This window comes from Sinorhizobium sp. BG8, from assembly GCF_016864555.1.
GTDB lineage: Bacteria > Pseudomonadota > Alphaproteobacteria > Rhizobiales > Rhizobiaceae > BG8.
The window spans coordinates 1,119,568-1,502,500 of sequence record NZ_CP044011.1; the positions used below are offsets into that span (position 1 = coordinate 1,119,568).

Annotated in this window: 340 protein-coding genes, 7 tRNA genes, 24 pseudogenes and 1 riboswitch (2 of these 372 running past the window's edge); of the genes and pseudogenes, 256 read left to right on the forward strand and 115 right to left on the reverse strand. The window is 62.0% G+C overall.

Translation table 11 applies throughout. The features are described from left to right. The 3 genes and pseudogenes from lptB to lptC all read right to left on the reverse strand — a co-directional run. Positions 1 to 625: pseudogene (gene lptB, locus F3Y30_RS05160) on the reverse strand (LPS export ABC transporter ATP-binding protein); its annotated part reaches 107 nt to the left of the window's first position; the annotation flags it as partial. Positions 626 to 718: 93 nt separating this feature from the next. After that, the gene (locus F3Y30_RS05165) at positions 719 to 1,279 is read right to left on the reverse strand and encodes an LptA/OstA family protein (RefSeq protein ID WP_203425445.1); all 561 of its coding nucleotides are present in this window, start codon (positions 1,277 to 1,279) and stop codon (positions 719 to 721) included. An 8-nt stretch (positions 1,280 to 1,287) separates the two neighbouring features. Continuing rightward, positions 1,288 to 1,956 (reverse strand): LPS export ABC transporter periplasmic protein LptC, encoded by a 669-nt coding sequence (lptC, locus tag F3Y30_RS05170; RefSeq protein ID WP_203425446.1) that lies wholly within the window; start codon positions 1,954 to 1,956, stop codon positions 1,288 to 1,290. 218 nt (positions 1,957 to 2,174) lie between these two features. Between lptC and sppA the strand changes: the two genes are divergently transcribed. The 3 genes from sppA to F3Y30_RS05185 all read left to right on the forward strand — a co-directional run bounded on the left by sppA (position 2,175) and on the right by F3Y30_RS05185 (position 3,896). Then, positions 2,175 to 3,125 carry a signal peptide peptidase SppA gene (sppA, locus tag F3Y30_RS05175; RefSeq protein ID WP_203425447.1) on the forward strand — a complete coding sequence of 317 codons (951 nt, stop codon included), beginning with the start codon at positions 2,175 to 2,177 and terminating at the stop codon, positions 3,123 to 3,125. 27 nt (positions 3,126 to 3,152) lie between these two features. Next, positions 3,153 to 3,455: an integration host factor subunit beta gene (locus F3Y30_RS05180; protein WP_203425448.1), complete on the forward strand. Its 303-nt coding sequence runs from the start codon at positions 3,153 to 3,155 to the stop codon at positions 3,453 to 3,455. A gap of 96 nt (positions 3,456 to 3,551) precedes the next feature. After that, entirely contained in the window at positions 3,552 to 3,896 is a 345-nt protein-coding gene (locus F3Y30_RS05185; protein WP_203425449.1) for a lipopolysaccharide assembly protein LapA domain-containing protein, read from the forward strand. A 43-nt stretch (positions 3,897 to 3,939) separates the two neighbouring features. Here the strand turns inward: F3Y30_RS05185 and F3Y30_RS05190 are convergent, their stop codons facing one another. Further along, complete coding sequence (locus tag F3Y30_RS05190; RefSeq protein WP_203425450.1) at positions 3,940 to 4,392, reverse strand: carbon monoxide dehydrogenase subunit G; 453 nt, start codon at positions 4,390 to 4,392, stop codon at positions 3,940 to 3,942. Positions 4,393 to 4,524: 132 nt separating this feature from the next. On the opposite strand from F3Y30_RS05190, the gene F3Y30_RS05195 reads away from it, so the two are divergent. From F3Y30_RS05195 to F3Y30_RS05215, 5 genes are all read left to right on the forward strand, one after another. Then, complete coding sequence (locus tag F3Y30_RS05195; RefSeq protein WP_246752950.1) at positions 4,525 to 5,661, forward strand: class I SAM-dependent rRNA methyltransferase; 1,137 nt, start codon at positions 4,525 to 4,527, stop codon at positions 5,659 to 5,661. Then, positions 5,658 to 6,518, forward strand: coding sequence for an RNA methyltransferase (locus tag F3Y30_RS05200; protein WP_203425452.1), 861 nt, complete (start codon positions 5,658 to 5,660; stop codon positions 6,516 to 6,518). Before F3Y30_RS05195 ends, F3Y30_RS05200 begins: the two co-directional genes overlap by 4 nt. Further along, positions 6,515 to 7,006, forward strand: coding sequence for a signal peptidase II (gene lspA, locus F3Y30_RS05205; RefSeq protein WP_203425453.1), 492 nt, complete (start codon positions 6,515 to 6,517; stop codon positions 7,004 to 7,006). Before F3Y30_RS05200 ends, lspA begins: the two co-directional genes overlap by 4 nt. A 55-nt stretch (positions 7,007 to 7,061) precedes the next feature. Next, entirely contained in the window at positions 7,062 to 9,371 is a 2,310-nt protein-coding gene (locus tag F3Y30_RS05210; protein WP_203425454.1) for an ATP-binding protein, read from the forward strand. Positions 9,372 to 9,507: 136 nt separating this feature from the next. Beyond that, positions 9,508 to 10,380: a GNAT family N-acetyltransferase gene (locus F3Y30_RS05215; RefSeq protein WP_203425455.1), complete on the forward strand. Its 873-nt coding sequence runs from the start codon at positions 9,508 to 9,510 to the stop codon at positions 10,378 to 10,380. A 93-nt stretch (positions 10,381 to 10,473) separates the two neighbouring features. Here F3Y30_RS05215 and F3Y30_RS05220 read toward each other — a convergent pair whose 3' ends face one another. Beyond that, positions 10,474 to 12,759 (reverse strand): NADP-dependent malic enzyme, encoded by a 2,286-nt coding sequence (locus tag F3Y30_RS05220; RefSeq protein ID WP_203425456.1) that lies wholly within the window; start codon positions 12,757 to 12,759, stop codon positions 10,474 to 10,476. A 113-nt stretch (positions 12,760 to 12,872) separates the two neighbouring features. Between F3Y30_RS05220 and mutS the strand changes: the two genes are divergently transcribed. The 19 genes and pseudogenes from mutS to trmB all read left to right on the forward strand — a co-directional run bounded on the left by mutS (position 12,873) and on the right by trmB (position 34,312). Beyond that, a complete protein-coding gene (gene mutS, locus F3Y30_RS05225) occupies positions 12,873 to 15,611 on the forward strand; it encodes a DNA mismatch repair protein MutS (RefSeq protein WP_246752876.1) in 2,739 nt (912 codons plus the stop codon). 96 nt (positions 15,612 to 15,707) lie between these two features. Then, positions 15,708 to 18,551, forward strand: a complete 2,844-nt coding sequence (locus F3Y30_RS05230; RefSeq protein ID WP_246752951.1) for a [protein-PII] uridylyltransferase — start codon at positions 15,708 to 15,710, stop codon at positions 18,549 to 18,551. Beyond that, on the forward strand, positions 18,548 to 20,131 hold the full coding sequence (gene murJ / locus F3Y30_RS05235; protein ID WP_203425458.1) for a murein biosynthesis integral membrane protein MurJ: 1,584 nt from the start codon (positions 18,548 to 18,550) through the stop codon (positions 20,129 to 20,131). The genes F3Y30_RS05230 and murJ overlap by 4 nt, the downstream gene beginning before the upstream one ends. 32 nt (positions 20,132 to 20,163) lie before the next feature. Beyond that, a complete protein-coding gene (locus F3Y30_RS05240) occupies positions 20,164 to 20,556 on the forward strand; it encodes a VOC family protein (protein WP_203425459.1) in 393 nt (130 codons plus the stop codon). A 110-nt stretch (positions 20,557 to 20,666) separates the two neighbouring features. Beyond that, on the forward strand, positions 20,667 to 21,734 hold the full coding sequence (gene trpS, locus F3Y30_RS05245) for a tryptophan--tRNA ligase (protein WP_203425460.1): 1,068 nt from the start codon (positions 20,667 to 20,669) through the stop codon (positions 21,732 to 21,734). Positions 21,735 to 21,893: 159 nt separating this feature from the next. After that, entirely contained in the window at positions 21,894 to 22,385 is a 492-nt protein-coding gene (locus F3Y30_RS05250; RefSeq protein WP_203425461.1) for a universal stress protein, read from the forward strand. A gap of 134 nt (positions 22,386 to 22,519) precedes the next feature. Further along, positions 22,520 to 23,086 carry a NifU family protein gene (locus F3Y30_RS05255; RefSeq protein ID WP_203425462.1) on the forward strand — a complete coding sequence of 189 codons (567 nt, stop codon included), beginning with the start codon at positions 22,520 to 22,522 and terminating at the stop codon, positions 23,084 to 23,086. A 42-nt stretch (positions 23,087 to 23,128) separates the two neighbouring features. Beyond that, positions 23,129 to 23,782: a tRNA (adenosine(37)-N6)-threonylcarbamoyltransferase complex dimerization subunit type 1 TsaB gene (gene tsaB, locus F3Y30_RS05260; RefSeq protein ID WP_203425463.1), complete on the forward strand. Its 654-nt coding sequence runs from the start codon at positions 23,129 to 23,131 to the stop codon at positions 23,780 to 23,782. 5 nt (positions 23,783 to 23,787) lie between these two features. Further along, positions 23,788 to 24,282, forward strand: a complete 495-nt coding sequence (locus tag F3Y30_RS05265; RefSeq protein WP_203425464.1) for an N-acetyltransferase — start codon at positions 23,788 to 23,790, stop codon at positions 24,280 to 24,282. Positions 24,283 to 24,322: 40 nt separating this feature from the next. Continuing rightward, entirely contained in the window at positions 24,323 to 24,751 is a 429-nt protein-coding gene (locus F3Y30_RS05270) for a Fur family transcriptional regulator (RefSeq protein ID WP_203425465.1), read from the forward strand. Positions 24,752 to 24,792: 41 nt separating this feature from the next. Then, positions 24,793 to 25,581: a lysophospholipid acyltransferase family protein gene (locus F3Y30_RS05275; protein ID WP_203425466.1), complete on the forward strand. Its 789-nt coding sequence runs from the start codon at positions 24,793 to 24,795 to the stop codon at positions 25,579 to 25,581. Positions 25,582 to 25,623: 42 nt separating this feature from the next. Continuing rightward, a complete protein-coding gene (gene miaB / locus F3Y30_RS05280; protein WP_203425467.1) occupies positions 25,624 to 27,054 on the forward strand; it encodes a tRNA (N6-isopentenyl adenosine(37)-C2)-methylthiotransferase MiaB in 1,431 nt (476 codons plus the stop codon). Between the two features lie 4 nt (positions 27,055 to 27,058). After that, on the forward strand, positions 27,059 to 28,114 hold the full coding sequence (locus F3Y30_RS05285) for a PhoH family protein (RefSeq protein ID WP_203425468.1): 1,056 nt from the start codon (positions 27,059 to 27,061) through the stop codon (positions 28,112 to 28,114). A gap of 31 nt (positions 28,115 to 28,145) precedes the next feature. Continuing rightward, positions 28,146 to 28,649: an rRNA maturation RNase YbeY gene (gene ybeY, locus F3Y30_RS05290; RefSeq protein WP_203425469.1), complete on the forward strand. Its 504-nt coding sequence runs from the start codon at positions 28,146 to 28,148 to the stop codon at positions 28,647 to 28,649. A 12-nt stretch (positions 28,650 to 28,661) separates the two neighbouring features. Next, a complete protein-coding gene (locus F3Y30_RS05295; RefSeq protein ID WP_203425470.1) occupies positions 28,662 to 29,831 on the forward strand; it encodes a hemolysin family protein in 1,170 nt (389 codons plus the stop codon). Between the two features lie 201 nt (positions 29,832 to 30,032). Next, a pseudogene (gene lnt, locus F3Y30_RS26580) lies at positions 30,033 to 31,616 on the forward strand (apolipoprotein N-acyltransferase). A gap of 142 nt (positions 31,617 to 31,758) precedes the next feature. Then, a complete protein-coding gene (locus F3Y30_RS05305) occupies positions 31,759 to 32,178 on the forward strand; it encodes a helix-turn-helix domain-containing protein (RefSeq protein WP_203425471.1) in 420 nt (139 codons plus the stop codon). Positions 32,179 to 32,364: 186 nt separating this feature from the next. Further along, on the forward strand, positions 32,365 to 33,603 hold the full coding sequence (gene metK, locus F3Y30_RS05310) for a methionine adenosyltransferase (RefSeq protein ID WP_203425472.1): 1,239 nt from the start codon (positions 32,365 to 32,367) through the stop codon (positions 33,601 to 33,603). Between the two features lie 10 nt (positions 33,604 to 33,613). After that, positions 33,614 to 34,312 (forward strand): tRNA (guanosine(46)-N7)-methyltransferase TrmB, encoded by a 699-nt coding sequence (trmB, locus tag F3Y30_RS05315; RefSeq protein ID WP_203425473.1) that lies wholly within the window; start codon positions 33,614 to 33,616, stop codon positions 34,310 to 34,312. Between the two features lie 176 nt (positions 34,313 to 34,488). Here the strand turns inward: trmB and F3Y30_RS05320 are convergent, their stop codons facing one another. Next, complete coding sequence (locus tag F3Y30_RS05320; protein ID WP_203425474.1) at positions 34,489 to 34,746, reverse strand: DUF1150 family protein; 258 nt, start codon at positions 34,744 to 34,746, stop codon at positions 34,489 to 34,491. Between the two features lie 135 nt (positions 34,747 to 34,881). Continuing rightward, on the reverse strand, positions 34,882 to 35,310 hold the full coding sequence (locus tag F3Y30_RS05325) for an Hsp20 family protein (protein WP_203425475.1): 429 nt from the start codon (positions 35,308 to 35,310) through the stop codon (positions 34,882 to 34,884). A gap of 191 nt (positions 35,311 to 35,501) precedes the next feature. Between F3Y30_RS05325 and F3Y30_RS05330 the strand changes: the two are divergent. Beyond that, positions 35,502 to 36,445 (forward strand): annotated as a pseudogene (locus F3Y30_RS05330) (nucleoside hydrolase). A gap of 80 nt (positions 36,446 to 36,525) precedes the next feature. On the opposite strand, the pseudogene F3Y30_RS05335 reads toward F3Y30_RS05330, so the two are convergent. The 3 genes and pseudogenes from F3Y30_RS05335 to rmuC all read right to left on the reverse strand — a co-directional run bounded on the left by F3Y30_RS05335 (position 36,526) and on the right by rmuC (position 41,277). Continuing rightward, a pseudogene (locus F3Y30_RS05335) lies at positions 36,526 to 38,864 on the reverse strand (methyl-accepting chemotaxis protein). 257 nt (positions 38,865 to 39,121) lie between these two features. After that, positions 39,122 to 40,021, reverse strand: coding sequence for a ribokinase (locus tag F3Y30_RS05340; RefSeq protein WP_203425476.1), 900 nt, complete (start codon positions 40,019 to 40,021; stop codon positions 39,122 to 39,124). A gap of 47 nt (positions 40,022 to 40,068) precedes the next feature. Continuing rightward, on the reverse strand, positions 40,069 to 41,277 hold the full coding sequence (rmuC, locus tag F3Y30_RS05345; RefSeq protein ID WP_203425477.1) for a DNA recombination protein RmuC: 1,209 nt from the start codon (positions 41,275 to 41,277) through the stop codon (positions 40,069 to 40,071). 117 nt (positions 41,278 to 41,394) lie between these two features. On the opposite strand from rmuC, the gene def reads away from it, so the two are divergent. From def to truA, 3 genes are all read left to right on the forward strand, one after another. Next, on the forward strand, positions 41,395 to 41,919 hold the full coding sequence (gene def / locus F3Y30_RS05350; protein WP_203425478.1) for a peptide deformylase: 525 nt from the start codon (positions 41,395 to 41,397) through the stop codon (positions 41,917 to 41,919). 150 nt (positions 41,920 to 42,069) lie between these two features. Beyond that, complete coding sequence (gene fmt, locus F3Y30_RS05355) at positions 42,070 to 43,005, forward strand: methionyl-tRNA formyltransferase (protein ID WP_203425479.1); 936 nt, start codon at positions 42,070 to 42,072, stop codon at positions 43,003 to 43,005. After that, positions 43,005 to 43,751 (forward strand): tRNA pseudouridine(38-40) synthase TruA, encoded by a 747-nt coding sequence (gene truA, locus F3Y30_RS05360; RefSeq protein WP_203425480.1) that lies wholly within the window; start codon positions 43,005 to 43,007, stop codon positions 43,749 to 43,751. Before fmt ends, truA begins: the two co-directional genes overlap by 1 nt. Positions 43,752 to 43,769: 18 nt before the next feature. On the opposite strand, the gene F3Y30_RS05365 is transcribed toward truA, so the two are convergent. The 4 genes and pseudogenes from F3Y30_RS05365 to dapD form a co-directional block, all read right to left on the reverse strand. Then, positions 43,770 to 44,366: a hypothetical protein gene (locus tag F3Y30_RS05365; RefSeq protein WP_203425481.1), complete on the reverse strand. Its 597-nt coding sequence runs from the start codon at positions 44,364 to 44,366 to the stop codon at positions 43,770 to 43,772. Continuing rightward, positions 44,353 to 45,545, reverse strand: a pseudogene (gene dapE / locus F3Y30_RS05370) (succinyl-diaminopimelate desuccinylase). The gene F3Y30_RS05365 and the pseudogene dapE overlap by 14 nt, the downstream one beginning before the upstream one ends. A gap of 103 nt (positions 45,546 to 45,648) precedes the next feature. Further along, positions 45,649 to 46,035 carry a DUF805 domain-containing protein gene (locus F3Y30_RS05375; protein WP_203425482.1) on the reverse strand — a complete coding sequence of 129 codons (387 nt, stop codon included), beginning with the start codon at positions 46,033 to 46,035 and terminating at the stop codon, positions 45,649 to 45,651. Between the two features lie 6 nt (positions 46,036 to 46,041). Next, a complete protein-coding gene (gene dapD / locus F3Y30_RS05380; protein ID WP_203425483.1) occupies positions 46,042 to 46,899 on the reverse strand; it encodes a 2,3,4,5-tetrahydropyridine-2,6-dicarboxylate N-succinyltransferase in 858 nt (285 codons plus the stop codon). Between the two features lie 203 nt (positions 46,900 to 47,102). Between dapD and F3Y30_RS05385 the strand changes: the two genes are divergently transcribed. Then, on the forward strand, positions 47,103 to 48,002 hold the full coding sequence (locus F3Y30_RS05385) for an LOG family protein (protein ID WP_203425484.1): 900 nt from the start codon (positions 47,103 to 47,105) through the stop codon (positions 48,000 to 48,002). A gap of 65 nt (positions 48,003 to 48,067) precedes the next feature. On the opposite strand, the gene F3Y30_RS05390 is transcribed toward F3Y30_RS05385, so the two are convergent. Further along, complete coding sequence (locus tag F3Y30_RS05390; protein ID WP_203425485.1) at positions 48,068 to 48,763, reverse strand: pyrimidine 5'-nucleotidase; 696 nt, start codon at positions 48,761 to 48,763, stop codon at positions 48,068 to 48,070. 95 nt (positions 48,764 to 48,858) lie between these two features. Between F3Y30_RS05390 and F3Y30_RS05395 the strand changes: the two genes are divergently transcribed. The 3 genes from F3Y30_RS05395 (at position 48,859) to F3Y30_RS05405 (ending at position 51,696) form a co-directional block, all read left to right on the forward strand. Beyond that, on the forward strand, positions 48,859 to 49,764 hold the full coding sequence (locus tag F3Y30_RS05395) for an EamA family transporter (protein WP_203425486.1): 906 nt from the start codon (positions 48,859 to 48,861) through the stop codon (positions 49,762 to 49,764). An 84-nt stretch (positions 49,765 to 49,848) separates the two neighbouring features. Further along, complete coding sequence (locus tag F3Y30_RS05400; protein WP_203425487.1) at positions 49,849 to 50,922, forward strand: trifunctional transcriptional activator/DNA repair protein Ada/methylated-DNA--[protein]-cysteine S-methyltransferase; 1,074 nt, start codon at positions 49,849 to 49,851, stop codon at positions 50,920 to 50,922. Between the two features lie 3 nt (positions 50,923 to 50,925). After that, positions 50,926 to 51,696, forward strand: a complete 771-nt coding sequence (locus tag F3Y30_RS05405; protein ID WP_203425488.1) for an isocitrate lyase/phosphoenolpyruvate mutase family protein — start codon at positions 50,926 to 50,928, stop codon at positions 51,694 to 51,696. Between the two features lie 19 nt (positions 51,697 to 51,715). On the opposite strand, the gene argB is transcribed toward F3Y30_RS05405, so the two are convergent. Continuing rightward, complete coding sequence (argB, locus tag F3Y30_RS05410; protein ID WP_203425489.1) at positions 51,716 to 52,603, reverse strand: acetylglutamate kinase; 888 nt, start codon at positions 52,601 to 52,603, stop codon at positions 51,716 to 51,718. A gap of 193 nt (positions 52,604 to 52,796) precedes the next feature. On the opposite strand from argB, the gene F3Y30_RS05415 reads away from it, so the two are divergent. Both F3Y30_RS05415 and F3Y30_RS05420 read left to right on the forward strand, forming a co-directional pair. Then, positions 52,797 to 53,036: a sigma factor-like helix-turn-helix DNA-binding protein gene (locus F3Y30_RS05415; RefSeq protein ID WP_203425490.1), complete on the forward strand. Its 240-nt coding sequence runs from the start codon at positions 52,797 to 52,799 to the stop codon at positions 53,034 to 53,036. Between the two features lie 20 nt (positions 53,037 to 53,056). After that, positions 53,057 to 53,788: an anti-sigma factor gene (locus F3Y30_RS05420; RefSeq protein ID WP_203425491.1), complete on the forward strand. Its 732-nt coding sequence runs from the start codon at positions 53,057 to 53,059 to the stop codon at positions 53,786 to 53,788. Between the two features lie 102 nt (positions 53,789 to 53,890). Here F3Y30_RS05420 and F3Y30_RS05425 read toward each other — a convergent pair whose 3' ends face one another. From F3Y30_RS05425 to rpmH, 6 genes are all read right to left on the reverse strand, one after another. Beyond that, complete coding sequence (locus F3Y30_RS05425) at positions 53,891 to 54,430, reverse strand: DUF1269 domain-containing protein (RefSeq protein ID WP_203425492.1); 540 nt, start codon at positions 54,428 to 54,430, stop codon at positions 53,891 to 53,893. 146 nt (positions 54,431 to 54,576) lie between these two features. Then, positions 54,577 to 55,230, reverse strand: a complete 654-nt coding sequence (gene yihA / locus F3Y30_RS05430; protein ID WP_203425493.1) for a ribosome biogenesis GTP-binding protein YihA/YsxC — start codon at positions 55,228 to 55,230, stop codon at positions 54,577 to 54,579. A 55-nt stretch (positions 55,231 to 55,285) separates the two neighbouring features. Beyond that, positions 55,286 to 56,230: a DMT family transporter gene (locus tag F3Y30_RS05435; RefSeq protein ID WP_203425494.1), complete on the reverse strand. Its 945-nt coding sequence runs from the start codon at positions 56,228 to 56,230 to the stop codon at positions 55,286 to 55,288. Between the two features lie 275 nt (positions 56,231 to 56,505). Further along, positions 56,506 to 58,302, reverse strand: coding sequence for a membrane protein insertase YidC (yidC, locus tag F3Y30_RS05440; RefSeq protein WP_203425495.1), 1,797 nt, complete (start codon positions 58,300 to 58,302; stop codon positions 56,506 to 56,508). Then, on the reverse strand, positions 58,302 to 58,691 hold the full coding sequence (rnpA, locus tag F3Y30_RS05445; RefSeq protein WP_203425496.1) for a ribonuclease P protein component: 390 nt from the start codon (positions 58,689 to 58,691) through the stop codon (positions 58,302 to 58,304). The genes yidC and rnpA overlap by 1 nt, the downstream gene beginning before the upstream one ends. A 32-nt stretch (positions 58,692 to 58,723) precedes the next feature. Then, entirely contained in the window at positions 58,724 to 58,861 is a 138-nt protein-coding gene (gene rpmH / locus F3Y30_RS05450; RefSeq protein WP_203425497.1) for a 50S ribosomal protein L34, read from the reverse strand. A 414-nt stretch (positions 58,862 to 59,275) separates the two neighbouring features. Between rpmH and F3Y30_RS05455 the strand changes: the two are divergent. The 7 genes and pseudogenes from F3Y30_RS05455 to F3Y30_RS05485 all read left to right on the forward strand — a co-directional run bounded on the left by F3Y30_RS05455 (position 59,276) and on the right by F3Y30_RS05485 (position 67,998). After that, a pseudogene (locus tag F3Y30_RS05455) lies at positions 59,276 to 61,278 on the forward strand (methyl-accepting chemotaxis protein). 340 nt (positions 61,279 to 61,618) lie between these two features. Further along, complete coding sequence (locus F3Y30_RS05460; RefSeq protein WP_246752952.1) at positions 61,619 to 63,025, forward strand: HAMP domain-containing sensor histidine kinase; 1,407 nt, start codon at positions 61,619 to 61,621, stop codon at positions 63,023 to 63,025. A 141-nt stretch (positions 63,026 to 63,166) separates the two neighbouring features. Continuing rightward, a tRNA-Arg gene (locus F3Y30_RS05465) sits at positions 63,167 to 63,243 on the forward strand. A 747-nt stretch (positions 63,244 to 63,990) separates the two neighbouring features. Continuing rightward, complete coding sequence (locus tag F3Y30_RS05470; protein WP_203425499.1) at positions 63,991 to 65,286, forward strand: hypothetical protein; 1,296 nt, start codon at positions 63,991 to 63,993, stop codon at positions 65,284 to 65,286. 559 nt (positions 65,287 to 65,845) lie between these two features. Next, positions 65,846 to 66,304 (forward strand): hypothetical protein, encoded by a 459-nt coding sequence (locus F3Y30_RS05475; protein WP_203425500.1) that lies wholly within the window; start codon positions 65,846 to 65,848, stop codon positions 66,302 to 66,304. Positions 66,305 to 66,436: 132 nt separating this feature from the next. After that, the gene (locus F3Y30_RS05480) at positions 66,437 to 67,075 is read left to right on the forward strand and encodes a glutathione S-transferase family protein (protein ID WP_203425501.1); all 639 of its coding nucleotides are present in this window, start codon (positions 66,437 to 66,439) and stop codon (positions 67,073 to 67,075) included. 35 nt (positions 67,076 to 67,110) lie between these two features. Next, positions 67,111 to 67,998: an alpha/beta hydrolase gene (locus F3Y30_RS05485; protein ID WP_203425502.1), complete on the forward strand. Its 888-nt coding sequence runs from the start codon at positions 67,111 to 67,113 to the stop codon at positions 67,996 to 67,998. Between the two features lie 90 nt (positions 67,999 to 68,088). Here F3Y30_RS05485 and F3Y30_RS05490 read toward each other — a convergent pair whose 3' ends face one another. The 4 genes from F3Y30_RS05490 to F3Y30_RS05505 form a co-directional block, all read right to left on the reverse strand. Further along, entirely contained in the window at positions 68,089 to 68,559 is a 471-nt protein-coding gene (locus F3Y30_RS05490; protein WP_203425503.1) for an aminoacyl-tRNA deacylase, read from the reverse strand. Between the two features lie 178 nt (positions 68,560 to 68,737). Further along, positions 68,738 to 69,901 carry a M23 family metallopeptidase gene (locus tag F3Y30_RS26585; protein ID WP_281435456.1) on the reverse strand — a complete coding sequence of 388 codons (1,164 nt, stop codon included), beginning with the start codon at positions 69,899 to 69,901 and terminating at the stop codon, positions 68,738 to 68,740. A gap of 140 nt (positions 69,902 to 70,041) precedes the next feature. After that, entirely contained in the window at positions 70,042 to 70,503 is a 462-nt protein-coding gene (locus F3Y30_RS05500; protein ID WP_203425505.1) for a DUF6790 family protein, read from the reverse strand. A gap of 174 nt (positions 70,504 to 70,677) precedes the next feature. Further along, positions 70,678 to 71,328, reverse strand: a complete 651-nt coding sequence (locus F3Y30_RS05505) for a formyltransferase family protein (protein ID WP_203425506.1) — start codon at positions 71,326 to 71,328, stop codon at positions 70,678 to 70,680. Between the two features lie 196 nt (positions 71,329 to 71,524). Between F3Y30_RS05505 and F3Y30_RS05510 the strand changes: the two genes are divergently transcribed. Continuing rightward, entirely contained in the window at positions 71,525 to 72,796 is a 1,272-nt protein-coding gene (locus F3Y30_RS05510) for an alpha/beta hydrolase (protein ID WP_203425507.1), read from the forward strand. A 96-nt stretch (positions 72,797 to 72,892) separates the two neighbouring features. Here F3Y30_RS05510 and F3Y30_RS05515 read toward each other — a convergent pair whose 3' ends face one another. Next, the gene (locus F3Y30_RS05515; protein ID WP_203425508.1) at positions 72,893 to 73,699 is read right to left on the reverse strand and encodes a phosphodiesterase; all 807 of its coding nucleotides are present in this window, start codon (positions 73,697 to 73,699) and stop codon (positions 72,893 to 72,895) included. Between the two features lie 332 nt (positions 73,700 to 74,031). On the opposite strand from F3Y30_RS05515, the gene F3Y30_RS05520 reads away from it, so the two are divergent. Both F3Y30_RS05520 and F3Y30_RS05525 read left to right on the forward strand, forming a co-directional pair. Beyond that, the gene (locus tag F3Y30_RS05520) at positions 74,032 to 75,066 is read left to right on the forward strand and encodes a proline racemase family protein (protein ID WP_203425509.1); all 1,035 of its coding nucleotides are present in this window, start codon (positions 74,032 to 74,034) and stop codon (positions 75,064 to 75,066) included. Positions 75,067 to 75,172: 106 nt separating this feature from the next. Then, positions 75,173 to 75,901, forward strand: coding sequence for a Crp/Fnr family transcriptional regulator (locus F3Y30_RS05525; RefSeq protein WP_246752878.1), 729 nt, complete (start codon positions 75,173 to 75,175; stop codon positions 75,899 to 75,901). 123 nt (positions 75,902 to 76,024) lie between these two features. Here F3Y30_RS05525 and F3Y30_RS05530 read toward each other — a convergent pair whose 3' ends face one another. Beyond that, on the reverse strand, positions 76,025 to 76,669 hold the full coding sequence (locus tag F3Y30_RS05530) for an SEL1-like repeat protein (RefSeq protein ID WP_203425510.1): 645 nt from the start codon (positions 76,667 to 76,669) through the stop codon (positions 76,025 to 76,027). A gap of 269 nt (positions 76,670 to 76,938) precedes the next feature. Between F3Y30_RS05530 and F3Y30_RS26205 the strand changes: the two are divergent. Then, positions 76,939 to 77,331 (forward strand): annotated as a pseudogene (locus tag F3Y30_RS26205) (FecR domain-containing protein); the annotation flags it as partial. 215 nt (positions 77,332 to 77,546) lie between these two features. Here F3Y30_RS26205 and F3Y30_RS05540 read toward each other — a convergent pair. Together F3Y30_RS05540 and F3Y30_RS05545 are read right to left on the reverse strand one after the other, a co-directional pair. Beyond that, entirely contained in the window at positions 77,547 to 79,400 is a 1,854-nt protein-coding gene (locus F3Y30_RS05540) for a CHASE2 domain-containing protein (RefSeq protein WP_203425511.1), read from the reverse strand. 4 nt (positions 79,401 to 79,404) lie between these two features. After that, the gene (locus tag F3Y30_RS05545; protein ID WP_203425512.1) at positions 79,405 to 80,109 is read right to left on the reverse strand and encodes a Crp/Fnr family transcriptional regulator; all 705 of its coding nucleotides are present in this window, start codon (positions 80,107 to 80,109) and stop codon (positions 79,405 to 79,407) included. 514 nt (positions 80,110 to 80,623) lie between these two features. Between F3Y30_RS05545 and F3Y30_RS05550 the strand changes: the two genes are divergently transcribed. The 3 genes from F3Y30_RS05550 to F3Y30_RS05560 all read left to right on the forward strand — a co-directional run bounded on the left by F3Y30_RS05550 (position 80,624) and on the right by F3Y30_RS05560 (position 82,925). Continuing rightward, positions 80,624 to 81,067 (forward strand): DoxX family protein, encoded by a 444-nt coding sequence (locus F3Y30_RS05550; RefSeq protein ID WP_203425513.1) that lies wholly within the window; start codon positions 80,624 to 80,626, stop codon positions 81,065 to 81,067. A 169-nt stretch (positions 81,068 to 81,236) separates the two neighbouring features. Then, positions 81,237 to 81,935: an orotate phosphoribosyltransferase gene (locus F3Y30_RS05555; RefSeq protein ID WP_203425514.1), complete on the forward strand. Its 699-nt coding sequence runs from the start codon at positions 81,237 to 81,239 to the stop codon at positions 81,933 to 81,935. 63 nt (positions 81,936 to 81,998) lie between these two features. Then, positions 81,999 to 82,925 carry a carbohydrate kinase gene (locus F3Y30_RS05560; protein WP_203425515.1) on the forward strand — a complete coding sequence of 309 codons (927 nt, stop codon included), beginning with the start codon at positions 81,999 to 82,001 and terminating at the stop codon, positions 82,923 to 82,925. A gap of 149 nt (positions 82,926 to 83,074) precedes the next feature. Here the strand turns inward: F3Y30_RS05560 and pgi are convergent. Together pgi and F3Y30_RS05570 are read right to left on the reverse strand one after the other, a co-directional pair. Next, positions 83,075 to 84,699 (reverse strand): annotated as a pseudogene (pgi, locus tag F3Y30_RS05565) (glucose-6-phosphate isomerase). A gap of 112 nt (positions 84,700 to 84,811) precedes the next feature. Further along, positions 84,812 to 86,512 (reverse strand): long-chain fatty acid--CoA ligase, encoded by a 1,701-nt coding sequence (locus tag F3Y30_RS05570; RefSeq protein ID WP_203425516.1) that lies wholly within the window; start codon positions 86,510 to 86,512, stop codon positions 84,812 to 84,814. A gap of 397 nt (positions 86,513 to 86,909) precedes the next feature. Between F3Y30_RS05570 and F3Y30_RS05575 the strand changes: the two genes are divergently transcribed. Together F3Y30_RS05575 and F3Y30_RS05580 are read left to right on the forward strand one after the other, a co-directional pair. After that, positions 86,910 to 88,031, forward strand: a complete 1,122-nt coding sequence (locus F3Y30_RS05575; RefSeq protein WP_203426495.1) for an AI-2E family transporter — start codon at positions 86,910 to 86,912, stop codon at positions 88,029 to 88,031. A 129-nt stretch (positions 88,032 to 88,160) separates the two neighbouring features. Continuing rightward, the gene (locus F3Y30_RS05580; RefSeq protein ID WP_203425517.1) at positions 88,161 to 88,436 is read left to right on the forward strand and encodes a hypothetical protein; all 276 of its coding nucleotides are present in this window, start codon (positions 88,161 to 88,163) and stop codon (positions 88,434 to 88,436) included. A 972-nt stretch (positions 88,437 to 89,408) separates the two neighbouring features. On the opposite strand, the gene F3Y30_RS05590 is transcribed toward F3Y30_RS05580, so the two are convergent. Beyond that, a complete protein-coding gene (locus F3Y30_RS05590; protein WP_203425519.1) occupies positions 89,409 to 89,606 on the reverse strand; it encodes a hypothetical protein in 198 nt (65 codons plus the stop codon). A gap of 141 nt (positions 89,607 to 89,747) precedes the next feature. Further along, a complete protein-coding gene (locus F3Y30_RS05595) occupies positions 89,748 to 90,734 on the reverse strand; it encodes a hypothetical protein (protein ID WP_203425520.1) in 987 nt (328 codons plus the stop codon). Between the two features lie 2,102 nt (positions 90,735 to 92,836). On the opposite strand from F3Y30_RS05595, the gene F3Y30_RS05600 reads away from it, so the two are divergent. Further along, positions 92,837 to 93,145 (forward strand): hypothetical protein, encoded by a 309-nt coding sequence (locus F3Y30_RS05600; protein WP_203425521.1) that lies wholly within the window; start codon positions 92,837 to 92,839, stop codon positions 93,143 to 93,145. An 80-nt stretch (positions 93,146 to 93,225) separates the two neighbouring features. After that, entirely contained in the window at positions 93,226 to 93,483 is a 258-nt protein-coding gene (locus F3Y30_RS05605; protein WP_203425522.1) for a hypothetical protein, read from the forward strand. Between the two features lie 14 nt (positions 93,484 to 93,497). Here F3Y30_RS05605 and F3Y30_RS05610 read toward each other — a convergent pair. Both F3Y30_RS05610 and F3Y30_RS05615 read right to left on the reverse strand, forming a co-directional pair. Further along, positions 93,498 to 93,573: transfer RNA gene (locus F3Y30_RS05610), tRNA-Thr, on the reverse strand. Positions 93,574 to 93,707: 134 nt separating this feature from the next. Beyond that, entirely contained in the window at positions 93,708 to 94,673 is a 966-nt protein-coding gene (locus F3Y30_RS05615; protein WP_203425523.1) for a nitronate monooxygenase family protein, read from the reverse strand. A gap of 360 nt (positions 94,674 to 95,033) precedes the next feature. Between F3Y30_RS05615 and F3Y30_RS05620 the strand changes: the two genes are divergently transcribed. Continuing rightward, positions 95,034 to 96,197, forward strand: coding sequence for a biotin transporter BioY (locus F3Y30_RS05620; protein ID WP_203425524.1), 1,164 nt, complete (start codon positions 95,034 to 95,036; stop codon positions 96,195 to 96,197). 43 nt (positions 96,198 to 96,240) lie between these two features. Here F3Y30_RS05620 and ppk2 read toward each other — a convergent pair whose 3' ends face one another. Next, positions 96,241 to 97,122 carry a polyphosphate kinase 2 gene (gene ppk2, locus F3Y30_RS05625; protein ID WP_203425525.1) on the reverse strand — a complete coding sequence of 294 codons (882 nt, stop codon included), beginning with the start codon at positions 97,120 to 97,122 and terminating at the stop codon, positions 96,241 to 96,243. 146 nt (positions 97,123 to 97,268) lie between these two features. Here ppk2 and phoR point away from each other — a divergent pair, with 146 nt between their 5' ends. The 7 genes from phoR (at position 97,269) to phoB (ending at position 105,089) form a co-directional block, all read left to right on the forward strand. Continuing rightward, positions 97,269 to 98,564 (forward strand): phosphate regulon sensor histidine kinase PhoR, encoded by a 1,296-nt coding sequence (gene phoR / locus F3Y30_RS05630; RefSeq protein WP_203425526.1) that lies wholly within the window; start codon positions 97,269 to 97,271, stop codon positions 98,562 to 98,564. A 188-nt stretch (positions 98,565 to 98,752) separates the two neighbouring features. Then, positions 98,753 to 99,787, forward strand: coding sequence for a substrate-binding domain-containing protein (locus tag F3Y30_RS05635; RefSeq protein WP_203425527.1), 1,035 nt, complete (start codon positions 98,753 to 98,755; stop codon positions 99,785 to 99,787). Positions 99,788 to 99,967: 180 nt separating this feature from the next. Continuing rightward, positions 99,968 to 101,449, forward strand: a complete 1,482-nt coding sequence (gene pstC / locus F3Y30_RS05640) for a phosphate ABC transporter permease subunit PstC (protein ID WP_203425528.1) — start codon at positions 99,968 to 99,970, stop codon at positions 101,447 to 101,449. Continuing rightward, positions 101,446 to 102,768: a phosphate ABC transporter permease PstA gene (gene pstA, locus F3Y30_RS05645; protein WP_203425529.1), complete on the forward strand. Its 1,323-nt coding sequence runs from the start codon at positions 101,446 to 101,448 to the stop codon at positions 102,766 to 102,768. The genes pstC and pstA overlap by 4 nt, the downstream gene beginning before the upstream one ends. Positions 102,769 to 102,781: 13 nt before the next feature. Continuing rightward, complete coding sequence (gene pstB / locus F3Y30_RS05650; protein WP_203425530.1) at positions 102,782 to 103,597, forward strand: phosphate ABC transporter ATP-binding protein PstB; 816 nt, start codon at positions 102,782 to 102,784, stop codon at positions 103,595 to 103,597. A gap of 45 nt (positions 103,598 to 103,642) precedes the next feature. Then, positions 103,643 to 104,356, forward strand: a complete 714-nt coding sequence (phoU, locus tag F3Y30_RS05655) for a phosphate signaling complex protein PhoU (RefSeq protein ID WP_203425531.1) — start codon at positions 103,643 to 103,645, stop codon at positions 104,354 to 104,356. Positions 104,357 to 104,405: 49 nt separating this feature from the next. Next, complete coding sequence (phoB, locus tag F3Y30_RS05660) at positions 104,406 to 105,089, forward strand: phosphate regulon transcriptional regulator PhoB (RefSeq protein WP_203425532.1); 684 nt, start codon at positions 104,406 to 104,408, stop codon at positions 105,087 to 105,089. A gap of 105 nt (positions 105,090 to 105,194) precedes the next feature. Here the strand turns inward: phoB and F3Y30_RS05665 are convergent, their stop codons facing one another. Further along, on the reverse strand, positions 105,195 to 105,713 hold the full coding sequence (locus tag F3Y30_RS05665; protein ID WP_203425533.1) for a GcrA family cell cycle regulator: 519 nt from the start codon (positions 105,711 to 105,713) through the stop codon (positions 105,195 to 105,197). 442 nt (positions 105,714 to 106,155) lie between these two features. On the opposite strand from F3Y30_RS05665, the gene F3Y30_RS05670 reads away from it, so the two are divergent. From F3Y30_RS05670 to F3Y30_RS05680, 3 genes are all read left to right on the forward strand, one after another. Next, positions 106,156 to 107,337 (forward strand): aspartate aminotransferase family protein, encoded by a 1,182-nt coding sequence (locus F3Y30_RS05670; RefSeq protein WP_203425534.1) that lies wholly within the window; start codon positions 106,156 to 106,158, stop codon positions 107,335 to 107,337. Between the two features lie 43 nt (positions 107,338 to 107,380). Beyond that, positions 107,381 to 108,298, forward strand: a complete 918-nt coding sequence (gene argF / locus F3Y30_RS05675) for an ornithine carbamoyltransferase (RefSeq protein ID WP_203425535.1) — start codon at positions 107,381 to 107,383, stop codon at positions 108,296 to 108,298. Between the two features lie 210 nt (positions 108,299 to 108,508). Continuing rightward, positions 108,509 to 109,498, forward strand: coding sequence for an Hsp33 family molecular chaperone (locus F3Y30_RS05680; protein WP_203425536.1), 990 nt, complete (start codon positions 108,509 to 108,511; stop codon positions 109,496 to 109,498). Between the two features lie 136 nt (positions 109,499 to 109,634). Here F3Y30_RS05680 and apaG read toward each other — a convergent pair whose 3' ends face one another. Then, positions 109,635 to 110,027 (reverse strand): Co2+/Mg2+ efflux protein ApaG, encoded by a 393-nt coding sequence (gene apaG, locus F3Y30_RS05685; protein WP_203425537.1) that lies wholly within the window; start codon positions 110,025 to 110,027, stop codon positions 109,635 to 109,637. Between the two features lie 209 nt (positions 110,028 to 110,236). Beyond that, a pseudogene (locus F3Y30_RS05690) lies at positions 110,237 to 111,420 on the reverse strand (O-succinylhomoserine sulfhydrylase). Between the two features lie 45 nt (positions 111,421 to 111,465). Then, positions 111,466 to 111,544, reverse strand: a riboswitch (SAM riboswitch). Between the two features lie 75 nt (positions 111,545 to 111,619). On the opposite strand from F3Y30_RS05690, the pseudogene F3Y30_RS05695 reads away from it, so the two are divergent. The 3 genes and pseudogenes from F3Y30_RS05695 to F3Y30_RS05705 all read left to right on the forward strand — a co-directional run bounded on the left by F3Y30_RS05695 (position 111,620) and on the right by F3Y30_RS05705 (position 115,743). Then, positions 111,620 to 112,716: pseudogene (locus F3Y30_RS05695) on the forward strand (2'-deoxycytidine 5'-triphosphate deaminase). A gap of 590 nt (positions 112,717 to 113,306) precedes the next feature. Continuing rightward, positions 113,307 to 115,352: a calcium-binding protein gene (locus F3Y30_RS05700; RefSeq protein WP_203425538.1), complete on the forward strand. Its 2,046-nt coding sequence runs from the start codon at positions 113,307 to 113,309 to the stop codon at positions 115,350 to 115,352. Positions 115,353 to 115,669: 317 nt separating this feature from the next. Beyond that, positions 115,670 to 115,743: transfer RNA gene (locus F3Y30_RS05705), tRNA-Gly, on the forward strand. Positions 115,744 to 115,756: 13 nt separating this feature from the next. On the opposite strand, the gene F3Y30_RS05710 is transcribed toward F3Y30_RS05705, so the two are convergent. Next, positions 115,757 to 117,169: an XRE family transcriptional regulator gene (locus tag F3Y30_RS05710; RefSeq protein ID WP_203425539.1), complete on the reverse strand. Its 1,413-nt coding sequence runs from the start codon at positions 117,167 to 117,169 to the stop codon at positions 115,757 to 115,759. 134 nt (positions 117,170 to 117,303) lie between these two features. Here F3Y30_RS05710 and F3Y30_RS05715 point away from each other — a divergent pair. From F3Y30_RS05715 to fhuB, 8 genes and pseudogenes are all read left to right on the forward strand, one after another. Continuing rightward, positions 117,304 to 118,835: pseudogene (locus F3Y30_RS05715) on the forward strand (acyl-CoA carboxylase subunit beta). 12 nt (positions 118,836 to 118,847) lie between these two features. After that, positions 118,848 to 119,225, forward strand: a complete 378-nt coding sequence (locus tag F3Y30_RS05720) for a hypothetical protein (protein WP_203425540.1) — start codon at positions 118,848 to 118,850, stop codon at positions 119,223 to 119,225. 2 nt (positions 119,226 to 119,227) lie between these two features. Continuing rightward, complete coding sequence (locus F3Y30_RS05725; RefSeq protein ID WP_246752879.1) at positions 119,228 to 121,234, forward strand: acetyl/propionyl/methylcrotonyl-CoA carboxylase subunit alpha; 2,007 nt, start codon at positions 119,228 to 119,230, stop codon at positions 121,232 to 121,234. Beyond that, a complete protein-coding gene (gene scpA, locus F3Y30_RS05730) occupies positions 121,234 to 123,378 on the forward strand; it encodes a methylmalonyl-CoA mutase (RefSeq protein ID WP_203425542.1) in 2,145 nt (714 codons plus the stop codon). Before F3Y30_RS05725 ends, scpA begins: the two co-directional genes overlap by 1 nt. Before the next feature lie 220 nt (positions 123,379 to 123,598). Next, positions 123,599 to 123,739 (forward strand): hypothetical protein, encoded by a 141-nt coding sequence (locus tag F3Y30_RS05735; protein ID WP_203425543.1) that lies wholly within the window; start codon positions 123,599 to 123,601, stop codon positions 123,737 to 123,739. A 3-nt stretch (positions 123,740 to 123,742) separates the two neighbouring features. Next, on the forward strand, positions 123,743 to 124,561 hold the full coding sequence (locus F3Y30_RS05740) for an ATP-binding cassette domain-containing protein (RefSeq protein WP_203425544.1): 819 nt from the start codon (positions 123,743 to 123,745) through the stop codon (positions 124,559 to 124,561). Next, positions 124,551 to 125,453, forward strand: a complete 903-nt coding sequence (locus tag F3Y30_RS05745) for an ABC transporter substrate-binding protein (protein ID WP_203426496.1) — start codon at positions 124,551 to 124,553, stop codon at positions 125,451 to 125,453. The genes F3Y30_RS05740 and F3Y30_RS05745 overlap by 11 nt, the downstream gene beginning before the upstream one ends. Next, complete coding sequence (fhuB, locus tag F3Y30_RS05750) at positions 125,450 to 127,429, forward strand: Fe(3+)-hydroxamate ABC transporter permease FhuB (protein ID WP_203425545.1); 1,980 nt, start codon at positions 125,450 to 125,452, stop codon at positions 127,427 to 127,429. Before F3Y30_RS05745 ends, fhuB begins: the two co-directional genes overlap by 4 nt. Positions 127,430 to 127,804: 375 nt before the next feature. On the opposite strand, the pseudogene F3Y30_RS26210 reads toward fhuB, so the two are convergent. Both F3Y30_RS26210 and F3Y30_RS26215 read right to left on the reverse strand, forming a co-directional pair. Beyond that, a pseudogene (locus F3Y30_RS26210) lies at positions 127,805 to 128,689 on the reverse strand (glycosyltransferase); the annotation flags it as partial. Beyond that, a complete protein-coding gene (locus F3Y30_RS26215) occupies positions 128,686 to 129,378 on the reverse strand; it encodes a hypothetical protein (protein WP_246752880.1) in 693 nt (230 codons plus the stop codon). The gene F3Y30_RS26215 and the pseudogene F3Y30_RS26210, both read right to left, overlap by 4 nt. 57 nt (positions 129,379 to 129,435) lie before the next feature. On the opposite strand from F3Y30_RS26215, the gene F3Y30_RS05760 reads away from it, so the two are divergent. Next, positions 129,436 to 130,314, forward strand: coding sequence for a transporter substrate-binding domain-containing protein (locus F3Y30_RS05760; RefSeq protein ID WP_203425546.1), 879 nt, complete (start codon positions 129,436 to 129,438; stop codon positions 130,312 to 130,314). Positions 130,315 to 130,320: 6 nt separating this feature from the next. Here the strand turns inward: F3Y30_RS05760 and F3Y30_RS05765 are convergent, their stop codons facing one another. From F3Y30_RS05765 to F3Y30_RS05790, 6 genes are all read right to left on the reverse strand, one after another. Further along, positions 130,321 to 130,734, reverse strand: coding sequence for a tellurite resistance TerB family protein (locus F3Y30_RS05765; protein ID WP_203425547.1), 414 nt, complete (start codon positions 130,732 to 130,734; stop codon positions 130,321 to 130,323). 42 nt (positions 130,735 to 130,776) lie between these two features. Then, the gene (locus F3Y30_RS05770) at positions 130,777 to 131,496 is read right to left on the reverse strand and encodes a thermonuclease family protein (protein ID WP_203425548.1); all 720 of its coding nucleotides are present in this window, start codon (positions 131,494 to 131,496) and stop codon (positions 130,777 to 130,779) included. A gap of 11 nt (positions 131,497 to 131,507) precedes the next feature. Then, positions 131,508 to 132,173: a helix-turn-helix transcriptional regulator gene (locus tag F3Y30_RS05775; protein WP_203425549.1), complete on the reverse strand. Its 666-nt coding sequence runs from the start codon at positions 132,171 to 132,173 to the stop codon at positions 131,508 to 131,510. A gap of 117 nt (positions 132,174 to 132,290) precedes the next feature. Beyond that, a complete protein-coding gene (locus F3Y30_RS05780; RefSeq protein ID WP_203425550.1) occupies positions 132,291 to 133,172 on the reverse strand; it encodes a DMT family transporter in 882 nt (293 codons plus the stop codon). A gap of 130 nt (positions 133,173 to 133,302) precedes the next feature. Beyond that, entirely contained in the window at positions 133,303 to 133,728 is a 426-nt protein-coding gene (locus F3Y30_RS05785) for a hypothetical protein (RefSeq protein WP_203425551.1), read from the reverse strand. Positions 133,729 to 133,977: 249 nt separating this feature from the next. Continuing rightward, complete coding sequence (locus F3Y30_RS05790) at positions 133,978 to 134,223, reverse strand: hypothetical protein (protein ID WP_246752881.1); 246 nt, start codon at positions 134,221 to 134,223, stop codon at positions 133,978 to 133,980. 197 nt (positions 134,224 to 134,420) lie between these two features. Between F3Y30_RS05790 and F3Y30_RS05795 the strand changes: the two genes are divergently transcribed. The 4 genes from F3Y30_RS05795 (at position 134,421) to F3Y30_RS05810 (ending at position 138,550) form a co-directional block, all read left to right on the forward strand. Beyond that, complete coding sequence (locus tag F3Y30_RS05795; protein ID WP_203425552.1) at positions 134,421 to 135,356, forward strand: DMT family transporter; 936 nt, start codon at positions 134,421 to 134,423, stop codon at positions 135,354 to 135,356. A gap of 210 nt (positions 135,357 to 135,566) precedes the next feature. Beyond that, a complete protein-coding gene (locus F3Y30_RS05800; RefSeq protein ID WP_203425553.1) occupies positions 135,567 to 137,063 on the forward strand; it encodes a CHASE3 domain-containing protein in 1,497 nt (498 codons plus the stop codon). Further along, positions 137,060 to 137,506, forward strand: a complete 447-nt coding sequence (locus tag F3Y30_RS05805; RefSeq protein ID WP_203425554.1) for a response regulator — start codon at positions 137,060 to 137,062, stop codon at positions 137,504 to 137,506. Before F3Y30_RS05800 ends, F3Y30_RS05805 begins: the two co-directional genes overlap by 4 nt. After that, on the forward strand, positions 137,507 to 138,550 hold the full coding sequence (locus F3Y30_RS05810) for a histidine kinase dimerization/phosphoacceptor domain -containing protein (RefSeq protein ID WP_203425555.1): 1,044 nt from the start codon (positions 137,507 to 137,509) through the stop codon (positions 138,548 to 138,550). It abuts the gene before it with no gap. 6 nt (positions 138,551 to 138,556) lie between these two features. On the opposite strand, the gene F3Y30_RS05815 is transcribed toward F3Y30_RS05810, so the two are convergent. After that, positions 138,557 to 140,266, reverse strand: a complete 1,710-nt coding sequence (locus tag F3Y30_RS05815; RefSeq protein ID WP_203425556.1) for a glycoside hydrolase family 32 protein — start codon at positions 140,264 to 140,266, stop codon at positions 138,557 to 138,559. Between the two features lie 335 nt (positions 140,267 to 140,601). Between F3Y30_RS05815 and F3Y30_RS05820 the strand changes: the two genes are divergently transcribed. Beyond that, positions 140,602 to 141,174 carry an HdeD family acid-resistance protein gene (locus tag F3Y30_RS05820; RefSeq protein ID WP_203425557.1) on the forward strand — a complete coding sequence of 191 codons (573 nt, stop codon included), beginning with the start codon at positions 140,602 to 140,604 and terminating at the stop codon, positions 141,172 to 141,174. Between the two features lie 81 nt (positions 141,175 to 141,255). On the opposite strand, the gene F3Y30_RS05825 is transcribed toward F3Y30_RS05820, so the two are convergent. Beyond that, the gene (locus tag F3Y30_RS05825; protein ID WP_203425558.1) at positions 141,256 to 141,606 is read right to left on the reverse strand and encodes an EF-hand domain-containing protein; all 351 of its coding nucleotides are present in this window, start codon (positions 141,604 to 141,606) and stop codon (positions 141,256 to 141,258) included. 21 nt (positions 141,607 to 141,627) lie between these two features. Continuing rightward, positions 141,628 to 141,876, reverse strand: coding sequence for a hypothetical protein (locus F3Y30_RS05830; RefSeq protein WP_203425559.1), 249 nt, complete (start codon positions 141,874 to 141,876; stop codon positions 141,628 to 141,630). 432 nt (positions 141,877 to 142,308) lie between these two features. Here F3Y30_RS05830 and F3Y30_RS05835 point away from each other — a divergent pair, with 432 nt between their 5' ends. Next, on the forward strand, positions 142,309 to 143,328 hold the full coding sequence (locus F3Y30_RS05835) for a Tim44 domain-containing protein (protein WP_203425560.1): 1,020 nt from the start codon (positions 142,309 to 142,311) through the stop codon (positions 143,326 to 143,328). Between the two features lie 197 nt (positions 143,329 to 143,525). Here the strand turns inward: F3Y30_RS05835 and F3Y30_RS05840 are convergent, their stop codons facing one another. From F3Y30_RS05840 to F3Y30_RS05855, 4 genes are all read right to left on the reverse strand, one after another. Continuing rightward, positions 143,526 to 144,758: a multidrug effflux MFS transporter gene (locus F3Y30_RS05840; protein ID WP_246752882.1), complete on the reverse strand. Its 1,233-nt coding sequence runs from the start codon at positions 144,756 to 144,758 to the stop codon at positions 143,526 to 143,528. Positions 144,759 to 145,044: 286 nt separating this feature from the next. Beyond that, positions 145,045 to 147,255: an FAD-dependent oxidoreductase gene (locus F3Y30_RS05845; RefSeq protein ID WP_203425562.1), complete on the reverse strand. Its 2,211-nt coding sequence runs from the start codon at positions 147,253 to 147,255 to the stop codon at positions 145,045 to 145,047. Positions 147,256 to 147,275: 20 nt separating this feature from the next. Beyond that, complete coding sequence (locus tag F3Y30_RS05850) at positions 147,276 to 148,484, reverse strand: acetyl-CoA C-acetyltransferase (RefSeq protein WP_203425563.1); 1,209 nt, start codon at positions 148,482 to 148,484, stop codon at positions 147,276 to 147,278. Between the two features lie 209 nt (positions 148,485 to 148,693). Then, positions 148,694 to 150,490 carry an acyl-CoA dehydrogenase C-terminal domain-containing protein gene (locus F3Y30_RS05855; RefSeq protein WP_203425564.1) on the reverse strand — a complete coding sequence of 599 codons (1,797 nt, stop codon included), beginning with the start codon at positions 150,488 to 150,490 and terminating at the stop codon, positions 148,694 to 148,696. Positions 150,491 to 151,007: 517 nt separating this feature from the next. On the opposite strand from F3Y30_RS05855, the gene F3Y30_RS05860 reads away from it, so the two are divergent. From F3Y30_RS05860 to F3Y30_RS05870, 3 genes are all read left to right on the forward strand, one after another. Then, positions 151,008 to 154,856, forward strand: coding sequence for a peptidoglycan-binding protein (locus F3Y30_RS05860; RefSeq protein ID WP_203425565.1), 3,849 nt, complete (start codon positions 151,008 to 151,010; stop codon positions 154,854 to 154,856). 490 nt (positions 154,857 to 155,346) lie between these two features. Then, entirely contained in the window at positions 155,347 to 156,273 is a 927-nt protein-coding gene (locus F3Y30_RS05865) for a sulfite exporter TauE/SafE family protein (protein WP_203425566.1), read from the forward strand. Further along, positions 156,270 to 157,064 carry a TIGR02186 family protein gene (locus tag F3Y30_RS05870; RefSeq protein WP_203425567.1) on the forward strand — a complete coding sequence of 265 codons (795 nt, stop codon included), beginning with the start codon at positions 156,270 to 156,272 and terminating at the stop codon, positions 157,062 to 157,064. Before F3Y30_RS05865 ends, F3Y30_RS05870 begins: the two co-directional genes overlap by 4 nt. Positions 157,065 to 157,079: 15 nt before the next feature. Here F3Y30_RS05870 and F3Y30_RS05875 read toward each other — a convergent pair whose 3' ends face one another. Further along, positions 157,080 to 157,583 (reverse strand): helix-turn-helix domain-containing protein, encoded by a 504-nt coding sequence (locus F3Y30_RS05875; protein ID WP_203425568.1) that lies wholly within the window; start codon positions 157,581 to 157,583, stop codon positions 157,080 to 157,082. 95 nt (positions 157,584 to 157,678) lie between these two features. Between F3Y30_RS05875 and F3Y30_RS05880 the strand changes: the two genes are divergently transcribed. Beyond that, the gene (locus tag F3Y30_RS05880) at positions 157,679 to 158,236 is read left to right on the forward strand and encodes a dihydrofolate reductase family protein (protein WP_203425569.1); all 558 of its coding nucleotides are present in this window, start codon (positions 157,679 to 157,681) and stop codon (positions 158,234 to 158,236) included. 13 nt (positions 158,237 to 158,249) lie between these two features. On the opposite strand, the gene pdeM is transcribed toward F3Y30_RS05880, so the two are convergent. The 4 genes from pdeM to F3Y30_RS05900 form a co-directional block, all read right to left on the reverse strand. Then, positions 158,250 to 158,975, reverse strand: coding sequence for a ligase-associated DNA damage response endonuclease PdeM (pdeM, locus tag F3Y30_RS05885; RefSeq protein WP_203426498.1), 726 nt, complete (start codon positions 158,973 to 158,975; stop codon positions 158,250 to 158,252). Between the two features lie 19 nt (positions 158,976 to 158,994). Beyond that, positions 158,995 to 161,523 carry a ligase-associated DNA damage response DEXH box helicase gene (locus F3Y30_RS05890; RefSeq protein WP_203425570.1) on the reverse strand — a complete coding sequence of 843 codons (2,529 nt, stop codon included), beginning with the start codon at positions 161,521 to 161,523 and terminating at the stop codon, positions 158,995 to 158,997. A 110-nt stretch (positions 161,524 to 161,633) separates the two neighbouring features. After that, entirely contained in the window at positions 161,634 to 162,269 is a 636-nt protein-coding gene (locus tag F3Y30_RS05895) for a YitT family protein (RefSeq protein ID WP_203425571.1), read from the reverse strand. Between the two features lie 62 nt (positions 162,270 to 162,331). Next, positions 162,332 to 163,282 carry a methyltransferase gene (locus F3Y30_RS05900; RefSeq protein ID WP_203425572.1) on the reverse strand — a complete coding sequence of 317 codons (951 nt, stop codon included), beginning with the start codon at positions 163,280 to 163,282 and terminating at the stop codon, positions 162,332 to 162,334. A gap of 144 nt (positions 163,283 to 163,426) precedes the next feature. Between F3Y30_RS05900 and F3Y30_RS05905 the strand changes: the two genes are divergently transcribed. From F3Y30_RS05905 to F3Y30_RS05915, 3 genes are read left to right on the forward strand one after another with little or no spacing between them, the layout of a single operon-like run. Beyond that, complete coding sequence (locus F3Y30_RS05905) at positions 163,427 to 163,693, forward strand: DUF6460 domain-containing protein (protein WP_203425573.1); 267 nt, start codon at positions 163,427 to 163,429, stop codon at positions 163,691 to 163,693. A gap of 26 nt (positions 163,694 to 163,719) precedes the next feature. Beyond that, the gene (locus tag F3Y30_RS05910; protein ID WP_203426499.1) at positions 163,720 to 164,205 is read left to right on the forward strand and encodes a CAP domain-containing protein; all 486 of its coding nucleotides are present in this window, start codon (positions 163,720 to 163,722) and stop codon (positions 164,203 to 164,205) included. 47 nt (positions 164,206 to 164,252) lie between these two features. Then, positions 164,253 to 165,599 (forward strand): MATE family efflux transporter, encoded by a 1,347-nt coding sequence (locus F3Y30_RS05915; protein ID WP_203425574.1) that lies wholly within the window; start codon positions 164,253 to 164,255, stop codon positions 165,597 to 165,599. A gap of 36 nt (positions 165,600 to 165,635) precedes the next feature. Here the strand turns inward: F3Y30_RS05915 and F3Y30_RS05920 are convergent, their stop codons facing one another. Next, positions 165,636 to 166,724, reverse strand: a complete 1,089-nt coding sequence (locus F3Y30_RS05920) for a quinone-dependent dihydroorotate dehydrogenase (protein WP_203425575.1) — start codon at positions 166,722 to 166,724, stop codon at positions 165,636 to 165,638. Continuing rightward, positions 166,721 to 167,068, reverse strand: coding sequence for a DUF952 domain-containing protein (locus tag F3Y30_RS05925; RefSeq protein ID WP_203425576.1), 348 nt, complete (start codon positions 167,066 to 167,068; stop codon positions 166,721 to 166,723). Before F3Y30_RS05925 ends, F3Y30_RS05920 begins: the two co-directional genes overlap by 4 nt. A gap of 119 nt (positions 167,069 to 167,187) precedes the next feature. On the opposite strand from F3Y30_RS05925, the gene F3Y30_RS05930 reads away from it, so the two are divergent. Together F3Y30_RS05930 and F3Y30_RS05935 are read left to right on the forward strand one after the other, a co-directional pair. Continuing rightward, on the forward strand, positions 167,188 to 167,613 hold the full coding sequence (locus tag F3Y30_RS05930) for a hypothetical protein (protein WP_203425577.1): 426 nt from the start codon (positions 167,188 to 167,190) through the stop codon (positions 167,611 to 167,613). 85 nt (positions 167,614 to 167,698) lie between these two features. After that, positions 167,699 to 168,352: a response regulator transcription factor gene (locus F3Y30_RS05935; RefSeq protein WP_203425578.1), complete on the forward strand. Its 654-nt coding sequence runs from the start codon at positions 167,699 to 167,701 to the stop codon at positions 168,350 to 168,352. Between the two features lie 3 nt (positions 168,353 to 168,355). On the opposite strand, the gene F3Y30_RS05940 is transcribed toward F3Y30_RS05935, so the two are convergent. Continuing rightward, positions 168,356 to 171,859 carry a PAS domain-containing hybrid sensor histidine kinase/response regulator gene (locus F3Y30_RS05940; protein ID WP_203425579.1) on the reverse strand — a complete coding sequence of 1,168 codons (3,504 nt, stop codon included), beginning with the start codon at positions 171,857 to 171,859 and terminating at the stop codon, positions 168,356 to 168,358. Positions 171,860 to 172,081: 222 nt separating this feature from the next. Here F3Y30_RS05940 and mscL point away from each other — a divergent pair, with 222 nt between their 5' ends. The 3 genes from mscL (at position 172,082) to galE (ending at position 174,906) form a co-directional block, all read left to right on the forward strand. Next, complete coding sequence (gene mscL, locus F3Y30_RS05945; RefSeq protein ID WP_203425580.1) at positions 172,082 to 172,513, forward strand: large conductance mechanosensitive channel protein MscL; 432 nt, start codon at positions 172,082 to 172,084, stop codon at positions 172,511 to 172,513. A gap of 160 nt (positions 172,514 to 172,673) precedes the next feature. Further along, on the forward strand, positions 172,674 to 173,840 hold the full coding sequence (locus F3Y30_RS05950; RefSeq protein WP_203425581.1) for a pyridoxal phosphate-dependent aminotransferase: 1,167 nt from the start codon (positions 172,674 to 172,676) through the stop codon (positions 173,838 to 173,840). 73 nt (positions 173,841 to 173,913) lie between these two features. Further along, a complete protein-coding gene (galE, locus tag F3Y30_RS05955) occupies positions 173,914 to 174,906 on the forward strand; it encodes a UDP-glucose 4-epimerase GalE (protein WP_203425582.1) in 993 nt (330 codons plus the stop codon). A gap of 13 nt (positions 174,907 to 174,919) precedes the next feature. On the opposite strand, the gene F3Y30_RS05960 is transcribed toward galE, so the two are convergent. From F3Y30_RS05960 to F3Y30_RS05990, 7 genes are all read right to left on the reverse strand, one after another. Next, complete coding sequence (locus tag F3Y30_RS05960) at positions 174,920 to 175,219, reverse strand: chorismate mutase family protein (RefSeq protein WP_203425583.1); 300 nt, start codon at positions 175,217 to 175,219, stop codon at positions 174,920 to 174,922. A 601-nt stretch (positions 175,220 to 175,820) separates the two neighbouring features. Continuing rightward, positions 175,821 to 176,051 (reverse strand): hypothetical protein, encoded by a 231-nt coding sequence (locus F3Y30_RS05965; RefSeq protein ID WP_203425584.1) that lies wholly within the window; start codon positions 176,049 to 176,051, stop codon positions 175,821 to 175,823. Between the two features lie 382 nt (positions 176,052 to 176,433). Continuing rightward, complete coding sequence (locus tag F3Y30_RS05970; protein WP_203425585.1) at positions 176,434 to 177,603, reverse strand: M20 aminoacylase family protein; 1,170 nt, start codon at positions 177,601 to 177,603, stop codon at positions 176,434 to 176,436. Between the two features lies 1 nt (position 177,604). Beyond that, a complete protein-coding gene (locus tag F3Y30_RS05975; protein ID WP_203425586.1) occupies positions 177,605 to 178,423 on the reverse strand; it encodes an ABC transporter permease subunit in 819 nt (272 codons plus the stop codon). Then, entirely contained in the window at positions 178,423 to 179,154 is a 732-nt protein-coding gene (locus F3Y30_RS05980; RefSeq protein ID WP_203425587.1) for an ABC transporter permease, read from the reverse strand. Before F3Y30_RS05980 ends, F3Y30_RS05975 begins: the two co-directional genes overlap by 1 nt. A 61-nt stretch (positions 179,155 to 179,215) precedes the next feature. Beyond that, complete coding sequence (locus tag F3Y30_RS05985) at positions 179,216 to 179,998, reverse strand: transporter substrate-binding domain-containing protein (RefSeq protein WP_203425588.1); 783 nt, start codon at positions 179,996 to 179,998, stop codon at positions 179,216 to 179,218. A 31-nt stretch (positions 179,999 to 180,029) separates the two neighbouring features. Further along, positions 180,030 to 180,803, reverse strand: coding sequence for an ATP-binding cassette domain-containing protein (locus F3Y30_RS05990; RefSeq protein ID WP_203425589.1), 774 nt, complete (start codon positions 180,801 to 180,803; stop codon positions 180,030 to 180,032). Between the two features lie 254 nt (positions 180,804 to 181,057). On the opposite strand from F3Y30_RS05990, the gene F3Y30_RS05995 reads away from it, so the two are divergent. The 11 genes from F3Y30_RS05995 to F3Y30_RS06045 all read left to right on the forward strand — a co-directional run bounded on the left by F3Y30_RS05995 (position 181,058) and on the right by F3Y30_RS06045 (position 193,730). Then, entirely contained in the window at positions 181,058 to 181,897 is an 840-nt protein-coding gene (locus F3Y30_RS05995; protein WP_246752883.1) for an arginine deiminase family protein, read from the forward strand. Beyond that, positions 181,894 to 182,535: a TetR family transcriptional regulator C-terminal domain-containing protein gene (locus F3Y30_RS06000; protein ID WP_203425590.1), complete on the forward strand. Its 642-nt coding sequence runs from the start codon at positions 181,894 to 181,896 to the stop codon at positions 182,533 to 182,535. The genes F3Y30_RS05995 and F3Y30_RS06000 overlap by 4 nt, the downstream gene beginning before the upstream one ends. A 31-nt stretch (positions 182,536 to 182,566) precedes the next feature. After that, positions 182,567 to 183,757, forward strand: a complete 1,191-nt coding sequence (locus F3Y30_RS06005) for a pyridoxal phosphate-dependent aminotransferase (RefSeq protein ID WP_203425591.1) — start codon at positions 182,567 to 182,569, stop codon at positions 183,755 to 183,757. Next, a complete protein-coding gene (locus F3Y30_RS06010; protein ID WP_203425592.1) occupies positions 183,754 to 185,364 on the forward strand; it encodes a 5-guanidino-2-oxopentanoate decarboxylase in 1,611 nt (536 codons plus the stop codon). Before F3Y30_RS06005 ends, F3Y30_RS06010 begins: the two co-directional genes overlap by 4 nt. Positions 185,365 to 185,597: 233 nt before the next feature. Continuing rightward, positions 185,598 to 186,425, forward strand: coding sequence for a phosphogluconate dehydrogenase C-terminal domain-containing protein (locus F3Y30_RS06015; protein WP_203425593.1), 828 nt, complete (start codon positions 185,598 to 185,600; stop codon positions 186,423 to 186,425). A gap of 69 nt (positions 186,426 to 186,494) precedes the next feature. After that, positions 186,495 to 187,436, forward strand: coding sequence for a D-ribose ABC transporter substrate-binding protein (locus F3Y30_RS06020; protein WP_203425594.1), 942 nt, complete (start codon positions 186,495 to 186,497; stop codon positions 187,434 to 187,436). A gap of 73 nt (positions 187,437 to 187,509) precedes the next feature. After that, complete coding sequence (locus tag F3Y30_RS06025) at positions 187,510 to 188,154, forward strand: DUF2291 family protein (protein ID WP_203425595.1); 645 nt, start codon at positions 187,510 to 187,512, stop codon at positions 188,152 to 188,154. Position 188,155: 1 nt separating this feature from the next. Continuing rightward, on the forward strand, positions 188,156 to 189,712 hold the full coding sequence (locus F3Y30_RS06030; protein WP_203425596.1) for a sugar ABC transporter ATP-binding protein: 1,557 nt from the start codon (positions 188,156 to 188,158) through the stop codon (positions 189,710 to 189,712). Further along, positions 189,712 to 190,776: an ABC transporter permease gene (locus F3Y30_RS06035; RefSeq protein WP_203425597.1), complete on the forward strand. Its 1,065-nt coding sequence runs from the start codon at positions 189,712 to 189,714 to the stop codon at positions 190,774 to 190,776. Before F3Y30_RS06030 ends, F3Y30_RS06035 begins: the two co-directional genes overlap by 1 nt. A 6-nt stretch (positions 190,777 to 190,782) precedes the next feature. Beyond that, on the forward strand, positions 190,783 to 191,817 hold the full coding sequence (locus tag F3Y30_RS06040) for a Gfo/Idh/MocA family oxidoreductase (RefSeq protein ID WP_203425598.1): 1,035 nt from the start codon (positions 190,783 to 190,785) through the stop codon (positions 191,815 to 191,817). After that, entirely contained in the window at positions 191,814 to 193,730 is a 1,917-nt protein-coding gene (locus tag F3Y30_RS06045) for a hypothetical protein (protein ID WP_203425599.1), read from the forward strand. The genes F3Y30_RS06040 and F3Y30_RS06045 overlap by 4 nt, the downstream gene beginning before the upstream one ends. A 17-nt stretch (positions 193,731 to 193,747) precedes the next feature. Here the strand turns inward: F3Y30_RS06045 and F3Y30_RS06050 are convergent. The 3 genes from F3Y30_RS06050 to F3Y30_RS06060 form a co-directional block, all read right to left on the reverse strand. Beyond that, positions 193,748 to 193,820: transfer RNA gene (locus F3Y30_RS06050), tRNA-Lys, on the reverse strand. Next, on the reverse strand, positions 193,811 to 194,065 hold the full coding sequence (locus F3Y30_RS06055; protein WP_203425600.1) for a hypothetical protein: 255 nt from the start codon (positions 194,063 to 194,065) through the stop codon (positions 193,811 to 193,813). The genes F3Y30_RS06050 and F3Y30_RS06055 overlap by 10 nt, the downstream gene beginning before the upstream one ends. Positions 194,066 to 194,233: 168 nt before the next feature. Beyond that, complete coding sequence (locus F3Y30_RS06060) at positions 194,234 to 194,956, reverse strand: transcriptional regulator NanR (protein ID WP_203425601.1); 723 nt, start codon at positions 194,954 to 194,956, stop codon at positions 194,234 to 194,236. Between the two features lie 178 nt (positions 194,957 to 195,134). Between F3Y30_RS06060 and oiaX the strand changes: the two genes are divergently transcribed. The 3 genes from oiaX to F3Y30_RS06075 all read left to right on the forward strand — a co-directional run bounded on the left by oiaX (position 195,135) and on the right by F3Y30_RS06075 (position 198,569). Further along, positions 195,135 to 196,391 (forward strand): 3-oxo-isoapionate-4-phosphate decarboxylase OiaX, encoded by a 1,257-nt coding sequence (gene oiaX / locus F3Y30_RS06065; protein WP_203425602.1) that lies wholly within the window; start codon positions 195,135 to 195,137, stop codon positions 196,389 to 196,391. 34 nt (positions 196,392 to 196,425) lie between these two features. After that, on the forward strand, positions 196,426 to 197,766 hold the full coding sequence (locus tag F3Y30_RS06070; protein WP_203425603.1) for a four-carbon acid sugar kinase family protein: 1,341 nt from the start codon (positions 196,426 to 196,428) through the stop codon (positions 197,764 to 197,766). An 86-nt stretch (positions 197,767 to 197,852) separates the two neighbouring features. After that, complete coding sequence (locus F3Y30_RS06075; RefSeq protein WP_203425604.1) at positions 197,853 to 198,569, forward strand: DUF1003 domain-containing protein; 717 nt, start codon at positions 197,853 to 197,855, stop codon at positions 198,567 to 198,569. A 55-nt stretch (positions 198,570 to 198,624) separates the two neighbouring features. On the opposite strand, the gene F3Y30_RS06080 is transcribed toward F3Y30_RS06075, so the two are convergent. The 5 genes from F3Y30_RS06080 to F3Y30_RS06100 form a co-directional block, all read right to left on the reverse strand. Next, the gene (locus F3Y30_RS06080) at positions 198,625 to 198,918 is read right to left on the reverse strand and encodes a hypothetical protein (RefSeq protein WP_203425605.1); all 294 of its coding nucleotides are present in this window, start codon (positions 198,916 to 198,918) and stop codon (positions 198,625 to 198,627) included. Positions 198,919 to 198,976: 58 nt separating this feature from the next. Further along, entirely contained in the window at positions 198,977 to 199,594 is a 618-nt protein-coding gene (locus tag F3Y30_RS06085) for a L,D-transpeptidase (protein ID WP_246752955.1), read from the reverse strand. Positions 199,595 to 199,677: 83 nt separating this feature from the next. Next, positions 199,678 to 200,613, reverse strand: coding sequence for a glycine betaine ABC transporter substrate-binding protein (locus F3Y30_RS06090; RefSeq protein WP_203426502.1), 936 nt, complete (start codon positions 200,611 to 200,613; stop codon positions 199,678 to 199,680). Positions 200,614 to 200,843: 230 nt separating this feature from the next. Continuing rightward, positions 200,844 to 201,263, reverse strand: a complete 420-nt coding sequence (locus F3Y30_RS06095; RefSeq protein ID WP_203425606.1) for a hypothetical protein — start codon at positions 201,261 to 201,263, stop codon at positions 200,844 to 200,846. 222 nt (positions 201,264 to 201,485) lie between these two features. Then, positions 201,486 to 202,529 (reverse strand): calcium-binding protein, encoded by a 1,044-nt coding sequence (locus tag F3Y30_RS06100; RefSeq protein ID WP_203425607.1) that lies wholly within the window; start codon positions 202,527 to 202,529, stop codon positions 201,486 to 201,488. Positions 202,530 to 202,684: 155 nt separating this feature from the next. Between F3Y30_RS06100 and F3Y30_RS06105 the strand changes: the two genes are divergently transcribed. The 15 genes and pseudogenes from F3Y30_RS06105 (at position 202,685) to F3Y30_RS06175 (ending at position 219,459) form a co-directional block, all read left to right on the forward strand. Further along, positions 202,685 to 203,035 (forward strand): PepSY domain-containing protein, encoded by a 351-nt coding sequence (locus F3Y30_RS06105; RefSeq protein ID WP_203425608.1) that lies wholly within the window; start codon positions 202,685 to 202,687, stop codon positions 203,033 to 203,035. Beyond that, positions 203,035 to 203,697, forward strand: a complete 663-nt coding sequence (locus tag F3Y30_RS06110; RefSeq protein ID WP_203425609.1) for a response regulator transcription factor — start codon at positions 203,035 to 203,037, stop codon at positions 203,695 to 203,697. Before F3Y30_RS06105 ends, F3Y30_RS06110 begins: the two co-directional genes overlap by 1 nt. After that, positions 203,694 to 205,037, forward strand: a complete 1,344-nt coding sequence (locus F3Y30_RS06115; protein ID WP_203425610.1) for a HAMP domain-containing sensor histidine kinase — start codon at positions 203,694 to 203,696, stop codon at positions 205,035 to 205,037. Before F3Y30_RS06110 ends, F3Y30_RS06115 begins: the two co-directional genes overlap by 4 nt. A gap of 182 nt (positions 205,038 to 205,219) precedes the next feature. Further along, positions 205,220 to 206,191 (forward strand): AAA family ATPase, encoded by a 972-nt coding sequence (locus tag F3Y30_RS06120; protein ID WP_203425611.1) that lies wholly within the window; start codon positions 205,220 to 205,222, stop codon positions 206,189 to 206,191. A 16-nt stretch (positions 206,192 to 206,207) separates the two neighbouring features. After that, positions 206,208 to 207,203, forward strand: coding sequence for a DUF58 domain-containing protein (locus F3Y30_RS06125; RefSeq protein WP_203425612.1), 996 nt, complete (start codon positions 206,208 to 206,210; stop codon positions 207,201 to 207,203). Then, entirely contained in the window at positions 207,204 to 207,728 is a 525-nt protein-coding gene (locus F3Y30_RS06130) for a DUF4381 domain-containing protein (RefSeq protein WP_203425613.1), read from the forward strand. Next, entirely contained in the window at positions 207,715 to 208,716 is a 1,002-nt protein-coding gene (locus tag F3Y30_RS06135) for a VWA domain-containing protein (RefSeq protein WP_203425614.1), read from the forward strand. The genes F3Y30_RS06130 and F3Y30_RS06135 overlap by 14 nt, the downstream gene beginning before the upstream one ends. Then, entirely contained in the window at positions 208,713 to 210,284 is a 1,572-nt protein-coding gene (locus F3Y30_RS06140) for a VWA domain-containing protein (RefSeq protein ID WP_203425615.1), read from the forward strand. Before F3Y30_RS06135 ends, F3Y30_RS06140 begins: the two co-directional genes overlap by 4 nt. Further along, positions 210,281 to 211,663, forward strand: a complete 1,383-nt coding sequence (locus F3Y30_RS06145) for a BatD family protein (protein WP_203425616.1) — start codon at positions 210,281 to 210,283, stop codon at positions 211,661 to 211,663. Before F3Y30_RS06140 ends, F3Y30_RS06145 begins: the two co-directional genes overlap by 4 nt. A 174-nt stretch (positions 211,664 to 211,837) precedes the next feature. Next, a pseudogene (locus F3Y30_RS06150) lies at positions 211,838 to 213,417 on the forward strand (arylsulfatase). Positions 213,418 to 213,781: 364 nt separating this feature from the next. Continuing rightward, entirely contained in the window at positions 213,782 to 214,459 is a 678-nt protein-coding gene (locus tag F3Y30_RS06155; protein ID WP_246752884.1) for a CerR family C-terminal domain-containing protein, read from the forward strand. Then, the gene (gene hlyD, locus F3Y30_RS06160; protein ID WP_203425618.1) at positions 214,456 to 215,466 is read left to right on the forward strand and encodes a secretion protein HlyD; all 1,011 of its coding nucleotides are present in this window, start codon (positions 214,456 to 214,458) and stop codon (positions 215,464 to 215,466) included. Before F3Y30_RS06155 ends, hlyD begins: the two co-directional genes overlap by 4 nt. Then, complete coding sequence (locus tag F3Y30_RS06165) at positions 215,463 to 217,214, forward strand: ATP-binding cassette domain-containing protein (protein ID WP_203425619.1); 1,752 nt, start codon at positions 215,463 to 215,465, stop codon at positions 217,212 to 217,214. The genes hlyD and F3Y30_RS06165 overlap by 4 nt, the downstream gene beginning before the upstream one ends. Then, entirely contained in the window at positions 217,211 to 218,347 is a 1,137-nt protein-coding gene (locus F3Y30_RS06170) for an ABC transporter permease (protein ID WP_246752885.1), read from the forward strand. Before F3Y30_RS06165 ends, F3Y30_RS06170 begins: the two co-directional genes overlap by 4 nt. Beyond that, a complete protein-coding gene (locus tag F3Y30_RS06175; RefSeq protein ID WP_203425620.1) occupies positions 218,347 to 219,459 on the forward strand; it encodes an ABC transporter permease in 1,113 nt (370 codons plus the stop codon). Before F3Y30_RS06170 ends, F3Y30_RS06175 begins: the two co-directional genes overlap by 1 nt. A gap of 165 nt (positions 219,460 to 219,624) precedes the next feature. On the opposite strand, the gene F3Y30_RS06180 is transcribed toward F3Y30_RS06175, so the two are convergent. Beyond that, positions 219,625 to 219,699 (reverse strand) — tRNA-Thr (locus F3Y30_RS06180). A gap of 159 nt (positions 219,700 to 219,858) precedes the next feature. Here F3Y30_RS06180 and F3Y30_RS06185 point away from each other — a divergent pair. From F3Y30_RS06185 to F3Y30_RS06235, 11 genes and pseudogenes are all read left to right on the forward strand, one after another. Beyond that, positions 219,859 to 220,056: a hypothetical protein gene (locus F3Y30_RS06185; protein WP_203425621.1), complete on the forward strand. Its 198-nt coding sequence runs from the start codon at positions 219,859 to 219,861 to the stop codon at positions 220,054 to 220,056. A gap of 164 nt (positions 220,057 to 220,220) precedes the next feature. Beyond that, a pseudogene (murA, locus tag F3Y30_RS06190) lies at positions 220,221 to 221,511 on the forward strand (UDP-N-acetylglucosamine 1-carboxyvinyltransferase). A 118-nt stretch (positions 221,512 to 221,629) separates the two neighbouring features. After that, positions 221,630 to 222,066: pseudogene (locus F3Y30_RS06195) on the forward strand (DUF2948 family protein). 45 nt (positions 222,067 to 222,111) lie between these two features. Continuing rightward, positions 222,112 to 223,410 carry a histidinol dehydrogenase gene (hisD, locus tag F3Y30_RS06200; RefSeq protein WP_203425622.1) on the forward strand — a complete coding sequence of 433 codons (1,299 nt, stop codon included), beginning with the start codon at positions 222,112 to 222,114 and terminating at the stop codon, positions 223,408 to 223,410. A 7-nt stretch (positions 223,411 to 223,417) separates the two neighbouring features. Then, positions 223,418 to 223,894, forward strand: coding sequence for a UPF0262 family protein (locus F3Y30_RS06205; RefSeq protein ID WP_203425623.1), 477 nt, complete (start codon positions 223,418 to 223,420; stop codon positions 223,892 to 223,894). A 4-nt stretch (positions 223,895 to 223,898) separates the two neighbouring features. Further along, positions 223,899 to 224,402, forward strand: a complete 504-nt coding sequence (locus F3Y30_RS06210) for a low molecular weight phosphatase family protein (RefSeq protein ID WP_246752886.1) — start codon at positions 223,899 to 223,901, stop codon at positions 224,400 to 224,402. 153 nt (positions 224,403 to 224,555) lie between these two features. Continuing rightward, positions 224,556 to 224,774, forward strand: a complete 219-nt coding sequence (infA, locus tag F3Y30_RS06215) for a translation initiation factor IF-1 (RefSeq protein WP_004435948.1) — start codon at positions 224,556 to 224,558, stop codon at positions 224,772 to 224,774. Between the two features lie 54 nt (positions 224,775 to 224,828). Continuing rightward, a complete protein-coding gene (locus F3Y30_RS06220) occupies positions 224,829 to 225,449 on the forward strand; it encodes a Maf-like protein (protein WP_203425624.1) in 621 nt (206 codons plus the stop codon). Between the two features lie 3 nt (positions 225,450 to 225,452). After that, positions 225,453 to 225,659: a DNA gyrase inhibitor YacG gene (gene yacG / locus F3Y30_RS06225; RefSeq protein ID WP_203425625.1), complete on the forward strand. Its 207-nt coding sequence runs from the start codon at positions 225,453 to 225,455 to the stop codon at positions 225,657 to 225,659. A gap of 323 nt (positions 225,660 to 225,982) precedes the next feature. Further along, positions 225,983 to 226,058 (forward strand) — tRNA-Phe (locus F3Y30_RS06230). 247 nt (positions 226,059 to 226,305) lie between these two features. Next, positions 226,306 to 226,686 (forward strand): BA14K family protein, encoded by a 381-nt coding sequence (locus F3Y30_RS06235; protein ID WP_246752887.1) that lies wholly within the window; start codon positions 226,306 to 226,308, stop codon positions 226,684 to 226,686. A gap of 791 nt (positions 226,687 to 227,477) precedes the next feature. On the opposite strand, the gene F3Y30_RS26220 is transcribed toward F3Y30_RS06235, so the two are convergent. After that, positions 227,478 to 227,774 (reverse strand): hypothetical protein, encoded by a 297-nt coding sequence (locus tag F3Y30_RS26220; protein ID WP_246753011.1) that lies wholly within the window; start codon positions 227,772 to 227,774, stop codon positions 227,478 to 227,480. Between the two features lie 14 nt (positions 227,775 to 227,788). On the opposite strand from F3Y30_RS26220, the pseudogene fhuF reads away from it, so the two are divergent. Then, positions 227,789 to 228,058, forward strand: a pseudogene (fhuF, locus tag F3Y30_RS26225) (siderophore-iron reductase FhuF); the annotation flags it as partial. Positions 228,059 to 228,112: 54 nt separating this feature from the next. On the opposite strand, the gene F3Y30_RS06245 reads toward fhuF, so the two are convergent. Continuing rightward, entirely contained in the window at positions 228,113 to 228,367 is a 255-nt protein-coding gene (locus F3Y30_RS06245) for a GlsB/YeaQ/YmgE family stress response membrane protein (protein WP_203425628.1), read from the reverse strand. 233 nt (positions 228,368 to 228,600) lie between these two features. Between F3Y30_RS06245 and pncB the strand changes: the two genes are divergently transcribed. Further along, positions 228,601 to 229,905, forward strand: a complete 1,305-nt coding sequence (gene pncB, locus F3Y30_RS06250) for a nicotinate phosphoribosyltransferase (RefSeq protein WP_203425629.1) — start codon at positions 228,601 to 228,603, stop codon at positions 229,903 to 229,905. Between the two features lie 89 nt (positions 229,906 to 229,994). On the opposite strand, the gene rhaI is transcribed toward pncB, so the two are convergent. Next, positions 229,995 to 231,287, reverse strand: coding sequence for an L-rhamnose catabolism isomerase (rhaI, locus tag F3Y30_RS06255; protein ID WP_203425630.1), 1,293 nt, complete (start codon positions 231,285 to 231,287; stop codon positions 229,995 to 229,997). An 11-nt stretch (positions 231,288 to 231,298) separates the two neighbouring features. Further along, positions 231,299 to 233,392 (reverse strand): bifunctional rhamnulose-1-phosphate aldolase/short-chain dehydrogenase, encoded by a 2,094-nt coding sequence (locus F3Y30_RS06260; RefSeq protein WP_203425631.1) that lies wholly within the window; start codon positions 233,390 to 233,392, stop codon positions 231,299 to 231,301. Between the two features lie 199 nt (positions 233,393 to 233,591). Between F3Y30_RS06260 and F3Y30_RS06265 the strand changes: the two genes are divergently transcribed. The 19 genes and pseudogenes from F3Y30_RS06265 (at position 233,592) to F3Y30_RS06355 (ending at position 253,190) form a co-directional block, all read left to right on the forward strand. Further along, entirely contained in the window at positions 233,592 to 234,404 is an 813-nt protein-coding gene (locus F3Y30_RS06265) for a DeoR/GlpR family DNA-binding transcription regulator (RefSeq protein ID WP_203425632.1), read from the forward strand. A gap of 48 nt (positions 234,405 to 234,452) precedes the next feature. Beyond that, positions 234,453 to 235,442 (forward strand): rhamnose ABC transporter substrate-binding protein, encoded by a 990-nt coding sequence (rhaS, locus tag F3Y30_RS06270; RefSeq protein WP_203425633.1) that lies wholly within the window; start codon positions 234,453 to 234,455, stop codon positions 235,440 to 235,442. Between the two features lie 299 nt (positions 235,443 to 235,741). Then, complete coding sequence (locus F3Y30_RS06275) at positions 235,742 to 237,238, forward strand: sugar ABC transporter ATP-binding protein (RefSeq protein WP_203425634.1); 1,497 nt, start codon at positions 235,742 to 235,744, stop codon at positions 237,236 to 237,238. Then, positions 237,235 to 238,215, forward strand: coding sequence for an ABC transporter permease (locus F3Y30_RS06280; protein WP_203425635.1), 981 nt, complete (start codon positions 237,235 to 237,237; stop codon positions 238,213 to 238,215). The genes F3Y30_RS06275 and F3Y30_RS06280 overlap by 4 nt, the downstream gene beginning before the upstream one ends. Continuing rightward, positions 238,215 to 239,219, forward strand: a complete 1,005-nt coding sequence (locus tag F3Y30_RS06285) for an ABC transporter permease (protein ID WP_203425636.1) — start codon at positions 238,215 to 238,217, stop codon at positions 239,217 to 239,219. The genes F3Y30_RS06280 and F3Y30_RS06285 overlap by 1 nt, the downstream gene beginning before the upstream one ends. A 13-nt stretch (positions 239,220 to 239,232) precedes the next feature. Continuing rightward, positions 239,233 to 239,547 carry an L-rhamnose mutarotase gene (gene rhaM, locus F3Y30_RS06290; protein WP_203425637.1) on the forward strand — a complete coding sequence of 105 codons (315 nt, stop codon included), beginning with the start codon at positions 239,233 to 239,235 and terminating at the stop codon, positions 239,545 to 239,547. A 4-nt stretch (positions 239,548 to 239,551) separates the two neighbouring features. Next, positions 239,552 to 240,919: an FGGY-family carbohydrate kinase gene (locus F3Y30_RS06295; RefSeq protein WP_203425638.1), complete on the forward strand. Its 1,368-nt coding sequence runs from the start codon at positions 239,552 to 239,554 to the stop codon at positions 240,917 to 240,919. 681 nt (positions 240,920 to 241,600) lie between these two features. Then, on the forward strand, positions 241,601 to 243,205 hold the full coding sequence (locus F3Y30_RS06300) for a globin-coupled sensor protein (RefSeq protein ID WP_246752888.1): 1,605 nt from the start codon (positions 241,601 to 241,603) through the stop codon (positions 243,203 to 243,205). Between the two features lie 130 nt (positions 243,206 to 243,335). Further along, on the forward strand, positions 243,336 to 243,635 hold the full coding sequence (locus F3Y30_RS06305) for an STAS domain-containing protein (protein WP_203425639.1): 300 nt from the start codon (positions 243,336 to 243,338) through the stop codon (positions 243,633 to 243,635). Beyond that, complete coding sequence (gene cheY1, locus F3Y30_RS06310) at positions 243,632 to 243,997, forward strand: chemotaxis response regulator CheY1 (RefSeq protein WP_069059983.1); 366 nt, start codon at positions 243,632 to 243,634, stop codon at positions 243,995 to 243,997. Before F3Y30_RS06305 ends, cheY1 begins: the two co-directional genes overlap by 4 nt. 17 nt (positions 243,998 to 244,014) lie before the next feature. Further along, a pseudogene (locus F3Y30_RS06315) lies at positions 244,015 to 246,329 on the forward strand (chemotaxis protein CheA). A gap of 4 nt (positions 246,330 to 246,333) precedes the next feature. After that, positions 246,334 to 246,798 carry a chemotaxis protein CheW gene (locus F3Y30_RS06320; RefSeq protein WP_203425640.1) on the forward strand — a complete coding sequence of 155 codons (465 nt, stop codon included), beginning with the start codon at positions 246,334 to 246,336 and terminating at the stop codon, positions 246,796 to 246,798. After that, positions 246,795 to 247,703: a protein-glutamate O-methyltransferase CheR gene (gene cheR / locus F3Y30_RS06325; protein WP_203425641.1), complete on the forward strand. Its 909-nt coding sequence runs from the start codon at positions 246,795 to 246,797 to the stop codon at positions 247,701 to 247,703. The genes F3Y30_RS06320 and cheR overlap by 4 nt, the downstream gene beginning before the upstream one ends. Then, positions 247,700 to 248,743, forward strand: a complete 1,044-nt coding sequence (gene cheB, locus F3Y30_RS06330) for a chemotaxis response regulator protein-glutamate methylesterase (protein WP_203425642.1) — start codon at positions 247,700 to 247,702, stop codon at positions 248,741 to 248,743. Before cheR ends, cheB begins: the two co-directional genes overlap by 4 nt. After that, complete coding sequence (locus F3Y30_RS06335; protein ID WP_203425643.1) at positions 248,743 to 249,132, forward strand: response regulator; 390 nt, start codon at positions 248,743 to 248,745, stop codon at positions 249,130 to 249,132. Before cheB ends, F3Y30_RS06335 begins: the two co-directional genes overlap by 1 nt. After that, positions 249,129 to 249,683, forward strand: a complete 555-nt coding sequence (gene cheD / locus F3Y30_RS06340) for a chemoreceptor glutamine deamidase CheD (protein ID WP_203425644.1) — start codon at positions 249,129 to 249,131, stop codon at positions 249,681 to 249,683. Before F3Y30_RS06335 ends, cheD begins: the two co-directional genes overlap by 4 nt. A 42-nt stretch (positions 249,684 to 249,725) precedes the next feature. Further along, positions 249,726 to 250,118: a hypothetical protein gene (locus F3Y30_RS06345; RefSeq protein WP_203425645.1), complete on the forward strand. Its 393-nt coding sequence runs from the start codon at positions 249,726 to 249,728 to the stop codon at positions 250,116 to 250,118. Between the two features lie 280 nt (positions 250,119 to 250,398). Beyond that, positions 250,399 to 252,081, forward strand: coding sequence for a flagellar basal-body MS-ring/collar protein FliF (gene fliF, locus F3Y30_RS06350; protein ID WP_203425646.1), 1,683 nt, complete (start codon positions 250,399 to 250,401; stop codon positions 252,079 to 252,081). 311 nt (positions 252,082 to 252,392) lie between these two features. Next, positions 252,393 to 253,190, forward strand: coding sequence for an autoinducer binding domain-containing protein (locus tag F3Y30_RS06355; protein ID WP_203425647.1), 798 nt, complete (start codon positions 252,393 to 252,395; stop codon positions 253,188 to 253,190). On the opposite strand, the gene F3Y30_RS06360 is transcribed toward F3Y30_RS06355, so the two are convergent. Continuing rightward, positions 253,132 to 253,734, reverse strand: a complete 603-nt coding sequence (locus F3Y30_RS06360; RefSeq protein WP_203425648.1) for an acyl-homoserine-lactone synthase — start codon at positions 253,732 to 253,734, stop codon at positions 253,132 to 253,134. The two genes, F3Y30_RS06355 and F3Y30_RS06360, sit on opposite strands and share 59 nt — an antisense overlap. A gap of 824 nt (positions 253,735 to 254,558) precedes the next feature. Here F3Y30_RS06360 and F3Y30_RS06365 point away from each other — a divergent pair. Both F3Y30_RS06365 and F3Y30_RS06370 read left to right on the forward strand, forming a co-directional pair. Beyond that, complete coding sequence (locus tag F3Y30_RS06365) at positions 254,559 to 255,299, forward strand: helix-turn-helix transcriptional regulator (RefSeq protein ID WP_203425649.1); 741 nt, start codon at positions 254,559 to 254,561, stop codon at positions 255,297 to 255,299. A 40-nt stretch (positions 255,300 to 255,339) separates the two neighbouring features. Continuing rightward, positions 255,340 to 256,083 carry a helix-turn-helix transcriptional regulator gene (locus tag F3Y30_RS06370; protein WP_203425650.1) on the forward strand — a complete coding sequence of 248 codons (744 nt, stop codon included), beginning with the start codon at positions 255,340 to 255,342 and terminating at the stop codon, positions 256,081 to 256,083. Between the two features lie 111 nt (positions 256,084 to 256,194). Here the strand turns inward: F3Y30_RS06370 and F3Y30_RS06375 are convergent, their stop codons facing one another. The 6 genes from F3Y30_RS06375 to motA all read right to left on the reverse strand — a co-directional run bounded on the left by F3Y30_RS06375 (position 256,195) and on the right by motA (position 261,435). Continuing rightward, positions 256,195 to 256,644: a hypothetical protein gene (locus tag F3Y30_RS06375; protein WP_203425651.1), complete on the reverse strand. Its 450-nt coding sequence runs from the start codon at positions 256,642 to 256,644 to the stop codon at positions 256,195 to 256,197. Beyond that, positions 256,641 to 257,732 (reverse strand): flagellar biosynthesis protein FlhB, encoded by a 1,092-nt coding sequence (gene flhB / locus F3Y30_RS06380; protein ID WP_203425652.1) that lies wholly within the window; start codon positions 257,730 to 257,732, stop codon positions 256,641 to 256,643. The genes F3Y30_RS06375 and flhB overlap by 4 nt, the downstream gene beginning before the upstream one ends. A 159-nt stretch (positions 257,733 to 257,891) precedes the next feature. Next, the gene (fliG, locus tag F3Y30_RS06385) at positions 257,892 to 258,929 is read right to left on the reverse strand and encodes a flagellar motor switch protein FliG (RefSeq protein ID WP_203425653.1); all 1,038 of its coding nucleotides are present in this window, start codon (positions 258,927 to 258,929) and stop codon (positions 257,892 to 257,894) included. Positions 258,930 to 258,957: 28 nt separating this feature from the next. Next, positions 258,958 to 259,545 (reverse strand): flagellar motor switch protein FliN, encoded by a 588-nt coding sequence (fliN, locus tag F3Y30_RS06390; protein WP_203425654.1) that lies wholly within the window; start codon positions 259,543 to 259,545, stop codon positions 258,958 to 258,960. A gap of 63 nt (positions 259,546 to 259,608) precedes the next feature. Then, positions 259,609 to 260,553, reverse strand: a complete 945-nt coding sequence (locus tag F3Y30_RS06395; RefSeq protein WP_203425655.1) for a FliM/FliN family flagellar motor switch protein — start codon at positions 260,551 to 260,553, stop codon at positions 259,609 to 259,611. Positions 260,554 to 260,556: 3 nt separating this feature from the next. Continuing rightward, a complete protein-coding gene (gene motA / locus F3Y30_RS06400; RefSeq protein ID WP_203425656.1) occupies positions 260,557 to 261,435 on the reverse strand; it encodes a flagellar motor stator protein MotA in 879 nt (292 codons plus the stop codon). 185 nt (positions 261,436 to 261,620) lie between these two features. On the opposite strand from motA, the gene F3Y30_RS06405 reads away from it, so the two are divergent. From F3Y30_RS06405 to F3Y30_RS06570, 34 genes and pseudogenes are all read left to right on the forward strand, one after another. Beyond that, positions 261,621 to 262,400 carry a DUF1217 domain-containing protein gene (locus F3Y30_RS06405; protein WP_203425657.1) on the forward strand — a complete coding sequence of 260 codons (780 nt, stop codon included), beginning with the start codon at positions 261,621 to 261,623 and terminating at the stop codon, positions 262,398 to 262,400. 1 nt (position 262,401) lies between these two features. Next, positions 262,402 to 263,127 carry a flagellar basal-body rod protein FlgF gene (flgF, locus tag F3Y30_RS06410; RefSeq protein WP_203425658.1) on the forward strand — a complete coding sequence of 242 codons (726 nt, stop codon included), beginning with the start codon at positions 262,402 to 262,404 and terminating at the stop codon, positions 263,125 to 263,127. 30 nt (positions 263,128 to 263,157) lie between these two features. After that, entirely contained in the window at positions 263,158 to 264,558 is a 1,401-nt protein-coding gene (gene fliI, locus F3Y30_RS06415) for a flagellar protein export ATPase FliI (protein ID WP_203425659.1), read from the forward strand. Continuing rightward, positions 264,555 to 265,115, forward strand: coding sequence for a flagellar protein (locus F3Y30_RS06420; protein ID WP_203426506.1), 561 nt, complete (start codon positions 264,555 to 264,557; stop codon positions 265,113 to 265,115). Before fliI ends, F3Y30_RS06420 begins: the two co-directional genes overlap by 4 nt. Positions 265,116 to 265,349: 234 nt before the next feature. Then, the gene (gene flgB / locus F3Y30_RS06425; RefSeq protein WP_203425660.1) at positions 265,350 to 265,730 is read left to right on the forward strand and encodes a flagellar basal body rod protein FlgB; all 381 of its coding nucleotides are present in this window, start codon (positions 265,350 to 265,352) and stop codon (positions 265,728 to 265,730) included. Between the two features lies 1 nt (position 265,731). Then, entirely contained in the window at positions 265,732 to 266,151 is a 420-nt protein-coding gene (gene flgC / locus F3Y30_RS06430) for a flagellar basal body rod protein FlgC (protein ID WP_203425661.1), read from the forward strand. Continuing rightward, positions 266,148 to 266,474, forward strand: coding sequence for a flagellar hook-basal body complex protein FliE (locus tag F3Y30_RS06435; protein ID WP_203425662.1), 327 nt, complete (start codon positions 266,148 to 266,150; stop codon positions 266,472 to 266,474). The genes flgC and F3Y30_RS06435 overlap by 4 nt, the downstream gene beginning before the upstream one ends. A gap of 11 nt (positions 266,475 to 266,485) precedes the next feature. After that, on the forward strand, positions 266,486 to 267,268 hold the full coding sequence (gene flgG / locus F3Y30_RS06440) for a flagellar basal-body rod protein FlgG (RefSeq protein WP_203425663.1): 783 nt from the start codon (positions 266,486 to 266,488) through the stop codon (positions 267,266 to 267,268). Between the two features lie 17 nt (positions 267,269 to 267,285). Next, positions 267,286 to 267,807 carry a flagellar basal body P-ring formation chaperone FlgA gene (flgA, locus tag F3Y30_RS06445; RefSeq protein WP_203425664.1) on the forward strand — a complete coding sequence of 174 codons (522 nt, stop codon included), beginning with the start codon at positions 267,286 to 267,288 and terminating at the stop codon, positions 267,805 to 267,807. A 68-nt stretch (positions 267,808 to 267,875) separates the two neighbouring features. After that, positions 267,876 to 268,919: pseudogene (locus F3Y30_RS06450) on the forward strand (flagellar basal body P-ring protein FlgI); the annotation flags it as partial. Then, on the forward strand, positions 268,916 to 269,461 hold the full coding sequence (locus F3Y30_RS06455) for a MotE family protein (protein ID WP_203425666.1): 546 nt from the start codon (positions 268,916 to 268,918) through the stop codon (positions 269,459 to 269,461). The pseudogene F3Y30_RS06450 and the gene F3Y30_RS06455, both read left to right, overlap by 4 nt. Beyond that, positions 269,458 to 270,168 carry a flagellar basal body L-ring protein FlgH gene (gene flgH, locus F3Y30_RS06460; RefSeq protein WP_203425667.1) on the forward strand — a complete coding sequence of 237 codons (711 nt, stop codon included), beginning with the start codon at positions 269,458 to 269,460 and terminating at the stop codon, positions 270,166 to 270,168. The genes F3Y30_RS06455 and flgH overlap by 4 nt, the downstream gene beginning before the upstream one ends. Before the next feature lie 149 nt (positions 270,169 to 270,317). Next, positions 270,318 to 270,836 carry a flagellar basal body-associated FliL family protein gene (locus F3Y30_RS06465; protein ID WP_203425668.1) on the forward strand — a complete coding sequence of 173 codons (519 nt, stop codon included), beginning with the start codon at positions 270,318 to 270,320 and terminating at the stop codon, positions 270,834 to 270,836. After that, on the forward strand, positions 270,833 to 271,573 hold the full coding sequence (gene fliP / locus F3Y30_RS06470) for a flagellar type III secretion system pore protein FliP (protein WP_203425669.1): 741 nt from the start codon (positions 270,833 to 270,835) through the stop codon (positions 271,571 to 271,573). The genes F3Y30_RS06465 and fliP overlap by 4 nt, the downstream gene beginning before the upstream one ends. A 362-nt stretch (positions 271,574 to 271,935) precedes the next feature. Beyond that, positions 271,936 to 273,183, forward strand: a complete 1,248-nt coding sequence (locus tag F3Y30_RS06475; protein WP_203425670.1) for a flagellin — start codon at positions 271,936 to 271,938, stop codon at positions 273,181 to 273,183. Positions 273,184 to 273,598: 415 nt separating this feature from the next. Beyond that, positions 273,599 to 274,849: a flagellin gene (locus F3Y30_RS06480; protein ID WP_203425671.1), complete on the forward strand. Its 1,251-nt coding sequence runs from the start codon at positions 273,599 to 273,601 to the stop codon at positions 274,847 to 274,849. 242 nt (positions 274,850 to 275,091) lie between these two features. After that, positions 275,092 to 276,342, forward strand: coding sequence for a flagellin (locus F3Y30_RS06485; RefSeq protein WP_203425672.1), 1,251 nt, complete (start codon positions 275,092 to 275,094; stop codon positions 276,340 to 276,342). A gap of 343 nt (positions 276,343 to 276,685) precedes the next feature. Then, positions 276,686 to 277,969, forward strand: a complete 1,284-nt coding sequence (locus F3Y30_RS06490; RefSeq protein WP_203425673.1) for a flagellin — start codon at positions 276,686 to 276,688, stop codon at positions 277,967 to 277,969. A 307-nt stretch (positions 277,970 to 278,276) separates the two neighbouring features. Next, positions 278,277 to 278,945, forward strand: coding sequence for a hypothetical protein (locus F3Y30_RS06495; protein WP_203425674.1), 669 nt, complete (start codon positions 278,277 to 278,279; stop codon positions 278,943 to 278,945). Then, positions 278,942 to 280,180, forward strand: a complete 1,239-nt coding sequence (locus F3Y30_RS06500) for a MotB family protein (protein ID WP_203425675.1) — start codon at positions 278,942 to 278,944, stop codon at positions 280,178 to 280,180. Before F3Y30_RS06495 ends, F3Y30_RS06500 begins: the two co-directional genes overlap by 4 nt. Positions 280,181 to 280,183: 3 nt before the next feature. Beyond that, positions 280,184 to 281,535 (forward strand): annotated as a pseudogene (gene motC, locus F3Y30_RS06505) (chemotaxis protein MotC). After that, on the forward strand, positions 281,532 to 282,956 hold the full coding sequence (locus F3Y30_RS06510; protein WP_203425676.1) for a flagellar hook-length control protein FliK: 1,425 nt from the start codon (positions 281,532 to 281,534) through the stop codon (positions 282,954 to 282,956). Before motC ends, F3Y30_RS06510 begins: the two are co-directional and overlap by 4 nt. Next, complete coding sequence (locus F3Y30_RS06515) at positions 282,889 to 283,458, forward strand: lytic transglycosylase domain-containing protein (protein WP_203425677.1); 570 nt, start codon at positions 282,889 to 282,891, stop codon at positions 283,456 to 283,458. Before F3Y30_RS06510 ends, F3Y30_RS06515 begins: the two co-directional genes overlap by 68 nt. Positions 283,459 to 283,738: 280 nt before the next feature. Beyond that, the gene (locus F3Y30_RS06520) at positions 283,739 to 284,410 is read left to right on the forward strand and encodes a response regulator transcription factor (RefSeq protein WP_203425678.1); all 672 of its coding nucleotides are present in this window, start codon (positions 283,739 to 283,741) and stop codon (positions 284,408 to 284,410) included. A 114-nt stretch (positions 284,411 to 284,524) separates the two neighbouring features. After that, positions 284,525 to 285,721: a flagellar hook protein FlgE gene (locus tag F3Y30_RS06525; protein WP_203425679.1), complete on the forward strand. Its 1,197-nt coding sequence runs from the start codon at positions 284,525 to 284,527 to the stop codon at positions 285,719 to 285,721. 39 nt (positions 285,722 to 285,760) lie between these two features. After that, positions 285,761 to 287,191 carry a flagellar hook-associated protein FlgK gene (gene flgK, locus F3Y30_RS06530; protein ID WP_203425680.1) on the forward strand — a complete coding sequence of 477 codons (1,431 nt, stop codon included), beginning with the start codon at positions 285,761 to 285,763 and terminating at the stop codon, positions 287,189 to 287,191. Between the two features lie 3 nt (positions 287,192 to 287,194). Next, a complete protein-coding gene (locus tag F3Y30_RS06535; RefSeq protein WP_203425681.1) occupies positions 287,195 to 288,244 on the forward strand; it encodes a flagellar hook-associated family protein in 1,050 nt (349 codons plus the stop codon). 37 nt (positions 288,245 to 288,281) lie between these two features. Continuing rightward, complete coding sequence (gene flaF / locus F3Y30_RS06540; protein WP_203425682.1) at positions 288,282 to 288,629, forward strand: flagellar biosynthesis regulator FlaF; 348 nt, start codon at positions 288,282 to 288,284, stop codon at positions 288,627 to 288,629. Next, on the forward strand, positions 288,626 to 289,072 hold the full coding sequence (gene flbT / locus F3Y30_RS06545; protein ID WP_203425683.1) for a flagellar biosynthesis repressor FlbT: 447 nt from the start codon (positions 288,626 to 288,628) through the stop codon (positions 289,070 to 289,072). The genes flaF and flbT overlap by 4 nt, the downstream gene beginning before the upstream one ends. Next, entirely contained in the window at positions 289,066 to 289,491 is a 426-nt protein-coding gene (gene flgD, locus F3Y30_RS06550) for a flagellar hook assembly protein FlgD (protein WP_203425684.1), read from the forward strand. Before flbT ends, flgD begins: the two co-directional genes overlap by 7 nt. Further along, the gene (locus F3Y30_RS06555) at positions 289,488 to 289,754 is read left to right on the forward strand and encodes a flagellar biosynthetic protein FliQ (protein ID WP_203425685.1); all 267 of its coding nucleotides are present in this window, start codon (positions 289,488 to 289,490) and stop codon (positions 289,752 to 289,754) included. Before flgD ends, F3Y30_RS06555 begins: the two co-directional genes overlap by 4 nt. 386 nt (positions 289,755 to 290,140) lie before the next feature. Then, positions 290,141 to 292,228 (forward strand): flagellar biosynthesis protein FlhA, encoded by a 2,088-nt coding sequence (gene flhA, locus F3Y30_RS06560; RefSeq protein ID WP_203425686.1) that lies wholly within the window; start codon positions 290,141 to 290,143, stop codon positions 292,226 to 292,228. After that, on the forward strand, positions 292,225 to 292,977 hold the full coding sequence (gene fliR / locus F3Y30_RS06565; protein WP_203425687.1) for a flagellar biosynthetic protein FliR: 753 nt from the start codon (positions 292,225 to 292,227) through the stop codon (positions 292,975 to 292,977). The genes flhA and fliR overlap by 4 nt, the downstream gene beginning before the upstream one ends. Before the next feature lie 10 nt (positions 292,978 to 292,987). After that, on the forward strand, positions 292,988 to 293,392 hold the full coding sequence (locus F3Y30_RS06570) for a hypothetical protein (RefSeq protein ID WP_203425688.1): 405 nt from the start codon (positions 292,988 to 292,990) through the stop codon (positions 293,390 to 293,392). 26 nt (positions 293,393 to 293,418) lie between these two features. On the opposite strand, the gene F3Y30_RS06575 is transcribed toward F3Y30_RS06570, so the two are convergent. Beyond that, entirely contained in the window at positions 293,419 to 293,784 is a 366-nt protein-coding gene (locus tag F3Y30_RS06575; RefSeq protein ID WP_203425689.1) for a hypothetical protein, read from the reverse strand. A 43-nt stretch (positions 293,785 to 293,827) separates the two neighbouring features. On the opposite strand from F3Y30_RS06575, the gene F3Y30_RS06580 reads away from it, so the two are divergent. The 3 genes and pseudogenes from F3Y30_RS06580 (at position 293,828) to F3Y30_RS06590 (ending at position 295,290) form a co-directional block, all read left to right on the forward strand. Then, on the forward strand, positions 293,828 to 294,373 hold the full coding sequence (locus F3Y30_RS06580; RefSeq protein WP_203425690.1) for a rod-binding protein: 546 nt from the start codon (positions 293,828 to 293,830) through the stop codon (positions 294,371 to 294,373). Positions 294,374 to 294,398: 25 nt separating this feature from the next. Then, positions 294,399 to 294,766 (forward strand): annotated as a pseudogene (locus tag F3Y30_RS06585) (hypothetical protein). Next, positions 294,763 to 295,290, forward strand: coding sequence for a hypothetical protein (locus tag F3Y30_RS06590; protein WP_203425691.1), 528 nt, complete (start codon positions 294,763 to 294,765; stop codon positions 295,288 to 295,290). Before F3Y30_RS06585 ends, F3Y30_RS06590 begins: the two are co-directional and overlap by 4 nt. 90 nt (positions 295,291 to 295,380) lie before the next feature. On the opposite strand, the gene F3Y30_RS06595 is transcribed toward F3Y30_RS06590, so the two are convergent. Next, entirely contained in the window at positions 295,381 to 296,223 is an 843-nt protein-coding gene (locus F3Y30_RS06595; protein ID WP_246752892.1) for a WecB/TagA/CpsF family glycosyltransferase, read from the reverse strand. Positions 296,224 to 296,742: 519 nt separating this feature from the next. On the opposite strand from F3Y30_RS06595, the gene folD reads away from it, so the two are divergent. Further along, on the forward strand, positions 296,743 to 297,642 hold the full coding sequence (folD, locus tag F3Y30_RS06600) for a bifunctional methylenetetrahydrofolate dehydrogenase/methenyltetrahydrofolate cyclohydrolase FolD (protein WP_203425692.1): 900 nt from the start codon (positions 296,743 to 296,745) through the stop codon (positions 297,640 to 297,642). 31 nt (positions 297,643 to 297,673) lie between these two features. Here the strand turns inward: folD and F3Y30_RS06605 are convergent, their stop codons facing one another. After that, positions 297,674 to 298,699 (reverse strand): substrate-binding domain-containing protein, encoded by a 1,026-nt coding sequence (locus F3Y30_RS06605; protein ID WP_203425693.1) that lies wholly within the window; start codon positions 298,697 to 298,699, stop codon positions 297,674 to 297,676. Positions 298,700 to 299,038: 339 nt separating this feature from the next. Between F3Y30_RS06605 and F3Y30_RS06610 the strand changes: the two genes are divergently transcribed. From F3Y30_RS06610 to F3Y30_RS06635, 6 genes are all read left to right on the forward strand, one after another. Further along, positions 299,039 to 300,364: an ABC transporter substrate-binding protein gene (locus F3Y30_RS06610; RefSeq protein WP_203426508.1), complete on the forward strand. Its 1,326-nt coding sequence runs from the start codon at positions 299,039 to 299,041 to the stop codon at positions 300,362 to 300,364. Positions 300,365 to 300,481: 117 nt separating this feature from the next. After that, the gene (locus tag F3Y30_RS06615; protein WP_203425694.1) at positions 300,482 to 301,492 is read left to right on the forward strand and encodes a sugar ABC transporter permease; all 1,011 of its coding nucleotides are present in this window, start codon (positions 300,482 to 300,484) and stop codon (positions 301,490 to 301,492) included. A 1-nt stretch (position 301,493) separates the two neighbouring features. Next, positions 301,494 to 302,639: a carbohydrate ABC transporter permease gene (locus tag F3Y30_RS06620; protein WP_203425695.1), complete on the forward strand. Its 1,146-nt coding sequence runs from the start codon at positions 301,494 to 301,496 to the stop codon at positions 302,637 to 302,639. 32 nt (positions 302,640 to 302,671) lie between these two features. Further along, positions 302,672 to 304,324, forward strand: coding sequence for an alpha-glucosidase family protein (locus F3Y30_RS06625; RefSeq protein ID WP_203425696.1), 1,653 nt, complete (start codon positions 302,672 to 302,674; stop codon positions 304,322 to 304,324). Between the two features lie 21 nt (positions 304,325 to 304,345). After that, positions 304,346 to 305,437 (forward strand): sn-glycerol-3-phosphate ABC transporter ATP-binding protein UgpC, encoded by a 1,092-nt coding sequence (gene ugpC, locus F3Y30_RS06630; RefSeq protein WP_203425697.1) that lies wholly within the window; start codon positions 304,346 to 304,348, stop codon positions 305,435 to 305,437. Positions 305,438 to 305,545: 108 nt separating this feature from the next. Continuing rightward, on the forward strand, positions 305,546 to 305,959 hold the full coding sequence (locus F3Y30_RS06635; RefSeq protein WP_203425698.1) for a hypothetical protein: 414 nt from the start codon (positions 305,546 to 305,548) through the stop codon (positions 305,957 to 305,959). Positions 305,960 to 306,035: 76 nt separating this feature from the next. Here the strand turns inward: F3Y30_RS06635 and edd are convergent, their stop codons facing one another. The 5 genes and pseudogenes from edd to F3Y30_RS06660 all read right to left on the reverse strand — a co-directional run bounded on the left by edd (position 306,036) and on the right by F3Y30_RS06660 (position 313,090). Then, complete coding sequence (edd, locus tag F3Y30_RS06640) at positions 306,036 to 307,856, reverse strand: phosphogluconate dehydratase (protein ID WP_203425699.1); 1,821 nt, start codon at positions 307,854 to 307,856, stop codon at positions 306,036 to 306,038. Between the two features lie 112 nt (positions 307,857 to 307,968). Next, positions 307,969 to 308,667 (reverse strand): 6-phosphogluconolactonase, encoded by a 699-nt coding sequence (gene pgl, locus F3Y30_RS06645; RefSeq protein WP_203425700.1) that lies wholly within the window; start codon positions 308,665 to 308,667, stop codon positions 307,969 to 307,971. A gap of 14 nt (positions 308,668 to 308,681) precedes the next feature. Then, positions 308,682 to 310,154 (reverse strand): glucose-6-phosphate dehydrogenase, encoded by a 1,473-nt coding sequence (gene zwf / locus F3Y30_RS06650; protein WP_203425701.1) that lies wholly within the window; start codon positions 310,152 to 310,154, stop codon positions 308,682 to 308,684. A 96-nt stretch (positions 310,155 to 310,250) separates the two neighbouring features. Then, positions 310,251 to 311,536: pseudogene (locus tag F3Y30_RS06655) on the reverse strand (FAD-binding oxidoreductase). 117 nt (positions 311,537 to 311,653) lie between these two features. Beyond that, on the reverse strand, positions 311,654 to 313,090 hold the full coding sequence (locus F3Y30_RS06660) for a glutamine synthetase family protein (RefSeq protein ID WP_203425702.1): 1,437 nt from the start codon (positions 313,088 to 313,090) through the stop codon (positions 311,654 to 311,656). Positions 313,091 to 313,273: 183 nt separating this feature from the next. On the opposite strand from F3Y30_RS06660, the gene F3Y30_RS06665 reads away from it, so the two are divergent. From F3Y30_RS06665 to F3Y30_RS06685, 5 genes are all read left to right on the forward strand, one after another. Then, complete coding sequence (locus F3Y30_RS06665) at positions 313,274 to 314,455, forward strand: NAD(P)/FAD-dependent oxidoreductase (RefSeq protein ID WP_203425703.1); 1,182 nt, start codon at positions 313,274 to 313,276, stop codon at positions 314,453 to 314,455. A 175-nt stretch (positions 314,456 to 314,630) separates the two neighbouring features. Next, complete coding sequence (locus tag F3Y30_RS06670) at positions 314,631 to 314,777, forward strand: hypothetical protein (RefSeq protein ID WP_203425704.1); 147 nt, start codon at positions 314,631 to 314,633, stop codon at positions 314,775 to 314,777. A 273-nt stretch (positions 314,778 to 315,050) separates the two neighbouring features. Further along, positions 315,051 to 317,585: a HAMP domain-containing methyl-accepting chemotaxis protein gene (locus F3Y30_RS06675; RefSeq protein ID WP_203425705.1), complete on the forward strand. Its 2,535-nt coding sequence runs from the start codon at positions 315,051 to 315,053 to the stop codon at positions 317,583 to 317,585. Positions 317,586 to 317,735: 150 nt separating this feature from the next. Then, positions 317,736 to 319,577 carry a methyl-accepting chemotaxis protein gene (locus F3Y30_RS06680; protein ID WP_203425706.1) on the forward strand — a complete coding sequence of 614 codons (1,842 nt, stop codon included), beginning with the start codon at positions 317,736 to 317,738 and terminating at the stop codon, positions 319,575 to 319,577. 486 nt (positions 319,578 to 320,063) lie between these two features. Continuing rightward, a complete protein-coding gene (locus tag F3Y30_RS06685) occupies positions 320,064 to 320,939 on the forward strand; it encodes a LysR family transcriptional regulator (protein ID WP_203425707.1) in 876 nt (291 codons plus the stop codon). A 162-nt stretch (positions 320,940 to 321,101) separates the two neighbouring features. Here the strand turns inward: F3Y30_RS06685 and F3Y30_RS06690 are convergent, their stop codons facing one another. After that, positions 321,102 to 321,341 (reverse strand): hypothetical protein, encoded by a 240-nt coding sequence (locus F3Y30_RS06690; RefSeq protein WP_203425708.1) that lies wholly within the window; start codon positions 321,339 to 321,341, stop codon positions 321,102 to 321,104. 75 nt (positions 321,342 to 321,416) lie between these two features. Further along, positions 321,417 to 322,706, reverse strand: coding sequence for an isocitrate lyase (gene aceA, locus F3Y30_RS06695; RefSeq protein ID WP_203425709.1), 1,290 nt, complete (start codon positions 322,704 to 322,706; stop codon positions 321,417 to 321,419). A gap of 229 nt (positions 322,707 to 322,935) precedes the next feature. On the opposite strand from aceA, the gene F3Y30_RS06700 reads away from it, so the two are divergent. The 5 genes from F3Y30_RS06700 to F3Y30_RS06720 all read left to right on the forward strand — a co-directional run bounded on the left by F3Y30_RS06700 (position 322,936) and on the right by F3Y30_RS06720 (position 328,595). Beyond that, positions 322,936 to 324,351: a helix-turn-helix domain-containing protein gene (locus F3Y30_RS06700; RefSeq protein WP_203425710.1), complete on the forward strand. Its 1,416-nt coding sequence runs from the start codon at positions 322,936 to 322,938 to the stop codon at positions 324,349 to 324,351. 184 nt (positions 324,352 to 324,535) lie between these two features. Further along, entirely contained in the window at positions 324,536 to 325,636 is a 1,101-nt protein-coding gene (locus F3Y30_RS06705) for a polyamine ABC transporter substrate-binding protein (protein WP_203425711.1), read from the forward strand. A 78-nt stretch (positions 325,637 to 325,714) separates the two neighbouring features. After that, a complete protein-coding gene (locus F3Y30_RS06710) occupies positions 325,715 to 326,857 on the forward strand; it encodes an ABC transporter ATP-binding protein (RefSeq protein ID WP_203425712.1) in 1,143 nt (380 codons plus the stop codon). 4 nt (positions 326,858 to 326,861) lie between these two features. Further along, a complete protein-coding gene (locus tag F3Y30_RS06715) occupies positions 326,862 to 327,773 on the forward strand; it encodes an ABC transporter permease subunit (protein WP_203425713.1) in 912 nt (303 codons plus the stop codon). Between the two features lie 3 nt (positions 327,774 to 327,776). Continuing rightward, complete coding sequence (locus F3Y30_RS06720) at positions 327,777 to 328,595, forward strand: ABC transporter permease subunit (protein WP_203425714.1); 819 nt, start codon at positions 327,777 to 327,779, stop codon at positions 328,593 to 328,595. 13 nt (positions 328,596 to 328,608) lie between these two features. Here the strand turns inward: F3Y30_RS06720 and F3Y30_RS06725 are convergent, their stop codons facing one another. After that, entirely contained in the window at positions 328,609 to 330,405 is a 1,797-nt protein-coding gene (locus F3Y30_RS06725; protein ID WP_203425715.1) for an AsmA-like C-terminal region-containing protein, read from the reverse strand. Between the two features lie 209 nt (positions 330,406 to 330,614). Here F3Y30_RS06725 and F3Y30_RS06730 point away from each other — a divergent pair. Further along, positions 330,615 to 332,566: pseudogene (locus tag F3Y30_RS06730) on the forward strand (acetoacetate--CoA ligase). 315 nt (positions 332,567 to 332,881) lie between these two features. Here F3Y30_RS06730 and F3Y30_RS06735 read toward each other — a convergent pair. After that, a complete protein-coding gene (locus tag F3Y30_RS06735; RefSeq protein ID WP_246752893.1) occupies positions 332,882 to 334,504 on the reverse strand; it encodes an iron ABC transporter permease in 1,623 nt (540 codons plus the stop codon). Between the two features lie 162 nt (positions 334,505 to 334,666). After that, a complete protein-coding gene (locus F3Y30_RS06740) occupies positions 334,667 to 338,398 on the reverse strand; it encodes an ATP-binding protein (RefSeq protein WP_203425716.1) in 3,732 nt (1,243 codons plus the stop codon). Positions 338,399 to 338,644: 246 nt separating this feature from the next. Here F3Y30_RS06740 and F3Y30_RS06745 point away from each other — a divergent pair, with 246 nt between their 5' ends. Further along, on the forward strand, positions 338,645 to 339,094 hold the full coding sequence (locus F3Y30_RS06745; RefSeq protein ID WP_203425717.1) for a phasin: 450 nt from the start codon (positions 338,645 to 338,647) through the stop codon (positions 339,092 to 339,094). A 146-nt stretch (positions 339,095 to 339,240) separates the two neighbouring features. Further along, positions 339,241 to 339,317, forward strand: a tRNA-His gene (locus F3Y30_RS06750). A gap of 384 nt (positions 339,318 to 339,701) precedes the next feature. On the opposite strand, the gene F3Y30_RS06755 is transcribed toward F3Y30_RS06750, so the two are convergent. The 4 genes from F3Y30_RS06755 to F3Y30_RS06770 all read right to left on the reverse strand — a co-directional run bounded on the left by F3Y30_RS06755 (position 339,702) and on the right by F3Y30_RS06770 (position 342,902). Then, complete coding sequence (locus tag F3Y30_RS06755) at positions 339,702 to 340,781, reverse strand: phosphatase PAP2 family protein (protein ID WP_203425718.1); 1,080 nt, start codon at positions 340,779 to 340,781, stop codon at positions 339,702 to 339,704. 464 nt (positions 340,782 to 341,245) lie between these two features. Beyond that, complete coding sequence (locus tag F3Y30_RS06760) at positions 341,246 to 341,461, reverse strand: DUF982 domain-containing protein (RefSeq protein ID WP_203425719.1); 216 nt, start codon at positions 341,459 to 341,461, stop codon at positions 341,246 to 341,248. 198 nt (positions 341,462 to 341,659) lie between these two features. Further along, positions 341,660 to 341,911, reverse strand: coding sequence for a DUF982 domain-containing protein (locus F3Y30_RS06765; RefSeq protein WP_203425720.1), 252 nt, complete (start codon positions 341,909 to 341,911; stop codon positions 341,660 to 341,662). Positions 341,912 to 342,020: 109 nt separating this feature from the next. Further along, the gene (locus F3Y30_RS06770) at positions 342,021 to 342,902 is read right to left on the reverse strand and encodes a LysR family transcriptional regulator (RefSeq protein WP_203425721.1); all 882 of its coding nucleotides are present in this window, start codon (positions 342,900 to 342,902) and stop codon (positions 342,021 to 342,023) included. Positions 342,903 to 343,011: 109 nt separating this feature from the next. On the opposite strand from F3Y30_RS06770, the gene F3Y30_RS06775 reads away from it, so the two are divergent. Both F3Y30_RS06775 and F3Y30_RS26590 read left to right on the forward strand, forming a co-directional pair. After that, the gene (locus F3Y30_RS06775) at positions 343,012 to 344,508 is read left to right on the forward strand and encodes a CoA-acylating methylmalonate-semialdehyde dehydrogenase (protein WP_203425722.1); all 1,497 of its coding nucleotides are present in this window, start codon (positions 343,012 to 343,014) and stop codon (positions 344,506 to 344,508) included. Between the two features lie 378 nt (positions 344,509 to 344,886). Then, positions 344,887 to 345,387: a calcium-binding protein gene (locus F3Y30_RS26590; protein ID WP_203425723.1), complete on the forward strand. Its 501-nt coding sequence runs from the start codon at positions 344,887 to 344,889 to the stop codon at positions 345,385 to 345,387. A gap of 100 nt (positions 345,388 to 345,487) precedes the next feature. Here the strand turns inward: F3Y30_RS26590 and F3Y30_RS06785 are convergent, their stop codons facing one another. After that, positions 345,488 to 346,534, reverse strand: a complete 1,047-nt coding sequence (locus tag F3Y30_RS06785; protein WP_203425724.1) for a Fe(3+) ABC transporter substrate-binding protein — start codon at positions 346,532 to 346,534, stop codon at positions 345,488 to 345,490. 175 nt (positions 346,535 to 346,709) lie between these two features. On the opposite strand from F3Y30_RS06785, the gene rirA reads away from it, so the two are divergent. After that, positions 346,710 to 347,168, forward strand: a complete 459-nt coding sequence (gene rirA / locus F3Y30_RS06790) for an iron-responsive transcriptional regulator RirA (RefSeq protein ID WP_203425725.1) — start codon at positions 346,710 to 346,712, stop codon at positions 347,166 to 347,168. Between the two features lie 37 nt (positions 347,169 to 347,205). Here the strand turns inward: rirA and F3Y30_RS06795 are convergent, their stop codons facing one another. Next, positions 347,206 to 347,610 carry a hypothetical protein gene (locus F3Y30_RS06795; protein WP_203425726.1) on the reverse strand — a complete coding sequence of 135 codons (405 nt, stop codon included), beginning with the start codon at positions 347,608 to 347,610 and terminating at the stop codon, positions 347,206 to 347,208. A 148-nt stretch (positions 347,611 to 347,758) separates the two neighbouring features. Continuing rightward, positions 347,759 to 348,484: a helix-turn-helix transcriptional regulator gene (locus F3Y30_RS06800; RefSeq protein ID WP_203425727.1), complete on the reverse strand. Its 726-nt coding sequence runs from the start codon at positions 348,482 to 348,484 to the stop codon at positions 347,759 to 347,761. A 513-nt stretch (positions 348,485 to 348,997) separates the two neighbouring features. Here F3Y30_RS06800 and F3Y30_RS06805 point away from each other — a divergent pair. The 20 genes from F3Y30_RS06805 to F3Y30_RS06900 all read left to right on the forward strand — a co-directional run bounded on the left by F3Y30_RS06805 (position 348,998) and on the right by F3Y30_RS06900 (position 367,988). Continuing rightward, positions 348,998 to 350,593 carry an ABC transporter substrate-binding protein gene (locus tag F3Y30_RS06805; RefSeq protein ID WP_203425728.1) on the forward strand — a complete coding sequence of 532 codons (1,596 nt, stop codon included), beginning with the start codon at positions 348,998 to 349,000 and terminating at the stop codon, positions 350,591 to 350,593. Between the two features lie 95 nt (positions 350,594 to 350,688). Next, a complete protein-coding gene (locus F3Y30_RS06810; RefSeq protein WP_203425729.1) occupies positions 350,689 to 351,693 on the forward strand; it encodes an ABC transporter permease subunit in 1,005 nt (334 codons plus the stop codon). An 11-nt stretch (positions 351,694 to 351,704) separates the two neighbouring features. Further along, positions 351,705 to 352,625, forward strand: a complete 921-nt coding sequence (locus F3Y30_RS06815; RefSeq protein ID WP_203425730.1) for an ABC transporter permease subunit — start codon at positions 351,705 to 351,707, stop codon at positions 352,623 to 352,625. Continuing rightward, complete coding sequence (locus F3Y30_RS06820) at positions 352,625 to 353,638, forward strand: ABC transporter ATP-binding protein (RefSeq protein ID WP_203425731.1); 1,014 nt, start codon at positions 352,625 to 352,627, stop codon at positions 353,636 to 353,638. Before F3Y30_RS06815 ends, F3Y30_RS06820 begins: the two co-directional genes overlap by 1 nt. Then, positions 353,638 to 354,630, forward strand: a complete 993-nt coding sequence (locus tag F3Y30_RS06825; RefSeq protein WP_203425732.1) for a peptide ABC transporter ATP-binding protein — start codon at positions 353,638 to 353,640, stop codon at positions 354,628 to 354,630. The genes F3Y30_RS06820 and F3Y30_RS06825 overlap by 1 nt, the downstream gene beginning before the upstream one ends. Further along, entirely contained in the window at positions 354,620 to 355,153 is a 534-nt protein-coding gene (locus F3Y30_RS06830) for a gluconokinase (RefSeq protein WP_203425733.1), read from the forward strand. The genes F3Y30_RS06825 and F3Y30_RS06830 overlap by 11 nt, the downstream gene beginning before the upstream one ends. Before the next feature lie 412 nt (positions 355,154 to 355,565). Next, on the forward strand, positions 355,566 to 356,891 hold the full coding sequence (locus tag F3Y30_RS06835; RefSeq protein WP_203425734.1) for an extracellular solute-binding protein: 1,326 nt from the start codon (positions 355,566 to 355,568) through the stop codon (positions 356,889 to 356,891). A gap of 79 nt (positions 356,892 to 356,970) precedes the next feature. Beyond that, positions 356,971 to 357,939, forward strand: a complete 969-nt coding sequence (locus F3Y30_RS06840) for a sugar ABC transporter permease (RefSeq protein ID WP_203425735.1) — start codon at positions 356,971 to 356,973, stop codon at positions 357,937 to 357,939. Then, positions 357,936 to 358,889 (forward strand): carbohydrate ABC transporter permease, encoded by a 954-nt coding sequence (locus F3Y30_RS06845; RefSeq protein ID WP_203425736.1) that lies wholly within the window; start codon positions 357,936 to 357,938, stop codon positions 358,887 to 358,889. The genes F3Y30_RS06840 and F3Y30_RS06845 overlap by 4 nt, the downstream gene beginning before the upstream one ends. Next, complete coding sequence (locus tag F3Y30_RS06850; RefSeq protein ID WP_203425737.1) at positions 358,886 to 359,092, forward strand: hypothetical protein; 207 nt, start codon at positions 358,886 to 358,888, stop codon at positions 359,090 to 359,092. Before F3Y30_RS06845 ends, F3Y30_RS06850 begins: the two co-directional genes overlap by 4 nt. Positions 359,093 to 359,095: 3 nt before the next feature. Continuing rightward, the gene (locus tag F3Y30_RS06855; RefSeq protein WP_203425738.1) at positions 359,096 to 360,193 is read left to right on the forward strand and encodes an ABC transporter ATP-binding protein; all 1,098 of its coding nucleotides are present in this window, start codon (positions 359,096 to 359,098) and stop codon (positions 360,191 to 360,193) included. Further along, positions 360,186 to 361,193 (forward strand): ABC transporter ATP-binding protein, encoded by a 1,008-nt coding sequence (locus F3Y30_RS06860; RefSeq protein WP_203425739.1) that lies wholly within the window; start codon positions 360,186 to 360,188, stop codon positions 361,191 to 361,193. The genes F3Y30_RS06855 and F3Y30_RS06860 overlap by 8 nt, the downstream gene beginning before the upstream one ends. Positions 361,194 to 361,243: 50 nt before the next feature. Next, positions 361,244 to 362,881 (forward strand): dihydroxyacetone kinase subunit DhaK, encoded by a 1,638-nt coding sequence (locus F3Y30_RS06865; RefSeq protein WP_203425740.1) that lies wholly within the window; start codon positions 361,244 to 361,246, stop codon positions 362,879 to 362,881. Between the two features lie 131 nt (positions 362,882 to 363,012). Further along, on the forward strand, positions 363,013 to 363,627 hold the full coding sequence (gene dhaL, locus F3Y30_RS06870; protein ID WP_203425741.1) for a dihydroxyacetone kinase subunit DhaL: 615 nt from the start codon (positions 363,013 to 363,015) through the stop codon (positions 363,625 to 363,627). Next, positions 363,624 to 364,022, forward strand: a complete 399-nt coding sequence (gene dhaM, locus F3Y30_RS06875; protein WP_203425742.1) for a dihydroxyacetone kinase phosphoryl donor subunit DhaM — start codon at positions 363,624 to 363,626, stop codon at positions 364,020 to 364,022. Before dhaL ends, dhaM begins: the two co-directional genes overlap by 4 nt. A gap of 17 nt (positions 364,023 to 364,039) precedes the next feature. Continuing rightward, on the forward strand, positions 364,040 to 364,363 hold the full coding sequence (locus tag F3Y30_RS06880) for an HPr family phosphocarrier protein (protein ID WP_203426510.1): 324 nt from the start codon (positions 364,040 to 364,042) through the stop codon (positions 364,361 to 364,363). Continuing rightward, on the forward strand, positions 364,347 to 365,981 hold the full coding sequence (locus F3Y30_RS06885) for a putative PEP-binding protein (RefSeq protein WP_203425743.1): 1,635 nt from the start codon (positions 364,347 to 364,349) through the stop codon (positions 365,979 to 365,981). Before F3Y30_RS06880 ends, F3Y30_RS06885 begins: the two co-directional genes overlap by 17 nt. Beyond that, complete coding sequence (locus F3Y30_RS06890; protein WP_203425744.1) at positions 365,971 to 366,387, forward strand: hypothetical protein; 417 nt, start codon at positions 365,971 to 365,973, stop codon at positions 366,385 to 366,387. The genes F3Y30_RS06885 and F3Y30_RS06890 overlap by 11 nt, the downstream gene beginning before the upstream one ends. Positions 366,388 to 366,488: 101 nt before the next feature. Next, positions 366,489 to 367,490: a dihydroxyacetone kinase subunit DhaK gene (dhaK, locus tag F3Y30_RS06895; protein WP_203425745.1), complete on the forward strand. Its 1,002-nt coding sequence runs from the start codon at positions 366,489 to 366,491 to the stop codon at positions 367,488 to 367,490. Positions 367,491 to 367,640: 150 nt separating this feature from the next. After that, a complete protein-coding gene (locus tag F3Y30_RS06900) occupies positions 367,641 to 367,988 on the forward strand; it encodes a RidA family protein (RefSeq protein ID WP_203425746.1) in 348 nt (115 codons plus the stop codon). 101 nt (positions 367,989 to 368,089) lie between these two features. Here F3Y30_RS06900 and F3Y30_RS06905 read toward each other — a convergent pair whose 3' ends face one another. Continuing rightward, positions 368,090 to 368,890 (reverse strand): response regulator, encoded by an 801-nt coding sequence (locus F3Y30_RS06905; RefSeq protein ID WP_203425747.1) that lies wholly within the window; start codon positions 368,888 to 368,890, stop codon positions 368,090 to 368,092. A 147-nt stretch (positions 368,891 to 369,037) separates the two neighbouring features. Between F3Y30_RS06905 and F3Y30_RS06910 the strand changes: the two genes are divergently transcribed. Continuing rightward, positions 369,038 to 369,235 (forward strand): NepR family anti-sigma factor, encoded by a 198-nt coding sequence (locus F3Y30_RS06910; RefSeq protein WP_203425748.1) that lies wholly within the window; start codon positions 369,038 to 369,040, stop codon positions 369,233 to 369,235. A gap of 82 nt (positions 369,236 to 369,317) precedes the next feature. On the opposite strand, the gene F3Y30_RS06915 is transcribed toward F3Y30_RS06910, so the two are convergent. Further along, a complete protein-coding gene (locus tag F3Y30_RS06915) occupies positions 369,318 to 369,578 on the reverse strand; it encodes a glycine zipper domain-containing protein (RefSeq protein ID WP_203425749.1) in 261 nt (86 codons plus the stop codon). A gap of 37 nt (positions 369,579 to 369,615) precedes the next feature. Then, positions 369,616 to 369,771, reverse strand: coding sequence for a DUF3309 family protein (locus F3Y30_RS06920; protein ID WP_203425750.1), 156 nt, complete (start codon positions 369,769 to 369,771; stop codon positions 369,616 to 369,618). A 211-nt stretch (positions 369,772 to 369,982) separates the two neighbouring features. On the opposite strand from F3Y30_RS06920, the gene F3Y30_RS06925 reads away from it, so the two are divergent. From F3Y30_RS06925 to F3Y30_RS06935, 3 genes are all read left to right on the forward strand, one after another. Continuing rightward, the gene (locus F3Y30_RS06925; RefSeq protein ID WP_203425751.1) at positions 369,983 to 370,294 is read left to right on the forward strand and encodes a hypothetical protein; all 312 of its coding nucleotides are present in this window, start codon (positions 369,983 to 369,985) and stop codon (positions 370,292 to 370,294) included. Between the two features lie 96 nt (positions 370,295 to 370,390). Next, positions 370,391 to 370,588, forward strand: coding sequence for a CsbD family protein (locus tag F3Y30_RS06930; protein WP_203425752.1), 198 nt, complete (start codon positions 370,391 to 370,393; stop codon positions 370,586 to 370,588). A gap of 191 nt (positions 370,589 to 370,779) precedes the next feature. After that, positions 370,780 to 370,944: a DUF1328 domain-containing protein gene (locus F3Y30_RS06935; RefSeq protein ID WP_203425753.1), complete on the forward strand. Its 165-nt coding sequence runs from the start codon at positions 370,780 to 370,782 to the stop codon at positions 370,942 to 370,944. An 82-nt stretch (positions 370,945 to 371,026) separates the two neighbouring features. Here the strand turns inward: F3Y30_RS06935 and phnF are convergent, their stop codons facing one another. After that, the gene (phnF, locus tag F3Y30_RS06940) at positions 371,027 to 371,749 is read right to left on the reverse strand and encodes a phosphonate metabolism transcriptional regulator PhnF (RefSeq protein ID WP_203425754.1); all 723 of its coding nucleotides are present in this window, start codon (positions 371,747 to 371,749) and stop codon (positions 371,027 to 371,029) included. A gap of 97 nt (positions 371,750 to 371,846) precedes the next feature. On the opposite strand from phnF, the gene phnG reads away from it, so the two are divergent. The 13 genes and pseudogenes from phnG to F3Y30_RS26250 all read left to right on the forward strand — a co-directional run. Then, complete coding sequence (gene phnG / locus F3Y30_RS06945; RefSeq protein ID WP_203425755.1) at positions 371,847 to 372,320, forward strand: phosphonate C-P lyase system protein PhnG; 474 nt, start codon at positions 371,847 to 371,849, stop codon at positions 372,318 to 372,320. Continuing rightward, positions 372,320 to 372,928, forward strand: a complete 609-nt coding sequence (gene phnH / locus F3Y30_RS06950) for a phosphonate C-P lyase system protein PhnH (RefSeq protein WP_203425756.1) — start codon at positions 372,320 to 372,322, stop codon at positions 372,926 to 372,928. Before phnG ends, phnH begins: the two co-directional genes overlap by 1 nt. 3 nt (positions 372,929 to 372,931) lie before the next feature. Further along, positions 372,932 to 374,044 (forward strand): carbon-phosphorus lyase complex subunit PhnI, encoded by a 1,113-nt coding sequence (locus F3Y30_RS06955; protein WP_203425757.1) that lies wholly within the window; start codon positions 372,932 to 372,934, stop codon positions 374,042 to 374,044. Continuing rightward, complete coding sequence (locus F3Y30_RS06960) at positions 374,044 to 374,934, forward strand: alpha-D-ribose 1-methylphosphonate 5-phosphate C-P-lyase PhnJ (RefSeq protein WP_203426511.1); 891 nt, start codon at positions 374,044 to 374,046, stop codon at positions 374,932 to 374,934. Before F3Y30_RS06955 ends, F3Y30_RS06960 begins: the two co-directional genes overlap by 1 nt. After that, positions 374,931 to 375,707: a phosphonate C-P lyase system protein PhnK gene (gene phnK, locus F3Y30_RS06965; RefSeq protein ID WP_203425758.1), complete on the forward strand. Its 777-nt coding sequence runs from the start codon at positions 374,931 to 374,933 to the stop codon at positions 375,705 to 375,707. The genes F3Y30_RS06960 and phnK overlap by 4 nt, the downstream gene beginning before the upstream one ends. Before the next feature lie 2 nt (positions 375,708 to 375,709). Beyond that, positions 375,710 to 376,417: a phosphonate C-P lyase system protein PhnL gene (gene phnL, locus F3Y30_RS06970; RefSeq protein ID WP_203425759.1), complete on the forward strand. Its 708-nt coding sequence runs from the start codon at positions 375,710 to 375,712 to the stop codon at positions 376,415 to 376,417. Continuing rightward, entirely contained in the window at positions 376,414 to 377,031 is a 618-nt protein-coding gene (locus tag F3Y30_RS06975) for a DapH/DapD/GlmU-related protein (protein ID WP_203425760.1), read from the forward strand. Before phnL ends, F3Y30_RS06975 begins: the two co-directional genes overlap by 4 nt. A gap of 130 nt (positions 377,032 to 377,161) precedes the next feature. Beyond that, on the forward strand, positions 377,162 to 378,019 hold the full coding sequence (phnC, locus tag F3Y30_RS06980) for a phosphonate ABC transporter ATP-binding protein (protein WP_203425761.1): 858 nt from the start codon (positions 377,162 to 377,164) through the stop codon (positions 378,017 to 378,019). A gap of 81 nt (positions 378,020 to 378,100) precedes the next feature. Continuing rightward, positions 378,101 to 379,009, forward strand: coding sequence for a phosphonate ABC transporter substrate-binding protein (gene phnD / locus F3Y30_RS06985; RefSeq protein WP_203425762.1), 909 nt, complete (start codon positions 378,101 to 378,103; stop codon positions 379,007 to 379,009). Between the two features lie 128 nt (positions 379,010 to 379,137). After that, a complete protein-coding gene (gene phnE / locus F3Y30_RS06990; protein WP_203425763.1) occupies positions 379,138 to 380,097 on the forward strand; it encodes a phosphonate ABC transporter, permease protein PhnE in 960 nt (319 codons plus the stop codon). Between the two features lie 9 nt (positions 380,098 to 380,106). Then, positions 380,107 to 381,608: pseudogene (gene phnE / locus F3Y30_RS06995) on the forward strand (phosphonate ABC transporter, permease protein PhnE). 96 nt (positions 381,609 to 381,704) lie between these two features. Next, positions 381,705 to 382,373, forward strand: a pseudogene (locus F3Y30_RS26245) (DUF1045 domain-containing protein); the annotation flags it as partial. A 39-nt stretch (positions 382,374 to 382,412) separates the two neighbouring features. After that, positions 382,413 to 382,933 carry the 5' portion of an alpha-D-ribose 1-methylphosphonate 5-triphosphate diphosphatase gene (locus F3Y30_RS26250; protein ID WP_246752957.1) on the forward strand. It continues 619 nt past the right edge of the window, so the window shows 521 of its 1,140 coding nt (coding positions 1–521); it begins with the start codon at positions 382,413 to 382,415; its stop codon lies beyond the right edge, outside the window.

Sequence of the window (382,933 nt, forward strand, 5' to 3'; positions counted from 1 at the left end):
CGCGGTCGATGAGCCCGAGTGTCTCGCGGACGTTGTGGTCGGTGATGAGCACCCCGATGCCGCGCGATGTCAGATGCCGAACGAGCGCCTGGATATCGGCCACGGATATAGGGTCGACGCCGGCAAAGGGTTCGTCGAGGAGCATGAAGGTCGGATCCGTCGCCAGTGCGCGGGCAATTTCCAGTCGCCGGCGCTCGCCTCCCGAAAGGGCAATTGCCGGGGATTTGCGCAGGTGCGATATGGAGAACTCCGCAAGCAGGCTGTCCAGCTTTTGCTCCCGGCGTGTCTTGTCCCGCTGATGGACCTCCAGAACCGCCCGGATGTTTTCCTCGACGGTCAATCCGCGAAAGATCGAGGCCTCCTGCGGGAGGTAGCCCACGCCGAGCCGGGCGCGCCTGTACATCGGCATCGTCGTCACGTCGTTGCCGTTGATCTCGATCGTTCCCTCGTCCACGGGAACAAGGCCGGTGATCATATAGAAGCAGGTTGTCTTGCCGGCGCCGTTCGGACCAAGCAGCCCGACAGCCTCGCCGCGGCGCACGACCAGGGATACTCCGTCGACCACGCGCCGACCCTGGTAGGTCTTGGTCAGGTTGCGGGCAATAAGGGTGCCTTCATAGCGCGACATGTCGGCGTGTCGCGCTAGGGAGTCCTGGGGAGCCTGCTTCGGGCTGCGCGCCAGACGGGAAGGAAGACGGAGAGACACGGTAATACTGCGTCAGTTCGTGGTCTTGCGGGACTTGGGGTCCAGCTGAATCATGACCCGGCCGCCGCACGCGTCGAGCTTGGCTTCGCCCGTGCTCATCTGCACTGTCAGCTGGCAGCCGACGAAGACGTTCTTGCCTTCGGACAGCACGACCTTGTCGCCCTTGAGCACGAATGTTTCCGTGACGAGGTTGAATGTTCCGGTGTCAGCGGTTGCTTCCTGCGTGCCGGATTTCAGGTAGACCTTCTCGGATACGTCGATCTTCTCGATGTCGGCGTTGCCGCTCGTCATCGAGCCTCCCTCGGAGCGATAGTAGACGACCATGTTGCCCGACTGGAGGGTTGTCGTTCCCTGGACCACCTTCACGTTGCCGGTGAATTCGGCCTTGTTTTCCTTTTCCTTGATCTCGAGCTTGTCGCTCTGGATCTGGATGGGCTTGTCATTGGAAAGCTCCATCCCCTTCATGCGGCTCGTCGTCTCCTGCGAGTGAGCGACGCCAGCTGTCAGGACGATACCTGCAAGGAGGCTCAGGCGTGTGGCATGTCTTGTATGGAAGCTCGGGAAACCGGACATGGACGCTCTTACTTTTCTCTGTTGCGGATGGCGGCGGGGTCGACATTGACCTCCACCTTGCCTTCGAAAACGACGACCCGCCCTTTATCTGTCATTCGCAGCGACTGCGCAACAATCGAAGCTTCCTTGGAGCGGATGGATACGGGCTCTTCGGTCGACATCTGTCCGCCCTTTATATCCAGATGGGCGCTGCGGAAATCGGCCTGCAAGCCTGTATTCAGCTTTATGGTGAAAGGGGCCGTCATGTCGAGTAGGTCGTGGGCGCGATCGTAGACGCCGACACTGGCATCGACCTGCGCTATGATCTCCTCGTTGACCGGAACCTTGGCCCGAATGTTTTCCAGGGTGATCACGTCGGGGGTCTTCATGTCCTGAAGCGCCCGGTCGGCCTTCATCGAATAGCTGATGCCCTGCCGGTTACGGCCGGAAATAGCCGGATTGCGCATGACGACCTTTCCGTTTTCGATCGTGGCGCTGTCGATATCCAGGTTTTCAGGCAGGTAGGTCCTGACGATCGAGACGATGAGGAAGATAATCGCAACGAAGACGGCGGCCAGCGGCAGCGCGACCTTGAGGAACTTTACGCGCGAAGAATGACGCGTCGCTGCGCGATACGCGGCGGCGGACAAGTTGCCGGGGCTCAGCCCAAATTGCGCATCGTTGACTGTATTCAGCATGGTTCCTTGCTTCGCTGCGACTGTCAGCGTTTGACGACATCGGGGCCGATATGCTTATGACGGGCCCCATATGGATATAATTCGTTGAAAAACAATGGATGCGGAAAAAAGTCCACGGACCGTTTGCCATCCGCTATCGTAATGCCATATCGGTATGGCTGTTGGCAAACGGCCCTGGCAAAGAAACAGGCCGCAGGCGCAAGACCGAGGGAAGACCAATGGAGCAGTCCGCTATCGCAGACCGTCGGCATCTGCGCCGCAAGCTCACGTTCTGGCGCGTGGCCACCGTATTGGTCCTCATTGCCGCCGCTCTTGCGGCGGCGCTGTCCTCCTGGCCGGCCGGTGGGCGGCAGGATCATGTCGCCCGTGTGAAGATCAGCGGCATCATCCAGGATGACCAGGAGCTGCTGGAACGCCTTGACGCGATCGCGCGAAACAATCGGGCGAAGGCGCTCGTGGTGACGATTTCCTCCCCCGGTGGCACCACTTTCGGCGGCGAGAGCGTCTACAAGGCGATCCGCAAGGTTGCCGAAAACAAGCCTGTCATCTCGGATATCCGCACGCTTGCTGCTTCCGCCGGCTATATGGTCGCCACTGCGGGCGACACGATCATTGCGGGTGAAAGCTCGATCACCGGTTCGATCGGCGTGATTTTCCAATACCCCCAGATGAAGGACCTGCTCGACAAGATCGGCGTCTCGCTGGATGAGATCAAGTCGGCGCCGCTCAAGGCCGAGCCTTCGCCCTTCCATCCTGCGAGCGAAGAGGCCAAGACGATGATCCGCTCGATGGTCGTCGACAGCTTCGATTGGTTCGTGGATCTCGTTGCCGAGCGGCGCAAGCTTCCCCGTGACGAAGTGCTGAAGCTCGCCGACGGCAGCATCTACACGGGCCGGCAGGCTCTGAAGGCCAAGCTGGTCGACAGTCTGGGCGGGCCGGAGGCGATCAAGGCATATCTCAAGAGCAGGAACGTCAATCCGGACCTGGAGATCGTCGACTACGACCCACCCCGCAGGGCAAGCGCGCTGTGGCTGGCCTCGAGCCTCGCCACCGCTTTCAAGGCGCTTGGCGGCGAGTTTTTCGGCGTCGCACCATTGATTGAAAAGATTGGCGACGAAAAGTTGTTCCTTGACGGTCTTGTTTCCGTTTGGCAGGTTGGTCGCAATTGAAAAAACAAGAATTTTGAGGGTGCTACAGTGATCAAGTCGGAACTGGTACAGATTGTTGCCGCTCGCAATCCTCACTTGTATCACCGCGACGTTGAGAACATCGTCAACGCGGTGCTGGACGAAATCACCGACGCCCTCGCAAGCGGAAACCGCGTCGAGCTCCGCGGGTTTGGCGCCTTCTCGGTGAAGAACCGGCCGTCGCGGTCGGGACGCAATCCGCGTACGGGTGACTCCGTGTTCGTGGAAGAGAAGTGGGTCCCGTTCTTCAAGACAGGCAAGGAACTGCGCGAGCGCCTGAATCCCGACCAGGCGGATCACGAAGACGATTGAGACGATCGTCTTCCCATCAGGGGCGGTGAGTGAAGCGACGGGCTCTGCCGTGCTTTCGAACCGCTCGCTCGGCGCTATGCGTGCCGGAGGCCATAAATGCTCAAGAAAGTCATCAACGTCGTCATCCTCGTTCCGATCGCAATCGTGCTGATCGTGCTGTCGGTGGCCAACCGGCAGTCCGTGACGCTGGCGCTCAATCCGTTCAATCCGGAAGACAGCGTCCTGTCGATGACGGCGCCATTCTTCGTCTACCTGTTCGTTGCCGTTATTTTCGGGATGGTCGTCGGATCGCTGGCGACCTGGTTCAGCCAGGGAAAATACCGCAAGCGCGCGCGCAACGAAGCCAACGAAGCGCTGAAATGGCACGCGGAAGCTGAAAAGCACAAGAGCCGCGCCGAGACCATCGCCGCGCAAACGCTCTTGCCAAACACTTCGAGATAATCGTCCCCATGTGCGGCGCCTGAAGCAGGCGCCGCTGCCCTTATCAGGCGGAAGCGCCGGCGTTGAGGCGCTGGCCGAAATCCGCGAAGAACTGCGCGGCAAGTTTCTTCGACGTCGAGTCGATCAGCCGTGAGCCAAGCTGGGCGAGCTTGCCGCCGATCTGGGCCTTCACGTCATAGGCAAGTATCGTGTCCGCCCCATCTTCGCGAAGGGAAACATCCGCTCCCCCCTTGGCGAACCCCGCGATCCCGCCCTTTCCTTCGCCCGAAATCGTGTAGCTCTCGGGCGGGTTGAGGTTGGAAAGCGTCACCTCTCCCGTGAAGGTCGCTGATACCGGGCCGATCTTGATCTTGACGACGGCCTCCAGCTCGGTTGGCGACTTCATCGTAAGCGATTGACAGCCCGGTATGCAGGCTTTCAGAATTTCAGGATCGTTCAATGCGGCCCATACCGCCTCGCGTGGTGCTGCGATACGTTCTTCGCCCGTCATGTCCATGATGTTCCCTCCCAACTTCATGCGGCTGAAGACTTATTGCAGATCGGAAACATCTTTGCCAAGTGGGGCAGGGGTGCTATTTGGTCTCGCTTCCCCGGCGGCCGCCCGGGCCTCGTGCAACCGTAGACGGATATCGATCTTGAAGGACAAACAACGCCGGCCGAAGAGCAGGCCGGAGGCACCAGCCGGCAAACGTCCGGGAGGGCATGCCCCCGCACAGCGTCGGCAGTCAAGGCAACGTCGCGCCAGGAGCGGCCGGACGCCGGTGCCAGGGCTCGACCTGCCGGCGGCAAGATAACCCCGTCAGCTGCGCCCACGGAGGCCGTTTCGCGCCCGCTTATGAAGCGCGAGGGTGAAAGGCCCGCGGAGCGCGTACCCGTCATCCTGGAAACGATCGGCACCGACGCGTATCGCCTTGTCGACATGGGCAATGGCGAGAAGCTGGAACAGTACGGGCCCTACCGCATCGTGAGACCGGAGGCGCAGGCGCTGTGGCCGCGCAGCCTGCCGTCGTCGATTTGGGACAAGGCGGACGCCGTCTTCACCGGAGACACGGACGAGGATGGCATGGGCCGGTGGCGATTTCCCCACCAGGCGCTCGGCGAGACCTGGCCGATGCAGCTTCTGGGAACCGATTTCCACGGTCGGTTCACCGCCTTTCGCCATGTCGGGGTCTTTCCCGAACAGCTGGTCCACTGGCAATGGGTGCAGGACCAGATCAAGGCGGCAGACCGGCCCCTCAAGGTGTTGAATCTCTTCGGCTACACCGGCGTCGCCTCGCTTGTTGCCGCGCGGGCAGGCGCCGAGGTGACCCACGTGGACGCTTCGAAGAAGGCCATCGGCTGGGCGCGTGAAAACCAGGCGCTCGGCCGCGGCGAAGGCCTGCCGATCCGCTGGATATGCGAAGACGCCATGAAGTTCATCCAGCGCGAGGAACGGCGCGGCAGCCGCTACGACATCATCCTGACCGACCCGCCCAAGTTCGGACGTGGCCCGAACGGCGAGGTCTGGCAACTTTTCGACCATCTGCCGCTCATGCTCGACATATGCCGGGAGATCCTGTCGCCAAACGCGGTCGGGCTGGTGCTGACGGCCTATTCGATACGGGCAAGTTTCTATTCCATCCATGAACTGATGCGCGATATCATGCGCGGGCGCGGTGGCGTGGTCGAATCGGGCGAACTTGTTATCCGTGAGAGCGGGCCGGATGGCAAAACGCCGGGGCATGCGCTCTCCACATCCCTCTTCAGCCGTTGGGTTACGAAATGAGTCATGATTCCCGGGACCATGGACCGCACCGTGTCGGACAGGTGAAGGAGGTCACGAGCCTTGCCAATCCGATCGTCAAGGACATCAAGGCGCTTTCGCTGAAGAAATCGCGTGACGAGACGCGCTCCTTCATGGCCGAGGGGCTGAAGCTCGTCATCGATGCGCTCGATCTTGGGTGGAACATCAAGACCCTCGTCTATTCCAAGGCGGCAAAGGGCAAGCCGCAGGTGGAGCAGGTTGCGGCAAAGACTGTCGCCAAGGGCGGGCTCGTGCTGGAAGTCAGCGAGAAGGTCCTGTCCGCCATCACCCGGCGCGACAATCCCCAGATGGTGGTCGGCGTGTTTGAGCAGCGTTACACGCCTCTGAGGGAGATCCTGCCAAAGCCGGGTGAAACCTACGTTGCACTCGACCGTGTCCGCGACCCCGGCAATCTTGGCACCATCATCCGCACCGCGGATGCAGCCGGAGCATCGGGCGTGATCCTGCTCGGCGAGACAACGGATCCCTTTTCCCTCGAAACGGTACGAGCGACGATGGGATCGGTCTTCGCCATGCCGCTTGCCAAGACTTCGCCCGCCGATTTTCTCCGTTGGAAAAAGGATGCCGGTGTCAGCGTCGTTGCGACGCATCTTGCCGGCGCCGTGGACTATCGGACCATAAACTATCGTGCAAAGCCGATCGTGCTCCTGATGGGCAACGAGCAGCAGGGGATACCGGACGACCTCGCCCGCGAAGCGGATGCGCTCGCACGGATTCCGCAGGAGGGCCGCGCCGACTCGCTCAATCTCGCCATCGCTACCGGCATCATGCTGTTCGAGGCCCGTCGCCATCTCCTCACACTGGACGAGCGCGCATGAACCAGCATCCTTCGCTTTTCTCGCGACCGCTTCCGGTCGTGATTTTCATTGTGCTGGCGGTGTTGCTCGACCAGGCAATCAAGATGGCGGTAGAGCATTGGCTCCCCTTCCAGGAAGTCGTGCCCGTCATCCCGATGCTGGCGCTCTACCGGACCTACAACTTCGGGGTCGCCTTCTCCATGCTATCCGGCATGGAGGGCTGGTTCATCGTCGGCCTCAGGCTCGTCGTCGTCGGCTTCGTCGTCTGGCTCTGGCGGCGCACGCCGGTGCATCATGGTTTCGCGCATTTCGGCTATGCGCTGATCATCGCCGGCGCAATCGGCAATCTGGTGGACCGGCTGTTGTTCGGTTTCGTCATCGACTACGTGCTGTTCCACACGCAGACCTGGTCGTTCGCCGTGTTCAACCTCGCCGACAGCTTCATCAGCGTCGGCGCCGGTTTCGTTATCCTGGACGAGGTTCTCCTGCTTAAACGGCGGGATCGGTAAAATTCGAAGGTTTTACTGAAGCGGATTTGAACGCTCTGCGTGTTACGCCGGGCGCATGAGCGAGCCCGCGAAACTCCAGCAGCGGCTGAACGCCGAATTCTCCACGGTCGCTGATCGGGGCGAGGAAAGGCGTACGCGGCGCAGGGAGCCCGAGGCGGAACCGCAAGACTCTCCGCCAGCCAGCCTCGGCGCTGGAGACGGCAAGCCCGACGACGGAACTATACTGCGCATCGTGATCGCGGCCGCCGGCATTTTGTCGGCCATTGCCGTACTGGTGACGGGGATTGCCGCCGGCTTCTATCTTTCTCTCCTCAGCCTGGGACTAAGTGCGGTTGCCGGGGCGGTGTTCCTGCTCGGGCAGCGCAGCCGGACCGATCGCCACCGGGTATGGGAGGCGGAGCATCGACACGACCGCGAGTGGGAGCGGGACGAGACGTCGCAGATCCTGATGGCGATACATGACAGCCTGGGAGACATCGTTCTCACGCGTGCACTCGACGGACGGATCCTTCATGGCAATGCTGTCCTCGGCGAACTCACGGGCTACCCACGGCTGGAAGGACGCACCTGCGAGGAGATCGGCCTGTCGTTCCGGTCCCAGTCGGCACCACATCGCTACGACGTGGATATTGCGACCGATGACGGTCCCAGGACCTACGCCTGGCACGACGTAACCGTTCGCAATCCTGCCACCGGAGAACTCGCGGTCCACAGCATTGCGCGTGACGTGACCGAGGAGCGGCGTGCCGAACGGGAGCAGTTGCGGGCCCGCCAAAGGGCGGAACAGGCAAGCGCGGCGAAGTCCCGATTGCTCGCGACGGTGAGCCACGAGATTCGCACTCCCCTTTCCGGCATTCTCGGCATGTCGCATCTGATAGGCCAGACCCGGCTGACCGCAGAACAGAAGAACTATCTCACAGGTGTGCGCCAGTCCGGACATGCGCTCGTGCAGCTCGTCGAGGATCTGCTCGACTTCTCGACCATCGAGGTCGGCCGGTTTCAGCTCCGGCCCGCGCAGGAGCAGGTTCGTCCACTGCTCGAAGGTGTCGTCGAGATGCTGTCCCACCGCGCACACGAAAAGGGAATTGAAATTGGTTCCTTCGTCTCGTCGAACGTGCCGGCTGTGGTCACGGTCGATGCACCTCGTCTTCGCCAGGTTCTCTTCAACGTCATCGGCAACGCCGTAAAGTTTACCCATTCAGGTGGGGTGTCGCTCGAAACGGAGCTCCAGGACCGGGTGCTGCTGATCCGTGTCTCGGACACCGGACCCGGCATGACCGAGGAGGAACAGGCGCGGATCTTCGAGGAGTTCGAACAGGCCGGAGGCCTTTCGCAGCGCAGCGGCGGCACAGGTCTCGGTCTGGCGATCTCTGCCCGCATCCTCCGGGAGGCGGGCGGATCGCTGACGCTGACGAGCGTTGTCGGGAAGGGAAGCGCCTTCGTCATAAGCATGCCTGTGATGCTGGTTGACTCGGCTCCTGCATCGGTGGGGTACGGGGTGCTCGACGACAACATCGTGCTCCTCTTTTCGCCCGCGGGGCCTGTGTCCTCGGCACTTTGCCGTACCATCGAGACACTCGGAGGCACATGCCATCTAGCCGTGACGGTCGAGGAGGCAATGGACGTTGCACAGCATCTGTCAGTCGGCGAGCGAGAGCTCACCGACATTATCGTCGACAGTCGCCTGTCGGGCCTGTTCGCCCGTGAGCTTGCGGATTTCGTTGAGTTCAACGACAGCCGCATCCGGCGCACTTATCTCTTCAACGCGGAAGAGCGCACCGGCCGGGCTCTCGGCAAAGGTGAGGGGTATGACGCCTGGCTGATTCGGCCGCTGAGGGAGCGGTCCCTGGTCGAGGTCTTGCGCGGCCGGATGAAGGGCATCGAGTATCGCGATACGACCAACGACAACCGGCCCGCCCTCGACGGCGACGTACTGGCGGGAGAAAATCTCGTCCTGCCGCAGAGTGCAGGAGAGATCGTGTTTGCCGAGGACGATCCGGTCAATGCTCTCCTCGTGCGTTCGATGCTTGAAAAGGCCGGATTCAAGGTTCGCCATGTGATCGACTTTACCGAACTGCTGGACGTTCTCGGGCAGCCGATAGCCGACGCCTCTGCGCCGCCCTCGCTCGTGATCACCGACCTCGGCATGCCCGGTGGAGAGGGGATCGACGTGATCAGGCGGATCAGGGCCGGGAGCCTCGGAGGGCACCGTCGGATCCCGCTCGTTGTACTGACCGCGGACGTGCGTTCCGACCTGCGCCGCACGCTCGTCAAGGCCGGAGCGGATGTCGTGCTGGTAAAACCCGCGGAACCGCAGGCACTGCTTCAGGAAATCGGCCGGCTGCTCGGGAAGACGCTGCACTGACAAGTGCCATTTATCCCATCGCTCTGAATTTATTGAGCGACTCGCTCTGAGCCTATTTGTGTTGGCTCCCAGATGTCACTATCTTGTCGTAGACCTGTGCTTTAACGCTTTCAACACCATCAATCGGGAAACACCTATGGCCATCGAACTCATGGACTCTGTCCTGACGACGGACGCCGCTACCAGCGCAGCGAAGACAAGACCCACCGGTGACATTCTCGGCCGGATTGGAACGCTTGAAACGCGGCTTGCCCGTTCGAATGCCGAGATCGACGCGGCACAGGCGGTTCGCTATCGGGTCTTCGTCGAAGAGATGAAAGCGCAACTGTCGCCGGACGCGATGCGCCGCAGGCGCGATATCGATGCCTGGGACATGGTCTGCGATCATCTTCTCGTCCTCGATACCAGCATCGAGGGTGACAGCGAGGAGCAGATCGTCGGCACCTATCGCCTGCTTCGCCAGGATGTCGCCCGCACCTCGGGCGGCTTCTACTCCCAGTCGGAGTTTGATGTGGATGCGCTTCTGGCACAGCATCCCGCGAAGCGCTTCATGGAGCTCGGACGGTCCTGCGTCCTTCCGCAGTATCGCACCAAGCGCACCGTCGAGCTTCTCTGGCAGGGAAATTGGGCCTACGCCCTCAAGCATGGCGTCGATGCGATGTTCGGCTGCGGCTCCTTCGGCGGCACTGTACCCGAGGAGCATGCGCTTGCGCTTTCATTCCTTCACCATAATGCCCTTGCGCGCGATGAATGGGCGGTGAGTGCCCGGCCGGAGCTGATGCGGACCATGGACCTGATGCCGAACGAGGCGGTCAACCCGCGCAAGGCGCTCTCGGCCATGCCACCGCTGATCAAGGGTTACCTGCGCCTTGGCGCCATGGTCGGCGAAGGTGCGGTTGTCGACCACGCCTTCCGCACGACGGACGTTCTCATCGTCCTGCCGATCAGCAACATATCCGGCCGCTACCTGAACTACTACGGCGCCGACGCCGGTCGTTTCGCAAGCTGACGGCTGTACTTCGGCGGGAAGCAACGAGGCCTTAAATAGATAGGCCCTGAAACCGGTCACCCGGTTTCAGGGCCCATTGATTTGGCGATGCGATCAGATGCTCGCGTTGAATGCGGCGAGCGCTGCCATGTTGACGATGTCGCTGTCCTTGGCGCCCATCGAGACGATCTGGACCGACTTGTCGAGGCCCACGAGCAGCGGGCCGATGACGGTCGAACCGCCCAGTTCCTGCAGCATCTTCGTCGAGATCGAGGCGGAGTGGAATGCCGGCATGACGAGCACGTTGCCCGGCCCCGAGAGCCGGCAGAACGGATACTGTTCCATGATCTCAGGGTTGAGTGCGACATCCGCCGCCATCTCGCCGTCATACTCGAAATCCGCACGGCGCTTGTCGAGGATCTTGACCGCCTCGCGCACCCGCTCCGACCGTTCACCGGAAGGGTGACCGAAGGTGGAGTAGGCAAGCATGGCGACGCGCGGATGATAGCCGAGGCGACGTGCAAGGCCGGCGGCCTCCTCGGCGATATCGGCCAGTTCCTCCGCAGACGGCATGTCGTGGACTGCCGTGTCGGCCACCAGCACCGTGCGTCCGCGGCAGAGCGCCAGCGAGGCGCCGATCACCCGGTGTCCGGGCTTTGCATCGATGCAGCGCCGCACGTCCTCCAGCACGGTCGAATAGTTGCGCGTGAGGCCCGTGACCATCGCATCCGCATCGCCAAGCGCCACCATGCAGGCGGCGAAGTGATTGCGGTCGTTGTTGATCAACCGCTGGGCGTCGCGGAACAGGTATCCCTTCCGCTGGATGCGTGCGTAGAGGTAGTCGGTGTAGGCGTCGTTGCGTGTGGAGATGCGGGCGTTCAGGAGCTCGATGCCGGGCCTGTTGAGATCGATGCCGGCCTTTTCGGCGGTCTCGCGCATGCGCTCTTCGCGCCCGACAAGAATTGCCGTCCCGAGCTGCTGGTTTGCATAGGAGAGGGCGGCGCGCATCATCTGCTCTTCCTCGCCCTCCGCAAAGACCACGCGCTTAGGCTGGCGCTGGACGCGCGCATAGATCCGCTGGAGTGTGGAGGCGATCGGATCACGCCGCGCCCTCAGTTCGCGGGCATAGGCGTCGAGGTTCTCGATCGGCATCCTGGCAACACCCGATTCCATCGCCGCCTTGGCGACGGCCACGGGGATAGCCGAGATCAGCCGCGGGTCGAATGGCACGGGAATGATGTACTGTGGTCCGAAACGCGGACGGTTGCCCTGATAGGCGGCGGCGACGTCGTCCGGAACATCTTCCTTGGCAAGACCGGCGAGAGCCTCCGCGGCGGCGATCTTCATCGCGTCATTGATCGTGGAGGCGCGCACGTCGAGGGCGCCGCGGAAGATATAGGGGAATCCGAGGACGTTGTTCACCTGGTTCGGATAGTCGGAACGGCCGGTCGCAACGATTGCATCCTCGCGAATCTGTGCGACCTCTTCGGGGGTGATCTCCGGATCGGGATTGGCCATGGCGAAGATGATCGGACGCGGAGCCATGGACTGCACCATTTCGCTTGTAAGCGCGCCCTTGGCCGAAAGCCCGAAGAAGACATCCGCGCCAGCCATCGCCTCCTTCAGGTCGCGCAGGTCGGTCTTGACGGCATGGGCCGACTTCCATTGGTTCATGCCGTCGGTGCGGCCCTGGAAGATCACGCCCTTGGTGTCGCACAGGATGATGTTTTCGGGGTTGAAGCCCATGGACTTGATGAGCTCGATGCACGCGATTGCCGCAGCACCCGCGCCGTTGCAGACAAGCCGGGTAGTCTTGAAGTCGCGGCCGGTCAAGGCAAGCGCATTGATAAGCCCGGCGGCGGCGATGATCGCGGTTCCGTGCTGGTCGTCGTGAAAGACCGGGATGTCCATGAGCTCGCGAAGGCGCTGCTCGATGATGAAACAGTCCGGGGCCTTGATATCCTCAAGGTTGATCCCGCCGAACGACGGGCCGAGGTAGCGTACGCAGTTGATGAACTCGTCGACATTTTCGGTGTCGACCTCGAGGTCGATGGAATCGACGTCGGCGAAGCGTTTGAAGAGCACCGATTTGCCCTCCATGACCGGCTTCGAGGCAAGTGCGCCAAGGTTGCCGAGGCCCAGGATCGCCGTGCCGTTGGAAATGACGGCCACCATGTTGCCGCGCGTCGTGTAGTCGTAGGCCGTCGACGGATCTTCCGCGATCGCCTTGACCGGCACGGCCACGCCCGGCGAGTACGCCAGCGAGAGGTCGCGCTGCGTCGCCATCGGTTTGGTCGGCGAGATCTCGAGCTTGCCCGGACGCCCGCGTGAGTGGAAGTCGAGCGCTTCCTGTTCCGTGACGCCCTTCATGGTGCGATCGGATTTCTTTTTGACCGACATGGATCCTCCCCAAGCTTCTGTGGGCGGCTCCGCCGTCGCGCCCGTTTGCTGTTGTCTTCTATAGCGGCGCATGGCTAGGGTGACACCTCTTTTTTTGGAAGAAATGCCTTTCCGTGAACGACCAGATCGTGCGACCGAACGACATACTGACGACAGCTGAACTCGCCTCCGAGGCGAGCCGCGCATCGGCGACGCCGATGATGGAACAGTACATCGAGATCAAGGCCAACAATCCGGAAAGCATGCTTTTCTACCGGATGGGAGACTTCTACGAGCTGTTTTTCCAGGACGCGCTCGACGCTTCCCGGGCGCTTGGCATCACGCTCACCAAGCGGGGCCAGCACCTTGGCCAGGATATCCCGATGTGCGGGGTGCCGGTCCACGCAGCGGACGACTATCTGCAGAAGCTGATTGCCGTCGGGTTCCGCGTCGCGGTCTGCGAACAGGTTGAAGATCCCGCCGAGGCCAAGAAACGTGGCTCGAAGTCGGTGGTGAAACGCGACGTCGTGCGGCTCGTGACCCCCGGCACGCTGACGGAGGAGAAGCTTCTTTCGCCGTCCGATTCCAACTATCTGATGGCGGTTTCACGGATTCGCGGTGGTAGCGAACCGGCCATGGCGCTCGCCTGGATCGACATTTCAACCGGCGTCTTTCGTCTCTCCGAGACGGCTCAGTCGAAGCTGCTGGCGGATATCCTGCGCGTCGAGCCGCGTGAGGTGATCGTTCCGGACACGCTGTTTCATGATCCGGAATTCCGCCCTGTCCTCGACGTGCTGGGCCGGGCAGCCGTCCCGCAGCCGGCCGTGCTTTTCGACAGTGCGACGGCGGAGGGGCGCATTTCCCGCTATTTCGGTGTCGGTACGCTCGACGGCTTCGGCGCCTTCTCGCGCGCCGAACTCGCGGCCGCCTCAGCGGCGATCGCCTATGTCGAGAAGACGCAGATCGCCGAACGGCCGGCACTCGGCCTGCCCGAGCGCGAAAGCTCCGCCTCCACCCTCTTCATCGATCCGGCGACGCGGGCGAATCTCGAACTGGTGCGCACCCTCTCCGGCGAGCGCGGCGGAACGCTGCTGAGGGCCATCGATCGCACCGTGACGAGCGGCGGCGGACGCCTGCTGGCTGAGCGGCTCATGTCGCCGCTGACGGGCAGCGACGAAATCAACACGAGGCTCGATGCGATCTCTGCTCTGGTGGAAAGGCCATCCTTCGGCTCCGATCTTCGCGATGCGCTGAAGATGCTGCCGGACATGCCGCGGGCGCTTTCGCGGTTGGCCCTCGGCCGGGGTGGTCCCCGGGACCTTGGGGCGATCCTTCAGGGACTGCGGTCCGCGAGCGCCGTCGCCCGTCTCATGGCTGCCGAAGATCTGGATGGCGAACTTGCCAAAGCACGGGCGGACATCGATGCGCTTCCGACCACGCTTTCGGCGGAGCTCGCGGCGAAGCTGGACGAGGAACTGCCGCTCCTGAAACGCGATGGTGGCTTCATCCGGGAAGGAGCCAACGGCGAGCTCGACGAAATGCGGGCACTCCGCGACCAGTCTCGCAAGGTGATTGCCGGTCTCCAGCTCCAGTATGCCGAGGAAACCGGCGTAAAGTCTCTGAAGATCAAGCACAACAACGTGCTCGGTTACTTCATCGAGGTCACCGCCGGGAATGCGGCTGCCCTGACTGAGGGCGACGAGGCGAAATCCCGTTTCATTCATCGCCAGACCATGGCCGGTGCGATGCGGTTCACCACCACGCCGCTCTCCGAACTCGAGACCAAGATCGCCAATGCCGCGGATCGCGCGCTTGCGATCGAGCTTGCTGCATTTGACGAGCTCACGGCGGCCGTTGTCGCCGAAGCGGAGGCGATCAAGCGGGCGGCACGGGCCCTTGCCGTCGCAGACGTGATATCGGGACTTGCCGTGCTTGCCGAGGAGCAGGCGTATTGCCGCCCGGTCATCGACCAATCGAAGATGTTTGCGATCGTCGGCGGCCGCCACCCGGTGGTGGAGCAGGCGCTGCGCCGCCAGTCGGCCAATGCCTTCGTCGCCAATTCCTGTGATCTCTCGCCGGTCGACGGGGCCGCCGACGGTGCGATCTGGCTTCTGACCGGCCCGAACATGGGCGGTAAGTCGACCTTCCTGCGCCAGAATGCGCTGATTGCGATCCTGGCGCAGATGGGATCCTATGTTCCCGCCGAGAGCGCCCACATCGGTATCGTCGATCGCCTCTTCTCGCGGGTCGGCGCTTCAGACGATCTGGCGCGCGGCCGCTCGACCTTCATGGTCGAGATGGTGGAAACGGCGGCGATCCTCAACCAGGCGACCGACCGTTCGCTGGTGATCCTCGATGAGATCGGTCGCGGGACGGCGACCTTCGACGGTTTGTCGATAGCCTGGGCGGCTGTCGAGCATCTGCACGAGGCCAACCGGTGCCGGGGCCTCTTCGCGACGCATTTCCACGAGCTCACCGTTCTTTCCGAAAAGCTTCAACGCCTTTCCAACGCCACAATGCGCGTCAAGGAGTGGGACGGGGAAGTCATCTTCCTCCACGAGGTCGGGCCGGGGGCTGCCGATCGCTCCTACGGCATCCAGGTGGCGCGTCTCGCGGGCCTGCCGTCGTCGGTCGTCGCACGGGCGAGAGACGTGCTGGCAAAGCTCGAGGACGCGGATCGCAAGAACCCTGCCAGCCAGCTGATCGATGATCTGCCGCTTTTCCAGGTGGCGGTGCGGCGTGAGGAAGCAATGCGAAGCGCCGGCCCCTCGAAGGTGGAAGAAGCATTGAAGGCGCTGAGCCCGGATGACATGACCCCGCGCGAAGCGCTGGAAGCGCTCTATGCGCTGAAGAAAGAAGTTGGCAAGTCATAGCGCATAGGATGTGTCATTCTTTGCGCGAAAGGATTATAGCGCATGCGGACTGAGCGCGCGATCGACGACTACAGGCAGGACACGGGCCGGAATTCTATGGAGCATACCTTACCGGCACCGGACCAATCGGGCCTGCTGCAAGTCGCCGCTTTGCGTGCGCAATGCGAGTTCATCGCGAGCGCTCACGCCGATCATCGCGACCAGATGCGCCAGGCGCTTCTCGCTGCCTTCAAGAAGGCGAACCAGGAGGGACGCGAGCGCGCCAAGGAACTGCTTTTCCAGGACGGAAGCGGGCTTGCCTGCGCGGCACGCATTTCCTGGCTGCAGGATCAGCTGATCAGCGTGCTGCACGATTTTGCGCTCAACCATGTCTTCAGCGCGGCGATGGCTCCTGCGGAAAGCCGCATAACGGTAACGGCCGTGGGTGGCTACGGGCGCGGAACCCTGGCACCCGGTTCCGATATCGACCTGCTTTTCCTGCTGCCCGCGAAACCCGCTCCCTGGAGCGAGCCTGCGATCGAATTCATCCTCTACATCCTGTGGGACCTCGGCTTTAAGGTCGGCCATGCCACCCGGGATATCGACGAGTGCATCCGGCTGTCGAAGAGCGACATGACGATCCGCACCGCGATCCTGGAGGCGCGCTATCTCTGCGGCTCGCAGCCGCTGTTCGACGAGCTGGGCGTCCGCTTCGACCGTGAAATCGTGAAGAACACCGGCCCGGAGTTCATTGCGGCCAAGCTCGCCGAACGCGACGAGCGGCACCGCAAGTCCGGAGACACCCGCTATCTGGTGGAGCCCAACGTGAAGGAAGGCAAGGGCGGCTTGCGCGACCTTCACACGCTCTTCTGGATCGCCAAGTACTACTATCACATCAAGGATCCCGCCGATCTCGTCAGGCTCGGCGTGCTGTCCAAGCAGGAATACAAGCTGTTCATGAAGTCGGAAGACTTCCTCTGGGCGGTGCGTTGCCACATGCATTTCCTGACGGGCAAGCCCGAAGAGCGGCTCTCCTTCGACATCCAGCGGGAGATCGCGGAGTGCCTGGGCTATCATGCGCACCCCGGCCTTTCCGCCGTCGAACGTTTCATGAAGCACTACTTCCTCGTTGCGAAGGATGTGGGTGACCTCACCCGTATCTTCTGCGCCACGCTGGAAGACCAGCAGGCCAAGGAGGCGCCCGGGATCGTCGGCGTCATCAGCCGCTTCAGGAAGCGCAACCGCAAGATTGCCGGCACGCTCGATTTCGTCGAGGACCGCGGCCGCATAACGATCACCGATCCGGACGTCTTCCGTCGCGATCCGGTGAACCTGATCCGCCTGTTCCATATCGCCGATCTCTACGGGCTCGAGTTTCACCCCGATGCACTGAAGCAGGTCACCCGGTCCCTCAAGCTGATCAAGCCCGCAGTGCGGGAAGATGCCGAGGCCAACCGCCTGTTCCTTTCGATCTTGACCTCTCCGCGCGATCCGGCGCTCATTCTGCGCAGGATGAACGAATCCGGCGTGCTCGGACGCTTCATTCCCGAATTTGGCAAGATCGTCGCGATGATGCAGTTCAACATGTATCATCACTACACTGTCGACGAGCATCTGATCCGCACCGTGGGCGTGCTGTCCGATATCGATCAGGGCCGCGAGAAGACGGCCCACCCGCTCGCCTACCAGCTGATGCCGCATATCGAGGACCGCGTATCCCTCTACGTGGCCGTTTTGCTGCACGACATTGCCAAGGGCCGTCCGGAGGATCACTCCACGGCCGGCGCGCGGGTGGCGCGCAAGCTGTGCCCGCGCTTCGGCCTCACCCCCAAGCAGACCGAACTGGTCGTGTGGCTCATCGAGCAGCACCTCACCATGTCTCTGGTCGCCCAGACGCGCGACCTCAACGATCGAAAGACGATCCTGGATTTCGCCGACAAGGTGCAGTCGCTTGAGCGACTGAAGATGCTGCTGATCCTCACCGTCTGCGATATCCGTGCCGTGGGACCCGGCGTGTGGAACGGCTGGAAGGGCCAGTTGTTGCGCACCCTCTACTACGAAACCGAGCTGGTAATTTCCGGCGGCTTCTCCGAAGTCTCGCGCAAGGAGCGGGCAGCCTTCGCGCGCGAAACGCTCTACAACGCACTCGGCGACTGGAGCCAGAAGGACCGCAAGACCTATTCACGCCTGCACTACGAGCCCTATCTGCTGACCGTCTCGCTGGAAGACCAGGTCAGGCACCAGAATTTCATCCGGGCGACGGACAAGGCGGGCCAGACGCTGGCAACCATGGTGCGCACGGATTCCTTCCACGCGATCACCGAAATCACGGTCCTGTCGCCGGACCATCCCCGGCTGCTCGCTGTCATCGCCGGCGCCTGCGCCGCTGCCGGCGCAAACATCGTCGACGCGCAGATCTTCACGACGTCAGATGGAAGGGCGCTGGATACGATCCTGGTCACGCGCGAGTTCCAGGATGATGCCGATGAGACCCGTCGGGCCGGAACGATCGGCAAGATGATCGAGGACGTGCTTTCGGGCCGCAAGCGGCTGCCGGAAGTGATCGCCACCCGTGCCAAGGGGCGCAAGCGCCCCAAGGCGTTCAACGTACCGCCCGCTGTGATCATCAGCAATACGCTGTCCAACAAGTTCACGGTCATCGAGATCGAGTGCCTCGACCGTCCGGGCCTGCTCTCCGAAGTAACAGCGGTCCTCTCTGATCTCTCGCTCGATATCACCTCGGCGCACATCACCACCTTCGGTGAGAAGGTGATCGACACCTTCTACGTGACCGATCTCCTCGGCCACAAGGTCACCAACGAGAACCGCCAGGGCAACATTGCCGCGCGGCTGAAAGCCGTCATGGCGAATGAAGCGGACGAAGTGCGTGACCGCATGCCGTCCGGCATGATCGCGCCGGTCGTCCAGCCCGCGCAGAGAAAGCCGAAAGTCGAACAATGAGCCTTGTCAGGAAATTCGCTACCGTCGGCGGAGCGACGCTCGGCAGCCGCGTGCTCGGCTTTGCCCGCGAGACACTGATGGCTGCAGCCCTCGGCACGGGGCCGATGGCAGACGCTTTCTACGCCGCCTTCCGCTTTCCCAACCTCTTTCGCCGCCTGTTTGCAGAGGGCGCCTTCAACGCTGCCTTCGTGCCGCTCTTTGCCAAGGAGATCGAGGAACACGGTGTCGCCGGGGCAAAGCGGTTCTCGGAAGAGGTCTTCGGCGTTCTCTTCACCGTGCTCCTGGTCATCACGATCGTGATGGAACTGGCGATGCCGTGGATCGTCTCCTGGATCATCGCGCCGGGCTTCGTCGGCGACGCGGAGAAGTTCAACGTCACCGTCGAACTCGCAATCGTGATGTTCCCGTACCTGATGTGCATGTCGCTGACCGCGATGCTGTCAGGCATGCTGAACTCGCTCCATCACTATTTCGCCGCTGCGATCGCGCCGGTCTTCCTCAATCTGCTGCTGATCGGTGCGTTGGGCCTTGCTCTGCTCACCGGCGCATCGCCGCTCGAAACGGCGTGGCTGCTCTCCTGGGGCGTTTTCTGGGCGGGTCTCCTGCAGATGGCGGTTCTCTATATCGGTGTCCGCCATGCCGGTATGCGGATCGGTTTCCGGCGCCCCCGCTTCACCCCGAACGTCAAGCGGCTTCTCTGGCTCGCGCTTCCCGCAGCCGTCACCGGCGGGATTACGCAGATCAACCAGCTGATCGGCCAGATGATCGCATCCACGAAGGATGGTGCGATCTCGGCGCTGCAATATGCCGACCGGGTCTATCAGTTGCCGCTCGGCGTCGTCGGCATTGCGGTCGGCGTGGTTCTGCTGCCGGAACTCGCGCGCGCGCTCAAGGGAGGGCACGCCACCGAGGCCGCCAACCTGCAGAACCGCTCGATGGAGTTCGTACTCTTCCTCACCCTGCCGGCCGCGGCTGCGCTCTGGGTGATTTCGGACGAGATCGTTCGGGTCCTCTACGAGCGCGGTGCCTTCTCTGTCGAGACCACGGCCGTCGTCGCCGGAACTCTTGCGATCTATGGCCTTGGCCTTCCCGGCTTCGTGATGATCAAGGCGCTGACCCCAGGCTTCTTTGCGCGGGAGGACACCAAGACGCCGATGCGCATCACGATGCTGTCGGTCGTCGTCAACTGCGCGCTTGCGGTCTCGCTCTTTCCGTTCTTCTTCGAGCGCGGCATTGCGACGGCGGAAGCCGTTTCAGGCTGGCTGACGGCGATATGTCTCTTCGTGCTTCTCGTGCGTCGGGGACACTGGCAATTCGAAAAGACACTCGCGTCCAGGATCGCTCGCCTCGTCATCGCTTCGGTCATCATGGGAATCGCATTGAACTATGCTTCGGACGAGATGGCGCCCTGGCTGGCGTCGACCTCGCCGCTTTTCAATCAGCTGGTCGCGCTCTTTGGGCTGATCGCGCTCTCCATGGTTATCTATTTCGGCGTTGCCTTCCTCATCGGCGGTGCGGACCTCGGCATGATAAGGCGGAACATGAACCGCAAGCCGCCACCCGGTCCCAGCCCTCTTTGAGTTGAGCACCCTCCACCTTGGGGAGAAGCACCGTGCAGCAGATGATCGCCTTGGTGACGCTTGTCGTCCCGGACTATGACGCCGCCATCAAGTTCTATTGCGAGGCTCTCGGCTTCGATCTCGTCGAGGACAGCAAGATGCCTGAAGGCAAGAGATGGGTCGTGGTGCGGCCGGCGGGCGCCGGCGGCACGGGGCTGCTCCTCGCTCAAGCCAGTGACGAGCGGCAGCGGTCCGCGATCGGCAATCAGACGGGCGGCCGCGTCGGCTTCTTCCTGCATACCGACGACTTCGATCGCGACCATGCAGCCTTCACCGCAGCCGGCGTCCACTTCCGCGAGACGCCCCGCGTCGAGCGCTACGGCAAGGTAGCCGTCCTGGAGGATCCCTTCGGCAACACCTGGGATCTTCTGGAGCCTCGGCCCTGACGGACAGCCGGCAACACCCGGCATCCCCCTTGATCGAGACCCCGCTGGCGTGCATAAGCGCGCCGATATCAATCGGGGCCAGGCCCTCCACCAGCCTGAATGGGAACATCATGGCCGAATTCCAGCCGCTCGTCTTTTCCGGCGTACAGCCGACGGGAAATCTTCACCTCGGAAACTATCTCGGCGCGATCCGCAAGTTTGTGGCGCTGCAGGCCGAGCACGACTGCATTTACTGCGTCGTTGACCTGCATGCGATCACCGCTCAGCTGGTGCACGATGACATGCGCAGCCAGACGCGCTCGATTGCAGCCGCGTTTATCGCCTCGGGCATCGACCCGAAAGAGCACATCGTCTTCAACCAGTCGGCTGTTCCCCAGCATGCGGAACTCGCCTGGATCTTCAATTGCGTCGCGCGCATCGGCTGGATGGAGCGGATGACGCAGTTCAAGGACAAGGCCGGCGGCAAGAACGCCGAACAGGTATCGCTCGGGCTGCTCGCCTATCCGAGCCTGATGGCCGCCGACATCCTCGTCTACCGTGCCACGCACGTACCCGTCGGTGACGACCAGAAGCAGCATCTGGAGCTCGCGCGCGACATTGCCCAGAAGTTCAACATCGACTTCATGGAGCATATCCGCCGCGAGGGCAGTGGTGTCGACATCATGGTCGGAGATGAGCCGGTGCATGCCTATTTCCCGATGGTGGAACCGCTGATCGGCGGTCCGGCACCGCGCGTGATGTCGCTGAGGGACGGCACGAAGAAGATGTCGAAGTCAGATGCTTCCGACCTGTCCCGGATCAACCTTCTCGACGATGCCGACACCGTCTCCAAGAAGGTCCGCAAGGCCAAGACCGATCCGGATGCGTTGCCGAGCGAGACCGATGGGCTGAAGGGCCGCCCCGAAGCCGAAAACCTCGTCGGCATCTACGCCGCCCTTTCCGACAAGACGAAGGAAGATGTGCTCCGCGAATTCGGCGGCCAGCAGTTCTCCGTCTTCAAGCCGGCGCTCGTCGAACTTGCGGTCCATGTTCTCAGCCCGATCAGCGAGGAAATGCGCCGTCTTCTCGACGATACGACCCACCTGGACGCCATCCTGCGCGACGGCGGAGAGAGGGCGCGCGCACGTGCGGAAAAAACGATGGACCAAGTCCGCGACATCGTTGGTTTTCTCCGATAGGGCTAATTCCAAACGTCGAGAATTGGTATAATCTCACCCGGAAGTTCCGGGTGAGCCTTGTTGCAAGTCCCGAACGCCCGGGATGCAAAGCATGCTCGACGTGGCAGGCGGCCCGTTCTTGACGCTCCGTGCCCGGTAAGCAAAGCGAAAAGGCATTTCATGGTTTCTCGACGACTTTCGCGCCTAGAGGGGCACCGCCGCAAGTTTCTTGCGGTCATCGACGATACGCCCGAGTGCCAGCGTGCCGTGCGCTATGCGGGAAGTCGCGCCAAGAACTCCAACGGCAGCGTCGTGCTCCTTTTCGTGATTGACAACGGCGACTTCCAGCAATGGCTCGGTGTCGAGGAGATCATGCGGGCGGAAGCGCGCGAAGAGGCCGAGGCGGTACTCGCCAAGGCCGCGCAGACGTTGCGCGAGACGATTGGGATCGAGCCCGAGACGGTTATCCGTGAAGGCATTGCGACGGAACAGATCAATGGTCTGATCGAGGAGGACCGGGACATCGCGATCCTTGTCCTCGCGGCGGGGTCTGCAAAGGAAGGACCCGGCCCCCTAGTTTCGTCGCTTGCCGTGCGCGGCTCGGCCTTTCCAATCCCGGTGACGGTGATCCCGGAAGCGCTGACGGACGAGGAAATCGACGCGCTGAGCTGATGAGGTTGCACCACGGCGGGGGCGCTGGAAGACTTGCAGCTTTGGTCTTGAACGGGCAACCGGAAAGGCCTATTTTCTTTTGAACTGTTCTAAAATGGCGCCGGAGACTATTTGTCGGCTGCACGGAGAAAGAAATGTTTATCCAGACCGAAGCCACGCCGAACCCGGCGACGCTGAAATTCCTGCCCGGCAAGGTCGTTCTTGACCAGGGCACGGCGGAGTTCCGTGACGAGACGGAGGCGGCAGCCGGTTCGCCGCTTGCCGCGAGGCTCTTTTCCGTACCCGGTGTGACAGGTGTATTCTTCGGCTACGACTTCATCACGGTCACCAAGGAAGGCGCCGACTGGCAGCACCTGAAGCCTGCGATCCTCGGCACGATCATGGAGCATTTCATGTCCGGACAGCCGGTGCTTGCCAACAGCAGCTTCGGCGACGAAACCCCGGAAGGCGAGTTCTTCGACGAGGGTGACGAGACGATCGTCGCAACGATCAAGGAACTCCTGGATACGCGCGTCCGTCCGGCCGTTGCGCAGGATGGTGGCGACATCACCTTCAAGGGTTACCGCGACGGTACCGTGTACCTGAACATGAAGGGTGCCTGCAGCGGATGCCCGTCCTCGACGGCAACCCTGAAGCATGGCGTCCAGAATCTTCTGCGTCATTTCGTTCCGGAAGTGCAGGAAGTCGAAGCCGTCGTATAGCGAGCATAGTCCGGGCGGCTCGATGTCCCGGCGGGAATATTCATGATCATACTCGGCATCGACACTTCCGGGACGGGATGTTTCGCCTGTGTCTATGACAGCCTCTCCGACAGCATGATGGGTGAGGCCGGGGCGGATATCGGCCGCGGCCATGCCGAAAGGCTGATGGATTTCATCGACGAGGCGCTCCATGCGTGCGGCAAGTCCCTGTCTGATATCGAGCGCGTCGCCGTGACTGTTGGCCCCGGCTCCTTCACCGGGATACGCGTGGGTGTCGCCGTGGCAAGGGGACTGGCCCTTTCGCTCGGTGTGCCCACCGTAGGCATCACGACGCTTGCGGCTCTCGCCCACGAATACGCTCCGCAGCATGGCGGCGAGGCCTTTCTCGTGGCGATCGATGCCAAGCGTGATGAGATCTATTGCCAGACCTTCTCGGGGGATGGTTTGGTAGGCAGCGAACCGCACATTCGCTCCGTGGAGGAAGCGTGCCGCCTTGCCGGTGAGCTCGGGGGACGGGTGACAGGATCAGGTACGGTTCATCTGGGGAGAACCGAAATGGCGACTGACAGTTTTTCGATTGGAACCGTTGCGCGTCTTGGTGCGACAGCAGATCCGGCTTCCGCACCCGCGAAGCCGCTGTACCTGCGCGGTCCGGATGCCAAGCCTCAGGCCGGTTTCGCTGTGTCGAGGGTCTGATTGCGGTGGCTCTGACCGATTACTTCATCCGTAAACCGACCTTTGATGTCTTTCCTCTCGAAATGGAGGATCTCGGGCTTGCGGCTGCCATCCACCGGACCCGCTTCGTTCGCGCCTGGAGTGACGGCGAATTTCATTCACTGTTGTCGCAGGAGCCGGTCTTCGGCTTCGTTGCCCTCAAGGTGAACGCGGCCTCCAGGTCCGGCGGCGGCTTCGTGCTTGCAAGGGCAGCAGCCGGCGAGGCCGAAATCCTGACGATCGCCGTCGATCCGCGCTTCGAGCGTGCCGGTCTTGGCTGGCGGCTGATGCAGGCTGCTCTTCGGGAAGCACGCATGCGTGGGGCCGAAGCGATCTTCCTGGAAGTCGACGAGGGCAATGCGCCGGCACGCCGCCTTTACGAGAAGCTTGGCTTCGCGAAAGTGGGTGAACGCAAGGCCTATTATGGGGATGCGGCGAGTGGTCGCTCTGCGGCGCTTGTCATGAAGCTTGATCTTCGCTAGTTCCGGTCGAGAATATCGATTGCGACGGGGACCGGGGCTGATGGCCGATCTCGAAAAAACGTTGGAAGAGCTTTGCGTCGAGCGCGGTATGCGCATGACGGAGCAACGCCGCGTGATCGCGCGCGTTCTGGAAGAGTCTGCCGACCACCCTGATGTGGAGGAACTCTACCGTCGCTCTTCCGCAGTGGACGCGCGGATCTCCATTTCCACGGTCTACCGGACGGTGAAGCTCTTCGAGGATGCCGGCATCATCGAGCGTCACGACTTCCGCGATGGACGCTCGCGGTATGAAACGGTCCCGGAAGAACACCACGATCATCTGATCGATCTCAAGCATGGTACGGTGATCGAATTCCACTCCCCGGAGATCGAGGCGCTTCAGGAAAAGATCGCCAGGGAACATGGTTTCAAGCTGGTGGACCATCGCCTCGAACTCTACGGCGTTCCCCTCAAAAAGGACGAGGAGTGAGGCACAGGTTCCAGCCTCCTCCGTTCGCGCGAGGGTGACGCTTGATCGCGTGGATTCGCATCTTCCTCGTGCTTGCCTCCCTGGCGCTCGTGACATTCGTGCTGCTTCCCGTGCAGATCGCCGCCCTGGCGTTCGACTGGCGTCTGCGGCGCTACATTCCACGCCTCTGGCATCGCGCCGCCTGCCGGCTCGTCGGCATACGGGTAAGGGCGCATGGACGACCGGAGACGCGAAGACCGCTCCTGCTCGCCTCCAACCACGTGTCTTGGAAGGACATCCTCGTCCTCGGTGCTGTTGCCGACGTCGTCTACATTGCCAAGGCGGAAGTGAGGGGATGGCCCGTCTTCGGGATTCTTGCGCGGCTTCAGGCCACCATTTTCGTGGAACGCGAACAGAAGCGGAAGACCGGCGAAAAGGTGGATGAAATCGGCCGCCGCCTGAGCGACGGCGAGATTGTCGTGCTGTTTCCGGAAGGGACCACTTCCGACGGCAATCGCCTGCTCGAAGTGAAAACCTCGCTCTTCGGCGCGGCCGCTTCCGCGGCCGCGATGACGGCGGATGGTATCGTTCACATCCAGCCCGTGGCGATCTCCTATACCGGCATTCACGGCATGGCCATGGGACGCTATCACCGGCCCCTTGCAGGCTGGCCCGGTGACATTCCTCTCGGAAGTCATCTGCTGGCGATTCTCAAGGAGGGCGCGATCGAGGTGGACGTCGATTTCGGCGAGAGGATCGACTATCGACGCGACAGCAATCGCAAGGCAATCAGCCGGGAGGTGGAGGCCGCGATCCGCCGGATGCTTTCGAGCCGCCTTCGCGGACGCTGAAAGGGCTTCATTTTCCGGGCTTTTTGCACTATGGAAGCGCCAATGAGCCACGATACTGCAACTCTCGACGCCACATCCGCATCCGCATCCGCGCCGGAAGCCGCGAAGCCCCGCAAGGTCTTCGTAAAGACCTACGGCTGTCAGATGAACGTCTACGACAGTGACCGGATGACGGACGCCCTGTCCAAGGACGGCTATGAGGCGACGGAAACGCTGGAGGAGGCCGATCTGGTGCTCCTCAATACCTGTCATATCCGTGAGAAGGCGGCGGAGAAGGTCTATTCCGAGCTCGGCCGCCTGCGCGACATGAAGAAGGCGCGTGCGAAGGACGGACGCGAAATGGTCATCGGGATTACCGGCTGTGTTGCGCAGGCGGAAGGAGCTGAAATCCTTCGCCGTGCTCCCGCCGTCGATCTGGTGATCGGCCCCCAGACCTATCACCGGCTCCCCGACGCGGTGAAGCGCGCGAAGCGGGGCGAACGGGTCATCGAGACGGATTACGCCATCGAGGATAAGTTCGAGCATCTGCCTGCGCCGGAGAAGGCACGCACCCGCCTGCGCGGCGTGACGGCCTTCCTGACTGTGCAGGAAGGGTGTGACAAGTTCTGCACCTTCTGCGTCGTACCCTATACGCGCGGGTCGGAGGTTTCCCGGCCGGTTGCTCAGATCGTCTCCGAGGCCGAAAAACTCGTCGATGGCGGCGTACGCGAAATCACCCTTCTCGGCCAGAACGTCAATGCGTGGCACGGCACCGGACCGGATGGCACGGAATGGGGTCTCGGGGATCTGCTTGCACGCCTCTCTGAGATCGAGGGCCTTGCGCGCCTGCGCTATACGACGAGCCATCCTCGCGACATGGATGACAGCTTGATCGAGGCGCACCGCAATCTGCCCAAGCTCATGCCGTATCTGCATCTTCCGGTGCAATCCGGATCCGATCGCATCCTCAAGGCGATGAATCGTCGGCACACCGCCGCGGAATACATTGCGCTCATCGAGCGCATCAGGGCCGTGCAGCCGGACATCGCAATATCGGGCGATTTCATCGTCGGTTTTCCCGGTGAGACCGACGACGACTTCGAAGATACCCTGCGCGTGATAGAGGCCGTGGGTTATGCACAGGCATTTTCGTTCAAGTATTCCATCCGTCCGGGCACTCCTGGCGCCGAGATGGATGGTCACATTGCGGAAAATGTGAAGGCGGAACGTCTTGAAAAACTGCAGGCTTTGCTGTTCCGTCAGCAGAACGCCTTTGCGGAAGCCTGTGTCGGCAAGGAAATCGATCTCCTTCTCGAGAAACCGGGACGGATGCCGGGACAGCTCGTAGGGCGTTCGCCGTGGTTGCAGCCTGTGAATGTTGATGCAAACGGCTGCGAAATCGGTGACATTATCAAGGTACGAATCACCGGTACCGGTCGCAACAGCCTCTTCGCCGAGGCAATTGGCTGGCGGGCGGACCTCAAGGGAGCATGACCGCTTGAACGGACACGAATTGATGACTTCGTCACCGCGCCAGTCGAAGAAGACAACGACAGACGTTAATCACTTCGTGCTCACCTTTGAGAACAACCGATACGCCAGTGAGCTTTTCGGACAGTTCGACCAGAACCTGAAGCTGATTGAGCAGCGCCTGAACATCGATGCGAGGGCCCGGGGCAACTCCGTTGCGCTCTCCGGCGATTTCACCGCCACGAACCAGGCTCGTCGCGCGCTCGACTATCTCTACGGCCGGCTCCAGAGTGGCGGCTCCGTGGACGCGTCGGATGTGGAAGGAGCCATCCGGATGGCCGTCGCCGCGGACGATCAGCTTTCCCTTCCGACGATGGAGCGCAAGGCCAAACTCTCGATGGCCCAGATTTCTACTCGCAAGAAGACCATTGCGGCACGCACGCCGACGCAGGACGCCTATATCCGGGCGCTGGAGCGCTCAGAGCTCGTGTTCGGCGTGGGGCCGGCAGGTACCGGCAAGACCTATCTCGCGGTGGCGCACGCCGCGCAATTGCTGGAGCGTGGCCTCGTCGACCGCATCGTTCTTTCACGCCCAGCGGTCGAAGCCGGCGAGCGGCTTGGGTTCCTTCCGGGCGACATGAAGGAAAAGGTCGATCCCTACCTGCGGCCGCTCTATGACGCTCTCTACGACATGATGCCCGGCGACAAGGTCGAGCGCGCCATAACTGCCGGCGTCATCGAAATCGCGCCGCTGGCCTTCATGCGCGGTCGTACCCTTGCCAACGCTGCCGTTATCCTCGACGAGGCGCAGAACACGACCTCGATGCAGATGAAGATGTTCCTGACCCGCTTGGGTGAGAACGGCCGCATGATCGTCACGGGCGACCCGAGCCAAGTTGACCTGCCGCGCGGCGTCAAGTCCGGTCTTGTCGAGGCGCTTCAGATCCTCCGCGGTGTCGAGGGGGTCTCGGTCGTGCGCTTCAAGGATGTCGACGTCGTACGCCATCCCATGGTGGCACGGATCGTCAAGGCCTACGAATCCCACACCGCCGTCCAGGACGAAAGCGAGATCATGGACCGCTAGGGCAACGCTTGCCCGGCCGCTCCGAAAGAAGATGAGCGAAATCGATATACAGATCAGCGTCGAGGAGGGTCCGTGGCCCTCCGAGGACGACCTTCTCGTAATGAGTGAGCGCGTACTTTTCGCGGCGGCGGAATTTCTTGCCAAGGAGGAAGGGCAGCCCTTCCCGGATACGGAGCCGGAGCTTTCCCTCGTCTTCACGTCAGATGAGGAGATCCGCGCAATCAACGCCGAGTGGAGGAACCAGGACAAGCCGACCAACGTGCTTTCGTTCCCGGCGTTCCCCGTCGTGCCTGGAAAAATGCCCGGGCCCATGCTCGGCGACATCATTCTCGCCTACGAAACGCTTGAGCGCGAAGCGGCCGAATTGGGCAAGACGTTTGACGCGCATTTGACGCATCTTCTTGTCCATGGATTTCTGCACCTCTTCGGTTATGATCATATGGAGACGGAAGAGGCAGAAAAAATGGAAGGGCTGGAGACTCGCATTTTGGCGCGGCTTGGCCTATCTGATCCCTACGGGGATGACCCGGTTTGATAGAACGGAACAATGAGCGATTTCAGAAGCCGGCCTGAACAGGCTGAGGCAGGTGAGGCGGAAGCCTCAGGACAGGACGAGGCGGGCAGTCCTCAGAAGCCGGAAACTGGTGGAAGACCGGCAAGTTCTTTTTGGGCTCGTGCTGCGCGCATCTGGCGCAGTTCAGGCGGGTCCAGCCTTCGCAAGGACATTGCGGAAGCACTGCTGAGTGACGAAGGCGAAGACACCGCCTTCCTGCCCGAGGAGCGGGCAATGCTCCACAATATCCTCCGCTTCCGCGAGGTCCGCGTTGAGGATGTGATGGTGCCGCGCGCCGATATCGAGGCGGTGGACCAGGATATTTCCATCGGTGAACTGATGGTGATCTTCGAGGAGTCCGGCCGCTCGCGAATGCCGGTCTACTGCGACAGCCTCGATGACCCGCGCGGCATGGTCCATATCCGCGACCTTCTCTCCTACGTGACCAAGCAGGCGCGCAACAAGCGCCGCACCACGCCTGCGAAGACCAGTGCCGCGACCAAGAACGGCGCTGCCGCGCAGCCGGCAGCTGACAAGGCGCAGAAGCCCCAGAAGGCCGAGTTCGATCTCGGGCGCGTTGATCTCGCCAAATCGGTGCTCGATGCGGGCATCATCCGCAAGGTCCTGTTCGTGCCGCCGTCCATGCTTGCCGCCGACCTGATGGCGCGCATGCAGGCGGACCGCACCCAGATGGCGCTCGTCATCGACGAGTATGGCGGCACCGACGGCCTGGCCTCGCTCGAGGATATTGTCGAGACGGTCGTCGGTAATATCGAAGACGAGCACGACGACGACGAGGCCATGATCACCAGGGTGTCGGACGATGTGTTCATCGCGGACGCCCGGGTTGAGCTTGAAGAGCTGGCGGAAACGATTGGACCGGACTTCGACATTCGCGAGCAATTGGAGGATGCCGATACGCTCGGCGGCCTCATCTTCGCATCGCTCGGCCGCATTCCGGCGCGCGGCGAGGTGGTCCAGGCCCTGCCGGGCTTCGAGTTCCACGTGCTCGATGCCGATCCTCGCCGGGTCAAGCGGGTGCGCATCATCCGCAAGCGCGCCGTGACGCGCCGCCGCCCGCAGAAGGTAGAGGCGGAACTCGATCCGGCGGCGGCCGCTGGGGGAGTTCGCATCGAACCGGTCGAGCAGCTTCGGGATCAGTAAATCCTTCCCATAAGATGTCGCCAAGGCCTGCATCGACGGAAGTCGGTGCGGGCCTTTTCTCACTCGCGCGCTGGAGGCGGGTGGGGTGGCGTCGCCTGGGTCCGCGTCGGTTGCGATACCCAGAGGGAGGGGGACAAAGTGTCTGTTTTTTGGAAGACTTGGTGCCGCTGATTCGGGCACAGATCTCAGGAAAGGAATGGCATGGAGCGGCTTGCGGGCAAGGTCATCCTGTTGTCAGGAGCAAGGCGGGCGGCCGTGGCATTTCTCGCCGGGCTGTTCGGCGTTCTTGCCCTGCCGCCATTCGGGTTTTTTGCCTGTCTCTTCGTGTCTTTCACCCTGCTTGTCTGGCTCCTTGATGGCGCCACCGCCGATCCCGAGGCTGGCTTCCTGGGTCGCCTGGCTCCACCCTTCTGGGTCGGCTGGTTCTTCGGGTTCGGCTATTTCCTGGGTGGGCTCTGGTGGCTTGGCAATGCGCTCCTCGTCGAGGCGGACGAGTTCGCCTGGGCGCTTCCGCTTGCCGTCCTCGGGCTTCCGGCATTCCTCGCTCTCTACTACGGTCTCGCCGCGGCCTTTGCCCGCCTTTTGTGGTCGGACGGCGTCGGTCGCATCGCGGCCCTCGCACTCGGCTTTTGCCTTGCGGAGTGGCTTCGCGGAACGCTCTTCACCGGGTTCCCGTGGAATGCGGTTGCCTATGGGGCAATGCCCTTTCCGCTGCTCATGCAGTCGGTGAAGCTGATCGGGATCGACGGTATCAATCTGCTTGCCGTCTTCGTCTTCGCCATGCCGGCTCTGCTTGGCACTGGCAAGGGTCTGCGCATCGGCATGCCCATTGCCGCGCTTCTCCTGGTCGGACATGTCGGCTACGGCGTTTACAGTCTCTACTTCGTCCCGTCCCGCCACCGGGCGGTCCCGTCGTGCGACTGGTGCAGCCGATGATCGACCAGGCGATGAAGCTCGATGACAAGGCACGCACGGAGATTTTCGAAAAGCATCTGGCGCTGACCGCCGCTCCGCCGCCTGGACAGAAGAAGCCTGATATCATCGTCTGGCCGGAAACGTCGATTCCGTTCATCCTCACCGACAATCCCGACGCCCTGCAGCGCATTGCCGATGTCCTCGAGGACAACCAGGTGCTGATTGCGGGTGCAGTGCGGACCGAGAGCACAGGCGCCGGCAAGGCGCCGCGCTACTACAATTCCATTTACGTCATCGACGGCAAGGGCAGATCACCGGTGCGGCGGACAAGGTTCACCTTGTTCCTTTCGGCGAATACATGCCGTTCGGGGAAATCTTCAGAAGCTGGGGATAGACGCTGTCGCGGCCATGCCGGGCGGGTTCTCAGGAGGGCCGAGCCATCAACTGCTGACACTGCCGGACGGACTGAGCTTTTATCCACTGATCTGCTACGAGGCCATCTTCCCGACAGAAATCGCAAATAGCGTGAGCGGCGTCGATGCGTTGCTGAACGTGACCAACGATGGCTGGTTCGGAAATACCCCTGGACCCTATCAGCACTTTCAGCAGGCGCAGGTCACGGCGGTCGCAAAACAGGTGCCGATGATTCGTGGCGCGAACAATGGAATCTCGGCGATTGTGGACGCTAAAGGTCAAGTTATATTAGGGATGCCTTATAATAGCAATGGCTTTATTGATGCAACCATTGCGGGAAAAAACGTAACGTTTCATGATAGACTGTCACAAAACCTGTGGTTTTGGTTCTGTGTCTCCATGGTTTTTCTTCTGGCACTCTTTTCTCGCGCTGGTTTTATATTCGGCAGGAATTGACCGAAAACCCCTAAAATTGCATAGTGCACTTTACCGGCATGTTTTAGCTATAATGATGGCCTTAAAGTTGCGCTGCAAGCATGGCAATTTGGTCTCATGGTCGCTTCCGGGGACTGGGGCATTCGCGCGTTAGGACACTTTGATGATTGAGAATAAGAAAAAGCCGAACCCGATCGATATACACGTCGGGAGCCGGATTCGCCTCCGCCGGACGATGCTTGGCATGAGCCAGGAGAAGCTGGGCGAGAGCCTGGGGATCACGTTCCAGCAGATTCAAAAATATGAGAAGGGTACGAACCGTGTAGGCGCCAGCCGCCTCCAGAACATCTCAAGCATTCTGAATGTTCCGGTATCGTTCTTCTTCGAGGATGCGCCCGGCGAAAGCTCGGGAGGTCCCAACGGGATGGCGGAAGCCTCCAGTTCGAACTACGTGGTCGACTTCCTGTCTTCTTCGGAAGGGCTTCAGCTCAATCGCGCATTCGTAAAGATCGCCGACCCGAAGGTGCGACGCAAGTTGGTCGACCTGGTCAAGACGCTCGCGGCGGAAGCCGACGCGGAATAGTGTTAAAGTCAGGCGACGCCTGACGCCTTGAAGGCGGTCCCTCGGGGCCGCCTTTTTTTGTTCCGTGTTTGCATCGGCTCTGGACCGAAGATAGATATAAACATATATTTATGTCCTTGTGTGCTTGTTTTTCAGTGGTGAACTGGTAACAACGCCGATGTCATCTTCATTGAGGGGAATTCCCGTATGCGCAGCAGCTATCTCTTCACCAGCGAATCCGTGGCAGAGGGGCATCCAGACAAGGTTTGCGACAGAATCTCGGACGAAATCGTCGATCTCGTTTACCGTGAGGCCGCCAAGACCAAGTTCGATCCCTGGTCTGTGCGCATCGCCTGCGAGACGCTGGCCACGACCAACCGTGTCGTCATTGCCGGCGAAGTCCGCCTGCCGCCGAGCCTGATGAAAAAGGACAAGAACGGCAACGACGTCATCAATCCCGCGAGATTCAAGGCTGCCGCGCGCAAGGCTATCAAGGATATCGGCTACGAACAGGATGGCTTCCACTGGAAGAACGCCAAGGTCGATGTTCTCCTCCACGCCCAGTCGGCCGACATTGCGCAGGGTGTCGACAACGCTGCAGACCAGCAGGGCGACGAGGGTGCGGGCGACCAGGGCATCATGTTCGGTTATGCCTGCCGCGAAACCACGGATCTCATGCCGGCGCCGATCTACTATTCGCACCGCATCCTTCAGCTCCTCGCCGCCGCGCGCAAGCAGGGTGAGGGCGATGCCGGAAAGCTCGGTCCCGATGCCAAGAGCCAGGTGACCGTGCGCTATGCCGACGGCAAGCCTGCCGACGTTGCCTCGATCGTTCTTTCGACCCAGCATCTCGACGACAGCTGGGACTCGGCCAAGGTGCGTGCAGTCGTGGAGCCCTACATCCGTGAGGCGCTGAACGGCCTTCCCATCGCCGATGACTGCAAGTGGTACATCAATCCCACCGGCAAGTTCGTGATCGGCGGCCCCGATGGCGACGCGGGCCTGACCGGCCGCAAGATCATCGTCGACACCTATGGTGGCGCAGCACCCCACGGCGGTGGCGCGTTTTCGGGCAAGGACACCACGAAGGTCGACCGTTCGGCGGCCTATGCGGCGCGCTATCTCGCCAAGAACGTGGTTGCCGCGAACCTCGCCGATCGCTGCACGATCCAGCTCTCCTACGCCATTGGCGTTGCTCAGCCCCTGTCGGTCTATGTCGATCTGCACGGAACCGGCACGGTCACCGAGGACGAGGTGGAAGCAGCCATCCGCAAGGTCATGGACTTGTCGCCCTCCGGCATTCGCCGCCACCTCGACCTCAACAAGCCGATCTATGCCAAGACCTCGGCCTACGGTCATTTCGGCCGCAAGTCCGGTCGGGACGGCTCCTTCTCCTGGGAGAAGCTGGACCTGGTGAAGCCCCTGAAGGAAGCCCTGAGGGCGTGAGGGTCTGACAATGGAGAGCGAGCGCCGTACAAGGGCGACCGAGGCCTTCTTCGGTCGCCGCAAGGGAAAGCCCCTGCGTGATTTGCAGGCACAGCGTCTGGAAAACCTCCTGCCGCGGTTTAAGGTGGATCTCTCCGTACCTGCCCCGGCAGAGATAGGCTCGCTCTTCGACTTCGATCCTGCGCGCATCCGGCTGGAAATCGGCTTCGGCGGCGGCGAGCATCTGATTCACCGGGCTCTCGAAAACCCGTCCACGGCCTTCATCGGCGTGGAGCCTTTCGTCAATTCGATGGCAAAGCTCGTCGGTCGTGTTGAAGAGACCGGCGCGCTGAACATCAGGCTCTACGACGATGACGCGACCGAACTGTTGGACTGGCTGCCGGAGGGATCGCTCGACCAGATCGATCTCCTGTATCCCGATCCCTGGCCCAAGCGTAAGCACTGGAAGCGCCGCTTCGTCTCGAAGGTCAATCTGGATCGCTTCGCGCGCGTCCTGAAGCCAGGCGGTTCCTTTTGCTTCGCCTCCGATATCGATACGTATGTGAACTGGACGCTTCTTCACTGCGGCGCTCATCCCGCCTTCGAATGGACGGCGGAGAATGCCGCCGACTGGCTGACGCCTTTCGAGGGCTGGCCCAGCACGCGCTATGAGGCGAAGGCGAAGAGGGAAGGGCGAAAGTCTGCCTACCTGACGTTCAGAAGGCGCTAGGGCGACCGACGGCTCTCAAGCTCGGGAACGGTCCCGCAAGAAAACATGCGTGGAACAACGGCTTGAAGCGTGGGTAGCGCGCCGATCGTTTAGCGATACGCATCAAGGCAGCATCGTCGCGGCGCGCCCCCGGTCATTTTTCCGCACCCATTCCGATGTGCGGATCCCGCGCACGATTAGTGCAGGCTTACGGTGCGCAGGTCGTCTTCGGCCGCCTTGAAGAAGGTGCTCGAGCGATTGTCGGTCAGGAGAATTGGCGTGCCGTCGGCACCAAAGAGCGCCCAAAGATCCAGGGCCGGATCAATTTCGGGAGCCTCGGGGAAGCAGCGGGATACCTCGTCGGCGCGCATCTTGCGAATGTAGCCGACTTCGCCTGCGCCGAGATGCGCAAGGTCCGCCTTCGTGACGACAGGAGAGAGAGCTTTAAGGCCCATGATTGCCTCCATGGCATGCCGGGTTGAAACCGGCTCAAACGCACGCTCGCGGTCACCATGACCGGTCGATACGTCCGGTATTCAGTTTGTGTGTGTGGTGTCCGAGGGGCGAAGCCCGCAGAAACGGCACATGGACTAGTCTGGTACGGAAATGTTAATTTTCTTTACCATGCGCTCCGGTTCCGGGCGCACGAGGTCGACGGCGAGAAGTCCGTTCTTCAGGTGGGCACCCAAAACTTGCATGCCGTCGGCAAGCACGAACAGTCGCTGGAACTGCCGTGCAGCGATGCCGCGGTAAAGAAAATCCCGTTCGCCGTTCTCGATCTGGCGACCGCGGATGATGAGCTGGTTCTCCTCGGTGGTGATCTCCAGCTCGTCCTCGGAGAAACCGGCGACGGCAAGCGTTATGCGGAGGCGCTCGGGCGCACCCGCGCCATCGGAATGCAGACGCTCGATGTTGTAGGGCGGATAGCCGTCATTGCTCTTGGCAATGCGCTCCAGCGTCTTCTCCATGGCGTCGAAGCCCAGGAGCATAGGGCTCGTGAATGGTGTCATGCGGCTCATATTTGTGTGCAGTCCTTGCTCTCAAGCGACCATGCCGGGACCTGGCTGGCAGCACCCCGACAGCGCCAATATGGGGACTGTGGCGGTTTCGTGCAAGGCGCTTGCTAAAGGAGAATTGGCAAATATAGTCGCCGCTTTGCTACGGCGCGGACAGGTGTTCGCGCCGCATATACAAAGGCAGGGAGACATGCATGCCGGAGCCTAGAAAAATCATAATCGACACGGACCCCGGACAGGATGACGCTGCGGCAATTCTGCTTGCTCTCGCAAGCCCGGACGACGTCGAAGTCCTGGGCATCACCACCGTCGCAGGCAATGTTCCCCTGGCGCTCACGTCCCGCAACGCCCGTATCATCTGCGAACTGGGCGGCAGGCCGGATCTCAAGGTATTTGCCGGAGCCGACAAGCCGCTCGCGCGCCCGCTGGTGACGGCCGAGCACGTTCACGGCAAGACAGGCCTGGACGGCCCGAGCTCGACGAGCCGGTCATGGCGTTGCAGGAGCAGCACGCTGTCGACTTCATCGTGGAGACGCTTCTGCGAGAGCCCCCGAAGAGCGTCACGCTCTGCACGCTCGGTCCGCTGACCAACGTGGCGCTCGCGCTGCGCAAGGCGCCCGAGATCGCCGGCCGCGTCCGTGAACTCATCATGATGGGCGGCGGGTTCTTTGAAGGTGGCAACATCACACCCGCGGCCGAGTTCAACATCTACGTCGATCCCGAGGCCGCGGATGCGACCTTCAGATCGGGCATTCCGATCGTGATGATGCCGCTCGATGTCACCCACAAGGTCTTGACCTTCAAGGAGCGTGTGGAGCGGATCCGCAAGATCGGTACGAAGCCCGCGCTGGCGCTTGCCGAAATGCTGGAGTTCTTCGAGCGTTTCGACATCGAGAAGTACGGTTCGGACGGCGGGCCGTTGCATGATCCCACTGTCGTCGCCTACCTGTTGAGGCCGGAACTCTTCAACGGACGGGATTGCAATGTCGAAGTGGAGATCAGCTCACCGCTGACGCTCGGCATGACGGTGGTCGACTGGTGGCAGGTCACGGGCAGAACGCCGAATGCGAAGGTCATCAAGGACGTAAATGCCCAGGGCTTCTTCGATCTCCTGACGGAACGTCTGCACCGCCTCTGAGTATCCGTCGCTCGTACATGTCGACAAATGAAAACGGCGCCCGAGGGCGCCGTTGATGTTTTGGTCCGTGCGTTCCGTTCTCAAAACTCTTCCCAGTCGTCATGCGCGAGCGCCGTATTGCCTGCCACCTGCGGGATGGAGCGGGCAGGGGCGGCGACCGGACGGGCTGCCGGAGCGGGAGCCGGTCTGTAGGTCTGACGCTGCGGCTGGGCCTGTACGGGCTGGGCAAAGTGCTGGGCGCCTGATCCTGCGCGGAAGCGGGAGACGAGCGACTTCAGGAGCTTTGCTTCCTCGTTCAGCGTCATGCTTGCGGCCGTCGTCTGCTCGACCATTGCCGCGTTCTGCTGGGTGACCTGGTCCATCTGGTTGACGGCGGAGTTGATCTCCTTGAGGCCAACGGCCTGTTCGGAAGCGGAGCCGGAGATCTGGCGGATCAGGTTGTTGATCTGCATGACCTGCTCGGCGATCTTCTGGAGCGCCGTGCCTGCCCTTCCGACGAGGTCCACGCCTTCGCGTACCTGGACTTCGGACGTGTTGATCAGACCCTTGATCTCCTTGGCGGCATTGGCGGAGCGCTGTGCCAGTTCGCGCACTTCCTGGGCAACGACCGCGAAGCCCTTGCCTGCCTCGCCCGCCCGGGCAGCCTCGACGCCTGCGTTGAGAGCGAGCAGGTTCGTCTGGAAGGCGATCTCGTCGATGACACCGATGATGCGGCTGATATCGAGCGAGGACTGCTCGATGCCGTGCATGGCGGCGATCGCCTTCTGCACCACTTCGCCGGAGCGCTCCGCATCCGTGCTTGCAGCTTCTACCGACTGAGCCGCGACGCGCGCATTCTCGGCGCTCGAGTTGACCTGCGAGGTCAGCTGGTCGAGAGCGGCGGCCGTTTCCTCGAGGCTTGCGGCCTGCTGTTCCGTCCGGTGCGACAGGTCGTTGGCGCCGCTCGAGATTTCGCTCGTGCCGTTGCCGATGTTGCCGACCGACTGGTTGACCGTCTGGATCGTCTCTTCAAGGCTCGTCATTGCCGAGTTGAAGTCCGTCTTGATCTTGGCGTAGTCACCGGGAATTCACCCGACAGGCGGAACGCGAGATTGCCCGAGGAGAGTTCCGAGAGACCTTCTGCAAGCCGCGCAACGATATCGCGCTGGAGAGCGGCTGCAGATGTACGTTCGGCTTCCGCCTTGGCACGCTCGGCTTCCGTCAGCTGGCGCTGGCCTTCGGCTTCGCCCTCGAGACGTACGGCGTCGGCCAGCTTGTGGCGGAAGCCTTCAAGCGCACGAGCAACCGCACCGGTTTCATCCTGGTTTTGCTGGCCGCTGACCGCTTCGCCGTAGCTTCCGGCGCTCAGCTTGTTCACGTCACGAATGAGCTGGCCGAGCGGCAGTTTTACGTTGTTGCGAACGGCGAAGTAGAGTGCACCCATGACCGCAAGCAGGACAAGCAGTCCGCCGGCGACCATCATCAACGTCTGTTCGGTGAGTGGCCCGCTGACGGCGCTGTGCGGAATGTCGACGGATACCAGCCAGGTGGTGTTGAGGCCAGGGACAGCGAACGGATAGATCAGGCGGTCGTACGCGCCGACTTTGTCGCTGACGAGATCATTGATCGTGACCGGCGCGGAAGTCGAAGCGGCGTTCTTGACCAGGTCGGTGCCGATATCCGCGTAGTCCTTCATGAGAAGATCGTTCGAAGGTGCCACCAGCCACTTGGCAGACTGGGTGAGAAGCAGCACGCGGCCGCTTTCGAAGGGGTGGAGCGCCTGAAGCTTGTCGGACAGCGCCTTCAGCGAAATGTCCACGCCGGTGACGCCGATCATCTTGCCGCCCGAGTTTACGGGGAAGGCAATCGAGCTCATGGCTACATTCTCGCCGGTCTCGGTAGCAACATAGGGCTGCGTGATCGCGCCTTGTCCGCTTGCCGCGGCCAGGGCGTACCACTCCGCCTTGTAGTCCGATGTGAAGGCCGAGAACGAGATCCCGGTCTTGCTCTTCGTCCAGTAGGGGTTGAATGCGCCGTTCTTGTCCGCGCCGAACTCCAGCTTTCCGGCCAGTTCAGGCGACTTGCCGTCAAAGGCGTTTGGCGCTTCCGAAAACCAGCTGCCGAATGCGAACTCGTTGAGCTCGACATTGGCCTTGAGGAGCTCGATGGTCGCCTTGCGATCGAAGAACCCACCTGCATGGCCATGGGACAGGATGCCGGACATCGAACGCGCAGCGCTGGCAAGCTCGCCCACGGACGCGGAAATGTCGTTCGCGATGGCCTTCGCCTCGGTCTGGGCGACGTTCATCGTAAGCGAATGAATCCGGTCCCGGCTCTGCGAAATCAGGAAGTAGTTCGATACGACGAGCACCAGCGCAATGGCGGCGCCGCTGATCAGCATCAGCTTGGCAGCGATCGATTTGAAGGAAAACTTGAGCATTGAATGCCTCGCACGAAGGGGTGGCGCGGAAGCGCGCATTCGGGTGACGGGTCGTGGGGAGGTCCCATCATGGGACAAGGGCGTCGCGCGGCGCAGTCCGCCGCGTTCCCGAAGCCGGGATGACGCCTACAATGGCACAATCGATAAGCCCAATTCGTTAACAATGAGGCAATGCGAATGGCGATAGTCGTCCGTCATCGGCGGCAGGCGGCATCGGCCTCCGCGACCGGGGAGTTCCGACGTGCAGCGATGCTCTTTTAGAGGCTGCGGTCCACTTCCGCCGCAAGCGGAATCGATGGCTGGGCTCCACGCTTGAGGCAGGCAAGCGAGCCCGCCACGGCGGCACGCCGCAATGCTTCCGGGAGCGCTAATCCGGCGTCCAGGGAGGCGACCATATAGCCGCAGAACGTATCGCCAGCCGAGACCGTGTCGACCGGCTCGATGACCAGCCCCTTGGCACGATGGAGCTGCCCGCCGCTGATCGCAACGACACCTTCCGCACCCAGCGTGACGATCAGTGTCTGGCCGCTCTTTGCGTGCAACTCGCTCATTGCCTTCTCGCGCTCGCTGGCCGACAGGTCCTCGCGTCCGGCGAACAACTCGAACTCCGTCTCATTGGCCACGAGAATATCGGCCATGGCGCCCAGTCTTCGCGCGTCGGGCGTCAGCGGAGCAAGGTTGATCACGGACGTCACGCCCTTTGTGCGGGCCTCCGTCAGCGCCGCCTCCACGGCCGCTGCCGGCACCTCCAGTTGCAGCATCAGGAAATCGCCGCCGTTCATGGATGCGATCGCCTCGCGGGCATCGTCGGCACTGACGGTGCCATTGGCACCGGGCACCACCACGATGACGTTCTCCCCGTCGCCCCCGACGAGAATGTGCGCGGTACCGGTCGGCTCCGGCGAGGTCTTCACGAGAGAGAGATCGGTACCGGCACCCTCCAGCAGGGCCAGCGCATCGCCGGCAAAGCCGTCGCTCCCCACAGCGCCCGCCATGCGTACCTGGGCGCCGGCGCGTCGTGCAGCGAGCGCCTGGTTTGCCCCCTTGCCACCGGCCGCGGTGCTGAAGCTGCCGCCGGCAACCGTTTCCCCGGGCTTCGGCAGGCGCTCGGTCGTGGCGATGAGGTCCATGTTGATGGATCCGAAAACAGTGATCATCTTGGTGTGTCCGTCCCTTTGGTTTGCTGGGACACTGCCCGAGGCCATCAGTCTTCGTCAACCACTCTCAGTTTAAGCTGGCCCGTGCGACTTTCGACACTCCGGCCACCCGGCTCCGAAGACGGCGGTGCCGCCGCAGGCTGCTCGAACTCCATTTCACCGATGCGCGATCCGCGGCGCGCGAGCTTCTCTGTCGAGGTCAGGATCTGGTCGACGTCTTTCTGCGCCGCGGTGAAATGACCGTGCAGCTTGCGCACCCGGTCGTCGAGACGGGTAAGGTCGTCCATCAGTCGCACGACCTCGGCCTGTATCACATGGGCCTGCTCGCGCATGCGCTGGTCGCGGAAAAGCGCCTGAAGAACCTGGATCGAAAGCAGGAGCAGCGACGGGGAGACGATCACGATGCGGGCTCGGTGGGCGCGCTGGACGACCATTTCGAAGGATTCGTGAATTGCCGCGAAAATCGACTCTGACGGCACGAACAGGAAGGCGGTGTCCTGTGTCTCGCCGGCGATGAGGTACTTCTCCGCAATGTCGCGGATATGGACCTCCATGTCCCTTCGGAACTGTGTTGCCGCGGCTTTCGCCGCCTCTGGCGATCCGGCGGCGGCAATGGCATTCCATGCCTCCAGCGGAAATTTCGCGTCGATCACCAGCGGCGGCTGTCCGTTCGGCATGCGGATCGTGCAATCTGGACGTACGCCGGTAGAAAGCTGCTGTTGGAACCCATAGGCCCCCTGAGGCAGTCCGTCTGCGACGATGGTCTCCATGCGCGCTTGCCCGAAGGCACCGCGTGTCTGCTTGTTGGAGAGGATGGCCTGAAGGCCTACGACATCCTTTGCCAGCGACTGAATGTTCGTCTGGGCGGAGTCGATCACGGCAAGCCGCTCCTGCAGCTTCCTCAGATTGTCGTGGGTCGCCCGTGTCTGCTCGCTGATCGACTGCCCGAGGCGTTGGGTGAGCCCGTCAAGCCGCTGGTTGATCGCCTGGTTCGTTTCCGCCTGGCGCGCGCCGAACACTTCGGCCATGGCGGCCACGCGGCCCTGCAGCTCGGTCTGCGCCTTCAGGAGCTCGCCAAGCTGGATCTGCGCGGAGGAAGCAGCCTCCGCATCCCGCCTGTTCGAGCGCCGGGCGAGCCCGATCGTGAGCGCGACAAGCACAAGGAAACCGAGTGAAGCGAGCGCTAATGCGGGATTTCGGGACACGGTCTCCGAGGCACGAATCACCACATGATGAAGGGAAGATTGGAAATCCATGCGCGGACCATAGCACCGTTTCGCGAGAGTGTAAGATCATAACGTGAACAAACTGCGACCGTCTACAGCGACGCGCAAGAGAATTGAAAGCTGCCACGCAACACGCTAAGGAGACGCATGACCATCAAACCGCTGATAATTCTTCCCGATCCCATACTTCGTCAGGTCTCCAATCCCGTGGAGGCCATTACCGACGACATCCGTCGGCTGACAGAAGACATGCTGGAGACGATGTACGATGCTCCCGGGATAGGCCTGGCGGCGATCCAGATCGGCGTGCCTCGTCGTATGCTCGTGCTGGATGTCTCCAAGGAAGGCGAGGAGAAGCAGCCGCGGGTGTTCATCAACCCGGAAATCGTGGCGTCTTCCAGCGAGCGGTCCGTCTACGAGGAAGGCTGCCTGTCCATCCCGGACTACTATGCAGAGGTTGAGCGGCCGGCCGCTATTACCGTCCGCCATCTCGACCGGGAGGGAAAGGAGCATATCGTCGAGGCCGACGGTCTTCTCGCCACCTGCCTCCAGCATGAGATAGACCACCTCAACGGCGTATTGTTCATCGATCATATATCCAAGCTGAAGCGCGACATGGTGATCCGGAAGTTCACCAAGTCAGCAAAGGCCAGGGGTACAAAAGCGATCTAGCTGCCCATTCTGATTGGGGCACGGTGTAATCGCAATCGGCCCTGACGACGGGCGAGCCATGCGCATCGCGACGAGAATGACGTCGAGGGGCTTGATTTGGAGCGCGCAAACCCTTTTGAAGAGGGCTGATCGAGACAAGAGACCCGCACGATGGCGCTTCGTATAATTTTCATGGGCACGCCCGACTTTTCCGTACCGACGCTGACGGCGCTGGCGGACGCGGGGCATGAGATCATCGCCGTCTATTCGCAGCCGCCGCGCCGTGGCGGACGCCGCGGCCTGGAACTGCAGAAGTCGCCCGTGCATCTGGCAGCCGAAAAACTGGGCATCGAGGTGCGCACGCCGCTGAACTTCAAGCAGGAGGAGGACCGCGAGGCCTTCCGGTCGCTCGATGCCGACGTGGCGGTTGTCGTGGCCTATGGCCTTCTGCTTCCGGAAGCGATCCTGGGCGGCACCCGGCTCGGCTGCTACAACGGCCATGCCTCCCTGTTGCCGCGCTGGCGCGGCGCAGCTCCGATCCAGCGGGCGATCATGGCGGGGGACAGCGAAACCGGCATCATGGTGATGAATATGGACAAGGGGCTGGACACCGGTCCCTTCGCGCTCACGAGCCGCATTCCGATCACCGAGAACATGACTGCCAGCGATCTGCACGACGCTCTGATGGTCGCGGGCGCCAGACTCATGGTCGACGCGATGGCTAAGCTGGAGGCGGGCTCGCTTTCCCTGACGCCGCAGGCCGAGGAAGGCGTCCTCTACGCCGCCAAGATCGACAAGATGGAGACCAGGATAGACTTCGCCCGGCCCGCGCGGCAGGTGCATGACCACATCCGCGGGCTTTCGCCCTTCCCCGGTGCCTGGACCGAAATGGGCGTTTCCGGCCGGACAGAACGGGTCAAGGTGCTTGCCAGCGAACTGGCGGCCGGTGCCGGTGCACCTGGCGAGGTTCTTTCGGACGACCTCGTCGTCGCCTGCCTCGATGGCGCGGTCAGGCTCACCCGCCTCCAGAAGGCTGGCGGCAAGGCACTGTCAGCGAACGATTTTCTGCGCGGCACATCCGTTCCCGTCGGCGTGGTCCTCTCCTGATGCCGCGCTATCGCCTCCTCATAGAGTATGATGGCACGCCCTATGTCGGTTGGCAGCGGCAGGATAACGGTCCCTCCGTGCAAGGTGCGATTGAAAACGCGATCCTGTCGCTGACGGGCGAGACGGTTTCCATTCGCGGAGCGGGCCGCACTGATTCCGGCGTCCATGCCATGGGGCAGGTGGCTCATGCCGATCTCACTCGCGACTGGACGGACCATACCTTGCGCAACGCGTTGAACGCGCACCTCGGCCAGGCCGGGGAAAGGGTCGCGATCCTCGCAGCAGCCAAGGTGGCCGACGACTTCGACGCGCGGTTCTCGGCGCTCCGCCGGCACTATCTTTACCGCATCATCTCCCGCCCGGCGCCGCTTGCCCTCGAGGCTAACCGCGCCTGGTTCGTGACACGAGCGCTCGATCACGAAGCGATGCATGCGGCCGCTCAAGTTCTGGTCGGCAGGCACGACTTCACCACGTTCCGGGCCGCCCAGTGCCAGGCCAATAGTCCCGTACGGACGATCGACCGCCTCGATGTTACCCGGTCGGGCGATTGCATCGAGATTCGAGCCACCGCACAGAGCTTCCTTCACAACCAGATACGCTCCTTCGCCGGAACGCTTAAGCTTGCCGGAGAGGGCAAGTGGAGCGTGGACGACGTTCGCCGCGCGCTGGAAGCCCGCGACCGCAAGGCATGCGGTCCTGTGGCCCCTCCGGACGGCCTCTACTTCATGCAGGTCGATTACCCCTGACGCGAAGGTCCGGCTTTCTCAGATCGGCAGGGTGCCGAAGAACTTTTGAAGGCCCTGGCCTGCGAGAAGCGGCGGCAACACGAAGAGCGCGGTGAGGGTCGAGGCCAGCAGCACTTGCTTGCCGACGCACATCAGCAAAAGCCGGTACTGAATGATGATGCTCGCTCCGAATATGACGTAGAGAAGAAGGCCAGCGAAGGGAGCCGATGCGGGCAGAACCAGGGAGAGCGCGAAGGGTAGTGCCGCAGCATACGAGAGCGGAACCGAGACCCAGTTGCTGGCGGTGATCACCACGCCAAGGTGCCGTGCATAGCCGAGAGGACGCGCGAGCAATGTCACGAGCACGAGCGGCAGCACCCACCCAGTCACGTCGACGGCTAAGAGTTTCAGGATGAAGAACAATCCGGCCGGCGTGCCTTCCGGCATGTTGGCGAGGTAGTAGAGCCGCCACGAGGCCCAGATCACGGCGAACGCCGGCAGGCACCAGACGAACGCCCAGAACGAGCGGAACAGGCCGCGCACCGTCAGATCCAGCCAGCCGAACCCCTCCTGCTTTTGCCGCAGGAGCAGCCAGATGCCGTTCAGGTAATGAATGACCTCGTCAAGACCGGGCATCGCCGAACCAGCGCTCGAGGAACGTCTCGTAGATCGTCGTCAGCGTCTCGAGGTCGGCGACGGCGACACGTTCGTCGATCATGTGCATCGTCTTGCCGACCAGACCGAACTCGACGACAGGACAGTAGTCCTTGATGAAGCGTGCATCCGAGGTGCCGCCCGTTGTCGAAAGCTTTGGTTCCTTGCCGGTAACTGCTGCAATCGCGGAGGAGAGCGAAGCGATCAGAAGGTTGTCGCGTGTCAGGAAGACGTGGCTGGGCCTTTCCGCCCAGGCGATGTCGTAGCGCACCGGCGACCGACCGGGCCGCAGCCGGTCGCGCCGGGCTGCCTCGTCCAGACGCCGCAGGATCTCCGCCTTGACCGTCTCCGCCGTCCAGGTGTCGTTGAAGCGGATGTTGAAGCTGGCCGTTGCCTTGGCGGGGATGACATTGACAGCGCGGTTCCCCGTGTCGATCGTGGTGACCTCGAGGTTGGACGGCTGGAAGTCGGCGGTTCCCTTGTCGAACGGCGGATCCATCAGGGCATCGGTCAGTTCCAGGATGGACCGGATCGGGTTGTCAGCCAGATGCGGATAGGCCACATGGCCCTGAACGCCGTGAACGGTAACCGTTCCCGATACGGAGCCGCGACGACCGATCTTGATCATGTCGCCGAGCGCGTCCGGATTGGTCGGCTCCCCGACGATGCAGGCGTCCCAGCGTTCACCCTTCTCGGCGGCCCACTGCAGGAGCTTTATCGTTCCGTTGATCGCTGGCCCCTCCTCGTCGCCGGTGATGAGGAAGGAGATCGACCCGGGGGATTGCCGTGCTTTTTGATGTGACGCGCGACAGCGGCCGCAAAGCAGGCGATGCCGCCCTTCATATCGACGGCGCCCCGGCCGTACATCTCGCCTCCGGCGATATCTGCGGAGAAGGGACCGTGCGTCCATGCCGCTTCATCGCCGACGGGAACCACGTCCGTGTGGCCGGCGAACATGAGGTGCGGACCTTCCGTGCCAAGGCGGGCGTAGAGATTCTCGATGTCAGGCGTATCTACGTCGCTCGCGGTCACCCGGTGGACGTCGAAACCGAGAGGCACGAGCATCGACTGAAGCGCCGTCAGCGCTCCGCCTTCGGCAGGCGTCACGGACGCGCACTTGATGAGGGCAGCAAGATTGGCGATCGGATCGGTCACGGTCATGAATGTATCATTCGTATGGAGCGGCCCTGGAGCCGGAAAATGCGTCGGACGGCGAAGGTTTAGCCGATCAATCGGGCCATGTCACGGAGCGCCGGGACGCCCGTCAGTTCTTCGGCCGATTGGTGGCGATTCCATGGCTGTTCGGGCCGGCGGTGCCCGGCCAGAACACGAAGGCGATCAGTGCGAAGAATGAGATGGCGGGTACGAACAGGCATAGAACCAGCGGCGCCGGCACATTCATGTCGTGCAGCCGCTTGATCGTCAGCATGACGGACGAGACGGAGGCCACGAGACCGACCAGGAGGAACAGCACCGTCCAGATCGTGAAGGACGGATCCTGGTGCTGCGTGAAGATCATCCGGGTCAAAACGGCGGAGAGGATCACTACCCAGAACGCCCAGGCGAGCGCGTAGGGCACGCGTGCCAGCCGGCCCGACCAGCCGAAGAACAGCCATGTCAGACTGGGAATCTGCTCCGCCGCCGCTGGCATCGACACTCAGTCCCGAAGCAGCTCGTTGATACCGGTCTTCGAGCGGGTCTTTTCGTCCACGCGCTTGACGATGACGGCGCAGTAGAGGTTCGGAGCGGGCTGGCCGTTGCCCATCACGTTTGTCGAAGGCAGAGAGCCCGCGACCACGACAGAATAGGGAGGGACTTCGCCATAGGTGATTTCGCCGGTTGCGCGATCGACGATCTTGGTCGACTTGCCGATGAAGACGCCCATGCCAAGGACCGAGCCCTCGCGCACGATGCAGCCCTCGACCACTTCCGAGCGGGCTCCGATGAAGCAGTTGTCCTCAATGATGGTCGGGCCCGCCTGCATCGGCTCAAGAACGCCGCCGATGCCGACGCCGCCGGACAGGTGAACGTGCTTGCCGATCTGCGCGCACGAACCGACGGTCGCCCAGGTGTCGACCATCGTGCCTTCACCGACATAGGCGCCGAGGTTGACGAAGGAGGGCATGAGGATCGCGTTCGGCGCAATGTAGGCGGAACGCCGCACCACGCAGTTCGGCACCGCCCGGAACCCGGCCTTCTCGAACTCGTTTACGCTCCAGCCGTCGAACTTCGAAGGGACCTTGTCCCACCAGACGGAATCGCCAGGGCCGCCCTTGATGATTTCCATGGCGTTCAGGCGGAAGGAGAGCAGAACCGCCTTCTTCAGCCACTGATTGACGGTCCAGACGCCATCGCTTCCGCGCTCGGCCACGCGCACCTTGCCGGTGTCGAGCAGGTTCAGCGCCGCCTCGACTGCATCGCGAACTTCGCCGCGCGTCGCGGTCGTTACGGTCTCACGGTTCTCGAATGCACGTTCGATGGCGGCGGATAGGGATGCCAGATCGGAGCTGTTCATCGGAATTCCTTAAACTTCGGCGATTATTCTAACGGTTCAGGCGCTGGAACGGACATGATCTTCCGTGGGAGCTTCTGCTCTAGAGCATGAGCCGGCAAAGATGAAGCCCCTTTTCCGACAGATGCTGTTCTGTCAGAAGTCTAGTGCGGAAGAACTCGACCATCCGGGATCGAAAGGCCCGGAGGGTGAAACAGGAATTCGAAATGGCAAGATTGAAGAAGAAGAACCTTCGCCGCAAAGATGGCGTATGGGACCCGCTGGCAGACAGTGCCGCCGACCGAAACCGGGCATCCGCCATCCCCCAAACCCCGCAATCGATGTCGCCGGCCTATCGCCTCGCCTATGCAGACGACGATTTCCTTTGCAGCGAGGAGCTTCGCCCCGTTCGCCTCCAGCTCGAGCTGATGAAGGTCGAGATGCGGCTCGCAGAACGTGGCATCAAGTCCACGGTGGTGATGTTCGGCGGCGCGCGTATTCCTGCACCCGGCATGCATGCCTGGGCGGCGCGCAACGAGGTGCAGCGGCAGAACCTCGAAGCGGCCTCGATCTATTATGAAGAGGCCCGCAAGTTCGCGAAGCTCTGCTCTGCCCGCTCGGCGGAACATGGGTTCAAGGAGTATGTCGTCGTAACCGGCGGTGGCCCCGGGGTGATGGAGGCAGGAAATCGCGGCGCGGCGGAAGCCGGAGCCCCGTCGATCGGGCTCAACATCGTATTGCCGCACGAGCAGGCGCCGAACGAGTACGTCACACCCGAACTGAGCTTCAATTTCCACTACTTCGCCATCCGCAAGATGCACTTCCTGCTGCGTGCGAAAGCCGTGGCGGTCTTTCCTGGCGGGTTCGGAACGCTCGACGAGCTCTTCGAGGCCGTCACGCTGATGCAGACCGGCCGCATGGCCCTCGTGCCCCTGATCCTGTTCGGCGAGGCCTTCTGGCGCAAGATCATCGACTTCGAGGCGCTCGCGGCATTCGGGACAATCGCTCCCAATGATATCGAGCTGCTGCAGTTCGTCGAAACGGCAGAGGAAGCCTGGGACGTGATCGTGAAGTTCTACGAGCACCTGGATGCCGAAAACGGCGCGGAAAACGGCGCCGCCAAGTAGCTTCGGCAAGCATCGAGGAACGCTTCCGGCCCACGCTGGGCCGGACGTGCCTCTCCGGCGCTGGCTTACAGCAAGTGCCGGAGGAACCCCGTCAGATCGGACGTGGTGTAGTCGACGTGCTTGTCCTCGTCCGAGAGCGTTTCCCAAGCCTCGATGAAGGTTTGGTTCTGTTCTTTCGGCAGGAGCAGGACGGTCTTCATGCCGAGCGTCTTCGGCACGAGCAGGTTGCGCGGCAGGTCCTCGAACATGGCGGCATGGGTGGTGTCCACGCGATGCAGCGCCATGAATTTGTCGTAGGTATCGCCTGCTGGCTTCGGCACATAGTCCGCGGCAACGATGTCGAAGATGTCGTCGAAATGGTCGAGAATGCCAAGTGCCCGCGCGGCCATCTCGGCATGTCGCACGCTGCCGTTGGTGAAGATGAACTTGCGGCCCGGCAGCGCCTTAATCGCCTCTCCCAGCTCGATGTCGGGAGACAGAACGTTGTAGTCGATCGCATGCGCCCTTTCGAGAAAGTCGGACGGGTCGATGCCGTGATGGATCATCAGGCCCTTCAGCGTGGTGCCGTGATCGTTGTAGTAGCGCTTCTGCAGCGCGCGCGCGTCTTCGCGTTCAAGCCCCAGCAACTGGGACACGTAGGCGGTCATGTTGCGGTCGATTTGCGAGAAGAGATCGACATGGTGCGGATAAAGGGTGTTGTCGAGGTCGAATACCCAGTCGCGCACGTGAGCGAAATCGGCTTTTTCCGGAAGGTCTGTCATGGGCGTCTTATGGCAGGCTTGGCAACGAAAGAAAACGCCTATCTGCCGCAGGCCGATCTTGGCGGTCGAGGGCGCCGCGTGCTACGCGGCACGGTATGGAACCCTGGATTGCCATCACCATCGCCGCCGCCTTCCTGCAGAACCTCAGATCCGCTCTGCAGAAGCATCTTCGCACCTCGCTCGGAACGACCGGGGCGAGCTTTGTGCGGTTCGGCTTCGGCTTTCCACTTGCGATTGCCTACGTCATGGGCCTGCATCACTTCGCCGGCTACGCATTTCCCGTGCTGAACCCGGGCTTTGTATTCTGGTCGGTGGTGGGCGGACTGGCGCAGATCTTCGCGACCATCCTGCTCGTCTACCTGTTCTCGCTGCGCAATTTTGCCGTCGGCACCGCCTATTCGAAAACCGAGCCGGTGCAGGCGGCGATCTTCGGGCTCATCCTGCTCGGCGAGCGCCTGACGCCCGGCGCGGTGGCGGCGATCATCGTCGGCGTGTTCGGCGTAATGATGATCTCCGTCGCGCGGGTGCCGCTTTCCTGGCGAAACCTCTTTGCTGCCCTTGCCGGACGCACGGCGCTGATCGGCATCGCCTCGGGCGCTGTCTTTGGGATATCCGCCGTCGCGTACCGCTCGGCGGCGCTTTCGCTCGACGGCCCGAACCCGATCATGCAGGCAGCCGTCACGCTCGCCTGCGTTACGACCTTCCAGACGCTCTTCATGCTCGTCTGGATGCTCGTCAAGGATCCGTCCGAGATCGGGCGGGTCGCCCGCTCCTGGCGCTCATCCTCACTCGTGGGGTGCGCGGGTGTCATGGGGTCCGCCTGCTGGTTCACCGCCATGGCATTGCAGCAGGTGGCCTATGTGCGCGCACTCGGGCAGATCGAGTTGCTCTTTACCTTCGCGGCATCGATCTTCGTTTTCCGTGAGCGGATAAATCGCATGGAAGTTGCCGGATGCGTCCTGATCGTCACTGGCATCCTTTTCCTGCTCATGTGGAAGTGATGGCCGCGGCGTTCTCCGTACGCAAAGAAAAATAGCTGCCCGAAAATCGGCGCCGGTTCGGCCGGAACGGTGGTAGAAAGGGCCATGCTATTTGACCTGCCAGACGACGACACTCTCTACGATGCACTTGTGGCGCGCAGCGACGCCTATGAGGGCCGGGCCTATGTGTGTGTCACGACGACCGGTATCTTCTGCCGGCTGACCTGCCCAGCCCGCAAACCCCTGAAGCAGAATACCTTCTTCTGTTCCTCGATCGGAACCTGCATGGCCGCCGGTTTCCGGGCCTGCAAGCGTTGCCGTCCGGTGGATGGGGTCAAGGGGCGGGACGAGACGGTCGACACGGTGCTCGCGGCATTCGAGCGGGAGCCGGAGAAGCGATGGACCGAGGAACACATCGTGGCCATGGGGCTCGATCCCTCCACCGTAAGGCGCGCCTTCAAGCGGACACTCGGAACGACCTTTCTCGACTATGCGCGCCATCGCCGCCTCGGCCTTGCCGCGCGTCATCTGGCCGAAGGCGGTCGCGTCATTGAAGCGCAGTTCGAGGCAGGCTATGAATCGCCAAGCGGCTTTCGGACCGCTTTTGCCCGGCTTGTCGGAAAGGCGCCTGCCATGTCATCCGGAAACGACCTGCTCTTCGCCGACTGGATGGAGACGCCGCTCGGGCCGATGGTGATGGTTGGCGACAAGACGCACCTCCACCTTCTCGAGTTCCACGACCGCAAGGCCCTGCCTGCTGAACTGAAGGCGCTGCAGGCGAAGACCAAGGCCAACGTGGTTTCAGGCCGCACGCAACCCATCGAGCAGATGGAAGAGGAATTGAAGGCCTATTTCGCCGGCCAGTCCGCGGAGTTCCGTACGCCGCTTGCACTCGCCGGCAGCGAGTTCGAAAAGAAAGTGTGGCGCAAGCTCCTGGAGATTCCCATTGGCGAGACCAGGTCCTATGGCGACATCGCACGTGAGCTCGACACGATAGAGGTCGTCCGGGCGGTTGCGCGCGCGAACGGCGCGAACCGGATCGCCATCGTCATTCCCTGCCATCGTTGCATCGGATCGGACGGATCGCTGACGGGGTATGGCGGCGGGCTATGGCGCAAGCAGTGGCTGTTGCGCCACGAGGGTAAAATGCGGCCGGTTGGCCTTTTCGCGGAAGGGTAGAAGATGAAGCACGGTGAGAAGGCCGAGGCGTTTCAGGATCTGCATCGAAAGGGCGATCCGCTGGTGCTCTACAATATCTGGGACGCAGGTAGTGCAAAGGCCGTTGCGGGGGCCGGGGCGAAGGCGATTGCGACGGGAAGCTGGTCGGTCGCCGCCGCCAACGGCTATCCGGACGGTGAAGCCGTTCCGCTGTCCCACCTTGTCGACATCGCCCGCACCATCGTGCATGCGACCGATCTCCCCGTTACCATCGATTTCGAGGGCGGCTACTCGGCGGAACCGGGCGAAGTCGCATCAAACGCCGGGCGCCTCATCGATGCCGGTGCGGTCGGGATCAACTTCGAGGATCAGGTCGTCGGCGGCGCGGGAATCCATAAGGTCGAGAACCAGGTTGCGCGCATCGGCGCAATCCGCTCGACGGCCGAGGGCAAGCGCATCCCCTTCTTCATCAATGCACGCACCGACCTTTTCCTTCAGGAGTCGGATGCTTCCCTGCATCCGGCGCTCGTCGATGCGGCGATCGAACGGGGCAGGGCATATTCGGATGCGGGCGCGAGCGGCTTCTTCGTGCCGGGACTGGTCGACCCCGCCTCGATTTCCCGCATCTGCGAGGCCGTACCGCTTCCTGTGAACGTCATGATGAAGACTGGCGCGCCGGATGTGGCTTCGCTGGCCAAGCTCGGCGTTGCCCGCGTCAGTTATGGGCCGGGCCCCTACCGGGCGATGATCGAATGGTTGGGCCGACAGGCAGCCGCGATCTACGCGGGCGCTTGATCCGCCGGCCCCTGAAGGCTCAGGAAACGATGAGAGTGCCGGCGCCGCCTTCGGTGAAGATTTCGAGCAGCACGGAATGCGAGGTCTTGCCGTTCAGGATGACGACGCCCTGCACGCCTGCCTTGATCGCATCGATGCAGGTCTCGACCTTCGGAATCATGCCGCCCGAAATCGTGCCGTCCTTGATGAGCGCGCGTGCCTGGGCGACCGAGAGTTCCTTGATCAGTTGCCCCTGCTTGTCGAGTACGCCGGGAACGTCGGTGAGGAAGAGCAGGCGCGTGGCGTTCAGCGCACCGGCGATCGCGCCGGCGAACGTGTCTGCATTGATGTTGTAGGTGTTGCCGTCACGGCCGGGTGCTACGGGCGCAATCACCGGGATCATCTCGGATTTCGCCAGCAGGTCGATCAGTGTGCGGTCGACTTCGACGACTTCCCCGACATAGCCGAGATCGAGAACGCGCTCGATGTTGCTGTCGGGATCGATAACGGTCTTCTTCGCCTTCTCGGCGAAGACCATGTTGCCGTCTTTTCCGCAGAGCCCGATCGCCCATTCGCCGGTCTGGTTGATGAGCGCCACGATTTCCTTGTTGATGGAGCCAGCGAGAACCATTTCGACGATCTCTACCGTCTTCTGGTCGGTGACGCGCAGCCCGCCCTCGAACTTCGATTCGATGCCCATCTTGGCCAGCATGGCGCCGATCTGCGGGCCGCCGCCGTGAACGACGATCGGGTTGACACCGGATTGCTTCAGGAGCGCGATGTCGCTCGCGAAAGCCTTTCCGAGTTCCGGGTTGCCCATGGCGTGCCCGCCATACTTCACCACGATCGTCTTGTTCTCGTAGCGCTGCATGAAGGGCAGGGCCTGGGCGAGAAGACGGGCCTGGGTTTCGCTTTCGGATTCGGACATGGGCTGGCTCCTGAATTTGACGGCGCCTGTTTAACGCATGTTTTGTGACGAGGGAATGATCCTGCCGAAAGATAAGCGGATACCGCTGCCAAAACGCGATGGTATCCTTGCGGTCGCGAGTGAAAGCACAGACGCCTGCCTTGCCGTCATCGTGCGCAATCCTTCGAATGATTTGCCGAGGCGCACAAGACCAGTGGCAACAAAGTTGGATGAGGCCTATGATGCCTCCGATCTGCTCGCAACTTCGGAGGAAAGTGCGGAGCTGCGATGGGATGGACGCCGGATAGAAACCTGCATGCAGGAGCTGGAGACGGACAGATCGTCCGCTTTCCGATGTGCCTATGTGGAAGGTCTGAAGGATGAGACACTGGCGGATGTTTACGGCGTTCCGCTGAACACGACGCGAACCTGGCTTCAGCGAAGCCTGTTGTAACACAGAGAGTGCGGGAGGCGATGACGGCGTCCGACAGAGAAATGGGAGACTTCCGCCGTGACGAAGTGATCGCGGGGGAGTACGTGCTTGGTGTCCTCTCCGAGGAAGACCGACGCAAGGTCGAGGTACGTCTCGCGAGCGACCGGAACTTCGCCGCGATGGTCAATCGCTGGGCGGAAAATCTCTCGAGCTTCAACGATGACTACGAGACCATTGCCCCCCCGCAGGGCCTCTATCGGCCGTTCGAGTCGCGCATTTTCGCGCCGACTGCGGGTGATGCGCTGATGACGGTGCCAGGCAAGGTAGGTTTCTGGAACTCCCTGATCTTCTGGCGCTCCATTGCCTTTGCCTCGGTCGCCGCGGCGGCGGGGTTCGGAATTGTCGCGGGCAGCCTCCTTTCTCCGCAGCACACAAGCTCGCCCCTCGTCGCCGAACTGACGGGCGATGCAAACGACATCAGCCTCATGGCCTTTTATGACACCGGCACGGGAGCACTGAAGCTGACGCCGGTTGCCGCCGCGAAGGAGACAAAGAAGTCTCTGGAGGTCTGGTTGGTGGAAGAGGGGAGGCCTCCGGTCTCTCTCGGCGTTCTTCCGCAAACGGGTGAGGGCAAGCTCTCGGTCCCACAGGCGGTGCGCCGCAAGGTCGCGACAGGTGCTGTGCTTGCAGTAAGCGTCGAGCCGCTCGGCGGCTCGCCAACTGGCGCGGCAACCGGTCCAATCATCGCTTCCGGCAAGACTCGCAGCTTCTGATCCACCCCATCTGCCGCAACGGCAACGTTTGCTCGGGCGCGCTCTCTTCACGGCAACTGCGGGAGAGCCGCGCGCTCCTTGGAGGCGCGGCCTTCTCTGGGATCAGAATGTTCCGGCCGGCGGCGAGGCGGTCGTCGGATCCGACAGGGCTTCCTGAAGCTGCTTCTCCTGCTCGGGGGAGAGCGACGTCTTCAGGACCTTTCCTCTCAGGCCCTCGAACTCTGCGAGCACCTTCTCGGGCTGCACCTTGCGGACCAGCACGAAGAGCGCGGACGAGTTGTTGGGGATCGTCGCTCCGAGCGATTTGATGAAGTCGTCGTCTATGCCGTAGTCGGCGAGCGATCCGGAAAGGGCGCCTGCCCCCGCGCCGATGGCGCCTCCGAGTGCAAAGCCGGCCAGCGGATTGAGGAAGAGCAAACCGACGAGGCCGCCCCAGATGGCGCCCGAAAGAAGGCCGGACGAAGCTCCGATGGCCGTCAGGTTCATGCTCTGCTTGAGATGGACCTTCCCTTGTTCGTCGCGCACGACCACCACCGCGTCTTCCAGGTCGACCAGATATTCCTTCTTGAGACTGTTAAGCTTCAGCAGGACCTTGTCGGCTTCATCCGTCTTGTCGAAGCCTATGACGATCAGATCTGACATAGTGTTCTCCTCTCTTTCGGTGCAGCGACCGCATCGGCGAGTTCGCCGATCAGGAGATAGTACACAATTCATGTCGCGGTAGTGACATCGGTCAACTTGCAAACCGATGTCCCGACGCCCGCGCTAAGGGCGACACTACGGAAAGGTCAGCGCCCGATCGTCGTCTCGATCGCGGCGCGAAGCGTTTCCAGCCCCTGCGACTTCTCGGAGGATGTCGCGAGCACTTCCGGATAGGCGGCCGGCCGCTTGCGGATCTTCTCGAGCGTCTCGGCGATCAGCCGGGGAACGCCCGCAGTCTTGATCTTGTCGACCTTCGTCAACACGAGCTGGTAGGACACGGCGGCCTTGTCCAGCAGGTCAAAGACTTCTTCGTCGTTCTTCTTGATGCCGTGGCGGCTGTCGATCAGCACATAGACGCGCTTCAGTGTCGAGCGGCCGCGCAGATAGTCGAAGACGAGCTTTGTCCAGGCATCGACCTGGTCTTTGGGAGCCTGAGCGTAGCCGTAGCCTGGCATGTCGACGAGCGCCATGGGCGGCAGATCCCCCTCCGCGCCGGAATATCCGTCGGGCACGAAGTAGTTCAGTTCCTGCGTCCGGCCGGGCGTGTTCGATGTCCGGGCCAGTCCCTTGTGTCCGACCAGCGCATTGATCAGCGACGACTTTCCGACGTTGGAGCGCCCGGCGAACGCGACTTCCGGCGGCCCCTCGGGCGGAAGGAACTTCATCGACGGCACGCCGCGGATGAAGATCCAGGGCCGGCCGAACAGCGGCTTCTGGTCGGGCGTGCTCTTCTCGGTCATTCCGCTTGCCTTTCGCTCGGGGTTTGGCCCGGCTTCGGGGTTTTGGAATGGAATGTCAAGCTTCAGGTCCCGATACGATGCGAACCGGGCCAGTACGGCGTTGCTGCCACACCTCCAGCAGCAGGTAGCCGAGCAGGGCGACAAGCACGATGGTGCCGCCGATGACGGTGCGGGTACTCGGGATTTCGGAATGGATGATGGCGACCCAGACCGGGGCCAGCACGGTCTCGGCAGTGCTGAGAAGAGCTGCGACCGCGGAGGGGACGAGCCGGGCGCCGGTAACGAACAAGGCCAGTCCGAGGCCAAAATTGAAGGCTCCGAACACCATGAGGATGGCCAGTTCCCGACCGTCGACGCCGAGACCGGACGACTGGCTCGCCGCAAAGGTGGCGGCGACGATGGTCCCGAAGAAGACGGCCGGCGTCATTCGAACGTGTGAATACCGCCGCGTGATCACGGTGGCCGAGGCAAAGGCGAATGCGATCAGCAGCGCGAGCGCATCACCGATCGGTGAGACCTCTCCCGTCATCGACCCGGACACCATGATGCACACGCCTGTAATGACGACAGCGATGGCGACCCAGGTCTGCATTGCGATCCGCTCGCGGAACAGGAGCCACGAGAGCAGCGCGGCAATGAGCGGCACGCTCGCCTGGATGAGAAGGATGTTTGCGACCGTCGTATAGGCGAGCGCCAGGATGAACGAGGTCGAGGCCGTGGCGAAACAGAGCCCGACGGCCACTCCCGGCCAGCCCATGTCCTGGAAGAGCCGGCGGGTGCCCGCAACTCCGTCCCTCAACAGCATGAACCCGAAAAGGAAGATGGCGGCGAAGAGCGACCGCCAGAACACGATCGTCCAGCCGTCCTCGACATGGAGAAAGCGTGCCAGTGTGCCGCCGAAGCTCCAGACGATCGCCGAGGCGAGAACGAGTGCTGCACCGACCCCCTGACCTTGCGTTTCCGGCCTCTTGTTGGAAACCAGTGCGGGAGATGGAGACATGGTCGTTTGGCTCTACCAACTTGGCTCCCGGAGAAGGGAACCGGTTTCGGGGCGAAGACGTGGCGAAGAGAACGGTCCAGTGCGGCAGGACGACTCCGTCGAATCGCTTCACGCCCTGGAGATTGGTGACGCGCAATCATCGCAAAGATGCAGGGCGGCAACGCGCATACGAGCGACGCGGCGATGTCGCAATGAAGAGCGGCCGGCATGGGCAAAAGAAAACCCCGGTCGAGCCGGGGTTTCCAATCGGTGTGTCTGATCTGTGCGGATCGTCGCTACTGCGCTGGATCCGTTTTCTTTTTGCCAAACAGCCCTTTGAGGTTGCTGAACAGTTCCACCTTCACCCCATGGCGCTTCATGATGATCGCCTGCTGGATGATGGACAGCGTGTTGTTCCAGGCCCAATAGATCACCAGGCCCGCCGGGAAGCTCGCCAACATGAAGGTGAAGACGACCGGCATCCAGGTGAAGATCATAGCCTGCGTCGGATCCGGAGGCGTCGGGTTCATGCGCATCTGCAGGAACATGGTGACACCCATGATCAGCGGCCAGACGCCGATGAGCAGCGCATGTGGAACGGCAAAGGGAAGCAGGCCGAATAGGTTGAAGATCGAGGTCGGATCGGGAGCGGAAAGATCCTGGATCCAGCCGAAGAACGGTGCGTGGCGCATCTCGATGGTGACGTAGATGACCTTGTAGAGCGCGAAGAACACGGGGATCTGCAGGAAGATCGGCCAGCAACCGGCCAGCGGGTTGATCTTCTCTTCCTTGTAGAGCTGCATCATCGCCTGCTGCAGGCCCATCCGGTCGTCGCCGAACTTGGCCTTCAGCTCTTCCATCTTCGGCTGCACCTTCTTCATGTTGGCCATCGAAGCGTACTGCTTGCTGGCGATCGGGAAGAACAGGCCCTTGACCACGATGGTGGTGATAAGGATCGCGATACCGAAATTGCCGAAGTAGCGGAAGAAGAAGTCCATCAGCTGGAACATCGGCTTGGTGAAGAACCAGAACCAGCCCCAGTCGATCATGAGGTCGAAGTGCGGGATCGAATAGCTCGTCTTGTAGCCGTCGATGACGGGAACTTCCTTGGCGCCGCCGAAAAGGAGGTTCTTGACGTCGACCGTTTCGCCCGCGGGAATGGTGATCGCGTCCTGCTTGTAGTCCGCCTGGTAACGCGGACGGCCGTCGGTGAAGTGCGAGAAGCGGGTTTCATACGGCGAGTCCTGCGGCGGAACGATGGCGGACGCCCAATACTTGTCGGTGATGCCCAGCCAGCCGGTGGTGGCCTTGCCAGGTGCTACGGTCGTGTCTTCCTCGGTCGTCGTGTACTTGACTTCCTGCAGGCCATGTTCGCCGATAACGCCGATGAAGCCTTCGTGCAGCACGTAGACGCTCGGCGTCGTCGGCTTCTCGAAGCGAGTGACGCGTCCGTAGGGCGACAGAGAAATCGGCGCGCCCGTCGCGTTCTTGATGCTGTCGGTGACCTGGAACATGTAGTGTTCGTCGACCGAGATCGTGCGCGTGAAGACAACGCCCTTCTCGTTGGTGAAGGTGAGCGTCACGGGCGTGGAAGCCGTCAGCTTGCCGTCGCCCTGCTGTGTCCACACGGTCTGCGGACCGGGGGTCTGGCCCGTCGCGTCGCTGCCGACAAAGCCGAGTTCCGCAAAGTAGCCGTGCTGCGTTTCCGCCGGGCTGAAAAGCGTGATGATCGGGCTCGATTTGTCGACCGTCTCGTGGAATTCCTTGAGCCTGAGATCGTCGAAGCGAGCTCCGGTCAGATTGATGGAGCCGGCAAGGGCGGGCGTGTCGATTGCGACGCGCGCAGACTTGGCCACCGCCTGGTCGTGGCTCTCCAGCGCTCCACCCGGAACCGCGCCGTTCGGCGTCACCGCCGTGCTGCCGGCGCCTGCGGTGGTCTGTCCCGGCTTCTGCTCGGCTGCCTGCTGTGTCTGCTGGGCTTCCGTCAGAAGGCGGTCCTTCTCGAGCTTCGGATTGACGTACAGGAACTGCCAGGCGATCAGGATCAGCACCGACAGCGCAATCGCCACGAAATAATTGCGGTTTTTTTCCATCATTCTTTCCCGGGGCCGGGCGTCGCCGACCTCTTTTGTTTCTGCGTGGTCTGGATCCGATCGCGCAGGCGTTCCTGCAAATCCTCAAAGGATGCGTGTAGGATCTCGCGCCTGGCGACAATCACATAGTCGTGTCCTGGCTGCATTGCAAACCCGGCCGATAGACGCACGGCTTCCTTGAGGCGCCGGCGCATCCGGTTCCGTTCAACGGCATTGCCATGCTTCTTGGTAACGGTAAAGCCTACGCGGGGCTTGGCGTCCGGCTGCTGCCGGTCGCGCATCTCGAGAAGGAACAGTGGACCCTTGCGCTTCTCGCCCTCTCGCACAAAAAGAAACTGCGGGCGGCTGGTGAGCCGTCCGACAGTGGATTTCTCGTCATTCTTTGACATTGCCCGCCATCTCGTTTCGGGCAAGCACGGCCTTAGGCCGACAGACGCTTGCGGCCACGTGCGCGGCGAGCGGAAAGAACCTTCTGGCCGCCCTTGGTTGCCATGCGGGCACGGAATCCGTGACGGCGCTTGCGAACGAGCTTGGAGGGTTGATAGGTACGCTTCGACATTTATTTTAATACCGCGGTGTGCGGCCCTTCTTGGGTTTGCGTTTAGCAAGGAGCGTGGTGTTCCGGACGCAATTTGCCTGCGCTGCGAGAGCGGGGCCGCCCGGACGCTGCGGCTTATAAGGGCAAAGCCCGGTAAAAGTCAAATCCGCCCTGGGAAACGAGGCGGTCTCCGTCCAAATCGTTAACGGGAAAAGCAATCGCAGATTGTCCGAGATTGCAATTGCCGCGCCTAGACTACCGTTACGTCAGGCGGAAAAAATTGATTTTAAACAAGAATTCCCGGTCGATATCTGTCAAGTCCGTGCATATTTACTAAAACTCTCATTAACTATTAGCCCCCATAGTCGAAACGGGATGGGAGGCTGAGATTTCAATGCGCTCCTGAGGTCCATAGTCCTTTTGGGGAGCCATGACGTGAAAATTCGCGGTAAAATCTATCTGATCGTCGGGATCATGGGTTTCATATCCATCCTGATCGGCGCCATGTCCATCAGTGTCGTCAATGAATACAATCAGAAACTACGGGAATACGAGAACGCCTCCGACCGCGCCTTTCTCGGTGAACACCTGAACCGCCAGGTGACTGCCGTTGTCATGGAGGCGCGCGGCGTCTACGCATCCACCTCGACGGAAGGGGCCAAGAAGTTCGCCGACGGCATCGTCAAGGAGTTGAACGGCATCGACGAGACGCTTGCGCAGTGGCGCCCGCTGGTTCCCGCGGCCCAGATTTCCGAGTTCGATGCCGTCGTCGCGCGCGCCGCCGAGTTCCGTGGCTTCCGCTCGGAAACGGCGCGGCTGGGAACGGAGGTATCGATCGCGGCTGCCAACGAACAGGGCAACAACGACGCCAACCGTGCAAACCGAAAGGCCTTCCAGGCTGAGATCGACGACGTGGTCAAGTTCGACCGCGCAAATCTCGAGACCATCAAGGCAGACATTTCCTCCTTCGAGACGCTGATGCTCTCGATCCTCCTGGCGACGATGGGCGTCGGCCTCGTTGCGGGCGGCGGCGCTGCATTCTACATCGCGACCAAGCAGCTCAGCGCGCCGATCCAGAACGTCACCGACACGATGAAGCGTCTCGCTGCGGGCGATCTCGAGTCCGAGGTTCCGTATCGGGGCCGCAAGGACGAGATCGGCGATATGGCCGCGGCCGTCGCCGTCTTCCGCCAGAACGCACTCACCGTCCGCGATCTGAATGCTCAGGAGCGGGTACTTCGCGAAAAGAGCGCCGATCTCCAGTCGAGCATTGCCGTGGTCGTTGATGCCGCAGCGTCAGGCGATTTCACCAGCCGGATCGAAAAGGACTACGGCGATCAGAACCTCAACCGCTTCGCCGCAAGCGTGAACGAACTCGTGTCCGGCGTGGACCAGGGCATTGGCGAGACCCGGCGGGTGATCGGATCGCTTGCCGAGGGCGACCTGACCCGCACCATGCAGGGAGATTTCCGCGGCGCCTTCGCCGAACTGCAGGCGAACGTCAACAATGCGCTGGCTATCCTCAGGAGCACGATGGGCGACGTTCGCGTCTCCACCGACTCGATCAACGCCAATTCCGGTGAGTTGCGCTCCGCCTCCGACGATCTGTCAAAGCGCACCGAGCAGCAGGCTGCTGCGCTGGAGGAGACGTCTGCCGCTCTCGAAGAGATCACCGCCGCCGTTAAGAACTCGACGGAGCGCGCCCAGGAAGCCACTGTAATGGTCGGCGAGGCCACGAGGAGCGCGAAGCAGTCCGGCGAGGTCGTGCGCAACGCGATCGATGCCATGGGCCGCATCGAGCAGGCGTCCAGCGAAATCAACCAGATCATCAACGTCATCGATGAGATCGCCTTCCAGACCAACCTGCTGGCGCTCAACGCAGGCGTCGAAGCAGCGCGCGCCGGCGATGCCGGCAAGGGTTTCGCTGTCGTAGCCCAGGAGGTTCGTGAGCTTGCCCAGCGTGCGGCAAGCGCAGCCAAGGACATCAAGGGGCTCATCACCAAGTCGAGCGACGAAGTCTCCGTCGGTGTCAAATACGTCCAGGCAACAGGCTCTGCCCTGTCCGACATCGAAAATCGCGTCCTCAAGATCAACGATCATATCCATTCGATCGCAACGGCCGCACGCGAGCAGTCAACGGGCCTGCAGGAAGTCAGCACGGCGATCAACCAGATGGACCAGGTCACGCAGCACAATGCGGCGATGGTCGAAGAGACGTCGGCTGCGACGCACAAGCTCAAGAGCGAGGCGGATACGCTTGCGGGGCTGATGGCCAAGTTCCGCACGGGCGATGGCTTCCAGACGCAGTCCCGGCCCGTTGAAGTGGCAGCAACCGCCCGGCCCGTCGCTTCGCCTGCGCGGCGCATGATCGGCAACGTTGCCCGGGCCTTCGGGGCAAGTCGGCTGCGGTCGCCGAGGAGAGCTGGGAAGAGTTCTGAGCTCTTCGGCCAGAACGAAGCCGCCTGATCACTGGAATCACCAGCACGGCGCGCCCGTAAGCGGCGCGCCGAACTCTTGTCGGGCATCTATCTGTTGCGGAGGCGATGGGAAACCGGCCTCGCCACATCGGTGCGACTTTCTGACCAAGGCATTGGAAAACCTCCTGTGATCTCATATTATGGGTTGCCGGCGCCCAATCTCGTTGCCGGTCCTCCGCAAGGGGATCGCGTGGCGCAGGTCGGTGGCCTCGCGCGAAATAGGTGACTTCGGGAGATCGAGATGTTTGGTAAAGAGACCTCTCCCCCGCTTGACGATCCTCCGGTTCCCGTCGCCGGCTTGATGTCCGGCCTGTCCGGCAAGCTGCTGTTGCTGACGGTCGTCGGCGTGATCATCGCCGAAATCCTGATCTTCGTCCCTTCCGTCGCGAGCATGCGTTTGCGCTGGCTGAATGATCGGCTGAATACCGCCGCTGCCGCTGCCGTGGTCGTGGACGGGCTGAGGGACCACGAACTCCCTCGTCCGTTGCAGGACGAGACGCTGGTGGCGACAGGAACGAAGGCGATCGTGCTCCGGCGCAGCGACGCCTCGCGCATGATCGCGATCTCGGACATGCCGCCGGAGGTCGATGCGCAGTACGACCTTTCCGACGTGGGGCCGGTCGCTGCGATCCGTGATGCGTTCGACACCCTCTTCTTCGGCGGCCAGCGCGTCATCCGCGTCTACGGCCCCGTCGGCGAAAGCGATGCGGTCATCGAGCTGGTGCTGAAGGACAAGGCCCTGCGCTTCGCCATGCTGGCCTATGCCCGCAACGTCCTCGTGCTGACGATCATCATCTCCATGATTACGGCAGGGCTGATCTTCCTTGCCATCAACCGGATGCTGATCCGGCCGATCCGCCGGATGACCGCGAACATGCGCGAGTTTGCCGGCGATCCCGGCGATCCATCTCGCGTACTGGTGCCGAGCGAAGGCCGCGACGAGCTGGTGGTAGCGGAGATCCACCTGTCGCAGATGCAGCAGGCGCTGCAGCGCACCCTCAAGGAACAGAAAAATCTCGCCGATCTCGGCCTGGCCGTCTCCAAGATCAATCACGACATGCGCAACATCCTTTCCTCGGCCCAGCTGATGTCGGACAGGCTCGCGGACGTAGACGATCCGGTGGTCAAGCGTTTCGCGCCGAAGCTCCTGCGCACCATCGACCGGGCCGTGGCCTATACCACTGACGTGCTCTCCTACGGGCGGATGCGCGAACCGGAGCCGCGCCGGCGTTTCGTCCCGCTGCTGCCGCTCGTCAAGGACGTGGCCGAGATGCTGGCGATCGATCCGAGGAGCGGCATCGAATTCGTCGTCGAGATCGACGCGCTTCTCGAAGTCGACGCCGACAGCGAGCAGTTGTTCCGCGTGATCCACAATATCTGCCGCAACGCAGTCCAGGCTCTCCTGCAGGACCGTGGCTCCGAACGCCGCATTGTGGTCAGTGGGGACCGGACCGGCAGCGTCGTCTCCATCGCCATCGACGACACCGGCCCCGGCATGCCGGCGAAGGCCCGCGAAAACCTGTTCGCGGCCTTCCGCGGCTCCGCCCGTTCGGGCGGCACCGGCCTTGGCCTGGCGATCGCGCGCGAACTGGTGCTCGCCCATGGCGGCGCCATCACCCTTGTCGATAAACAGACGCCCGGAACGCTGTTTCACATCGAGCTTCCGGACCGCCCCGTGCCGCTCGACGCCTTCCGTCATCGCGCCTGATTAAAGTTTGTCCAGGAATTTCAATGGGATGTCGGTATCTCAACAGCAAAATGCCGATTTTTTCGCAAATTCGCTTGCAATGGGGCGCGGGACGATTTAGGAGATCGCCTCGCAGCCGGACAACACGCTCCTGCTGCCGACGCACCCGTAGCTCAGCTGGATAGAGCACCAGACTACGAATCTGGGGGTCAGGAGTTCGAATCTCTTCGGGTGCGCCATTTTTCTTCCCCTCGTAATTTAGATAGATGCGACGGTCACACCGTACAGGTTTCGAACCTCGTGGCAGCTATGTCATCAAGTTTGCTTGTCGCCCCAATCCCGCTTCGCTCTTTCCTCCATGCATCGCGCAACTCTTGAAGCGCAGAAATGGTCAGAAGCGCGATAAAGCTATTCAAATGATCCCAGAATCTTTGCCGCGCCGCGCTGCTGTTCGGTGTCCTGTGCTTGGTCTTGCCTATTGAAGTCCACTCGGATCGAAATATGCAGGGGATCATCTCACCGGCTGCCCCTCAACCACCGTCTCGGAACGTCCAGATCGGGTGGTCAGCGGACATTGCGGTGACATCGACTAGCCCCGACGATCCCCGCAACAGAAAGGGAGAAAGGAATTCTCTCGTGCCTCCGTTTCCCTTAGGCCTCGCTGCATCTCGTTCCCGGCATGAGCTGATATGTTCGGTGATCTCCGGAGCTGCCCCGAGCGTCATTGTCCGCTCGCAAAAGGAAGGGAGAAAGTGTACAATCTGCCGAGAACGCGAGCAAGTTGAGTGAATGCACGACGGGGGAGGGTACATAGCCCAGCAACCCACGCGTGACTGTTCCGCCAAGAGCATTCGCCCGACCTCCGCAGGACCCGACGGCAGGGAACGGGCGCCAAAGACAGCGTCCTCAACTCCACCCGACAACGCCGTGCCTATGTAGTTTGATGCGGCTTCCTGTCAGGTGATTGCGCTGAATGGGACGAACCAATGAAAAAGCAGGAACTGGAAAAGCTCTTTGTCGACTGCGATCGTCTGAAGGAGCTGTGCGAGCAAATGCATCGCTGCCGGCCGTGTGGGTCGGGCAATTCGTCCGGCAAGCCCAAGGCGCGACTGGCGCGGGCACCGCGAGACGCCCAGACGCGCGAACCCAGCCCCGATGACATCCGGTACAATCGCGGCTTCTTGGGGGTGCCTTACAAAAAGGAGGATCTCTTCCGATCGGGAATGTCGGCCGAGGAGCAATTGCGAGAGGCGGTTGAGCAATATCGGAAGGAGCCGTCGGCCAAAGGCGCGATTCTGATTGAAATGGCGATCAATCGCATTGGCATCAGCGGACGGACGGACAAGGAAATCGCCGGGCTGGTAGACGAAGCGAAGAAGCTGCTGGCCGAGAAGCTGAAGCGGAAGGGCAAGGGCGGGTCCCAAGGCGATAACGTTACCGGAACCATCTACCAGCACTCTGACTTTGGTGGCGCGTCCATGTTCCTCAACCTGTCTGTGGGCGGCCTGTTGACCGGCTTCGTCAACCTCAGCTGGTTCAACTTCAATGACCGGGTCTCGTCCGCAGAGCATGGCGCGAGTCCAGACGAGGTTGGTGGCCGCCTGTTCTTGTTCCAGACGGACCGCTTCCGGGACCGTTACGTCAAGCTGGATGCCAACGGTGGGGATAATCCCAGGCTTTCCTCCCTCGGTTCGTTCATGAACGATCGCACTTCGTCGGTCCTCATCTACCGGAAATCCCTGAACGAAGTCGTCCAATCGCTCGGCAACCTCGTATCCCCAAGCCAGATCACGGCTGCCATTTCCTCGCAGGAGAAGCTGTCGCCACGGGGCGATCCCATCCTGACCTGGGACCTGTTTCCGGACGGCAAGGACGGCCACCCGAATGAGACCGGGAAAATGTACGTCTACGTCCGAATTCCGGTCGAGGTCGAGGTGAACAACTGGTTCAACTATGATGCGGAGATACGCTTCTGGATCTATCTCTACGTCACTCAGGATGGACGGCTCAACGCCTGGCCGGATTACTACGGCGCTTGGGTTGAGGGCGGGATCCTGACCGACGACATATTGGCCGAGCTGATGGGCGAGGAAGGCATTGTGACCTCCTTGCCCGAGGTTATCGGCCTGCTCGGAGCGGCCACCACCCTTGCCAATCTCGGCGCGCCCTACTCCAACGTCTACCTGCTGCCTGGTCGCAACGAGGACCGGGGCAACACAAATGACGATGTAACGGTCGTCTTGGTTGAGGGCATGCCAGGACCTCCTGGGCCGATCCTCTAGCACTCGCGGTTCAAAGGCGTAGGCTTCGAGGTGGAGGATTGGTGCCAAGCTTGATGTTCGCAACGGGTCGATGCGCGACAATCCCGGTTGCTATCCCCTTAGCTCTGCAGATGGCGCAAAGCAGGACATTCCACTTCGAGTGGTGATCTCAGATATCAATAGGCGCAGCAATGACATCGCGGTGCCCGGTTTCGTCTTGTCCGGCACGCCATTTTCTCAACGCTTTCATCGTTCTTGACCGAGGTGCCGCGGAAGCGGGCCCTGTTGATTAACGTGATCGCATCTGGAAGCGAGTGGCGGAATGCGCCGCGAGATGCATCCCACACGGTGATCCAGAGTTCCCCAAGCAGAGAAATTAGGACCAGGTGCCGATGTCAAAGCGTGATGGCGGAGCTTTTGAAGGTTGGCCGCCGAATCGCTGCTGGACATCTCAAATGTGATGGGCAGGTGGAGGCGTTTGCACCACTCCAGGTCGAGTGGGCAACCGTCGGGATAGAGCGGGGAATGTCGAGCGCGCGAGAAAGTCCGGGTGTGTTATAGTGTCCATGGGGGAAGAGCCATGACGGATTTTAGCTTCGCCAATCTGAGCCGCTATTTCATCGAGGTCGAGTGGGTTCTGACCTGGTTTCCGATCCGGGACGAAGCCGTGATCAACCGACCGATCATGCGAAATGGGACAATCAACCACCGGAGCGACGACTTCGGACCGGGCATCGGCGGAGGGGCGGGCGCGGTGTATTGGCTCGGCGAAGCCGAGGGGCTACCGCCAGCGGGTTTGGCGAACGGATTCGCGGAGATCTACGGCGATCTCGATCACCGGCTGTCTGTGTCCCTGGAGATCAAGCTCGGTGGCATGAGGAGCAGCCACCGTGTGGCTGCGCCACCCGGCCAACGACTGCCCTTCATGCTGAACATTGCCCAAGGCGGGCAGGATGCCGATGGCACGGCGCTCACCTTGTTCGGAACCATCGTGACCAGTGAGCAACTCGGCCTCAGGCTTGTCGCTACCGAGCGTTAGAACGGGTTTGCATCGCCCGGGAGGCCTTCTGTTGCCGCAGAATTGAAATGGCGCGGTGAAACGTAAGCGGTGATGTCGGGGTGCTCACCGTTCGCGCGTCCTTCGTCGTGAAATTGGAAATGGAGGTCCCGAATGGGCGACCTGGTTCTCACCACCTATGACTGGGTTCCCAAGTCCCCGCGGGGCTATGTGCGCGACATACGTGTGCGCTGGGCATTGGAAGAGGCCGGGCTGCCGTACCGGGTCGAGAAAACACCATTCCGCGCGCGGGGTGCCGAGCATTTCGCGCACCAACCCTTCGGCCAGGTGCCGTGGTTGACCGATGGAGACATCTCGATCTTCGAGAGCGGCGCAATCCTGCTTCATCTGGGCGAGCGCAGTGACGCGCTCATCCCTTCCGATCCGCGTGGTCGCAGCACTGTGGTCGAGTGGCTGTTCGCGGCGCTCAATTCGGTCGAGGCGGCAAGCCTCCCCTGGTCCATATTCGTGTTCTCCGGCGACACCACTGAAACGCCGGGACGAAAACATCTGGACGGGTTCCTCGAGACCCGGCTGAAGCATATGGATGCGGTGCTGGCTGAACGCGAGTGGCTGGCCGGATGCTTCTCAATCGCCGATATACTCATGGCGGATGTGCTGCGCCTCGTCGGCAGGTTCGACGGGCTGGCGGCGCATCCAGCCTGCCGCGACTATGTCGCGCGCGCCACGGCGCGCCCGTCTTTTGTGAAGGCACACGCAGACCAGATGGCGCATTTTGCTGCGGCGGACTGATCGACACCAGAACCAAGAGACAAGGGTTGCGAGCGATGGCAGATGACAGCGGAATCGACGGCATTCGCGCTTTGCTGACGTCCAAGCCCCGGCCTGTCGGCTGGACGGAGAGACGGGAGAGGATCGACGAGGTGGGTTCCATCTTCCCGGTCGCCGACGACATCGCACTGGAACCGGTGGATCTGGGCGGAGTTGCCGCGGAATGGTCGTTGGCTCCCGGCAGCGATCCGGGGCGGGTGCTCCTCTTCTTTCATGGGGGTGGATATTGCTCGGGTTCGATCATGAGCCATCGCCGTCTGGTTACAGAGGCCGGCCGGGCGGCGGGCGTGCGCACGCTCGCCGTTGACTACCGTCTAGCGCCCGAGAACCCCTTTCCCGCCGCGCTCGAAGATGCTGCTGCCTCGTGGCGCCACCTGCTCGACACAGGATATGCACCCGATCGCATCGTCGTTGGCGGTGACAGTGCCGGCGGCGGGATCACGCTGTCGCTTCTGGGGAGCCTGCGCGACAAGGGCAAGGAACTTCCCGCGTGCGGGTGGCTGATCTCGCCCTGGACCGATCTGACGATGTCGGGGGAGACACTTGCTTCGAATGACGCCATCGACCCGCTCATACACGCCGGATATCTCGCCGAACTCGCCGATGCCTATCTCGGCCCCGATACGGATCGGCGCGATCCGCGCGTCTCGCCGCTCTTTGCAAACCTTGAGGGGCTGCCGCCGCTCCTCATCCAGGTAGGCTCCGCGGAAACGTTGCTTTCGGATGCGACGCGTCTTGCCGGGGCAGCGGGGGAAGCGGATGTCGCGGTCACGCTCGAGATCTGGCCACACATGATCCACGCCTGGCCACTGTGGAACGCCAGACTGGAACCGGGACGCCGGGCGCTGGCGACCGCCGGCGCCTTCATCCGGAGTCATCTGTGACATGCCGACCATCGTTCACGTGGAGTGACTCACGCCTTTGCAGAACGCAACGTAGAGCGGAGGGCCGCGGTCCCGATCCGCGTCAATCGACTAGGGCCTGTGGCTGAAACGGGCGATGCGTGCACCTTTCATCAGGTCGAGGAAATTCTGTCCGCTGACATGCACCAGCGTCCTGTGGTCGCCGCCTTCGAAGTAGACGTCGCTTACGTCGCGCAGGCTTTCGTCGAGGATAACAGGCACATCGTAGGCCGATCCGACCGGCGGCACTGCGCCGATGTCGCAATCGGTGAAGAGCGAGCTGACCTCATCCTCGGAGGCGAGGCCGAGGCGCCTGTCCATCACATCCTGCAATGTGGAAAGCTCGATCCGGTGCGTGCTCGGAACCACTGCCAGTACGTAACCCGTCTCATGATGGACGACCACGGACTTGGCCAGCCTGGTACCCGGCACATGCGCGGCCTGCGCAGATTGGCTGGTCGTTGCCGTGCGATGATGCGCGACTGTGTCGTAGGCGATGCCTTCGCCGTCTATGTAGTCCTGAAGTTTCCTTGCGATCGTCATCGGAAGGCCCCTCCCTTCGGCTCGAGTGGGTGCCGCATGAGGTTTCATTGTCCTCTCATCACCTGTGAAGTCAACGTTGAATGGACTGTCGCAAGGCAGGCACGACGGTGCCGCCTCAGATGGACCTTTCGCCCGCGACCGCCGGCTGGGCGTCAGTCGAAGTCGACCACCTCGTTGTTCAGCGGCAGCGCGTTGGCCTTTTCTCCCGTAAGTCTCTGGTCGATCCTGGCGACCTCTCCCTCTTCGACGCCGTCGTCGGACCCGGGGCCAGCACGCCCTGGCTGTTGAAACGCCTTAAGGTGAAAGGCAGCCCGTTCGCGTTCAGCGGCGAGGGGCCGTCCATCACGTGGAAGTGCAGGTGAGGCGCAGTGGAGTTGCCCGTATTGCCCAGCAGGCCGATCACGTCGCCGGTCTTGACACGATCCCCAAGCTTCACTTTCAGGCTGCCGCGCTGCATATGGGCGTAGAAGGCGTAGGTTCCGTTTCCGATGTCGACCACCAGCATGTTGCCGCCTACGTTCTCCGTATTGATGCCTTTCGCATCCGCCCCGGGAACCTGTTCGTCGGTCGCGTCATAGAGATTGACGACGACACCATCCGCGGCCGCATGAATAGGTGTTCCGTAATAGGCGTAGCTCTCGAGTTTCGAAATGTCGCCGGTAAAGATCCGGCCCGCATCGTCGAGTTTGACCCAGTCGATCGCGAAGCGCTCGGGAACGCGCAATTGCCCGTTGACTGGGATCACTGCGCCACGATGCGAGGTGATGCTGTCGCAGCAGCCGTTCACCGCCACCCACCCTTTGCCCTTGAGCGGAGAGTCGATGAGGACGGCCGGCGCTCCGGGTGCGACACCTCCGCCAGTGAAGGTGAAGGTCGAGGGCAGCGGGCCATCCTTCGGCATGTCGACCGGTTTTCCGTCCGCACCGGCGGTCTGGCGGGTCGCGGTTACCCGTGTAAGCACGCGCTGGGGCATTTTCCCGTCCGCCGCCAGGCTGACATCCATCAGCACCACGGCTGAATCGCCCGGCGAAAGCGTTCGCCCCAATCCTCGGTAGGAGGTGGTCATCGCCGTCAGCCCGTCTCCGTCCAGCGCCCAGAGGCTTCCGCCCGATTCATCGATGGCCTCGATCTTGTCGAGTGTGACGAAAAGTCGGCTCGGATTGACCACCAGGAGCTCATAGGCGAGATGCGTCTTCCCGTCCGCGCCGAGCACCGGGTTCGGTTCGCTGATCGGACTGACCGCGATCGAGCTCAGGATCTCATCGGGTTTCAGTGACTGGCCGCGTGCCGTGGATGCAGTGAAGAGCATCGCTGAAGCGGCAAGCAATGGCAGCAGGCGCATGAGTTTCACTCCCCATCTTCTGTTTCCGAGCGGATACGTGTTGTCGCGAGACGCGGATGACGGAATTCATCATATTGCCTCCCGATCTCGCGTCGCTCGCCGGCTGACGATGCGGCACCACCGGCGTAACAAGCCGGACCTCAGCGAACGGCGAGCGCCAACAGGTAGATTGCGATCATTGCGGAGACGAAGAAGTCGGTCGGCATCGCGAGGTTTTCTTTCGCGTTTCTTCCGGTGTTCATCGCATGCTTGAAACCGGCGAGACCGAGGAACAGTCCGCCTGCCAGTCCCGCCGGCGGCACCCAGTTGGCCCACAATAGGCTGAGAACGCCGATCAATCCCATGGAGAGGTTGGCGTAGCCGAGTTCTGACACGACCTTTTCTGCGGCCGGATCCTTGATGCCGAGAATGCCGGAGGCCGTAAACGAGGGGCTCGTCGCCTGCTTGAACCCGGCGAGGGCAAGCCGAACGCCGACACCCCAAAACACGAACCACTTCCCCAAGAGGAGGATCACGTCGGTGCCGGGGACCATAAAATATTCGATCGCGATCGACAGGATCGGGAGCGCAACGGTGAGGAGAATGACAATCGCATAGTACATGGAGTTTGTCCGGATAGCCGTTCTGTGCGCGGTGCTCGTTGGTATCGATTGCCTTGCATGCGCTCGTTGCGGCGCTGTGTACTCGAACGACCAGCGCAACCGAACAACGCGACAACTGTTGCTGTTATTCTCAGGCCGTACCGGTATGCCGTCCTGACCGAGGGCAAAAGCCGCTCACGCCAGCTCGAAGCGCATTCCCCCGATGACGACGCCCGGTCTCCAGATGCCGAATTTCGTGGCCCGGACGCGGCGCGCTACTTCCGCGGTGTCCATATCGGGCGTGATCACGGACAACTGGTTGAACTCCTTTCGGGTGAAAGGAGGGCGTGTCCAGCTTTCCCCGGAGGTCGTCAGCGTCTCACCGCTCACGACCCGGCCCATCACGTCGTAGAAGAGGCAGAGCTGATAGGCATAGGTTCGCGACAACAGCGAAGCGACATCGTCGCTCGGGAAAACAGGAAACATTGTTGTTTGAATAATCCCGCCTGTATCGACCTTCGGGGCGATGAAGTGGCAGGTCGAGCCGTATTCGGCGGCGCCATCATAGAGCGCGAAGTTGATGCATCCGATACCAGGATAGCTCGGCGAGGCGGGATGGAAGTTTATTGCGGCGCGGCTGGCGCGCTCGATCAACCAGCCGGGTATGACCCAGCGCGAAAGATAGGAAATGATGTAATCGCCATGCCAATCCTGTGTCGAAGGAGGAAGCGGGTCCCCCCATTCACCGGAAAAGCTCTCGACTTCGGAGAAGTTGGATTTGACGAACGCCTCCGCTGCTTGACAGCTCGGGTCATTATTCTTTCCCAGGAAGAGAACACGTGCCATTTCGAAAAACTAACTCAAGAAAAAGTCAGATTGCAACCAGTCTTTCGATGAATATCTTGTGGTAGAGCGATTTTGGTCTTTCCCTTCCACCGCCGATGGCTTCAATTCTCCGGGTATCTGGGCTAGAAACAGGTGCCGGCCGGGCTGCTGTCGATAGCACTCATGCCGGCGGCTGCCGGGGACTGGGAGAATGTGTATGGGCGAGTTGCGTATCTCCGACCGGCAGGCGTGCCCGCTCAGCCGCTGGCCCAGGCTGGCATTGCTCACCGGAGCCCTGTTGCTGGCAAGCTGCGGCGGTCGCCCGGACGGGGTGCTGATCCCGAGCGGAACCGTGGCAACCGGCGTGTCGGAGGTCGACCTTCTCGTGGCTACCACGCGCGCGCCCTCCGAAACGCCGGGCGTGCTCTATTCCGGGGAGAGGGGCGTCAATCTCCAGATGACCGAGATCACTGTGTCGATTCCGCCGGATGCCAAGCGCAAGGCCGGACAGGTGCAGTGGCCAAAACACCTCCCCGCCGATCCTGAAAAGGATTTCACCACGGTAAGCGTCACACCAATACAGGATGCGCCTCAGGCAAGGGCTTGGCTGCAGGCCCATTTGCCGAAGAGCGGGCGCGTGGTGATATTCGTTCACGGGTTCAACAACCGCTATGAGGATGCCGTCTACCGGTTTGCGCAGATCGTTCACGATTCGAAGATGGACGCCGCACCGGTGATCTTCACCTGGCCTTCGCGCGCCAGCGTCTTTGGTTACAACTACGACAAGGAAAGCACGAACTACTCCCGCGATGCATTGGAAGAGATGCTGCGCCGCGCGGCCAGCCTGCCGAACGTCGGCGAGATAACGATCATGGCGCATTCGATGGGGACCTGGCTTGCCATGGAAGCCCTGAGGCAGATGGCCATACGAGATGGTCACGTCGCCCCGAAGATCCAGCAGGTCATCCTGGCGTCTCCCGATCTCGATGTGGACGTCTTCGGGCAGCAGTTTGCGGCACTCGGCAAGCAGACGCCGAATTTCACCCTGTTCGTTTCGCAGGATGACCGGGCACTTGCGCTTTCACGCAGAATTTCAGGCAATGTCGACCGCCTCGGGCAGATCAATCCGGCAGACGAACCGTATCGGTCCATGCTGGAGGGCGACGGGATCACGGTTCTCGATCTCACCAAGCTCAAATCCGGCGATCGCCTGAACCACGGAAAGTTTGCCGAAAGTCCGGAGGTCGTTCAGCTGATTGGCCAGCGCCTGATCGACGGCCAGACGGTGACGGATTCCAATGTCGGTCTCGGCGACGCACTGGGTGCAGTGGCGCTCGGTACGGCACAGACGGTCGGAAGTGCGGCCAGCATCGCAGTCTCGACCCCGATTGCGATCTTCGATGCCGATACGCGCCGGAGCTACAACGACCAGTGGAAGCGTCTGGGAACGGCCGCCGGCGGAACCATGCAGTCCGCGACGGGCCAATAAGGAACTGGTCCTCCGGCAAGCGGAAGGAGGCGGAACCGAAGGAACCGCCTCTGGCACGCCCGGTCTGGCGCCGCACGAGTGCTTGCTTACAGACTGCTACGCGATCACGGCGTCGCGCCGGGCAATCTCATAGTCCTCGGTGTGGACCTGTAAACCGTGGTCGGTGAGTACGACGATGCCATAGGCGCCCGGCTCATCGACCGAAAGGGACGGGTTCGGGGACTCGAATGGCATCGGCTGTTGGTGGCAGGGGCTCTTGAAGATCGAGAAGGGAATGCCCCGATGCGATCCGCCGATGGTGCGATGGACGTGCCCGGCGAAGATGTGCCGCACATTCCCGTGCCTCAGCACGATGTCGTAGAATTGCCGTTCGTTGCCGAGCCGTATCGCATCCATGCCGACAAAGCCCGTCCTGTGTGGTGGGTGGTGCATGAAAATGAGCACCGGCTTGCCGGCAGCCGTGCCGAGCGCGTTGTCCAGCCAGGCCAGCCTACGCTCGCAGAGAAAACCCGCATGGCTCATCGGATACTCGTAGGGCGGAGCAAAGAGCGTATCCAGCAGGAGGACCCGACAGTCGGGAAAATCGATCGACCTTTGTACAAAGCCGTTTGCGTCCGGCTCGACCTGGTCGAAATGATGTAGAAATGTCTCGCGGTTGTCGTGATTGCCGATCGTCACCGCCAGCGGCGGCGCGAGGCGCGCCAGCAGTGCTTTCAGCCGGAGATAGGATGCGGCTTCTGCGCGATGGGTGAGGTCTCCGGTCACGATCACCAGATCGGCATCAGCATGGTAACGGTTCACGTGCTCGATGCCGGAATTCAGCCGAGCGTAGGGATCGAGGCCGATGATTGTCGTGCCTTCGGGCGTCATATGCAGGTCGGTGAAGACGATCAGCTTCGTCATGGCGCAGGTCTTTTTCGGTTTTGGACGACGTCAAACTTTCATGCGCTGCCACATTGTCGGTCAAGCGCCATTCTTGGGTCAGCGCTTGGTGCGTAGGAGTGATGGGAGCGCTATTTTTTGGTCCGGGTAGCGGTTTCAAAGTCTGCAAATACTGATATATCAGGCTCATCCTATGACGAGCAGCGCAGGGCATCGCCGTATCGGTACGAGATGGAAATCGCGAAGACCGCGGCCTTCCTGCGGTCGGTCGACGCCGGTTTCGTCACGGGCCAGTACATTCGCATTGACGGCGGCATTCACGCGTCACGTCTGATTATCGAAGGAGCATCGACATGAGATGGAAGCGTACGATCCAGTTGCTGGATGTCCATTGCGAAGGCGAGGTCGGCAAGGTCGCCATCGGCGGCGTGCCGAAGATCCCGGGCAACACCATCGCGGAGCAGCTCAACTACATCAACACGGTCGACGACAGCCTCAGACGCTTCCTGTGCCTCGAACCGCGTGCGGCCGTGACCGGTTCCGTCAATCTTCTGCTGCCGGCAAAGCGTCCGGAAGCGGACGCCGGCTTTATCATCCTTCAGGCGGACCAGGCCCATGCCTCGTCCGGCTCCAACTCGATTTGCATCACGACCGCTCTGCTCGAGTCGGGGATCGTCGAAATGAAGGAGCCTGAGACCATCGTTACCCTCGATACGGCCGCAGGGTTGGTCAGGGCGACGGCAACCTGCCGCGACGGCCGGTGCGAGAAGGTGAAGCTCACCATGGTTCCATGCTTCGTCCACACTCTGGACGCCGAGATCGAGACCGAACAGTGGGGCCGCATACGATTCGACATCAGCTACGGGGGCATCTTCTATGCACTCGTCGATGTGGGGCAGATCGGAACAACGATCGCGAAGGCCAACGCGCGCGCGCTCGTGGATGCCGGAATGCTTCTGAAGGACGCGATCAACAAGATGATGCCCGTCGTTCACCCGGAAATTCCGGAGATCAGGGGCATCGCCTATGTCATGTTCCGGGATACCGATCCGGACGGGACGGTGCGCACGGCGACCACCATGTGGCCGGGCCGAGTCGATCGCTCACCATGCGGGACCGGCAATTCCGCGAACCTCGCAACGCTCCACGCACGCGGGAAGGTCAAGGTCGGCGACAGCTTTCGGTCGCGCTCCATCATCGGTTCCGAATTCGAGGTCGGGCTTGAAGCGGAGACCGAAGTTGCCGGTAGAAAGGCAATTATCCCAACGATTACAGGGCGCGGCTGGACCTTCGGCCTTCATCAGGTTGCCCTCGATCCATCCGATCCGCTGGCTGCGGGTTTCGCGATGACGGATACCTGGGGCCCGCAGGCTGGAGAAATTGGGTAGAGGTCTAGGCGGTAGTGCCTGTTAGGACTTGCCTTTTCAGGGAATTCCAACAAAATACCTCGCATTCGAGGAAAGACGTTGGGTCGTAACCACGGCGAGGTGAGCTGTGAGCAGCAATTCCCGCATCACCCCCGCGGCGTCGAAAGCCGCGCAGAAGTCCCTGAGAATGTTTCCGATCTTCGAGTCCCTGACGGACGAAGAGGATTTGAAATGGATTGCCAAATGCTCCGTTCGCAAGCTGCGTACGGGCGACACGCTGGCTGAGCGCGAGACGCCGGCCTGCGAGGTTTTCGGCGTCCTTTCTGGCGAGATTCGCGCCTTGTACAAGGTGGCAGTGGGCAAGGAAGTCATCCTGGGCGGCTTCCGGCGTGGTGATATCGTGGGCGAGATTTCGGCGCTGGACGGAGAGCCGCGCTGCGCAAGTCTGTCAGCTGTCAATGACTCCTCGGTCCTCGTCGTGCCGGGCGAAGTCTTCCAGGAAATCCTGTCCGAGAAGCCGGGTGTGAGCCTGTTCCTGCTCCGCCTTCTCTCGCAACGTGTCCGCATCCTGAACAGCCGCGTCTCCGAACTTTCATTCCTGGATACGAAGCATCGCCTTTACAACACCCTGTTGAGGCTCTCCCGGCATCGTGGTCTCGAAGGTGCGGAACGCGTGATCTCGCCGCCGGTCGTGCATGCCGAGCTTGCCGAACACATCGGTTCCAGCCGGGAAACGGTTTCGCGGGAAATGGCGCGTCTGGTCCGTTCGGCCCTGATCGAGCGAACAAATGCGGCAATCATCCTGAAGGACCCGGCAGAACTTTCGAGCCGGATTTCCCGTGCGCTCGATTCCTGAGGGCATGAGCGCCGCAAGCCCAGCCTGCAGCACGATCGCCGGATGCAAAAAACCGCCTCGGGATGGAGCTGGGCATCAGGAACAAGCCGCCGAAGCGCCGAATCCGGAAGGTCCCGGTCCGGTCTAGTTCACGGCAAGGTCTGCGGGCGCGTTGCCGTCGTCGGATGAAGCCCGTTCGACAGGGGAGCCGTCACGTTCCAGTTCCAGGCTCAAGCCATCTCCCGCGGCTGCCGCCTTCGTGAACCAGAGGGCGGCCTTGTCCTGATCGGCGGGTGTGCCTATGCCGTCGCGATAAGCGACGCCCAGCCTATGTGCTGCAAGCGGACTGCCAGCTTCAGCGGCCTTCGTGTAGAGCGCGATTTCGGCTCTCCGGTCGCCGCGTTCGCCGACGAGACGTGCGTACTCGACCATGGCCGCAAGGTGCCCCGCGCCGGAGGCCTCCTCGTAGAGCTTCATGGCCGGAAGAGGCTGTCCCGCCCGGTCCAGGGCGCGCGCCAGCTGAAAGGCGATGCGTGCGCCGCCCCGCGCCTTGTAGGCCTCGCGGCAGGAGGAAAGGGCGATTCCGAGCTTGATGTCCTTGAACTCCACGGGAGCGAAGGCCGTGTTGCGCGCCGCGTCCAGTGCACTGCCGGTCGAGGCATCGCACTGGGCCTCGATTGAGAGATCGCCGGCTGTCGCGCCGCCGGCGATCGCGGCGGCAGATGCGAAGGTCATTGCGAAGAAAACGGCCCGGCCGATCGTCTTGAATTCTAGGATTGCGGTCTTCACGGTACTTTCCTTTGGTTGTTATGCTTAGGATAGACGATCAGAAGGCGAGGGTTGTTCCGCCGGGAACAGCCGGAGTATAGGATTTCGCATAGAGACGTATGAGCCGGCGAATTTCATCTTCGCTGCGGAATATTGAATCCGGATGACGAAAGCGTTTGCGGTTGCTCCCCAATCCTGGGGGGCTCCTGTTTGGAGCCGAAAAGCTCGAGTATGCGAGGGTTGTCATGCAAGAGACCATGCAATCGATGAGGCCAATGGTGACGCGGCGGATGTTCGTGGCGGGCGGCGTGCTGGCTCTCACGGCCGTTGGAATTCGCCCGACGCAAGCCAACGCCGTGATCGGCGAGGCTGTCGAAATTCGGGGCAAAGTCAGCCGCAAGCAGAATGACCGGGTCGACGCGCTCAAGGCGGGCGCAAGTTTGCTGGACAAGGACTATGTCACGACGGGACAGGAGAGCTTTGCAACGCTCGCACTCGGCGACGACACCAAACTTCTGCTCGGCAGCGAGACGGAACTTCTCCTGGACGAGTTCATTGCCGGGCAGGGAGGCACACTCGAACTAGGAACAGGGCGTGTACTTTTCGACCGTCCCGAAGGCATGCCGAAGATCGACCTGACCATGCGCACCGCCTTTGGCATGATCGGCGTGCGCGGCACCCGGTTCTTTGCCGGCCCGAGCCGCGGCGTGTTTGCCGTGTTCGTCGAGCACGGGATCGTCGAAGTGAGCGGCGCAGGTGTGACGCGCCGGCTCGGCCGGGGGCAGGGCGTGGAGATCGCCCAGCAGGGTGCAGCACCAAACGAGGTGGTGCAGTGGGGGCAGCACGCATTCGCGAGGCCTATGCGAGCGTCGGCCTGCAATGAGCCAAAGGGCGCCCCTCAGGCGATCGTGAAAAGTTCTATGGCACCGAAGCCGCGGATTTCGTGTGTGCCGAGTGGCCTCAGCGGCCATGTCGTTTCAGCTGCCGCTGCCGGGCCGATACAGATCGCAGTGCCGAGAAACTTGTTTGCCTCCTGCAGGCGGGAGGCAAGATTGATGGCATTGCCATAGGCGGTGTAGTCGAGCTTGCCGCCGGCGCCGACCTCACCCAGAAGCGTCATCCCAGTCTCTATGCCGATGCGGGTGCGACCGAAGGCCTGGGCCGAAAATGCCGGCCGGGAACGCATTTCCTCGGTCAGCGCAAGGATTTCCACCGCGCAGGCGATCGCCTTGTCGACATGTCCTTCCAGATCCTCCGGGGCGTTGAAGAGCCCATGCACGGCATCACCGACCACCTTGTCCACCATGCCGCCGTGCCTGGCGACCACTGCATTCACCTCGGCAAAATAGACGTCGAGCAGGTGTACGAGCTCGTGGCGTCCGATCTTCTGTGACAGCGTGGAGAACCCCTCGATGTCTGTGAAGAGCGCCGTCACCTGGCGCTCCTCCCCGCCGACCCTTTCCATGTCCGGATTGTCTATGTACCTGGCGACCACCGATTGCGGCAGGTACTGGCCGAAACGCTGCCGGGCGGTGGCCTCGGCGCGTCGCACGCGAGCGAACTGGGAAAGCGAGGTCACCAGCCCCACCGCCACAAGCACCAGCGCAATTCCGACCGTGTCGACGAGCAATCCGGTGCGGCTGTAAAGGTAGTTGAAGGCCGCGAACATCAGGGCGAGCGCACCGGCGACCAGACCGGCCGAAATGACGGGCCTCAACCGGATGCAGGAGATCGCGATGCCGAAGCCTGCGAGCAGCGCGAATGCCGCCTCCAGCGGGATCAGTGTCCGGGGGCGCATGGGGATGAAGCCGGTGAGGATCCCGCTCGCGACATCGGCGTGAATCTGTACGGATGGTTCGAGCGGCATGGATGCGGTCGCGCGCAGGCCACCGAGGTTCGGCAGGCTGCTGCCGATCAGCACGACTTTTCCGGAAAGCCGTTTGACGTCTAGCTGGCCGGCCAGCACGTCAGCAGCCGACAAGGTGCGGGCACCCATTGCGGCCGCATCGCTGGCCACGAAGCGGAGGCTTCCGTCTTCGTCGAGCCGGATGACGCGGGAGTCCTGCCGAAGCCACGCCTGCTCTCCACCGAGAACGGGCGTGCGCACGTTCGCCGCCAGCCGCGCGATCTCCACGCCGAGCGCCGGATAGGCGGCATTGTCAACGATGGTATAGGCCTGGATCCGCCGCACAAGCGCGTCCTCGTCTCCGACGAGAAAGGCCGCTGCAGCCGATGTCGCCCGGTCCTGGAACAATGGGCAGGAGCTCTCGGTGCCGTCGATGAACCAGAGGTCCGGAATGCTGACGGGTCGTTGCAGCGCGAGTGGCGGAACGGGCTTGGGGAGTGCTTCGGCATTTTCTCCGATGAGGAAGCCGAGCACCGTCGGAACATCAGCGATGGCAGCAGCCAGCTCGCCATTCGCCCGTTCGGAGGGATCACAATCATCGCTGAAGACGAAATCGAAGGCGATGGCCAGCGGGTGTGCCGCGCCGATACGCGCAACGAGTGCAGCAGTCTGCGCCCGGGTCCACTCGCCCTCGGAGGAATTTTGGAAAGACTTCCGATCAATGTCGACGACAACCAGCCTTTCGTCGACGGGCGCCGAGATCCATTGGGACTGTCTGTCGAAAAAGCTCTCGCGCATCCGTTCGAGAAGGCCATCGGCGAAGAAAAGCAGGAAGAGGGCGCCGGCCAAACTGGTCAGGACGCCTGCGAGGAGCGGCTTGGGACGAACGCGAAAGCCGCTGGCCACGGGCCTACTCGTCGTCCGGTTCGGCTATGCCGAACAGCCGCCCGATATGGCAGGTAATGATCCCTTCCGTTCGACGGATGGCTCCGGCCTGCTCGAGCGCGAGGATGGCGCGGTTGATCTTGGGCCGGCTGGCACCGACGATTCCTGCAATCTCCGTCTGGCTCAGCGGCAGCTGCAGGTTCGCGCTTTCCGGCAGTTCGTCGCCGTGGATCTGGCGCAACGTTGCAAGAAAGAAGCGGGCGACACGCGAGTCGAGATCGTAGAGGGCGATGGTCTCGAGCTGTTCTGTGGTCTCTCGAAGCTTGCCGCAAAGATAGGTAATGATCGCCTGTGCAGCCGGCGGATTGCGCGCAAGCACCTCGAGGAAGTCGCGCTTGCTGATCACATATCCCTCGGTGGCGGTTACCGCGGTCGCGTCGGCTGACCTCGGCTGTCCGTCGAGGATCGCCATTTCTCCAAGAATGGAACCGGCCTCCAGATGCCGCAGAGAGAGCTCGCGGCCCTGCGGCGTGATCAGGGACAGCTTGATGCGTCCCGATATGAGGACGATCAGATAGTTGCCCTCGTCGCCGCGCTGAAAAATGACCGTGCCGGCCGACCATTTGCGGAAGGTCACGATGGTCGTGATCTCGCCGATCGTGTCCTTGCTGAAGCCTTCGAATATCGGGAATGAACGCCAGAACGCCGCACTCTTGTTTATTTCGTTCATTTCCGAAATCCCCTGGGCCGCCGCCGAGCAAGGAGGCGGTTCGGCACAGGAAATCTTTGCGCAGCCGCGATTGGCTTGCAACAGAAATCAACGATGCAGCGGGGTCGATGCCGGATTTGAGCGGGAGCCGGCGGCTCGAGGCGTTACTGGCATATACGGACGCGTCTCACCTGCCATTGCCCGTCATGATTTTGCACTTTCACGCGCTTGGTGTGGCACTTCTGCTGGTAGCTGCCATAGTAGCCCCGTCGATCTTGCCCGCCCGCGTTGACGGTTTTCGCAAAGGTGAAGGAAGCGACGGCGATCGCGAGTGCGAGCATGTAGTGTTGCATCATTGGCCCCGGACGGAACGTGTTTCTGTGTGCCGTCATCCCACGCCGGGAGTGGGCGGTCTGTTCCCGGCGGAACAGGCCGTTGTTCAACATAAATGAACAATCTGTTTCGAGGCTGCCAGACTAGTTAAACGAACTATTCCTGTTAAGTTTTTCTCAACCGCAACTCAGGAGTTTTCGCCATGCCGCAGAACGCAGTCATCCTCGTAGGACGCATTCTTCTCTCCGTCATGTTCATCATGTCGGGTTTCTCCAAGCTTACAGATCCGAGCGGAACCGCCGGAATGATCACGGGTGCCGGCTTCCCGGCCGCCACCGCGCTCGCCTATCTCGCCGGTCTCTTTGAACTCGTAGCCGGCGCCTTCGTGCTCGTGGGCTTCCAGACCAAGATCACCGCCTTCCTTCTTGCCCTCTTCTGCGTATTCACCGCTCTCGTCTTCCACAGCGGTGCGATCAACGTTCCGGACTTCCCGGAAGCTGCTAACGGCCTTCTCACGCTCTTCAACGGCCTGATGATGATGAAGAACCTGGCTATTGCCGGCGGCTTCCTCGTGCTTGCAGCCTTTGGCGCCGGCAGCCTGTCGGTCGATGCACGCCGCGGTGCCTACGCCACCGTCAAGGCTTGATATCCGACCCTCTCATCGGACGACCGCCCATTAGCCCTCCCCGCGCCGCGGGGAGGGTTTTTCTTTGCGCCCGCGGCAAGAACGGAGAAATCGCCGTGCCTGCGACCGAGCCGCTGGAAACCTGAGGCGCAAGCTGCTATGCGCTGGAAAACTGGCCAGGGAGCTCTCGATGTTTTCCAACTCGTTTCCGGATCGCGATGTCATGGCAGGCCTGATGGCCCGCATGCTCTGGGAGATAAAGGCGGTTCATTTCCGGGCGGACGAGCCCTACAAACTGGCCTCGGGCATGGCGAGCCCTGTCTACATCGACTGCCGCAAGCTCATCTCCTACCCGAGGATCCGCTCTGCGGTGATGGATTTCGCCGCCGCGACGATCATGCGTGAGGCCGGCTTCGAGCGGTTCGACGTGGTGGCGGGCGGCGAGACGGCCGGCATACCCTTTGCCGCCTTCCTGGCCGAGCGACTGGGCCTGCCGATGATCTACGTCCGCAAGAAGCCGAAGGGTCATGGCCGCAACGCCCAGATCGAGGGGCACATGCCCGACGGCGCCCGCGTGCTGGTGATCGAGGATCTGACGACGGCCGGTGGCTCGATGTTCACCTTCATCGACGCGATCCGCGAAGCCGGCGGCATCGTGGATCATGGCATGGCGCTCTTCTACTACGGCATCTTCGCGGAAGCACAGACGCGCTTTGCCAATGGCGGCGTTCAACTGCACCACATCGCGACGTGGCGCGACGTGCTTGCAGCCGCACGCTCCGAGCGGCTTTTCGACGAGAAGACTCTCGCATCCGTAGAGGCCTTCCTCGACGCACCTCTTGTCTGGTCCGGCCGTCACGGCGGGGTCAGCGAGCTTCCCACCGTTTGAGAAAGAAAGCTGGAGTTTTTCTCCAGCTTCGATTAAATCGATTGAAAATTGGAGGAGAAGCCCATGATCCTGTGTTGTGGCGAGGCGCTGATCGACATGCTGCCGCGCAAATCCACGCTCGGCGAGGATGCCTATGCCCCCTATGCAGGCGGCGCAATTTTCAACACTGCCATCGCGCTTGGAAGGCTCGGCGTTCCAACCGCATTCTTCACAGGCCTGTCGGACGATATGCTCGGCGATATACTGCGTGAGACGCTGCAGGCCAGCAAGGTCGATTTCTCCCCATGTGCGACGCTTTCGCGCCCGACGACGGTCGCTTTCGTCAAGCTCGTGAACGGTCAGGCGACCTATGCCTTCTACGACGAAGGCACGGCGGGGCGGATGATCACGGCGGAAAACCTGCCCGTACTCGGGGATGATTGCGAGGCGCTGCATTTCGGAGCGATCAGCCTCATTCCGAACCCGTGCGGAGAGACTTACGAAGCACTGTCGGCGCGAGAGCACGCAAAGCGGGTGATTTCGCTCGATCCCAACATCCGCCCTGGCTTCATCAAGGACAAGCAGGCCCACATGGCCCGCATTAACCGGATGGCCGCCCAGGCAGACATCATCAAGTTCTCGGACGAGGATCTCGACTGGTTCGGCATGCATGGCACGCACGATGAACTGGCCGCCGAGTGGCTGAAGCGTGGCCCCAAGCTGGTAGTCATCACCAAGGGAGCCGACGGAGCTGACGGATATACGAGAAACCACAAGGTTTCCGTGCCGGGCGAAAAGGTTGATGTCGTCGACACGATCGGCGCCGGGGATACGTTCGACGCGGGAGTGCTAGCCTCTCTAAAGCGTAACAACCTGCTTACGAAAGCACAGGTCGCCCAACTCGACGAAAACGCGGTGCGCGATGCTCTGGCGCTCGGGGCCAAGGCCGCCGCGGTGACAGTGTCTCGTGCCGGCGCGAATCCTCCCTGGGCGCACGAGATCGGGCTCTAGTCTTCCTGAGGGAGGCCGCGCGGAACACGTGGGCCGCCGTCGCCCGCCTTCCGGCGGGCCGCGGTGTCTGTCTTGCCGCCCGAGTGGTGGGATCAACCCGACCCGGAGCATTGTACCGACCCTCTCTGTGAGGAGAGGGTCGAAAAATGTCACTTCGCCGCGTTGAGCAACGCAGCCACAAGCCCGGCTGTCGAGGAATCGTGCCCGGCTGCGCTTTCCTTTCCTTCGACGACCGGCAGCAGGCCCGTCGCAAGTTCCTTGCCGAGCTCGACGCCCCACTGATCGAAGGAATTGATGTTGAAGAGCGCCCCTCGACGAAGACGCGGTGTTCATAGAGCGCAACAAGGCGTCCGAACGCGAAGGGCGTTAGGCTGTCATAGACCATCGTGATCGACGGGCGGTTGCCCGAGAAAACGCGATGCGGAGCGATCTTGTCGGCCTTCGCATCGGGCATGCCCTTGGCGGTCAGCTGCGCCTTCGCTTCCGCGAGCGTCCGTCCCTTCATCAGCGCCTCAGACTGCGCCAGGCAGTTCGCCATCAGGAGCTGATGCTGGTGACGCAGGTCCTTCTCATGGCCGTTCGCCGCGATCATGAATTCGGCGGGAATGATGTCCGTTCCCTGATGGATCAACTGGTAGAAGGCGTGCTGGCCGTTCGTGCCGGGCTCGCCCCAGACGACCGGACCCGTCTTCAGCGCCACGGCCTCGCTGTCCATGGTCACGGACTTGCCGTTCGATTCCATGTCGAGCTGCTGCAGGTATGCAGGGAAGCGTGAAAGCCGCTGGTCATAGGGCAGGATAGCCCGGGAAGGATATTCGAGGACATTCCTGTGATAGAAGCCGATCAGGCCGAGAAGCATGGGGATGTTCTCGCGGAACGGGGCCGTGCGGAAATGATTGTCGATCTCGTGTCCGCCGGCCAGGAATTCGCCGAACCGGTCCTTGCCGATGGCGATCATCAGCGGCAGGCCGATTGCCGACCAGATCGAATAGCGTCCGCCGACCCAGTCCCAGAAGCCGAACACCCGGTCTTCGCCGATGCCGAAGGCCGCGACCTTGTCGAGCGCGGTCGACACCGCGCAGAAGTGGTTGCCCACGGCCGCATCGCCGAGCTTGCCGGCAATGAACTTGCGCGCGGTATCCGCGTTGGTCATCGTTTCGATCGTCGTGAAGGTCTTCGACGCGACGATGAAGAGCGTCGTCTCGGCTTCGAGCAGCTTCAGTGTATCGGCAATGTGAGCGCCGTCGATGTTCGACACGAAATGCAGTCTCGGCCCGTCATGGTAGGGGGCGAGCGCGAGCGTCGCCATCACAGGCCCGAGGTCCGAGCCGCCGATGCCGATGTTGACGACATCGGTGATTTTCTTGCCTGTTGCGCCCTTCAGCGTGCCGTTGCGAATACCCTCGGCAAAGGCGCCCATGGCGGCGAGAACGCCGTTCACATCAGGCATCACGTCTCGGCCATCCACATTCACCGGCGTGTTGGACCGGTTGCGCAGCGCCGTGTGCAGCACGGCGCGTTCCTCGGTGATGTTGATGATCTCGCCCGCGAACATCGCGTCGCGCTTGGCCTCGACGCCGGCTTCCTTGGCGAGCTTCTCGAGCCCGGCAAGGACCTCGTCGTTGACGGCACACTTGGAGTAGTCGAAGAGAAAATCGCCGAGCCTGGCGCTGAAGCGCTTGAACCGGTCCGGATCGGAGGAGAAGGCGGCGCGGATATCCGTGGCCTTCGTCTTTTCGGCTGTGGTTTTCAGCTGTTGGACAAGCGCTTTCATGGGCGGCTCCCTGCGTCAAAATCGTTGCGGCGATAGCTAGTCGCTTTGGCCGATGCAAATCAAGTACGCATTGCCGGAAAAATTTAAATCGGTTTATTTCAACGACGTCGGGCTATTCGCGCAGGTTCTTCCTGAGGATCTTGCCCACGTTTGACTTCGGCAACTCCGTGCGGAACTCCACGAATCGGGGTCGCTTGTAGTTGGTGAGGTTCGCCGCGCAGTGCGCCTTGATGGTGGCCTCGTCGAGGTCGGGATCCTTGCGGACCACGAACAGCTTCACCGCTTCGCCCGAGTGCTCGTCCGGTATGCCGATGGCGGCGCATTCGAGTACGCCGGGGTATGCCATGGCCACTTCCTCCACCTCGTTGGGGTAGACGTTGAAGCCCGAAACCAGAATCATGTCCTTCTTGCGGTCGACGATCTTGGTATGGCCCTCGGGGGTCATGAAGCCGATATCACCCGTTCGGAAGTAGCCGTCCGGTGTCATGGCGTTTGCCGTCTCGTCGGGGCGCTGCCAGTAGCCGGCCATGACCTGAGGACCGCGGATGCAGATCTCGCCGATGCCGCCAAGCGGAAGGGAGTGGCCATCATCGTCGCGGATATCGATCTCGGTGGAGGGTAGCGGCAGCCCGATCGTTCCCGTGAAGCCTTGCACGTCGAAACGGTTCGCCGTCGCGACGGGAGACGTTTCCGATAGCCCGTAGCCCTCCGTGATGGAGCAGCCGGTCATCTTCTGCCAGCGTTCGGCAACCGGCCGCTGCACCGCCATGCCGCCGCCAAGTGCCAGCATCAGCGTGGAAAAGTCGAGCCTGGCGAAGTCCGCGTTGTTCATCAGTGCGTTGAAGAGCGTGTTCAGCCCCGGGAAGATGTGGACCCGGTACTTGCCGAGTTCCTTCACGAAGGCCGGAATGTCGCGAGGATTGGGGATGAGGATGTTGTGGCCGCCGAGCGCCAGGCCCATCAGTCCGTTCACGGTAAGCGCAAAGATATGATAGAGCGGCAGCGCGCAGGCGAAGGTAAGCTGATCGGGTTGCTGCCGATCGCGGAAGATTGGCGCGATCCACAGCTTGATCTGCTCTGCGTTCGACAGAAGATTGGAGTGCGTGAGGGTCGCGCCCTTGGCAATCCCCGTCGTGCCTCCCGTATATTGCAGGAACGCCACGTCTTGCGGCGTTGCATCCGCCGGCTTCACCTTCATGCGGGCGCCGTCCTTCAAGACCTGCGCGAAGGGCACGTGTCCTGGAAGGGACCAAGCCGGCACCAGTTTCTTGACCCTGCGCACGATGTAATTGACGACAAGGCCCTTGAACCCCAGCATGTCACCCATGCTGGTGACGCTGACGTGCCGGATGGCGGTCCGTTCGACAACCTGCTGGACCGTGCCGGCGAAGTTCTCCAGGACGAAGATCGCCTTGGCGCCGGAATCCTTGAGCTGGTGTTCCAATTCTCTGGGCGTGTAGAGCGGATTAACGTTCACCACCGTAAATCCGGCGCGAAGGATGCCGAAGATGATGACGGGATTCTGCAGGATGTTCGGCATCATGACGGCGACCCTGTCGCCCTTCACCAGCCCTCTTTCCTGCAGCCAGGCCCCGACTTTCGACGTCTCCCTGTCGAGGTCGCGGAACGTCAGCGTCTTGCCCATGCAGGTGAACGCCGGCCTTGCGGCAAAGCGACTGCAGCACTGCTCCAGCATGTCGCCGATGGATCGATAGAGAAGAGGGGCGATCTCGGCGGGCGTGGAGGGCGGATATGACGCAAGCCAGAATTTCTCAGGCGGCAATGTGGATTGGTCCGCGACGGTTACCGACATGCTATCTCCTCCTTCGCGGCGCAGGCTTACCCGTATGCACGAAACGGTTCCTCCAAACCACACGTGCCGACAGGATGATGCTTTTGCACCGCGCCTTCAAGCGTATTCGCTATCTTACATTAACGTAAACGTCAATGAGTGCATCAACCTCCACTGGTCGCTCTCGCGGGTCGTATACCCGCAACCTGCATCAATGCGCCGCGCCGGGCTAAAATTTCGCGGTCCCGCACCCCATCTCTCACAAAATATCTATGGTATCTCGCTACAGTCGCGCTATTGAACATGGAGCGGGGCGATGAGGGGTGGCCTTGCCACAGGGGTAGAGCGAATGACTGCAACGGACCAGACGACACGTTTACCTCCGGCCGAGGTGCGTCCGGCGCGTGCAGCACCTCGCATGATCGGGGCCTTCCGGGCACCCGGTGTCGCGCTGATCTCGTCGCTCTCGGCTGCGCGGTGGTTGCTGGTTCTCGTCATCATCGCCGGCGTCTATTTCTTCCATGGTTTCGTGGTGCCGGTGCTCGCTGCACTCGTCATCGCCTTTGCGAGCTGGCCGCTTTATAGCCGGCTGCTCGCGTCCGTGAACAATAGCCGCACCATCGCCGCCTCGCTCGCGATCCTGATGATCCTTGCCTTTATCATCGTGCCGATCATGTTCGCGGCGACCTACGCATTCCACGAGGTTCGCGACTGGATCGGCTGGGCGGTGGAAATGAACCGTTCCGGGGCGCCCACGCCACTGTGGATCAAGACGCTGCCGGTCATCGGCGGATGGCTGGACCAGCAATGGATACGCTTTTTCGATCATCCCGGCGGCATCGGTGAGATTACCCAGATCGTCAGCGGCGCGAACATCGGCAACATCTACCGTGTGGCTCTCGCTGCCGGCGGCGCGGCGTTTCATCTGCTGCTGACGATGTTGTTCATGCTCATCGCACTCTTCTTCATCTACCGCGACGGCGAAGCCTTCGTGGCGCAGGTTGATCGCCTTGGGGAACGCATCCTGCCGACGCGCTGGGAACGGATCTCGCGCGTCGTGCCCGCGACCATCAGCTCAACGGTAACAGGAATGACTCTGATCGCGATCGGCGAGGGCATTGTCCTCGGCGTCGCCTACTGGATCGCCGGCGTTCCTTCGGCGGTGACGCTCGGCGTACTCACGGGGCTCATGGCCCTGTTTCCGGGCGGTGCGCCGGTGTCCTTTACGCTCGTATCAATCTATCTCGTGGCGAGCGGATCGCCCTTCGCCGGCGTCGCCCTGTTTCTCTGGGGATCGATCGAACTCTTCATCGTCGACAAGACTCTGCGCCCGAAGCTCGTCGGCGGTCCGATCAAGCTCCCCTTCCTGCCGACGTTCTTCGGCCTGATCGGCGGCGTGAAGACAATGGGCTTCCTTGGCCTCTTCATCGGGCCCGTGCTCATGGCCCTGCTCGTCGCGATCTGGCGCGAGTGGATGCATGAGGTCGACATGGCCGAGGAGAGCCCCGATATCCGCAAGCCCGACGTCTTTCCGGGCTAGCTCCCACCCCGGGGAGCGGTCTTCGGGGACGACACGTCAGTGGTATCGAGCTATAATGCAACCGTTCGGTCGTCATGCCCGAAGGCGTCCGTTTCGGTCGCAAAGGCGGGTTTTGTGAGAAGTATCGCCATGAGGAAGCTCTTCCTTGCCATCGCAGCTATCCTGCTCGGCCTTTCCGATGTTTCGCAAGCCGCAGGGCGCTATCCCGACCCCATACCAGGCAGCCTGACCTATCATGGCCAGCCGCGGAGCAAACTGAAGAAGGCTCCGGTGGGAAGCATTTTTCAACATCAGTTCCGAGATCAGTTTGGATACCTGATGATCGAGACCTATCGAATCCAGCCCGATCGGTCCCTGCTGCTGATCGAGAGGCATGAGGTCTACGACATGTTTGATCATCGCTAAGGGCTAAGGCGCTCGGTTGGGTCGCGCCGGAACGCTGGCATCATCAAGGCGGTGCGCAATGCCGCCGATTCACGCGGGTGCGGGATCCCCAGTCCGGTTTCCTCCCCGTCGCAGCGCAGGCTCCCACGTCCGTGCCATTGGCGGACTTCAGCGGCCGTCGTCCATGAGAGTATGGGCAGACCTCAGTCTACGCCATTGTCCTTCATTCGGCCTACATCGGCATCGGGAGAACCTCCCTGCCACTGTGAGTAGGTTGTATTGTCTTCCGCAGACTGCGTGCTTGCGCATCCCGAAAGTGCGAGAAGCCCCATTGAGAAAAAGGCAAGTAATACCCGGTAAGTCATGGCGTTCTCCAATGCCGGAGGATGCGGCGGAAGAACAATCTACCTCCCGTTGCTTGCATCAGGCAAGAGGATAAGGCCGAGAGACCTTGGAGTCTGCGCGAGGAAGTTGTTAAAGTAGATCAAATCCCGCGAAAGGCCCTGATCCCTGCAGAGTGGCAGGCCAGTAACGTGACCTGCGACCCGTTCCCTGGGACTCGAGGCAAGATACTCCTCGTGGAGCCGGAGAGCATGAATGCAACGAAGAAACGTCAGTCGCGATTGCCAGCCTGGGGCTGTGAGTTTGGCTCGTGCACAGCGCCGGTGTCTCGCAGGCGGCTCATCACCTACCACGACGCAAGAGCACAATGGTGTCCTGTCGGTCGGTAACTGTCAGAAACTATGAAGAAAAGTGGTGCCGCTTTGCCGACAGAGCGAACGCCCGCCACACGGGACGCCCAGCCCTTGCCGAACGTCTTCCACGTCTTCAGGCCCCGCAAGAATGCGAGGCGACGATCGCAGATCGCGTCAACGAGGGCATCATGGTTCTGGCAAGCCCTGATGGCAGCCAAAGTCGCCGGGCCGATGACGCCATCAGCCTTGATGCCCAGTGCGCGCTGTAGCCACTTCGCGGACTGCAAGACTCCCGAGTTCACGGCGCCATTGAAGGCAACGTAGGAAACCGCCCGGGGGGCAGGCTGTCGCCCTTGATCAGCGCCCAGTACCGCATGCGATAGATGGTGTCCCGTTCGGCATCGCTCATAAGCTTGACTCTCTGCGTCTTCAGCCCGAGATTGCGGCGATAGTCGTCGTAGACCCAGCACCTTTGCCAAAGACCTTCCGAATTCACTCATAGCCATCGCCTCGTTTCGATGGCTGGATAATCGGCGTCAGGGGTTAGGGGCGCAAAGCACAGGGGGAGTTCGGCGCGGCACATCGGCCGCGAGCACAATAAGCCGCTTACAACGCTGTCGCCGGATCAGTCGAACGATCACGCCACCTGGGCCTTTTGCTCGTCCTGTTCGTTAAGCTCCAGCAATAATTTTCGCGCGTCGAAATTGCCTTCCACGATGGACAGGATGGTGCTCTTTAGGATGCCTCGCTTCTGCAACTCGTTAAAAGTCGCATGCCCCCCACCTGGAATCGGTATGACTTTCGCATTCGGATAGGCTGGCAAGACGCGCTTCGCGAGATAGACGCGATCTCGTTCGTCATCCAGAGGATCATAGAATATTACAGGCGCTTTGCTGCTAGTCGGGTTCTCAGAGATCAACGAGTGGCGCATTGGAACAAGAGCCCACCTCTTTACCAAGATAACCTTGTCAACGAAATTCACTGGGCTCGCAGCTATAATTTTGGCATCCAAACACCCGCCAAAGTAAAGAGCAGCATATCCACCTAAACTAGATCCGTAGGATACGACCTTCTTGCCCTTGCAATGGACCGCGACAATTTTTTGGAATTCTTCGAGACTTAGCGACTGATACAAGGTGTACTTGCTTTGAGCCACATGAATGTGATCATACCCCTGCTCAATAAGGAACGGGAACCCAAATGGTTCAGTATTCAGACTGCTGCTGATAGTTCCGAACGTGACCACCACAACGCCTGAACCGGCTCTCTGACTGTATAGTGTAATGCGGTGATCCTGGGCGCTCGCAAGAACCTTAACGTTCACGCGCTCAAGTGCGCTTAGCTGCCGCAAGGATCGCTTCACCGATTGCCTAACTTTGCCCTTCAGGCGCGGGAGAGCCCTCATCAGCGTAGCTTTTGCCAGCCCAAATTCCTGTCGCTGCCGAAAAAGCTGTGCGCTCTCCAGCAAAACTTTTGTTGAACCAGCGATCCTGTGGGGCAAAACGTTGATGAGGAGGCGGGCCAGAAAGAGTCGATCTTTTAATCGCAATGATCTGATTAACTCGGCACACACTTTGGGATCTTTCCATGCGGAAAAAAACGCCCCCAGACTAATCATGCGCATTTCTAGCTTCGCCCCACAAACAGCCCCGCAGTCCATTGCAAATTATTGCTGCGCCTAGGCTAGCGTCAAGGTTGCGCTCCGGACAACCCCCTAGAATTCGTGATGGCGAAAGTGCAGCAGCATGTTGCTCCCCAGCATCTGGCGAAATATGGCGGCGTTGGAAAGTCGCTGATTACTGGTTGATGACGGCAACTCGGAGCGTGCCAGACGCTAGATCTATCGTGCTTCCAGTTTCATTCTGCAGCCTGACCGCAATTGTGTCTGCCGAGGTCACGTGCGCGGTCAGGATCATACCTTGCGTATTGAGGGAGAACGACGGGACACAGTAATCCCCGAGAGCGGCACCCGTTACGGTGACGTTCTGCGAAGCGCCGGCTACGTCCGCCAAGCTGGCAGAATCCCATGTGGTGGAACCCGTGACGATTTGAGGAAGTTCCCACTAATCGGTGCTCCCGTTGGACGTGGGCTTAATATAGGCTTTGCGCGTGCTCTCATCGACGTACACTGTGCCGCGGTTCCCGCCAGCATTTCCGACCGGCGCCCCCCCGTGAGGGCAGCTTGACCTGTGCCGCAAAACTGCTGGTTCGCGAAGTCGGAGCGTTTTCTGAATGACGAACTGCCGTCATCGTAAGTGTTGTCCGAGACCGGATAGATGTGCGACGCTTGGATGTTCCTGCCGTTCGTGCGATCGAAGTAGAATGAACCGTTCCCATCTGTTTTCCGGAAGCTGACCGACGGGATCTCGCTAGTGTCCGTCATCTCAAAAAAGCCGGTATCAGACGGGTAGCTGGCATCGGCAGTGCTGCTGGCCAAGGCAGGACGCGTGTCAAGGCAAGTATCGTTGACCAAGCCTCGTGCGCTGTTCACGAAGCTCGACTGTGTGCGTCCTGCGGGGTTTGCTAGTCGGGTGTTGCCGGTTTCCGTTGGCGACGTGATAATGCGCGACGGCTTTGAGCCGCCGCCCTCCAACTGCACGATGATCCGGGACCCGGCCAAGGTATGGGCGTGAATGGCAACTTCTTCGATCGTCTGGATTGCCCCGTAATTCTCCAACTCCGTCATGCGCCAGCCGGATGCGACAAAGGCTGCGCCAGGCGAAGGCATGGCTTTCGCGCCAAGCGCGCTGCTGTGGCAAACGTTCCCAGACTGACGATTCATGCCCGTAAATTTGCAGTTGTTGTCCCACGTAACGTGGGATGTTCCGCCACCATGACGACGCGCTTAAATGTGGTTCCCAACGACAATCGAGCCTGCCCCGAGTCCGCCGGGTTCGCCGCGATGGCCAGCAGCAATTCCCCATCATGCGGAAATGGCCGACGCTCTCGACATCTTTGATAAGCATCTGATTTGCCATCTCGATAACGAGGCCAACATCCCAATTCGCAGCCCACGCGTCAGTTGCGAGACCAGCGGTGATGGACTTGTCGAGCCCGTTAACGCCGCCTCCATCACGGACGATGCGAAGCCCAGAGAGGCGCGAGCCCGCGGCGCCGGGAGCGAACCACAGACCAGCGGAGAACGCTTTCCGCGAACGCCCCATAGCGGTCGTAACAGCCGTTTCACACGACGACAGCCGATAGGCGGAATCGTTACCGAGAGAGGCGGAAGGGTTCGTGACGACGCCCCCGCTCACGAGCATGGAACTGATACCATGAACGGTGTAGGACTCCGCTCCGGCCCCAGATCAAAATGTACCGGACCAATCCGCAATCATCGTACTTCGAACTTCGCGAGGTCACGCGGATCAACTACGACCTGAGCCTAGATCTGCTCGACAAAAGCTGCGGGATGCGCAGGCTTTAGAAGGTCACCGGCCTAGACGTCAAGGAATGGTGCAACTGCCTGAAAGAGGCTCCGGAAGACACGCCCGTAAAAGCGAAACGCCGGGCAGCAGCAGCGAAGGGTGTCATCATGACACCGAATGAGCCGCCCACGCCGCGCATATCAATGCATGCAGTTGCTGCGCACCGTCATCGGCTTCGGAGTCGTTTCGAACATCCCCGAATGCTTCCGGCTGAAAACCGTTCTCGAGGAAATGTGCTTCCATGTGCCGCCGCCGCGTACGGAGTCCATCTCTTTCGAGCAGGTCAAGGCGGTCTGCGATGTTGCCCCCAAAGAAGGGGCCGCATTCGGTCGCGCTCGCCCAGGCGCTGCAGTTCGAGTTGACGCTTCGGCAAGCTGATGTGATCTGCATTTGGGAAAGCTGCGAAGACATGAACGCACGCGGCATCGTCGATCGCAAGCAGCGCTGGTGGGATGGCCTTCTATGGTCGCACATCGATTCGGCCGGCGTCCTGACAAAGGAGACAACCAAGGTGAGCGGCGTCACCGCGATCCACGACACAACGCAGTATCCATTCCTGCGAACGATGATTGATCTCGTCCCGGCCGATAAGCGGTTTGGCCGGTGATCAAATGCGAAGCAACCGGGCTTCCATATCTTCGCCGTCACTTCGCGGATGTATGGCGTCAATGCGCCGACGAGGCAGGTGTGCCGAAGACCGTATGGAACCGCGACGGCCGTGCAGGCGGGGTGACGGAAGGCTCTGACGCAGGAGCGGATCTCGAACATCTGCGCGACCATGCCAACCACACCAACGCGGCGACGACACGGCGCTATAACCGCAAAACGCTGGAGAAGACGAGGGAAGTTGCGCACCTTCGCGTGGCGAGCAGAAACGGCAAGAACACGTCCGGAACAGCCCTGTGGGAACGGTGTATGAATGCCTGGGAAAGCAGCCTTAGCTAAGTCTTTGAAATTTTTGGTGCCGCTTACGTGACTCGAACACGTGACCCCATCATTACGAATGATGTGCTCTACCGACTGAGCTAAAGCGGCCCGGATGGTCCCGAAGCAATGCAGGACCTGATGTGAGGGGCTGATAGCCGCAAAGCGGGGGAATTTCAAGCCGTCAGTTCCAGGATCGGCAAATTTCTGTTGATCGGCTGGAAATTGCCCCGCGCAAGCGGTGTCTATCCCGCAAGGCCCAGCCTTTCTCGCGCAGCCCGATATTCGCTTTCGAGCCGGCTCACCACGCTTTCTGCCGATCCGACGGACTTGACGGCCCCGATCCCCTGGCCCGAGCCCCAGATGTCCTTCCAGGCCTTCGCGCCGGACGTTGCCCTGTCGAAATCCATTTTCGAGGGATCAGCCTCAGGCAATCGGTCGGGGTCGAGACCCGCAGCCTCAATCGAACCCTTCAGGTAGTTGCCGTGAATTCCGGTAAAATAATTGGAATAGACGATGTCGGAGGCACTGCCCCCGACGATCATCTCCTTGTAGGCGTCCGGGGCGCGCGCCTCCGTCGTGGCGATGAAGGGAGAGCCGATATAGGCGATGTCGGCGCCCATGGCCTGGGCGGCGAGGACGGCGCCGCCGGTGGCGATCGCGCCTGAAAGCAGCAGAGGCCCGTCGAACCACTCGCGGATTTCCTGGACCAGCGCGAAGGGTGAGAGCGTTCCCGCATGCCCGCCGGCGCCGGCAGCCACCGCGATAAGCCCGTCGGCTCCCTTGCGGATCGCGGAGTTGGCGTGACGGTTGTTGATGATGTCGTGAAGCACGATGCCGCCATAGGAATGGATCGCGTCGTTGACCTCAGGCACGGCGCCGAGCGAGGAGATGACGACCGGAACCTTGTACTTCACGCACATCTGGAGGTCGTGTTCGAGCCTCCGGTTCGATTTGTGCACGATCTGGTTGACGGCGAACGGGGCCGCCGGCCGGTCCGGATTGCGTCGGTCATGGACCGCAAGCGTCTCGGTTATTTCGGCCAGCCACTCGTCCAGCTGCGATTCAGGACGGGCATTGAGGGCCGGGAAGGCGCCGATGACGCCGGCTTTGCATTGTGCCAAAGTAAGGGTGGGGTGAGAGACGATGAAGAGCGGTGCAGCGACGACGGGCAGGCGCAGTTTCTCTTTGAGGATCGCGGGAAGGGGCATCGCAGGCTCTCGATTGTTGACGTTTACGGAAACGTAAGACAGTTAGCAGCTTTGGGTGTGCGAGGTAAAGTACGATCGTCGGCGATGGTGGCAAGGGCCCTGAGCCCGGTACTTCTCGCGTCCGGTGCGCGGGCCAAGCACGATGTCCCATCCCGCACTTCTGCTCCAACGGGGTGGATGGAAATGCCGTGAACCCGTGGATATTGAGGGGTTGGTCCCCGTCCAATTGGCCGTGCCGGTCTTGCGGTTTGCGTTCCCAGGGGTTACGCAATTGCTAACAAGCGCCGGAAACATAACGTCTTTCCCGCGCGTTGCGCGCCGGGCGGGCCGTTCGGCCCTGCGACACTAGAAGGATCGGTTGTGAGCGGACTGGAAAATGCAATCAGGAGTGCGCTGGCACGCTCGGAGCGGAGCAATCCGGAAATCCGGGCCCGCATCTATCAGTCGGCGCGCAATGCCCTGGAGGCCGGGCTGAGAAAGCAGGAGATCAGCGATCCGGAAACGGTCGCCGCCCAGAGGCACCGGCTGGAAAGCACCATCCACCAGATCGAGACCGAGGAGCGGGAAGCCCTGCGCACCCGGGTCTCACCCGCCACCCGTGGCGACACGCCTGCCGCCCGCAACGGAACTTCAGACGGCGACCTTTCGGCCGTCGCCGGCGGCGATGGCCGCCTCGGTGCCGCCGCGCAGCGCCCGGCCGGCAGAGATGCCGATAGTGTCCAGGACATTGGTGGCATCAGGCCAAGCCGTGATGAGGGCCTGCTTCGAGCGGAAGGACCGGTCTCCGGCGCAAAACCATCGGCCGCAGAGGGTCAGCCGAGCGGGAATGCGGATTTCAGGCCTGAGCGCGCTGCCAAGGGTCGGCGCCGGCGCAGCCGCGTCTTCTCGTTCCTGCTCGTCGTTTCGACGCTGGTCGCCGCAATCGGCGCTGCCGCGTGGTGGATTGAGAGCAGTGGGCTGCTTCTGTCGCCGCAGGAGCGCGACAGCAGCGTGGCCAATCCGCCGGCGACCGTCTCCGGTGAGGATTTCACTGGCGAGGATCCCCTGAAGCGCGCACTCGATACCCAGAGCCGGTTCTCGGATGCCTGGCGGACCGTGTTCATGCCTGGCCAAAACGAACTGCTTTCAGCGGAACCCCAAGGCCGCTTCGAGGTGATCACCACCAACGAGGGACCGGCGACGCGGGTAACCTCCTCCGACCCGGAGCGCGAAGGCGCTGTCCGTATCGAGGTCGCCCCCGATGTCCTCGCCGAGATGGCCGGAAAGTCCTCGACGATCGCGCTCGCGGTGGAGGCCGGCAATGGCAAGCCTGCCCAGATCTCCATCGAGTGCGAGTTCCCGGGTCTCGGCGAATGCGGGCGCCACCGCTACACCGTGTCCGAGCGGACGGACGTCCTGTTTCAGGTGACGTTCAAAGGATCCGCATCGCCGAGCGGGGCGGGCCATCTCTACCTCAACAGCGATCTGACCGGCACGGGTACAAGTCTCAATCTCTATGCCGTGCGCATCCTTCCCGGCGAGTAACACGTAGCTAGGGCAGGGATCTGCGCGGGGCCGGAATACCGGCCTATTTCAGGAAGTGCGGTCCGAAGCCGAGGATCGCGTCGTCCACATCGCCGATCGCCTTCTTGTCCTTGCCGTCGTAGTCGAGGGTGGTGAGGATGTGTCGCAGGACGTTGATCCGCGCGCGACGCTTGTCGTTGGCACGCACCACCGTCCAAGGCGCGTTGTGGGTGTGTGTCTCCTGCAGCATCCGGTCGCGTTTCTGCGTGTAGTCGTCCCATTTGTGCAGGGCGGCGATGTCCATGGAAGACAGCTTCCAGACCTTCAGGGGATCATGGCGCCGGTCGTGGAAGCGTTTCAGCTGCATCTCGCGACCGATGTTCAGCCAGAACTTGAACAGGTGGATGCCTTCCGAAACGATCATCTTCTCGAAGCGCGGCGTCTCCTTCAGGAACTTTTCGTACTGCGCGTCCGTGCAGAATCCCATGACCGGTTCCACGCCGGCGCGGTTGTACCAGGAACGGTCATAGACCACGAACTCGCCGGCGGTGGGAAAAGTGTAGACGTAGCGCTGGTAGTACCATTGCCCCTGTTCCGTCTCGGTCGGCTTGGTAAGGGCGACGACGCGCGCATAGCGCGGGTTTATGTAGGCGATCGTTTCGTGGATGGTTCCGCCCTTGCCGGCGGCGTCTCGCCCTTCGAACACCACCATCACGCGCTTGCGGGTGGCCTGGAGCCAGAATTGCACCTTCACGAGTTCGATCTGCAGCAGCCGCAGCTGTTGCTCGTACTCTTCGCGCGGCATCTTCTTGTCGTAGGGATATCCGCCGGAACTCAGCGCCTTTTCGTCCACCCACTTCGGCAGGTTCGGATCGTCGACGTCGTAGGTCCGCTTCCGACCGTCGAAATCGAGTTCGACGGCCCTGGTTCCGGGTTTGTCCGCCATGCTAGCCTCCTTGTACGGCGGCCGGGCACCGCAACTGACGGGTGAGCAGGCCATATCTCCGTTGCGAATTCAAGTGTGCCATGAAACACATGTCATAAATGCAAGATAGACCTGAGCGATTGGAGCGAATCGCGAGGGAGCGACGAGTGGCAAGGGAAGGCATCGCAGTGGAGGGTAGGGGACGGCCGTGGGACTGGATCTTGGCTCAGCTATGGGCGGAGCGCGTTCTGATCTCGGCCGCCGTTTTCGTCGGCTTCATGATGTGGGCAGGCGGCTTTCATCTTGGATGGACCTTCTTCGCCGTTGCCCTGCTCGTTCTTGCCGGCCTTGCAAGGGTGGAGCGCATGGAAGAGCGCTCTTCGCGTCCGCGCGTTGCGGCTGCCGCGTCCGCGCCCGCCGAACTCCCCGTCGTTGCTGACCCTCTTGCTGAGATCGCCACTGTGCTCGACGCGCTCGACATGCCAGCTCTGCTGGTGACGAGCGATGAGACCGTCAAGCTGCAGAATCGTGCCGCCGAGGCGCTCTTCGGCATCATTCCCCGCGATTCCGATCTCGCCGGGCGCATTCGTTCTCCCGGTATCCTCGACATGGTCCGTGAGGCGATCTCGAGCGTCCAGCCCCGGGAAATCGAGCATGCGGAGCGCCTGCCCTCTGAATCCGTCTACATTGTCCGGGTGACGCCGGTGCGCGCGCCGACCGCACCCGACGAGAAGCCAAGGCTCTTTCTCATCGTGTTCCGCGATGTCTCGCATGCCCGCCGGATCGACAGGATGCGTTCGGATTTCGTCGCCAATGCGAGCCATGAGTTGCGCACGCCGCTTGCGTCCCTGCGCGGCTTCGTGGAGACGCTGCAAGGTCCCGCGAAGGATGACTCCAGGGCCCACGAGAAATTCCTGGCGATCATGCACGAACAGGCGACCCGCATGAGCCGCCTTGTCGACGACCTCCTTTCGCTCTCGCGACTGGAGATCAAGGCGAACATTCCGCCCGATGAGAAAGTTGATCTGAAGCCTTTGCTCGGGCACGTCCGCGACAGTCTTCAGCCGCTTGCCGAAGAGCTCGGGGTCGAAGTCGTTCTCGAAATTCCGGACAGTCCCGTGGTCGTCTCCGGGGACAGGGACGAGCTGACCGAGGTATTTGAAAATCTTGTCGAAAATGCCTGCAAGTACGGGCAGGAGGGCAAGCGGGTGGAGGTTCGGGTCACGGGCGGAGGCGGAGAGCCGGTCGAGGTCAGCGTCATCGATCACGGGCCGGGCATTGCGCCGGAACATGTCCCGCGCATCACGGAACGTTTCTACCGGGTGAACGTCGAGGCCAGCCGATCCAAGAAGGGGACCGGATTGGGGCTTGCGATCGTCAAGCACATCCTTACCCGCCACCGCGCCCGGCTGACGGTTCGCTCCGAGCTGGGCAAGGGAACCGTGTTTACAGTCCGTTTTTGACATAAAACTCGGACGGTTCTGGGCTATCTCCGAGAAAACGTAGATATTTCAGTCATCTAGACTGTCATAAATGTTTCGTGGAACCGTCATAAAAGCATGGGCGAACCGGCGCTAGGAAGGGCGGCCGGAACTCGGCAACCGGGCGCTGTCTCCAGCGCGTCACACAAGCCCATAACGGGAGAACTGAAATGAGAGCTCTTAAGTTTACTATCGCAGCGCTGGTTGCATCGGCTGCATTTGCCGGCGCTGCCGTTGCGCGCGACCAGGTCCAGATCGCTGGTTCCTCGACCGTGCTGCCCTATACCAAGATCGTCGCTGAAACCTTCGGCGAAACCTATGGCGACTTCAAGACCCCGGTTGTCGAGTCCGGCGGCTCTGGCGCCGGCCTCAAGGAATTCTGCAAGGGTGTAGGCGAGGACACGATCGATATCGCCAACTCTTCGCGCCACATCAAGGACAGCGAGCTGGAAGCCTGCAAGGCAGCCGGCGTGACGGACGTCCAGGAAGTCAAGATTGGCTATGACGGCATCGTGTTCGCCACGGACGCCGGCAATCCCGATCTCGTTCTCGTTCCGGCCGATCTCTACAAGGGTCTCGCAGCAGAAGTCGTCGTCGACGGCAAGCTCGTTGCCAACCCCTACAAGAAGTGGTCCGAAGTGAACCCGGCCCTGCCGGACTTCGACATCGCAGCCTATATCCCCGGCGAAAAGCACGGTACGCGCGAAGTCTTCGAAGAGAAGGTACTGGCCGCAGGCTGCAAGGACGTCGGTGCTCTCGACGTGATCAAGGCCGCGATCTCCGACGAGAAGGAAGCCGCCAAGAAGTGCGTTGCTGTCCGTAAGGACGGCCTGGCTGTCGACATCGACGGCGACTATTCGGAAACCCTCGCACGCATCGCCGCCAACAAGACCGGTATCGGCGTGTTCGGCCTTTCCTTCTACGAAAACAACGCTGACAAGCTGAAGGTCGCAACCGTCAACGGCATCGTTCCTTCGGTTGAGACCATTGCCTCCGGCGAATACCCGGTTTCGCGCCCGCTGTACTTCTACGTCAAGAAGGCGCACCTCGGCGTTATCCCGGGCCTCAAGGAGTATGTCGAGTTCTTCGTTTCCGACCAGATGATCGGCCCTGACGGCCCGCTCGCTGAATACGGTCTGGTTCCTGCTCCCGATGCCGAGCGCGAAGAGATCCGCAACTCGGTAGAAGCCGGCAAGACGATGTAATTTCATGCCGGCCGGCGCAGCTCGTCTGCGCCGGCCGGGCGTGACTTCGCCCGGGATCGGGCGGTGCCGCGCCATGGGTCCCGAGCATTGTCGGGTGCCAAATCGAAAAGTGTAACAAGGGTCGTCAGGAAACCCGTCGGCTTCGGCCCGTTTCCGGAACCGCGCGCCCGAGGAAAGCACATGAGCACGACGTTAATCGTTGCCACCATTTTGGTTATTTCAGCAGTTGCATATTATCTCGGGCGGTTGCGGGCAAATGCCCTTGCGGGTGGAAAGTCCGCCACGCTTCACTCCCGACCCTATCACTACGGCTCCTATGCGGCGATCTGGGCTTTCCTGCCGTCTATTGTCGTGCTCTGCCTGTGGCTGGCCATCAGCCCTTCGATCATCAATTCCACGGTTCGCTCTTCCTTTCCGCAGGATGTGCAGGCCCAGCCCGCAGCCACCCAGACGTTGAGTTTCGGCGTCGTCTCGGCAATTGCGCGCGGCCTCCCGCTGCTGACCGCGGAAGAGACATCCACTGTCACGGCCAACCCGGCCGAGCTGCAGGCCAAGCTCGCAGAGAAGGGTGTTCCGCTCGGCGCCGAGGTATCTCCCTACATGATCGCATCGGCTCAGCAGTTGAATGCGCTGCGACAGACGAGCCAGTCGGTGCTCGCCGTCATCGCGATCGCGCTCTCGCTGGTCGGTGCGTTCTTTGCTGTCCGGGCGATAGAGCCACGCTTCCGCGCCCGCAACAAGGTCGAGCGCGTGATGCTCGGAACCTTGATCGCGGCCTCCTCCATCGCCATCCTCACGACCATCGGGATTGCGGTATCGATGTTGTCGGAGGCAACCCGCTTCTTCTCCATGGTGCCCGCCTGGGAATTCTTCTTCGGAACGGTGTGGGATCCCCGGTTCGGCGGAGCAGGCTCCACCTCGTCGGGTGAATTCGGCCTGATCCCGCTGCTTGCCGGCACGCTCTACATCGGTTTCGTCGCCATGCTGGTGGCGGTGCCGATCGGTCTCTTTGCCGCAATCTACATGGCAGAGTATGCCGCGCCGCGCGTCCGCTCACTGGCAAAGCCGCTTCTCGAAGTTCTCGCGGGCATTCCGACGATCGTCTACGGCTTCTTCGCGCTCGTCACCGTTGGCCCCTTCCTGCGTGACATCTCCGCAAGCCTCAATGGCCTCGTCACCGGCAACTACGTCAACTTCATCCAGGCGCAGAGCGTCCTGACGGCGGGCATCGTGATGGGCATCATGCTGATCCCCTACGTCTCTTCGCTGTCGGACGACATCATCACCGCTGTCCCGCGTTCGCTTCGCGACGGTTCCCTCGGCCTTGGCGCAACGCGGTCCGAAACCATCAAGCGCGTGATCCTGCCGGCGGCACTTCCCGGCATCGTCGGCGCCGTCCTCATGACGGCATCGCGCGCCATCGGCGAGACGATGATCGTCGTTCTGGCCGCGGGTGTCGCCGCACGTATCCAGATCAATCCCTTCGAGCCGATGACGACCGTCACCGTGAAGATCGTCAACCAGTTGACAGGCGACCTGGAGTTCACCTCTCCCCAGACGCTGGTGGCATTTGCGCTCGGCATCACGCTGTTTTGCATCACGCTGGCGCTCAACATCTACGCGCTCTACATCGTCCGCAAATATCGGGAGCAATACGAATGACGAACCTTGTTTCTCCCGCAACGGATGGCATCCTCTCGACGGCACCGGAGCGTCGGGATATCGGGATCAAGCGCCGCTATGCCGCCGAACGCCGGTTCCGTTTCTATGGTCTCGCTGCCACCTGCTTCGGAATCGTGTTCCTCTTCGTGTTGCTCTGGACGGTGGTGAGCAAGGGCTACACCGCGTTCCTGCAGACCGAACTGACCTTGCCCGTCGAGTTCTCCGAGAAGGTGATCGATCCGAGCGGCAAGCGCACGACGGATCCGAAGGTCCTCGTGACCGCGAACTATCCCGTTCTCGTCCGTGACGCCCTGATCGAGAAACTGGGTGTCGATCCGAAGAACAGGGCGCTCGCGAAACAGGTGAGCGGCATGGTGTCCGACTCCGCTCGCGTCCGGCTTCGCGACATGGTGGTGGCCGATCCTTCGATCATCGGCAAGACGGTGGACGTCACCGTTCTGGCCAGTGCGAACATCGACTCCGCCTTCAAGGGTCAGATTGATCTTGGCGTTGCCGAGTCCAATCGCAAGGTTTCCGACCAGCAGGTCACCTGGATAAACCAGCTTGCAGCCGACGGTGTTCTGTCCAAGGGCTTCAATACGGGCCTCTTCACCTCCGGTAACTCCAGCCGTCCTGAGGCGGCCGGTCTCGGTGTGGCGCTCGTAGGGTCGCTGTATCTCATGGGCATCGTGCTGGTGCTGTCCCTGCCGATCGGTGTCGCCGCTTCCATCTACCTCGAAGAGTTCGCTCCCAAGAACCGGCTTACTGATCTCATCGAGGTGAACATCAACAATCTCGCGGCCGTTCCCTCGATCGTCTACGGTCTCCTGGGCCTCGCGGTGTTTATCAATTTCGCCGGCCTGCCGCGTTCCGCACCGCTCGTCGGGGGGCTGGTCCTCACGCTGATGACGCTCCCCACCATCATCATCGCCACCCGTGCGGCCCTTCGCGCGGTTCCGCCTTCGATCCGCGCCGCGGCTCTGGGGCTCGGCGCATCGAAGATGCAGACGGTGTTCCATCACGTCCTGCCGCTCGCCATGCCTGGCGTTCTGACGGGAACGATCATCGGTCTCGCCCACGCCCTGGGTGAAACTGCACCGCTCCTCCTCATCGGCATGGTGGCTTTCGTTGCCAACGTTCCGACGACGCCGCTCGATCCTTCGACGGCCCTGCCGGTGCAGATCTACATGTGGGCCAACGAGGCCGAACGTGCCTTCGTAGAGCGGACTTCGGGTGCCATCATCGTGCTCCTGCTGTTCCTCGTCGTAATGAACCTCGGCGCAATTCTCCTGCGCCGCCGCTTTGAACGCCGCTGGTAGTAGGATGGCCAACATGAATATGATGACGGAAGCTGCAGTGGAACAGGTATTGGAAGCGAAGATGAATGCTGTGCCCTACAAGATGGTCGGCAAGGACGTATCGGTCTACTACGGCGACAAGCGCGCGCTGTTCGACGTCAACCTGAACATCCGCGAGAATACGGTCACGGCGTTGATCGGTCCGTCGGGCTGCGGCAAGTCGACCTTCCTGCGGACCCTGAACCGCATGAACGACACGATCGACAACTGCCGCGTCACCGGCAGGATCACTCTCGACACCGACGATATCTACGATCCCGCGATCGACGTGGTGGAACTGCGTGCCCGTGTCGGCATGGTGTTCCAGAAGCCGAACCCGTTCCCGAAGTCGATCTACGAGAACGTCTCCTACGGTCCCCGCATCCATGGTCTCGCCCGCAACAAGGCGGACATGGATCACATCGTCGAGACCAGCCTGCAGAAGGCGGGTCTCTGGAACGAGGTCAAGGACCGTCTCCATGAGCCTGGCACCGGTCTTTCCGGTGGCCAGCAGCAGCGCCTCTGCATCGCGCGCGCCGTCGCCGTCAGCCCGGAAGTGATCCTGATGGACGAACCGTGCTCGGCGCTCGACCCGATCGCCACGGCAAAGGTCGAGGAACTGATCCACGAGCTTCGGGCGAACTTCACCATCGTCATCGTTACCCATTCGATGCAGCAGGCCGCCCGCGTCTCCCAGCGCACTGCAATGTTCCACCTCGGCAATCTCGTCGAGGAGAACGACACCGACAAGATGTTCACCAATCCCGATGACCAGCGCACCCAGGACTACATCATGGGCCGTTTCGGCTAACCGGCGGATCATCCGAGCAGAACATTTGCCCTCGAGGAACCGAACATGTCTCATACCCATATCGTGACAGCCTTCGACGAAGAGCTGAAATACCTGGCGCGCCGAATTTCGGAAATGGGCGGTCTTGCCGAACAGATGGTCGCGGACTCGGTCCGCGCCCTGGTCAATTCGGATCTGGCCCTGGCACAGAAGGTCATCTCGGACGATATCGTCCTCGATGATGCCGAGCGCCAGATCGGCGAGAAGGCAATCGTCACGATCGCCCGTCGGCAGCCGGTTGCCGCCGACCTCCGCGAGATCATGGGATCCATCCGGATCGCCGCCGATCTCGAGCGCGTGGGCGATCTAGGCAAGAACAACGCCAAGCGCGTTATCGCCGTCGCCGGCTCCGGCATCCCGCGCAAGCTCGCGCGTGGTCTCGAGCATCTGGCGGAACTTGCCCTGGTGCAGCTCAAGGAGGTCCTCGACGTCTACGCCTCCCGCTCGCCGGAAAAGGCGAGAAGCATCCGGGAACGTGACGAGGAAATCGACGCGATCTACACGTCGCTCTTCCGCGAGCTCCTGACCTACATGATGGAAGATCCGCGCAACATCACGCCGTGCACGCACCTCCTGTTCTGCGCGAAGAACATCGAGCGCATCGGCGACCACGCGACCAACATCGCCGAGACGATCTACTACATGACGACCGGATCCCAGCCGGAAGGCGAACGTCCGAAGGATGACCATACCGCCTCGGTTGGGGCGATCAACGAATGACCATTCTGGTCTCCCGGGCCAAGCCCGGAAAGGCAGGAAGGATTGCTGAATGATACCCAGAATTGCAGTTGTTGAAGACGAGGAGGCGCTGAGCGTCCTGCTGCGCTACAATCTCGAGGCCGAGGGCTTCGAGGTTGATACGATCCTTCGCGGGGACGAGGCGGAAATCCGCCTTCAGGAACGTCAGCCCGACCTCCTCATCCTCGATTGGATGCTGCCCGGGGTTTCAGGCATCGAGCTGTGCCGGCGCCTGCGCCAGCGGTCGGAAACCGAACGGCTGCCGATCATCATGCTGACGGCACGCGGCGAGGAAAGCGAACGCGTGCGTGGCCTCGCCACCGGCGCCGACGACTACGTGGTCAAGCCCTTCTCGACGCCGGAACTGATGGCCCGGGTCAAGGCGATGCTGCGGCGCGCGCGCCCGGAGGTCGTCTCGACGCTCCTGCGCTGCGGGGATATCGAGCTCGACAGGGAAACCCATCGCGTGCATCGAAAGGCACGGGAGGTGCGGCTCGGCCCGACCGAATTCCGTCTTCTGGAGTTCCTGATGGTGGCGCCAGGGCGCGTGTTCTCCCGTTCCCAGCTCCTCGACGGCGTCTGGGGCCACGACATCTATGTCGATGAGCGCACCGTCGACGTCCACGTCGGCCGCCTGCGCAAGGCACTGAACTTCTCCAACATGCAGGACGTAATCCGGACTGTCCGCGGCGCGGGATATTCGCTCGAGGCCTGAATGCGGCAGGAGCACTGCCCGGTTCCGATTGAGAACGAGGATTTCGTCATCTGAAATGAAAAACGGGCCCGATCGGGCCCGTTTTTCGTTTGATGCGGAAGGAACTCAGCGCGCTCTGCGGCGATCTGCCGAAGGCTGGTAGGCCAGCCGCTGATGGTAGTTGCAATAGGGCGAGTTGTCCGGGGAGTCGTTGCCGCAGAAGTGGAACTCCTCCTTCAGCGGATCGCCGATCGGCCACTTGCAGGTGCGCTCGGTGAGTTCCGTCAGTTCGAGGCGCCGGGACATCGGCACCACGACGTTGCCGGCCGGAACGATTTCCTGCTCGATGTCGAAGTCGACCTCGATCTCTTCCTTGATGACGGTGGCGCCTGCCGGGCGGGCAACCGTGCGCGTCGTCACGCGTGCCGCATAGTTCGGTGCCCGCGGGGCGGATGTCGGACGCTTCGGCCGTGCCGCGGTCGGCGTGCCGCCCGATTTCGCCCGGCCCGGGAGATTGAGCCGATGGACCTTGCCGATGACGGCATTGCGGCTGACCCCGCCGAGCTGTGCGGCGATCTGGCTCGCGCTCAGCCCCTCCGACCATAGCTTCTTGAGTCTCTCGACCCTCTCGTCTGTCCAATTCATGGTCTCGTCTCCGTTTCGGCGCCGGTGAGTGAAGAATCCCTCCCCGCTGCTCCGGACGAATCCGGAACATGGGCGCGTTAACACTGTTGGTGACTAGTTCCGCCGCATGCAGTCTAGCAATTGATTAACAAACTAAAGGTAGGGGGACTCTGTGACAAGAGTCGCGGGAATCCAGCCGAATCGATTTCTGGGTTTTCCCCAACTTGCTGGTCGAGTGTGACTCACTTGCGACACCTGTTAGGAGCTCCGTGAATCCTCACGTTGCGGCATGTTCAGCGAGATTTAGGGCGTGCGTTTTGTTGACATGAAGGTTTGAAATGTCGATAGTGCGCCCCGCCGCCGCGAGGCGGCGTTTTGATTTTTCCGGGCCTTGAGTTTCCGGGCCGGGGAACGTCAAGCACCATATATATGATTTTCGCCGATTGTGCAGGAGACACGCGCCATGGCAGAGGCCACGCCGCTTTATGACACCTATTCGCGTGCACCCTTGAGGTTCGTGCGCGGCGAGGGGGTGTGGCTGATCGCGGAAGATGGCACGCGCTATCTCGATTTTGCTGCAGGCGTCGCGGTCAATTCACTGGGTCACGCACATCCTCATCTGGTGGATGCCCTCAAGTCGCAGGCCGACAAGGTCTGGCATCTTTCCAACCTTTATGAGGTTCCCGGTCAGGAAACCCTCGGTACGCGCCTGACGGAAGCGACCTTCGCCGACAAGGTGTTCTTCACCAATTCGGGCGCAGAGGCGCTGGAATGCGCGATCAAGACCGCGCGGCGCTACCATTTTTCCAAGGGGCATCCCGGGAAGTTCCACATCATCACCTTTGAAGGGGCGTTCCACGGCCGTACGCTTGCCACCATCGCAGCCGGCGGACAGGAAAAGTATCTTGAGGGCTTCGGGCCCAAGGCGCCCGGCTTCTATCAGGTTCCCTTCGGCGATCTTTCTGCGCTCAAGAGCGCTATCACGGAAGAGACGGCTGCAATCCTTATTGAGCCCGTCCAGGGCGAGGGCGGCATTCGCACGGTGCCCAAGGAGTTCCTGCAGGAGCTGCGCGCTCTGTGCGACGAATACGGCCTGCTGCTGATCCTCGACGAAGTCCAGTGTGGCGTCGGTCGCACGGGTAAGCTCTTCGCTCACGAGTGGGCAGGCATCACGCCTGATATCATGGCGGTCGCAAAGGGTATCGGCGGTGGTTTCCCGCTCGGCGCTTGCCTCGCGACGTCCGAGGCTGCTTCTGGTATGATTGCCGGCACTCACGGTTCCACCTATGGCGGAAACCCGCTCGCGATGGCCGTCGGTAATGCGGTTCTCGATGTCGTTCTCGCCGAGGGCTTCCTCGAACAGGTCCGTGACGTCGCCCTGGTGTTCCGCCAGGGACTTGCTTCGCTCAAGGACCGCTTCCCGAACGTTATCGAGGAAATCCGTGGCGAGGGGCTGATGCTCGGCATCAAGGCCAAGATCCCCGCGGGTGATCTCTTGAAGGCAGTCCGCGCGGAGCACCTCCTTGCGGTGCCGGCAGGCGACAACGTGCTTCGCCTGCTTCCGCCGCTGGTTACGACCGCGGAAGAGGCACGCGAAGGTCTCGCGCGGATCGAACGGGCGGCAGAACACCTCAGCGCGGCATGACTTGTGCCGGAACCTCCGGCCGATGAAATGACAGGACAGTGAAATGGCAGGCACAAAGCATTTTCTCGACCTTTCAGCCATGACGGCCGGCGACCTGCGCGTCATCATCGATGATGCGCGCCTGCGAAAGGTTGCGACGAAGGCCGGAACGGCGGAGAAGCCGCTCGCCGGCAAGATGCTTGCCATGATCTTCGAGAAGCCGTCGACGCGTACCCGTGTTTCGTTCGACGTCGGCATGCGCCAGCTCGGCGGTGAGACGCTTTTCCTCTCGGGAACCGAGATGCAGCTCGGCCGCGCCGAAACCATTGGAGACACCGCCAAGGTGCTTTCGCGCTACGTCGATGCGATCATGATCCGGACCACCGATCATACCCGTCTGCTGGAACTTGCCGAACATGCGACCGTGCCGGTCATAAACGGCCTCACAGACAGCACCCACCCCTGCCAGATCATGGCCGATATCCTTACCTTCGAGGAGCATCTTGGGCCGGTGCAGGGGCGAACGATCGCCTGGACAGGGGACGGCAACAACGTGCTCCACTCCTTCGTGGAAGGCTCGGCTCGCTTCGGCTACCGCATGAACATGGCGGTGCCCCTTGGCTCTGAGCCGGATGACAGGATCCTGAACTGGGCCCGCAACAATGGCGGCGAGATCATGCTGTGCCATGATGCCGACAATGCGGTTGTCGGTGCGGATTGCGTCGTGACGGACACCTGGGTCTCCATGAACCAGGAACACCGCGCGCGCGGCCACAATGTCTTCCAGCCCTTCCAGGTCAATGAGGCCCTGATGGCGAAGGCCAACAAGGATGCTCTCTTCATGCATTGCCTGCCCGCCCACCGCGGTGAAGAGGTAACGAACGAGGTCATCGACGGCCCGCAGTCGGTGGTCTTCGACGAAGCCGAGAACAGGCTCCATGCGCAGAAGTCGATCCTCGCCTGGTGCCTCGGCGTCATCTGAAAGCGCCCTCTGCCGGCCATTGAAATTGCCGGTTCGAGAAACGATCTAACAGCCACGAACGGCGCCGTTGGGGCGCCATCTATGGTGCTTGCCGTCCCGGTATGAAATTATCGGCGGGACGAAAGGCGCGGAATCAGACAAATCTCGCGGGTGGCGGGCTGCAGGCCAATGGCTTTGCACTGTGGCCCGCGGCATGCAAGGAGCGGAATGATGACCCAGCCAGCCCCCAGACTTGGCGAACTCGGTTTTGCCGGCGACGACCACGTCGTCCCTTTTCAGATTGAAGGCCTCGATGTCCGCGGACGGGCGGTGCAGCTCGGACCGATGCTCGACACGATCCTGGCGCGTCACAATTACCCTGCTCCGGTCGCCCGGCTTCTCGCCGAAGCGATCGTGCTCACTGTTCTCCTTGGCACATCGCTGAAGTTCGAGGGCAAACTGATCGTCCAGACCAAGGGCGACGGACCTGTCGACCTGCTTGTCGCCGATTTCTCGAGCCCGGAGAATGTGCGTGCCTATGCCCGCTTCGATACCGACGCTCTGGACGCTGCAGTGAAGGCGGGAGAGACCGAACCGCACCAGCTCCTCGGCAAGGGCGTGCTCGCCTTTACCATCGACCAGGGCGCACACATGCAGCGCTATCAGGGTATCGTTCCGCTCGACGGCCACACGCTCGAGGAGATCGCGGGGGTGTACTTCCGGCAGTCGGAACAGATCCCGACCAAGGTACGGCTCGGCGTCGGCGAGCTACTCGATCGCGACGAGCAAGGCAGGCCGCGACATCGCTGGCGGGCCGGCGGCATGGTAGCGCAGTTCCTGCCCCAGGCGCCCGAGCGCATGCGACAGGCAGACCTGCCCGGTGGCGACGGAGAGGAAGTCGGCCACAAGATCGACGACGACGACAACTGGGCGGAAGCCAAGACGATGGTCGAGACGATCGATCCCGACGAACTGACCGATCCGACCGTCGGCACCGAGCGGCTGCTTTTCCGTCTTTTCCACGAGCGCGGCGTGAGGGTCTACCCGCCTCAGCAGGTGTTCGATCGCTGCTCCTGCTCGCGCGAAAAGCTGAAGGGAGTTCTTGCCGGTCTCAGCCGCGACGAGATCGAGCACAGCGCAGTCGATGGCGAAATCGCCGTCACCTGCGAGTTCTGCTCGACGACCTACCGGTTTGAAGCTGCCGAGGTGCTGCCGCAATAGGGGTGGGGTGCTGCCCGGATACGGGCAGCCCATCCTTGGGGTGGCTACATGCTTGTGCCTTGGGGGATCCGAGGCCTGATGCGATCCGGAGATATGAGCGGGTCGAAGCTGGCTCTCCCTCCGGGTTGCGCAATTCTCAGTTCAGGACGCGAATCTGGCCGGGGGTATCGAGCGAGAAGGCGGGAATGGCCACGTTGAAGGTCTCTCCGCCGTCGGTTTCCATCTCGTAGTGGCCGAACATTACGCCTGAGGGCGTGTCGAGTGGGCATCCCGAAGAGTACTCGTAAGTGTCTCCGGGCCTGAGCACCGGCTGCTCTCCGATGACTCCCGGGCCGTTGACCTCATCGACCTGGCCGTTCTGGTCCGTAATGTTCCAGTAACGCGTCATCAGGCGGATGACGTTGTCGGAGTGGTTGGAAATCACGATGCGGTAGCCCCACACATAGCGGCTGTCCGCCGGATCGGATTGCTCCTCCAGATAATAAGGCTCGACAGTCACTTCGATGTCGCGGGTGAGCGCTCGATACATGCAATTAACCTTGGCCGAATGCAGTGTCTCTATTCTATAGGAATCTAATTTCGTCAAGAATAAGCAATTCAGGTGTTTGTGATACAAAGCCGGTTAGCCGGCATGCGGCAAAGTGGGAGCGCGTTCCCCATTTTGTCGAGTGTTTCGCCGCATCGATGCTGTGAACGAAAGGCCGCGTTGCAGCGCGGCCTTTCGCAATGATGTGCCGATCAGGCGCGCACTTTTTCCAGCGCCTGGGCAAAGTCGGCGAGAAGGTCGTCGCCGTCCTCGATACCGGCCGAAAGGCGCACCGTGCCGCCGGAAATCCCGAGTTCGGCCCGAGCCTCCTCCGAGAGGTTCTTGTGCGTGGTCGTTGCCGGGTGGGTGATCAGGCTCTTCGCGTCGCCAAGGTTGTTGGAGATCTTGACGATATCGAGCGCATTCTGCAACTCGAAGGCCGCCTCCTTGCCCCCTTGAGCTCGATGCAGACGAGCGTCGAGCCGCCCTTCATCTGCCGCGCAATGATGTCGGCCTGCGGATGGTCCTTGCGGCCCGGGTAGATCACGCGCGCAATCTTGTCCTGGCCCGCCAGGAAGTCGGCGATCCGGCTCGCGTTCTCCGTCTGCTGCTTGACGCGCAGAGGCAGGGTCTCGATGCCCTTAAGGAGCGTCCAGGCATTGAACGGCGACATGGCCGGGCCGGTATGGCGGAAGTAGTCGTGAAGGTTCTCGTCGATCCAGGCCTTGTCGGACAGGATCACGCCGCCGAGGCAACGGCCCTGGCCGTCGATATGCTTGGTGGCGGAATAGACGACGATGTGGGCGCCGAGTTCGAGCGGCTTCTGAAATAGGGGGGTGGCGAACACGTTGTCGACCACGACCTTTGCGCCGACCTGGTTGGCAAGCTTCGCAACGCCGGCAATGTCGATCACTTCGAGCGTCGGATTGGTCGGGCTTTCGAGGAAGAAGACCTTGGTGTTCTTCTGGACTGCCTTCTCCCAGTTCGCGAGATCGCGACCATCAACGATGGTGCACTCGATGCCGTACTTCGGAGCAAGAGTCTCGACCACCCAGCGGCACGAGCCGAAGAGTGCGCGGGCGGCGACGATGTGGTCGCCGGCCTTCACCTGGCACAGGATCGCGGCCGCCACGGCAGCCATCCCCGACGCCGTGGCGCGGGCGTCCTCGGCGCCTTCCAGCATGCACATGCGCTTTTCGAACATGTCGTTGGTCGGGCTGCCGTAGCGCGCGTAGATGAACCCCTCGGTCTCGCCCTTGAAGCGCGCCTCGGCCGCTTCGGCCGTGTCGTAGACGAAACCCTGTGTCAGGAAAATCGCTTCCGAGGTTTCCGCATGCTGCGAACGGGTCGTCCCGCCATGAACGAGTTGGGTTGCCGGGCGCCAGGACTTGGTCATGTGATCATCGCCTTCCAATACAAAAAAACCGGCCGCAAAAGCAGGCCGGTTCAACACCCGGCCTTTTTAGCTATTTGTTTAACGTGGCTGCAAGCCGACCGGCCAAATCACCACGGGATAATGGGTCAATACTGCTTGCTTGCGCTTGCGTCAATTCCCGGCATTTGGTTTTGTCTGGCGTTCGAGTGAGGTATGGAAAATGGCACGCATTACTGGGATTCTGGCGGACCGCGCCATTCAGGCATTGTTCGACGCGGATCGTTTGAGAAGCGAGGCGGCGCTGGACTCCGATCAGATCCAGCCGGCAAGCCTCGACCTGCGCCTCGGTTCGAAGGCGTTCAGGGTTCGCGCCAGCTTCCTGCCAGGCCCGGAAGCCTCGTCTCGGACAAGCTTGACCGTCTCCAGCTGCATGTCATCGACCTTTCCGAGGGCGCGGTGCTCGAGACCGGCTGCGTCTACATTGTGCCGCTGATGGAAAGCCTCGACCTTCCGGAAGAACTGGCGGCCTCGGCAAATCCGAAGAGCTCGACGGGGCGTCTGGACATTTTCACCCGCGTCATCACCGATCGGGCGCAGGAGTTCGACAAGATTCCGGCCGGCTATAAGGGGCCGCTGTATCTCGAGATCTCGCCGCGAACCTTCCCGATCGTCGTGCGCCGCGGATCGCGGCTGTCGCAGATCCGTTTCCGTAAGGGCAATGCGCTCCTGGGCGACGCCGAGCTGCTCGCCCTTCACGGGAGCGACGTGCTCGTCGCCAGCGAGACGCCGAACGTTTCGGGTGGCGGCATCGCGCTGTCGATCGACCTCAAGGGGACCGGGGCGGACGGCCTTGTCGGCTATCGCGGCAAGCACCACACCTCCGTCGTCGACGTGGATCGCAAGAACCAGCACGATATCTTCGATTTCTGGGAGCCGCTGTTCAGTCGCGGCCGCAACGAGCTCATTCTTGACCCGGATGAGTTCTACATCCTGGTCTCTCGCGAGGCTGTCCACGTTCCGCCGCTCTACGCCGCCGAGATGACGCCGTTCGATCCGCTGGTCGGTGAGTTCCGTGTCCACTATGCCGGCTTCTTCGATCCGGGTTTCGGCCACGCCCCGGCCGGCGGTTCCGGAAGCCGTGCGGTGCTGGAAGTTCGCAGCCACGAAGTGCCCTTCATTCTCGAACACGGCCAGATCGTGGGTCGCCTCGTCTACGAACACATGCTGGATGCCCCGGAAGGCCTCTACGGCAGCGGCCTCGGCTCGAACTATCAGGCACAAGGCCTGAAGCTTTCCAAGCATTTTCGCGCAGGGTGAGCGCGCGCGGAGCACCCCGGCCACGTGTCTGGCAGGATGAAGTAGACTGAACTCAGTCGCTTGCGTTGCCCGTCACATGATGTGGCGCGTTCGGTTGATCCGGAGGGGAATTCGGCGCGGTACGAAACTAACCGTCGCTCCTTTCAACTTGCACTCTCGTCTTTGTTGCGGGTTTAGCCTTGCCGGTGTCCGCCTAGAGCTCAAATGAGCTTGCCTCCGTAGCGGTTGCCCGTGGCCGCTTGTAAGGCCCTGAAGGATGAATGCTTCCACGAAGAGATTGTAGGCAAAACGCTCTGCGAGATAGATGAGATGTATTCATCCCGGGACGCTCAGATCTGGGAAGCCATCAAGTGAAAAATGGCTTCAAGTCCAATCACCCCCACGAAAATGATGGGCAAGTCGATGGAAAGCGAAGCGAACGCAGCCATAGGCTTGGAGATTTTCAGCGACCTCACCAACTTGGGTGATGTCGCGCTTTAGGAGCCGCGCTAGTTCTGATCTGCCGACGCTTGATTTAAGTCGGCCTGTGCGCCGAATAGACGTTTGTTCGGCACAGGAAAAGAAATTTTCAGTAAGAATAGGGGCGTTCGATGACCATCGAAATAACTGGTGCCAAAACAACGACCTATATTTTGAGGGACGCGAACTATCAAACGATAAACTTCGTTTCTGCAGCCAGTATTATCGTCTCGCGCGGAGCGGGCATATCGGCAAGCGGCGTCAACAATTCGATTTTCAATCTGAGCGGAAGCATAACGATCAATGATACCTACGCGAGATCGTATGGCGTCACCGCGTCAGGAGACGGGAATACGTTCAACATCGCGATTTCATTCCAATTTTCGGAAGACAATCCTTACGTGGAAACGGGAGCGATGTTCATTCAAGGAAAGAACAACACAATAAACAATCGCTCCACACTGGATTATAGAGAAGACATCCGCGTGAGCGGACCCGGAAGCCAAGTAAATAACTACGGCATGCTTTCTAGACTGGAAATTTCCACTGAGATGAGCGTGTACAACGAAGGGCAGATGGGCGTTGTCGTGGTGCGAGATGAGTTTTTTCGAACCAATAACGCGACGACTGTCGTAAATGCCGGGGAGTGGGGCGGCCTTAATAATTCTGGATCGTTGCAAGTATTAAATGCTTTCGAAGGCAGCGCATTTTCGGAAACCATTGTAAATCTATCTTCCATTTCGGCGGACGTTCTACTTGGTGGCGGCAATGATACCTTCAACAACGATGGCGGTTATATGGGGGCGACCGTCTTCGGAGGGGCGGGGGATGACACCTTCATCTTTGACCGGGGCGAAGTGCGCGGACTAGCTGGCTATTTGCCAGGAAACTTTAGCATCGTTGAGAAGGCTGGTGAGGGAACCGACAGTCTAATAGTTACAGCGGAGTTTCTCGAAAGCGCGGTCACAGACATCCAGCTAGTCGACAATGTCGAAAACGTCGTCCTTCAGGGCGCGGCCCCAGGGCGAACCGTTAGAGGTAACCTGCTCGATAACATCATGACCGGTAACGCCGGTAACAACGTCTTTGAAGGCGGCGCGGGAAACGACACCCTGACCGGTGGAGGCGGCGCAGATAATCTCGATGGTGGCGCCGGAACGGACACGGCTGTTTTCTCGGGTGTCAAAGCCAACTATAGTTACGTGAAGAGCCCCGATGGTACCTGGACCGTCACCGACAAGCGCAGTGGCGCAAGCGATGGTGTCGATGTACTCACTTCTGTCGAGAAGCTGCAATTCGGCGATGCCGTAGTCGATCTTACGAGTTCGAACACGCGACCCGTAATATCCTCGAACGGCGGCGGCTCGACTGCGGCCGTCAAGATCGCCGAGACAAGGACCGCAGTAAGCATCGTGAAGGCGACGGATGCCGAACAGACGGCCATCATCTATTCGCTTTCTGGTGGCGCCGATGCGGCGCTCTTCGCGATCAACTCGACGACAGGTGCCCTTGCATTTAAGGCCGCTCCCGATTTTGAAGCTGCAAAGGACGTAGGGAAGAACAACGTTTACGACGTGATCGTCAGAGCAAGCGACGGCGAACTCTACGATACCCAAACGCTGAAGATCAGTGTTACCAATGTTGCCGGCCTCACGATCAACGGAACGTCAGGCGCCGATACCTTGAGCGGAGGCGGAGAGGAAGATGTGATCAGCGGCAAGGCAGGCGCAGACACGCTGAACGGCGGTGTCGGAAACGATGTTCTCGCTGGAGGGGACGGGAAGGATACCCTGAAAGGCGGCCAAGGAAATGACATTCTATATGGTGGTCTTCATTCCGATTTGTTCACCGGCGGCAGCGGGAATGATGTCTTTGTCTTTAACACGAAGATCGGGTCGGCGAACGTCGACAGGATAAGTGACTTCTCGGTCGCGAATGACACGATCTGGCTGGACGATGATGTCTTTACGAGGATCGGGAAGGTCGGAGATCTGGCTTCTTCCGCCTTTTGGATCGGGAAGAAGGCGCACGATGCAAGCGACCGGATTATTTACGACAAATCTTCTGGCAAGCTTTGGTACGACGCTGATGGAACCGGATCGGCGGCGGCCAAGCAGGTCGCTCTGATCGGCAAGAACCTTGCTTTGACAGCCAATGACTTCGACATAATCGCATAACGCCCGTATTCTCCGAACTTATGTTCGGACGTAGGCTGTTCTAGCTGTCGTGCCCATCTATTGGCGGGCCGCATTTAAGCAACGACACTCACGATTACAGAAAAATGCCAAACGCAATGTTTCGGGTGCCGCCCTCTGGCCGCCGAGCTATTGTGAGGCTTCGGGTACCCGCGCGCGCCGTCAATGCGCTGGGCGCCGTCGAGGAGAGGCGTGGCTGTGCGAGGTCGCAGGACATCGACTGGCTTGCAGCCGTCGCGGTCGGCCGCAGCTGACTTGACATGCTTCTCAAACTCGCAGATGACTGCGCCAGGCCATTCGCGGGTATGATGTAATGGTAGCCTGTCAGCTTCCCAAGCTGAACGCGCGGGTTCGATTCCCGCTACCCGCTCCACTTTCCCCTGTGCCTATACCAGCCGGTATGGTGTTGCTTCCCTGACATTGTGGTCGATCGTGAGCTTGCGCCGGAAAGGCGGAACGGCGCGGCTTGCGCAGTTCGGGCGTTCGCAGATCCGGCAGGAAATGCCGATCGGGTCGAAGGCGGAACGGTTTGTGAGGTCGAGGTCGTCGGCATAGACGAACTGGTCGGCGTAGGAGATCTCGCAGCCGAGAGAGAGGGCGAAACTCGGATGTGCGGCGCGAAAGCCCGCCGCCCCCTTGTTGATCTGCGTGGCAAGGCAGAGGTAGCGCGCGCCATCGGGCGTTTCCGCCAGCTGCCGTATGATCCGGCCCGGCGTTTCGAATGCCTGGTGCACGTTCCAGAGGGGACAGGCCGCGCCGAAGCGGGCGAACTGCAGCTTGGCAGCGCTGTGGCGCTTGGTGATGTTTCCCGCCCTGTCGATCCGCGCGAAGAACATGGGAACGCCTTTCTGGCCCGGCCGCTGCAGCGTCGACAGGCGGTGGCACACCTGTTCGAGCGAAGCGCCGAAGCGAGCGGCAAGCAGCTCGATGTCGTGGCGCAGGTCGCGGGCCGTCCGCAGAAAGACCTGGTATGGCAGGATCAGCGCCCCGGCAAAATAGTTCTGCAGGCCGATACGACAGATGTCGAGCGCCTCGGCGGTGCGGAAGCCGGCTCCGTTCGCGATCGCGTCGATCTGAGGTCCGGCGTGGAGCTGGGCGATCTGCAGGGCGAGCTGGAAGTCGCGCGTCGATGCGGGCAGATAGGGGTTGATGGTCAGCAGGCGGTTTTCGGGGTCGAAACGGCGGACCGCATCGTCATTCACGGAAGGGCGAACAATGCGTACCCCGTGGCGTTCCTCGAGGTAGGAGGAGAGCGCGGCATGCGCACCGCCGTCTCCGATCGAGAGTTCGGCGGACAGCCGTTCGGCGGTCACGTCGAGCTCGTGGATGTAGTTGTCGACGAAATGGAAGAAGTCGCGCACTTCCTCGTATGGGGTGCGCTCCGTCATTTCCGTCGATCGACCGATCGTGGTGTCGAGGCTCGCGAGCTGCTCGCTGTTGCGGCGATAGGCCTGGTGGCAGAGGATCAGCGCATGGGCGATGCCCGGCGCATTCTGCGTGATCAGCTTCAGCTCCTGCAGGCTCGGCGAATAGGCGTCGAACAGCGGGTCGGACAGGGCCTCGGAAAGTGCGGAGAGGAGGCGATCCACCTCACCGGTGGATAGGTCCGCGATATCCATCTGGAACTTTTCCGCAAGCGCCAGCAGGACGGACGCGGAAACGGGCCGCTGATTGTTTTCGATCTGGTTGAGGTAGCTGGTCGATATGCCGATGCGCTCGGCGAACTGACTCTGCGTCGCCTGGTTGGCAAGCCGCAGGTCCCGGACCTTCCTGCCGATGAAGAGCTTTCCGATAGCCATTTGCAATTTCGCAATATTCAGTTAGCAATTTTATAAATCCACATTTGCGCACGTTCAACCATTTTCTCGCAGCGACTGGCAGGCTAGGGGAGGGCAGAGTTATGATGCGTCTGCCTGACGGCAGGGGAGGAAACATGCGCCAAGTACTGGAACAACTCGAAGCCCGCCGCGCCGAAGCGCGCCTTGGTGGGGGGAAGCGGCGCATCGAAGCGCAGCATGGCAAGGGCAAGCTCACGGCCCGCGAGCGCATCGAGGTCCTGCTCGATGAGGGTTCGTTCGAGGAATACGACATGTACGTCACCCACCGTGCCGTCGACTTCGGCATGGCGGAGCAGAAGGTGGCGGGAGATGGCGTGGTGACCGGCTGGGGCACCATAAACGGCCGGCAGGTCTATGTCTTTTCCCAGGACTTTACAGTCCTCGGCGGATCCCTTTCGGAAACCCATGCCCAGAAGATCTGCAAGATCATGGACATGGCGGTCAGAAATGGCGCTCCGGTGATCGGTCTGAACGATAGCGGTGGTGCCCGCATCCAGGAGGGCGTCGCATCGCTTGCAGGCTATGCGGAAGTGTTCCGGCGCAACGCCGAGGCGTCGGGCGTTATCCCGCAGATCTCGGTCATTATGGGCCCTGCGCAGGTGGCGCAGTCTACTCGCCCGCCATGACAGATTTCATCTTCATGGTGCGTGACAGCTCCTACATGTTCGTGACCGGTCCGGACGTCGTGAAAACGGTCACCAACGAGATCGTAACCGCCGAGGAACTGGGTGGGGCCCGAACCCATACCCACAAGTCCTCCGTTGCCGATGCGGCCTACGAGAATGACGTCGAAACGTTGGAGCAGGTCCGTCTCCTGTTCGATTTCCTGCCTCTCAACAATCGCGAGAAGCCGCCCGTCCGCCCGTTCCACGATGATCCCGCGCGGCTCGAGGCTCGCCTCGATACGCTGATCCCCACCAGTTCCAACAAGCCCTACGACATGAAGGAGCTGATCTACGCGATTGGCGACGAGGGCGATTTCTTCGAGCTGCAGGAAAGCTTCGCCCGTAACATCGTCACCGGCTTCATCCGCATCGAGGGCCAGTCTGTCGGCGTCGTCGCTAACCAGCCGATGGTGCTTGCCGGCTGCCTCGACATCGACTCCTCCCGCAAGGCCGCACGCTTCGTGCGCTTCTGCGATGCTTTCAATATTCCCCTTCTTACCCTGGTCGATGTGCCCGGCTTCCTGCCTGGCACCAGCCAGGAATACGGCGGCGTCATCAAGCATGGCGCGAAGCTTCTCTTCGCCTACAGCCAGGCGACCGTGCCGATGGTGACGCTCATCACCCGCAAGGCCTATGGCGGCGCCTATGACGTGATGGCCTCCAAGCACATCGGCGCCGACGTCAACTACGCCTGGCCCAGCGCCGAAATTGCGGTGATGGGGGCGAAGGGCGCGACTGAGATCCTCTATCGCTCAGAACTCGGCGACGCGGAAAAGATCGCTGCGCGCACGAAGGAATATGAGGAGCGCTTCGCCAATCCCTTCGTCGCCGCCGAACGCGGCTTCATCGACGAAGTGATCATGCCGCATTCGTCCCGTCGACGCATCGCCCGTGCCTTCGCCTCGCTCCGCAACAAGCGGCAGGAGCAGCTGTGGCGCAAGCACGATACGATCCCGCTGTAAGGGAGCTGGCTCATGGCTGACCTTCCCGATATGACCAAACACAAGGGCTTCCCGTCCGGGATGCCCGGCACCGGCGTGCAGTTCACCATTCGTCGCGCCAATCCGAAGGGCGTGACCGCCCTCAAGGCCCTGCCCCGCAAGGCCCGTCCGGGCACCAAGGAACACCGCATCGATGCGGCCTTCCTGCACGCCCTCTGGCACTATTTCAGGACCGAGCCGTTCGAGCGCGGTAACCTGGATGCCGCCAGACTTAACCTTCTTTTCGGCCGTGAAGTCATCGCGGCGGACAAGGATTTCGATCCGCTTTCCTACGAGTCCATGCTGGTGATCGACGAAAAGGTCGCCAGGCAGAACTTCCCGGAATCATTTGAAGACGTATTCGAGGTGTGACGGTGACAATCAAGAAAATCCTCATCGCCAATCGTGGTGAAATCGCCTGCCGCGTCATCAAGACCGCGAAGAAGCTCGGTATCGCCACCGTCGCCGTCTATTCCGATGCCGATGCCGATGCGCTGCATGTGAAGATGGCTGACGAAGCCGTTCATATCGGCCCGGCTCCATCGAGCCAGTCCTATATCGTCATTGAGAAGATCATGGATGCCATCCGGGAGACCGGTGCGGATGCGGTGCATCCCGGCTACGGCTTCCTGTCGGAAAATGCCGCCTTCGCCGAGGCGCTCAGGAACGAAGGCGTCACCTTCATCGGTCCGCCGGTCGGTGCGATCGAGGCGATGGGCGACAAGATCACTTCGAAGAAGCTGGCGGCGGAAGCTGGCGTGTCCACCGTGCCCGGCCACATGGGCCTGATCGAGGACGCGGCACAGGCCGTCGCGATCGCGTCGTCGATCGGCTATCCCGTCATGATCAAGGCGTCCGCCGGCGGCGGCGGCAAGGGCATGCGCATCGCCTGGAACGACGACGAGGCACGCGAGGGCTTCCGGTCCTCGAAGAACGAGGCGAAATCCTCCTTCGGCGACGACCGCATCTTCATCGAAAAGTTCGTTACCCAGCCGCGCCACATCGAGATCCAGGTGCTCGGCGACAAGCATGGTACGGTGCTCTATCTCGGCGAGCGCGAATGCTCCATCCAGCGCCGGAACCAGAAGGTTATCGAGGAGGCGCCTTCGCCCTTCCTCGACGAAGCGACGCGGCGGGCCATGGGAGAGCAGGCGGTCGCGCTTTCGAAAGCCGTCGGCTACCATTCGGCGGGAACGGTCGAGTTCATCGTCGACGGCGACCGCAATTTCTACTTCCTGGAAATGAACACCCGCCTGCAGGTCGAGCACCCCGTCACGGAGCTGATCACCGGCATCGATCTCGTAGAGCAGATGATCCGCGTAGCCGCCGGCGAGAAACTGTCCTTCGGACAGGAGGACGTCAAGCTCGACGGCTGGGCGATCGAAAGCCGGCTCTACGCAGAGGATCCCTTCCGCAATTTCCTGCCCTCCATCGGCCGTCTGACGCGCTATCGCCCGCCACAGGAAGGAAAGCGAAGCGATGGCACGACGCTGCGCAACGACACGGGCGTCTTCGAGGGTGGCGAAATCTCGATGTACTACGATCCGATGATCGCCAAGCTTTGCACGCACGCTGCGGATCGCCTCGGCGCGATCGATGCCATGAGCGCGGCACTGGACGATTTCCAGGTCGAGGGTATCGGTCACAATCTGCCGTTCCTCTCGGCCGTCATGCGTCAGCAGCGCTTTCGTGAGGGACGGCTTACCACGGCCTATATCGCCGAGGAGTTCCCCGACGGCTTTCACGGCGTCGAACCGGGCGAGGCCGATGCCAAGAATCTTGCCGCCGTGGCCGTTTTCATTCAGCAGACACTGCAGGAGCGCGCCGTGCAGATTTCCGGCACCATCGGAAATCATCGCCGCGTCGTCGGGCACCGTTGGGTCGTCACCCTCTCCGGGCGCGAACTCGAGGTGGAAAGCCGCGTTTCGGTCGATGGCACCCAAGCGGTCTTCGCCGACGGAACCAGCCTTTCGCTTGCCGGCAACTGGATGCCCGGACGGACGATCGCGTCTTTCAGCATCGGCAATCAGCCGATGAGTGTTAAGGTGGACATCCAGGGGGCTGCGATCAGGCTGCGCTGGCGCGGCATCGATACTGTCGCGCGCGTACGAACCCCGCGCGTGGCGGAACTCGCCCGCCTGATGCCGAAGAAGCTCCCGCCTGACACGTCGAAGATGCTGCTCTGCCCGATGCCGGGCGTAGTCACGGCGGTCAACGTCAAGGAAGGCGACGTCGTCGAAGCCGGACAGGCACTCGCCACCATCGAGGCGATGAAGATGGAGAACATTCTTCGCGCTGAGAAGCGCGCCACCGTCATACGTGTTGCCGCCACCGAGGGCGCAAGCCTGGCGGTCGACGAGCTGATCATGGAGTTCGAATGATGGCCGAGAAGACTCTGAAGGATTGGGAGGTCCTCGCCGAGAAGGAACTGAAGTCCCCGGCGGGTGATCTTGTCTGGCACACGCCGGAAGGCATCGACGTCAAGCCGCTCTACACCGAAGACGATCTTGCCGGCTTCGAACACCTCGGATCGCTCCCCGGCTTCGCGCCCTTCACCCGGGGCCCGCGTGCCACGATGTATGCCGGTCGCCCCTGGACGATCCGCCAGTACGCCGGCTTCTCCACCGCGGAGGCGTCCAATGCTTTCTACCGCAAGGCGCTCGCTGCCGGACAGAAGGGACTGTCGGTCGCCTTCGATCTTGCCACGCATCGTGGCTACGACAGCGACCACCCGCGTGTAGAGGGAGATGTCGGCAAGGCGGGCGTGGCGATCGACAGCGTCGAGGACATGAAGATCCTCTTCGACGGCATCCCGCTTCAGGACATGTCCGTCTCCATGACCATGAACGGTGCCGTCATCCCTATCCTGGCGAACTTCATCGTCGCGGGCGAGGAGCAGGGCGTGCCTCGGGCGGATCTCTCCGGCACCATCCAGAACGATATCCTCAAGGAGTTCATGGTTCGCAACACCTACATCTATCCGCCGGAACCCTCGATGCGCATCGTTGCTGACATCATCGAGTACACGGCGAAGGAGATGCCGAAGTTCAACTCGATCTCGATCTCCGGCTACCACATGCAGGAGGCGGGTGCGACGCTGGTGCAAGAGCTCGCCTTCACGCTTGCCGACGGGCGGGAATATGTGCGCGCGGCTCTCGCCAAGGGATTGAACGTCGACGATTTCGCCGGTCGCCTCTCCTTCTTTTTCGCGATCGGCATGAACTTCTTCATGGAGGCCGCGAAGCTGCGCGCTGCGCGGTTGCTGTGGACCCGCATCATGGAGGAGTTCCAACCCAAGAAGGCATCCTCCCTGATGCTGCGCACCCATTGCCAGACGTCAGGCGTCTCGCTGCAGGAACAGGATCCCTACAACAACGTCATCCGCACTGCTTTCGAGGCAATGTCGGCGGCGCTCGGCGGCACCCAGTCGCTCCATACCAATTCCTTTGACGAGGCGATCGCGCTGCCGACGGAATTCTCCGCCCGCATTGCCCGCAACACACAGCTGATCCTCCAGCATGAAACCGGTGTGACGAAGGTCGTCGATCCGTTGGCCGGTTCCTACTATGTGGAGAGCCTTACCCATGAACTCGCGGAGAAGGCCTGGGCGCTGATCGAAGAGGTGGAGGCGCTGGGCGGCATGACGAAGGCCGTCACGGAAGGGCTTCCAAAGCGGTTGATCGAGGAGGCCGCAACGCGTCGCCAGGCCGCGGTGGACAAGGGAGAAGAGGTCATCGTCGGCGTCAACAAGTATCGGCTCGAGACCGAGGATACTATCGACATCCTCGCCATCGATAACACCGCCGTGCGCGCTGCACAGATCCGGCGGATCGAGGAGACAAAGCGCCGACGCGATTCCGTCTCCGTCGAGGAAACGCTCCGTGCCCTTGTCGAGGTGGCGTCCTCGGGCAAGGGCAACATCCTTGCCGCCGCAGTCGAGGCCGCAAGGGCGCGCGCGACCGTCGGCGAGATCTCCGATGCCTTGCGCCGTGCCTTCGGAGACCATGCGGCAACCCCGGAGGTGGTCACGAATATCTACGGAAAGGCCTACGAAGACGAACCGGAAATGAAGGTTCTTGCCGAGCGACTGGCGCACTATTCGCAGGAAGCAGGCAGAATCCCGCGCATCATGGTCGCCAAGCTCGGGCAGGATGGCCACGATCGGGGTGCCAAGGTTATCGCGTCGGCCTTCGGAGACATCGGTTTCGAGGTGCTGGCGGGACCACTCTTCCAGACTCCGAACGAGGCGGCCGATCTGGCGATTGCAAGTGAGGTCAACGTGATCGGGATGTCGTCCCTCGCCGCGGGACACAAGACGCTGGCCCCACAGCTCGTCGAGGCGCTGAAGGCCAAGGGAGCCGAAGATATCATCGTCGTCGTCGGCGGTGTCGTTCCGCGCCAGGACTACCAGTTCCTCCTCGATCACGGTGTCTCGGCCGTCTTCGGGCCGGGAACGAACGTTCTCGATGCGGCGCGTGCGGTTCTGGATCTGGTGGAACGGCGAAAATCAAACACCTGGGCTTGATGGCGACAGCCGCGATCCGCTCACGGGGTGTGTGCAAAAGCCAAAGCAACCTGCGCGGGTTCGTGCAACCGTGAATTTCAGGCAGAATACGGCAAACTAATCCCCGATTTTTCTGCTCGACTTATTGTTGAGCAGGAAAATCATGTTTATAGCATGGTCAAACTCTGGCGCCGGGCCGTTCCCTGGTGTTCTCCGTGCCGTATTCATTCAGGAGTTTGCCTTGCAATATCCGTTCGTTATCCGCATTCCACAGGCAATGTCCGTCAGCACACACGACTGGATGGGAAACCAGATGCCGCGGGTCGTATCGGAAGCGACGAGCCATGCCGCCGGCACCAACGTCAACACCTATGGCTGCTGACAGATGACGGTGCTCGCGAAAACCGGCGTGGACCACGGCGCCGATTTGAAACTTACCTTTTCGACCGAAGGCGTGAGCTTCTCGGCAGGTGGCAAGGTACTGCTCCATCCGGCTGATATCAGTTTCAAGCCGGGTGAGGTGTCGGCGCTCGTCGGGCACAATGGCTCCGGCAAGTCGACACTGCTGAAGCTGCTCGCCCGGCAGCTTGAACCAGAGACCGGGACCGTGCGCTTCGCCGGTGAGCCGGCCGGCCGATGGAACGCCCGGGCCTTCGCCCGCGCCGTCGCCTATCTGCCGCAGGACGCGCCCGCGGCACCCGGCATGACGGCCCGCGAGCTTGTCGCCTGCGGTCGCTATCCCTGGCATGGCGCGCTCGGGCGCTTTACCGAGAAGGATCGGGAGAAGGTCGAGGAGGCGCTGCGCCTGACCCATGTCGAGCACCTCGCGGACCGGCTCGTCGATACGCTCTCCGGTGGCGAGCGGCAGCGCGTCTGGATTGCCATGCTTGTCGCGCAGGACAGCCGCTGCCTGCTGCTCGACGAACCCACTTCCGCCCTCGACGTCGCCCACCAGATCGAGGTCCTGGGTCTTGTCCGCAGCCTCTCCCATGCCAAGGGGCTGAGCGTGGTTGTGGTGCTTCACGACATCAACATGGCCGCACGTTTCTGCGACCGCATTTTCGCGCTGAAGGGGGGAAGGTTCATCGCTGAGGGCGAACCAGGCGAACTGATGAACGCGGCGACGCTTGCCCATATCTACGGTATCGACATGGATGTCGTTCCGCACCCGGGCTCCGGGGCGCCCATTGCCTATGTTGTCTGAGCCGGTTGCTGCCCGGACGGCGCTCTCTCGGCGCACGGTCCTTGCCGCGGCGCTTGCCGCGCTCGTTCCCGGCGTATCCGCGAGCGCTTCGGGCTTTCCCTCGCGGATCGTCTCGCTCGACTATGGCATCGCCTCGACGCTTCTTGCGATCGGCGTCGTGCCGGTCGGCATCGCCGACGCAGAGGACTGGAAGATCTGGATGGTGCAACCGGACCTGCCCGCGTCCGTTGCCGATGTCGGCGACGACCTCGAGGTGAACTTCGAGGCGCTTGTGAGGCTAAAGCCCGATCTGATCTTCTCCACGCCCTATCTCGAACCGCAGAAGGCAGCTCTCGAGAATATCGCCCCGGTGGTGACGCTCACCATCTACGCGCCCGATGGCGATCCCCTGATGCGGTCGGTCGCTGCCACCCGCGCGATCGGCGACCGGCTGGGCCGGCAGGTCGAAGCCGAGCGCTTTCTCGCGGAAGCCGAGGCGGCCTTCGAGGCGTTCGCCGTTCGCATCGCCCGGATCTCGCCGCCCCCGGTCGCCCTCGTCACACATCTCGATGACAGGCATGCCCGCGTCTACGGGGGCCACAGTCTCTATGACAACGTCCTGCAGAAGATTGGGGTGCGCAATGCCTGGACCGGGACGAGCAACTTTTGGGGATTTGAAACCATCGGGCTCGAGACGCTCTCGGCAGTGGCAGACGATGCGCGCCTGATCTCCTTCGAACCGCTTCCCCCTGACATCGCGAACATGAAGGCGACGAGCCCGCTGTGGCAGAACCTTCCCTTCGTCGCGGCAGGACGGGTTTCCGTTCTGCCCGGCGTCCTGATGTTTGGAATGCTTCCCTCCGCGCTGCGCTTTGCCGAGCTGCTGACGGATCATCTGGAAAGCCTCTCATGATCTCCGCACGCAGTCCTGCTTTCGGCGCCGCCCTTGTTTGCTTTGTCATGTTCGCGGCCGCCACGGTGATGTTCGGGTTGCGCGCCGGGCCCGAATTGTCCCGGTTGGCCGAAACCGCGGTGGGCTACGATCCCGCGCGCATGACCCTGCTCTATGCCGTTCTGCCGCGTCTCGTCACGGCACTCTTGTGCGGGGCCGCGCTCGCGCTCTCGGGTACGCTGTTCCAGCAGGTGCTGCTGAACCCGCTTGCTTCGCCTACCACCCTCGGTATCTCGTCCGGCGCAAGCCTTGCGCTCGCGATCGCCGGTCTCTTGATGCCTGGCCTGATTGGTGTCGGGCGTGATCTTGTCGCGCTTGGCGGCAGTGCCATCGTCGCCGGCCTTGTCTTCTTCCTCGGCGCGCGCAGGGGGTTCTCGCCTTTCTCGCTCGTGCTTTCGGGCATGGTGATCAGCCTGTGGTGCGGCGCGCTTTCAGCGATCCTCGTTCTCATGAACGAGCGCTATCTGGTGAGCCTCTTCATATGGGGCAGCGGCTCGCTCTCGCAGCAGAGCTGGCAGATCGTCTTCTCGCTCTTGCCACGCCTCGCCATTTTGTTCGTTGCCGCGGCACTCCTTGTGCGACCGCTCGCGATGCTGGATCTCGGGGAAACCTCGGCATCGTCGATCGGCGTGTCGGTTGGTACGCTGAGGGTCGCGGCCGTTGGCGTCGCGGTGGCGCTCGCCGCGTTTGTCACCAGTGCCGTCGGCGTCATCGGCTTCGTCGGACTGATCGCACCCATTCTGGCCCGCCTTCTCGGCGCGCGGACCCTGCGCCAGCAGCTGCTGTGGTCGCCGCTGCTTGGCGCCGCACTGCTCTTCCTGACCGACGAGGCGGTACAGTGGCTGGCTGGAGCGATGTCGGAGTTCCTGCCGACAGGTGCAGTCACGGCGATCTTCGGCTCGCCGCTGCTGCTCCTTCTGCTGCCGCGCCTGAAGACCCGACACCGGGTGATGCCTAGACCGCCCCTGCAGAACAGGTTTGGTCGCCCGGGCCGCCGCGAGGCACTTCTTTTCGTCGGGCTTCTGTTGCCGGTACTGCTGATCGCCGCATTGTTTGTGGGGCGGTCGCCAACGGGCGGCTTCGCGCTTCTGCCGTTCTCGGAGTGGCAGACGATCCTGCCCTTCCGCTTTCCGCGCGTTCTCGCCGCGCTTGCCGCGGGCACCATGCTCGCGGTCTCGGGAACCCTTCTGCAGAGACTGACCGGAAACGAGATGGCCAGTCCCGAAGTTGTCGGGATCAGCGCTGGCGCAACGCTCGGCGTCGCAGTCGCGCTCTTCGTCACTGTCGCACCTGGTCAGGGTTTCCTCGCGGTCTCGGCCGCCGGCGGCGCGCTTGTGGTGCTCCTTGCCATCTTCGCGCTCGGCCTCAAATCGGGTATGGCGCCGGAACGCGTGCTGCTCGTCGGCATTGCGCTCGGCGCAATGACCGATGCTTTGACGGGCATCCTCGGCGCGACCGGAGACCCGCGTGCCCTGATCCTGATGCGCTGGATGAGCGGCTCGACCTACGGAATCGATACGACAACCGCGATGGCGCTCGTGCTCGCCACCGCATGCCTGGTGCCGCTTGCGGCGGCGGCTTGGCGCTGGCTCGATCTCCTGCCCCTCGGGCCTGTGCCGGCGGCGTCGGTCGGCGTGCCCGTGCGCCTTGCCCGCTCCGCACTTTTCCTGCTCTCGGCGCTACTCGCGGCCGTTGCGACCATCGCCGCCGGTCCAGTCAGTTTCGCCGGCCTGATGGCGCCACATCTCGCTCGCGAGCTGGGGTTCCATCGCGCTTTGCCACAGCTCGTCGTGGCGGCGGCGTGCGGCGGAGCGCTGCTGGTCATCGCCGACTGGCTCGGCAGGATGCTGTTCTTTCCCTACCAGATTTCCGCCGGCCTCGTTTCCGCGCTCGTTGGCGCTCCCTTCCTGATGCTCCTCCTGCGCCGGCGCGGATGATCGGACCCGGTCAAGCGCCGCATTGACCGGTCGGCCGCCGGCGGGCCGGTGCGCCGTCTTGTTCCAGAAGAAGGGACGTGACCTCAGTTCCGCCACCGCACGCCATGCGGCGACTGACATCAGGAGCCAGTAGGGGATCGTACAGATCCATCTGTAGCCGATCGCCGCCCGTTCGCCGCGCGTCAGCGGTGCCAAGCCGAGTGCGAGGAAGACGGCATAGCTGCCGAATATGTTGACCATGTCGATGACGAAGAGCACGAGGGCCAGGATCCCGGGGCTGTATCGTCCGTCCATCATCATCTGCCAGGTGAGCGTCACGACATAGGTGAGCACCAGAGGATGCAGCAGCGAGGAGAGGATCAGGCCGCCGATCAGCACCTGGAAGACCACGAAGGGCATCAAGCCCATCTCGCCGATCAGCCGGCCCGGGCGCCGCATCATGACCAGCCACGTCTGAAGCCATCCCTTGAACCAGCGCGTCCTCTGGCCGATCCAGCTCGGCACGTCCGTCGGTGCTTCCTCGAGCGTCGGGCGGGTCAGCACGTCGCAGCTGTATTTGAGGCGGTAGAGCCGCATTCCGAGATCGGCGTCCTCGGTGACGTTGTGTGGATCCCACCCACCGGAGCGCCTGAGGACGCTCGTTCGAAAGTGGTTCGACGTTCCGCCAAGCGGCATTGGCAGCCGGCTCTGTCCCAGCAGGGGCAGGAGGCCGCGAAACAGGGCCGCGTATTCGAGCGCGAACAGCGCGCTCAGCCAGGTCTCGCTGCCATTGGTGACGACGAGCGGGGCCTGGAGACAGGCAAGGTCGTCGGGGGAATGCCGAAACCTCTGCCACGCCTCCTCGATCTGGCGGGGATGAGGACGGTCTTCGGCGTCATAGATCACCAGAAACTCGCCGGCCGCGGCCGGCAGTGCATAGGAGAGCGCCTTGGGTTTCGTGCGGGGAAGCGAGGGAGGCACTTCGACGATTTCGTATTCGGGGCCAAGCTTCATGGCTCTAAGCGCATTGATGGTTGTCTCGTCGTCGGCTTCGCAGATCAGCTTGATATCCAGTCGCGAGCGCGGCCATTCGAGGCGATCCAGGACCCGGACGAGTTGTGAGACGACATCCGCCTCGCGATAGAGCGCCACGAAGACCGAGTAGACAGGGCGGGGCAGGTCTATCTCGGCGAGCGGAACGAAGCGTGCCGGCTGCCCATGTCGGCCAAGCGCGACGAGGCGTACGAGGAAGGCGAGCAGAAACAGAACGGTGACGATCACGTGCAGCAGAAGGAGTGCCGCCAGAGGGCCAGGACGGCGAGCGAGAGAAGGCTCGCGAGCGTCAGCCCGGTGTAGAAACCCTGCCTGCCCCAGAGCGTGACGCGGGCGCTGAACTCCGGTGTCTCCTCGAAAAGTCGCGCCGTCGTCTCGCGGACACGCCTCAGCTGCCCGGAGCGCCAGATTGCTGCGCGCGCGCCGTATGGCGTGGTCACGGCAAGCATCGCTCGCAGTGAAGGCGATTGCTCGAGCGCATCCTTGATCTCGGTGATCCGCGAAGCTGCGGGCACCATCGCAATCTGCGGCGGTCGCGCGGGAAAGGTCAACCGTATTGCGCGCGGGGTGACAAGCTGCGTATCCGCGCCTTCGATGTCGACCACCTGCTCCGGGTCGATTTCCGGTAGATAAGGCAGGCCGAGCAATTCGGCGAGCGCTTCGTAGTAGATCGCCTCGTTCACGGTGCCGCCCGCCAGAAGCTCCGTCTCCGCGGTAGTCCCGTTGCGGACGGCTGAGATCACCGCTGCCGAGATTGCCGGTTTGGAAATACCCATGCGCCTGAGAAATTGTGCTTCCTCAAGCAGGGCGGGCGGCAGGTGCCGCGCTTGCCGGCTTTCCCGCATGTGTGGACGTGCCGTCGCGATGTCCTTCGCGGTAGCCAATGGCCTGTCTTCGGGATAGTCTGCGATGCGCATGCAGCAATCCGCCGCCAGGTCATGGCGCCGTCCCCTCTAAACCCCAAGTTGATAATAATGCGGCCAGCGGTTGTTACACTCTTAAAATTCTATGGGTTCCTCTCGGTCGCAGCCTGGCTTTTTCTCTCTTCCGCCATCGGAACGAAGGCAGAGGATGCCGCGAGCGATACTTTCCCGATCCTGTTCGATGCCCGAGAGAGGATCGCCAAGCCCGATCTCTCGGGGATCCAGCGGCTGAGATTCCTGACGACGGTGGATTTTCCGCCTTTCAACTTCATCGATCAGACCGGGAAATTGTCCGGCCTGCATGTCGACCTGATCCGGGAAATCTGCAAGGAACTGGACATCGCGGCGCGCTGCCAGGTGCAGGCAGTCACCTTTCCCGAGCTGAGCGACGCACTGGAGAACGGAAACGGCGAAGCGGTTATTGCCGGCATGGCTGTCACGACCGATCTGCGCCGGCGGTTCGCCTTCTCGCGGCCGTTCATGCGACTTCCTGCCCGTTTCGCCGTCGGGCGGAAGGCGGAGCTGTCCGGCGACACCGCTGCCGCGCTGAAAGGCCGCTCGGTTGGCGTCGTCTCGGGCACGGTTCATGAGGAAATGCTGAAGGCCTACTTCCCGGACGTCAAGCCTGCGCCCTTTGCCGATCGTGGTGCGATGCTGTCCGCATTCAAGGACGGAAAGGTGGAGGCGGTGTTCGCGGATGGCATGCAACTCGCCTTCTGGACCGCGGGTGCGGATTCGAGCGCCTGCTGCCGCTTGTTCGCCGGCCCCTATTTCTCAGAGCGGTATCTCGGCGAAGGGCTGACGATCATGGCGCGTAAGGATGACGAGGCGACGATCGTCGCCGCGATCGACCACGCATTGCTGGCCCTTTCGCGAAACGGCCGCCTGGCGGAAATCTATCTGCGCTATTTCCCGAACGGCCTGTTCTAAAGGGCCTCAGATCTTCCTGAAGCGGGCGATCGCGCCGCGCTCGATTGCCGCGCAGGTAAGCTTGTCGAGCCCAAGCCGATCGCGCAGCAGCTGGAGAAGGCGGATCTCCTCGTTCCGAATGCGGTGATCCGCGGCGGCAATCTCGACCGCAAGTGCGTAGGCCGTATCGTGAAGCTCGGCCGGCAGCGCTTCCCGGATGACTTCGAGTGTGATGTCGAGACCTTCCGCTCCGGCGATCAGCGCGCCGCATTCGCGTGAAAGAGGAATGAGCTTTTCCTCGTCGAAACCGTCAAAAATGGGCAGGAACCGGACGAGCCGCCCGATGCGCGCGAGCTCCTTGTCCGAGATCACCTTGTCCACCGCCGACATCATTACCATGACATAGACGAGTGCGTCCTGGTGGCCGAGTCTGTCGTTCATTTGTCGTTCCTATGCTTGATCTGTTGCTCTCGGGCCTTGACCTCAAAGTCCGTCGGAGCCGGCTGCACGCGGGTCGGGACCGTAGAGTCCAAGGCCCGCTTCCCGTGCCTGTTTCGCTGCCGTCTCGAATTCCGATCCCGGTACAGCTTCCGCCCAGCCGTTTTCGACGAGCCACAGCGAGAGGTCCTTGCCGGCGACGGTGCAGTGTGCCGTCGTGGTTCCGGTCCACTCGGCGGAAGCAAGTCCGCAGTCGAGCGTACGCCCGCGCAGATATTCCGCGAACTCGGTTCGCGCCATCTCCCCGCAGGGCCATGTGTCGCCGCCCGCGGTCGTGCATTGTTTGTCGAGGTCGACGGGAACGATGCCTTCGAGCTCCAGCGTGCGCTGCCCGAAGGCAAGCCTTCCGGCGCCAAGCACGGAGGGCAGGGAAAGAACGACGCCCGTCGTGCCTGTTTGCTGGGGCGCGCTTGTCGTTTCGCTTCCGGCTTCTGCGGTAAGGTCCGGCAGGGCCTCCTGCTGCACGCCTTGCTCCGTTGCCGCCTCTGGTGACGTCACGGCCGGGTCAATGGGAAAATCATCCTCTGCAACCGCTTCTCCGCTTTCTTCGGGCGAGGGCACGTCGAGTGTGAAGCTGCCTGCCGCACCTTCCTCGCGGCCGCGGATCGTGGCGGCGCCGGAAGCGAGTATGCCGACAGTCATCGCCAGGCAGAGAACACCGCCGGCAGTCGTCTTGGCGAAGGAGGAAAAAGCGGTCTTTGCCATCGTGTCTCTGCCTACTGGCTCGCCCAGATGATCCGGGCGATCCACTCGATTTCGTCTATGTCGAAGCTGCGGTTCGGATGCTCGGGATTGAGCGAAAGGAGCTCGATGGCCCGCGGGCTCTGGCGGTGAAGGATCTTCGCCATGACCTCGCCCTCCTTGCTCTTGACCACCACGCGATCACCGCGCCTGACCTGTGCGCCGGGCTCCACGATCAGGACATCGCCGTCGCGATAGAGCGGCATCATGCTGTCGCCCTGGACCTCGAGCGCGTAGACACCCTGTTTCCGGCCGGGTGACGCAGGAAAGTCAACGACATCCCATCCCTGTCCGGCGGGAAAGCCGCCATCGTCGAAGAAGCCGCCGGCACCGGCCTGCGCGAAGCCGAGAAGCGGGATGGTTCCCGACTGCGGAGGGAACGCACCCTGGGGCAGACCAGCCACGCCGCGCTCCCGTGCCTGCAGGCCGATGAACTCGTCGATCGTTGCGCCCGTCGCGTCGAGAACCTTGGCGATGGATTCTGTCGATGGCCAGCGAAGCCGTCCGTCGGAGCCGAGGCGCTTGGACTTGTTGAAGGAGGTGGGATCGAGACCAGCCCTCCGTGCAAGGCCGGAGGGAGTAAGCCGATGGCGTTCGGCCAAGGCGTCGATCGCGGCCCAGATCCTGTCATGGGAAAACATCTTCGCACATCCTGCCAGCTCGACGGACCCGCGCAGCCGGATCCGGGTTAGCGAAAACAATAGCGAATGGCATTTCGGGAGTAAAGCAAAAAGGAATATAATCCTGTCGCCTCGCGATCACGTTTGTTCCCTGTTTCGCCGTGCGACGACACTTTCCCGCCAGATCGTGAATATACCGGCACCCACGACGATGACTGACCCCGCGATCATGTTGAGATTGAGGGTCTCGCCGAATATCACAACCGCGATGATCGCCGACATTACGAGCTGGAGATAGGTAAGCGGTTGCACCGATGCGGCGTCGAGCAGGTCGTAGGCGCGGATCAGGCAGTAATGGCTGGCGATCCCGGTCATGCACAGCGCCAGCATCCAGATCCAGTCGACGGGGGCCAGTTGGGTCCAGTAGAAGGGGCCGACGAAAGTAATGGCGACCGCACCGGCAACACCGGTGTAGAAGAAACTCGTGGTGGAAGAATCGTCCCGGTTCGCGAGACGGGTGCCGATGACATAGAGCGCAAACATCGCCGCACCCGAGAGTGGCAGCAGCAGGCTCGGCTCGAACGAGCCTCTCTCCGGCTTGAGGATGAGGAGAACGCCGGCAAATCCGACGGCGATCGCCGTCCACCGTCTCCAACCGACGCGCTCTCCGAGCAACGGCATCGACAGGAGCGCCACGAAGAGCGGGCCGGCCGACAGGATCGCCTGCGAATGGGCAAGCCCGACCGTGCTGAAGGAGGTGATCACGATGACGATCTGCACTGCAAGTCCCACGCCGCGCAGGATCTGTATGACGGGTCGCTTGGTGCGTACCGCCGCCCGCAGTCCGCCCTTGGAGCGGGTGGCCATGACTACGACGAAGGCGGCGAAGGCCCAGAAGCGGATCATCGAGATGAAAACCGGCGGATATGCACCGCCGAGATGCTTCGAAATGCCGTCCTGAATCGCGAAAATCGTTATCGCCAGGAGGGTGTAGACGTAGCCGTTCTTTCTGTCGTTCATGCCGCTGCGCATATACCCCGCAATGCTGCATTGCACGCGAAAACTTCGCCCGGGCAGCAGATTAGCTGACCGTTGCAGGGTAGCGGCGTTGGCGGGACGAAACGGCGGCGGCCGTCACCTGGCCACGGGGTCAGCCGCGGCGATACTCCAGCACATCGATACGCATGTTGATCGCATCGACGATCTGCGGATGGAGGCGCTTCTGGTTGACCGAGAGTTTGGAGATGCGGACGTCCCCGGTCTGGTCGATCGGCAGGAATTCGCAGCGCGCAATGTTCCGGCCCTCCGGCCCGAAGCTCATGATGCGCGTGTTGGCATCTGGGCTCTTGACGAGACGGACCTCGCCGGCATTGGAGGAGAGACGCCGGACGGCGTAGACGCAGTAAGCCTCGCGGTAGATTTCGCCGAGGCTCGTCTTGCTCGCGGTGGTGGTGTCGCCGATCGGAAGCGGACGAGCGGAAAGGATCGTGAAGCCGCCGCTGACGGTGGCAATGGCTGCAAGAAGAAGGCCGGCGATGACTGGGGCCTTCACGAATCGAACGTATTGGCTGGGCATCTTTCTCTCCTGGCGCCGCAAAAACCCCGCGCTTGCCGAGCGTTTTCGCTAGCATTCCGTTTTTTTGTACTGTGGTGTTGTTCCCACTCCACGTTTCGTAATGCTTTCCTATTCGGTGCGTTTTGGTTTCATTTCGATAATCCTGACGAAAGAGGGAAAACCCGGACGTCCCCCGTCCGGGTTTTCCCCGCAATGCCCGCCAGGAGACCGGCTGGCGGCATTGCGACGGGAATGTCCTTCCGGAAAGCCTCACCCGCAGATGCGCACGCGCTTGATTACGAGGTTGCCCCAGGCGTCGTAGCGACGGACCTTCTTCCAGAGGCAGGTGCTGTAGCTGTCGTAGATCTGGATGTATCCGCCGTGGTGATGGTGATGATGATGGTGGTGATGATGATGACCGCCGTGGCCGATGTAGATGCGGGCCGCCTGCGAGGGAGCGGCAAAGGATGTGGCTGCGGCGATGGCGACGACGGCGGACAGGATGATCTTGCGCATGGTGTTCTCCTCTGGGGCGTTTCGAGGATGGAGACGTCCATCCCATGTGCCTAATGTCCCATGAAAGGAGAGGCGCCGCTGTTTCGCGCGGAACAGGGGAGATGAGGGATGGGGCGAGATCGCGTTCGCGCGATTGGGATGGTGGTCACGGAAAAATGACGTCCGGGCGGGCGGCCGCCTCCCTTCCAAACGGACCGATGACGCGCTATCAGAGACGTGGCGCGAAACGTGCGCCGTCCTGGAACCTTCCCGTGCAAAAGACCGCAATCTCCGGCATCCTGCTGACGAGTTTCTCCTATTTCCTGTTCTCGCTCCAGGACGCATCGGTCAAGTGGCTGGTCGTGGCCCTGCCGGTCTGGCAGATTCTGTTCGTGCGCAGCGTCACCATCTTCGGCCTCTGTCTTGCGATCGGGCGCGGCGAGCTGGTGCGCAAGGCAGTGCGTTCCCCTGTTCTGAAGCCGATGTTTCTCCGAAATGTCCTTCTGCTCGCCGCATGGCTCTCCTACTACAATGCCGCACGGGACCTGGGTCTCGCAGAATTGACGACACTCTACTACGCCTCGCCGATCGTCATGACGCTGCTGTCGGTGCCGGTTCTGCGCGAAGTGGTGCCGCTGAACCGCTGGGTGGCCGTGCTCACGGGGTTCGTCGGCGTCCTGATCGCCTGCAACATCTTCGGAACCGGCCTGTCGCTATCCTTCCCCGTCTACCTGGCGCTTCAGGCCGCGGTGTTCTGGGCCGTGGCGACTGTGCTGTTGCGCAAGACCGCGCTTCAGGAGACGACCCTTGTTCAGATGACCATATCGAGCGGCTTCTTCATCGTGTTCACGGGAACGGTCGTTCCCTTTGCGTGGACGGAGGTGGCGCTCGGCGACCTCGCGCTCATGGCGGCGACAGGCGCTCTCGCCGGCATCGCCCAGTTCGCCCTGTTCGAAGGCATGCGCCGCGCGCCGGTCTCCATGCTCGCACCCTTTGAATACTCCTCGCTCGTCTGGGCCTTTGCGCTCGGCTTCCTCATCTGGGGAGACGTGCCCGCGGCGAACGTGTTCCTGGGAGCAGCCCTTATCTTCTCCGCTGGCATGATCATCATTGCCGCCGAGCGGTGGTCGCGCAGGCTTAACGCGAACGCCTGACGGGCGACGTGAGGCGAATGCGACGGCGTGTCTGATCCGATCGGCGCGTTGTTCCTTGGATCCGGGAGAAAATTCCCGACGGCCGACGTTCTTCCCGTCTCTTTTTGTGACGACGATGATACTCATAGTGCCGCCGGGTTGCAGATTCGGCCCCGCGCGGGGCCGCCGGGGCAGTGCTGCCGGCGCGCTTGCCGACGGGAAGGAATGCCTATGCCGATATCGAACATCGCTTTCGTGCGGTCGACGCTGATCATGCTTTTCACCGGCGCGATCGCGCTGATCGGCATCGTCGCCATGTCGCTGTGGCTTTCGAATTCGGTGCAGACGTACTTCACCGATCTTGTCCAGATCCGCAGCGCGCGCAGTGCGGCTGCCGACCTGCTCTCCGCGCTGCAGGACGCGGAAACCGGACAGCGTGGCTATGTAATCACCGGCGAAGAAGCCTATCTCCGCCCCTATGAGGACGCCCTCGCCGCCCTGGCGGAACGCCAGCGGGACTTTCAGCAGCAGGCTGCACCCTTTCCTCAATACGAACGTTCAATTCCGCAGCTCAATGCTCTGATCGCCGAAAAGGCAGCCGAACTGCGGGAGACCATCAACATGGTCGCATCCGGCAATACCGCGGGCGCCGTTCAGGTCGTGCGCAGTGACCGGGGGCGCACAACGATGGACGACATCCGCAACAGGCTGGGTGCCATTATCGCCGATGCCGACGAGCAGTTGCGCATCCGCGTGGACGAGACCACCAGCGCCTCTCGCGCCCTCCAGTGGACGACAGTGATCGGAGCGATCGTTATCGTGGGTGTGCTGGGCGGCGCTGTCGCAGTGATCCTGCAACATGTGCGCGATCTGAACGCGGCGCGGCGCGAAGTCGAGTCGCTCAACAGCGGCCTCGAGCTGCGGGTGAACGAGCGGACCGAGGAACTCATCCGTGCCAATCAGGAAATCCAGCGCTTCGCCTACATCGTCACCCACGATTTGCGCGCGCCGCTCGTCAACATCATGGGCTTCACCAGTGAGCTCGAGGAGTCGCTCAAGTCTATCCAGGCCTACGTGCTGGCCGACGAGAAGACGCCGTCCGAGGTCGATATCCTCGACGCCAGACGCGTCGCCACGGACGACCTTCCGGAGGCGATCGGCTTCATCCGTTCCTCGACGCGCAAGATGGACGCGCTGATCAACGCCATCCTCAAGATCTCGCGCGACGGCCGCCGCGAATTGAAGATCGAGCGCGTAGAACTGAAACCGCTTCTCGATGCGGCCGCTGCGAGCATCAATCATCAGGTCACCGAGGCCAATGGCGACGTCCATATCGCGGGCGACCTGCCTGCCATCGTCACGGATCGGTTGTCGCTGGAACAGGTTTTCGGAAACCTCTTCGACAACGCGGTCAAGTACCAGCACCCCGGACGTGCCCCGCGGATTTCGGTCCGCTCGCGGAACGAGGGGCGGTCCGGCATCGTTGTCGAATTCTCGGACAACGGGCGTGGCATCGCGGCGGAAGACCATGAGCGCATATTCGAACTGTTCAGGCGCTCCGGCCAACAGGACATGCCCGGCGAGGGCATTGGCCTTGCTCATGTCCGGTCGATGGTGCGCAATCTGGGCGGGGACATATCGGTCCGATCGGAAGTTGGTGTCGGCACGACCTTTGTGATACGGCTGCCTCAGGACCTCGGCAAAGTGGTAAGGAGAATGCAGGCATGAACGGTGCGGCAAAGGAAGTTACCATCGTCATGATCGAGGACGACGAAGGTCATGCGCGGCTGATCGAGAAGAACATACGTCGTGCAGGCGTCAACAATGAGGTCATGCCCTTCACCAATGGGACGGCGGCGCTGGATTATGTGCTGGGCAAGGACCGATCGGGCCTCGACAGCAAGGGTCGCTTTCTCCTGATCCTGCTCGACCTCAACCTCCCCGACATGTCGGGGATCGATATCCTCGAGAGGATAAAGTCGAACACCCACACGAAGCGGCAGCCGATCGTCGTGCTGACCACCACCGACGATGAGCGCGAGATTCAGCGGTGCTACGATCTCGGCGCCAACGTCTACATCACCAAGCCGGTGGACTATGAGAACTTTGCCCATGCGATCCGCCAGCTCGGGCTGTTCTTCTCCGTCATGCAGGTCCCAGAGTCCCACTAGATGACCGACAGAATTCGCGTTCTCTACATTGATGACGATCCCATTCTCGTGCGCCTTGCGGAAAAGGTGCTGGGACGCCTGGGTTACGATGTCGTCCATGCGGAGGATGCTGAAAGCGGCATGCGGCACCTCGGCGAGAGCGAGTTCGATGCCGTCGTTCTCGACCATTTCCTGAAGACCGGGACGGGCCTCGATTTTCTGAAGGCGATGGAGAAGGCCCCGGAGGCGATGCCCGTGGTCTATGTGACCGGCTCGAGCGAGGCGCGCCTCGCGGTCGAGGCGTTGAAGGCGGGCGCGGCCGATTATGTGATCAAGACGGTGGGTGAGGAATTCCTGCCGCTGCTGGCTTCGGCACTCGGCCAGGCCCTTGAGAACGCGCAGCTGAAACGCGCCAAGGTGCAGGCGGAGCTGGAAGTCAGGCTTGCCAAGGAGCGCGCGGAATTGCTGCTCGCCGAAGTCAACCATCGCGTGGGAAACTCGTTGGCATTGGCCGCAGCGCTCATCCGCCTCCAGATGTCGACCGCCGACGACGATCGGGTGAAGGATGCTCTTGCCGAGACCCAGGCCCGCATCACCGCGATAGCCGGCATACACCGCAGGCTCTACACCTCCGAAGACGTGCGCAGCGTCGACATGGGAGCCTATCTCTCGACCCTTCTGTCCGAACTTTCAGCCTCGATCGGCGGTGACAGTGGCAATCTCCAGGTCTTGCCGAATATCGCGCCGGTATCCGTTTCGACCGACCAGGCGGTGTCGATCGGCGTGATCGTCACCGAACTCGTCACCAACGCCCTCAAGTATGCCTATGGGCCTGCAGGAGGAGAGATCCGCGTCGAGTTTTCCCGGGATGGCGAGCATGCCCTGCTTTCAGTCGAGGACGACGGGATCGGCTGGCGCGGCGAAGGCGCCGCGAAGGGCACGGGCCTCGGCGGAAAGATCATCGGAGCCATGGTCGCCAGCCTCGGGGCGACGCTCACCTATCCTGCGCGCGAAAGAGGAACCCGCGTCGAAATGCGCATCGCCACCGCCGCACCGTCTGCCTGATCCCGCTTACAACCGCAACGCCCATATGGACGAACGTGCGACCGCGCCTTCAGGCGCGACAAGGCGTACCGCCCTGACCGGCTCGAAACCGTCGATGCGCTTGGTTCCCGTCCAGCGACCATCATCCGCAAAGACCTCGATGGAGCCGTAGTCCAGAAACACCCTGACGGTCTTGGGCCGGGCGCCGGCGGCGATGTAGCTGATGGCACTCTCCGCACCGCCGGTCTCGTAGCGGATGAAAAGTCCCTCGGCGTCCGCCACAACGGCAAGGGTCAGCGACGGATGGGAAAGCTCCAGCGCGAAAGGGGTTCCAGCCTCGGCAAATTCGATCAGGATTTCGGCCGCTCCGTGTTCCAGAGAGACGGTCTCGCCTGTGGAAATACGGCAGTCGTTGATGAGTGCGGCGCGTAGACTCTCCACGCCGGCCGCCGGCGGTGTGCACAGTGCCCCGCCCGAGAGATGGAGTTCGCGCGGCAAGGTCATGGCGGAAGGAAAGTCGATCTCCGGCGAGGCATCGGCCCAGTTTGCGAGCCAGCCTATGCCGATCGCCGTGCCGCCATCGTCGAAGGCCTGGAAGGCATAGCAATCGGCCGCGAAGTCGAGTTCCTGTTCGAATTCCTTCACGAATGCCTTGCCGTCGAACCAGCCGACCTGTGCGGCCGTCAGGTTCCGGCGGCCGGTGGCCAGATCCTCGCTGTGCATGAGCCCGAAGACGAGCGCCCAGCGCGTCGCGGGATTGGTTGCCGGGCCGTCGAGCGGGACAAGGCATGGGCATTCGATCGCGGATGTCTTCATGCGTGTCTCGACCAGCAGCTTGCCGATGAACCGCCACCCGGAAGCCCCCGTGCGATCGTCCGTCTCATAGAGCAGGATCACGCCGCCCTCGGCGCTCTGGCTGCCGAGCAGCATCTTCCACAGTCCGTCCGGCCCGCGAAAGACATAGGGGTCGCGGAAGTCCATCGTCAGTCCCTGACCGGCGGGACGCTCGCCCAGGATCGTCTCGGCCTGCCCTGCGATAGTGAGGTCGGTTGAGGTGGCAGTGAGCTGGATTTGTGTCTCGGGTACACGGTCGGCCACCTGCTCTGTGAAAAAGACGCGGATGCCCGGGCCGTCTGCGAGCGGGATGGCCGATCCGGAAAACGCGCCGCCGCGTTTGTCAGGCCGCGTCAGCAGGTCTTCTGATGGAAAGAGGAAGATCGGCAAATGCCGCCAGCGCAGGTAGTCGTCCGAGACCGCGTGCCCCCAATGCATCGTGTTCCACCGGAGCCCATGGGAGTAGTGCTGATAGAAGAGATGCGGACGCCCATGAAACCGGCCGAATCCGTTCGGATCGTTCATCCAGCCGAAGGGCGGACGGAAATGGTAGCTGTCCGGCAGGTGGGGCGGCGCATTGGCGGGATTGGTGTGTACGACGGTGATGCCCTTTTCCATCACTTCCGGCTGGGTGAACCAGTAGAGTACGGAAACGGAAGTCGTGGACGTGTCGTATTCGAAGTCCACGAGGCCGCCTGCGAAGATCTGGCAGATACGGAAGCTGTTCTCCTCGGCGTTGACCGCGTTCACTTCAGCGAACTTGCCGTTGGCATTGCTGATGGAAAGCGCTCCGGGAGTCCCTTCCACCACCGCCTTGAGCCAGATGTGCAGCGTGACGTTGACCGGAAGTTCGGCGCGAAGGCGCTTCAGTGTGTCGCGGGGCTGTGGCGGAATGTGATCCATGGCATGTCCTTTCTTCGCTCCTTGGAGCTCAGAGCGCGTTGAGGCTGATTAGCCCAACGCGCTCTAGACCCTCATCTGGAGCAGGAGCAGCCGCTTTCAACGCACAAGTCCGGGAGAGGTGTCCCGCGCAACCAGCGGGGAGGGGGGCGATGCGCCGGATCGGCGTCATGGTTGCATTGCGGCGCGCGCTGGTATTAGCTGGCCGGTGTGCAACGCCTTGTGGGGACCGGGACGCTTTGCCGGACCGGATCCTGCACGGGCGGGAAACGATGGGGTCTCCGTAAAGCGCCGACGGCATCGAACGCGAGGCCTCTCCGAACCACGGGGAAACGGCCATGTCACTGTCCTTGGAAGCGGCTGCGGAAGTCTTCCGCGAAGCGATGCGGGAAACCGTCAGGAAACACTCATTCTGGTATCTGGTCCAGGGCGGCCTGATGGTCGTCGCGGGGATCCTCGCGGTCCTCTTTCCGCTCGTCTCGTCGGTGGCAAGCGTCGTCATGCTGGGCTGGCTTCTTATCATCAGCGGCGTCGTGCAGGGGTTCAGCCTTCTCGGCGCAAGGCAGGTGCCGCACTTCTGGCTTCAGCTGATCTCCGTCATCCTGGCTGTCCTGATTGGTACGCTCTTCCTGCGCGATCCCGGCGACGGCCTCCTGACGATCACCATGCTTCTGCTCGTCTTCTTCATGATGGAAGGCATTTCGAAGATCGTGTTTGCGCTGACGATCCGCCCCTTCCCGAATTGGGGCTGGGTGCTTGCGAGTGGTTGTGTCGGGGTCCTGCTCGCTGCGCTGCTGTGGGCGAGCCTTCCGGTCACGGCCGTCTGGCTGATCGGGCTCCTGCTCGGTATAGAATTGATAAGTGTCGGCGCGGCCCTGTTCTATCTCGCCTGGAGTATCAGGAACAGTTGAGCGCCTGGAGGGGGTAAACCCGCCGGTCTTCAACGGGTGGGGGGATGCCGGCGACGCACGCAGCGCCGCCGGCAAAACCGTTTACTGGAGACTGCCGTCCCCGCTCTTGTCCGCCGCCTTGAAGTCGGCCATGACGCGGTTCATGAACTCGGTCTGTTCGAGCTTGCCGTCACCGTTCGCGTCCGTCGAACTGAACTGTGCCGTAGTCAGCAAAGTACCCACTTCCGCGGGGCTCAGGCTGCCATTGCTGTTCTTGTCGAGGTTGGTGAACGCCGTCGCCATGAATGCCTGATATTCCGAACGGGTGACTGTGCCGTTGGAATTGGCGTCAAGCTTGTCCTTGTGGCCCTGGTACATGGCGGCTTGGCTCTGGGCGAATGCCAGCGAGCATTGGCACAACAGGACCGCCGAGATAAGAATTGCTTTCTTCATCGTTCTAAACCTCCCCCAATATTACGTGCAAGCAAGCCGGTTGCCGAGCACGCCGCCGACACCGATACCGCCGCCGATGGCCGCGATCTGGCCGGTTCCTGCGCCGATCGTGCTGCCGATGAGGCCGCCGACGATGGCGCCGCCCACTGTACCGGCGATGCAGCCGAATTCTGCATTCCGATCAACAACGCTCTGCGATACCGGGGCGGATTGGCAGGCGGATAAGGCCAGGCCGCCAGCCAGAACGAAGGTCACTGTACTTCTTTTCATGCTACCCTCCAGTGTTTACCGTCCTGTCACAAATGACTCAGTCGACGCAATCATTCCGCGATCCGATAGGAGTAAGAGAGCCTGAAGTTTTCCTGTGATTGGCAATGAAACTATTGCTTGGTTCTATCGGCAGGCGATCGCTGAACTAAGCGTATTCTACAATCGGCGCCTCATATACGCACAAGAGCGCTGTGTCCGTTGACCGAGGACCAACGGAAAAGCATCGTACAACTGCGCAGCCATCATGACAACTCCTAGCGGACCTCCGTGAAAATCTTGCACGCATCGAACGGAAACCTCCCATTCGATGCGCGGTTTCCTGCGGCTCATGCCAAAAAAGAGTCCCCGGAGCCTTCCGCTTGGCACTCGCAACACCCATATGGCGACGTGGACGCCTCGATGCGTCGGGAGAAGACGTAAGGATTTCATTGGATGCGACGTTTTGGACGAATTCTGGCGATGCTGGCGGTTGCGCTCGGCACAACGCTGACGGTGGTCGATCTGGCCGAGGCACGTCGGGCCGGAGGAGGCTTGGGCAGCCGGGGTACCCGGACATTTTCCACTCCGCCCGTGACACGCACGGCCCCGACCGGGGCTGATTCCATCAATCGCACGATGACCCCGCGGTCGAATGATCAGATCAACACGCCCTCGAGCCAGCCCGGCCTTGGTCAGAACCGTCCGGCGGCGCAGCGCCCTGGCGGGTTCTTCAGCGGCTTCGGCGGATCGATGCTGGGCGGCCTGATGATGGGCGGTCTCATCGGAATGATGCTTGGCAATGGTCTTGGAGGGGGCGCAGGCTTCCTCGGTCTGATCCTCCAGGTCGCGCTTGTCTTCGGTGCCATCATGCTTGCCATGCGCTTCTTCGGCCGCGGCCGCCAGACGGCTTATGCTGGTCCCGGTGCGTCGGCTCCGATGCCGTCTTCGAATGCCGCGCGTGAGGCCTCTTCCGGTCCCGCATTTCAGATTCCGCGCATCGGCGGCGGGCAGGGCGGTAACTATGCGACAGCACAGAAGGCGTCCGCCGGTCCCGCAGACGAGATCGGCGTGGGGCAGGACGATCTCGATCATTTCGAGACCATGCTGAAGGACGTTCAGGCCGCCTATGGTGCCGAGGACTATTCTGCTCTTCGCCGCCTCACGACGCCGGAAGCCATGTCCTACCTCGCCGAGGAACTCAGCGAAAACGCCACGAGCGGCGTAAAGAATGATGTACGGGACGTGCACCTTGTGCAGGGAGATGTCGCGGAAGCCTGGCGGGAAGGCGATACGGACTATGCGACTGTCGCCATGCGCTATGAGAGCATCGACGTCATGCGCGACCGCAACACCGGTCGCGTGATCAGCGGCGACCCGGACACGCTCACCGAGGCTGTGGAGGTCTGGACCTTCGTTCGCAAACCCGGGGCGGACTGGCAGGTCTCGGCAATCCAGGGCGTAGAGGCCGCGTAGCACCCCGCGCCTGGCGAGAAGCCAACAGCCGGGGCGGGACGCAGGTCTCCGCCCCGGCGAGCAGGCAAAATCAAGACGTTGCGGAACAATTTCCGCCGCCCGCGAAAACGTCTCGCGCGCAACGGGCCGCTGCTGTGCGGCCCGACGCGGCCGTTTGGAGGAATCCACCTCCAAGAGTGTGGCAGCGCGGGGCTGGGTCAGGTGTCCACTGCGGGGGCGGTCGTCGCCACTCCGTCGCTGAAAAGGCGTCCCTTCTCGGCGACGAGGAGGCACGCGAGCACGCAGGTGCCGAAGATGCAGAGGCTCGCCATCACCGGCCTCAGTGTTCCGTCGAAGGTCTGCGCCACCGCCCAGCCGAGAATCGCCCCACCCACGGTCTGGACTGCGCCGAAGACTGCGGACGCGGTTCCCGCGACTTCTCCGAGCGGTTCCATGGCGAGAGCACCCGTGTTCGGGAAACCGAATGCGACCATCGGGGTGACCAGGATGACCATGAGCAGGAACAGCCAGAGCGGCGGTGTCGCAAGTTGGACCATGACAAACCATGCGATGCTCCCCGCGAGAAAGAGCAGCATCGCGCCATGCGAAAGTCGGCGCATTCCGAATTTCGCCACCAGACGTGAATTGACGAAGAACCCGATGATTGCGGCCGCCGGCATCGCAGCAAAGGCAAGCGGGTAATACGGGCCCAGCCCATAGATATCGACGTATACCTGCTGCGACGTATTGATGAGCGCGAGGATGATGCCGAGCAGGAATGCGCCCGATAGCCCATAGCTGAACGCAACCCGGTTGCGGATCACGATTGCGAACCCGTCTGCAACGCTCCTCAAGTCGAGGGGACGGCGGTTCGCGGCCGCGAGGGGTTCGGGCAGCCGGAGGAAGGTCCACACACCGACGATCGCCGCAAGGGCACCCATGGCGATGAAGATGAGTTGCCACGGGCCCGCGAGAAGGATGATCTGCCCGACCCCGGGCATGAGAAGTGGGACGAGCAGGAAAATCGACATGGCGACCGACATGACCTCGGACATCGCGGCACCCTTGTATCGGTCGCGGACAGCCGACAGAATTCCGACGCGGATCGCCGCTGCGGCCACGCCCTGGGCGAAACGAAGCAGGAGCAGCGCCGAGAAGGCCCCGACGGCGGGGGAGGCCAGTGCGCAGGCGATGTAGACGGCGAGGCCGATCAATATCGGCTGACGTCGCCCGAAGCGATCAGACAACGGCCCGAACACCACCTGCGGCAGGCCGAAGCCGATTAGAAACACGGTCAGGACAAGCGAGCGATCATTCGGATCGGCCACCTGGAACGCGGCGCCAATGTCGGGCAGCGCCGGTAACATGATGTCGAGCGCCAGCGCCTCGATAGCCATGAGAGCGGCTACGATTGCGATGAACTCCCTTCGGGGGAGGTTCTCCGACGTCAAGTTTCGCCCCCAACAAACAGCATCGGAAGTATAACCCTCGCGCGCGCTCTGTCGAATCTGTCCGCCGCCGTTGCACTTCCCCAATCCCGTGGCTTGGGCGATCATCGACGGAAAGCTGTACCTGAACAGCGACAGTCGGGGAGTTGCCGAATTCCAGCAGGATGTCGCGACCCATCTCCGCAAGGCGGAAGAGCATTGGAAGGCGTTCCGGCAATAGCTGTCCGCCGCCCAACTTCGGCGAGCGTTGCGGCCGCCGTCGCGGCCGTCAGCGGAGCGGACCGCCGGCTTAGGCTGCCGCCTTCCTGGCGTAAGGGTCGAAGCGGCCGTAGAAGGTTTCTCCCTTGGCGGCCATATCGAGCAGCAGCGGCGTTGGCTTGAAGCGGTCGCCAAATTCGGCAGCAAGCGTCTCGCACAGGTCCACGAAAGCCTTTACGCCCATGCCGTCGATGTATGAGAGCGTGCCGCCGGTGTAGGGGGCGAAACCAAAGCCGAGGATGGAGCCGACGTCGGCCTCGCGCGGATCGGTGACGATGCCTTCCTCCACCGTGCGGGAGGCTTCGAGCGCGATCGTCACCAGCAAGCGGTCCTTCAGCGTGGCGATGTCCACGTTCTCGGGCCGCTGCTGCGGATAGAGGTGCTTCAGACCGCTCCAGAGGCGCTTCTTCGCCGGCTTCGCGGGATAGTCGTAGAAGCCCTTCTGGCTCTTGCGGCCCAGGCGGCCCTCGTTCTCCACCATCTTCGCGACGAGATCCATGTGCCGGGGGTCGACCGACTGAGGGCCGAGATCGGCGATGGATGCCTTGAAGATCTTGTAGGAGAGGTCGACCGCGACCTCGTCATTGAGCGACAGCGGCCCGACCGGCATGCCCGCCATCTTTGCGGCATTCTCGATCATCGCCGCCGGCACGCCTTCGATCAGCATGTCGTAGGCCTCGGCGATATAGCGGAAGACGCAGCGGTTGACATAGAAGCCGCGCGTGTCGTTGACGACGATCGGTGTCTTCCTGATCGCCGCGACATAGTCGAGCGCCACGGCAAGCGCCCTGTCGCCCGTTTCCTTGCCCAGGATCACTTCGGTCAGCATCATCTTCTCGACGGGCGAGAAGAAATGGACGCCAATGAACTGGTCGGGGTGCTTCGAATTCTTTGCGAGCCCGGTGATCGGCAGCGTCGAGGTGTTGGAGGCGAAGATCGCGCCCTCCGGCAGGACCGCCTCAACCTTCTCGGTAACGGCCTTCTTGACGTCACGGTCCTCGAAGACGGCCTCGATGACGAGGTCGGCATCCGATAGGGCCGCGTAGTCGGCGGTCGGGGAGATCAGCGACAGGAGCTTCTCGCCTTCCTCCTTGCTCAGCCGGCCCTTGGAGACGCTGCCGCCGGCAAGACCCTCGCAGACGGACTTGCCCTTGTCGGCCGCCTCCTGGTCGCGGTCGATGAGAACCACCGGGATGCCGGCCGCTGCGGTGACATAGGCGATGGAGGCGCCCATGAAGCCCGCGCCGACGATCCCGACCTTCTTGAACTCGCTCTTCGGTATGCCCGCCGGACGGCGTGCGCCCTTGCCGAGCTCCTGCATCGAGATGAAGAGCGACCGGATCATCGAGAAGGCTTCGGTCGTCTGCAGGATGTAGGTGAAGTAGCGCTGCTCGATCTTCAGGCCCGTATCGAAGGGCACTTGCAGGCCCTCGTAGACGCATTTGAGGATCGCAAGCGCTGCGGGATAGTTGCCCGCGGTTTCACGCCGCAAGATGGCGGGCGCTGCCGGCCAGAGCTGCGCCGATGCTGGCGTCCAGATGCCGCCGCCGGGGACCTTGAAGCCCTTCTCGTCCCATGGGGCGACCGGCTTCAGCCCGTCCTTTATCATCTGCTTGGCTGCCGGAACCAGCTCTTCCGGTGCGACGACCTGATGAACCAGGTTCATCGCCTTGGCGCGCGCGGCGGTGAGTGAGGAGCCTGAAGTCATCATCTGCAGGGCATCCTGCGTATTCGCGAGCCGCGGTACGCGCTGCGTGCCGCCGGCGCCCGGGAAAATGCCGACCTTGACCTCGGGGAGGGCGATCTTCACCGACTTGGCGCTGGAGGCGACCCGGCCGTGGCAGGCAAGCGACAGCTCGAAGGCGCCCCCCATGCACGTACCGTTGATCGCCGACACCCATGGCTTCCCGCAGGTCTCGAGCTTACGGTACAGCGCGCTCATGCGGCCGGTCAGCGCAAAGAGTTTCTCGACCGCATGTGCAGGGTCCTTCGCCTTCTCCTCCTGCTGGAGGGAGAACATCGACTTGATCATCGAAAGGTCGGCGCCGCCGGAAAAGGACGACTTGCCGGAGGTGATGACGACGCCCTTGACGGCGGCGTCTGCCACAGTCTGGTCGATGATCGCCTCGAGTTCGTTCATCACCTCGACGGTGATGACGTTCATCGACTTGTCGGGCATGTCCCAGGTGACGAGCGCGATGCCGTCGGCGTCGGTTTCGATCGTGAAGTTCTTGTAGGTCATTTTCTCTCTCCCGGAACCCGTCAGACGCGTTCGATGATCGTGGCGGTACCCATGCCGGCGCCGATGCACAGTGTCACGAGCGCGGTATTCAGGTCGCGGCGTTCCAGTTCATCGAGCACCGTGCCGAGGATCATCGCGCCGGTGGCGCCCAGCGGATGCCCCATGGCGATCGCCCCGCCATTGACGTTGATCCTGTCGTGCGGGATCTCGAAGGCCTGGCAGTAGCGCAGGACCACGGCGGCGAAGGCTTCGTTCAGCTCGAAAAGATCGATGTCGGAGAGCGTCATGCCGGTGCGCGAAAGTAGCTTCTCGGTCACGTCGACCGGGCCGGTGAGCATGAGAGCCGGATCGGAACCGATGTTCGCGAAGGCCTTGATGCGTGCGCGGGGCTTTCGGCCGATGATCTCGCCTCCCGCCCTGGATCCGAGCAGGACGGCCGCGGAGCCGTCGACGATGCCGGAGGAGTTGCCGGCGTGGTGGACGTAGTTGATTGCCTCGATCTCCGGATGCGCCTGGATCGCGACGGCTTCGAAGCCGCCCATCTCGCCCGGCATCTGGAAGGAGGGGGTGAGGGCGGCCAGTGCCTGCATGTCGGTGCCTGGCCGCATGTGCTCGTCGCGGTCGAGGATCGTCAGCCCGTTGATGTCCTTCACCGGGATCACGGCATTGGCGAAATAGCCTTTGTCCCAGGCATTCGCCGCGCGCTTCTGGCTTTCCACCGCATAGGCGTCGACGTCATCGCGGGAAAACCCGTACTTGGTGGCGATCAGATCGGCCGATACGCCCTGAGGCATGAAATAGGCCGGGAAGTTGACGGACGGATCCATGAACCAGGAGCCGCCGGACATGCCGAGGCCGACGCGCGACATGCTCTCGACCCCGCCGGCGATGACGATGTCGTCCGCCCCTTGCGCGATCTTGGCGGCGCCGAAGTTCACGGCATCCAGGCCGGACGCGCAGAAGCGGGAGATCTGCATGCCGGGCGCGCGCGTCGAGTATCCCGCTTCGAAGGCCGCAGCCTTTGGAATAACCGAGCCTGCGTCCATCACCGGATCGACGCAGCCCATGATGATGTCATCGACCTTCTCCGTATCCAGTCCGCTGCGGTCGCGGATCGCTTCCAGTACCTTGGCGGCCAGGCGGACGGACGGCACCTCGTGCAGTGCGCCATCCTTCTTCCCGCGTCCGCGCGGGGTACGCACGTGGTCGTAGATGAATACGTCGGTCATCGGTATCTTCTCCCTTGGACGCGCATTGGTCAGTTCGCGCCCCATGACTGCAATTTCGGATCGGCGCTCCGTTGGTCTCGTTGCTTTATCCCTGCGGGGAGACGTTCCGAACACGACAAGACGATGCGGCGTAGCTGTTCGTCATGGACAGCTGGCGCGTCATCGAATCCTTCGGGTCACCTTCTCCCCGATCGGGACGGCGAGCAACTTCAAAACGCCTCGGCGGAAAGCGCCATCATCGTCTCCGCGCCGGTTTCGATGCGTGACTTGCGGAGTGCCGTTTCCGGCATGATCCGCTCCATGAAGAATCGGGCGGTGATCAGCTTGTTCCTGAGATAGTCCTCCCGATCGCCTCCGCCCGAGGCAAGGCCCTGGTTGGCGGCCTTTGCGATCTTCGCCCACATGTAACCGAGCACGACGAGACCGAAGAGATGCATGTAGTCTGTGGAGCCTGCTCCGGCGTTGTCGGGCTTGGCCATGGCATGTTGCATGAACCACATGGTGGCCGCCTGCGCATCGTTGAGCCCCTTCTTCAGGTGCTTGGTGAAGAAGGTCATCGTCTCGTCGTTGCGATTGTCCTCGCAGAAATCTCCGATCTCCTTGAAGAGGGCCATGACGGCACGTCCGCCGTTCAGCGCCAGCTTGCGCCCCACCAGGTCGAGCGCCTGGATGCCGTTGGCACCCTCGTAGATCATGGCGATGCGCGAATCGCGCACGTATTGGCTCATCCCGTGCTCTTCGATGTAGCCGTGGCCGCCGAAGACCTGTTGCGCCATGACGGCATGCTCGAAGCCCTTGTCGGTCATCACGCCCTTGAGAATGGGTGTTACGAGACCGAGGACGTCGTCTGCGGTCTGGCGTTCCTGCTCGTCGGCCGAACGGTGGGCGACGTCGGACTTGAGCGCCGTCCACAGCAGGAAGGCCCGTCCCGCTTCGTTGAAGGCGCGGATTGTCATCAGCGTGCGGCGGATATCGGGATGAACGATGATCGGGTCCGCCATCTTGTCCGGCGCCTTCGGTCCCGAAAGCGAACGTCCCTGCATGCGCTCGCGGGCGTAGCTGGCTGCGTTCTGGTAGGCGACCTCGGCGATCGAGACGCCTTGCAGGCCGACACCGAGGCGAGCCTCGTTCATCATGACGAACATGGCGTTGAGGCCCTTGTTCGCCGTGCCGAGCAGGTAGCCGGTCGCGCTGTCGTAGTTCATCACGCAGGTGGCGTTGCCGTGGATGCCCATCTTGTGCTCGATCGCGCCGCAGGAGACGCCGTTGCGCGACCCCGCCGCGCCGCCTTCGTCGACGAGGAACTTGGGCACGATGAAAAGTGAAATCCCCTTGGTCCCCTCCGGCGCTCCCTCGATGCGGGCGAGAACGAGATGGACGATGTTGTCCGTCATGTCATGCTCGCCGGCGGAGATGAAGATCTTCTGGCCCGAGATGCGGTAGCTGCCGTCAGCCTGCGGAACAGCCTTTGTGCGCAGCAGCCCCAGGTCGGTGCCGCAATGCGGCTCGGTCAGGTTCATCGTGCCGGACCAGCTGCCGTCGACCATCTTCGGCAGGTAGGTCTGCTTCTGCTCTTCGGTCCCGTGCGCGAGGATCGCGGCGATCGCACCCTGTGTGAGGCCGGGATACATCATCAGCGACATGTTGGCGGCCGAGGTATAGTCCCCAACGGCGGCATGCAGCGTGTAGGGAAGACCCTGTCCGCCGAATTCTTCCGGCACCGCGAGCCCGATCCATCCGCCTTCGCAATAGGCCTTGTAGGCCTCCTTGAACCCGCGGGGCGTCGTGACGGTGGCATCCTCGTTGCGCACGCATCCGTCCCGGTCTCCGCTATGGTTGAGAGGGAAGAGCACTTCCTCCGCCATTTTGGCTGCTTCGACGAGGATCGCCTCGATCGTGTCGGGCGTTGCGTCGGAAAAACCCGGAAGATTGTTGTACTTCTCGATGCCGAGGACATCGTTCAGGATGAAAAGCGTGTCGTTCACAGGCGCTTTATAGACGGGCATTCCAGGTTCCTCACCAAAGTCCGGACGCAAGTTTCGATTGCGGTTTCGACACTACAAATTATTGACGTGCGCGTAAACGTCAAAAAATCGCGATCGTGAAAATTTCACAGAGGGTGCGCCGGGGAGGCGGTGGGAGGGCTTCATACAATCCTGCCGTGCTCGGCGGCGCAAGCGTGGCGCAATCTTCGACGGGGAATATATGAGCAAATCGTTAAAAAAAGTTTCTCGCAGTTAACCGCTTATTTACCACGTTTCGTGAATTGTGCAGTCAAGGGTACGACGCAGAAACCACAATCGGTCTTTCGCGTTGCGCCCGTCATGCGCGACAGATCCGGGAAGGGCACGACCGACACCGCTGCCCCCTGCCTCGACGCGATAGTCCTGTCTACCGGCTCAGAGAAAGACCATTCCCTTCGAGCCGGGCGAATTTGGGTAACGGTGCCATGCGGGCCAGGGGGGCGACCGCGGTGCAAGGTAACTCAGGAGAGCCGACGGGCTCCCAAGCGAGGCGAAGAAGATGAACGGATCGCGACAGAATCCTCCACGTCCCGTCGAAAGGGCGTCTCTCGATGCACTCAACCGCACGATCGAGGGGCTGGAGGCACGCATCGAGGGTCTGATGGCGAGCGGACGGGAGGCGCGCGCCCTCAATCAGGAGCGCTATGCGCGACCCGAGCAGACCCGCTTCGATCAGCAACGGTCCCAGCCGCTCCGGGAAGATCCGGTCTCCGAAATCGTCCAGCGCCAGCGCGTCCTCGATGCCACTCGCGAACGCACTGCCGCCGCCCGGCTCGAGCGTCGCCAGGCGTTCGAACGTCAGGCGTTGGATCGCCAGGCAATGGAACGCCAGCCGGCAGCGCAGCAGGTCCCGGCTCCGCATGCCTCGATCGCTCCGGGTTACCCGATAGCGGCGGCCCGCCAGGACACGGCGGCCGAGATCGCCGAGGCTCTGGTCAACCTCAGGCAGGAACTCCGGAAGGATATCTCCGACGGCTTCGACCGCGAGATGAGTGCCTTGCGCGCCGAGATCCGCGGCATCAGGCAGGCAGCCGAACGCAGCGTTCCAGCTGAGGACATGCGTGACGACCTGCAGCGCATCGCCCTCTCGATCAACCAGCTTGCCCATCAGTCGGACGCTGCCGGCGCCCGCAATCTGCGCGCCGAATTCGACGAGCTGCGCTCCGTCCTGGACGCGCTCGCCCGCGAGGATTCCATCCGCCGCATGGAGAGCCGCTGGAATGGCGTCGAGTCTCGTATCGCCACTTTCGACCAGACCCGCGACGACGAGCTGGTGGCGCTCGCCTACCGTCTCGACGAGCTGAAGGTTCAGATCAACTCGGCGAGCGCCGTTCCAGCGATTCGCGATCTTGAGTCCAAGGTGAATGCCGTCGCCGATGCCGTCGAAGGGCTCGGCCGCAACCTGCAGCCCGATGATCGCCGGTTCGCCCCCCGCTTCGACACCCTCGACGATCGCCTCGACGAGATCAGCCGCGCCATCGCCGTCAGCGGCCACGCGCAGGCGAAGGCGGCCGATGCCGCGATGGTGCAGCGGTTGGAGCACCGTATCGCCGACCTGTCGGATCAGTTCGACATGGTCGTCCAGCGTCCGGAACCGGAGACGGGGCTCGGCGTGCGCCTGGAAGCGCTTGCAGCCCGGGTAGAGGATCTCGCGAACGAGGAAGCGGCCCTGCGCCTCGAGGAGCGACTGGAGCAGCTGTCTCGCCATCTGGAGCAGGCAACCGCTCCCCTCGCCAGCCCGGAAATAGCCAGCTACCTTTCCGACATTTCACGCAAGATCGATGCCCTCGACCAGGGATCGGTCAACGAGGACCTGGCCACCCGGCTCGACTATCTGGCGCGCCGCATCGAGGGAATGGAAGCGCCGCGTGCAAATCCGTTCGCGGACACGCAGTTCTCCATGCTCGAGGGCCGACTTTCGGCGATCGCCGAGCGCCTGGACGAGGCGAGCGCATCGCCGCGCGACGACGGAGAGGCACTGCGTGGCCTCGAAGCTCAGATCGCCAATCTCTCTGCGCTCATCAGTGCGCCGCAATCCCAGAACGCCGCGGCCCTGCCTTCGGAATTCGAAGACAGGATGGCCAGCCTCGAAGAGTACATGGCGACCAACGACGAATACATCATCGAGGCCGCACGGCATGCGGCCGAAACGGTGATGGAAGCCTACCAGCGGGCCAGCCTGGGCGGGGCCTCGCCGCTTGCATCTGACATGGCCGCCATTTCCGCGCTTGCCGAGGATCTGCGTGCGCTGGAGGACCTGACCCGCTCCAGCGAGGAGCGCACGGCCCGGACCTTCGATGCGCTTCACGACACGCTGGTGCAGATTGCCGGTCGCCTGGAGCAGCTGGATACGGCGCGCCAGCCGCAATTCGGCCTGCGTGAAAGCGCGCCGGCCATGCCGCGGGCGGACGTGCCGCCCATGCGCGAGGAAGCAGTCGCTTTCGGTCAGCGTGAATACCCCGAAGCTTCGGCAAGCCATTCATCCTATGAACAGCCGTCCTGGACCGCCGCAAGCCACAGCGTCGAGGAGGTGCAGGAGTTTGCAGCTGATGCGCCCGCGGAGGTTGAGGCAGCCGAGCTCAGCCTCGCCGAGCCGCGCCAGAAGAAAGCCGCCGTCAAGACCGGCCTGATCGCCGGCATCGCCAAGCGTCTGGTTCCCGGTCGTCGCGAACCCGAAGCCGAACCGGAGCGCACCCAGGTCGTCCCGACGCCGTCCATCGATCCGGTTGACGAGATTGCGCCGGAAGAGGCGAACCAGCTTCTCGAGCCGGGCTCCGGTGCTCCGGATGTCCGCCGGATTCTGGAGCGCGTACGCGCCGGCCAGAACGCCTCTAGCCGTACCGCCACGCAGCCGGGGGATGCCGAAAAAGCCGATTTCATCGCCGCTGCCCGGCGCGCCGCAAAGATGGCAGCCGAGGAAGCCGAAGCCATCCAGCATGTCGCTCCGGAAAAGAAGCCTTCGGGCAAGGACTCGGGCTCGGCGCTCGCACGCCACCGCCGTCCGATCCTCATGGCCGTCGGTGCCGTGTTGCTTGCCGTCATGGCTTATCCGCTGGTGAGCACGCTCGCCAAGGGCGAGAAGGCCCCGCAGCAGGCGATCCTGCAACAGCCGACGGCAACCGGCGACAAGAAGGCGGACGAGCCTGCAGCAGTCTCCGAAAAGCGTCCCGCAGTCACGGAAAAGGCGCAGGCGGACGTCTCGGCCGATGTGCGCATGGCGGCCGCTTCGAAGGCGGACACCTCCGGCAGCAACAGCAATACCATTTCCGGACCAGCGAGCGGCCAGACTGCCGCAGTGGCCGGGACCACCGATGCAGCAAGCGGTGCGGCGCAGATGACCCGTCCGGTCGCAGCGATCGATAGCCAGGCAACGGCAGGCTTCGAGCCGCTCGATAGCGCCGGGTCGGAAGACGTGGGCGCTCCCGCCGACGGTGACAGCGAGACCGCATCCATCGATCCTGCGTCCGCCGCAAAGGCGACCATCGCTATACCTTCGGAAATAGCACCGGCTTCGCTCGCCAAGGCCGCGGGCGAGGGCGACAGTCTTGCGCTCTTCGAGATCGGAGTGCGCTACACGGACGGAAACGGAGTGAAGAGCGACAATACCGAGGCGGCGAAGTGGTACGGCCTTTCGGCCGACCGTGGCTTCGCGCCCGCGCAGTACCGCCTCGCCAACCTTCTGGAAAAGGGCCAGGGCGTCGAGCGCGACCTCGTGAAGGCGCATGCCCTTTACGCGAAGGCCGCCGAGCAGGGCAACGTCAGCGCCATGCACAATCTCGCAGTGCTGCTCGCAAGCGGCGCCGGCAAGGATGCGCCGGACATGTCGGGTGCCGCTAAATGGTTCCAGCAGGCGGCCGAACGGGGCGTACGCGACAGCCAGTTCAATCTCGCGATCCTCTATGCACGCGGCAACGGCGTGACGCAGGATATCGAGGAATCCTACAAATGGTTTGCGGTCGCGGCCCGCGACGGCGACACCGATGCCGCCCAGAAGCGCGACGAAGTGGCCAATGCGATGAAGCCGGAGCAGCTCTCGAGCGCCAAGGCCAAGTTCGACCTGTGGAAGCCGCAGGCCGTGGACGAAAAGGCCAACTCTGTCATGCTTCCCGACGAATGGGTCGGCGCGCCCACCAAGACCGCATCCGTGGATATGAAGAGGGCGATACGCAATATCCAGGCGATCCTCAACAACAACGGTTTCTACGCGGGTACGCCGGACGGAGAAATGGGCAAGCGTACCGTGCTGGCCATCAAGGCTTTCCAGAAGTCCATCGGTCAGCCGGAGACGGGCGAGATCGACGATCAGCTGGTGAGAGAGTTGCTGAAACGCAACAAGTCCGAGGGATGATTGCTGGCTGAAGCGCGCCCGAAGCCGGACATCTTTGGGCCGTTTCTGGTCATGCCAGGAATTCAGCTGTAAAATCAGCGAAATAGGGCATGATGTCGGCTGTACCTGACCTCCAGCCGACCGCTTGGCGCTCCTCATCGGAGTGGCCCGCGACCAGGGCCTCCGGTTGACTCCGTCTTGCCCCGCAGGCATGACGGAACATAGAAAAACCACATGTCGAACCAACATGATACGGGCGAATGCCAACCCGCGTACCGGGATCAGTCAGGTGCTGTTTCCGGCTGGCGGCAGGCATTCGGACGGCGGAGCCTTTTCGGCCCCGGTCGTGCGAACGGGAAAGAGGGCCGCGGCCCGCGGACTGGCTTTCTCCGGCCGCAGCTTGAGCATATCCCGATATCACGGCGTGATACGGAACCACTTCGCGAAATGGGGCGGGCGATGATCCTTTGCGCAATCGCTGTCCGCTTGAACGGCCTATCGGGGTAAAGTTGTGACAGTCTATCTGCCCATTGCAGAGCTATCGGTGAACATCTTCATCATTCTCGGCATGGGCGCGGCCGTAGGCTTTCTCTCGGGCATGTTCGGCGTGGGCGGCGGCTTCCTCATCACGCCACTCCTGATCTTCTACAACATCCCGCCCGTGGTCGCCGTGGCGACCGGAGCGAACCAGGTCGTCGCCTCCTCCATTTCCGGCGCTATCACCCATTTCCGGCGCGGTTCACTCGATATCAAGCTCGGCACCGTGCTTCTGATCGGAGGCCTTTGCGGAGCGACGGTCGGCATATGGCTGTTCTCCCTGCTCAGAAGCGTCGGCCAGCTCGATCTGGTGATCTCGCTCATGTACGTCGTGCTGCTCGGGGTGGTCGGCTGCCTGATGCTGTGGGAAAGCCTCAACGCACTTCGCCGCGCATCCAAGAACCAGCCCGCGACACTGCGCAAGCCCGGCCAGCACAGCTGGGTGCACAGGCTGCCGCTGAAGATGCGGTTCAAGAAGTCGAAGATCTACCTCAGCGTCATTCCCGTGGTGGTGCTCGGCTTCACCATCGGCATCCTCACCTCGGTCATGGGTGTCGGCGGCGGCTTCATCATGGTGCCGGCGATGATCTACCTGCTGCGCATTCCGACGAATGTCGTCGTCGGGACGTCGCTGTTCCAGATCGTCTTCGTTACCGCCTATACGACGATCGTCCAGGCCGCGGCCAACCAGTCGGTCGATATCGTCCTCGCCTTCATCCTGATGGTCGCGGGCGTGATCGGGGCCCAGTACGGCGTCCGCGTCGGTCAGAGGTTGCGCGGCGAACAGCTCCGCGCGCTCCTCGGGCTGCTCGTGCTCGCCGTCGGCATGCGCCTCGCGGTGGATCTGGTCATCACCCCGGAGGATCTCTATTCGGTGGTAAGCGAGAGGATCTACCGATGATCCGGCTCGCCCGCCTCCTGCTGCCGCTTTTCCTTGGGTTGGCTTCGACCGCCTCCGCCCAGGAGGATACGCGCCCCGAATTCACCGAGAGGCTGGAGATCGGGATCTCGACCGATCAGATCTCCATATCGTCCGATTTCCGCGGGGCGGATCTCACCATCTTCGGTGCGATCGAGGGCTATGATCCGAGCCTCCTGGCGCAGGGAAAATACGACATCGTCGTCGCGCTCGAGGGCCCGAAGGACGACGCGACCGTACGCGTCAAGGAGCGCGTGTTCGGGATCTGGGTCAACCGGCGTTCGATGACGTTCGAACTCGTTCCGGAATCCTATTCCCTTTCGAGCACGCGCGACCTCGAAACGATCGCTCCCGCAGCCGAGCTCAACGGCATCGGGGTGGGCATCCAGCACATCAAGCTGGTGCCGACCGGATACATCGGCGATGGCAGCAACCTGACCGAATTTCGCGATGCGTTCCGCCGCCTGAAGGAAAGTGGCGGCTTCTACCAGCGCGATCCGGGCGGCGTGCAGTTCATCAGCGCAAGCCTCTTCAAGGCGACCGTGCGGCTGCCGGCGAACGTGCCGAACGGCACGCATGTGGTCCGCGCCCATCTCTTCCGCGATGGCGTCTTCGTCAGCGAGAAGGCCCTGCCGCTGCAGGTCATGAAGACGGGCGTCGAGCAGATGATCTGGAATGCCGCCTTCAACAATCCCATTCCCTACGGTCTGCTGTCGGTTCTGCTCGCCATTCTCACAGGCTGGATCGCCAGTATCGTCTTCCGCAAGGAATAGGGTGGTCCCTGGCCGTCAGGCCGTTTCGCTGAGCTTGCGCGCCACGACAGCCTCGTAGGCGGCACGCAGTTCCGCAAACACCGAGCGTGCCGGCCGAGGCGCTGCGAGATGAATCGCGCGCAATTCCTCCATGAAGGCGTCCCACATGTCAGTTCCTCCCTCCTCGAGAAGTTGGGCCCGGATGCTGAGTTCCTCGCTGACGTCAAGATATCTGCGGCCCCAGGCGCCCATGTGGGCAAAGAGCGGGACGAGCGAGATCGCCATCTCCGTCAGGCTGTAGAGCGCCTTCTGCTTGTGGCTTGGATCGTCCGCCTTGGTGATCAGCCCCTTTTCGGTCAGGCGCTTCAACCGGTCGGCCAGGATGTTGGAGGCGATGCCTTCCTCCGATTTGGTCAAGAGCTCGCGGAAATGGCGGCGGTTGCCGAACATCATGTCGCGAATGACGATCAGGCTCCAGCGGTCGCCCAGAATTTCCAGCGTCAGATTGATGGGGCAACCCGAGCGGTGCTCGTCCTTCATTGCAGTCTCCAGAGAATCTGCTTGCATTTTGCCATCGGTTTACATAGCTTTCAACTGCTTGCATAATGAAACTGGTTTTCTCGGAGGAGGCAGCGATGAGCAAGGTAATCGTCTGGAACCTGGTGACCCTCGACGGCTATTTCGAGGGCGAGACCAAGTGGGACCTGGGGTTTCACAACTACGCCTGGGGCGAGGATCTCGAGAATCTGAGCAAGGATTTCGGCTCGAGAACCCGGCTGCTGGTCTTTGGCCGCATTACCTACGAAGGCATGAAATCCTACTGGACGACGACCGAGGAGGAAACGGAGGTAAAGGCCTACATGAACGCGCTGCCGAAGCTGGTGGCATCGCGCACGCTGAAAGCCTCTGACTGGAACAATACGCGGATGACCGACGATGTCGTCGGCGAATTGAGGCGCCTTAAAGCTGAGCCGGGCAAGGACATCTATATCTTCGGAAGCGCCGAACTCACCCGGACCCTTTTGAAGGAGGGCCTCGTCGACGAGTTGATGATCGGTGTCGTGCCGGTGCTCCTCGGAAAGGGAACGCACTTTTTCAAGGAGGGCGGCGTTGAAAGGCGTTTCAGTCTGGTCGAGGCCCGGCCGCTGAAAAACGGTACCGTGATCCTGCGCTACCAGCCGCTCGCTGCGTGACTGGCTTGCTGCTCTACCCCATCAGATTGGCGAACCGTACGGAATAGATGCGGTCGCGCCCGAGCAGGTGGGCGATGAGGTTCGTCCGGTCGAAGAGCCCGGCCATCGCGCGGTGCCGGAGGTCGAGACCTCCGGTCATGACCCCGAAGGCCGGCATCAGCAAGCGCCTGCCATCGGTCGCGAAGCACGGGCGGCGCACCGATTTCTCACGCCGTTTGACGGTCGCGGACGGGTGGAGATGCCCAGCGATCTCGCCGCGGGCAGCACCCGCCTGCGGCTCGTGGCGGAAGGAAAGCCCGGCGAAACACAGTTCGTCCGCTGACTGGCCCGGAAGGTCGGTCGTCCCTTCCGGGTCGTGGTTGCCGTTGATCCAGATCCAGTCTCGCCCGCGGGCAATCGATTCGATCCGGTGGCGATAGATCGCCGGCAGCTGGGCCGAGCCGACGCGGTCATGAAAATTGTCGCCCAGGCTGACGACGATCTTCGGGTCGTGCCGAAGCACGACCGCTTCCAGTATCTTCAGGGTCGCCAGCGTGTCGTAGGGTGGCAGGAGCATGCCGCGGCGCGCAAATGCGGCACCCTTTTCGAGATGCAGGTCGGAAACGACAAGAAGCCGTGTCTCCGGCAGGTAGAGCGCGCCGAACGGATCGCAGATCGCCTCGACGCCGGCGATGACGGTGCGGGCGGTCAGCGCACCAAAGTCCTGTATGTCCGTCGATGCCAGTGCCAGCCTGTTCATTGCCACTCAAATACTCTCGTCAAACCACCTGATCACCCATCGCTTCGGCGATCAGGTCCTCTGCGGCTTCCGCCAGCACCGCATCCTGTGCCTCGCCTACGATCGGCTCCCGGCCGATCTCCAGCATGATCGGTACGGCGAGCGGCGAGATACGGTCCAGGGCCAGGTGCGTGATGTGACCCTTGATTCGCTGAAGCATAGACCCGAGGCGTTGAATGTCCAAAAGGCCGGACGATGCGTCGTTGCGGGTCGCTTCGAGCAGGATGTGATCCGGCTCATGGGTGCGAAGTACGTCATAAATGAGATCGGCCGATACGGTCACCTGACGCCCGGTCTTCTCCTTGCCGGGGTGCCGCTGTTCGATAAGTCCGGCAATCACCGCGCAATTGCGGAAAGTCCGTTTCAGCATCCACGATTCATCGAGCCAGGCCTCCAGATCGTCGCCCAGCATGTCCTCGTCAAAGAGTGCAGCGAGCGAGGGTCGTCTCGCGCTGAACGCGGCTCCGAGGTCATCGAGTGCCCAGATGGCGAGCGAATAGTCCGTCGCCACGAATCCAGAAGGCTTGAGACCCGCCCGTTCGAGCCGTCGTGTCAGCAGCATCCCTAGCGTTTGATGGGCGAGGCGTCCCTCGAAGGCGTAGGCGACCATGTAGTGCCGGTTGCCCCGCGGGAAGGTCTCGATCATGAGCTCGTCGCGCTTAGGAAGCGCGGATACGTCGCGCTGGATACTCAGCCAGTCCCGGACCTGCTCCGGGAGCGCGCCCCAGCGGTCACGATCGGAAAGCATGAGCCGAACCTGTTCTGCCAGATAGGTCGAGAGCGGAAACTTGCCGCCCGCATAGGCCGGGACCTTCGGGTCGAGCGAGAAGGCCTGGGAGACGAGACACTCGTTCTCGCGGATGCCCTCGAAGCGCAGTACCTTCCCGGAAAACAGGAAGGTGTCGCCCGGCGCCAGCATCTCGAGGAAGTACTCCTCCACCTTGCCGAGGGGCGCGCCGCCGCGCCCGACGGAGCCGCGTGCGTTGCGCTTCACCATGCGCACGTTGAGCATGGGCATCTCGACGATTGTCCCGAGATTGAGGCGATATTGCTGCGCGACCTGCGGGTTTGAGACACGCCACAACCCGTCCGCGGTATGGCGGATCCGGGCATAGCGCTCGTAGGTCTTCAGAGCGTAGCCACCGGTCGCGACGAACTCGACGATGCGGTGGAATTTGTCCCGCGAAAGATACGCATAGGGTGCCGCCGAGATGACTTCCGCATGAAGTGCGTCCTCGTCGAAGGGGGCGGCGCAAGCCATGCCGAGCACATGCTGGGCGAGCACGTCGAGTGCGCCGTCGCCGGTCGGTGGTGTATCCTGTGCGCCGACGTAGTTCGCATCCAGCGCCGCCTGGCATTCGAGCACCTCGAAGCGATTGGCCGGAACGAGGATTGCCCGGCTGGGCTCGTCCATCCGGTGGTTTGCCCTGCCGATGCGCTGCGCGAGCCGGCTCGCCCCCTTCGGGGCCCCGACATGGACGACGAGATCGACGTCGCCCCAGTCGATGCCGAGGTCGAGCGTCGAGGTGGCGACGACCGCTCGCAGACGGTTTTCGGCCATGGCAGCTTCCACACGCCGCCGCTGGGCGACGTCGAGCGAGCCATGGTGAAGGGCGATGGGAAGCGTTTCCTCATTGATATTCCACAGTTCCTGGAAAAGCAGCTCCGCCTGGCTCCTCGTATTGACGAAGAGGAGGGTCGTGCCGTGCTCGCGTATCGCGTCGTAGACCTCGGCCATCGCATAGCGTGCGGAATGACCCGACCACGGGACGCGCTGCTCGCTCTTGAGGATGGTGATGATCGGCCGCGCACCCGCCGGCGCCGTGACGAGGCCCGCATGGTTGTCCCCGCCGTCCTGCTGGCCGACGAGCCAACGGCGCAGATCCACCGGCTCGGCGACTGTCGCGGAGAGCCCGATCGTTCTTAGATCCGGTGCAAGCCTGCGCAGGCGCGCAAGTCCGAGCGAAAGGAGGTGACCGCGCTTGGACGTGACCAGCGAGTGGAGCTCGTCGAACACCACGAATTTCAAATCCTTGAAGAAGCGTGGCGCCTCGCCGTTCGCGAGCAGCAGGGCCAGTTGTTCCGGAGTCGTCAGCAGGATGTCGGGCGGGTTGAGCCGCTGGCGCTGCCGTTTCGATTGTGGCGTGTCGCCCGTCCGGGTCTCGATCGAAACCGGCAGGTTCATGTCCTCGACGGGCTTGGTCAGGTTGCGCTCGATATCGACGGCGAGCGCCTTCAGCGGAGAGATGTAGAGCGTGTGGATGCCGGTGAAACCCGATCCAGGCGGCACCCTGCCGCGGGCGTACAGATCAGTGAGCGATGGCAGGAAGCCTGCGAGCGTCTTGCCGGCGCCGGTCGGAGCGATCAGCAGCAGACTTTCGCCGGCCCGGGCCCGGTCGAGCAGTTCGAGCTGGTGGGCGCGGGGACGCCAGCCCTTGGACGCGAACCAGTCTGCGAAGGGTTTCGGAAGGCTTTCGAGCCCGGACGCGAAGGAAACGATCGTGGCCACCCGGGTGAAGCTAGAGAAAAATCAGGGAAAGAAAAGGCCGGCCTCGGGAGGTCCGTGTCGGCGGAAGTGCGCTCCTCGCCTCTCGGTACATCCCGGCCGCCGGCAACCGCTCACATCGCCACGTAGCGGTCCGATCGGTGATTGATGGTCAGGAAGATGTTGAGGATCAGCGCCCCGATCACCGAGCACAGCACCATGAAGGGAGCGGCGACCGCGAAGGCAGCGGCAAGCACGAAGACGTCGAAGGAAAGCTGCACCAGTCCCGCCCGCCCGCCGAAGCGATCCTGCAGGTAGACGGCCAGGATGCCGAGGCCGCCGAGGCTCGCCCTGTGGCGGTAGAGCGCGAGCAGTCCGTATCCGAGCAGAATTCCCGCAAGGACGGCCGTCCAGATCGGATTGAGGCTCTCGATTTCGAGAAAGCGGGGCTGGATCTCGGTGATCAGCGAAGTGAGCCCTACGGCGATAAAGGTCTTGATGGTGAAGCCGATGCCGAGCCGGGAAAGCGACAGTGCATAGAAGGGGAGATTTATGACGGTATAGTAGAGCCCGAAGCTGTGACCGGTCAGATAGTGCAGTACGAAGGCGAGGCCCGCGACGCCGCTTGCGACCAGACCGGCGCTGCCCAGCAGGGAAAGTCCGAGCGCCGCGACCATGCTCCCCGTGAAGATCCCCTGTGCGTCCTCAAGCGGCGAATGGCGCGTCGGCACCGGATTCCAGAAGCCAAATCGCCGCCTGTCGCTGCTCATCCGTAGTGCTCCCCGTAATGATGCATTGCAGCATTGCAGGCATGCCACCTGCGGGCAAGCGCCTATGCGTTCGCCCGCGCGAGGAAAAGCAGGCCATGCACAGCTTCGCCTGCGTCCATCCGGATGACCGTCCGCTCCGCGGCCAGCATGGAGAATCCGGCTTTCAGCGCGCATTGCCGTACGAAGGCCTCGGTATGCGCATAGCGCAGGGATGGCCTGATGACGTAGCCGTCGCCGCTATCCGTCCCGCCGTCTTCGACCGAGAAGGCGAAGAGACCGCCGCCGCAAAGGGCATGCGCGGCAATGGCGAAGGCCGGAGAGAGATCGCCGAGATACATCAGCACGTCGGCGGCGCTGACGATATCGGCGCGGTGCTCCGGCCGCCCCTCGCCGAACACACCGCAAGCCTCGGGCGAAAGCAGGAGGTCCGCCTGCCCAAGGTGGCCGTAGACGCCCTTTTGCGCGGCCTTGGCCAGCATGTTGGCGGAAAGGTCGAAACCTTCGAGATATGCGGCGTGATCACGAAATCGCTCGCCGAAAAGACCCGTGCCGCAGCCGATGTCGATCAGCCGTTCGTAGCGTGGCTTGCCGTCAGCCCGCTCGATGACGAGCCGCGCGAGCTTTTCCGGTACGCTATAGGCGAGCTTCTCGACGAGAGCCTCGTCGAAACGCTCGGCGTAGTCGTCGAAGAGCCGTTCGACATAGCGGCTGGAAGGTTGGTCGGGAACGGATGCCTGCCCGAGAACCGCGAGCTTCAGCCGCGCACCGAAGAGATCGCCCGGATCGAGCACAAGAACTTTGGAAAGTGCGGCCGCCGCTGCCTCTTTGCGGCCCGATTTCTCGGCATATTCCGCCAGCAGGAACCATCCCGCGGCCCAGCCCGGGGCCTGTTCGAGCGCCTGCTCCATCAATTCGGCCGCCTCGACATACTCGCCACCCTCGGCGAGCATGTGGGCATAGTCTGCGCGCCGGTCCGCGATCAGGTCACCGGAGGAAAGCTGGGTCGAGGTCATGGTTACCGCCGGCGTCAGGAAGAATGGCGATGCTTCTTGGCGACGACGAGCCAAAAGGCAAGCGAAAACTGGCGATACGCTGACGCTTGCGGCATGCACGCGCGGCGTTTATCTGAGTGAAGACGAAACAACAGGAGAATCAGGATGTCGGAAGGCTTCAACCGGTTTCTCGGCGATAGCCCACTGCGGGTCCTTGTCAAGCTCGTGATCCTCTCGATCGCGGCTGGCTTCCTGATGTCGGTCTTCGGCCTCTATCCCGACGACATCATCCTGGCGGTACGCAACTTCGTGGTCGATCTCTGGAACACCGGCTTCGCCGCGCTCGGTCGCGTGGGCGACTACCTGGTGCTTGGCGCCGTGATCGTCATTCCTGTCTTCATCCTCATCCGTATCCTGAGCTTCCGACGCTGAATATGAAATCCGCTCTCATTGAACCAATGGGCCGAAGGGCCGTTCTGCTGGCAGGTGCGACGGGCCTTGCCGCTCTTGCAACCGGCTGTTCGACCGTCGAGGACCTGAAGCCTTCTTCCGGCAACGGTAGCGACGAAACCGACGCGACGCTCGGGATGATCAACAAGCTGCGAACCGACCGCGGACTGCCGCAGCTCGCGCGCGATCCCGCTGCCGCCAATGCCGCGATGGATCAGGCCGCACGCATGGCTAAGGCCGGCAAGATGGAACACAACATCGGGCTGGGCGCGAATTTCCTGAAGCGGATGAAGGGCATGGAGGTCGCATTGCCGGCCGCCGAAAACATTGCCGAGGGGCAGGAGACGGCCGAAAGGGCTTTCGATGCCTGGTACAATTCGCCCAAGCATCTGACCAACATGCTAGGGTCGAGCTATCGCGGCCTTGGCGTGGCGATGGTGACGAATCCGGCTTCCGGCAACAGGCCCTATTGGTCCATGGTGCTGTCGAGCTGACCTCATTCCCGCGGAAACGGGAATGCCTCGCGCGGGGAAGAGTGTGTATGGACCAGGCCACTAGAACGGACCGAAACAGAGCCGGCGCCTTCGAGGTGACGCACCGTCTCGTCCTTTCGATCGCCATTCCGATGACACTCGGTTTCCTGACGACGCCTCTGCTGGGCCTCACAGATACGGCCGTGGCGGGTCGGCTCGGTTCCGCCGATGCGCTCGCGGGCCTGGCGGTCGGTGCCGTTCTCTTCGACCTCATACTCGGAAGCTTCAATTTCCTGCGGGCCTCGACGACCGGGCTTGTCGCCCAGTCTTTCGGACGCGGCGATCGCGCCGAGGAGTATGCGGTTCTGTGGCGATCGCTTGCGATCGCGATTGCCTGCGGTCTGGTGATCGCGCTGGCCGCGCCGCTCCTGCTTGCCGCCGGGCTCGCGCTGATGTCACCGCCGGCCAGCGTTGGCGCGGTGACTTCAGAGTATTTCTCGATCCGCATCCTCGCAGCGCCGATGGCGCTTTCGAACTATGCCCTGCTCGGCTTCGTGCTTGGACGCGGGCAGGGTGTGACCGGCCTTTTCCTGCAGGCGATCATCAATGGCGTCAACATCGTGCTTTCAATCCTGCTCGGGCTCGGGTTGGGCTGGGGAGTGGCGGGCATCGCCTGGGGTACGGTCGCGGGGGAAGCGGCGGGAACGATCTTCGGTCTCTGTCTTGTCGTCATGCGTGCACGCGGAGCCTCGAGGCCGAGCTTTGCCCATGTCTTCGCGCTCGAGCGTCTGAAGGCGCTCTTCTCCCTCAACCGTGACATCATGATCCGCACCTTCGTGCTGCTGGCGGCCTTTACCCTGATGACGCGGATCGGTACATCCTTCGGACCGGTTGCTCTCGCCGCCAACGCGGTGCTGATGAACATCTTCCTTGTTGCCGGATACTACCTCGACGGGCTTGCCAATGCTGCAGAACAGCTCGTCGGCAGGGCCTTCGGTGCTGCCTGGCGCCCGGCCTTCGACCGCGCCGTCAAGCTTACCTTCCTTTGGTCCATCGGCCTTGGCGCCCTGACCACCCTACTTTTCCTCGTCTTCGGGGAAACCGTCATCGGCTGGCTGACGACCACACAATCGGTCCGCGACGAGGCCGCAATCTACCTGCCCTGGGCGGCGCTGACCGCCACGACCGGCGCGCTTGCCTTCCAGATGGACGGCGTGTTCATCGGCGCAACCTGGTCAAGCGCGATGCGCAACATGATGCTCGCCGCATTCGCCGGCTATCTCGCGGCCCTTGCCATCTTCGTGCCGCTTCTCGGCAACCACGGCCTGTGGCTGTCGCTGAATGTCTTTCTGGCCCTGCGCGGGCTGTTCCTCGCCTCCCGCGTGCGCGTCCTTGCGGCGCGGGTATTTTCCTGAAATCCCGTAGGGGTTCCCGCCTTCCGGGCGGGTGATTCAGAGAAGCCGGCTTGCCCAGGCCTCCACGCGGCTGTCGCGGATATCGCGGATCGAGCCGAGCCTCTCGCGGTCGCAGATCCGGGAAAGCCCCTTGACGATCGCCGATGGCAGGCCCGGACCGGCATAGACCATGCATGAGTAGAGCTGAACTAGGTCGGCGCCCGCACGGATCTTTTCCGCTGCAGTCTCCGCCGAGTTGACGCCGCCGACACCGATGATCGGCATGTCCCTGCCGACGCGGCGGCGCATCTTGGCGAGCACCGTGGTGGACTTGTCGAAGAGCGGCTTGCCGGAGAGCCCGCCGGCCTCGCTGGCATGGGTGCGGTCCGTGAGGCCATCGCGCGAAAGCGTCGTGTTCGAAACGATCAACCCGTCCAGGTCATGCGCGAGCGCCTCGGCCGCGATATCGTCCAGCCCTTCCTCCGGGAGGTCGGGCGCGATCTTCAGGAACACCGGCACCCGCGTTCCGGTCTGTTCGGCGAGTTCGTCGCGGCAGGAAAGCGTTGCCGACAGGAGTGCTGCAAGGCTTTCGCGCGCCTGCAGGTCGCGAAGACCTGGCGTATTCGGCGAGGAGATGTTGACGGTGAAGTAGCGGGCGACGTCGTAGAAGGTTCGGACGCCGGCGACGTAGTCGGCGATACGGTCGGCGCTGTCCTTGTTCGCGCCGATGTTGACGCCGATCAGGGCATCTGCCGAGCAGGCCCTGAGACGGCGAAGCGCGGCCGCATGACCCTCGTTGTTGAAGCCGAGGCGATTGATGACGGCCTCGTCCGCAGTAAGGCGGAAAATCCGCGGTTTGGGATTGCCCGGCTGCGGCTTGGGCGTGACGGTGCCGATCTCGGTGAAACCGAAGCCGAGGCGAAGCAGCGCTTCCGGCACTTCGGCATTCTTGTCGTAGCCCGCGGCCATGCCGAGGGGATTGGTAAAGCGAAGTCCCGCCACCGTTTGCGCGAGGCGCGGATCGGCAGACGCGGCGCAGGCGGGAACGAGCCCGCTCTTCAGCGCTGCAATCGAAAAGCCGTGCGCCGCTTCAGGGTCGAAGAGGAAAAGCCCCTTGCGGGCGATATCGGAGAGCGCGGAAATCATGCCTCGAGCTCCGGAAAGACGTGCGCGCCATCAGCACCGAGCGGCAGCGGCTTTTCCCAGATGACGGCGGAAACCGCCAGGGGGGCGTAAAGATGCGGAAACAGGTCGCCGCCGCGCGAGGCTTCGAAGAGCAGCTTTTCGCCGAGTGAGTCCGCGTCCACGGCGACGAGCAGGAGGTCCGTCTGGCCTCCGAAATGCCGGGCCGCAGTTTCCTTGACCTGGTTCGCGGTGGAAAAGTGGATGTAGCCGTCTGCGAGGTCCACGGGAGCGCCCTCGAACACACCGCTCTCACGCGCGCTGCGCCACAGACTTGCCGGAACAATCTTGTAAACTATTCTTGTCATAGCGCCTGTTCCTCGTCCGCCTGCGTTAGTGTCGTTCCGGTACGAGTAGCGCTTGCAACAATGCGGACGAATTGTCCACGGCGGAACCGTATCGTCGCTCTTTTTCCGGAGGAAACCACATGAAAAACCTGGCATTGCTCGCCCTGCCACTTCTCCTGTCGGCCTCCGGGGCGGCGGCGGAAGGCGAGGGGCGCTATCAGATGGAGCGGACCGACAGCGGCTTCGTCCGCCTCGATACGGTGACGGGCGAGGTTTCCCTGTGCAAGGAGAGCAACGGCCAGATGGCCTGCCGCATGGCCGCGGACGAGAGAGAGGCCTTCGAACAGGAGCTGGACCTGCTCAGCAAGCGCGTCGAAACCTTGGAAAAGCAGGCCAACTCCGGTGTTACCGGTGTCAAACCGCAGTTGCCGACCGATGAGGAGATTGACCGCACCATGAGTGTCATGGAAAGAATGATGCAGCGGTTCATGGGTATCGTCAAAGACCTCGAAGGCGGCTCGGAGGAGCCCGGTTCCGGCGATGAGATCGTGCCGCAGAAGACCTGAGCGGGGGGTGGTCGCGTATCGCTCGGGGAAAAGCGGGCCAATGAGCCCGTGGTTTGCCGTATGAAAGCTCTTGGGAGGGAGCCTCATGACATCAGACATGACCATCATCATTGCGGACGATCATCCCCTTTTCCGGGGTGCGCTGCGCCAGGCAGTGCTCGGCATGGAGGGCGATCCGGCCATCGTCGAGGCAGGTGATTTCGAATCCGCGCGCACTGCGGCCGCCGCCAATCCGGATGCCGATCTGCTTCTTCTCGATATCTCCATGCCCGGGGCGAGCGGCCTTTCGGGACTGATCTCGCTTCGCGCGGAATTCCAGGGGCTTCCCGTGGTGATCGTCTCAGCCAGCGATGATGGTGCGACGATCCGGCGGGCAATCGATCTCGGCGCGTCGGGCTTCATCTCGAAATCAGCCACCATTGACGGCATTCGCGAAGCGATATCCGCCGTGCTTGCCGGCGGCATCTACACGCCGGATGGTTATGAGCGCGGAATGGAGCAGGACGCGGAGATCGCCGATCTCATCAACCGCTTGCGGACGCTTACGCCGCAGCAGTCGCGCGTGCTCGGCATGCTCGCGGAAGGTCTTCTGAACAAGCAGATCGCCTACGAACTCGGCGTGTCCGAGGCAACGATCAAGGCGCATGTCTCGGCAATCTTGCTCAAGCTGAACGTCGACAGCCGCACGCAGGCGGTCATCCAGCTTGCTCGCATCGGATCTGCGCAGGCCGCCGCCTGATCTCTATTCGGCTGCTGCCCGGGCAACGTTCGGGAGCTGCGTCAGCCAGGCCCGCATCGAGGCAGGGCGCACGGGCTTGTTCTGGATCAGAATTCCAAGTTTCTCCGCTTCTGCCCTGACTTCAGGCGTGCGGTCGGCTGTCACGAGCAAGGCCGGAATTCGGGCGTTGCACGCCGTGCGGAGCCTGTCGATCGCCTCGATGCCGGTTCCGTCGTTGAGGTGATAGTCGGCGATGATGGCGTCGGGTGTCCGCAATCCTTCCGCTACAAGTGCGTCCACCGCTGCGTTTGATTCTGCCTGCAACGGCTCGCAGCCCCAGCCGGACAGGAGCAGGCACATGCCGTCCAGGATGCGGGGCTCGTTGTCGATGCACAGAACCCTGAGGCCGCGCAGCGGTTCGTCCGTTGTCGGAGCGGACGCCCGCACGCTCGGGGCATGCGGCTTGGCCGCGGCCTCGATGGGAACGCGCACCTTGAAACTCGTGCCCCTGCCTTGCGTCGATTGCAGGTCCACGGGGTGGCCGAGAACTCGGGAGATGCGGTCGACAATCGACAGGCCCAGTCCGAGGCCGGGGGCTGTGCGGGCCCCCTCGTCCAGTCGTGCGAACTCCTTGAAGACGGTGCGGAACTTGGAGGAGGGAATGCCGATGCCGGAATCGGCGATCTGGATGTAGGCGTGGCTGCCCTGGCGCCGGACGCCGACGAGCACCTTGCCGCTGCGCGTGTATTTGATGGCATTGGAGACGAGGTTCTGCACGAGGCGGCGCAAGAGATTGGGGTCGGTGCGCACCGAGAGCGAGGTCGGCATGACCTTCAGCTGCAGGTTCTTGGCGCGTGCCATCGGCGCGAAGTCCGTCTCGATGCGCCTGAGGAGATCGTTGAGCGGCACCGTTTGAAGACGCGGCTTCATCGCGCCCGTGTCGAGCCTCGAAATGTCCAGCACCGCGCCGAGGATGGTTTCCACCGATTCCAGCGACGAATCGATGTGATGAACGAGGAGCCGGTCATCGGACTCGCCGAGCCGTTCGACGAGCGACGACGAATAAAGCCGCGCCGCGTTCAGCGGCTGGAGAATGTCGTGGCCGGCAGCGGCGAAGAAGCGTGTCTTGCCGATATTGGCCTCCTCGGCGGCGGCGCGCGCTTCGGCAAGCGCGGTGTTGACCAGTGTCAGTTCCGCGGTGCGCTCAGCCACGCGCTGTTCCAGCGTCTCGTTCACTCGTTTGAGCGCGCGATCTGCTTCAACCCGTTCCGTGATGTCGGTGTAGGTCGTCACGAAGCCCTTGTCCGGCATGGCGTTCGCGCGCACTTCGAGGATGCGCTCACCCCCCGACAGGACGAGCGCGAAGGGCAGATCGAAGGTCATGAACTTGGTGGTGACGGCTTCGACGTCATCCTCGGCGAGGTCACCGCGTTCGGCAAGCATGGCAACGATCCGGGAAAGCGGAAATCCGACCTGCCCGACCGCCTCCGGAAGGTCCAGCAACTGCCGGAAGCGCCGGTTCCAGACGGTCAGGTTGGCCTCGCGGTCGAAGACGGCGATCCCCTGGTCCATCTGGTTCAACGCCGTCTGCAACATGTCCTGATTGTATTGAAGCGCTTCGCTTGCCTGGTCGAGCAGCCATTCGGTGTCCGAAGGCGTGTCGTCGATCCGTTGCAGGACGAGGGACAGGACGAGGCGCGCGGACGACGAGCCGATCGCACTGCCGAGTAGCTGCTCGGAGAAATAGACGAGCGCCATGTCTGCGGGCGCATTGTCCTCCAGCCAGCGTCCGGCCTGCTGTTCGTAGCTGTGGAACGAGCGCTGCATGCGCTCCTCGCCGAGGTACTTTCCGATCGTGGTCTTGAGGTCCTTGACCGTCACCTTGGTCCGACGTCCGCGGAAGGCACGCTCCAGCCGGGGCCTGGATCGGATGAACACGCCGGCCTGAAGCCGTTCCAGCGTCGTCGGGTTGCGGGTGAGCGAACCGACGACATAGGCGCCGATGTTGATCATCATCGCCAGCAGCGTGGCATTGACGAGCGGGTCTGCATTCTCGCCCGTGAAGATGGTCGATCCCGGAAAGAGGAAGCCGAGTACGGTTTCTGCGACCACCGCGTTGTCCGCGACCCCGAGGCTGGGAAGAAACAGCAGGTAAGCCCAAACCACGAGGCCGGAGAGCATGCCGGCCATGGCGCCGCGTGCATTCGCCTGGCGCCAGACGAGGCCGCCGAACATGGCCGGCGCGATCTGGGCGATAGCAGCAAAGGCGAGCAGGCCGATGGAGGCAAGCCCGGCATTCGCTGTCGCCGCGCGATAGTACGCATATCCGACCAGGAGCACGAAGAAGATCGCGAGCCGGCGGATGCGCAGCAGCATGCGCGAGAGGTCTTCCTGCTCTCGTCCGCCGCCAATGAGGCTGCGCCTCAGCACGACCGGGATGACGATATCGTTCGAGACCATGATCGAGAGCGCCACCGATGCGACGATGACCATGGCGGTCGCGGCCGAAAAGCCGCCGATGAAGGCGACGAGCGCAAGCATCGACTGTCCGCCTGCATGCGGCAAGGCAAGAACGTAGAGGTCGGGATTGCCTGTGCCGTCGAATGTCAGGACACCGCCGACGGCGATCGGCAGCACGAAGAGATTGATGGCGACGAGATAGAGCGGCAGCAGCACGCCCGCCATCCGCAGTTCCTGTTCCGTACGGTTTTCTACCACGGCGACGTGGAACTGGCGCGGCAGCATGATGATCGCGAAGGAGGAAAGGACGATCAGCAGGATCCAGCGGGCAATCGGCGTCTCGTGCTCGAGGGCCGACATCACCCGTTGGCTTGCGGCGGCCTTTTGCCAGAGGTCACCGAGGCCGTCATACATGAAGTAGACGACGTAGAAGCCGATGGTGGCGAAAGCGAGCAGCTTGACCAGCGATTCCATGGAGATCGCGAGGATCAGCCCGTCCTGGTGCTCCGTCGCGTCGGTGTGGCGCGTGCCGAACACGATGGCAAAGCAGGCAAGCACCAGGGTGACGACAAGTGGAAGATCGATGAGGCCGCCCGAAGCGGCAATGCCGTAGCCGGACGTGTCCACCAGGACGCTGACCGAACTGGAGACCGCCTTTAGCTGCAGGGCGATGTAGGGCACGGCTCCTATCAGCGAGATCAGCGCGACGATCGCCGCGACACCTGGATTCTTGCCGTAGCGCGCCGCCACGAAGTCGGCGATGGAGGTAAGGCGCTCGGATTTCGCCAGCGCCACGATGCGCCTGATCAGCGGCATCCCGAGCGTGAACATCAGGATCGGACCGATGTAGATCCCTGCGAATTCGAGGCCATGCGTCGTCGCAAGCCCGACGCCGCCGAAATAGGTCCAGGATGTGCAGTAGATTGCCAGGCTCAGCGCATAGACGAGCGGCCTCCCGCGAGGGCCGACGCTCGCGGTTCTTGACTTCCTGTCGCCATAGCTTGCCACCGCGAAGAGCAGCAGCAGATAGGCGAGGGCCGAGACGACGGTAGTCCAACCCGGCAGCATGCGTCCTCCTCTGCACGATCCGGCGTGCCGGACGGAGGGACACAATAGGCCATTCCCGAAAGCAAGGAAATCGCAGGCGTCTTAGCCTTAGGTCTTGGTTGCCGGACTTCCTTTTCGCATCTGCGTCTTGCGCGGGAGGCCGCCAAATCGATGCACGCTGAAGCTTCCATCAAACCGGCTTCTGGACTAGGTTGCTTCGAATGGAAGCAAGAGGAGATGTTTATGCTCAATGAATTCAAAGCATTTATCGCCCGTGGCAATGTCATGGATCTTGCCGTCGGCGTGATCATCGGTGCGGCCTTCAGCAGGATCGTCGATTCCGTGGTCAACGATCTTGTCATGCCGATCGTGGGCGCTCTCACCGGTGGCGGCTTCGATTTCTCCAACTACTTCCTCCCGCTTTCGAGCAACGTCACCGCCCCGTCGCTCGCGGCCGCGCGCGAGCAGGGCGCGGTCTTCGCCTACGGCAATTTCATCACCGTCCTCATCAATTTCCTGATCCTCGCCTGGATCATCTTCCTGATGATCAAGGGCGTGAACCGCCTTCGCGCAAGCGTCGAGAAGCAGAAGGCGGAAGAAGCGGCTCCGCCTCCGGCCGACGTACAGCTGCTGACGGAAATCCGTGATCTCCTGAAGACCAGACCGGCGGTCTGACTGGACGTTTCGCGGGCGCTGGTTGAGGCAGACGGTGCCCGCGATCGCAAATTTCATCACCGGAATAGATCGGATCGTCAGATAAACTGGCGTGAACCCATCGACGAATGAGGTTATGAGAGACCCGTCCGTTGCAATCCAATTCCGGAGAACCGCCAGCATGAACATCGCAGCCAGCCTCAGCCCGCGTTCGCTGGAAGCTCCGGAAAGTGGAATCGTCGAACTCGTCAACTACGCGCGCGGGCGGGACAACCTGATACCGCTGTGGGTCGGCGAGGGGGACCTGCCGACGCCCGCCTTCATCTCGGAGGCTGCCACATCCGCTTTGGCGGCCGGCGAGACATTTTATACCTGGCAACGTGGCACCCCGGAGCTGCGCAGGGCGCTTTCCGACTACTACCGGCGCCAGTTTGGCAAGTCTCTTTCGGCCGAGCATTTCTATGTCGTCGGCTCCGGCATGCAGGCAATCAAGCTCACAATCGAGGCACTGACGTCGCCGGGCGACGACATGGTCCTCCTGACGCCCGCCTGGCCAAATTTTGCCGCGGCGGCCGAACTCTCCGGCGTCCGGCCGATCTCTGTCCCTCTCGAGTTTCGCGACGGCCGCTGGCAGCTGGACCTCGAACGGCTGGAAGCCGCAATCACGCCGCGCACGAAAGCGCTCTTCGTCAACACGCCGTCGAATCCGACCGGTTGGACCGCGACCCATGACGACCTGCGCGCCCTTCTCTCGCTTGCGCGCAAGCATGGGCTATGGATCATGGCGGACGAGATCTATGCGCTCTACCACTATGGCGGCGGCAGGGCGCCTTCGTTCCTCGATATTATGGAGGAAGGCGACCGTGTCGTCTTCGTCAATTCCTTCTCGAAGAACTGGTCGATGACCGGCTGGCGGGTCGGCTGGATCGTCGCGCCGCCGCAAATGGGGCAGGTCCTCGAAAACCTCGTCCAGTATTCCACATCGGGGGTCGCCCAGTTCATGCAGAAGGGGGCGGTCGCGGCGCTCGACCACGGCGACGATTTCGTCCGAGAGAACATCGCCAAGGCGACGAAGTCGCGCGATCTTCTTTGTGACGCGCTGATCGCCACCAACAGGGTTGAAACGCTGAAGCCGGATGGCGCCATCTATGCGTTCCTGAAGATTGACGGCGTCAAGGATTCGCGCGTGGCCGCGCTCGACATCGTCGACAAGACCGGCGTCGGCCTGGCGCCGGGCACCGCATTCGGCCCGGGCGGTTCGCTCTTCATGCGCGCCTGCTTCCTGCGCGATACCGCGCAGGTCGCCGAGGCCGCAGACCGGTTGTCCCGGTATATAGCCGCGCTCTGAAAATTCCTGGATTGCATATTGGGCGCTGTCGGGGTGTTATCCGCAGCGACGACAATAGTTCAGGAAAGAGCATATGACAGTTCTCGTAACGGGTGGTGGCGGCTACATCGGCAGCCACATGGTCTGGTCGCTCATCGATGCGGGCGAGCAGGTCGTGGTCATCGACCGCCTATCTACCGGATTTCGCTGGGCGATCGCACCCGAAGCCCGATTTTATGAAGGCGATATTGCAGACCGCGATCTGCTCCGTACGATCTTCGCGGAGAACGCCATCGACTCGATCATCCACTTCGCGGGCTCGATCATCGTGCCCGAATCGGTCGCTGATCCTCTCGCCTACTACGAGAACAACACGGTCAAATCGCGCGCGCTGATTGCTGCGGCCGTTGAGGCGGGCGTGAAGCACTTCGTGTTTTCCTCGACCGCCGCCGTCTACGGGACTCCGGACAGCGCCGAGCCGGTTCTGGAGAGCGCGGCTCTGCGGCCCGAATCGCCCTACGGTTCCTCCAAGCTGATGACCGAGATCATGCTGCGCGATACGGCGCAGGCCCACGATTTCACCTACACCGCACTGCGCTATTTCAACGTGGCCGGCGCCGATCCGCGCGGACGCACCGGCCAGTCGACGGCGGGCGCCACGCACCTCATCAAGGTTGCGTCGGAAGCGGCACTCGGCAAGCGCAACGGCATGGACGTCTTCGGGACCGACTATCCGACCCCGGACGGCACCTGCGTGCGCGACTACATCCACGTGAGCGATCTCGCCGACGCACACCTGAAGGCCCTGCAGCGCATGCGCGCTGGCGGCACTTCGCTGGTCGCCAATTGCGGCTATGGCCGCGGCTTCTCGGTGCTCGAGGTGCTCGATCGGGTGAAAGCGGTTTCCGGGGTCGACTTCCCGGTTCGCATTTCCGGACGCCGGCCGGGTGATGCCGTGTCCATCGTCGCCAATCCGGCTGTCGCCATGCGGGAATTCGGCTGGACACCGAAGCACGACGATCTCTCCTTCATCGTGCGCACCGCGCTCGATTGGGAAGACCATCTCGCCAAGCGCAATCAGATCTGATTCGCGCCAGGCCTCAGTTCTCGCCGAGAACGCGGGCCTCGTGTTCGATGGAATGCTGGATGAGCCGGGCCCAGAGGTCGTCGTAGAAGGCGGCGTCGAGGCCCAGCGCTCCGGCATTCCGGCGGGCATTGGCGCGAACCTCGTCAACGCGGGCCGGGATATCGGCCTTGAGCCCGAGTGTCGACTTTATCTCCGCAGCTCTGCCGATGAAGCTCCAGCGCTCCGCGAAGAGCTGCATCAGCGCGATGTCGATCCGGTCGATGTTCTCACGGATCTCTTCCATCGTCCTGCATTCGGCCGCTGTCGTTACCATTCCGGTCTCCACCTGCTTCGAAGGTGGTCGGTGTAACAAAGGCGGGATGTTCGGGAAAGTCCGGAGTGGGCGGGGCATGAGAAAACAGCGCTGTTTTCGGCCACATGCGGGCTCTTGCGAAAGCGGAGGAGGGTGCGGTCCTGTCTCCCTTTTCGCTGAGCCCGCATGCTGGCCAAGAGGAAACTAATTTGTGAAGCTGGAGTGAGGCTTAAACCGATTAGCCCTTAAAAGTTGTACCAAATAATGTTGCTTACCCTAGGTGAGGTTGTGTGCCGAGGGCCATTTTGTTGAGGAAAGCCAGGAGTGTGGTGAACGCGCCTGAAGGTCCCGGCATCGTTGGCGGGACAACAGACAACCACAAAGGCGATGTACCTGATCGCTTCGTCGACATGCTTGTTGGTGGCGTTCGGGACGCCGAACATCATGAGTGATGCGCAGTTGGAATCACTCTGCAGCCGCCCCAATTGGTGCCACCTTCACCGCTTGATGCACCAGCGCGTTGAGGCCACGGGGACCCCCGGTCAGTTTCCGGATCGGCGCGGTGATCGCGACCTTCGGCAAAAAGGACCCGCGCCGCCCGGTCGACGAGCGCGGGAGGTGGTCAGCGGTCGGCCCTGCCCAGGCAGTCGGACGGATCGCTGGAAGAATGCTGTGGCTTGGCAGGCAGCCGCTTCTTGCCCGGTACGGAGCCGGTGACCGTATCGTCGACCGCGGCCCTGCCGCGCAACATGCTCGTATCGACCGAATTCGGAAGGCCGAAGCTCAGGGAAAAGGCCAGCGCCGTTCCCGCCCAAAATGCGACGATTGCCGTTGCAATCAGGATTGTTTTCATCGCGGTTTCCTCGCTCGCTCTGGCGCGCGGCCATCGCAACCGAGGTCCGATCGCGTCCGGCTTCGCCCACGTTGAATAATCCGCGAACCCGGGTCGGTACCCTGGGCCGTCGGGAGTTCCTCGTGAAATGCATGCTCTGGAATTCACCGCCACTGCCGCCATGGCGGGCCACGGGCAGACGCGACGACTAAATACCCCCAGGTCGATTCTGCCCTCAGGTGCGCACTCGCCCTACGCGAGAAAAGTGCCGGCAAGGCGCGCCCGTTTCTTCCAGTTGCACACTAGCACAACCGGTACCGCGGCACCACGAGTGTCGCTGCTACGCCTATCGGAGGAGTGATCCCCGTCACTCGGGGACGAATGATCGTGACCTTGCGCCGGGTCAGGCCGGACGCAGATAGGTTTCGGCCAGTTCGGTCCAGAACGCTACGCCGACCGGAAGAAGGTCGTCGTTGAAGTTGAAGCCGGGGTGGTGGAGCGACTTGTCGTCGTCCGAAACCTTGCCTCCGAGGAAGAAGTAGCTGCCCGGCCGGTCCTTCAGCATGTAGGCGAAGTCCTCGCTGCCCATGAAGGGGCGGGGGAGATCGACGACCTTGTCCTCGCCGGCAAACCGGGTCGCGACCTCGCGCAGGAAGTCCGTCTCCGCCTTGTGATTGATCGTGGCGTCATAGCTTCGCTGGTAATCGACCGTCGCCGTCATGCCGTAGCTTTCCGCCTGCCGTTCGGCGATCAGCCGGATACGGCGCTCGAGTTCGTCGCGGACCTCGGGATCGAATGATCGGATACCGACGACGATTTCCGCGCGCTCGGGAATGATGTTGCTGGCGGACCCGCTGTGGAAGGAGCCCACTGTGACGACCGTCGGATCGAGCGGGTGGATGTTGCGCGAGACGATGGTCTGCAACGCCATGACGATCGAGGCGCCACACACGATGGGGTCGGCGGTCTCCTGCGGCTCCGCGCCGTGACCGCCAAGCCCGTTCACTGTGATGCGCGCCTCGTCCACCGCCGCCATGATCGGCCCCTCGCGTAGCGCGAACTGGCCGAACGGCAGGCCCGGCTCATTGTGGAGTGCGAAGACCGCATCGCAGGGAAATCTCTCGAAGAGCCCGTCGTCCATCATCAGCCGGGCACCGCCGAAGTTTTCCTCGGCAGGCTGGAAGATCAGGTGGACCGTTCCGTCGAAGTTGCGCCGCTCGGCGATCGAGCGTGCGGCGCCCAGCAGCATGGTGGTATGACCGTCGTGACCGCAGGCATGCATTAGCCCCGGGGTCTTGCTGGCATAGTCGAGCCCGGTTTCCTCGAGGATAGGGAGCGCGTCCATATCCGCCCGGATGCCGATCGACCGCTTGCTGCTGCCGTTGGAAAGCGTCGCCACCACACCGGTCGTACCGAGACCGCGCGTCACCTTGTAGCCGTAGGATTCGAGATGCCGCGCGACGAGATCCGAGGTGCGGAACTCCTGAAGGCCGAGTTCGGGATGAGCATGAAGGTCGCGACGGATTGCCACCAGTTCGGGCATGGAGTTGATCAGGTTCGGATGGATCGTCATGTCAGGCACCACGCGTCGGGATTCGGTTCTCGAAATAGCGGAAACCCACCACCAGAATGGCAGTCAGGCAGAGATAGATCAGAGCGAGCAGGAGCAGAGGCTCGTAGGTAATGTAGGTTTCCTGCCGTACCTTGGAGATGACGGCATAGACGTCGATCACCGTGATGGTGGCGACAAGCGGCGTCGCCTTCAACTGCAGCACGGTCTCGCCGTTGAGCGTGGGGAGTGCCCGGTGGATGGCCCGCGGCAGCCAGATCCGGCGGAAGAGTGTCCAGCGGCCCATGCCGTAGGCTCTTGCGGCCTCGAGTTCCCCCGGCGGCACGCCCGCGAAGGCTCCGCGCATTACTTCTCCCTCGTAGGCTGCGAACGAGATCGTCAGGGCCGTGACGCCGTAGGGCCATGCCTCTCTGAGGTAGGGCCACAGGAAGGATGTACGGATCCAGGGGAATTGCGGGAAGAGCGACCCGAGACCGTAGTAGAGCAACCAGAGCTGCAGGAGCAGCGGCGTGCCGCGCACGATCGTGCAGAAGCCGTTCGCGAGCCACTTGAGCGGACGGGGGCCAGTGACCTGCACGAGCCCGATCGGTACGGCAAGGAGGAATCCCAGGATCGAGGTGCTGGCGAGCATGGCGAGTGTTACGACCACGCCCCAGGCGAGCTTGCCGGAATATTTCGGCACCCAGTCCCAGCGCATGTAGACGACGATGCAGCCGAGAAGAACCGCGGCGATTGTCATCAGCACGATGCGGTGCGGCTTGAGGAAGCTCTGCCTGGTCGGGAGTTCGGTGAGCGCTACGGCGGCGACGGTCTGGTCGGTCATCAGGCAGGCTCCGCCATGCCGCGTCGTGCGCGGGTCTCGATGAGCCGGATGGCGATATTGGAGGCGAGCGTCAGCAGCAGATAGAGGACGCCGGCCGCGCAGAAGAACAGGATATAGGCTTTCGTGCTCCCGGCCGCCTGGCGCGTGACGAGCGTGAGTTCGCTGAAGCCAACGACGGCGAGAAGCGCAGTGTCCTTGGTGGCGATGAGCCAGAGATTGGACAGGCCCGGGATCGCGTGCGGCAGCATGGCCGGCAGCGTGACGCGCCGCATGATCTGCGTCGGCGACATGCCGAAGGCGCGCGCCGCCTCGATCTGCCCGGCGGGGACGGCCTTGATCGCCCCTCGGAGAACCTCGGTGGAGTAGGCGCCCTGTACGACGCCGATGACGAAGATGCCCGCTGCAAGCCCGCTGACGTCGGCAGCACCAAAGCCCAGAGCAGTCAGCAACTGGTTGAGCAGGTCCGTTCCGGCATAATAGAGAAGCAGGATCAGGACCAGTTCCGGAATGGCGCGCACGAGCGTCGTGTAGACTTCCAGAAGATCCTTGATGACGGGGCTGCCATAGAGCTTTCCGAAGGCGCCGCCCGTGCCGAGTACGAGGCCGAGCGCATATCCGCCGACTGCGATCTTGAGAGAATTGACGAAGCCGGCGAGAAGTACCCCGCCCCAGCCGGGCGGAGAGAGCGCCAGCAGGCTCCAGTTGATCAGCGATCCGGGATCGGCAGCCATGGATTACGAGGTCCGTTGAAAGAGGACCGGCGGCCGAAGCCGCCGGAAAGATGTGTCGGCATCAGCCGCCGTAGATGTCGAAGTCGAAATACTTCTTCGAGAAGGCGTCGTAGGTGCCGTTGGCGCGGATCGCCTTGATCGCCGCGTTGATCTTGTCCTTGAGTTCGGTCTCGCCCTTGCGAAGGCCTACGCCCACGCCGGCACCGAGGATCTCCGGATCATCCTTGACCATGCCCTTGAGTTCGCAGCAGTCCTGGCCCTGGTCGCTCTTCAGGAATGCGCCGAGCGCGATGGAATCCGCCTGCACGGCATCGATGCGTCCAGCGGCCAGGTCGTTGTTCGCCTCGTCCTGGGTTTGGTATTCCTTGATGGTTGCGCCGTTTTCGCCGAAGTACTTGTTGGCGTAGACCTGGTGGATGGTCGCGACCTGTACGCCGACCGTCTTGCCCGACATGCCTTCCGGCGTCGGCTCGAATGCCACGCCCTTGGGTCCGATCACGCCGGTCGGCGTGTTGTAGTACTTGTCGGAGAAGTCGATCGTCTGGAGGCGCTCCGCCGTGATCGACATCGAGCCGATGATCATGTCGATCTTGTTCGAGGTCAGGGCGGGAATGATACCGTCCCATGCCACGGGCGTGATCACGCAGTCGAGCTTGGCCTGGGCGCATAGCGCCTTCATGAAGTCCACTTCCCAGCCTTCCCAGTTGCCGGAGGCGTCCGGTGAGGTGAAGGGCGGATAGGGCTCGGCAGCGAAACCGACCTTGACCTGTTCCGCCATGGCGCCCGAAACGCCGGCAAGACCAATGGTGACTGCGAGTGCGATAGTCTTCAATGCAGTTTTCATGCGTTTCCCTCTTTTGGTTATTTGGGCTTCTCTAGTGGATCGAGCTGATAAACTTCTTCAGCCGCTCCGATTTCGGGGATCCGAAGATGGCGTCCGGCGGCCCCTGTTCCTCGATGACGCCGTTTGCCAGAAAGACGATGTGATTGGCGACGTTGCGTGCGAATTTCATCTCGTGGGTAACGAGGATCATCGTTCGCTTCTCTTTTGCGAGGTCTCCAATGACGGTGAGCACCTCTCCGACCAATTCCGGATCAAGCGCGGACGTCGGCTCGTCGAAGAGCATGACATGCGGCTGGATTGCGAGAGCGCGGGCGATGGCAGCGCGCTGCTGCTGTCCGCCGGAAAGGAAGGCTGGATAGGCATCGCGTTTCTCGAACAGGCCGACGCGGCGCAGGATCGTCTCTGCGCGATCCACTGCCTCGGCCTTCGGTACGCCCAGAACGTGAACCGGGGCCTCGATGACGTTTTCGAGAATTGTCATGTGCTGCCACAGGTTGAAGTTCTGGAACACCATGCCAAGGCGGGAGCGGATGCGCTGAACCTGCTTGCGGTCGGCAGGTATCATCCCGCCATGCCCATCCTTCTTCATGGCGATCGTCTCGCCATGGATGGTCACGGTCCCGGCGCTCGGAAGCTCCAGCATGTTGATGCAGCGCAGAAACGTCGACTTGCCTGAGCCGGACCCCCCGATGATGGCGATGACGTCGCCCTCATTGGCTGTAAGGGAAACCCCCTTGAGTACTTCGAGCGGCCCGAAACGCTTGTGCAGATTGGTGACTGCAATGGCCTGGGCGGTTTCCGTCATCGGCGGACGGAGTCCTGCTGGCGACAGGTAAATGCATTCTTCATGCCAAGTATTCCCCTGTTTTTCTTGTCTACGCGCGGCGTCTTTGGCCTGCTGCGTCCTTCCAGTTTTCGTATCGTGGCACTTGTGGAGAAATTATTCAAGCGTATAATAATTGCATCGCTGCCTTTTTCCGGCAGTCCCGCCACATTGCCCATAATCCCGCAGGAGTTGTTGATGACCGCTTTTGGTTCCCAGGAAATGTCCGCCCCCTGTTGCGCGTCCTCATGCGACGCCCCGGACCGAGCCTGGAGGCCGCCGATCCCGGCAAGTGGCACTATGGGCCGAGCTTCGATGGCGCGCGGGCAGTGCGCCAGTATGCCGAATTTGCAAGGCTGGTGGAGAAGTCCGGAACCGAGATCCTCTGGCTCGAGGACGAAGGCGACGGCCTGGCCGATGCCATGTTCACCCACGATCCGTCGCTGATGTCGGATCACGGCGCGATCATCCTGCGCATGGGGAAGCCGCTGAGGGCCAACGAGACGGCATTGCACGAGAAGGCCTATGCCGAGCGACAGATTCCGATTCTCGGACGTATCGAGGCGCCGGGTACGGTCGAAGGCGGCGATTGCATCTGGCTCGACGCGAGAACCCTGGTCGTGGGACGCGGCGTACGGACCAATCAGGACGGCATCGACCAGCTGACACAGCTGCTGGCGCCGCACGGTATCTCCGTGCTGGCCTTCGACCTGCCGCTCTGGCAGGGCGAGGAAGCCTGCCTTCACCTGATGTCGGTCATGAGCCCGCTTTCCGGCGATCTCGCGCTGGTCTTCGCTCCCCTTCTTCCGGCCGCTTTCTACCAGCTGATGAAGAAGCGCGGCATCCGGTTGATCGAGGCGCCGGCTGACGAGTTCTACGCCAGCAACGGGCTCAGCCTCAACGTGCTTCCGACCCGGCCGAACGAGGTCATCATGGTCGCCGGCTTCCCCGAGACCAAGGCGGCCATGGAAGCGGCGGGCTGCACCGTCCAGACCTTCGAGGCGGACGCGCTGTGCATTGCCTGCGAGGGCGGGCCGACCTGCCTGACGCGGCCGGTTCTCAGGCGGGCGGCATGACGCGACGGACCTTCCACCGCGCCCCGGAAGCCGAGCGACGGCATGACCTGATCGAGGCGACCCTCGATTGCATCGCCGACCAGGGCCTCCAGGGTGCGACGGTCCGCCAGATCGCGATCCGGGCCGGGGTTACGGCGGGGTTGATCCGCCACTACTTCGTGTCGAAGGAACACATCATTGAGGAAGCCTACCGCGTGTTGATCGCGCGGCTGACGGAAAAGGCCGAGCGGGTCACGGGCGATCCGCAAACGCGGCTCAGGGACTTCATCGTGATCAACCTCACGGAGCCGGTGGCGAACAGCCGTAGCCTTGCGCTCTGGGCCGCCTTCATCAGCCAGGTGGGGGTCGACCCGTCGCTGGCCGCCATCCACAGGGAGGGATACATCGGGTTCCGCGACGCTCTGGAGGGGTTACTCGCGGATTTCCTTGCGGAAAAGGGCGAGAATGCCTCGCCCGCCCGCTGCAGGGCGCTGGCAATTGCCATCAACGGCCTGCTCGACGGGCTTTGGCTGGAGGGCTGCCTGGCCGGAGAACTCTTCGGCGAAAGCGAACTCGTTTCGATTGCGCTTTCGTCTGTCGAGGCCCTGCTGGGCGTTCCGATCGGAGAGGGCCGGATGGCCGGCGCTCTCATGGCGTGACAGTTTTCATTCTAGGAGTTGGGAGGCAACGATGCGCTACGCATCCATAACAGAGCGGCTCGCGAGCCTTGGATCGGAAAAGTGGGCGATCCACGCGGAGGCTCGCCGCATGAAGGCGAGCGGCGAACCGGTCATCGAACTGACGATCGGCGAGCCGGACATACCGACCGATGCGAGCCTGCTCGCCGAAGCGACCCGCTCCATGCATTCCGGGCGCTACCGCTATTCGAACGGCCGCGGCGAGCCCTCGGTTGTCGCCGCACTGGTGCGCAAGTACCGCAGGCGCCGCCCTTCGGTGACGGAAGCGAACGTCCTGTGTTTCCCGGGAACGCAGACGGCGCTCTTCGCGGTGATGCTGGGACTGGTGGAGCACGGCGACGCCGTGCTGGTCGGAGATCCGCTCTACGCTACCTACGAGGGCGTGATCCGGGCGACGGGCGCGGAACGGATTCTGGTGCCGCTGAAGCCTGAAAATGGCTTCAGAATGAAGGCGGAGGACGTGGAGGCGGCGATCACCCCGGCCTGCCGTGTGCTGCTGCTCAATACCCCGCACAATCCGACCGGCGCTGTGCTTAGCGCCGACGAGCTAGCCGAGATCGGCGCGATCTGCCGCAAGCACGACCTTTGGATCGTCTGCGACGAGGTCTATGAGGAGCTTGTCTTCGATGCGACCTTCGCCTCACCCTTCGACAATCCGGATCTGGCCGAGCGCACCATCGTCGTCTCGTCGATCTCGAAGTCTCACGCCGCGCCGGGTTTTCGCAGCGGCTGGGCGATCGGACCCGCGGAGTTCGCTTCCCGGCTGCTCTCCGTCTCCGAGACAATGCTCTTCGGCGGTCAGCCTTTCATCGCCGACATGACTGCTCATGCATTGGATAACCCCATCGGCACGTCCGCCGCGATGCGGCTTTCCTACAAACAGCGTGCGGATCGGATCTGCGCGGCGCTCTCCGGCGCATCGGCGCTGGTGCCGCTTCCGCCGGAAGCGGGGATGTTCATCGTGGTCGATGTCTCCGCCACCGGCATGACCGGTGAGGAATTCGCCTGGGCACTGCTGCGCGAGGAACGGGTCGCCGTCATGCCCGGCTCCTCCTTCGGCAGCGAAGCCGAAAGCTACATCAGGCTCAGCCTGACCGTCCCCAATGATGCAATAGACGAGGCCTGCCGTCGCATAACCGCGCTTGCCGCGCGTTCGGGCCTGAGGAAGGAACGCCGCGCATGACGACGAAAACCGTTGGAGAAGCCCTTGTCGATCTGCTGGAGGCCAACGGGGTCGACGTTGTCTTCGGGATCCCTGGCGTGCATACGGTCGAGCTCTATCGGGGGCTTGCCGCCTCGAAGATCCGCCACATCACACCGCGACACGAACAGGGCGCCGGTTTCATGGCCGATGGATACGCCCGCGTTTCCGGCAAGCCGGGCGTGGCCCTCGTCATCACCGGCCCGGGTCTCACCAACATCATCACCGCCATGGCGCAGGCGCGCCAGGATTCGATCCCGATGCTCGTGATCTCCGGTGTAAACCGGCGCGACTCGCTGGGCCATGGGCGCGGACTGCTGCACGAACTGCCGGACCAGCAGGGCATGATGAAGACCCTCGCGCTCTATTCCCAGACGCTCTTGAACCCGGCCGATCTGCCATCGGTGATGGAGCGTGCCTTTGCGGTCCTTCTCTCAGGGCGCCCGGGGCCCGTTCATATCGAGATTCCGACCGACGTGATGGCCCTGCCGATCGATGTCGGGCAGCTCCGCGCGGCTGTCGGAACGCGACCCCGTGCGGATTCCGAAACGCTTCAGAAGGCCGCGATCCTTTGCGCGAACGCCGTCAGCCCCGTGATTCTTCTTGGTGGCGGTGCAATTACCGCCGAGGAGGAGATCCGGGCACTTGCGGAAGCGCTCGGCGCGCCGGTGGTGATGACGACCAATGCGCGCGGAATGCTTGCCGGAAGTCCGCTGCGCGTGCCCGCAAGTCCGAGCCTTAAGGCGGTACGCAAGCTCCTTGCGAGTGCCGATCTCGTGCTCGCCATCGGCACGGAGTTCGGTCCGACCGACTACGACATGAATGTGGACAACGGGTTCCCCAATCTGAAGAACCTCATCCGCATTGACATCGACGCAGCGCAGCTTGCGCGCGGTCCCCACGCGTCGCTTGCATTGCTGTCGAGCGCCAAGACCGCGACTGCGGGCATGGTGAGCTTTCTCCAGGGGCAGAAGGCGAACGGCAGCGGCGGACCGGACCGCGCTGCGGCGGCACGCCGTGCGGCACAGCATGAGCTGTCGCCGAAGATGCTGGCGGAGCTTGCCGTCATCGACACGATCTATCGCACGCTCCCGGGCGTGACGATTGTCGGCGACTCGACCCAGGCAGTCTATGCCGGCAACCTCTACTGCGATGCGCCACGCCCGCGGAGCTGGTTCAATTCCGCGACCGGTTACGGCACGCTCGGCTATGCGCCGCCGGCCGCGACGGGGGCGGCCCTCGCGCAGCCGGGAGCTCCAGTCGTCTGCCTCGCCGGCGACGGAGGATTCCAGTTCTCGCTTTCGGAAATTGGCGCGGCGGTCGATTCCGGCGTGAAGGTCATCTTCCTGGTGTGGAACAACGACGGATACCAGGAAATCGAAAACTTCATGCTCGATGCGAGCATAGTTCCGGAAGGTGTGAAGCCGTCCGCGCCCGATTTCGTCGCGATTGCGGGGGCCTACGGTATCCCGGCAAGCCGCCTTGCGAACGTCTACGAACTCCCCGGAGCACTCGCCGAAGCGAACGACCGGACCGGTCCTTCGCTCATCGAAATCCATCAGACGCGGACAAAAGGCGCGACCGTTTGATCTCTTGCGCGGCGCGCAGAGCACGCCGCACGCGGGCTGAGAACAATCCACAGCGTCGCGTTCTTGAACCAAATGTGTGAAATTGCAATGGCTTGATGGCGCGGCTCTGTCCGCGCCATCTGCGTTTTGGGTTCTCGGCGATCAAAAATGACCAGGAGCAATGATATACTCATTGACTCATCATACCAGTTTGCAGTAATCCTCTCCCAACAAAATTCTTGAGGAGACATCCAATGACTTCGATTGCCCTTTTCGGCGCAGGCGGCAAGATGGGTTGCCGGCTGGCCAAGAACCTCAAGGGTTCGAAATTCGACGTGCGTCACGTTGAAGTAAGCGACGCCGGCAAGGCCCGCCTCGCCAACGAACTTGGCCTCTCCACGGTTTCCGTGGATGAAGCACTGAACGGCGTGGACGTCGTCATTCTCGCAGTGCCGGACACTGCAATCGGCAAGGTCGCTGCCTCGATCGAGGGCAAGCTGAAGGCGGGCACGATGGTCGTGGCGCTTGATGCTGCTGCTCCGTTCGCCGGCCACTTCCCGGAGCGTCCGGACCTTACCTATTTCGTCACGCATCCCTGCCATCCGCCGATCTTCAATGACGAGACGGACATGGCTGCGAAGAAGGATCACTTCGGTGGCATTCATGCCAAGCAGCACATCGTTTCCGCTTTGATGCAGGGCCCGGAAGAGGCCTATGCCGTCGGCGAAGAGATCGCCAAGGTCGTCTGGGCGCCGGTCATGCGCTCGCATCGCGTCACCGTCGAGCAGATGGCTCTTCTCGAGCCGGGTCTTTCCGAGACCGTCTGCGCCTCGCTGCTGGTCGTCATGCGTGAAGCGATGGACGAGTGCGTCAAGCGTGGCGTGGCCAAGGAGGCGGCCCGCGACTTCCTGCTCGGTCACATGAACGTGCTCGGCGCGGTCATTTTCGAAGAAGTCGAGGGTGTCTTCTCTGACGCCTGCAACAAGGCAATCGAATTCGGTAAGCCGATGCTGATGCGCGACGACTGGAAGCGCGTCTTCGAACCACAGGAGATTGCCGACAGCATTCGTCGCATCACCTGATCAAACGGGCATTTTGCCTGATCGCCGGTCCCGATGGGAAGGGACCGGTCTAACCTTGGGAGGAGTACTATGAAACTAACACGCAGAATGACCATGGCGGCCATGGCCGCCGTTCTCGCCGCCGGCGTTTCCATGCCGGCCTATGCGGCCGACCTCATCGCGATCATCACGCCTTCGCACGACAACCCGTTCTTCAAGGCTGAAGCGGTGGGCGCGGAAGCCAAGGCCAAGGAACTGGGTTATGAGACCCTCGTTCTGGTGCACGATGACGACGCCAACAAGCAGTCGCAGCTTATAGATACGGCAATCGGCCGTGGCGCCAAGGCGATCATCCTCGACAACGCAGGCTCCGAAGCCTCGATCGCCGCTGTCCAGAAGGCCAAGGATGCGGGTGTCCCGTCCTTCCTGATCGACCGCGAGATCAATGCGACCGGAATTGCCGTCTCGCAGATCGTTTCCAACAACTATCAGGGCGCGCAGCTCGGTGCCGAAGAGTTCGTCAAGCTGATGGGCGAAAGCGGCAACTACGTCGAGCTTCTCGGCCGCGAAGCCGATCTCAACGCCGGCATCCGCTCGAAGGGCTACCACGACGTCATCGACGAATATCCTGACATGAAGATGGTCGCACAGCAGTCGGCCAACTGGAGCCAGACGGAAGGCTACTCCAAGATGGAGACCATCCTTCAGGCCAACCCGGACATCAAGGGTGTCATCTCGGGCAACGACACGATGGCCATGGGCGCAATTGCGGCGCTCCAGGCTGCAGGTCGCAAGGATGTCATCGTCGTCGGCTTCGACGGTTCCAACGACGTGCGCGACTCGATCAAGTCGGGCGGCATCAAGGCGACCGTGCTGCAGCCGGCCTATGCTCAGGCCCAGATGGCTGTCGAGCAGGCGGATGCCTACATCAAGACGGGCAAGGGCCCGGCCGAAGAAAAGCAGCTGATGGATTGCGTGCTGATCAACGCCGAAAACGCCGACCAGCTCGAAACCTTCGCACTCCAGGACTAATCCTCCCAAGGATGCGCGCGGGGCGGAAGTTTTCCGCCCTGCGCGTCTGTTTCCATGTGACGGAGCCATTTTTATGCCGAATTTCAAGGCCGCGGCCGTGATCGCCCTAGCGTGCGCGATCGTCCTGCCGGGATGCAAGATTATTAAGACGCCCACTGCCGAGGAAGCTGCGAACGAAGCATCCGGCGGCTTCAATCCCGACACCATGGTCGGTGAAATCTGGGATGCGAAGGTCGTTCCATATCTCGACAAGAAAGCGGGTCCCTTCCCGGAGGTCGCTACCCTTGCGGCGAGCGATGTCGAAGCGGCAGGCGCGAAGTATGGCCACAAGGAAAAGCAGGGCAGCGCGCCCTGGACTTTTGCAACCCGGATCGACGGCACCATCGTCGCCGAAGAGCTCAAGTCCCGCTCGGCCTATGTGGACGTCGACGTAGACGGCGACGCCAAGGCGGACGTGCGCGTACAGATCGGCCCTGCCGTCCGCGGCACGGCGATCCGCGACAGTCTCGACTTCGTCAATTTCAACGAGTTCAAGAACCAGATCGAGTGGGCGCAGTACGGCAAGTCATTCAACACGCACCTGAACAAGCTGGTGCTGGAGAAACTGCCGCGCGAAAACCTAGTCGGCAAGAAAGTGCAGGCCGTCGGAGCCTATCCGCTGCCAGCCAAGGGACAGCTCCCGCTGTTCGTCCCCGCAACGATCACGATCGGTGGCTGAGATGGCGGACATCGAGATTGACGATTGCATTCTGAAGCTCGAAGACGTCACCAAGGTTTATTCGGGCATCGTCGCGGTCAAGCACGCCAACCTCATCTTGCGTCGCGGTTCCGTCAACGTCCTCGTCGGCGAAAACGGCGCCGGTAAATCGACGCTGATGCGGATCATCGCCGGCGTCGAGCGGCCGACCATGGGACGCATCCTGCTCGACGGCAAGGAAGTGGAGTTCCATTCTCCGGCCGACGCACAGGCGAACGGCATCGGCATGGTGTTCCAGGAGCTCAACCTCTTTGGCAATCTCTCCGTGGCCGAAAACATCTTTGCCACCCGCGAGATCACCAAGGGATTGCGCGGCATCGACCACAAGGCTCAGATCGAGCGGGCGAACCATTTCCTCGATCGGCTCGACGCTGGCATCAACGCCGCGACCATGGTGGAAGACCTGCCGATCGGCCAGCAGCAGCTGGTCGAGATCGCCAAGGCGATATCCCTCGACACCCGCATCCTGATCCTCGACGAACCGACCTCCGCGCTGTCGGCGGCGGAAGTCGATATCCTGTTCAAGGTGATCAGGGAGCTGAAGGCGCAGGGCGTCGCCATCGTCTACATCTCGCACCGGCTCGAAGAGCTGATGCGCATCGGCGACTACATCACAGTTCTGCGTGATGGCCAGATCACCGGCCAGGCCATGGTCAAGGACATCGATACCAAGTGGATCGTCCGCTCCATGATCGGATCCGATGCCAAGGACTTCGCGAAGTCCGTCGATCACAAGCTCGGTGCCGAAGCCTTCCGCGCGGAGGACATCAGCTTGCCGCGCAAGACGGGCGGGCTCGCCGTCGATCATCTCTCGATTTCGGTGCGCGCCGGTGAAGTCCTCGGCATCTACGGCCTGATGGGCGCGGGGCGCAGCGAATTCTTCGAATGCGTCATGGGACAGCATCCGCACTCGACGGGAAAAGTCTTCGTCGACGGCAAAGAAGTCGTGGCACGAGACACGTCCACCCGCATCAAGCAGGGCCTGGCGCTCATTCCGGAAGATCGGCAGCGCGAAGGACTCGTGCAGGTGCTGTCGATCGCGAGCAACCTGACGCTGGCGAGCCTCGAGAAGTTCGTAAGTCTTGGCTTTCATATCAAGGGTGACCGCGAGCAATCCGCGATCAAGGAAGCGATCCGCAATCTATCGATCAAGGCACCGAACCCCGAGTTCGACGTCACATCGATGTCCGGTGGCAACCAGCAGAAGGTGGTGATCGGCAAGGCGCTGATGACCAATCCGAAAGTTCTGCTCATGGACGAGCCGAGCCGGGGCATTGACGTCGGCGCCAAGGCGGACGTGTTCCGCACCATGCGCCGGCTGGCGGGCGAGGGGCTGGCAATCCTCTTTTCCACGTCCGACCTCGAAGAAGTCATGGCGCTTTCCGACCGCATTGCCGTCATGAGCAACGGCAAGCTGGTCACCGTCATCGACCGGGCGGACGCCACCGAAGAAATGATCGTCAAGGCCTCGGCAGAAGGCCACAAGACCGCCCATAATACGGCAAGGGAACACGCGTGATGACCACGGCTACCACCTCAACCGCACCTGCGGACACGTCCACCGGCTCCGTACTTCTCACCCTGATGAAGCTCAGGACCTTCATCGCACTCTTCGCGGTGATCGCCTTCTTCTCCATCTTCGCGCCGAACTTCCTTTCGACCGCGAACATCATCCTGATGTCGAAGCACGTCGCGCTCAACGCCTTCCTGGCTATGGGCATGACCTTCGTCATCGTAACCGGCGGCATCGACCTGTCGGTCGGGTCGATCGTCGGTCTTTGCGGCATGGTCGCCGGTGGTCTCATCCTTCACGGTATCGACCTGCAGATCGGCTACACGATCTATTTCAACGTCTTCGAGGTGGCGCTTTTGACGCTGCTCGTGGGCATCGTTATCGGCGCCATCAACGGCTTGCTCATCACCAAGCTCAACGTTGCACCCTTCATCGCCACGCTCGGTACGCTCTACGTGGCCCGCGGCTTCGCGTTGCTCTCCTCCGACGGTCAGACCTTCCCGAATCTTGTAGGAAAGCCGGACCTCGGCACGACAGGCTTCGGCTTCCTTGGCTCCGGCCGCATCGTCGGCCTGCCTGTATCGATCTGGATCCTCATCGTCGTGGCACTTGCGGCTGCCTACGTTGCCAAGTACACGCCGATAGGCCGTCACATCTTCGCCGTCGGCGGAAACGAGCGTGCTGCCCGCATGTCCGGCATCCGCGTCGATCGCGTCAAGATGTTCGTCTACATGTTCTCCGGCTTCTGCGCTGCGATCGTCGGCCTGGTTATCTCGTCGGAGCTGATGGCTTCGCACCCTGCGACCGGCAATTCGTTCGAACTGAATGCCATCGCCGCTGCCGTTCTCGGCGGGACGTCGATGTCGGGCGGACGCGGGACGATCGGCGGCACCATTATCGGCGCCTTCGTGATCGGCATCCTGTCGGACGGACTTGTGATGATGGGCGTTTCCTCCTTCTGGCAGATGGTGATCAAGGGTATTGTCATCATCGTCGCCGTGGTGGTGGATCAGGCGCAGCGCCGGCTCCAGCAGCAGGTCAGCCTGATGCAGCTCGCAAAGAAGGGATAATCCGATATGACTGACCTCAAGGGTGCCGTAATCGGCTGCGGCTTCTTCGCGGTCAACCAGATGCATGGCTGGGCCGACGCCTCGAATGTCTCTATCGTCGCGATCTGCGATCGCGACCCGGAGCGGCTGAAGATCGTCGGTGACCAGTTCGGCATCGAGCGGCGCTATAGTGACGCCGCAGAGATGTTCGCGGATGGCGGCTTCCATTTTGTCGACATCGCGACCACCGTCCCGAGCCACCGCCCGCTGGTGGAAATGGCGGCGAAGCATGGCGTGCCGGTCATCTGCCAGAAGCCTTTCGCACTCACGATGGACGATGCCAAGGCGATGGTTGCCGCCTGCGACGTAGCGGGCGTTCCGCTGATGGTGCACGAGAATTTTCGCTGGCAGTCTCCGATCCGGGCGGCAAAGGCGGCAATCGAATCGGGAGCCATCGGCGAAGTCTTCTGGGGCCGCGTCAGCTTTCGCTCCGGCTATGACGTCTTCTCCGGACAGCCCTACCTGGCGACGGGAAAGCGTTTCATCATCGAGGATCTGGGTATCCACGCCCTCGATGTGGCCCGCTATCTCTTTGGCGATGCCTCTGCGGTCACGGCGCGTACGCGACGGGTCAATCCGAAGATTGCCGGCGAGGACGTCGCCACCATGATGCTGGACCACGAAAACGGGATCACGTCGGTCGTGGATTGCAGCTATGCCACGAAACTCCCCGTCGAGCCCTTCCCTGAGACGCTTCTCGAGATCGATGGCAGCAAGGGCACATTGCGGCTGTCGCAGGGATACCGGCTGACGGTGCATTCGCCCGATGGCACTCAGGTATCGGACGTGCAGCCGCCGCTCCTCGTCTGGGCATCGCGCCCATGGCACAACATCCAGAAAAGCGTTGCCCTTATCGAGCAGCACTGGGTCGATTGCCTGAAGGAAAAGCGGGAACCCGAGACATCCGGCGCGGACAATCTGAAGACATTTGCGCTCGTGGAAGCCTCCTACAGGAGTGCTGAAGAAGGGCGGACGGTACAGCTGGCGGAGTTTCTCGGATGACGCAGTCTACGGCTTTCCTGCTGTTCGGTACTGACGAGAAGGAGCCGGAAGCAAGGAAGCTTACGGCTGGAGAGTTGTCGGCAGAGCTCATCGGCGGAAATCTCGGGGCTATCCGCTTCGCCGGAACCGAAGTGTTGCGCGCGGTCTCGTTTCTGGTTCGCGACCGTGACTGGGGCACCTGCGAGGCAACGGTCTCGAACCTTGCGGTCGACGAAGGCCCTGATCGCTTCACGGTGTCCTATGATGCCACCTTTCTGGCACCGGACGGCGCGCGTCTCGTCTGCAAAGCCGGGATCGAGGGTACGGCACGGAGCCTGTCCTTTGCTGCCTCGTTCACGCCTGATGCCGATTTCGAGACCGCGCGCGCAGGCTTCGTAACCCTTCATCCGGTTGTCGGCGTTGCAGGCGGGCCGGTCGCCGTCGAGCACAGCGACGGATCGGTGGAAGACGCAGTATTTCCCGACCTGATCGAACCGTGGCAGCCGTTCATGGACATTGTGGCCATCACCCATGAGCCTTTGCCGGGAATCTCCGCCGAGTGCCGGATGGCGGGCGACGTCTTCGAGATGGAGGACCAGCGCAACTGGACCGATGGCTCCTACAAGACCTACGTGCGGCCGCTCGCGCGGCCCTGGCCCTATCGCCTCGAGGCCGGCGAAACGGTGCGCCAGTCCGTTACGGTGACTTTGCGTGCGAAGAGCGAAACACCGGTCACCGGCCGCAAGGACGGTCAAGCGGTCGAAATCACGCTTGATGATGCGCAGGGAACGCTCCCGGCAATCGGCGTAGGGTTGAGGCCGGAATGCCAGGGCATGGAGCAGGCCAATGCGCACTTGCTCGCCGAACTGGGCGCGCGCCAATTGATCTGCCATTTCGACCCGGATGCCGGACATGGAATCGACGCACTGACGGGTTTCCGATCGGTGGCGGCGGCATCCGGACTGCCGGTGACGCTCGAATGCTTCGTGCCTTGCAAGGCCGATCTCGACGTTGAGCTTTCCGGCATCGCGGAGATGGTGCGCGCGAGCGGTCTCGAACTCGCCTCGCTCGCGGTATCTCCTTCGGTCGACAGGCAATCGACGCCCCCCGGCAGCATCTGGCCGGAGTGCCCGCCACTGGAGGACGTCTACGCGGCGGCGCGGCGTGCTTTTCCGGGCGTGCCGCTCGGTGCAGGCATGTTCAGCTATTTCACCGAACTCAATCGCAAGCGAGTGCCGGCGGAAGGTCTCGCCTACGTCACCCACTGCACGAACCCGATCGTGCATGCGGCCGACGATCAGAGCGTCATGCAGACCTTCGAGGCCCTTTGCTACGTCACGCGGTCGGTGCGTGCCATCTATGGCGACAGGCCCTACCGGATCGGGCCGTCCACCATCGCCATGCGGCAGAATCCCTATGGAAGCGCCACCAAGGACAATCCGTCCCGCAAGCGCGTTCCCATGGCCAACGTCGATCCGCGTCACAACGCTCTGTTCGGCGCCGCCTGGACGCTTGCCTATGCGGCGACAGTCTCGGACGCCAATCTGGAGGTGCTCTCCCTTTCGACGCTTGCGGGACCCTTCGGCCTTGTGGCGGGGGAGGGCGAGCCAGTTGCGGCTGGCGGCGTGAGGCCGCTCTTCCACGTCTTGCGATGGCTCGCCGGCCTTTCGGGCGGGCAGCGGCTCGCAGCCCTCTCCTCGGCGCCCGACCGGGTGCTGGCGCTTGGCGCAAGGCACGACGGGCGGACTGTCGTTCTTCTGGCGAACATTACAGCCGAGACGCAAGCCGTCCGCTGCGACGGCATCGAAGGCGCCGAACTGTCGATCCTGGACGAGAAGGGACTTGCGGCGGACGGTGCGCCACGGGCGGTTGAGCAGAGCGGCGCGACCATCACGCTGCCGCCCTATGCCGTGGCGCGGGTGGTGTCGCGCTAGAATACACGGCAGGCGAATGGTGTCCTCGCCAGGATTCGAACCTGGACCAGCGGCAAAACCGTCGCTCTATCCAGATTGAGCTACGAGGACATTGGTTTCAGGGGCGAAATGCGATTGCTGTTGGCGGCGAAACGGGCGTGATCCGGCTTGGCTGCCAGGTACATGATGTAGTTTTCGGCGGCGTCCGCAAGAAGCATGGCGACCTCGGATTCACGCCAACCGGCGATGACGGCGTCTTTCACGAGGCTGCGCAGGGCGTTCTCGAAGATCGTCCTTGCCTCGGAAGACCGGTCCGGATCGTCTACGCCATGCCTGGGTGAAGGAACGTCGCTCATGCACGCATAGTGCCCTATGCGGTGGCGCCTGCAATCGAATGCTTAAGGGATGGTTAACGCGTGCAGGCCGACGTCAAAAACGTCCCTGAATGGGACGAAAGAAGGTGGGAAACCGTGCCGCAGCTGTCCCTTCCCAGAAACGGTGCAAGCCTTATTTACCGGGGTTTTTCAACCGTCGGCCTTGGTCTTCAGGGTGTAGAGCGCGCGGGAGCGTTCGAGGTGCTTGATCATGGCCCGTTCCGCCGCCTCAGGGTCGCCCGAGCGAATACAGTCGATGATTTCTTCATGTTCCGAAAGCGTGAAGTTCTCGCGTCCCGTCCAGATGAGCATCTCGGTATGATAGGCCTTGAGCCAGCCGAGCATGGCCTCGCTGACAGCGGTATAGATCGGATTGCCGGAGATGCGCGCGATGCAGGTGTGGAATTCCATATCGGCGCCGATGAAGGCGTCGGAATCGCCGAGCAGGGATTTCTGCCGCGCAAGCGTTTCCTCCAGCCTGGCGATGTCGGCCGGCTTGGCCCGCACCGCCGCCTCTCGCACCATGCCTCGCTCGAAGAAGATACGGGCATTCTTCAGATGCTCGAGCGAATCGGATGAGGCCGACAGCATGATCTTGGCGGCGACATCCATCTGGCGGAACAGCGACTGGGCGGTGGGCTTGAGCACCTTGGCGCGCTCGCCGTGCGATATTTCCAGAAGACCCATGTTGGACAGCGCCTGCATGGCCTCGCGTATGGCTGGTCGGCCGACCTGGAAACGCTCCATGAGGGTGCGCTCGGAGGGCATTTCGTCGCCCGGGCGCAATTCTCCTGTCTCGATCAACCGTTTAAGGCGCTCGAAAACCTCGTCTGACAATTTTCTGCGAACGATCGGTTCGGATTGCATGACCATTTGGACCCCTCGCTCCGCACTTGGCGGAGTTCTTCTATATGCACGATTCCCGGTCGCGTGAATGCCGTTGGCAGCAAAGGCGTTCACAAACTCCTTGCACAACTCAGATACTCATTATACCAGTCATTGGTAGAAGAACGCCAGCCCGTTTGCAAGGCAGGAATTTGGGAGAAGCCCCGTGATACGTCTGACCTACCGAATTGAAACGCCCGGCAACGTCGAAGCCATGGCGGCAAAGATCGCAAGCGACCAGTCGACAGGCACCTTTGTTGCCGTGCCTGGCGAAACGGAAGAGTTGAAGGCGCGGGTCGCCGCGCGGGTGGTGGCGATCCGCCATCTTCCGCCGACCGATCGGCCGTCCTTTCCGGACGAGGGCGGCGGCGCCACCGTCTTCAACCGCGGCGAAGCCGATATCGACTTTCCGCTCGACGCGGTCGGAACCGATCTTTCCGCGCTGATGACCATCGCCGTCGGCGGTGTCTATTCGATCAAGGGCATGACGGGCATCCGCGTCGTGGACATGAAACTGCCGCCGGAATTCGCCGCCGCCCATCCGGGACCGCAGTTCGGCGTGCCTGGAACCCGTCGCCTGACCGGCGTCGAGGGCCGCCCCGTGATCGGAACCATCGTGAAGCCGGCGCTCGGGCTGAGGCCGCATGAGACGGCGGAACTGGTCGGTGATCTCCTCACCTCAGGCGTCGACTTCATCAAGGACGACGAAAAGCTGATGAGCCCCGCCTATTCTCCGCTCGAGGAGAGGGTGGCCGCGATCATGCCACGGATCCTCGACCACGAGCAGAAGACCGGCAAGAAGGTGATGTACGCCTTCGGAATCTCCCACGCCGATCCCGACCAGATGATGCGCAACCACGATATCGTGCTGAAGGCGGGCGGCAACGCCGGCGTGGTCAACATCAATTCGATCGGCATGGGTGGTGTTTCCTTCCTGCGCAAGCGCTCCGGCATCGCGCTTCACGCCCACCGCAACGGCTGGGACATCCTGACCCGGCATCCTTCTCTCGGCATGGAGTTCTCGGTCTGGCAGCAGATCTGGCGGCTTCTCGGCGTCGACCAGTTCCAGATCAACGGCATCAGGGTGAAATACTGGGAACCCGACGAGAGCTTCGTGAAATCCTTCGAGGCGGTCAGCACGCCGCTGTTTTCGCCCGCCGATTGTCCGATGCCAGTGGTCGGGTCCGGCCAGTGGGGCGGCCAGGCGCCGGATACCTACAGGCGCACCGGCCAATCGACGGACCTGCTCTATCTCTGCGGCGGCGGTATCGTCAGCCATCCGGGTGGAGCGGGTGCCGGCGTTCGCGCCGTTCGGCAGGCCTGGGAGGCCGCGGTCGCAGGCATCGATCTCGAGACCTATGCGAAGGACCATCCGGAACTTGCGCAGTCGCTCGAAAAATTCGCCGACGGCAAGGGCGCCTGAGCCCAACATAGAAAGACATGGCCGGGAGGTCCTTATGCAGACAGCACTACTCAGCTACTACGGTGACGATTTCACCGGCTCAACCGACGTCATGGAGGCGCTGGCCTCGCAGGGCGTTGACACCGTTCTTTTCCTGAAGGTTCCCGACCCGGAGTTCAGTGCACGCTTCTCGGACTACCGCGCCATCGGTCTTGCCGGCACCAGCCGGAGCCAGTCTCCCGCCTGGATGGACGAGAACCTGACGCCGGCCTTCGAATGGCTGAAGTCGCTCAACGCGGCGATAGCGCACTACAAGGTCTGCTCGACCTTCGATTCGAGCCCCGCGATCGGCAACATCGGCAGGGCGATCGAAATCGGCCGCCGTGTGTTCGGGGACGCCACCGTGCCGCTCATCGTCGGCGCGCCGCAGATCCGCCGCTACACTGCATTCGGCAACCTTTTCGCTGCATACCAGGGTGAAACTTTCCGCATCGACCGGCACCCGGTGATGAGCCGGCATCCCGTGACGCCGATGGACGAGGCGGATATCCGTCTCCACCTCTCCCGGCAGACCGCGCTTTCGGGCAGCCTCGTCGACCTCGTCCAGTTGCGTGCGGCAGACGCCGACGGGATCGTCGATCGCGCCTATGGCGCCGGCGGCGAACTCGTCCTGCTTGATGTTGCCGATGCCGAGACGCAGCGTGCGGCAGGCGCTCAGCTCTGGCGCAAGCGTCGGGACGGCGGGCAGTTCGTCTGCGGTTCCTCGGGCGTCGAATATGCGCTGGTTCCCGAGTGGCAGCGCCTCGGTCTCGTCGGAGAGGCCCCGACATTCGAGCATCCGGGCGCGGTTGATCGGATCGCCGTCGTTTCCGGTAGCGTTTCACCCACCACCGAGCGCCAGATCCGCCACGCGATCGACAACGGCTTCGAGGGCGTCGCGCTCGATCCGCTGGCAATCTCGGCGGACGATGCAGAGGCCGCCGTCACCAAGGCCGTCCAAGACGGTTTGAAGTCGCTCGCCGCTGGAAAAAGCGTCATCCTCTACACCGCGCTCGGCCCCTCCGCGGACAAGGGCGCCGCGATCTCATTCGAGGATGGCTCAAGGCATCGCCTCGGCCAGAACCTCGGCCGGATCCTTCGGGCGCTCGTCTGCGAGGCAGGGCTGCGCCGTGCCGTGATCGCCGGCGGAGACACCTCGAGCCACGCACTGGCGGAACTCGGGATCTCGGCACTGACGCTGCGCCTTCCGCTGCCCCAGACGCCCGGATCGCCGCTCTGCACCGCGCATGGCGGAGATGCCAGGATCGACGGCATGGAGGTAGCGCTGAAGGGCGGTCAGGTTGGTCACGACGACTACTTCTCCATGATCCGTGCAGGTGGACCCAAGCCGCTCTGAAGGCGGCTCGGGCTCTGGTTGCATTCGGAGATTCTGTTGGACCATAATGCGGGCCCCAGCATTGCTTCGAATCCAGGGCGGATCCCATGGCAAACGATTCTTCAGCCGCCACCAGAACGCGGACCGGATGCTGCGCCGTTTGCGGGAGGACCTTTCCGCTCGGCCGGCTCTATCGGGCGCAGCATCTTCGGCCGAGGTTGAACGAGGCGATCGCCCGGGAGACTTCGGGCTGGAACGACAGCAGTCTCATCTGCAGCGAAGACCTGACGCGGTTTCGTCGCATCTACGTCGAAAGACTGCTGGAGGAGGAACGGGGCGAGCTCTCCGCGCTGGACAAGGAAGTGCTGGAGAGTTTCGAGAGGGGGCAATCCACGGTGCTCGGCACGGCGACCCCTTTCGAGGAGAGGTCAACGCTCGGTCAGCGGCTTGCCGATCGTGTCGCCTCCTTCGGTGGCTCCTGGACGTTCATCATCCTCTTTGTTTCGGTGCTCGTTTCCTGGATGGCGATCAACGTCACCGGGATTCTCTCCAACAACTTCGATCCCTATCCCTTCATTCTGCTCAACCTGGTTCTCTCCTGCGTCGCTGCCCTTCAGGCGCCGGTGATCATGATGAGCCAGAAGCGGCAGGAGGAGAAAGACAGGCAGCGCGCAGAGAACGACTACATGGTGAATCTGCGCGCCGAGCTGGAAATCCGCCAGCTGCACGAGAAAATCGACCACCAGATGGCCCATCAATGGGAGAGGCTGGCAGAACTCCAGCAAATTCAGATCGAACTGCTCGAACAGCGCGGCAAGCACTGATCCGCAACCAGCCGAGACTTCTCGTCTACCGCAAGCGGTCAGCCCCGGGTTCGCTTCACACGGGCTGGACCGACTTCACGCTGCCGTTGTTGTCCACGACGCAGTCGAACCTCCGCCCGCCGGCATCCAGTTCGACGCTGTAGGTCTGCGCGTCGATCTGGCGCGAGTTCATCGGAAGCACCTTCGTGCTCTCCGTCTTGGCGGAGCCTGCGACTGCGTTGGCGCAGATGAGCTGCAGATCAGCCGGCGCCGTCTGCAGTGTCGTACGGGCCATTTCCTCGGGCGGCGGCGGCGAGACGCAGCCGGCAAGGGCGGCGGCGCAGCCCACCACGAGAACATGCAATGCCATTCCACGTCCGTTCGATCTCGTCGTCGACACGCAAAAGCCCTCCAGATGTCGCCGTTTTTCATACGCCCTTGTAAAGGGCGGCCCCCTGCATCAGCACGATGACCTTGGCTCCAATCTTCACGCGGGAGTGCAGGTCGATGATGTCGTCGTTGTTCATGCGTATGCAGCCCGAAGAAACGTCCAGGCCGATGGTCCAAGGCTCCACGGTGCCGTGGATGCGGTAAATCGTGTCGTTGTCTCCCTCGTAGAGGTAGAGAGCGCGGGCTCCCAGCGGATTGTCGGGGCCGCCAGGCATGCCGGCCGCCCATTTTGCCGCATTCGCGTCGCGGGCGACCATCTCGGCGGGCGGAGTCCATGTCGGCCATTCCGCGGTTCTGCCTACCCTGACGATGCCGGCCCAGCCAAATCCTTCCCGTCCGACGCCGATGCCGTAGCGTATCGCCTGCCCGCCGGGCTGAACCAGATAGAGAAAGTGCTGGTTGCCGTCGATGATGATGGTGCCCGGCGGCTCGGCGGTGCGGAACCGCACGACCTGCCTGCGAAACGCTTCCGGCAATTGCTTGTTGCGGGCAAAGTACTGCCGCGCCTTCTTCTTGTCGTAGTCGACCCATTTGCGGGTCTTGGAATCGAAGATCTGCGTTTGCGCTGCCACGGCTCCCAGGCCCGCGATCAGCATTCCGGCAGCGAGCAGAATGACGCCGGCGGTTCTTTTCCTGCTGGATGCGGTGTCCTTCCGGCGGCGCTCGAAGAATGTCGTCATCATTGCTTTGCCCATCCGTCGATGCGAGCTGCGTTATCCTCGACCCATTTCCTGGCATAGTCGGGAGGTGACTGGCGCTCGACCTCGAGGGCGTAGCTCATCTGCGTGACCTCCTCGGGCGTCAGGTCGACCGCCTCAAGGAACTTGGCGATGTCGGGGTGCTTCGTTTTGAAGGCGGAGGCATAGGCAATGTGGAAATTTGCCGGTCCCCAGGCGACCGGAGCGCTCGACTTGGTGATCCAGAGCGGATCACTGGCGGGAACGATCTTCCACTTCGCCGGGTCATAGGGCGTCTCGGTCAGCCGGACGATCTTGTGCAGTTCGAAGACATGGTGGGGAGCATAGCAGTAGAACACCATCGGCCGGCCGGTGGCGACCGCCGCGTCTATGGCCGCCATGGCGACCTCTTCCTCAGCTTCCACGAGCGTCAGGTTGTTGGCGTATCCGTAGCTGTTGGCGCGCACCCGTTCGATCCCGGTCGAGGACCACGTCTGCGCGCCGATCCACATCTCGCCGCGTCCGTCCCCATCCGTGTCGAGCGCCTTCGTCTTCGCGGGGTTGCTGAGATCGGCGACGCTTCTTATCCCGTAGGTTTCAGCTGCGTCCGGTGTCGCGCAGATCCCCTGCCAGGCGGTTACGCTGTGGTCGCTGAGCACGACGGCGCGCTTCTGCACGACGAATTTCTGGATCACGTCGTCGAAGTTAGGCCGCCACACCTCTGGGTGGACGTCCACGGCGCCGGACTCGAGTCCGTTGAAGGCGGTGAGCGTGCCCATCTCCTTGACGTCCGCGTTGAGGGCGAACTCCTTGGCGATAGCGAGTTTCAGGATGTTTGCCGTGGCCTGACCGGATGGCCAGTTTGGCATGGCGATGACGAGATCCGCACCCATGGCGGGAAGCGTACCGGCGAAAGCGACCGCCGTGGCGAGCGCCATCGCGATGAACCTTGCATGTCGTTTCACGATTTCCCCCAAACAAACGCTCCCTTTGATGGGATCGTTCTAGAATGATCGCTAACTGCAAAATGCTTCATGCTGGTCGGTTTGACGCGTGCAGGATGCCCAGCTTGCGCGCTCTGGTCAACTTCTCTTTGTCTCGTAAGCGGGACAAGAAATGGGCAGTTTCGGAAATTCTGTCCCTTCTTTGCCGGCCCGATGCGGGAGAATCAGTCGGAAATCTCGACGGTGAGGGTGTAGTCGCAGCTTTCTGCCCGCCGCGCTGCATTGCGCATCAGATAGACGTCGACCGTGTAGTTGCCGGTTGCCGGAAGCACGTTGGCATACTCGTTTCCCTCCGCCGAACCGATGAAGATGGCGGCGTCGCCGACGGGCGGAAGCAGGTTGAAGTAGCAACTGTCGTTATCAGGCACGAAGAGTATGGAAATGGCCTGCCCGCCATTCGCGCCGACCACGTATCTGTGGCCGTCATCGCCCTTCACCGATCCCTTTATCGACTTGGAGCTGGCACCCGGATCGAACCTGATGATCTCCGTCTTTTCGGCTGCGGATGAACCTGAAGACAGCGACACGAGAACCGCGAATGCCGCACTCCCCATGCCGGGCATCCGGGCATTCCTGAGTGCCATGTCTGCTCCGTCTCGGACCCCGGGGGCCAGGCTTGTGAATGATTGTCTCGCGACGCTGTGGAAGGGCGAATTTCCGGGGCTGCCGGAACTTTGTCAAGGCAATCCCACCGGATATAGGAGCGGAAGGCGGTGTTCATGTCGGCACCGTGCGACGGGGGGAGGCATGCCGCCAGGCCAAGGAGGCGGGATGCCGCCGATGCGTGCCCGGCGGCATCCGGTCGATCATACGAACAGGAAGTCGCTCGCCTTCAGTTCCGCAATCGTGACGTCCTCGAAGGTCAGGGACGCACCGCCGAAGTCGATGTAGGTGTCCTCGCCATTGTCTATGGACTTGGCAAGTCCTCGCAACTCCCTGAAGTTTGCGACGCCGAGCGACGTATCGATCACGACGGTGTCGACGCCTGCCTGGAAGTCTTCGATCTCGGTGATGCCAATCGAGAACACGAAGGTGTCGGCGCCGGCGCCGCCTTCGAGTTCGTTGCGGCCGCTGCCGCCATCGAGGCGATCGTTGCCGGAACCGCCTTCCAGGTCGTCATTGCCGCTGCCGCCGAAGAGCGTGTCATTGCCGGAACCGCCCTCGAGGTCGTCGATTCCGCTGTTGCCATAAAGACGATCGTTGCCGCTGCCGCCGATGACGTCATCGTGGCCCGAGCCGCCCTTGAGCATATCGTTGCGGCCATAGCCGAAGAGCTTGTCGTTGCCGGAGCCGCCATCCAGCGTGTCCTTGCCGCTGGTGCCGACAAGCCGGTCATTCCCGCTCGAGGCCGCGGCAACCGGCTGCGAGCTGGTCGCGAAGCCGAAATGCGATGCCTTGAGGCTGTCGATCCTGGTGTCTTCGAGGCGCAGCGTGTTGCCACCGCCGAAGTCGAAGAGAACGTCCTCGCCATCATCGACAGTGCGCGCCTTGCTCATCAGTTCTGCAAAGCTGTCGATGCCGAGCGACGTGTCGATGCTGATCGTATCATCCGTGGTGTTGAAATCGTCGATCTCGTCCCGGCCGGAGGAGAAGACGAACAGGTCCCTGCCGGCGCCGCCTTCCAGTTCGTCATTGCCGGTGCCGCCGATCAGCGTGTCGTTGCCGCTGCCGCCCTCGAGCTCGTCATTGCCGGACCCGCCGTTCAGGTAATCGTTCCCCGAGCCGCCATCCAGGTCGTCGTTGCCTGCATAGCCGTAGAGCTTGTCGTTGCCGGCCAGGCCGTAGATGTCGTCGATCTTGCTCGTGCCCTTCAAGAGATCGGCCGCCGTCGTGCCCCTGAGCTTTGCCATTTGAACTTCCTTTCTGGTCTGTGCGACGAACAGCCCGGCGCCGGATGCAGCCGGGTGCGTCTTTTACGCTTCGACCAGTCTGTACGGTCCGGGCTTTCGGCACCCTGACAACGATTGTCAGCGAAATGTCAGTTTGAATCCGGTAGGGATGGGGCATGACCTCAAGACCCCACCATCGCCGAATGCTGCTGCGAATCCTGGCAGCCTGCTTTTTCCTCTATCCCGTCGTTGCCTTGAGCGAGACGGCGGACGATGATGACGACGCGAACGACGCGCGCGAGCACTACGAGGCCCGCGAGGCCTTGCGTCTCGGGCAGATTCGTCCACTGGAGGAGATCATCGCCACCGTGCGCAAGGAGATTGCCGGTGACATCATCGAGATCGAGTTCGAGCGCGAAGACGGGCGTTATATCTACGAGCTCGAGATCATCCAGCCGTCCGGACAGATCGTCGAAGTCGACGTCGACGCCAGCACGATGCAAATTCTGAAGCGCGAGGAAGACTAGTGCGGCTTCTGGTTGTGGAAGACGACCACAGGATAGGCGAGGACATCAGGAGTGTTCTGACCTCTGCCGGCTATGCGGTCGACCTCCTGCACAATGGGAAGGATGCCTGGTTCAGGGGCGATACGGAGGACTATGGCCTCATCGTTCTCGACCTCGGCCTGCCCGGGATGGATGGCATCAGCGTGCTGAGGCAGTGGCGCGCAAGCGGACGCCACACGCCGGTGCTCGTCCTGACGGCCCGCGGCAGCTGGGCGGAACGGGTCGAGGGCATTGACGCCGGTGCGGACGATTACCTGCCCAAGCCGTTCCAGTTCGAGGAACTGCTGGCGCGCGTCCGCGCGCTCATCAGGCGCTCGGTCGGGCATGGCGCGGCGACGATCGAAGTCGGCGAACTGCTCATCGACACGCGCATGATGCGCGTCAGCATCTCCGGCATGCCGCTCAACCTCACGCCCTTCGAATACCGGCTGGTCAGCTATCTGGCACATCACCGCGGCCGCGTCGTGCCGGCATCCGAGCTGCAGGATCATGTCTATGGCGACGACTACTCGCGTGATGCCAACGCGCTCGAAGCGATGATTGCCCGGCTGAGGAAAAAGCTTGGAAGCACGGCGATCACCACCCGAAGGGGGTTCGGCTACCTGATGGGTGACGACACGTGATCTCGCGCAGGTCGCTTCGCCTGCGCCTGGCGCTGGCCGGCACCGCCTCGATCGGCGTCGCGCTTGTCGTCGCCTTCTTCGGTCTCTCCTTCCTCTTCGAGCGGCATGTGGAGCGCCGCGTCGCGGGTGAGCTCAAGCTTCATCTCGACCAGGTCATAGCCGGTTTAGGGCTCGATTCAGCCGGGAAGCTCGATGTATTCCGGCCTCCCGTCGATCCCCGGTTCCAGCGGCCGCTCTCCGGTCTCTACTGGCAGATCGAGGGACAGGATCTCGAGCGCCGGTCGCGCTCGCTCTGGGATGAGGCGATCGACCTGCCGGAGCTTGCCGGCACGGGCCTGCAGGAACTGTCGGTTTCCGGTCCCGACCATGCTGAACTTCTCGTCATGGCGCGGCAAGTGGTGACCGAAGACAGGCTTGGCGACCAGCCCGTCGTGGCGGCAGTGGCGATTGACCGGGCTGACATTACCAGTGCGACCGCTGCGTTCCGGCGCGACCTGCTCCCCTTCATCGCCCTTCTGGCGGCGGTGCTCGTTGCTGCGAGCCTCGCACAGATCGTCATCGGGCTTCGCCCGCTGGCGGATCTGAGAGAGCGGATCGCGCGCATCCGTAATGGAGATGCTCAACGGCTTGGCACCGCTTTTCCCGACGAGGTCCAGCCGCTGACGAGTGAAGTGGACGCACTGCTCCAGTCGCGCGAAGAGCAACTGCGCAAGGCACGGGAACGAGCGTCTGAGCTCGCCCACGCCTTCAAGACGCCCCTGCAGGCGCTCTCCGGCGACGTGCTCCGGCTGCGCGAGGCCGGGCAGGTGGAAGCGGCACAGGAAATCGAATCCCTGATCGTGGTCATGCGTCGCCTGGTCGACCATGAGATGGCCCGTGCCCGCATGGCCGGGCCGGGGCATTCGGCCCGCTCGGATCTTCGCCGTGTGGTGTCGAGTGTCGTAGCCGTCGTCGGCCGTACTCCGGCAGGGCAGAAGATCGACTGGGCGATCGACATACCCGCGGATGTCGATGTCCGGATGGACCCCGACGATCTGTCCGAGCTCATCGGCAGCCTGACGGAAAACGCGGCGCGTTATGGCCGCTCCGAAGTGTCGATTAGGGCGGCCCGCACCGGCGGAGCGGTCACCGTCGAAATCGAAGACGACGGACCGGGCATCGAGGAAGAGAAGCTCAAGAACGTTCTGCGGCGCGGCGAGCGGCTGGATACGACGAGCGGCGGTGCCGGTCTCGGGCTGGCGATTGCCGAGAGCATCGTGCAGACGGTCGGAGGCGAAATCGTGCTCGGAAACCGCAGTCGCGGCCTGCATGTCGCCCTTCGTCTGCCCGCAGCGTCATAGGACGTCGGGCAAGGGCAAACTGCTTGGGCGTTGGCGGACTCGCGCCGCATTGAACGGACCTGCCCTTGAAGATCGGCAGCAAGCGGATATTTTCCTCTACACGCGGCAGATATGCCGTGCAATTTTTCGTTGTCGTTCCAGCATTCGACGTTCGCCGTAAAAGTCCTGATGCGGGGGGTGCAATGGGCAATCGGGAAGATATCCAGGCGCTGGGCAAGCGCATTGGGCAGTCGATTATCGGCCAGGAGGAAATGATCGAGCGATTATTGCTCGGCCTGCTCGGCAACGGGCACCTGCTGGTGGAGGGCCTGCCGGGTCTTGCCAAGACCCGCGCCATCAAGAGCCTCGCGAAAAATCTCGACGCCAGCCTTTCGCGAATCCAGTTCACGCCTGACCTGCTTCCCTCCGACATTACCGGGTCCGAGGTCTATTTCAGCGAGAGCGGCAAGGGCGAGTTCAAGTTCCAGCAAGGGCCCATCTTCGCCAACCTGATCCTGGCCGATGAGATCAACCGCGCGCCGGCGAAGGTGCAGTCAGCACTTCTCGAGGCGATGGAGGAGCGACAGGTGACCGTCGGCGGACAGAGCCACCCGCTCGCGGATCTCTTCCTCGTCATGGCGACACAGAACCCGATCGAGCAGGAAGGCACCTATCCTCTGCCGGAGGCCCAGCTCGACCGGTTCCTCATGCACATTCGCGTCGACTATCCGGACGCCAAGTCGGAAGTGGCGATCATGGAACTGGTCCGCTCCGAGGAGAAGGCGGACCATGGCAAGGGCAACGCTCCGCAGAAGCTGGACGCCGACGTCGTGCTTGCTGCGCGCGCCGAGATTTCGGACGTTGCCGTTTCAAAGGCGATCGAGGACTACATCGTCGCGCTCGTGATGGCGACGCGCTATCCGGACAAGGTCGACCCGGAGCTCGCCAAGTGGATCCAGGTCGGCGTCAGCCCCCGCGGCGTGATCGGGCTCGACAAGGTCTCGCGCGCGCATGCCTGGCTGAACGACAGGGATTTCGTGACCCCGGACGACGTACAGGCGACGGTGCATGACGTGTTCCGTCACAGGCTCGTTCTCTCATACGAGGCCCACGCCGGCGGGGTAACCGCTGACCAGGCGATTGATCGTATCGTTGAAAAGGTGGCGACCGCCTGATCGGGAGGGACTTGCAGTGGCGATTTCTCTGCCGGCCTTCGGAAGGACTAAAGGGATCGTGCGGACAGACACGCGCCGATCCGACGGTGTCTACGTCTCCGTCGACGACCTCGCCGCGCTGGAGCTGATCGCCTGCGACCTGACCTTCCTGCGCAAGGGTCCCGTGCGCCGCCTTCTCGCTGGCCGCCACGAGTCGCGCATTCGCGGCCGGGGCCTCAGTTTCGAGGAACTCCGCACCTACTTGCCGGGCGACGACATCCGCACGATCGACTGGCGGGTCACCGCTCGCACGGGGCAGCCTTTCGTGCGTGTCTATGACGAGGAAAAGGACCGGCCGGCGCTCGTCGTCGTCGACCAGCGTATCAACATGTTCTTCGGCAGCCGCCGATCGATGAAATCGGTTGCAGCCGCCGAAGTGGCCGCACTCTGCGCATGGCGGGTCGTTGCACTCGGAGACCGCGTCGGTGGAATGGTCTTCGATGACGTGGATGAGGAAGCCATCCGGCCACACCGTAGCCGCGAGGCGGTGATCCGCTTTGCAGAGGCGATCGCGAAGAAGAACAACGCGCTGAGTGCAGCGTCTGAGACCAAGAGGGCGGCCGGACAGCTGGACGCAGTCCTTTCGAAGGTCGCGGCCGTTGCCCGTCACGATCACCTGATCATTGTCGTCAGCGACTTCGACGGTCATGGACCCTCGACGCGCGACCTTCTCCTCAGGATGTCCGTGGCTAACGACGTGATCGCCATCCTGGTCTACGATCCCTTTCTCCTGAACCTTCCGCGTCACGGCGAAATGGTGGTGAGCGGCGGCGCGCTCCAGGCGGAACTGCAGTTCGGCCGCAGCAATGTTCGTGATGCAGTGGACAACTTCGCCCGAACCCGCGGCCGCGAATTGCTGTCGTGGCAGAAGGAGATGGGGCTGCCGATGTTGCCTATCTCCACTGCTGAAGAGGTGGCACCGCAGTTGCGCACGCTTCTCGGCCAGCTCGCCTGGCGGCAGAGGAGGCGCTGAATGGAGCCTTCTACCCCACCGCAGGATCCGATGCTCGACGCCACTCTGCGGGAACTGGCCGACATCGCCTTGCCGCCCCCCGTCTCGATGATGCCTGCGACGTGGGGATGGGCGGTGTTGGCCGCCGTCGTCGCGCTCACGCTCGCCTTTTTCCTGTGGCGCTGGCTGCGCCACCGCGCGCAGAACCGCTACAGGCGTGAGGCATTGGCGGAGCTTTCGAAGCTGGAGGCGTCGATCGCAGGGCCTGCAGCACGTCGCTACGCTCTCGCATCCCTGCCGGCACTCATCAAGCGGACCGCGCTCGCAGCATGGCCGCGCGAAACGGTTGCAGCACTCAGCGGACCGGGCTGGTCCGATTTCCTCAAGGCCCATGCCGGCAAGGCGAGGATCGACGAGGATGCCTATCGCTTCCTTGCCGAAACCCAGTACCGGGTGCCTGCGCTCGCCATGGTGGACGAAGGCGCGGCCCGGCGCACGATTTCCGCCGCACGCCAATGGATCGAGGGCCACGATGTACACCCTTGATCATCCGTGGCTGCTGCTGCTGTTCCCCTTGCCGCTGCTCTTCTGGTGGCTGCTGCCACCCTATAGCGAACAGACGCCGGCCGTCCGAATACCCTTCTTCGACGACATTGCGAAAGCGGCCGGTATCGGCCCGACCGAAGGCGCGGTCGTTCCGCGAGCCAACCTTCTGCAGAAGATCATCCGGCCGCTCTGCTGGCTGTTGCTGCTCTTGGCAGTGGCCCGGCCGCAATATGTCGAACCGCCGATCGAGAAGACTGAGCCGCAGCGCGACCTGATGCTCGCGCTCGACCTTTCGCAATCGATGGACACGCGTGACTTTCGCGATCCGCAGGGCAATCTTGAAGCGCGTGTCGACGGTGTGAAGGCGGTGGTCGCTGACTTCATCGACCGGCGGCCGCACGATCGCCTGGGACTGATCGCCTTTGGCGACGCTCCTTACCCGCTTGTTCCCTTCACCATGGATCATGGCACGGTCCGCAGCATGCTCGCCGGCACTCTGCCCGGCATGGCGGGGCCAAGCACTGCGGTGGGCGATGCGATCGGCCTTTCGATCAAGCTGTTCCAGAAGAGCAATGCCCCGGACAAGGTGCTGATCATCCTGACCGACGGCAATGACACCGCAAGCAAGATGCCGCCCGACAAGGCCGCGGAAATCGCAAACGACAACCACATCCGCATCCACGCGATCGGGATCGGCGACCCGAATGCTCAGGGTGAACAGAAGCTCGATACCGCGATGCTCGAGAAGATCGCCACCGCGACCGGCGGGCGCTTCTTTCTCGGCCAGGACCAGAAAGGACTTGCCGATATCTATGCACTGCTCGACGAAATCACGCCGGCAAACCAGAAGACGCTGAGCTGGCGCCCTCGGATCGACCTGTTTTACTATCCGCTCGGCGCCGCGGTCCTGCTCGTGCTCGGCTATCACGCCTTGATGTGGTTCCAGTCCATCAGCTCCCGGCGAAGGAACAGCGAGGCCGAGGCATGATCGCCGATTTCCACTTCCTGCGCCCCTGGTGGCTGCTGGCGGTGGCGGCGGCAATCCTGCTGCTCTGGATCCTCGCGCGGCAATCGGACATGCGCTCAAGGTGGAAAGACCTGATCGCACCGAACCTGCTCGACCACCTCCTCGTCGACCGAGGCGGGAGCTCCGGCTTTCGCCCGGTCCATCTGGTGGCCGGCCTCATCGCCCTGTCCGGTATCGCGGCCGCGGGGCCAACCTGGGAGCGGGAACGCCCGCCATTCGTGGAGGATACCGCGCCGCTTGCGATCGCCATCGATCTCGGCCCGACGATGAATGCCACCGACATCACCCCGACCCGGCTCGAACGGGTCAAGCTCAAGGTTCAGGATGTCATGGCGAGGCGAAAAGGCGCGCGCACGGCGCTGTTTGCCTATGCCGGCTCCGCCCATATGGTGCTGCCCCTGACCGATGATGCCGCGTTGGTCTCTACCTATCTGGCTGCGCTTTCGCCGGCGTTGATGCCCGTGGCCGGAAAAGATACCGCCAAGGCGCTGGCGACCGTGGAGGCCGCGCTCTCCGACGAAACGTCGCCGGGGACGATCCTGTTCATGACCGACGGCGTCGAGCGCGGTGCCTTTGGCGCATTCTCCGGCTACAAGGGTCGCAACGATCTGATGGTGCTCGGCATCGGCACGCCGGAAGGCGGTCCGGTGAAGATCGGAGATGGAGAATATCTGACTGATAGCACCGGTGCACGCGTCCAGGCACGCCTCGACGTCGCGGTACTGAAGGAGCTGCAATCCGCTTCCGGGGTCGAGGTGGCGACTATTACTCTCGATGACAGTGATGTGGACTGGATCGTCAGGCGGATCCAGACGTCGTTCGCCGAGAAGTCGGAAGAAGGCCTGACCCGGTGGCGCGACATGGGGTGGTACCTGACTATCCCGATCGCCCTGCTTGCCGCTTTCAGCTTCAGGCGCGGTCATGTCATCCATTGGTTCGGTGCCGGCCTGCTCGCCGTTTCGCTGAACCTCGCCGATCGGGCCGAAGCGGCAGATGTCACCTTCATCGATCTTTGGCAGACACTCGACCAGCAGGGACGGCGTGCCTTCGAGCATGGCGACTATGCGGCTGCCGCTGATCACTTTGCCGATCCGGCCTGGCGCGGCGTTTCGCTCTATCGCGCCGGCCGCTACCAGGACGCGATCGATGCCTTTGCGCAGTCGAACACTGCCGAGAGTTACTTCAATCAGGGCAACGCCCTGATGCACCTCGATAAACCGGATGAAGCCATCACCGCCTACCAGCAGGCGCTGAAGCAGCGCGTGGACTGGCTCGAGGCGAAGGCCAATCTGTCACTTGCGGAGCGGCGGAAGAAACAGAAGGACGACGAGGAGGACGAGCAGCAGCAGGAGGCGGCGGACCTTTCGCCGGACAAGATCCAGTTCGACGACAAGGGCAAGCGCGGCAAGGAGGGAAAGGTCGAGGCCGGCGCGCAGACCGCGGACATGTGGATGCGCAACATCCAGGTGTCGCCGGCGGATCTTCTCGCTCGCAAGTTCGCGATCGAGGCTTCGGGAGCGGGGCAATGACGAGCGGTAAGGCAAGACGTACCTTCTGGCCGTTGTTGACGCTGTTCTGCTGGCTCGCGGCGGCGGTTGCCGGTCATGCCGCCGATCCTTTTGCCCGGGTGGCGCTGCAGACAACTGGAAAACTCTACGTCGGCCAGCAGATCCTCATCGATGTCGATGTCCTCGTGCCGAACTACTTCCTCGAACCGCCGCAATTTCCTCCGTTCGACTTGCCGGGTACGGTCGTGACACTTCAGGACGGCCGGGCATTGAACCTCAACGAGACCGCCGAGGGAACCGACTATTCCGGCATCCGCCGCACCTACGCGATCACTCCGCTGGCGGCGGGCGACTACACCTTGCCGCCGGCGGAGATCGTCTTCGGCTATGCGGCGGTGCCCGGGCAGACCACCAAGGGCAGGGTGACGCTGCCGCCGTTCCGTTTCACGATCGGGGCCGCGCCGGGCGCTGCATCGGGTGGTTCGGGAGTCGTGTCCGCCAAGGTCACCCTGACGCAGGACCTTGACCACGATCCGGCGACGCTCAGGGCCGGAGATACACTGGTGCGAACGACAAACATTCGTGCCGAGGGCCTGCGGGCCATGATGATTCCCGAGCCGGAGTTCGCGGCACCCGCGGGCGTGCGCATCTACAGGCAGGACCCGGTGCTTTCGGAAGAGAAGGACCAGAATGGCGAGGCGATCGCCGGGCTGCGGAAGAATGTGGCGAGCTATCTGTTTTCCGAGCCCGGCACCTACGTACTCCCGGCAGTGGACATAAGCTGGTTTGATCCCGCCACCGCGACGACGCAGCATGAAACCGCGCCCGCGGTCACCGTGACCGTCGCCGCGGCGCCGGCCATCCAGACGGGGTTGGCGCCTCCACCTTCGGGCGAGAGGTCGACACCGGTGAGCTGGGTGGGAATTGCCGTTGCTGCAGCCGCGGTGCTGGGCGCGGGTCTCGCCATAGGGGGCAGCGCTCTTGGATTGACCTGGCTTGAGACGCGCTGGGAGGATCGGCGGGCGCGGCGGGAAAGCTCGGAGGCGGCGTTCTTCCGGAAGGTGGAGATCGCCTGCCGGGACGGATCCGAAGTCGAGCTTGCGCAGGCTCTCGATGCGTGGTCGCGCAAGGCCAGGATCGTCCCTCTGGCCGAATGGCTGCATGGTTTCGCCGACGCCGGCACTGTGGCGGCCTATGACGGTCTTCAGCGCGCCCTCCATGGCTCATCCGGCTCCGGTCGCCGCGGTGGACAGTCGGACGGTCTCATGGCGGGGCTCGACAGAGCCAGACGAGCATGGCTGCAGCACACGCGCAACGAGCCGACACGAGAGCAATCCGCCTTGCCGGCACTCAATCCAGATTTAGATGATTTCGAAAGGGTGGAAATAACTGCAATGTAATTCAAAGAATTACAATTTTTTGTAACTTGCAAGTCGTCAAGCTCTACCACATCCTGGCGCGGTTGTAGCCTCCGCCTGTTGGGAATTGCCTCTCAATCATCTTGGTTCGTAAGGAGCATCGCAATGATTCCTGCATTGAAGAGTGTTTGCGGCGGCCTTGGTCGGGCTGCCACCATGGCGTTGCGCCCCAACGCCCTGGCGCTTGCCGGAACCGTCTTTGTCTCGTCGATTGCCGGCCCGGCCGCACCGGTACATGCGCAAGATGCGGCAAAGCCGAATATCCTCGTCATCTTCGGTGATGACGTCGGCCAGACCAATATCAGCGCCTACTCGTTTGGCGTGATGGGCTACAAGACCCCGAACATCGACCGGATCGCCCGAGAGGGCATGATGTTTACCGACTACTACGCGGAGAACAGCTGCACGGCTGGTCGGTCGACCTTCATCACCGGGCAGACCTGCCTGCGTACCGGGCTCTGCAAGGTGGGGATTCCCGGCGCCCCGTCGGCCTTCAGGACCGGGACATCACAATCGCCCAGGCGCTGAAGCCGCTCGGCTATGCGACGGGACAGTTCGGCAAGAACCATCTCGGCGATCAGGACCGGTTCCTGCCGACTGCGCACGGCTTCGACGAGTTCTTCGGCAATCTCTATCATCTGAACGCAGAAGAGGAGCCCGAGCGGCCCTATTACCCGAAGAACGACGCGGCTTTCGTGAAGAGCAATTCGCCGCGCGGAGTGCTCCACAGCTTCGCCGATGGGAAGGTCGACGATACCGGCCCACTCAACCGCAAGCGGATGGAGACGATCGACGACGAAACGACGGAAGCGGCCATTGCCTTCATGCAGAAGCAGGTGCAGGCGGGCAAGCCGTTCTTCACCTGGATGAACACGACCCGCATGCACGCCTTCACCCATGTGAGGCCGAGCATGCAAGGTCAGAGCGGCATGCCGGGCAACGAGTATGCCGATGGCATGGTCGAGCATGACGGCGACGTGGGCAAGCTCCTGAAGGCGCTGGACGACCTCAAGGTCGCCGACAACACGATCGTCGTCTACACCACTGACAATGGCCCCAACCAGTGGTCCTGGCCAGATGCCGCAACGACGGCGTTCCGCAGCGAAAAGGACACGAACTGGGAAGGAGCCTTCCGCGTACCGGCGATGATCCGCTGGCCGGGCAAGGTCAAGGCCGGGGAAGTTTCCAACGATATGGTTTCGGGGCTCGACTGGTTCCCGACGCTGCTTGCTGCCGCGGGCGATCCCGATATCAAGGAGCGGCTCGTCAAGGGGACCGATGTCGCCGGCAAACCGTTTAAGGTTCATCTCGACGGCTACAACCAGCTACCCTACCTGACGGGCGAACAGCCGAAGTCGGCGCGTGAGGAATTCTACTACTTCAACGACGACGGAGAGGTGGTCGCATATCGCTATGGTAACTGGAAGATCGTCTTCTGCGAGCAGCGTGCTCCGGGCGGATTTTCGGTATGGGCAAATCCGTTCACGTGCCTGCGTGCGCCCAAGGTCTTCAACCTGCGCATGGACCCCTATGAACGGGCGGACGTCGTCTCCGACCAATACTACGACTGGCTGGCCAAGAACGCCTACCTGATCCAGTACGGCGTGTGGCGCGTTGCGCCGTTCCTTCAAACGTTCAAGGAGTTTCCGCCCAGCCAACGCTCCGCAAGCTTCAGCATCGATCAGATGGTCGAGGCGCTGATGAGATCCATGGATCAGGGGGCGGCGACAAAATAGCGTCGGCCATCTCCGGATAAGGATACGCCGGCGACGACCGGCGTATTTTCTCTATGCCCCCGGGGAGGCGCGATCCTTCCCGGTTGCGTGGCCTTCCGCTTGCTCCTCCGGTCACAGCACCCGCTCCTGGGCTTGGGCGACCTGTTCCCTTCGATAATCCGCTCCGTGAAGCACCTCCTGGTCAGACATCGTGCTGCTTCGACCGTCGGGATCTGCCGGTCGCCGGCCGGCGGCGGCGCGACCGGCGCTGGGTTGCAGCGGAGCTGCGAGTTGCGCTTGGGGTTACTCAGGAAAGCCTTGCTCGAGTTTTCAATCAATCGATTGACTTAATTTCGTTGTGATGTATATTCGCGATATGAAAAATATGACACCCCCCCTTTCACGAAGTGATGCGGCACGCGAGAAGCTCCTGAGCGCATCCATCGGCGTCTTCGGCCGTTATGGCTTCGACGGCGCCTCGACCCGACAGCTGGCGGAGGCCGCCGGCGTCAACCTCCAGGCGATCCCCTACTATTTCGGCAGCAAGGAGGGTCTCTATCTGGCAACTGCCGAATACCTCGCCGCGCAGATCGGCTCCTATACCGGCGAGATGCGCGGACAGATCGCCAGCCGATTGGCTGCGTTGGAGGAAGCGGGGCAGGCACTTGGCGTGACGGAGGCCCGAGCGATCCTGACCATGATGGCGCAGACCATGGTCACCCTGTTCATGAGCAAGACCTCCGAGCCCTGGGCCCGCTTCATCATCCGTGAACAGATGGAACCCACGGAAGCTTTCCGGCGGATCTACGAGAGCATCATGGGGCCGATGATCGGCACCGCACGGCGCCTGATCGGCGTCATTCTGGATGAGCCGCAGGACAGTGCCCATGTGCGTCTGCGCACGCTCTCCTTCGTCGGCAACATCATGATCTTCCGCGTCGCACATGCGGCCGTGCTGAAACAGATGGATTGGGAGAGTGTCGGGCCCAAGGAAATCGAGACTGTTCAGAGGCTTGCGGCAGAGCTTGTCGCAGCCGTCCGCCCGGATGGAGCCACGTCATGAAACTGTTCGTTCCCGCCGTCCTGCTGGCCGCCGTCGCCGCGGGCACCGCATGGTGGTATGACGTACCGCAGAAGCTCGGCCTGATGCCACAGCAAACCAATGAACTGCGCCTTTACGGCAATGTGGACATTCGCCAGGTCTCGCTCGGCTTCCGCGTCAGCGGTCGCGTCTCCGAGACTGCCGTCGACGAAGGCGACACGGTCAAGGCCGGCGCAGTCGTCGCTCGCCTCGATGCAGCCCCGCACCAGGCTGCCGTCAGGGCTGCCGAAGCCGAGGTCGGCGCCCGGCGCGCGACGCTCCAAAAGCTGAGGGCCGGTGCCCGGGCGACGGAAATCGCCCAGGCGCGCGCCCAGTACAACGAGACGTTGGCGGATCTCGAAAACGCCGAACTCGACCTCGATCGGGCAAAGCGGCTCGGCCCGTCGGGCACGATTTCCCAATCGACGCTCGATCGTGCTGTCGCGGGCAAGGCGAGTGCCGATGCGCGTGCTGAATCCGCCAGGGAGGCGCTCAAGCTTCTCGAGGAAGGCAGCCGTGCAGAGGATATCGCCGCGGCCGAATCCGATCTTGGTGCGGCTGAGGCTGCCCTGGCCTCCGCGAAGATCTCCCTGGACGACACCGAACTAAAGGCACCGAGCGACGGCGTCATTCTTTCCCGTGTACGCGAGATGGGGGCCATCGTTGCCCCGTCGGATACCGTGCTCGTCCTGTCTCTGAATGCGCCGGTCTGGGTGCGCGCCTATGTCGGTGAGACCAATCTCGGACGTGTCCATCCGGGCATGAAAGTGGAGATCACTTCGGACAGCAGCGGCGCCAAGCGCTACTCGGGAACGGTCGGCTTTATTTCGCCGGTCGCGGAATTTACGCCCAAGTCGGTGGAAACGCCGGAATTGCGCACGGACCTCGTCTATCGCTTGCGCATCATCGTGACGGACGCTGATGCCGCTTTGCGGCAGGGCATGCCGGTGTCGATCCACCTGCCTTCGCCGGAGGTCGCAGAGCGATGAGCGCGCCGATCGTGTCCGTGGAAAACGAGGTCGCGCGCCTGACCGACGTGGCGAAGCGGTTTGCCGCGGACGCCGCCCCGGCCCTCGACAGCATCTCGGGTACGATCCGCGGCGGCGAGATCACCGGTCTTGTCGGGCCGGACGGAGCGGGCAAGACGACGCTGATCCGCCTGATGACCGGGCTGATGCTGCCGGACAACGGCGAGGTGAGCGTTCTCGGCTTCGACACGCGGCGGGATCCGGCGTCGATCCAGGCTGCGATCGGGTACATGCCGCAGCGCTTCGGCCTCTACGAAGACCTCTCCATCCGCGAAAATCTCGACCTCTATGCCGACCTGCGCGGCCTGCCGCCCCGCGAACGTCCGGCGATCTACGACGAGCTCCTGACCTTCACCGACCTCGCGCGCTTTACGACGCGGCTGGCGGGGAAGCTCTCCGGCGGAATGAAGCAGAAGCTCGGCCTTGCCTGCGCGCTCCTGAAGAAGCCCAGGCTTCTTCTTCTTGACGAGCCCGGCGTGGGCGTCGATCCGATATCGCGCCGCGAATTGTGGGCGATGGTAGAGAACCTGACCAAGGAGGGGATAGGCGTGGTCTGGTCGACGGCCTATCTCGACGAGGCGGCGGCATGCGACCGCGTGTTGCTTCTCAACCAGGGCAAGCTTCTTTTTTCGGGCCCCCCGGCGGAGCTCACCGGCCGGGTCGAAAACCGCGTGTACCGCGTCACCGCCACGACCGGCCGTCGTCGGCAGGAGCTGGCGCGGCTGCTCGACGGCAAGGATGTGGTCGACGGCGTGATCCAGGGGGAAGCGATCCGCCTGGTCATGAGGCAAGGTACGACACCGGATGACATTGCGAGTACCGAGGGCGGCGAAGTGCATGCCGAGCTCGTCGCGCCCCGCTTCGAGGACGCCTTTGTCGATATGCTCGGAGGCGGTCCCGGCGGCCGCTCGGCGCTTGCAGAGGCACAGCGCAGATACGAGGTGGGCGACAGCCAGCCCGTCATCGTCGCCCGAGGACTGACGAAGCAGTTTGGTGATTTCACTGCCGCCGACAATATCAGCTTCGAGATCCCGCGTGGCCAGATTTTCGGTCTGCTAGGGCCCAACGGTGCGGGAAAGTCCACCACGTTCAAGATGCTCTGCGGTCTCCTGAAGCCTACGGGCGGCGAGGGCCGCGTCGCGGGCTTCGATCTGCGGCGCGATGCGGCGCAGGCGCGCAACCGTCTCGGTTACATGGCGCAGAAGTTCTCGCTCTACGGTGATCTTAGTGTCGGACAGAACCTCTCCTTCTTCGCGGGCGTCTATGGCCTCGGCGGGTCGGACAAGAAGAGGCGCATCGCGCTGATGACGGAAATCTTCGATCTCGGCCGTCGTCTCGACATGTCGGCGAAGGATCTGCCGCTCGGATTGAAGCAGCGCCTTGCGCTTGCCTGTGCAGTGATGCACGAGCCGGAAGCCCTGTTTCTCGACGAGCCGACATCGGGCGTCGATCCGATCACCCGCCGCGAATTCTGGACGCATATCAACGCACTCGTCGAAAAGGGCGTGACGGTGCTCGTCACCACCCATTTCATGGACGAGGCCGAGTATTGCGACCGCATTTCACTGATCTATCGCGGCCGCTCGATCGCACTCGGATCCCCTGACGAATTGAAGCGTAGCGTCGCGACACCCTCATTGCCAGACCCGACGATGGAGGACGCCTTCATCGCGCTCGTCGAGGGCTCGCAGCAAAGGGCGGCGGCATGATCATGACGCCCCAATCCTCCGGCCGCGCCGTTCGGTTCGCGGCCCTCGTGCGCAAGGAGAGCCTGCAGGTCATCCGCGACCCGAGCAGCATCCTGATCGCCTTCGTCCTGCCCCTCGTGCTTCTCTTCCTCTTCGGCTACGGTGTCTCGCTCGATACGACCAATACCCGCATCGGCCTGGTCAACGAACTGTCGTCGCCGCTGACGGACGACCTTGCCGCAAGTTTCCAGGCTTCGCGCTATTTCACCACCGACCTCGGTCGCGACCGGCGAGAGTTCGAGGAGGATCTGGTCAGCGGGCGCATTCGGGGCATCGTCGTCATCACCGCATCCTTTGGCTCGGACTTCGCGGCCCGGCGCAATCCGGCAATCCAGGTCGTCGTCGACGGCTCCGATCCGAACACGGCGAATTTCGTGCAGAACTATGTCCGCGGTACCGTCTCAACATGGGAGAGGCAACGGGCGAGCGAAAGCCGTGGAGAACTGCCGGCGATTTCGGTCGAGCAACGCTTCTGGTTCAATCCGGAGCTTGCCAGCCGCAACTTCCTTGTCCCCGGTTCAATCGCCATCGTCATGACGCTCGTCGGCACGCTGCTCACCTCGCTCGTGGTCGCGCGAGAATGGGAGCGCGGCACGATGGAGGCCATGATGGCGACACCAGTGACGGCGGCCGAGCTGCTCGCCGGCAAGATCCTTCCCTATTTCCTGCTCGGCCTCGCCTCGATGACGCTGTGCGTGGTCCTCGCCGTGTTCCTTTTCGCGGTACCGTTCCGCGGTTCGATCCTTGCTCTATATGCGCTTTCGGCGACATTCCTGATCCCGGCGCTGGGGCAGGGGCTCTTGATTTCCGCCGCGACCAAGAACCAGTTCCTTGCCTCGCAACTGGCGCTGATCTCCGCGTTCCTCCCGGCCTTCCTGCTGTCCGGCTTCCTGTTCGAGATCAACTCCATGCCGACGGTGATCCAGTGGATCACCTATATTGTGCCGGCGCGCTATCTCATCCCGAGCCTGCAGACCGTGTTTCTCGCCGGCGACATCTGGCCGATGTTCCTGCAGGCGATCGCCGTCATGCTGCTGATGGGGGTGGCGCTTTTCGCGCTCGCAGCGCGCAGTACCCGCAAGAGGATTGGCTGATGTGGTGGTTGCGCTTGAAATCGCTGATCGTCAAGGAACTGCTTGCGGTGCTGCGGGACCCGAAGAGCCGGCTGATCCTGATCGGCCCGCCGATCGTACAGCTGTTGGTGTTTTCCTACGCCGCGACGCTTGACGTGCGCAATGTCGACATCATGGTCCTGAACCGTGACAGCGGCCATTGGGGAAGCGAGCTCGTCCAGCGGATCGAGGCGTCTCCGACCTTCCGCAGCGTCGCCCGCGCCGACAGCCCCGAACAGCTGCGCCGGGCGATCGACCGGCAGCAGGTCACCGCGGCGATCCGCATCGATGCCAGCTTTTCGCGTGACATCGAGGCGGGCCGGCCGGCCGGCTTGCAGGTCGTCCTGGACGGACGCCGCTCAAACGCCTCGCAGATCGTCTCGGGGTACCTGATCCAGATCGTCGGCACGCTTTCGGCCGAGACGCCCTCCGGCAAGCGCAACCTTGCCGAAACGGTTCTGACGATCCCCCGCAACTGGTTCAATCCCAACCTCAATTTTCAGTGGTTCATGGTGCCGAACCTGGTGGCGAGCATCGCGCTGCTGATCGGGCTCATCGTCACGGCGCTCTCGATCGCCCGCGAGCGCGAACTCGGCACCTTCGACCAGCTGATGGTGTCGCCGCTTCGCACCCACGAGATTCTGATCGGCAAGCTTATCCCGCCGATGATCATCGGCCTGTTCCACATCTCGGTCTATATCCTGGCGGCCGTCTTCGTCTTCGGCGTACCGCTGCGCGGCTCGCTTCTCCTGCTCTACGGCAGTGCCTTTTTCTATCTGGCCTCCGTCGTCGGGCTCGGCCTGTTCATCTCCGCACTTTCGAAGACGCAGCAGCAGGCGATTCTCGGCGCCTTCCTGTTCCTCGTGCCGGCCATGCTGCTTTCGGGCTTCGCAACGCCAATCGAGAACATGCCGGACTGGCTTCAGCCGGTCACCGTCATCAATCCGCTCCGCTATTTCCTGGTTGTGGTGAAGGGCGTGTTCCTCAAGGACATTCCGCTCGAGGAGGTCGTCAGACAGACCGTTCCCCTATGCCTGATCGCAATCGTCACCCTCACCGCCGCCGCCTGGCTGTTCCGCCGGCGGATGGAGTGAAGACGACGGCCGAAACGCCGAAGCGAGGCCCCGCAGGCGTTTTCCCCATCGCTTGGGGGTCTGTCAAAGTGAATCGGCGCGAAGCACGAGTTTCCGAATTGCCGGACGTCAAGCAATCGGTCTTCGGGAGGGGACTCGCAAGTCGTTGAGATCTTGAGGGGAAAATGGTGCTGCTAGAGAGATTTGAACTCTCGGCCTCTCCCTTACCAAGGGAGTGCTCTACCCCTGAGCTATAGCAGCATTCAGCGAAGCGATCATGATGTGTTCGCTTCAAGCGAGGCGCCTATTGCCACAGCTGGACCCCCAGCGCAAGCCGCAAACGCAACATTGCCGCAACAAAAATTGCATGAGGTGCGGCCGAGCTTTTCGCAGGCGGGGTTTTTCGCTATGGAGACGGTCATGACGGACGATGAAAACACGGGCGGGAAGGCCGCCCAGAAGCAGAAGACCGAGGCGGAGCGGCGCGCGGAGCGACTGGCGAAGACGCTGCGCGAGAATTTGCAGCGCCGCAAGCAGCAGAGTCGCGCACGGCGTTCCGGTGCCGCAGACGAGGCAATCGGCCTTCCTGCCGCAAAAACGGACGAATCAGGAGATTAGTCGGCCCTGTCGCCGTCTCCTTGTCCGGAGGCGGTCGCGCATGGGGACAACCGGCCGCGCAAGCCGCGCGCCGGCAGACTTCATTTTTGTATTGCATTGCTCTAAAGAGGCGCTTTCTCCGAAAGCCGACGTTTCAGAAAGGCGGGCCAGGCCCGTAGGTATACATGGATCGTATCAGAATTGTAGGCGGCAGCGAACTGAGGGGCACTATCCCGATTTCCGGCGCCAAGAATGCCGCCTTGCCGTTGATGATCGCCTCGCTCCTGACCGACGATACGCTGACGCTCGAAAACGTGCCGCACCTTGCGGATGTCGAGCAGCTCATCCGTATCCTCGGCAACCATGGCGCCGACATTTCGGTCAACGGCCGCCGCGAGCGCCAGAGTGAAGGGTACTCGCGTACCATCCATTTCACCTCGCGCAACATTGTCGATACCACGGCGCCCTACGAGCTCGTCTCCAGGATGCGCGCGAGCTTCTGGGTGATTGGGCCGCTCCTGGCGCGCGAGGGCAGGGCCCGTGTCTCGCTGCCGGGCGGCTGCGCCATCGGCACGCGTCCGGTCGACCTTTTCATCGAGGCGCTGACGGCGCTCGGCGCCACCATTGAGATCGACGGCGGCTATATCGAAGCGCGCGCGCCGGAAGGCGGCCTCGTCGGTGCACGCTACACCTTCCCCAAGGTATCCGTCGGCGCCACGCACGTGATGATGATGGCTGCAACGCTTGCCCGGGCACGACCGTGATCGGCAATGCCGCCCGCGAGCCGGAAGTCCAGGATCTCGCGAAGTGCCTGAACGCCATGGGTGCGAAGATCAGCGGCGCCGGCACCGCGACGGTCACCATCGAGGGCGTGGACCAGCTTTCCGGCGCCCGCCATCGCGTGCTGCCCGACCGCATCGAGACCGGAACCTATGCCATGGCAGTGGCCATGACCGGCGGCGACGTCGTGCTCGAGGGCACGGAAGCGAAGCTCCTTGATACGGCGCTCGAGGCGATCCGGCGCTCGGGGGCGGAGATCACCTCCACCGAAACCGGTCTGCGCATCGTGCGCAACGGCGGCGGCATCAAGCCGGTCGATGTCGTCACCGACCCGTACCCGGCTTCCCGACTGACCTGCAGGCCCAGTTCATGGGCCTGATGACCAAGTCGAGCGGCATTTCCCACATCACCGAGACGATCTTCGAGAACCGCTTCATGCATGTGCAGGAGCTTGCCCGCCTCGGCGCCAAGATCTCGCTCTCCGGCCAGACAGCCAAGATCGAGGGCGTGGAGCGGCTGCGCGGCGCGCCGGTCATGGCGACCGACCTGCGCGCATCGGTCTCGCTGGTGATCGCCGGCCTTGCCGCGGAAGGCGAGACGGTCGTGTCGCGCGTCTATCATCTCGACCGCGGTTTCGAGCGGCTCGAGGAGAAGCTGACGCGCTGCGGCGCCAAGGTGGAGCGCATCAGCGATTGATTTCCCTTGCCGTGCCTCGGCTTGCGTGTTGCAGTTGGAGGCACGGCGTCCTATTTCGACAGGCAGGACAAAAGAGGCAGCCGACCTGAAGTCGTTGCGTCGTAAAGGACAGGAAAGCATGGACAGTCTGAAACTGCTTGCGCTCGATGCGGAAGACCTTGCAGTGGTTTCCGCGCATATGCAGGATGCGGTCTTCAAGGCCGGAGACCTCTCCTGGGATGCCCGTCACGGCCTTTTCAGCATCGCCGCCAACCGCTTCGTCTGGGAGAAGGCCGCAGCGGGTGGCAAGGGTTTCGAACGACGCCGGGCGATAATTGCGTTCAAGCGGGTGAGTGCAGTGCGTTCGATCGGCGTCGACCGCAAGGACGCGGAAGCGGTCTACTCGCTGCTGGCGTTGCGCTTCGAGCCGAAGGGGAAGGGCCGGATGGCACGGTCGAGGTGTTGATGTCCGGTCAGGCTTCGATCGCACTCGACGTGGAATGCGTGGAAGTGCAGCTTGCGGACACGGGCGGAGCATGGGAAACCACCTTGAAGCCCCGTCATCCGGCGGAGTGAAGTTTCGCCCCGCCGGTGGCCGGGCACCACAGGGAATGAATCGAATTGGCAATCAGGCTTGACTATCGCGACGCCGACTTCGAACAGCGTTTCGCCGCGTTTCTCACGACCAAGCGCGAAGTCTCGGAGGATGTGAACGCGATCGCGCGCGACATCATCGAGGACGTGCGCAGCCGCGGCGATGCGGCACTCGCCGACTATACCCGGCGTTTCGACGGTCTCGACTTTTCGGTCGTGCCGATGGCCGTCACCGCGGCGGAGTTGGACGCGGCATTTTCCTCTGTCGATCCGAAGATCATCGCCGCCCTGGAACTCGCGGCAGAGCGCATCCGCAAGCACCATGCCCGCCAGCTTCCGAAGGACGACCTCTATGAGGACGCCCTCGGCGTCGGGCTCGGCTCGCGCTGGACCGCCATCGATGCGGTCGGTCTCTATGTGCCCGGCGGCACGGCGAGCTATCCGAGTTCCGTCTTGATGAATGCGGTGCCGGCCAAGGTTGCCGGTGTGCCGCGCATCGTCATCGTCGTTCCGGCCAAGGACGGAGCGGTGAACCCCGCCGTGCTCGCCGCCGCGCGAATCGCGGGCGTGGACGAGATTTATCGCATCGGCGGTGCGCAGGCCGTAGCCGCCCTTGCCTATGGCACTGAGACCATCTCGCCCGTGGCCAAGATCACCGGGCCGGGCAACGCCTTCGTGGCGGCCGCCAAGCGGCTCGTCTTCGGCACCGTCGGCATCGACATGATTGCCGGACCGTCGGAGGTACTGGTCATCGCCGACCGCGAGAACGACCCGGATTGGCTTGCAGCCGACCTGCTCGCGCAGGCGGAGCACGATCCCGGGGCGCAATCGATCCTGATTACCGATGACGAGGCTTTCGCGGCCTCCGTCGAGGCGGCCGTGGAGCGGCAGCTGAAAACGCTCGAGCGATCCGAGACGGCGACGGCGAGCTGGCGCGATTTCGGTGCGGTCATCCTTGTCGAGAAGCTGAGCGATGCCGTGCCGCTTGCAAACCGCATCGCCGCCGAGCACCTCGAGCTCGCAATGTCCGACCCCGAGGCGATGGTGGCGGAGATCCGCAATGCCGGAGCCATCTTCGTCGGCCGCCACACCCCGGAAGTGATCGGCGACTATGTCGGCGGATCGAACCATGTCCTGCCGACCGCACGCTCTGCCCGGTTCTCCTCCGGCCTTTCGGTGCTCGACTACATGAAGCGCACGTCGATCCTGCGGCTCGGGCCGGAGCAATTGCGCGCCCTCGGGCCTGCGGCCATCACGCTTGCCGAAGCGGAGGGCCTCGGAGCGCACGCCCGGTCTGTCTCCATCCGGCTCAACCCGGAGGGATGAGGCAAGGATGTCGAAGAGGGGCGGCTACCGGCTTTCTGACGTGGTCCTCGACGAGTCGATCGGTCGATCCACGCCGGATGTCGAGCACGAGCGTGCCGTCGCCATCTTCGACCTCATCGAGGAAAACACCTTCGAGCCGGTGGGCCACCCGGGCGGTCCCTACCGGCTCAAGCTCTCGCTGCTGGATTCGAAGCTCGTCTTCGTCATCACCACGGAGAGCGGCGGCGAGGTCGCGACCCACATCCTTTCCCTGACGCCATTCCGACGGATTGTGAAGGACTACTTCATGATCTGCGAAAGCTACTACCAGGCGATCAGGTCCGCGACGCCGAGCCAGATCGAGGCGATCGACATGGGACGGCGCGGCATCCACAACGAGGGCTCGCAGACGCTGATGGACCGGCTGTCGGGCAAGATCGTCTTCGATTTTGACACCGCGCGGCGGCTCTTCACGCTGGTCTGCGTGCTCTACTGGCGGGGGTGAGGCTATGGCGCTCCCTGCCGACAAGGATATGCAGTCAGTCGGGTTGCCGCGATCGGTCCTCTTCCTGTGCGGAATGAATGCGGTACGCTCGCCGATGGCGGAGGCGATCGCAAAAAGCCTGTTGCCGGCCGGAACCTACGTCGCCTCGGCCGGCGTGCGGCCGGGGGAACGCGACCCCTTCGTCGATGTGGTGCTGGAGGAAATCGGCCTGTCGCTCGGAGCGCACCAGCCGCATTCGCTGGACGAACTGGAAGACGACTACTTCGAGGTGATCGTCACGCTCGCGCCGGAAGCCCATCACGCCGCCCTCGAGCTCACCCGTTCCAACGCCGTCGAGGTGGTCTATTGGCCGACGGCTGACCCCACGGTGGTGACGGGGACGCGCGAGCAGATCGTTTCTGCCTACCGTGATGTGCGCAATCATCTTGCCGCCCGCATCGAGAGGCGAATGAGGGCGCTTCGCGACACGGCTGGAGCCCCTGATCCGGGCCTTGCGGCGCCGAGTTAGCCTCCCTTTTGCCCTGCCGACGCGCTTTGGGCGGCACAAATGCAGAAAGCCGGATCATTGGTGTTCACAAAACACCGGCGATTGTGTAGTTTCCGGCCAAATTTCCGGCAGGCATCCTGCCCCGGAGGCAAAGTACAGGAACCCCATATCAATATGGCAAAAGAAGAAGTTCTCGAATTTCCAGGTGTCGTGACGGAATTGCTGCCGAATGCCACGTTTCGCGTGAAGCTTGAAAACGAGCACGAAATCATCGCGCACACCGCTGGCCGCATGCGCAAGAACCGTATCCGCGTTCTGGCGGGCGACAAGGTACTCGTCGAGATGACGCCCTACGACCTGACGAAGGGCCGGATCACCTACCGTTTCAAGTAAGCGTGCCGGACCACCGGCCGCAGACGGTGGCTAAGACCGGTTTCGCGAGGTTTCATGGCGTTCAACAGCAAGCTCATCCTGGCATCCGGCTCGCCGCGCCGCGTTGAACTCCTCGCGCAGGCGGGGATCGAACCCGCGCGCCTGATGCCGATGGACATCGACGAGACGCCCGGCAAGTCCGAACACCCGCGCTCGCTGGCACGGCGCCTGTCAACCAGCAAGGCGGAAGCGGCGCTCGCCGCCATCAAGAGCGATCCCGCATTTTCCGGCAGCTTCATCCTGGCAGCCGACACGGTCGTTTCGGTCGGTCGGCGCATCCTGCCGAAGACGGAGATGGTGGAGGAAGCCTCGAGCGCGCTTCACCTGCTTTCCGGCCGCAGTCATCGCGTCTATACCGGCATCTGCGTCATCACGCCCGATCGCAAGGTGCGCCAGAAGGTCATCGACACCAAGGTACGCTTCAAGCGCCTGTCGGGTCTCGACATCGAAAACTACCTCGCTTCCGGCCAGTGGCGCGGGAAGGCGGGCGGTTATGGAATCCAGGGCATCGCCGGTGGCTTCGTCGTGAAGCTTGTCGGCTCATACACCAATGTGGTGGGACTGCCGCTCTACGAGACCCTCGGGCTCCTGTCGGGCGAGGGCTTCGATGTCCACCACGGCTGGACGGAAGGCTGAGCAGTGGGCGAGGAAAGCGAAAAGACCACGGCGAAGGTCGAACCCTTGCGCAAGACGCGGGCATGCCCGGAATGCGGCCGTCCCTCGTCGCGCGACGATTATCCGTTCTGCTCCAACCGCTGCCGCGATATCGACCTGAACCGCTGGCTTTCCGGTTCTTATGCCATTCCCGTCGCAGACGATGAGACCAAGGCAGAGCCGGAAGACTGACGCTTGCGCGCGCGCCCGGCCCGCGCGTGGTCCCGTCCGGCCGATTTTTCGAAGCCTCTTCACTATATCGGCCGATGTGTGGCTCTGCGCCGGGCAGCCCAGGCGCAATCGCTTCTGCTAAGAGCTTGATTGGACCTGCGATCTTCCTTCGAGACCCTGCTCGGGAGGCAGGAGAACACTGTAATATCGCGACCTCGGACTATCCCAATTTTTCACTGAAAAAAACGGTCGATTGGGCTGGACACATTCGAGCAAGATGCTATAACCCCGCTCGCTTCCGGGGCGGAACCAAACGCCCCCGGCTCTCACGAGCCAGCCAGGATGCCCGGATAGCTCAGTTGGTAGAGCAGCGGATTGAAAATCCGCGTGTCGGTGGTTCAAATCCGCCTCCGGGCACCATTCATCTCTCAAGACAATTATCTGGACAGGTCGAAGGCGCTTCGCTGTTCGCAATCCCTATAGGTCCCGCGTGCTTTGGCAGATCGTGCGCCGACTTTCTTTCCCTCACTTCACGTTGCATTCACGAGAGGTTTACCGCCGATGCGGGAACATGTCCCTGCTCGATGTGTTAAGGCATTGAAAGCAGAAAGGTATCGGTATGAGAAAATTGGTTTCAGGTTTTGTGGCGACCGCTCTCGGAGCGGTCATGGCAGTTTCTTCCGTGTTGCCGGCGGAAGCCGCGCCACCGATTTCCAAGTCAGTCCCCGGATATTCCGACGTCGAGCAGGTCCAGTATCGTCATCGTCCGCGGCCCAAGCCGCGTCGCGGCTGGCACAACGGTCACCGCGGCTATCATCACGCCCGCCCGGGTTACCGCCGCTGGAACGACGGCTACTGGTATCCGCTCGCGGCATTCGGGGCAGGAGCGCTGATCGGCGGTGCCATAGCCTCAAGCCCGCGCGTGACCACCGGGAGCGCGCACGTCAACTGGTGTGCGAACCGCTATCGCTCCTACAGGGCTTACGACAATACCTTCCAGCCCTATAACGGGCCGCGGCAGCAGTGCTACTCCCCCTATATGCGGTAGATCGCCGCCGTACTGCGAGGGCTTCGCTTCGAATGCTCTCGCAAAGCATGGTTGCGCTTGTCTTGTTTCCGACATCGGTTTCCAGCCGTTGCCAACAAGACATGGCGTAGTGACGGGCAGGCGGGCAGGCCGCCGCGGCAGCACTGCGGCGGCTTTCCGGATCGACAGTGCCGGTAAATTGGAATTCGCCGCTGGCCGGCTTCGTTGCCGCGCGTTGCCCGCGGCCCTGTCATCCGTTCAGGGAGCAGTTGCCGCTGACCCTTAGGCAACCTTTGCCCCTGAAGCCGGAAGCGATCCGTCGAATTCGCAATCGGCCCTCGGATCCAGACATCCCTAATTCCGCAACTGGCGTCCACTGACGGGGAGACCTGCTTCTGGCGAACCGTCTACGGACGATGAATCCACGCGGTCCACGTGGTCGATTAATACTTGACTGGATAATTCATGATTGTATCTTCCGCTCGCCGTCGAGCCGACCGGGTTCGACGGGTGGCAACGGAAACAGTCTTGATGCACTCCCGCTTGATGTCCCTCCAGATCTGTCTCACCGTCGAAAACGGAAAAGGCACGGATGCTAAGCCGTGTGCCGGAGGGCGTTGGAATTGACAGGTCTCCTGGCAGCATCGGTCGCGCGCCCGCGCCCGCCATCCCCAGACGATTTTCTGATCGGAGCAGCCGGGGAGCGGTTCTCCTATTGCAAGGGCAAGTTCCTTGTCGAGGCTGCGGCTGGCCAGCGGGTTGTCGCATGCAGGTCACTTTTGGATCGCGCCACCTTCGACGCTGAGATCGACCTATACAGCGAGCAATTCGCCGGCGCGGATCGTCGCGCCATCGTGTCCATGTGGACGCTCTACTATTTTTCGACGCTGGTGATCGGTGCGGCCGTGTCCACCTTGGTGCTTGGCCGCCGCCTGCCGCGCACGCTCGACGGGTTGTGTCTCGTGAGCAATGCCAGCACCGGTGCTCCGACTGCGTTTCTGCTGACGGAGGAACTCGGGGCGGCGCCGGCGATCGGCGATCCCGAGCAGGAGATGGAAGCGCTTCTTCGCGAGCATCTGGGCCCGCTCATCGAGGCGATCACGTCCCATGCGGGGTTTCGCAGCGGCTCCTTTGGAACAACGCGGCAGCCTATCTTTCCTGGATCGTCGGCGAGATCGAGGTGTTTGGCGGCGCGCAATCGCCCTGCGGCAAATGTCTCATGGAGAATGAATGCTGGAGCGATGGTAAGCGCAATCCGCTCTACGGCACAATCCGCACCTGCGAGAAGGACGGCAACTGCTTCTCCTGCCGCAAGGTCTGTTGCCTGCGCTATGCGCTGCCGGGCGTTTGCGGGTGCGGCAACCTGTGCCCCCTGCCGCAGGGTCGGGCCTGACAAGGCTACCGTGACAGCCCGGGCAAAGGGCTGCCACGGAACGGATTTGACGGATCAGGCTCGCTTCACGATGCGGATCAGCATGAGAAGGATGACGGCCCCGATCGTGGCGTGGAGGATGGCTGCTATGATCCCGGTGCCGAGGCTGACGCCGAGCGCGGGAAAGATGAAGCCGGCGATGAACGCCCCGATAATGCCAACCACGATATTGCCGATCAGGCCGAAGCCGAAGCCGGATACGAGCAAACCGGCAAGCCAGCCGGCGATCGCCCCGACGATAATAAACACGATGATGCTTTCAATACCCATCAATACGCCTCCCGTGCGTGGGTTTATTGACATCGCTAGCATTGATTGAAGAGAGAAAGATTACAAGCACATCCTGATGCTGGGCCGGGTGGCCGGTTCGGGTACGGCTTGCGAGCGGGCGAAGAGGCATGCAATGACTGCGCGCAATGAGGCGTGTGTCGTGCGCTCGAGTGAATGTTAATGTAAGGCCCGGAGACCCCGGAGGGGCGACCGCGGAAGAAGGTTCATTGTCCATGACCAAGACGGATATTGCTCGCCGCGTCTACGATAACGCCTGGAAGCTCGATCCGATCGTGCGAAGCCTGCTCGATACGGATTTCTACAAGCTCCTGATGCTCCAGATGATCTGGAAGCTCTACCCGGATGTCGAGGCGACCTTCTCGCTTATCAACCGCAGCAAGACGGTGAGGCTGGCCGAGGAGATCGACGAGCAGGAACTGCGCGAGCAGCTGGACTACGTCAGGGATCTTCGCTTCACCAAGAAGGAGATGATCTGGCTCGCCGGCAATACCTTCTATGGCCGCAAGCAGATCTTCGCGCCGGACTTCCTGGAATGGCTGGCTGACTTTCGCCTGCCGGACTACGAGCTGACGCGGCGAAACGGTCAGTACGAGCTTACCTTTCCGGGCAAGTGGACGCACACGACCATGTGGGAGATCCCGGCGCTTGCGATCGTCAACGAGCTTCGCTCACGCACCGCCATGCGCGGAATCGGCCCCTTTGCGCTCGATGTGCTCTATGCGCGGGCAAAGGCCAAGATGTGGTCCAAGGTCGATCGCCTGCGCGCCAATCCCAATCTCCGCATTTCGGATTTCGGCACCCGCCGGCGCCATAGTTTTCTCTGGCAGAGATGGTGCGTCGAGGCGCTGAAGGAAGGGATCGGTTCTTCCTTCTCCGGCACCAGCAACGTCCTCCTGGCAATGGATACGGATCTCGAGGCGCTCGGCACCAACGCCCACGAACTGCCGATGGTGGCGGGAGCACTCGCCAGGACCGACGAGGAACTGGCCGAGGCGCCCTACAAGGTGCTCAAGGACTGGAACCGGCTCTATGGCGGAAACCTTCTGATCGTTCTCCCGGATTCCTTCGGCACCGCGGCCTTCCTGCGCAACGCGCCGGATTGGGTGGCGGACTGGACGGGCTTCCGGCCTGACAGCGCCCCGCCGATCGAGGGGGGCGAGAAGATCATCGCCTGGTGGAAGAAGATGGGCCGGGATCCCAAAGAGAAGCTCCTGATCTTTTCGGACGGCCTCGATGTAGACACCATCATCGAGACATACCGTCATTTCGAAGGGCGCGTTCGCATGAGCTTCGGCTGGGGAACCAACCTGACCAATGACTTTGCCGGATGCGCGCCCAACACCATTCGCGGGCTAGATGCCATTTCGATCGTCTGCAAGGTCAGCGACGCCAACGGCCAGCCGGCCGTGAAGCTCTCGGACAATCCCCGGAAAGCGACGGGGGACCCGGCCGCCGTTGAGCGCTATCTGAAGTTCTTCGGAACGGAGGATTTCGTGGAGCAGGCGGTCAAGGTCTGAGACCTCCCCGGACGCGGGCGTCCCGTGCAAAGAAAAAGCCCGGCGTAACGTCGCCGGGCTCGTATTTTGTTGGATAGAGCCTGAGCGGGTCAGACGATCCCGCCGCTGCCGCCGGCAACTGCGGGGCGTTCGGCCGCGACCTTCGCCCGGTATCCCGAGGCGCGATAGGTCGCGACAGGATCGATGGCGCCGCCGTTTTCCAGCCGGGCTACCGCTAATATCACCTCGACATCCGTGCGGAAGGCAACCTTCAGCGTCTCGGATGCCATCAGCGCATCGTTGGTATCCTGGTAGGCGGCCAGCGCCTTGCGGTCCACGATGAGGCCCTGGGCGTAGGCGCGGCAGACTTCCGTCGCGCTGCGCACCAGGCTTTCGATCGGATCGGTGACGTTGTGGCTCTGGTCCAGCATGTGCGCGGGCGAAAAGCCTTCGGCCTCCCGCGTTTCGGCGTCGACCAGCTCGTTGAATACGAGGAACAGCCGGTAGGGATCGATCGAGCCGGTGTCCAGGTCGTCGTCGCCGTACTTCGAATCGTTGAAGTGGAAGCCGCCGAGCTTCTTGAACTGGATCAGTCGCGCGACGATCATCTCGATGTTGACGTTCGGTGCGTGGTGGCCGAGATCGACCAGGCAGAACGCTTTCGGACCGAGTTCCTGGGCGATGAGATAGTTGGTGCCCCAGTCCTGCACGACGGTCGAGTAGAAGGCCGGCTCGTACATCTTGTGCTCGGAGAAGATGCGCCAGTCGTCCGGAAGGTGCTTGTAGATCGCCTTCATCGAGTCGAGATATCGCTCGAAGCTCCTGGTGAAGTTGGCCTGCCCCGGAAAGTTCGTGCCGTCGCCGATCCAGACGGTCAGCGCCTTCGAGCCGAGCACCTTGCCGATCTCGATGCATTCGAGATTGTGCTCGACCGCCTGCTGGCGGGTGCCCGCTTCCGCATGGGAGAGCGAGCCGAACTTGTAGGAGTGCTCCTGCTGCGGCGCATCCGAGAACGTGTTGGAGTTCATGGCGTCGAAGCCGAGGCCGAGGGCATTTCCCTTCTGCTTCAGTTCGCTCATATCCGCCACCTTGTCCCACGGGATGTGGAGAGAGACGGTGGGGGTCGCGCGGGTCAGCTGCTGAATGACGGCGCAGTCCTCGATCTTGTCAAAGATGTTGCGCGGTTCGCCGAGCCCTGGGAAGCGCGCAAAGCGCGTGCCGCCCGTGCCGACACCCCAGGAGGGGACTGCTACGGCGTAGGCGGCAACCTTGTCCCTGATGGCGTCGATATCGACACCCCGGCGTGCAAGCTGCTCGCCGAGATGTGCGTAGTCGCGCTTGAGATCGGCCGAGCGCTTGGCGTTCTCGGCGTCGATCACGTCCCTGGAAATCATCTCGATCATGTCGCCACCCGTCAGCGCGTGAAGGACTGGGCATTGCCCGCGTCGACATTGATGATATTGCCGGTGGACTTGGCCGACATGTCCGAAGCCAGGAAGTAGATCGCCTCGGCGATGTCTTCCGGGAATACGCTGAGCTTCAGCATGGACCGGTCGCGGTAGTGCGCTTCCAGGTCATCCGTCTTGTAGGTCGCAGCGCGCTGTTCCTTCCATTCGCCGGTCCAGATCTTGGAGCCGCGAAGCACCGCATCCGGATTGACGACGTTCACGCGGATCTGCTCGGATGCACCTTCCAGCGCCAGGCAGCGTGCAAGGTGGATCTCGGCGGCCTTGGCCGTGCAATAGGCCGATGCGCCCGGAGAGGCGGCAAGCCCGTTCTTGGAGGCGACGAATACGACGTTGCCGCCCGCCTTCTGCTTGCGGAAGATGCGGAAGGCCTCGCGAGAGACGAGGAAGTAGCCGGTCGTCAGGATCTCGATGTTCTTGTTCCAGAGCGCAAGCGACGTGTCCTCGATTGCGGCGGAGGAAGCAAGCCCGGCGTTGGAGACGAGGATATCGAGCCCGCCGAATTCAAGTAGCGCGTCGGAAAATCCTTCGGCCACCTTCGCCTCGTCGGTCACGTTCATGACCACGCTGCGCACGAAATCCTTGCCGTAGCGGCCGCCGAGTTCGGCATGGGCTGCTGCAAGCGCCGTCTCGTCGATGTCGGCAAGCACGACGCACGCGCCTTCGGACATCAGCCGGTTCGCCGTCGCCTTGCCGATGCCGCCCGCGCCGCCGGTGACGAGCGCGATCTTGCCGGCAAGCATCTTCGGCTTGGGCATGCGCTGCAGCTTCGCTTCCTCGAGCAGCCAGTACTCGATATCGAAAGCTTCCTGTTCCGGAAGTCCGACATAGGTCGAAACGCCGGATGCACCGCGCATGACGTTGATCGCGTTGACGTAGAATTCGCCGGAAATGCGGGCTGTGGCCTTGTCCTTGGCAAAGGTGATCATGCCGACGCCCGGGATGAGGTAGACGACCGCGTTCGGGTCGCGTATGGCCGGGCTGTTGTCGCGCTTGCAGCGTTCATAATAGGCGGAGTAATCGGCGCGGTAGGCGGCGATCGCGTCCGGGAGGCCGGCAAGCGTCTTGTCCGCATCCGGATTGGCCGGGTCGAAGTCGACGACGAGCGGACGGATCTTGGTGCGCAGGAAATGATCCGGGCAACTGGTGCCCAGGGCAGCGAGAGGAACGAGGTCCTTCGATGTCACGAAATCGAGCACGGCCTGGCTATCGTCGAAATGGCCGACCTTGCGCTCGTCGGCGCTGATCAGGCCACGGATCACGGGCAGCAACTTCTGGGCGACAGCGCGCCGCTCGGCTGCGGGAAGCGCCGGCTTGACCGCGCCGCCGAAGGCCGGAGCGGTGTTCTCCACCTCGAACCAGGCGATTGCCTTGTTGATGATCTCGATGGTGGTCTCGTAGGCTTCCTTGGCCGTGTCGCCCCAGGTGAAGAGGCCATGGCTTTCGAGAACCGCGCCGCGGGCGTTCGGATTTTCCTTGCAGAACTTTTCAAGCCACAGGCCCAGTTCATATCCGGGACGCTTCCACGGCAGCCAGCCGATATCGTCACCGAAGATCTTCTGCGTGAGTTCGCGACTGTTCTTCGAGGCGGCGATCGCAATGATCGCATCGGGATGCATGTGGTCGACGTGCTTGCGCGGCACATAGGCATGCAGCGGCGTGTCGATCGAAGCTGCACGGGGATTGAGGTTGAAGGTGCAGTGGGGAAGGTAGCCCACCATCTCATCCTCGAACTCGACTCCGCGATAGACATTCTTCAGGGCGTTGAGTTTGTCCATGTAGAGGGTGGAAAAGCCGTCCATCTTGATGGTGCCGACGTCCCCGCCGGAGCCCTTCACCCAGAGAACCTCGACCTCGCCGCCGCCGAGAGGATCCTTTTCGATCACCTTCGCAGAGGTGTTGCCGCCGCCGTAGTTCGTAATGCGCTTGTCCGACCCAAGCAGATTCGACCTGTAGAGCAGGCGTTCGGCCTCGCTCATTCCAGCGGCCTTGGCGTCGTCCCAGAGATTGGCAAGGCGCGACCCTTGTTGCTTGTTCAGCATCGGCATTTCCTCCCGGTCGTTTGTCACGCAGCCACGGTCGGCCACGTCTAAGATTGACACCAAATCTCACGGAAGAACGACAATTGTCAATCAGAAACGATCAATAACAATCATATTGCAGTGCACAATGAAAAAATATGATCGATGATGATTGACAATGCGCGGTTCCTGATGGAAGCATGAGAGCACTGGAGGAGCCATGCACGAGAAAGAGAGACATCGGATCATTCTGTCCGCCGTTCAGGAAAAGTCCGTCGTGACTGTTTCCGAATTGGTCGAACTGACAGACAGTTCCGAGGCGACGATCCGGCGCGATATCGCCGCGTTGCACGTGCAGAAACGCCTGCGCCGTGTGCGCGGTGGCGCCGAAGCGCTCAACCCGCCGCAATTTCCGGGCCTTGCGGGCCGGCCGTTTCATGTCAACGAAACGCTCCATGCCCGCCAGAAGCAGGCGATCGCCAAGGAAGCCGTCGCCCTCTGTCAGGATGGCGAGCCGATCATTATCAACGGCGGCACGACGACGTTTCAGATGGTGCACTTCCTGGTCAATCGCAGGATGCAGGTCTTCACCAATTCCTTTCCGATTGCCGAGCATCTGCTGAAGCACTCGAAGAACACCGTCATGCTCTCCGGCGGCGTTATATATAGAGAGCAGAACATCATCCTCAGCCCGTTCGAAAATGACGTGACGCGCAATTTCTATGCGCGCCGGATGTTCATGGGCGCGCAGGGCCTCGGACCGCTGGGTCTCATGGAGACCGATCCGTTGCTGATTCAGGCGGAGCAGAAACTCATCGACCAGGCCGAAGAGCTCGTCGTGCTCGTCGATTCCTCGAAATTCGAGAAGCGCTCAAGCCTCATCCTGTGCGGCCTTAAGCGCATCGCCACCGTCATTACAGATTCGGACATCGAGGATCGTCACGCCTCGATGCTGGAGGCTGCCGGCGTAAACCTGATCGTCGCAACGGTTCAGGCGGTCGCCAAACCGGAGAATGCTCCCTCGTTTGCCTGATGGGCGGCGAGCGGAGAGGGAATGAACCACTTTGGGAGGACTAAGTTCATGAAAATTTTGAAGACTTTGCTTATGACCGCCGCCATTTCGACGGCACTGATCGCCAACATGGCTCACGCCGAGAACAAGAAGATCGCCCTCGTCGTCAAGGCGCTCGGCATCGGCTTCTTCGAAGCGGCCAACAAGGGCGCCCAGGAAGCAGCCAAGGAACTCGGCGACGTCGAGATCATCTATACCGGACCGACCACCACCACGGCTGAAGGCCAGATCGAGGTGATCAACTCGCTGATCGCCCAGAAGGTCGACGCGATCGCCGTTTCGGCAAATGATACGGACGCTCTCGTTCCGGCCCTCAAGAAGGCCATGGACCGCGGCATCAAGGTCATTTCCTGGGATTCCGGCGTCGCCAAGGATGGTCGTGCGATGCATCTGAACCCGTCGTCGAGCCCGCTGATCGGCAACATGATCATCAAGCTCGCCGCCGACAACCTGCCTGAAGGCGGCGACGTGGCCGTTCTGTCGGCAACCGCGACCTCGACCAACCAGAACACCTGGATCGCGGAAATGAACAAGGTGCTGCCGAACTACAAGGGCATCAACGTCGTTGCGACCGTCTATGGTGACGACCTTGCCGACAAGTCCTACCGCGAGACGCAGGGCCTCATCCAGACCTATCCGAACCTGAAGGCGATCATTGCTCCGACCTCGGTCGGCATCGTTGCCGCCGCTCAGGCTGTGACGGACGCCGGCAAGGTCGGCCAGATCAACGTCACTGGTCTCGGCCTTCCGTCCGAAATGGCTGGTCACGTGAAGTCGGGCGCTTCGAAGTCGTTCGCCATCTGGAACCCGATCGATCTCGGCTATTCGGCAACCATGATCGCCTATGACCTCATCGGCGGCGCGGAAGCAAAGCCGGGTGCGGAACTCAAGATGGGCCGCATGGGCAGCGTCAAGCTCGACGACAACAACGAAGGCGCCATGGCCGACCCGTTCGTCTACGACAAGACGAACGTAGAGGAATTCGCCAAGATCTTCTGATCCGGTGAACCACATGCCGATCCCGGCCCCATGGCCGGATCGGATTTGCTTGAACGAGTATGCCCCTCATCCGGCCCGCGGGTCGCCTTCTCCCCCCCCTCAAGTGGGGGGAGAAGCAGCCATTCCGCAATGCTTCCGCCCCACGGCGCGGCAGGACGTGGGAGTACCCCTCCGTCCTCCTTGCGGAGAAAAGGGGAGGCTGAGGGGCAATCTCCAGACGTGCCGAGCCTGATGAACGGCAGGCGCTACTGAACCAAACCGGTGGACGAACTTTGCTCCAGGATACGACCACATCGCGGATGAAACCCGCCATCGCACTTGAAGGGATCTCTAAATCCTTCCCCGGCGTGCGCGCGCTCTCCGACGTTTCGCTGTCGCTCTACCCCGGGTCCGTTACGGCGCTCGTGGGTGAGAACGGCGCAGGCAAATCGACGCTCGTCAAGATCCTGACGGGTATCTACCAGCCTGATGAAGGCACGATCCGCGTCGATGACAGCGAGACCCATTTCCCGACCGCGACCGCCGCAGCCAAGGCCGGTGTCACCGCGATCCATCAGGAAACCGTCCTCTTCGACGAGCTTTCGGTCGCTGAAAACATCTTTCTTGGCCATGCGCCACGCACGCGCCTCGGCCTGATCGACTGGGGGAAGTTGAACGCGGACGCCCGCAAGCTTCTCAACCGTGTCGGCGCCGATTTCGATCCGACGATCCGCCTGCGCGATCTCGGTATCGCCAAGAAGCATCTCGTGGCAATCGCGCGCGCCCTTTCCATCGATGCCCGCGTGGTCATCATGGACGAGCCGACGGCCGCCCTGTCCCACAAGGAAATCCACGAGCTTTACGAACTGATCGACCGGCTGAAGGCGGATGGCAAGGCGATCCTTTTCATCAGCCACAAGTTCGACGAGATCTACCGCATCGCCGACCGCTACACCGTCTTCCGGGACGGCAAGATGGTGGGCGAAGGACTGATCGCCGATACCAGTCAGGACGAGCTCGTCCGCATGATGGTCGGCCGTGACGTCGGTCAGGTGTACCCCAAGCAGACCGTCGAAATCGGCGCGCCGGTCCTTGCCGTTTCCGGCTACCGTCATCCGACCGAGTTCGAGGACATCAATTTCGAACTCCGCAAGGGCGAGATTCTCGGTTTCTACGGTCTCGTCGGCGCGGGACGATCCGAATTCATGCAGTCGCTGATCGGCATCACCCGGCCATCGGCCGGCGCGATCCGGCTGGACGGCGAAGTGCTGGTGATCCGCAGTCCATCGGAGGCCATTGCCAGTGGCATCGTTTATGTGCCGGAAGAGCGCGGCCGCCAGGGTGCGATCATCGGCATGCCGATCTTCCAGAACGTTACCCTGCCGTCCCTCGCGCGCACTTCGCGCAGCGGTTTCCTGCGGCTTGCGGAGGAGTTCAGGCTGGCGCGCGAATACACCTCGCGCCTCGACCTGCGCGCTGCATCGCTCGACCAGGATGTCGGTACGCTTTCGGGCGGCAACCAGCAGAAGGTGGTGATCGCCAAGTGGCTCGCCACTCAGCCGAAGGTGATCATCCTCGACGAGCCGACAAAGGGCATCGATATCGGTTCCAAGGCAGCCGTGCACGCCTTCATGAGTGAACTGGCGGCGCAGGGGCTGAGCGTCATCATGGTCTCCTCGGAGATCCCGGAAATCATGGGCATGTCTGATCGCGTCATCGTCATGCGCGAAGGCAGGATTGCCGGACGGTTCGAACGCAGCGAACTGACGGCGGAACGACTGGTGCGGGCGGCGGCCGGCATCGCGGAGGCAGCATGATGGCACGACTCTTGAAAAACCGCGAAATGCTGCTGGTCGTGGCGATCGTCGCTCTGGTGGGCATGATCGCGCTGCGCTTCCCCGGCTTCGTCGTCCCGGCGAACCTCGCGAACGTCTATAATGACACGTCGATCCTCATCATTCTGGCGCTCGGCCAGATGGCGGTCATCCTGACGCGGTGTATCGATCTGTCCATGGCCGCGAACCTCGCTTTGTGCGGTATGGTCGCCGGCCTCATAAACGTCGCGATGCCAGGGCTGCCGATCCCCGTCGTCATCCTCGTCGCCATGCTGCTCGGCGCCTTCCTCGGCTCGATCAACGGTCTTCTCGTCTGGAAGCTGGACATTCCGCCGATCGTCGTAACCCTCGGCACGCTCACCATCTATCGCGGCATGATCTTCCTGCTGACCAACGGCCAGTGGATCAATGCGCACCAGATGAGCGACGCCTTCAAGGCTTTCCCGCGCACAGCACTGCTCGGCTTCCCCGTCCTGTCCTGGCTGTCGCTGGTCATGATCGCGATCATGTTCGTGGTCATGAGCCGCACGCCTCTCGGCCGTGCCTTCTTCGCCGTCGGCGGGAACCCGCACGCGGCCGTTTACACGGGGATCGATGTCGGCCGGACGCGGTTCTTCGCCTATTGCCTCTCCGGCACCCTTTCGGGGCTTGCCGGCTACCTCTGGGTCTCGCGCTATGCGGTGGCCTATGTCGACATTGCCGCCGGCTTCGAACTCGACATCATCGCGGCCTGCGTCATCGGCGGCATATCGATCGCTGGCGGCATCGGGTCGGTTGCGGGCGCAGTCCTCGGCGCGGTGTTTCTCGGCGTGATCAAGAACGCACTGCCGGTCATCAACATATCGCCCTTCGCCCAGATGGCGATCTCGGGCACGGTCATCATCATTGCCGTCGTCGTCAACGCTCGGGCCGAACGACGCAAGGGCAGGGTCATTCTCAAGAAAGCGGAGGCAGTCTGATGGCGCACGCAGAAATGACGGCACGCCACATACCGGATCGTCTCCAGGGGCGTGGCGCCCGCATGTTGAAGAGCTGGGAAAGCCTGCTCCTCGTAGTGGCCGTGGCGATCTTCCTCGCGAATTCGTTCGCGTCTCCCTACTTCCTCGATCCGTGGAACCTCTCGGATGCGACGTTCAACTTCACCGAAAAGGCGATGATCGCCTTCGCGATGGCGCTCGTCATCATATCCGGGGAAATTGACCTTTCGGTCGCCTCCATCATCGCTTTGGCCTCGACGGCAATGGGATATGCGGTGCAGCTCGGGTTCGATACACCGATGCTCGTGGCGATCGGCCTCGGCACCGGCCTGCTCTGCGGGACTGTGAACGGACTTCTGGTGACCGGGCTTGGTCTTCCGTCAATCGTGGTCACCATCGGAACGATGAGCCTTTTCCGCGGCCTCTCCTTCGTCATCCTCGGGGACAAGGCGTTTACCGGATATCCCGAAAGCTTCGCCTGGTTCGGCCAGGGTTACGTCTGGTGGGTCTTCTCTTTCGAGTTCTGCCTCTTCCTGGCGCTCGCATTGGTTTACGGCGTGCTGCTGCACAAGACGAACTTCGGTCGCACCGTCTTCGCGATCGGCAACAATCAGACGGCGGCGCTCTTTTCCGGCGTTCGGGTCGGAAGAGTGAAGTTCATCCTCTTCCTGCTCACCGGCCTGATGGCGGGTATCGCATCGATCTGCCTTACCTCGCGGCTCGGCTCCACGCGGCCTTCGATCGCGCTCGGATGGGAACTCGAAGTGGTGACGATGGTGGTGCTCGGCGGCGTCAACATCCTCGGCGGCTCCGGCACGATCCCGGGCGTCGTGCTCGCGGCCCTCATCATGGGCATGGTGACCTTCGGGTTCGGCCTGCTCAACGTTCCCGGCATTGTCATGTCGATCTTCATCGGCCTGCTGCTGATCTCGGTCATCGCCCTGCCCATTCTCTACACCCGGCTTCGCCGCCGCCTGCATGCCTGAGGATTGCGTCACAATGGAAAAGTATGCCTTCCGTATGCGCCTCAACCCCGGCATGGCCGAGGAGTACAAGGCGCGTCACGATGCAATCTGGCCGGAACTGGTGAAGCTTCTAAGGGATGCCGGCGTCTCCGATTACTCCATCCATCTCGACGCGGAAAACAATCTGCTCTTCGGCGTGCTCTGGCGTCGCGACGATCACGGCATGGCGACGCTTCCGGACCATCCGGTGATGAAGAAGTGGTGGGCCCACATGGCCGACATCATGGAGACCAAGGCGGACAACGAGCCGGTGGCCGTACCGCTTGCGACCGTCTTTCACATGGAATGAGCCGATGGCGGATGTAACCACCATTGCCGTCGTCGACATCGGCAAGACTAATGCGAAGGTCGCCCTGGTGGATGCGGCCACTTTCCAGGAAATCGCCGTGCGGACGACGCCAAATCTGGTCGTCACCGGCCCGCCCTATCCGCATTTCGACACGGAGCGGCTCTGGGCGTTCATCGTCGAAAGCCTCGGATCGCTCAACGCCGAACGGCGGATCGATGCCGTCTCCGTAACGACGCATGGCGCGACGGCTGCTCTCGTCGATGCGGACGGCCGCCTTGCGCTGCCGGTTCTCGACTATGAATACGCCGGCCCTGACGAGCTCGATGCCGAGTACAGGAAGGCGCGTCCGCCTTTCGCCGCCTCCGGCACGCCGCGCCTTCCCGGCGGTCTCAATCTCGGGGCGCAGATCTATTGGCAGTCGCGCCGATTTCCTGATGCGTTCGCCAATACTGCTTCCCTCCTCATGTATGCGCAGTACTGGTCCTTCCGCCTGACAGGCGTGCTCGCCGGTGAGGTGACCTCGCTTGGCTGCCACACGGACCTGTGGGAGCCTCTGGACGGGCGCTATTCCACGCTCGTGACGGAGCAGGGCTGGCTGGAGCGCATGCCGCCGCTACGCAAGGCCGGCGACAGTCTTGGTCCGATCCTGCCCGACGTCGCAGCGCGAACGGGGCTCGACGCAGGCACTCCCGTATACTGCGGCATCCACGATTCCAACGCGTCCCTTCTTCCCTACGTTCTCTCGCTCGACGCTCCCTACGCGGTCGTCTCCACGGGCACCTGGGTGATCGTGATGGCGATGGGCGGAAAGAGGCTGAAGCTCGATGAAGCGCGCGACACGCTCGTCAACGTGAATGCGCTGGGAAATCCCGTGCCCTCGGCACGCTTCATGGGAGGGCGGGCGTTCTCGCTTCTCGGCGGGCGATCCATGCCGATTGCCGACGCTGCCGTCACGTCAGTGCTTGCCCGCGCAAGCATGATACTGCCGTCCGTGCCCGAGGACTCTGGTCCCTTCCAGGGGAAGCATGCGGAGTGGACGGTCGCGAGAGACGAGTTGAGCGAAGAGGAAGTCCAGGCGACGATCGCCTTCCACCTTGCGCTCATGACATCCACCTGCCTCGGCCTCATCGGCGCAGAGGGGCCCGTGATTGTGGAAGGTCCGTTCGCGTCCAATCCGGCCTATCTCGCCATGTTGAAAGCCTCAACGGGGAGGGAGATCCTCACGGGGGCAAGTGTCACCGGCACGAGCGCCGGGGCTGCCTGCCTTGCAGCCGGCAACGTGGCGCAGCCGCGCTTGCAGCCGTTCGGACGCGATTCGTCGGACGAAATGAAGGCCTACGCTGAGGCCTGGGCAAGCCGCGCCTTGCGTTGAATTCGATGAGCACTTCCGCGTTTCCGGAAGTGGACAGGTCTCTAGCCAATTGTCTTGAAGTAATTCCGGACGCTGGAGCGCGTTGCTGAAATTGCTCTAGAAAACGCGAGAAGGGGCGGGCGACCGGCCGCGCTCGATATTTAGGAGAAGCGACATTGCCGCCAAGGTGCTTGCGGCAATTATCGTGGCACTCAGACCCAGAACAATCATTGCTCTTTCCCGAACTGACATCATTGTCAACATCACATGCTTATATACTAAGAATCTTACCTGTGGCTTGTGCGAATCCTTGCTATTGACAAGAAAATAATCGCCAAAAAACTTCGCTGATTCGGCCTGATTGGAAGCATGTCCCGCAATGCGAAAGCGTGGAGTGCAATATTAACCTTCAGGCAAGGAATTAACCATAAACATTGTTCCACGCGTCGGAGTGGGAGAGTGTAAGAGTTTCCCACCCAGGCATGATGCCAAACCGCCGTACCGGTCTCGATCCGGTATTCACTTTTCACCGAAATTGATCATGGATCATCGGGCGGCAGTCATCATGCGCCGGGCGAGAGCCGGCTGCATGGCGCGAGCGATAGGCTATCGTTCTACCGACACTGCATCTTCCATGACCGATTTCGAAAGGCCGGCCGATTAGTTCGGCCATGGAATGCAGCGTCGCGTGGGGACAATTCGGTGCAGGAATCGCCGGCAGATCAGGCTCGAACGGCACAGGCAACCAGCCTGCGTGACCGCTTGAGATTTGCCGGCCTGGAGCCAGCCCAGGGCGAAATGCTGCGGAACCACCGTCAGCAGCTCGAACGCCATGTCGAAATCGCGCTGCGCGACCTCTTCCAACGTTTTCAGACGTTCCCCGACGCGGCCCGCTACTTCCAGAGCGAGCGTCAGGTCGATCGCCTGCACGATCTTCATTCCTCCCATTGGGGCGTGCTGACCGACGCCCGCTTCGACAGCCTCTATGCCGAGCGTGTCAAGGTTCTCTCTGATGTCGAGAGCCAGATGAGCCTCGATCCACGCTGGCGGCTTTCGGGCCAGGCGATCGTGATGGAGCATGTCATCAACGGCCTGATCGAGGAATATTGGCCGAAATCCCTGCTCCCCGGGGCCGCAAAGGGACGGCGCAAGGAACTTTCCGACCTGCTGACCGCCTTTATCCGCACTGCGATGGTGGACGCGGAGATCGCCGTCTCGCTGCGGTTCAACGAACAGCGTCACCAGCATCACCGCGCACTGGCAGAGCAGCGCAAGGGCGACGTCTCGCGACTGGACGACGTTTTCGGCGATGTCATCCGCAGTCTGTCGCGCCTCGATCTCACCGCTCGCGTGTCAGGCGAAATGCCCGATGACTGGCAGGACCTCGCCGGTGCGCTTAACGGCGCACTCGAGGATTTCCGCACCCAACTCACCCAGGCGACCGAAAAATCCGCGGCCTCGGATGCGCTGGTCGCCGCCGTATCGCGCGATGCGAATGCTTTCGCTACCCAGTCACGGGAGCGCTCCTTGAGCCTCGCCGAGACCGCCGCGCGGCTGGGGGACATCGTGACGAGCGTCAAGACGACACTCGACGAGACCCGCCGCCTCGAAACGGCCGTCCAGGACACCCGCCAGTCGGCAGAACGCAGCGGCGCCATCGTTGGCGAGGCGATCTCGGCAATGGCCGACATAGAGGCCTCTGCCGAGAAGATCGGCCAGATCATCGGTGTCATCGACGAGATCGCCTTCCAGACCAATCTCCTTGCGCTCAATGCCGGTATCGAGGCAGCCAGGGCAGGGGATAGCGGCCGCGGCTTCGCGGTCGTGGCTCAGGAGGTGCGAGCACTCGCCCAGCGCTCCGCCGATGCGGCGCGCGAGATCAAGCAGCTCGTGAACGGAACAAAGACCCAGGTGGAAGCCGGCGTCGATCGGGTCAACCGCACGCAGGACGCGATCGCAAGCATCGTGCGCCAGGTGGCGGGCATCAACGACGCTGTCTGCTCGATTGCGCGCGATAGCGACGAGGGTTCCACGGGATTGGTCGCGGTCGCAGCCGATCTCGGCAATATCGGAAGGCTGGTCGAGACCGACGCGCAGGTCGCGGCACGCACTGCCAATGCCGGCGCCGACCTCCATACCGTCATCCTCGAACTCGGCGAGACCGTGCGCGCCTTTCATGTGCAGCACCACGCTGCGGCAGCCCCTCAGCGTCGCGCGGCGGTGGCGCAATCCGCCACGGCAGCGATGCCAATCACCTACGTCGACGATGAGCAGCGCGCTACGCGGGCGATCGGATACGGAGCGTGACCATGTTCAAACGCCAACCCCGACACTGGTTCTCTACCGATCGCAGCAGGCTTTTTGGCCATGAGCCGTCGCAGGTCGAACCGCAGACATACGCACTGAACGCCGACAAACGCAGACAAGGAGCGAAATGATGGCGAGCAAGAAAGCCGCTCAGAAGACCTTGAGCCTTGCCCCGGTGCTGGACCTCAACGAGGCGACAGCACTCCATGAAAAGCTCATGGGGCTGAGGGGCAGCAATCTCGTAATCGACGCTTCGGCGGTCGAGCGCGTCGGCGCCCTGTGCGCCCAGGTGCTCATGGCCGGTGCGAAGAGCTGGGAGCGCGACAAGCACTCCTTCACCATCGGCAAAGTGTCCGAACCCTTTATGAAAACGATGCAGCTTATCGGCATGAACGTCGACCACATGCTGTCAAAGGAGAGTCAGCAATGAAGAAAAAGGTGCTTACCGTGGATGATTCACGGACCATCCGGAACATGCTTCTGGTGACGCTGAACAACGCCGGGTTCGAGACGATCCAGGCCGAGGACGGCATCGAAGGCCTTGAGGTTCTCGAGAACGCCAATCCGGATGTCATCGTCACCGACATCAACATGCCCCGCCTCGACGGCTTCGGCTTCATCGAAGGGGTTCGCCGCAACGAGAAGTACCGTGCGATCCCGATCCTCGTCCTGACGACCGAAAGCGACGCGGAAAAGAAGAACCGTGCCCGCCAGGCCGGCGCAACCGGCTGGATCGTCAAGCCATTTGACCCCACCAAACTGATCGATGCAATCGAGCGCGTAACCGCCTAATTCGAGGGCTCCTCCTGATGGATATGAACGAAATCAAAGAGATCTTTTTCCAGGAGTGCGAAGAGCAGCTCGCGGAACTGGAATCCGGTCTCTTGAAGCTGAACGACGGTGACCGCGACCCGGAAACGGTGAATGCCGTTTTCCGCGCGGTGCATTCCATCAAGGGGGCGCCGGGGCTTTCGGCCTCGATGATCTCGTCTCCTTCGCACACGTGTTTGAGACGACTCTCGATTGCGTTCGATCCAACAAGCTCGAACCGAACCAGGATGTCCTCAAGGTCATGCTGAAGTCGGCGGACGTCCTTGCGGACCTCACCAACGCTGCCCGCGATGGCGGAAGTGTGGACGAGGCACGCAGCAAGGCGCTGATCCGGGAACTCGAGGCACTGGCAAAGGGCGAAATGCCGGCTGCTTCCTCCGATGCACCGGCGCCCGCTCCCAAGGCGGCCGCGCCGGCCCCGGTTGCGCCCCCGCCGGTCAACGACGAGGGCTTCCAGCCAATCCCGTTCTCCTTCGATGATTTCGTACCGGAGGAAAAGCCGGTCGAGCCTTATGTCCCTGCCTGCGAAATCCGCTTCCGTCCCAAGCGGGAGCTCTATGCCAAGGGCAACGAGGCGACGCTGCTGCTGCGCGATCTCTCCCGCCTTGGTGAGATGACCATCAACTGCGACATGTCGGCTCTGCCGGTGCTCGAGGAAATGAACCCCGAGGAAGCCTATCTCTCCTGGAAGATTTCCGTGAAGTCGGAAAAGGGCGAGGACGGTGTCCGGTCGGTCTTCGAATTTGCCGAGTGGGACTGCGATCTCGAGATCCAGACCATCGAAGAAGACGCAGAGGTCGCCGCGGACGACGACGAAGCGCCGATGCAGGTCGTTCCCTTCGACCTGTCGATCCTCGACGAAGAGCCGGCGATCGCGCCTGCATCGGAAGATGAAGGCAATGCCGCGCCGGTCGCAAGCGACGTGTCCGTAGCCGTCGCCGCCGCTGAGACAGCGACCAACGTGATGCAGATGGCGGGCGGCGCGAACCGTGCCGCTGCTGCTGAAAGCGCGAAGACCGAGCGGGCCGCCGCCGCGGCCGCGGCCGCTGCCCAGAACAATGCCAACGCCAATGCCGCGGCTGCCGCCGCGCCGACCATCCGCGTCGATCTCGACCGCGTCGACCGCCTGATCAACCTCGTGGGCGAGCTCGTTATCAACCAGGCCATGCTTTCCCAGAGCGTGATCGAAAATGACACCAACGGTGTTTCCTCGATCAACATGGGTCTTGAAGAGCTGCAGCAGCTGACGCGCGAGATCCAGGACAGCGTGATGGCAATCCGCGCGCAGCCGGTGAAGCCTGTCTTCCAGCGCATGTCGCGTATCGTTCGCGAAATCGCGGACACCACGGGTAAGTCCGTTCGCCTGATCACCGAGGGTGAAAACACGGAAGTCGACAAGACGGTTATCGACAAGCTTGCCGAACCGCTGACCCACATGATCCGCAACGCGGTCGACCACGGCCTCGAAACGCCCGAGAAGCGTGCCGCGGTCGGCAAGAACCCGGAAGGCACGGTGCGGCTTACGGCGAAGCATCGGTCGGGCCGTATCGTCATCGAACTTGCCGACGACGGCGCCGGTATCAATCGCGAAAAGGTCCGCCGTAAGGCGATCGACAACGACCTGATCGCCGCAGACGCAAACTTGTCCGACGAGGAGATCGACAACCTGATCTTCCACGCCGGCTTCTCGACGGCGGACAAGATCTCCGACATTTCGGGCCGCGGCGTCGGCATGGACGTGGTCAAGCGGTCGATCCAGGCCCTCGGGGGCCGCATCACGATCTCCTCCAAGCCGGGGCAGGGCTCCGTCTTCACGATGAGCCTTCCGCTGACGCTCGCCGTTCTCGACGGCATGGTCGTGACAGTTGCCGGCCAGACCCTGGTCGTGCCGCTGACGGCAATCGTAGAAACGCTGCAGCCCGAGGCTTCCGCGATCCACTCCTTCGGCGCCTCGCAGCGGCTGATTTCGATCCGCAACAGCTTCTGCCCGCTCGTCGACGTCGGCCGCATCCTGAACTTCCGCCAGAGCCAGGCCAATCCCATCGAAGGCGTTGCGCTTCTGGTCGAATCGGAGGGTGGCGGTCAGCGCGCCCTGATGGTCGACGCGATCCAGGGTCAGCGCCAGGTTGTCATCAAGAGCCTGGAAGCCAACTACACGCATGTTCCGGGCATCGCCGCGGCGACCATCCTTGGCGATGGCCGCGTAGCGCTCATTCTCGACGTCGACGCGGTTGTTGCCGCGTCGCGCGGACAGTCCCTGAAACAAGAAGTCTCACTCGCGGCAGCCGGATAAGGAAATGACAAACGCGGTCAAGAACCTGGTGGACGGACGGAGGCTCATCGCCTTCCGCATCGAAGATCAGGAATTCTCTGTAAACATCATGGCGGTGCGGGAGATCCGCGGGTGGAGCCCCGCGACCCCCATGCCTCATGCGCCACCTTACGTTCTCGGTGTCATCAACCTGCGTGGCGCCGTGCTGCCGATCATCGACCTGGCGCTGCGTTTCGGGCTGAAACCGGCGGAGCCGACGATCCGGCACGTCATCATCGTGGCGCAGGTGAATTCGAAGACCGTCGGCCTGCTCGTCGACGCGGTTTCCGACATCCTGACGGTAACGGATGACAACATCCAGCCGACGCCGGATATCGCCAACGATGCGGAGAAGAACTATGCGCGCGGCATTCTCGCCATCGAAGGCCGCATGATCTGCATGATCGAACTCGATGCCCTTTTCCCGCACTTCGAAAGCGAAGCCGCATGACGTTTGCCAGTGCCATTGACACGAGACAGTCGCCGGACGAATGCCTTGCCAGCGGTGAATATCCGTTGACGCGGAGGGACCTGTCCGAGATTGCTGCGATGATTTATGCGGACGCAGGGATCTATCTCAACGAATCCAAGGCGTCGCTGGTCTATTCGCGGCTGTCGAAGCACATCCGGAACCTCGGCCTGAAGGGGTTCCGCGAATACTGCACGTTGGTCGCCTCGCCCGCCGGAGCGGCCGAGCGCCGGGAAATGCTCTCCCACCTGACGACGAACTTCACGCGGTTCTTCCGCGAGAACCACCATTTCGAGCATCTGAAGACGGATGTGCTGCCGGACCTTCTCGCCCGTGCCCGCAACGGCGGACGGGTGCGTATCTGGTCTGCCGCCTGTTCGGATGGTCAGGAACCCTATTCGATCGCACTCACGGTGCTCTCGCTGATGCCGAACGCGGCCGACTACGATTTCCGTATCCTGGCGACGGACATCGATCCCAAGATACTCTCGCTGGCACGTGCCGGCGCATATGACGGCAACGCTCTCGAAACGGTGAGCCCCGCAATGCGCAAGCAGTTCTTCCGGGAAGTGGACGCCGGCGGCCGCCAGAAATGGCAGGTCGAGGACCGGGTGAAGAAGCTCATCACCTTCAACGAGCTCAACCTGATGGCACAGTGGCCATTCAAGGGACCGTTCGACGTCATCTTCTGCCGCAACGTGGTCATCTATTTCGACGAGCCGACGCAGATGAAGATCTGGTCCCGCTTTGCCGGCATGCTCGGCGACAATGGCCACCTCTACATCGGTCACTCGGAACGTGTGTCGGGTGAAGCGAAGTCGCTGTTCGACAATATCGGCATCACCACCTATCGGTACACCGGCAAGTCCGGCGGGAGGCGCGCATGACGGCAGCAGCACGTGTTCTTGTCGTCGATGACTCCGCGACGATGCGGGGCCTGATCACGGCCGTCCTCAATGCCGATCCGGGTGTCGAAGTGGTGGGCCAGGCCGGCGACGCCATGGAGGCACGAAACGCCATCAAGCAGCTCAATCCCGATGTCGTCACGCTCGACATCGAGATGCCGAACATGAACGGGCTCGAGTTTCTCGACAAGATCATGCGGCTGCGGCCCATGCCGGTCATCATGGTCTCGACGCTCACCCATCGGGGTGCAGAGGCCTCGCTGATGGCGCTCGAAATCGGCGCGTTCGACTGTGTCGGCAAACCGCAGCCGGGCGATCCGAGGCCCTTCGGCGATCTGGCGGAGAAGGTCAAGGCTGCAGCCCGCTCGCAGCGCCGCGCCGTCACCGCCGCCGCCCAGCCGGTCACCAACACGGCGGTCGGCAGCTTCCGTCCGGGTCGTCGGATCGTAGCCATCGGTGCCTCCACCGGTGGGGTCGAGGCCCTGATTGCCGTCCTTCAGAAGTTTCCGGTCAACTGCCCGCCTACGGTCATCACGCAGCACATGCCGCCGACGTTCACGAAGAGCTTCGCGGAGCGCCTGAACAGGCTCTGCGCGCCCGTGGTCGAGGAAGCGACGGACGGCGCGCGGCTCGAAATCGGCAAGATCTATCTGGCGCCGGGTGGTGACAGGCATCTGCAGATCGCCAACGCGATGGCGCCGTGCTGCCGGCTGCTCGACAGGGATCCCGTCAACGGGCACCGCCCGTCGGTCGACGTATTGTTCGATTCGGTTGCGGAACTCGCCGGCCGCAACGCCGTCGGCGTAATCTTGACCGGCATGGGCCGTGACGGCGCGGCCGGTCTCTTGAAAATGCGTCATGCAGGGGCGCGGACCATCGGTCAGAACGAAAAAACCTGCATCGTTTATGGAATGCCGAGAGTGGCTTTCGAACTTGGTGCCGTAGAGCACCAATTTCCGCTCGCGTCCATCGGGGAGGAAATCTTGAAGATCACTGCGGCCCGGAAGGAAGGGAGCGAATAATGTCTATCGCTGAAAAAATCAAAGTACTCATCGTTGACGACCAGGTGACGAGCCGGTTGCTGCTGGGAGATGCCCTGCAGCAGCTCGGTTTCAAGCAGATCACTGCGGCCGGTGACGGCGAGCAGGGCATGAAGATCATGGCCCAGCAGCCGCATCACCTCGTCATCTCCGACTTCAACATGCCGAAGATGGACGGCCTGGTGTTTCTCCAGAACGTCCGCGCGAACCCGGCGACCAAGAAGGCGGCGTTCATCATCCTGACGGCACAGGGCGACCGCGCGCTGGTCCAGAAGGCGGCAGCGCTCGGCGCCAACAACGTTCTCGCGAAGCCGTTTACCATCGACAAGATGAAAGCGGCCATCGAAGCCGTATTCGGATCGCTGAAATGATAGCAGAAGCGGGTGCACGCCGTGTCCACGTGATACAGGGCGAATACAAGGTCGTGAACGATCCAGAGGTGGTTTTGACCACGATCCTTGGCTCCTGTGTCGCAGCATGCATGCGTGACCCAGTTGCCGGGGTGGGCGGGATGAATCACTTCCTTCTTCCCGGATCCGTCGATGCGCTGGCAGCCGGTGGCGATGCGACCCGTTACGGGGTGCATCTCATGGAGCTCCTGATCAACGGTCTGCTGAAACAGGGCGCCCGCCGTGACCGGCTGGAGGCCAAGATCTTCGGCGGCGCCAAGACGATCGCCCGCTTCTCGAACGTTGGGGAACAGAACGCGCGCTTTGCACGGCAGTTCCTGATGGACGAGGGCATCCAGATCGTCGGTGAAAGCACGGGCGGCGAGCATGGACGCAAGCTGGAATACTGGCCTTCCTCCGGAAGAGCGCGCCAATATGCGCTGACCGGTGTGGAGACGCAGAAGACGGTCGCTCTGGAGCAGCGTCCGGCGCCGGTCGTCAAGCCGGTCGACAACGGAATCGAATTCTTCTGATCAGCCTGCATCCGCAGGCTGAAGCATCGCATAGAGGGTACCATGGAAGTCGAGTATTTGAGTGGAACGTCTGCCGTGGAGGAAGCCCTTCCTGACGTGTTGATGCGGATTGTCTCGGAGCTTCACGACGTCGCCTATCTTATCGAGCGGATCGAACCGCAGCTGAACCACCTTCATGGCGCGGCAGGTGCGGATTCGGCAGAGCGGATCATGGTTCTGCAGGGGATCGATCTCGCCGTGCAGAAGACGCGTGGCCTTGCCGAGTTCATTGACACGATCACCGCCAGCATCCCCGGGGACTGGATGGTGGACCTGACGACTGCGCTAAGCCTCGTCAAGCTTGCTGAAATGCAGAAGGCACTGAGCAACGGTGCCCTTCGCCATGGCCATTCGCAGCCGCTTTCCAAGGCGGCGGGAGATTTCGAGGCCTTCTGACCTCGTTCGAATCAACGGTTTCTTCCCTCGAAAGTCATCGCGGCGCCCCATCGGGCGCCGCCTGCGTTTCAGGCGTTTCGCGGCGCCGAAACAACGAAACGCTCGCGCAAGTTTCGTTCTCTAGTTTCCGCAGCGGGTCTGGTGGATCCGCGTTGTCCGTGGTTGGCAGTCTTGAGGACAAGGCTTCGTCCGGCCCGGGGCGTTTTGAAATTGCGTTTGGTTTCCGGCTTTGGCAGGCCGTTTTAAGGAAATTGGACGCGCAAGTTCGTGCGGGAACAGAATGAATCTGTTGGAACAGCTGAAGAATGTCTTCAACAACCTGGCATCATTGGGCCAGGCCAAAATCGCGATGCTCGCGGGTGCGGGTATCGTATCGATCGGACTGGTGCTGGCGGCCGGGCTTTACGTCAACAAGCCGTCCTATGAGACCCTGTATGTCGGTCTCGAGACCTCCGATCTCAACCGAATCAGCACTGCGCTCGCAGAAGCGAACATGGATTTCCAGACCGGGTCGGATGGTGCCAGCATTCAGGTGCCGGTCGGGCAAACGGGCAAGGCCCGCTTGTTCCTGGCCGAGCGCGGACTGCCCAGCTCCTCCAATTCCGGCTACGAACTCTTCGACAAGGTCGGCTCCCTCGGCCTCACCTCGTTCATGCAGGAAGTAACGCGCGTTCGGGCTCTCGAAGGCGAAATCGCACGAACGATCCAGGAGATCAGCGGCGTATCCGCCGCCCGCGTCCACATCGTCATGCCGGACCGCGGCAATTTCCGAAAGGCCGAACAGAAGCCCACCGCCTCGGTCATGATTCGCGCCGGCGCCACTTCCGGCCGCCAGGCCGCCGCTTCGATCCGTCACCTCGTTGCCGCCTCCGTTCCCGGCCTCAACGTGGAGGACGTTACGATCCTCGACTCCTCGGGCCAGTTGCTCGCCTCCGGCGACGACGCGCAGAATGGCGACCTCAACCGGTCGCTGAACATCGTCCAGCAGGTCCAGGGCGAAGTCGAGAACAACATCGAGAAGGCGCTCGCTCCCTTCCTCGGCATGGACAACTTCCGTGCCAGCGTCATGGCGACACTCAACACGGACCAGCAGCAGACGCAGGAAACCGTGTTCGACCCGGAATCCCGCGTCGAGCGTTCAGTGCGGGTGACCAAGGAGAGCCAGAAGTCGAATCAGCAGACCCTTCAGAAGCCGGCCACCGTCGAGCAGAACATTCCGCAGGGCGGACCGGAAGGCGGGACAGGCCCGCAGTCCAGCGACGAAGCCGACAAGAAGGAAGAGCAGACCAACTACGAAATCAACAGCAAGACCGTTGCGACTGTCCGCAGCAGCTACAAGGTTGAGAAACTCTCGGTCGCCGTCGTCGTCAACAACGGTCGCATCGCCGCGATGGTGGGCGAGCCTGCCGACCAGGCAAAGATCGACGCCTACATCGAGGAAATGAAGAAGATCGTGGCCTCTGCGGCCGGTCTCAGCCCCGATCGCGGCGACGTCGTCACCGTGACGGCAATGACCTTCCTCGACAACCAGCTTCTTGACGAGGCCGTGCCTAGCCCAGGCATCATGGAGACGCTGACACGCAATCTGGGTGGCATCATCAATGCGCTCGCCTTCGTTGCCGTCGCCTTCCTGGTCGTCTGGTTCGGTCTGCGCCCTGCAGTACGCACCATCAGCGGCGCCAGCGGTGCGGCCGCCCTCGAAAGCGACACTGCGGGTCTCGAACTGCCTGACTTCTCGCCCGCCGCCGGTGTCGCCGCTCCAGGTGCCACCCTCATGGATGGCTTCGGCGCGGACTTCGGCTTCGACAGCACCGACGACCTGCTCAGTGCCGACGATGGCGACGGCGCCTTCAATCGCCGCGTCAAGGAAGGACCCGAGCGCCGTCTCGCACGGATGGTCGAGATCAGCGAAGAGCGCGCTGCCAAGATCCTCCGCAAGTGGGCGATTGAAGAGGCGGCCTAGTCGGCAACCAGAGCGGCAAAGCAAGTCTTTTTCCACAGTGCAATCCCGCCATGGCGGCGGGATTTCTCGATCCGGAGCGTGAATCCTCTGGATTTTCCAAAAGCGATCAATATGTTGAGAGATGAGGGATCGATGGATCTCGGGTGTGCAACTGCTCTTTATCGCGTAATGCGTGCACTACCCCATCGACCTCGCTCTATGATGGCATTGCAGTGGCGGCCCCGCTCTTCGTGGAACGGACGGGAATCCAAACTGTTTTGCTAGGTTGCGATCATGATGACGCAATGTTCCAAAGTGCCGGGGGCGCGAAGATGGATCTCGTGTTGGCGGGGCTTGGTCCCCTGTCGTTTTTTGCCGGGCGTCAGAAGAGCAGTGTATGCTCTATTCTGAACCGTTGCCGTGGAGAGGTTGGGGCACGCCATGTGGCCCATGTCTACCTCCAGCGTGCGCCCGGGCAGGAAGAAACCTACATATCGGTCACCTACCCCGGACGCTGGCTTCTGAACTATGCAATCCGCAACTACTTCTCGGTCGATCCCGTGATCCGGGATGACGAGCGGCCGACATCCATCCGGATTCTGAATCATGTCGAGGAGAGCGGCTGGGCGGTGCGTGCGATGCTCGCCGATGCGCAGTCCTTCGGCATCGGCCGGAGCTTCGTCGAGATTCAGGTCATGCCGCACTCGGAGTACCGGGGTACGGTCATGTTCGCCTTCGACATCGAGCCCACCGCGATCACGAAATACATCGAGAGGAAGCGCGAACTCCTGCTCGAGGCCGCGCTGCAGCTCCATGTCGATACGCTGAAGGCGAGGGGGCTGATGCCCGACACGCTTGAGCTCCCCGAGCTCAATTGCGACGAAACGCGATGCGTATCGATGCTTGCGGACGGGCGCACCTATGCCGAGATCGGCGAGGCGATGTCATGGAGCGAGCAGGCGGTGATCGCGACGCTCAACGATCTTTGCGAGCGACTGGGCTGTGCGAACCCGTTGAACCTGGTCGCTCGCTGCATTTCGCAGGGTTGGCTGCGCGATTTCGACGACGGCTTTACGCCGCCGCCACTTTCTCCTTTATCCACGCGAGTTTTTCCAGCGAAGCCTCACTGACTTCCCAGGACACGCACAGGATAGGTGCGGAGTTCTCCATCTCGCGCCGGCCGATTATGTGGTACTTGATCCCGAACGATTTCGTCAGCCGCACGATGTTCTCCTCGCAGATGGCGACGTGGCGGGTGATGCCCGCGTGGAAGCCGAGTTCGAGGGAAGCATTGGAAAGCTCGATCGCGGTCCGGTTCACGCCGCTCATGACGCGAACGTCCCTTTCCTGGGGGCGTATCGCGAAGCGGGTGGTCTCCGTGATCTTCGGTGAGAGCAGCTCGGCCGGATCCGGGATCATGTCCGAGAAGCATTCCCAGGTGAGATTCGGCCCGGCCATGCTCATCTGGCGCAGTCCCCCGGTCACATCGCCTCGATCATCCAGCGATAGCACGTAGGTGCAAGGCATGAAGTCGTAGCGATCGTATTCGAGGTCGCCGTCCACGGCGACGTCCCAGCCAAGCGTGTCGTGGAAGACGGTCTTCCGGATGCGGAAATAGTCCTGAATGAGGTGCTGATACTGCCCGCGCATTTCAGGTGTTATGACTAGAATCATTCTGGCCCCCTGTAAGTCCGGGCAAATTTGGGGGGCACAAGTTAAAGGCGGGTAAACGGCGACCCAAAACCAAGGGTTGGCGTTAACGAAAGGGGTGACCGTGCGGCGTGTGGGGAGATGGAGCCTCGCAGAGATTGCTCGCCCGGAAACCTGTCGGCAATGGAACACGGAGCGGTAGCAAACAGACGCGCCACGACTTCGACGAAGTGCGACGTCGACGAAAATGTCGGCAGCCCGCGCGGCAAAACTAACGTTACGTGAGGCTGTCAAGTTTCGGGTAAGGCTGACCCTGTAGGGCGAGGCGGCCCGGATGGGGCCCATGTTTTCAGGAAAGTGTATCTTTACAGCCACGCCTGAACCCGCGCGGCGTGCCAGAACAGGGCGTCGCCCGTGGCCGAAAAGACCCGATATGGATGATTTCGGGACTTTCTTCGATCACAGAAAAGAAATTTTTCGACTCACGAAAAGTTGCAATCGTGGATTTCTGCGAGATCCACGAGAATTTACGCCGTTCCCGGCGCCGTCTGTTTCTGTCTTCTGCAAAAAATATCAATTGTTAACAATTGGTTAATTCTTTGACATCCCGGAGCATTATTTCCGAAAGTTTCTACGTTTTATCTCGCGCGAATCGATTCACGGAACGTTACAAAAGTAAATCCCGAGAAACGTGCGATTCTTTTTTCCCGGTCTCGTTGTAAAGTTTAGTTACTGATTCGTTAGGTGGTTCCTGCCGTGCGGCTCGATCTTCGACGATACCGGAATGACTCCGGTGACGCTGAGAACGGGGGCGGGAACGCCTCCGGAATCAGAACAGGGGGCCAAATATGGATACAATCCGTGCGGATGTAGCGGCCTGGGAATCTGTCGGATTTCCTGCCGCGTCGGATGAGCGTAAGAGTGCGCGTGAGCTTCTGGTTCAACAGCTCGGACGCTATGCGAATAGCATGGCTTTGTCCTCTGGCCTTAGGGCGCTGACGGACTATGTCAGCGCCTCTCATTTCCTCCTGCTGAGGCAGGATACGGCGTCGGATTCCTCTCTGGATCTCGTCGTCGCTTCGGACTGGCCGTTCGACCTGGTCAAGAACCTCGTGGGTTCGATCGGCGGAAGCCAGGCGCGCACCAGCGAGCTCGACAAGTGCCTTGCAGTGCTGCAGCCATCGTTCGTGCACATGCCGGAGACGATCGCAATCCCTGCGGGTATCAGCAGGGAGTATTGCATCGTCACCTTCAACGTCGGCCGCACGCGGATGTCGCTGCTGCTGCTCTTCGGCGAACATTTCATCCTGTCGCAGAGCAAGCTTCGGGATATCGGGCTGCTGGCGGGCTACTTCGCCAGCCTCTCCTGCCGCGCCGCGGAGCGCCAGGATCGCGAGCTGGAGCTGACGGAGCGCGAGATCGAGTGCCTGTTCTGGATTGCGGAGGGAAAGACCAGCGATGAGATCGCGGTCATTCTCGGCATCTCGCGAAACACGATCAACAACTACATTACCAGCGTAATGCGCAAGACGGCGACCCGCACGCGATCCGAAGCGATCGCATGGGCCGTCCGAAACAATCTGGTCTGAGCGGCGTGACCAGGGTCTTACCGCGCGAAGGAGGAAGGTGATGGACATCCCGATTCCCAATCCGGCAAACACGGAAGCCGAGATTCGGCTGGCACGTCCTCCGAAGGCGCAGCGCGCGGCGGATTTCGTGGCACGTCTGCAGATGATGCAGAAGATCATCGGCGCGCAGAGCTTCGTGGTCCTGCGACTCAGCGGTCACGGCCTGCCTTCGACGCGCCGGCTCACATGTTCGCTGCACAATCTCGGGCATGACGCCGAGCGGCATGTGCATTCGTTGCTGAATGCCTATGGCACGGCCCTGATGACGCATCTCGATGGTTCGCTCCTTCCTCTGCTTTGGGAAGGCGCCGGCGACAATCAGATCGCCGAAGCCGGGCTTCCTCACTTTACGGCGCGCCTGCCCGACAAGCAGGTGCCCTATTCCGGCATCGCCTTTCCGGTGCGCCTCGGCGCGTTCGGAAACGGCTACGTGGTCTTCATGGGCAGCTTCATCGATCTGTCCAGCGATCTGATCGTCGATACCCATATCAAGTGCTGCCAGATACTTGTGGATCTGCTTTCCTGTGACGAGAAGAAGCTGCTGCCCGCGGAAGCGCTGAGTGATCGCGAAATCGCCTGCCTTCAAATGGCGGGCGACGGCTGCATCAGCGAGGCGATCGCGGAGAAGATGGGATTGTCGGTTCACACCGTCAACGCCTACCTCGGCACGGCAACGACCAAGTTGGACGCGGTCAACCGCATCCAGGCGATCGCGAAGGCGATCCGCTTCGGTTACATCACCTAACGGTTTGGAAGTCCGCTGCCTTGCGACCGCACGGCGCCTGATCTGCCTTTTTCCGCGTCATGGCGGACGACCGGCAGGGCAAGGCCTCGCAAAGCTTGCGGCAATCGAACATCAATGCGTCGTGCTGGATGCCTGTGCATCCGTAGAGCGCACGAATCGTGCTTCCCTGAGGCTTTTCTCCAGGAAGGCGGTATTGTCGTCCGGATTGGCGGCAGGATCGCTGAACGCCACATGCGTTACCTCAACCCCTGCCTGATCCTTCTGCAGGAGAAGCTTGGCATAGACTGTCACGCCCGGCGGCCGCAGCTCCATGTCCAGCGTCACTTCCGGTTCGGTTCCCCAGTCGAGGCGATAGTCCCCACCTGAGCCGAAATTGACGGTTCCCGGCAGGAAGTAAAGCTCGGCAGCCGAGGCGACGAGGTCGGATAGGTTTCCGTAACACTCGAAACGCAGAAGCGAGACGAGGTCGGCGGCATCAAGCAGCCGCAGCTCGGTCGCAACCGGGCAGATGGCCTCCGCTACTATCTTCTCGCGTTCCGCAGAGTAGGTGCATTTTCTCATGGGATCCTGTTTACCCGTCTTTTCTGGGGCGAGGCTGCGTATACCCGGTGAATCAGCTCCGCCACGGCTTTGTAGAACACCGGTGGAATGACACTATCCACCGAGACTTGCGCAAACATTGAGCGCGCAAGCGGAGGGTCCTCAAAGACGGGGATTTTGTTCTGCTCGGCGATCTCGCGAATCTTCAGCGCCACGAGGTCCTGCCCCTTGGCGACGACGATCGGAGCGTCGCCTTCTTCGCGCACATAGCGCAGCGCGACTGCAAAGTGAGTCGGGTTGGCAATCACCAGCGTCGCACGCGGAACGGCCGTGATCATGCGGCGGCGCGCCCTGTCGCGCTGGATCGAGCGAAGCCTGGCCCTGACGATCGGGTCGCCCTGCGCCTGCTTCATCTCTTCCTTGACCTCCTGCTTGGTCATGCGCAACTCGGTGATCCAGTGATGGCGCGTCCAGAAGAAGTCGAGAATCGCAACCACTGCCGTTGCGAAGAGAATGACGATCATGATCTTCCGGGCGTCGGCGGCCATCATCGGAAAGATGGCGGCCGGCTCGGAGAACATGGCGTCGAGTGATTCGAAGTAGCTTCGGCGCATCACGAGAACGACGACGATCGAAACGACCGCGATCTTGATCACGGACTTGCCGAACTCGACGAGGCCCGGCTTTCCGAGCATGCGGCCGAGGCCCTTGGTCAGCGAAACGCGGGACATCTGCGGGCGCACCCGCTCGAGAACCGGGCTCGGCATGTTTTGCAGGACCGAGGAACCCAAGCCGAAGAGCATCATCATCACCATCGCCGGCAAGAGAAGCACGCCAGCTTCCCAGGTGAGGTGGCCGAAAAGCGAGATGACGTCGCTGCTGGTGTTGAGCGTCCACTGGTCCGGCTGCTCGAACAAATCCTTCAGCGTTTCATTCATCCGTGAGATGCCGTCGGGCAGGAAGAAGACCATGTACAGGTACATGGCGACCGTCGAGGCGAAGACCGGAACCTCGCGCGAGAAAGGCGTATTGCCCTTTTCGGCGGCATCGCGGATCTTTTTCTCCGACGGGGCCTCTGTTTTACTCTCTTTGTCCTCTTCGTCAGACACGTATGCCACTCCTGGCGTATCGCCCGGCATTGTCTGCCGGGTTCAGAGCAAGGCGCTTTCTTGGATTGGAGCGCTCTGGAAACGGAAAAGCCCGAATCCCTGTCAGAGATTCGGGCCCGAAACTACGGTCGGCCTGGGGGTAGGGAGTGTCAAGCCCCGTCAGGCTGCTGCCTGTGCCTGTTCGGCTTCCTTCAACTGGATTTGTCCCGCAGCGGCCAACCGGATGGCTTCCTGGGTGATCGAGCGGCGGGCGATCGCCACTTCGCGCTGGTTGACGTTGTCGTCCCCGGCCGCAAGGTCGGACTCGATCATGCGGCGCTGACGTGCACCGATAGACGACAGCACGGCCTCGCGCAGGCTGATCGGCGCACCGCGCAGAGCAGACGTGATGATGTCGCCCGATACGTCGTTGAAAAGCGCCACGCGGCTCTTCTGCGGCATCGCCAGGATGTCTTCGAAAAGGAAGATCTTCGGCCGCACCTTCTTGACCGATTCGACGCTGACCGTTTCCAGCGAAGCGAGCATTTCGTCGACCTGCGTCTTCTCCAGCTCGTTCATCAGTTCGGCAACCTTGTTGGAGCCGACCGAGTTGCGTTCCGCTTCGAGTGCGTTGATCATCTCGATGACGCGCGTTTCGATGATCGCGGCCGCCTTGGGGCTCACGTCCTTCAGGTTGACGGTACGATTGATGATGTCGGCCCGATACTCTTCGGGAACTTCGAGCAGCACCTTCGCGCCGAAGGAGGAAGGCATCATCGACAGGATATAGGCGATGGTCTGCGGATGTTCCTTGAGCAGGAACTTGCTGATGAAGACCGGATCGGCATCCTGGAGCCTTTCCCAGATGGTCGTTTCGAATGCCTGGAAGGTCGTGCGCCGTCCGAGCAGGCCGTCCACTTCGTCCGGTGTCAGGCCCTCTTCGAGAATGCCCTCCATCATCTTGGCGTTGTCCATCAGACCGGCGCCTTCGGTGAAGAGGTCCTCGAACTCGTTGACGAGATCAATGAGCTCGTGGGGCGGGATGGCGCGCAGGTTCTGCGCGGCGGCGATGATCGCCTGCAATTCGCCCTGGGTGAAGAACTTCAGGAGTTTGCCGGCCACCGGCTTGCCCATTGCAAGCAATACCGCGGCCGCCTTGTCTACCGGAGAGAGAGGAGCACCTACAGCGGTGCTGCCGAAATTTTCGAAATCCATCATGGATAGCCTCCTGATACCTTCAGCGGTGTCAGCTCTTGCGGGTGTTCTTGACTTCGATCAGCTTGACACCGAACCGGGTGTCGTCGTTCTCGAGCACGGTGATTTCGCCCCGGCCGATGATCCGGCCGTTGACCATGACTTCGACCGGTTCACCGATCCGCCTGTCGAGCGCGATCGTTGCGCCCTCGGAGAGATTCATCAGGCCGGAGACCAGCATCTGGGACGATCCGAGGACGATCTGCAGATCGATCGGGATGTCCATGATCATGTCGAGATTTGCAGAAAGCGCGCTGCCGGGGCGAGCCGGTTCGGCGCTGCCGGATCCGGCGAAGTCGCCGCCACCGAAATCGCTGCCGCCGAAATCCCCGCCAGCTTCGCCGAAGCTGCTGCCGAAGTCGCCGGCGGTATCGGTGCTTCCGAAGTCTCCGCCGAAGGCGGCCAGCGGATCGTCCGAGGCGCCCGCGCCGAAGTCAGCATCGAAGCTCGTTGCCGCGGCAGGCTCTGCACCCTGCTTCAGGACGCCGCGCAAGTCGTCGATCGCCTGCTCCAGTTCCTGGTCGTCTGCGTTGATGGAAGACTTGAGATCGTCTGCGATGGGTGCTTTTTTCGGTGCCATGAGCTATTTATTCCACTTGAAACTTGCCTGAGGCGTACCCCGGGGAAACGCCTCGATTATTTCTCAACCAATGATGTGCTGCAGCAGGTCCTCCTCGGACCCGTAGGTATCCTTCACGCGAACCGTGTAGCGCGCGCCGGACCGACCGAATTCACAGACGTAGAGCTTCTGGCCGTTCGCGCTCACGTCGACCCGTACGTCGCCTGCTTCCTTGAACGGAATAATGTCGCCTGCCTGGAGCCGGCTGACGGTGTCGAGTGTCTGGCTCTCGAGCCGAATGCGGGCCTCCAGCGTGACTTTCGAGCGGCGAACCTGCTCGCCGAGCTGGTCGCTCCATTCCTTGCGCGTCTTCGGCGCGTTAGCGGCCTGTGGCACCGTGATCTTTGATTTCAGGAGGACGTGCTGCGGGACCACGACCGAGAAGGTGGAGAGCACCGGACCGATGCCCACAGCCATGTTGACCACGCCCACGTGGGCCTCGTCAGTCCCGTCCTCGGCGGCCTTGCGCTCTTCCGCATTGTAGGCGAGGCCGACGTTCGGCTCGTAGCCGTTGCTGCCGGAGACGGCCATCTTGAGAACGTTCGAGATGCGGTCGAATATCATTGCGGCCACATCGAGTTCGATCCGGGAAAGCGGCCGTGGCTGCGGTTCCTCCACGGCATCACTCACTGCGCCCAGCATGTTCTCGACCAGGGTGATGATGAAGGGGCTGTCGCAAATGATGGTGAAGCGATCGCACCAGTCGCGGAGCGAACAATCCGAGAGCGCCATGGCCCCGCCAAGTCCGCCTACGAGTTCGTCGAAGCGCCCCACTTCGAACCCGGCATAGGAAACCGCAACTTCGAAACCCAGCTCGCCCTCGAAGAGATCGGGAAGGAATTCGGCAAACGCCGCGCCGAGGCTGGCGCACAGCTTCGAGATCGTTGCCTTGTCCCCGAGCTGCCCGGTCAGGCGGGCCAGTACGATGGGATCGAAGGTAGGGGTCTGTGACAAGGTTTGACCGTCCATGACTTATGCTGCCTTCGATTCGCCGCCGCCGCCGGGGTTCATCATTTCCTGTTCGACCGCGTCGATCGACGGTCTCTCGTAGGAGGAAATGGTCTTGCGGCCGTATTCCAGGGCGACCTGCGGAACCGAGCCGTTCATGTAGGCGAGCAGGGTCTGCTTCACGATGATGTAGAGGCGGTTCTGCTTCTCGCGGACGGATTTCACGTTTGCGGCAATCGGGTTGACGACGCAGTAGGACAGGAAGATGCCGAGCAGCGTGCCGACGAGCGCGGCGGCAATCTTGCCACCGAGAATTTCGGGCGACTCGTTGATGGCGCCCATGGCCTTGACCACGCCGAGAACGGCCGCGACGATGCCGATGGCCGGAAAGGCGTCACCCATCGTGGTGATTGCGGCGTAGGGCTTCATCTTATCGCGCGTGATGGTCTGGATTTCTTCGTCCATCAGCGCTTCGATCTCGTGGGAGCGCGCATTGCCGATGATGATCAGGCGGACGTAGTCGCAGATGAACGCAGTGAGCTCCTTGTTCTGCAGAACTGTCGGCGCGGACTGGAAGATCGACGATTCGTCGGGATTGTCGATATGGCTTTCGATCTCGTTGCGCGACTTGGTGCGCAGATCACGCATCAGGCTGTAGAGGACGCCGAGCGTATCCAGGTACTGCCGTTCCTTGGGGACCTTGTACTTGAAGGCCTCCATCAGGGCTTTGCCCGAATCCTTCACGACCTTCATCTTGTTGGCGACGATGAAGCCGCCGACGCCCGCGCCGCCGATGATCATCAGTTCGTAGGGCTGGATCAGTACGTCAAGGTGACCGCCCATGGCCATGTAGCCGCCTATGACGCAGCCGAAGGTAACGATTAGACCGATGATAATGTTCATTTTCGCACATATGTCCCGACACTATTCCTGCCGTCAGGAGTACGTCGCGAGCCTTGTGTGAGGCTGTACCCAAACCCCGCTTTTTCCAGGCCGTGCAGGAACAGTTTCGCGCAAGCAAAAAGGCTCAAGTTCCGTCACCAGATTGGGCATTTCTGCCCGCTTGAGACTGAAGTGCGGAATCTATCGTGACGACGACCTACACGAGCTACCAACTCATTGCAGCGGACTTGCAGACGTCGCTGGCGCGTGTCGCCGAGCAGCCGGACGTCAAGCGCGAGTCCGAGTACTACCTGTCGAAGATCGGCAGCATCAAAACGATCGACGAGTTCTTCGCCGACACCCGTGTCTACAACTATGCGATGAAGGCGCATGGGCTGGAGGACATGGCCTACGCCAAGGCCTTCATGCGCAAGGTGCTGACGGAAGGTGTCGACAACGACGACGCGTTTGCCAACAAGCTGAGCGACAGTCGCTACAAAGATCTGGTCGAATCGCTGAATTTCGCCCGCAACGGCGAAGCCGCGACGGCCTTCGACCGCGCGCAGAAGGGCGTCGTCGAAAAGTTCAATCGCCAGACCCTCGAAGTCGAGGCCGGCGAGGAAAACTCCGGCGTCCGCCTCGCGCTATATTTCGAGCGTATGGCCTCGTCCATCACCAGCGGATACTCGATCATCGCCGACGATGCGCTGTCGCAGGTCGTGCGGACGGTCTTGCAGCTTCCGGATGCATTCGCGGCCTCGGACGTTGACCGCCAGTCCGCCTACTATGAGGAAGAACTCGATCTGGCGGACTTCCAGGACACCACCAAGGTCGCCGCTTTTCTCGAACGCTTCACCTCGAATTGGGAGGTCGAAAATCCTTCCGATTCCAGCAATTCCCTGCCTGCTTTCCGGCCTTCGAGCCTGACAGGCATTTCCACCGATCTCCTGATCTCCATCAATAATCTGAAACTAGGAGGCCGCTGACATGCAGTCCGGGCTATATGTATCGCTTTCATCCCAGCTCGCCCTGGACCGCCGTCTGACAACGCTTGCCGACAACGTCGCCAATGCGACGACGGTGGGCTTTCGGGCCACCGAGGTGAAGTTCAACCAGGTCGTTTCCGACCAACGGACCGCCGATGTTGCCTTCGTCAACGAGGGCCAGGAATTCATTTCGACCAAGAGCGGTGGTATCACCGAGACCGGTGGCACGCTCGATTTCGCCATCAAGGGAGACGCCTGGTTCTCGGTCGAGACGCCCTCGGGTCCGACACTGACCCGCGATGGTCGCTTCACGCTGACGGATGCAGGCGAACTGGTGACCCTCAACGGCTATCCGGTTCTCGATGCCGGCGGCGGTCCGATCCAGCTCGATCCGCAGGCGGGCAGCATTACGCTCAGCGCCGACGGCCAGCTCAACCAGAACAATCAGCCGGTTGCGGCGATTGGTCTTTTCGAGGCCGATCTTTCCAATGGCTTCGTACGCGCAGGCAACAGTGGCATCATCCCGAACTCGCAGCCCCAGCCGGTCGTGGATCGCGTCGATGCCGGCGTCGTCCAGGGATACATCGAGGAATCGAACGTCAATGCGATGTCCGAGATGACGCAGCTGATCATGGTCACGCGGGCTTTCGAAAACATCGCGAACCTCATCCGCGACAGCGAATCATCTCTCGAAGACGCTGTGAAAACGCTCGGCGGAAGTCAGTAAAACACCATGAACGCAACAGGGGCCAAAGCGATGGAAGCAAAGTCCGGTTCGGACGGCAGCCGCAGGCTGAGCGCGCTGGCGGGGTTGGTGAAACGCTACTCCGATCCCGAGTTCTCCGTCGCTCATGGGGGGCAGGTGCGCACGATCGCGGCCGGAAACTACACTGTTACCGGCCTCTCGCGCCATGTCAGGCTCGGCGAGTTCGTCGCCCACAAGAGCGCCACCGGAATTCATCTCGGCGAAGTCGTCCGCGTTGAGCCCGATGCGATCGTCGTCTGCCCCATCGAGCCGGGTGAACCGATCGGGATTCACGATACGGTCATCCGGAAGGGTGCGTTCCGCGTTGCGCCGACCGCCTCCTGGTGCGGACGAACCATCAACTCGCTTGGCGAACCGATCGATGGGCGCGGCCCGCTGGTTCAGGGTGACGTTCGTCGCTCGATCTCGAACACCGCTCCCCCCTCGATGACGCGCAAGCGCGTCGAGGAAGGGTTTCGGACAGGCGTTCGTGCCATCGATATCTTCGCGCCGCTTTGCCTCGGCCAGCGCCTCGGCATCTTCGCCGGTTCGGGTGTCGGTAAATCGACGCTGCTGTCGATGCTGGCGCGCGCCGACGCCTTCGACAAGGTGGTCATAGCCCTCGTCGGCGAACGCGGTCGTGAAGTACGTGAGTTCATCGAAGACACGCTGGGCGCGAACCTTGCGAAGTCGGTGGCTGTTGTCGCGACCAGCGACGAGAGCCCGATGCTGCGCAAGATGGCGCCGCTGACCGCCGTTACCATTGCCGAACATTTCCGCGACCAGGGGGACAATGTCCTGCTGATCATCGACAGCGTGACCCGCTTTGCGCATGCGATTCGAGAGGTGGCGACCGCTTCCGGCGAGCCTCCGATCGCACGCGGCTACCCGGCTTCCGTCTTCACCGAGCTACCGAGGCTTTTGGAGCGCGCAGGGCCCGGCGCAGAGGGGACCGGAACAATCACCGCGATCCTTTCGATCCTTGTCGACGGCGACAACCACAATGACCCGATCGCCGACTCGACCCGCGGTATTCTGGACGGACACATCGTGCTCGAGCGCAGTCTGGCCGAGGAGGGGCGCTATCCTCCGATCAACCCGCTGTCCTCGATCTCACGTCTGGCCCGCAAGGCCTGGACGCCGGATCAGGAAAAGCTGGTGTCGCGGCTTAAGGCACTCATTCACCGCTTTGAAGAGACTAGGGACCTGCGCCTGATCGGCGGCTACCGCGCCGGCGGCGATCCCGATCTCGACATGGCGATCAAGCAGGTCCCCATCATCTACGACGTGTTGAAACAGATGCCCGGTGAAAAGACCGCGGCGGATGCATTCGCCGATCTCGCCGTCGCGCTCAAGAACGGAGCGGGCAACCAGGGTGGGGCCGCAGCTGGAAATGCGAGACAGAGAGGATAGCCGTGACAGACTTCGACGCGGATGAAAAGGTCAAGGCGCTCCGGCGCGTTCCGGGCAAAAAGCAAAGCCTCGCAGACAGGCTTCTGGTCGGATCCGGGGTGCTGCTTGCGGCAATGGCTGCCTTCTTTCCCTGGTATGTTTTCCTGAATCCCGACCAGTTTTCTGTGCCGCCGCTTTGGAAGGGCAACACGCGCGATCTGCCGGAAACGGCACCCCGCGAAGTCATGAGCGTCTCGCCCGCCGCGATGGTCGACAACGACGACAAGGCGCCTCCTGCGCTGGACACGCTCGCGACAGCGACCGTTTCGGAAGCCGGCCCGGACCGGAAGCTCGGCAAGCCGCTCGATACCGGAGTGGATCAGCCGCTGCCGGTCGAAAGCGGCTTCCGCTTGATGCACGTCGCCAACGGCCGCGCGCTTATCGAGGACGCAAGCGGCATGTACATCGTGCGCGTGGGGTCCACACTGCCGGACAACAGCCGACTCGCCACCCTCGAACAGCGCAACGGTAAGTGGGTCATCGTTACCTCCAACGGCGCCGTCTACGAGCACAAGTAAGCCCGTATTTTCAACGCCGAAGACTTTTGAATGACCGACCGCCCGCCGTGCCCGTCACGGCGGGTTTTTTGTTCGTCGGAGCATGGTTTTAAGGCTCCCGGGCAGGTGGCCTTGCGGCCCGCAAGCCCGTGTTCGCGCGGTTGGGCAGCGCCCTCTTCGGTGTTCCGGCTTTCAGGCAAGTCCCACACAAGATTAGCCCCGTAGGTTCCGCTCAGAACAAGGATGGAGCTTGTCATGCAACCGATTCAACTTTTCGAACTGGCTTCAAAGCAAGCCGAATGGCTTTCAGTGCGCCAGGGCGTGGTTGCGGGCAACATCGCCAACGTCAATACCCCGGCCTACCGGTCGAAGGACGTGACGCCTTTCGAATCCGTCCTTGAAAACACCGGCATCCGCATGGCGGCGACCAATCCCGCTCACTTTACCGAGCCGGGGATGACGAACGAGGTCTTGGAAACCAAGCCGATCGACGGAGTGGGTGTTCAGGAATCGGGAAACACCGTTGGCCTTGCCGAAGAACTCATGAAGCAGGGGCAGGTGAAGCGTGAGTTCGAGTTGAATGCCGGCCTGGTGAAGGCCTTTCATCGCATGATGCTGATGACAGTAAAGGGATAAAATGGATCCGCTTGTAGCTTCAATGAAAGTATCGGCCTCGGGTCTCGAGGCGCAGTCGACACGTATTCGAATTGTGTCCGAGAACCTGGCGAACGCCAGATCGACCGGTGACACGCCAGGCGCCGATCCCTTCCGGCGCAAGACGGTCACCTTCGTCTCCGAGCTCGATCGTGCGAGCGGCGCTTCGATGGTCGAGGTCGAGCGCCTCGGCGTGGACGAGGGCGACTTCACCACCGAGTACGATCCCGGCAATCCGGCCGCCGACGAGAATGGTGTGGTCAAGCTTCCGAACGTCAACATGCTGGTCGAGATGGCGGACATGCGCGAAGCGAACCGCTCCTACGAGGCAAACCTGCAAAGCATCAAGCAATCGCGCGACCTTATCAGCGCGACCATCGACCTTCTGAGGGCATCGCAATGATTGAATCCGTCCAGGGCCTTAGCTCTCTCTTTTCCACGAAGGCGATCTCCGGCGTCACCAGCGAGACCTCGACGAGCACGGCGGTTCAGAGCGGCGCCGAGACCCAGATGAGCTTTGCCCAGGTCATGGGCGACATGGCGACGGACATGGTCGATACGCTGAAGGCCGGCGAAGTGAAGTCGTTCGAAGGAATCCAGGGCAAGGCCAACACGCGTGAAGTGGTCGACGCCGTCATGAACGCCGAGCAGACGCTCCAGACCGCGATCGCCATCCGCGACAAGGTCGTGACCGCCTACCTCGAAGTTGCCCGTATGCAGATCTGAAGGATCGTGAAATGAAAGCTCTTGCCATCGCAGCGACGGGTATGAATGCCCAGCAGACCAATCTAGAGGTCATCGCCAACAACATCGCCAACATCAACACCACGGGCTACAAGCGCGCTCGCGCCGAGTTCTCGGACCTTCTCTACCAGACCGAACGCGCGCAGGGCGTCCCGAACCGTGGCAACCAGGCAATCGTGCCGGAAGGCGCGATTATCGGTCTCGGCGTGAAGACGGCCGCTGTGCGCAACCTGCACATCCAGGGCGAACTGACCAGCACCGGCAACTCCTTCGACGTGGCGCTTGTCGGACGTGGCTGGTTCCAGATCGAGGCGCCGGACGGCTCCACGCTCTACACGCGCTCCGGCGCCTTCAACACCAACGCCGACGGACAGCTGGTCACGCTCGACGGCTATTCCGTCGTTCCCGCGATCACCGTGCCGGCAGATGCGACCGCGGTCACGATCAACCGCTCGGGTCAGGTCTTTGCCACGGTGGATAACCAGCAGCAGGAACTTGGCCAGCTGACGCTTGCCAACTTCGTGAACGAAGCAGGCCTCGAGCCGCTCGGCGACAACCTGTTCCGTGAAACGGACGCATCGGGCCCCGCGAACGTCGGCACGCCGGACGAGGCGGGCTTCGCCTACATGCAGCAGAGCTATCTCGAAGCGTCGAACGTCGATCCGGTCAAGGAAATCACCGACCTGATCTCTGCACAGCGCGCCTACGAGATGAATTCGAAGATCATCCAGGCCGCAGACGAAATGGCAGCCGTGGTCAGCAAGAACCTGAGATAACCGTCGGAGAGTGAAACATGATGTTTCGCCTGAAATCGAAAGCGGCCGGGGACCGGCGCAAGATCATCGGAGGCAAGCTCCGTCGCGCGGCGCTTCTGCTGCCGTTCGCAATTCTTGCTATTCTCCTCGGCCAGGGGGCGGCCTTCGCGGAAGGCCCCCTTGCGGTCGTGCCCAAGCGGATCATCTATCCCGGCGAGGAATTGCAGTCCTCGGCCCTGGAAGAGGTCGAGGTGACCAATCCCAATATCGCGCCGGGCTACGCCCAGAGCATTTCTGCAATCAGCGGGCTCGTGACGAAGAAGACGCTGCTGCCAGGCCGCATCATTCTCGTTTCGACGCTGCGCCAGCCGTATACGGTCTCGCGCGGCTCCAAGGTGCACCTCGTGTTCGAAAGCGGTCCGTTGACGATCACGGCATCGGGAACGCCGCTTCAGGACGCATCGGTCGGTGAACTCATCAAGGTACGCAATACGGATTCCGGCGTCATCCTGTCAGGGACGGTGATGGCGGACGGATCCGTCCACGTGGTGGCAAAATGATTAGAAGAATTCTGTTCCGCCTCGCCGGTCTCGCGGTCGGACTTGCGCTTGCCGCCGGGCCGGCGCTCTCTGCGGCGCGTATCAAGGATGTGGCATCGCTGCAATCCGGGCGGGACAACCAGTTGATCGGCTACGGACTCGTTGTCGGCCTCCAGGGCACGGGCGACAGCCTGAGGGCTGCTCCCTTCACCGACCAGTCCCTGCGGGCAATGCTCGAGAATCTTGGAATTTCGACGCAGGGCGGCGATTCGCGCGTGAAGAACATCGCTGCGGTCGTCGTCACGGCGAACCTCCCGCCTTTTGCAAGCCCCGGTAGTCGCATCGACGTGACGGTCGGATCGCTCGGCGATGCGACCTCGCTTCGCGGCGGAACGCTCGTCATGACCTCGCTTTCCGGTGCCGACGGCCAGATCTATGCCGTCGCCCAGGGCGCGGTCACGGTCACCGGCTTTACTGCGCAGGGCGATGCGGCAACGCTTCAGGACGGCATCACGACTGCCGGTCGCGTCCCGAACGGCGCGATCATAGAGCGAGAGTTGCCGGCCAAGTTCAAGGACACCGCCGAGCTCGTCCTGCAGCTTCGGAACCCGGATTTCTCCACCGCTGTCGGCATGGCTGACGCCATCAACCGCTACGGTGCGGCACAGTATGGCGGGCGGCTCGCCGAGGCGCGCGATTCGCAGGCCGTCTACGTCCGCAAGCCCGCTGCCGCCGATCTTGCGCGGCTGATGGCCGAGGTCGAGAACCTCATCATCGAGACCGACGTGCCGGCTCGCGTCGTCATAAACGAGCGAACCGGGACAATCGTGATCGGCCAGGATGTCCGCATCTCGGAGGTGGCCGTGAGCTTTGGCTCGCTGACCGTGCAGGTTACCGAAATGCCGAAGGTCATCCAGCCGGAACCCTTCTCAAGGGGTGTCACCGCGGTTGAACCGAACACGGACATCCTGCTCCAGCAGGAGAACGCCAAGGTGGCGATCCTCAATGGATCGAACCTGCGCACGCTCGTCGCCGGACTTAACAGTATCGGCGTGAAGCCAGACGGAATCATTTCCATCCTGCAGGGCATCAAGTCCGCAGGTGCTCTCCAGGCAGAATTGGTGCTGCAATGATCGCAAAGCTCCTTCCCCTTCCGTCAATCCGGTCTCTTCTTCGCAGGCTGGCGCTTCCGCTGGCCGGTGCCGTCCTTCTGTCGATCCCGGGCGCATTCGCAGAGGAGCGTCCGGTCATTACGACCACGAAGGCTGCCGGTGACGAGGTTCGCGAGTTCTGCACCAACATCGCGGACGCGGCACGGGACCAGCGTTACCTTCTCCAGAAGAAGGAGCTGGAAGATCTCCAGAAGGAGGTCGACGGCCGCATCCAGACACTTGAACAGCGCCGCGCCGAGTACGAGGATTGGCTCAAGCGCCGAAACGAGTTCCTCAAGGTCGCTGAAGCGAGCCTCGTCGATATCTACAAGAACATGCCTGCCGATGCCGCGGCTGCCCAGCTTGAGCTCATCAGGCCGGAGATCGCATCCGCGATCGTGATGCGCCTTGCGCCGCGCATGTCGAGCCTCATTCTCAGTGAAATGGAAGCGGAAAAGGCGGCCATGTTGACCGCCATCATTGCCAGCGCTTCCGACCCGAACACCTCAAAGGATCCCTCATGAAAAAGATCGTCCCGGCCCTCGTAACGGCCGCCGTGCTTGCGGGATGCTCCAACCAAGCATTGAGGGAAGTCGGCCGTGCGCCGGCTATGAGTCCGATCGGCAGCGGACTGCAGTACGGCCAGACGCCCCAGCTCGCGCTCTATCCGAAGCAGCCGCGCACGGTCATGGCCGGCTACTCGACCTGGAACGACCAGCAGTCGGCGCTGTTCAAGGACGCCCGCGCAATCAATGTCGGCGATATCCTGACGGTCAACATCAAGCTCAACGACGAGGCTTCGTTTGACAACGAAACCGAGCGCAAGCGGACCAATTCGAGCGGCATGAGCTTCGGTATTACCGGGACCGACAGCCACAACGACCTTTCCGCAGACGGCGATCTCAAGTACGGATCGAACACGAACACCAAGGGCGAGGGTACCACCGCACGTTCCGAGAAGCTGACGCTGCTCGTGGCCGCCGTGGTCACCGGAGTGCTCGAGAATGGCAACCTGGTCATCAGCGGTTCGCAGGAAGTTCGCGTGAACCATGAGCTGCGCATCCTGAACGTTGCCGGTGTCGTCAGGCCCAAGGATGTCGATTCCGACAACATGGTCTCCTACGAGCGCATCGCCGAGGCACGCATCTCCTACGGTGGCCGCGGCCGCCTGACGGAAGTTCAGCAGCCGCCATGGGGTCAGCAGCTGGTCGATCTCTTCTCGCCGCTCTGATGCGCGAGGCGCGTCGCACGGTGGAACTTGGAGCAGTCCCGGCACTCGCGTTGAGCGGTCTTGCGTCCGGAACTGCGTCGGAAAACTAGATTGGAGCACGTCCGCGATTCGGAGAAACGCGGAGGTGCTCTAGAAACGGAAGATCCTGGATGGCGGACCAAGAAGAAGCGGGCGCGGAAGCCAAGAAGAAGCCTTCTATCGTCGTGACGATCGGCATCGTCGCAGGCCTGACCGTGGCTGCGATCGGGGGAGGGTGGCTGGTCGGCAACCTCCTGGCTCCCGCGGAACCTGCTGCGGAGCCCGCGGCGGAGGTAGCCGCCGCAGAGGGCGGACATGGCGGCGGCAAGGACGACAAGGAAGGGGTTCCCCACATCTCGACCGAGGCGAACGGCATCGTGCTCCTCGAGCCGATCACCAGCAATCTCGCCTATCCCTCGGACAATCTCGTGCGCATGGAGGTCGCCCTCATGTTCAAGGGACCGCCGGACGTGGCGATGGCCGAGACGATCCACCAGGATATCCTCGCCTACATGCGCACTGTTTCGCTACAGCAGGTCCAGGGACCGCGCGGCTTCCAATATCTCCGGGATGACCTGAAAGAGCGGGTTGACCTCAGATCGGAAGGGCGCGTAACCAACATCATGTTCCGAACCTTTGTGATCGAATGATTCGAGCCTTTCTGACTTTCGTCGCCATGATGGCGATGACCGGCGCCGCAGCGGCGCAACAACTCCCGGCAGACATCCTGAATGCGCCGATCGAGGGTTCTGTCGCGTCCTGGATCATCCGGACGTTCGGGCTGCTCACGGTTCTTTCCGTCGCCCCCGGCATCCTGATCATGGTGACGAGCTTTCCGCGCTTCGTCATCGCCTTCGCGATCCTGCGCTCCGGCATGGGGCTCGGCACGACCCCTTCCAACATGATCCTGGTTTCGCTGGCGCTTTTCATGACCTTCTACGTCATGGCGCCAACGTTCGACACCGCCTGGAAGAACGGCGTCGAGCCGCTGATCGCCAACCAGATCAACGAGACGGAGGCGGCCAAGCGCATAGCGGAGCCGTTCCGCGAGTTCATGACGGCAAATACCCGCGACAAGGACATCGAGCTCTTCATATCGCTGGCCCAGGAGCGCGGTCAGGGCAACATGGTCGAGGACGGCAAGGTCGACCTCAGGGCGGTCGTCCCGGCGTTCATGATTTCCGAGATCCGGCGTGGCTTCGAAATCGGCTTTCTCGTCGTCCTGCCCTTCCTGGTCATTGACCTCATCGTCGCCACGATCACCATGGCGATGGGCATGATGATGCTGCCCCCGACCTCGATCTCCCTGCCATTCAAGATCCTGTTCTTCGTCCTCATCGACGGCTGGAACCTCCTCGTCGGCAGCCTCGTACGCTCCTTCCATTGATGGACGCGGCCCGTCGCGGAATGCGGCGGGCATTGAGGACCTTTGATCCTCCGGATCCCAGCGTCCGACACATAAATCACTGATTCCATTGGATTCGTAATTATGCTTAACGCGCGATGCTCGGCGTCGCAGTATTGTTAAGTATAACCCTCAAGTGATCATTAACCACCTCATCGTGCTCTCTCCTGAGGGGTGGCGCGGGTTAAGCTGTTGGCAAGAAATGGCTGCGAAATTTACCTCACACGACGGGTTTGGTATCCCTTCAAATCTGAAGAAACCGAGTTGGCATGATGCCGAACTGTCGTGACCGGTAAGTAACCCGGTATGTCCCCACTAGTATTTTGTTTAAAGGGACAAGTAAAATGACAAGCGTACTCACGAACACCAATGCAATGGCCGCGCTCTCTACCCTGCGCTCCATCTCTTCCAACCTCGAGACCACGCAGAACCGCATCTCCTCCGGCCTGAAGGTCGAGTCGGCTTCCGACAACGCTGCCTACTGGTCGATCGCGACCACCATGCGTTCGGACAACTCCGCTCTCTCCACGGTCGCCGATGCAATCGGCCTCGGTGCAGCCAAGGTTGACACGGCTTATGCAGGTATGGAATCGGCGATCGACGTCGTCACCGAAATCAAGGCCAAGCTGGTAACGGCGCAGGAATCGTCGGCCGACAAGACGAAGATCCAGGCCGAAATCGACCAGCTGCAGGACCAGCTGACGAGCATCGCAGAATCCGCTTCCTTCTCGGGTGAAAACTGGCTGCAGGCCGACATCAACACCGCTAGCGTTACCAAGAGCGTCGTTGGTTCCTTCGTCCGTGACTCCTCGGGCAGCGTTTCTGTCAAGAAGGTCGACTACACGCTGGACAGCTCCACGGTTCTCTTCGACGAAGGCGCTGATGCGACGACTGGTTACGGCAAGGGCATTCTCGACAGCGAGGCGCTCTTCACCGGTACCGACGGCATCACGGTTACGATCAGCGTAAACGGCATCGAGTCGGACGAAGCGGTCAAGGGCTACAGCACCGACGAGCTGATGGCGACGACCGGCATGACGTTCACGGACGACGGCGACCAGAAGGTAGCCACGGACGGCACGGACACCTATCTGCAGGTTGACGGCGAGAAGTGGGCCAAGCTGACCACCACCGCTCCGACGACCGGCCAGGCCATTGCCTACAACGACGGCACGACCGACTACTACATCGACACCGGCGAAACGCCGACGAACGTCACCAGTGCAAACGCAGGCTTCACGGTCTACGATCTCGACATCACGGATCTGGCCACCGTTGCCTCCAACATGGGCGGCAGCTTCACCGAAGACGACGCTCTGGACTTCATGATCCAGTTCGTCGACGACGCGCTCTCCACCATGACCAGCGCTGCTGCTGACCTCGGTTCGGTCTCTGGCCGTATCGACATGCAGGAAGAGTTCATCTCCAGCCTGAGCGACTCGCTCGAGAGCGGTATCGGCCGTCTCGTAGACGCCGACATGAACGAGGAATCGACCCGCCTGCAGGCTCTGCAGACGCAGCAGAGCCTCGCCATCCAGGCACTCTCGATCGCCAACAGCGACTCGCAGAACGTCCTGCAGCTGTTCCGCTAAGAAAAACGCCCATAGCCTTTCGGGGCTAAGGGCAACTAACTCCCCGCCTGCAGCAAGGAGGCTGACCGGGCTGAAGGCGGGAGCAGGAATACTGGTGATCGCGGCGAGGAGGCTGACCGAGCTGCATGATCGTCATCAAGGGATAGGGCCGTACCGGAAGCGGGTGCGGCCTTATTCTTTTTTTAAACTTCCTGTGGCACGCGCGCGCACGCATAGGCTGCAGAAAAAACTGGTGATGCAACCATTTTTGCTTTCGTTTAGATGTTCGTTAACCATCAGGGGATTAGCTAAGCCCATCGAAACGACGGGTTGACCCAAGAGCTTAACCGGTTGGCAAGCATGACGCTGACCGTCGTTCGCCGGCACCAGGCCGGAGTGTCCCTTCCTTAATCAGCCATTCAAGGGGCAACACCAAATGACGAGCATTCTCACCAACACCGCAGCCATGGGCGCACTCGCAACCCTGCGGTCCATCAACTCCGGTCTCGAAGAAACCCAGAACCGCGTTTCTTCCGGCCTGCGCGTCGACTCGGCGTCCGACAACGCTGCCTACTGGTCGATCGCAACCACCATGCGTTCTGACAACTCGGCACTCGCTGCCGTCGAAGATGCAATCGGCCTCGGTGCCGCCAAGGTCGACACAGCCTATGCGGGCATGGAGTCGGCGATCGACGTCGTCACCGAGATCAAGGCAAAGCTTGTTGCCGCCACTGAAGACGGCGTTGACAAGGCAAAGGTTCAGGAAGAAATCGACCAGCTGCAGGACCAGCTGACGAGCATCGCAGAATCCGCCGCATTCTCCGGCGAAAACTGGATCCAGGCAGACATCACTACCACCGGTAGCGTCACCAAGAGCGTTGTAAGCTCGTTCGTCCGTGACTCCTCGGGCAGCGTTTCTGTCAAGAAGGTCGACTACACGCTGGACAGCTCAACGGTTCTCTTCGACGAAGGCGCAAACGCGACGACCGGCTACGGCGCCGGCATTCTCGACAGCGAGGCACTCTTCACCGGTACCGACGGCATCACGGTCTCGATCAGCGTGAACGGCATCGAGTCGGACGAAGCGGTCAAGGGCTACAGCACCGACGAACTGATGGCGTTGACCGGCATGACGTTCACGGCCAGCGGCAGCCAGACGGTTGCAACTGATGGTACGGATAGCTACCTGCAGGTCGATGGCGAAAAGTGGGTCCTGTTGACCACCACTGCTCCGACGACCGGCCAATCCGTTGCCTACAACGACGGCACGACCGACTACTTCGTCGACACCGGCAACACCCCGACGAACGTCACGAGCGCGAACGCAGGCTTCTCGGTCTACGATCTCGACATCACCGACCTGGCGACCGTCGCCACCGCCATGGGCGGCAGCTTCACCGAGGAAGACGCTCTGGACTTCATGATCCAGTTCGTCGACACGGCGCTCTCCACCATGACCAGCGCTGCTGCTGACCTCGGCTCGATCTCCACGCGCATCGACCTTCAGGAAGAGTTCATCTCCAGCCTGACCGACTCGATCGACTCCGGCGTCGGCCGTCTCGTAGACGCTGACATGAACGAGGAATCGACCCGCCTGTCCGCTCTGCAGACGCAGCAGAGCCTCGCCATCCAGGCACTGTCGATCGCGAACTCCTCGTCGGAAAACATCCTGCAGCTGTTCCGTTAATCATCGCCGCAAGGCAACTAAACTGAACTGGAGGCCGCGCCCTATTTTGGGCGCGGCCTTTCTTTTTCGTTAACTGGGTATCAACGGTTTACCAACTGTTAACCTTCTTTAAGTTATCTGGTGCCATCGCAACGATGGGTTAACCAAGACGAAGAAGTGGTTAACGGGCATCAGGCCAGATCATCGTTCCCGGCGAAACCGGGATGTCCCTTTTTCAATCAGCCATTCAAGGGGCAAGAAATATGACCAGCATTTTGACCAACACCGCAGCCATGGCCGCTCTGCAGACCTTGCGCTCGATTGACTCAAGCCTCGAAGACACACAAGCGCGCGTTTCATCCGGTCTGCGCGTCGCGACCGCATCCGACAACGCTGCCTACTGGTCGATCGCGACCACCATGCGTTCCGACAATGCCGCCCTTTCCTCCGTCCAGGATGCCCTCGGTCTCGGTGGCGCCAAGGTAGACACGGCATATGCCGCGATGGAATCGGTCGTGGACGTTGTCGAAGAAATCAAATCGAAGCTCGTCGCAGCTACCGAAGCGGGCGTCGACAAGGAGAAGATCCAGGAGGAAATCGACCAGCTGCAGGATCAGCTGAAGAGCATTTCCGAATCCGCTTCCTTCTCCGGTGAGAACTGGCTGCAGGCCGACATCAGCGGCGGCAGCGTGACCAAGACTGTCGTCGGTTCGTTCGTCCGCGACTCCTCCGGCATGGTCTCGGTCAAGACTGTGGACTACACGCTGGACAGCAGCACGGTTCTCTTCGACGAAGGTGCCGATGCGACGACCGGCTACGGCGCCGGCATTCTCGACAGCGAGGCACTCTTCACCGGTACCGACGGCATCACGGTCACGATCAGCGTGAACGGTATCGACTCCGACGTAGCGGTCAAGGCCTACAGCACCGACGAATTGATGATGTCGGCCGGCATGACGTTCGCAACCAGTGGTTCGCAGACGGTCGCCACCGATGGCACGGATACTTATCTGCAGGTCGATAGCGAGAAGTGGGTCAAGCTGACCACCACCGCTCCCACGACCGGACAGGCCATTGCCTATAACGACGGCACCACCGACTACTACGTCGACACCGCCAACACCCCGACGAGCGTCACCAATGCCAATGTAGGTTTCTCGGTCTACGACCTGGACATCACCGACCTGGGCACGATCGCCTCCAACATGGGCGGCAGCTTCACCGAGGACGACGCCCTGGAGTTCATGATCCAGTACGTCGACCAGCAGCTCGAGGCGGTCATCAGCGCCACCTCCGCGCTCGGCTCGATCTCCACCCGCATCGACCTTCAGGAAGAGTTCATCTCCAGCCTGACCGACTCGATCGACTCCGGCGTCGGCCGTCTCGTGGACGCCGACATGAACGAGGAATCGACACGCCTGTCGGCCCTTCAGACCCAGCAGCAGCTCGCCATCCAGTCGCTGTCGATCGCCAATTCCAATTCCGAGAATATCCTGTCGCTCTTCCGTCAGTAAGCGGCGCCCTTGGCTAGGGGCGACTTCGTCCCGCCCTGACTGGCGCAGGAAATCCGGAAAGAGAAACCGCACCTCGCAAGGGGTGCGGTTTTTCGTATTTGCTGTTGGCGCAACAGCGATGCGTTCGTTCATGCGGGAAGAATAATTTACGTTTTCTTCATTTTTCCTAATGGGGGCAGCCCGGCGTTAACCATTTGTTAACTATTTCAGCGTTAACCCTTTATTAAGGAAGACGGACTTCGACCCAGGGCAAACAGTTGGTCGAAGAGCGCATGACGCGGCTCCGTCGTCGCCGGTTTTTTCACTCCGGCCTGCAAATCCTTAACAATCGGGACAGTTGCCAATGACCAGCATCTTGACCAATGGCGCCGCCATGGCGGCGTTGCAGACGCTTCGCGCCATCGACAGTGACCTGGAAACGACCCAGGCGCGGGTTTCCTCCGGCTATAAGGTCGAAACCGCCGCAGACAATGCCGCTTACTGGTCGATCGCGACGACCATGCGATCCGACAACCGCGCGCTTTCGACCGTGCAGGACGCCCTCGGCCTCGGCGCCGCGAAGGTCGATACCGCCTATGCCGCCATGGAAAGCGCGATCGAGGTCGTGACCGAAATCAAGGCGAAACTGGTGGCCGCTTACGGCGTCGGAGCCGACCGCGAGAAGATCCAGGACGAAATCGCGCAGCTGCAGGACCAGCTCGCCAGCATCTCCGAATCAGCCTCCTTCTCCGGTGAGAACTGGCTGCAGGATTCGATCAGTGACGGCGGTTCTCCTGCAGTCGAGAACCCGCTTGTCAAACAGGTCGTCGCCTCCTTCATCCGCACCTCCTCCGGTCAGGTCGCCGTCAAGACCGTCGACTACTCCCTAAACTCGAGTACCGTCCTGTTTGACCTCAGCGGCGGCAAGCTCGGCATCCTCGATTCGGAGATGGCATTCGTTTCCGACACAGAAACCACCGTATCGGTCACCACCGATGACGGCGCGGGAACGGTCACGACGGCCAAGTACGCGGCAACGACCTACTCCGATGCCGATCTCGCTGCACTTGGAACGACCAACAACAGCGCCGATTCCAACCTCTGGGACGACGGCACGAATCTTTTCTATCGCGTCGACACCGACACGTGGGTCGCCGTCACGGATACGGATCCGGCGACCGCTCCGGCAACGACGACGCCCGCCTACAGCTCGGGCGGAACCGACTACTACTTCTCGGTCAGCTCTACGGGCGCGCTTTCGAACCGCAACCTCGGCGTATCCGTTTCGACGTTGGACATTACCAATCTCAGTGGTCTCGCGACCGCAATGGAAGCGATGACGGGCGAGACCTATGAGGACGAGGACGTTCTCGACGTGCTCACCCAGTATCTCGACACACAGCTGCTTGCCATGACCAGCGCTGCATCGGGCCTCGGCTCGATCCAGAGCCGCATCGAGATGCAGGAGAGCTTCATCGCGACCCTGACGGACACGATCGACGAGGGCATCGGCCGCTTGGTGGATGCGGACATGAACGAGGAATCGACAAGACTGCAGGCGCTCCAGACCCAGCAGCAGCTCGGCATCCAGTCGCTCTCGATCGCCAACACCAACTCGCAGAACATCCTGCAGCTGTTCCAGAACTAAGGCTGGAACCTTTCCTCTCCGCCGGACCGCGGTCATCGGCTCCCGGCACGAGCGTTGGGTCGCACTATTTGCCCTGGTGCGACCCAACACCTTCATCCTCGCACAAGTTTGGCCGCCTAGTTTCGTCGCTGCAGTCAGGAAGATTGTGCGCCTTCCCTTCGCGAAGAAAGCGCAACGTCCAAGGAGACATGTCAGCGGTGTTGTCAGGTACGAGCGTATCCCATCTTCGGTCCAACAGGAGCCCGCGGTCTTGCCGGCGGGTTTTCGGCTGGCAGCGCCTTTCCGCACAGGCTCCGGAGGTTGGACGATGAACACGCAGATTGCGCGCTACCTCAAGGATTTCGGCGCTGCCGAGCGCAGGGCGCCGAACTTGTTCCGCTCGCCGTCCTTTGGCGCAGACGACACGAGCGTTGCCGTGCGGGAGACGATGTCTCTGCCGGCGCCCGAGCCGAGGATCGACGTCGCGGCGGAGCGCGCCGAAGCCCACGCCGACGGCAAGGCTGCCGGGCGCACGGAAGCCGAAGCCGAGCTTTCCGCCGCCCATGCCGCAGAACTTGCGGCGCTGAAGGAAGAACACAAGGCAGAGATAGAGACGATGCGGCGGCGCTACGAGAAGGAGTATGCCGCAGCACTCGCCGAACGATTTACCACGATGACTGCGAAGCTCTCGGACCTCGTTTCCACCCAGGCGGCACACGTCCTGGCCCCGGTGATGGACGAAGTGCTCGAGAAAAAGGCTATCGCCGACATGGCGAAGATGATCGCCGAGGGTCTGCAGGCCGGCGAGGGCCTGACGGTGACGGTAAAGGGCCCCGCTCGCCTCTTCGGGGCATTGATATCGCATTTTGGCTCGGATGTGCCGGCTTTCCGGCATGTCGAGGCAGAGGATTTGGATCTGACGGTCGAATTCGGCGAGACCATCCTGGTGACACGGATGGCCGCCTGGGCAGACACCGTTCGTAAGGTGCTGGCATGAGTGAAGGCGAAAATCATCATCACGGTAAGAACGAGATCATCATCATCAAGCGACATGGTGATCACGATGGCGACCATCATTCGGCTGCCTGGAAAATTGCCTATGCCGACTTCATGACCGCCATGATGGCCTTCTTCCTGGTGATGTGGCTCGTCAACGCCGCGAACGAGGAGACGAAGGCTTCAATTGCCTCCTATTTCAATCCGATCAAGCTGACCGACGACAAGCCGGCCAACAAGTCGGTGCAGAAGCCGGGCAAGGATGCCGAAGGGGAGAACACCGAGGACAAGTCCAAGGAGCAGGGCGACAAGAAGGCCGAAGGCAACGGCGCCGAAATGGGCAAGGACCAGAGCGCCACCGCCGGCGAGGAAACGAAATACTCGGAGGCTAACTACTTCGAGAACCCCTATTCCGTTCTCTCGGAGATCGCTCAGGAGGTCGGTCAGCAGGCGAATGTCAGCGCCAAGGGTGACGGCGGCGCGGCAGACGCCGGGCCGGCGACCGGTGCCGATGGAGGCGAGGCCTATCGCGATCCATTCGATCCCGACTTCTGGACGCAGCAGGTCGAGATAAGCCAGGCAACGAGCGCAGGCAGCGAAGGCTCGCCGCAGCCTGAATCCACTGCCGCGAAATCCGCCGACGCGGCCGAGAAGGACGTGGCCGACAAGGAAGTAGCCGAGGCAGCAGCGCCCAAGGACGGCGAGTTGCCGAAGGAAGACAAGGCTGCTTCTGCCGCCGAAGTGGCCGAAAAAGCCGCAAAGGACAAAAAGGAAGCGAAGGACGCCGAGGAGCTCAAGAAGGAGATCGAGGCGTCCATCGGAGCCGTCGGCAAGCTCGCGGAAGGGTTGACGGTCACGCCGGCGGAGGGCGGACTGCTCGTGAGCCTGACGGACCAGCTCGATACGCCCATGTTCAATGTTGGCTCCGCGCTCCCGCGCAAGGAGATGGTCCTCGCTATGGAGAAGATCGGCAAGATCCTCGCGGAGAGGAAGGGCGCGATCGCGATCCGGGGCCATACTGACGCACGGCCCTTCAAGGGCGGAAGCTATGACAACTGGCGTCTCTCCACGGCGCGCGCGCAAAGCGCCTACTACATGCTGGTGCGCGGTGGGCTCGAAGAAGCCCGCGTCAGCCAGGTCACCGGCTTCGCGGACCGCCGCCTGAAGGTGCCGGACAATCCGTTGGCCGACCAGAACCGGCGAATTGAAATCCTCATTCAGTCTGACGAGGGCTAATGGATGAGAGGCACACGCCGCCTGAAATCTGCTCTCATCGTCGTCGCGGCCGGACTTTCCGCCGCGACGCCGGCGCGTTCGCAGGGCGAGGATGATCTCGCGCCGTACAAGATGATCCGCTCTCTGCAATATGTGCAGGATACGGTCGTGCTCGGCGATCATTCGGCCATGGAAATGCAGCGTTTCCTCATTTCGACGATCGATGAGCGGTTGCGCACGGCCGACCCCTCGATCTTTCGGGATCCACGTAACGTCGATGCGGCATTGGTCTACGCCATGAGCGGGGGAAATCCCGAGACGCTCGACATTCTCGCAAAGAATGACATCGCCGGGCACTTCGACAGCCGCATCACGGATGCGATCCGGAGCTATCTGGGCGGCCGCGGATCCGTAACCTCGAAGTCGCTGGCTGAGACATTCCCTGAATACAAGCAGTCTCCGATCGGCGCCTATCTCGCGCTCGTATCGGCCAATTCGGTCATCCGCAAAGATCCGGCGCTCGCACTCAAATACTTCGACTGGGCCCGCCTTACCGCGCCGGGAACCATCGTGGAGGAGGCTGCGGTGCGGCGTTCCATCTATGCTGCGACGAATGCGGGCTGGTCCGACAAGGCGCTCGCCTACTCGAACCGCTATGCGCGGCGCTTCCTGCACTCGCCTTACGCCAGCCAATTCGCGGATCTCTTCGTCAAGCTCTCGGTCGACAATTTCGAGAAGATGAAAGAGGAGGACATCCTCGAGGTTCTGTCCTTCATGGATTCGCCGCGGCGACGGGAAATCTATCTGCGCATGGCCAGGCTCGCCGCCATCTCGGGAAAGAACAGGCTCGCAACGCTCTCGGCCGAGAGGGCGCACGAGCTGGCGGAAGACGGGGAAGGGGTGCCCAAGGCACTTGCCGATCTCTACTCGGGTCTCGCGACGGTCTCGTCCGCCGATGTCAGCCAGGCGATGGAAACCATTATCTCCATTCCCGACGAGAAACTCTCGACGAAGGACCGCGCACTCAAGGCCGCCGCTAGGGCGGTTGCCGAACAGGTGCTGCGCGAACCGGTGGCCGAAGAAGACCAGGCCGCCGAGGAAAGTCCGGAATTGCTGGTAGACCCGAACCTGGGGAAGGGCTGACCGAGGCCGAACTGGAGGATCAGAGGATGGATCCCCGAGCAGGAGGCAGCGCAGTCGCGGCGAAGGGGGACGACGGTCGCAATGCTCCCAAAGCTGAAGATGGACAGAAGGCAGAGGCCGCCGCGTCGGCGGCGGGCGGGACCGAACGCGATCCCGCCTTCGATGGCTTTCTGGCGACCGGCAGATCGAAGCTAGAGGAAATCGATTCGCTCCTGAAAGGAGAAGGCAGTTGACCCAGATTGATAGTGGGATTTTGGCGTTGGCCACCGGTAAGCCGGTGGTGACGAAAGGAAACACCGATCAGACCGACGGGGAAGGCAGCACCGCGTCCGACGGCAAGGGCTTTGCAGAAACCTTCGCGAGTGTTTCCGGCGATGGCGAGCGCAAGAGCCGCGGCAGGTTGGACCTGAATCAGGGGGAGACGGCTGTGGACACGACGACGTCAGGCATTGGCGACAAGCTTTCTCTCTCCAGATTGGGGCTCGGCGCTCTGGGAACCCAGGCCAGCGGCAGCGAGGGTGCCACGGAAGAGACCACAGAACAGTTTACGCTCGGCACTGACGCAGAAGAGAAAGCCGGCCGGACCAAGGTCGGAAGCGAGTTCTCCAAGCTGATTGGCAAGGCGCAAAACGCAACTGGTGCGACCGGCGAAAAGAGCGTCGAGGAGGACGGCGAGAGCGATGCGACAGACGCTTCCACCTCGACGGATGTCGACCAGTTGTTGACGATGCTGTCAGGAACGGCTTCGGGTGAGCAGCAGGCAAGCCTGCTCGCCGGTGCCGCCCAAGGAGTCCTCGGCCAGGCAACGGCGAAGGGAGGCACTTCGGACAGAGGTGACCTGTCCGAGCGCAAGGTGTCGAAGACGGAGCAGAAGACGAGCGCGACAACGACCGCGGATGTGGCGGAGAGTGCCTCCGATGCTGCCGAACAGGTCGAGGCAGAACCATCCGAGACGGACAAGATCTTCCGGCTGATCCGCGCGGACGGCAAGGGCCGCGAGATGGAACTCGGCATTTCGGGCGATGGCGAGACCGCGACCATCCGCGATGCCAACGCCGCGACGACCGCAAAATCCGATGCCGTTACCGTGATCGAATCCCGGCGCTACCTCGGCCTCGCGCAAAGCAGCAATTCGGCCGCAGTGACGGCAGCGATCGCGCAGGATCCCGATTGGGCAGCGCAGATGACGTCCGCCAGTGGCCTCGATTCCTCGGCGACGGGCACGACCGTCAACACGCTGAAGATCCAGATGAGCCCGATCGACCTTGGCCTCGTGACCGCGACGCTGCGCCTCTCGGGCGACGAGTTGGTGGTCTCGCTGCAGGTCGAGACCGGAGAAGCCTACCGTCAATTGACGGACGACCAGGATCAGATCGTCAAGGCCCTGCGGTCGCATGGTTTCGCCGTGGATCAGGTCAGCATTCAGTTCACGCCAACGGACAAGGGTGCGTCCGGTGGGCAGCAGGGCAACAGTCAGTCGCAACCGCAGTTCACCGGCCAGCAGCAGCAGCCGGGTGATGGCCGCAGCGGGCAGCAGAGCGGAAGCCAGCAAGGCTCGTCGACGTGGAATTCAAGGGGAGGGGCGAATGATCAGGGCTCGGCGCAGGCTATTGCTGGCACTCAGTCTCAGCAGCCTGGCGGCGTTTACCTCTAGCGCGAGCGCATCGGTTGGTGCGTGCGAACGCGAGATCATCGCGGCTGCCAGAAAATACGACATACCGCCCGGCATTCTCTATTCGGTCGGTCTCACGGAGACGGGCGTAAAGGGCTCCCTGCAGCCCTATGCGCTCAACATCGAAGGCAAGGCCTTCTTTGCCGGCAGCTCCCAAGAGGCACTCCGCGCGTTCCAGAAGGCGCGTGCGGGAGGTGCCAAGCTCATCGATCTGGGCTGCATGCAGATAAACCATCACTTTCACGGCGATCAATTCGCATCGCCGGCCGAAATGCTGGACCCTAGGCGAAATGTGGAGTATGCGGCTGCTTTCCTCTCAAGGCTCCATGCTCGCCATGAGACATGGACGATGGCCGTCGCACGCTATCACGCGGGACCGAACAACGATCCCGCGCAGAAGAAGTACGTCTGTCGGGTGATCGCAAATCTCGTTGCGACCGGCTATGGGAACTGGACCGCGAACGCTCGCAAGTTCTGCCAGTAATACAACCTAAAATTGAAAATCAGAAACGTTGTTGCGCCGCAACATAATGTGGCGAGAAAATGGGCTCATTGTGGCGGGCAAGGGTGCGTCCGGGAATTCGTTAACTTTTCCACGAGAAAATAGTGTCATAGTTAACGCGACCTACTACATATAGCGCAAATCATGCCACAATTCTTAATCAATTATTAAAATCAGCCAGTTATTTTATCTAGTTGCCGCAGATTCTCTCGATTCGTACCACTCTGACATCGAAACACCACACTGATTCGGAGGCGGACGAATGATCGTAGTGGTTGATGAGCGCGAGCTCGTTAAGGACGGCTATACTTCTCTTTTTGGGCGCGAGGGCGTGCCCTCCACCGGGTTCGATCCGAAGGAATTCGGCGAATGGGTGAATACGGCGGCTGACACCGATATCGACGCTGTGGAAGCGTTTCTGATCGGTCAGGGCCAGCAAAGCATGGAGCTTCCGCGAGCGATTCGCGATCGTTCCCAGGCGCCGGTGATCGCGGTCAGCGACAGCCATTCGCTCGAAAACACGCTTGCACTCTTCGACTGCGGTGTCGACGACGTGGTGCGCAAGCCTGTTCATCCCCGCGAGATCCTCGCACGTGCCGCGGCCATCCGCCGCCGGCTGAAGGCACTGGCCAACTTCACGGATATCGGAGCGATCCGGGTATTCTCCGACGGCCGTGATCCGGAGATCAGCGGCGAAGTGTTTCCCCTGCCGCGTCGCGAGCGACGCATCCTGGAGTACTTGGTCGCCAACCGCGGCCGGCGCCTTTCCAAGACGCAGATCTTCAACGCGATTTACGGCATCTTCGACGAGGACGTCGAAGAGAACGTCGTCGAAAGCCACATCAGCAAGCTTCGCAAGAAGCTGCGCAAGAAGCTCGGTTTCGATCCGATCGATTCCAAGCGGTTCCTCGGTTATTGCATCGATTGGAACTGATACCGGCGTGGGCCGCCGGCTGAAGTGTCGTCTGGAGAAGCGGACCGGACGACAGACAGCTTCACGCAAGGCCCATTTTTTACCCTGCATCGACTACTGAAACGAGGAATTGTCATGAGCCTTTACGGAACGATGAGAACCGGCGTGTCGGGTATGAATGCCCAGGCAAACCGACTGAGCGCGGTCGCCGACAATATCGCGAACGCGAACACGACGGGCTACAAGAAGGCCTCGACGCAGTTCTCCTCCCTGATTCTGCCTTCGACCAACGGGGCCTACAATTCCGGCGGCGTCACCACGGACATCCGCTACTCCATTTCGGCGCAGGGTACGTTCACCTACACGACCTCGGCAACCGACCTCGCGATCAACGGCGACGGCTTCTTCATCGTTCAGGGCTCTGACGGTATCGAATATCTCACCCGCGCCGGCGCCTTCACGGTGATGGACGACGGCACGATGCAGAATTCGGCCGGCTACACCCTCATGGGCTACGAGTACTCCTCGACGGAGGATCCGACCATCGTCGTCAACGGTTACGACGGACTGACCGAGATCAACCTCTCGTCCGGCTCCCTGTCGGCGACCGGCTCGACATCCGGAGCTCTCGACGTCAACCTGCCCTCCAGCGAGGCCGTCGGTTACTCCAAGTCCACATCGCTGGTTGCCTATGACAGCCAGGGCAACACCCGCCTGCTCGAATTCACCTACACCAAGACCGCGGACAACGAATGGGAACTGGACGTCACCTATGACGGCACGAGTGTTCTCTCGGCCCCGGAAACCCTGACCTTCGATGCGGATGGCGTGCTTCAGAGCCCCACCTCCATTTCCACGCTTGCCCAGACCATCGGCGGTGCGGAACTGAGTGGCCTCGACATCAGCATTGCCGGTTCGACCCAGCTTTCTGCAGACTTCAACGTTTCGAACGGCAAGATCGACGGCAACGCTGCCAGCGAAGTCGTCGGCTACCAGATCAGCAGCGACGGTGTCGTCTCGCTGAAGTACGACAACGGCGAACTGGAGCCGAAGTACCGTATCGCCATGGCATCGGTGCAGAGCCCGGACATGCTGACGCCGCTCGCAGGCAACGTCTACAGCCAGAGCAACGAGTCCGGCGTTATCGTCATGGGTTATGCTGGAAGCAACGGCTACGGCAGCATCGTCTCGGGTGCGCTCGAAGACTCCAACGTCGATATCGCCGAGGAACTGACTGCGATGATCGAGTCGCAGCGTAACTACACGGCGAACTCGAAGGTGTTCCAGACCGGTTCGGAACTCATGGAAACGCTTGTGAACCTCAAGCGGTAATACCCTCTGAGCATGCAACGCAGGAAATAGGTTGAGACGATGTCGCTTTCAGCAGCAATAAAGACTGCCCAGTCTAGTTTCTCGAACACCGCGCTACAGACCGCGGTCGCCTCGAAAAATATTGCCAATGCGAGCAACACCGCCTACGCCCGGCGGTCCGCGATTCTCGCGACCGCCGACAACGGCGCGTCGGTCGTGGAAACGCAGCGCGCCCAGAACGAAGCGCTCCAGAAGCAGAACCTGCTCAGCATCTCGAAGTCCTATGCTCAGGACACGGTTCTCGCCGGCCTCGAGCAGCTCAAGACAGTGCTGGGTGGCGACGAGTACGAGCTTTCGACCTCGACCTACCTCGCCACCCTGCGCGACAATCTTCAGGCATTCGCCGACAAGCCCAGCGAGGCGTCGCTTGCGGAAACGGTCGTCGCCAACGCTATCGATGTCGCGAACTCCCTGAACAGCGCAAGCCAGGCCGTGCAGGAGCTTCGCACGGAAGCCGACGCGGACATCGCGACGGCGGTCAACGAGCTCAATCGCCTGTTGGGTGAGTTCAAGACCTACAACGACCAGGTCAAGTCCGGAACGGCGGCCGGCACCGATATCAACGACGCGCTCGATCAGCGCGACGACATCCTGAATCAGATCTCCGCGATCATCGGGGTCAGCACCGTCACCCGCACCAACAACGACATGGTGCTCTACACGAGCGACGGCACCGTCCTCTTCGAGACCTATCCGCGCGAAGTGAGCTTTACCGCGACCGCGACCTACACGGCCGGAGTGACCGGCAATGCCGTGCTGATCGATGGCGTTGCCGTCGAAGCGGGCAGCGGCGGCAACACCGATGCGCAGGGCACGATCGCCGCACTGCTTCAGATCCGCGACGACATCGCACCGACGTTCCAGGCTCAGCTCGACGAGACGGCGCGCGGCCTCATCACGATGTTCTCTGAAGACGTGGGTGGGGTGGCGACAGTCGGCCTCTTCACGTGGAGCGGCGGCACTGTCGAGACTTCGATGGTCAGCGGCATGGCCGGCACCATCGAGGTAAACCCGGCGCTGATCACCTCGGAGGGTGGCGACCCGTTGCTGCTGCGCGACGGCATCAACACGGACTTCAATACGGACGACTATGCGAGCTTCTCCGATGTACTGAACGGGTACATGACGCAGTTCGACGCCTCGCTCTCGTTCGACTCTTCGACTGCCCTCACGACCACCAACAATATTCTCGATTTCTCGACGGCATCCGTCGGATGGCTCGAAGCGCTTCGTAGCGCCGCAACCACGGCAAGCGACGACAAGACGGCACTCTATTCTCGGACGCAGGAGGCGCTTTCGAGCGTGACGGCGGTCAGCCTCGACGAGGAACTGGCGCTGCTCCTCGATCTCGAACAATCCTACAAGGCATCTGCAAAACTGGTTGCCGCGGTCGACGAGATGATGACCGCACTCCTCGAAGCGGCGGGCTAACACATGAAGACTTCTTTGGTATCGAACCTCACGCTCCAGAATGCGATGCGCCAGACCATTGCGCAGGCGCAGAAGGAAATGCTGCAGCTGGAGGAGGAAAGCGTCACCGGCCGCTATGCCGACGTCGGCGCGGTGCTCGGTGCGAAGACCGCGCGTTCGCTCAACCTCGAGATGGACATGCAGCGGCTCGAGTCCTTCGTGAGCATGAATGCGCTGACGACTTCGAAGCTTGCCGCCTCCCAGGGCGCACTGAGCCAAATCTCCGAGGCCGCCAATTCGGCCATGGAAACGAACATTACCTTCGATGGCACCGAGTCCCAGGATCAGCTGGACCAGGCCAAGGAGAGCTACGCGAACGCCCTCTCGATCTTCACCAGCGCGGTCAACACGTCCTACGCCGGGGAATACCTCTTCGCAGGCATCAACACCGATGTCATGCCGGTGAGCGACTATCTGAGCGATCCGGCATCCGCTGCCAAGACGGCGTTCGACCAGGCGTTTGTCGATTTCTTCGGTTTCACGCAGACCGACGCCCAGACAGCCGACATCACCTCGGACCAGATGTCCGATTTCATCGCTGAACTCGAAACGTCCTACATGGGCACTGGCTGGGACGACTGGTCCACCGCTTCCGACCAGAACATGACGAGCCGGATCAGCGGCAGCGAAGTCATCCAGAGCTCGACCAATGCCAACATCGACGGCATGAGGAAGTTCGCCCTCGGCGCCGTGATTGGCTACGAATTGCTCAATCTGAATCTCTCGAGTGCCACGCGCAGCACGGTCAGTGAAGCTTCGCTCGCCTACATCGGCGAAGGCATCACCGGTATCGATGCCGCCCGCAGTACGCTTGGCGTGTCGGAGGCGCGCGTCGAGCAGGCCAATACATCGCTGGAAACCCAGATTACCATTCTGACGACCAGCATCAGCGACATGGTCTCGGTTGATACCTACGAGGCGGCAACGCGCATCAATACGCTCGAAACCCAGCTTTCTCTCGCCTACACGCTGACGTCGAAGCTGCAGGATCTCAGCCTCGTCAACTACCTCTGATGAACAGAGGCAAAAGACAATCATGAGGGATGTCTGAATGTACCAGTTTTCCTATGCCGAAATCATGGAGGACGGCGTTGCACTTTCGAAGGACCGGGAACGACAGGTTCTCGACCGTTCGATCGCGCTGCTGATTGCGGCAAAAAATGCTCCGACCTTCGGCCGCGAGGCGATCGAGGCGGCTTACTATACCCGGCGTGTCTGGGTGCGTTTCATAGATGATCTGAGCAATCCTGAAAATGAGCTCGACAAGGAGCTCAAGGCCAATCTCATTTCGATCGCCATTTGGATCCTTCGGGAGACCGAGGCCGTCCGGAAACGCAAGTCCGACAACTTCCAGGGGATCATCGATATCACCACCATCATCAGGGATGGCCTAAAATGAAAAGTACTCTGCGTATATCACTGAAGTCGGGCGAGCGAATCTTCGTCAACGGGGCAGTTCTGAGGGTCGATCGCAAGGTTGCGATCGAGTTCTTGAACGACGTGACCTTCCTCCTCGAGAACCACGTCCTTCAGCCCGAACAGGCGACGACGCCCCTTCGGCAGCTCTACTTCATCGCACAGATGGCACTGATCAACCCCGAAGGGGCAGAACAGTCCATCGCAATGTTCCGCAAGTCGGTGATCATGCTTCTTTCCTGCTTCAAGAACGAAGAGATCCTGGCCGAGCTCAAGCGTGTGGATGCGCTTGTGACGCAGGGCCGCGCGTTCGAGGCGCTGAAGGCGATCCGTGCGCTCTATCCGATCGAGGACCGCATCCTGAACAGCCATGAAATGCTGCCGGCAACGATCGAGCAAATTCGCAAGGAGATCGCACCATGGTAACCTCTGTATCCAGCACGACGTCCTCGACCTATGTCCCGACGGTGTCGGCGACTGAGTCCTCGACGGACTCCACGGATGCGACGCTGAACTACGAGAGCTTCCTGAAGCTGCTCGTCGCGCAGCTCCAGAACCAGGATCCGACCGAGCCGATGGACGCCACTGAGCAGATGGCTCAGCTTGCGACCTTCTCGCAGGTGGAGCAGACGATCAAGACGAACAGCAACCTCGAAAGTCTGCTGCAGCGTACGTCGATTGACGAGGCGAATTCGGTCATGGGCAAGACCGTGACAAGCGCCGACGGAACAATCTCTGGCGTCGTCGAGGAAGTCACCCTATATACTGACGGCATCGTCGCGACGCTTGATTCGGGCGATGAAATCGTTATCGGCCCCGGTGTAGTGGTTTCCGACCCTTCATGAATGAAGCAGACGCCCTCGATATAGCCCAAGCTGCCATCTGGACCGTCGTCATGGCGTCCGGACCCGCGGTTCTTGCTGCAATGCTCGTGGGCGTCACGATCGCCTTCATTCAGGCGCTGACGCAGGTCCAGGAAATTACCTTGACCTTCGTCCCCAAGATCCTGGCGATCTTTGTCACCGTCGCCATTTCGGCGCCCTTCATCGGCGCGCAGATCTCCATTTTTACCAACATCGTGTTTTCGCGGATCGAATCGGGCTTCTGAAGCACGTTTTCCGATGGCGGGAGCCGGTATTGGGAGACTATCGTGACAGCGATTGCCTCAAGAGTGTGAAGCGATACCCTTGGGACGCGATATCTTCTCGAGCCTTCCGCCTCTTTCCAAAGCGCGTGTTCTGATCATCTGATTTGGCAAACGTTCCAGACACTTGCTGGCACCGCAGCGAATCGCGGCCACGACGGGTCACGATACGCTAAGGGCCTCCGCTGTAGGCCTGTTCGCATGCGCTCCGGCGCCTGCCTTTCCGAGCGGATCCCGCGTCACTGCCCTCTGCCACCCTCGCGCAAGCTTCAACCGCTAGTTCTCGTTCCGACGCAGGCACGAGCGGCTGCATGATCAGCCGTTACCTCTCATGACGAGATGGAAGACAGATGGCGCAAGTACCAGTTCTAAATATACCGAAGACCGGCCCCAGCGGACGCGACATCGCATTCGCAATGGGCATCGTGACCATCCTTTCGATCCTGTTCCTGCCCATACCGCCATTTCTCATCGACATGGGCCTGGCGTTTTCGATCGCTTTCTCGGTCCTCATCCTGATGGTGTCGCTGTGGATCCAGCGGCCGCTCGATTTCTCGTCCTTCCCGACGATCCTGCTGATCGCGACCATGGTCCGACTGGCGCTGAACATTGCCACGACCCGCGTGATTCTCTCGCACGGGCACCAGGGGCATGACGCGGCCGGCGGAGTGATCGCGGGCTTTTCCAGCCTGGTCATGTCGGGCGACTTCGTGATCGGTCTCATCGTCTTCCTGATCCTGATCACCGTGAACTTCATCGTCATCACCAAGGGTGCGACGCGTATCGCCGAAGTCGGCGCGCGCTTCACCCTCGATGCCATTCCCGGCAAGCAGATGTCGATCGACGCCGACCTTTCGGCGGGCCTGATTGACGAGAAGGAAGCACAGCGTCGCCGCCGTGAGCTGGAAGACGAAAGCTCCTTCTTCGGCTCGATGGACGGTGCCTCAAAGTTCGTGCGCGGTGATGCCGTCGCAGGCCTCCTCATCACCGCCATCAACGTCTTCGGCGGTATCATCATCGGCTATTTCCGCCATGGCATGGATATCGGCGAAGCGGCCGACGTCTTCGTCAAGCTGTCCGTCGGTGACGGTCTTGTGTCGCAGATCCCGGCACTGATCGTTTCGCTCGCGGCCGGCCTGCTCGTCTCGCGCGGCGCGACACCCGGTTCGGCCGATCAGGCCGTGGTCAATCAGCTGAGCGGCTATCCGCGCGCATTGCTCGTGGCAGCCGGCCTGATGGTGCTTCTCGCGCTGATGCCGGGTCTTCCGTTCTTCCCCTTCATCGCGCTCGGCGGCATCATGGGCTTTGGCGGCTGGATCATTCCGCGCCGCCTCGAAGAGGAAAACAGCCGCAAGCGCGAACAGGAAGCGCAGAAGCTGCAGCAGAACAAGCAGCAGGAGAAGGACTCGGTCAAATCGGTGCTCAAGACCGCCGAGATCGAGCTTCTTCTCGGCAAGCAGGTGTCGAACCGCCTGCTCGGCGCCCATCAGGAACTCGCATTCCGCGTCGGCAAGATGCGCAAGAAGTTCGCTTCGCAGTACGGGTTCGTGGTGCCGGAAATCAAGGTCTCAGACGACCTCAACATTCCCGACAAGGCCTATCACATTCGTATTCACGGTACGACGATCGCATCGAGTGTGGTGCGCGTCGGCGAAGTACTTGTCGTCACGGGCGGCGGTCGCAAGCCAAGCGTGCCCGGTGACGATATCCGCGAACCCGCCTTCGGCATGCCGGCAGTCTCGGTGCTCGAGGCCTTCACGGAGGACCTGAAGCGCGAAGGCTTCCATCCGATCGACAACGTTTCCGTCGTGCTGACACATCTCAGCGAAGTCATCCGCAACAACCTCCCGCAGCTCCTGTCGTACAAGGATGTCAAGATCCTCATCGAGCGTCTCGACCCCGAGTACCGCAAGCTCGCCGACGAAATCTGCTCGTCGCATATGTCCTACTCGGGCCTGCAGGCGGTGCTGAAGCTGCTCCTCGCCGAGCGCGTCTCCATCCGCAACCTTCACCTCATTCTCGAAGCGGTTGCCGAACTCGCGCCGCATGTGCGCAAGACGGAGCAGATCGTCGAGCACGTGCGTATCCGCATGGCCCAGCAGATCTGCGGCGACCTTGCCGAGAACGGCGTACTGCCGGTGCTGCGTCTCGGAAACAAGTGGGACATGGTGTTCCACCAGGCGCTCAAGCGAGATGCGAAGGGCGAAATCGTCGAGTTCGATATCGATCCCCGCAACCTTGAAGAGTTCAGTGAGCAGGCGACCAAGGTTATCCGTGAATTTCTCGACCGCGGTACGCCATTTGTGCTGGTCACGTCGCCCGAATCCCGTTCTTATGTGCGCATGATCATCGAGCGCCTGTTCGCCACATTGCCGGTCCTTTCCCACGTCGAACTTGCCAAGGGCATCGAAATCAAGATTCTCGGCTCGATTTCATGATTGAGGATCCGCAGGGCACGATTCTGGCGTTGTTCGCCGCTTTCTGTCGTGTCGGCGGATGCTTTCTCGTGCTGCCCGGGTTCTCGTCGGCGCGGATTGCCATGCAGGTGCGGTTGTTCCTCGCGGTCGCCATCTCGATGGCGGTCCTTCCGATCATGTGGGACACGATCTATCCGAAGGTCTCCGGACCGACGAGCACCTATATCGGCATCATCGCCATCGAGACGGTCATCGGCGGGGTCATCGGACTGATCACCCGCTACTATGTTCTCGGGCTGCAGTTCGCCGGTACGGTTCTCACGATGATGATCGGGTTCACCGGTCCCCCGTCGCAGGACATCCTCGAGGACGCGGCGGAAAACCAGCTGACCAATCTGATCAGCCTTACCGGACTGACGGTGCTCTTCATGATGGATTTCCATCATGTCGTGATGCGGGCGCTGGTCGATTCCTACACGGCGATGCCGATGGGCGGGACCTTCAGTCCGCAGGGCGCCCTCATATCGCTGACCGATGCCCTCAGCCAGACCTTCACGATCATGCTGAGCCTTGCGAGCCCCTTCATTCTCTACGGCCTTCTCTTCAACGTTGCGGTCGGACTGGTGAACAAGCTCGCGCCGCAACTTCCGATCTACTTCATCTCGCTGCCGTTCCTCATAACCGGCGGCATGTTCCTGCTCTACTTTGGCATCTCGTCGCTGCTGGAGATCTTCGCCAACGGCTTCGTGCCCGTGTTCGAGGGGCGCTGAGGCGGAAACCATGGCGGGTCAGAACAACCGATCGGACAAACTCAAGCGCCTGGTGGAGGTACAACGCCATCTGGAGCAGATGGCTGAAATCGATCTGGCAACGGCGACGAGGCAACGTCAGGAGCTGGGCGAGGCAATCGATTCCACCACGGAAGCGATCAATTCGCTTCACCCCGTCCATCGAAACTTCTCCAGCATATATTCGGGCCGTCTCGGCAAGCTTCAGCAGAAGGATCAGATGCTTGCCAACGTGCAGGAAATGCACCAGGGCCGCGTCATCAAGGAGCGGACCAAGGGCGACCGTCTCGAAGAGCACATGCGCGAGGCACGGGCGGACGAGACCCGAGAGGCCGACGACAATTCGATCTATGACCTGATCGACCAGTCTTTCGCGACCAAACGCTCCGACAGCTAGAAGACAAGCCGACACTGCGAAGGTGCCTAATGTCCTTCGCCTAAAATTCCGTCGAAACAGCAGGTTAGGTCGCTGTCCCGGTCCAAAGAAATGCGGCTATGCTCCAGCGTGGTGTAGCAGCAGGGCAGAAGATCTTTCAAAAAAACAACGACGTGAAGTGAAAGGCGACCCATACCGATCGCGGCACGCCTTGTCGGCCGGCCGCGCGCCATGTCGTCCTTCAAATGCCGCGCCGCCTCGTTGGCGCTCCAGCCTCCCGTAAGGTTGAGAAGCGATAGTCCGGTTTCAAGACGTTGCTGCAGTTTGCCGCTTGCGTTCCGAACGTCGCCGAGCGGCAGATTTCGGGAGCTAGCGGGCAGGCAGCGTTCGTTCCCGTTCCAGTGCGCCGGCATCAAGGGCCGCTGGCTTTGCGGTCTGCGAGAAAGGTGAAGAGACGTGGCGATTTCCCCTCCAAGCGATCTGGTGCTCGATGTCGTGCGCGCGGCTGATCCGGCCGAGGTGCAGCAGGCACAGGCGAAACTGAAGTCGAACAGGGCGGCCTTCGAGGCGACGAGCCTTGCCGAGGCCGGCAATGGCTTCAACGCGGCGGTCGGCATCCTCAACAGGGACAGCGCTTCCACCGTAAGCGCGACCGGCTCCGCCAAGGCCACCGACAAGGCGGTTCCGGAGACCTATCGCAAGTTCGAGGCCATGGTGCTTCAGAACTTCGTCAAGTCGATGCTGCCCGCCGAAAGCGAGGACGTTTACGGCAAGGGAACGGCCGGCGAGATCTGGCGGGGCATGATGGCCGAGCAGATTGGCGACGTCATCGCCAAGGGCGGCGGCATCGGTATCGCCGAGACGCTTGTCAAGGACAGCAAGCACGTGACCCCGACCATCGAGAGGGAAACGCGCGGTGTAGCCACGAGCATGGTTCAGGAGCTGCAGCGCGAGGCGTTCGCCGACCTGACACCCGGCGTCAAGAACCAAGAAAATTCATAAGCATTCGCAATCTGGGGGTACCTGAATGGAAAATCCAACGAACGAAGTCCGGATCCGTACGGTTCTCGGTCGCCTGGAAACGATCATCGACAAGGAGAACGACAATATCGGGCGCGACCCCGGCTTCGATCTTGCGACGTCCAACGCGCACAAGAGCCGCTGCCTCTATGAATTGGCAATGCTCTCGCGCGACGTACGTGCCGAAGACCTGGGGGAATGTTCTCCAACCAACTGGCGCGTCTGAGAACGAAGCTTGCCGCCAACGCCCAGCGCGTGTCGTCGCATCTGGAAGCGGTCCGCGCTGTCGTGACCCTGCTCAAGAATGCGGTTCATGACATGGAGGCGGACGGCACGTATTCGCAAGAGCAGTTCCGGATGGGCGTTCGTTCATGATCAAGCTGATCGTCTCCGGCGTCTGGATCTGCGTCATCACGCTCGCTTCCGTCTATTTCTCCATGCAGATGGCGGCGGCTCCGAAGGTGGACGAGGAGGCTGCAGCCCGCAAGGCGGCCCTCGAACTCGTCACCGGCAGCGTGACGACTGTTCCCGTGATCGGCGACGGAGAGGTGAAGGGCTATTTCCTGGTGCGTCTCGCATATACCGCCAACAAGGAAATGGCAGCGAAGCAGACCGTGCCGGTGGCCGACATGATCACCGACGAACTGTATACGATGCTCGCCGGCCAGAAGGTCATCGATATCAGCGATGCGGGCAGTTTCGATGTCGACGGGTTCCGCACGACCGTCAAGGAAGGCCTGAACAAGCGGTTCAAGGAAGAGATCATCGATGAAGTCTTCATCGAGCAGATCGACTACCTGACCAAGACCGAGTTGCACGAGCCGGCCACGAAAACACCGAAGACGATCGTAAAGGGTGAAGTTCCGGCCAAGGAGTCCGCCGCAGAAGGCGGCCATTGACCGAACTGTCACTGGCATCCGTGGACACGGGCAGGGTGAGATCAGATAGGACAGGCACAAACCCGGGGATCGATCCGATCCCCGGGTTTGTCAGTCTGGGAACCCGTCCCGCTGCAAGGGCGGAGTTTGATTCCTGAGGAGAAGCTGCGCTCTCCTCTTGGGGCGTCCGCCCCCTTTCAGGCGATGGCGGATCACGTGATAGAGAAACAGCGGATTGCCGATCACATAACGCTTCCACAGGCGGCTGGGCTCGATCAAGAGCCGGAACAGCCACTCGAGGCGCAGGCGCCGCATCCTCTTCGGTGCACGCGGGACGTCTCCAGACAGGAAATCGAAGAGTGCGCCGACGCTGATGACGAGCCGTGCGTGACCTGGGCCGACGTGCCGATCTATCCACTTTTCCTGCATCGGGCTGCCCATGGCGACAAGCAGGATGTCGGGGGCGGCGCGGCGAACCTCCTTCATCACGGCATCCGACTGGGTCGGATCGAAATAGCCGTCGGCAATCGGAATGAACTCGTGCCAGGGTGCATGGCGCCGGAGGCTTTCCGCTGCCCGCTTCAGCGTGTCCGGGCGCGCGCCGATCATCGCCACGCGCTTCGGCTTGTCGATATAGGTCAAGAGCGCCGGAACGAAATCCGTACCGTTGAGGTTGGCCGGAAAACGCTCCCCATGGAAGATCAGGGAGGCGATATCGACGCCGTGGCCATCGGGCAGAATCATCTGGCGCTGAAGAACTGCGCGAAATTCGGGGTCGCGCATCATCAGGTTGGCATTGTTGGCGTTCAGGAAGGCAATCACCGTCTGCCCGAATGGCATGGACGCCATCTGTTCGACGAACGTGAAGGCGGAGGCCCAGTCGAAATTGGTGACCTGCAGGCCGAGAATATCGCGATGGGAGGCGTATATGCCTCTGCGGGCGGATTCGTTCACGACTGTCCTCCAGCCGTTCCGCTACCCGACAATTTCGCGTCGATCTGCTGTGCGTCGCGCGGCTGGTACCCGGCCGCTCTTGTTCTGCCGTCGATGAAGGACTTCATGCTCTTCCCGCATTCCTGCCGCCTGCCTTGCCAGTGCGTATCAGGGCCGCCTGAAGGGCCATTTAAGTCTTTCGCTCAAATCCCCGCTCGCGCGTTAACCGATGATTTACCGGTCGCGATATCCTTGATCTAAATTATTGAAACATAGGAATTATTTTGAAGTGTTTTTGACATCGCGCCTGGCGGGGGCCGCCAAGAAATGTGGCAAGTCTCGCCGGTTTTTTTGAAGGGCGTCACGCCCGCGAGCGTCGATGGGAAGAGCTGTATCCGCCCTTGGGACACCCTGCGCGCTTTTGTTGTCTTGAATTTATTCGATTTGGACATCATACGGCGTGGAGAGGCCAATCGGCGGATTGCGCCGATCCTACTATGCCCCCCACGCAGGACCGGGCCAAACCGCAGGGAGAATGAGTTGACCACGATCATCGATGGAAAGCAGGTTGCAGCGTCTGTCATTGAGGCCGTCAAGGACGCCGCCTCCTCGTTGCTGCAGGAAACCGGCGTGAAAGTGGGGCTCGCGGTTGTCATCGTGGGCGATGATCCGGCGAGCCATACCTATGTGTCGGCGAAGAGCCGCATGGCCAAGGAATGCGGTTTTACCTCGGTGCAGCACACGCTTCCGGCCGAGACGACACAGGAAGAGCTCGCCGCCCTTGTGAAGACCCTGAATGAGGATCCTTCCGTTAACGGCATTCTCGTCCAGCTTCCCCTGCCGAAACATCTGAAGTCCGAGCCGATCATCCAGTCGATACTGCCCGAAAAGGACGTCGACGGGCTGCACGTGGTCAATGCCGGCAAGCTGGCGACCGGTGATCTGGAAGGCGGTCTCGTTTCCTGCACCCCGGCCGGTGCCATGGTGTTCGTACGCCGCATCCATGGCGAGGATCTTTCCGGACTGAACGCCGTCGTCATCGGCCGGTCCAACCTGTTCGGAAAGCCGATGTCGGCATTGCTGCTTGCCGCGAACGCCACGGTCACGACCGCGCATTCGCGCACCAGCGATCTGGCTGCAGTGTGCCGCAACGCTGACATCCTCGTGGCTGCCGTTGGCCGGCCGCAGATGGTCAAGGCTGAATGGGTAAAGCCGGGCGCGACTGTCATCGATGTCGGCATCAACCGTATCCCCGCACCGGACAAGGGCGAGGGCAAGACTCGCCTGGTCGGGGACGTTGCCTTCGAGGAATGCGCAAAGGTCGCTGGCGTCATCACGCCGGTTCCCGGCGGCGTCGGCCCGATGACCATCGCCATGCTGATGGCGAATACGGTGATTGCCGCCTATCGCAGCGCCGGTCGCAAGCCGCCGAGGTTCTGAGAGCGCGTCGCGGCGCTCCGGGTGTCCCTGGTCATTCCTGGGGCGCCGGCCCCGTAGAGGCGCGCACGATCAGTTCCGTCTTCCACAGCTCCTGCTCGGGCAGGGGCTCGTGCTTGAGGATCCGTGCGATCAGGCGCTTGGCAATGCGCGACCCTGCAGCCCGCAGGGACGATCGCGTCGTCGTCAACGGAACCATGAAGTTTTCCGGCTTCAGCATCGGCAGGACATCGTCGTGCGCGATGAGCGAGATGTCCTTGCCGAGCGCAAGTCCCGCCTGGTTGATCGCTCGCACCGCGCCGAGTGCAAGCACCGTACTGGAACAGAGCACCGCCGTCGGCGGCTCCTCGAGCCGGAGAAAGCGCTGCATGCCGCGAAACCCGTGCTCGTCCATCATCTGCGAATGCTGCATGCAGTTCTCCTGCAGGACAAGGCCGTGTTCGGCAAGCGCCCGCTCCGTACCCTTTCTGCGCCTGATTGCGAAGGCGAGGTGCTCCGGCCCGTTGATGAGGGCGATGCGCCGATGGCCGAGCTGCATCAGAAGGCGTGTCGCATCGTAGAAGGCGGCGGTATTGTCGATGTCGAGGAAGGGGTAGTCGGTCGGAATTCCGAGCGACCTGCCGTGAACCACGAACGGTGTCGATAGCGACTTGAGCATTGCGATGCGCGGGTCCTTCTCGCGGATGTAGGCGAGAAAAATCGCGTCGATGTTGCCGCTTGCAACCAGTCGTCGGCACGCTGCCTCCTCATCGTCCGGATGGCTTGGACTGATCACGAAATGAAAATCGTGGCGAACGGCCTCGTCGCCCAGCCCCGCCAGGAACTCGCCGAAGTGCACGTCTGACGCGTAGCCTTCCGCGGTAGGCATCACCAGACCGATCGATCCGGCGCGGCCGGTAGCAAGCCGTTGCGCCGCCCGGTTCGGCCGGTAGCCGGTATCGCGAGCGGCCTGGACAACGCGCTCCCGCGTTTCGGCGTTCACTTCCGGATAGCCGTTCAGTGCCCTGCTGATCGTGGTCTGGGAAAGGCCCAGCAATTGCGACAGCTGCTTCAAATTCACGCGCTTGGCCCCGTAAATGGTCGAAGCGCTTTGGAAAAGCCTCGAAATTGTGGGGAACTTTGTCTCAAAGCGCTGTGAATATCTATCATTGGCAATCCTGAACGGAAAAGAGCAATTCGTTCGTATCGCGGTGCAAAACTGCGCTGCATTGCGTCAATTCAGCCAATTTTTTGCTCTGTACGGAATGGACCTCTTGACTGGGGTTGGGAAGTGATGGGATTAAAGAATACCCAAAGCGCTTTGAAGAATTGCATATTTGGAGAGAGCCGGGCTGTGGGAGGCCGGGCCTTTGAGGAGGCAAATCACGTGAAGAAGAGATTTTTGTTGACCGTCGCCGCCATGGCGTTTCTTGCGGGTGGTGCGAGCGCGGCCGAACTGAAGTTCAAGCCCGGTGAAGATTCGAAGTTCAACTGGGCGAGCTACGAGGAATTCAAGAAGGGCCATGACCTGAAGGGGCAGACCCTCACCATCTTCGGCCCCTGGCGCGGCGAGGACCAGACGCTGGTTGAATCGGTCCTCGACTATTTCCGCGAGGCAACGGGCGCCGATGTCAAATACTCGTCTTCCGAGAACTACGAGCAGCAGATCGTCATTGATACGCAGGCCGGCAGCCCACCGGACGTCGCGGTCCTCCCGCAGCCTGGCCTGATCGCAGACCTGGCTTCGAAGGGCTATCTCGTCCCGCTTGGCGAAGACACCAAGAAGTGGCTGCTTGATAACTATGCGGCCGGTCAGTCCTGGGTCGACCTTTCCACGTACAAGGGCAAGGATGGCAAGGCGGAACTCTACGCATTTCCCTACAAGATCGACGTGAAGTCGCTCGTCTGGTACGTGCCCGAAAACTTCGAGGATGCCGGCTACGAAGTGCCGAAGACCATGGAAGAGCTGAAGGCGCTGACGGAAAAGATCGTTGCTGACGGCCAGACGCCGTGGTGCATCGGCCTCGGCTCGGGCGGCGCCACGGGTTGGCCGGCCACCGACTGGGTCGAAGACATGATGCTGCGTACGCAGACGCCGGAGACCTACGACAAATGGGTCACGAACGCGATCCCGTTCACCGATGCGGCTGTGGTCGGCGCGGTGGATGAGTTCGGTTGGTTCGCCAAGAACGACAAGTTCGTATCCGGCGGTGCCGCAGCGGTCGCCTCGACAGACTTCCGCGACAGCCCGAAGGGTCTCTTCGCGTCTCCGCCGAAGTGCTACCTGCATCACCAGGCCTCGTTCGTTCCGTCGTTCTTCCCGGAAGGCACGGTTGTCGGTGAGGATGCGGACTTCTTCTACATGCCGCCCTACGCCAGCAAGCCCGAACTCGGCAATCCCGTGCTCGGTGCCGGCACGCTGGCCATGATTACCAAGGACACGCCGGCATCGCGCGCCTTCATCGAATTTCTGAAGACGCCGATCGCGCATGAGGTCTGGATGGCGCAATCGAGCTTCCTGACGCCGTTCAAGGGCGCCAACCAGGAAGCCTATGCGAATGCGCCGATGAAGAAGCAGGGTGAAATTCTCCTGAACTCCACGACCTTCCGCTTCGACGGTTCGGATCTGATGCCGGGCAAGATCGGTGCGGGCGCATTCTGGACCGGCATGGTCGATTTCGTCGGCGGCAAGCCGGCGGCCGACGTCACGGCGAACATCCAGAAGGCCTGGGACGCCATCAAGTAAATGATTGCCTGAACCCGGCCGGCCCTCCGGCCGGGTTGTCATGGCGCAGGCGTGTGGCGTCCTGCGTGCTGACCAGCTTCAACACAATGCAGCCGGAAGCATTCCTGGGGGAGCGTCATGCAGCAACTCATCTTTGCGATCACGACGATGATCGGAGGCGTTCTCGCCTGTGTCGCGTATTTTGTCGGAACCAACTGGATTCTGGACAGGCTCTTTCCTTCCAAGGGACTGACGGGGGCAAAGGCATCGCAGAACCTGCGAACCACCAATGCCATCCGGCCCTGGCTTTTCATGGCGCCTGCGCTTCTCGCTCTCGCGATTTATCTGGTCTATCCGGTGTTCGAGTCCGTGCGTCTCAGCATGCACGACCGCGCCGGGCAGAATTTCGTTGGCTTCAGCAACTTCGGCTGGATGTTCAACGACGGCGAGTTCCGCCAGTCGATCTTCAACAATTTCCTGTGGCTGCTGGTCGTGCCGGCGCTCGCCACGTTCTTCGGCCTGATCATCGCGGCGCTGACCGACCGGATCTGGTGGGGCAACATCGCCAAGACGCTGATCTTCATGCCGATGGCGATCTCCTTCGTCGGTGCGGCCGTCATCTGGAAGTTCGTCTACGACTACCGCGCGGAGGGCAACGAACAGATCGGCATCCTCAATGCGCTGGTGGTCTGGCTCGGCGGCTCGCCCGAGGCCTGGATGACGGTTCCCTTCTGGAACAACTTCTTCCTGATGGTCATCCTGATCTGGATCCAGACGGGGTTCGCGATGGTGATCCTCTCGGCCGCGTTGCGTGGCATCCCGGAGGAAACGATCGAGGCGGCGGTCATCGACGGCGCCAGCGGCCTGCAGATCTTCTTCAAGATCATGGTGCCGCAGATGTGGGGCACCATCGCGGTCGTCTGGACCACCATCACGATTCTCGTTCTCAAGGTCTTCGACATCGTGCTCGCGATGACGAACGGGCAATGGCAGACGCAGGTTCTGGCAAATCTCATGTTCGACTGGATGTTCAGGGGCGGGGGCGATTTCGGCCGGGGGGCGGCGATAGCCGTCATCATCATGGTTCTCGTCATTCCGATCATGATCTGGAACATCCGCAACGCCGCCAAGGAAATGGAAGGACGCTGACATGCACACGGCCTCCCGCTCCCCACTGATCTATCTCGTCCACTTCTCGGTCGTGCTGCTTGTCGTCCTGTGGACGCTGCCGACCGTGGGCCTGCTGATCTCGTCCCTTCGCGACAAGGACCAACTCGCCGTCTCCGGATGGTGGACGGCCCTTTCCACGTCGACACAGAACATCGTCGCGCGCGCACCGTCGCCCGACACGCAGGTTGAACGCGACGGAAAGTTCGTCGTTTCCGGAAATCTCCTCGAAGGTCAGAAAGGCAGCGTCTCGGCCTTCGGCTTTTCGAGCCGCGAACCGGCTGCCTTCCAGCCCGGGCAGACGGCCGAGCTCAACGACGGCGAGAAGCTGACAGTCCAGGCCGACGGCACATTCGAGATTGTCTCTGATACGAAGATGGAAGGAAGCCGGGGGCAGCGTGTCTTCTTCACCGCCGCCGTTCCGCCGCGCTTTACGCTCGACAACTATCGCGAAGTGCTGAGTGCCGAGGGCATCGGCTCTTCCTTCATCAACTCGCTGACGGTGGCGATCCCCTCGACCATCATCCCGATCCTCGTGGCCGCGTTCTGCGCCTACGCGCTTGCCTGGATGAAGTTCCCCGGGCGGGCGATCCTCATCGCTGTCGTCGTCGGGCTCCTGGTCGTACCGCTGCAGATGTCGCTGATCCCGCTCTTGAAGCTCTATAATGGCGTGGGCGCGTTCTTCGGCGTGCCGGCGAAGACCTACGTCGGCATCTGGCTCGCGCATATGGGGTTCGGCCTTCCGCTCGCCGTCTATCTTCTGCGAAACTACATGGCGGGGCTGCCGCGCGAGATCATGGAGTCTGCCCGTGTCGATGGTGCCAGTGATTTTGACATCTTCGTCAAGATCATCCTGCCCTTGTCGTTCCCGGCGCTTGCCTCCTTTGCCATCTTCCAGTTCCTGTGGACGTGGAACGACCTTCTCGTCGCCATGGTCTTTCTCGGAACCGGAAACCAGGAGCTCGTGCTGACCGGACGCCTTGTGAACCTGCTGGGTAGCCGCGGCGGCAACTGGGAAATCCTGACGGCCTCGGCCTTCATCACCATCATCGTCCCCCTGATCGTGTTCTTCACGCTGCAGCGCTACCTCGTGCGTGGCCTGCTTGCCGGCTCGGTCAAGGGCGGTTGAGCATTCAGACAAGCATCGAACAGGACATTGCAATGACGACTACGGGTGCATCCATTCTGCAGGCGGACAAGGACTGGTGGCGGGGCGCCGTCATCTACCAGGTCTATCCGCGTTCCTATCAGGACACGAATGGAGACGGAATCGGCGACCTGAAAGGCATTACCCAGAGGTTGGAGCACATCGCTTCGCTCGGTGCCGATGCCATCTGGATCTCGCCGTTCTTCACCTCGCCGATGAAGGACTTCGGCTATGACGTGTCGAACTACGAGGACGTCGATCCGATCTTCGGCAACCTTGCCGATTTCGACGGGCTGATCGCCGAAGCCCACCGCCTGGGCATCAGGGTCATGATCGACCTCGTCATGTCGCACACGTCAGACAGGCATCCCTGGTTCGTCGAAAGCCGCTCCAGCCGCGAGAACGCCAAGGCGGACTGGTACGTCTGGGCGGATTCGAAGCCGGATGGTTCGCCACCGAACAACTGGCTGTCGATCTTCGGCGGTTCCGCCTGGCAATGGGACCCCACCCGGCTGCAGTACTATCTGCACAACTTCCTGACCTCGCAGCCTGATCTCAATCTTCACAATCCCGAGGTCCAGGACGCGCTTCTGGCCGTCGCCCGTTTCTGGCTGGTGCGCGGGGTCGATGGCTTCCGCCTCGACACGATCAATTTCTATTTCCACGACAAGGAGCTTCGCGACAATCCGGCGCTGGCACCGGAGCGACGGAATGCGCAGACGGCTCCTGCGGTGAACCCATACAACTACCAGGAGCATATCTACGACAAGAACCGGCCCGAGAACCTCGAATTCCTCAAGCGGTTCCGTGCCGTCATGGATGAGTTCCCGGCGATCGCGGCCGTCGGCGAAGTGGGCGACAGCCAACGTGGGCTGGAGATCGCCGGCGAATACACCTCCGGCGGCGACAAGATGCACATGTGCTATGCCTTCGAGTTCCTGGCGCCGGATCCGATCACGCCGTCGATCGTGGCCAGTGTGCAGCAGGCTTTTGAGAAGGCGGCTCCCGAGGGCTGGGTCTGCTGGGCCTTCTCCAACCACGACGTTATGCGCCACATCACCCGCTGGGGGCTCGGCATCTCCGACCATGTCGCGCATGCCAAGCTGCTGGCGAGTCTGTTGATGTCGCTAAAGGGATCCGTCTGCATCTATCAGGGCGAGGAGCTCGCGCTGCCGGAGGCCGAACTGGCCTACGAGGATCTCCAGGATCCCTACGGCATACAGTTCTGGCCGGACTTCAAGGGCCGTGACGGCTGCCGGACGCCGATGGTCTGGGACGGCAAGGCATTGTTCGGAGGCTTCAGCGACGGCAAGCCTTGGCTGCCGGTTTCCGGGGAGCATCTTGCCCGTGCGGTCTCGGCGCAGGATGGGGATCCGGATTCGGTCCTCAACCACTACAGGCGCTTCATCGCCTTCAGGAAGCAGTACCCGGCCCTTGCCAAGGGCGAGGTCGAATACCTCACGGTCGACGAGCCCGCGCTGGCCTTCGTGCGCACCTATGGCAACGAGCGCATCCTGTGCGTTTTCAACTTGAGCCAGGAAAAGCAGGCGGTCGCGAAGCCGGACGGCGCTGTCGAGGCTCTCGAAGGGCACGGGTTCAAGGCCGCCATCAAGAATGACACGATCGAACTTCCGGCCTGGGGCGCGTTCTTCGCGCGCCTCGACTAAACGCATATTGGGGAGGCGAGCATGACAGGTGTGGTACTCAAGGATATCCGCAAGTCTTACGGTGCGGTGGATGTGATCCATGGCATTGATCTCGATATCAAACAGGGCGAGTTCATCGTATTCGTCGGCCCTTCGGGCTGCGGAAAGTCGACGTTGCTGCGCATGATCGCCGGCCTTGAGGAAATCAGCGGCGGCGTGATGACGATCGACGGCGAACGGGTCAACGAAGTGCCGCCCTCCAAGCGCGGCATTGCGATGGTGTTCCAGTCCTATGCCCTTTATCCCCATATGACCGTGTTCGAGAACATGGCGTTTGGCATGCGGATCGCCAAGGAGAGCAAGGAAGAGATCGACCGTCGCGTGCGCAATGCGGCCGAGATTCTCCAGCTCACCAAGTATCTGGACCGCCTGCCGAAGGCGCTCTCCGGCGGGCAGCGCCAGCGCGTCGCAATCGGCCGGGCCATCTGCCGCAACCCCAAGGTCTTCCTGTTCGACGAGCCCCTGTCGAACCTCGACGCAGCGTTGCGCGTGGCGACGCGCATCGAGATCGCCAAGCTCAGCGAGCAGATGCGCGACACGACCATGATCTACGTCACCCACGACCAGGTCGAGGCGATGACGCTCGCGGATCGCATCGTCGTGCTCTCCGCGGGGCATATCGAGCAGGTCGGAGCTCCCCTCGAGCTGTACGAACGCCCGGCCAATCTCTTCGTCGCGCGCTTCATCGGGTCTCCGGCGATGAACGTCATCCCCGCCCGCATCACCGCGGCCGGCCCTGCCACGACTGTGGAACTCAAGGGTGGGCGCTCGTCGGTGATCGACGCCCCGACAACGCCTTCCGATGTCGGGAAGCCTGCGAGCTTCGGCGTTCGTCCGGAAGACCTCAGGATCACGGATGGCGACGTCTTCCTGTTCGAGGGGACCGTTTCGATCGTGGAGGCGCTCGGCGAGGTGACCCTTCTCTACATCGAGGGCCTAGTCGAAAACGAGCCGATCATCGCGAAGGTGCCGGGCATCCTGCCAGTCAAGAGGAACGACAAGGTCCGCTTCACGGCCGACCGCGGAAAGTTGCATCTCTTCGACGAAGCCGGCAAGAGTTTCCGCGCCGTCTGACGCGCGGAATCTTCTTGGACGGAGACGCAGGAGCCGCGTGTTCAACCCGTTATTAAAGTTTCTCTCCTAGCTTCGGCAAAACGAAAAAAGCATGGGAGAACACCCCCGATGGTCAACCAGTCACCGGCTCCAAAGCAGCTCTACCTCAACAAGGAAGAATCCTTCATGTACGATCGGGAAAAGAAGTTCCCGATGGAGGATACCTGTAACGAGGCGCGCATCGAGTTCACGGAGAATGGTGGCATCGTCAATCTGGTTTCCCGCCGCTGCCAGATCATCAAGATCTCCAAGAGCGGGGCGATAATCGCTATCGCGACGAAGTTTCAGGTCCCGAAGAATTTCTACCTGGATATCCAGAGCGCCCGCATTCCGATGATCGGCTGCCTCGTCCAGCGCGTGCACGCCAACGACATCATCGAGGCGCGCTTCCTGCGCCTGCTGTCGGATCGCGACCTGAACCGCATCTTCGTCTACAGCACCCACAGAAATCACCGCAATCGGACGCTGGACATCTACAGCTGATCCGCGGACCGTCCGAAATGAAAAACACCCCGGCAGCGATGCGGCCGGGGTGTTTTTGTTTGTAGCGTCCGTTGCGTCAGTTGAAGAGCACGCTCGCGCCGCGATCCGCTGGCCCCGCGACCGCGCGGAACGGTGCGAAAAGCTCACGACCCATGCCAAAGGCATTGGCTTCGAGATCCACCGATGGGATCGGACGGACGGAAAGCGTTGCCTCGTCCACAAGCACGTTCAGCGTACCCGCCACCGCATCGAGGCGGATGATGTCGCCATTGACGATCCGCGCGATCGCACCGCCGTCGACCGCCTCGGGCGTCACGTGGATTGCAGCCGGAACCTTGCCGGATGCGCCGGACATGCGCCCGTCCGTCAACAGGGCGACGCGCTGGCCACGGTCCTGCAGAATGCCGAGAATGGTCGTCAACTTGTGAAGTTCGGGCATGCCATTGGCCTTCGGGCCCTGGAAGCGCACGACAGCCACGAAATCGCCGGTGAGTTCGCCGTTCTTGAAGGCCTCGTTCAGTTCCAGCTGGTCGTGGAATACCTTTGCCGGTGCCTCGATCACATGCCGCTCCGGCTTGACTGCCGAAATCTTGATGACGGCGCTGCCGAGATTGCCCGTAAGCATCTTGAGCCCGCCGGTCTTCTGGAAGGGCGCATCGATGTTTGCGAGAATTCTGGGATCGTGGCTGTGGGCGGGGGAGGGCTCCCTGAGGACTGCACCGTTGTCGCCGAGCTTCGGATCGATCGTGTAGGCGCTGAGCCCCTGGCCGTAGACCGTGCGCACGTCGTCGTGCAGCATACCGTCCTTCAGCAGCTCCTTGATCAGGAAGCCCATGCCGCCGGCAGCATGGAAGTGGTTCACGTCTGCAAGCCCGTTCGGATACACCCGCGCGATCAGCGGAACGATGTCGGAGAGGTCCGAGATATCCTTCCACGTCAGCACGATGCCGGCCGCGCGGGCCATGGCGATCAGGTGCAGCGTATGGTTCGTCGAGCCGCCCGTCGCGTGCAGGCCCACGACGCCGTTGACGATCGAGCGTTCGTCGATCATTTCGCCTGCCGGCGTGAATTCATTGCCCTGCGCAGTGATCGCCAGCGCCCGCTTGGCGGATTCCTTGGTCAGGGCTTCGCGCAGCGGCGTGCCCGGATTGATGAAGGAGGCACCGGGCATGTGGAAGCCCATGATCTCCATCAGCATCTGGTTGGAGTTGGCGGTGCCGTAGAAAGTACAGGTGCCGGGACCGTGGTAGGACTTCGATTCCGCTTCCAGAAGCTCGGCACGTCCGACTTTGCCTTCGGCATAGAGCTGGCGGACCCGCGCCTTCTCGTCGTTGGGCAGGCCGGACGTCATGGGGCCGGCCGGAATGAAGACGGCCGGCAGGTGACCGAAGGTCAGCGCCGCGATCGTCAGGCCCGGGACGATCTTGTCGCAGACGCCGAGAAATACAACAGCATCAAACATGTTGTGGGACAGTCCCACGGCGGCTGCCATGGCGATGAGGTCGCGGGAGAACAGGGAAAGTTCCATCCCCGGCTGGCCTTGGGTCACGCCGTCGCACATGGCCGGGACACCGCCTGCGACCTGCGCGACGCCGCCCGCCTCGCGGGCCGCCTGCCGTATCAGCTCCGGGTAGGTCTCGAACGGCTGGTGAGCCGAAAGCATGTCGTTATAGGAGGTGATGATGCCAAGGTTCGGCACGCGGTCTCCCGCGAGCGCCTCCTTGTCCGAGGGGGAACAGACTGCAAATCCATGGGCAAGGTTGCCGCAGGACAGAACCGAGCGGTGAACGCCTTTCTCCGCGGCCGCCCGTACCCGGTCGAGATAGGGCTCTCGGAACGGCCTCGATTGTTCGACGATGCGCTGCGTGATCGCTTCTATGCGGGAATCGGCGGACATGGGAGTATCCTGACTTTTTCGATTGCGTTGTCACATGTAGCGATCCGGAAAGGTTCCGGATTCTGGGTCCTCTATGGGTGGCCCCGCCGAGGGCGTTGCCGATTACCCCAATTCAGGGCGCCCAGTAGATATCGATCGGGGTCTCCGCCCGGCGGAGCATGGCGCGGATCGGCATGTCGGTCTCCTCGCCTGTCTCGTTTGCCCGGTCGAGAACATCCTTCTTGCCCTGTCCCTCGATATGGAGAACGAGAAGACCGGCGTCCTGGAGGCTGGAGAACGTGAAGGTGAGGCGCGGTTCGCCGGCACCTTCTGCTTCCATCTCGATCACGCTGCGCGGCGTCCCGGCAGAGAGTGCCTGCGCCAGATTGGTGCCGCCCGGGAAGAAGGATGCGGTATGCCCATCCGTTCCCATGCCGAGGATGGCGACGTCGAAGGGACAGCCGATCGCGGCGGTCTCTCGCGTTGCAATCACGGCTGCTTCCGCAGCAGTTGCCGCCGCATGATAGAGCGGCATGAACTGAGCCCGCGCGGCGACATTTTGCAGCAGATTGTCGGCGACGAGCTGATGGTTCGAACGCGGATTATCGGCCGGAACGAAGCGCTCGTCCACCAGCGTCACGATGACCTTGTCCCACGCGATGTCACGCGTGGAGAGAGCCTTGAAAAAAGCCTTCGGAGTCGAGCCACCCGATACGACGAGTGAGGCCTTGCCGCGCTCGGCGATCGCCTTGGAAAGGGCTGCGGCAACCGCGTCTGCAAGGCCCTCGGCCAACGCCGGCCCATTGGAGAAGCTGTGGAATCTGGAGGTCATTTCCGTTCTCCGCCTCACGTCTCATGCCACGTGCGGCCGTCGCGCTCGATAAGCGCGATCGCCTGGCTCGGGCCCCAGGTGCCGGCAGTGTAACCCTGCACCTGCTGACCTGTGATTTCCCAGGCCTTGAGGATCGGGTCGACCCAGTGCCATGCGGCCTCGACTTCGTCGCGGCGCATGAACAGCGTCTGGTTGCTTCGCACCACGTCGAGAAGCAGGCGTTCGTAGGCGTCGGCGTTGCGCACGTCGAATGCTTCGGCAAAGCTCATGTCCAGCGAAACGTTGCGAAGGCGCATGCCGCCCGGGCCGGGGTCCTTGATCATCAGCGACTGCTTCACGCCCTCGTCAGGCTGAAGGCGGATGATCAACTGGTTGGCATCGATGCGGCCTGCCGCAGCGTCGAAGATCGAATGCGGGATCGGCTTGAAAGTAATGACGATTTCCGACATGCGGTTCGCCATCCGCTTGCCGGTGCGGATGTAGAAGGGAACGCCGGCCCAGCGCCAGTTGCCGATCTCGGCCTTGATGGCGACGAAAGTCTCCGTGTTGGAAACGCCGCCTTCCAGTTCCTCCAGATAGCCCTTTACCGGGCCGCCGGAGGAAGCGCCGGCGCGATACTGGCCGCGAACGGTCAGGCGCTCGACATTGTACTGGTCGATCGGCTTCAGCGCGCGCAGCACCTTCAGCTTCTCGTCGCGCACGGCTTCCGCATCCATCGAGGTCGGAACCTCCATGGCAACAAGGCAGAGAAGCTGCAGGATATGGTTCTGCACCATGTCGCGCAGCGCGCCCGCCTTGTCGTAGTAGCCTGCGCGGCTTTCAAGTCCGACCGATTCAGAAACGGTGATCTGGACGTGGTCGATATGGGCAGAGTTCCAGAGCGGCTCGTACAGCGCATTGGCGAAGCGCAGCGCCATGAGGTTCTGCACCGTCTCCTTGCCGAGATAGTGGTCGATGCGGAAGATCTGCTCTTCGCGGAAGACCTTGCCGATCGTGTCGTTCAGTTCTGTCGCGGATTTCAGGTCGCGGCCGATCGGCTTTTCGACCACTATGCGGGTCTGCTTGGTGATCAGCTTGTGATCGCGGATCCGTTCCGAGATGTCGCCGAAGATTGCGGGTGCAACGGCCAGATAGAAGGCGCGGACGCGTTCCTTGCCTTCTTCCAGCAGGGACTTCAGCTTGTCCCAGCCCTGCTCGGACTTGGCGTCCACGGACACGTAGAACAGCCGGTCGGTGAAGGCCTTCACTTCCTTGTCGTCGTATTCGCCCTGCTTCAAATGTTCCTTCAGGGCGTCGGCGGCGAACTTGCGATACTCTTCATGCGTCAGAGCCGCACGGGAGGCGCCAATGATGCGTGTCGGATCGGAAAGTTGGCCTGCGAGCTGGCGGTGGTACAGTGCCGGGAGGAGCTTGCGTTCCGCAAGGTCCCCCGTACCGCCGAATACCACATAGTCGAAGGGTTCAACGGGAATGATCTGGCTGCTCATTGGAATTCTCGATCTGGTTCGGGTTGACGACTTTATATTCTAATCGATTTAAAAATGCCAGACCGCAACGCAACAAAATCGTCGCACCCGACTCGATCAGAGCTTGTCGCGAAGGGCATACCAACTGAGAGCCAGGAACAGAAGAGGCGTTCGGAAACGTGATCCCCCGGGAAAGCCGTGATCTTCAGGGATTTCAGCACGTCGAGTTCGGCACTGCCGCCGGTGAGCGCTTCCGCGTAGAGTTTGCCGCAATAGTTGGACAGCATCACACCGTGACCGGAATAGCCGCCGATCGTGGTAATGCCGGGCATCACCTCCCGCACATAGGGCCGCCGCGGCATGGTAATGCCCACGGATCCGCCCCAGGCGTGAGTGAGCTCTACATTGGCAAGCTCCGGATAGATCTCGACGATCTGCCGGCGAATATGGATCGTGATGTCGCGCGGATTGTCGGCGGTGTAGGCCTCGCGTCCGCCGAAGAGCAACCGCCCGTCGCGGCTGCGGCGGAAGTAGCGCACGACAAACCGAGAGTCCGATACAGACTCCCCGCCCGGAATGACGGCGGGATGGGTATTGAGGACGGGCGTCGCTCCGATGAAGGATCGGATCGGCATGACATGGGCTGCCGTACTCGGCTCGAGATTGCCGATATAGGCATTGCAGGCGATCAGCGCACGGTCCGCGGTGATCGTGCCCCTCGGCGTGGTGATGACCGCCCTGCCACCAATCCTGTCGATCTTCGTGGCGGGCGTCATTTCGTGCAGCACGGCACCCGCGGCAGCCGCCGCCCGGGCGATACCAACGAGCAGTTTCATCGGGTGAATGTGGCCGGTCCCTGTATCCCGCACGCCGAAGATGTACCGCTTGGACCCGAGGCGCTCCTGGGTCTCCGCCGTGTCCATGAACGTCGAGTAGCGATAGCCGTAGCGCGTCGCGGCGATTTCCGGATTGGCCCGGAAGTCCTTCTCCTCGCTGCGCTTGTGGGTGACGTTGAGGTGTCCCGGCACATATTCGATGTCGATGTTCTGCGCGCCCGCGAAATCGTGGATGTGTCGCTTGGCGTTCTCCGCCAGATCGAACAGCGCCTTCGATCGTTCGAAACCGATTTCCTCCTCCACTTCCTCCGGCCATGAACGCTGCCCGGTGCCGAGCTGGCCGCCATTCCGTCCGGAGGCGCCGTCGCCGAACCGGTTCGCATCAATCAGCACGACTCGGACACCCTTCCGGGCGAGGTTGAAGGCGGCCTGCAGCCCGGTAAAGCCGCCGCCGACAATCGCGACGTCCGCGTCACAGGAGCCGTCCAGGGGAGCGTATTCGGGCCGCTCCCCGACGGTTGCCTCGTACCAGGAGATGCCGGGGGAAATGGGGCTTTGCCAGGACATGAGAAGGTCTTTCAATATATAGGGAATGGATCAAAAACGGTCGTAGGGACCGGGAGCCGGCTGCAAGGCTTGGAGCAATGTGAAGCGCGTGGCGACCCGGTTCGCCCGGAACGAGGGTCAGACGTTCAGCAACAGGAACTCGCGCTCCCAGGGGCTGATCACCTGCATGAAGGTCTCGAACTCGCCGCGCTTCACGCCGGCATAGAGGCCGATGAACTCGGCGCTCAGCACGTCGGCGAGGGCCGGATCGGATTCGAGCAGCGAAACTGCCTCAAGGAGACCGCGCGGCAGTTCGATCGATCCCTCGTTGGCGGTGTCCTCTGTCGGCGGGCTGGGCTCGACGGCGTTCATGATGCCGAGTAGCCCGCAACCGAGCGAAGCGGCAAGCGCCAGATAGGGGTTCGCGTCCGAACTCGGCAGCCGGTTCTCGATGCGTCGGGCTGCAGCGTCGGACACCGGAACGCGGAAAGCCGTCGTGCGGTTGTCGTAGCCCCAGGCATTGTTGACGGGCGCGGACATTTCCGGCGTCAGGCGACGGTAGGAGTTCACGTATGGAGCCATCATCACCAGCGCCTTCGGGACGTACTTCTGCATGCCGCCGATGAAGTGGAAGAACTCCTTGGAGGCCGACCCATCCGGATTGGAGAAGACGTTCCGGCCAGTTTCGGTCTCGACGACCGACTGGTGGATGTGCATCGCCGAGCCTGCCTGTCCCTGCATCGGCTTGGCCATGAACGTTGCATAGATGCCGTGCTTCAGGGCTGCCTCGCGGATTGTGCGCTTGAACATGAAGACCTGGTCGGCGAGCTCGATCGGATCGCCGTGGCGCAAGTTGATCTCGAGCTGGGCGGGCCCTTCCTCATGGATCAGCGTATCGATCTCGAGCCCCTGCTTCTCCGAGAAGTGGTAGATGTCGTCGATGAGCTCGTCGAACTCGTTGATCCCTGCGATCGAATAGCCCTGCCCACCGAGGATCGACCGGCCGGAGCGACCCTTCGGCGGGTGCAGCGGATAGTCGGGGTCGTCGTTCATAGCGACGAGGTAGAATTCGATTTCGGGCGCGACGACCGGGCGCCAGCCGCGTTCGTTGTACATCCGCACGACGTTCTTGAGCACGTTTCTCGGCGTATAGGGGACCTGCTCTCCCGTGGAGCCGACAATGTCGCAGATGACCTGCGCCGTGGGATCGCTCTCCCAGGGAACGACCGAAAGGGTCGAAAGGTCGGGCACCAGCTTGAGGTCGCTGTCGCGCGGCTCGTAGCGGAAGTTGCCGGTCTCTTCCGGGTACTCGCCGGAGATCGTGTGCCGGTAGAGTGCCGATGGAAGCGCCAGCGACGTGTTGGATGTGAACTTCGACGAAGGCATCATCTTGCCGCGCGGCACGCCGGCAAGGTCGGGGGTGATGCACTCAATGTCCTCGATGCCTCTGAGCTTCAGCCAGTCCGCCGCTTCTTTCCAAGACTTCACGCCGCGCGCCGCGGTCAGGGAGGGAGGTATTTTGGAAGAACGGCTGACTTTCTGGATTGTGCTGGCAACGGTCTTTTTTGAGGGCATGACACACCGGGTTTGGTTTCGGATAACGCATCATAACCGGAGTTTGGGTGTTGGCTAGGGGCGCCGCGCTGAATGAGAGGGCGCCAGATGCCCGCAAACGCGGGATTCTGCCACTCTGCGGATGGCGACCGTTGACTTTGTGCGTCGGCCGGGAAAGGAAGGCGGAAACAAAGAGAGGCGTGCTTGAAGAAGAAACGGGATGTTGTCGTGATCGGCGCCGGTGCTGCGGGCATGATGTGTGCCATCGAGGCGGGCAAGCGCGGGCGCAGCGTGCTGCTGATCGACCACGCCAAGGCGCCGGGCGAGAAGATCCGCATCTCCGGTGGCGGGCGCTGCAACTTCACCAACATCAATGCGCAGCCGAAGAACTTCATTTCGCGCAACCAGCATTTCTGCAAGTCGGCGCTCGCGCGCTATACGCCTCGCGATTTCCTCGATCTCGTCGAGCGCCACGGCATCGCCTGGCACGAGAAGACGTTGGGTCAGTTCTTCTGCGACCATTCGGCGAAGGACATCATCGCGATGCTCCTCACGGAAATGCGCGCTGCTGGAGTGGAACTGCGGTTGTCGACGCCGGTCAGCGCCATCGAGCATGGGCCCGACGGGTTCCGCATCGCCACGGACGACGGAACGGAGCACGCGTCGTCCCTGGTCATCGCGACGGGCGGCAAGTCCATTCCCAAGATGGGAGCGACCGGATTTGCGTACAGGATAGCCGAACAGTTCGGGCTGGGGCTCGTCGAGACGAGGCCGGGCCTCGTTCCCCTGACCCTCGATCCGGCGATGCTGGCTGCCCACGGGGAGCTTCCGGGCGTTTCCGTCGAGGTCGAGGCACGCCACGACAAGACCACGTTTCGCGAAGCGATGCTCTTCACCCATCGCGGGCTCAGCGGTCCGGCCATTCTTCAGATCTCCTCCTATTGGCGCGAAGGCGACGAGATCGCGTTGAAGCTGGTTCCGGACATATCGATTCCCGACGTGCTTTCAGGCGCCCGCCGTCAGAATGGCAGGCAGGCCGTGCATACGCTGCTCGGTGAACATCTGCCGAGAAAGCTGGCGCAGCTCGTGGTTTCCCAGAGCGGCATCGACGGGCAGCTCGCAGACCTGTCCGGCAAGCGTCTGGAAACGCTGAACGATCGCATCGTCAACTGGCGTGTACGCCCCGCGGGTTCCGAAGGCTACCGCACCGCCGAGGTGACGCTCGGCGGAGTAGACACGTCTGATCTCGATTCCCGCACGATGGCGGCGAAGAACGTTCCCAACCTCTACTTCATCGGTGAGGCCGTCGACGTCACCGGCTGGCTCGGGGGCTATAACTTCCAGTGGGCCTGGGCATCGGGCCATGCGGCCGGCCAGGTCGCCTGAGTGAGACGGCTTCCGGTCTTTACACTCCATTAAGAGCTGTACCCGATCATGCCGGGACAAGTCGGCGTTTCCGCGTCCGATTGCGCGTCAGGTGCAGACGACGGGCGGAAATAACATGATGTGGGTCGGCTGGCCGGATCAACCGGGCATTTTCTCTTGTCAACGGAGTATTGCCATGCCTGCCAAACCCAGACTTGCCGCCCGCGCCGTAGCCATTGCTGCCGGAGTAGATCGTCGCCGCGCTGTTTTGATCGCGCTCCACTGCGTGACCGCAGCGCTTCTGACCGCTACCGTTGCACTCGCCGCGCTCGATCTCTTCTGACCTGCCCATGCCCGATTGTAACGGGCGGTGCCACCCCGGCGGGCCGGCCGCGCATTTCCCTGCGTCGTAGCATGGATTGTTAAATATTGGCGGAGATTATCTAGTCATACTTTTCCGGAACCGAGCTCCCGCATGAAGAAGGGCGCGTCGTTGCAATGATTGCCTCCCGGATTCGCGGTCAGTCCGCATGCCCATCGCAAAGCCGGTGGACTGGCCTTAGGAGACCCGTAAAAGCGGGCAGGGGGGACGGCCGCCGATAGGAGGTCGCTCGCCATGTTCATTGATAGAATTCTTGCACGCTTCAAGATCCAGACGAAGGTCATCTTCTTTATTCTCCCCTTTGTCGCCAGCATATGTGCCGTTGGCTTCACGGGTCTCTATGCGTCGGGCCTTCTTCAGGGACGAATGGAGATTTCCAACAGCGTCCTGCAGTCGCTGAGCGGCTTCAAGGACGTCTATGCGGGCATGAACCAGTTTCTGCAGCATACCTCGGAAGACACGCGCGCAGCCGTCACCGACAAGCTAGCCGTCCAGCAGGAGGTCCTTGCCGACACCATGGCGCACCTCGTGGACGACCAGGGACGCGCGGAACTGCAGCGGGCCGTGGATGGCGGCACGCAGATCTCCGCCCGCATCGACGGACTGTGGAAGCTCTACGAGGATGAGCGGGCACTGAACGACGCGATCACCGTCGGCCTCAGCGGAATGCTCTCCGAGCAGATGAAGATCCTTGACGAAGCCACCAAGATGGAGCGCAACGTTCGCAAGGACGAGGGCTCTGCGAAGGACATGCTGCGCGAAGCCGACCGTCTGACGTCTGCCGCCGATGCCCTGACCGCCTTCAGCAGCGCCGTCTCGCGCGCCGCCGCTCCCGAGGACAAGTTGCAGGTCGTCGCCAAGGGATACGACGAACTTCTCAAGGTGCAGCGTAAAATCTCCTCCGGTCTGCCGGCGAACCAGAAGGCCGTGGTCGAGACTTACAAAACCACGCTCGCCGATATCAAGGCGGCCGTGGACGCCGAAGGGCTTGTCGCGGACAAGGCCGCTGCCGTCGGTCGGCTCGTCGCGCGCTTCCGTCAGACGAGTATCCAGCTGCAGGTCGGCGCGGCCGCCAAGATGCGGGAAGCGACGAAGACGTTCGGCCAGCTCGATGCTCCGCTCGTCAAGGCCGACGCGATCCTCACCGTGACGCGCAAGCTGGTAACCTCCGTCTATGAAATTCGCATCGTTGCCGCCGCGTTGCTCGCAAAGCCGGACGAGGAGGCTCACGCTCGTCTGCTGCGTGAATTCGCCGTCATGCGTGCCGGAATGGACACGCTCGCGCAGACTGCAAGCGACCTTCCGTTCTTCAGCGGTCTCGGCGGCAGGATCAAGCCGGTTCTGGACGACATGGAAACCAAGAGCGGCGCGCTCGTCGATATCAGCAAGCAGCGTCAGGTCGAGTTCGCCGCTGCGGCGGGTGAGATCGACAGCATCTGGAACCAGCTTACCCGCTTTGCGGAAGAGCAGAAGACGAGCGCCGGCGTGGAGCGCGACAAGGCCAACCAGGTCTCCATGTTCACGACCATCCTGGGTATCGCGATTGCCGTCATTGCCGGCGGCGCGCTGGTGCTGACGCTCAAGGGGCCGATTGGCCAGATCACCACGGCCATGCGTCGCCTTGCCGACGGCTTCCTCGACACGGGTATCTCCGGCGAGGCGAGGCAAGACGAGATCGGCGACATGGCCCGCGCGCTCGGCATCTTCAAGGAAAATGCGCTTTCGAAGATCCGGGTCGAGGAGGAGAGCGAGCGCCAGCGTTCCGCAGCCGATGCCGAGCGTCTGCGCAACGACTCCGAGAAGCAGGAAATGGACCGCCAGATCGACTTCGCCGTCAATGCGCTTGCCTCCGGTCTCGGCCGCCTTGCGCAGGGCGATCTGTCCCGCCAGATCGACACGCCCTTCACCGGCCGCCTCGAGCAGCTGCGTCAGGATTTCAACGTGTCGCTCGTGCGTCTCCAGGATACGCTGGGGCAGATCCGCGGCAACGCGCAGTCGATCCAGCAGAAGGGCGCGGAAATGCGCCACTCCGCCGACGACCTCTCGAGACGGACCGAGGCGCAGGCGGCCTCGCTGGAAGAGACCGCTGCCGCCGTCGAGCAGATCACGTCGACGGTCCGCTCTTCCGCCGACAGGGCGCATGAGGCGAACCTCGTCGTGGGCGAAACCAAGCGCAGTGCGGACAATTCAGCGGCTGTCGTCGGCAATGCGATCGCCGCCATGGGACGCATCGAGGATGCCTCCAGGCAGATCGAGCAGATCATAGAGGTCATCGACGATATCGCTTTCCAGACCAATCTTCTGGCCCTCAATGCCGGGATCGAGGCTGCGCGTGCAGGCGAGGCGGGCAAGGGCTTCGCCGTGGTTGCGCAGGAAGTTCGCGAACTCGCACAGCGTTCTGCGGAAGCCGCGCGGGAGATCAAGGGCCTCATCAACAAGTCCACGCAGGAAGTGAACGCCGGATCGCATCTCGTTCAGCAGACGGGGGCGGTGCTTGCCGCGATCGGCCAGCAGATCGTCACCGTCAGCCAGCATGTCGACATGATGGCTACGGCAAGCCGAGACCAGGCCGTCGCGCTGCATGAAGTCAATGGCTCCGTCAACCAGATGGACCAGATGACCCAGCAGAACGCGACGATGGTCGATATGACCACGGCCGCGACCCGCCAGCTCGCAAGCGAGGCGGACACACTGATGATGCTGGTGGAACAGTTCCGCTTCGAGAGCGAGGATTCAAGGCAATACGGCCAGGAGTACCGCGCCGCCTGATCGTCTCGTACTAGTCCCGAAAGAGCCCGGCTTGCCGGGCTCTTTCTTTATTGGCCGACTAAATTTGCTGCGTCGCAAAAAGTCCGGAGAGAAATTCAATTTTTCTTATAAATTGATAACTATCAATTCCGGGTCATCTCGGAGTTTTCAATGTTTCAAGCGATCAAATCCTCAGTCGCATACCAGTACGTAGCCATGACGATCGCGCTCGTTTTCCTGAGTGCAGCGGTAATCGTCGGTGTGATGCACTACAATCTCAGAAGCTACGTCCTGTCGGAAGCGGCGGACGATGCGCGCGAGGCCGCCCGCACCATGGCCGTGCTCTACGGGGCCGCGAACGAGGGGGCGAGGATCGATATTCAGGCCGGGCATCTCGGCGCCGTCGGCTCTGAAGCCATTCCGGAGTTCGCCGATCACGGTCTCGTCGATCGCACGGCGCAGGCGATCGACGGTGTCGCGACCATCTTCACGAAACAGGGGGCCGATTACGTCCGCGTCTCCACAAACGTGAAGAAGGAAGACGGCAACCGGGCTATCGGCACGAAGCTTGCGGCGGATCATCCGGCCCAGGCCTCCCTGGCGACGGGAGAGGCCTATTTCGGCCCCGCCCAGCTTTTCGGCAAGGAATTCATGACCGGCTACTACCCGGTGAGGAATGCCAAGGGCGACAACGTGGGCATGCTCTTCGTCGGCATCCCCATGGAAGTCTACTTCCACAAGATCAATGACCTCCAGTTCCTCGCCATCGCCGCCGGCCTGGTTTCGATGGTGCTCTTCGGTTTCCTCGCTCTGGTGGCCATCCGCTATGCCGTCCGGCCGCTACGCGCGCTCATCGGCGCTGTGCACAGGATTGCAGACGGCAAGCTGGACACCGCAGTCCCAGGGCTGGAAAAGGCCAACGAATTCGGCCAGATCGCCCGCGCGTTGTCGGTCTTCCGGGAAAATGCCGCAAGGAAGATCGAGGTCGAACAGCAGGCAGCCGCCCGCAATGCCGAAGTCGAAGCCGAGCGCGCCTTGAGCGATGCCGAGAAGCGCGAGATCGACAGCCAGATCGAATTCGCCGTCGGCGAACTCGCCGCCGGCCTTGGCCGACTGGCGCAGGGCGATCTCTCGCAGGAGATCCGGACCCCGTTCGCCGGGCGCCTCGAAACGCTCCGCCAGGATTTCAACGCGTCGCTCGGACGCCTGCAGGATACGCTCGGGAGGATCCGGGCGAACGCCCATGCGATCCAGGACAACGGCACCCGCATGCGCCACTCGGCGGAAGAGCTTTCGAAGCGCACCGAGTCCCAGGCCGCATCGCTGGAGGAAACGGCTGCGGCCGTCGAGGAGATCACGGTCACCGTCCGCTCCTCCGCCGACCGCGCGCATGAGGCCAACATGAAGGTCGCCGCGACCAAGAGGAGCGCCGATGACTCCGCCAATGTGGTGGCGAACGCGATTGCCGCCATGGGCAGGATCGAAGACGCTTCGCGCCAGATCGAGCAGATCATCGAGGTCATCGACGACATCGCCTTCCAGACCAATCTTCTCGCGCTCAACGCTGGCATCGAGGCGGCGCGCGCGGGGGATGCCGGAAAGGGTTTCGCCGTCGTGGCGCAGGAGGTGCGGGAACTGGCGCAGCGGTCGGCGGAAGCGGCCCGTGAAATCAAGGGCCTCATCGACAAGTCCACGCACGAGGTCGGCGCCGGCTCCGCGCTCGTGCAGGAGACCGGTGCGGTTCTGGCGGCCATCAGCAGCCAGATTGTTGCCATCAGCCAGCACGTCGAAACGATCGCTACCGGAAGCCGAGACCAGTCGGCCGCCCTTCAGGAGGTCAACGGTTCGGTCAACCAGATGGACCAGATGACGCAGCAGAATGCGTCGATGGTGGAAGAAACGACGACCACGAGCCGCGAACTGGCCGGCAAGGCCGACGATCTCATGCGACTGATCGCGCAGTTCACCTTCGAGACCGCCGGCATGCCACACCAGTCACGGCGCGCCGCATAGGTGCTTGCTGGCCCAGCCTTGCAGCAGAGGTAGAGAAGAAAGCCCGGCGCGAACGTGCCGGGCTTTTTCTTTGTCGTATTGCCGGGGCATGACTTCCGGAAGAGGAAGCCGGCTTCGGGCAGCCTGCATGAGAACGATGCTCCCATGCGCGCAAGGCGAACCTGTTGAGCAGCCAAAGCCTCAGGCGGAAAGTCGCCTCACGAGTATACGGCTTGCCCGACCGAGCCGTGCCAATAGTCGGGGGCGGGCCGCTTGCGCGCCCGGACGGTGTTTGCGCCTGTCCTTCGCCAGCATGTCGAAGAGTAGTGCCATGCACATCATGTCCTGCATCGTGACCTCCAGGGACAAAGCGGCGGCCACGGCGCCTGCTTGGGCCGCACCGGCTTTGAAAGGTTGGGAATGACGGCCGGGCCGCCTGAACAGCAAGAAGCTTATTCCGCAAAAAATGATGTGCAAACGCAAGAAATCGCCTTATGTTTTTCATTTATGAAAGACATCGATTGGGATGCTTACAGGACCTTTCTTGCCGTCGCGAGCCATGGAGGCCTGACGGGAGCCGCCCAGGCGAGCGGTCTCAGCCCGGCGACGGTCGGCCGGCGCGTGCTTGATCTGGAGCAGGAGATCGGCAAGCAGCTGTTCATTCGTAACCAGACCGGCTATCGCCTGAACCCGGACGGCCAGGCGCTTTTCGAGCAGCTTCAGGAGATGGAGGCCGCGGCCCGCAAGGTCGAGGACTGGCGACAACGTGCGCGCGGCTCCAGCGTCGTCCGGCTGCATGCCGGCACGTGGATCACCTGGCTCATCTGCGAGAACATTGCGGCCATCTGGGTCGACCAGGACGATTTCACGCTCGACATGTCTGTCACGGAGCGGCGTGCGACCCTCTCGCACCGGTCAAGCGACGTCGGCGTTCGCGCCGTTGCTCCCGAGGAGCCCCACCTTGCCCTGCGCAAGGCGGGGGAGGTGGCATACGCGGCCTATCGCCAGCGCAACGCGCCGCCCTCGCGCGCCTTCCGCTGGCTGGCGGTGGCACAGGAAGATGCGATCTCTCCCTATCTTCGTTGGCCATATGAGCACAGGGCGGAAGACGTAGGCCTTGTCGTCAGTCGCCCGCGCTCGCTGCTCGATCTGGCGCGATCCGGTGCTGGCATTGCGGTTCTGCCGTGCTTCGTCGGTGATCTCGATCCGACACTCGAACGGGCCGGTGGAGAAATCCGGGCCCTGCGTCATGAACAGTGGATCGTGACCAATACGGAGGATCGGCACAGAAGGGATATCCGCACCGTGTCGGAGCGCCTGTTCAAGCTGGTGAAGAGCCACGCGGACCTCTTCGCGGGCCGCCGTGCGAACCGCAGCGGCTGAATACGCAAAGACCCGGCGGGAGGCCGGGTCTTCATTCTCGTATCCTGTCCGGGCTATGCGGTTAGCCGCGGGCCTTCGCCTGCACCGTTGCAAGTCGCCGCTGCATCCGCTGCATCGCCGTCGTGGCTGCGATTGCGCAGAAGACGCCCAGAAGCGCGACCATCACGCGCGTCCCTGGGTGACGATGACGGGGATCATCAGGTCGCCCCAGTTGCCGGTGCCGCCGTGGTGGCGGGCCGAGCGCACGAGCTCCACCGAAATTCCGGCCTCGACCGCCTTCATGACGGATTGGTTCAGGCGATGGAGATCGTTTGCCAGCATGCGGATCATGGCCTGCTGGTCGGGTGTCATCGCCGACGACTGTTCCTCTGCCCGCTCCTTGACGCGTGAGATCGATGTCATGGTATTTCTCCTCTCTCGGGGTTCTTGAATTCCGGTCCTCCCTTCCGCTCCGCAGAGGTGAAGGGAGGCAGTCTGTTACTCCGCGGCGGGGCGGAACTGGTCGTGTTCGGTCGATTCCTTCATGGCGGTCGTCGAAGACCGTCCGCCGGTAATCGTCATTGATACGGCATCGAAATAGCCGGTGCCGACCTCGCGCTGGTGCTTGGTCGCGGTGTACCCGTTTGCCTCGGCATCGAACTCCGCCTGCTGCAGTTCGGAATAGGCGGCCATCTGGCGGTCCTTGTAGCCGCGGGCGAGTTCGAACATGCCGTAGTTCAGCTGGTGGAAGCCGGCGAGCGTGATGAACTGGAATTTGTAGCCCATCGCACCCAGCTCCCGCTGGAACTTGGCAATCGTCGCGTCGTCCAGGTTCTTCTTCCAGTTGAACGACGGCGAGCAGTTGTAGGCGAGCAGCTTGCCTGGATGCGCCTTGTGTACCGCTTCCGCGAACCTGCGTGCCTGTTCCAGATCGGGCTTGGAGGTCTCCATCCAGATCAGGTCGCAATGGGGTGCGTAGGCGATCGCCCGGGCGATGCAGGGCTCGATCCCGTTCCTCACTTGGTAGAAGCCTTCCGCCGTGCGTCCCGCCTCATGATCGACGAAGGGCTGATCGCGCTCGTCGATATCGGACGTCAGAAGCTTTGCGGCCTCGGCGTCGGTACGGGCGATGACCAGCGTCGGCGTGCCCATGACGTCGGCGGCGAGCCGGGCGGCGTCGAGGTTGCGGATATGGGCCGCCGTCGGGATCAGCACCTTGCCGCCGAGATGGCCGCATTTCTTCTCAGAAGCCAGCTGGTCTTCGTAGTGGACGCCGGCGGCACCTGCCTCGATGAAGGCCTTCATGATCTCGAAGGCGTTGAGCGGTCCCCCGAAGCCTGCCTCCGCGTCGGCGACGATCGGCGCGAACCAGGTCTCGACCGAGAGACCCTTGCCTTCCTGCGTTTCGATCTGGTCGGCGCGTTGCAGGGTCCGGTTGATGCGCTTGGCAAGCTCCGGCGCGGCATTCGCGGGATAGAGCGACTGGTCGGGATACATTGCGGAGGCGGTGTTTGCGTCTGCCGCAACCTGCCAGCCGGAGAGATAGATCGCCTTCAAGCCGGCGCGCACCATCTGCATGGCCTGGTTGCCGGAAAGCGCGCCGAGCGCATTGACGAAGTCCTCCTCGTGGATGAGCTTCCACAGCCGGTTTGCGCCCATCTCTGCCAGCGAATGGCGGATCTCGACCGAGCCGCGCAGCCGCTTGACGTCTTCGGCCGTGTAGGGACGTTCGATCCCGTCAAAGCGGCCCTGCGGTGCGGTGGGAACGAGATTGTAAAAGTCAGTCACACTATCCTCCATCTGTTTTCTGTCGCAGTCTGTGGCGCATCGCGCCGTAACCTGTTTGATGTGACAATATTTACAGTGCGCCGCAAAAACGGTCGAGAAAATACTGTAAATCCCGATGATGAAAGAGGTTATGCTGTGTTGTGTTTGACAAACGTGCGGTGTAAATTTGTAAAAACTGTAAATAGTCGATCGCACGCGAAAGCAGTCGATTTGTGTCAAAGGATTGACAATGGCGGAGAGCAAGATATTTGCCGGACCCAAGGTTCGCCGGATCCGCAACGGCCTCGGTCTCACGCAGACCGCCATGGCCGAGGCGCTGTCGATTTCGCCGTCCTATCTCAATCTGATCGAACGCAACCAGCGTCCGCTGACAGTCCAGCTCTTGCTGCGCCTCGCCTCGGTCTACAAGGTTGATCTCGAGGGCCTGCAGGGGGAAAGCTCGGGAAGTGCCCGGCAGCTGCGTGAGGTCTTCGCCGATCCGCTTCTTGCCGGTGAGGTTCCTGCCGACCAGGAACTGGTGGAGGCCGCCGATGCGGCTCCCAATGTAACCGCGGGCATTCTCAAGCTCTATCGCGCCTACCGGGAACAGACGGAGCGTTTGTCGGATCTCGCCGATCTGCTCGCGCGCGAAGGCCATGCGACCTCGATTTCAGCGGCGCGCCTGCCAATGGACGAGGTGCGCGAGACGCTGGAGCAGCGGCCGAACTATTTTGCCGCGATCGAGGAGGCCGCCGAGCGCTTCCACGCCACGCTCGCACCGGGCGATGACCTCGCAGGCGCAATCAAGGCCTGGCTGAAGAAGGAGCACGGTGTCGTCGTGCGCCTGCTGCCGGTCCATGCCATGCCGGGCCTGCGCCGCCGCTTCGACCGCCATTCCATGCGCCTGTTCCTGTCCGAGCGCCTCTCTCCTTATGACCAGCTGCGCGAGATCGCCATGGAATCTGTGCAGATCGCGCTGCAGGACGAGATTTTCGCCGAACTCGACGCGCTTTCACTTTCCAGCGCCGAGGCGCGCCGTATCGCCCGTTTCGAACTGGCCCGCTACGCGGCTCATGCGCTCATGATGCCCTATGAACCCTTTCTGGCTGCAGCCCAGCGCTCGCGATACGATGTGGACATACTTCGCTCCCGCTTCAGCGTCTCGTGGGAGCAGGCGGCAAACCGCCTGACCATGCTGCAGAAGCCCGGTCAGTCAGGTGTTCCCTTTTTCATGCTGGAAGTGGATAGCGCCGGCAACCGCTTTCGCCGTGCGGGCGCCCAGGGCTTTCCGGCCGCGCGTTTCGGGGGCGGCTGTCCCAAGCTCAACGTCCACGCCGCATTCGCCCAGCCGGGGCAGGTCCTCGTGGACTGGGTGGAAATGCCTGATGGTTCGGAATTCCTCGCGGTCTCCCGCACGCTTGAAGGTCCCCAGGCCGCTTTTGGTGAAAGGGTCCGCCGGACCGCCTTGCTCCTTGCCTGCGATGCCGCGATTGCCGGGGAAACCGTCTACGGCTCATCCGCGGGAAAAGTAACCGCGGTTGCGATCGGAGCCGCTTGCCGCCTCTGTGAGCGACAGGGCTGCCTGGCGCGCGCGGAGCCTCCGCTCACGCGACCGCTCGGCCTGGATGAAATGGTGTCCGGACTGAGCCTGTTCGACTTCCAATGAGCTATGCTTGATTTTCCCTTACCAAAGCCATCTGGATATGATAGGAATTGAAAAAATGTGATACCAATTGATCTGTATTGCATTGCAGAATGACGCTTGTCCGGGGGTAAAAAAACTCCATAATCGAGGGAACCCCGCTAAGTGGAACAACCGAGGCAAGAAATCAAAACTGGGAGCATAATGAATGAAAAGACGTAATTTTCTGGCCGCCACTGCCGTGTTCGCGTTGAGCGGTCTTGTAAGTGCGCAGGCATTCGCAGAAGACAAGGTCGTCAACGTCTACAACTGGTCAGACTATATCGACGAGTCCATCCTAGAGGATTTCACCAAGGAAACCGGCATCAAGGTCGTTTACGACGTCTTCGACTCGAACGAGACGTTGGAAACCAAGCTGCTTGCCGGTGGTAGTGGATACGACGTCGTCGTTCCTACGGCGAACTTCCTCCAGCGCCAGATCCAGGCGGGCGTTTTCCAGAAGCTCGACAAGTCGAAGCTGCCTAACCTCTCCAACATGTGGGACGAGATCTCTACGCGGGTCGCCACCTACGATCCGGGTAACGAATACGCGATCGACTACATGTGGGGTACCACGGGCGTCGGCTACAACGTGAAAAAAGCCAAGGAAATCCTCGGGACCGACGCGGCTCCGGGATGGGAGGCCATCTTCAACCCGGAGATCGCAGCCAAGTTCAAGGACTGCGGCATCTACGTACTGGACACGCCGGAGGAAGTCGTGCCGGCTGCCTTGAACTATCTCGGGCTGGACCCCAACAGCAAAAGCCCCGACGACCTGAACAAGGCGAGCGATCTTCTGATGAGCGTTCGTCCGTTCATCCGCAAGTTCCACTCTTCCGAATACATCAACGCCCTTGCAAACGGCGACATCTGCCTGGCTCTTGGCTGGTCGGGTGACATCCTTCAGGCCCGCGATCGGGCGAAAGAGGCAGGTTCTGGCGTTGAGGTGAACTATTCGATCCCGGATACGGGCGCCCTGATGTGGTTCGATATGATGGCGATCCCGAAGGATGCGCCGCATGTCGAGGAGGCTCACGTCTTCCTCAACTACATCATGAAGCCGGAAGTCATTGCCAAGGCGTCGAACTACGTATTCTACGCCAACGGCAACAAGGCGTCGCAGCAGTTCATCGACAAGGCCGTGCTGGAGGATCCGGCGATCTATCCGCCGGAGGCGGCCGTGGCAAAGCTTTACACCAAGTTGCCCTATGACCCGAAGACGCAGCGGCTCGTGACCCGCATATGGACAAAGGTCGTCACCGGCCAGTAATCCCAGAGTTCGAATTGCCCGGAACGCTCTTCCGGGCAATTTTCTGTCGCATGCCAAGAACAATATTTGGGGAACGGTATGAAATCTCTCGGCAGTATCCGGCGGTCGTTCGCGCCCTGGACGGACCCAAGCGCTAAGCCATTCATTTCATTCAAGAACATAACCAAGAAATTTGGCGATTTCACCGCCGTCGACGATCTGACGCTCGACATCTACCACCGTGAGTTCTTCGCGCTCCTCGGCGCGTCGGGTTGCGGAAAATCGACGCTGCTGCGCATGCTCGCCGGCTTCGAGCGGCCGACCTCGGGAGAGATCATACTCGACGGTCAGAACATCGCGGACATCCCGCCCTACAAGCGGCCCGTGAACATGATGTTCCAGTCCTATGCCCTCTTTCCCCACATGACGGTGGAGGGCAACATCGGCTTCGGCCTGCGCCAGGACGGCATGCCCAAGCCGGAGATCGCCGAGCGCGTCGCGCAGATGCTGAAGCTCGTCAAGCTCGAGCAGTTCGCAAAGCGCAAGCCGCATCAGCTTTCCGGCGGTCAGCGGCAGCGCGTGGCGCTCGCCCGCTCGCTCGCGAAGCGCCCGAAGGTGCTGCTCCTCGACGAGCCCCTCGGTGCGCTCGACAAGAAGCTGCGCGAGGAAACGCAGTTTGAACTCATGGACCTGCAGCAGGAGCTCGGGCTCACCTTCGTCATCGTCACGCACGACCAGGAAGAAGCCATGACGATGGCGGACCGCATCGCCGTCATGAGCCACGGCAAGGTCATCCAGGTGGCGACACCGGCGGAAATCTACGAGGCGCCCAATTCCCGTTTCGTTGCCGACTTCATCGGCGATGTGAACATCCTGGAAGGCAAGGTCGTCGCGAACGGTGACGGCAAGGTCGAGATCGCGACCCAGGACGGCTTCACCGTCCGGGCGACAAGCTCTTCCGCGCCGCCTGCAGGAGCGAGCGCCGGCTTCGCAGTGAGGCCGGAGAAGCTCAGGGTCAGCCGGTCCGCCCCGGCCGACGGATCGCGCAACGCGACGACAGGCGAGATCTGGGACATCGGATATCTCGGCGACATGACCGTTTTCCACGTCAAGCTCGACAGCGGCAAGGTGGTCAAGGCCTCCATGCTCAATGCCCAGCGCGAGGTCGAGGATCCGATCGCCTACGATGACAAGGTCTGGGTTTCCTTCGCGGAGACCGCTGGCGTCGTGTTGAAGGATTGAGCCCATGCGCAGGATCGGCAACGCCATCTCCAGCCGCCTGGTCATCCTCGTCCCCTACGCCTGGCTGATCATCTTCTTCCTGATACCGTTCTTCATCGTCTTCCGCATTTCGCTCTCCACGACCGCGATATCGCAGCCGCCCTACGAGCCGGTTTTTGCTTTCGCCGATGGAATTGCGGGATCGATCGAGAAGCTCAGGCAACTGACGTTCGACAATTTCGTGTGGCTGACGGAGGATGCGCTTTACTTCAACGCCTACATCTCCAGCCTGTGGATCGCCGCACTGTCGACGCTCTTCGCGCTGCTGATCGGATATCCGATCGCCTATGGCATGGCGCAGGCGCCCCGCACCTTGCGGCCAACCCTGCTGATGCTGGTGATCCTGCCGTTCTGGACGAGCTTCCTGATCCGTGTCTATGCATGGATCGCCATTCTCAAGCCCGAGGGAATGCTCAATCAGTGGCTGATGTGGCTCGGCGTGATCGACGAACCGCTGATCATCCTCAACACGAACACGGCGATCTACATCGGCATCGTCTACTCCTATCTGCCCTTCATGGTGTTGCCGATCTATTCCGCACTGGAGAAGATGGACCACACGCTGGTGGAAGCTGCGGAAGATCTCGGCTGCCCGCCGCTCGCCGCCTTCTGGAAAGTGACCTTTCCGCTGTCCCTCGCGGGCGTGGTGGCCGGGTGCATGCTCGTTTTCATCCCCGCGGTGGGCGAGTTCGTGATTCCCGATCTTCTGGGCGGCTCCGAGACGCTGATGATCGGCAAGACGCTCTGGAACGAGTTCAACGCGAACCGGGATTGGCCGGTGTCGGCGGCAGTCGCGACGATCCTGCTGCTCATCCTGGTGGTGCCGATCGTGTTCTTCCAGAATGTCCAGGCCAAAGCCGACGAGCAGGGGAGGTAGGCCATGCCGAGATGGAGCCGTTTCAACATCATTTCCGTCGTGCTCGGTTTTGCGTTTCTCTATTTGCCGATCGTGCTGCTGGTCGTCTTCTCCTTCAATGAATCGAAGCTCGTCACCGTCTGGGCGGGGTTTTCGACCAAGTGGTACGTCTCGCTCTTCAACAACCAGGGCCTCGTCGATGCGGCCTGGGTGACGATCCGCGTGGCGCTGCTTTCGGCTACGGTCGCCACGGTTCTCGGCACGATGGCCGCCCTCTCGCTCGTGCGCTTCACGCGCTTCCGCGGTCGGTTGCTGTTTTCGGGAATGGTCTATGCTCCGCTGGTCATGCCGGAGGTCATCACCGGCCTTTCCCTGCTGCTGCTCTTCGTCGCCATCGGTTTCGACCGCGGATTTTGGACCGTGACGCTGGCACACATCACACTGACCATGTGCTTCGTTGCGGTCGTGGTGCAGTCACGCCTGCTCTCGTTCGACCGATCGATCGAAGAGGCGGCCATGGATCTCGGGGCGACGCCGCTGCGTACGTTCCTGGAGGTGACGCTGCCGGTGATCGCTCCTGCCGTCTTCTCCGGCTGGGTGCTGGCCTTCACGCTGTCACTCGACGATCTGGTGATCGCAAGCTTCACTTCGGGCCCGGGCGCCACGACGCTTCCGATGAAGATCTACAGCCAGGTGCGCCTTGGGGTCACACCCGAAATCAATGCGGCCTGCACGATCCTCATCGGCATCGTGACTGTTGGCGTCATCATCGCTTCGATCATGACGAAGCGAAGGGAAACCCAGAAGCAGCGGGACGAACGCGCAGCCTTTGCCGGTATCTGAGGAGGCGCCCTGTTCAGGGCGCTTTCGTCAGCAGGGAAACCGGCGAAATCACCGGGTCCGGCCATGATCCGCCCACGAAAAAGCTGACGGTGGGCTTCACCACCGTCGCATCCGACTGCGGGTTGTCCGCAATCGTGCCGGCGAGTGCGACGCTGCCGGTGCGATAGGGCACAATGCCGGAGAAGGTGAGCGTCTTGTCAGCCCCTTCCAGCTTTGCCCTTCTCACTTCGGCCAGGCCCCGGTCGATCTTCGCCTCGAAATCGCCGGTGGTGAACTCGAAGACGCCGTTTGTGGCTTCGCTCATGTTGAAGAAGCGGTTCGCGGCGACGAGTTCCTCGAATGACTGCCGGTTGAAGCCCGTCAGGATCCCGTTGCCCATCCGCAGCCGTACGACACCCGACACGTCGGAACTTGTCGTCGCCCACAGGGGACGGTCGGTGGAAAGTTCGAAGTCCGCGGTCGCCCGCCCGACGGGCAACGGGCCGGTGAGGCCGAGCGTGTCGATGATGGGCGCGAGGTCGACACCTGAAAGCGTCATCTGCAACTGGCCACCGCTTTCGAAACCGCGATCGGCAAGCGCTATGCGCCCGCTCATGCGTCCACCCATGAAGGTGCTGTCGCCGATGTCGAACGATGCGCTGCCGTCGCCGATCCTCAGACCCGCCGCGACGTCCTCCAGCGCGAAGGGGTCGAACGTGGCCTTCTGGGCCGAAAGGCGCAGATCCACTTCGAGCTGCGATGTCAGCGAGGCGTCGTGATCCCCTTGCGCCGCCTTTGCGGAGCCGGGAAGCGGCGAAAAGGCGGAGAGGAGGGACCTCAGATCGATCTCGTCGAACGCGAGCGTTCCCCCGATCCGCGGTGGCGTCTGGGGTTTCAGATGAAGGTCGAGGACGCCCGTCGCATTCGCATCCTGCAGCTTGAGTTCGAGGTCGTCCAGCTTGACTGAATAGCCCGTGCTGTTCAGCTTGGCATCCAGGCCGATCTGTCCGAGTTTGCCGACGGCCGAAATGTCCCGGCCCTGCCACGCGAGGAGATGTCCGAGCGATGGCGTGCTCAGTTGCAGGCTGCCGGCAAAGAAGGTGTTGCCGGAGAGGCTCCCCACGCCTTCAAAGCTTGCGTTCATCGGATCAGAGGAAAGAGACGTCTTGATCGCGGCGTTGAGCCCGGAAAACAGGGTCAGCGGCCGATCGCAGACGAAGGTCCACTCGGTAACTTCCCCATTCAGGACGCCCCTCAGAGAGACATCGAGGCTCCGATCCATGCGCGGCCAGCGGATCGTGCCGTTGAGGTCGGTGACGTGATGCTCGACGTTCCTGGTGCGGTCGTCGATCCGTGCCTTGCCATCGACGATTGTCAGCGTGCCGATTCCGCGATCCGTCTCCACGGACTGATTCTCATCGTTGCTTCGAGCGGCGGTAATCGCGTCCATCAGCCAGCCGTTCGCACGCCAGTTGAAGGAACCGTCCTCATGACCAACAATCAGGATATCGGGGCGAACGAGTTCGATTTCATCAAAGTCGAGCCTGCCGCGAACGGCGTCGAGGAGGTCAAACGTCGCCGAGATCCGGTCAGCGGTCGCCAGCTCTCCGCTGTCTCCGCCGGAGCGCGTCAGCTTCACATCGCGCAACGTCACCGTGGGATATGGCCAGAACTCGATCTGCGGAGGTGCTCCTGCTTCGAGGCGCGCCCCGGTCCATGCGGCGATCGCCTCCTGCAGGTCCTCTTCGATGGCGGCGGTCGGAACGAGAAGCGGCAATGCCAGCCGGCCGGCCAGGAACACGACGGCGATCGCCGCAGCGGCGCGTATCAAGAACTTCCCGCGAAGAAGGCTCTGGTATTTCATAGACTTTGTGGACCTCGTGCTCGCTGAAGTGCGAACGGTGTGGAGAGGGCATAGGCTCTCGCCCTAAAGAAATCAAATGTCATGCGGACGTCGCGAACCGGCATGCGTGCGATGTAGGGCTCTTTATATTGCGCCGCAACATCTCTATAAAAAAGGGCGTGAGAGTGGAGGACACAATGAGTTCAGAATTGCCCCTTTGGGAGCCATCGCAGGACGTACTCAAAAACAGCCCGATGGCTGTGTTCATGAGGGCCTGCGGCGAGATCGCGGGTCGCGCGTTCGAGACGTATGAAGAGTTTCATGCCTGGTCGGTGGAGGACCGCGAGGCGTTTTGGACTGCGCTGTGGGATTTCTGCGGCGTGGTCGGGGACCGCGGAGCCACGGCGCTCGCCAATCCCGACCGGATGCTGGAGGCCCGCTTCTTTCCCGAGGCGACGTTGAATTTTGCCGAGAACCTGCTGAGGAAGCATGGTTCTGATCCCGCATTGATCTTCCGTGGCGAGGACAAGGTTTCCTATTCCTGGTCCTGGGATGATCTGCACGACCGGGTGTCGCGCCTGCAGCAGGCCTTCACCGCGATGGGCATCGGCGAGGGAGATCGCATCGCGGCGATGATGCCGAACATGCCGGAGACGATCGCCTGCATGCTGGCCACGGCTTCGATCGGCGCCATCTGGTCATCCTGCTCGCCTGATTTCGGCGAACAGGGCGTCTTCGACCGGTTCGGACAGATCGATCCCAAGCTGTTCATCGTCTGCGACGGTTACTGGTACAACGGCAAGCTCCAGGATGTCGCTGAAAAGGTCCGCGCCGTCACGGCGCGATTGAACGTACCGGTTCTCGTCGTTCCCTATGCCGGCGACGCAGAGCAGCTTGCGGCCGGCCTGCCGGGTGCGAAGGTACTATCGGAGCTGATTGCGCGCTATGACGCGAAGCCCGTGACATTCCGGCGCCTTCCGTTCCACCATCCGCTCTACATCCTCTTTTCTTCCGGCACGACCGGCGTGCCGAAATGCATCGTGCATTCGGCCGGTGGCACGCTGCTGCAGCACCTGAAGGAACACCGGCTCCACTGCAGCCTCGTGGAGGGTGAGCGCCTTTTCTACTTCACCACATGCGGATGGATGATGTGGAACTGGCTGGCGTCTGGCCTTGCAGTCGGTGCGACGCTTTGCCTGTTCGACGGTTCTCCCTTCGCGCCGGATGGCAATGTCCTTTTCGACTACGCGGCAGCGGAGCGTTTCTCCGTCTTCGGCACCTCGGCAAAGTACATCGACGCAGTGCGCAAGGGCGGTTTTACCCCGCGCACGACACATGACCTATCCCGTCTTCGGTTGGTCACCTCCACGGGATCGCCGCTTTCTCCCGAAGGCTTCAGCTTCGTCTACGAGGGTATCAAGCCCGACGTGCAACTCGCCTCCATATCGGGGGGACCGACATCGTTTCCTGCTTCGTGCTCGGCATACCGCTGAAACCCGTCTGGCGCGGCGAGATCCAGGGACCGGGCCTCGGCCTTGCGATGGATGTCTGGAACGAGGACGGCAAGCCCGTACGCGGCGAGAAGGGCGAACTCGTCTGCACCAGGGCCTTTCCCTCGATGCCCGTCATGTTCTGGAACGATCCGGGCGGCGAGAAGTACCGCGCCGCATATTTCGACCGGTTCGAGAACGTGTGGTGCCATGGTGACTTCGCCGAGTGGACGAGCCATGGCGGCATCATCATCCATGGTCGTTCCGACGCAACGCTGAACCCCGGCGGGGTTCGCATCGGCACGGCCGAGATCTACAATCAGGTCGAGCAGATGGACGAGATCACGGAGGCGCTCTGCATCGGGCAGGACTGGGATGACGATGTCCGGGTCATCCTCTTCGTCCGGCTGGCGCCGGGCGTCGTGCTGGATGAAAAGCTCGACAAGGCGATCAGGACCCGTATCCGCACCGGAGCCTCTCCGCGCCATGTGCCGGCGAAAATCATCGCCGTCGCAGACATTCCGCGCACGAAGTCCGGCAAGATCGTTGAACTAGCCGTGCGCGAGGTGGTCCATGGGCGGCCGGTCAAGAACAAGGAGGCCCTCGCGAACCCCGAAGCGCTGGCGCTCTTCGAGGGGTTGGAGGAGCTGAAAAGCTGAGGGCCTTGAAAGTCATGGCGACCTTTGCGTCCCGCATCCGCGTTAACGATTTCGGGCCTCGCGAATTAACCAATCTTTCAAGCGCGTGAGGTGCTTAGCGCCCTGATCCGGTGCAGGTAAGGATTTGTTAAGGTGCGGTGACGCATGGTCAATCCAACTTGAGCACGCCCAATGGAGGGCGTTGTGGCCAATGCAGGCCACGAACACATGATGACGTTCCTCGAAGCTTTTGTTGGACAGCATTAGACTGATGGGCGACCCCGGGGTCGCCCTTTTTTTGTCTCCGTTTTCCGCTCTCGGGACCGGGCAGAACCTTCAGGGATGGCTGGATTGGTCGAGCGAGCGTGAGACCAGGAAGACCGGGATCAGCCCGGCGGCGATGATGATGACGGCTGCCACCGACGCATCCTCCACCTTGGCGCGCGACGCATCCTCGTAGACCAGCGTGGCAAGGGTGTTGAAGTTGAACGGCCTCAGCATAATGGTCGCGGAGAGTTCCTTCATCGACTCGATGAAGACGAGCAGGACCGCCGTCAGCGTGGCGGGTCGCATCATCGGCAGGAGCACAGTCAGGAGAGTCTGGCTACTGGTGCGGCCGAGCGTTCTCGACGCCATGTCGAGGTGTGGGGAAAGCTTGTTGAAGCCGGCATCGATCGTGCCTTCCGCCATCGTCAGGAAGCGGACTGTGCAGGCGTAGATGATCGCAAGGCCGCTGCCGGACAAGAGTAGTCCCGTCGAAATGCCGAACGTCTCGCGCAGCATCGCATCGAGACTGTTGTCGAAACCGGCAAGCGGAATGAGAACCCCCATCGCAAGCACCGTTCCGGGAACGCCGTATCCGAAGGAGGCCAGTCTCCCGGCCGCGAATGTCAGCGGCGAACGCGTGGTGCGCGTCGCATAGGACAGCACGAAGGCAAGCGTTACGGCGACACAAGCGGTCGAGGCGGAAATGATGATGCTGTGCCACAACGCCGAGAGGAGGCGAAACGAGAGAAACTGGTCGAGCCGATGAACCGCATAGCCGCCGAGAACGAAGATCGGCACGGCGAAGCCCAGGAACGGCGGGATAATGCAGAACGTCGTCGCTGCCCACCGCTTCCAACCGGCAAGTTTCAGCCGCACGGGATCGTGGACAGCTGCTGTGGTCTTTTGGCTGGCGAAGCGCTGTTGCCGCCGCGCCGTGCGCTCGACGACGAGAAGGAGGGCGATGAAGAGAAGCATGACGCAGGCGATCTGCGCTGCGCCCGCGAGGCTTCCCCGATTGAGCCAGGTGTCGAAGATGGAGAATGTGAGCGTCTGGACGCCCAGATACTCGACAGCGCCGATGTCGTTCAGAGTTTCCATCGACACGAGCGTAAGCCCGACCATGATCGCCGGCCTCGCCATGGGTATCTGCACCTTGGCGAAAACGGATAGGGGTCCGGCGCCGAGCGTCCGCGCCACGTCCGCCGCAGTGCGCCCCTGCATCAGGAACATCGATCGCGCGGCGAGATAGATATAGGGATAGAGGACGCTTGCGAGCACGACGACGGCGCCGCCGGTCGTCCGGATCTCGGGGAACCAGTAGTCGCGGCTGGAGTGAAAGCCGAACAACGCCCTCAGCAGGCTCTGCACGGGGCCGGTGAAGGAAAAGAACTCCGCAAAGGCATAGGCCGCGATATAGGACGGGATCGCGAGCGGAAGCACCAGCAGGCCGGACATCAGCCGGCGCAGCGGAAACTCGCAGCTTGCGACAAGCCAGGCGGTGATGACACCGGTGACGGTCGTCGCGAGCGATACGCCTGCAAGCAGCAGCAGCGTGCGAACGGTGGCGCGCGGGATGACGTTGCTAACGAGATGCGGCCAGTCGCCATTCGAACTGGAAAGCGCGATCACGATGATGGCGATGACCGGCATGATGACGATCGCAGCCGTCAGGATCGCTGTTGCGGCCAGCACTGGATGCCGGCCAAGTCCGGACTGCGTTCTCAGCCGGAGAAACCTGAATCCACTCGGTGCCTGCAAGCGCCTGTCCTCGAGCTGGTCGTGCGCCAACGCGGTGCTCCGACGTTCGCCCTCTTGAAAACCGGGCGTATATGCCGACGCTCTAGCGCAATTGACTTAGCCTGCCAACACGCGCGGTGAGGGAAAGATCACTTCGACCAGTGTTCCTTCGTTGGGAGCGGAGCTGATCGAGAAGCTGGCGCGGTTGGCGTCGACCATAGCCTTTGTCAGCGGCAATCCGAGGCCGGTTCCTTCGCCGCGGTTGCGGGCGCCCGTCGTCACCTGGCGGAACGGCTTCATGGCTTGCTCGAGTTCCGCCCGTGTCATGCCGACACCGGTGTCACGGATCCGAAGCACGACGCTGCCGCTTGGCTCATAAGCCGTCGACACGACGATCTGCCCGCCGGAGGGCGTGAACCGGATGGCATTGGCAAGGATGTTGAGCGCGATCTGCTTGACCGAGCGCTGGTCGGCCACAACCTGGGGAACGGCCGTCGACAGCGATGTGCGGATGATCACGCGCTGGCTGTTGGCCTGCGGCTGCACCAGCGAAACGGCCTCGGAGACGATCTCGTTCAGCCCGACTGCGGTGAATTCGAGATCCATCTCGCCGGCTTCGATCTTTGAAATGTCGAGCAGGTCGTTGACGATGTCGAGGACGTGGCGGCCCGAGCGGCCGATATCGTTCGCGTATTCGACGTAGCGCGAATGACCGATCGGCCCGAAGCGCTCCGTCGCCATCATGTCGGAAAAGCCGATGATCGCATTCAGCGGCGTACGGATCTCGTGGCTGACGCGCGCCAGGAAGTCGCTCTTGTGCGCGTTCGCCGTTTCGGCCGCGCGCTTGGCATTGCGAAGTTCCTCTTCGGTCCGCTTCCACTGCGTTATGTCGCGGATGACGGCGCAGTAACCGCTGGAAGAGGACAGGCGGCCCATCGTCATGAACAGCGGAATGAAGCCGCCGGAGGCCTCGCGGCCGATCACTTCCCGTCCGTCGTTGAGAACGCTTGCGACGCCATGGCCGGCAAGACCCGCGAGATAGTCGAGGACAGCCTTCTGGCTTTCATGGGCGAAGAGCATCGCGAAAGGCTTGCCCCGCGTTTCCTCCTCGTCATAGTTGAAAAGCGCGCTGGCCGAACGGTTCATCGAACGAATCTCTCCGTCCTGCCCGACGACGACGACGCCATCGGTCGCCGTTTCGAGGATTGACCGCAATTCGTCCGCCTCGACGCGAAGGGCCGCGATTGCCCGCTGCTCGGCGTTGCGTTCCTCCTCGGCAGGCATTGCCGGCGACTGCTGGACCAGATGAAGGCTTGGCGCGGTCGCGGCCTGAACGGGCGTGAGCGCCAGCATCAGCGCACTGCTGTCTTCCCATTGGATCGAGCGAAGTCTCGCACGCACCGATATGGTCTTTTCGCCATCGGCATGGCGGAGCGTCATGGTCCCGTCGGGTCCCTGTTCGCTCTCTTCGGCGTGACCGTCGAGCAGTGCACCCAGCCCGCCGGCCTCTGCGAGTGTATCCAGCGACTGGTAACCGCTAAGCTTCAGGAATTCCGGATTGGCATGGATCAGTCTGTCGCCGGCGTGGACGAGCAGCGCAACGGGAAGCGCGTCGGCAACGGCCGTGGTCAGTCCGTAGCGCGAACCCGTATGGACACGGGCGATCGCGCCCTCATCCGCCGCAGGCAGCATATCGTCGGCGTGGTCGCCTACTTCCAGCCCAGGCCCTTCCTGCAGGGCGTCGGCCGGTGCGCTCACGTCTGCCTTCGCCACGGTCTCTGTGTTCTCGGCGGAAACGGCGGTGTCGGCCGCTGCTTCCGGCGGCGACTTGCCGGTCGGCAGAACCTGTTCGTCGGCTCCCTTGCCTGCGAAAAGGTCTTCCGGCTTTCGTTTGCCGAAGGTCTCGCCGAGCTGCCGGGCGATTTCGCGAAACGCCGCCTGCTCCCCGGATGAGAGACCTTCGAACACGCTGCTGAAGCGGCGCTGTTCGAACTGGACGACCTTGTCCGTGTTGCGGCGGCGGGACGGCTCCACGAGCCGCAGTGCCGGTCTCTCGCCGCGGAATGCGTCGTCCGGCTGTGCTTCAGCGGTATCGTCGTCTTCGGGGCGACTTTCTGTTACCTGCGCGTCACCTCCCGCTTCTGGCTGTTCGCCTGAGGCTGCGGACAGGGCCTCTTCCCCGGTCTCTGCGGTCTGTTCGGCGTCGATCTGGTCCGGGAGCTCGCCTTCGACCGGGCTCTCGGATGCCTCCACGAGTGTCGTCGCGCCTGCCTCCGGTTCCGGTGCGAAAAACTCATCTGCGCTAACAGGCTCAACCAGGGCGCTCGCGGGTGCGGTATCGATTTCGTCCCCGGCAGTCTCTGCGGCAGCGATCGGCGCGACCGCGTCGTTCGGGGAGATCCGTTTTGTGGATTGATTCGGGTTCTCGACAGCATCGGCGACGCGCACGATGCCGAAGCCGCGGAAACCGTCGAACTCGCGGTTGCGCGAATAGGTGGGAAGTGCGGCAAGATCGACGGGTACGGCAAGATCCGTATTCTCGACCGGCCAGAGAATGGTCTTGCCGGACCAGGTATCGCGCCGGCGCAGCAGATCGCTGATCTTGCCGCCCGGGTCGAGATCATAGCGACCGGCGACATCCGTGAAGGCTTCGCCGATGATCGCGGCGGCATGGGGGCCGACAGCAAGGGCGAATTCCTCGGAGATCTCGCTGAATCGGCCCTGCGCATCGATCTTCCAGACAAAGCGTATCGGGCGGCCGCTCCGGTTGAACACGAAGCCGTCGGTGCCGGCGCCAGCGGGCTCGGCGGTTGCGCGCGTTTCGGCGACAGGGTCGGCCGCTGCAGGCAGCTGATCTTCCACCGCCATCGTCACGGGCCACTCGACACCAGTCTCCTCGGCGTGCTCGTCTTTAGCTTCCTCGGTCGAGGTGTGGGGGACCTTGCCGCCATCATCAGCCGGCGTCTCTTCCACGCTCTCCATGAACGTGTGCTGCGGCTCCTCGGCAATGTCAGCAGCCGGAAACTCGACTGTCGCCTGCGCAGGAGGTTCGACTTGGTCGACCGCAACGGGCGCAGGTTCCGGGAGCGTGGAGGCAGCTGCCGGGCTCGCGTCGGCCTGGACCGGCGCATGCGGGATTGAGGCGCCTTCCTCGTAGAGCTCGGCGCCGGCATCGAGATTGCCTATGATCGTTTCCACGGCGAAGAGGAGGTGGAGCGCGGGATCCGCGGATACGCGGCCGATCGCGGCCGGAAGACGGCCCTTGCCGGTAGCAACCGGCCGCTTGACCAGCCAGCCTCCGTGCCGCCCCGTGGCCCCGACGAGAAAACGACGCGTTTCCTCGCTCATGGCGAGCGACGGGAAACCTTCCGAGCAGGCAATGATCTCTCCATCGGCACCAAGCACCGCCATGTGTGTATCGGGATCGTCGAAGCCGGAGATCATCGCTTCGGCCCGCTCGGTCGGGGTCTCCGCGGCATCGGCGATGGGAGCGCTTAACAGAATGGCTTTTTCGCCGTGCCCGACCGCAATCATCTCCACGCGGGCGTTCACGGGAAGGCTGCGGAAGCCGACGCCGATGCGCATCATGAATGTGCGCGCATCACCAACCGTCCGCAGCTGTCGGGCGGTCGCCTGGAGCTGCCGGAAGGCAACGTCGCCGCTGGCGGCGCCGGCATCGAGAAAATCATAGATGGAGGAGTGCCCGAACAGGTCTGCCCCACGCCCGTTCGACCAGAGAACCTTGTGGAGATCGGAAGAGAAAAGCACCACTGCTTCGCCGCGCGAAAAGGGTACGCGCACACGCTCATGAACAGCCACATCTATAAAGGGGTACTGCTTTGAGGACATGGTTTAGCCTGTTTCTGATCCCTCTATGCCCCGGGCGCAAAGATTAATTCTTTGTTAAAGGCACTCATTAATAGCCGCGCTGCTTCGGGCGGTCCAGCGTTCTCGCCCAAGGCCCCCATGCCTTTCGCCCGGCACGGTTAATGTTGTGCGCCGCACAATTATGTTGCAATGCACAATAACCTCTGCTATATAAGTGAGCTATCAACAACGATGCCTCGTGGAGGCCAAATCCCAAGGAGTGCATGCATGGCTACCAAGAAGATTGAAGACGTATTCTCGATATCCTCGTTCGATCCGTCCAAGTTCACCGAGAGCTTCCGCGACTTCGCCGAAAAGGGCGCAGTGCAGACCAAGGAAGCCTATGCAAAGATGAAGGAAGCCGCCGAGGAAGCGACCAAGACCGTCGAATCGACGCTCGAGAACGCCCAGGCCGGTACCGTCGAGCTCGGGCTGAAGGCAATCGATGCCCTTCGCACCAATGCCGAAAGCTCCCTCTCGCACATGGAAGCCCTCCTTGGCGTGAAGTCCCTCTCCGAGCTCTTCGAACTCCAGACCGCTTTCCTGCGCAAGCAGGCCGAAGTGACCGTCGAGCAGGCGAAGGCCATGCAGGAAGCAACGAAGCTCGTTGCCGAGAAGGTCGCCGCACCGGGCAAGACCGCCGCTGAAAAGGCGTTCAAGAGCCTCAAGGTCGCCTGAGCGCCACATTATTGCAGGCGGCAAAAGCCGTTTGGAAACGGGGCCGGACATTCTATCCGGCCCTTTTTCACATCTTCGGTCAGAATGGACTTGCAAAAGAAGTCCGCTGCTCGTATGTGACGGCCAAGCGCGAGGCGCTGCCGTGTGCGGTTGTAGCTCAGTTGGTTAGAGCGCAGGTTTGTGGCACCTGAGGTCGTAGGTTCGATTCCCACCAACCGTACCATTTCTTCTCCTTGAGATCCGGAGACATAGGTCGCAGGCCGTTCCCAAGACATGGGTGACAACCTCGTGTCGGACGGGTTGTCGATGTTTTGGAAGGTCCTGCGCTTCAGGTCGATGTAGCCCAGATCTTAGTGCATGAAGCTTGTGGGCCGAATGCCGTCGACGACCTCGTTGATCCCGAACTTCTGACAGACCGGCACTGCCGAAATAGTGAACTTCTTTCGGTAGATGCGGATACGACCGCAGTTGGTGACGGGCGCATCCTCGTCGTGGAAGGGGTAGTCGATCTCCGGCAGGCCCTAACAAATCGGCGCGAAGGTGAGGCGATTGCCATATGCCTCGCGTGCGTAGGCAACAAAGCCAATCACCTGATCTCGGTTTGCTTCTACTGATCGATACGAGCCGACGCGACCGTCTCGAATCGACGGAATAGCCGTTTAATTGCCAGGTATAGAATCGCGACGATCGCTATCGAGGCGTACCCATCGATCGCATAGTGCCAGCCAAGGCAGACTGAGCTGATGCATATGATCGCGACATAAATGAAACCAAACCACCCAGCCGTCTTGTTCAGTTCGCGTAGAAAGAGCGCGTTCATCATCGCGATTGCGACGTGCAGACTCGGGAATGCAGAAATCCCGGTGCCGACAGAAGATGTCCCGCTTTGGAAATTGTTCCAGAGAAAAGTCTGGAAGCTGGTGGGCGTCCCGAAGGCCGTGCCACTTTCGGCGGCGAAGGCAAGCACTGGTGCAAAGCGGGAAACGTCGCCGACAATCCTATCGTAGAAGGCGGGGCCTGCGGAAAGAAACAGGAATGCGACGATGTTCCCTGCAACAAGCCAGACCGAGAAAATACTAAAGAAATATCGCAAGCGAACGTGAGCGCCGAAACGGCTGGTTGCGATGAAGTAGATAGGGACGAGGCCAACGAATGACCAGCCCATGCTGTAGTTCCACACCATGGCGTCGCGCAAAACCTGCGGTATCTTGAGCGAAACAAGCGCGGGTCCAGGATCGAACCCAAAATGCAGCAGTCTGTCGAGATCGGCCTGGACCTGGTCGTAGGGGAAACCGTTCCAGATTGTCGGCATGAGGGTCTTGAAAGAGGTGAATGCGCCCATCATCAGGACGAAACTTGCCATAAGCGACAGGCCACTGATGAAATGCTCTACACTCGGCGGGGACAATGCCTCGAAGACTGTACGGCGACGACTCTGGCCCTCGGATATGCGAAGGGCCATCGCTGCCACCGCGGAAAACAGTGGTAGCGTGACGAGGTACATGGGGCCGAGTGTTTCGATGTACGATAGAAAGGTGGAGAGCGGAAACTCACCGTAAGCAATATTCAAAGCGATCGCAGCAATGGCATAAAGGCAAATTGCGACATGGAAAGGCAATGTCGCGGCCATTTTGTCGATGAGTTGATCGACCTTGCGATGTCGCAAAGTACTGGAAACAGCATCCATGTCCGCCCCACACTGGCTCTGTCGTTTGATGGCGATCGAAAAATGGTCTGAGTCAAACGCGCCAATAAGACAGCACCTAAAGATTACCAAACGATAATCGACTGGAGGTGGCGGGGCTTTTATCTGCAGCTACGAGCATCTGTGGCAAAGCTTCCAAGGTGCAGATTTCTAAACACACGACCCATGAAAATGGCCGATGCTTCGATCGCAGCGATTAGCTATCGGGCGCGCATCGACCGGACATAGTGGAAGTGGACCACCATCACGGCCCACGCCAGGAAGGCGAGGGCCTCGGCGGATCGTCTGTGAGGCGTCGGGAGTGCCCTCCAGGCAATCCTCGACACTGCTCGAGAGTCCTCACTGCGAGGGAGTGTCCGCCTCTCATTCGCGGCGCACGCAAGGCTCCGCCCGTCACCGCGAATGAGGATCTGTGGACCTATGAGACTGGTTCCGGAAGGGAAGGGCTAGTGGACTCTCAGGAAGGCTTCTAGCGATGCGGAGATAAAGATGTCTCGGGCTTCGCTGGCTGGCTTGGCGCGGGCGATCGCCGCCTCGCAGGATTTCTTGGCGGCATCGAAATATGGGCCGTCGCGTACCGGCCACTCGCGGGTCAGGCACTCCAGTGCCTCGACCGGCCCGTGAATCATCCGATATTTGCCGTTCTTGATTTCGACGCGCACAGGGGCGCTCCAAGGTATATCCATCATAGTCTGGCTCCTCCCGATGCCGAACATTAGTTCTTCCGAAAATGCCGAAAGTTTCACAGTTCTTTCGTGGAAACGGATGAAAAACGAATCAAATTCGTTTGCCGACCGGACATTTTCGGTGATTTCGGTCCAGTCGCGTGTGAATCTGGCTTATTTTTGTCAAAACCGCACTTAGCGCAGTACGCGCACTCCGGCCTCGTGCGCGGCGTCCAGGAAGGCCCGCCTCGCAACTGCCGCAGCGCATTTTCCTTCACGGACGCGGGCGCAAGTCGCCAATGCGTGCTGGTATGCCTTGCCATGGGTCACGGGCCACTGCTCGGCGAGGAGCGCCGCGGCGACACTGACATCATCTACGATCTGGGGTTCTTGAACTTCGGGTAGCCAGACCGAGAGCGGGCTCTCCCAGGAGACGGTATTCAACAAGGTTTGCACTCCAGTGTTCGCTGCTTCCAAACGCACGAGGCGCCGGAAGGTTTCCGACAAACCGTGCCGTCGCCGGAAAATCGGAGCCGGTCCCTGGATGTGCCGCAACTCAGAGAAAGATCCCGTGCTCCAGGGCAACGAGTTCCTGCACGAACTCGGCCACGGTGCGCACCCGCACGAGGTCGCGGGCGCTCTCGTGCCACGTGGTCCAGTAGGCCCGGCGAATCGCGATTTCGGGCAGAATACGAACGAGCTCCGGATACTGGCGCGCAATGTAGTTGTGCAGGATGCCGATCCCTGCTCCCGAGCGGACGGCCTCGGTCTGCCCGGTCGCGCTCGAGATTTCGAAGGAGGCATCCCAACTGCGCATGATCTCATCGGTGAAGGCGAGCGAGGCGGTGTAGATCAGGTCTTCGACGTAGCCGATGCGCCGGTGCGCCTTCAGGCTCTCCACCGCCGTCGGCGTGCCGTTGCGATTGAGATAGTCCTGGCTGGCGTAGAGACCCAGCGTGTAGTCCGTCAGCTTGGCGGAAACGAGCCGCCCCTGGTCCGGGCGTTCGAGCGTGATCGCGATATCGGCTTCCCGGCGGGAAAGCGAGAAGGAGCGCGGTATCGGCACGAGCTGGATCTTGAGTTCGGGGTGGCGTGCCGTCAATCTGCCGAGGCGCGGTGCCAGGAAGGATACGCCGAAGCCGTCCGGAGCGCCGATGCGCACCGTTCCTGCCACTACGGTATCGATGCGTCCGATGCTCGCCTGGGCTGCCAGCATCTCCGTTTCCATACGCTCGGCGGCATCGAGGAAGATCTCGCCCTCCGCCGTCAGTTCGCAGCCGTTGGTGCGGCGGATCAGTAGCCGCGTCTTCAGGTCCTTTTCCAGCGCGCTCACCCGCCGGCTGAGCGTGGCGTGGTTCACGCCAAGGCGTTTGGACGCGGCGAGAAGCTGCCCAGTGCGCGCCACAGCAAGGAACATCCGCGCATCGTCCCAGTTCACGATTCCACCTCGGGCTTTAATTTCTGCACAACGGTTCCTTACATCAGGCAATTGAGTTGAGTAAACTGTAGTGCCATGGTGAATCCATAAACGAATGGAGGAACGTCCCATGAAAGAGATCGGCCATTTCATCGACGGTAAGCAGGTTCCCGGTACCAGCGGGCGCACGAGCAACGTCTACAACCCCGCGACCGGCGAAGTTCAGGCAACGGTGGCTCTGGCAAGCGATGCAGAGCTGAATGCCGCTGTCGAAAGTGCCAAGGCTGCCCAGCCGAAGTGGGCCGCAACGAACCCGCAGCGCCGCGCGCGCGTCTTCATGAAATTCGTGAGCCTCCTCAACCATCATATGGACGAGCTCGCCGAGATGCTCTCCAAGGAGCATGGCAAGACGATCGAGGATGCGAAGGGCGACATCGTACGCGGGCTGGAAGTCTGCGAATTCGTCATCGGCATTCCCCATCTCGCCAAGAGCGAATTCACCGAAGGCGCAGGCCCGAATATCGACATGTACTCGATCCGCCAGGCCGTCGGCATCGGCGCCGGCATCACGCCATTCAATTTCCCGGCCATGATCCCGATGTGGATGTTCGCACCCGCGATCGCATGCGGAAATGCCTTTATCCTGAAGCCCTCGGAGCGCGATCCGTCCGTTCCGATCCGTCTTGCAGAACTGATGATCGAGGCAGGCCTTCCGGCCGGTATCCTCAACGTCGTCAACGGTGACAAGGGTGCGGTCGACGCGATCCTGACGCACCCGGACATCTCCGCCGTCTCCTTCGTCGGCTCCACCCCGATTGCCCGCTACGTTTATGGTACGGCAGCGATGAACGGCAAGCGCGCCCAGTGCTTCGGTGGTGCGAAGAACCACATGATCATCATGCCGGATGCCGATCTCGACCAGGCAGCCAACGCCCTCATGGGTGCGGGTTACGGGTCCGCCGGCGAGCGCTGCATGGCGATCTCGGTTGCCGTCCCGGTCGGCGAGGAAACCGCCAATCGCCTGATCGACAAGCTCGTCCCGATGGTCGAATCGCTGCGCATCGGTCCCTACACGGACGACAAGGCCGACATGGGGCCGGTCGTCACCAAGGAAGCCCAGGCGCGCATCAAGGGGCTGATCGATCGTGGCATCGAGGAGGGCGCAAAGCTCGTCGTCGATGGTCGCGACTTCAAGCTCCAGGGCTATGAGGACGGCTATTTCGTTGGTGGCTGCCTGTTCGACAATGTCACGCCGGACATGGACATCTACAAGACCGAGATTTTCGGGCCGGTCCTCTCGGTCGTTCGCGCCAAGAACTACGAGGAGGCGCTCTCGCTTCCGATGAAGCACGAATATGGCAACGGTGTCGCGATCTACACCCGCGACGGCGATGCGGCGCGCGATTTCGCCTCGCGCATCAACATCGGCATGGTCGGCGTCAACGTGCCGATCCCGGTACCGCTTGCCTACCATTCCTTCGGTGGCTGGAAGGCATCGTCGTTCGGCGACCTCAACCAGCACGGCATCGACTCGATCAAGTTCTGGACGCGGACGAAGACCGTGACGAGCCGCTGGCCGTCCGGGATCAAGGATGGCGCGGAATTCGTCATGCCGACGATGCGCTGATCGCTCCGTACCAGAGAAATCGAACGAGGGCTCCGCAAGGGGCCCTCTTTTCGTTGGGGGAGGGGATAGGTGCCGTGAGCACTTCGGTGGAGCCGCCAAGCCAATTGATGGCGCCTCGGAAATCGAAATGCAGGCTTGTCCGGAAGGTGGCCCAAAAAGCATAGTTTCCGGCTGCAGGGAGCTCTTCTCTGCCCGACTATGCAGTGTGACGGAAGAAGACCGGCCCCAGAAGACTGCTCCGTTCATTGCAGGAGTCCGTTCCGAGAACTGTTGGAGATCATGGTCTCCGGCAGGAAATGCACAAGGTTGCCGAATGGATTCAACAATGCCTTGGATTGCAGGGATGTCTTGCGATTGTGAAGGCCGGGAGGAGGTCACATGCGGAAGCTCATAACGGGTACCAGCAAGTCCGATATACTGGATGGCACGTCGAAGCCGGATGTGCTGAAGGGCGGGGGTGGCAATGACCGGTTAAGTGGTCACGGCGACGCCGACCTTCTCTTGGGCGGATCCGGAAACGACAAGCTTCACGGAGGCGAAGGTCGCGACATACTGAGCGGCGGAAGCGGCAAGGATACGTTCATATTCCGCAGCTTCGAGACGGTTGACCGCGACACGATCAAAGACTTTAAGCATGCCGACGGGGACAGGCTTTTCCTCGACAGCTCCGTGTTCGACGCGGTGTCGTCAGGCAAGCTTGCCTCCACCTATTTCCACGCCGGCACCAAGGCCGCGGATGCCGACGACCATTTCATCTATAACAAGAAGAATGGTGGGTTCTACTACGACGAGGATGGCAAGGGCGGCGGCAGCGCGCACCTGGTCGCGGTCCTGGCAAACCATGATGGGTTGAAGGCGTCCGATATCTATCTGTTCTGAAAAAGAGCTGTCGTAGCGCTCCAGGGGGCCGTTGCCCGGTGCCGTACCCGCATCGGCCGGCGAACAGGGTGGCGCCCCTCTCGAGGCGCCACCCGGCAAGTTACTCGCCAGCCGGCCCGTCGTTGTAGCCGACCTTGTCAACGAGCTCGGAGGCCTTCTTCCGGTTCGCGGCAATCTCGGAAAGCGGCAGCGTATCGGGCTTGATCTGGCCAAATCCCTTGACGATGTCCGCCGGTTCCTTGCCCGGCATCACCGGATATTCAAAGACCTGCTCGGCGTAGATCTCCTGCGCTTCCCCGGAGGCGAGGAAGTCCATGAGCTTCTGGGCGTTTTCCTTGTTCGGCGCGTTCTTGGCCATCGCCATGCCGGAGATGTTCACGTGGGTGCCGCGATCGTTCGAGTTGGGGAACAGCACCTTGATGGCGCTCGCCCATTCCTTCTGCTCCGGTTCCTTCTCGTTGGTCATCATGAGACCGACATAGTAGGTGTTGCCGAGCGCAATATCGCATTCGCCGGCGAAGATCGCCTTCGCCTGGTCGCGGTCGCTGCCGTCAGGCTTCTTGGCCAGATTGTTCTTGAGACCCGTCAGCCACTTCTCGGTTTCCGCCTCACCATGGCGCGCGAGCATCGAGGCAAAAAGGCCGATGTTGTAGGAATGCTGGCCGTCACGGGTGCAGATCCGGCCCTTCCACTTGGGGTCGGCCAGGTCCTCATAGGTGATTTCGGTTTCCGGAACGCGCTCCTTGGAGGCGTAGACAACGCGGCCGCGCGTGGTAAGGCCGAACCAGTTGCCGTCCGGATCGCGATACTGTGCCGGGATGTCGCTATCGATGATCTCGCTCTTGACCGACTGCGTTACGCCCGCATCCTTGGCCTCGGTCAGGCGGCTGATGTCGACGGTCAGTATGACGTCGGCAGGCGAGTTTGCGCCTTCCGCCTGAATGCGTTCGACCAGGCCCTTGTCGAGGAAAAGTACATTGGCGGTGACCCCCGTTTCCTTCTGGAAAGCATCGAGCAGCGGCTTGATGAGGTCAGGCTGGCGGTAGGAGTAGACATTCACTTCGCCGTCGGCATGAGCCCCGCTTGCCAGTCCGGTCGCTGCGAGGATGAGTGTGCCCGCCGCAAGGGCGTTCGTGAGCGGTCGCATAGTGGCCTCCCTTCATATATGTTGACTTGCGAATTCACCTTTGGAGGCGATCTTCTTCCCGGTCAATCCGCGCTGGTGCCAATAACATGAAAGTGATTTTCTGGTTTTTGGAATTGTTCCAAACTGCAATCCATCCTATATGTCAGAAACCTGTGACCCAGATTCGGAGCTGGAAATGCGCCTGACGAAACAAACGAACTACGCGGTGCGCATGCTGATGTATTGTGCCGCCAATGGAGAAAAGCTCAGCCGCATTCCGGAGATCGCCAGGGCATACGGCGTTTCGGAGCTGTTTTTGTTCAAGATCCTCCAGCCTTTGACCAAGGCCGGGCTGGTGGAGACCGTGCGCGGCCGCAATGGTGGCGTTCGCCTGCCGAAGCCCGCCTCCGCGATCACCCTCTTCGACGTGGTCAAGGTGACGGAAGACTCGTTCGCCATGGCTGAATGCTTCGAGGCCGGTGAGGTCGATTGCCCGCTTGTCGACAGCTGTGGCCTCAACTCGGCTCTTCGCAAGGCCCTGAACGCCTTCTTCGAAGTGCTGCAGCAGTACACGATCGACGATCTTGTGAAGGCTCGGCCGCAGATCGGTCAGTTGCTCGGCCTCGACGTGGTGTCGCAAAAGCCGGCCGCCTGACAGGGCGGCGGGCGTCGCGGGGCCTGAGGCGCGGCCGTTAGGCGGCGCCGGTATCCTTGTTCACGAATTCCTGGATGATGAATTCGATCGCGGTCGGATCGAGTTCCGACTTGTCTATGCGGAAGTCGACGCCGTAGTCGTCGATGTTCTGGAAATAGGCGTCGGTAATCGATGCGGAAATGACTCCGACTGGTCCGATATACCCGTTGCGCCGCAGTTCCGGGACCGTCTCCCGGAAGTCCGCTTGCGGTTGCAGGCGATTGTCCATCAGGATCATGTCCAGCTTCGATCCCTCCTTGCGGATGAAGTCGAGCGCCGCGTCCACGGTGGGCGCGTAGCGAAGGTCAATCGCGAAGGTGCTCACCTTGCGCATGAGCGCGCGCAGGATGACGTTTTCCGCCGGATCGTCATCGACGAGCAAGATCTGCACTGTATCTACCATGTGATGCCGCACCTACCTGATCAGTGGCAAAACCCTCGATCGAACATGCCGTTCTGCCGCCACTCTCATTCAGTCCATCGCCGTTAACAAGCCCCTAACGTTACGGAAGGAAAGATTCGACAGCCGGCATGCCGCCAGCGGTATTTATTCACTGTATGATCTGTTCGCGAATGGCCTTGGCAACCATTTGAGTTCGGTTCACGACATCCAGCTTCTTAAGGATGGTTGCCGTGTGTGAATTCACCGTATGCTCCGAAACCGAGACTATGAGTGCGATCTCGCTCGCGGTCTTGCCGTAGGAGATCCAGCGGAGGATCTCTGTCTCCCTCGGGGTCAGTCCCATTCCCGCCTTGTTGGCAAGAACCGCGCGATAATAGTAGTCGAAGGCGCAGGTTGCTTCATAGCAAAGCTGGAAATGCTCCGGCCGGCTGATGCTGTCGTCGTCGCCGAGAAACATGACGACATAGCGCATCCCGGTGGCCGAATGGACCGGTACGCAAAGCGCAAACTCGAATCCGAGTTGCGCCAGGAAATTGGAACTGTTGTTGCCGGAGCCGTTGAGGTCGGCGTCGTCCTCTGTACGCCAGGCCGTGGATATAACGGACTTGTGGAAGCGCCGGAATGCGGCTGAATCGCTGAAGCGGTGCCGCTTGTCGTAGGTTTCCGTCAAGCCCGCCGGAAGATCGTGGAGAACGAGGCGGCTGCCGAGATTGCTGACCTCGTGTTCGTTTGCCAGTTGAAGCACGGCGAAGTGCTCGAACCGGTATCTGAGCGCCATCATGTGGAAAATGCGAAAGAAATCGACGCGATTGAGAGCGTTCTCCAAATCACTTTCGAAGTCGTAGCGGCGATGATGCTGCGTAAGTGCGCCCACGGGGCCCCGGTTCCTCTGTTTAACTGCCGAAACTTAACGCCACAATTTTTGGCGGCAAGAACTTTATTGGCATATGGCAATCCTGCGGATCAAATCCATCCCTATGGTGACCCATTTCGGGAAATCGTTTTCCAAATTCTCGTATAAGTGGTGCGTGAATGGCCACCCTAAAGTTGCGTCGAAACCCTCTTCTCAGCGATTTGGCTGTTTGTCGAGGGGAGGGCAAGGCATATTTCGATGTGGTCCGGAGACAATACTGGGGCATGGACAACAAAGCCTTCACATGACTGCGCCAAAATCGGGGGGCGCGGACATACTTCCCTTACGGAAGGGAACCAACGCGAAATCCTGTGGAGATCTACTTCATAAGCCGCGCCGGCAATTTTTTCCATTTGGACAAATATGTTCGCGGACTTATTGCATTCGCGCGGCAAATATCGTTCCATCCGCGCAAGACGGGGCTCAAAAATGCCCGCGTCTGGAACAACAGAACAAAAAACTGGGAAGCTCACAATGAAAAAGCTGACTACTCTGCTCGCTGCGACCGCGCTTGCCTCCATGATGGCATCAGCCGCCTGGTCCAAGACTCTAGTCTATTGCTCGGAAGGTTCGCCCGAGGGGTTCGACCCCGGTCTCTACACGGCCGGAACCACGTTCGACGCATCCTCGCGCACCGTCTACAACCGCCTGGTCGAATTCAAGCACGGCAGCACGGAAATCGAACCGGGTCTCGCCGAAAGCTGGACCGTTTCCGAAGACGGTACCGTCTACACTTTCAAGCTGCGCTCCGGCGTGAAGTTTCACACGACCGAGTTCTTTACGCCCACGCGTGACCTGAACGCCGACGACGTGATCTTCTCCTTCGAGCGCCAGTACAAGGCGGACAACGCCTGGAACAAGTACGTCGCCGGCGCATCCTGGGAATACTTTGCCGGCATGGGCTTCCCGGAACTGATCAAGTCGATCGAGAAGGTTGACGACCTGACGGTCAAGTTCACGCTCAACCGTCCAGAAGCCCCCTTCATGGCGGACCTCGCGATGGACTTCGCCTCCGTCCTGTCGAAGGAATACGCCGACAAGCTCGCCGCCGACGGCAAGATGGAGCTGATGAACCAGCAGCCGCTCGGAACGGGTCCATATGCCTTCGTCGCCTACCAGACGGACGCCGCGATCCGCTACAAGGCTAACCCGGAATACTGGGGCGGCCAGCAGAAGATCGACGATCTCGTCTTCGCGATCACCACGGATGCGGCCGTTCGCGCGCAGAAGCTGAAGGCCGGCGAATGCCACATCATGCCTTACCCGAATGCCGCTGACGTCGCGGACCTCAAGGCCGATCCGAACCTGAGCGTTTCCGAACAGGAAGGCCTCAACGTCTCGTACGTGGCCTACAACACGCTCGTCGCTCCGTTCGACAAGGCCGAAGTGCGCAAGGCACTGAACATGGCGGTCAACAAGCAGGCAATCGTCGACGCCGTCTTCCAGGGTGCGGCAACGGTTGCGAAAAACCCGATCCCGCCGACAATGTGGTCGTACAACAACGCCGTCGAAGACGACAAGTATGATCCGGAAGCCGCCAAGAAGATGCTTGATGAAGCCGGCGTTTCCGGCCTCAAGATGAAGCTGTGGGCCATGCCCGTTGCACGTCCCTACATGCTGAACGCACGCCGCGCCGCCGAACTGATGCAGGCGGATCTGGCCAAGGTCGGCGTTGAAGTCGAGATCGTCTCCTATGAGTGGGCGGAGTACCTGAAGCTCTCGTCCGACAAGGCCCGCGACGGTGCCGTCATCCTCGGCTGGACCGGCGACAACGGCGACCCGGACAACTTCCTGGATACGCTGCTTGGCTGCGACGCTGTCGGCGGCAACAACCGCGCGCAGTGGTGCAACAAAGAGTTCGACGACCTCATGACCAAGGCGAAGGCGACCGCTGACGTTGCCGAGCGCACGAAGCTCTATGAGGAAGCCCAGGTGATCTTCAAGAGAGAAGCACCGTGGAACACGATCGACCATTCCCTCGTCTCTATCCCGATGAGCAAGAAGGTCTCGGGCTTCGTCCAGGATCCGCTCGGATACCACCGCTTTGACGGTGTGGATATCGCCGAGTAAACTAACAAAAAACAGGCACGCCACAAAAGAGCGTGCGTATGCCGGCGGCTCGAAGACATTCGGGCCGCCGGTTTTCAAAAAAGGGATTGGCTCCCATGCTACGCTTCATTTTCGGACGGCTTGCCGTCCTGATACCCACGTTCATCGGGGTGTCGATCATCGCGTTCGCTTTCATTCGACTTCTGCCCGGTGACCCAGTGATGCTGATGTCGGGTGAACGGGTGATGTCACCTGAACGCCATGCGGAACTCATGCACCAGCTCGGTCTCGACCGTCCGCTCATCGTCCAGTACCTCGACTATCTCGGTGGGCTCGTGACGGGGAATTTCGGCAGCTCGATCGTCACCAAGCGGCCGGTTCTGCAGGACTTCCTGAACCTCTTCCCCGCGACCCTCGAGCTGTCGATCTGTGCGATCATTCTCGCAGTCTGTCTTGGCATCCCCGCGGGCGTGCTTGCAGCCGTCAAGCGGGGAACCTGGCTGGACCAGACGATCATGGGCGTTGCCCTCGTTGGCTATTCGATGCCGATCTTCTGGTGGGGCTTGCTGCTCATCATCTTCTTCTCGGGGTATCTCGGCTGGACCCCGGTCTCGGGACGCATCTCGCTGATGTACTTCTTCCCGCCCGTCACCGGATTCATGCTGATCGACAGCCTGCTTTCCGGCCAGTCCGGGGCGTTCAAATCGGCCGTGACCTACCTGATCCTGCCGACCATCGTCCTTGCGACTATCCCGCTTGCCGTGATTGCGCGCCAGACCCGCTCCGCGATGCTGGAAGTCCTCGGCGAGGATTACGTCCGCACCGCGCGCTCGAAGGGCCTTTCGCCCTTCCGCATCATCGGCGTGCACGCGCTTCGCAATGCGATGATTCCGGTCATCACCACGATCGGCCTGCAGGTGGGTGTACTGCTTGCCGGCGCGATCCTCACGGAAACGATCTTTTCCTGGCCAGGTATCGGCAAGTGGATGGTCGATTCCGTCTTCAAGCGCGACTACGCCGTCGTTCAGGGAGGTCTGATGCTGATTGCCGGGGTGATCATGATCGTCAACCTGCTTGTCGATCTCACATACGGGTTCGTGAACCCGCGTATCCGGCGATAGGAGGTGGCACAATGAGCACCGTTGATATCAAGGCTGCCCAACCAAAGGTCGCCGAAGTCAAGTCTGCGCCGCCGTCCGGCCTTTCGGAATTCTGGTTCTACTTCTCGCGCAACAAGGGCGCGGTGATTGGCCTCGCGATCTTCTTCGTGATCCTCGTCGTGGCGATCTTCGCTCCCTTCGTGGCTCCGCACAGCCCGAGCGTACAGAACCGCGAACTGCTTCTGCTGCCGCCGGCATGGCAGCAGGGTGGTTCCGCCAGCCATCTCCTCGGCACCGACGCCGTCGGTCGCGACATCCTCTCGCGGCTGATCTATGGCGCGCGTTTTTCGCTTTTCATCGGCCTCGTCGTCGTCACCCTGTCGGTGCTGAGCGGCGTACTGATCGGCCTTGTCGCAGGCTATTTCCGCGGCAAGATAGACACCTTCATCATGCGCATCATGGATATCATCCTGGCGTTCCCGTCGCTGCTGCTGGCACTCGTGCTGGTGGCCGTGCTTGGGCCAGGGCTGCTGAACGCGATGATCGCCATCTCGCTGGTGAACCAGCCGCATTTCGTGCGTCTTACCCGTGCTTCGGTCATGACCGAGCGCAATAAGGAGTACGTGATCGGTTCGCAGGTCGCCGGTGCCGGAACGCTCCGGCTGATGTTCAAGACGATCCTGCCGAACTGTCTGGCACCGCTGATCGTTCAGGCGACGCTCGCCTTTTCCGCGGCGATCCTCGATGCGGCGGCGCTCGGCTTCCTCGGCATGGGCGCGCAGCCGCCGACGCCGGAATGGGGCACCATGCTCGCCGAAGCGCGTGAGTTCATCCAGCGCGCCTGGTGGGTCGTCACATTCCCGGGCCTTGCAATCCTCATCACCGTGCTTGCCATCAACCTCATGGGAGACGGCCTGCGCGATGCCCTCGATCCCAAGCTGAAGAGGTCGTGATGTCCCTTCTCGAGATAAAGAATCTCACCGTGGAATTCGAAACGTCCTCCGGCCTCTTCCGGGCGGTGGATGGCGTCTCTCTTTCCTGCGACAAGGGCGAAATCCTGTCGATCGTGGGCGAGTCCGGCTCCGGCAAGTCGGTGTCCATGCTTGCTGTCATGGGGCTTCTGCCGTGGACTGCGAAGATCACTGCGGACCGCATGGCGTTCGACGGAAAGGACCTGTTGCGCCTTTCCGCGCGTGACCGGCGCAAGATCATCGGCAAGGACATGGCGATGATCTTCCAGGAGCCGATGTCGAGCCTCAACCCCTGCTTCACCGTGGGCTATCAGCTCGGCGAGACCCTGCGCATTCACATGGGCCTCGGCCGTGCGGCACGTCGGCAGCGCTCGATCGAGCTCCTTCGGCTCGTCGGCATTCCGGCGCCGGAGGATCGTCTGTCCAACTTCCCCCACCAGATGTCCGGCGGCATGAGCCAGCGCGTGATGATCGCCATGGCGCTCGCTTGCAATCCGAAGCTTCTCATCGCCGACGAGCCGACGACCGCGCTCGACGTGACGATCCAGGCGCAGATCCTCGACCTGCTGGTCCGTCTGCAGAAGGAAAACGACATGGCGCTCGTGCTGATCACGCACGACATGGGGGTCGTGGCGGAAACGGCGGAGCGCGTACAGGTGCAGTATGCCGGCCAGAAGGTTGAGGAGCAGCCGGTGCGCGAACTCTTCCGCGATCCGCACCATCCCTATACCGCAGCGTTGCTGTCCTCCCTTCCGGAGCGGGCGACCGTGGGCGGCAGGCTTCCTTCGATCCCCGGTGTCGTCCCGGGCCAGCATGATCGGCCGACGGGCTGTCTTTTCTCTCCGCGCTGTTCCTTTGCGACCGAACTCTGTTCCGGCTCGGTCGCCCTGCAGGGACCGGAGCTCGGTAACGCGCTGTGCAACTATCCGCTGGTCGGGGGAATCCCGCTGAACCATCCCGGCAAGACTGCCGTGCTGACGAGGGAGATCGCCTGATGAGCGAGGCAGTACTTCAGGGGAAGGACCTTTCCCGCTTTTATTCCGTCTCGCGCGGAATGTTCAAACCGGCGGCCACCGTCAAGGCGCTGAACGGCGTGACCTTCGAGCTTCACTCCGGCCGCACGCTTGCGGTCGTCGGGGAATCGGGTTGCGGCAAGTCCACGCTTGCGCGGCTCGTCACGATGATCGAGGACCCGAGCGGCGGCACGCTGCTGATTGACGGCAAGCCGGCCCATGTCGGCGACAAGGCGCTGCGCAGCCTCGTGCAGATCGTTTTCCAGAATCCCTATGGCTCGCTGAACCCGCGCCAGAAGGTCGGAACGCTGCTCGAGGAACCGCTGGTCATTAACACCAAGGACGACGCGGCAACGCGCCGGCGCAAGGTCGAGGAAATGATGACGAAGGTCGGCCTTCGTCCGGAACACTATGACCGCTATCCGCACATGTTTTCGGGTGGCCAACGCCAGCGTATCGCGATTGCCCGGGCGCTGATGCTGCGGCCGAAGGTGCTTGTGCTGGACGAACCTGTCTCCGCGCTCGACCTTTCGATCCAGGCGCAGGTGCTAAACCTGCTGATGGACCTGCAGAAGGAAATGGGGCTTGCCTACCTGTTCATCTCGCACGGCTTGTCGGTGGTACGCCACATCGCCGACGACGTGATGGTGATGTATCTCGGCCGCCCGGTCGAGACGGGAAGGGCTGAAGAGGTCTTCGCAAATCCGAAGCATCCCTATACGGCCGCCCTGCTGTCCGCGACCCCGGTCGCCGATCCCGAAGGCAAGCGGCAGCGTATCCAGCTGCAGGGCGAGCTGCCTTCGCCCCTGAAGCCGCCGCTCGGCTGTCCGTTCAATCCGCGCTGCTGGCGCGCGACCGACACCTGCCGTCAGCAGATGCCGCTGCTCGAGGGCTCAGCCACGCATCAGTACGCCTGCTTCCATCCGCTTCCCTTGGCCGAGGAAGCACAGGGACACGCAGAGCATGGAGTCTAGCGAGCCTCTTGCCATTGTCGTGATGGGTGTCAGCGGTTGCGGCAAAACCTCGGTCGCCGAGGGAATTGCCCGATCGTTCGGCCTTCGCTTTGTCGAAGGTGACCAGCTACACCCGGCTCGCAATGTCGAAAAGATGTCCAAGGGCATTCCGCTGACCGATGAAGACCGCTGGCCCTGGCTGGAGGTGATCGGCGGCGAAATGTCGGCGTCTCGCGCGCGGGGCGAGGGAATCGTCGTTTCCTGCTCCGCTTTGAAGCGGGTCTATCGCGAGCGGTTGCGCAGTGCCGCAGGTGGCGGGCTTTCCTTCGTGTATCTCAAGGGGAGCCGCGAACTCCTCTTGAGCCGCATGTCCGCCCGCAAGAACCATTTCATGCCGGCGAGCCTGCTGGACAGCCAGCTTGCAACCCTCGAAGATCCGACGGGCGAGTCGGGGGTCGTGGTCGTCGATATCGATGCGCCGCTCGACCGCATCATCGCGGACGCGCTCGGAGCGCTCGATACGGCTGGTGCCCGGTCGAGATAGGGCAGCAATACTGACATTTGTTGAGTGACGCCACCTGTCCGGAGATTCGCATGATCTCCGGCGGCGTGAGGCTGCCCACGAGCCCCCACGGGCCGCAGCGCGTGGGGTGTTGCGCCGGGTTAGTTTCCTGTCTGGAAGATTTAGGGAACGAATTCAACAAAATGTGCAACGCAACCGCTTGCATGAAGTCGTTGTTTCTCCCTGTCAAAACGCAAATTTTGCGTGGTCTTGGCTTACTCCTCCCTGATCCCCAGTGTGCGGCGCAGCGACGATTGCCACTTGATGTGTTTAGTAAAGTAGGTATCACTAAACATAATGCTCAACATGGCGGAGTGAGGGCCGTGCCGGGCATGAGGAAGACGGGAGTATTCGGGGATCGGCGTGGGGCCGTTTCTCAATCTGGGAGGATCGCATGCAAAACGTGAGCAAAACCCTTCTCGGGGTTGCGTCGGCGCTTGCCTTGTCGACAGCACTGCCGAGCCTGGCGAAAGCCGATGAACTGACCCTCTGCTGGGCCGCCTGGGACCCGGCGAACGCACTGGTCGAACTGTCGAAGGATTTCACGGCGCAGACCGGCACGCAGATGAAATTCGAGTTCGTGCCGTGGCCGAATTTCGCGGACCGCATCCTCAACGAGCTCAATTCCGGCGGCAAGCTCTGTGACCTGCTGATCGGCGACAGCCAGTGGATCGGCGGCTCGGCCGAAAACGGCTACTACGTGAAGCTCAATGATTTCTTCGACAAGGAAGGCATAAAGATGAGCGACTTCGCCGAAGCCGCCGTCAATGCCTATTCCACCTGGCCGAAGGGCACGCCGAACTACTGGGCGCTGCCGGCGATGGGCGATGCGAACGCATGGTTCTACCGCAAGGACTGGTTCAACAAACCCGAGATCCAGGCGGAATTCAAGGAAAAGACCGGTCGCGACCTGGCACCGCCGAAGACCTGGGATGAGCTTCTCGAGACCGCCAAGTTCTTCAATGGCAAGGAGATAGACGGCAAGAAGGTCTACGGCGCGGCGATCTTTACCGAGCGCGCCTCGGAAGGCATCGCGATGGGCGCCACCCAGGCTCTCTATCCCTACGGCTTCAAGTACGAGAACACGCCCGGCAAGTACGACATGGACGGGGCCGTGAATTCGGAAGGGGCGGTCAAGGGGCTGGAGGCCTACAAGGAGCTCTACAAGTGCTGCACGCCTCCGGGCTACACCGACGCCTACATGGGTGAGACGCTCGATGCCTTCAAATCCGGGCAGGCGGCGATGGCAATGAACTGGTTCGCCTTCTTCCCCGGCCTTGCCAAGGACGAGAACGTCGGCGGCGACAAGATCGGGTTCTTCGTCAATCCGAAGGAAGCGACAGCCGCCTCGACGCTCGGCGGCCAGGGCATCTCGGTCGTCTCCAATACCGACAACATGGATGGCGCTCTTGCCTACATCAAGTGGTTCGCCCAGCCGGACGTCCAGAAGAAGTGGTGGTCGCTCGGCGGCTATGCCGTGCACAATGCCGTCCTGAACGATCCCTCGTTCAAGGACAGCCAGCCCTTTGCCGCGGACTTCCTCGTTGCGATGAACCAGGTACAGGACTTCTGGCAGGAACCGTCCTACGCCATCCTGCTGCAGGCCATGCAGAAGCGGCTGCACGACTATGTCGTGGCCGACCAGGGCACGGCCAAGGAAGCTCTCGACTCTCTGGTCAAGGACTGGACCGAGGTCTTCGAGGACGACGGGAAGCTCTGATTTCCTCCCCGGGGACCGTCCGGCCAGCCGGCCGGGCGGTCTCGTTCAACGAGACGATAGGTGAAATCAGGTGGACTTCGTGACCGATACCGACACGACACTGCTGGAAAAGGCCGCCGACCGGGCCACGGGCTTAACCCCGGCGCCGCTCGCCAAACGGATCGGGGGCCTTTCCGATCGGGCGATCGCCTGGCTCTTCATCACGCCGACGATCGCACTCCTGCTCGCAATCAATATCTTCCCGCTGATCTGGGCGGTGCGCCTTTCCTTCACGAACTATCGTGCCAACAGGCCGAATGCGGTGCTGGAAAACGTGGGTGTGCAGAACTACCAGCGCGTCCTGACCGACAGCGACATCTGGATCGCGATGCAGACGACCGCGCACTTCGTTTTCTGGACGATCCTGCTGCAGACGCTGATCGGATTTACGCTTGCCTATCTGATCGACAGGAAGTTTCGTGGCCATGCGTTCTGGACGACCGTCATCCTTATTCCGATGATGCTGTCGCCGGCAGTCGTGGGCAACTTCTGGCGGTTCCTGTACCAGCCTCAGATCGGCCTCTTCAACTACATCGTATCGTTCACGACAGGTGTGCCGCCGTCGTCCTTCGAGATGCTCGGCTCCGTGTCGCTTGCGCCCTGGTCGATCATAATCGTCGATACCTGGATGTGGACGCCCTATGTGATGCTGATCTGCCTGGCGGGGCTGCGTTCCATCCCCGACTACATCTATGAGGCTGCGGAAGTCGACCGCGCCTCCGCATGGCGGCAGTTCTGGTCGATCACCATCCCCATGGCGCTGCCGTTCATCATGCTCGCCGTGCTGTTCCGCGGCATCGAGAACTTCAAGATGTTCGACATGGTGATGCTTCTGACCGGCGGCGGGCCTGGCTCCACCACGGAGGTCGCCTCGATTACGCTAAAGCGCGAGGCCTTCGAGAGCTGGCGCACGGGTCGGGCCTCGTCCTTCGCCATCATCCTCTTCGTCGCGGTGTTCGGGCTCGCGAACATCTACGTCAAGGCACTCAACAAGGTGAAGCAGCGATGAGCAACGCCACCTCCGCCCATTCAGTCGTCGAGCCGAGCGCAAGGTCCAAGCGGATCGCCGGCATCATCGTGGTGATTTATGCCATCTGCACCATGGTGCCGCTCGCCTGGATCTTCATGACGAGCTTCAAGTCGCCGCCCGATTCCATCAGCTATCCGCCGAAACTGACGTTCACCCCGACGCTGGAAGGGTACTGCAACCTTTTCACGACGCGTACGCGCCAGACCACCGAGTACATCCAGTCGCTCGGGCCGCCCACCTCGACCTGCGACGAGATCACACGCGGCCGCAACATGGTTATCGCTGGTCCATCGAACTATTGGCCGCGATTCACCAATTCCATGGTGATCGCTTTCGGTTCGACGTTCCTCGCCGTTTTTCTCGGAACGCTTGCCGCTTACGGCTTCTCGCGCTTCCGCATACCGCTTGCCGACGACCTGCTGTTCTTCATCCTGTCGACGCGCATGATGCCGCCGATTGCGGTCGCGATACCGATCTACCTCATGTATCGCGAACTCGGTCTGTCCGACACGGCGCTGGGCATGATCCTGCTCTACACCGCGGTCAACGTCTCGCTCGCGGTCTGGCTTCTCAAGGGATTCATCGACGAAATCCCGCGTGAATACGAGGAAGCGGCCATGATCGACGGCTACAGCCGCATGCAGGCCTTCTGGAAGGTCGTGCTGCCGCAGGCCACGACCGGCATCGCGGCAACCGCGATCTTCTGCCTGATCTTCGCCTGGAACGAATATGCCTTCGCGGTGCTGCTGACTTCGGGCGAGGCCCAGACGGCTCCTCCCTTCATTCCCACCATCATCGGGGAGGGCGGAATGGACTGGCCGGCAGTGGCCGCCGGCACCACCATCTTCCTCGTGCCGATCCTCGTCTTCACCATCCTTCTCCGCAAGCAGCTTCTGCGCGGCATCACCTTCGGAGCGGTTCGCAAATGACGACACCCACATCTGCCAAGCCTCATCGGAAGCGGCTCTTCCTCTTTCGTCGCGGACCGATGGAAAATGTCGCGACAGTGCTGATCGGCCTCGGCTTCCTGATGCTGTTCCAGCCCTTTGCGCTCGTGCTCTACACCTGGTCACTGGCCATGCTGCTGGCTGGGACAGTGATGTTCATCGTCGTATCCAAGTTCCCGGAGTGAACGATGGCAGAGATCAAGGTTGAAAGCCTCCGCAAGCAGTTCGGCGATTTCGCCGCCGTCGAGAACTCGTCGTTCACTGTCCACGACGGTGAGTTCCTGGCGCTGCTCGGGCCGTCCGGCTGCGGCAAGACGACGACGCTTCGCATGATCGCAGGCCTGGAGCTGCCGACGAGCGGCAAGATCTTCCTCGATGGCGAAGACGTGACGTTCAATCGCGCCAGCGAACGCGACATTGCCTTCGTCTTCCAGCTCTTTGCGCTTTACCCGCACATGAACGTCCGCAAGAACATCGGCTTCCCGCTGCTCTCGCAGGGCGTGCCGAAGGCGGAAATCGCGCAGCGGGTGGAGGAGACGGCGCGGCTGCTCCAGATCAGCCACATTCTCGACAGGTCCGTCTCGGGTCTTGCCGGCGGGGACCGCCAGCGCGTGGCGCTGGGGCGCGCAATCGTTCGACGGCCGAAGTGCTTCCTCATGGACGAGCCGCTCGGCACGCTCGACGCGGAGTTCCGCGAAGTGATGGTTCACGAACTGCGGGAACTGCACAACCGCATTCACGCGACGACGGTCTATGTGACCCACGATCAGCACGAGGCGATGGCCATGGCTGACAAGATTGCGGTCATGAACCACGGCGTCATCGAGCAATACGGCACGCCCCAGGAGATCTACAGCCGGCCCGCCTCCATGTACGTCGCGGACTTCATCGGATCGCCGCCGATGAACTTCCTGCGCTTCGCCTCCGGCCTGCGCAAGGGGCTGACGTCCCTTCGGGTCGGGGAGGTCGATATCGCCGTTCCGGAAATCCGGGAGGAGAAGCCCGAAGGCGTCCTGGCGCTCGGCGTGCGCCCCGAGCATATCCGCTTCAGCAACAGTTCAAACTTGCGCGGTTCCGTCTATGGCAGCGAGTACCTCGGCACCAACCAGATCGTTTCCGTCGAGACCCCGCAGGGCATGGTGAAGGCCCGGGTGTCAGCCGATTTGAAGTTCAGCCTCGGGGAAACCGTTGGCCTCGAACTCAACAGCACCAAGCTGTCGCTGTTCGACTGCGCATCGGGCAAGGCCATCCAGTCGTCGCTTTATTCGGGGAACCATCATGGCTGAAATTTCGCTGACCGGCATCAGCAAGCGCTTCGGCGATACCGAGGCGGTGAGCGACCTCAACCTGACGGTGCGCGACGGCGAGTTCGTCGTGCTGCTCGGTCCGACCGGTGCGGGCAAGACGACGACGCTTCGCCTCATTGCCGGGCTTGAGAAGCCGGACAAGGGCCGCATTGCGATCGCGGGCCGCGACGTCGGCTCGGACCAGCCGGCCAGCCGGGACGTCGCGTTCGTGTTCCAGCAGTATTCGCTCTATCCGCACCTGACCGTCTACGAGAACCTCGCCTTTCCGCTTCGCTCGCCGGCAAGACGCCTGCCGGCGGACGAGATCGACGAACGGGTGCGCGAGGTCGCCCGTATGGTTCGCATCGACCACAAGCTGGAGAACCGCTCCACAAGGCTTTCGGGTGGAGAGATGCAACGCGTCGCCATCGGACGGGCCCTTGTGCGCAAGCCGGCGATATACCTGATGGACGAACCCCTGTCCTCCCTCGACGCGAAGTTGCGCGCCGAGCTGCGGCTGGAGCTGAAGCGCATCCAGGCCGAGCTGGGCTCGACGCTGCTCTACGTCACCCACGATCAGATCGAAGCGATGACGATGGCCGACCGCATCGGCATCCTCGCCGAAGGGAAACTGGTTCAGATCGGCACTCCACGGGAAATCTACAGGAACCCGGCCAATCTCCATGTCGCCGCGCGCCTTGGCCAGCCGCACATCAACCTGCTGCCGCAGGGGCTCCTTCCGGATGGCGGCGTGCCGCATGGCACGCATACGATCGGCGCCCGAACCGAGCATTTGGCGATCTCCACCACGGACACGCCGAATGCCGAAATCGACTGGATCGAGCACCTGGGCGACCAGAATCATCTGCATATCAAGGTGGGCAACCATCGGCTGGTGACGCTGGCCGATCCGTATTTTCCGGTGAAAGCCGGCGACCGTATCAACCTCGCGCTCAGGAATCCGCTCTACTTCGGCGCGGACGGGCGGCGGATCAGCTGAGGCGGCAAGGGCCATACCGACGTCAGGACTTGAAGGACGGGATCAGATCGATGAAGCATTTCTACAATCGCAAGGAAGACATCGTGACGGAGGCTCTCGACGGGCTTCTCGCCACGACCATGCCGGGGGAACTTGCACGGCTGGACACTTTTCCGGACATCAAGGTCATCCTGCGCGCCGACTGGGACAAGGAGAAGGTCGCAGTCGTGTCCGGCGGCGGTGCGGGGCACGAGCCGTCGCATCCGGGCTTTGTCGGTCGCGGAATGCTCACGGCCGCCGTTTCCGGCGAGATCTTCGCCTCGCCGAGCGTCGAGGCGGTGCTGACGGCGATCCGCGCCGTCACGGGCAAGCCCGGATGCCTGCTGATCGTGAAGAACTACACCGGTGACCGACTGAATTTCGGGCTGGCCGCCGAGAAGGCCCGTGCCGAGGGATTCGAGGTTGAAATGGTGATCGTGGCGGACGATATCGCTCTGCCCGACATCGCCCAGCCGCGCGGCGTGGCCGGAACCCTCTTCGTGCACAAGATCGCAGGCCATCTGTCGGAGCAGGGAGCATCGCTTCAGGAAATTGCCGCCGCGGCGCGGGCGGCTGCGACGGAGATCACCTCCCTTGGCATGTCCCTGTCTTCCTGCTCGATCCCCGGACAGGCGCATGAGGAAAGGCTCGGTCCGGAGGAAGGCGAGCTCGGACTTGGCATCCACGGCGAACCGGGTGTCGAGAGGATCGCCCTCCAGCAGGCGGCTTCGCTTGTCGCGACGATGGCGGATCGGCTGGCGGCGGCGTTGAAGTCCGAAGGTCACCATGCGCTCCTGATCAACAATCTCGGCGCCGTTCCGCCCATCGAGATGGGCCTCATCGCCCGCGCCGTTCTCGCTTCAAAGCTCGCGGAGCGCGTCAGGCTCATCATCGGCCCAGCACCCTTGATGACCGCTCTCAACATGAACGGATTCTCCCTTTCGCTGCTGAAACTGGATGCCTTGCGTGAAGCGGCGCTCGCCTCGGCGGTCGGGCCGCGCGCCTGGCTTGCGCCCGTGGTGCGCCATGAGGTTGCGGTGATCGCGGCTCCCAAGCCACGGACCCTTCATGCTGAGTGGACGGCGAGCGCCGATCCCGCCAACGAAAAGCTTCTTTCCGCAATCTGTGACCGGCTGGTTTCGCTGGAGGCGGATCTGAACAGGCTCGATGCCCGCACCGGCGATGGCGATACAGGCTCGACGGTTGCCACAGGCGCGCGAAGCGTTCTCGCCCAGAGGGCGACGCTTCCCCTTGCGGATCCGGCGGCGACGCTTGCGATCATCGGCAATACGCTCGGCACCAGCATGGGTGGATCAAGCGGCGTGCTGCTTTCGATCTTCTTCACGGCCGCTGCCCAGAAGCTTTCCGAGGGTGCCGGCGTTCCGGATGCCCTGCTGGCGGGGCTCGAACGGATGACCTTCTACGGGGGAGCGTCGCCGGGTGACCGGACCATGGTCGATGCACTCGATCCGGCGCTGAGGGCTCTGCGAGAAGGCGGAGCTGCCGCCGCGGCGCGCGCCGCACGGGCGGGGGCGGACGCAACAAAAACAATGACGCGAGCCAAGGCCGGGCGTTCTTCCTATCTCGGTGAGCGCGATCTGGAAGGTGTCGCCGACCCGGGGGCGGAAGCGGTTGCATCGGTTTTCGAGGCGATCGCCGTTCTTGAGTAGAGCGATACGGCAGGAGTGCGGAGCGGCATCGCTTTCGTGATTGCGTCAGAACAACGGGGTGGAAAACTTTCGCGTTCAACAGGTATGCGGAAGCGATTGACCGGAGCGGCGGAAGGGCGAGGGAGGGGAGAGTGGAGGTCGATCGGGCGCTCGTGCTGGGACTGATCGAAGCCTGCCGGGAGATCATCGCGCGTCACGCCGATCACCTCTCGGAACTCGACCGTGCGATTGGGGACGGGGATCATGGCACCAACATGCGCCGGGGCTGCGAGGCGGTGTACGCCGATCGTGAGACCCTCGCCGGCTTGCCCTTTCCCCAGGCAGTGGAGCGTATGGGCATGACACTGGTCATGAGCATCGGAGGCGCCGCAGGCCCGCTCTATGGAACCCTCCTGCTTGAGATAGGCCGAAATCTCGCGGCCGGTGACGGCGCGGTTTCCTTTGGCGATGCGCTGGGCCCGGCGGTGGAGGCGGTTGCGCGGCGAAGCCGGGCAAAGGAAGGTGAGAAGACCTTGCTAGACGTGCTTTACCCAGTGCGGGCCGAAGTGGTAAGGCGGACCGCTCTCCCCGACATAGCGGACAGGGCGGATGCTTCCGCGCAGCGGACCATCGCCATGAAGGCGATGCGCGGCAGGGCCTCCTTCCTCGGAGATCGTTCCATCGGCCATATGGATCCGGGTGCGTTCAGTTGTGCGCTCCTGACCACGGCCATCTGCCGCCACCTCATGGAGTACCGACCGGCATGAACGGCAAAGGCGCAAATGTGGGGATCGTGATCGTTTCGCATTCGCCGCTCGTGGCGCAAGGCACGGCGGACATGGTGCGCCAGATGGTCGGCGACTGCGTGCCGCTCGCCTGGTGCGGGGGGAACGTGGGAGGAGGGCTGGGCACCAACGTCGCCGGCATTCTGAAAGCGATCGAGGAAGCCTGGTCCGATGCAGGCGTCGTCGTGTTCGTGGATCTTGGTGGGGCCGAGACGAACAGCGAGATGGCGATCGAGATGCTCGGGGCTGAGCGGGCCGAACGGGTAGCGATCTGCAATGCTCCTCTTGTCGAGGGCGCCGTTATCGCGGCTGCAGAGGCCTCCGGTGGTGCCTCCCTTTCGCGAGTCGTCGCAACAGCGGAGGAACTGTCTCCGTGACTTATCGCAGGGACGACATGGCTGCCGGTAAGGAGCACTCGACGGAGCGGGCGAGGGCGGAGATCGAGGTCGTGCACGACATCGGCCTGCATGCGCGCCCCTCGGTCGCCTTCACGCGGCTCGCCAAGTCGTTTCCCTGCGCCATCGAGATCGAGGTCAACGGAAGCGGCATCTGGCTCAATGGAAAGAGCATCGTGAAGGTCATGGGCGCGCGGATCCGCAAGGGTTCCAGCCTCGTCCTTCGCGCGCATGGAGGCCGCGCCGAGGAGGCGGTGAGGGCGTTGAGGGAGCTCATCGAGCGGAACTTCGACGAGGGCGGGGACCATGTCCGACACACCTAGGCCGGCCCCTTTCACGATCGTCGGGCAGGGTGCCTCGCCGGGCCTTGCCGGAGGACTGGCCTTCATCGCCACGCCGGTCAGGCAGCTCCAGATGAACGTGCCCGCGGACCAGGGCGTGCAAGTGCTTTCCGACGCGATCGCCACAACTGTCGACGCCCTGCGGGACCTTTCTTCCAGAACGGACGAAGAAAGTGCGGCGATCCTGGAATTCCAGATCGAAATGTTGCTAGACCCGGTGCTCGTGGGGCCTGCCATGGAGCTGATCCGTAAGGGAGGGGACCCCGCCCTTGCCTGGGTTTCGGTGCTGGACGGTCACATTCGCGGTTTCGAGGAATCCGACGACGAGCAGATGCGGGCACGGGCGGCGGACCTCGCAGACATCAAGAACGGTGTCCTGAGGGCGCTGAGCGGGGAAGGGTGGCCGGATTTTCCGGTGGGTTCGGTCTTCGTCGGAAGCGATATCGCGCCGAGCCTCTTCCTGTCGCACGATTGGTCCGGCGGGGGTGGCATCGTTCTCTTCAAGGGCAGCGCGGTGAGCCATGTCGCGATGCTTGCCCGCAGCCTCGCAGTGCCGATGGTCGTCGGGATAGGGTCGACGCCGATTTCCGGCGGAACGCCGCTCCTGATCGACGGGTCGCTCGGCACGGTGTCCTCCTGCCCGGGATCCGGCGAGATCGCGCGATCATCCCGTGAGAGCGACACGCACGTACCTCCGGTATCCGCAGGCGGTAGGGGGCCGGTTTTTCGCAAAAAAGCCGGTCTGCCCGTCGGCATCTTCGCCAACATCAACGCCGTCTCCGAACTCGACGGGATCGACATCGACGCGATCGACGGGGTCGGACTGTTCCGCTCAGAGTTCCTGATGGCGACGACCGCCGACCTTGCCAACGAGCAGCGGCAGTTCGAGGCCTATTGCACCATTCTCCGCTGGGCCGGCGACAAACCGGTAACGATCCGTCTCCTCGACTTTGGCGGCGACAAGCCTCTTCCCGGAACGCTCGGCGGGCATGCCCCCCCGCTCCTCGAACTGCGCGGCGTCCGCCTCCTTCTTGCGATGCCTGAGATCCTGCGCATTCAGGTACGCGCGCTGTTGCGGGCGGCGGCCTTCGGCAACCTTCGGGTCATGGTTCCCATGGTCACGGTTCCCTCCGAACTCGAGGCGATCCGGGGCGTCTTCGAAGCGGAGGGGAATGCGCTGGAGCGCCGGGCGGTCATCTTCCGCAGGCCCTTGATCGGGATGATGGTGGAAGTGCCCGCGGCCGCCCTCATGCTGGAGAGTTTCGGCATGGCGGACTTCTTTTCACTCGGCACGAACGATCTCGCGCAATATCTGGCGGCTGCATCCCGGCAGGACGCCGAGGCGGCGGGGTTGCACGCGGCCATCGCTCCCGCTGTTCTTCGCCTTGCCGGGCAATGCGTGAAGACTGCGGCCCGCATGGGCAAGCCGATTGCAATATGCGGGGACATGGCCGGCGATCCGGATCGGATCCCCGGCCTCGTCGCGATCGGGTTGCGCGCATTCTCGATGGCGCCTTTGCGAATTGCGTCGGCCTGCCTGAAGATCGCCGAACTCCCGGCAAGCGAACGGATGGTCGCGGGAGGTTCGGATGGCGCGTGAGACCGTCGAAGAGGCCATCATCGGCTACAAGACCATCCTGTCGGCCATCATCGACAATCGGCCGTCCGGCACGCGCCAGCGCCTCGCCCAGGCGCTTGGCAAACATCGCAGCTTCGTCACGCAGATCACCAGCCCGAGCTATGCGACGCCCTTGCCTGCGCGCCACCTCAGGACGATCATGCGGGTCTGTCACTTCAGCTCCGCCGAACAGCAACGTTTTCTCGATGCCTATCAGGTGGCGCATCCGGGAAAATTGCCGGAGCTGGGCGCACCGGAAGGCTCGCGCCACCTCTCGCTGATGGTGCCGGATCTGGGAGACGAGCAGAAGAACCGGGCCCTCGACGATGCGATAGGCGAATTCGTCGCGAGACTAGCGATCGTCATGCGGAGCGACGGGCGGGACTGAGGGCTCGGCTGATCGTTGAGACTGATTTCCGCTTGCGGAACATATTGCGGGTCTGGAGGAGCCCGGCCGCCTTCACTAGTATCGAGGCGGGGGAGAACGGAATGAAGAAATTCATCAACAGCCCGGAAGCGATGGTCCTGGAAAGCCTGCGCGGTTTCGTTGCGGCCAACGCGGATCTCGTCGCCTTCGGGGCACAGGAAAAATACGTACGCCGGAGTGCGTTGAAGCAGGGCAAGGTTGCGATCGTATCCGGCGGCGGGGCCGGTCACGAGCCCATGCATAGCGGTTTCGTCGGCCATGGCATGCTCGATGCGGCCTGCACTGGCCACGTCTTCACCTCTCCAACCCCCGACCAGATCCTTGCCGCGGTGGAGGGAACCGAAACCGGTGCCGGCACGCTGCTGATCGTGAAGAACTACGACGGCGATGTCATGAACTTTGAGATGGCGGCTGAAATGGCGGTCGCGCGCGAGGGGCGCAGCGTGGCGACGATTATCGTCAGTGATGATATCGCCGTGCACGATGCACGACGCAGCTCCGGCCGCAGGGGGGTGGCGGGAACGCTGGTCGTGGAGAAGATCCTCGGCGCGGCAGCCGAGGCCGGGATGGATTTATCCTCGCTCGTGAAGCTGGGGGAAGCGGTGGTGCGGGACACGCGCACCATGGGAGTCGCCCTGAGGGGCGCGACGGTGCCGGATACGGCCCGCGAGACTTTCGTGCTCGGTCCGGACGAGATGGAGGTCGGGGTGGGGATCCACGGCGAACCCGGCCGGTCGCGAGAGGCGTTCGGCGATGCGGAAGCCATCGTCGCGATGGTGTGCCAGTCGATCCTTGCGGATCTCGACGAGGGTATGGCCGGCGAATTCCTGCTTCTCGTGAACGGGTTCGGCGGAACGCCGGTTTCGGAACTCTACCTGGTCTATGGGATCGCCCGCCGTATCTTCGAGAGCTGCGGACTGACCGTGGGCCGCTCCCTTGTTGGGACCTACGTGACGTCGCTCGACATGGCCGGCATGTCGATCACGCTTTCCCTGCTCGACGGCGAACGCAAGCGCCTGTGGGATGCGCCGGTCGCAACGCCAGCGTTGCGCTGGGGCATCTGAGACGCCACATTTGGGCGCGCGGCGGTCTAGCGCCTGTCATGGACAGGTCTTATAGACAGTGCATCGCCGCCAAGAGAATGCCCGTTGGCGAAGGGTGCAGGCTCCACGAGCCGTCCCGGGGCGCAAATCCAGACGTGTCAGGAACGAAAAATGGATATTAAACGCTTTGAAACCGGTGCCCGCATGAGCCAGGCTGTCGTGCACAACGGCACCGTCTATCTGGCAGGCCAGGTTGGCGTCGCCGGCCACGATGTCGCGACGCAGACCCAGCAGGCGCTTGCCGAGGTCGATCGCCTGCTGGCGCTTGCCGGCACCGACAAGAGCCGCATCCTTTCCGCCCAGGTCTGGCTTGCCGACATGGCGGACTTTTCCAAGATGAACGCCGTCTGGGACGCCTGGGTTTCCGCGGGCAATGCCCCGGCACGCGCAACCGGCGAATCCAAGCTCGCAGCGCCGGAATACCTCGTCGAGGTGATCGTGGTCGCGGCTCTCGCCTGATCTTCGGGCCAGGTTGCAGCGATCAAAGAAAAGGCCGCGCGTTCTTTCCGGACGCGCGGCCTTTTCATGTTCGAAGCGAGGTTGCCCCCTGAAGTGCCTTGTCAGGCCGACCGTGCCACCCGGGCCTTCTCGTTGAAGAAGAGCGCCTGGCTGATCAGGGCCTTCACCATTTCGGGATTGAAGGGTTTGGTCACGAGGAACGCTGGTTCCGGCCTTTCGCCGGTCAGCAGCCGTTCGGGGAAGGCCGTGATGAAGATGACCGGCACGCTGCCGGTGGTCAGGATCTCGTTCACCGCATCGATCCCCGAGCTCCCATCCGCAAGCTGGATATCCGCCAGCACCATGCCCGGCGAGGTGCGATAGTAGAGCTCGACCGCCTCGTCTCGCGTGCGGGCGATGCCGGTCACGCGGTGGCCGAGGCCTTTTACCATGTCCTCGATGTCCATCGCGATCAGCGGCTCATCCTCGATGATCATGATGTCGGTGGCCACCTGGTTCGAGATTTCGCGCGAGGCTTCGTCGAGCAGGGCATCGAACTTCTCTTCAGGAATGTCGAGAATGTCGGCGGCCTCCGAGCGCTCGAACCCCTCGACCGCGACAAGCAGGAAGGCCTTGCGGGCAGTGGGGGAAACATTGGCGAGGTGGGCGGCTGCGTTCCGCTCCCAGCCGAACGGCGAGGAAACGTCGGCTAAAGTGACGTGAATACTGTCGAATAGCGTGCAATAGAGCCGAAAAATGGCGATCCGATCACTGGAACGCTTGGGGTAGAGCGTTATATCAGCAACAAGTGCTTCCAGCATGGCGGCCACATAGGCGTCGCCGGAAGTCTGGGAGCCGGTTACGGCGCGTGAGAACCGCCTGAGGTAAGGAAGGTGTGGGGCGATCCGGGTTGATAGCGACATGTATGTTCTCCCTGTATTGTTCCATGATAAGACGAACCATTGCGGGATTCAGGAAGCGGAAACGCTTTTGTGCCACGGTAGATTCGTCTTGCTGTATGCGGTTTTCGGCAGAAGGAAGTCCGAATTCGATAGTGGGGATGGCCAACGATGAGCCGGTTCAATGATGAGAGCGACAAGGCCGGGCGCGCCTCCCAGGGATCTGCCGTCTTCGACCCCAAAGGCGTCGTGGGACGGAAGCTCAAATCCTTCTACGATGTGATTGAAACCGAACCGGTTCCTAGTCACTTGCTGGACCTTCTCGAACAGCTGGATGAAGCGGAACGCAAATCCAAGCTCGGTAAGTGACCGGGCATTCCCATTCACCGCGCAGGCATACGAACGAAACGGGCCGAAGCCCGTTTCTCCGCCTGCGCATTTCAGCGCTATATCAGCAACTTGCGGTGTAGCGACGGCCATAACGGTCCCTGTAGACGCAACGGCCAGGCTCGCTTGCGTGACCGATGAGCGCACCACCGACGCCGCCGATCGCCGCACCGGCGAGCGCACCGCCAGCCTTGCCGGTCACGGCGCCGCCGATAATGGCGCCCGAGGCTGCGCCAATCGTTGCACCGCGTTCCGTGGGCGTGCAGGACGCGACGGTGACGGCCGAAACGATGAGAGCCGTGGCGACAAGCAGATTCTTTTTCATGCTGGGTTCTCCCTGAAATTGGCGAATAAGGTGGACCTTAAATACGTCCCATCAAGACAAGCACGAGAAGAATGACAATGACAAGTCCGAGTCCACCAGAGGGTCCATACCCCCAGGCACGGCTATAGCCCCAATTCGGCAAGGCGCCGATGAGGAGCAGGATTAAAATTACAAGCAGAATGGTGCTCAGCATCGGCCCGTCCTTCTTCACCAGTAACATTCAGACGGGCCAGTAACGCACCACCGCAGTTTTTGTTCCCGGCCCAAGCATTGGCGGGAAAGGGTGGCATCACTTCTGTTGGGGCAGGCATCGCTCCAATCAATTTCATGCGATTTAGAGGCCCTGCGGAACTTTCCCGCCGGAGCTTCCATTCTCTTTTGTCGCTTTAACAGGGGGACAGGAAATGGAACACATTGCCGCGATCATGATCCTTGTTGGCTGCAGCGGAACGAGCACCGCCTGCACGGAGCTTCCCGCGCCACAGGCGGTGTTCGAGACCATGGAGGATTGCAATGGCGCACTCGCCACGGCGATCGGCGCTGCGGGAGGCAAGGCGCGGATCGTCCGTGCGAAGTGCGCGAGCATCGATCCTGCCTGGGAAGAGGAAGACGTCCAGATTTCGTGGGATATCACGCGCAACGGACAGTTGGACATCACGGTTACCAACGCCGCCGACGATCCCACCGCATTCGAATACGACATCGCGGGACGGTGACGAGGAGCGGCGTGGCTTGCCGAAAGAATGGCGGAACCTTCTTCGATCAGGGACATTTCCCCAGCACATGGTCCACCAACGAGGAAAGGAAACGCCATGAACTGGGATATCATCGAAGGCAAGTGGAACGAGTACAAGGGCAAGGCCCAGACGCAGTGGGGCAAGCTGACGGACGATGATCTTGACGTGATCAATGGTCGACGCGTCGAACTCTCCGGCAAGATCCAGCAGCGTTATGGGATCGCCAAGGATGAGGCCGAGCGCCAGATCGACGAGTGGGAACGCCGTCACTGACGGTTCGCTGAACCGGCTTTGAACTGGCATATAAGAAATGCCGCTGTGACCGTCCGGTCGCGGCGGCATTCTTCGTTTTGCATGGGCCCTGACGGCGTTTGGGATGCGAAAGCGAATGCTTGTGGAACCGCGCGGGAACTTTCAAAGGGTTCGCGCGTTTCCTTGCCGAACCATAAAGAGGAGTTCGGTCAATGCTTTACTACGCACTTGTGTTCATGGTGATTGCGATCGTCGCCGGTCTTTTCGGTTTCGGCGGCATTGCCGGCGCATCGGCCGGTATCGCGCAGATCCTGTTCTTTGTATTTTTGGCCCTTCTGGTCCTGTCGTTGATCGCCGGTCTTTTCAGGCGCGTATAGAACGACAGTTGACCTCTGAGGGAGGAGAGGGCGGCGCCAGCGAGCGCCGCCTTTCTTTTTGCGGTCTTCGTCGACGCGAGATTCATATATCGACGGTGAACTTCACCCTGTCGGCCGCGAAACGCGAGCGGGAGAACTGAATGGGTTTACCCGCCATGTCGGTATTGATTGCAGTGGTCACCAGCAGGATCGCACCCGGCGAAAGCTTCAGGTCCTGGAGATCCTCTGCCTCGGCATGGGTCGCTGAGATTTCCGTCGAACGGCGAACGTAATCCTCCACGCCGAGCTTTTCGAATGCGCGCGTGATCGAGCCTGTTGTCTGGTAAAGTTCGCCGATGCCCGCAAAACGGTCCGCGGGAAAGTACCCTGTCGATCGCGAGATCGGGCGCCGGTCAGCGGTGCTGAGCGTTTCCAGCCTGATGCACGAAGCTCCACTCGCAAGGCCGAGGGCTTTGGCCACGACAGGACTCGCAACCTCTGTCGCCTGTTCTAGCAAGCGGCCCTCAGTTTCGCTCGCCTGATCGCCAAGGCCCCTTGAAAAGCGGGTGCGGCGCGAGATCGGAAAGGTCAGGCTGTCACGGCGCTCGATGCGCGTGCCTATGCCCTGGATGCCCCGCACGAGGCCCTCGTCGGCAAGCGAAGCGAGGGCGCTGCGCACCGTATGACGGTTGACGCCGAACTGTGCGGCGAGAGTCGTCTCGGGCGGCATCATCCCTGTGTCGTCGAAGTCTCCGTTGTTGATCGCCAGTCGCATCCGGTCTGCGATCTGCCGCCATAGTGCGATGCCGGTCTGGCGCTCGATCATTCTTTCCCACCCCTGTCATATCGCTGTCACGACGGAATCGTATTAGGATCCTTAGTTGTATGGTTGTCTAGATTAATAGACATTTGGAGATGAGGCAATGAATTCTTCCAAAGGCGATGCGGATTTCGCCGGCGGCACGCCCGAACGGCAGAAGGCCATGGGCGTCCTCGCGAGAGCGACGAGAGCCGAACTCGAGGCGGCGTGGAGCGGACTTCCGGAAAAGCCCGAGGTCTTTCCCGTTCGCGGACCTGAGACCGGGCTGGTGATGGTCCGCGGCCGGATTGGCGGAGGCGGTGCACCATTCAATCTCGGCGAAGCGACTGTGAGCCGCGCGAGCGTGAGGCTTGCGGATGGAACGGTCGGTCACGGCCAGGCGCTCGGCACGGATCTCGAGAAGGTCCGGCTTGCCGCCGTCTTCGATGCGCTCCTGCAGGTATCCTCCAGCAGCCTGTGCGTTCGCCAGGTTGTCGCCTCGGTCGAGGAACGCATCGCCGCGGAACAGGCCCGCAGGCAGCGCCAGACGGCGGCCACGCGGGTCGACTTTTTCACGATGGTCAGGGGAGACGATTGATGCCGATGCAAGCGCAGACCTTTTCAGGCGCCTTCTCCGAACCCGTTTTCCAGTCGCAGGCAGTGTTCCGCACGCTGATGGACTGCATGGCCCGTCCGGGCACGATCGGCCGCATCGAAACCGTCGTACGGCCGCCGAAGCCGCTCTCGCCTGCTGCGGGCGCCGTGGCACTCACACTTTGCGATCACGAGACGCCCGTATGGCTGACGCCGGCGCTTGCGAAGTCGTCCCTGCCGCAATGGCTGGCTTTCCACGCCGGTGCGACCGTCACGGAAGACAAGCACCTGGCGCGCTTCGCCTTCGTCGAGGCGGGCGCTCCGATGCCGGGTCTTAGCCTGTTCGCGCAGGGAACGCAGGAATACCCCGACCGTTCGACCACGCTCGTGGTCGAACTCGATGCGCTCGAAGGCGGCCAGTCACTCCTCCTCAAGGGACCCGGAATCCGGGACGAGGCAACGATTGCGCCGATCGGGCTGCCGGAGACCTTTTTGCTGCTCTGGACCGCAAACCGTCAGGGCTTCCCGCGCGGAGTGGATCTCGTTCTCGTGGCCGGCGAAAGGGTCGTCTGCCTTCCACGCACCACCAACATCGACAAGCGGGAGGGCTGAACCATGTACGTTGCCGTCAAGGGCGGGGAAGCCGCCATCGCAAATGCCCATCGCCTTCTCGCCGATCGCCGCCGGGGTGACCGCTCGCTTCCGGCTATCGGCCTCGAGCAAATCGTCGAGCAGCTCGGCCTCGCCGTCGACCGCGTCATGTCCGAGGCATCCCTCTACGACCGGTCGCTTGCAGCACTCGCGATCCGACAGGCTCGGGGCGACATGATCGAAGCGATCTTCATCCTGCGCGCCTATCGTACGACGCTCCCCCGCTTCGGCGCGTCGAAGCCGGTGGAGACCGCATCCATGCTCGTCGAGCGCAGGGTCTCCGCGACCTACAAAGACCTGCCGGGAGGCCAGCTTCTCGGACCCACCTTCGACTATACGCATCGTCTCCTGGATCCGTCGCTAATTGGCGATGGGCCTGTCGATGCCGCACTGGAGCGGGAAGGCGAGGCGGAGCCCGTGATGCGGGTCTCCGACATCCTTTCCGGCGAAGGCCTCGTCGAGGAGGACGGCAGTCTGCCCGAGGGCCATGTGCCGGGAGATCTTACGCGCGAGCCGCTGGAGTTCCCGATGGCGCGCGACCTGCGACTGCAGGCGCTTGCCCGTGGCGACGAGGGCTTCCTGCTGTCGCTCGGCTATTCGACGCAGCGCGGCTTCGGCAGCACGCACCCCTTCGTCGGTGAGATTCGCATAGGTGATGTGGAGGTCGATCTCGAGCTGCCCGAACTGGGCTTTGCCGTCTCCCTGGGCACGATTCAGGTGACGGAGTGCCAGATGATCACGCAGTTCAAGGGATCGGCCAAGAACCCGCCGCAGTTCACGCGCGGCTACGGCCTCGTCTTCGGACAGAACGAGCGCAAGGCCATGTCCATGTCGCTCGTCGACCGGGCGCTTCGGGCAGGCGAGTTCGGCGAAGACGTCGTCTCCCCTGCGCAGGACGAGGAATTCGTGATCTCCCACTCCGACAACGTGCAGGCGACCGGCTTCGTCGAACATCTCAAGCTGCCGCACTACGTCGATTTCCAGGCGGAACTCGATCTCATGCGCCGCATGCGGCGCGAATACGAGGAACGCAACCGGGACGAACCCGGCAACGAGACACTGGAGGCAGCCCAATGATGGCCGCAACAACTGAACTCGCAACCTACAACTTCGCCTATCTCGACGAACAGACAAAGCGCATGATCCGCCGCGCTATCCTGAAGGCGATCGCCATTCCCGGCTACCAGGTACCTTTCGCCTCGCGCGAAATGCCGATGCCCTACGGCTGGGGCACTGGCGGCGTGCAGGTGACGGCGGCGATCCTCGGGCCCGACGATGTGCTGAAGGTCATCGACCAGGGAGCAGACGACACCACGAATGCGGTATCCATCCGGGCCTTCTTCCAGAAGGTCGCCAATGTCGCCGTCACCACGAGAACTCCCGAAGCGACGATCATCCAGACCCGCCACCGGATACCGGAGGAAAAACTGACGGCCGGCCAGACGCTGGTTTACCAGGTGCCGATCCCCGAACCCCTGCGTTTCCTCGAGCCGCGCGAGACAGAGACCCGGAAGATGCACGCGCTGGAAGAGTACGGCCTGATGCATGTGAAGCTCTACGAGGACATCGCCAAGAACGGCCACATCGCCACGACATACTCCTATCCGGTGAAGGTCGAGGGACGATACGTGATGAGCCCTTCGCCGACGCCGAAGTTCGACAATCTGAAGATGCATATGTCGGAGGCGCTGCAGCTCTTCGGGGCAGGGCGCGAAAAGCGCATCTATGCCGTGCCGCCGTTCACGAACGTCGTCAGCCTCGATTTCGAAGACCATCCCTTCGAGGTCCAAAAGTTCGACAAGCCCTGCGCGCTGTGCGGTGCCGAGAACGTCTACCTCGACGAGGTCGTGCTCGATGACAGGGGCGGACGCATGTTCATCTGCTCCGATACCGATCACTGCGAGGACCGCCGCGACCACGGGCACCGTGGCCACATGCTCGCCTACGGCAAGGAGGCCGCCCAATGACCGACGCTCCGCTCCTGAAGGTGCACGACGTCTCGAAGTTCTATGGTCCGCGGACCGGGTGCCGCAACGTCTCGTTCGAACTATGGCCGGGCGAGGTGCTGGCGATCGTCGGCGAATCCGGATCCGGCAAGACGACTCTCCTGAACTGCCTTGCAACGAGGTTGATGCCGACCTCGGGTTCGGTGGAATACCGGATGCGTGATGGCCAGCTGCGCGAGCTGGCACGGATGAGCGAGGCTGAACGCAGGTTTCTCATGCGAACCGACTGGGGTTTCGTGCATCAGAACCCCGCCGATGGCCTGCGTATGACGGTATCGGCAGGCGCCAATGTCGGCGAGCGGCTGATGGCAGTCGGCGAACGCCACTACGGCAATATCCGGGATACCGCCGGCGACTGGCTTCGCCGCGTGGAGATCGGTCTTGACCGGATCGATGACCAGCCGCGCGCCTTCTCCGGCGGCATGCGCCAGCGTCTCCAGATCGCCCGCAATCTCGTGACCTCGCCCCGTCTCGTCTTCATGGACGAGCCGACCGGCGGCCTCGACGTATCGGTCCAGGCGCGTCTCCTCGATCTGGTTCGTGGCCTCGTTCATGACCTCGGGCTTTCCGCGATCATCGTCACGCACGACCTCGCCGTCGCACGCCTGCTTTCCCATCGCATGATGGTGATGAAGGACGGAGTGGTGATCGAACAGGGGCTGACCGACCGCGTGCTGGACGATCCGCGCGAGCCCTACACCCAGCTACTCGTTTCCTCCATTCTGCAGGTGTGACCATGGCGACGCCCCTCGTTGTTTCCGAAGTCTCGAAAAGCTTCACAATGCATTTGCGCGACGGCATACGCCTGCCGGTCGTGTCCAACGTCGCCTTTTCGGTGAAGGCAGGGCAGTGCGTCGTCCTGGGTGGCCCTTCCGGCATCGGCAAGAGTTCGCTGCTCAAGATGGTATACGGCAACTATGCCGTCGACGGTGGCCAGATCCTCGTAGACCATGAGGGCAGGCTCGTGGATCTCGCCACGGCCGATCCGAGGACGATCCTCGCCGTGCGCCGCGTCACGCTCGGCTATGTCAGCCAGTTCCTGCGCACTGTGCCCCGGGTCGCGGCGGTCGATGTCGTGGCCGAACCGCTCGTGGCGCGCGGCGAAATCCCCGCCGTTGCCCGTGAGGCGGCGGAGGCGATGCTCGCCAGGCTCAACCTGCCACGTGAACTCTGGCAGTTGCCGCCCGCCACGTTTTCCGGTGGCGAGCAGCAGCGCGTCAACATTGCCCGTGGCTTCATCACCGATCATCGCGTGCTGCTGCTCGACGAGCCCACGGCGTCGCTCGACGCGACGAACCGCAAGGTCGTGGTGGCCATGATCGAGGAGAAGAAGGCGGCCGGAGTGGCGCTCCTCGGTATCTTCCATGACGAGGATGTGCGCACCGAAGTCGCGGACCACATCGTGGACGTGTCCGCATTCTCGCCGCGCAGGGCTGCCGCATGACGAAGCTCTCCGAAACGCCGCTGGTGCATCCGACTGCGTCGGTGCGGGACACCACGCTGGGCAAATACACGGAAATCGCCGACCGCTGCCGCGTGAGCGAGGCCGAGATCGGCGACTACTCCTACATCATGGAGGACGGCTCCGTGTGGTGCGCGACGATCGGCAAGTTCGCAAACATTGCCTCCTCGGTCCGCATCAACGCCACCAACCATCCGGTGTGGCGCGCCACCCTTCACCATTTCACCTACCGCGCCCGGGACTACTGGGCGGATGCGGATACCGAGGAGGACTTCTTCGCCTGGCGGAGACAGCACCGTGTGACGATCGGACATGATGTCTGGATCGGCCACGGTGCGACGATCCTCCCCGGCGTTACGATCGGCAACGGTGCCGTCATCGGTTCCGGTGCGGTCGTCACGAAGGACGTGGCGCCCTACACGATCGTCGGCGGCGTGCCGGCGAAGCTGATCCGCGAGAGGTTCGGGCCGGAACTTGCGGAGCGGTTTGAGAGGCTCGCCTGGTGGGATTGGGACCACGCGCGCCTGCGCGCCGCACTCGACGATTTCCGTGCTCTTGACGCAGAGGCTTTCCTTGCGCGCCACGGCGCCGCCTGAGGGCGCAAGGCCCGGAAAATGAGGGTCTGTGGACTGTAACGAAAGCTACACGAAACTGACATTCGCACTTCATGAAGCGCCGCTAAGCCCGATGCAACTTGAATACAGGAACACCTTCGAGGGAGCCGCGATGCTACGTCTCAACCATGTTACGCGCCGCTTCGGCACTCATGCGGCCGTCAACGACGTGAACTTTCATATCCCGCAGGGACAGATGGTGGGGATCATCGGCCGCTCTGGCGCGGGCAAATCAACCCTGCTGCGGATGATCAACCGCCTCGTGGACACGACCGAGGGCTCGATTCATTTCGGCGAACTCGAGGTTTCCTCCCTGCGCGGCCAGGCGCTGCGCAACTGGCAGCGCGATTGCGCGATGATCTTCCAGCAGTTCAACCTGGTGCCTCGCCTTGACGTGCTGACCAACGTGCTGCTCGGCCGCTTGAATCATCGCTCCACGACCCTCAGCATACTGAACCTGTTCACACGCGAGGAGCGCATCATGGCGATCGCCGCTCTCGAGCGTCTCGGCATCGAACAGACCGCGCTGCAGATGGCCGGTACGCTCTCGGGCGGCCAGCAGCAGCGCGTGGCGATTGCCCGGGCCTTGATGCAGGGGCCCAAGGTCGTGCTGGCCGACGAGCCGATCGCTTCGCTCGACCCGCTGAACGCCAAGATCGTCATGGATGCGCTGCGCGACATCAACGAGCGCGAAGGCATTACGGTCGTCACCAACCTCCACACGCTGGATACGGCCCGCAACTACTGCGAACGCATCATCGGCATGGCTGCAGGCAAGGTCGTCTTCGATGGGTCGCCGCGGGAACTCGACGGCAACGCGGTTCGCACGATTTACGGCACCGGTGCCGATGGAGCGGGGATCGACGAGACGATGACCTCGACCAGCATCGACGGCCTCCACGCGCCGGTCCTCCAGGACAACATCAAGGAATCCACCAGTCCCAAACCGCTGGTACTGGCAGGGCTCTAGGCCTGCCGGGATCGCATGGCCCGCGTCAAGGGCCGTAACCATTCTCGCCCGGCGCTGCCGGTCAATCAGGAGAAACGTTCCATGTTGAAGAAAGCTCTTTTCGGCGCCGTCGCCCTGCTGTCGCTGGTCACCCATGTGCATGCGGAAGATCTGAAGGATTTCCGCGTCGGCATCATCGGTGGCGAAAACGAAGCCGATCGCCTGCGCAACTACCAGTGCATCGTCGACAAGCTGCCGTCGGTCCTGGGCGTTGAAAAGGTCTCGCTTTTTCCGGCTGCCGACTATGACGGCGTGATCCAGGGCCTGCTGGGCGGCACGCTCGACTACGCCGAACTCGGCGCATCCGGCTTCGCCAAGATCTATCTCGCCGATCCGCAGTCGGTCGAGCCGATCCTCACGACGGTCCAGACCGACGGCGCGATGGGCTACTACTCCATCATGGTCGCCCGCAAGGACAGCGGAATGACCAAGGTCGAGGACATCAAGGGCAAGAAGCTCGGCTTCGCCGATCCCGACTCCACCTCCGGTTACCTCATCCCGACCGTGACACTGCCCGAGGCGCTCGGTGGCGTTCCGGTCAAGGAATATGTCGCAGAGACCGGCTTCGGCGGCGGTCATGAAAACCTCGTTCTGGAAGTGCTGAAGGGCACCTTCGACGCCGGCACGACCTTCGGTTCGGGCGTCGGCGAGTTCAAGGACGGCTATACCTCCGGCAACCTGCGCAAGATGGTCGACAAGGGCGTGCTCGACATGAACGACCTCGTCGAGCTGTGGCGCTCGCCGCTGATCCCGAACGGCCCGATCGTCGTTCGTGCCTCGATGGACAACGATCTGAAGGCGAAGTTCAAGCAGTTCATGCTCGACCTGCCGAAGACTGATGCCGCCTGCTTCTCCGCCATCATGGGCGGTGACTTCAGCGGCTTCACCGAAGTGAACACGGAGTTCTACAAGCCGATCATCGACGCCCGCAAGGCGACGATCGGCGGCTGATTACGGCGCAGTTGTCATGCCGTCGGCGGCAACCCCGTCGGCGGCATTTCTTTTCATCTGGCAGGACCGGGTCGGCGCCGAGCCGCAAACACCGGCCGCCTCGCACCACCGGGTGCAGGAAGTACGCGATGACTGGTTCCGCAACACACAGATTGAGCGAACGTGGTGCGCTTGTTGAGCACCACTGGCAGGAACTGGCCGCCCGCCGGCGGGTCTACACCGTGCTCGGCAGTGTCATCCTCATCGTTGCACTCGGCGGCTCGCTCTGGTTTGCAAACGCGACGAACGCAGGAAAATTCTTCGATCGTCTTCCCTATTTCTTCGATTTCATCGGGGATCTCGTGCCGCGCGACGGGATGGATATCTGGCGCGCCATGTTCGATCTCCCTTCGCCCCACGACGACGGCAGTCTCAAATACAACTATCCGGAAGGGCGCCACTATCTCACCGGCAGCTTCTACATTCCGGAATACTTCTATAAGATGCTGGAGACGCTGAACATTGCGCTCCTGTCCACCGTCGTGGGCATGATCTTCGCCTTCGTGCTGTCGTTCCTTGCCGCGAAGAACCTGACGCCGAGCCCGTGGCTGCGCGGGCCTGTCCGGCGCGTCATGGAAATCCTGCGGGCCTTTCCGGAAGTCGTCATCGCCGGCTTCTTCCTGGCGATCTTTTCGATTGGCGCCATCCCGGCGATCATGGCTGTCACCATCCATACCATCGGCGCGCTCGGCAAGCTGTTCTTCGAAGTCATCGAGAATGCCGACATGAAGGCCGAGGAAGGGCTGCGCGCGGCCGGCGCCAACTGGGTCGAGCGCGTCTGGTTCGGCATCGTGCCGCAGGTGCTTCCCAACTTCATGAGCTATTTCCTTCTCCGTTTCGAGATCAACGTGCGTGCATCCACGATCATCGGCGCGGTCGGGGGAGGCGGTATCGGGGAACCGCTGCGCCTCTCGATCTCCCAGGGGCACGAGGCCAAGACGCTGGCGATCGTTCTGCTCCTTTTCGTCACGATCGTTTCGGTCGATCAGTTTTCCGCATGGCTGCGCCGTCGCCTGGTCGGCAACCAGGCCTTCCAGCTGGCGCAGTGAGGATTTGCCATGAAGAGCCTTCACATATCCGAGATGGAAGCGATCGAGGCACGGTATCCGCGGGTCTTCGAACGTTCGCTGTGGTCGCGGTTCCGCGTACCGCTGCTCGTGCTCGCCGTCCTGCTTTACGGTGCCTACAGCTGGTGGTTCTTTGCCATCGGCAGCGTCATGGCTCGCGCCGATTGGGCCATCGCCGGAACCTATCTTGCCGACTGGGTGTCCTACGAGGTTCGCCCCAACATCGAGATGGCGCCTGACGGCACGATGCGGATCGAGTACTCGCGCTTCGATCCGCTCGGGCCCAATCCCAATCCCGACTGGCTGATCGCCGATAGGGAGACCGTCACTCGGACGATCGAGATCCCGGCGACAGGTGGTGAGACGCAGGCAAAGAAGCCATCGATGAGCTTCATGGCGCCGAGCGCGGTGCCCGAAGGCGTTCAGGCCGCGGGCTCGCAGCGGAAGATGGAGACACGCACGGAAGAAGTGATCACCCGCGCCGAAGTCATCATGGGTCGCGTGGGTCGCATCGAAGTCCTGCCCGGCGAGGCGACCGTCACGCGGGGGATGAAAGCTTCCGCGCGACTATGCGCGACGGGATCGTCACGGCGGACGTCGACACGCTTCCCGGCTGGGCAGTCCAGAAGCGTCCCGGCGAGAAGATCATCGTGAGCTTCGGCATCGCCGGCTGGCTCGAGATCGAGCCGGACGAGGTCAGCGTGCGCAAGCGCTTCCTCGGCTGGGCGAACTTCGTCTTCGACGCCAATTCGCCATTCTTCGGAAAGCCGGCGTCTGAAGTCGTCTCGCTAATCGTTTCCGGCGAGCGCATCGATCCGAACCGGTCGAACCTCGCCCTTGCCTGGAACAACATCCTCTACAATGCGGAGTGGCAACATCTCGACGTATGGACCAAACTGCTGCAGACGATCGTCATGGCTTTCGCCGGAACGTTCTTTGCCATGGTCATCGCCTTTCCGCTGTCGTTTCTTGCCGCGCGCAACATCAACCGCAACCGCATTGTGAACCAGCTGGTGAAGCGTCTGTTCGACTTCCTGCGCTCGGTGGACATGCTCATCTGGGCCTTGTTCTTCACCCGTGCCTTCGGGCCCGGGCCGATTGCGGGCATGGCCGCGATTTTCTTCACGGATACGGGCACCCTCGGAAAGCTCTATTCCGAGGCGCTTGAGAACATCGACGACAAGCAGCGCGAAGGGGTCAAGTCGGTCGGAGCGCCGGCCGTTGCCGTCCAGCGCTTTGGCATCGTTCCCCAGGTCTCTCCGGTATTTGCGTCGCAGGCACTCTATTTCTGGGAATCGAATACCCGCTCGGCGACGATCATCGGTGCGGTCGGCGCCGGCGGCATAGGCCTCAAGCTGTGGGAAGCCATGAGGACCAACAGCGACTGGGAGAACGTCGCCTACATGGTGCTTCTGATCCTGATGGTCGTCTTCGTCTTCGACAGCATATCGAATGCACTGCGCTCGCGGCTGATGGGACGGGCAACGCAATGATGCGGATGGATTTTACAGCCGGGGCTGGCATGATGTCGCCATATCTCTACCGTTACTCTCCGCCGCTTCGACAACGATTCGAACAGGAATGAGCATTTGCGCTACGCACTCTACTTCACGCCGCCAGCCGGCCACGGTCTCACGCTTTCCGCATCGCGCTGGATCGGGCGCAACGCATTCACGGGCGCAGACCTCGAGCAGCCGGCAGTCGAAGGGTTCTCTTCCGGGAGCCTCGCGGCGCTGACCGCGGATCCGCGCCGCTACGGTTTCCATGCGACGCTGAAGGCGCCGTTCCACCTGGCCGAAGGACAGTCCGAAGCCGATCTTGTTTCGGAGATCGTCGACTTTGTCAGTGAGACGGAGCGCTTCGACATTCCCGAAGTGGTGATCGGACGGCTCGGTTCCTTCTTCGCCCTGGTGCCTTCGGCCGAGTGTGAAGAGTTGCAATCCTTCGCAGGCGAAGTCGTTCGGCGCTTCGAACGCTTTCGCGCCCCTCTCTCCTCTGCCGACATTGCGCGTCGCAAGCCTGAAGCGCTGACGAGCGAGGAGAGGCAGAACCTCGTGCAGTGGGGCTACCCCTATGTCTTCGATACCTTCCGGTTCCATATGACTCTGACCGGCCAGGTACCGCCGGAGCTGGCGCCAGGCATGGCGACGGCCCTTGAAACCTATTTTGCAGAGCACAGCCGCCGGCCGCTCGCGATCTCCGGCCTCGCGCTCTTCCGTGAGCCGGCCCGGGGCGAGAATTTCTCCATCCATTCGCTGTTCCCGCTGGGGGAGCAGCCAGCAGAAAGACCGCGTGACATGACCACCGAACTCTTGCTCTCCAATGCCCGGATCGTCCTGGAAGATGAAATCGTCCACGGCTCGGTCCTCGTGCGCGATGGGACAATCGCCGACATTTCGCAGTCCACCTCCGGAAAGGGCGAGGACATGGAGGGCGATTACCTGATACCCGGTCTCGTCGAACTCCACACCGATCACCTGGAGGCGCACTATTCGCCGCGCCCCGGCGTGCGCTGGCTGAAGACGGCGGCGATCCAGGCGCACGACGCGCAGATCGTCACATCGGGCATCACCACCGTGTTCGACTGCCTGCGCATGGGGTCGGACGAGGACGGCGGGTTCGAGAAGGGCGAGATGCGCGCCATGGCCGATGCGATCGCCGATGCGGTGCGCGAGGACCGGCTTCGGGCCGATCACCTGATTCACCTGCGCTGCGAGGTCTCGACGGACAACGTGCTCGAGCACTTCGCCGAGTTCGAGAACGATCCGCAGGTGCGCCTCGTCTCCCTGATGGATCATGCGCCGGGCCAGCGCCAGTT

Excerpts from the sequence above, each read along its gene's own strand:
- F3Y30_RS05940 (WP_203425579.1), bottom strand. The coding sequence starts at position 171,859 with ATGCTGCCGGGTTGGACTACCGTCGTCTCGGCCCTCGCCTATCTGCTG.
- F3Y30_RS06045 (WP_203425599.1), top strand. The coding sequence starts at position 191,814 with ATGACGCAGTCTACGGCTTTCCTGCTGTTCGGTACTGACGAGAAGGAG.
- F3Y30_RS05340 (WP_203425476.1), bottom strand. The coding sequence starts at position 40,021 with ATGATCACTGTTTTCGGATCCATCAACATGGACCTCATCGCCACGACC.
- F3Y30_RS05595 (WP_203425520.1), bottom strand. The coding sequence starts at position 90,734 with ATGCGCATGATTAGTCTGGGGGCGTTTTTTTCCGCATGGAAAGATCCC.
- F3Y30_RS06705 (WP_203425711.1), top strand. The coding sequence starts at position 324,536 with ATGAAAAGACGTAATTTTCTGGCCGCCACTGCCGTGTTCGCGTTGAGC.
- F3Y30_RS05860 (WP_203425565.1), top strand. The coding sequence starts at position 151,008 with ATGAACGGATCGCGACAGAATCCTCCACGTCCCGTCGAAAGGGCGTCT.
- dhaM (WP_203425742.1), top strand. The coding sequence starts at position 363,624 with ATGAACGGCAAAGGCGCAAATGTGGGGATCGTGATCGTTTCGCATTCG.
- F3Y30_RS06525 (WP_203425679.1), top strand. The coding sequence starts at position 284,525 with ATGAGCCTTTACGGAACGATGAGAACCGGCGTGTCGGGTATGAATGCC.
- F3Y30_RS06475 (WP_203425670.1), top strand. The coding sequence starts at position 271,936 with ATGACAAGCGTACTCACGAACACCAATGCAATGGCCGCGCTCTCTACC.
- F3Y30_RS06005 (WP_203425591.1), top strand. The coding sequence starts at position 182,567 with ATGCGCTACGCATCCATAACAGAGCGGCTCGCGAGCCTTGGATCGGAA.
- F3Y30_RS05820 (WP_203425557.1), top strand. The coding sequence starts at position 140,602 with ATGTCACTGTCCTTGGAAGCGGCTGCGGAAGTCTTCCGCGAAGCGATG.
- F3Y30_RS06060 (WP_203425601.1), bottom strand. The coding sequence starts at position 194,956 with ATGGTCATGCAATCCGAACCGATCGTTCGCAGAAAATTGTCAGACGAG.
- F3Y30_RS06615 (WP_203425694.1), top strand. The coding sequence starts at position 300,482 with ATGCAGCAACTCATCTTTGCGATCACGACGATGATCGGAGGCGTTCTC.
- flgB (WP_203425660.1), top strand. The coding sequence starts at position 265,350 with ATGCAACCGATTCAACTTTTCGAACTGGCTTCAAAGCAAGCCGAATGG.
- F3Y30_RS05230 (WP_246752951.1), top strand. The coding sequence starts at position 15,708 with ATGGAGCATACCTTACCGGCACCGGACCAATCGGGCCTGCTGCAAGTC.
- F3Y30_RS06140 (WP_203425615.1), top strand. The coding sequence starts at position 208,713 with ATGATCGCCGATTTCCACTTCCTGCGCCCCTGGTGGCTGCTGGCGGTG.
- F3Y30_RS05425 (WP_203425492.1), bottom strand. The coding sequence starts at position 54,430 with ATGTCAGATCTGATCGTCATAGGCTTCGACAAGACGGATGAAGCCGAC.
- F3Y30_RS06920 (WP_203425750.1), bottom strand. The coding sequence starts at position 369,771 with ATGCTGAGCACCATTCTGCTTGTAATTTTAATCCTGCTCCTCATCGGC.
- F3Y30_RS06620 (WP_203425695.1), top strand. The coding sequence starts at position 301,494 with ATGCACACGGCCTCCCGCTCCCCACTGATCTATCTCGTCCACTTCTCG.
- F3Y30_RS05500 (WP_203425505.1), bottom strand. The coding sequence starts at position 70,503 with ATGTACTATGCGATTGTCATTCTCCTCACCGTTGCGCTCCCGATCCTG.
- trpS (WP_203425460.1), top strand. The coding sequence starts at position 20,667 with ATGGCCGAATTCCAGCCGCTCGTCTTTTCCGGCGTACAGCCGACGGGA.
- F3Y30_RS06170 (WP_246752885.1), top strand. The coding sequence starts at position 217,211 with ATGATCATGACGCCCCAATCCTCCGGCCGCGCCGTTCGGTTCGCGGCC.
- F3Y30_RS06040 (WP_203425598.1), top strand. The coding sequence starts at position 190,783 with ATGACTGACCTCAAGGGTGCCGTAATCGGCTGCGGCTTCTTCGCGGTC.
- F3Y30_RS06495 (WP_203425674.1), top strand. The coding sequence starts at position 278,277 with ATGAACACGCAGATTGCGCGCTACCTCAAGGATTTCGGCGCTGCCGAG.
- F3Y30_RS06105 (WP_203425608.1), top strand. The coding sequence starts at position 202,685 with ATGACCTCAAGACCCCACCATCGCCGAATGCTGCTGCGAATCCTGGCA.
- F3Y30_RS05700 (WP_203425538.1), top strand. The coding sequence starts at position 113,307 with ATGACCATCGAAATAACTGGTGCCAAAACAACGACCTATATTTTGAGG.
- F3Y30_RS05510 (WP_203425507.1), top strand. The coding sequence starts at position 71,525 with ATGGGCGAGTTGCGTATCTCCGACCGGCAGGCGTGCCCGCTCAGCCGC.
- F3Y30_RS05965 (WP_203425584.1), bottom strand. The coding sequence starts at position 176,051 with ATGAAAACAATCCTGATTGCAACGGCAATCGTCGCATTTTGGGCGGGA.
- F3Y30_RS06715 (WP_203425713.1), top strand. The coding sequence starts at position 326,862 with ATGCGCAGGATCGGCAACGCCATCTCCAGCCGCCTGGTCATCCTCGTC.
- F3Y30_RS06145 (WP_203425616.1), top strand. The coding sequence starts at position 210,281 with ATGACGAGCGGTAAGGCAAGACGTACCTTCTGGCCGTTGTTGACGCTG.
- F3Y30_RS05720 (WP_203425540.1), top strand. The coding sequence starts at position 118,848 with ATGGCTGACCTTCCCGATATGACCAAACACAAGGGCTTCCCGTCCGGG.
- F3Y30_RS06185 (WP_203425621.1), top strand. The coding sequence starts at position 219,859 with ATGACGGACGATGAAAACACGGGCGGGAAGGCCGCCCAGAAGCAGAAG.
- F3Y30_RS06295 (WP_203425638.1), top strand. The coding sequence starts at position 239,552 with ATGGCGGATGTAACCACCATTGCCGTCGTCGACATCGGCAAGACTAAT.
- phnG (WP_203425755.1), top strand. The coding sequence starts at position 371,847 with ATGAATTCTTCCAAAGGCGATGCGGATTTCGCCGGCGGCACGCCCGAA.
- F3Y30_RS06720 (WP_203425714.1), top strand. The coding sequence starts at position 327,777 with ATGCCGAGATGGAGCCGTTTCAACATCATTTCCGTCGTGCTCGGTTTT.
- phnC (WP_203425761.1), top strand. The coding sequence starts at position 377,162 with ATGCTACGTCTCAACCATGTTACGCGCCGCTTCGGCACTCATGCGGCC.
- pgl (WP_203425700.1), bottom strand. The coding sequence starts at position 308,667 with ATGACCTCCAGATTCCACAGCTTCTCCAATGGGCCGGCGTTGGCCGAG.
- rhaI (WP_203425630.1), bottom strand. The coding sequence starts at position 231,287 with ATGATCGAGATGATTTCCAGGGACGTGATCGACGCCGAGAACGCCAAG.
- F3Y30_RS06905 (WP_203425747.1), bottom strand. The coding sequence starts at position 368,890 with ATGTCGCTATCAACCCGGATCGCCCCACACCTTCCTTACCTCAGGCGG.
- truA (WP_203425480.1), top strand. The coding sequence starts at position 43,005 with ATGCCGCGCTATCGCCTCCTCATAGAGTATGATGGCACGCCCTATGTC.
- F3Y30_RS06345 (WP_203425645.1), top strand. The coding sequence starts at position 249,726 with ATGGAAGTCGAGTATTTGAGTGGAACGTCTGCCGTGGAGGAAGCCCTT.
- pdeM (WP_203426498.1), bottom strand. The coding sequence starts at position 158,975 with ATGAACAGGCTGGCACTGGCATCGACGGACATACAGGACTTTGGTGCG.
- F3Y30_RS06890 (WP_203425744.1), top strand. The coding sequence starts at position 365,971 with ATGGCGCGTGAGACCGTCGAAGAGGCCATCATCGGCTACAAGACCATC.
- flgF (WP_203425658.1), top strand. The coding sequence starts at position 262,402 with ATGCAGTCCGGGCTATATGTATCGCTTTCATCCCAGCTCGCCCTGGAC.
- F3Y30_RS06690 (WP_203425708.1), bottom strand. The coding sequence starts at position 321,341 with ATGACATCGATCTCACGCGTCAAGGAGCGGGCAGAGGAACAGTCGTCG.
- F3Y30_RS05515 (WP_203425508.1), bottom strand. The coding sequence starts at position 73,699 with ATGACGAAGCTGATCGTCTTCACCGACCTGCATATGACGCCCGAAGGC.
- F3Y30_RS06880 (WP_203426510.1), top strand. The coding sequence starts at position 364,040 with ATGGCTGCCGGTAAGGAGCACTCGACGGAGCGGGCGAGGGCGGAGATC.
- phnH (WP_203425756.1), top strand. The coding sequence starts at position 372,320 with ATGCCGATGCAAGCGCAGACCTTTTCAGGCGCCTTCTCCGAACCCGTT.
- F3Y30_RS06485 (WP_203425672.1), top strand. The coding sequence starts at position 275,092 with ATGACCAGCATTTTGACCAACACCGCAGCCATGGCCGCTCTGCAGACC.
- F3Y30_RS06360 (WP_203425648.1), bottom strand. The coding sequence starts at position 253,734 with ATGATTCTAGTCATAACACCTGAAATGCGCGGGCAGTATCAGCACCTC.
- F3Y30_RS06280 (WP_203425635.1), top strand. The coding sequence starts at position 237,235 with ATGATGGCACGACTCTTGAAAAACCGCGAAATGCTGCTGGTCGTGGCG.
- yihA (WP_203425493.1), bottom strand. The coding sequence starts at position 55,230 with ATGACCGAGAAGAGCACGCCCGACCAGAAGCCGCTGTTCGGCCGGCCC.
- F3Y30_RS05850 (WP_203425563.1), bottom strand. The coding sequence starts at position 148,484 with ATGACCGACGTATTCATCTACGACCACGTGCGTACCCCGCGCGGACGC.
- F3Y30_RS05395 (WP_203425486.1), top strand. The coding sequence starts at position 48,859 with ATGGAACCCTGGATTGCCATCACCATCGCCGCCGCCTTCCTGCAGAAC.
- phnE (WP_203425763.1), top strand. The coding sequence starts at position 379,138 with ATGACTGGTTCCGCAACACACAGATTGAGCGAACGTGGTGCGCTTGTT.
- F3Y30_RS06135 (WP_203425614.1), top strand. The coding sequence starts at position 207,715 with ATGTACACCCTTGATCATCCGTGGCTGCTGCTGCTGTTCCCCTTGCCG.
- F3Y30_RS05910 (WP_203426499.1), top strand. The coding sequence starts at position 163,720 with ATGGGCCGAAGGGCCGTTCTGCTGGCAGGTGCGACGGGCCTTGCCGCT.
- F3Y30_RS06120 (WP_203425611.1), top strand. The coding sequence starts at position 205,220 with ATGGGCAATCGGGAAGATATCCAGGCGCTGGGCAAGCGCATTGGGCAG.
- F3Y30_RS05770 (WP_203425548.1), bottom strand. The coding sequence starts at position 131,496 with ATGGCAAAGACCGCTTTTTCCTCCTTCGCCAAGACGACTGCCGGCGGT.
- F3Y30_RS06010 (WP_203425592.1), top strand. The coding sequence starts at position 183,754 with ATGACGACGAAAACCGTTGGAGAAGCCCTTGTCGATCTGCTGGAGGCC.
- F3Y30_RS06210 (WP_246752886.1), top strand. The coding sequence starts at position 223,899 with ATGGCGCTCCCTGCCGACAAGGATATGCAGTCAGTCGGGTTGCCGCGA.
- F3Y30_RS05970 (WP_203425585.1), bottom strand. The coding sequence starts at position 177,603 with ATGACGATCCATCCGAACCTGATCAACTCCATGCCCGAACTGGTGGCA.
- rnpA (WP_203425496.1), bottom strand. The coding sequence starts at position 58,691 with ATGTCAAAGAATGACGAGAAATCCACTGTCGGACGGCTCACCAGCCGC.
- fliN (WP_203425654.1), bottom strand. The coding sequence starts at position 259,545 with ATGGCACCGAAAAAAGCACCCATCGCAGACGATCTCAAGTCTTCCATC.
- argB (WP_203425489.1), bottom strand. The coding sequence starts at position 52,603 with ATGTCCGAATCCGAAAGCGAAACCCAGGCCCGTCTTCTCGCCCAGGCC.
- F3Y30_RS05570 (WP_203425516.1), bottom strand. The coding sequence starts at position 86,512 with ATGTCGGTAACCGTCGCGGACCAATCCACATTGCCGCCTGAGAAATTC.
- F3Y30_RS06275 (WP_203425634.1), top strand. The coding sequence starts at position 235,742 with ATGAAACCCGCCATCGCACTTGAAGGGATCTCTAAATCCTTCCCCGGC.
- F3Y30_RS06625 (WP_203425696.1), top strand. The coding sequence starts at position 302,672 with ATGACGACTACGGGTGCATCCATTCTGCAGGCGGACAAGGACTGGTGG.
- F3Y30_RS05925 (WP_203425576.1), bottom strand. The coding sequence starts at position 167,068 with ATGACAAGAATAGTTTACAAGATTGTTCCGGCAAGTCTGTGGCGCAGC.
- fliI (WP_203425659.1), top strand. The coding sequence starts at position 263,158 with ATGGAAGCAAAGTCCGGTTCGGACGGCAGCCGCAGGCTGAGCGCGCTG.
- F3Y30_RS05635 (WP_203425527.1), top strand. The coding sequence starts at position 98,753 with ATGAGAGCTCTTAAGTTTACTATCGCAGCGCTGGTTGCATCGGCTGCA.
- F3Y30_RS06635 (WP_203425698.1), top strand. The coding sequence starts at position 305,546 with ATGGTCAACCAGTCACCGGCTCCAAAGCAGCTCTACCTCAACAAGGAA.
- F3Y30_RS05575 (WP_203426495.1), top strand. The coding sequence starts at position 86,910 with ATGATCGGGGCCTTCCGGGCACCCGGTGTCGCGCTGATCTCGTCGCTC.
- dhaK (WP_203425745.1), top strand. The coding sequence starts at position 366,489 with ATGAAGAAATTCATCAACAGCCCGGAAGCGATGGTCCTGGAAAGCCTG.
- F3Y30_RS05835 (WP_203425560.1), top strand. The coding sequence starts at position 142,309 with ATGCGACGTTTTGGACGAATTCTGGCGATGCTGGCGGTTGCGCTCGGC.
- tsaB (WP_203425463.1), top strand. The coding sequence starts at position 23,129 with ATGATCATACTCGGCATCGACACTTCCGGGACGGGATGTTTCGCCTGT.
- F3Y30_RS06030 (WP_203425596.1), top strand. The coding sequence starts at position 188,156 with ATGGCGGACATCGAGATTGACGATTGCATTCTGAAGCTCGAAGACGTC.
- F3Y30_RS06930 (WP_203425752.1), top strand. The coding sequence starts at position 370,391 with ATGAACTGGGATATCATCGAAGGCAAGTGGAACGAGTACAAGGGCAAG.
- F3Y30_RS05295 (WP_203425470.1), top strand. The coding sequence starts at position 28,662 with ATGAGCGATTTCAGAAGCCGGCCTGAACAGGCTGAGGCAGGTGAGGCG.
- mscL (WP_203425580.1), top strand. The coding sequence starts at position 172,082 with ATGCTCAATGAATTCAAAGCATTTATCGCCCGTGGCAATGTCATGGAT.
- F3Y30_RS05830 (WP_203425559.1), bottom strand. The coding sequence starts at position 141,876 with ATGAAAAGAAGTACAGTGACCTTCGTTCTGGCTGGCGGCCTGGCCTTA.
- F3Y30_RS06080 (WP_203425605.1), bottom strand. The coding sequence starts at position 198,918 with ATGGCATTGCATGTTCTCGTGGTGGGCTGCGCCGCCGCCCTTGCCGGC.
- F3Y30_RS05550 (WP_203425513.1), top strand. The coding sequence starts at position 80,624 with ATGCCGCAGAACGCAGTCATCCTCGTAGGACGCATTCTTCTCTCCGTC.
- fliP (WP_203425669.1), top strand. The coding sequence starts at position 270,833 with ATGATTCGAGCCTTTCTGACTTTCGTCGCCATGATGGCGATGACCGGC.
- F3Y30_RS05760 (WP_203425546.1), top strand. The coding sequence starts at position 129,436 with ATGCGGCCAGCGGTTGTTACACTCTTAAAATTCTATGGGTTCCTCTCG.
- F3Y30_RS05400 (WP_203425487.1), top strand. The coding sequence starts at position 49,849 with ATGCTATTTGACCTGCCAGACGACGACACTCTCTACGATGCACTTGTG.
- F3Y30_RS05805 (WP_203425554.1), top strand. The coding sequence starts at position 137,060 with ATGAACGGTGCGGCAAAGGAAGTTACCATCGTCATGATCGAGGACGAC.
- F3Y30_RS06885 (WP_203425743.1), top strand. The coding sequence starts at position 364,347 with ATGTCCGACACACCTAGGCCGGCCCCTTTCACGATCGTCGGGCAGGGT.
- F3Y30_RS06205 (WP_203425623.1), top strand. The coding sequence starts at position 223,418 with ATGTCGAAGAGGGGCGGCTACCGGCTTTCTGACGTGGTCCTCGACGAG.
- F3Y30_RS06515 (WP_203425677.1), top strand. The coding sequence starts at position 282,889 with ATGATCAGGGCTCGGCGCAGGCTATTGCTGGCACTCAGTCTCAGCAGC.
- F3Y30_RS05405 (WP_203425488.1), top strand. The coding sequence starts at position 50,926 with ATGAAGCACGGTGAGAAGGCCGAGGCGTTTCAGGATCTGCATCGAAAG.
- F3Y30_RS05220 (WP_203425456.1), bottom strand. The coding sequence starts at position 12,759 with ATGTCGGTCAAAAAGAAATCCGATCGCACCATGAAGGGCGTCACGGAA.
- F3Y30_RS05470 (WP_203425499.1), top strand. The coding sequence starts at position 63,991 with ATGAAAAAGCAGGAACTGGAAAAGCTCTTTGTCGACTGCGATCGTCTG.
- F3Y30_RS06555 (WP_203425685.1), top strand. The coding sequence starts at position 289,488 with ATGAATGAAGCAGACGCCCTCGATATAGCCCAAGCTGCCATCTGGACC.
- F3Y30_RS06370 (WP_203425650.1), top strand. The coding sequence starts at position 255,340 with ATGGACATCCCGATTCCCAATCCGGCAAACACGGAAGCCGAGATTCGG.
- F3Y30_RS06835 (WP_203425734.1), top strand. The coding sequence starts at position 355,566 with ATGCAAAACGTGAGCAAAACCCTTCTCGGGGTTGCGTCGGCGCTTGCC.
- F3Y30_RS05255 (WP_203425462.1), top strand. The coding sequence starts at position 22,520 with ATGTTTATCCAGACCGAAGCCACGCCGAACCCGGCGACGCTGAAATTC.
- F3Y30_RS06090 (WP_203426502.1), bottom strand. The coding sequence starts at position 200,613 with ATGGCGCTCGCCACGGCGGTCGCTTTCGCCGGTACGCTTCCCGCCATG.
- pncB (WP_203425629.1), top strand. The coding sequence starts at position 228,601 with ATGACCAAGACGGATATTGCTCGCCGCGTCTACGATAACGCCTGGAAG.
- F3Y30_RS06100 (WP_203425607.1), bottom strand. The coding sequence starts at position 202,529 with ATGGCAAAGCTCAGGGGCACGACGGCGGCCGATCTCTTGAAGGGCACG.
- F3Y30_RS05815 (WP_203425556.1), bottom strand. The coding sequence starts at position 140,266 with ATGGATCACATTCCGCCACAGCCCCGCGACACACTGAAGCGCCTTCGC.
- F3Y30_RS05190 (WP_203425450.1), bottom strand. The coding sequence starts at position 4,392 with ATGGACATGACGGGCGAAGAACGTATCGCAGCACCACGCGAGGCGGTA.
- F3Y30_RS06745 (WP_203425717.1), top strand. The coding sequence starts at position 338,645 with ATGGCTACCAAGAAGATTGAAGACGTATTCTCGATATCCTCGTTCGAT.
- F3Y30_RS06975 (WP_203425760.1), top strand. The coding sequence starts at position 376,414 with ATGACGAAGCTCTCCGAAACGCCGCTGGTGCATCCGACTGCGTCGGTG.
- F3Y30_RS06020 (WP_203425594.1), top strand. The coding sequence starts at position 186,495 with ATGAAACTAACACGCAGAATGACCATGGCGGCCATGGCCGCCGTTCTC.
- F3Y30_RS06700 (WP_203425710.1), top strand. The coding sequence starts at position 322,936 with ATGGCGGAGAGCAAGATATTTGCCGGACCCAAGGTTCGCCGGATCCGC.
- F3Y30_RS05485 (WP_203425502.1), top strand. The coding sequence starts at position 67,111 with ATGGCAGATGACAGCGGAATCGACGGCATTCGCGCTTTGCTGACGTCC.
- flaF (WP_203425682.1), top strand. The coding sequence starts at position 288,282 with ATGTACCAGTTTTCCTATGCCGAAATCATGGAGGACGGCGTTGCACTT.
- F3Y30_RS06680 (WP_203425706.1), top strand. The coding sequence starts at position 317,736 with ATGTTTCAAGCGATCAAATCCTCAGTCGCATACCAGTACGTAGCCATG.
- trmB (WP_203425473.1), top strand. The coding sequence starts at position 33,614 with ATGGAGAGCGAGCGCCGTACAAGGGCGACCGAGGCCTTCTTCGGTCGC.
- motA (WP_203425656.1), bottom strand. The coding sequence starts at position 261,435 with ATGAACATTATCATCGGTCTAATCGTTACCTTCGGCTGCGTCATAGGC.
- hlyD (WP_203425618.1), top strand. The coding sequence starts at position 214,456 with ATGAAACTGTTCGTTCCCGCCGTCCTGCTGGCCGCCGTCGCCGCGGGC.
- F3Y30_RS06675 (WP_203425705.1), top strand. The coding sequence starts at position 315,051 with ATGTTCATTGATAGAATTCTTGCACGCTTCAAGATCCAGACGAAGGTC.
- F3Y30_RS05480 (WP_203425501.1), top strand. The coding sequence starts at position 66,437 with ATGGGCGACCTGGTTCTCACCACCTATGACTGGGTTCCCAAGTCCCCG.
- F3Y30_RS05215 (WP_203425455.1), top strand. The coding sequence starts at position 9,508 with ATGGCCATCGAACTCATGGACTCTGTCCTGACGACGGACGCCGCTACC.
- F3Y30_RS06810 (WP_203425729.1), top strand. The coding sequence starts at position 350,689 with ATGCTACGCTTCATTTTCGGACGGCTTGCCGTCCTGATACCCACGTTC.
- fliR (WP_203425687.1), top strand. The coding sequence starts at position 292,225 with ATGATTGAGGATCCGCAGGGCACGATTCTGGCGTTGTTCGCCGCTTTC.
- F3Y30_RS06820 (WP_203425731.1), top strand. The coding sequence starts at position 352,625 with ATGTCCCTTCTCGAGATAAAGAATCTCACCGTGGAATTCGAAACGTCC.
- F3Y30_RS05710 (WP_203425539.1), bottom strand. The coding sequence starts at position 117,169 with ATGGCTATCGGAAAGCTCTTCATCGGCAGGAAGGTCCGGGACCTGCGG.
- F3Y30_RS06130 (WP_203425613.1), top strand. The coding sequence starts at position 207,204 with ATGGAGCCTTCTACCCCACCGCAGGATCCGATGCTCGACGCCACTCTG.
- F3Y30_RS05920 (WP_203425575.1), bottom strand. The coding sequence starts at position 166,724 with ATGATTTCCGCGCTCTCCGATATCGCCCGCAAGGGGCTTTTCCTCTTC.
- F3Y30_RS05870 (WP_203425567.1), top strand. The coding sequence starts at position 156,270 with ATGATCCGGCTCGCCCGCCTCCTGCTGCCGCTTTTCCTTGGGTTGGCT.
- F3Y30_RS06660 (WP_203425702.1), bottom strand. The coding sequence starts at position 313,090 with ATGCCCTCAAAAAAGACCGTTGCCAGCACAATCCAGAAAGTCAGCCGT.
- cheY1 (WP_069059983.1), top strand. The coding sequence starts at position 243,632 with ATGAAGAAAAAGGTGCTTACCGTGGATGATTCACGGACCATCCGGAAC.
- flgC (WP_203425661.1), top strand. The coding sequence starts at position 265,732 with ATGGATCCGCTTGTAGCTTCAATGAAAGTATCGGCCTCGGGTCTCGAG.
- cheD (WP_203425644.1), top strand. The coding sequence starts at position 249,129 with ATGATAGCAGAAGCGGGTGCACGCCGTGTCCACGTGATACAGGGCGAA.
- F3Y30_RS06500 (WP_203425675.1), top strand. The coding sequence starts at position 278,942 with ATGAGTGAAGGCGAAAATCATCATCACGGTAAGAACGAGATCATCATC.
- F3Y30_RS06860 (WP_203425739.1), top strand. The coding sequence starts at position 360,186 with ATGGCTGAAATTTCGCTGACCGGCATCAGCAAGCGCTTCGGCGATACC.
- flgG (WP_203425663.1), top strand. The coding sequence starts at position 266,486 with ATGAAAGCTCTTGCCATCGCAGCGACGGGTATGAATGCCCAGCAGACC.
- F3Y30_RS06395 (WP_203425655.1), bottom strand. The coding sequence starts at position 260,553 with ATGGACGGTCAAACCTTGTCACAGACCCCTACCTTCGATCCCATCGTA.
- F3Y30_RS05790 (WP_246752881.1), bottom strand. The coding sequence starts at position 134,223 with ATGCGCAAGATCATCCTGTCCGCCGTCGTCGCCATCGCCGCAGCCACA.
- F3Y30_RS05905 (WP_203425573.1), top strand. The coding sequence starts at position 163,427 with ATGTCGGAAGGCTTCAACCGGTTTCTCGGCGATAGCCCACTGCGGGTC.
- F3Y30_RS06260 (WP_203425631.1), bottom strand. The coding sequence starts at position 233,392 with ATGCTGAACAAGCAACAAGGGTCGCGCCTTGCCAATCTCTGGGACGAC.
- F3Y30_RS06855 (WP_203425738.1), top strand. The coding sequence starts at position 359,096 with ATGGCAGAGATCAAGGTTGAAAGCCTCCGCAAGCAGTTCGGCGATTTC.
- F3Y30_RS05545 (WP_203425512.1), bottom strand. The coding sequence starts at position 80,109 with ATGAACGAAATAAACAAGAGTGCGGCGTTCTGGCGTTCATTCCCGATA.
- flgD (WP_203425684.1), top strand. The coding sequence starts at position 289,066 with ATGGTAACCTCTGTATCCAGCACGACGTCCTCGACCTATGTCCCGACG.
- ppk2 (WP_203425525.1), bottom strand. The coding sequence starts at position 97,122 with ATGGCGGACAAACCCGGAACCAGGGCCGTCGAACTCGATTTCGACGGT.
- F3Y30_RS06245 (WP_203425628.1), bottom strand. The coding sequence starts at position 228,367 with ATGGGTATTGAAAGCATCATCGTGTTTATTATCGTCGGGGCGATCGCC.
- F3Y30_RS06865 (WP_203425740.1), top strand. The coding sequence starts at position 361,244 with ATGAAGCATTTCTACAATCGCAAGGAAGACATCGTGACGGAGGCTCTC.
- F3Y30_RS26585 (WP_281435456.1), bottom strand. The coding sequence starts at position 69,901 with ATGCGCCTGCTGCCATTGCTTGCCGCTTCAGCGATGCTCTTCACTGCA.
- F3Y30_RS05325 (WP_203425475.1), bottom strand. The coding sequence starts at position 35,310 with ATGAGCCGCATGACACCATTCACGAGCCCTATGCTCCTGGGCTTCGAC.
- F3Y30_RS05845 (WP_203425562.1), bottom strand. The coding sequence starts at position 147,255 with ATGACCTACAAGAACTTCACGATCGAAACCGACGCCGACGGCATCGCG.
- cheR (WP_203425641.1), top strand. The coding sequence starts at position 246,795 with ATGACGTTTGCCAGTGCCATTGACACGAGACAGTCGCCGGACGAATGC.
- argF (WP_203425535.1), top strand. The coding sequence starts at position 107,381 with ATGGCAGGCACAAAGCATTTTCTCGACCTTTCAGCCATGACGGCCGGC.
- flbT (WP_203425683.1), top strand. The coding sequence starts at position 288,626 with ATGAAAAGTACTCTGCGTATATCACTGAAGTCGGGCGAGCGAATCTTC.
- F3Y30_RS06610 (WP_203426508.1), top strand. The coding sequence starts at position 299,039 with ATGGCGTTTCTTGCGGGTGGTGCGAGCGCGGCCGAACTGAAGTTCAAG.
- F3Y30_RS26590 (WP_203425723.1), top strand. The coding sequence starts at position 344,887 with ATGCGGAAGCTCATAACGGGTACCAGCAAGTCCGATATACTGGATGGC.
- pstA (WP_203425529.1), top strand. The coding sequence starts at position 101,446 with ATGACGAACCTTGTTTCTCCCGCAACGGATGGCATCCTCTCGACGGCA.
- F3Y30_RS06900 (WP_203425746.1), top strand. The coding sequence starts at position 367,641 with ATGGATATTAAACGCTTTGAAACCGGTGCCCGCATGAGCCAGGCTGTC.
- F3Y30_RS05775 (WP_203425549.1), bottom strand. The coding sequence starts at position 132,173 with ATGTTTTCCCATGACAGGATCTGGGCCGCGATCGACGCCTTGGCCGAA.
- F3Y30_RS05490 (WP_203425503.1), bottom strand. The coding sequence starts at position 68,559 with ATGACGATCGCAAGGAAACTTCAGGACTACATAGACGGCGAAGGCATC.
- phnD (WP_203425762.1), top strand. The coding sequence starts at position 378,101 with ATGTTGAAGAAAGCTCTTTTCGGCGCCGTCGCCCTGCTGTCGCTGGTC.
- F3Y30_RS06590 (WP_203425691.1), top strand. The coding sequence starts at position 294,763 with ATGATCAAGCTGATCGTCTCCGGCGTCTGGATCTGCGTCATCACGCTC.
- F3Y30_RS06285 (WP_203425636.1), top strand. The coding sequence starts at position 238,215 with ATGGCGCACGCAGAAATGACGGCACGCCACATACCGGATCGTCTCCAG.
- phoB (WP_203425532.1), top strand. The coding sequence starts at position 104,406 with ATGATACCCAGAATTGCAGTTGTTGAAGACGAGGAGGCGCTGAGCGTC.
- F3Y30_RS06465 (WP_203425668.1), top strand. The coding sequence starts at position 270,318 with ATGGCGGACCAAGAAGAAGCGGGCGCGGAAGCCAAGAAGAAGCCTTCT.
- F3Y30_RS06480 (WP_203425671.1), top strand. The coding sequence starts at position 273,599 with ATGACGAGCATTCTCACCAACACCGCAGCCATGGGCGCACTCGCAACC.
- F3Y30_RS05985 (WP_203425588.1), bottom strand. The coding sequence starts at position 179,998 with ATGAAAACTGCATTGAAGACTATCGCACTCGCAGTCACCATTGGTCTT.
- F3Y30_RS06085 (WP_246752955.1), bottom strand. The coding sequence starts at position 199,594 with ATGCTGATCGCGGGCCTGGGAGCCGTGGCAGCGCAAACGCAGATCTTC.
- F3Y30_RS06335 (WP_203425643.1), top strand. The coding sequence starts at position 248,743 with ATGTCTATCGCTGAAAAAATCAAAGTACTCATCGTTGACGACCAGGTG.
- fhuB (WP_203425545.1), top strand. The coding sequence starts at position 125,450 with ATGATCTCCGCACGCAGTCCTGCTTTCGGCGCCGCCCTTGTTTGCTTT.
- def (WP_203425478.1), top strand. The coding sequence starts at position 41,395 with ATGACCATCAAACCGCTGATAATTCTTCCCGATCCCATACTTCGTCAG.
- fliF (WP_203425646.1), top strand. The coding sequence starts at position 250,399 with ATGAATCTGTTGGAACAGCTGAAGAATGTCTTCAACAACCTGGCATCA.
- F3Y30_RS06755 (WP_203425718.1), bottom strand. The coding sequence starts at position 340,781 with ATGGATGCTGTTTCCAGTACTTTGCGACATCGCAAGGTCGATCAACTC.
- F3Y30_RS05580 (WP_203425517.1), top strand. The coding sequence starts at position 88,161 with ATGAGGAAGCTCTTCCTTGCCATCGCAGCTATCCTGCTCGGCCTTTCC.
- F3Y30_RS05200 (WP_203425452.1), top strand. The coding sequence starts at position 5,658 with ATGAGTCATGATTCCCGGGACCATGGACCGCACCGTGTCGGACAGGTG.
- rpmH (WP_203425497.1), bottom strand. The coding sequence starts at position 58,861 with ATGTCGAAGCGTACCTATCAACCCTCCAAGCTCGTTCGCAAGCGCCGT.
- F3Y30_RS06165 (WP_203425619.1), top strand. The coding sequence starts at position 215,463 with ATGAGCGCGCCGATCGTGTCCGTGGAAAACGAGGTCGCGCGCCTGACC.
- F3Y30_RS06850 (WP_203425737.1), top strand. The coding sequence starts at position 358,886 with ATGACGACACCCACATCTGCCAAGCCTCATCGGAAGCGGCTCTTCCTC.
- F3Y30_RS06175 (WP_203425620.1), top strand. The coding sequence starts at position 218,347 with ATGTGGTGGTTGCGCTTGAAATCGCTGATCGTCAAGGAACTGCTTGCG.
- metK (WP_203425472.1), top strand. The coding sequence starts at position 32,365 with ATGCGCAGCAGCTATCTCTTCACCAGCGAATCCGTGGCAGAGGGGCAT.
- F3Y30_RS06740 (WP_203425716.1), bottom strand. The coding sequence starts at position 338,398 with ATGTCCTCAAAGCAGTACCCCTTTATAGATGTGGCTGTTCATGAGCGT.
- F3Y30_RS05935 (WP_203425578.1), top strand. The coding sequence starts at position 167,699 with ATGACATCAGACATGACCATCATCATTGCGGACGATCATCCCCTTTTC.
- pstC (WP_203425528.1), top strand. The coding sequence starts at position 99,968 with ATGAGCACGACGTTAATCGTTGCCACCATTTTGGTTATTTCAGCAGTT.
- F3Y30_RS06935 (WP_203425753.1), top strand. The coding sequence starts at position 370,780 with ATGCTTTACTACGCACTTGTGTTCATGGTGATTGCGATCGTCGCCGGT.
- F3Y30_RS05915 (WP_203425574.1), top strand. The coding sequence starts at position 164,253 with ATGGACCAGGCCACTAGAACGGACCGAAACAGAGCCGGCGCCTTCGAG.
- F3Y30_RS06795 (WP_203425726.1), bottom strand. The coding sequence starts at position 347,610 with ATGGTAGATACAGTGCAGATCTTGCTCGTCGATGACGATCCGGCGGAA.
- lptC (WP_203425446.1), bottom strand. The coding sequence starts at position 1,956 with ATGCTGAATACAGTCAACGATGCGCAATTTGGGCTGAGCCCCGGCAAC.
- F3Y30_RS06845 (WP_203425736.1), top strand. The coding sequence starts at position 357,936 with ATGAGCAACGCCACCTCCGCCCATTCAGTCGTCGAGCCGAGCGCAAGG.
- F3Y30_RS06685 (WP_203425707.1), top strand. The coding sequence starts at position 320,064 with ATGAAAGACATCGATTGGGATGCTTACAGGACCTTTCTTGCCGTCGCG.
- F3Y30_RS06075 (WP_203425604.1), top strand. The coding sequence starts at position 197,853 with ATGGCAAACGATTCTTCAGCCGCCACCAGAACGCGGACCGGATGCTGC.
- F3Y30_RS06435 (WP_203425662.1), top strand. The coding sequence starts at position 266,148 with ATGATTGAATCCGTCCAGGGCCTTAGCTCTCTCTTTTCCACGAAGGCG.
- galE (WP_203425582.1), top strand. The coding sequence starts at position 173,914 with ATGACAGTTCTCGTAACGGGTGGTGGCGGCTACATCGGCAGCCACATG.
- F3Y30_RS05745 (WP_203426496.1), top strand. The coding sequence starts at position 124,551 with ATGTTGTCTGAGCCGGTTGCTGCCCGGACGGCGCTCTCTCGGCGCACG.
- F3Y30_RS05270 (WP_203425465.1), top strand. The coding sequence starts at position 24,323 with ATGGCCGATCTCGAAAAAACGTTGGAAGAGCTTTGCGTCGAGCGCGGT.
- fmt (WP_203425479.1), top strand. The coding sequence starts at position 42,070 with ATGGCGCTTCGTATAATTTTCATGGGCACGCCCGACTTTTCCGTACCG.
- F3Y30_RS05555 (WP_203425514.1), top strand. The coding sequence starts at position 81,237 with ATGTTTTCCAACTCGTTTCCGGATCGCGATGTCATGGCAGGCCTGATG.
- F3Y30_RS05950 (WP_203425581.1), top strand. The coding sequence starts at position 172,674 with ATGAACATCGCAGCCAGCCTCAGCCCGCGTTCGCTGGAAGCTCCGGAA.
- F3Y30_RS06710 (WP_203425712.1), top strand. The coding sequence starts at position 325,715 with ATGAAATCTCTCGGCAGTATCCGGCGGTCGTTCGCGCCCTGGACGGAC.
- rhaM (WP_203425637.1), top strand. The coding sequence starts at position 239,233 with ATGGAAAAGTATGCCTTCCGTATGCGCCTCAACCCCGGCATGGCCGAG.
- F3Y30_RS05875 (WP_203425568.1), bottom strand. The coding sequence starts at position 157,583 with ATGAAGGACGAGCACCGCTCGGGTTGCCCCATCAATCTGACGCTGGAA.
- F3Y30_RS05825 (WP_203425558.1), bottom strand. The coding sequence starts at position 141,606 with ATGAAGAAAGCAATTCTTATCTCGGCGGTCCTGTTGTGCCAATGCTCG.
- F3Y30_RS06775 (WP_203425722.1), top strand. The coding sequence starts at position 343,012 with ATGAAAGAGATCGGCCATTTCATCGACGGTAAGCAGGTTCCCGGTACC.
- flgK (WP_203425680.1), top strand. The coding sequence starts at position 285,761 with ATGTCGCTTTCAGCAGCAATAAAGACTGCCCAGTCTAGTTTCTCGAAC.
- F3Y30_RS06220 (WP_203425624.1), top strand. The coding sequence starts at position 224,829 with ATGGCGTTCAACAGCAAGCTCATCCTGGCATCCGGCTCGCCGCGCCGC.
- F3Y30_RS05960 (WP_203425583.1), bottom strand. The coding sequence starts at position 175,219 with ATGGTAACGACAGCGGCCGAATGCAGGACGATGGAAGAGATCCGTGAG.
- F3Y30_RS06035 (WP_203425597.1), top strand. The coding sequence starts at position 189,712 with ATGACCACGGCTACCACCTCAACCGCACCTGCGGACACGTCCACCGGC.
- F3Y30_RS05980 (WP_203425587.1), bottom strand. The coding sequence starts at position 179,154 with ATGGCTGCCGATCCCGGATCGCTGATCAACTGGAGCCTGCTGGCGCTC.
- F3Y30_RS06305 (WP_203425639.1), top strand. The coding sequence starts at position 243,336 with ATGGCGAGCAAGAAAGCCGCTCAGAAGACCTTGAGCCTTGCCCCGGTG.
- F3Y30_RS06235 (WP_246752887.1), top strand. The coding sequence starts at position 226,306 with ATGGCAGTTTCTTCCGTGTTGCCGGCGGAAGCCGCGCCACCGATTTCC.
- F3Y30_RS05250 (WP_203425461.1), top strand. The coding sequence starts at position 21,894 with ATGGTTTCTCGACGACTTTCGCGCCTAGAGGGGCACCGCCGCAAGTTT.
- F3Y30_RS05785 (WP_203425551.1), bottom strand. The coding sequence starts at position 133,728 with ATGCCCAGCCAATACGTTCGATTCGTGAAGGCCCCAGTCATCGCCGGC.
- scpA (WP_203425542.1), top strand. The coding sequence starts at position 121,234 with ATGGCCGAGAAGACTCTGAAGGATTGGGAGGTCCTCGCCGAGAAGGAA.
- F3Y30_RS06025 (WP_203425595.1), top strand. The coding sequence starts at position 187,510 with ATGCCGAATTTCAAGGCCGCGGCCGTGATCGCCCTAGCGTGCGCGATC.
- F3Y30_RS06815 (WP_203425730.1), top strand. The coding sequence starts at position 351,705 with ATGAGCACCGTTGATATCAAGGCTGCCCAACCAAAGGTCGCCGAAGTC.
- F3Y30_RS05435 (WP_203425494.1), bottom strand. The coding sequence starts at position 56,230 with ATGTCTCCATCTCCCGCACTGGTTTCCAACAAGAGGCCGGAAACGCAA.
- infA (WP_004435948.1), top strand. The coding sequence starts at position 224,556 with ATGGCAAAAGAAGAAGTTCTCGAATTTCCAGGTGTCGTGACGGAATTG.
- ybeY (WP_203425469.1), top strand. The coding sequence starts at position 28,146 with ATGAGCGAAATCGATATACAGATCAGCGTCGAGGAGGGTCCGTGGCCC.
- F3Y30_RS06915 (WP_203425749.1), bottom strand. The coding sequence starts at position 369,578 with ATGAAAAAGAATCTGCTTGTCGCCACGGCTCTCATCGTTTCGGCCGTC.
- F3Y30_RS26215 (WP_246752880.1), bottom strand. The coding sequence starts at position 129,378 with ATGCGCATCGCAGACTATCCCGAAGACAGGCCATTGGCTACCGCGAAG.
- F3Y30_RS05385 (WP_203425484.1), top strand. The coding sequence starts at position 47,103 with ATGGCAAGATTGAAGAAGAAGAACCTTCGCCGCAAAGATGGCGTATGG.
- F3Y30_RS05520 (WP_203425509.1), top strand. The coding sequence starts at position 74,032 with ATGAGATGGAAGCGTACGATCCAGTTGCTGGATGTCCATTGCGAAGGC.
- phnF (WP_203425754.1), bottom strand. The coding sequence starts at position 371,749 with ATGATCGAGCGCCAGACCGGCATCGCACTATGGCGGCAGATCGCAGAC.
- F3Y30_RS06070 (WP_203425603.1), top strand. The coding sequence starts at position 196,426 with ATGCAGACAGCACTACTCAGCTACTACGGTGACGATTTCACCGGCTCA.
- F3Y30_RS06265 (WP_203425632.1), top strand. The coding sequence starts at position 233,592 with ATGCACGAGAAAGAGAGACATCGGATCATTCTGTCCGCCGTTCAGGAA.
- lspA (WP_203425453.1), top strand. The coding sequence starts at position 6,515 with ATGAACCAGCATCCTTCGCTTTTCTCGCGACCGCTTCCGGTCGTGATT.
- F3Y30_RS06015 (WP_203425593.1), top strand. The coding sequence starts at position 185,598 with ATGACTTCGATTGCCCTTTTCGGCGCAGGCGGCAAGATGGGTTGCCGG.
- F3Y30_RS05975 (WP_203425586.1), bottom strand. The coding sequence starts at position 178,423 with ATGACCGACCAGACCGTCGCCGCCGTAGCGCTCACCGAACTCCCGACC.
- F3Y30_RS06670 (WP_203425704.1), top strand. The coding sequence starts at position 314,631 with ATGCCTGCCAAACCCAGACTTGCCGCCCGCGCCGTAGCCATTGCTGCC.
- F3Y30_RS06490 (WP_203425673.1), top strand. The coding sequence starts at position 276,686 with ATGACCAGCATCTTGACCAATGGCGCCGCCATGGCGGCGTTGCAGACG.
- F3Y30_RS06570 (WP_203425688.1), top strand. The coding sequence starts at position 292,988 with ATGGCGGGTCAGAACAACCGATCGGACAAACTCAAGCGCCTGGTGGAG.
- F3Y30_RS05680 (WP_203425536.1), top strand. The coding sequence starts at position 108,509 with ATGACCCAGCCAGCCCCCAGACTTGGCGAACTCGGTTTTGCCGGCGAC.
- cheB (WP_203425642.1), top strand. The coding sequence starts at position 247,700 with ATGACGGCAGCAGCACGTGTTCTTGTCGTCGATGACTCCGCGACGATG.
- F3Y30_RS06375 (WP_203425651.1), bottom strand. The coding sequence starts at position 256,644 with ATGAGAAAATGCACCTACTCTGCGGAACGCGAGAAGATAGTAGCGGAG.
- murJ (WP_203425458.1), top strand. The coding sequence starts at position 18,548 with ATGAGCCTTGTCAGGAAATTCGCTACCGTCGGCGGAGCGACGCTCGGC.
- F3Y30_RS06830 (WP_203425733.1), top strand. The coding sequence starts at position 354,620 with ATGGAGTCTAGCGAGCCTCTTGCCATTGTCGTGATGGGTGTCAGCGGT.
- F3Y30_RS05320 (WP_203425474.1), bottom strand. The coding sequence starts at position 34,746 with ATGGGCCTTAAAGCTCTCTCTCCTGTCGTCACGAAGGCGGACCTTGCG.
- F3Y30_RS05780 (WP_203425550.1), bottom strand. The coding sequence starts at position 133,172 with ATGAACGACAGAAAGAACGGCTACGTCTACACCCTCCTGGCGATAACG.
- F3Y30_RS05390 (WP_203425485.1), bottom strand. The coding sequence starts at position 48,763 with ATGACAGACCTTCCGGAAAAAGCCGATTTCGCTCACGTGCGCGACTGG.
- edd (WP_203425699.1), bottom strand. The coding sequence starts at position 307,856 with ATGTCCGCCGATTCCCGCATAGAAGCGATCACGCAGCGCATCGTCGAA.
- phnK (WP_203425758.1), top strand. The coding sequence starts at position 374,931 with ATGACCGACGCTCCGCTCCTGAAGGTGCACGACGTCTCGAAGTTCTAT.
- yidC (WP_203425495.1), bottom strand. The coding sequence starts at position 58,302 with ATGGAAAAAAACCGCAATTATTTCGTGGCGATTGCGCTGTCGGTGCTG.
- flgH (WP_203425667.1), top strand. The coding sequence starts at position 269,458 with ATGAAAAAGATCGTCCCGGCCCTCGTAACGGCCGCCGTGCTTGCGGGA.
- F3Y30_RS05800 (WP_203425553.1), top strand. The coding sequence starts at position 135,567 with ATGCCGATATCGAACATCGCTTTCGTGCGGTCGACGCTGATCATGCTT.
- F3Y30_RS06925 (WP_203425751.1), top strand. The coding sequence starts at position 369,983 with ATGGAACACATTGCCGCGATCATGATCCTTGTTGGCTGCAGCGGAACG.
- miaB (WP_203425467.1), top strand. The coding sequence starts at position 25,624 with ATGAGCCACGATACTGCAACTCTCGACGCCACATCCGCATCCGCATCC.
- F3Y30_RS05795 (WP_203425552.1), top strand. The coding sequence starts at position 134,421 with ATGACGCGCTATCAGAGACGTGGCGCGAAACGTGCGCCGTCCTGGAAC.
- F3Y30_RS05475 (WP_203425500.1), top strand. The coding sequence starts at position 65,846 with ATGACGGATTTTAGCTTCGCCAATCTGAGCCGCTATTTCATCGAGGTC.
- F3Y30_RS05305 (WP_203425471.1), top strand. The coding sequence starts at position 31,759 with ATGATTGAGAATAAGAAAAAGCCGAACCCGATCGATATACACGTCGGG.
- F3Y30_RS06910 (WP_203425748.1), top strand. The coding sequence starts at position 369,038 with ATGAGCCGGTTCAATGATGAGAGCGACAAGGCCGGGCGCGCCTCCCAG.
- apaG (WP_203425537.1), bottom strand. The coding sequence starts at position 110,027 with ATGTATCGAGCGCTCACCCGCGACATCGAAGTGACTGTCGAGCCTTAT.
- F3Y30_RS05165 (WP_203425445.1), bottom strand. The coding sequence starts at position 1,279 with ATGTCCGGTTTCCCGAGCTTCCATACAAGACATGCCACACGCCTGAGC.
- dapD (WP_203425483.1), bottom strand. The coding sequence starts at position 46,899 with ATGAACAGCTCCGATCTGGCATCCCTATCCGCCGCCATCGAACGTGCA.
- F3Y30_RS05900 (WP_203425572.1), bottom strand. The coding sequence starts at position 163,282 with ATGACCTCGACCCAGCTTTCCTCCGGTGACCTGATCGCGGACCGGCGC.
- F3Y30_RS06365 (WP_203425649.1), top strand. The coding sequence starts at position 254,559 with ATGGATACAATCCGTGCGGATGTAGCGGCCTGGGAATCTGTCGGATTT.
- F3Y30_RS05855 (WP_203425564.1), bottom strand. The coding sequence starts at position 150,490 with ATGCCCGTCTATAAAGCGCCTGTGAACGACACGCTTTTCATCCTGAAC.
- F3Y30_RS05600 (WP_203425521.1), top strand. The coding sequence starts at position 92,837 with ATGTTGCCCCCAAAGAAGGGGCCGCATTCGGTCGCGCTCGCCCAGGCG.
- F3Y30_RS05420 (WP_203425491.1), top strand. The coding sequence starts at position 53,057 with ATGACGGCGTCCGACAGAGAAATGGGAGACTTCCGCCGTGACGAAGTG.
- pstB (WP_203425530.1), top strand. The coding sequence starts at position 102,782 with ATGAATATGATGACGGAAGCTGCAGTGGAACAGGTATTGGAAGCGAAG.
- F3Y30_RS05615 (WP_203425523.1), bottom strand. The coding sequence starts at position 94,673 with ATGCCCCTTCCCGCGATCCTCAAAGAGAAACTGCGCCTGCCCGTCGTC.
- F3Y30_RS06535 (WP_203425681.1), top strand. The coding sequence starts at position 287,195 with ATGAAGACTTCTTTGGTATCGAACCTCACGCTCCAGAATGCGATGCGC.
- fliG (WP_203425653.1), bottom strand. The coding sequence starts at position 258,929 with ATGATGGATTTCGAAAATTTCGGCAGCACCGCTGTAGGTGCTCCTCTC.
- F3Y30_RS05185 (WP_203425449.1), top strand. The coding sequence starts at position 3,552 with ATGCTCAAGAAAGTCATCAACGTCGTCATCCTCGTTCCGATCGCAATC.
- sppA (WP_203425447.1), top strand. The coding sequence starts at position 2,175 with ATGGAGCAGTCCGCTATCGCAGACCGTCGGCATCTGCGCCGCAAGCTC.
- rmuC (WP_203425477.1), bottom strand. The coding sequence starts at position 41,277 with ATGGATTTCCAATCTTCCCTTCATCATGTGGTGATTCGTGCCTCGGAG.
- F3Y30_RS05460 (WP_246752952.1), top strand. The coding sequence starts at position 61,619 with ATGTCCGGCCTGTCCGGCAAGCTGCTGTTGCTGACGGTCGTCGGCGTG.
- rhaS (WP_203425633.1), top strand. The coding sequence starts at position 234,453 with ATGAAAATTTTGAAGACTTTGCTTATGACCGCCGCCATTTCGACGGCA.
- F3Y30_RS05210 (WP_203425454.1), top strand. The coding sequence starts at position 7,062 with ATGAGCGAGCCCGCGAAACTCCAGCAGCGGCTGAACGCCGAATTCTCC.
- F3Y30_RS05740 (WP_203425544.1), top strand. The coding sequence starts at position 123,743 with ATGACGGTGCTCGCGAAAACCGGCGTGGACCACGGCGCCGATTTGAAA.
- F3Y30_RS06455 (WP_203425666.1), top strand. The coding sequence starts at position 268,916 with ATGATCGCAAAGCTCCTTCCCCTTCCGTCAATCCGGTCTCTTCTTCGC.
- F3Y30_RS06000 (WP_203425590.1), top strand. The coding sequence starts at position 181,894 with ATGACGCGACGGACCTTCCACCGCGCCCCGGAAGCCGAGCGACGGCAT.
- F3Y30_RS05560 (WP_203425515.1), top strand. The coding sequence starts at position 81,999 with ATGATCCTGTGTTGTGGCGAGGCGCTGATCGACATGCTGCCGCGCAAA.
- phoU (WP_203425531.1), top strand. The coding sequence starts at position 103,643 with ATGTCTCATACCCATATCGTGACAGCCTTCGACGAAGAGCTGAAATAC.
- F3Y30_RS06095 (WP_203425606.1), bottom strand. The coding sequence starts at position 201,263 with ATGGCACTCAGGAATGCCCGGATGCCCGGCATGGGGAGTGCGGCATTC.
- zwf (WP_203425701.1), bottom strand. The coding sequence starts at position 310,154 with ATGAGCAGCCAGATCATTCCCGTTGAACCCTTCGACTATGTGGTATTC.
- phnL (WP_203425759.1), top strand. The coding sequence starts at position 375,710 with ATGGCGACGCCCCTCGTTGTTTCCGAAGTCTCGAAAAGCTTCACAATG.
- F3Y30_RS06785 (WP_203425724.1), bottom strand. The coding sequence starts at position 346,534 with ATGCGACCGCTCACGAACGCCCTTGCGGCGGGCACACTCATCCTCGCA.
- F3Y30_RS06805 (WP_203425728.1), top strand. The coding sequence starts at position 348,998 with ATGAAAAAGCTGACTACTCTGCTCGCTGCGACCGCGCTTGCCTCCATG.
- flgA (WP_203425664.1), top strand. The coding sequence starts at position 267,286 with ATGATGTTTCGCCTGAAATCGAAAGCGGCCGGGGACCGGCGCAAGATC.
- F3Y30_RS05665 (WP_203425533.1), bottom strand. The coding sequence starts at position 105,713 with ATGAATTGGACAGACGAGAGGGTCGAGAGACTCAAGAAGCTATGGTCG.
- F3Y30_RS05375 (WP_203425482.1), bottom strand. The coding sequence starts at position 46,035 with ATGCCAGCGGCGGCGGAGCAGATTCCCAGTCTGACATGGCTGTTCTTC.
- F3Y30_RS05880 (WP_203425569.1), top strand. The coding sequence starts at position 157,679 with ATGAGCAAGGTAATCGTCTGGAACCTGGTGACCCTCGACGGCTATTTC.
- F3Y30_RS05365 (WP_203425481.1), bottom strand. The coding sequence starts at position 44,366 with ATGCCCGGTCTTGACGAGGTCATTCATTACCTGAACGGCATCTGGCTG.
- F3Y30_RS05765 (WP_203425547.1), bottom strand. The coding sequence starts at position 130,734 with ATGAACGACAGACTCGGCCACCAGGACGCACTCGTCTATGTCATGGTA.
- ugpC (WP_203425697.1), top strand. The coding sequence starts at position 304,346 with ATGACAGGTGTGGTACTCAAGGATATCCGCAAGTCTTACGGTGCGGTG.
- F3Y30_RS06575 (WP_203425689.1), bottom strand. The coding sequence starts at position 293,784 with ATGCCGGCGCACTGGAACGGGAACGAACGCTGCCTGCCCGCTAGCTCC.
- F3Y30_RS06155 (WP_246752884.1), top strand. The coding sequence starts at position 213,782 with ATGACACCCCCCCTTTCACGAAGTGATGCGGCACGCGAGAAGCTCCTG.
- F3Y30_RS05670 (WP_203425534.1), top strand. The coding sequence starts at position 106,156 with ATGGCAGAGGCCACGCCGCTTTATGACACCTATTCGCGTGCACCCTTG.
- F3Y30_RS05505 (WP_203425506.1), bottom strand. The coding sequence starts at position 71,328 with ATGGCACGTGTTCTCTTCCTGGGAAAGAATAATGACCCGAGCTGTCAA.
- rirA (WP_203425725.1), top strand. The coding sequence starts at position 346,710 with ATGCGCCTGACGAAACAAACGAACTACGCGGTGCGCATGCTGATGTAT.
- F3Y30_RS06520 (WP_203425678.1), top strand. The coding sequence starts at position 283,739 with ATGATCGTAGTGGTTGATGAGCGCGAGCTCGTTAAGGACGGCTATACT.
- F3Y30_RS05930 (WP_203425577.1), top strand. The coding sequence starts at position 167,188 with ATGAAAAACCTGGCATTGCTCGCCCTGCCACTTCTCCTGTCGGCCTCC.
- F3Y30_RS06055 (WP_203425600.1), bottom strand. The coding sequence starts at position 194,065 with ATGAGCGACGTTCCTTCACCCAGGCATGGCGTAGACGATCCGGACCGG.
- flhA (WP_203425686.1), top strand. The coding sequence starts at position 290,141 with ATGGCGCAAGTACCAGTTCTAAATATACCGAAGACCGGCCCCAGCGGA.
- F3Y30_RS05990 (WP_203425589.1), bottom strand. The coding sequence starts at position 180,803 with ATGACGGAAACCGCCCAGGCCATTGCAGTCACCAATCTGCACAAGCGT.
- F3Y30_RS06355 (WP_203425647.1), top strand. The coding sequence starts at position 252,393 with ATGGATCTCGTGTTGGCGGGGCTTGGTCCCCTGTCGTTTTTTGCCGGG.
- F3Y30_RS06955 (WP_203425757.1), top strand. The coding sequence starts at position 372,932 with ATGTACGTTGCCGTCAAGGGCGGGGAAGCCGCCATCGCAAATGCCCAT.
- F3Y30_RS06320 (WP_203425640.1), top strand. The coding sequence starts at position 246,334 with ATGACAAACGCGGTCAAGAACCTGGTGGACGGACGGAGGCTCATCGCC.
- F3Y30_RS05810 (WP_203425555.1), top strand. The coding sequence starts at position 137,507 with ATGACCGACAGAATTCGCGTTCTCTACATTGATGACGATCCCATTCTC.
- F3Y30_RS06960 (WP_203426511.1), top strand. The coding sequence starts at position 374,044 with ATGGCCGCAACAACTGAACTCGCAACCTACAACTTCGCCTATCTCGAC.
- F3Y30_RS26220 (WP_246753011.1), bottom strand. The coding sequence starts at position 227,774 with ATGGGACGTGATCGCCTCGATGAGCGGGCCCAGATGCTCGCGAAGAAG.
- F3Y30_RS05895 (WP_203425571.1), bottom strand. The coding sequence starts at position 162,269 with ATGAGCAGCGACAGGCGGCGATTTGGCTTCTGGAATCCGGTGCCGACG.
- F3Y30_RS06825 (WP_203425732.1), top strand. The coding sequence starts at position 353,638 with ATGAGCGAGGCAGTACTTCAGGGGAAGGACCTTTCCCGCTTTTATTCC.